The organism is Actinophytocola sp. KF-1 (genome assembly GCF_054661535.1).
This window is the reverse complement of the sequence record NZ_BAAFVK010000012.1, coordinates 1-361,686: the sequence shown is the minus strand read 5'-3', so window position 1 is coordinate 361,686 and position 361,686 is coordinate 1. Positions and strand designations below refer to the sequence as shown.

At 71.8% G+C, this 361,686-nt stretch carries 359 protein-coding genes, 1 pseudogene and 1 riboswitch; of the genes and pseudogenes, 250 read left to right on the top strand and 110 right to left on the bottom strand.

The annotated features are described in order from the left end of the window. Positions 1-663 precede the first annotated feature (663 nt). Genes ACYQ77_RS33525 through cofC form a run of 3 tightly spaced genes read right to left on the bottom strand, consistent with a single transcriptional unit; the run spans position 664 to position 4,378 of the window. On the bottom strand, positions 664-1,542 hold the full coding sequence (locus tag ACYQ77_RS33525) for an NUDIX hydrolase (protein ID WP_459718523.1): 879 nt from the start codon (positions 1,540-1,542) through the stop codon (positions 664-666). Positions 1,543-1,546: 4 nt separating this feature from the next. Continuing rightward, on the bottom strand, positions 1,547-3,736 hold the full coding sequence (locus tag ACYQ77_RS33520; protein WP_459718522.1) for an RNA degradosome polyphosphate kinase: 2,190 nt from the start codon (positions 3,734-3,736) through the stop codon (positions 1,547-1,549). Then, the gene (gene cofC, locus ACYQ77_RS33515; RefSeq protein ID WP_459718519.1) at positions 3,737-4,378 is read right to left on the bottom strand and encodes a 2-phospho-L-lactate guanylyltransferase; all 642 of its coding nucleotides are present in this window, start codon (positions 4,376-4,378) and stop codon (positions 3,737-3,739) included. 81 nt (positions 4,379-4,459) lie between these two features. Here cofC and ACYQ77_RS33510 point away from each other — a divergent pair, with 81 nt between their 5' ends. Continuing rightward, positions 4,460-5,203: a lysophospholipid acyltransferase family protein gene (locus tag ACYQ77_RS33510; RefSeq protein ID WP_459718516.1), complete on the top strand. Its 744-nt coding sequence runs from the start codon at positions 4,460-4,462 to the stop codon at positions 5,201-5,203. Then, the gene (locus ACYQ77_RS33505; RefSeq protein ID WP_459718514.1) at positions 5,196-6,203 is read left to right on the top strand and encodes an NAD(P)H-dependent glycerol-3-phosphate dehydrogenase; all 1,008 of its coding nucleotides are present in this window, start codon (positions 5,196-5,198) and stop codon (positions 6,201-6,203) included. Before ACYQ77_RS33510 ends, ACYQ77_RS33505 begins: the two co-directional genes overlap by 8 nt. A 62-nt stretch (positions 6,204-6,265) precedes the next feature. Here ACYQ77_RS33505 and ACYQ77_RS33500 read toward each other — a convergent pair whose 3' ends face one another. The 3 genes from ACYQ77_RS33500 to sigK are packed head-to-tail and all read right to left on the bottom strand — an operon-like array spanning position 6,266 to position 7,593. Then, on the bottom strand, positions 6,266-6,631 hold the full coding sequence (locus ACYQ77_RS33500; protein WP_459718571.1) for an anti-sigma factor: 366 nt from the start codon (positions 6,629-6,631) through the stop codon (positions 6,266-6,268). A 9-nt stretch (positions 6,632-6,640) separates the two neighbouring features. Next, positions 6,641-6,994 (bottom strand): anti-sigma factor, encoded by a 354-nt coding sequence (locus ACYQ77_RS33495; protein WP_459718512.1) that lies wholly within the window; start codon positions 6,992-6,994, stop codon positions 6,641-6,643. After that, positions 6,994-7,593, bottom strand: coding sequence for an ECF RNA polymerase sigma factor SigK (gene sigK / locus ACYQ77_RS33490; RefSeq protein ID WP_459718568.1), 600 nt, complete (start codon positions 7,591-7,593; stop codon positions 6,994-6,996). The genes ACYQ77_RS33495 and sigK overlap by 1 nt, the downstream gene beginning before the upstream one ends. A gap of 240 nt (positions 7,594-7,833) precedes the next feature. On the opposite strand from sigK, the gene ACYQ77_RS33485 reads away from it, so the two are divergent. Beyond that, positions 7,834-8,289, top strand: a complete 456-nt coding sequence (locus tag ACYQ77_RS33485) for a cysteine dioxygenase (protein ID WP_459718510.1) — start codon at positions 7,834-7,836, stop codon at positions 8,287-8,289. Here the strand turns inward: ACYQ77_RS33485 and ACYQ77_RS33480 are convergent. Beyond that, a complete protein-coding gene (locus tag ACYQ77_RS33480) occupies positions 8,255-8,929 on the bottom strand; it encodes a pyridoxamine 5'-phosphate oxidase family protein (protein ID WP_459718507.1) in 675 nt (224 codons plus the stop codon). The genes ACYQ77_RS33485 and ACYQ77_RS33480 overlap by 35 nt on opposite strands. Before the next feature lie 71 nt (positions 8,930-9,000). On the opposite strand from ACYQ77_RS33480, the gene pdxR reads away from it, so the two are divergent. Further along, complete coding sequence (gene pdxR / locus ACYQ77_RS33475) at positions 9,001-10,383, top strand: MocR-like pyridoxine biosynthesis transcription factor PdxR (RefSeq protein ID WP_459718505.1); 1,383 nt, start codon at positions 9,001-9,003, stop codon at positions 10,381-10,383. Positions 10,384-10,394: 11 nt separating this feature from the next. Continuing rightward, a complete protein-coding gene (locus tag ACYQ77_RS33470; RefSeq protein ID WP_459718503.1) occupies positions 10,395-11,492 on the top strand; it encodes a D-alanine--D-alanine ligase family protein in 1,098 nt (365 codons plus the stop codon). Here ACYQ77_RS33470 and ACYQ77_RS33465 read toward each other — a convergent pair. Both ACYQ77_RS33465 and ACYQ77_RS33460 read right to left on the bottom strand, forming a co-directional pair. Further along, complete coding sequence (locus tag ACYQ77_RS33465; protein ID WP_459718501.1) at positions 11,485-12,039, bottom strand: DUF3515 domain-containing protein; 555 nt, start codon at positions 12,037-12,039, stop codon at positions 11,485-11,487. The two genes, ACYQ77_RS33470 and ACYQ77_RS33465, sit on opposite strands and share 8 nt — an antisense overlap. Before the next feature lie 19 nt (positions 12,040-12,058). Further along, the gene (locus ACYQ77_RS33460) at positions 12,059-12,292 is read right to left on the bottom strand and encodes an Lrp/AsnC ligand binding domain-containing protein (protein WP_184812379.1); all 234 of its coding nucleotides are present in this window, start codon (positions 12,290-12,292) and stop codon (positions 12,059-12,061) included. A gap of 102 nt (positions 12,293-12,394) precedes the next feature. Here ACYQ77_RS33460 and ACYQ77_RS33455 point away from each other — a divergent pair, with 102 nt between their 5' ends. From ACYQ77_RS33455 to ACYQ77_RS33440, 4 genes are read left to right on the top strand one after another with little or no spacing between them, the layout of a single operon-like run. Further along, the gene (locus ACYQ77_RS33455; protein WP_459718497.1) at positions 12,395-13,372 is read left to right on the top strand and encodes a thiamine-phosphate kinase; all 978 of its coding nucleotides are present in this window, start codon (positions 12,395-12,397) and stop codon (positions 13,370-13,372) included. 32 nt (positions 13,373-13,404) lie between these two features. Then, on the top strand, positions 13,405-13,869 hold the full coding sequence (locus ACYQ77_RS33450) for a GNAT family N-acetyltransferase (RefSeq protein WP_459718565.1): 465 nt from the start codon (positions 13,405-13,407) through the stop codon (positions 13,867-13,869). Then, positions 13,851-14,372, top strand: coding sequence for a gamma carbonic anhydrase family protein (locus ACYQ77_RS33445; protein ID WP_459718495.1), 522 nt, complete (start codon positions 13,851-13,853; stop codon positions 14,370-14,372). Before ACYQ77_RS33450 ends, ACYQ77_RS33445 begins: the two co-directional genes overlap by 19 nt. A gap of 22 nt (positions 14,373-14,394) precedes the next feature. Next, on the top strand, positions 14,395-15,072 hold the full coding sequence (locus ACYQ77_RS33440; protein WP_459718492.1) for a uracil-DNA glycosylase: 678 nt from the start codon (positions 14,395-14,397) through the stop codon (positions 15,070-15,072). A gap of 69 nt (positions 15,073-15,141) precedes the next feature. On the opposite strand, the gene ACYQ77_RS33435 is transcribed toward ACYQ77_RS33440, so the two are convergent. Further along, positions 15,142-15,498 (bottom strand): YybH family protein, encoded by a 357-nt coding sequence (locus ACYQ77_RS33435; RefSeq protein ID WP_459718489.1) that lies wholly within the window; start codon positions 15,496-15,498, stop codon positions 15,142-15,144. A 114-nt stretch (positions 15,499-15,612) separates the two neighbouring features. Here ACYQ77_RS33435 and ACYQ77_RS33430 point away from each other — a divergent pair, with 114 nt between their 5' ends. Further along, a complete protein-coding gene (locus tag ACYQ77_RS33430; protein WP_459718486.1) occupies positions 15,613-16,689 on the top strand; it encodes a helix-turn-helix transcriptional regulator in 1,077 nt (358 codons plus the stop codon). A gap of 12 nt (positions 16,690-16,701) precedes the next feature. Here ACYQ77_RS33430 and rpmB read toward each other — a convergent pair whose 3' ends face one another. Continuing rightward, positions 16,702-16,893, bottom strand: coding sequence for a 50S ribosomal protein L28 (gene rpmB / locus ACYQ77_RS33425; RefSeq protein ID WP_459718484.1), 192 nt, complete (start codon positions 16,891-16,893; stop codon positions 16,702-16,704). Positions 16,894-17,060: 167 nt separating this feature from the next. On the opposite strand from rpmB, the gene ACYQ77_RS33420 reads away from it, so the two are divergent. From ACYQ77_RS33420 to recG, 4 genes are all read left to right on the top strand, one after another. Continuing rightward, entirely contained in the window at positions 17,061-18,713 is a 1,653-nt protein-coding gene (locus tag ACYQ77_RS33420; RefSeq protein WP_459718481.1) for a DAK2 domain-containing protein, read from the top strand. A gap of 880 nt (positions 18,714-19,593) precedes the next feature. Next, the gene (locus ACYQ77_RS33415) at positions 19,594-19,962 is read left to right on the top strand and encodes a MerR family transcriptional regulator (RefSeq protein WP_459718478.1); all 369 of its coding nucleotides are present in this window, start codon (positions 19,594-19,596) and stop codon (positions 19,960-19,962) included. A gap of 1 nt (position 19,963) precedes the next feature. Beyond that, the gene (gene trxA, locus ACYQ77_RS33410; RefSeq protein WP_459718476.1) at positions 19,964-20,284 is read left to right on the top strand and encodes a thioredoxin; all 321 of its coding nucleotides are present in this window, start codon (positions 19,964-19,966) and stop codon (positions 20,282-20,284) included. Positions 20,285-20,333: 49 nt separating this feature from the next. Next, on the top strand, positions 20,334-22,520 hold the full coding sequence (recG, locus tag ACYQ77_RS33405; protein ID WP_459718473.1) for an ATP-dependent DNA helicase RecG: 2,187 nt from the start codon (positions 20,334-20,336) through the stop codon (positions 22,518-22,520). Positions 22,521-22,645: 125 nt separating this feature from the next. On the opposite strand, the gene ACYQ77_RS33400 is transcribed toward recG, so the two are convergent. After that, the gene (locus ACYQ77_RS33400) at positions 22,646-24,313 is read right to left on the bottom strand and encodes a coiled-coil domain-containing protein (protein WP_459718470.1); all 1,668 of its coding nucleotides are present in this window, start codon (positions 24,311-24,313) and stop codon (positions 22,646-22,648) included. Between the two features lie 110 nt (positions 24,314-24,423). Beyond that, positions 24,424-26,628: an MMPL family transporter gene (locus ACYQ77_RS33395; RefSeq protein WP_459718469.1), complete on the bottom strand. Its 2,205-nt coding sequence runs from the start codon at positions 26,626-26,628 to the stop codon at positions 24,424-24,426. 160 nt (positions 26,629-26,788) lie between these two features. Here ACYQ77_RS33395 and ACYQ77_RS33390 point away from each other — a divergent pair, with 160 nt between their 5' ends. Continuing rightward, the gene (locus ACYQ77_RS33390; protein WP_459718466.1) at positions 26,789-27,901 is read left to right on the top strand and encodes a S8 family peptidase; all 1,113 of its coding nucleotides are present in this window, start codon (positions 26,789-26,791) and stop codon (positions 27,899-27,901) included. On the opposite strand, the gene ACYQ77_RS33385 is transcribed toward ACYQ77_RS33390, so the two are convergent. Next, positions 27,898-29,418 carry a serine/threonine-protein kinase gene (locus ACYQ77_RS33385; protein WP_459718463.1) on the bottom strand — a complete coding sequence of 507 codons (1,521 nt, stop codon included), beginning with the start codon at positions 29,416-29,418 and terminating at the stop codon, positions 27,898-27,900. The two genes, ACYQ77_RS33390 and ACYQ77_RS33385, sit on opposite strands and share 4 nt — an antisense overlap. 89 nt (positions 29,419-29,507) lie before the next feature. On the opposite strand from ACYQ77_RS33385, the gene ACYQ77_RS33380 reads away from it, so the two are divergent. The 3 genes from ACYQ77_RS33380 (at position 29,508) to ACYQ77_RS33370 (ending at position 34,643) form a co-directional block, all read left to right on the top strand. Continuing rightward, positions 29,508-30,575: a hypothetical protein gene (locus ACYQ77_RS33380; protein ID WP_459718461.1), complete on the top strand. Its 1,068-nt coding sequence runs from the start codon at positions 29,508-29,510 to the stop codon at positions 30,573-30,575. 102 nt (positions 30,576-30,677) lie between these two features. After that, positions 30,678-34,052, top strand: a complete 3,375-nt coding sequence (locus ACYQ77_RS33375; RefSeq protein WP_459718458.1) for a pyruvate carboxylase — start codon at positions 30,678-30,680, stop codon at positions 34,050-34,052. Between the two features lie 27 nt (positions 34,053-34,079). Beyond that, complete coding sequence (locus ACYQ77_RS33370) at positions 34,080-34,643, top strand: CGNR zinc finger domain-containing protein (RefSeq protein WP_459718455.1); 564 nt, start codon at positions 34,080-34,082, stop codon at positions 34,641-34,643. Here ACYQ77_RS33370 and ACYQ77_RS33365 read toward each other — a convergent pair. From ACYQ77_RS33365 to ACYQ77_RS33355, 3 genes are all read right to left on the bottom strand, one after another. Then, entirely contained in the window at positions 34,640-35,260 is a 621-nt protein-coding gene (locus ACYQ77_RS33365) for a DsbA family oxidoreductase (protein ID WP_459718453.1), read from the bottom strand. The two genes, ACYQ77_RS33370 and ACYQ77_RS33365, sit on opposite strands and share 4 nt — an antisense overlap. Positions 35,261-35,389: 129 nt before the next feature. Next, positions 35,390-35,941, bottom strand: a complete 552-nt coding sequence (locus ACYQ77_RS33360) for a hypothetical protein (RefSeq protein WP_459718451.1) — start codon at positions 35,939-35,941, stop codon at positions 35,390-35,392. Between the two features lie 66 nt (positions 35,942-36,007). Continuing rightward, positions 36,008-38,098, bottom strand: a complete 2,091-nt coding sequence (locus tag ACYQ77_RS33355; protein WP_459718448.1) for a HelD family protein — start codon at positions 38,096-38,098, stop codon at positions 36,008-36,010. 110 nt (positions 38,099-38,208) lie between these two features. On the opposite strand from ACYQ77_RS33355, the gene rsmD reads away from it, so the two are divergent. The 3 genes from rsmD to ACYQ77_RS33340 are packed head-to-tail and all read left to right on the top strand — an operon-like array spanning position 38,209 to position 41,117. Next, positions 38,209-38,754, top strand: a complete 546-nt coding sequence (gene rsmD / locus ACYQ77_RS33350; protein ID WP_459718445.1) for a 16S rRNA (guanine(966)-N(2))-methyltransferase RsmD — start codon at positions 38,209-38,211, stop codon at positions 38,752-38,754. 52 nt (positions 38,755-38,806) lie between these two features. Then, entirely contained in the window at positions 38,807-39,295 is a 489-nt protein-coding gene (coaD, locus tag ACYQ77_RS33345) for a pantetheine-phosphate adenylyltransferase (RefSeq protein ID WP_459718442.1), read from the top strand. 13 nt (positions 39,296-39,308) lie between these two features. After that, the gene (locus ACYQ77_RS33340; protein ID WP_459718439.1) at positions 39,309-41,117 is read left to right on the top strand and encodes a protein kinase domain-containing protein; all 1,809 of its coding nucleotides are present in this window, start codon (positions 39,309-39,311) and stop codon (positions 41,115-41,117) included. On the opposite strand, the gene ACYQ77_RS33335 is transcribed toward ACYQ77_RS33340, so the two are convergent. Then, a complete protein-coding gene (locus tag ACYQ77_RS33335) occupies positions 41,114-41,557 on the bottom strand; it encodes an N-acetyltransferase family protein (RefSeq protein ID WP_459718562.1) in 444 nt (147 codons plus the stop codon). The genes ACYQ77_RS33340 and ACYQ77_RS33335 overlap by 4 nt on opposite strands. A gap of 154 nt (positions 41,558-41,711) precedes the next feature. On the opposite strand from ACYQ77_RS33335, the gene ACYQ77_RS33330 reads away from it, so the two are divergent. From ACYQ77_RS33330 to mutM, 5 genes are all read left to right on the top strand, one after another. Further along, positions 41,712-42,461, top strand: coding sequence for a DivIVA domain-containing protein (locus ACYQ77_RS33330; RefSeq protein WP_459718437.1), 750 nt, complete (start codon positions 41,712-41,714; stop codon positions 42,459-42,461). 71 nt (positions 42,462-42,532) lie between these two features. Next, positions 42,533-43,096 (top strand): YceD family protein, encoded by a 564-nt coding sequence (locus tag ACYQ77_RS33325; RefSeq protein ID WP_459718434.1) that lies wholly within the window; start codon positions 42,533-42,535, stop codon positions 43,094-43,096. A gap of 46 nt (positions 43,097-43,142) precedes the next feature. Continuing rightward, complete coding sequence (gene rpmF / locus ACYQ77_RS33320) at positions 43,143-43,325, top strand: 50S ribosomal protein L32 (protein ID WP_459718431.1); 183 nt, start codon at positions 43,143-43,145, stop codon at positions 43,323-43,325. Between the two features lie 30 nt (positions 43,326-43,355). Next, on the top strand, positions 43,356-44,114 hold the full coding sequence (gene rnc / locus ACYQ77_RS33315; RefSeq protein ID WP_459718428.1) for a ribonuclease III: 759 nt from the start codon (positions 43,356-43,358) through the stop codon (positions 44,112-44,114). Then, positions 44,107-44,976, top strand: a complete 870-nt coding sequence (gene mutM, locus ACYQ77_RS33310) for a bifunctional DNA-formamidopyrimidine glycosylase/DNA-(apurinic or apyrimidinic site) lyase (protein WP_459718425.1) — start codon at positions 44,107-44,109, stop codon at positions 44,974-44,976. Before rnc ends, mutM begins: the two co-directional genes overlap by 8 nt. Here mutM and ACYQ77_RS33305 read toward each other — a convergent pair. Then, a complete protein-coding gene (locus ACYQ77_RS33305; protein WP_459718422.1) occupies positions 44,921-45,694 on the bottom strand; it encodes a TetR/AcrR family transcriptional regulator in 774 nt (257 codons plus the stop codon). The genes mutM and ACYQ77_RS33305 overlap by 56 nt on opposite strands. Positions 45,695-45,933: 239 nt before the next feature. On the opposite strand from ACYQ77_RS33305, the gene ACYQ77_RS33300 reads away from it, so the two are divergent. Genes ACYQ77_RS33300 through ACYQ77_RS33290 form a run of 3 tightly spaced genes read left to right on the top strand, consistent with a single transcriptional unit; the run spans position 45,934 to position 47,446 of the window. After that, positions 45,934-46,635 carry a response regulator gene (locus ACYQ77_RS33300; protein WP_459718560.1) on the top strand — a complete coding sequence of 234 codons (702 nt, stop codon included), beginning with the start codon at positions 45,934-45,936 and terminating at the stop codon, positions 46,633-46,635. After that, positions 46,632-47,012 carry a VOC family protein gene (locus ACYQ77_RS33295; protein WP_459718419.1) on the top strand — a complete coding sequence of 127 codons (381 nt, stop codon included), beginning with the start codon at positions 46,632-46,634 and terminating at the stop codon, positions 47,010-47,012. Before ACYQ77_RS33300 ends, ACYQ77_RS33295 begins: the two co-directional genes overlap by 4 nt. Then, complete coding sequence (locus tag ACYQ77_RS33290; RefSeq protein WP_459718416.1) at positions 47,009-47,446, top strand: VOC family protein; 438 nt, start codon at positions 47,009-47,011, stop codon at positions 47,444-47,446. The genes ACYQ77_RS33295 and ACYQ77_RS33290 overlap by 4 nt, the downstream gene beginning before the upstream one ends. Positions 47,447-47,943: 497 nt before the next feature. Here the strand turns inward: ACYQ77_RS33290 and ACYQ77_RS33285 are convergent, their stop codons facing one another. After that, complete coding sequence (locus ACYQ77_RS33285) at positions 47,944-48,630, bottom strand: CAP domain-containing protein (protein WP_459718414.1); 687 nt, start codon at positions 48,628-48,630, stop codon at positions 47,944-47,946. A gap of 157 nt (positions 48,631-48,787) precedes the next feature. Beyond that, positions 48,788-49,318, bottom strand: coding sequence for a hypothetical protein (locus ACYQ77_RS33280; RefSeq protein ID WP_459718412.1), 531 nt, complete (start codon positions 49,316-49,318; stop codon positions 48,788-48,790). 122 nt (positions 49,319-49,440) lie between these two features. Between ACYQ77_RS33280 and ACYQ77_RS33275 the strand changes: the two genes are divergently transcribed. The 4 genes from ACYQ77_RS33275 (at position 49,441) to smc (ending at position 54,736) form a co-directional block, all read left to right on the top strand. After that, complete coding sequence (locus tag ACYQ77_RS33275) at positions 49,441-49,722, top strand: acylphosphatase (protein ID WP_459718409.1); 282 nt, start codon at positions 49,441-49,443, stop codon at positions 49,720-49,722. Between the two features lie 49 nt (positions 49,723-49,771). Beyond that, the gene (locus ACYQ77_RS33270) at positions 49,772-50,290 is read left to right on the top strand and encodes a sigma-70 family RNA polymerase sigma factor (RefSeq protein ID WP_459718407.1); all 519 of its coding nucleotides are present in this window, start codon (positions 49,772-49,774) and stop codon (positions 50,288-50,290) included. Continuing rightward, positions 50,287-51,012 (top strand): anti-sigma factor family protein, encoded by a 726-nt coding sequence (locus ACYQ77_RS33265; protein WP_459718405.1) that lies wholly within the window; start codon positions 50,287-50,289, stop codon positions 51,010-51,012. The genes ACYQ77_RS33270 and ACYQ77_RS33265 overlap by 4 nt, the downstream gene beginning before the upstream one ends. Before the next feature lie 94 nt (positions 51,013-51,106). Further along, the gene (gene smc, locus ACYQ77_RS33260; RefSeq protein ID WP_459718404.1) at positions 51,107-54,736 is read left to right on the top strand and encodes a chromosome segregation protein SMC; all 3,630 of its coding nucleotides are present in this window, start codon (positions 51,107-51,109) and stop codon (positions 54,734-54,736) included. A 53-nt stretch (positions 54,737-54,789) separates the two neighbouring features. Here smc and ACYQ77_RS33255 read toward each other — a convergent pair whose 3' ends face one another. Beyond that, positions 54,790-55,245: a hypothetical protein gene (locus ACYQ77_RS33255; RefSeq protein WP_459718401.1), complete on the bottom strand. Its 456-nt coding sequence runs from the start codon at positions 55,243-55,245 to the stop codon at positions 54,790-54,792. Between the two features lie 68 nt (positions 55,246-55,313). Between ACYQ77_RS33255 and ACYQ77_RS33250 the strand changes: the two genes are divergently transcribed. Continuing rightward, positions 55,314-56,393 carry a GNAT family N-acetyltransferase gene (locus ACYQ77_RS33250; protein ID WP_459718398.1) on the top strand — a complete coding sequence of 360 codons (1,080 nt, stop codon included), beginning with the start codon at positions 55,314-55,316 and terminating at the stop codon, positions 56,391-56,393. Positions 56,394-56,418: 25 nt separating this feature from the next. Next, positions 56,419-57,714 (top strand): hypothetical protein, encoded by a 1,296-nt coding sequence (locus ACYQ77_RS33245; protein ID WP_459718395.1) that lies wholly within the window; start codon positions 56,419-56,421, stop codon positions 57,712-57,714. Between the two features lie 131 nt (positions 57,715-57,845). Here ACYQ77_RS33245 and ACYQ77_RS33240 read toward each other — a convergent pair whose 3' ends face one another. Both ACYQ77_RS33240 and ACYQ77_RS33235 read right to left on the bottom strand, forming a co-directional pair. Continuing rightward, the gene (locus tag ACYQ77_RS33240; RefSeq protein ID WP_459718393.1) at positions 57,846-59,474 is read right to left on the bottom strand and encodes a sodium:solute symporter; all 1,629 of its coding nucleotides are present in this window, start codon (positions 59,472-59,474) and stop codon (positions 57,846-57,848) included. Then, positions 59,461-60,642: an anhydro-N-acetylmuramic acid kinase gene (locus ACYQ77_RS33235; RefSeq protein ID WP_459718557.1), complete on the bottom strand. Its 1,182-nt coding sequence runs from the start codon at positions 60,640-60,642 to the stop codon at positions 59,461-59,463. The genes ACYQ77_RS33240 and ACYQ77_RS33235 overlap by 14 nt, the downstream gene beginning before the upstream one ends. Before the next feature lie 224 nt (positions 60,643-60,866). On the opposite strand from ACYQ77_RS33235, the gene ngcE reads away from it, so the two are divergent. Genes ngcE through ACYQ77_RS33220 form a run of 3 tightly spaced genes read left to right on the top strand, consistent with a single transcriptional unit; the run spans position 60,867 to position 64,176 of the window. After that, the gene (gene ngcE / locus ACYQ77_RS33230) at positions 60,867-62,288 is read left to right on the top strand and encodes an N-acetylglucosamine/diacetylchitobiose ABC transporter substrate-binding protein (RefSeq protein ID WP_459718391.1); all 1,422 of its coding nucleotides are present in this window, start codon (positions 60,867-60,869) and stop codon (positions 62,286-62,288) included. Between the two features lie 2 nt (positions 62,289-62,290). Beyond that, on the top strand, positions 62,291-63,262 hold the full coding sequence (locus tag ACYQ77_RS33225) for a carbohydrate ABC transporter permease (RefSeq protein ID WP_459718388.1): 972 nt from the start codon (positions 62,291-62,293) through the stop codon (positions 63,260-63,262). Continuing rightward, positions 63,259-64,176, top strand: coding sequence for a carbohydrate ABC transporter permease (locus ACYQ77_RS33220; RefSeq protein WP_459718385.1), 918 nt, complete (start codon positions 63,259-63,261; stop codon positions 64,174-64,176). The genes ACYQ77_RS33225 and ACYQ77_RS33220 overlap by 4 nt, the downstream gene beginning before the upstream one ends. Before the next feature lie 44 nt (positions 64,177-64,220). Here ACYQ77_RS33220 and ACYQ77_RS33215 read toward each other — a convergent pair whose 3' ends face one another. After that, positions 64,221-64,721, bottom strand: a complete 501-nt coding sequence (locus ACYQ77_RS33215) for a pyridoxamine 5'-phosphate oxidase family protein (protein ID WP_459718383.1) — start codon at positions 64,719-64,721, stop codon at positions 64,221-64,223. A 106-nt stretch (positions 64,722-64,827) separates the two neighbouring features. On the opposite strand from ACYQ77_RS33215, the gene ftsY reads away from it, so the two are divergent. The 8 genes from ftsY to ACYQ77_RS33175 all read left to right on the top strand — a co-directional run bounded on the left by ftsY (position 64,828) and on the right by ACYQ77_RS33175 (position 75,619). Next, on the top strand, positions 64,828-66,141 hold the full coding sequence (ftsY, locus tag ACYQ77_RS33210) for a signal recognition particle-docking protein FtsY (protein WP_459718381.1): 1,314 nt from the start codon (positions 64,828-64,830) through the stop codon (positions 66,139-66,141). Positions 66,142-66,151: 10 nt separating this feature from the next. Further along, positions 66,152-66,727, top strand: a complete 576-nt coding sequence (locus ACYQ77_RS33205) for a nitroreductase family protein (protein WP_459718379.1) — start codon at positions 66,152-66,154, stop codon at positions 66,725-66,727. Positions 66,728-67,444: 717 nt separating this feature from the next. After that, positions 67,445-69,019, top strand: a complete 1,575-nt coding sequence (gene aceB / locus ACYQ77_RS33200; RefSeq protein WP_459718378.1) for a malate synthase A — start codon at positions 67,445-67,447, stop codon at positions 69,017-69,019. Between the two features lies 1 nt (position 69,020). Next, on the top strand, positions 69,021-70,250 hold the full coding sequence (locus tag ACYQ77_RS33195) for a DUF6986 family protein (RefSeq protein ID WP_459718376.1): 1,230 nt from the start codon (positions 69,021-69,023) through the stop codon (positions 70,248-70,250). Next, positions 70,247-71,566 (top strand): allantoinase AllB, encoded by a 1,320-nt coding sequence (allB, locus tag ACYQ77_RS33190; protein WP_459718375.1) that lies wholly within the window; start codon positions 70,247-70,249, stop codon positions 71,564-71,566. The genes ACYQ77_RS33195 and allB overlap by 4 nt, the downstream gene beginning before the upstream one ends. After that, positions 71,566-72,666: an allantoicase gene (gene alc / locus ACYQ77_RS33185; RefSeq protein ID WP_459718372.1), complete on the top strand. Its 1,101-nt coding sequence runs from the start codon at positions 71,566-71,568 to the stop codon at positions 72,664-72,666. Before allB ends, alc begins: the two co-directional genes overlap by 1 nt. A 47-nt stretch (positions 72,667-72,713) precedes the next feature. Further along, on the top strand, positions 72,714-74,102 hold the full coding sequence (locus ACYQ77_RS33180; protein ID WP_459718369.1) for an endonuclease/exonuclease/phosphatase family protein: 1,389 nt from the start codon (positions 72,714-72,716) through the stop codon (positions 74,100-74,102). 2 nt (positions 74,103-74,104) lie between these two features. Beyond that, a complete protein-coding gene (locus tag ACYQ77_RS33175; protein ID WP_459718366.1) occupies positions 74,105-75,619 on the top strand; it encodes a phosphatase PAP2 family protein in 1,515 nt (504 codons plus the stop codon). Between the two features lie 8 nt (positions 75,620-75,627). Here ACYQ77_RS33175 and ACYQ77_RS33170 read toward each other — a convergent pair whose 3' ends face one another. Beyond that, on the bottom strand, positions 75,628-76,224 hold the full coding sequence (locus ACYQ77_RS33170) for a (2Fe-2S)-binding protein (protein WP_459718363.1): 597 nt from the start codon (positions 76,222-76,224) through the stop codon (positions 75,628-75,630). A 169-nt stretch (positions 76,225-76,393) separates the two neighbouring features. On the opposite strand from ACYQ77_RS33170, the gene ACYQ77_RS33165 reads away from it, so the two are divergent. From ACYQ77_RS33165 to ACYQ77_RS33070, 20 genes are all read left to right on the top strand, one after another. Then, the gene (locus ACYQ77_RS33165; protein WP_459718361.1) at positions 76,394-77,719 is read left to right on the top strand and encodes an ammonium transporter; all 1,326 of its coding nucleotides are present in this window, start codon (positions 76,394-76,396) and stop codon (positions 77,717-77,719) included. Positions 77,720-77,722: 3 nt separating this feature from the next. After that, on the top strand, positions 77,723-78,061 hold the full coding sequence (locus ACYQ77_RS33160) for a P-II family nitrogen regulator (protein WP_378058400.1): 339 nt from the start codon (positions 77,723-77,725) through the stop codon (positions 78,059-78,061). A gap of 134 nt (positions 78,062-78,195) precedes the next feature. After that, positions 78,196-80,511, top strand: coding sequence for a [protein-PII] uridylyltransferase (locus tag ACYQ77_RS33155; RefSeq protein ID WP_459718358.1), 2,316 nt, complete (start codon positions 78,196-78,198; stop codon positions 80,509-80,511). A gap of 365 nt (positions 80,512-80,876) precedes the next feature. Then, positions 80,877-82,427: a signal recognition particle protein gene (ffh, locus tag ACYQ77_RS33150; RefSeq protein ID WP_459718355.1), complete on the top strand. Its 1,551-nt coding sequence runs from the start codon at positions 80,877-80,879 to the stop codon at positions 82,425-82,427. 3 nt (positions 82,428-82,430) lie between these two features. Next, positions 82,431-83,495 (top strand): amidohydrolase family protein, encoded by a 1,065-nt coding sequence (locus tag ACYQ77_RS33145; protein ID WP_459718353.1) that lies wholly within the window; start codon positions 82,431-82,433, stop codon positions 83,493-83,495. Positions 83,496-83,556: 61 nt separating this feature from the next. Beyond that, positions 83,557-84,312: a CPBP family intramembrane glutamic endopeptidase gene (locus ACYQ77_RS33140; RefSeq protein WP_459718350.1), complete on the top strand. Its 756-nt coding sequence runs from the start codon at positions 83,557-83,559 to the stop codon at positions 84,310-84,312. A 147-nt stretch (positions 84,313-84,459) separates the two neighbouring features. After that, positions 84,460-84,912, top strand: a complete 453-nt coding sequence (rpsP, locus tag ACYQ77_RS33135) for a 30S ribosomal protein S16 (RefSeq protein WP_459718347.1) — start codon at positions 84,460-84,462, stop codon at positions 84,910-84,912. Further along, a complete protein-coding gene (locus tag ACYQ77_RS33130) occupies positions 84,909-85,148 on the top strand; it encodes an RNA-binding protein (protein ID WP_075128707.1) in 240 nt (79 codons plus the stop codon). The genes rpsP and ACYQ77_RS33130 overlap by 4 nt, the downstream gene beginning before the upstream one ends. Beyond that, on the top strand, positions 85,148-85,663 hold the full coding sequence (gene rimM / locus ACYQ77_RS33125) for a ribosome maturation factor RimM (RefSeq protein ID WP_459718344.1): 516 nt from the start codon (positions 85,148-85,150) through the stop codon (positions 85,661-85,663). The genes ACYQ77_RS33130 and rimM overlap by 1 nt, the downstream gene beginning before the upstream one ends. Next, a complete protein-coding gene (gene trmD, locus ACYQ77_RS33120) occupies positions 85,663-86,430 on the top strand; it encodes a tRNA (guanosine(37)-N1)-methyltransferase TrmD (protein WP_459718342.1) in 768 nt (255 codons plus the stop codon). Before rimM ends, trmD begins: the two co-directional genes overlap by 1 nt. Before the next feature lie 127 nt (positions 86,431-86,557). Further along, a complete protein-coding gene (gene rplS / locus ACYQ77_RS33115) occupies positions 86,558-86,917 on the top strand; it encodes a 50S ribosomal protein L19 (protein ID WP_407779191.1) in 360 nt (119 codons plus the stop codon). A gap of 36 nt (positions 86,918-86,953) precedes the next feature. After that, a complete protein-coding gene (gene lepB, locus ACYQ77_RS33110; protein ID WP_459718339.1) occupies positions 86,954-87,904 on the top strand; it encodes a signal peptidase I in 951 nt (316 codons plus the stop codon). Between the two features lie 656 nt (positions 87,905-88,560). Further along, positions 88,561-89,475, top strand: coding sequence for a signal peptidase I (gene lepB, locus ACYQ77_RS33105; RefSeq protein ID WP_459718337.1), 915 nt, complete (start codon positions 88,561-88,563; stop codon positions 89,473-89,475). Between the two features lie 29 nt (positions 89,476-89,504). After that, complete coding sequence (locus tag ACYQ77_RS33100; RefSeq protein ID WP_459718555.1) at positions 89,505-90,287, top strand: ribonuclease HII; 783 nt, start codon at positions 89,505-89,507, stop codon at positions 90,285-90,287. Next, positions 90,284-90,607, top strand: a complete 324-nt coding sequence (locus ACYQ77_RS33095; protein ID WP_396108268.1) for a DUF2469 domain-containing protein — start codon at positions 90,284-90,286, stop codon at positions 90,605-90,607. The genes ACYQ77_RS33100 and ACYQ77_RS33095 overlap by 4 nt, the downstream gene beginning before the upstream one ends. 126 nt (positions 90,608-90,733) lie before the next feature. Further along, a complete protein-coding gene (locus ACYQ77_RS33090) occupies positions 90,734-91,114 on the top strand; it encodes a YraN family protein (RefSeq protein WP_459718335.1) in 381 nt (126 codons plus the stop codon). Next, on the top strand, positions 91,114-92,628 hold the full coding sequence (locus ACYQ77_RS33085) for a YifB family Mg chelatase-like AAA ATPase (RefSeq protein WP_459718332.1): 1,515 nt from the start codon (positions 91,114-91,116) through the stop codon (positions 92,626-92,628). The genes ACYQ77_RS33090 and ACYQ77_RS33085 overlap by 1 nt, the downstream gene beginning before the upstream one ends. Before the next feature lie 187 nt (positions 92,629-92,815). Then, complete coding sequence (gene dprA / locus ACYQ77_RS33080; protein WP_459718330.1) at positions 92,816-94,057, top strand: DNA-processing protein DprA; 1,242 nt, start codon at positions 92,816-92,818, stop codon at positions 94,055-94,057. 120 nt (positions 94,058-94,177) lie between these two features. Next, on the top strand, positions 94,178-95,107 hold the full coding sequence (locus ACYQ77_RS33075) for a tyrosine recombinase XerC (protein ID WP_459718552.1): 930 nt from the start codon (positions 94,178-94,180) through the stop codon (positions 95,105-95,107). 562 nt (positions 95,108-95,669) lie between these two features. Then, entirely contained in the window at positions 95,670-96,563 is an 894-nt protein-coding gene (locus ACYQ77_RS33070; protein ID WP_459718549.1) for a FliA/WhiG family RNA polymerase sigma factor, read from the top strand. Positions 96,564-97,476: 913 nt separating this feature from the next. Here ACYQ77_RS33070 and ACYQ77_RS33065 read toward each other — a convergent pair. Beyond that, entirely contained in the window at positions 97,477-97,950 is a 474-nt protein-coding gene (locus ACYQ77_RS33065; protein ID WP_459718328.1) for a murein hydrolase activator EnvC family protein, read from the bottom strand. Between the two features lie 355 nt (positions 97,951-98,305). Between ACYQ77_RS33065 and rpsB the strand changes: the two genes are divergently transcribed. From rpsB to ACYQ77_RS33035, 6 genes are all read left to right on the top strand, one after another. Next, positions 98,306-99,151, top strand: coding sequence for a 30S ribosomal protein S2 (rpsB, locus tag ACYQ77_RS33060; RefSeq protein WP_459718325.1), 846 nt, complete (start codon positions 98,306-98,308; stop codon positions 99,149-99,151). Between the two features lie 35 nt (positions 99,152-99,186). Further along, the gene (gene tsf, locus ACYQ77_RS33055) at positions 99,187-100,002 is read left to right on the top strand and encodes a translation elongation factor Ts (RefSeq protein WP_459718323.1); all 816 of its coding nucleotides are present in this window, start codon (positions 99,187-99,189) and stop codon (positions 100,000-100,002) included. Positions 100,003-100,098: 96 nt separating this feature from the next. After that, on the top strand, positions 100,099-100,821 hold the full coding sequence (pyrH, locus tag ACYQ77_RS33050) for a UMP kinase (protein ID WP_459718320.1): 723 nt from the start codon (positions 100,099-100,101) through the stop codon (positions 100,819-100,821). Between the two features lie 33 nt (positions 100,822-100,854). Continuing rightward, positions 100,855-101,412, top strand: coding sequence for a ribosome recycling factor (gene frr, locus ACYQ77_RS33045; RefSeq protein WP_459718318.1), 558 nt, complete (start codon positions 100,855-100,857; stop codon positions 101,410-101,412). Between the two features lie 15 nt (positions 101,413-101,427). Beyond that, positions 101,428-102,324, top strand: a complete 897-nt coding sequence (locus tag ACYQ77_RS33040; RefSeq protein ID WP_459718316.1) for a phosphatidate cytidylyltransferase — start codon at positions 101,428-101,430, stop codon at positions 102,322-102,324. A gap of 21 nt (positions 102,325-102,345) precedes the next feature. After that, the gene (locus ACYQ77_RS33035) at positions 102,346-103,098 is read left to right on the top strand and encodes a class I SAM-dependent methyltransferase (RefSeq protein ID WP_459718313.1); all 753 of its coding nucleotides are present in this window, start codon (positions 102,346-102,348) and stop codon (positions 103,096-103,098) included. Here ACYQ77_RS33035 and ACYQ77_RS33030 read toward each other — a convergent pair whose 3' ends face one another. Beyond that, positions 103,099-103,830, bottom strand: coding sequence for a PadR family transcriptional regulator (locus ACYQ77_RS33030; RefSeq protein WP_459718311.1), 732 nt, complete (start codon positions 103,828-103,830; stop codon positions 103,099-103,101). Between the two features lie 139 nt (positions 103,831-103,969). Here ACYQ77_RS33030 and rlmN point away from each other — a divergent pair, with 139 nt between their 5' ends. The 6 genes and pseudogenes from rlmN (at position 103,970) to ACYQ77_RS33000 (ending at position 109,158) form a co-directional block, all read left to right on the top strand. Further along, entirely contained in the window at positions 103,970-105,073 is a 1,104-nt protein-coding gene (gene rlmN, locus ACYQ77_RS33025; RefSeq protein WP_459718308.1) for a dual-specificity RNA methyltransferase RlmN, read from the top strand. Positions 105,074-105,079: 6 nt separating this feature from the next. Beyond that, positions 105,080-105,178: pseudogene (locus ACYQ77_RS33020) on the top strand (FitA-like ribbon-helix-helix domain-containing protein); the annotation flags it as partial. 177 nt (positions 105,179-105,355) lie between these two features. Continuing rightward, a complete protein-coding gene (locus ACYQ77_RS33015) occupies positions 105,356-105,652 on the top strand; it encodes a PIN domain-containing protein (RefSeq protein WP_459718306.1) in 297 nt (98 codons plus the stop codon). 159 nt (positions 105,653-105,811) lie between these two features. After that, positions 105,812-106,858 carry an NAD(P)/FAD-dependent oxidoreductase gene (locus ACYQ77_RS33010; protein WP_459718303.1) on the top strand — a complete coding sequence of 349 codons (1,047 nt, stop codon included), beginning with the start codon at positions 105,812-105,814 and terminating at the stop codon, positions 106,856-106,858. Next, the gene (locus tag ACYQ77_RS33005; protein WP_459718300.1) at positions 106,858-108,183 is read left to right on the top strand and encodes an amidohydrolase family protein; all 1,326 of its coding nucleotides are present in this window, start codon (positions 106,858-106,860) and stop codon (positions 108,181-108,183) included. Before ACYQ77_RS33010 ends, ACYQ77_RS33005 begins: the two co-directional genes overlap by 1 nt. 9 nt (positions 108,184-108,192) lie before the next feature. Beyond that, the gene (locus ACYQ77_RS33000; protein ID WP_459718298.1) at positions 108,193-109,158 is read left to right on the top strand and encodes a LacI family DNA-binding transcriptional regulator; all 966 of its coding nucleotides are present in this window, start codon (positions 108,193-108,195) and stop codon (positions 109,156-109,158) included. A gap of 4 nt (positions 109,159-109,162) precedes the next feature. On the opposite strand, the gene ACYQ77_RS32995 is transcribed toward ACYQ77_RS33000, so the two are convergent. The 6 genes from ACYQ77_RS32995 to ACYQ77_RS32970 form a co-directional block, all read right to left on the bottom strand. Continuing rightward, positions 109,163-109,639 carry an SRPBCC family protein gene (locus ACYQ77_RS32995; RefSeq protein WP_459718295.1) on the bottom strand — a complete coding sequence of 159 codons (477 nt, stop codon included), beginning with the start codon at positions 109,637-109,639 and terminating at the stop codon, positions 109,163-109,165. Positions 109,640-109,737: 98 nt separating this feature from the next. Further along, complete coding sequence (lepB, locus tag ACYQ77_RS32990) at positions 109,738-110,358, bottom strand: signal peptidase I (RefSeq protein WP_459718293.1); 621 nt, start codon at positions 110,356-110,358, stop codon at positions 109,738-109,740. Between the two features lie 205 nt (positions 110,359-110,563). After that, positions 110,564-110,824: a DUF6510 family protein gene (locus ACYQ77_RS32985; RefSeq protein ID WP_459718290.1), complete on the bottom strand. Its 261-nt coding sequence runs from the start codon at positions 110,822-110,824 to the stop codon at positions 110,564-110,566. A gap of 1 nt (position 110,825) precedes the next feature. After that, positions 110,826-111,542, bottom strand: coding sequence for a ferredoxin reductase (locus ACYQ77_RS32980; RefSeq protein ID WP_459718288.1), 717 nt, complete (start codon positions 111,540-111,542; stop codon positions 110,826-110,828). Next, positions 111,535-112,134: a sulfite oxidase-like oxidoreductase gene (locus tag ACYQ77_RS32975; protein WP_459718286.1), complete on the bottom strand. Its 600-nt coding sequence runs from the start codon at positions 112,132-112,134 to the stop codon at positions 111,535-111,537. The genes ACYQ77_RS32980 and ACYQ77_RS32975 overlap by 8 nt, the downstream gene beginning before the upstream one ends. 31 nt (positions 112,135-112,165) lie before the next feature. Further along, positions 112,166-112,663 (bottom strand): methylated-DNA--[protein]-cysteine S-methyltransferase, encoded by a 498-nt coding sequence (locus ACYQ77_RS32970; protein ID WP_459718283.1) that lies wholly within the window; start codon positions 112,661-112,663, stop codon positions 112,166-112,168. 34 nt (positions 112,664-112,697) lie between these two features. On the opposite strand from ACYQ77_RS32970, the gene ACYQ77_RS32965 reads away from it, so the two are divergent. Further along, positions 112,698-113,054: an arsenate reductase family protein gene (locus ACYQ77_RS32965; protein ID WP_459718281.1), complete on the top strand. Its 357-nt coding sequence runs from the start codon at positions 112,698-112,700 to the stop codon at positions 113,052-113,054. Between the two features lie 16 nt (positions 113,055-113,070). Beyond that, positions 113,071-113,670, top strand: coding sequence for a TetR/AcrR family transcriptional regulator (locus ACYQ77_RS32960; RefSeq protein WP_459718278.1), 600 nt, complete (start codon positions 113,071-113,073; stop codon positions 113,668-113,670). Here ACYQ77_RS32960 and ACYQ77_RS32955 read toward each other — a convergent pair. From ACYQ77_RS32955 to ACYQ77_RS32940, 4 genes are all read right to left on the bottom strand, one after another. Then, the gene (locus tag ACYQ77_RS32955; RefSeq protein WP_459718275.1) at positions 113,667-114,764 is read right to left on the bottom strand and encodes a Gfo/Idh/MocA family protein; all 1,098 of its coding nucleotides are present in this window, start codon (positions 114,762-114,764) and stop codon (positions 113,667-113,669) included. The genes ACYQ77_RS32960 and ACYQ77_RS32955 overlap by 4 nt on opposite strands. After that, positions 114,761-115,495 (bottom strand): sugar phosphate isomerase/epimerase family protein, encoded by a 735-nt coding sequence (locus tag ACYQ77_RS32950; RefSeq protein WP_459718274.1) that lies wholly within the window; start codon positions 115,493-115,495, stop codon positions 114,761-114,763. The genes ACYQ77_RS32955 and ACYQ77_RS32950 overlap by 4 nt, the downstream gene beginning before the upstream one ends. 112 nt (positions 115,496-115,607) lie before the next feature. Continuing rightward, positions 115,608-116,435, bottom strand: coding sequence for a hypothetical protein (locus tag ACYQ77_RS32945; protein WP_459718271.1), 828 nt, complete (start codon positions 116,433-116,435; stop codon positions 115,608-115,610). 22 nt (positions 116,436-116,457) lie between these two features. Further along, positions 116,458-116,721: a DUF2631 domain-containing protein gene (locus ACYQ77_RS32940; RefSeq protein WP_459718269.1), complete on the bottom strand. Its 264-nt coding sequence runs from the start codon at positions 116,719-116,721 to the stop codon at positions 116,458-116,460. Positions 116,722-116,811: 90 nt separating this feature from the next. On the opposite strand from ACYQ77_RS32940, the gene dxr reads away from it, so the two are divergent. The 3 genes from dxr (at position 116,812) to ispG (ending at position 120,494) form a co-directional block, all read left to right on the top strand. After that, positions 116,812-118,026, top strand: coding sequence for a 1-deoxy-D-xylulose-5-phosphate reductoisomerase (dxr, locus tag ACYQ77_RS32935; protein WP_459718267.1), 1,215 nt, complete (start codon positions 116,812-116,814; stop codon positions 118,024-118,026). A gap of 6 nt (positions 118,027-118,032) precedes the next feature. Then, complete coding sequence (locus tag ACYQ77_RS32930; protein WP_459718264.1) at positions 118,033-119,259, top strand: M50 family metallopeptidase; 1,227 nt, start codon at positions 118,033-118,035, stop codon at positions 119,257-119,259. A gap of 101 nt (positions 119,260-119,360) precedes the next feature. Next, positions 119,361-120,494, top strand: coding sequence for a flavodoxin-dependent (E)-4-hydroxy-3-methylbut-2-enyl-diphosphate synthase (ispG, locus tag ACYQ77_RS32925; protein ID WP_459718547.1), 1,134 nt, complete (start codon positions 119,361-119,363; stop codon positions 120,492-120,494). Positions 120,495-120,632: 138 nt separating this feature from the next. On the opposite strand, the gene ACYQ77_RS32920 is transcribed toward ispG, so the two are convergent. Next, the gene (locus tag ACYQ77_RS32920) at positions 120,633-121,196 is read right to left on the bottom strand and encodes a dihydrofolate reductase family protein (protein WP_459718261.1); all 564 of its coding nucleotides are present in this window, start codon (positions 121,194-121,196) and stop codon (positions 120,633-120,635) included. Positions 121,197-121,293: 97 nt separating this feature from the next. Here ACYQ77_RS32920 and ACYQ77_RS32915 point away from each other — a divergent pair, with 97 nt between their 5' ends. From ACYQ77_RS32915 to map, 3 genes are read left to right on the top strand one after another with little or no spacing between them, the layout of a single operon-like run. Further along, complete coding sequence (locus ACYQ77_RS32915; protein ID WP_459718258.1) at positions 121,294-122,148, top strand: GNAT family N-acetyltransferase; 855 nt, start codon at positions 121,294-121,296, stop codon at positions 122,146-122,148. A 21-nt stretch (positions 122,149-122,169) separates the two neighbouring features. Further along, positions 122,170-123,954, top strand: a complete 1,785-nt coding sequence (locus ACYQ77_RS32910; RefSeq protein WP_459718257.1) for a penicillin-binding transpeptidase domain-containing protein — start codon at positions 122,170-122,172, stop codon at positions 123,952-123,954. 10 nt (positions 123,955-123,964) lie between these two features. Next, positions 123,965-124,822, top strand: a complete 858-nt coding sequence (gene map / locus ACYQ77_RS32905; protein ID WP_459718254.1) for a type I methionyl aminopeptidase — start codon at positions 123,965-123,967, stop codon at positions 124,820-124,822. A gap of 134 nt (positions 124,823-124,956) precedes the next feature. Here map and ACYQ77_RS32900 read toward each other — a convergent pair whose 3' ends face one another. After that, positions 124,957-125,658, bottom strand: a complete 702-nt coding sequence (locus ACYQ77_RS32900; RefSeq protein ID WP_459718251.1) for an alpha/beta fold hydrolase — start codon at positions 125,656-125,658, stop codon at positions 124,957-124,959. A 35-nt stretch (positions 125,659-125,693) separates the two neighbouring features. Between ACYQ77_RS32900 and ACYQ77_RS32895 the strand changes: the two genes are divergently transcribed. Further along, positions 125,694-127,214, top strand: a complete 1,521-nt coding sequence (locus ACYQ77_RS32895) for a cobyric acid synthase (RefSeq protein ID WP_459718249.1) — start codon at positions 125,694-125,696, stop codon at positions 127,212-127,214. Here ACYQ77_RS32895 and ACYQ77_RS32890 read toward each other — a convergent pair. The 4 genes from ACYQ77_RS32890 to ACYQ77_RS32875 form a co-directional block, all read right to left on the bottom strand. Then, positions 127,184-127,732 (bottom strand): histidine phosphatase family protein, encoded by a 549-nt coding sequence (locus ACYQ77_RS32890; RefSeq protein WP_459718246.1) that lies wholly within the window; start codon positions 127,730-127,732, stop codon positions 127,184-127,186. The genes ACYQ77_RS32895 and ACYQ77_RS32890 overlap by 31 nt on opposite strands. A gap of 230 nt (positions 127,733-127,962) precedes the next feature. Further along, positions 127,963-128,889 carry a choice-of-anchor P family protein gene (locus tag ACYQ77_RS32885; protein WP_459718244.1) on the bottom strand — a complete coding sequence of 309 codons (927 nt, stop codon included), beginning with the start codon at positions 128,887-128,889 and terminating at the stop codon, positions 127,963-127,965. A 354-nt stretch (positions 128,890-129,243) separates the two neighbouring features. After that, entirely contained in the window at positions 129,244-130,608 is a 1,365-nt protein-coding gene (locus ACYQ77_RS32880; RefSeq protein ID WP_459718241.1) for a mycothione reductase, read from the bottom strand. A gap of 35 nt (positions 130,609-130,643) precedes the next feature. Beyond that, positions 130,644-131,180, bottom strand: a complete 537-nt coding sequence (locus ACYQ77_RS32875) for a YbhB/YbcL family Raf kinase inhibitor-like protein (protein ID WP_459718239.1) — start codon at positions 131,178-131,180, stop codon at positions 130,644-130,646. A 115-nt stretch (positions 131,181-131,295) separates the two neighbouring features. Between ACYQ77_RS32875 and ACYQ77_RS32870 the strand changes: the two genes are divergently transcribed. Further along, positions 131,296-132,360 carry a M48 family metallopeptidase gene (locus ACYQ77_RS32870; RefSeq protein ID WP_459718236.1) on the top strand — a complete coding sequence of 355 codons (1,065 nt, stop codon included), beginning with the start codon at positions 131,296-131,298 and terminating at the stop codon, positions 132,358-132,360. A gap of 3 nt (positions 132,361-132,363) precedes the next feature. Here the strand turns inward: ACYQ77_RS32870 and ACYQ77_RS32865 are convergent, their stop codons facing one another. Together ACYQ77_RS32865 and ACYQ77_RS32860 are read right to left on the bottom strand one after the other, a co-directional pair. Beyond that, positions 132,364-132,957: a YHS domain-containing protein gene (locus tag ACYQ77_RS32865; RefSeq protein WP_459718234.1), complete on the bottom strand. Its 594-nt coding sequence runs from the start codon at positions 132,955-132,957 to the stop codon at positions 132,364-132,366. Further along, positions 132,957-133,508, bottom strand: a complete 552-nt coding sequence (locus ACYQ77_RS32860) for a peroxiredoxin-like family protein (protein WP_459718231.1) — start codon at positions 133,506-133,508, stop codon at positions 132,957-132,959. The genes ACYQ77_RS32865 and ACYQ77_RS32860 overlap by 1 nt, the downstream gene beginning before the upstream one ends. A 69-nt stretch (positions 133,509-133,577) precedes the next feature. Between ACYQ77_RS32860 and ACYQ77_RS32855 the strand changes: the two genes are divergently transcribed. Further along, positions 133,578-134,177: a TetR/AcrR family transcriptional regulator gene (locus ACYQ77_RS32855; RefSeq protein ID WP_459718229.1), complete on the top strand. Its 600-nt coding sequence runs from the start codon at positions 133,578-133,580 to the stop codon at positions 134,175-134,177. Here the strand turns inward: ACYQ77_RS32855 and ACYQ77_RS32850 are convergent. Continuing rightward, on the bottom strand, positions 134,174-134,836 hold the full coding sequence (locus tag ACYQ77_RS32850) for a M15 family metallopeptidase (RefSeq protein ID WP_459718227.1): 663 nt from the start codon (positions 134,834-134,836) through the stop codon (positions 134,174-134,176). The genes ACYQ77_RS32855 and ACYQ77_RS32850 overlap by 4 nt on opposite strands. Before the next feature lie 304 nt (positions 134,837-135,140). Here ACYQ77_RS32850 and ACYQ77_RS32845 point away from each other — a divergent pair, with 304 nt between their 5' ends. The 3 genes from ACYQ77_RS32845 to ACYQ77_RS32835 are packed head-to-tail and all read left to right on the top strand — an operon-like array spanning position 135,141 to position 136,812. Further along, complete coding sequence (locus ACYQ77_RS32845; protein ID WP_459718224.1) at positions 135,141-135,920, top strand: S1 family peptidase; 780 nt, start codon at positions 135,141-135,143, stop codon at positions 135,918-135,920. Between the two features lie 10 nt (positions 135,921-135,930). Beyond that, positions 135,931-136,362 carry a pyridoxamine 5'-phosphate oxidase family protein gene (locus ACYQ77_RS32840; RefSeq protein WP_459718222.1) on the top strand — a complete coding sequence of 144 codons (432 nt, stop codon included), beginning with the start codon at positions 135,931-135,933 and terminating at the stop codon, positions 136,360-136,362. A gap of 12 nt (positions 136,363-136,374) precedes the next feature. Then, complete coding sequence (locus ACYQ77_RS32835; protein ID WP_459718219.1) at positions 136,375-136,812, top strand: GNAT family N-acetyltransferase; 438 nt, start codon at positions 136,375-136,377, stop codon at positions 136,810-136,812. Positions 136,813-136,838: 26 nt separating this feature from the next. Here ACYQ77_RS32835 and ACYQ77_RS32830 read toward each other — a convergent pair whose 3' ends face one another. Beyond that, positions 136,839-137,978 carry an 8-amino-7-oxononanoate synthase gene (locus ACYQ77_RS32830; protein ID WP_459718217.1) on the bottom strand — a complete coding sequence of 380 codons (1,140 nt, stop codon included), beginning with the start codon at positions 137,976-137,978 and terminating at the stop codon, positions 136,839-136,841. 147 nt (positions 137,979-138,125) lie between these two features. Between ACYQ77_RS32830 and ACYQ77_RS32825 the strand changes: the two genes are divergently transcribed. The 8 genes from ACYQ77_RS32825 to ACYQ77_RS32790 all read left to right on the top strand — a co-directional run bounded on the left by ACYQ77_RS32825 (position 138,126) and on the right by ACYQ77_RS32790 (position 147,008). Continuing rightward, entirely contained in the window at positions 138,126-138,929 is an 804-nt protein-coding gene (locus tag ACYQ77_RS32825) for an ABC transporter ATP-binding protein (protein WP_459718545.1), read from the top strand. Then, entirely contained in the window at positions 138,917-139,729 is an 813-nt protein-coding gene (locus ACYQ77_RS32820) for an ABC transporter ATP-binding protein (RefSeq protein WP_459718214.1), read from the top strand. The genes ACYQ77_RS32825 and ACYQ77_RS32820 overlap by 13 nt, the downstream gene beginning before the upstream one ends. Beyond that, positions 139,726-141,495, top strand: a complete 1,770-nt coding sequence (locus ACYQ77_RS32815; RefSeq protein ID WP_459718211.1) for an AMP-dependent synthetase/ligase — start codon at positions 139,726-139,728, stop codon at positions 141,493-141,495. Before ACYQ77_RS32820 ends, ACYQ77_RS32815 begins: the two co-directional genes overlap by 4 nt. After that, entirely contained in the window at positions 141,492-142,388 is an 897-nt protein-coding gene (locus ACYQ77_RS32810; protein ID WP_459718208.1) for a branched-chain amino acid ABC transporter permease, read from the top strand. Before ACYQ77_RS32815 ends, ACYQ77_RS32810 begins: the two co-directional genes overlap by 4 nt. Next, complete coding sequence (locus ACYQ77_RS32805; RefSeq protein ID WP_459718206.1) at positions 142,385-143,482, top strand: branched-chain amino acid ABC transporter permease; 1,098 nt, start codon at positions 142,385-142,387, stop codon at positions 143,480-143,482. Before ACYQ77_RS32810 ends, ACYQ77_RS32805 begins: the two co-directional genes overlap by 4 nt. A 17-nt stretch (positions 143,483-143,499) precedes the next feature. Continuing rightward, positions 143,500-144,771 carry an ABC transporter substrate-binding protein gene (locus ACYQ77_RS32800; protein WP_459718204.1) on the top strand — a complete coding sequence of 424 codons (1,272 nt, stop codon included), beginning with the start codon at positions 143,500-143,502 and terminating at the stop codon, positions 144,769-144,771. Positions 144,772-144,829: 58 nt separating this feature from the next. Then, on the top strand, positions 144,830-146,032 hold the full coding sequence (locus ACYQ77_RS32795) for an SAM-dependent methyltransferase (RefSeq protein WP_459718201.1): 1,203 nt from the start codon (positions 144,830-144,832) through the stop codon (positions 146,030-146,032). Between the two features lie 175 nt (positions 146,033-146,207). Further along, complete coding sequence (locus tag ACYQ77_RS32790) at positions 146,208-147,008, top strand: S1 family peptidase (RefSeq protein ID WP_459718200.1); 801 nt, start codon at positions 146,208-146,210, stop codon at positions 147,006-147,008. Between the two features lie 547 nt (positions 147,009-147,555). On the opposite strand, the gene ACYQ77_RS32785 is transcribed toward ACYQ77_RS32790, so the two are convergent. After that, on the bottom strand, positions 147,556-148,119 hold the full coding sequence (locus ACYQ77_RS32785) for a thioredoxin family protein (protein ID WP_459718197.1): 564 nt from the start codon (positions 148,117-148,119) through the stop codon (positions 147,556-147,558). A 40-nt stretch (positions 148,120-148,159) separates the two neighbouring features. Between ACYQ77_RS32785 and cobA the strand changes: the two genes are divergently transcribed. After that, positions 148,160-149,359, top strand: a complete 1,200-nt coding sequence (cobA, locus tag ACYQ77_RS32780; protein WP_459718194.1) for a uroporphyrinogen-III C-methyltransferase — start codon at positions 148,160-148,162, stop codon at positions 149,357-149,359. A gap of 547 nt (positions 149,360-149,906) precedes the next feature. Here cobA and ACYQ77_RS32775 read toward each other — a convergent pair. The 3 genes from ACYQ77_RS32775 to ACYQ77_RS32765 all read right to left on the bottom strand — a co-directional run bounded on the left by ACYQ77_RS32775 (position 149,907) and on the right by ACYQ77_RS32765 (position 153,540). Continuing rightward, positions 149,907-151,349 carry a DEAD/DEAH box helicase gene (locus tag ACYQ77_RS32775; protein WP_459718544.1) on the bottom strand — a complete coding sequence of 481 codons (1,443 nt, stop codon included), beginning with the start codon at positions 151,347-151,349 and terminating at the stop codon, positions 149,907-149,909. 648 nt (positions 151,350-151,997) lie between these two features. Then, entirely contained in the window at positions 151,998-152,969 is a 972-nt protein-coding gene (locus ACYQ77_RS32770; protein ID WP_459718192.1) for a serine protein kinase RIO, read from the bottom strand. A gap of 211 nt (positions 152,970-153,180) precedes the next feature. After that, positions 153,181-153,540, bottom strand: a complete 360-nt coding sequence (locus ACYQ77_RS32765; protein WP_459718189.1) for a VOC family protein — start codon at positions 153,538-153,540, stop codon at positions 153,181-153,183. Positions 153,541-153,572: 32 nt separating this feature from the next. Between ACYQ77_RS32765 and mtnA the strand changes: the two genes are divergently transcribed. Both mtnA and ACYQ77_RS32755 read left to right on the top strand, forming a co-directional pair. After that, positions 153,573-154,547 (top strand): S-methyl-5-thioribose-1-phosphate isomerase, encoded by a 975-nt coding sequence (gene mtnA / locus ACYQ77_RS32760; protein ID WP_459718186.1) that lies wholly within the window; start codon positions 153,573-153,575, stop codon positions 154,545-154,547. Positions 154,548-154,615: 68 nt separating this feature from the next. Next, positions 154,616-156,364, top strand: a complete 1,749-nt coding sequence (locus tag ACYQ77_RS32755) for a proline--tRNA ligase (protein ID WP_459718184.1) — start codon at positions 154,616-154,618, stop codon at positions 156,362-156,364. 703 nt (positions 156,365-157,067) lie between these two features. On the opposite strand, the gene ACYQ77_RS32750 is transcribed toward ACYQ77_RS32755, so the two are convergent. Next, entirely contained in the window at positions 157,068-157,751 is a 684-nt protein-coding gene (locus ACYQ77_RS32750; protein ID WP_459718181.1) for an HAD family hydrolase, read from the bottom strand. A gap of 116 nt (positions 157,752-157,867) precedes the next feature. Between ACYQ77_RS32750 and ACYQ77_RS32745 the strand changes: the two genes are divergently transcribed. Next, the gene (locus ACYQ77_RS32745; protein ID WP_459718180.1) at positions 157,868-158,902 is read left to right on the top strand and encodes a YhgE/Pip domain-containing protein; all 1,035 of its coding nucleotides are present in this window, start codon (positions 157,868-157,870) and stop codon (positions 158,900-158,902) included. On the opposite strand, the gene ACYQ77_RS32740 is transcribed toward ACYQ77_RS32745, so the two are convergent. Beyond that, positions 158,886-159,293, bottom strand: coding sequence for a secondary thiamine-phosphate synthase enzyme YjbQ (locus tag ACYQ77_RS32740; RefSeq protein ID WP_459718177.1), 408 nt, complete (start codon positions 159,291-159,293; stop codon positions 158,886-158,888). The two genes, ACYQ77_RS32745 and ACYQ77_RS32740, sit on opposite strands and share 17 nt — an antisense overlap. Before the next feature lie 85 nt (positions 159,294-159,378). On the opposite strand from ACYQ77_RS32740, the gene ACYQ77_RS32735 reads away from it, so the two are divergent. Continuing rightward, entirely contained in the window at positions 159,379-160,404 is a 1,026-nt protein-coding gene (locus ACYQ77_RS32735) for an aminotransferase class V-fold PLP-dependent enzyme (RefSeq protein WP_459718176.1), read from the top strand. Between the two features lie 61 nt (positions 160,405-160,465). Then, positions 160,466-161,218, top strand: a complete 753-nt coding sequence (locus ACYQ77_RS32730) for a hypothetical protein (RefSeq protein WP_459718173.1) — start codon at positions 160,466-160,468, stop codon at positions 161,216-161,218. A 3-nt stretch (positions 161,219-161,221) separates the two neighbouring features. Here the strand turns inward: ACYQ77_RS32730 and ACYQ77_RS32725 are convergent, their stop codons facing one another. Together ACYQ77_RS32725 and ACYQ77_RS32720 are read right to left on the bottom strand one after the other, a co-directional pair. Next, positions 161,222-161,701, bottom strand: coding sequence for a ferritin-like domain-containing protein (locus ACYQ77_RS32725; protein ID WP_459718171.1), 480 nt, complete (start codon positions 161,699-161,701; stop codon positions 161,222-161,224). Then, positions 161,698-162,153, bottom strand: a complete 456-nt coding sequence (locus ACYQ77_RS32720) for a hypothetical protein (protein ID WP_459718168.1) — start codon at positions 162,151-162,153, stop codon at positions 161,698-161,700. Before ACYQ77_RS32720 ends, ACYQ77_RS32725 begins: the two co-directional genes overlap by 4 nt. A 137-nt stretch (positions 162,154-162,290) precedes the next feature. Here ACYQ77_RS32720 and rimP point away from each other — a divergent pair, with 137 nt between their 5' ends. The 10 genes from rimP (at position 162,291) to ACYQ77_RS32670 (ending at position 170,152) form a co-directional block, all read left to right on the top strand. After that, complete coding sequence (gene rimP / locus ACYQ77_RS32715; protein ID WP_459718165.1) at positions 162,291-162,812, top strand: ribosome maturation factor RimP; 522 nt, start codon at positions 162,291-162,293, stop codon at positions 162,810-162,812. Beyond that, positions 162,809-163,852, top strand: coding sequence for a transcription termination factor NusA (nusA, locus tag ACYQ77_RS32710; protein WP_459718164.1), 1,044 nt, complete (start codon positions 162,809-162,811; stop codon positions 163,850-163,852). The genes rimP and nusA overlap by 4 nt, the downstream gene beginning before the upstream one ends. A gap of 22 nt (positions 163,853-163,874) precedes the next feature. Continuing rightward, the gene (locus ACYQ77_RS32705) at positions 163,875-164,240 is read left to right on the top strand and encodes a YlxR family protein (RefSeq protein WP_459718161.1); all 366 of its coding nucleotides are present in this window, start codon (positions 163,875-163,877) and stop codon (positions 164,238-164,240) included. A 91-nt stretch (positions 164,241-164,331) separates the two neighbouring features. Further along, on the top strand, positions 164,332-167,301 hold the full coding sequence (infB, locus tag ACYQ77_RS32700) for a translation initiation factor IF-2 (RefSeq protein WP_459718159.1): 2,970 nt from the start codon (positions 164,332-164,334) through the stop codon (positions 167,299-167,301). A 64-nt stretch (positions 167,302-167,365) separates the two neighbouring features. Continuing rightward, complete coding sequence (locus tag ACYQ77_RS32695; RefSeq protein ID WP_396108339.1) at positions 167,366-167,659, top strand: DUF503 domain-containing protein; 294 nt, start codon at positions 167,366-167,368, stop codon at positions 167,657-167,659. A gap of 23 nt (positions 167,660-167,682) precedes the next feature. Next, on the top strand, positions 167,683-168,132 hold the full coding sequence (rbfA, locus tag ACYQ77_RS32690) for a 30S ribosome-binding factor RbfA (protein ID WP_396108340.1): 450 nt from the start codon (positions 167,683-167,685) through the stop codon (positions 168,130-168,132). Positions 168,133-168,157: 25 nt separating this feature from the next. Beyond that, complete coding sequence (locus tag ACYQ77_RS32685) at positions 168,158-168,688, top strand: TetR/AcrR family transcriptional regulator (protein WP_459718155.1); 531 nt, start codon at positions 168,158-168,160, stop codon at positions 168,686-168,688. 42 nt (positions 168,689-168,730) lie between these two features. After that, positions 168,731-169,045: a hypothetical protein gene (locus tag ACYQ77_RS32680; protein WP_459718154.1), complete on the top strand. Its 315-nt coding sequence runs from the start codon at positions 168,731-168,733 to the stop codon at positions 169,043-169,045. Then, a complete protein-coding gene (locus ACYQ77_RS32675) occupies positions 169,042-169,443 on the top strand; it encodes a MerR family transcriptional regulator (RefSeq protein ID WP_459718151.1) in 402 nt (133 codons plus the stop codon). The genes ACYQ77_RS32680 and ACYQ77_RS32675 overlap by 4 nt, the downstream gene beginning before the upstream one ends. A 265-nt stretch (positions 169,444-169,708) precedes the next feature. Next, entirely contained in the window at positions 169,709-170,152 is a 444-nt protein-coding gene (locus tag ACYQ77_RS32670; RefSeq protein WP_459718149.1) for a hypothetical protein, read from the top strand. A 5-nt stretch (positions 170,153-170,157) separates the two neighbouring features. Here the strand turns inward: ACYQ77_RS32670 and ACYQ77_RS32665 are convergent, their stop codons facing one another. Continuing rightward, entirely contained in the window at positions 170,158-170,628 is a 471-nt protein-coding gene (locus tag ACYQ77_RS32665; RefSeq protein ID WP_459718146.1) for a MarR family winged helix-turn-helix transcriptional regulator, read from the bottom strand. Between the two features lie 85 nt (positions 170,629-170,713). Between ACYQ77_RS32665 and ACYQ77_RS32660 the strand changes: the two genes are divergently transcribed. From ACYQ77_RS32660 to ACYQ77_RS32630, 7 genes are all read left to right on the top strand, one after another. Then, a complete protein-coding gene (locus ACYQ77_RS32660; RefSeq protein WP_459718144.1) occupies positions 170,714-171,706 on the top strand; it encodes a DHH family phosphoesterase in 993 nt (330 codons plus the stop codon). A 136-nt stretch (positions 171,707-171,842) separates the two neighbouring features. Further along, positions 171,843-173,066: an extracellular solute-binding protein gene (locus ACYQ77_RS32655; protein WP_459718142.1), complete on the top strand. Its 1,224-nt coding sequence runs from the start codon at positions 171,843-171,845 to the stop codon at positions 173,064-173,066. A gap of 83 nt (positions 173,067-173,149) precedes the next feature. Further along, on the top strand, positions 173,150-174,067 hold the full coding sequence (locus ACYQ77_RS32650; RefSeq protein ID WP_459718139.1) for a carbohydrate ABC transporter permease: 918 nt from the start codon (positions 173,150-173,152) through the stop codon (positions 174,065-174,067). Beyond that, positions 174,064-174,972, top strand: coding sequence for a carbohydrate ABC transporter permease (locus ACYQ77_RS32645; RefSeq protein ID WP_459718137.1), 909 nt, complete (start codon positions 174,064-174,066; stop codon positions 174,970-174,972). Before ACYQ77_RS32650 ends, ACYQ77_RS32645 begins: the two co-directional genes overlap by 4 nt. A gap of 155 nt (positions 174,973-175,127) precedes the next feature. Beyond that, positions 175,128-176,246, top strand: coding sequence for an ABC transporter ATP-binding protein (locus ACYQ77_RS32640; RefSeq protein ID WP_459718135.1), 1,119 nt, complete (start codon positions 175,128-175,130; stop codon positions 176,244-176,246). Between the two features lie 121 nt (positions 176,247-176,367). Beyond that, positions 176,368-177,231 (top strand): SIS domain-containing protein, encoded by an 864-nt coding sequence (locus ACYQ77_RS32635; RefSeq protein WP_459718133.1) that lies wholly within the window; start codon positions 176,368-176,370, stop codon positions 177,229-177,231. Between the two features lie 113 nt (positions 177,232-177,344). Further along, on the top strand, positions 177,345-178,721 hold the full coding sequence (locus tag ACYQ77_RS32630; protein WP_459718130.1) for a Gfo/Idh/MocA family protein: 1,377 nt from the start codon (positions 177,345-177,347) through the stop codon (positions 178,719-178,721). On the opposite strand, the gene ACYQ77_RS32625 is transcribed toward ACYQ77_RS32630, so the two are convergent. After that, entirely contained in the window at positions 178,718-179,239 is a 522-nt protein-coding gene (locus ACYQ77_RS32625; protein ID WP_459718127.1) for a CGNR zinc finger domain-containing protein, read from the bottom strand. The two genes, ACYQ77_RS32630 and ACYQ77_RS32625, sit on opposite strands and share 4 nt — an antisense overlap. 73 nt (positions 179,240-179,312) lie before the next feature. Between ACYQ77_RS32625 and ACYQ77_RS32620 the strand changes: the two genes are divergently transcribed. Next, positions 179,313-180,605 (top strand): MATE family efflux transporter, encoded by a 1,293-nt coding sequence (locus ACYQ77_RS32620; RefSeq protein ID WP_459718124.1) that lies wholly within the window; start codon positions 179,313-179,315, stop codon positions 180,603-180,605. A 124-nt stretch (positions 180,606-180,729) separates the two neighbouring features. Beyond that, positions 180,730-182,019: an MFS transporter gene (locus ACYQ77_RS32615; protein WP_459718122.1), complete on the top strand. Its 1,290-nt coding sequence runs from the start codon at positions 180,730-180,732 to the stop codon at positions 182,017-182,019. On the opposite strand, the gene ACYQ77_RS32610 is transcribed toward ACYQ77_RS32615, so the two are convergent. Then, entirely contained in the window at positions 182,016-182,294 is a 279-nt protein-coding gene (locus ACYQ77_RS32610; RefSeq protein WP_459718119.1) for a GNAT family N-acetyltransferase, read from the bottom strand. The genes ACYQ77_RS32615 and ACYQ77_RS32610 overlap by 4 nt on opposite strands. 52 nt (positions 182,295-182,346) lie before the next feature. Between ACYQ77_RS32610 and truB the strand changes: the two genes are divergently transcribed. From truB to ACYQ77_RS32550, 12 genes are all read left to right on the top strand, one after another. Continuing rightward, entirely contained in the window at positions 182,347-183,177 is an 831-nt protein-coding gene (gene truB / locus ACYQ77_RS32605) for a tRNA pseudouridine(55) synthase TruB (protein ID WP_459718542.1), read from the top strand. Positions 183,178-183,307: 130 nt separating this feature from the next. Continuing rightward, entirely contained in the window at positions 183,308-184,810 is a 1,503-nt protein-coding gene (locus ACYQ77_RS32600) for an amidohydrolase family protein (RefSeq protein ID WP_459718116.1), read from the top strand. 388 nt (positions 184,811-185,198) lie between these two features. Further along, positions 185,199-186,152, top strand: a complete 954-nt coding sequence (locus ACYQ77_RS32595) for a bifunctional riboflavin kinase/FAD synthetase (protein WP_459718114.1) — start codon at positions 185,199-185,201, stop codon at positions 186,150-186,152. A 131-nt stretch (positions 186,153-186,283) separates the two neighbouring features. Beyond that, complete coding sequence (locus tag ACYQ77_RS32590) at positions 186,284-186,763, top strand: XRE family transcriptional regulator (protein ID WP_459718111.1); 480 nt, start codon at positions 186,284-186,286, stop codon at positions 186,761-186,763. A gap of 2 nt (positions 186,764-186,765) precedes the next feature. Next, positions 186,766-187,323, top strand: coding sequence for an RNA 2',3'-cyclic phosphodiesterase (gene thpR, locus ACYQ77_RS32585; protein WP_459718108.1), 558 nt, complete (start codon positions 186,766-186,768; stop codon positions 187,321-187,323). 120 nt (positions 187,324-187,443) lie between these two features. After that, positions 187,444-187,713: a 30S ribosomal protein S15 gene (gene rpsO / locus ACYQ77_RS32580; RefSeq protein WP_396108362.1), complete on the top strand. Its 270-nt coding sequence runs from the start codon at positions 187,444-187,446 to the stop codon at positions 187,711-187,713. Positions 187,714-187,956: 243 nt separating this feature from the next. Further along, on the top strand, positions 187,957-190,203 hold the full coding sequence (locus ACYQ77_RS32575; protein WP_459718105.1) for a polyribonucleotide nucleotidyltransferase: 2,247 nt from the start codon (positions 187,957-187,959) through the stop codon (positions 190,201-190,203). A 5-nt stretch (positions 190,204-190,208) separates the two neighbouring features. After that, the gene (locus tag ACYQ77_RS32570) at positions 190,209-191,555 is read left to right on the top strand and encodes a M16 family metallopeptidase (RefSeq protein ID WP_459718102.1); all 1,347 of its coding nucleotides are present in this window, start codon (positions 190,209-190,211) and stop codon (positions 191,553-191,555) included. A 9-nt stretch (positions 191,556-191,564) separates the two neighbouring features. Next, on the top strand, positions 191,565-192,311 hold the full coding sequence (dapB, locus tag ACYQ77_RS32565; RefSeq protein ID WP_459718100.1) for a 4-hydroxy-tetrahydrodipicolinate reductase: 747 nt from the start codon (positions 191,565-191,567) through the stop codon (positions 192,309-192,311). 922 nt (positions 192,312-193,233) lie between these two features. Next, positions 193,234-193,659: an RlpA-like double-psi beta-barrel domain-containing protein gene (locus ACYQ77_RS32560; protein ID WP_459718098.1), complete on the top strand. Its 426-nt coding sequence runs from the start codon at positions 193,234-193,236 to the stop codon at positions 193,657-193,659. 3 nt (positions 193,660-193,662) lie between these two features. After that, entirely contained in the window at positions 193,663-194,265 is a 603-nt protein-coding gene (locus ACYQ77_RS32555) for a cell wall protein (RefSeq protein ID WP_459718096.1), read from the top strand. Positions 194,266-194,280: 15 nt separating this feature from the next. Continuing rightward, a complete protein-coding gene (locus ACYQ77_RS32550) occupies positions 194,281-195,084 on the top strand; it encodes a MauE/DoxX family redox-associated membrane protein (RefSeq protein ID WP_459718094.1) in 804 nt (267 codons plus the stop codon). Between the two features lie 40 nt (positions 195,085-195,124). Here the strand turns inward: ACYQ77_RS32550 and ACYQ77_RS32545 are convergent, their stop codons facing one another. Both ACYQ77_RS32545 and ACYQ77_RS32540 read right to left on the bottom strand, forming a co-directional pair. Beyond that, on the bottom strand, positions 195,125-195,634 hold the full coding sequence (locus ACYQ77_RS32545; RefSeq protein ID WP_459718092.1) for a hypothetical protein: 510 nt from the start codon (positions 195,632-195,634) through the stop codon (positions 195,125-195,127). 147 nt (positions 195,635-195,781) lie between these two features. Further along, complete coding sequence (locus ACYQ77_RS32540; protein ID WP_459718090.1) at positions 195,782-196,354, bottom strand: N-acetyltransferase family protein; 573 nt, start codon at positions 196,352-196,354, stop codon at positions 195,782-195,784. An 81-nt stretch (positions 196,355-196,435) separates the two neighbouring features. Between ACYQ77_RS32540 and ACYQ77_RS32535 the strand changes: the two genes are divergently transcribed. Genes ACYQ77_RS32535 through ACYQ77_RS32525 form a run of 3 tightly spaced genes read left to right on the top strand, consistent with a single transcriptional unit; the run spans position 196,436 to position 200,222 of the window. Beyond that, complete coding sequence (locus ACYQ77_RS32535; RefSeq protein ID WP_459718088.1) at positions 196,436-197,986, top strand: serine/threonine-protein kinase; 1,551 nt, start codon at positions 196,436-196,438, stop codon at positions 197,984-197,986. Positions 197,987-198,033: 47 nt separating this feature from the next. Then, positions 198,034-198,984 carry an EamA family transporter gene (locus ACYQ77_RS32530; RefSeq protein ID WP_459718087.1) on the top strand — a complete coding sequence of 317 codons (951 nt, stop codon included), beginning with the start codon at positions 198,034-198,036 and terminating at the stop codon, positions 198,982-198,984. Beyond that, a complete protein-coding gene (locus ACYQ77_RS32525; protein ID WP_459718084.1) occupies positions 198,981-200,222 on the top strand; it encodes a winged helix-turn-helix domain-containing protein in 1,242 nt (413 codons plus the stop codon). The genes ACYQ77_RS32530 and ACYQ77_RS32525 overlap by 4 nt, the downstream gene beginning before the upstream one ends. Positions 200,223-200,833: 611 nt before the next feature. On the opposite strand, the gene ACYQ77_RS32520 is transcribed toward ACYQ77_RS32525, so the two are convergent. Further along, entirely contained in the window at positions 200,834-201,751 is a 918-nt protein-coding gene (locus ACYQ77_RS32520; protein ID WP_459718082.1) for a DUF4097 family beta strand repeat-containing protein, read from the bottom strand. Positions 201,752-201,758: 7 nt separating this feature from the next. Next, positions 201,759-202,289 carry a toxin-antitoxin system HicB family antitoxin gene (locus ACYQ77_RS32515; RefSeq protein ID WP_459718079.1) on the bottom strand — a complete coding sequence of 177 codons (531 nt, stop codon included), beginning with the start codon at positions 202,287-202,289 and terminating at the stop codon, positions 201,759-201,761. Between the two features lie 90 nt (positions 202,290-202,379). On the opposite strand from ACYQ77_RS32515, the gene thyX reads away from it, so the two are divergent. Both thyX and ACYQ77_RS32505 read left to right on the top strand, forming a co-directional pair. Continuing rightward, entirely contained in the window at positions 202,380-203,132 is a 753-nt protein-coding gene (gene thyX, locus ACYQ77_RS32510) for an FAD-dependent thymidylate synthase (protein WP_459718077.1), read from the top strand. A gap of 4 nt (positions 203,133-203,136) precedes the next feature. Then, a complete protein-coding gene (locus ACYQ77_RS32505; protein WP_459718075.1) occupies positions 203,137-203,520 on the top strand; it encodes an ACT domain-containing protein in 384 nt (127 codons plus the stop codon). Here ACYQ77_RS32505 and ACYQ77_RS32500 read toward each other — a convergent pair. Next, positions 203,517-204,545, bottom strand: a complete 1,029-nt coding sequence (locus ACYQ77_RS32500; protein WP_459718073.1) for a DNA polymerase IV — start codon at positions 204,543-204,545, stop codon at positions 203,517-203,519. The two genes, ACYQ77_RS32505 and ACYQ77_RS32500, sit on opposite strands and share 4 nt — an antisense overlap. Before the next feature lie 22 nt (positions 204,546-204,567). Between ACYQ77_RS32500 and ACYQ77_RS32495 the strand changes: the two genes are divergently transcribed. From ACYQ77_RS32495 to ACYQ77_RS32465, 7 genes are all read left to right on the top strand, one after another. Then, positions 204,568-206,004: a serine/threonine-protein kinase gene (locus tag ACYQ77_RS32495; protein ID WP_459718071.1), complete on the top strand. Its 1,437-nt coding sequence runs from the start codon at positions 204,568-204,570 to the stop codon at positions 206,002-206,004. Positions 206,005-206,040: 36 nt separating this feature from the next. After that, positions 206,041-206,667, top strand: coding sequence for a TIGR03085 family metal-binding protein (locus ACYQ77_RS32490; protein ID WP_459718069.1), 627 nt, complete (start codon positions 206,041-206,043; stop codon positions 206,665-206,667). Between the two features lie 67 nt (positions 206,668-206,734). After that, on the top strand, positions 206,735-208,186 hold the full coding sequence (locus ACYQ77_RS32485) for a serine/threonine-protein kinase (RefSeq protein ID WP_459718066.1): 1,452 nt from the start codon (positions 206,735-206,737) through the stop codon (positions 208,184-208,186). 10 nt (positions 208,187-208,196) lie between these two features. After that, positions 208,197-209,210 (top strand): 4-hydroxy-tetrahydrodipicolinate synthase, encoded by a 1,014-nt coding sequence (gene dapA / locus ACYQ77_RS32480; protein WP_459718063.1) that lies wholly within the window; start codon positions 208,197-208,199, stop codon positions 209,208-209,210. A 5-nt stretch (positions 209,211-209,215) separates the two neighbouring features. Then, positions 209,216-210,883: a ribonuclease J gene (locus ACYQ77_RS32475; RefSeq protein WP_459718540.1), complete on the top strand. Its 1,668-nt coding sequence runs from the start codon at positions 209,216-209,218 to the stop codon at positions 210,881-210,883. Positions 210,884-210,968: 85 nt separating this feature from the next. After that, positions 210,969-212,114: an FAD-binding oxidoreductase gene (locus tag ACYQ77_RS32470; RefSeq protein WP_459718061.1), complete on the top strand. Its 1,146-nt coding sequence runs from the start codon at positions 210,969-210,971 to the stop codon at positions 212,112-212,114. Between the two features lie 2 nt (positions 212,115-212,116). Further along, complete coding sequence (locus ACYQ77_RS32465) at positions 212,117-213,250, top strand: FAD-binding oxidoreductase (protein ID WP_459718058.1); 1,134 nt, start codon at positions 212,117-212,119, stop codon at positions 213,248-213,250. Between the two features lie 132 nt (positions 213,251-213,382). On the opposite strand, the gene ACYQ77_RS32460 is transcribed toward ACYQ77_RS32465, so the two are convergent. Beyond that, complete coding sequence (locus tag ACYQ77_RS32460; RefSeq protein ID WP_459718056.1) at positions 213,383-214,306, bottom strand: EamA family transporter; 924 nt, start codon at positions 214,304-214,306, stop codon at positions 213,383-213,385. A 170-nt stretch (positions 214,307-214,476) separates the two neighbouring features. Here ACYQ77_RS32460 and ACYQ77_RS32455 point away from each other — a divergent pair, with 170 nt between their 5' ends. Together ACYQ77_RS32455 and ACYQ77_RS32450 are read left to right on the top strand one after the other, a co-directional pair. Further along, positions 214,477-214,950 (top strand): Lrp/AsnC family transcriptional regulator, encoded by a 474-nt coding sequence (locus ACYQ77_RS32455; RefSeq protein ID WP_459718054.1) that lies wholly within the window; start codon positions 214,477-214,479, stop codon positions 214,948-214,950. A 55-nt stretch (positions 214,951-215,005) separates the two neighbouring features. Then, positions 215,006-216,172: an MFS transporter gene (locus ACYQ77_RS32450; RefSeq protein WP_459718052.1), complete on the top strand. Its 1,167-nt coding sequence runs from the start codon at positions 215,006-215,008 to the stop codon at positions 216,170-216,172. Here the strand turns inward: ACYQ77_RS32450 and ACYQ77_RS32445 are convergent. Next, positions 216,167-216,916, bottom strand: a complete 750-nt coding sequence (locus ACYQ77_RS32445; protein ID WP_459718050.1) for a lysophospholipid acyltransferase family protein — start codon at positions 216,914-216,916, stop codon at positions 216,167-216,169. The genes ACYQ77_RS32450 and ACYQ77_RS32445 overlap by 6 nt on opposite strands. 217 nt (positions 216,917-217,133) lie before the next feature. Between ACYQ77_RS32445 and ACYQ77_RS32440 the strand changes: the two genes are divergently transcribed. Together ACYQ77_RS32440 and ACYQ77_RS32435 are read left to right on the top strand one after the other, a co-directional pair. Next, positions 217,134-219,722 (top strand): FtsK/SpoIIIE family DNA translocase, encoded by a 2,589-nt coding sequence (locus ACYQ77_RS32440; protein WP_459718049.1) that lies wholly within the window; start codon positions 217,134-217,136, stop codon positions 219,720-219,722. A gap of 7 nt (positions 219,723-219,729) precedes the next feature. Then, positions 219,730-220,359, top strand: a complete 630-nt coding sequence (locus ACYQ77_RS32435) for a hypothetical protein (protein WP_459718047.1) — start codon at positions 219,730-219,732, stop codon at positions 220,357-220,359. Here ACYQ77_RS32435 and ACYQ77_RS32430 read toward each other — a convergent pair. Next, on the bottom strand, positions 220,356-221,270 hold the full coding sequence (locus tag ACYQ77_RS32430) for a carcinine hydrolase/isopenicillin-N N-acyltransferase family protein (RefSeq protein WP_459718045.1): 915 nt from the start codon (positions 221,268-221,270) through the stop codon (positions 220,356-220,358). The genes ACYQ77_RS32435 and ACYQ77_RS32430 overlap by 4 nt on opposite strands. 130 nt (positions 221,271-221,400) lie before the next feature. Between ACYQ77_RS32430 and ACYQ77_RS32425 the strand changes: the two genes are divergently transcribed. Together ACYQ77_RS32425 and ACYQ77_RS32420 are read left to right on the top strand one after the other, a co-directional pair. Then, entirely contained in the window at positions 221,401-222,525 is a 1,125-nt protein-coding gene (locus ACYQ77_RS32425) for a lipase family protein (protein WP_459718042.1), read from the top strand. 62 nt (positions 222,526-222,587) lie between these two features. Beyond that, positions 222,588-222,845: a hypothetical protein gene (locus ACYQ77_RS32420; RefSeq protein ID WP_459718040.1), complete on the top strand. Its 258-nt coding sequence runs from the start codon at positions 222,588-222,590 to the stop codon at positions 222,843-222,845. A gap of 1 nt (position 222,846) precedes the next feature. Here the strand turns inward: ACYQ77_RS32420 and ACYQ77_RS32415 are convergent, their stop codons facing one another. Further along, positions 222,847-223,302, bottom strand: coding sequence for a phospholipase (locus tag ACYQ77_RS32415; RefSeq protein ID WP_459718037.1), 456 nt, complete (start codon positions 223,300-223,302; stop codon positions 222,847-222,849). 107 nt (positions 223,303-223,409) lie between these two features. Continuing rightward, positions 223,410-223,913: an amino-acid N-acetyltransferase gene (locus tag ACYQ77_RS32410; RefSeq protein WP_459718035.1), complete on the bottom strand. Its 504-nt coding sequence runs from the start codon at positions 223,911-223,913 to the stop codon at positions 223,410-223,412. A 79-nt stretch (positions 223,914-223,992) separates the two neighbouring features. Here ACYQ77_RS32410 and rimO point away from each other — a divergent pair, with 79 nt between their 5' ends. The 7 genes from rimO to pspM all read left to right on the top strand — a co-directional run bounded on the left by rimO (position 223,993) and on the right by pspM (position 229,800). Further along, positions 223,993-225,402, top strand: a complete 1,410-nt coding sequence (rimO, locus tag ACYQ77_RS32405; protein ID WP_459718033.1) for a 30S ribosomal protein S12 methylthiotransferase RimO — start codon at positions 223,993-223,995, stop codon at positions 225,400-225,402. After that, positions 225,399-226,013 carry a CDP-diacylglycerol--glycerol-3-phosphate 3-phosphatidyltransferase gene (gene pgsA, locus ACYQ77_RS32400; RefSeq protein WP_459718030.1) on the top strand — a complete coding sequence of 205 codons (615 nt, stop codon included), beginning with the start codon at positions 225,399-225,401 and terminating at the stop codon, positions 226,011-226,013. The genes rimO and pgsA overlap by 4 nt, the downstream gene beginning before the upstream one ends. A 49-nt stretch (positions 226,014-226,062) precedes the next feature. Next, on the top strand, positions 226,063-226,518 hold the full coding sequence (locus tag ACYQ77_RS32395; RefSeq protein WP_459718538.1) for a CinA family protein: 456 nt from the start codon (positions 226,063-226,065) through the stop codon (positions 226,516-226,518). A 171-nt stretch (positions 226,519-226,689) separates the two neighbouring features. Further along, positions 226,690-227,139 carry a helix-turn-helix domain-containing protein gene (locus ACYQ77_RS32390; protein WP_459718027.1) on the top strand — a complete coding sequence of 150 codons (450 nt, stop codon included), beginning with the start codon at positions 226,690-226,692 and terminating at the stop codon, positions 227,137-227,139. A gap of 76 nt (positions 227,140-227,215) precedes the next feature. After that, complete coding sequence (locus ACYQ77_RS32385) at positions 227,216-227,887, top strand: hypothetical protein (RefSeq protein ID WP_459718025.1); 672 nt, start codon at positions 227,216-227,218, stop codon at positions 227,885-227,887. Positions 227,888-228,058: 171 nt separating this feature from the next. Next, positions 228,059-228,901, top strand: a complete 843-nt coding sequence (locus tag ACYQ77_RS32380) for a PspA/IM30 family protein (protein ID WP_459718022.1) — start codon at positions 228,059-228,061, stop codon at positions 228,899-228,901. 35 nt (positions 228,902-228,936) lie between these two features. Beyond that, a complete protein-coding gene (gene pspM / locus ACYQ77_RS32375) occupies positions 228,937-229,800 on the top strand; it encodes a phage shock envelope stress response protein PspM (protein WP_459718019.1) in 864 nt (287 codons plus the stop codon). A gap of 3 nt (positions 229,801-229,803) precedes the next feature. Here the strand turns inward: pspM and ACYQ77_RS32370 are convergent, their stop codons facing one another. After that, positions 229,804-230,811 carry a quinone-dependent dihydroorotate dehydrogenase gene (locus ACYQ77_RS32370; protein WP_459718018.1) on the bottom strand — a complete coding sequence of 336 codons (1,008 nt, stop codon included), beginning with the start codon at positions 230,809-230,811 and terminating at the stop codon, positions 229,804-229,806. 42 nt (positions 230,812-230,853) lie between these two features. Here ACYQ77_RS32370 and ACYQ77_RS32365 point away from each other — a divergent pair, with 42 nt between their 5' ends. Then, entirely contained in the window at positions 230,854-231,726 is an 873-nt protein-coding gene (locus tag ACYQ77_RS32365; RefSeq protein WP_459718015.1) for a hypothetical protein, read from the top strand. Between the two features lie 439 nt (positions 231,727-232,165). Here ACYQ77_RS32365 and ACYQ77_RS32360 read toward each other — a convergent pair whose 3' ends face one another. Together ACYQ77_RS32360 and ACYQ77_RS32355 are read right to left on the bottom strand one after the other, a co-directional pair. After that, positions 232,166-232,519 carry a hypothetical protein gene (locus ACYQ77_RS32360; protein WP_459718013.1) on the bottom strand — a complete coding sequence of 118 codons (354 nt, stop codon included), beginning with the start codon at positions 232,517-232,519 and terminating at the stop codon, positions 232,166-232,168. A gap of 59 nt (positions 232,520-232,578) precedes the next feature. Next, positions 232,579-233,445, bottom strand: coding sequence for a ParA family protein (locus ACYQ77_RS32355; protein WP_459718011.1), 867 nt, complete (start codon positions 233,443-233,445; stop codon positions 232,579-232,581). A 34-nt stretch (positions 233,446-233,479) separates the two neighbouring features. Here ACYQ77_RS32355 and ACYQ77_RS32350 point away from each other — a divergent pair, with 34 nt between their 5' ends. The 6 genes from ACYQ77_RS32350 (at position 233,480) to ACYQ77_RS32325 (ending at position 238,957) form a co-directional block, all read left to right on the top strand. After that, positions 233,480-234,202 carry a class I SAM-dependent methyltransferase gene (locus ACYQ77_RS32350; protein WP_459718008.1) on the top strand — a complete coding sequence of 241 codons (723 nt, stop codon included), beginning with the start codon at positions 233,480-233,482 and terminating at the stop codon, positions 234,200-234,202. A gap of 88 nt (positions 234,203-234,290) precedes the next feature. Beyond that, positions 234,291-235,562 carry a DNA polymerase IV gene (locus tag ACYQ77_RS32345; RefSeq protein ID WP_459718007.1) on the top strand — a complete coding sequence of 424 codons (1,272 nt, stop codon included), beginning with the start codon at positions 234,291-234,293 and terminating at the stop codon, positions 235,560-235,562. A gap of 1,206 nt (positions 235,563-236,768) precedes the next feature. Beyond that, a complete protein-coding gene (locus tag ACYQ77_RS32340; RefSeq protein ID WP_459718004.1) occupies positions 236,769-237,251 on the top strand; it encodes a YbaB/EbfC family nucleoid-associated protein in 483 nt (160 codons plus the stop codon). Next, positions 237,248-237,568, top strand: coding sequence for a hypothetical protein (locus ACYQ77_RS32335; protein ID WP_459718001.1), 321 nt, complete (start codon positions 237,248-237,250; stop codon positions 237,566-237,568). The genes ACYQ77_RS32340 and ACYQ77_RS32335 overlap by 4 nt, the downstream gene beginning before the upstream one ends. Then, positions 237,561-238,583 carry a PPE domain-containing protein gene (locus tag ACYQ77_RS32330; protein WP_459717999.1) on the top strand — a complete coding sequence of 341 codons (1,023 nt, stop codon included), beginning with the start codon at positions 237,561-237,563 and terminating at the stop codon, positions 238,581-238,583. Before ACYQ77_RS32335 ends, ACYQ77_RS32330 begins: the two co-directional genes overlap by 8 nt. Then, positions 238,583-238,957 carry a hypothetical protein gene (locus tag ACYQ77_RS32325; protein WP_459717996.1) on the top strand — a complete coding sequence of 125 codons (375 nt, stop codon included), beginning with the start codon at positions 238,583-238,585 and terminating at the stop codon, positions 238,955-238,957. Before ACYQ77_RS32330 ends, ACYQ77_RS32325 begins: the two co-directional genes overlap by 1 nt. A 9-nt stretch (positions 238,958-238,966) precedes the next feature. On the opposite strand, the gene ACYQ77_RS32320 is transcribed toward ACYQ77_RS32325, so the two are convergent. Next, a complete protein-coding gene (locus ACYQ77_RS32320) occupies positions 238,967-239,923 on the bottom strand; it encodes a penicillin-insensitive murein endopeptidase (protein WP_459717994.1) in 957 nt (318 codons plus the stop codon). Positions 239,924-239,978: 55 nt separating this feature from the next. Between ACYQ77_RS32320 and ACYQ77_RS32315 the strand changes: the two genes are divergently transcribed. Further along, a complete protein-coding gene (locus ACYQ77_RS32315) occupies positions 239,979-240,371 on the top strand; it encodes a hypothetical protein (RefSeq protein ID WP_459717992.1) in 393 nt (130 codons plus the stop codon). Here the strand turns inward: ACYQ77_RS32315 and ACYQ77_RS32310 are convergent. The 3 genes from ACYQ77_RS32310 to ACYQ77_RS32300 are packed head-to-tail and all read right to left on the bottom strand — an operon-like array spanning position 240,364 to position 243,923. After that, positions 240,364-241,116 (bottom strand): SIR2 family NAD-dependent protein deacylase, encoded by a 753-nt coding sequence (locus ACYQ77_RS32310; RefSeq protein WP_459718536.1) that lies wholly within the window; start codon positions 241,114-241,116, stop codon positions 240,364-240,366. The two genes, ACYQ77_RS32315 and ACYQ77_RS32310, sit on opposite strands and share 8 nt — an antisense overlap. Further along, positions 241,110-242,906: a DUF2207 domain-containing protein gene (locus ACYQ77_RS32305; protein ID WP_459717989.1), complete on the bottom strand. Its 1,797-nt coding sequence runs from the start codon at positions 242,904-242,906 to the stop codon at positions 241,110-241,112. The genes ACYQ77_RS32310 and ACYQ77_RS32305 overlap by 7 nt, the downstream gene beginning before the upstream one ends. 9 nt (positions 242,907-242,915) lie before the next feature. Beyond that, complete coding sequence (locus ACYQ77_RS32300; RefSeq protein WP_459717986.1) at positions 242,916-243,923, bottom strand: PHP domain-containing protein; 1,008 nt, start codon at positions 243,921-243,923, stop codon at positions 242,916-242,918. A gap of 217 nt (positions 243,924-244,140) precedes the next feature. Here ACYQ77_RS32300 and ACYQ77_RS32295 point away from each other — a divergent pair, with 217 nt between their 5' ends. After that, a complete protein-coding gene (locus ACYQ77_RS32295; RefSeq protein ID WP_459717984.1) occupies positions 244,141-244,545 on the top strand; it encodes a DUF3040 domain-containing protein in 405 nt (134 codons plus the stop codon). 144 nt (positions 244,546-244,689) lie between these two features. Beyond that, a complete protein-coding gene (locus ACYQ77_RS32290; protein WP_459717981.1) occupies positions 244,690-246,252 on the top strand; it encodes an aldehyde dehydrogenase family protein in 1,563 nt (520 codons plus the stop codon). On the opposite strand, the gene ACYQ77_RS32285 is transcribed toward ACYQ77_RS32290, so the two are convergent. Further along, positions 246,249-246,803 (bottom strand): helix-turn-helix domain-containing protein, encoded by a 555-nt coding sequence (locus ACYQ77_RS32285; protein WP_459717979.1) that lies wholly within the window; start codon positions 246,801-246,803, stop codon positions 246,249-246,251. The genes ACYQ77_RS32290 and ACYQ77_RS32285 overlap by 4 nt on opposite strands. A 39-nt stretch (positions 246,804-246,842) precedes the next feature. Between ACYQ77_RS32285 and ACYQ77_RS32280 the strand changes: the two genes are divergently transcribed. Continuing rightward, positions 246,843-247,358 (top strand): N-acetyltransferase family protein, encoded by a 516-nt coding sequence (locus ACYQ77_RS32280; RefSeq protein ID WP_459717977.1) that lies wholly within the window; start codon positions 246,843-246,845, stop codon positions 247,356-247,358. A 153-nt stretch (positions 247,359-247,511) separates the two neighbouring features. Here ACYQ77_RS32280 and ACYQ77_RS32275 read toward each other — a convergent pair whose 3' ends face one another. The 3 genes from ACYQ77_RS32275 to ACYQ77_RS32265 are packed head-to-tail and all read right to left on the bottom strand — an operon-like array spanning position 247,512 to position 252,260. After that, positions 247,512-249,980 (bottom strand): transglutaminase family protein, encoded by a 2,469-nt coding sequence (locus ACYQ77_RS32275; protein ID WP_459717974.1) that lies wholly within the window; start codon positions 249,978-249,980, stop codon positions 247,512-247,514. A gap of 14 nt (positions 249,981-249,994) precedes the next feature. Then, the gene (locus tag ACYQ77_RS32270) at positions 249,995-251,272 is read right to left on the bottom strand and encodes a DUF58 domain-containing protein (protein WP_459717971.1); all 1,278 of its coding nucleotides are present in this window, start codon (positions 251,270-251,272) and stop codon (positions 249,995-249,997) included. Between the two features lie 7 nt (positions 251,273-251,279). Beyond that, the gene (locus tag ACYQ77_RS32265) at positions 251,280-252,260 is read right to left on the bottom strand and encodes an AAA family ATPase (RefSeq protein ID WP_459718533.1); all 981 of its coding nucleotides are present in this window, start codon (positions 252,258-252,260) and stop codon (positions 251,280-251,282) included. A 618-nt stretch (positions 252,261-252,878) separates the two neighbouring features. On the opposite strand from ACYQ77_RS32265, the gene mraZ reads away from it, so the two are divergent. The 6 genes from mraZ (at position 252,879) to ACYQ77_RS32235 (ending at position 259,620) form a co-directional block, all read left to right on the top strand. Then, positions 252,879-253,310, top strand: a complete 432-nt coding sequence (gene mraZ / locus ACYQ77_RS32260; RefSeq protein ID WP_184814412.1) for a division/cell wall cluster transcriptional repressor MraZ — start codon at positions 252,879-252,881, stop codon at positions 253,308-253,310. A 158-nt stretch (positions 253,311-253,468) separates the two neighbouring features. Further along, positions 253,469-254,431: a 16S rRNA (cytosine(1402)-N(4))-methyltransferase RsmH gene (rsmH, locus tag ACYQ77_RS32255; protein ID WP_459717968.1), complete on the top strand. Its 963-nt coding sequence runs from the start codon at positions 253,469-253,471 to the stop codon at positions 254,429-254,431. Continuing rightward, positions 254,428-254,973: a septum formation initiator gene (locus ACYQ77_RS32250; RefSeq protein ID WP_459717965.1), complete on the top strand. Its 546-nt coding sequence runs from the start codon at positions 254,428-254,430 to the stop codon at positions 254,971-254,973. Before rsmH ends, ACYQ77_RS32250 begins: the two co-directional genes overlap by 4 nt. Before the next feature lie 79 nt (positions 254,974-255,052). Then, positions 255,053-257,116, top strand: a complete 2,064-nt coding sequence (locus ACYQ77_RS32245; RefSeq protein WP_459717963.1) for a peptidoglycan D,D-transpeptidase FtsI family protein — start codon at positions 255,053-255,055, stop codon at positions 257,114-257,116. 11 nt (positions 257,117-257,127) lie between these two features. Continuing rightward, positions 257,128-258,015 (top strand): haloalkane dehalogenase, encoded by an 888-nt coding sequence (locus ACYQ77_RS32240; RefSeq protein WP_459717960.1) that lies wholly within the window; start codon positions 257,128-257,130, stop codon positions 258,013-258,015. 45 nt (positions 258,016-258,060) lie between these two features. After that, positions 258,061-259,620 (top strand): SWIM zinc finger family protein, encoded by a 1,560-nt coding sequence (locus ACYQ77_RS32235; protein ID WP_459717957.1) that lies wholly within the window; start codon positions 258,061-258,063, stop codon positions 259,618-259,620. Positions 259,621-259,691: 71 nt separating this feature from the next. Here the strand turns inward: ACYQ77_RS32235 and ACYQ77_RS32230 are convergent, their stop codons facing one another. Continuing rightward, positions 259,692-261,956, bottom strand: a complete 2,265-nt coding sequence (locus ACYQ77_RS32230) for an ATP-binding cassette domain-containing protein (protein WP_459717955.1) — start codon at positions 261,954-261,956, stop codon at positions 259,692-259,694. A 73-nt stretch (positions 261,957-262,029) separates the two neighbouring features. Here ACYQ77_RS32230 and ACYQ77_RS32225 point away from each other — a divergent pair, with 73 nt between their 5' ends. The 23 genes from ACYQ77_RS32225 (at position 262,030) to ACYQ77_RS32115 (ending at position 286,566) form a co-directional block, all read left to right on the top strand. Continuing rightward, the gene (locus ACYQ77_RS32225; protein ID WP_459717953.1) at positions 262,030-262,812 is read left to right on the top strand and encodes a TetR/AcrR family transcriptional regulator; all 783 of its coding nucleotides are present in this window, start codon (positions 262,030-262,032) and stop codon (positions 262,810-262,812) included. A gap of 71 nt (positions 262,813-262,883) precedes the next feature. Next, on the top strand, positions 262,884-263,231 hold the full coding sequence (locus ACYQ77_RS32220; protein WP_459717950.1) for a YciI family protein: 348 nt from the start codon (positions 262,884-262,886) through the stop codon (positions 263,229-263,231). Beyond that, positions 263,232-264,443, top strand: a complete 1,212-nt coding sequence (locus ACYQ77_RS32215; RefSeq protein WP_459717947.1) for an RNA polymerase sigma factor — start codon at positions 263,232-263,234, stop codon at positions 264,441-264,443. 801 nt (positions 264,444-265,244) lie between these two features. Continuing rightward, positions 265,245-265,910, top strand: coding sequence for a rhomboid family intramembrane serine protease (locus ACYQ77_RS32210; protein WP_459717944.1), 666 nt, complete (start codon positions 265,245-265,247; stop codon positions 265,908-265,910). Positions 265,911-265,981: 71 nt separating this feature from the next. After that, positions 265,982-267,523, top strand: coding sequence for a UDP-N-acetylmuramoyl-L-alanyl-D-glutamate--2,6-diaminopimelate ligase (locus ACYQ77_RS32205; RefSeq protein ID WP_459717942.1), 1,542 nt, complete (start codon positions 265,982-265,984; stop codon positions 267,521-267,523). Beyond that, entirely contained in the window at positions 267,520-268,980 is a 1,461-nt protein-coding gene (locus ACYQ77_RS32200; RefSeq protein ID WP_459717940.1) for a UDP-N-acetylmuramoyl-tripeptide--D-alanyl-D-alanine ligase, read from the top strand. Before ACYQ77_RS32205 ends, ACYQ77_RS32200 begins: the two co-directional genes overlap by 4 nt. Then, positions 268,977-270,065 carry a phospho-N-acetylmuramoyl-pentapeptide-transferase gene (mraY, locus tag ACYQ77_RS32195; protein ID WP_459717937.1) on the top strand — a complete coding sequence of 363 codons (1,089 nt, stop codon included), beginning with the start codon at positions 268,977-268,979 and terminating at the stop codon, positions 270,063-270,065. The genes ACYQ77_RS32200 and mraY overlap by 4 nt, the downstream gene beginning before the upstream one ends. 1 nt (position 270,066) lies before the next feature. Next, positions 270,067-271,440, top strand: coding sequence for a UDP-N-acetylmuramoyl-L-alanine--D-glutamate ligase (gene murD / locus ACYQ77_RS32190; protein ID WP_459717936.1), 1,374 nt, complete (start codon positions 270,067-270,069; stop codon positions 271,438-271,440). Next, positions 271,437-272,852: a putative lipid II flippase FtsW gene (ftsW, locus tag ACYQ77_RS32185; protein ID WP_459717934.1), complete on the top strand. Its 1,416-nt coding sequence runs from the start codon at positions 271,437-271,439 to the stop codon at positions 272,850-272,852. The genes murD and ftsW overlap by 4 nt, the downstream gene beginning before the upstream one ends. Continuing rightward, complete coding sequence (murG, locus tag ACYQ77_RS32180) at positions 272,849-273,949, top strand: undecaprenyldiphospho-muramoylpentapeptide beta-N-acetylglucosaminyltransferase (RefSeq protein ID WP_459717932.1); 1,101 nt, start codon at positions 272,849-272,851, stop codon at positions 273,947-273,949. The genes ftsW and murG overlap by 4 nt, the downstream gene beginning before the upstream one ends. Beyond that, positions 273,949-275,343 (top strand): UDP-N-acetylmuramate--L-alanine ligase, encoded by a 1,395-nt coding sequence (murC, locus tag ACYQ77_RS32175; RefSeq protein ID WP_459717930.1) that lies wholly within the window; start codon positions 273,949-273,951, stop codon positions 275,341-275,343. Before murG ends, murC begins: the two co-directional genes overlap by 1 nt. Then, positions 275,343-276,371 carry a cell division protein FtsQ/DivIB gene (locus ACYQ77_RS32170; protein ID WP_459717928.1) on the top strand — a complete coding sequence of 343 codons (1,029 nt, stop codon included), beginning with the start codon at positions 275,343-275,345 and terminating at the stop codon, positions 276,369-276,371. The genes murC and ACYQ77_RS32170 overlap by 1 nt, the downstream gene beginning before the upstream one ends. Further along, positions 276,368-276,865: a DinB family protein gene (locus tag ACYQ77_RS32165; RefSeq protein ID WP_459717926.1), complete on the top strand. Its 498-nt coding sequence runs from the start codon at positions 276,368-276,370 to the stop codon at positions 276,863-276,865. The genes ACYQ77_RS32170 and ACYQ77_RS32165 overlap by 4 nt, the downstream gene beginning before the upstream one ends. 192 nt (positions 276,866-277,057) lie before the next feature. Next, positions 277,058-278,437 carry a cell division protein FtsZ gene (gene ftsZ, locus ACYQ77_RS32160; protein WP_459717924.1) on the top strand — a complete coding sequence of 460 codons (1,380 nt, stop codon included), beginning with the start codon at positions 277,058-277,060 and terminating at the stop codon, positions 278,435-278,437. A 114-nt stretch (positions 278,438-278,551) separates the two neighbouring features. Next, positions 278,552-279,268, top strand: coding sequence for a peptidoglycan editing factor PgeF (gene pgeF / locus ACYQ77_RS32155; protein ID WP_459717921.1), 717 nt, complete (start codon positions 278,552-278,554; stop codon positions 279,266-279,268). Continuing rightward, a complete protein-coding gene (locus ACYQ77_RS32150; RefSeq protein WP_459717919.1) occupies positions 279,265-279,993 on the top strand; it encodes a YggS family pyridoxal phosphate-dependent enzyme in 729 nt (242 codons plus the stop codon). Before pgeF ends, ACYQ77_RS32150 begins: the two co-directional genes overlap by 4 nt. A 37-nt stretch (positions 279,994-280,030) precedes the next feature. Further along, entirely contained in the window at positions 280,031-280,723 is a 693-nt protein-coding gene (locus ACYQ77_RS32145; protein ID WP_459717916.1) for a cell division protein SepF, read from the top strand. Between the two features lie 19 nt (positions 280,724-280,742). Beyond that, the gene (locus tag ACYQ77_RS32140; RefSeq protein WP_396108457.1) at positions 280,743-281,027 is read left to right on the top strand and encodes a YggT family protein; all 285 of its coding nucleotides are present in this window, start codon (positions 280,743-280,745) and stop codon (positions 281,025-281,027) included. Between the two features lie 49 nt (positions 281,028-281,076). Beyond that, positions 281,077-281,907: a DivIVA-like cell division protein Wag31 gene (wag31, locus tag ACYQ77_RS32135; RefSeq protein ID WP_459717913.1), complete on the top strand. Its 831-nt coding sequence runs from the start codon at positions 281,077-281,079 to the stop codon at positions 281,905-281,907. A 22-nt stretch (positions 281,908-281,929) separates the two neighbouring features. Continuing rightward, complete coding sequence (locus tag ACYQ77_RS32130) at positions 281,930-282,571, top strand: hypothetical protein (protein ID WP_459717912.1); 642 nt, start codon at positions 281,930-281,932, stop codon at positions 282,569-282,571. 232 nt (positions 282,572-282,803) lie between these two features. Next, the gene (gene ileS, locus ACYQ77_RS32125) at positions 282,804-285,962 is read left to right on the top strand and encodes an isoleucine--tRNA ligase (RefSeq protein WP_459717909.1); all 3,159 of its coding nucleotides are present in this window, start codon (positions 282,804-282,806) and stop codon (positions 285,960-285,962) included. A gap of 132 nt (positions 285,963-286,094) precedes the next feature. Further along, on the top strand, positions 286,095-286,292 hold the full coding sequence (locus ACYQ77_RS32120) for a hypothetical protein (RefSeq protein WP_459717908.1): 198 nt from the start codon (positions 286,095-286,097) through the stop codon (positions 286,290-286,292). 19 nt (positions 286,293-286,311) lie between these two features. Further along, positions 286,312-286,566, top strand: a complete 255-nt coding sequence (locus ACYQ77_RS32115) for a DUF167 domain-containing protein (RefSeq protein ID WP_459717905.1) — start codon at positions 286,312-286,314, stop codon at positions 286,564-286,566. On the opposite strand, the gene ACYQ77_RS32110 is transcribed toward ACYQ77_RS32115, so the two are convergent. Beyond that, the gene (locus ACYQ77_RS32110; protein WP_459717904.1) at positions 286,556-288,496 is read right to left on the bottom strand and encodes a YhgE/Pip family protein; all 1,941 of its coding nucleotides are present in this window, start codon (positions 288,494-288,496) and stop codon (positions 286,556-286,558) included. The two genes, ACYQ77_RS32115 and ACYQ77_RS32110, sit on opposite strands and share 11 nt — an antisense overlap. Continuing rightward, entirely contained in the window at positions 288,483-289,097 is a 615-nt protein-coding gene (locus tag ACYQ77_RS32105) for an ATP-binding cassette domain-containing protein (RefSeq protein ID WP_459717901.1), read from the bottom strand. The genes ACYQ77_RS32110 and ACYQ77_RS32105 overlap by 14 nt, the downstream gene beginning before the upstream one ends. A 59-nt stretch (positions 289,098-289,156) precedes the next feature. On the opposite strand from ACYQ77_RS32105, the gene ACYQ77_RS32100 reads away from it, so the two are divergent. Next, positions 289,157-289,804, top strand: a complete 648-nt coding sequence (locus ACYQ77_RS32100) for a TetR/AcrR family transcriptional regulator (RefSeq protein WP_459717899.1) — start codon at positions 289,157-289,159, stop codon at positions 289,802-289,804. A gap of 51 nt (positions 289,805-289,855) precedes the next feature. Here ACYQ77_RS32100 and ACYQ77_RS32095 read toward each other — a convergent pair whose 3' ends face one another. Then, positions 289,856-290,815, bottom strand: a complete 960-nt coding sequence (locus tag ACYQ77_RS32095) for a M28 family metallopeptidase (RefSeq protein WP_459717898.1) — start codon at positions 290,813-290,815, stop codon at positions 289,856-289,858. 110 nt (positions 290,816-290,925) lie between these two features. Here ACYQ77_RS32095 and ACYQ77_RS32090 point away from each other — a divergent pair, with 110 nt between their 5' ends. Further along, a complete protein-coding gene (locus ACYQ77_RS32090) occupies positions 290,926-292,410 on the top strand; it encodes a potassium/proton antiporter (protein ID WP_459717896.1) in 1,485 nt (494 codons plus the stop codon). Between the two features lie 45 nt (positions 292,411-292,455). Next, a complete protein-coding gene (locus tag ACYQ77_RS32085) occupies positions 292,456-292,677 on the top strand; it encodes a hypothetical protein (protein WP_459717893.1) in 222 nt (73 codons plus the stop codon). Here ACYQ77_RS32085 and sthA read toward each other — a convergent pair. Next, positions 292,674-294,077: a Si-specific NAD(P)(+) transhydrogenase gene (gene sthA / locus ACYQ77_RS32080; protein ID WP_459717891.1), complete on the bottom strand. Its 1,404-nt coding sequence runs from the start codon at positions 294,075-294,077 to the stop codon at positions 292,674-292,676. The genes ACYQ77_RS32085 and sthA overlap by 4 nt on opposite strands. A gap of 70 nt (positions 294,078-294,147) precedes the next feature. Beyond that, positions 294,148-294,263, top strand: a riboswitch (SAM riboswitch). 35 nt (positions 294,264-294,298) lie between these two features. Here sthA and ACYQ77_RS32075 point away from each other — a divergent pair. The 4 genes from ACYQ77_RS32075 (at position 294,299) to ACYQ77_RS32060 (ending at position 297,490) form a co-directional block, all read left to right on the top strand. Continuing rightward, positions 294,299-295,618, top strand: coding sequence for an aminotransferase class V-fold PLP-dependent enzyme (locus tag ACYQ77_RS32075; protein ID WP_459717889.1), 1,320 nt, complete (start codon positions 294,299-294,301; stop codon positions 295,616-295,618). Positions 295,619-295,637: 19 nt separating this feature from the next. Beyond that, complete coding sequence (lspA, locus tag ACYQ77_RS32070) at positions 295,638-296,210, top strand: signal peptidase II (RefSeq protein ID WP_459718531.1); 573 nt, start codon at positions 295,638-295,640, stop codon at positions 296,208-296,210. Continuing rightward, on the top strand, positions 296,207-297,139 hold the full coding sequence (locus ACYQ77_RS32065) for an RluA family pseudouridine synthase (protein ID WP_459717886.1): 933 nt from the start codon (positions 296,207-296,209) through the stop codon (positions 297,137-297,139). The genes lspA and ACYQ77_RS32065 overlap by 4 nt, the downstream gene beginning before the upstream one ends. A gap of 66 nt (positions 297,140-297,205) precedes the next feature. Then, positions 297,206-297,490 (top strand): hypothetical protein, encoded by a 285-nt coding sequence (locus ACYQ77_RS32060; protein ID WP_459717883.1) that lies wholly within the window; start codon positions 297,206-297,208, stop codon positions 297,488-297,490. Here the strand turns inward: ACYQ77_RS32060 and ACYQ77_RS32055 are convergent, their stop codons facing one another. Further along, positions 297,491-298,483 (bottom strand): AsnC family protein, encoded by a 993-nt coding sequence (locus ACYQ77_RS32055; protein WP_459718528.1) that lies wholly within the window; start codon positions 298,481-298,483, stop codon positions 297,491-297,493. A gap of 259 nt (positions 298,484-298,742) precedes the next feature. Between ACYQ77_RS32055 and ACYQ77_RS32050 the strand changes: the two genes are divergently transcribed. From ACYQ77_RS32050 to ACYQ77_RS32030, 5 genes are all read left to right on the top strand, one after another. Continuing rightward, positions 298,743-299,987, top strand: a complete 1,245-nt coding sequence (locus tag ACYQ77_RS32050) for a CehA/McbA family metallohydrolase (RefSeq protein ID WP_459717880.1) — start codon at positions 298,743-298,745, stop codon at positions 299,985-299,987. A gap of 1,065 nt (positions 299,988-301,052) precedes the next feature. Continuing rightward, a complete protein-coding gene (locus ACYQ77_RS32045) occupies positions 301,053-302,456 on the top strand; it encodes an extracellular solute-binding protein (protein ID WP_459717877.1) in 1,404 nt (467 codons plus the stop codon). Between the two features lie 99 nt (positions 302,457-302,555). Next, positions 302,556-303,446, top strand: a complete 891-nt coding sequence (locus ACYQ77_RS32040) for a carbohydrate ABC transporter permease (protein WP_459717874.1) — start codon at positions 302,556-302,558, stop codon at positions 303,444-303,446. Then, a complete protein-coding gene (locus tag ACYQ77_RS32035; RefSeq protein WP_459717872.1) occupies positions 303,443-304,264 on the top strand; it encodes a carbohydrate ABC transporter permease in 822 nt (273 codons plus the stop codon). Before ACYQ77_RS32040 ends, ACYQ77_RS32035 begins: the two co-directional genes overlap by 4 nt. Beyond that, positions 304,264-305,319: an ABC transporter ATP-binding protein gene (locus tag ACYQ77_RS32030; RefSeq protein ID WP_459717870.1), complete on the top strand. Its 1,056-nt coding sequence runs from the start codon at positions 304,264-304,266 to the stop codon at positions 305,317-305,319. Before ACYQ77_RS32035 ends, ACYQ77_RS32030 begins: the two co-directional genes overlap by 1 nt. On the opposite strand, the gene ACYQ77_RS32025 is transcribed toward ACYQ77_RS32030, so the two are convergent. From ACYQ77_RS32025 to ACYQ77_RS32005, 5 genes are all read right to left on the bottom strand, one after another. Next, entirely contained in the window at positions 305,252-306,415 is a 1,164-nt protein-coding gene (locus tag ACYQ77_RS32025) for a glycosyltransferase 87 family protein (protein ID WP_459717868.1), read from the bottom strand. The genes ACYQ77_RS32030 and ACYQ77_RS32025 overlap by 68 nt on opposite strands. A 22-nt stretch (positions 306,416-306,437) precedes the next feature. Then, positions 306,438-307,064, bottom strand: coding sequence for a LysE family translocator (locus ACYQ77_RS32020; RefSeq protein ID WP_459717865.1), 627 nt, complete (start codon positions 307,062-307,064; stop codon positions 306,438-306,440). A 158-nt stretch (positions 307,065-307,222) separates the two neighbouring features. After that, the gene (locus ACYQ77_RS32015) at positions 307,223-307,741 is read right to left on the bottom strand and encodes a GNAT family N-acetyltransferase (RefSeq protein WP_459717862.1); all 519 of its coding nucleotides are present in this window, start codon (positions 307,739-307,741) and stop codon (positions 307,223-307,225) included. A 42-nt stretch (positions 307,742-307,783) separates the two neighbouring features. Further along, positions 307,784-308,209 (bottom strand): OsmC family protein, encoded by a 426-nt coding sequence (locus tag ACYQ77_RS32010; RefSeq protein WP_459717859.1) that lies wholly within the window; start codon positions 308,207-308,209, stop codon positions 307,784-307,786. A 130-nt stretch (positions 308,210-308,339) separates the two neighbouring features. Beyond that, entirely contained in the window at positions 308,340-308,966 is a 627-nt protein-coding gene (locus ACYQ77_RS32005; RefSeq protein ID WP_459717856.1) for a nucleoside/nucleotide kinase family protein, read from the bottom strand. A 130-nt stretch (positions 308,967-309,096) separates the two neighbouring features. On the opposite strand from ACYQ77_RS32005, the gene dnaE reads away from it, so the two are divergent. Together dnaE and ACYQ77_RS31995 are read left to right on the top strand one after the other, a co-directional pair. After that, positions 309,097-312,687: a DNA polymerase III subunit alpha gene (dnaE, locus tag ACYQ77_RS32000; protein WP_459717853.1), complete on the top strand. Its 3,591-nt coding sequence runs from the start codon at positions 309,097-309,099 to the stop codon at positions 312,685-312,687. 372 nt (positions 312,688-313,059) lie between these two features. After that, positions 313,060-314,613 carry a phosphodiester glycosidase family protein gene (locus ACYQ77_RS31995; protein ID WP_459717850.1) on the top strand — a complete coding sequence of 518 codons (1,554 nt, stop codon included), beginning with the start codon at positions 313,060-313,062 and terminating at the stop codon, positions 314,611-314,613. A gap of 1,397 nt (positions 314,614-316,010) precedes the next feature. On the opposite strand, the gene ACYQ77_RS31990 is transcribed toward ACYQ77_RS31995, so the two are convergent. After that, positions 316,011-316,964, bottom strand: coding sequence for a GlxA family transcriptional regulator (locus ACYQ77_RS31990; RefSeq protein ID WP_459717848.1), 954 nt, complete (start codon positions 316,962-316,964; stop codon positions 316,011-316,013). 70 nt (positions 316,965-317,034) lie between these two features. Here ACYQ77_RS31990 and ACYQ77_RS31985 point away from each other — a divergent pair, with 70 nt between their 5' ends. Together ACYQ77_RS31985 and ACYQ77_RS31980 are read left to right on the top strand one after the other, a co-directional pair. Beyond that, positions 317,035-317,925: an NADP-dependent oxidoreductase gene (locus ACYQ77_RS31985; RefSeq protein WP_459717845.1), complete on the top strand. Its 891-nt coding sequence runs from the start codon at positions 317,035-317,037 to the stop codon at positions 317,923-317,925. A gap of 30 nt (positions 317,926-317,955) precedes the next feature. Continuing rightward, a complete protein-coding gene (locus ACYQ77_RS31980; RefSeq protein ID WP_459717842.1) occupies positions 317,956-319,221 on the top strand; it encodes an adenosylmethionine--8-amino-7-oxononanoate transaminase in 1,266 nt (421 codons plus the stop codon). 398 nt (positions 319,222-319,619) lie between these two features. Here ACYQ77_RS31980 and ACYQ77_RS31975 read toward each other — a convergent pair whose 3' ends face one another. Beyond that, a complete protein-coding gene (locus ACYQ77_RS31975; RefSeq protein ID WP_459717841.1) occupies positions 319,620-320,306 on the bottom strand; it encodes a barstar family protein in 687 nt (228 codons plus the stop codon). A 72-nt stretch (positions 320,307-320,378) separates the two neighbouring features. Between ACYQ77_RS31975 and bioD the strand changes: the two genes are divergently transcribed. The 4 genes from bioD (at position 320,379) to ACYQ77_RS31955 (ending at position 323,187) form a co-directional block, all read left to right on the top strand. Further along, positions 320,379-321,098, top strand: coding sequence for a dethiobiotin synthase (bioD, locus tag ACYQ77_RS31970; protein ID WP_459717838.1), 720 nt, complete (start codon positions 320,379-320,381; stop codon positions 321,096-321,098). Positions 321,099-321,236: 138 nt separating this feature from the next. Continuing rightward, positions 321,237-322,271, top strand: coding sequence for a biotin synthase BioB (gene bioB / locus ACYQ77_RS31965; RefSeq protein WP_459717836.1), 1,035 nt, complete (start codon positions 321,237-321,239; stop codon positions 322,269-322,271). A gap of 61 nt (positions 322,272-322,332) precedes the next feature. After that, complete coding sequence (gene bsaP, locus ACYQ77_RS31960) at positions 322,333-322,530, top strand: biotin synthase auxiliary protein BsaP (RefSeq protein WP_459717833.1); 198 nt, start codon at positions 322,333-322,335, stop codon at positions 322,528-322,530. 51 nt (positions 322,531-322,581) lie between these two features. Next, positions 322,582-323,187 carry a DUF2567 domain-containing protein gene (locus tag ACYQ77_RS31955; RefSeq protein WP_459717830.1) on the top strand — a complete coding sequence of 202 codons (606 nt, stop codon included), beginning with the start codon at positions 322,582-322,584 and terminating at the stop codon, positions 323,185-323,187. Positions 323,188-323,285: 98 nt separating this feature from the next. On the opposite strand, the gene ACYQ77_RS31950 is transcribed toward ACYQ77_RS31955, so the two are convergent. Together ACYQ77_RS31950 and ACYQ77_RS31945 are read right to left on the bottom strand one after the other, a co-directional pair. Further along, positions 323,286-324,002: an LON peptidase substrate-binding domain-containing protein gene (locus ACYQ77_RS31950; protein ID WP_459717827.1), complete on the bottom strand. Its 717-nt coding sequence runs from the start codon at positions 324,000-324,002 to the stop codon at positions 323,286-323,288. 10 nt (positions 324,003-324,012) lie between these two features. Continuing rightward, positions 324,013-324,729, bottom strand: coding sequence for an NUDIX hydrolase (locus ACYQ77_RS31945; RefSeq protein WP_459717824.1), 717 nt, complete (start codon positions 324,727-324,729; stop codon positions 324,013-324,015). A gap of 70 nt (positions 324,730-324,799) precedes the next feature. On the opposite strand from ACYQ77_RS31945, the gene nadA reads away from it, so the two are divergent. Genes nadA through nadC form a run of 3 tightly spaced genes read left to right on the top strand, consistent with a single transcriptional unit; the run spans position 324,800 to position 328,256 of the window. Further along, complete coding sequence (gene nadA, locus ACYQ77_RS31940) at positions 324,800-325,810, top strand: quinolinate synthase NadA (RefSeq protein WP_459717821.1); 1,011 nt, start codon at positions 324,800-324,802, stop codon at positions 325,808-325,810. Next, positions 325,807-327,414: an L-aspartate oxidase gene (locus ACYQ77_RS31935; protein ID WP_459717818.1), complete on the top strand. Its 1,608-nt coding sequence runs from the start codon at positions 325,807-325,809 to the stop codon at positions 327,412-327,414. Before nadA ends, ACYQ77_RS31935 begins: the two co-directional genes overlap by 4 nt. Further along, a complete protein-coding gene (gene nadC / locus ACYQ77_RS31930) occupies positions 327,411-328,256 on the top strand; it encodes a carboxylating nicotinate-nucleotide diphosphorylase (protein WP_459717815.1) in 846 nt (281 codons plus the stop codon). Before ACYQ77_RS31935 ends, nadC begins: the two co-directional genes overlap by 4 nt. A 122-nt stretch (positions 328,257-328,378) precedes the next feature. Here nadC and ACYQ77_RS31925 read toward each other — a convergent pair whose 3' ends face one another. Continuing rightward, on the bottom strand, positions 328,379-329,530 hold the full coding sequence (locus ACYQ77_RS31925; RefSeq protein ID WP_459717813.1) for an ArsR/SmtB family transcription factor: 1,152 nt from the start codon (positions 329,528-329,530) through the stop codon (positions 328,379-328,381). Positions 329,531-329,599: 69 nt separating this feature from the next. On the opposite strand from ACYQ77_RS31925, the gene ACYQ77_RS31920 reads away from it, so the two are divergent. Together ACYQ77_RS31920 and ACYQ77_RS31915 are read left to right on the top strand one after the other, a co-directional pair. Then, a complete protein-coding gene (locus ACYQ77_RS31920; RefSeq protein ID WP_459717811.1) occupies positions 329,600-329,971 on the top strand; it encodes a hypothetical protein in 372 nt (123 codons plus the stop codon). Between the two features lie 3 nt (positions 329,972-329,974). Next, entirely contained in the window at positions 329,975-330,538 is a 564-nt protein-coding gene (locus ACYQ77_RS31915) for a hypothetical protein (protein WP_459717809.1), read from the top strand. A 58-nt stretch (positions 330,539-330,596) separates the two neighbouring features. Here the strand turns inward: ACYQ77_RS31915 and ACYQ77_RS31910 are convergent, their stop codons facing one another. Then, complete coding sequence (locus ACYQ77_RS31910) at positions 330,597-331,169, bottom strand: TetR/AcrR family transcriptional regulator (protein WP_459717807.1); 573 nt, start codon at positions 331,167-331,169, stop codon at positions 330,597-330,599. A gap of 50 nt (positions 331,170-331,219) precedes the next feature. Here ACYQ77_RS31910 and ACYQ77_RS31905 point away from each other — a divergent pair, with 50 nt between their 5' ends. After that, on the top strand, positions 331,220-332,527 hold the full coding sequence (locus tag ACYQ77_RS31905; RefSeq protein WP_459717804.1) for a cytochrome P450: 1,308 nt from the start codon (positions 331,220-331,222) through the stop codon (positions 332,525-332,527). Here ACYQ77_RS31905 and ACYQ77_RS31900 read toward each other — a convergent pair. After that, on the bottom strand, positions 332,524-333,288 hold the full coding sequence (locus ACYQ77_RS31900) for a carbon-nitrogen hydrolase family protein (RefSeq protein WP_459717801.1): 765 nt from the start codon (positions 333,286-333,288) through the stop codon (positions 332,524-332,526). The genes ACYQ77_RS31905 and ACYQ77_RS31900 overlap by 4 nt on opposite strands. A gap of 75 nt (positions 333,289-333,363) precedes the next feature. Between ACYQ77_RS31900 and ACYQ77_RS31895 the strand changes: the two genes are divergently transcribed. Further along, positions 333,364-334,884, top strand: a complete 1,521-nt coding sequence (locus tag ACYQ77_RS31895) for an ABC transporter substrate-binding protein (RefSeq protein WP_459717798.1) — start codon at positions 333,364-333,366, stop codon at positions 334,882-334,884. Then, positions 334,881-336,047, top strand: coding sequence for an aminotransferase class V-fold PLP-dependent enzyme (locus ACYQ77_RS31890; RefSeq protein WP_459717796.1), 1,167 nt, complete (start codon positions 334,881-334,883; stop codon positions 336,045-336,047). Before ACYQ77_RS31895 ends, ACYQ77_RS31890 begins: the two co-directional genes overlap by 4 nt. A gap of 195 nt (positions 336,048-336,242) precedes the next feature. Here ACYQ77_RS31890 and ACYQ77_RS31885 read toward each other — a convergent pair whose 3' ends face one another. After that, entirely contained in the window at positions 336,243-337,514 is a 1,272-nt protein-coding gene (locus ACYQ77_RS31885; protein WP_459717795.1) for a M14 family metallopeptidase, read from the bottom strand. A 189-nt stretch (positions 337,515-337,703) separates the two neighbouring features. On the opposite strand from ACYQ77_RS31885, the gene hisD reads away from it, so the two are divergent. From hisD to ACYQ77_RS31860, 5 genes are read left to right on the top strand one after another with little or no spacing between them, the layout of a single operon-like run. After that, the gene (gene hisD, locus ACYQ77_RS31880) at positions 337,704-339,026 is read left to right on the top strand and encodes a histidinol dehydrogenase (RefSeq protein WP_459717792.1); all 1,323 of its coding nucleotides are present in this window, start codon (positions 337,704-337,706) and stop codon (positions 339,024-339,026) included. Next, positions 339,023-340,117 (top strand): histidinol-phosphate transaminase, encoded by a 1,095-nt coding sequence (locus ACYQ77_RS31875; protein ID WP_459717790.1) that lies wholly within the window; start codon positions 339,023-339,025, stop codon positions 340,115-340,117. The genes hisD and ACYQ77_RS31875 overlap by 4 nt, the downstream gene beginning before the upstream one ends. Continuing rightward, positions 340,114-340,713, top strand: a complete 600-nt coding sequence (gene hisB / locus ACYQ77_RS31870; RefSeq protein ID WP_459717787.1) for an imidazoleglycerol-phosphate dehydratase HisB — start codon at positions 340,114-340,116, stop codon at positions 340,711-340,713. Before ACYQ77_RS31875 ends, hisB begins: the two co-directional genes overlap by 4 nt. 33 nt (positions 340,714-340,746) lie before the next feature. Beyond that, positions 340,747-341,073 carry an antibiotic biosynthesis monooxygenase family protein gene (locus tag ACYQ77_RS31865; protein ID WP_459717785.1) on the top strand — a complete coding sequence of 109 codons (327 nt, stop codon included), beginning with the start codon at positions 340,747-340,749 and terminating at the stop codon, positions 341,071-341,073. 15 nt (positions 341,074-341,088) lie between these two features. Continuing rightward, positions 341,089-341,247, top strand: coding sequence for a hypothetical protein (locus tag ACYQ77_RS31860; protein ID WP_459717782.1), 159 nt, complete (start codon positions 341,089-341,091; stop codon positions 341,245-341,247). On the opposite strand, the gene ACYQ77_RS31855 is transcribed toward ACYQ77_RS31860, so the two are convergent. Beyond that, complete coding sequence (locus ACYQ77_RS31855) at positions 341,244-341,801, bottom strand: TetR/AcrR family transcriptional regulator (protein ID WP_459717779.1); 558 nt, start codon at positions 341,799-341,801, stop codon at positions 341,244-341,246. The two genes, ACYQ77_RS31860 and ACYQ77_RS31855, sit on opposite strands and share 4 nt — an antisense overlap. Positions 341,802-341,831: 30 nt before the next feature. Here ACYQ77_RS31855 and ACYQ77_RS31850 point away from each other — a divergent pair, with 30 nt between their 5' ends. Continuing rightward, entirely contained in the window at positions 341,832-342,242 is a 411-nt protein-coding gene (locus ACYQ77_RS31850) for a DnaJ family domain-containing protein (RefSeq protein ID WP_459717776.1), read from the top strand. A 931-nt stretch (positions 342,243-343,173) separates the two neighbouring features. Here ACYQ77_RS31850 and soxR read toward each other — a convergent pair. Next, complete coding sequence (gene soxR, locus ACYQ77_RS31845) at positions 343,174-343,635, bottom strand: redox-sensitive transcriptional activator SoxR (protein ID WP_459717773.1); 462 nt, start codon at positions 343,633-343,635, stop codon at positions 343,174-343,176. Between the two features lie 84 nt (positions 343,636-343,719). Here soxR and ACYQ77_RS31840 point away from each other — a divergent pair, with 84 nt between their 5' ends. From ACYQ77_RS31840 to priA, 6 genes are all read left to right on the top strand, one after another. Beyond that, entirely contained in the window at positions 343,720-344,391 is a 672-nt protein-coding gene (locus tag ACYQ77_RS31840) for a thiamine pyrophosphate-dependent enzyme (RefSeq protein ID WP_459717770.1), read from the top strand. A gap of 4 nt (positions 344,392-344,395) precedes the next feature. Next, positions 344,396-345,271, top strand: coding sequence for a transketolase family protein (locus ACYQ77_RS31835; RefSeq protein WP_459717767.1), 876 nt, complete (start codon positions 344,396-344,398; stop codon positions 345,269-345,271). An 86-nt stretch (positions 345,272-345,357) separates the two neighbouring features. Further along, the gene (locus ACYQ77_RS31830; protein WP_459717764.1) at positions 345,358-345,951 is read left to right on the top strand and encodes a hypothetical protein; all 594 of its coding nucleotides are present in this window, start codon (positions 345,358-345,360) and stop codon (positions 345,949-345,951) included. Then, on the top strand, positions 345,926-346,579 hold the full coding sequence (locus tag ACYQ77_RS31825) for a hypothetical protein (protein ID WP_459717761.1): 654 nt from the start codon (positions 345,926-345,928) through the stop codon (positions 346,577-346,579). Before ACYQ77_RS31830 ends, ACYQ77_RS31825 begins: the two co-directional genes overlap by 26 nt. A gap of 9 nt (positions 346,580-346,588) precedes the next feature. Continuing rightward, positions 346,589-347,218: an imidazole glycerol phosphate synthase subunit HisH gene (gene hisH, locus ACYQ77_RS31820; RefSeq protein ID WP_459717758.1), complete on the top strand. Its 630-nt coding sequence runs from the start codon at positions 346,589-346,591 to the stop codon at positions 347,216-347,218. 13 nt (positions 347,219-347,231) lie between these two features. After that, entirely contained in the window at positions 347,232-347,963 is a 732-nt protein-coding gene (gene priA / locus ACYQ77_RS31815) for a bifunctional 1-(5-phosphoribosyl)-5-((5-phosphoribosylamino)methylideneamino)imidazole-4-carboxamide isomerase/phosphoribosylanthranilate isomerase PriA (protein ID WP_459717756.1), read from the top strand. On the opposite strand, the gene ACYQ77_RS31810 is transcribed toward priA, so the two are convergent. From ACYQ77_RS31810 to ACYQ77_RS31790, 5 genes are all read right to left on the bottom strand, one after another. Then, entirely contained in the window at positions 347,950-348,327 is a 378-nt protein-coding gene (locus tag ACYQ77_RS31810) for a PPOX class F420-dependent oxidoreductase (RefSeq protein ID WP_459717754.1), read from the bottom strand. The two genes, priA and ACYQ77_RS31810, sit on opposite strands and share 14 nt — an antisense overlap. A 36-nt stretch (positions 348,328-348,363) precedes the next feature. Further along, positions 348,364-348,930 carry a Uma2 family endonuclease gene (locus ACYQ77_RS31805; protein WP_459717752.1) on the bottom strand — a complete coding sequence of 189 codons (567 nt, stop codon included), beginning with the start codon at positions 348,928-348,930 and terminating at the stop codon, positions 348,364-348,366. Positions 348,931-348,946: 16 nt separating this feature from the next. Next, positions 348,947-349,681, bottom strand: a complete 735-nt coding sequence (locus tag ACYQ77_RS31800; RefSeq protein ID WP_459717750.1) for an ABC transporter permease — start codon at positions 349,679-349,681, stop codon at positions 348,947-348,949. Further along, positions 349,678-350,403 (bottom strand): ABC transporter ATP-binding protein, encoded by a 726-nt coding sequence (locus ACYQ77_RS31795; protein WP_459717747.1) that lies wholly within the window; start codon positions 350,401-350,403, stop codon positions 349,678-349,680. Before ACYQ77_RS31795 ends, ACYQ77_RS31800 begins: the two co-directional genes overlap by 4 nt. A 62-nt stretch (positions 350,404-350,465) precedes the next feature. Then, entirely contained in the window at positions 350,466-351,032 is a 567-nt protein-coding gene (locus ACYQ77_RS31790) for a TetR/AcrR family transcriptional regulator (protein WP_459717744.1), read from the bottom strand. Between the two features lie 43 nt (positions 351,033-351,075). Here ACYQ77_RS31790 and hisF point away from each other — a divergent pair, with 43 nt between their 5' ends. Further along, positions 351,076-351,837 (top strand): imidazole glycerol phosphate synthase subunit HisF, encoded by a 762-nt coding sequence (hisF, locus tag ACYQ77_RS31785; protein ID WP_459717742.1) that lies wholly within the window; start codon positions 351,076-351,078, stop codon positions 351,835-351,837. After that, positions 351,834-352,175 (top strand): phosphoribosyl-AMP cyclohydrolase, encoded by a 342-nt coding sequence (gene hisI / locus ACYQ77_RS31780; RefSeq protein WP_459717739.1) that lies wholly within the window; start codon positions 351,834-351,836, stop codon positions 352,173-352,175. The genes hisF and hisI overlap by 4 nt, the downstream gene beginning before the upstream one ends. 59 nt (positions 352,176-352,234) lie before the next feature. Here the strand turns inward: hisI and ACYQ77_RS31775 are convergent, their stop codons facing one another. Then, positions 352,235-353,020: a hypothetical protein gene (locus ACYQ77_RS31775; RefSeq protein WP_459717737.1), complete on the bottom strand. Its 786-nt coding sequence runs from the start codon at positions 353,018-353,020 to the stop codon at positions 352,235-352,237. A 95-nt stretch (positions 353,021-353,115) separates the two neighbouring features. Continuing rightward, positions 353,116-353,733 carry a TetR/AcrR family transcriptional regulator gene (locus ACYQ77_RS31770; protein ID WP_459717735.1) on the bottom strand — a complete coding sequence of 206 codons (618 nt, stop codon included), beginning with the start codon at positions 353,731-353,733 and terminating at the stop codon, positions 353,116-353,118. 152 nt (positions 353,734-353,885) lie between these two features. On the opposite strand from ACYQ77_RS31770, the gene ACYQ77_RS31765 reads away from it, so the two are divergent. The 5 genes from ACYQ77_RS31765 (at position 353,886) to trpA (ending at position 359,013) form a co-directional block, all read left to right on the top strand. Next, positions 353,886-355,427 (top strand): anthranilate synthase component I, encoded by a 1,542-nt coding sequence (locus ACYQ77_RS31765; RefSeq protein ID WP_459717732.1) that lies wholly within the window; start codon positions 353,886-353,888, stop codon positions 355,425-355,427. After that, positions 355,420-355,944: a Trp biosynthesis-associated membrane protein gene (locus ACYQ77_RS31760; RefSeq protein ID WP_459717729.1), complete on the top strand. Its 525-nt coding sequence runs from the start codon at positions 355,420-355,422 to the stop codon at positions 355,942-355,944. Before ACYQ77_RS31765 ends, ACYQ77_RS31760 begins: the two co-directional genes overlap by 8 nt. A gap of 140 nt (positions 355,945-356,084) precedes the next feature. Next, complete coding sequence (gene trpC / locus ACYQ77_RS31755; protein ID WP_459717727.1) at positions 356,085-356,894, top strand: indole-3-glycerol phosphate synthase TrpC; 810 nt, start codon at positions 356,085-356,087, stop codon at positions 356,892-356,894. Further along, positions 356,873-358,225, top strand: a complete 1,353-nt coding sequence (trpB, locus tag ACYQ77_RS31750; RefSeq protein WP_459717724.1) for a tryptophan synthase subunit beta — start codon at positions 356,873-356,875, stop codon at positions 358,223-358,225. Before trpC ends, trpB begins: the two co-directional genes overlap by 22 nt. Continuing rightward, the gene (gene trpA, locus ACYQ77_RS31745) at positions 358,222-359,013 is read left to right on the top strand and encodes a tryptophan synthase subunit alpha (RefSeq protein ID WP_459717722.1); all 792 of its coding nucleotides are present in this window, start codon (positions 358,222-358,224) and stop codon (positions 359,011-359,013) included. Before trpB ends, trpA begins: the two co-directional genes overlap by 4 nt. Before the next feature lie 298 nt (positions 359,014-359,311). Here the strand turns inward: trpA and ACYQ77_RS31740 are convergent, their stop codons facing one another. Next, positions 359,312-360,235, bottom strand: a complete 924-nt coding sequence (locus ACYQ77_RS31740; RefSeq protein ID WP_459717719.1) for a hypothetical protein — start codon at positions 360,233-360,235, stop codon at positions 359,312-359,314. Positions 360,236-360,269: 34 nt separating this feature from the next. Between ACYQ77_RS31740 and lgt the strand changes: the two genes are divergently transcribed. Beyond that, positions 360,270-361,385, top strand: coding sequence for a prolipoprotein diacylglyceryl transferase (gene lgt / locus ACYQ77_RS31735; RefSeq protein ID WP_459718526.1), 1,116 nt, complete (start codon positions 360,270-360,272; stop codon positions 361,383-361,385). Between the two features lie 8 nt (positions 361,386-361,393). On the opposite strand, the gene ACYQ77_RS31730 is transcribed toward lgt, so the two are convergent. Continuing rightward, the coding region (locus ACYQ77_RS31730; protein ID WP_459717717.1) for a transposase at positions 361,394-361,686 on the bottom strand (293 nt) is incomplete at its 5' end.

The window sequence follows — 361,686 nt, the reverse complement described above, 5'->3', positions numbered from 1 at the left end:
CGGACCACGGCCAAGGCCACCCCGGCGAAGACGACGGCCGCGAAGAAGACCACGGCCGCCAAGCGCACCAGCGCCGCGAAGAAGAAGTAACAACAGAACACCCACGCCGAAGGCCGCCACCCCTGACCGGGGTGGCGGCCTTCGGCATTCCCAGACCGGACATTGAGGACGGGGCCTGCCCCTTCGGGCGGGCCCTTCTCGCGGCTGTGATGACGAAGGGGTCCCGCACTGTCGGCGGGGTCTTTCCTGGGCTTGTCGGTTTGCCTTGTTGTGGGTTCTCCCTCCGGGGGCCTCGCCGGACGGGCTGGTCTCCGGGATGGCAGCGGGTCGGGCACGGGGCTGGTTTGGCAAAGGACTGCTGTTGAGTGGTCTGCCTGCCATCCCGTCGACCTCCCGGTGTGATCGGGCTTCGCCAGGTCGACGGGAGGGCAGGCACGCCTTCGTGGTGAGGGGGTTGCGCCCTGCTTCGGGCTCGCGGGAGGCTGGAATGTCACCGCACCATCGGGTGAATCGCATCGCCCGGGGCAGGTGGCCTCGGTGAGGGGCGTGTGCATTTTCGGGCCAGGCCGAGGGGCCGACAGCCCTTTCGAATAGAGCTGTGATGGTTCGGGGAAAGGGGTTTCGTAGTGGCTACATCGGACAGGTGTGCGAAAGCGTTGTGAATCACGGTACCCGGATGTAGTCCGCCGCCACGAGGTGGCTTTTCGCGAAGAACAGGGCCCACACGCTGCCCTTTTTGCTCTCCACCCGCTTGGGCAGCGTCGCCCCGGACTCCGCCGCGACGCGGGAAATGAGGTCCGGGATCACGCCGCCCTGGCTGCACACCACGGGAACGCCGCCCTCGCCTGCGATCTCCACCAGGCGGCGTTGCGCGGCCTCCGCCATGCCCTCGTACTTGCGCTCCGCCATCAGCTCCTCCTCCGCCACCGGCACGCCGAGGTCCGCCGCGATCGGGGCCACCGTGCGGACACAGCGGACCAGCGGGGCCGCGTACACACGTGTCGCGCCGTACACCGCCGCGAGGGTGCGCACGGGCGCCACCTGCTTCTCGCCGTTGTGGGACAGCGGCCGCAGCTCGTCGGCGTCGTCCCACTGGGCTCGGCTGCCCGCCTTCGCGTGGCGCACCAGCAGCAGGGTGGTCAGGTCGGCCGGGTGGGCGGCGAACTCCGCCAGCACCGGGTGGTCGCGGTCGTACGTGAGGCGAGCCATGGCATCGGGCACCGGCAGCCAGCGCAGGTCCGCCACCTCGTCCGACGGGGCGAACTCGCCGTCCAGGTACCGGGCGGCGAAGTAGTCGACGACCTTGCGGTCCGCGTCGACGTGATACCGGGTGCGGCCGAGGAACCGGCCCAGCGCGACGCGGGCGCCCGTCTCCTCCCGCACCTCCCGGTGCGCCGCGACCCGGGTGGTCTCGCCGCGGTCGAGCTTTCCCTTCGGCAGGGTCCAGTCGCCGTACCGCTCGCGGTGCACGAGCGCCACCTCGACGACGCCCTCACGCAGTCGCCACACCACGGCCCCCGCCGCGGCGATCTCGTGAGCCATCCCGTCAGCCGAGGGTCCGGTGCCCGGCGAGCATCTGCGCCTGGTGGTCCCGCACCGACGAACCCTCGGCGGGTGACGCGGTCCAGTCGCCGTTCTGCTCCAGCACCCAGCAGCGGGTCGCCGGGTCCAGCGCGGACTCGAACATGGCGTCCAGCTGCGCGGCCAGCTTCGGGTCGGTGATGCGCACCTGCACCTCGACGCGGCGGTCCAGGTTGCGGTGCATCATGTCGGCGCTGCCCAGCCAGCGCTCGTCCGACCCGACGAAGTGGAACACCCTGGAGTGCTCGAGGAACCGGCCGAGGATCGACCGCACCCGGATGTTCTCCGACAGCCCCTCGATGCCCGGCTTCAACGCGCAGATGCCGCGCACGACGATGTCCACCGGCACCCCCGACTGCGACGCCCGGTACAGCGCGTCGATCACCTGCTCGTCCACGAGGCTGTTGATTTTCATGCGGATCCCGGCCGGCCTGCCCGCCCGCAGGTGCTCGGTCTCCCGATCGATCAGCTCGACGATGCCGCGGCGGATCCCGTACGGCGCCACCATCAGCGACCGGTACTTGTCCTGCCGCGCGTACCCGGTCAGCACGTTGAACAGGTCCGTGAGGTCCGCGCCGATCGACGGTTCCGCCGTCAGCAGGCCGACGTCCTCGTACAGGCGCGCGGTCTTCGGGTTGTAGTTGCCGGTGCCGATGTGGCAGTAGCGCCGGATGACCGAACCCTCCTGCCGCACCACGAGCGCCGTCTTGCAGTGGGTCTTCAACCCCACCATGCCGTACACCACGTGCACGCCCGCCTTCTCCAGCGTCCGCGCCCACTTGATGTTCGCCTGCTCGTCGAACCGCGCCTTGATCTCCACCAGCGCCACGACCTGCTTGCCCGCCTCCGCCGCGTCGATCAGCGCGTCGACGATGGGGGAGTCGCCGGACGTGCGGTACAGCGTTTGCTTGATGGCAAGTACCTTCGGGTCCGCGGCGGCCTGCTCGATGAACCGCTGCACGCTCGTGGAGAACGAGTCGTACGGGTGGTGCACCAGCACGTCGCCCTCGCGCAGCGTCGCGAACACGCTCTTCGGCGTCTCCCGCTCACCGAACGCCGGGTGCGTCGCGGGCACGAACGGCGGGTCCTTCAGGTCCGTCCGGTCGACACCGTGGAGCTGCCAGAGGCACGACAGGTCGAGCAGTCCCGGCACGACCACCACGTCGTGCTGGTCCACCTCCAGCTCCCGCAGCAGCAGCTCCATCATGTGCTCGCTCATGTCGTCGGCGACCTCGAGCCGCACCGGCGGCCCGAACCGGCGCTGCGCCAGTTCCTTCTCGAGCGCCTTCAACAGGTCCTCGTCCTGGTCCTCCTCGACCTCGAGGTCGGCGTTGCGGGTGACCCGGAACGCGTGCACCTCGGTGACCTGCATGCCGGCGAACAGGTTGTCCAGGTGCGCCGCGATCAGCGCCTCCAGCGGCAGGAACAGCGCGCTGCGGTCCTCCCGCTTCTGGTCGATGGGCACCAGCCGGGACACGTTGTCCGGCACCTTGACGCGCGCGAACCGCTCACCGCCGCCGCTCGGGTCCCGCACGGTCACCGCGAGGTTCAGCGACAGCCCCGAGATGTAGGGGAACGGGTGCGCCGGGTCGACCGCGAGCGGTGTGAGCACGGGGAAGATCTGGTCGTTGAAGTACTTGGTGAGCCGCTCGCGCTGCTCGTCGGTCAGCTCGGCCCACCGGGCGATCCGGATGTTCTGCTCGGCGAGCGCGGGCCGCAGCCGCTTCTCCCACGCGGCCGCGTGCTGCTCGACGAGTTCCTGGTTGCGCTTGGAGATGTAGGCGAGCTGTTCCCTCGGGGTCAGGCCGTCGGCGCTGCGGACGGAGAGCCCGGTCTCGTCGCGGCGCTTGAGACCCGCGACGCGCACCATGTAGAACTCGTCGAGGTTCGAGGCGAAGATCGCGAGGAACTTCGCGCGCTCGAGCAGCGGCTGCGACGCGTCCTCGGCGAGCGCGAGCACCCGGGCGTTGAAGTCCAGCCACGACAGTTCCCGGTTGAGGTACCGGTCGTCGGGCAGGTCGGTGACCGTCTCCGACGGTGTCACGGCGGGCGGCGAGGACGGCAGGGGGCGCGGTTCCGGCACGGCTTCCGCGTGCTCGGCCTCGGTGGTCTGCTCAGGGCTCGTCTCGGTGCTCACAACCTCATTGTCCAGCATTTATGGCGTGGTGGTGCACCACTGGTCGAACGAGCGGGTGAACTTTCCCGTCGCCACACCGAGGCCCAGTCCGGCCGCGGCGCCGAGATCGTCCTCGGTGTCCACATCACAACGCAGCGACGGCAGGCCCGCACCGACGCGGACCGCGCCGGTCGCCGCGTGCGCGCCGGCGGAACCCGGGCCGAACCGCGGGTTCAGCGGCTCACCCGGGGCGGCGAGGAGCAGCGTCGTGCCGGTGGCGGGCCGGTCCGCGCAGTACGCCCGCCTGCCCGCCGCCTCCTCGATCGCGGCCGACAGGTCGGCGGGCCGCAGCGCGGGGAGGTCGGCCTGCAGGGCACCGACCGTGCTCGCGGGTGTGCGCAGCGCCTCGGCGCCGAACGTCAGCGCCGCGTTCAGACCGGGCAGGCCGCGCTGGTCGACGCACTCGACGCCGGTGCCGAGCAGCGCGGCCGGGACCCGTTCGTCCTCGCACACCACCAGCACCCGCCGCACGCCGTCGGCCGAGATCGCCGCCGTCACGGTGTCCACCAGCAGCGCCAGCACCAGCTCGGCGTGCTGGTCCGGGGGCACCGCGCCACGCAGCCGTGACTTCGCGCGGTCGAGCCGCTTGATCGGCACGACCAGGTCTGCTCCACGCTCCACGCACCCATCGTGCAGGACCCGGCGGCCACGCGCCGCCGCCGGGGCATACTCACTCATCGAAAACGCGGACTAGGAGGTCAGGTGCCGAGGCGACTGGAGAAGAGCGGTTTCTGGGTGTGGGTGACGGCGGTGGTCTTCTACCCGATCGCCTGGCTCGGCAGGACGAAGGCCACCGGCGCGGAGCACGTGCGGCGCACGGGCGGCGTGCTGCTGGTGATGAACCACATCTCCCACCTCGACCCGCCCGTCGACGCGGTGTTCGTGCACCGCAACGGCCGGGTGCCCAGGTTCCTCGCCAAGGACAGCCTGTTCCGGATGCCCGTCTTCAAGCACATGATCTCCGGCGCGGGCAGCATCCCCGTGTACCGGGACGGGGCGAACGCGGGCGACAGCCTCGTCGCGGCCAGGCAGGCCCTGCGGGACGGCAAGCTGGTCGTGATCTACCCGGAGGGGACGATCACCAAGGACCCCGACGGCTGGCCGATGCGGTCGCGCACCGGCGTCGCGCGGCTCGCGCTGGAGTGCCTCGAGCACGACATCCCGGTGCTCACCGCCGCCCGCTGGGGCACCAGGGACATCCTCAACGCGTACACGAGGAAGTTCCGCCCGTTCCCGCGCAAGAAGGTGACCTTCGACGTCTCCGCGCCGGTCGACCTGTCCGAGTTCAAGGGCCGCGAGATCGACAACCGCCTGCTGCGCGACGTGACGCTGTTCCTCATGACGCGGGTCCGGGACCAGCTCGCCGGCCTGCGCGGCGAGCAGGCGCCCACCGAGTTCTACAACCCGGCCAAGGCGAAGCGGAAGGCCGCGGGCGCCGATGGGTGACATGCGGGTCGCGGTGTTCGGGGCCGGTTCGTGGGGCACGACGTTCGCGAAGGTCCTCGCCGACGCCGGCACGAGCGTGGTCCTGTGGGCGCGGCGGCGCGAGGTGTCCGAGGCGGTCGCGGAGCGCCGCGAGAACCCCGACTACCTGCCGGGCGTCACGCTGCCCGCGAACCTCGAGTCCACATCGGATCCGTCGGTGGCGCTCGACGGCGCCACCGACGTGGTGCTGGCGGTGCCGAGCCAGAGCCTGCGGCACAACCTGACCGCGTGGCGCGCCCTGATCGACCCGTCCTCGACGCTGATCAGCCTCGCGAAGGGCGTGGAGCTGGGCACGCTCAAGCGGATGAGCGAGGTCATCACCGAGGTCATGGGGGTGCCCGAGGACCAGGTGGCGGTGGTGACCGGGCCGAACCTCGCGCGGGAGATCGCCGCCGAGCAGCCGACCGCCGCGGTGGTCGCGTGTACCGACCACGACCGGGCCGTCGCCGTGCAGCGGGCGTGCACGACGGGCTACTTCCGCCCGTACACCAACACGGACGTGGTCGGCTGCGAGCTGGCAGGCGCCTGCAAGAACGTGATCGCGCTGTCCTGTGGCATGGCGGGCGGGCTGGGGTTCGGCGACAACACGCTCGCCACCCTCATCACGCGCGGGCTCGCGGAGACCGCGCGGCTCGGTGAGGTGCTGGGCGCGGACCCGCTGACGTTCGCGGGCCTCGCCGGGCTCGGCGACCTGGTCGCGACGTGCTCGTCCCCGTTGTCGCGCAACCGGTCCTTCGGGGAGCGGCTCGGTCGCGGCGAGACCGTCGCGCAGGCGCAGGCCGCCGCGCACGGCCAGGTCGCGGAGGGCGTGAAGTCCTGCTCGTCGATCCGGGAGCTGGCGCTGCGCCACGGCGTCGAGATGCCGATCACCGAGGTGGTGCACCGGGTGTGCCACGACGGCTTCGACCCGCGCGAGATGGCGGGCGAGCTGATCGGCCGCAAGACCAAGCCGGAACGCTGACCTGTGCTCGAAGCCGCTTCCGGGACGCCCGACGTCCCGGAAGCGGCTGCGTGGCACCGGTGTCACGCGGGGAGCGCGACCTGCATGAGCGCGGGAAGGGTCGGGGTGTCCGAGCCGCCGTCCGGTTCCAGGGTCACGCCGATCGCGTCGGCGTCGCCGAACCCGGAGATCTCCAGCAGCGCCTCGCCGTTCTCGGGGTTCAGGAAACCGGCCGAGACCATCGTGCCGCCGTGCCCGGTCCACACCTGGAAGTCCTTGCCGTCCGGCGGGTTCGTCAAGCCCTCGGTCAGGACCAGCATCCGGTTCTCCGACCGGGACATGGCCACGGTCATCCTGCCCTTGCCGCCCTCGTCGAGGGTCACCACCTTGGCGTCGCCCGCACGCAGGATCTCCGACATCTCCGCCGCCTGCGCCCTGGTCTGTGCCAGCTGGTCGTTCTACCGCACCACGACCACGCCCAGCGCGACCGCAGCGACGAACAGCACGGCCGCCGCGACGCTCGTCAGCTTCAGCGCGAGCCCGGTGCCGCGCCTGCGCAGCGGGGTCACCGTGGTCCTCGGCGGTTCCTGGCGCGTGGTCCGGATCCGGTCGAGGACCCTGCCCTTCAGCTCGGGCGGCGGGTCCTCGGTCGCGGCGAGCGCCAGCCGGGTCGCGGTCTCCCGCAGCTCCCGCACCTCCTGCGTGCACGACTCGCACTCGGCGAGGTGCCGCTCGAACGCCTCGCGTTCCGCACCGGACACCGCGTCCAGCGCGTACGCACCGGTCAGCGCGTGGATGTCAGCCGTCGTCATCAGGCCACCCCCAGGCAGTCGCGCAGCCGGATGAGCCCGTCCCGCAGTCTCGTCTTGATCGTCCCCAGCGGCGTGTCGAGCAGCTCGCCGACCTCCCGGTAGGTGCGGCCGCCGTAGTAGGCGAGCAGCACCGACTCCCGCTGCAGGTCGGTGAGCGTGCGCAGGCAGCGGCGCACCTGTTCCTGTTCGAGCCGGGTCGTCACCTGTTCGGACACCTCGTCGAACGGCCGGTCCACGTCGCGCCTGCCGATGGTGGCGTCGCGGTCGGCGGCGGCCTGGGCGGACCGCACGCGGTCGACGGCACGCCGGTGCGCCAGCGTCATCGCCCACGTGGTGGCGCTGCCGCGTTCGGGCGAGTACCGGGCGGCGCTGCGCCACAGCTCGACCATGACCTCCTGCACGACCTCCTCCGACTGCGCCGGATCGCGGACGACCCGGCGCACGAGGCCGAACACCGGCCCGACCAACAGGTCGTACAACTCCTCGAAGGCCGCCTCGTCGCCCCGCGCGACGCGCAGCATCAGCTCGGCGCCGACGTCCTTCGCCGGTTCGGGGCGTGCCTCCCGCACCCTGCGCACCCGTTGTGCCCGTTCGCCCATGTCCACCCGCTCTCGTCTCACAAGAGCTTTCGGAGCCGGTGCGTGCCCGGATTGCCGTCCAGGATCCCACGTTCTGGACGCGGTTGCCGCACCCGCGCGGCGGGTGGTTTCCTGTTCGCGTGTTGACGAGTGTGCTGAACCGCAGGCGGGGCTACGTCGCGCTCCGCCGTGCCGCCAGCGCGCTGTGTCAGTCTCGGTGAGTTCCCGCGCCTTTACCGCACTCCCGAGAAAGTCATTCCCATGTTCGCCGTTCCGGCAGGCACCATCGCGTCCTCTTCCGTCGCCCCGACCGTCCACCCCGCGCTGATCGCCCGTGCGTACGCCGCCGACCGCGCGACGTGGGCCCACCTGCTCCGCTACGACCCGGACGAGCGGTTCGCCGTGCGCGTCGCGGCCACCGGCGAGCAGGAGATCTGGCTCATGAGCTGGCTGCCCGGCCAGGAGACCGACGACCACGACCACGGCGACGCCACCGGCGCGTTCACGATCCTCTCCGGCACGCTGACCGAACACGTGCTGCACCGCGGGGTCGCGCTGTCGTTGTCGGCGGGCCAGTCCCGGGTGTTCGGGCCGGGGTACGCACACCACGTGCGCAACGACGGCCCGGACCCCGCGGTGAGCCTGCACGTCTACCGGTCGGTCCGCACCATGCGCGCTGTGCCTACTGCGGCCCGTCCTGCCCGGCTCGCAGGCTGACGTAGTCCGGCACCTCGAAGCCTTCCGGCAGGTGCTCGCACGGTTGCGGCGTGCCCCAGGACCGCACCAGCGGCAGCACCCCGGCCCAGCTCGCGCCGACGCGCTCCGGCGTCAGGTCCTCCGGCTCCTCGCCGGGCCCGCCGGTGCGGATCTTCACCGCCGCCTCGTGCAGGTCCAGCGCCAGCACGGCGGTCTTCGCGAACTCCTGCTTGCTCGGCCCGCGCGCGTGGTCCCACGAGCCGGGCGCGATGTGCTCGGTGATCACGCGCAGCGCGTGCAGCTTCGCGTCGGGGTCGGTGACCTGCCGCGCGACGCCGTGGATGGTGGCGGAGCGGTAGTTGACGGAGTGGTGGAACACCGCGCGGCTGTAGATGATCCCGTCGAGCAGGGTCACGTTCACGCACACCTCGGCGTCCGTGCCGCCGCGCAGGCTCGCGGCGCCGGTCGACCCGTGCACGTAGAGGGTGCCGTCCTCGTGGCCGTAGCCGGTCGGCACGACCACCGGGTGGCCGTCGGGCGTGACGAACGCGAGGTGGCAGACGATCCCCGCGTCGAGCACCTGCTTCAAGGCGGCGCGGTCGGTCACGGCCCGGTTCTTGCCGCGGCGGATGGTGCTGCGTTCAGTGGGTGAGAGCGTCACGTCCCTTACTGTGACGAGTGGAGTGGCATCATTGAAGGGCCACGACCCCTCGATTCCGGGAGGCCACTTTCATGGCCGAGACACCCGTCCTGCCGGTGACGCTGGACCGGGAGTCGCCGACGCCGCTCGCCGTGCAGCTCGCGGAACAGCTCCGCGCGGCCGCGGGCGACGGCAGGCTGCGCAGCGGCGACCGGCTCCCGTCGACCCGCGCGCTCGCCGGTGAGCTGGGGGTCAGCAGGACGGTCACGGCCGCCGCGTACGAGCAGCTGCACGCCGAGGGCTGGATCGCGGGCAGGCACGGGTCGGGCACCTACGTCACCACGTCACCACCGGGCACGCTGCGCGCCGACCGCCGGCCCGCCCGCCGCGACACCGGGCGGGACGACGTCGTCGACCTGACCCCGGGTTCGCCGTGGGCGGAGGGCATCGAGCAGGCGGCGTGGCGGCGGGCGTGGCGCGCAGCCTCGCACGTGACGCCGATGGTGCGGCCGCAGCGGGCCGGGCTGCCGGAGTACCGGGCGGCCGTCGCGGAACACCTGCTGCGCCACCGCGGTCTGCGCGTCGGTGACAGCGAGGTGCTGCTGGCGACGTCGGGCACCAGCTCGGCGGTCGCGGAGCTGGGGCGTGCGGTGCTGCGGCCCGGCGACATGGTGGCGGTGGAGGAACCCGGCTACCAGCGCGCGGTCGGGGCGCTGCGTGCCGCGGGCCTGCGGGTCGTGCCCGCGACCGTCGACGCCGACGGGCTGCTCGTCGACGCGATCCCCGCGAACGTGCGGGCCGTGTACTGCTCGCCCGCGCACCAGTACCCGCTCGGCGGCCGCATGTCCGCGGCCCGGCGGGTCGCGCTCGTGGAACGGGCCCGCGACCAGGGCTGGCTCGTGGTGGAGGACGACTACGACGGCGAGCTGCGCTACGACGTCGCGCCGCTGCCGCTGCTGGCCGCGCTCGCGCCCGACGTGGTCGTGCACCTCGGCACCACCAGCAAGATCCTCACCCCGACGCTCGGCATCGGCTGGATGGTGGCGCCACCGCCGGTGGTGACGGCCGTGCTCGCGCACCGCGACGCGACCGGCATCGGCCCGGCGCCCGCCGGTCAGCTCGTGGTGGTGGAGCTGGCCCGCGGCGGTGACCTCGGCAGGCACCTGCGCAGGCTGCGGCGCGAGCTGTCGGAACGGCGGTCGCTGGTCGTCGAGGCGCTCGTGGCGGGCGGGGTCCGGGTGCTCGGCGACGACGCGGGCGCACACGTCGTGGTCCCGGTGCCGACCGCCGACGACGAACGCGCGCTCGTCCGCGCCGCGCTGGAGCGGGGGCTGCTGCTCGACGGGCTCGCCCGCCACCACGTGGGCAGGGCGCGGTGGTTCGGCGTCGCGCTCGGTTATGCCGCCTGTTCCCGTGACCAGCTCAAACGCGCGCTGCCGGTGCTCGTCGAGCTGGCCGGACCGGGCGCCGGGTAGGGTCGCGAGCCATGGCCAGCCAAGAGCGCATCCGCGTCGCAGTGGTGTTCGGTGGGCAGAGCACGGAACACACGGTGTCCTGTGTGTCCGCGGCGAGCGTGCTCGGGAACCTCGACCCGGAGCGGTTCGAGGTCCTGCCGGTCGGCATCACGCCGGAGGGCTCGTGGGTGCTCGGCCCGGCCGACCCCGCGACCCTCGCGATCGACGGCCGCACGCTGCCGAGGATCACGTCCGGCACCGCGCTGACCCTGCCCGCGGACCCGTCGTCGGCGAGCCTCGTGGTGCTCGAACGCGGGCGGGAGGGCGAGGTCCTGTCCGCTGTGGACGTGGTGTTCCCGGTGCTGCACGGCGCCTACGGCGAGGACGGCACCATCCAGGGGCTGCTGGAGATGGTCGGCCTGCCGTACGCGGGCGCCGGGGTGCTGGCGAGTGCCGTGGCCATGGACAAGGAGTTCACGAAGAAGCTCCTCAAGGCCGAGGGCCTGCCGGTCGGGCCGTACGAGGTGCTGCACCGCGGGGACGTGACGCTGACCGACGAACAGAAGGACCGCCTCGGGCTGCCGGTGTTCGTGAAGCCCGCCCGCGCGGGTTCGTCGACGGGCATCACGAAGGTCTCGGACTGGGCGTCGCTGGACGCCGCCATCGCGAAGGCCCGCGAGATCGACCCGAAGGTGCTCGTGGAGTCGATGATCGTCGGCCGCGAGGTCGAGTGCGGCGTGCTGGAGTTCCCCGACGGCCACGTCGAGGCGTCCCTGCCCGCGGAGATCCGCATCCTCGACGACTCGCTCGAGTTTTACGACTTCGAGACCAAGTACCTCGACGACACGGCCGAACTGGACATCCCGGCCAAACTCGACGACGCGATCACCGAGCGGCTGCGCGCCATGGCGGTCAAGGCGTTCCACGCGCTCGACGGCCAGGGCCTGGCCCGCGTCGACTTCTTCGTCGGCGCCGACGGCACCCTGATCATCAACGAGCTGAACACGATGCCGGGCTTCACCCCGACGTCCGCCTACCCGAAGATGTGGGCCGTCACCGGCGTCGACTACCGGACCCTGCTGTCGACCCTGATCGACACGGCCATCGCCCGCGGCACCGGCCTCAGGTAGCGGGCAGGACCTTCGCGATCGTCGCCGACATCTCCTGCACCACACCCGTGCCCGCGTCGTCGGGGATCGTCAGTGCCACGTACACCGTGCGGTCGACCGTGTACCAGGTGCTCGCGCCCTCGCCCTCGACCGGCAGCCAGTTCACCTTCGAGATGGTGCGCAGCTGCGCGGTCGGGGCGTACTCGGCCGGCTTGGGCAGCCCGCACCGCAGCACGACCGGCTCGCCGCGGTCGCCGGCCCACGCGGCCGCGGCCGGGGGAGCGGGATCGGCGAGCGGGAGGCGTGCCAGCTCCGCGCCCTTGCTCGGCAGCGTCGCGGGCAGCGCCTCGGCGAGCTTGGCGCACTCCGGTCCGTCCGCGTCCGGTGCGTCCACCCCGGCCAGCGCGAGCGGGCCGGAGCGGGCCGACGGCGTGGTCGCCGGCGTGGCCGTGCCGCCGCCGTCGGCACCGCCGAGGACCTTGCTCGCGACGATGACGCCCACCACGAGGACCGCGGCGATGCCCGCCGCGACGAACAGGGTCACCCGGGACAGGGGTTGCTCGGACACGCCCCAACTACAGCACGGGTCAGAGGTGGACGACCGGGCAGGTGAGGGTTCGGGTGATCCCGTCCACGTTCTGGATGCGCGCCACGACCAGCTGGCCGAGCAGGTCGACGTTGTCGGCCTCGGCCCGGACGATCACGTCATAGGGCCCGGTGACATCCTCCGCGGTCGTCACACCCTGGATCTGTGCGATCTTCGCGGCGACCGCGGCGGCTTGGCCGACCTCGGTCTGGATGAGGATGTATGCGTGGACCACGGCGCGCCCCTTCGTGTCTAGCTGGACTCAAGAGGTAGGAACGTGAGCAGCAAAAGGTACCGCAGTTCTGGATCGTTTGGGGATCCGACTATCGGAGGTGTCGTGGCCGACAATAGAGGAGGCCCAGCTCATGATCCACCCGAGACCGTCGCGGACGTGGGTGAGTTCGGGCTGATCGGGCGGGTGACGGCGGGGCGCAGGCAGCCGCCGACGACCCTGATCGGACCCGGCGACGACGCCGCGCTCGTCGCCGCGGCCGACGGGCGGGTGGTCGCCAGCACCGACGTGCTGGTCGAGGGCGTCCACTTCAGACTCGACTGGTCGACGCCGGAACACGTTGGGCGCAAAGCGATCGCGGTCAACATGGCCGACATCGCCGCCATGGGTGCGGTGCCCACCGCGCTGCTCGTCGGCCTCGCCTGCCCGAAGACCACGAAGGCCGAGGTGGCTGAGGCGCTCGCGGCGGGCATGTGGCAGGAGGCGGGCCGCGCGGGCGCGGGTCTCGTGGGTGGCGACGTGGTCACCGCGAGCGAGATCGTGATCTCTGTCACCGCACTGGGTGATCTACAGGGACGCGAGCCGGTCACCAGGGGTGGTGCCATGCCGGGCGACGTGGTCGCGGTGGCGGGCCGCCTCGGCTGGTCGGCCGCCGGGCTCGCCGTGCTCGGCCGCGGGTTCCGGTCGCCGGTGCAGGTCGTCGGCGCCTACCGGGTGCCGGAACCGCCGTACGAGGCCGGTCCGCAGGCCGCGCTCGCCGGGGCGACCGCCATGATCGACGTCTCCGACGGGCTGCTCGCCGACCTCGGCCACCTCTGCGAGGAGTCCAATGTGGCCATCGACGTGCGCACCGACCTGCTGGAGGTGCCGCAGCGGCTCGTGGACGTGGCGACCGCCCTCGGCGCCGACCCCGTGCACTGGGTGCTGACCGGTGGCGAGGATCACGCACTGGCCGCGACGTTCCCCGAACCGGCCGCCGTGCCGGACGGCTGGCGCACGATCGGCACCGTGACCAGGGGAAGTGCGGTCACCGTCGACGGCGGGACGTATGCGGGCGGCACCGGCTGGCAGCATTTCCGGTGACCGCGTCGTTTGTCAGAATCGCCTGCGTGCGGATCGAAGTGCGGACCTACGACCACCCGGACGCGGTGGCGCTGATCGCGGACGTGCAGCAGGAGTACGTGGTGCGCTACGGCGAGGTGGACCTGACGCCGGTCGACCCGGCCGAGTTCGCCCCGCCGCGGGGCCTGTTCCTCGTGGCGTACGCGGACGACGAGCCGGCCGCGTGCGGCGGCTGGCGGGCGCACGGCGACGACGTCGAGCTGAAGCGGATGTACGTGCGGCCGTCGTTCCGTGGCCGCGGCCTGGCGCGGGCGGTGCTCGCGGAGCTGGAGCGGACGGCCGGCGCGGCCGGGTACACCAGGCTGATCCTGGAGACCGGCAGCAGGCAGCCGGAGGCGATCGCGCTGTACCGGTCCGCCGGGTACACGCCGGTACCGGCGTTCGGGTACTACGCCGAGGCGCCGGAAGCGGTGCACCTCGGGAAGTCGTTGGAGGTCGCGTGCCCGTCTACGCCCTAGGGGACAAGGAACCGGACATCCACCCGGACGCCTACGTGCACCCCGACGCGACGGTGATCGGTGACGTCACGATCGGCGCGTTCGCGTCGGTGTGGCCTCAGGCGGTGCTGCGCGGCGACGCGGGGTCGATCACCGTCGGCGCGCGGACGTCGGTGCAGGACGGCACGGTCGTGCACTGCACCGCGTGGCACCCGGCGGTCATCGGCGCGGACTCGGTCGTCGGCCACAACGCGCACATCGAGGGCGCGACCGTGGGCGAGCGGTGCATGATCGCGTCGGGTTCGGTGCTGCTCAACGGATCCGTGGTCGAGGACGGCGCGGTGCTCGGCGCGGGCGCGGTGATGTCGTTCAACGGTCACCTGCCCGCCCGCCGCATGGCACTGGGCGTCCCGGCGAAGGTCCGCGAGGGCTACGAGGTGCCCGCGGACATGGTGTCGGGCATCGTGGAGAACTACGTGCAGCGGGTTTCCCTGTACAAGGCAGGGCTGCGCAGGCTCTCCTGACGGTGGCGATAAAGTCGCCCGGGTGACCGCACGACCGCTGCACGAGATCGTCGAGGCCGGGTGGGCGGAAGCGCTCGCGCCCGCCGCCGACCGCATCGCTGCCATGGGGGAGTTCCTGCGCGCGGAGATCGCCGCGGGCCGCGAGTACCTGCCGTCCGGGGAGAACGTGCTGCGTGCCTTCAAGCAGCCGTTCCACGAGGTGCGGGTGCTGATCGTCGGCCAGGACCCGTACCCGACGCCCGGCCACCCGATCGGCCTGTGCTTCTCCGTGGCGCCCGACGTCCGCCCGCTCCCGAAGAGCCTGGTGAACATCTACAAGGAGTACTGCGAGGACCTGGGCCACCCCATGCCGTCCAACGGCGACCTCGGCCCGTGGACCGAACGCGGTGTGCTGCTGCTCAACAGGGCGCTCACCGTCCAGCCCGGCCGCCCGAACTCCCACCAGGGCAAGGGCTGGGAGGAGGTCACCGAGCAGGCGATCCGTGCGCTCGCCGCGCGCGGTGGCCCGCTGGTGGCGATCCTGTGGGGCCGCAACGCCCGCAACCTCAAGCCGTTGCTGGACCCGGTGCCGTGCATCGAGTCCGCGCACCCCAGCCCGCTGTCCGCGCACAACGGCTTCTTCGGCTCCCGCCCGTTCAGCCGGGCGAACGAGCTGCTGGAGAAGCAGGGCGCGTCGCCCATCGACTGGAAGCTCCCGTAACGGCGTGGCCCCGCCCCGCTGCCGGGGCGGGCTTGCCGGTGTCCTGGACGCGCCGTTCAGGCGGCCCGGTCAGAAGGCCGGGTCGTCGATGACCCAGCGCCAGGTGCCGTCCGGTTGCCGCCGCACCACCTCGGCGGTCGTGCCGCCCGCCGCCTCGCCGGTGCTCAGCCGGGCGTGCCACGTGACGGACGTCAGCGCGATGTCGCCGGCGACGATCACCTTGCGGGTCGTGCCGTCGATGTGCTCGATCGTCGACAGCAGCTCCTCGACCATCGCGCGCAGCGCCGGCTCGCCGGTGCGGGCCGAGCCGTCCAGGTGCACCGCGGTGCCCGTCGGTTCGTACAGCGCGACCAGCGCGTCGGCGTCCTTGGCGTTCACGGCCGCGCTGAACATGTCGTGCATCCGGGCCGGGTCGGTGGCGGGCATGGGGGACCTCCTCTGCTCGTTCTGCGCCGATCCTGAGCGGCGGCGGGCAGGCGGTGCCATCCCGTGTTCGCGGGGGTTCTCCCGTGGTGGGCGGTTCGGCGATACTGGCGTTCGATGAGCGCGCGTGACACGGCCAGGGCGGCGATCGAGCACGCCTGTGCCACGGCCCGGTCCCTGCCGGACATGTTCGCCGAGGTCGCGGACGGTCTCGCGCGGGCGGTGCCGATCGACGCGCACTGCCTCAACGGCCTGGACCCCGTCACGCTGCAGGAGACCTTCGCCCACCACGACCTCCGGCCCGCGCCCGAGGTCATCGCCCGGTTCTTCGAGATCGAGGCAGGCGGGCAGGACGTCAACGCGGTGCCCGTGCTCGCCCGCGACCCGGTCGGCGCCGCGACCCTGGACCAGGCCACCGGCGGCGACCCGGCGCGCAGCGCCCGCTACCGGGACGTGCTGCGCCCCCTCGGGCTCGCCCGCGAGCTGCGGGTCGTCGTCCGGGACCGGCGGGTGCCGTGGGGCATGCTGAACCTCTTCCGCGGTGGCGACGCACCCGACTTCTCCGCGGGCGAGCTGCGGTTCGTCGCCTCCCTGGGACGCACGATCGCCGACGGCATCCGCCGCACCCTCGTGCTCGGCGCCGTCGACGCCCGGCACGACGACCTCGGCCCCGGCGTCCTGATCGTCGACCCGGAACGCCCCGAGCGCGTGCACCACCGCTCCGCGACCGCCGAACGCAGGCTGAGCGGCCTCGGCGACGCCGACTGGCACGTCGCGAGGGTCGCGCGGCAGGCACACACGACGGGGGCGGCCGCACGGGCCCAGGTGTGCGCACGCGGCGGCGGCTGGCTGACCCTGCACGCGGAGCGGTGCGCCGACGGCCCGCTCGTCTCGGTCGTCGTCGAGCCGACCCGGCCCGCGGACATCGCGCGCCTGGTCGTCGAGGCCTACGGCCTGTCCACGCGGGAGCGGGAGATCGTCCGCCTGCTCGCCGACGGCCACACCAACGCCGAGATCTCCCGGGCGCTGAACCTGTCCCGGCACACCGTCGGCGACCACGTGAAGAGCGTGTTCGGCAAGCTCGCCGTGCGCAGCAGGACCGAGCTGGTCGCACGGCTGTTCATGGACCCGGGCCTGGTCCGGGCACAGCAAACCGGGCCGCTGGCGGTGCCAGGGCCCGGCTCGATGTACTAGTGGCGCTCGGTTCTACCCGCGGGTGACCTTGCCTGCCTTCAGGCAGGAGGTGCACACGTTCAGACGCTTGCGCTGCGAGACGCCGACCTTGGCGTGCACGGTCTGAATGTTCGGGTTCCACCGGCGGCTCGTACGCCGGTGCGAGTGCGAGACCGACTTGCCGAAGCCTGGCCCCTTGCCACAGACGTCGCAGACGGCAGCCACGTCAGGCACTCCTTTCAACAGTGGAAACTGGCCGACCGGCCAGCAAGCTCGCGCGGCCCGGCTCACGCCAGGCTGGCAAACACAGGGTAACGGCTCGCGATCCGGGCCGCCAAACCACCCCACTAGTCTCTACCGGTGACCGGCCAGACCCACCGTCGGGAGGCGTGATGCTGCAGGCGCTCGACGCCGCCCAGGTCCGGCGCTGGGCCGTGGCCTGCGTGCAGTCACTCGACGCGCATCGCGAGGTCATCGACAGCATCAACGTCTTCCCGGTGGCCGACAGCGACACCGGGTCCAACCTGCTGCACACCATGCGCGCGGCGCTCGACGCGCTCCTGCGGGCGCCCGCGAAGGCACGCGCCGACGCCGGGGCCGCCGTGGCCGTGCTCGCCCGCGGTGCGCTGACCGGGGCGCGCGGCAACTCCGGGGTGATCGTCTCCCAGTTCCTGCGGGGTGCCGCCGACGCGCTCGCCGGCACCGACGCCGTCCTCGGCCCCGGCCTGCGGGCCGCGCTGGCCGCGGGTGCGGACCGGGCGGTGGCCGCCATGGCCGAGCCCGTCCCGGGCACGATGATCACCGTCTTCCGCGCGGCCGCCGACGCCGCGGCCGCCGAGCCGTCCGACGCGCTGCAGGACGTGGCGCAGGCGGCCGCCACCGCCGCGGCGGCCGCGCTCGACGAGACGCCCCGCCAGCTGGCCGTCCTCGCCGACGCCGGGGTCGTCGACGCGGGGGGCCGCGGGGTCGTCGTGCTGTTCGACGCGCTGCTCGCGGTGCTCACCGGGCAGCCCGCCGCGCTCGCCGCCGCGCAGCGCGCGAACGCCGAGCGGGTGGCCCGCCCGCAGGAGAGCTCGCTGTACACCTCCCGTGAGTCCGGCTCGGACGCGTTCGCGTACGAGGTCATGTACCTGCTCGAACAGGTCCCCGACGACCGTGCCGCCGACGGGCTGCGGGACGCGCTCGTCGGCCTCGGCGACTCCGTCTCCGTCGTCGGGGACGGCGCCGGGCTGTGGACCGTGCACGTCCACTGCAACGACATCGGCGCCGCCATCGAGGCGGGTGTCGACGTCGGCAGGCCGAGGCAGATCCGGGTCGCCCGGTTCGCCGACGCGCCGTCGCCGGAGGCGAGCCGGTTCACCAAGGACCGGGCCGTGGTCGTGCCGTCGCGCAGCACCGAGTTCGCCGACCTGCTGATCCGCGAGGGCGTCACGGTCAGCCGGGTCGACGACACCGACGGCGAGGACACCGCCCACCGCCTGCTGGAGACCATCACCGGCACGGCGGCCGCGCACGTGACCGTGCTGCCCGCCGACCCGGGGCTCGTCGAGGCCGCGGACGAGGCCTCGATCCGCGCGGTCGCCGCCGGCCAGGACGTTGTCGTCGTGCCGTGCGCGTCCCCGGTGCAGGTGCTGTCGGCCGTCGCCGTGCACGACCCGCGCCGCCGCGCGAGCGACGACGTCGTGGCCATGGCCGAGGCGGCGGCGGCCACCAGGCGCGGCGAGGTCGTGGTGGCGACCGAGGCCGCGATCACGTGGATCGGCGCGTGCGAGGCCGGTGACGTGCTCGGCTTCGCCGACGGCGAGGTGATGCTGATCGAGCCGGGCCCGCCCGGCGTCGACGCGCTCGACCGCGCGGCGTGCGGTGTGGTGTCGCGCATGCTGACCGTCGGCGGTGAGCTGGTCACCGCCCTGCTCGGTGCGGACGCGCCCGACGAGCTGGCTACGGAGCTCGAGGACTACCTCCGGCGCGTCCACCCGGAGACCGAACTGGTGGTCTACCAGGGCGGACAACGCAACGCGGTGCTGGTGCTCGGCGTGGAGTGACGGTCATGCCACGGAGCGTGCCACCGACCACCGACAATGTCGCGCGCGAGGGACGGGCGTTCGCCGCGGGTGAATGGCAGTTCCTGGACTGGTCTCGGTCAGTGCCGGTCGCGGAGTGCAGCGTGACGAGGCCCGTTGCGCTGGGCGGGCGCGTAGTGCCCGCGTGGGGAGTTTGGCGCTGGTGGAGTCACTCGATTGTGAGTGACGCGCGTCGGGCCAGGCAGTTCCCCGGGACAGCAGGTAGGCAATCGTGTGGCGGGTTTGCGTCCCGCTTCGCGGGGCGGGCGCGTAGTACCCGTGTGTGCAGTGGCACCGCGTTCCGGGTTGATGCCCGCTGCGCGGGGCGGGCGCGCAGCGCCCGCGTGGGGAGTTTGGCGCTGGTGGAGCCACTCGATTGTGAGCGACGCGCGTCGGGCCAGGCAGTTCTCCGGGACAGCAGGCAGGCAACCGTGTGGTGGGTTTGCGTCCCGCTTGGCGGGGCGGGCGCGCAGCGCCCGCGTGTGCAGTGGCACCGTGTTCCGGGTTGATGCCCGTTGCGCGGGCCGGGCGCGCAGCGCCCGCGTGGGAGCGTGCCGCTGGTGGAGCCACTCGATTGTGAGCGACGCGCGTCGGGCCAGGCAGTTCCCCGGGACAGCAGGTAGGCAATCGTGTGGTGGGTTTGCGCCGAGCTTCGCGGGGCGGGCGCGTAGTACCCGCGTGTGCAGTGGCACCGCGTTCCGGGCTGATGCCCGCTGCGCGAGCGGGCGCAGCGCTGCGCCACGCGCGGCGCGCGGAGTGACGCCGACTGACCCAGCGCGAACGGACCGCCGCGAACCCGGTCGAGGCTCCCTCCCATCTCGCGCTGGCCTTCCCGTCGGGGGGAATGTTTAGAGTCGGTCGTATGCGGATCGGCGAGCTCGCGAGCAGTGCGGGCACCACCACGAAGGCGCTGCGCTACTACGAGGAGCGCGGCCTGCTCGACGCACCGCGCCGCACCAACGGCTACCGGGACTACGACGAGTCGCACCTGCGGGTCGTCCGGGAGATCCAGACGTTGCGCGAGATCGGCTTCGCGCTGGAGGACACCCGGCCGTTCGTCGAGTGCCTGCGCGCGGGCAACGAGGAGGGCGACTCGTGCCCGGACGCGATCGCCGTGTACCGCCGCAAGATCGCCGAGGTCGAGGCGTACCTCGCGCAGCTGAACGTGGTGCGGGACGAGCTGCGGGCCAAGCTCGCGGCCGCGCACCTCCGCAGGGAAGAGGGGAACTGACGTGGAATCGGTCACGGAGGAGACGTTCGACGCGCGGGTGCTCGGGCACGACAAGCCGGTGCTCGTGGAGTTCTGGGCGACGTGGTGCGGACCGTGTCGCATGGTCGCGCCGGTGCTCGAGCAGATCGCGGCCGAGCGGGACGACCTGGACGTCGTGAAGGTGAACTACGACGAGAACCCGGCCATCGGGCAGCGGTACCACGTGATGGGCCTGCCCACGATGCTGCTGTTCGCGGGCGGGGCGCCGGTGCACACGATCGTCGGCGCGAAGCCGAAGGCGCGGCTGCTGACCGAGCTGGACGGGGCCTTGTCCGGCCGCTGACGGCCCGGGCGTCCCACGATTGTCGGTGCGGCGCGACATAATCGCCTCGATGGTCTCCATGGACAGCAAACTCGAGGCGGCGGTGGGCGCCAAGTCGGCCAAGGCGCTGGCCGGCGCTCTGGACCTGCACACCGTCGGTGACCTGGTCCGCTACTTCCCCCGGCGGTACGCCGAACGGGGGGAGCTGACCGACATCGCCGGGCTGGAGATCGGCGAGCACGCGACCGTGATGGCGCGCGTGCAGTCGTTCAACGAGCGGCGCATGCGGCAGCGCTCCGGGTGGATCAGCGAGGTCGTCATCACCGACGGCAACCGCACGCTGGAGTGCACCTTCTTCAACCAGCGGCACCACAAGCGCGCCCTCACGCCGGGCACGAACGCGCTGTTCGCTGGCAAGGTGTCGCGGTACCGGAACAAGCTGCAGCTCACCAACCCCGACTACCAGCTGCTCACCGAGGAGGTCGAGGGCGACGCGGCGGGCGCCGCGGAGACGGTCGAGAAGTTCACCGGGCTCATCCCGGTGTACCCGGCCGCGGCGTCGATCCAGTCGTGGCAGGTCGCGAAGTGCGTGCGGCAGGTGCTGTCGATGCTGGACGAGATCGAGGACCCGATGCCCGCGGACCTCCGGGAGCGCCGGGGCCTGTCGAACTACGACGACGCCATCCGCAAGATCCACACCGCGTCCGACTGGCCCGGCGTGCACGCGGCGCGCGAGCGGCTGAAGTGGGACGAGGCGATGGCGGTCCAGCTGGCGCTCGCGCAGCGGCGGCACGGCGCGGTCTCGCGTCCCGCCCCGGAGTGCAAGCGCCGCGACGACGGGCTGCTCGCCGCGTTCGACAAGCGGCTGCCGTTCACGCTCACCGCGGGCCAGCAGGAGGTCGGCGAGGCGATCGCGGCCGACCTCGAGGTCGCGCACCCGATGAACCGGCTGCTGCAGGGCGAGGTCGGGTCCGGCAAGACGATCGTGGCGCTGCGGGCGATGCTGCAGGTCGTGGACGCGGGCAGGCAGGCCGCGCTGCTCGCGCCGACGGAGGTGCTCGCCGCGCAGCACGCCCGGTCGCTCACGAACATGCTGGGTGACCTGGCGATGGCGGGGGAGCTGGGCGCGGCCGAGGAGGCCACGCGCATCACGCTGCTCACCGGCTCGCTGCCCGCCGCGCAGCGCAAGCAGGCGCTGCTGGACGCGGCGAGCGGGGCGGCGGGCATCGTCGTCGGCACGCACGCGCTGATCCAGGACACCGTGCAGTTCGCCGACCTCGGGTTCGTGGTGGTCGACGAGCAGCACCGGTTCGGCGTCGAGCAGCGGGACGCGCTGCGCACGCGCGCGGGCGAGAACAGCAGCCCGCACGTGCTGGTCATGACGGCCACACCGATCCCGCGCACGGTCGCCATGACCGTGTACGGCGACCTGGAGACGTCGTCGCTGCGGGAGCTGCCCGCGGGCCGGTCGCCGATCAGCACGGCCGTGGTGCCCGCGGCGGAGAAGCCCGCGTGGCTGGAGCGGGCGTGGCAGCGGATCCGGGAGGAGGTCGCCGCCGGGCACCAGGCGTACGTGGTGTGCCCGCGGATCGGCGACCAGGAGTCCGCGGAGGACGTGAACCTGAACTCCGACGACGGCCGCCGCCCGCCGCTGTCGGTGGTCGAGGTGGCGGAGATGCTCGCCGAGGGCCCGCTCAAGGGGCTGCGGCTGGCACTGCTGCACGGCAGGCTGCCTGCCGACGAGAAGGACGTGGTGATGCGGGCGTTCGCCGCGGGCGAGGTCGACGTCCTGGTGGCGACCACGGTCGTCGAGGTCGGTGTGGACGTGCCGAACTCGACCGCCATGGTGATCATGGACGCGGACCGGTTCGGGGTGTCGCAGCTGCACCAGCTGCGTGGCCGGGTCGGCCGCGGCAAGGCCGCGGGCGTGTGCCTCCTCGTCACGGAAACGCTGGGGGGCACGGCCACCCGAGAACGCCTGGACGCCGTCGCGTCCACATTGGACGGCTTCGAGCTGGCGCGGGTGGACCTGGAGATGCGGCGCGAGGGCGACATCCTCGGCGCCACCCAGTCCGGCAAGCGGTCGGCGCTGAAGTTGCTCTCCCTGTTGCGGGACGAGGAGCTGATCGCCGAGGCAAGGACCGAGGCGCAGGATCTCGTGTCCAGGTCGCCGGATTTGGCCGACTACCCCGGTTTGGCGTCGATGGTCGCGTCGCTGGTTTCCGGCACCAAGGCCGAATATCTCGAAAAGGCGTGAATTCCCCTGCGCCGTGCCGGTGACCCGTCCGGGTGCCCGGCCGCCGTGGGAGCGCTGGATTCGTCCCTCGACCAGAATGCCGAAAGCCCCCGCCGGAATGACGGGGGCTTTCGGCGATCGTGCGTTTACTTGCTGTTGGCCTGCGCCTTCTCCGGCCGCGGCTGGGCCGGTGCCGGGCGCTGGGTGGCCTTCTGGGCCGCCGCGAAGTGGCGCTTCGCGTCCTCCAGGATCGAGAACGTCGTGTTGACGTGCTCGGACACCCGGCGCTCGAACTCGTCGGCCTGGCGCATCCGGTCGGCGGCCTCGGCGAGGCGCTGCTCGGCGTCCTCGACGATCTTCGCCGCGCGGATCTTCGCGTTGGCCTGCTGCTCGTTGAGCTCCTTCTCGACCTCGGCGCGCTTGGCGGCCAGTGCCTTGTCCGACGCCTGGGCGCGGGCCTCGGCGTCGGCCACGGTCTTGTCCGCCTGCTGCTGGGCCATGGACTCCAGCTCGGCCAGGTTCGCCTCCACCGAGGCCTTCTTCTCGGCCAGCGCCCGCTCCTGCTCGTCGGTGCGGCGCTTGGCCTCCTCGATGATCTTGGCGGCCTGCTGCTGGGCGGACTGCTGACGTGCGGCGAGTTGCTTCTCCGCCTCCGCCTTCTCGCTGGCCACGGTCTCGCGGATCTTGCCGGCCTCGACCTCGGCGTCGCCGACGATCTTCGCGGCGCGGGCCTTCGCGGCGGACTCGCGCTGGGCGATCTGCTGGTCGGCCTCGGCCCGCTCGGCGGCGATCGTCTCGCGGATCTTCGCGGCCTCGCGCTCGGCGTCGCCGACGATCTTGGCCGCCCGGTCCTTCGCGACCGCGGCCCGCTCCGACAGCTCCCGCTCCAGCTCGGCGCGGCGCTGGTTGAGGGCCGCCTCGGTCTCCTGCTCCAGCGACGCCCGCTTCTCGGCCGCCTTCTGGTCGAGCAGTTCCCGCTGCTTGAGCGCGTCCGCGTCGCGCTGCTCGCGGCGCTGCTTGGCCTCCGCGTCCAGCTGCGCGATCCGGGTCTCGTTGGCCTTGGTCGCCCGCTCGATCTCGGCGCGGGCCTCCGCCATCAGCTGCTCGTGCTCGGTGGCGTTGCGGGCCCGGAGCTGCTCGTACTCGTTCTCGAGCGTCGCGTGGTTCTTCGCGTACTCGGCCTCGAGCGTCTTGCGCCGCTCCGCGAGCTCCGCGGTGATGGCGTCCTGCTTGGCCTTCTGCTCCTTGGCGTACTTCGCGACGTCCGCCTTGACGCTGGCCGCGTACTCGTCCGCCGCCGCCTTCGTCTGCGCGACGTACTGGTCGGCGTTCTTGCGCGTGGCCGCGGCGTGCTCGTCGGCGTCGTGCCTGGTCTTGGCCGCGTAGGCGTCCGCGTCCTCTCTCGTCGCGGACGCGTGGGCGTCGGCCTTCGCGCGCGTGGCGTGGGAGTACTCGTCCGCGTCGGCTCTCGTCGACCGGTCGTAGTTGTCGGCGTCGCGCTTGAACTCGGCGATCTCTTCCTCGGCGAGCTGCCACATCAGCCGCTGTCGCTCCGTCATCGCCTCCGCGGAGGTCGGGTTGACGGTGATGCGGTGCAGCTGCTCCTTGACGTCGAGCAACTGCTGCTGGGCGCTGCCGAGGGCCTTGGTCAGCTCGGCGACCTTGGCGACCGCCTCGTCGCGGCTCTTCGTGACGTGGCTCAGGTCGAACGAGAGGCGCGTGACTCGCTCGTTGACCTGGCGCGGGTTGTAGCCGCGGAGGACAGTGTCAAAACGGGGGACGCGGAGATTCGCGTCAGACTCGCCATCGGCCATGTCGCCACACTTTAGATGGTCCCCCTGGCGGGTCACTCCGGCAGGCGGGTGATAAGCCGCCGAAGACCACCCCGTGCGTTGAGCGGCGGGATGGTCTTCGGCGGGGCTAATCAGCCGCGCGGCATTACCACGGTGGGCGTTTGCTCGGTCGAGTGATCATCAATTGGGGATATCGGTGACGCCTCGTCACGGCGGATTCGGCCCGGCCACCAGTTCGCCCTGCCCAGGAGTGCCATCAGCGACGGCAGCACCAGCACCCGGATGACCATGGCGTCGACGAACACGGCGACCGCCAGCCCGACCCCCATCTGTTTCATCTCGTTCAGCGACAGGGTCGCGAAGATCGCGAACACCGACACCATCAGCACGGCCGCGGACGTCACGACCCCGGCCGAGCGGCTGATGCCGTGCGACACCGCGTCCCGGGTGGACAGTCCGCCTCGCACCGCCTCGCGGATCCGGCTCACCACGAACACGTGGTAGTCCATGGACAGTCCGAACAGGACCGCGAAGAGGAACAGCGGGATCCAGGCGACGAGCGCGCCGTTGGAGTGGAAGCCGAGCAGGCCCTCCGCCCACTCGTGCTGGAACACGAGCGTGAGCGTGCCGAACGCGGCCGCCGCGGACAGCGAGTTGAGCACCAGCGCGGTCAGCGCCACCAGCAGCGACCGGAACGTGACGGCCATGATCAGGAACGTCAGCAGCAGCACGAAACCGATCACGACCGGCATCCGGTCGGCGAGGTTGCCGGTGTAGTCGACGTTCTCCGCGATCTCGCCGCCGACCGCGTGCTCGGCCCCGCTCACCGTCCCGACCGTGACGGGCACGAGGGTGGTGCGCAGCGCGTCGAGCGACCGCTCGCCCTCGTCGGTGCCGATGCCCGCCGTGGTCGGGATGTCCAGCGTGGTGACCCGCCCGTCGGCCGACGTCTCGATCGCGGGCGCGTCGACGTTCGCGAACAACGGGTCGTCCTGGGTGCGGCCGGACAGGTCGGTCAGCGCTGCCCGCACCTCCTCCGCCTGTGCCGGCTCGGCCCGCACCGCGATCACGTGGTTCGTGCCCTCGCTCGGGAACGCCGAGGTCAGGCGGTCGTAGGCCCGCATGACCGGGATGGTGCGCGGCAGGTCGGACTCGCTGGAGGACTTCAGCTCCATGTCCAGTGCCGGGAGCGCGAGCGCGCCGAGCGCCGCGACCGACAGCAGCAGCGTGACCAGCGGGTACCGCAGCGCGGGCCGCAGCAGGCGCGGCCACACGCGGGGCGGTCCGGTGCGGTTGGTGAGCCGCCACAGCAGCGGGACCCTCGGCCGGTCGACGCGCTTGCCGAGCTTCGCGAGCAGGGCGGGCAGCACGGTCAGCGACCCGAGCACCGCCACCGCGACCACGATGATCGACCCGGTCGCCAGCGAGGCGAACACGGCGTCGTTCGCGAGGTACAGCCCCGCCATCGAGACGATCACCGCGATGCCCGAGACCACGACCGAGTGGCCGGACGTGGCCGCCGCGATCTCCACGGCACTCGTGTGGGTCATGCCCTTCTGCCGTTCCTCGCGTTCCCGCTTGAGGTAGAAGAGCGAGTAGTCCACGCCGACGGCCATGCCCATCAGGACGATCATGCTGCCGAGCGAGTCGACGGCCGGCACGAAGTGCGACACCAGCGCGGAGAGCCCGAACGCGGCGCCGACCGCGGACATCGCGAGCAGCACCGGCACCCCGGCGGCGACGATCGCGCCGAACGCGATCAGCATGATCAGGAGCGTCACCGGCACGCTGATCAGCTCCGCCTTCAGCAGGTCGTCGCCGACCTGGTCGTTGATGCCCTTGTTGATCGACGGGCCGCCGACCTGTTCCACCCGGACGTCCGGGTGGTCCCGCTGCACGGCCGCGGTCGCGTCGTGGAGCGGGCCGAGGCGGTCGCTCGCCCCGTCCGGCTCGCCGGCCATGGTGACCGGCACGAGCAACGCGGTCCCGTCCCGCGACGGCACCGGGTCGCCGACCTCCGCGACCTCGTCGAGCGCCGCCAGCCGGTCCGCGGCGTCGGTCGCGGCCGCCTGCCCCTCGGCCGGATCGAGCCGCCCGGAGCGGGCGGTGACGAGCACGTTCTCCTTCGCGTGCTCCGCGAAGTTCCCCTCCTCGACGATCGTGGTGGCGCGCCCGGACTCGCCGACGGCCATGTCCGACCCGGTCGCCTCCCTGTTGCCCGCCCACCCGCCCGCGGCGAAGCACACCGCGACGAACACGACCCACATCCCGATCGCGCGCCACGGGTGCGTCGCGCTCCACCTCGCCACGCGGACCGTTGCCGGTTGCCTGCGCATCCGCTTTCCTTTCCTTGTGTCCCAATGGGTCCGATGGTTTCGGAACCGGTGGTCCGGCACACGGGTGCGCGCCCCCGAACGGGGGGTGGGGCCAGCCCTACCGCCGCATGGCAATTGGTGAAGCTTGCTCACATATCGGTGGTCGCGTAACGAGATGGGTATGAACCTGCGCAAGCTGTTGGCGAAAATCGGGGTCGCGTGCCTGCTCGGGACGTTGTGGGCGGCGCCGGCGAACGCGGAGCCGGAACGGTACGGCGACTACATCGTGGTCCTGAACCAGGACGCGGGTGCCTTCACGCACCGGTTCGCGTCCGTGTCGCACGTCTACTCGTCCGCGCTGGACGGGTTTTCGGCGCGGTTGACGGAAAAACAGGCGGCCGCGCTCGCCCGTGAGTCCGGTGTGGACGCGGTGGTGCGGGACACCCCGGTGCGCGCCATGGGCGAGCAGCTCAACCCGCCGTGGGGGCTGGACCGCATCGACCAGCGGGACCTGCCGCTCGACGGCCGGTACCGGTACCCGAACGAGGCGCCGGACGTGCACGCGTACGTGCTCGACACCGGGGTGCGCGCGACGCACACGGACTTCGGCGGCCGCGTGCTGCCCGGCTACGACTTCATCGGCGACGACACCGACGCGAGCGACGGCAACGGGCACGGCACGTTCATCGCGGGCATCATCGGCGGGGCGAAGTACGGGGTCGCGAAGAAGATCAAGATCGTGCCGGTGAAGGTGCTGGGCGACAACGGTTCCGGCGCCATGTCGGACGTCATCGCCGGTATCGACTGGGTCACCGCCAACGCCGTCAAGCCCGCGGTGGCGAACATGAGCCTCGGCGGTTCGGCGAACCTGGCGCTGGACACCGCGGTCCGCAACTCCATCGCCTCCGGCGTCAGCTACACGGTCGCGGCGGGCGGTTCGGCGAGCAACGCGGGGAACTACTCGCCCGCACGGGTCACCGAGGCGCTGACGATCGGCGCGAGCGGCATGAACGACTGCATCTCGACGACCACGAACACCGGTTCGGTCGTGGACATGTTCGCGCCGGGCGTGAACATCGTCGGCCCGTGGGCGACGAGCAACACCGCGACGGCGACGCTGTCGGGGTCGTCGCTGTCGGCCCCGCACGTGGCCGGTGCCGCGGGCATCTACCTGCAGGCCAACCCGGCCGCCACGGCCGCGCAGGTGCAGACGGCGCTCGTTGCGGCGTCTACAAAGGACCGGCTGTGCAACGTCCCGGCGGGCACCGCGAACCGCCTCCTGTACGTCGGCTAGGCGATGACCGTCCAGGTGTCGTTCTCGCAGTGGAGGTGGTCGCCGACGGGGGAGTAGCCGGTGTCGCCGTCGCCGGGGCACGGTTCGCCTGCGAAGGGGCCGTTGGGGTCGGACTTGACGGGGAAGCCGCCGGGCGGTGCCGTGACCCAGCTCTGCGGGGTGGTGGTGCCGCGGGTGCGCTGGCACCGCTCGCCGCCGCCCGCGCGGGTCTGGCCGATGTCGACCGCGCTGCAGGGCTCGACGACCTCCGGCGCCCAGCGGCCCGGCTGCTCGTCGCCACCCGGCCGGCCGACCGCGGTGGCGGTGCCGGGCACGTCGCGGTGGGTGGCCGCCCACCACAGGGTCCCGGCGCCACCCGCCAGGAGCAGCACGACGACGAGGAGCACCGCGCGCCGCAGCTTCCTCCGGCGGGTCTGACGGGCGGGCTTGGCAGGCTTCTGCCGGGCTTCGCCTCGGGGCGGGGTGGGGAAGGCGGGTGGCTGGACGGCCGAGCCGGTGGCCGGGGTGGGTGGCTGGGCGGCGGAGCCCGTGGTGGCGGCGAGGCCGTTCGCCTGCGCGGGTGGTGCTTCCGTGACCCGTGCCGTCGGGCCGCCGTCGATCGGCGGAGCGACCGGAGCGTCGGCGGGGAGGTGGGTTGTCGGTGTCTCGGGGCCGTCCGCGGTCCAGCCCGGTGGCACCGACGCCAGCAGGTCCGGGACGGGCACCGTGGTCAGGTCGCGCCTCGACCCCGGAGGCGCGGCGCGGAGCAGCGCCTCCCGCGCCTGCGTGCAGTCCGTGTACCGGCGGGCGGGGTCCGGGTCCGCCATCCGCGTCAGCACCAGCGCCAGCGGGCCCGGCACCTCCTCCGGCAGCGGCACGGTGTGCGTCCACGACGACGGCATGTCCGGCGACGCGTTGCTGTGGTGCACGAGGCGCCGCCCCGACAGCAGCTCCGCCGCCAGCACGCCCACGGCGAAGAGGTCCGTCGCAGGCGAGGGCTGCGTGCCGTCGAGGTACTCCGGGGCCAGGTAGCCGGGTGTGCCGATGGCGGCGCCGATGCCCGTCATGGACACGGTCCGCCACGTCGCGATGCCGAAGTCGCCGACCAGCAGGTGCGGGGGCTCGGTCCCGTGCGAGCGGAGCAGCAGGTTCGCGGGCTTGAGGTCGCGGTGCACCACGCCGGTCGCGTGCAGTGCCTCCAGCGCCTGCAGGACCTGGTCCACGGCCTCGGTGACCCAGCCGACGGGGAGCGCGCCGTGGCTCGCCATCAGGGACCGCACGGAGCCGCCGCGGGCCAGCTCCGTCACCAGCCACGCGCGGTCGTCCACCAGGCGGAACGCCAGCGTGTTGACCAGGTGCGGGTGCCGCACCCGGATCCGCGACTCGATGACGAAGCGCAGGAGCCCCAGCTCGTCCTGACCGGTGAAGCGCTTCAGCGCCACCCACCGCCCGTCGGCGCGGTCCCACGCCAGGTGCACCTCGCCGAACGCGCCCGCACCCAGCGGCAGCACCCGCGTCCACCGCTCCTGATCGTCCACGGCACCAGAGGTTACTGACTGGCAGGATGTCGCAACCGGACGTCGACCGGATGCGTCCGATGGCAACACGACCGGTACTGAGGGGGATCATGCGCACGGCACTCGTAGTCCTGGCCGCGACGGGACTGCTCCTGTCGGCCTGCGGCACCGGCACCGCGGGCACGCCGACGGCGGCGGACCGGCGGGCGACGGCGGAGACGACCACCACCAGCCGCGCACCGTTCGAGGGCGAGGTGCTCGGCAACGGCGAGGTGGTCCGCGCCGACAAGCTCGACGGCATCCGCCTCGAATCACCCGAGGACGGCGCGCTGCGCAACTACGGGGTGGCCGTCGAGGTGCTCGACTTCGGCACGGCCGACGTGGTCGACGCGGGCGGCGGCGTCCAGTACGGCGCGGACGAGGACGCGAAGCTGCTCGCGTTCCGCCTGCGGGTGACGCCCTTCGCCGAGGACCTGGGCAGCAAGGTCACCGCGACGGTCGCCGTCGACGGCCGGCAGCGCAGCCTGCCCGACTTCGAGTACGCGATCGGCACGCCCGGCGAGGACCAGACCATCCAGTACCTGGTCGGCGTCCCGGACGACCGGCGCGAGGTCGAGCTGGAGCTGAAGTACGCCGACCTCGCCCAGCACTTCGACCTCCTGGAGGGCAGGCGCACCGGCGAGCAGCCCGAGATCCTGTACCGGTCACCCGACGAGCCGTCCGTCTACGTCGAGAACCTGACGCCCGCCCGGCTGCCGGTGATCGACTCCGACGGCGAGCCCGGCAACTACGTCATCGGCGTCACCTGGGCCGGGCTCACCTACTTCACCACCGAACTGGGTGACACGCCCGCCGCCCCGGACAAGGCCTGGCTCGTGGTCGCCTACGAGGCCACGGGCGACGGGGCCATGGAGGTCACCGGCACGAGCGGGTGTGTGCTGCCGTTCTCCGCGTTCACGCTCACCGCCGACGGCGAGACGTACGCCGTGGTCGACAAGCACTCCGAGATGGAGGAGTTCGAGACGCGGAAGGTGCTGGTCTTCGAGGTGCCCGCGAGCCTGACCGAGGCCGGGCTGACCGTGAAAGCGCAGTCATTCAACTGCGCGTCCGGCGGCAATGACCACCAGTACCGGGCGACCAAGGACGCCACCGTGTCGATCACCCTTCCGGAGGACTGAGCCCTAAACAGTCAGGCCCGTCACGTGGGACAGAACTCCCGACAGGCGGGAATGACCGGGTAACGTTCCGGTCAGTTCCCGACCCCCTGCAGGAGGTACGGCATGTTCCGCAAGGTGCTCGTCGCCAACCGCGGCGAGATCGCCATCCGGGCATTTCGCGCCGGATACGAGCTGGGAGCCGGCACGGTCGCCGTCTTCCCGCACGAGGACCGCAACTCGGCACACCGCATGAAGGCCGACGAGGCCTACGAGATCGGCGAACCGGGCCATCCCGTCCGCGCCTACCTCTCCGTCGAGGAGATCATCAAGGCGGCGCGGAAGGCCGAGGCCGACGCGGTGTACCCCGGCTACGGCTTCCTGTCGGAGAACCCGGAACTGGCACGGGCGTGCGAGGCCGCGGGCATCACCTTCGTCGGCCCGCCCACCGCGATCCTCGAGCTGACCGGCAACAAGGCCCGCGCGGTCGCCGCCGCGCGCGAGGCGGGCATCCCGGTGCTCCGGTCCTCCGCGCCGTCGGCCGACCTGGACGAGCTGCTCCGGGCCGGGGACGAGCTGGGCTTCCCGCTGTTCGTCAAGGCCGTCGCGGGCGGTGGCGGGCGCGGCATGCGGCGGGTGATGGAGCCCAAGGCGCTGCGCGAGTCGCTCGAGGCGGCCATGCGCGAGGCCGAGTCCGCGTTCGGCGACGCGACCGTGTTCCTCGAGCAGGCCGTGATCAACCCGCGGCACATCGAGGTGCAGATCCTCGCCGACGGCGCGGGCAACGTGATGCACCTGTTCGAGCGCGACTGCTCGGTGCAGCGCCGCCACCAGAAGGTCATCGAGATCGCGCCGGCGCCGAACCTCGACCCGGAGCTGCGGGAACGCATCTGCGGCGACGCGGTGAAGTTCGCCCGGCACATCGGCTACCGCAACGCGGGCACCGTCGAGTTCCTGCTGTCCGAGGACGGGCAGCACGTGTTCATCGAGATGAACCCGCGCATCCAGGTCGAGCACACGGTCACCGAGGAGATCACCGACGTCGACCTCGTGCAGTCGCAGCTGCGGATCGCGAGCGGCGAGACCCTCGCCGACCTGGGCCTGTCCCAGGACTCGGTGCGGATCCGGGGCGCCGCGCTGCAGTGCCGCATCACCACCGAGGACCCGGCCAACGGGTTCCGCCCGGACACCGGCAAGATCAGCGCCTACCGCTCGCCGGGCGGCGCGGGCATCCGCCTCGACGGCGGCACCGTCTCGCCGGGCACCGAGATCAGCGCCCACTTCGACTCGATGCTCGTGAAGCTGTCCTGCCGCGGCCGGGACTTCCCCGCCGCGGTGGCGAGGGCGCGCCGCGCGGTCGCCGAGTTCCGCATCCGCGGCGTCTCCACCAACATCCCGTTCCTGCAGGCGGTGCTGGACGACCCAGACTTCATCGCGGGCAAGGTCACCACGTCGTTCATCGAGGACCGGCCGCACCTGCTGACCGCGCGCAGCTCGTCGGACCGCGGCACCAGGCTGCTGTCCTACCTCGTCGACGTCACGGTCAACAAGCCGCACGGCGAGCGGCCCGACGTGATCGACCCGGTCGAGAAGCTGCCGGACATCGAGCTGTCCACGCCGCCGGCCGGGTCGAAGCAGAAGCTCGACGAGCTCGGCCCGGAGGGCTTCGCACGCTGGCTGCGGGAGTCGAAGGCGGTCGGTGTCACCGACACGACGTTCCGCGACGCGCACCAGTCGCTGCTCGCGACCCGGGTGCGCACCAAGGACCTCGTGACGGTCGCGCCGTACGTCGCGCAGATGACCCCGGAGCTGCTGTCGGTCGAGTGCTGGGGCGGCGCGACCTACGACGTGGCGCTGCGGTTCCTCGCCGAGGACCCGTGGGAGCGGCTCGCGAAGCTCCGCGAGGCGATGCCGAACCTGTGCCTGCAGATGCTGCTGCGCGGCCGCAACACCGTGGGGTACACCCCGTACCCGACCGAGGTGACGACCGCGTTCGTGGAGGAGGCGACCGCGACCGGCATCGACATCTTCCGCATCTTCGACGCGCTCAACGACGTCGAGCAGATGCGGCCCGCCATCGAGGCGGTGCTGTCGACCGGGAAGGCGGTCGCCGAGGTCGCGCTGTGCTACACCGCCGACCTGTCCGACCCGAACGAGCGGCTGTACACACTGGACTACTACCTCAAGCTGGCCGAGCAGATCGTCGGCGCGGGCGCGCAGGTGCTCTGCATCAAGGACATGGCCGGGCTGCTGCGCCCGCCCGCCGCGCACCGGCTGGTCACCGCGCTCCGCAAGGAGTTCGAGCTGCCGGTCCACCTGCACACGCACGACACCGCCGGTGGCCAGCTGGCGACCTACCTCGCCGCCATCCAGGCCGGCGTGGACGCGGTCGACGGCGCGTCGGCGTCGATGGCGGGCACCACGTCGCAGCCGTCGCTCTCGGCCATCGTCGCCGCCACCGACCACGGTGAGCGGGAGACCGGGCTGGACCTGCAGAAGGTGTGCGACCTCGAGCCGTACTGGGAGATCGTGCGGAAGATCTACGCGCCGTTCGAGGCCGGGCTGCCCGGGCCGAGCGGCCGCGTGTACACCCACGAGATCCCGGGCGGACAGTTGTCGAACCTGCGCACGCAGGCGGCGGCGCTGGGGCTCGCGGACCGGTTCGAGGAGATCGAGGCGACCTACGCGGCCGCGGACCGCATGCTGGGCCACCTCATCAAGGTGACCCCGTCGTCCAAAGTGGTCGGCGACCTGGCGCTGCACCTCGTCGGCGCGGGCGTGGACCCGAAGGAGTTCGAGGCCGACCCGGGCCGGTTCGACATCCCGGGCTCGGTGATCGGCTTCCTGCGCGGCGAGCTCGGCGACCCGGCAGGTGGGTGGCCGGAGCCGTTCCGCACCAAGGCGTTGCGGGGCCGCCCGCCCGCGCCGGAGCCGCCCGGGCTGTCCGACGAGGACCGGGCGGGCCTCGCCGGTGACCGGCGGGCCACGCTGAACCGGCTGCTGTTCCCCGCGCCCGCCAAGGAGTTCCTGGCGCAGCGCGAGCAGTTCAGCGACACGTCCGTGCTGGCGAGCAAGGACTTCTTCTACGGCCTCAAGCCACGCATCGAGTACCCGGTCGACCTGGAGAAGGGCGTCCGGATGCTGATCGAGCTGGAGGCGATCGGCGAGGCGGACGAGCGCGGCATGCGGACCGTCATGGCCAAGCTGAACGGCCAGTTGCGCGCCACCCAGGTGCGGGACCGGTCGGTGGCGTCGGACGTGCCGGTGGCCGAGCGCGCGGACCGGGCCAACCCGAACCACGTCGGCGCGCCGTTCGCCGGGGTGGTGACGCTGTCGGTCGCCGAGGGCGACACGGTCGAGGCGGGCGACACGGTGGCGACGATCGAGGCCATGAAGATGGAGGCGTCGATCACCGCGCCGAAGGCCGGGACCGTGGCGCGGGTGGCGATCGGGTCGGTGCAACAGGTGGAGGGCGGCGACCTGCTCGTCGTGCTGAGCTGAGGCTCGACACCGGTTATCGTTGTTCGAGTGGTTAGCGAGAAGGTGCCGCCGTACGCGGTGCGCGTCGGCGGCACCCTCCTGCCCAAACCGATCGCAGGGCATCCCGCGTTGGAGCTGTGCAACACCCTCGCCGGGTGGGACGACCCGCCGCCGACGCGGCACGAGTGGCTGAACTCCGACGACGACGTCGCCGTGTGGGCGGAGTTCACCGGCCTGCTGCCCGCGTGCCGCAGCGAGGTGCTCGCCGACCTGCGCGAACTCCGGGCGGTGGCGTACCGCCTGCTCCGCCACCGCGACGAGACGGCGTTCCCGGCGCTCGCCGCGTACGCCGACGAGGCCAACGCGCTGCGGCGCCTCACGCCCGACGGCTTCCGCCTGCCGCCCGGCGACGACCCCCGCCTGCCACTGCACGCGGCGGCCCTCGCCGTGGCGGACCTGCTCACCCGCCCAGAACGGGACACGATCCGGGCCTGCCCCGGCGACGGCTGCGGCTGGCTGTTCCTCGACCCGAGGGGCCGCCGCGTGTGGTGCTCCATGGCCGCGTGCGGGAACCGGGCGAAGGTCCGCGCGTACGCGTCCAGGAAACGCTAGGCGGCGCTGCCCGCGAGCGCCTGGCGCAACGCGGACTCGAAGACCTCCACCGGCTGCGCGCCGGACACCCCGTACTTGCGGTCCAGCACGAAGAACGGCACCCCGGTCGCCCCGAGGAGCCTGGCCTCCCGGATGTCGGCTTCCACGTCGGACGTGTACCGGTCGCTCGTCACCACCGCGCGGGCGCCCTCGACGCCGATGTCCTCGGCGAGCCGCACGAGCGTGTCCACGTCGTTGACGGTCTCGCCCTCGACGAGCTGCGCGCGCATCAGCCGTTCGTGCATCTCGCCGCCGAGACCCTGCGCCTTCGCGTGGTGGGTCAGGCGGTGCGCGTCGAAGGTGTTGACCATGACCGCGTGGTCGTAGTCGTAGTGCAGGCCCTCGATCGCGGCCAGGTCGGTCACGCGCTGGGTCATCGCCCGGACGTCACCGCCGAACTTCTTCGCCAGCCCCTCGTACACGGGGATGGCCTCGCCGCGGGGGAACGCGGGGTCGAGCTGGAAGCTGCGCCACTCCACCTCGACCGGGTGGTCGAACCCGGCGAGCGCGGACTCCAGCCGCCGCTTGCCGATGTAGCACCACGGGCACACGATGTCGGACCAGACCTCGATCTTCACAGCGCGCAGCTCCCGTCCTCGCACACCGGCACGTCCTCGTCCCCGAGCGTCACCAGCGTCACGGGCACGTCCTCGGTCTCTTCGTCCATGCAACAGACGAACCACTCCGGGCGCGCGGTAATTCCGTCCTCAGGCCTCCGCCATGTCCTTCCAGCAGAAGTCGTCGCCCTCGTAGGCGACCGTGATGACCACGGTGGACTCGACGCGCCGCGTCCCGTCGACCAGTACGGCACGCGCCGTCGCCGTCGCGGTCGGGCCCGCGTCGTCGATCTCCCCCTGCACGGCGAACTCCTCGACGAGGTCGGCCTCCTCGACGTAGCCCCGGATCGCCGGTTCCGAGCCGGGGCAGATGAGCCGCGTCAGCCCGTCCTGGTCCTGGTCGCAGAAGCCCTGGACGATCTTCGAGACGAGCGCGGCGACCTTCTGGGCGCTGCCGTCCCGCACGCCGCCGTCGCCGGAGACGTCGCCCGTCCCGCAGCCGCCACCATCGCCCGGGCCGGCCGCGGTGCCGCCGGAGTCCTCGTCACCGAGCAGGAACCCGGGGGCGACGAAGCCCGTGATGGTGAACACGAGCAGCGCCACGACCGCCACGCCGATCCCGGCGACGAGCCCGGTCCTGCTCTTCTTCCGAGGCTGCTGGCCGCCCGGTGGGTGCCAGCTCGGGTGCTGTGGGTACGTCACCAGCCGACCGTAGAAGGCAGCCGGGGCGGCTCGTGACCGTCGATCGACCCACAGGGACCGGGTGCGTCACGGCCAGTCGGGGTCGCTCGTCAGCACCGTCAACCGCTGTGTCGCGCGGGTCAGCGCCACGTACAGGGTGCGCGGGCCGGTCGTCGACTCGGTCACCAGCTCCGTCGGTTCCACCAGCACCACCGCGTCGTACTCGAGGCCCTTCGCCTCGATGCCGTCCACGACGTTCAGGCGCTCGTCGGTGATCTCCGCCAGCTGCTCGCGGGTCTGGTCGAGCCTGCCCGCCGCGGTGATGACGCCGACCGTGCCGTCCATCTCGTCGAGCAGCTGCCGGGTCGCGAGCCGCAGCGCGTCGGGCAGCTCCGGCGGGTCGACCAGCCGCACCGACGGCTTCACCCCGGTGCTGCGCACGGCACGCGGGAGCTGGTCCGGCGTCGACACGTCGGTCACCACCTGCGCGGCCAGCTCGAAGATCTCCGCCGAGTTCCGGTAGTTCGTCCGCAGCTGGAACTGCCGCCGCTGGGTCCGCGCACCCACCGCGGACACCCTGGCCTGCTCCGCCTCCGCCGGGTCCGGCCACGACGACTGCACCGGGTCGCCGACGATCGTCCAGCTCGCGTACTTGCCGCGCCTGCCGATCATCCGCCACTGCATCGGCGACAGGTCCTGCGCCTCGTCGACCACGATGTGCGAGTACTCGTCGTAGTGCTCGCCCCGCCGCGGCGCGGGTGTCCAGTCCGGGTTCTCCGCGCGCACCCGCCTGCGGTGCCGCTTCGGCGGCGGCCCGAGCAGCACCCGCAGCTCGTCGAGCAGCGCCACGTCCGCGACCGTCGGGCCCGCGGCCGGGTCGGCCCACGACTCGACGAGCGCGTCGATCTCGGCAGGCGTGAAGGCGCGGCCCGCGGCCCTGCGCAGCCGGTCGCGGTCGGCGAGCAGCCGCAGCGCCTCCTGCTCGGTCAGGATCGGCCACCACACCACCACGAAGCGGTGGAAGTCGATGCGCTCACCCAGGTCGGTGATCAGCTCGTCGCGGTCGAAGCCCAGGCCGTACGAGTCGGCCTTGCGCCACAGCGCCTCCAGCAGCGCCTCCGCGGCGTCCACCCGGGACTGGTTCGGCGGCCGGTTGATGCCCTGCACCGCACGCCGCACCTTCGCGAGGTCACGCGAGTCGAGCTTCAGCACCTCACCCTTGAAGGTGATGCGCAGCTCGTCCGGCGCGCCCGGGTGCGGTTCGCGCAGTACGCGCTTGAGCACCCTGCGCATCCGCAGCGAACCCTTGATGCGGCTCACCTCGGCGGAGTCGATGCCAGTCGCGCGGACCCCGTCGAGCACCTCGCCCAGCGACCGCAGCTCGACCGTGTCCTCGCCCATGGACGGCAGGACCCGGGAGATGTAGGAGGTGAAGGCGGGCGACGGACCCACGACCAGCACACCCGACCCGCCCATGCGGCGCCGGTCGCGGTACAGCAGGTAGGCGACGCGGTGCAGTGCCACGGCCGTCTTGCCGGTGCCCGGGCCGCCCGTGATCTCGGTGACACCCTTCCACGGCGCCCGGATCGCCTCGTCCTGCTCGCGCTGGATGGTGGCGACGATGTCGCGCATCTTGTCGCCGCGCGCCCTGGTCAGCGACGCCATCAGCGCGCCTTCGCCGACCACCGCCATGCCGTCCGGGCGTTTCTCCGGGGCCAGCAGGTCGTCGTCGATGTCCACAACGGACTGGCCGGTGGAGCGGATGACCCTGCGGCGCACCACGTTCATCGGCTGCTCGGCGGTCGCCTGGTAGAAGGCGGCCGCGGCGGGCGCCCGCCAGTCGGTGACGAGGTTGTCGAAGTTCACGTCCCGGATGCCGAGCCTGCCGACGTACATGGTCTCGCCGTCGGTGTTGTCGAGGCGGCCGAACACGAGCCCCTCGTGCTCGGCGTCGAGGGTGCGCAGGATCTGCGTGGCGTGACGCACCATCACGTCACGTTCGAACAGCATCGCGGCCTGCTCGAAGATGGCCTCGTTGCGCGCCCCGTGGGCGAGCTGGTCGCCGCGCTTGCGCATGGCCTCGGCCTCGGTGCGCATCTCGTCGACGCGCTGGTAGACGACGTCGACGTGTGCTTGTTCGACCGCGATCTCGGTCTGCCTGTCGGAGGTCTGCGACACGCACCGCTCCTGTGAGTGCCAGCGTGTTGGGTGGGAAGAGCGAGCCTACGCGAATTGCGCGGACAAGGTGGTGAGCACCTCGATCAACATGCCCTGCGACCATGTCCCGTGTGACGAGGATCGTGGCCGGACGGGCAGGAGGGCGGCGGCTGGCCGTGCCGCGGCAGGGCACGCGGCCGACGTCGGACCGCGTGCGCGAGGCCCTGTTCAGCGCCCTCGAGTCCGCTGTGGACCTCGACGGGGCGCGGGTGCTCGACCTGTACGCGGGCAGCGGCGCCCTGGGGCTGGAAGCGCTGTCACGGGGCGCGGCCGAGGCGGTGTTCGTGGAGTCCGCCGCTGGGGCGCTCGCGGTGCTGCGCCGCAACGTCGCCGCGGTCGGGCTGCCGGGGGTGGTGCGACCGGGGAAGGTCGCGACCGTGCTCGCGGCGGGTACCGGCGCGCCGTTCGACCTGGTGCTGGCCGACCCGCCGTACGCGGTGGAGGACCTGTCCGCCGAGCTGGGCCTGCTGGTGTCGGAGGGTTGGGTCGCGGCGGACTCGGTGGTGGTCGTCGAGCGGTCGCGGCGGGCGCGGGAGGTCGAGTGGCCGCCGCCGCTGGAAGCCATCCGGGTCAAGCACTACGGGGAGACGTCACTGCACTGGGCGCGATGGCCGTGACCAACACCACCGTCGACAGGTCCGCCCAGGTGAGGGCTGATACCTTCCGCCCATGAGGCGTGCCGTCTGCCCCGGTTCCTACGACCCACCGACCAACGGGCACCTGGACATCCTGGAGAGAGCGGCAGGCCTCTTCGACGAGGTCGTCGTCGCCGTGCTCATCAACAAGAGCAAGAAGGGCCTGTTCACGGTCGAGGAGCGGATGGAGCTGCTCGCCGAGTCCGTGGCCCACCTCGACAACGTGCGGATCGACTCGTGGCACGGGCTGCTCGTCGACTACTGCCGCCAGAACGACATCCAGGCCATCGTGAAGGGCCTGCGCGCGGTCAGCGACTTCGACTACGAGCTGCAGATGGCGCAGATGAACCAGCAGCTCACCGGGGTCGAGACGCTGTTCATGCCGACCAAGCCGCTCAACAGCTTCCTGTCCAGCTCCCTGGTCAAGGAAGTGGCGACCTACGGCGGCGACGTCGCGCACCTGCTCCCCAAGACGGTCCACCGCCGTCTCGTCGAGCGCCTCGCTGACGGCGGCGGTAGGTAACTACCCTGGAGCGGTGCGTAGCGGGGACGTCATCGCGGGCCGGTACCGGCTGGAGGACACGGTCGGCGCGGGCGGCATGGGCGTCGTCTGGCGGGCCACCGACCTGGAGCTGCGGCGGGTCGTGGCGCTCAAGCGGACCGCCGACGGCGAACAGCTGCGCAGAGAGGCCAGGATCGGCGCGGGGCTGCAGCACCCGAACGTGATCGCCGTGTTCGACGTCGTGGTCGAGGACGGCGTGCGCTGGCTGGTCATGGAGTACCTGCCCGCGCGCAGCCTCGCGGACATCCTGCGCACCGACGGGCCGCTCACCCCCGCGGGCGCCGCGCACGTCGGCGCGCAGATCGCCGCCGCGCTGTCGGCCGTGCACGCGCGCGGCATGGTGCACCGCGACATCACCCCGGCGAACATCCTGGTCACCGAGGACGGCACGGCGAAGCTCGCCGACCTCGGCATCGCGATCTGGTCCGAGGTCACCCTGACCGGGTCGGCGCAGAGCCCTGGCACCCCCGGCTTCCTCGCCCCCGAGGTCGCGCGCGGCGGCGCCGCCACGCCCGCGGCCGACCTGTACGCGCTCGGCGTGACGCTGTCCGCGGCCGTCGAGGGCGCCGGGGACAGCGCGGCGCTCGCCGGCGTGCTGGCCGACCTGACCGCCGAGACCCCGTCGCGGCGGCTGACGGCCGACGCGGCGGCGGGCAGGCTCGGCAAGCTCGCGGGCGGGGCGGCCGCACCCCGCCGCCGTGCCAGCCGGCTGGCACTCCTCGCCGTCGGCGTCGTCGTGGTGCTCGTGGCCGGGCTGGTCCTCGTGCCGAGGTACCTGTCGGAAGGCGCCGGGAGCGACGACGCAGGTGCCGGGGCGGGCACGGCCGCGCCACCGGCGCCGGGCACGCCGGCACCCCGGCGCGAGGTGCCCGGCGCGGGGAGCGCGCGGCTGCTGTACGGCCTGAGCGGCGGCGCCAACCTGGCGCAGGCGAGCGAGCTGGTGCGGGAGAGCCCGGTCCGGATGGTCACCACCACGTTCCACCAGCCGAAGGACATGGAGACGCTGAACACCTGGCGCACGACCGTGGTGCCGGACGCGTACCGGAAGGGGTTCGCCCTCCACCTGATCGTCGCGAGCTGGCTCGACGAGGACAACCCGGAGGTACCGGTCGACACCCCGTACGGCCCGGGGTGCGGCCGCGCCGAGCCGTTCACCGGCCGGTTCCTCGACGACATGCGCTCGCTCGCGCGCGTCTTCTCGGGCCCCGCCGACGGCCCGCCGCTGTACGTCACGGTGTTCCACGAGGTCAACACGTTCGCCTGCGGCGACGACGGGTACTACGACAACTCGACCGCCACGCGGGCGTACTACCGCGCGCTGAAGGACCGGTACCTGGAGATCAGGAACGTCTTCCACGCCGGGGCGCCGAACGCGCGGGTCGGCATCGGGTGGCAGGCGTGGCAGTCCGACGTCGACGACGACCCCGAGCTGGGCGGCGGCGTGTCCATGTTCGACAACTTCGCCGACGTGATGTCCGTGTCGGACTTCGTCTCGGTGCTGTGCCGGGAGCCGGAGGGCAACGTCGAGGACGTCCGGCTGACCGTCGCGGAGCTGGGCAAGTACGCGCCGGTCATGCTCGCGGCCTACGCCAACAAGGACGTCCCGCCCGACGTCGTCGACAGGGACCTGCGTGCCCTGCTCACCGACGCGTCGATCGCGGCACTCGTCGACGACGGCCTGTTCGCGTGGAACTTCAACCGGGAGAGCGTGATCATCGAGGCGGGCAGGCCGACGTACGAGTTCGTCATGGACGTCGTGCGCAGGACCGGCCGGGAGCCTTAGCGCAACGGCAGCTTCATCCCGACGTGGCTGGCGACGAAACCGAGGCGCTCGTAGAAGCGGTGGGCGTCCTTCCGGCTGGCGTCGGTGGTGAGCTGGACCATGGCGGCGCCGCGTTCGCGCGCGGTGTCGACCGCCCACTGGATCATGCGCGCGCCCAGCCCGCCGCCGCGTTGGTCGGACCGCACGCGGACCGCCTCGATCAGCGCACGCGTTGCGCCGAGGCGGGACAGGCCGGGGATGAACGTGAGCTGCAGGGTGCCCACGACCTCGCCGTCCGCGTCGGCGACCGCGAGGAACTGCCTCGGGTCGGCGTCGATCTCCGTGAACGCCCCGGCGTAGGCCGCGTCGCCGGGCCGCTCCCGCTGCGCGCCGAGCGGGTCGTCGGCGAGCATCGCCACGATCGCGGGCACGTCGTCCGCCGTCGCCCTCCTGATCTCGATGTCGGTCACGGGGGTATTCAAACAGCCGGCGGCCGGCGCCCGGCGAGCACGGACGGACACGCGCACCTGGGCCGACCTCCACACATCACCCCGGCACACGCGGCAGACTAGAAGACCGCAGGGCGTGTGCCGGGGTGCTGGAGGGAGCAGAGGCGTGTACAAGGTGTTCGAGGCCCTCGACGAGCTCGTCACGATCCTCGAGGAGGCGCGTGGCGTTCCGATGACCTCGAGTTGCGTCGTGCCACGCGGTGACATCCTCGAACTGCTCGACGAGGTCCGCGACGCGCTCCCCGGCGAGGTCGACGACGCGCAGGACGTGCTCGACCGCAAGGACGAGATCATCGGCGCGGCCGAACACCAGGCCGAGCAGACCATCAGCAAGGCGAACCTCGAGGCCGAGCAGACGCTCGCCGAGGCCCGCGCGGAGGCCGAGCGGCTGGTCGCCGAGGCGCAGGCACACGCCGACCGGCTCGTGCAGGACGCCCGCAACGAGGCCGACCGGACGGTCGCGGCCGGGCAGGCCAAGTACGACGACCTGGTCGGCCGCTCCCAGGTGGAGGCCGACCGGATGATCCAGGCAGGCCGCGAGTCCTACGAGCGCTCGGTCGAGGACGGCCGCATCGAGCAGGCCAGGCTCGTCTCCGAGACCGAGGTCGTGCAGGCCGCGCACCTGGAGTCGGCGAGGATCCTGGACGCGACCGCCGACGAGGTGACCCGCCAGCGCGGCGAGTGCGACGAGTACGTGGACGGCAAGCTCGCCGAGTTCGCCGACCTGCTGTCCCACACGCTGCGCACGGTCAGCAAGGGGCGCGCGCACCTGCGTGGCGGTGGCATGGGCATGCCGCCCGCCGCGCCACCGGTTCCGCAGCCGGAACCGGCCGTCCCGTTCGATTACTCCGCCTGACCCGCGTACCCTGGTCAGGCACACCCGCGAGTCGCGGGAATCTTCCTAGCACAGGGACGTTGAAGTTCGTCATGTCCGAACAGCGGAACAGCCCGTGGGTCGTCGACACCAGGGAGCTGGGCAGGCGGCCGGGTCTCTCGCGCAAGCTGGAGCGGGTCGTCGAGGCGCCCGCCCCCATCGGCGTCGAGGGCGTCATCACCGTGCCCAAGGGCGCGCAGGTCGAGCTGGACGTGCTCCTGGAGTCGGTCGTGGAGGGCGTGCTCGTCTCGGGCACGGCCGTCGCGCCGGTGGCGGGGGAGTGCGCGCGCTGCCTCGACCCGATCTCCCCGGACGACCACGACGTGTCGGTCGAGTTCACCGAGCTGTTCGCCTACCCGGACAGCATCACCGAGGAGACCACCGACTCCGACGAGGTCTTCCGCCTGGTCGACGATAAAGTCGATCTTGAACCGGTGGTGCGCGACGCGATCGTGCTCGCGCTCCCGGCGGCGCCGCTGTGCCAGGAGGACTGCGCGGGACTGTGCCCGGACTGCGGTGGTAGGTGGGCCGATCTCGGTCCCGATCACCGGCATGAGACGATTGACCCTCGGTGGGCCGCGCTCACGGAGCGGTTCCGCACGGATCGGGACGCCTGAGGCGACCGTCGATCCACCACCAGGAAGCATTGAAGGAGAACTAGTCGTGGCCGTCCCCAAGCGGAAGATGTCGCGTTCCAACACGCGCTCGCGCAGGTCGCAGTGGAAGACCAGCGCTGTCCACCTGGTGGAGTGCTCGAACCGCGCCTGCCGCAAGCCCAAGCCCCAGCACGTCGTCTGCCCGAGCTGCGGCCAGTACGGCGGTCGTCAGGTCACCGAGCCGGCCTGATCCACGGCACGGTGAGGGTGGTAGGCCACTGTGGGGGGTAGAGCGGCGCGGGGTCCGACGGCCGACCCCAGGAAGCTGCTCGAAGCGCTCGGCGTCGAACTGGACGCCGAGCTGCTGAAGCTCGCCATGACGCACCGTTCGTACGCGTACGAGAACGGTGGCCTGCCACCGAACGAGCGGCTGGAGTTCCTCGGCGACGCGGTGCTGGGCCTCGTGGTCACCGACCACCTGTACCGCACGCACCCGGAGATGCCGGAGGGCCAGCTCGCGAAGCTGCGGGCGAGCGTGGTGAACATGCACGCGCTCGCCGGCGTGGCCCGCGGCCTCGGTGACGAGGGGCTCGGCGCCCACCTGCTGCTCGGCAAGGGCGAGGAGCTGACCGGCGGCCGGGACAAGGCGAGCATCCTCGCCGACGGCATGGAGGCCGTGATCGGCGCGGTGTACCTCGCCCACGGCATCGACGTCGCGCGGGAGCTCGTGCACCGGCTGTTCGACCCGCTGCTCGCGGAGGCGCCGCTGCTGGGCGCCGGCCTGGACTGGAAGACGTCGCTGCAGGAGCTGACGGCGTCGGCGAGCCTCGGCGTGCCCGAGTACCGCGTCCAGGAGGAGGGCCCCGACCACCGCAAGGAGTTCACCGCCACGGTGATCGTCGCGGGCCAGGACCGGGGCAGCGGCGACGGCACCACCAAGAAGGAAGCCGAGCAGAAGGCCGCCGAGGCGGCCTGGCGCACGCTTTCGGAGATCATCAAGGCCGGCGAGCAGCAACAGCAGCGCGGCAAGGGTGCCTGAGCTCCCCGAGGTCGAGGTCGTCCGGGCCGGTCTCGACGGGCACGTCACGGGCCGCACCATCACCGAGGTCGAGGTCCTGCACCCGAGGGCGATCCGCAGGCACCTGCTCGGCCCGGCCGACTTCACCGGCAGGCTCGCGGGCCGCACCATCTCGGCGGTCCAGCGGCGCGGCAAGTACCTGTGGCTGGAGCTGTCCGACGAGAGCAACCCGGACCTCGCGCTGATCGCCCACCTCGGCATGAGCGGGCAGATGCTGGTGCAGCCGGCCGGCGCGCCCGACGAGAAGCACCTGCGCGTCCGGTTCTCCTTCCGCGACGGCGGCCCCGAGCTGCGGTTCGTCGACCAGCGCACGTTCGGCGGGTTCCTCGTCGACGACCTCGTGACCGTCGACGGCGCCCGGCTGCCCTCTGCGATCGCGCACATCGGCCGCGACCCCATGGACCCGGCGTTCTCCGTGTCGGCCGCGGTGTCCGCGCTGCGGCGGAAGAAGACCGAGCTGAAGCGGGCCCTGCTCGACCAGACGCTGGTCTCGGGCATCGGCAACATCTACGCCGACGAGGCGCTGTGGCGGGCGAAGCTGCACTGGACCCGCCCGACCGAGAAGCTGACCACGGCCAAGGCCACCGAGGTGCTCGCCGCCGCCACCGACGTCATGCGGGAGGCGCTCGGCCAGGGCGGCACGTCCTTCGACGCGCTGTACGTCAACGTCAACGGCGAGTCCGGCTACTTCGACCGGTCGCTCGCGGTCTACGGCCAGGAGGGGTTGCCGTGCAGGCGGTGCGGCACGGCGATCCGGCGTGAGCCGTTCATGAACCGTTCGTCGTACTTCTGTCCCCGCTGCCAGCGCCGGTCCCGTTCGTGAGGCCGCTCTGGCGGTTGATGCCCTGCCAGCAGCGGTCCGTGCCACCCTCCATGACCGGCAGGTAGTTGCCGTTCTCGTCGCGCGGGATCTCGCCCAGCTCCTCCAGGCCGAGCGGACGGCCCGGCAGCGAGTCGTAGGCGAGGAACCGCAGCAGCCCGTCGAGCACCAGCTCCAGGTGGCGGTGGCTCAGCCGGTGGTTGTCCTCCGGTGAGATCGCGACCGGCAGCGGTGGCGTCATCCTGATCATCAACAGGCCGATGTCGCCCGACCCGACGTCGGGCCGCAGCGACCCCTCGTCGTGCGCGGCCTGCACGACCGCGGCGAGCCCGCTCTGCGACGCGTCGCGGGCGGCCACCAGTTCCTCGTCCATCAGCACCCGCTCGGCGAGCATCGGCATGACGACCCCGATGCGCAGGTCGATCGCGTCGTGCAGGTAGCGGGCGAGCGCCGTGAACGCGTCCGGCTCCTCGGCGAGCGCCGCCGCCGCGGCGGCGGCCGACTGGGTGAGGATGTCGAGCGCGACCTGGCGGAGCAATACCGTCCGGTCTGGAAAATGGCGGTAGAGCGTTGCGATGCCGACGCCCGCACGGCGCGCGATCATTTCCAGTGGCACCGTCGCTCCCTGCTCAACCATGAGGTCAACGGCGGCGCGAAGGATCTGCTCGCGGTTGCGGAGGGCATCCGCACGCGTGCGGCGAGGCTTAGGGATGTCGTTCATTGATCCCTTATCCGGAGGCGATTCCTTCGTTTAACCACGGTAGACCGTCCTGACCTTGAGTACTAGTTGCCGAAACAACTGATTCCCCGCCAAAGGTCACATATTCGACATCCTGTCTGCTATTTGTCCAGATGTCGGGCGCATCACCGCACGCGTGAAGAAGCCGTCAACGTCCCACCACCGCGCCCGCCCGCCGGGCAGTCTGTTCGTGGCGCACACTTGCCGTGCGCATCCGGTTCATGGACAAGGGGCGGGCAGGCGTGACGAAAGTGCTGGTCGTCGACGACGAGCCGCAGATCGTGCGTGCGTTGCGGATCAACCTGGCGGCACGCGGCTACGAGGTGTCGACGGCCGCGAGCGGCGAGGAGGCGCTGCGGGTCGCGGCCGCCGCGCACGCCGAGGTCGTGGTGCTGGACCTCGGTCTGCCGGACATCGACGGCGTCGACGTGATCGAGGGGCTCCGCGGCTGGACGAACGTGCCGATCATCGTGCTCTCGGCCCGCACCGACTCCGGCGACAAGGTCGCGGCACTGGACGCCGGCGCCGACGACTACGTGACGAAACCGTTCGGCATGGACGAGCTGCTCGCGCGGCTGCGCGCCGCGGTCCGGCGCGCGTCGACCGCGCCGACCGGCGAGGAGGCCGTGGTCGAGACGCAGGCGTTCACCGTGGACCTGGCGGCGAAGAAGGTGATCCGCGACGGCGCCGAGGTGCACCTGACGCCGACCGAGTGGGGTGTGCTGGAGCTGCTGGTGCGCAACCGGGGCAAGCTCGTCGGGCAGAAGCAGCTGCTCCAGGAGGTGTGGGGGCCGTCGTACGCGTCGGAGACGCACTACCTGCGCGTGTACCTGGCGCAGCTGCGGCGCAAACTCGAACCGCAGCCGTCCCGGCCGCGTCATTTGCTCACCGAGGCCGGTATGGGATATCGCTTCGAGCCGTGAAAGCGACCCTTCAGTGCGTGGTGCTCGACTGTCCCGACGACGAGGAACTGGCGCGGTTCTACCACGCGCTGCTCGGCGGTGAGGTCAACCGCCCGGACCGCCGCTGGTCCCTGGGCGGCGGCTGGTCGACGCTGCACCTGCCGACCGGGCTCGTGCTGTGCTTCCAGCGGGTGGCCGACCACCGCCCACCACGCTGGCCCGACCCCCGGTACCCGCAGCAGTCGCACCTCGACCTCGGCGTCGCGGACCTCGACGCCGCACACGAGGAGGCCGTGGCGGCGGGCGCCACCCTGCTCGACGACGCGCAGCGCAGCTGGCGGGTGTACGCCGACCCGGCGGGCCACCCGTTCTGCCTGGTGCGGGAGGCGGCGGCATGACCGTCCTGCGGATGGACAACGTCGGCATCGTCGTCGAGGACCTCGACGCCGCCGTCGCGTTCTTCGTCGAACTCGGCCTGGAACTCGAGGGCCGGATGCCGGTCGAGGACGAGTGGGCGGGGCGCGTCGTCGGCCTGGCCGGCGCGCGGAGCGAGGTCGCGATGGTCCGCACCCCGGACGGCAACGGCAAGCTGGAGCTGATGAGCTACCGCCATCCCGCCGCGGTCGGCGCGGGTCAGCGCCCGCCGGTCAACACGGCCGGGTTGCACCGCGTCATGTTCGCCGTCGACGACCTCGAGGACGTGCTCGCGAGGCTGCGCCCCCACGGCGCCGAACTCGTCGGCGAGGTGGTGCGCTTCGCGGACATGTTCCTGCTCTGCTACGTCCGCGGCCCGGAGGGCATCGTCGTCGGCCTGGCCGAACCGCTGACGTGAGACGTCACGTGCGGCGCTGGTCTTTGCCTTGTGGTGGTTTCGCCGTCTTGGGTGGTCCCCGTTCTGGGTTGTCCCGTCCTGGGTTGTCCCCGTCCTGGGTGGTGTCCTCGCCGGACGGGCGTCCTCGCCGGAGGGCGTCCTGCCGGACGGGCCTCCTCGCCGGAGGGGCTGGTCTCCGGGATGGCGGGGGTCTTGCACGGGGTTGGGTTGGCAAGGACTGGTGTCCGTGGCTGCCTGCCATCCCGTCGACCTCCCGCCGGGCTATCACACCGCGTCAAGGGGGCCCGGCGGCTTTGGGCACGTGGTGCTTTGGGTTCGGGCCCCCTTGACCCGGTGTGATCGGGCTTCGCCAGGTCGACGGGATGGCAGGCACCCCTTACGGGGTTGATGGGGCTTCGCCTCGCTTCGCGGGGTTCGGGCGCTGCGCGCCCGGCATGCTGGGGTCGGCTCCCGCCAGGAGACCTCCGGCGGCGGGTGCGAGCTGGGCAAACCCGCGCTCAGTAGCCGAAGTCCTGGACCCAGTAGAAGCCGTTGCGGTCGAGGCCCACGCCGATGGCGTTCAGGTCGCAGTTGAGGATGTTGCGGCGGTGGCCGTCGGAGTCCATCCACATCTGCATGACCTGCTCGGCGGTCTGGGCGCCGCGGGCGATGTTCTCCGCGCCCGGGCTCGGGTAGCCGGCGTTGCGGATGCGCTGGTCGAAGGTCCTGCCGTCCTGCGAGTCGTGGGAGAAGTAGTCGTTCTTCGACATGTCCTCCGCGTGGTCCTGGGCCGCCGCGGTGAGGCGGTCGTCGACCTTGACCGGGCCGCAGCCCTCGTCGGCGCGGAAGGCGTTCACGAGACTCACGACCTGGTCCTCGGCGGTGCCCGTCGCGGCGGGGGGCTGCGCGGGTGCCGGCTCCTCGGTCGTGGTCTCGGGCGGGGGAGCGGGGGCCTTGGTGGTCGACGACGTCGTGGGCGGGGTGGTCGTCGTCGTGGTCGGGGCGGCGGACGTCGGCGGGGTCGTCGTGCCGGGGGTCGGGCGGACCAGGTCGCCGGGCGGGGCGGCGACGACGTGCTCGTCGCTGAGGCCGATCCGCAGGTCCTCGGACTGGCCCGCGGACGACTGCGCGGTGGTCGACGCGAGGACCGACGCGGTACCGGCGACGAGGGCACCCGCGAGGACAGCCGTCAGGGTGGGTAACACGGGTCTCCGTGTACGGGGCGTTGCCACGGCGCGGAAACGTACCACGATCGGTTGAACTTGATAACAGAAGAGTGACGATTGGCCGACAAAACAGCACGAAAAACGGCCCGCCGGGGGATTCCCAGCGGGCCGTTCTCGGACTGTGAACGAGTGGCGCTCAGGAGGTGGCGGAGCCGCCGCCCGAGCTGCTGCCTCCCGGCGGGTCCGACGGCTCCGTGGGCGGGGTCGTCGTGGTGGTCGTCGTGGTGGTGGTCGTCGTTGTCGTGGGCTTCGACGTCGTCGGCTTCGGCGTCGTCGGGCGCGGCGTGGTCGGGCGCGGGGTCGTCGGGTCCTGTGTCCGCGTCGGGTCCGTCGGGTCGTCGTCCGCCGGGGTGTCGCCGTCCGTGGTGGTCGTCGTGGTCTTCTTCGTGGTGGTCGTCGTGGTCGTGGACGACGACGAGCCGGACGACGACGTGGTGGTCACGTACGTGCTGCTGTCGTCGGACGTCGTGTCCGTCACCTCGATGGAGTCGCCCGGCCCACCGGGCTGCGCCTCGCCGGGCTGGCCACCCGCGAGCATCGCCACCGTCGCGAACGCGGTCGACACGACCACGCCCGCCACGCCCAGGGCCAGGTACGGGGTGCGGCGCAGGGCGCCGCCGCCGTCGGCGGGCGGTGCCTCGTCCATCCGGTCATCTGGTCCGAGCATCCGCGAAGCCCTCCTACGAAATCGCTGCGCGACCGATCGGTCACTGCAGGCAGCGCATCACAGCGCGGTAACTTATCAGCCTTACCGAACGCGACATCGAACGAGCAGGAAACTCACTTTCCGTGGTTGACGAACAAGTCCGGATGACGGCCTGGGTACACGGTCGGGTGCAAGGCGTCGGGTTTCGCTGGTGGACCCGCAGTCGTGCCGCCGAGCTCGGCCTGCGCGGGTGGGCGAGCAACCTGGCCGACGGCCGCGTCGAGGTCGTCGCGGAAGGTCCCAGGAAGGACTGCGAAAGCCTCCTGGCACTGCTCCGCGGCGGCGCCACGCCCGGCCACGTCGACCTGGTGGTCGAGCGGTGGTCGGACGCCAAGGGGAATGTGATCGGGTTCGCGGAGCGGTAGGCCGCGACCTGCCTGAACCTTTCCGCCGGACGTCGCGTATGACTGGTGCGTGGGGAACACCCCGGACCAGGAAGACGAGCTCATCCGCGAGCTCTACAGCCGCTACCGCCGGCCGCTCTACGGCTACGTCCTGCGCGCGGTCGGTGGCGACCACCAGTACGCCGAGGACGTCGTGCAGGAGACGCTGCTCCGCGCGTGGCGCAACAGCGACACGCTGAGCCCCGAGCACGCGGGGCCGTGGCTCTACACGGTCGCCCGCAACCTCGTCGTCTCCGGCTACCGCAAGCGCAGCGCACGGGTGGACGAGGTGCCGATCCTGGAGCGGGACTGGCCGCGCCCCACCGACGACTTCGACCGCGTCCTGCAGGGCTGGCAGGTGGCCGAGGCCATGCGGGCGCTGTCCGCCGACCACCGCGCGGTGATCGGGGAGCTGTTCTACCGCAGGCGGACCATCGCCGAGACCGCCAAGGTCCTCGGCGTCCCGCCGGGCACCGTGAAGTCGCGTTCGTTCTACGCGTTGCGCGCGCTGCGCGACGCGCTGGAGGAGAGGGGGGTGACCGAGCCGTGACCTGCCCGCACACGATGACCTTGGGCGTCTACCTGCTCGGCGCCCTCGAACCGGCCGAGCGTTCCGCGTTCGAGTCGCACCTCTCCTACTGCGACATGTGCCGCACGGAGCTGGTGCGCCTCTCGCCGCTGCCCGGGCTGCTGAACCAGATCACGCCGGAGGACTTCGCGGACGACCTGCCGCCGACGGATGTGGCGGGCGCGCCGGTCCTCACCCAGGCCCAGCCGGTCACCGAGCCGGCGCCACCGGCCCCGCTCCCCGAGCCGCGCGCCGACACGCCGGTGCGGACGCCGTCGGACACGCCGGGGCCGGGCCGGCCGAGCCGCTACTGGCGGGTCGCCGCCGCGGCCGCCGCGGTCGTGGTGCTCGCGGTCGCGGGTGTCTTCGGGTGGGGCGCGCTGCGCCAGCCACCGCCCGCCGAGGGGGTCACGTGGAGCGTCGAGGCGGGGTCGACGAGCGTGCAGGCGCGGCTCGTCGAGCACGAGTGGGGCACCGAGATCCAGTCCGAGATCCACGGCCTTCCCCCAGGTCGGGAGTGCTATCTGAAGGTCTACGACCACTACGGCAAGTGGGAGGTCGCCGGCTGGTGGGGCACCGACCACGACCCGGCCGCGGAGATCCCGGCGAGCACCTCGATCCAGCGGAGCAAGATCGCGAAACTCGAGTACCTGCTCGACGACAAGGAGACGGTGGTCGCGACCATCCAGGCGCCCGGCCGGTAGCGACTCGGGTGCCACCTCCCACGTAGTCGATCGACCCACGGGTACCCTCGGACGGATAGAGCGGCCAATCCGCGGCTGAGAGGGCCGGAGTCTCGTGCATTTGAAGAGCCTCACGCTCAAGGGCTTCAAGTCGTTCGCCTCGGCGACCACGCTGCGTTTCGAACCCGGGATCACGTGTGTCGTCGGCCCGAACGGCTCCGGCAAGTCCAACGTGCTCGACGCGCTGCGCTGGGTCATGGGCACGCAGGGCGCGAAGGACCTGCGCGGCGGCAAGATGGAGGACGTCATCTTCGCCGGCACCGCGGGCCGCGCCCCGCTCGGCCGCGCCGAGGTCAGCCTGACCATCGACAACTCCGACGGCGCGCTGCCGATCGAGTACACCGAGGTGTCGATCACCCGCCGGATGTTCCGCGACGGCGCGAGCGAGTACGAGATCAACGGCAACTCCTGCCGCCTGATGGACATCCAGGAGCTGCTCTCCGACTCCGGCATCGGCCGGGAGATGCACGTCATCGTCGGTCAGGGCCAGCTGTCGCAGATCCTCGAGTCGAAGCCGGAGGAGCGCCGGGCGTTCATCGAGGAGGCCGCCGGTGTCCTCAAGCACCGCAAGCGCAAGGAGAAGGCGCTGCGGAAGCTCGACGCGATGCAGGCCAACCTCACCCGGCTCACCGACCTGACCGCCGAGCTGCGCCGCCAGCTCAAGCCGCTGGGCAAGCAGGCCGAGATCGCCCGCAAGGCCCAGGCCGTGCAGGCCGACCTGCGGGACGCGCGGCTGCGCCTGCACGCCGACGACCTGGTCACCCAGCGCGCGGAGATCGCGAAGGACGCCGCCGACGAGGCCGCCGCCCGCGCCCGCCGCCACGAGGTCGAGCAGCTGCTGGAGGTCGCCGACGCGAAGCAGACCGCGCTGGAGGACCAGCTCGCGGCCGACGCGCCACGCCTCGCCGCCGCGCAGGACACCTGGTACCGGCTCTCCGCGCTGGAGGAGCGGCTGCGCAGCACCGTGCGGCTCGCGGTCGAGCGGGAACGGCACCTGTCGGCCGCCGTCGACCTGTCGTCGAGCGGGCCCGACCCCGAGGAGCTGGAGGCGGAGGCGGAGGAGACCGCCATCCGCGAGGCCGAGCTGGGCGAGCACGTCGAGATCGCCAGGGGCATGCTCGGCGAGACCGCCGAGCGGCGCGCCGAGCTGGAGGAGCAGGTCCGGGCCGCCGAGAAGGCGCACATGGCCGCCGTCCGCGCGGTCGCCGACCGCCGCGAGGGCCTCGCGCGCCTCGCCGGCCAGGTCGAGGCGCTGCGCAGCAAGACCAACGCCACCGCGGAGGAGATCGAGCGGCTCTCCACGGCGCTCGCCGAGGCCACCGAGCGGGCCGAGCTGGCCGCCGTCGAGCTGGCCGAGGCGCAGGAGGAGACCGGCATCGAGGACTCCGGCGACGCCGGCCTCGCCGACCGCCACCAGCGTGCCGTCGAGGCGCAGAAGGCGGCGCAGGCCCGGGTCGAGGAGCTGGTGCGGGCGGAGCGGACCGCCGAGAAGGACATCGCGTCGTGGAAGGCACGCGTCGACGCGCTGTCGATGGGCCTGAACCGCAAGGACGGCGCGGGCGTGCTGCTCGCCGCCGGGGACCGGCTGCCGGGCCTGCTGGGGTCGGTCGCCGCGCTGCTGACCGTCGAACCGGGCGCCGAGGCCGCGCTGGCCGCCGCGCTGGGCCCGGTCGCGGACGCGGTGGCGGTCGCGACCGGCGACGACGCCGTGGCCGCGCTCGAACTGCTGCGCGGCTCCGACGCGGGCCGCGCGGGGATCGTCGTCGGCGGTTTCGGCGAGCACGACCGGTCCGGCTGGCCTTCCCTGCCGCACGGCGCGCGCTGGGCCGTCGACCTGGTGCGGGCCCCGGAGGCGCTGCGGCCCGCGGTCGCGAAGGCGCTTGACCGGGTGGCGGTCGTCGAGTCGCTGCCGATCGCGCGGCTGATCGTCGACGCGCACCCGTCGGTTCGGGCCGTCACGCACGACGGGGACGTGCTCGGCGCGCACTGGGCGGTCGGCGGCACCACCAGCACACAGAGCGTGATCGAGGTGCAGGCCGCGGTCGACGAGGCCAACGAGAAGCTCGCCGCCGCGGAGGCCGCCGCCGAACGGGCGTCGGCCGCGCTGGCCGGTGCCCGCGCCGAGGCGACGGCCCGCATGCAGGAGGCGCAGGCCTCCGCCGAGGCCAGGAACGAGGCGAAGGTCCGCGCCGCCCGGTCCGCCGAGCGGCTGTCCAGCCTGCGGTCGGCGGTGCGGTCCGCGCAGGCCGAGGCCGAGCGGGTGCAGAACCAGCGGGCCAAGGTCGAGCAGGCGCGGGAGGAGGCGCTGGTCAAGCTCGCCGAGCTGGAGGAGCGCCTCGCCATCGCCGAGGACGAGACCGTGCTCGAGGACGAGCCGGACACCGCCGAGCGCGACGAGGCCACCGCCGCGCTGGCCGCCGCCCGCCAGCAGGAGATGGACGCACGCCTGTCCCTGCGCACCGCCGAGGAGCGGCACCGCGCGCTCTACGGCAAGGCCGAGGAGCTGCGCCGCGCCGCCCGTGCCGAGCGGGAGGCCCGCGAACGGGCGCAGCGCGCGATGGCACAGCGGGCCCACGGCGCCGCCGTGGCACGTGCGGTCGTCGAGAACGGTGAGCTGGCGCTGGCGCGGATCGCGCAGTCGCTGCAGGCCGCGGCCCGCGAACGCGACACCGTGCAGGCCGAGCGGTACGACCGCGAACGGGTGCTGCAGGAGGTCCGCAACCGGGTCCGCGAGCTGTCGACCGAGCTGGAGAAGCTGACCGACGCCGTGCACCGCGACGAGGTGCTGCGTGCCGAGCAGCGGATGCGCCTCGAACAGCTCGAGACGAAGATCGCGGAGAGCTTCGGCATCGGCCTGGACGACCTGGTCGCCGAGTACGGCCCGGACGTGCCGGTGCCGCCGTCCCCCGCGGAGATCGCCGAGTACGAGGCCGCCAAGGAGGCCGGCGAGACCGTCAGCGAGCCGCAGCCGATCCCGTACCAGCGGGCGGCGCAGGAGCGGCGGGCCAAGCGCGCCGAGCGCGACCTGACGTTGCTGGGCAAGGTGAACCCGCTCGCGCTGGAGGAGTTCGCGGCCCTCGAGGAGCGGTACAAGTTCCTGTCGACGCAGCTGGAGGACCTGAAGGCGACCCGGCGCGACCTGCTGACGGTCGTCAAGGAGGTCGACGACAAGATCCTCGAGGTGTTCACGTCCGCGTACCACGACGTGGCCCGCGAGTTCGAGACCGTGTTCGCGACGCTGTTCCCCGGCGGCGAGGGCCGCATGATCCTCACCGAGCCGGAGGACATGCTGACCACCGGCGTCGACGTGGAGGCCCGCCCGCCCGGCAAGAAGATCAAGCGGCTGTCGCTGCTGTCCGGTGGCGAGAAGTCGCTCGTGGCGGTCGGCATGCTGGTCGCGATCTTCCGCGCCCGCCCGTCGCCGTTCTACGTGATGGACGAGGTGGAGGCGGCGCTCGACGACGCGAACATGCGCCGGCTGATCGGTCTGCTGCAGGAGCTCCGGCACAACTCGCAGCTGATCATCATCACCCACCAGAAGCCGACCATGGACATCGCCGACGCCCTGTACGGCGTCAGCATGCGCGGCGACGGCATCACGCAGGTGATCTCGCAGCGCATGCACGGCGAGGACAGCCCGAAGCCGAAACAGGTCGCCGAACCGGGACCGCAACCCCGGAGCTGACCGCGAAAACGCCCCCTTCCCGGCTCGGAAGGGGGCGTTTTCGCGTCGCTGTGTCAGGCAGCGGACGGGTTCGCGCCCGGTGCCGCCTTCGGCTCGGCGCGGTAGAGCAGGAAAGCGGCCACGCCGGACACGATCGCGGCGATCAGGCCGAGGAACAGCCCGAAACCCGGGGAGACGAACTCGCCGAGCGTGAGCAGCCGCAGCAGGATCAGCAGCGTGGCGACCCCGGCGAGGATGAGCCAGTTCAGCGACCGCCTCGGGACCTCGACACCGAAGTGCGGGAGGAGGACGACCACGGCGGCCGCCATCAGCAGCAGGATGGGGAACCAGCCGAGGAACGCCGCGCCCCACGCGCTCACGGACGTGTCGATGCCCATCGCGCCGAGCATGCCGCCGTCCCCGAGGTCCACCGAGGCCCAGGGGAAGAAACTGAAGATGAACGCTGCGAGGCCGGCACCGATGCCCGCCCATTCCAGGGTCGAAACCCGCTTGACATCGAACTCAGCCATCAGGAACACCGGTCTTTCGATCGAGAGCATTGGGGACCGTCCGAGAAGGACGATGACGACGAGCAAGTATGGAGCAACTTTGGCCTGGTGAAGTAACGGATGGGCATCAACTGAACAGGAGTGCCCGGTCGGTCACGGGGTGTCGCCCAAGCGGGCAGAAATGGGTTAGCGCGGAGTGGGTGCGGCGGTTAAGGATTTCGGACATGTATGACGTTCGCACCGCGACCCCGGCTGATCTGGAGGCCGTGATCGCACTGGTCGCGCGGCTCCAGCAGGACCCGGCGCACCGGATCGCCTTCCACGGCGAGACCGCGCGGGAGGTGGCGGAGGAACTGGCGGAGGTCGGGCCCGCGTGGCCCGCCTGCGCCGTCGTCGCCGTCGACCAGGGCGGTCGGCTGCGTGGCACGCTGACGGTCGAGGTCGACCCCGGGCAGCGACGGGCCTACCTGTACGGCCCGTACGTGGACGTGCCGGCCAACCACCCGGCCGCGGGCAACCTGTGGCAGGCCACCGCCGACGCGATGCTCACCCACGCCCACCGGCTGCCCGCGCTCGCGGGTGTGCGCACCCTCGAACTGTTCGGCCACCGCGACAACCGGCTGCTCGCCGACTTCGCCGACCGCCACCACTTCACCGTGGGCATCACCACCCGCTGCTTCACGCTCACCGCCGCCCCGCTGCGCAGCCTCCTCGTCCGGCACAGCCCCGACGACCGGGTGGTCCCGCTGCCGCCCGACCCGGCGATCCGCGCCGCCGTCGCCCAGCTCCACGACCGCTGTTTCCCCGGCGCGCCGACCACCGGCGCGCAGCTCGTCGCCGGCGAGCGGCACGCGGTGGTCGTGCTGGTGGGGGAGAAGGGGCTGCTCGGGTACGCGGGCGGGTACACGCAGGCCGAGGAGTACTACGTCGATGTCGTCGGCGTGAGCGAGGACGCGCGGTCGTGCGGGGTCGGCCGGTCGCTGGTGCGGCGGCTGCTCGGCGAGCTCGCGGCCCGCGACGGCGTCCGCGACCGGGCGGCGGCACTGATCCGGGCCGGGAACGACCCGTCGGAACGCATGTTCACCAAGCTCGGCTTCACGCTGGCCGAGCAGCTCGTCAGCTACCAGGCCGACCTGGCGGCCGCGATCGCACACCGACCGGCGTCCTGAGGTGGCCCGGCACTAGGTTGGGCGGATGACCGTCGACCCGGACGACCTCGACCTCGACGACCTCGATGACATCGACGACATCGAGGACCTCGCCGAACTGCTCGGCCTGCCGGAGCGGCTGCCCGCGCTGCGGGTGCCGCCGATCGCCGAGCTCGCCGCGGCGGCGCGGGAGAGCGAGCTGCTGCGGCGCGTCGGCGCGCTCACCGCGTGGGTGGGCGAACGGCGGCAGGTCACCGAGGACGGTGACCTGACCGAGGCGGACGCGGCCGAGGCGGCCGGGCTGCTCGGCGTCGACCCGGCGGAGCTGCTGCTCTGCTGGGAGGTGGCGCTCGCGACCGACCTGGTCGTGGTGTCCGAGGACGACGGCGAGGCCGACGCGAACCCGGACCTGTGGCCGACCGGCGACGACCTCGAGGACGTCGGCACGTGGACGGCCGCGTTCACGCAGACGCTGCCGAGCGTGGAGATCGACGCCGAGCTGGCGGGCGAGGAGGACCTCGAGTTCGACGGCCTCGGCTCGCTGGTGCTGCCGATGTTCCTGACCCGCTCGGCGGGCGTGCCGCTCCCCGACCTGCGTGCGATGGCCGCGGAGATCGCGACCGAGCACCTCGAGGACGACGCGCCGTGGGACGCGTGGCTCGCGGCCCACGGCGACCCCGTCGACGTGCTGCTGACGCGCCTGACCGGGCACGGCGCGGTGACGGTCGAGGACGACGTGGTCCGCCTGACCCCGCTCGGCATGCTCGCCATGCGGGAGGAGCTGGTGGAGGGCGGCATCGAGATCCCGATCCTGCCCGCGCTGCCGGACATGACGGCCGCGGACCTCCTGTCGGCCGTCGGCGGCCTCACCGACGCCGAACTCGCGGACCTCACCTCGGCGTGGCTGGCCAGGAACGAGGGGGCCGACCTCCTCACCGCGGCCGCCGACGCCCACCCGGAGGGCCGCGTGCACGCGATGACCGTGCTGGGCGACGTGGCCGGCACGCCGTGGGAGTCGGCGCTGGACAACGACGCGCTGCGCCCGTACGCCCTGGTGGCGCTGGGCCGCGCCCTCGAACCGGCGGACATCGCGTGGCTGGCGGTCGACCTGCTCGCCGCGACCGCCGACCAGCTGGGCGCGTACGACGAGGACGCGGTCGAGGAGATGTTCGGGTCGGTGGTGCCGGCCGGCCAGGAGCAGGAGGTCCTGGCCGCCGCGTGGCGCATCCCGCACCCGGAGACCTACGAGGTCCTCACCCTCATCGGCAACCACCACCCGGACAAGCAGGTCGCGAAGGCCGCCCGCACCGCGGCACACAAGGCCCGCTCGGCGAGCCAGTGACGGTGATCTGACGAAGAGGTCCGTCATCGGACGGGCGCGACCTCAGGCGGGCACCCGGGGCGGCCCGGATGTCCGCGAGCAGCCGCGGCGGGACGTGGTCGGATGGTCGAGGACCCGCAGCTCCGGGGTGGTCACGCGGCCGTCGCGGTGACGGCCTCCTCGGCGTCCGGGTCCGGCCGTCGCGGGTGGCGCAGGGCCAGCAGACCGCCGACGACCAGCGTCACGACGACCCCGAGCGGCGTGTACCACCAGCTGGTCAACGTCCGCACGCCCGCCGCGGGGACGGCCGCCGAGAAGTCGACGCGGATCGACGTCCACTCCGCGTACCCGTTGGCCACCGGGTCGGCCGCGGCCGACGGGCCGACGAACTTCACGCCGAGGATCACGAACGTCATCACCGCGATCGTCACGACGAACGCGACCACGGCGTCGAACTGCCTGGCCCGCTTGACGATCAACCCGAGCAGGAACGCGCCGAGCAGCGCACCGTACGTGTAGCCGGTGATCCCGAGCGCCTGCACGACGATCGGGTCGGCCGTGGTCCGGTTGGCCGTCGCGAACAGGCCCGCGCACACGATCAGCAGGCCCGCCCACACGACGGTCCAGATCCGGCCCAGCCGCAACCGGTCGCCGTCCGACAGGGTCCGGCGCGAGATCCGCTCGTACACGTCGGTCACGGTCGCCGACGCGAGCGCGCCCAGCGACGACGACAGCGCGGCCGCGAGGATGCCCGCGATCACGAACCCGGACAGCCCGGACGGCAGCTCGGTCACGATGAAGTTCGCGAACAGCTCGTCCTTGTTGCCCAGGCCGAGACCGCCGTCGGCGGCCGGGTCCGTCGGCACGGCCGCGGCGTAGAACGCCCACATCATCACGCCGATGAACAGGAAGAACGCGAACTGGAAGAACACCACGACGCCGCTCGCGACCAGCGCCTTCTGCGACGCCCGCACGTCCCGGGTCGACATGAGCCGCTGCACGATCAGCTGGTCGACACCGTGGGAGGCCATCGCGAGCAGAGTGCCGCCGAAGAACGCGGCCAGGAACGGGAAGCCGCCGGTCAGCGGGTCGGAGGAGAAGTCGAACAGCTGGAACTTCGACGCGTCCACGGCGTCCCCGAACCACCCCGACGGCAACGCGTTCGCCAGCGCGACGACCACGATGACGCCGCCGAGGACGTACCAGAGCATCTGGATCGCGTCGACCCACACGACCGCCCGCACCCCGCCGACGAACGTGTAGAACACCATCGCGATGCCCAGCACGATCACGATCGCCCAGTACGAGGCGTTGACGCCGTACGCGGCGAGCACCACCTTGATCGGGATCGCGGTGGCGAACAACCGGATGCCGTCGGCGAGCAGCCGCGTGAACTGGAACGTCACCGACGCGGTCGCCCGCATGCCGTTGCCGTACCGCTGACCCAGGAACGCGTACGCCGTCACCAGGTCACCCGCGACGTAGCGCGGCAGCAGCACGAACGACACGATGATCCGCCCGACGATGTAGCCGAGCGCGAGCGTCAGGTACGTCATGCCGCCCGCCGACGGCGGCGCGAGGTAGGCCACCACGGGGACCGACAGCACGGTGAGCGTCGAGGTCTCCGCCGACACCACCGACAGGCACACGACCCACCACGAGATCTTCTTCTCACTGACGAAGTAGTCGGTCGACGACTTCTGCCGCCCGCCGATCAGGACGCCGAGCAGGGGCATCCCGACCAGGAAGATCACGATGATCGCGACGTCAAGCGCGCGCATGGGTCTCTCCCACCTTCTCGGTGTCGTTGTCACGGTCACGCACGCGCAGGTGCGTGACCTGGGTTGCCGCGGGTGCGGGCAGCAGCAGGGGACCGCTGCCCGGGGTGACGGTGCCGAGCAGCCGGGCGCCGCGGGCGCCGGTGGTGCCGGTCGTGTCGGCGGGCGAACCCGCCCAGGTCAGGAAGCCGAGCAGCGCCGTCAGGTACGCCTCCTTGGCGTCCGACGGCAGGCCGAGCGCGTCGCTCGTGACGAGCGTGGCGGGGGCGAGCCGCCGTCGCAGCGCGGCCATCAGCGTCGGGTTGCGCACCCCGCCGCCGGAGGCGACCACCCTGGTCACGCCGTGCGCGGCGCACGCGTCGGCGACCGTGGCCGCGGTCAGCTCGACGAGGGTGGCGAGCAGGTCGTCGCCGGCGACGTGGCCGACCAGCTCCAGCGCCGAGGTGAGGTGGCCTTCGTGGAAGTGCTCCTTGCCGGTGGACTTCGGCGCGGCGAGCGCGTAGTACGGGTCGGCGAGCAGGATGTCCAGCAGTTCCGGCACGACCGAGCCCTGTGCGGCGAGGTCGCCGTCGACGTCCTGGTGCCACACGCCGCCGGAGATCATCCGCGCGGCCGCGTCGAGCAGCGCGTTGCCGGGGCCGGTGTCGAACGCGAGCGCGGGCTCGCCGGGCGCCACCACGGTGATGTTGGCGATCCCGCCGATGTTCAGCGCGGCGGTGGTCTCCGCGCCGTCCCGCAGCCACAGCTGGTCGAGGACGCCGGCGAGCGGCGCGCCGTGGCCGCCCGCCGCGATGTCGCGGGCCCGCAGGTCGGACACGACGGGGAGGCCGGTCGCCTCCGCGATCCACGCGGGCTGCCCGAGCTGCAGCGTGCCGAGCGCGCGGTCGCCCTCGACCCAGTGGTAGACGGTCTGGCCGAGCGAGGCGACCAGGTCGGCGCGGCCGTCGGCGAGCGTCGCGAACGCGTGGGCCGCGGCCGCCGCGAACGCCTGCCCGACGGCGGTGTCGAGCTTGCAGACCTGCTCGGCGGTCGTCTGGTTCGGCGGCAGCACGCCGAGCAGCGCGGTGCGCAGGTCGGCCGGGAACGGCAGCTCGGTGTGCCCGACGGGCAGCAGCTCGACGGTGGCACCGGCCAGCCGCAGCTCGGCGACGGCCACGTCCACGCCGTCCATGGACGTTCCGGACAGCAGTCCGATCACCCGGCACGAAGTCACGTGCTTGTGGCTACCGACAGCGCTTCGGCCGCGCAAGACGTGAGGTTAGTTCTTGACCAAATCGATGTCCACAGTGGTTGAGTCTTGGCGGTTGAAGGTATAGACCAGGGCGATAATGTGTCACCCTGCTGTCGGGGGCGGGTTCTCCAGCGGCAACGTCGCCATGACCACGAGGAGCGAGCATGACCAATTTTTCGGCAGATTGGAGCAGGAGGAACTTCCTGCGGGGGGCACTCGCCACGGGTGCGCTCGTGCTGCCGGGGACCGGATTCCTCGCCGGATGCGCCACCTCCGGCGGCGGTCAGGAGCAGACCGAGGGTGAGAAGTCCGCCGACAACCCGCTCGGTGTGCCGACCGACCAGCCGATCGAGATCTACATCTTCAACGGCGGGTTCGGTGACAAGTACGCCACCGACATCCACGAGCCGATGTACAAGGAGAAGTACCCGAAGGCGGAGATCAAGCACAAGGCCGAGGTCGACATCGCCGGTGCGCTCCAGTCCCGCTTCGTCGGCGGCAACCCGCCGGACTTCGTGAACGACTCCGGTGACGGGCAGATCCCGCTCGGCCAGCTGGTGTCCGACGACCAGCTGTACGACCTCACCGACCTCTTCGACGCGCCCAGCTGGGACGACCCCGGCAAGAAGGTGCGCGACACCCTGGTCCCCGGCGCGATCGAGCAGGGCACGTTCGGCGACAAGCCCTACGTCATGCACATGGCGCTCACGGTCTTCGGCCTCTGGTACAACAAGGCGCTCTTCGACAAGAACGGCTGGACGCCGCCGAAGACGTGGCAGGACATGCTGGACCTGTCCAAGGACATCAAGGCCGCGGGCGTCGCGCCGTGGGCCTACCCGGGTGTCCACTCCCGGTACATGGCGTGGGCGCTGCTCACGATGGCCGCCAAGCTGGCGGGCAAGGACATCCTGAAGGACATCGACAACCTGAAGGAAGGCGCCTGGCAGCACGAGGCCATCAAGGAGTCGGCCAACGCGCTCCAGGGCCTGCGCAAGTCCGGGTACTTCCTGGCCGGTGTCGAGGGCATGGACCACATCCAGGCTCAGAAGGCGTGGAACGACGGCAAGGCCGCGTTCTACCCGTGCGGCTCGTGGCTGGAGAGCGAGCAGAAGGACGTCACCCCGGCGGACTTCCAGTTCGCGTACACGCCGGAGCCGCTGCTGTCCGACAGCGCGGCGATGCCGTTCGAGGCGCTCCAGGCGTCCCCCGGCGAGCCCTACGTCGTGCCGAAGCAGGCGAAGAACCCGCGCGGTGGCCTCGAGTACATGCGGATCATGCTCTCCAAGGAGGGCGCGAAGGGCTTCACCGAGCAGGTCTCCAGCCTCACCGTCGTGCAGGGCGCGGCGGACGGCGTCAAACTGCCCACCGGTCTCACCTCGGCGAGCACGGCCCTGTCCGCGGCGGGCGACAACGTCATCAGCTGGATGTACAACACCTGGTACGGGAAGATGTGGAACCCGGGCATCAACACCCAGCTGGGTGACCTGCTGACCGCGCGCAAGTCGGTCGACGAGTTCTGCGCGGGCATGGAGGCGGAGGCCAAGGCGGTCCGCGACGACGACTCCATCACGAAGTACACGCGTTAGCGGTGGCGCGTAAGCAGGCTGTGCGCGGGCGGGCCTCGAAACCGGGGCCCGCCCTTCAGCACGGCAAGTACCTGTTCATCGTGACGTTCCTGCTGGTGCCGGTGGGCATCTACGGGATGTTCGTGGTGTCCCCGTACCTGCAGGCGATCTACATCTCGCTGACGGACTGGACGGGTCTGACGGCGGACCAGGAGTGGGTCGGCTTCGACAACTACGTGAAGCTGTTCAACGACGCCCAGTTCCTGGTGGCGTTGAAGAACAACGTCATCCTGCTGCTCGTCGTGCCCGCCGTGACCGTCCTGCTGGGACTGTTCTTCGCGTCGATGCTGAACGTCGGCCGGCGCGGCCGGTCCGGCATCGAGGGCGTGCGGGGCTCGTCGGTCTACAAGATCGTGTACTTCTTCCCGCAGGTGCTGTCGGTGGCGATCGTCGGCGTGCTGTTCAAGTACGTCTTCGCGCCGACGGAGGCGGGCGGCATCCTCAACGGGTTCCTGCGCGCGGTCGGCCTCGACGCGCTCGCCATCCCGTGGCTCGGCGACCCGGACTTCGCGTTCTGGTGCGTCGTGCTGGTGATGATCTGGTCGTTCGTCGGGTTCTACGTGGTGCTGTTCTCGGCGGCGATGCAGTCCATCCCCAAGGACATCTACGAGGCGGCGCTGCTCGACGGCGCCAGCCGGTACACCACCTTCCGGCACGTCACGCTGCCGCTGGTGTGGGACACCGTGCAGGTCGGCTGGGTGTACCTGGCGATCCAGGCCATGGACGCGTTCGCGTTCGTCCACATCATGCTGGGCATCGCGGGCGGCCCGTCCCGTGCCGGCGACGTGCTCGGCGTGGCGCTGTACCGCACGGCGTTCAACGACTACCGGTTCGGCCAGGCGTCCGCGCTCGGCGTGGTCCTGCTGGTCCTGACGCTGATCGTCGCGGTGCTGTTCCTGCGGGTGGCCAGGCGTGAGCGGGTGGAGCTGTCATGACGACGACGGTCGAACGTCCGGTCGCCCCCGCCCCGGCGCCCCGGCGCACGGGCACGGGGGCTGGCACGGGCGCCCTCAACCTGCTCAACGGCGGGTTCCTCCTGTTCTGGGGCCTGCTCACGGTGTTGCCGCTGCTGTGGGCGATCGTGTCGTCGTTCAAGACGAACACGGAGTTCCTGTCCGACCCGTGGGGCCTGCCCGCGGTGGCGAGGTTCGACAACTTCGCGCGGGCGTGGACGGTCGCGAACATCGGGCAGTACTTCGTCAACAGCGTGATCGTGGTCGTCATCTCGGTGCCGCTCACCATGCTGCTGGGCGCCATGGCCGCGTACGTGCTGTCGCGGTACGTGTTCCCCGGCAACCGCGTCATCTACTTCGCGTTCGTCGGCGGGATGATCTTCCCGCTGTTCCTCGCGCTGGTGCCGCTGTTCTTCGTGGTGCGCAACCTGGGCACGATCCCGGTGGTCGGCGAGTTCCTGGGGCTGAACAGCCTCGTGTCGCTGTCGCTGGTGTACGTGGCGTTCTCGATGCCGTTCACGGTGTTCTTCCTGACCGCGTTCTTCCGCACCCAGCCGACGTCGATCGCGGAAGCGGCCATCGTGGACGGTTGCTCGCACTTCGGGCTGTTCTTCCGGATCATGCTGCCGATGGCCAGGCCGGGCCTGATCAGCATCGGGCTGTTCAACGTGCTGGGGCACTGGAACCAGTACGTGCTGCCGGTGGTGCTGATGAACGACCCGGAGAAGAAGGTCCTCGCGCAGGGCCTGGCGTCGCTGGCGATCAACCAGGGGTACCGCGGTGACTGGACGGCGTTGTTCGCCGGTCTGGTGATCGCGCTGCTGCCGGTGCTGATCGTCTACGTCCTGTTCCAGAAGCAGGTGCAGGCCGGGCTCACGGCAGGCGTGCTGAAGTAGTCACGGGGCCGGCCGCGCGGCGAGCCCCGCTGCGCGGCCGGCCCTCAGAAGCGGTAGCGGGTCTGACCGAAACGCCCGACGCCCTTGGTGAAGGCGAACGCGACGACCGGCTCGATCCGGAACACCACCGCGCCGCCGCCCGCGTGCCGGAACATGCCGTCCGCGACCTCGTAGGTCCAGAAGCTGCCGTACTTCGCGGTCCAGGCGGTGGCCAGCTCACGGAGCACGGCGTCGTCGGCCACCCGGCGGGCGGTGCCCTCGATCACCACGTCCACCCCGGTCCAGTGCTCGTTCTTGCCGGTGGTCAGCACGCACCACGGGTTGGCGGCGAGGTTGCGGGCCTTGCGCTCGTCCGGGCCGGTGCCGATGTGCGGTGCACCGTCGTGCCAGACCGCGGGCAGCGGGGTGACGTGCGGTCTGCCGTCCGGCCGGACCGTGGACAGCCAGCACAGCTCCGCCCGCACCACCAGTTCCCACGCCTCCGGCCACGGGAACGCCTCGGTGATCTCGCTGTACCGCGGGTCGAGTTCGGTAACGGGTGTCATCGGTCACTCCTGTCTCGTGCGGTGTCGTGCCCGTGTTGGACCCGGCAGGCCGGCAAAACTCATCGCCGCTGACACCGCCGTCGTGGGGTGATGCGAGGATGGCGGCGTGTCGAGCACCGTGATAGTGATCATCGTCGCCGTAGTCGTGCTGCTCGCGCTCGCCGTGGTCGCGGGCGTGGTGCTGAACCGGCGGCGGCGGATCAACCTGACGGAGAAGCCGCAGGTCGAGGAGAAGCCCGCCAAGGGTGGCTACCAGGCGGGCAGCGGCATCAGCTTCACACAGGGCGGGCCCAAGACGGCCGCCCCGCCGAAGAAGCCGGAGCCAGAACCCGAGCCCGAGCCGGTCACGGAGCCGGCGCCGGTCGAGGAGGTCGCGCCCGAGGAGGCCGAGGCCGCCGTCGAGGCGGGCCCCGAGGTCGTCCCGGCCGAGCCCGCGATCGTCGACGAGGTCGCGCCGGTCGAACCGCCCGCCCCGGTCGAGGAGATCGAGCCCACCGCGGGCAGGCTCGAGCGGCTGCGCGGCCGTCTCGCCCGTTCCCGCTCCGCCTTCGGGCAGGGCCTGCTCGGCCTGCTGGGCGCCGGTGACCTGGACGAGGACTCCTGGACCGAGGTCGAGGACACCCTCCTGCTCGCCGACCTGGGCGCCGCGACCACCACCGAGATCGTCGAGCGGCTCCGCGAGGAGCTGGTCAGCCGCAAGGTCCGCACCGCGGACGAGGCCCGCACGCTGCTGCGTGAGGTGCTCGTCGACGCGCTGCACCCCGAGATGGACCGGTCCGTCCGCGCGCTCCCGCACGAGAACAACGGCACCAAGCTGCCCGCGGTCGTGCTGGTCACCGGCGTCAACGGCACCGGCAAGACCACCACCACCGGCAAGCTCGCCCGCGTGCTGGTCGCCGACGGCCGCACGGTCATGCTCGGCGCGGCCGACACGTTCCGCGCCGCCGCCGTCGAGCAGCTCGCCACCTGGGCCGAGCGGGTCGGCGCCGAGGTCGTCCGCGGCAAGGAGGGCGCCGACCCGGCCGCCGTCGCGTTCGACTCCGTCAAGCGCGGCGTCGAGACCGGCGTGGACGCGGTCCTCGTCGACACCGCGGGCCGCCTGCACACCAAGACCGGCCTGATGGACGAGCTGGGCAAGGTCAAGCGGGTCGTCGAGAAGCAGACGAAGGTCGACGAGGTCCTGCTGGTCCTCGACGCCACCACCGGCCAGAACGGGCTCACGCAGGCACGCGTGTTCGCCGAGGTCGTCGACATCACCGGCATCGTGCTCACCAAGCTCGACGGCACCGCGAAGGGCGGCATCGTCTTCCAGGTGCAGCGCGAGCTGGGTGTGCCGGTCAAGCTGGTCGGCCTCGGCGAGGGCGCCGACGACCTGGCGCCGTTCGAGCCGGGCGCGTTCGTCGACGCGCTGCTGAACTGAGGGGGCGGTCATGGAGTTCCAGGACGTCGTCCGCAAGCGCAGGATGGTCCGCCGCTTCCAGGCCGATCGGCCGGTGCCCAGGGAGGTGCTCGACCGGATCCTGCACAACGCGACCCGCGGCCCGTCCGCGGGCTTCTCGCAGGGGCAGGCGTTCCTCGTGCTCGAAGGCGAGGACCTGGCGAAGTTCTGGGCGCTGCGCCCGCACGGCAACGGCGTGTCCACCGCGCCGCTGCTGATCGTGCCGTTCTCGTGCAAGCGGGTGTACCTGGACCGCTACGCCGAGCCGGACAAGGGCTGGACCGACCGCGACGAGGCCCGCTGGCCCGTCCCGTTCTGGCACATCGACACCGGCATGGCGACGCTGCTGATCCTGCAGACGGCCGTCGACGCGGGCCTCGGCGCCCTGTACTTCGGGATCATGCCCGAGGACGTCGCCCCGTTCCGCGAACTGTACGGCGTCCCCGACGACCACGAACCCATCGGCGCGATCGCCATCGGCTACTCCGACGAACCCGAGCAGTCCGGCTCACCCCGCAAACGCCGCCGCCGCGACCGCGACGAGGTCTTCCACTTCGGCCACTGGTGACCCCCGGGGCGCCCCCGGCGACCAGCGCCGCCCGGCGAGCCACCGACAGCCTGGCGTGGTGATGAGGGGCCCGCTCCTCTGACCGCTGGGGCTCGCGGCTGCCAGCGCGCTCGGCGTGGAGTGGCCCCGCTGCGCCCGCTGGCTCGGTGACGGGTGGTTCCGGAGGGTGGTTCGCTCGGTGAGGCTGCCGATCGAACGGTGTGGTGGTGGAGGGTCGCTTTTTCCCGTGGGTGCCGGTGGCTGGAAGGCACGGCGCTTCGCGTGGAATGGCCCGCTGCGCGGGCCGGGCGCGCAGCGCCCGTTGGCCTGGTGACGAGGCGGTTCTGGAGGGTGGTTCGGTTGGTAAGGGGACTGATCGAACGCTGTGGTGGGCGCTTTCACGCGGGTGCTCGTGGCTGGTGGATGCCAGAGCGCTCGGCGCGGTGTAGCCGCTGCGCGGGCCGGGCGCGCAGCGCCCGCTGGCCCGGTGACGGGGCTGTTCCGGAGACACGTTCGCTCGGCGAGGCCGCCGACCGAACGTCGTGGTGGGCTAGGACGTCACGGTGGGCTGGGGCTCCCGGATGCCAAAGCACTCGGAGTGGCCCGCTGCGCGGGCCGGGCGCGCCCCACCCGCGGACCCAGACAAGCCCGCACGACACACCCCACCGACCGAACCCACCACCCGCCGACCGGAAGAGGTCGTGCGCGACGAGCGGGGGTGAACCTAGGGTGTAACCCATGGTCGACATCCAGGTGCTCGGCGGTGCCGTCGAGCGAAGCGAGGAGATTCTCACCCCCGAGGCGATGGAGTTCCTCGCCGGTCTTCATGAGCGGTTCGCCGCTCGCCGGGACGAACTCCTCGCCGCCCGCGCGGCTCGTCGTGAGGAGGCGTCCCGCACCGGCAGGCTGGACTTCCTGGACGGCACCCGCGACGTCCGGGAGGCCGACTGGCGGGTCGCGGAAGCGCCCGCCGACCTGCGGGACCGTCGCGTCGAGATCACCGGGCCGACCGAGCGGAAGATGGCGATCAACGCCCTCAACTCCGGCGCCCGGGTGTGGCTCGCCGACCTGGAGGACGCCAACACCCCGCACTGGGAGAACGTGGTCGGCGGCCAGGTCAACCTCTTCGACGCGGTCCGCAAGACCATCGCCTTCACCTCGCCCGAGGGCAAGGAGTACGCGCTCAAGGGCGACAAGCACGCCGTCATCGTGATGCGGCCCCGCGGGTGGCACCTCGACGAGCGGCACATCGAGGTCGACGGCCGCCGTGCGGTCGGTGCGCTGGTCGACTTCGGCCTCTACTTCTTCCACAACGCGCAGGAGCTCCTCGACCGCGGCAGCGGGCCGTACTTCTACCTCCCCAAGATGGAGTCGCACCTCGAGGCACGCCTCTGGAACGACGTCTTCACCCACGCGCAGGAAGCCCTGGGTATCCCGCACGGCACCATCCGCGCCACCGTCCTCATCGAGACCATCCCGGCCGCGTTCGAGATGGAGGAGATCCTCTACGAGCTGCGCGACCACGCGTCCGGCCTCAACGCGGGCCGCTGGGACTACCTGTTCAGCATCATCAAGTACTTCCGCGACGCGGGCGCCGACTTCACGCTGCCCGACCGCAACGACGTCACGATGACCGCGCCGTTCATGCGTGCCTACACCGAGCTGCTGGTCCGCACCTGCCACAAGCGGGGCGCGTTCGCGATGGGTGGCATGGCCGCGTTCATCCCCAACCGCCGCGACCCCGAGGTCACCGAGAAGGCGCTCGCCAAGGTCCACGACGACAAGCGGCGCGAGGCGGGCGACGGGTTCGACGGCTCGTGGGTGGCGCACCCCGACCTGGTGCCGATCTGCGACGAGGAGTTCACCGCCGTCCTCGGGGACCGGCCCAACCAGCTGGACAAGCTCCGCGCGGACGTGTCGGTGACCGCCGACCAGCTGCTCGACGTCAAGTCCACGCCGGGCAACACCACCGCCGCCGGGCTGCGGGGCGCGGTCGACGTCGGCGTCCGCTACCTCGCGTCGTGGCTGGGCGGCAACGGCGCGGCCGCCATCCACAACCTGATGGAGGACGCGGCGACCGCCGAGATCTCCCGGTCGCAGGTGTGGCAGTGGGTGCGCAACGAGGTCAAGCTCGACACCGGCGCCACGGTCACCGCCGAGCTGGTGCGCGAGCTGCTGGCCGACGTGCGCGAGGCGCTCACCGACGTGATCCCCGCCGAGCACCTCGCGCCTGCGTGCGAATTGTTCGAACAGGTCGCGCTGGCCGACGACTTCCCCGACTTCCTCACCCTGCCCGCCTACGAGCGGATCTGAGGTGCGCACGTCCCTGGACGGGTCGCTGCTCGCCGGGGTCGCCCGCCGGTTGTCCGCCGTGGACGCCGCGCGGGCGGCGCGCTACCCCGGCGACACCGGCGGGCGGCAGCCCGTGCACACGTGTTACGTCCCCGCCGACCAGGTCACCGGCGACCTGCCCGCGCGGTGGGGCGCGGCCGCCCTCGCGGCGCTGGCGGAGCACGCACCGGGCCCGCACGCGTTCGCCGAGGTGCTCGGCCTGCCCCCGGACCTGGCCGGACCGGTGCACGACAAGGTGGTCGCGAAGCTCTCGAGCGAACCGGTCGAGGACCTGCGGATCGACTTCGAGGACGGCTACGGCCTGCGCCCCGACGCCGACGAGGACGCCGACGCGGTCCGGTGCGCGGGACTGGCCGCCACGCTGGGCACCCCGTGGGCGGGCATCCGGTTCAAGTCGTTCGAGCTGTTCGAACGGGGCGTGCGCACGCTCGACCTGTTCCTCTCGCAGCTGACCGAGGTGCCCGCCGGCCTGGTGCTCACGTTCCCGAAGGTCACCGCCGTCGAGCAGGTCGCGATCCTGGTGGAGCTGCTCGAGGTGCTGGAGGACCGGCTCGGCCTGCCGGCGGGCAGGCTGCGGTTCGAGATCCAGATCGAGACCACGCAGTCCATCGTGGACGCCGACGGCGCGCTCGCCATCCCGGGGTTCATCACCGCGGGCAAGGGCCGGGTGTCCGGGCTGCACTTCGGCACCTACGACTACACCGCCGCGTGCGGCCTGTCCGCCGGTGAACAGCACCTCGGGCACGCGGCGTGCGACTTCGCCCGGCACGTCATGCAGGTCAGCGCGGCGGGCACGGGGGTGCGGCTGTCCGACGGCTCCACGAACGTGCTGCCGGTGGGCGACCGGGACGCCGTGCACGCGGCGTGGCGCACGCATTTCGGCTACACACTGCGGTCCCTGACCCACGGCTTCCACCAGGGCTGGGACCTGCACCCGGCGCAGCTCGTCACCCGCTACGCCGCCAACTACGCGTTCTACCTCGGCAACGCGGCCGCCGACGCCAAGCGCTTGCGCGCCTATGTGGACAAGGCCGACGCCGGTGTCCTGGACGAGCCCGCGACCGCGCAGGCACTCGCGATGTCCATGCGGCGGGCGGTGGACTGCGGCGCGCTCTCCGCCGCCGACGTCGAGGAGCTGTGCGGGCTGTCCGGGGAACAACTGGGCAGGCTGGTCAGACGGGAGTCCCTGTGACACAACCGGAGCTCGTCATCCGCACCCGGCGGATGATCACGCCGGAGGGGGAGCGGCCGGGCGCGGTGGGCATCGCCGACGGCGTGATCGTCGCGGTCGGCGACGAGCTCGACGGTCCCGCGTTCGTCGACCTGGCCGGGGACGAGGTGCTGCTGCCGGGCCTCGTCGACACCCACGTGCACGTCAACGACCCCGGCCGCACCGAGTGGGAGGGCTTCGCGACCGCCACGCGCGCGGCCGCGGCGGGCGGGGTGACCACGCTGGTCGACATGCCGCTCAACAGCGTGCCGCCCACGACCGACGTGGTCGCGCTGGACGTCAAGCGCGCCACCGCGTTCGGTCAGACGTACGTCGACGTCGGCTTCTGGGGCGGCGCGGTGCCCGGCAACCTGGCGGAGCTGCCCGCGTTGCACGAGGCAGGCGTGTTCGGGTTCAAGTGCTTCCTGCTGCACTCCGGCGTCGACGAGTTCGGGTACCTGTCGGCGAACGAGCTGCGGTCGGCGCTCGAGGTGCTGGCCGGGCTGGACGCGCTGATGATCGTCCACGCCGAGGACCCCGACCTCATCGAGCACGCGCCGGACCCGCACGGCCGCGCCTACCGCGACTTCCTCGCGTCGCGGCCGAAGGAGGCGGAACACCGGGCGATCGCCACGCTCATCGACCTCGCCAAGCGCACGGGCGCCCGCGTGCACGTGCTGCACCTGTCGTCGGCCGGCGCGTTGCCGATGATCTCGGCCGCGCGCCGCGACGGGGTCGCGCTCACCGTCGAGACCTGCCCGCACTACCTCACGCTGACCGCTGAGGAGATCGCGGACGGCGCAACGCAGTTCAAGTGCTGCCCGCCGATCCGCGACGCCGCCAACCGGGACGCGCTCTGGCAGGGCCTCGTCGACGGCGTCATCGACTGCGTCGTGAGCGACCACTCGCCGTGCACCGCCGACCTGAAACGCTTCGACACCGGCGACTTCGGCGAGGCGTGGGGTGGCATCGCGGGCCTGCAGCTGGGGCTGCCCGCCGTGTGGACCGAGGCGCGACGGCGCGGTGTGCCGCTGACCGACGTGGTGCGGTGGATGTCGGCGGCGCCCGCGGACCTCGTCGGGCTGACCGCCAAGGGCGCCATCGCCGTCGGGCGGGACGCGGACCTGTGCGTGTTCGCGCCGGACGCCGAGTTCACCGTGGACGTCGCGGACCTGTTCCACCGCAACGCGGTCTCCGCCTATCACGGCCGCACGCTGACCGGGGTCGTGCGGCGGACGTGGCTGCGCGGCCGCGAGGTCACCGGCGAGCACCCCCACGGCAAACTTCTGGAGCGCTGATGGACTTCACCGGGTTTCCCGATCTCGCGTCCCGCCGGGCCGGGGGCAGCGTGCTGTGGGCCAACGACGAGCTGTTCGCCGAGCGGGAGAACCTGATCCGCCCGCAGGAACCGGTGTTCCAGCCCGCCACGTTCGGCCACAAAGGACAGATCTACGACGGCTGGGAGACCCGGCGGCGGCGCGAACCGGGCGTCGACCAGGCCGTCGTCCGGCTCGGGCTGCCCGGCGTGGTGCGCGGGATCGTCGTGGACACCGCCTACTTCACCGGCAACTACCCGCCGTTCTGCTGGGTGGACGGCGCGTCCGTGGACGGCTACCCGTCGCCGGAGGAGCTGGCGGCAGCGGACTGGCAGCCGCTCGTGCCACGCTCTCCCTTGCTGGGCAACACGAAGAACCCGTTCGAGGTCGACGACGCCCGCCGGTACACGCACGTCCGGCTGACGATCGACCCCGACGGCGGCGTGGCGCGGCTGCGGGTGCACGGCACCCCGGTCGCCGACCCGAGGTTCCTCGACCTGGCCTCGCTCGACCTCGCCGCACTGGAGCACGGCGCGACGATCGACGGCTGCAGCAACATGTTCTACTCGTCGCCCGCGAACCTGATCGCCCCCGGCTTCGCGCAGGTGATGGGGGAGGGCTGGGAGACCGCCCGGCGCCGCGACGACGACAACGACTGGATCTCGGTCCGGCTCGCCGCGGAGGGCGTGGTGCGCATGGCCGAGCTGGACACCAGTCACTTCAAGGGGAACGCGCCGGGCTGGGCGTCGCTGTCCGGCCGCGTGGGCGACGACTGGGTGGAACTGCTGCCCAGGACCCGCCTGCAGCCCGACACGCGGCACCGCTTCCGCGTGCACGGTCCCGCGGTGACCCACGTCCGCATGGACGTCTACCCCGACGGCGGCATGGCGCGGCTGCGCCTGCACGGCGCGCTGACCGAGGCGGGGCAGACGGACCTGGTGTGCCGCTGGCTCAACACCCTCCCGGCACGCGACGCGACGGCGGCGCTCGTCGAGGCCGGCCTGCCGGAGGCGGAAGCGGCCGACCTGGTCGCGCAGCGCCCGTTCACCGAGATCCCGGAGGCACAGGCGCCGCACACGTAGGCGTGTTCGGTTGGCAGGCGGCCCCCGGTCTCCCCGATGATGGGCGCGTGTCGCGGAAACTCGTTCTCCTGATGGCCGTCGCCGCCGCCCTGGCCGGGTGCGACGGGGACACACCGCCGCCGGGACCGACCGCCGCCGCCCACGACGACGAGGTCCGGATCGTGGACCTCAACGCCGCCATGGGCTACATGAACCTCGCGGGCAACGCGCGCGGCACCGACGCGACCACCGCCGACTTCGAGCTCCTCGCCGACGACATCCTCGCCCAGCGCGGCGACGTGGCGAACCTGCAGGAGATGGCACTGCCCGCCGCGCGGGAGCTGCGGGGGATCCTCAGCGAGAAGACCGGCGAGGAGTGGCAGCTGAACTGGGCGTTCTCCGTGAAGGCCACCTACTACACCGGGCAGAAGGGCGAGTCCGGACCGCGGCCGGGCTACCAGGACGTGCCCGCGGGCAACGCACAGCTCATCCGCATCGGCGACGGCATCACCGCACAGCAGCCCATCACCGACGACGGGGTGAAGGACGACGGCACGAATGCCGACCAGGGCATCATGCTGCCCTCGGGCGGCCGGTCGTTCATGGGTGCGGAGATCACCACCGCGGCCGGGAAGGTGGCGGTCTACAACACCCACCTCGCGCTGGGCGACCAGGTCGCCGACGAGAAACGGGCGGCGGACGTGGCCGCGATCCAGGAGGTCACCGAGGCGCGCCCGGGCCCGGCCGTGGTGACCGGCGACTTCAACCAGGCCATCGACTTCGTGCCGGGCCAGCCGTACCCGAACCCGAGGACGGTCGACGCGATCCGCGCGTTCATGGACCGGTACGGGTACACCGACGTCGCGCGCGACAAGGGCCCGACCAGCAACGAGAAGCGCAAGCAACTGGGCACCAAGCGCATCGACTACATCCTCGCGCGGGGTGTCGCCACGCGCGACACCGTCCGCTTCGTCAGCCACGAGTCCGACCACTGGGGCCTCGCCACCACGCTCGACCTCACCGCCACCGTCGCCCCGCCCACCTCGAAGACGACCGCACCGACGACCACGACCACCCCGGCGCCCACGACCACCACCACCGCCCCCGCGGGCCCCACGACCGAGGGTGCCATCGCGCGCTACGAGCGGTACCTGCACGCGATCGGCGCCTCCGACGTGCCGACCATGTGCGAGATCGCCGGCCCGGCCGCCAAGAAGGCCGAGGACCAGGGCTTCGGCCCCTGCGAGCAGACCATGCCGGTGGCGCTGTCGATGATCTCGCCGGAGCAGAAGGCGGCGCTGGCCGAGGCCACGGTCGACCCGGCGCAGGTCACGGAGAAGGGCGGGACCGTCCTGATCCCGGCCGCCGCGGTCCGTGCCGCCGTCGCGTTCACCCCGGGCGACCTCGGCGACGCCGAGCTGTCCTACCTGGACGGGCAGTGGTTCGTCACCGACTGAAGATGTTTCGACTTCCACCGCCGCGGTACCCCACGGCGGTGCGGACACTGTTCAGGCGCCGCTTTCGCCGGGTTGGTCGGATCGACGCCGAACTCGTCCGGCGCAGCGGCCTCATCCCCCGGACCCCGGTCGACAAGGGCTTCCAGACACTCGGCCAGGCCGCGAACCACAGCAAACTGTGGTTCGCGCTCGCGGCGCTGCTGGTCTCCAGGAAGGGCGCGACAAGGCGGGCCGGGTTGCGCGGCGTCGTCGCCATCGGCTTCGCGAGCTTCGCCGCGAGCGGCGTCGCCAAGCGCCTGTTCCCGCGCCGCCGCCCGGCCGCGGAGCTGCTGCCGGTCTACCGCCGCATGATGAGGCGGCCGACGTCGTCGTCCTTCCCGTCCGGGCACTCCGCGTCCGCGTTCGCGTTCGCCTCGGCCGTCGCCATGGAGCACCGCGGTGCCGGTGCCGCCGTGTTCCCGCTGGCCGCGGCCGTCGCGTACAGCCGCGTCCACACCGGCGTGCACTGGCCGACGGACGTCGCCGCCGGCGCGGCCATCGGCGTGGGCGCCGCCTACGCGACCCGCCACTGGTGGCCGCACCAGAAGGACCTCCCGGCAGGCCCCCGCAGGCTCGACACCGCGGCCGAGCTGGGCGACGGCGACGGTCTCGTGCTCGTCGTGAACCCGGGCGCCGGCTCGAGCGGGCAGGCGAGCGACGAGGTCCGCAAGGCGTGGCCGCGCGCGGACGTGATCGAGATCGAGCCGGACCTGGACGTGGTCGCGGAGGTCACCAAGAAGGTCCAGAACGACGGCGTCCGGGCCATCGGCGCCGTCGGCGGGGACGGGACCGTCGCGTGCGTCGCCGGCATCGCCGTCGACCACGGCCTGCCGCTGGTGCTGGTGCCCGCCGGCACGCTGGACCACTTCGCCCGCGACGTCGGCATCGAGCACCTCGACGAGGCGCAGGCCGCGTCCCGCGCGGGTTCGGTCGCGGTGTGCGACGTGGGCGAGGTCGAGGTCGCGGGCCGCGGCGACGAGGTCGAACGGCGCGTGTTCGTGAACACCGCGAGCCTCGGCGGCTACCCGGAAACCGTGCGGCTGCGGGAAAAGCTGCAGACCCGCTGGCCCAAGTGGGCGGCCGTGCTGCTCGCCACCACCCGCACCCTGCGCAGCGCCAAACCGCTCAGCATCATGCTGAACGGGCACAAACGGCTCGTCTGGATGCTGTTCGTCGGCAACGGGTCCTACGAGCCGAAGGGCTTCGGCGCGGCCCGCCGCCCGTCGCTCGCCTCGGGCAAGCTCGACGTGCGCTACCTGCGCGCGGACGTGCCGTACTCCCGTGCGCGGTTCCTGATCGCCTCGCTCACGGGCACCCTGTCGACCTCGCACGTGTACCGGCACGCGGAGGTGTCCTCGGTCGACGTCGTCCTCCTCGACGGCAACCGCAGGATCGCACTCGACGGTGAGGTCGGCCCGCTCGGCCGCCGCTTCTCGTTCCGCGTCCGCGAACGCGCGCTGCCGGTCTACATCTCCTGACCCGCGGGCTACCGGCCGAGCGCCTGCCGCAACCGTCGCAACCGATCATCGGGGGTCTGGCGCGGGCAGCTGACGCACTTCTGCTGCCCCGGCGCCTCGTACACGAGGCAGCACGACGCCCGCCGCACCGCGCGCTGCCCGCCGACCGTCACGTAGCGCGGCACGGGAAACCGGTCGTCGGCCGCCAGTGCGACCGCATGGGCGTCGGTGCCGCCCGCCCACAGCACCCGGTTGGCGAGCGAGTCGGTCGCGATCGCCCACAGCGCCCGCGTGCTCGCCGCCGACGCCGCCGCGACCGCGTCCACACACGTCGCGACCGCGGCGGCGGTCCGCGCGGGCGCCTCCGCCGGGTCCACAGTGGACGACGAGCGGGCGTCGAGCACACGCCCGTCCTGGTGCAGGAACAGCGTCATCGAGGCCAGTGCCGGATCGGCGGCCCGCCCGCCGCGGACGTACGACTCGGCGACCGGGCCGAGCAGGACCGAGCTGGCCGAGTACCACCACAGGACACCCGCGGTCGCGGTGCCGGTCAGCCGGAACCGGCTCGTCGTCGCGGCCAGCGCGGCGGCGAGCCAGGCGGGGTCGGTGACCGCCTCGGCGGACACGGGCTGCAGACCGGTGATGCCGCGAGGGTAGCGGTGCGGACCCGGAAACGTGCTCGTAACACGAACGCTCCGACAGTTCACCGCTGTGAAACACAGCACGCGATCCTGCGAAACGTGGTTTTTGAATGCTCCTCCGCAAGTCGATGCCCGTTCAGCGGAGGAGGAAAGCGTGGAAGGGAATACGGCCTGGTTGCTCACCAGTGCCGCCCTGGTGCTGTTGATGACACCGGGGCTGGCGTTCTTCTACGGCGGCATGGTGCGCACCAAGAGCGTGCTCAACATGCTGATGATGTGCTTCGGAGCAATCGCCGTTGTCGGTGTGCTGTGGGTCATCTACGGCTACTCCATCGCCTTCGGTGACGACGTCGGCGGCGGGCTCATCGGTGACGTCACCCAGTACATCGGTCTCTCCGGTCTGATCGGCAACGAGGACGCGCTGGCCACCACCGGTTTCGTCGCGTTCCAGGCGATGTTCGCGGTCATCACCGTCGCGCTGATCGCGGGCGCCATCGCCGACCGGGTCCGGTTCGGCGCGTGGATGCTGTTCGCGGGTCTGTGGGCGACGATCGTGTACTTCCCGGTCGCGCACTGGGTGTTCGACTTCAGCAACGACTCGGGCCACGTCGGCGGCTGGATCGCCAACGACCTCGTCGCGTTCGACTTCGCAGGCGGCACCGCGGTCCACATCAACGCCGGCGCGGCCGCGCTCGCGCTCGCCATCGTGGTCGGCAAGCGGCGCGGCTGGCCCAAGGAGCCGATGAAGCCGCACAACCTGCCGTTCGTGATGCTCGGCGCCGGTCTGCTGTGGTTCGGCTGGTTCGGCTTCAACGCCGGTTCGGCGCTCGCCGCCAACGGTCTCGCGGGTGTCGCGTTCATCAACACCTTCTCCGCCACCGCCGCCGCGATCATCGGCTGGCTGCTCGTCGAGCGGCTCCGCGACGGCCACGCCACCAGTCTCGGCGCCGCGTCCGGTGTGGTCGCCGGCCTGGTCGCGATCACCCCGGCCTGTGCGTTCGTCGACACCTGGGGCGCGCTGCTGATCGGTGTCCTCGCCGGTGCGTTCTGCGCACTCGCGGTCGGCCTCAAGTACAGGTTCGGCTTCGACGACTCGCTCGACGTGGTCGGCGTCCACCTGGTCGGCGGCCTGTGGGGCACCCTGGCGATCGGTCTCTTCCAGACCACCTACGTCAACGACACGGGCGTGTCCGGCCTGTTCTACGGCGGCGGTGTCACCCAGCTGGGCAAGCAGGCGGTCGGCGCGTTCGCGGTCCTCGCCTTCTCCTTCGTGGTCACGCTGATCATCGGTTACCTGATCAAGGTCACCATGGGCTGGCGCGTGTCCGACGAGGAGGAGGTCACCGGCATCGACGAGGCGGAACACGCCGAGAGCGCGTACGAGTTCTCCGGTCTGCGCAGCGGGTCGTCGCCGATCTCCAAGGCAGCGGACGCGCTGTCCGGTAACAAGGTCCCGGCAAGCGCGAGCAAGGAAGGCTGAACCATGAAGCTGGTTACGGCGATCATCAAGCCGTTCACGCTCGATGACGTCAAGGCCGCACTGGAGCAGGTCGGCGTGCTGGGCATGACGGTCAGCGAGGTCCAGGGGTACGGCAGGCAGAAGGGCCACACCGAGGTCTACCGCGGTGCCGAGTACTCGGTCGACTTCGTGCCGAAGGTGCGGGTCGAGGTCCTGGTCGACGACACGTTGGGGGACAAGGTGGTGGAGGCCGTGGTCGAGGCCGCGCGGACCGGCAAGATCGGCGACGGCAAGGTCTGGGTCACGCCGGTGGACACCGTGGTCAGGGTGCGCACCGGAGAGCGCGGCACCGACGCGCTCTGATGGCGCCTCGGGGGGAGGGGGCGGCCGGCCGCGAGGTCCAGGCCGCCCCCACTGCTGCCGACCTGGTGCTGGCCCGCGACCGGCTGCTCGGCCGGAGCACTTCGCGGAGCTTGCGGAGCGAACCATCAGGCGCAGTGCACCAGGCCGGAAGGCTCGGTCCGGACGTCCTGCGGGAGGCCCTGACCGATCTGCACGAGTTCTGGCTCACCGTGCACGCCGCCCAGGCCGGGATCGCGTCGGACAGCGCCGGGATCGCGCTGGTCGCCGTCGGCGGGCTGGGCCGGCGGGAGCTCGTGCCGTACTCGGACCTCGACCTGGTCCTCGTGCACGACGACACCCGAGCGGGCAAGTCCGGCGGCCGTGTCGAGAAGGTCGCCGAGCAGCTCTGGTACCCGCTGTGGAACTCCGGTGTCGGCCTCGACCACTCCGTGCGGACCGTGCCCGAGGCGATCTCCGTCGCCGCGGACGACCTGCGCACCGCGATGGGCCTGCTCGACGCGCGGCACCTCGCGGGCGACGCCGAACTGACCCGCGTGCTGGCCGACGCGGCGCGGGACGCCTGGCGCACCGGCGTGCGGCGGCGGGTGGACGACATCGTCGACTCGGCGCGCACGCGGTGGCAGCGCAGCGGCGAGGTCGCGCACTGGGTGGAACCCGATCTCAAGCACGGCCGCGGCGGCCTGCGCGACCTGGCGGTGCTCGACGCGCTCGCCTTCGCCCAGCTCGTCGACCGGCCCTCCGGCGAGGTGTCGCAGGCACGCAAGCTGCTCCTGGACACCCGCACCGAACTCCGCCGCATCGCGGGCAGGCCCCGCGACGTGCTCATGCCGCAGGACGGTGACGAGATCGCGTCCGTCCTGGGCATCGGCGACCGGTTCGCGCTGGCCAGGGCCCTGTCCGGGGCCGGGCGCGCGGTCGCGTACGCGCTGGACGTGGCGTTCCGCGTGATCCAGCCGTCCCGCCACGGCCGCAAGGTGCTCGGCGTGCTGCGCCGCCAGCCGCAGCGCAGACCACTCGCCGAGGGGGTCGTGCTCAACGGCGACGAGGTCACGCTGGCCCGTGACGTCGACCCGAGCCGGGACCCCGGCCTGCTGCTGCGCGTCGCCGCGGCGGCCGCCCGCACGGGCCGGCCGATCGCGCCGGGCACGTTGTCCCGGCTGGGCGAGTCGGCACCGGAGCCGCGTGCGCCGTGGCCCGCGGACGTGCGCCAGGAGCTGGTGTCGCTGCTGGGTGCGGGTGAGGGCCTCATCGACGTGATCGAGGCGCTGGACCGGACCGGGCTGTGGGCGCGGCTGTTCCCCGAGTGGGGTGCGGTCCGCGACCTGCCGCCCCGCGACGCCGCGCACGTGTGGACCGTGGACCGGCACCTCGTGCAGGCCACCGCCAACGCGGCGAAGCTCGTGACCAGGGTGTCCCGGCCGGACCTGCTGCTGATCGGCGCCGTGCTGCACGACATCGGCAAGGGCCGCGACCAGGACCACTCCGTCGTGGGCGCGGCACTCGCCAAGCAGGTGGGGGAGCGGCTCGGGCTGCCTGCCCAGGACGTCGCCACGCTGTCCGAGATGGTCCGCCACCACCTGCTGCTCCCGCACACGGCGACCCGCCGCAACATCGAGGACGAGGCGACGGTGCAGCGCGTCGTCGACACCCTCGACGGCGACCCGGTGCTGCTGGAGCTGCTGCACGCCCTCGCGGAGGTCGACTCGCTCGCCACCGGGCCCGGCGTGTGGACCGACTGGAAGGCGTCGCTGGTCGCCGACCTGGTGTCGCGGGCGAGGCGCCGCATGGCGGGGGAGCGGCACGAGCCACCCGCGCCGCTGACCGACGAACAGAAGACGCTCGCCGAGACCGTCGCCGAGTCCGGCAAACCCGACGTCATCGTGGTCCCGTCCGGCCAGTCGTTCGCGACGATCACGCTGGTCGCGCGGGACCGCCCGGGCCTGCTGTCGCGGGCGGCGGGGGTGCTGGCCCTGCACTCGCTGAAGGTCCACGCGGCGGAACTGCGCTCGCACGCGGGCGCGGCGGTCGACGTCTTCTCGGTGTCCCCGCGCTTCGGCTCCCTGCCGGACGCGGGCCTGCTGCGCGAACAGTTCACGAGAGCGGTGACCGGCTCCCTCCCGCTGGCGGAGAAGCTGGCCGCGAAGGAACGCGACTACGCGACGGAACAGGACGACCCACCCGAGCCCAGGGTCCTGTGGTTCGACGACGAGGCGGACGGCGGTGCGGACAGCAAGGACGTCGTCCTGGAACTGCGGGCAGCCGACCGCCTTGGCCTCCTCCACGGCGTGGCGGAAGCCCTGGAACACCGCGGCGCGAACGTCCTGTGGGCCCGCGCCATGCAGGTGGGCGGCACAGCCATCGCAAGCTTCAGCCTGGCCAACACCACCGGCGACACCACCAACGAAACCTGGCGCAAAGAAATAGAAAGAGCAGTCCTGACAGCCTGCTAACCCGCGAGTCACGCTCTCAAACAGCGCGAGTCACGCTCTCAAACAGCGCGAGTCGCGCTCTCACGCACACCGAGTTGTCGATTTCGTGCACATCCGGCTGGCCCGAGCGCGACCAAGATCTGCACGAAACCGACAACTCGCTATGTCTGAGAGCGCGACTCGCGGTGTTCGAGGGCGTGACTCGCGGGTGAGTAGTAACCCCTAGGCGGATACGGGGGACTTCGCGCTGCCCTCCGGGCGGCGGAGACGAGAGGCTTCACCTGCGCATCGGGGAGGGTGCGCAACTGGGTAGGCCGGGATCGGGTCCGTCGAGGGGTCGGGCCCATCCCGGCGGCCCGATCACCCAACCGGCTACCCTCGACAGGGTGTTCGACACTCTTTCCGATCGGCTCACGTCGGTCCTGCAGAACCTCCGCGGCCGCGGCCGGCTGTCCGAGGCCGACGTCGACGCCACCGCGCGCGAGATCAGGATCGCGTTGCTGGAGGCGGACGTCGCGCTTCCAGTGGTCCGGACGTTCATCGCCGCCATCAAGGAGCGCGCCAAGGGCGCGGAGGTCTCCGGTGCGCTGAACCCGGCCCAGCAGGTCGTCAAGATCGTCAACGAGGAACTGGTCAAGATCCTCGGCGGCGAGACCCGCAGGCTGAACCTGGCGAAGAACCCGCCGTCGGTGATCATGCTCGCCGGCCTGCAGGGTTCCGGTAAGACCACGCTCGCCGGCAAGCTCGCCCGCTACCTCGCCGGCCAGGGCCACACCCCGCTGCTCGTCGCCTGCGACCTCCAGCGCCCCAACGCGGTGAACCAGCTGCAGGTCGTCGGTGAGCGTGCCGGTGTCCCGACCTACGCGCCCGAGCCGGGCAACGGCGTCGGCGACCCGGTCGACGTGGCCCGCCGCTCGATCGACGAGGCCAAGCGCGCCCAGCACGACATCGTCATCATCGACACCGCCGGCCGGCTGGGTGTCGACGAGGAGATGATGCGGCAGGCCGCGAACATCCGCGAGGCCACGCAGCCGGACGAGGTCCTGTTCGTGGTCGACGCCATGATCGGTCAGGACGCCGTCACCACCGCCGAGGCGTTCCGCGACGGCGTCGGCTTCACCGGCGTCGTCCTCACCAAGCTCGACGGCGACGCCCGCGGTGGTGCCGCCCTGTCGGTTCGCGAGGTCACCGGCCAGCCGATCCTCTTCGCCTCCAACGGTGAGAAGCTCGAGGACTTCGACGCCTTCCACCCCGACCGGATGGCGAGCCGCATCCTCGGCATGGGTGACGTGCTCACCCTCATCGAGCAGGCCGAGCAGGCGTTCGACAAGGAGCAGGCCGAGGCCGCCGCCGCCAAGATCGGCACCGGCGAGCTGACCCTGGAGGACTTCCTCGAGCAGATGCTCGCGGTCCGCAAGATGGGCCCGATCGCGAACCTGCTCGGCATGCTGCCCGGCGCCGGCCAGATGAAGGACCAGCTCGCGCAGGTCGACGACAAGCACCTCGACCGGCTGCAGGCGATCATCCGCGGCATGACCCCGGCCGAGCGCCAGGACCCGAAGATCATCAACGCCTCCCGGCGCGCACGCATCGCCCGCGGCTCCGGCGTCGCGATCCGCGAGGTCAACGACCTCGTGAACCGCTTCTACGAGGCCCGCAAGATGATGCAGCAGATGGCCGGCCGGTTCGGTTTCCCCGGCGCGGGCCGCGGCGGCAGCAAGTCGCGCAAGGGCAAGAAGGGCAAGAAGGGCAAGGGGCGGGGCCCGACTCCGCCGAAGGTGCGCGGTGGGCTGCCCGCGTTCCCCGGCGGCATGCCCGACCTGTCGAAGATGCCGCCCGGCCTCAACGAACTCCCACCCGGTCTCGCCGGACTGGACCAGGGCCTGCCGCCGGGCTTCGACCCGTCGAAGCTCAAGTTCCCGAAGAAGGACAAGTAGCGCATGCCGGCGCTCCACATGCGGGGCGTGGTGCTCCCCGATGGCGAGACCCGCGACCTGTGGATCGTCAACGGGCGCATCCGCCTGGCCCCGGTCCCGTACGCGGAGACGATCTCCGACGGCGGGTTCCTCGTGCCCGGCCTCGTCGACGCGCACTGCCACATCGGCCTGGCCGCCGAGGACCTGGACGAGGCCGAGCGCCAGGCGCTGACGGACCGGGACGCCGGCACGCTGCTGGTCCGTGACTGCGGTGCCCCGCTGGACACCCGGCCGCTGCAGGAAAAGCTGGAGCTGCCGAGAATCATCCGCGCTGGCAAGCACATCGCGCGGCCCAAGCGGTACATCCGCTTCGTCAGCGACGAGCTGGAGGACCCGGCCCAGCTGCCCGCGGCCGTCGCCGAGCAGGCGGCGGACGGCGACGGCTGGGTCAAGCTCGTCGGCGACTGGATCGACCGCGAGGCAGGCGACCTCGCCCCGCTGTGGCCGGACGACGTGCTGGCCGAGGCGATCAAGGTCGCCCACGACGCGGGCGCCAGGGTCACCGCCCACGTCTTCGGCGAGGACGCGCTGCCCGGCCTGATCCGCGCGGGCATCGACTGCATCGAGCACGGCACCGGCATCACCGCCGACACGATCGACCTCATGGTCGACCACGGCACCGCGCTCGTCCCGACGCTGATCAACATCGAGACGTTCCCCGGCCTCGCGGCGGGCGCGAGCAAGTACCCGGTGTACGCGGACCACATGCTCGACCTGTACGCCCGCGTCCGCCAGACCGTCGGCGCCGCGGTGGAGGCCGGCGTGCCGGTCTACGCGGGCACCGACGCGGGCGGCGGCATCGCACACGGCCGGATCGTCGACGAGATCGTCGCCCTGCACGAGATGGGCCTGTCCCGCGCGGACGCGCTCGCCAGCGCGTCGTGGCGGGCCCGCGAGTGGCTGGGTTTCCGCGGCATCGAGGAGGGCGCGGCGGCCGACGTCATCGTCTACGACACCGATCCGACGACGGATCTGGCGGCCCTGCGCGCACCGAGCCGGATCGTCCTGCGGGGCCGTGTCATTCTTTAGGCCGTCATTTGACACGTGATCCAACCGGTTCGCCGGGCGCGGACGCACTACCCTGAGGTAGGTGACGACCGAGCGGGAAGCGACGCCCACGCCCGACGTCGCCGACCCCTCGGAGGTACGCACCCACAGGTGGGGCTTCGGCGCGTTCCTTTTCGTGTTCGCCGTGTTCGTGCTGTCCGCGGTCGTCATCGGCGCGCTCGTCGGGATCATCGCGCCGGGCTCCGGTGGCTCACCGACCGTCATCGTCGTCGGCACGATGGTGCCCACGCTGCTCGCGACGGGCGTGGCGCTGCTCGTCACCAGGCTGCGCGGCAACGGGCCGAGGATCGACCTGCGCTGGTCCATGCGCGCCGAGGACGTCAAGGCCGGGATCAAGTGGGGCCTCATCGGCCTGATCTGCACGACGTTCGCGGCGTTCCTGTGGACCAACCTCGTCGGCGACCAGAACGCCCAGTCGGCGGTCGGCGCCCTGGTGGACAGCCAGCGCATGCCCATCGGGCTCGCGATCACCATGTTCCTGTTCGTGTGGCTGATCGGCCCGGTGTGCGAGGAGATCATCTACCGCGGGCTGCTGTGGGGCGCGCTCGAACGGCTCAAGTGGGGCCGCTGGGCCGTGTTCTTCCTCACCACCATCATCTTCGCGGTCAGCCACCTCGAACCGCTGCGGACGTCGTTGTTGCTGGTCATCGGGATCCCGATCGGACTGGCGCGGCTGTTCACCGGCCGTCTGGGGGCGAGCATCATCGCCCACCAGGTCAACAACTTCCTGCCCGCGGTGGCCACGCTGCTGGTCGCGGTCGGGGCGATGCCCGCCTGACCGGAACGGTCTGGCAGAATGGCTAGCTGTCCGTCGTGGCCGGACCCTCTCACCGTGCCATGGCGCCATCAACTTGGGGCATCAGCGGGCCGCAACCCCACGCGGTCCACCGGTGGCCAAACATGATCAAGAGGAGCACCACAACCCGTGGCAGTCAAGATCAAGCTGCAGCGTCTCGGCAAGATCCGGGCGCCGTACTACCGCGTCATCGTCTCGGATGCCCGCACCCGTCGCAGCGGCAAGGCGATCGAGACGATCGGCCAGTACCGGCCGAAGGAGGAGCCCAGCTTCATCCAGGTCGACTCCGAGCGTGCGCAGTACTGGCTGGGCGTCGGCGCGCAGCCGACCGAGTCGGTGCAGCGGATCCTGGAGATCACCGGCGACTGGCAGAAGTTCAAGGGCCTGCCGGGTGCCGAGGGCACGCTGAAGGTCGCGGAGCCGAAGACCTCCAAGCAGGAGCTGTTCGAGCAGGCCCTGAAGGAGGCCGGCAGCGAGCCGACCACCGAGGCCACCACCCCGAAGAAGAAGGGTGGCGCCAAGAAGGCCGACGCCAAGAAGGCCGACGAGAAGTCGGATGAGGGTGCCAAGGAAGACGCGTGAGTTTCCTCGCGGACGCCCTTGAGCACCTCGTGCGCGGCATCGTCGACAACCCGGACGACGTGCGCGTCGAGCTGGTGACCACCCGCCGTGGTCGCACGCTCGAGCTGCACGTCAACCCGGACGACCTCGGCAAGGTGATCGGCCGGGGCGGCCGCACCGCCACCGCGCTGCGCACCGTCATGGCCGGCATCGGCGGCCGAGGCATCCGAGTGGACGTCGTCGACACGGACCAGTAGTGGCAGAGCTGCTCCTGGTCGGTCGCGTCGCGAAGGCTCACGGCATCTCCGGTGAGCTGGCCGTCGACATCCACACCGACGTGCCCGACGAACGCTTCGTTCCCGGGGCCGTGCTGACCGCGCGGCTCCGGGACCGTTCTGTCCGTCCCGTGACGGTGACGACCGCCCGTCCCCACTCCGGCCGTCTCCTCGTGCGGTTCGAGGAGGTCCCGGACCGCACGGTCGCCGAGACGATGCGCGGCGCCCAGCTCCTGGTCGACGCGGCCGAGCTGCCGCCGTCGGACGACCCGGACGCCTTCTACGACCACGAGCTGGAAGGCCTGGCCGTCGTGCAGGTCGACGGCACGTCCGTCGGCACGGTCACCGAGATCGCGCGCAGCCCCGGCGGGGACCTGCTGGTGGTCAAGAAAGAGGACGGCACGGAGGCGCTCGTCCCGTTCGTGCACGCGATCGTCCCCGAGGTCGACCTCAAGGCGGGCCGCGTGGTCATCGACCCGCCCGAAGGCCTGCTCTAGTGCGTGTCGACGTCGTCACGATCTTCCCCGAGTACCTCGACCCGCTGCGCCACGCGCTGCTGGGCCGGGCCATCGAACGCGGCCTGCTGTCGGTCGACGTCCACGACCTGCGCCGCTGGACCCACGACGTCCACAAGGCCGTCGACGACAGCCCCTACGGCGGCGGTCCCGGCATGGTCATGAAGCCGCAGGTGTGGGGCGAGGCGCTCGACGAGCTGTGCGCGTCCGGGACGCCGAGGCTGGTCGTGCCCACGCCGGCGGGCCGCCCGTTCACGCAGGCCATGGCCCGGGAGTACGCGCGCGAGGACTGGCTGATGTTCGCGTGCGGCCGCTACGAGGGCGTCGACCAGCGCGTGCTGGACGACGCCGCCCGCCGCATGACCGTCGACGAGGTCTCCATCGGCGACTACGTGCTGGTCGGCGGCGAGGTCGCGGTCATGGTGATGGTCGAGGCCGTCGCCCGGCTCCTGCCCGGCGTCCTCGGCAACCCGGCCTCCCACGAACAGGACTCGTTCTCCGACGGCCTGCTCGAGGGCCCCAGCTACACCCGGCCGGAGGTGTGGCGGGACCTGCCGGTGCCGGAGGTGCTCCGCTCCGGCAATCACGGCGCGATCGCCCGCTGGCGGCGTGACCAGGCCCTCACGAGGACCTTCGAACGCCGCCCCGACCTGCTGGCGGCCCTGCCGGAAGGCACGCTCGACCAGCGCGACCTGGCTCATCTGGCCCGCGTCCGAGATCCCGATGACGACCCGGGGAAATCGGTCTGACATACTGGACCGGTTGTTGCGACCGGGGTGATGCCTGGGCGCACTCACACGGACTCCCCGAGTGTTGACTTGTCGTTGGTCGCGCGCCTCGGGACAGAACGAACAACAGTTGAGGACGGACACACCGATGAACACCCTGGACGCTCTGGACGCCAAGTCGCTGCGTTCCGACATCCCGGCTTTCCGCCCGGGTGACACGCTGAAGGTCCACGTCCGAGTCATCGAGGGCTCCCGCGAGCGGGTCCAGGTGTTCAAGGGCGTCGTCATCCGCCGGCAGGGCGGTGGCATCCGCGAGACCTTCACGGTCCGCAAGATCTCGTTCGGCGTCGGCGTCGAGCGCACCTTCCCGGTGCACTCCCCGAACATCGCCAAGGTCGAGGTCGACCGCCGCGGTGACGTCCGCCGCGCCAAGCTGTACTACCTCCGTGAGCTGCGCGGCAAGGCCGCGAAGATCAAGGAGAAGCGCGAGACGGCCCCCACGGCCTGACCTGCATTTTCCGTACAGCCCGGTAGCCTGGGTTGTGTGGCCAACCCCGTGCACGCTCCGACGCCTGAAGACGATCCGGAGCGCACTGATCTGATCCCCAAGGTCCGCGACACCGGAGCCACTCCGGCGTCGCGACCTGGGGGCGGCACGGCGGACAGGAAGGCCGGAAAGCCGCAGGGCAAGCACCGCAGGCCACCCAAGAAGCAACCGCTGTGGCGCGAGCTGCTGACACTGCTGGCCGTCGCGCTGGTGCTGACGTTCCTGATCCAGCAGTTCCTGGGCCGCGTGTACTCGATCCCGTCCGGCTCGATGGAGCAGACCCTCCACGGCTGCCCCGGCTGCACGGGTGACCGCGTCCTGGTCGACAAGCTCGTCTACGACTTCTCCGACCCCGAGCCGGGCGACGTGATCGTCTTCGAGGGCCCGCAGACGTGGACGGAGAACGACGTCCACGCCCCGAAGTCGGGCAACGTCCTGGTCCGCGGCGTCCAGTACGTGGGGTCACTGATCGGCCTGGCTCCACCGGACGAGCGCGACTTCGTCAAACGCGTCATCGCGGTGGGCGGCCAAACAGTCCAGTGCTGCGACGACGACTGGCGCGTGCTGGTGGACGGCAAGCCCCTGGACGAGCCGTACATCTACTGGCAGAACGGCGTCCCGGACGCCCGCCAGCGCTTCGACCCGGTCACCGTCCCCGCGGGCACCCTCTGGGTGATGGGCGACAACCGCAGCGACTCATGCGACTCCCGCTGCCAGGGCGGCGGCGGCCTGCGCGGCGTCGTGCCCATCGACAAGGTGATCGGCAAGGCCCGCTACATCGTCCTGCCGCCGTCCCGCTGGCGCGGCGTGGGCGACCACAACCCGCAGGCCTCCGAAGCGGTTGCGATGGGTGCCCCGGCCTGGCAGCAGGGCGCCCCACTGGGTCTGGGCCTGCTGGCCGCGTGGCCAACCCTCTGGATCACCCGCAAAATCCGCCGCCGCAAGTAGCACCCAGCGCACCCATCACCACGCGACCAAGTTTCGCGGCTGAGGCATCGCCCCAGCCCGGCTAGCCGCGCCCCCGCCAAGGCCTTCGCCGCACCTCCCTGTGCTGCGCGGTCCGGTCCGTGCCGCAACCACGCGACTCCGCCCCGGCGGAACCTCGCCCTGCCGCCTCGCCCTGCCGCCTTGCCCTGCCGCCTCGCCCTGCCGCCTCGCCCTGCCGCCTTGCCTGCCGACTTGCCTGCCGACTTGCCTGCCCTGCCGCCTCCTGTGCCGCCTCCCTCTGCCGGCCGGTCGTGCGGCTTCGCTGCACCCACCGCAGGAGTTCGCCGCTCCGTCCTCGGATTCGTCGCGCCTCGCCCTACTGCGCGCTCCGCGGCTCCGCCGCGCCAGCCGCTCCGCGGCTCCGCCGCGCCAGCCGCTCCGCGGCTCCGCCGCGCCAGCCGCTCCGCGGCTCCGCCGCGCCAGCCGCTCCGCGGCTCCGCCGCGCCATCCCGACTCAACACGCGATCCCGCCCCGCGCCCCCCCCCCCCGCGGCAACCCACCCGAACCCACCCAGAAACCCCATACCCGATCAACAACATCCCCAGCCACAGCCAGGCAGACAACACCCCCGCATGCGCTCCGCAGCCGCCAGCCCGGGCACCGGTACCCTGCTCTAGTGGTCGACGTCGCACGCTCCGGAGACAGCAGGGACAACGAGGACGAGGGGGATGCCCCGGCTGATCAGGACAAACCCGGCGACCCCACCACGTCGGGCAGAAAAGCCAAGGGCAAGAACAAGAAGCCGCGCTCGTTCTGGAAGGAACTCCCGATCCTGATCGGGGTCGCGCTGCTGCTCACCCTGTTCATCCAGACGTTCCTCGCGCGGGTGTTCGTGATCCCGTCCCCGTCGATGGAGGAGACGCTGCACGGCTGCACCGGCTGCTACGGCGACCGGGTGCTGGTCGACAAGCTCGTCTACCGCTTCGGTGACCCGGAGCCGGGCGAGGTCGTGGTGTTCGAGCGCCCCAGCACGTGGAACCAGTCGGAGTTCTCCTCCAACCGGTCCAGCAACGGCTTCGTGTCGTGGCTGCAGGACGTCGGCGCCGCGTTCGGGCTCGCGTCCCCCAACGAGGACGACGTGGTGAAGCGGATCATCGCGGTGGGCGGGCAGACTGTCGAGTGCTGCGACGAGCAGAACCGCGTCCTGGTCGACGGCAAGCCGCTCGACGAGCCGTACATCCACTGGCTGCCCGGCGACAACACCCAGGAGACGTTCTCGCCGATCACGGTGCCCGACGGCATGCTCTGGGTGATGGGCGACAACCGCAACAACTCGAGCGACTCGCGCTACCAGGGTGGCGGTGGCAAGAACGGCCTCGTGCCGGTGGACAATGTCATCGGCAAGGCGCGTTACATCGTGCTGCCGCCGTCGCGCTGGCGCGGCGTCGGCGACCACAACCCGCAGAGCGCGGTGACGAACGCCGCGATGCCGTTCGTGCCGCTCGGCCTGGGTTTCGCGGCCGCGTTCCCGACCGTGTGGCTCGGCAAGCGGGTCCGCAGGGCGATCAGATCTACTGGAGTTCGCAAGTGACAGTGGCCCGACGGGTGCGTCCGGGGTGGCTGGAACCCGGCCCGCCGCGTCCAGTGCTGCGCCGCGAGTCGGGCAACTGGGCGCTGCAGTCGGCGCTCGACCGGCGCGGGCTCGGCCCGGTCGCCGGGGTCGACGAGGCCGGCAGGGGCGCGTGCGCGGGCCCGCTGGTCGTGGCCTCGTGTGTCCTCCGACCGGGTGATTCCGCGCGGCTCGAAGGCCTGACGGACTCGAAGCTCATGACGGCCGCGGCCCGCGAGAAGATGTACGACCAGGTGGTCCGGCGTGCCCTCGACTACGCGATCGTGGTCATCCCGGTCGAGGAGGTCGACCTCAAGGGCGTGCACGTCTGCAACATCGAGGGCATGCGCAGGGCGATCGCCCGGCTGCACAACCACCCGGGATACGTGCTGGTGGACGGCTTCCGCGTGCCCGGCCTGACCGCGCCGTCGATGCCGGTCATCAAGGGTGACCAGGCCGTGGCTTGCGTCGCGGCCGCGTCTGTGCTGGCGAAGGTCACCAGGGACCGCATGATGGCTGACCTGCACGAGGAGTTCCCGCAGTACGGCTTCGACGAGCACAAGGGCTACTGCACGGGCTCTCATAGTGCCGCACTGACGGTCCACGGACCCAGCCGTGCGCACCGGTGGTCGTTCGTGAACGTGGCGTCGGCGGGCCTCGCGCACGGCCTGCGAGCGCCACACCCGGTGGCCTTGAGTGTGGCCGCGGCCGCCGTGGTCCAGAATGGTCAGGTCGGGAGTTTGCCGGGCCAGGCGCCGACGCCCGTCGACCAGGAGGAGCGCGAAACCGCATGAGTGCGGAAGACCTCGAGAAGTACGAGACCGAGATGGAGCTGCAGCTCTACCGGGAGTACCGCGACATCGTCGCGCAGTTCTCGTACGTGGTGGAGACCGAGCGGCGGTTCTACCTGGCCAATGGTGTCGACGTGCAGGTGCGGGACTCCGACGGCGAGGTGTACTTCGAGGTCCGGATGTCCGACGCCTGGGTCTGGGACATGTACCGGCCCACCCGGTTCGTGAAGAACGTCCGGGTCATCACGTTCAAGGACGTCAACGTCGAGGAACTGGACAAGCCGGAGCTCCGCCTGCCCGAAGAGGGCCCCTTCGGCTCATAGCACACCCCACCGACAAAATCGGTCGTCGAGGTCCGCGAACAGCGGAGTTGTCCACAGCCCGACCAGTTGTCCACAGTTGATCACTGGCTCGTGGCCGTGCCCGTGCGGGCGGGGCAAGGTCGTGGCATGGCGACTGAGACGACGCACCCGAGGCCCGCACATCTGCGAACGGGCGAGCGTGGCGAGACCCTGGCGGCCCGCTACCTGGAGGAACAGGGCCTGACGGTCCTGTCCAAGAACTGGCGCTGCCCAGAGGGCGAGCTGGACCTGGTCCTGACCGACGGCAGCACGCTCGTGGTCTGCGAGGTCAAGACCAGGACCACGGACAACTACGGCCCACCCGCGGAAGCGGTGGACGACGCCAAGGCGGCCCGGATACGCAGGCTGACCCGGCGATGGCGCGCCGACCACGGTGTACCGCACGTCCCGACGCGCTACGACATCGTGTCGATCCTCTGGCCCGCGGGGGAGACCCCGAAGGTCAGCCACCTGAGGGGCGTCGTCTGATGCCCCTGGCAAGAGCATGGTCGGTGGGCCTGTTCGGCGTCGACGGCGTCCTCGTCGAGATCGAGGCCGACATCGGCGGCGGCCGCCCGAGAACCCAGATCGTCGGCCTCCCGGACGCCTCGTTGAACGAGGCGAAGGAACGCGTACGGGCAGCCGTCCGCAACAGCCAGCGCAAGTGGCCCGACGAACTGGTCACGCTCGCCCTCTCCCCGGCAGCCCTGCCGAAGGGTGGTTCCAGCTACGACGTGGCGCTCGCCTGCGTGGTGCTGGTGGCGGCGGGGGTGGAGCCGCCGGAGCGGCTCGCCCGGACGGTGCTCCTCGGCGAGCTGGCCCTGGACGGGCGGATCCGGCCGGTGCGCGGCGTGCTGCCCGCGTTGATCGCCGCACGCCGCGCCGACATCCGCCGGGCGATCGTGCCGGTCCAGACACTGCCGGAAGCCGCGCTGGTGACCGAGCTGGAGGTGCTCGGAGCCGAGCACCTGACCGAGGTCCTCAGCTGGCTCCGAGGGGAACCCGACGTCCTCAGGACGGCGGTGCCGCACCCGCCGGCGCCACCGGAGGAGATGCCGGACCTGGTGGACGTGCTCGGCCAGCCCGAAGCACGGTCGGCGCTGGAGGTCGCCGCGGCGGGCGGCCACCACCTCTTGCTGATCGGACCACCCGGCACCGGGAAGACGATGCTCGCGCGCCGGCTTCCCGGGCTGCTGCCGGCGCTCACGCACGAGCAGGCGCTGGAGGTCACCACGGTCCACTCGATCGCAGGCCTGTTGTCCCCCGAGTCGCCGTTGATCACCACACCGCCGTTCATCGCGCCGCACCACTCGTGCTCGGTACCCGCCCTCGTCGGCGGCGGCGTCGGTCTGGCGAAACCCGGCGCGGTCAGCGCCGCGCACCACGGCGTGCTGCTGCTGGACGAGGCGTGCGAGTTCTCCCCGGACCGGCTGGAGTCCTTGCGCACGGCGATGGAGGAGGGCGAGATCCGCATCGCCCGGCGGGACGGCGTGGTGCGCTACCCGGCGCGGTTCCAGCTCGTGCTGGCGACGAACCCGTGTCCGTGCGCTCCCGCGCGCGAGTTCGACTGCGTCTGCAGCCCGCACGTCAAACGCCGGTACATGTCCAAGCTCTCCGGTCCCCTGCTGGACCGGGTGGACCTGCGTGTTCACATGCGCCCGATCACCGCGCTGTCCCGCTCGGACATGACACGACCCGAGTCGACCGCCGTCGTACGCGCTCGTGTCCACGAGGCGCGGGCCCGCGCGGCGGAACGGTGGCAGAAGTACGGCTGGCGCACGAACGCCGAGGCACCCGGCCCGATCCTCCGGCGTGAGTTCGGCCTGTCCAGAAAGGCCACGGCGCTGCTCGACCACCAGCTCAACCTGGGCGCGGTGACCGCCCGTGGCGCGGACCGGTGTCTGCGGGTGTCGTGGACCCTCGCCGACCTCGCCGGCGTCGACGCACCCCAGCCCGACCACGTGGAGAAAGCGATGAACCTCCGCACCCCCAGGGCCGCCTGACCAGGCACAAGTGCCCGACCTGCACCCCACCGGCGCTGCCTGCCGTGCAGTCGTCGCGATGAAGCCCACCCCTTGAACACCGCTCGGAAAGGACCCTCCTGATGCGCATCCCGAACAACGGCCAACCGCAGCGGCCCAGCACCACGCCCAGCCTCTGCCCGCGCCTGTGTCTTCGCTCGACGCACCCGTGGCTACCACCACCCGGCCCTGGCACGACGGGCCCGGACTGCTGCTGCGCCGCCTCGGCCGCCGCCAGCCCGCGGAGAGCGGCATGACCGCCCCGGCAGGCGAGGAGGTCGTGCTCGCCAGGGCGTACCTCATGCGGGTCGCCGAACCGCCCGCGTTCGCATTGCACGCGTTCGTCGACATCGTCGGGCCGGTCGAAGCGGCCGACCGGGTGCGCCGGGGTGCCGCGCCCGACGCCGTCCTGCACGAGACCGAGGCCCGTCGGGAGCTCGACCTCGCCGCGGCTGACCTCGCCACCGCGGAGAAGGTGGGCGGACGTCTCCTGGTGCCCGAGGACCCGGACTGGCCCGCGTTCCAGCTCCTGAGCCTCGCAGCGCCCACCGACCGCGGGCTGCGCGGCTCCGGGCAGCCCCTCGGGTTGTGGGTGCGGGGCGCCGCCCAGGTCGCGAGCCTGTTCGACCGCGCGGCCTCGGTCGTCGGGGCGCGGAGCTCCACCCCCTACGGCGAGAACGTCGCGGCCGAACTCGGCTACCAGCTCGCCCAGGCCGGGATGACGGTGGTGTCCGGCGCGGCCTACGGGATCGACGCCGCCGCGCACCGCGGCGCGATCGCGGCCGGCGGACCGACCGTGGCGGTGCTCGGCTGTGGGATCGACATCGCCTACCCAGCCGGGCACACCAGGCTGATCGACGGGATCGCCGAGGTCGGGCTCGTCGTGAGCGAGTACGCGCCCGGTGTCACGGCCGCCCGGCACCGCTTCCTGGTCCGGAACCGGCTCATCGCGGCCCTGTCGTCGGCGACGGTCGTCGTCGAGGCCGGTGTCCGCAGCGGCGCCCGCAACACGGCGACGACGGCGGCCGCTCTCGGCAAGGTCGTGATGGCGGTGCCCGGACCGATCACCTCGGCGATGTCCGTCGGCTGCCACGACCTGCTGCGGACGGGTGGCGCCGTGGTCGCCGGGTCGGTCGCGGAGGTGATCGAGGCGGTCGGGCCCGTCGGCCAGAACCTCGGTGCCGCGCGCCCGGAACGCAGACGCGACACCGACGGGCTCAGCGAACAGGCACTGCGCGTCCACGACGCGCTCAGCCGGGCGGAGCCCAAGAACGCCGAGCAGGTCGCGGTCGACTCGGGTGTCCCGCTCGACCGGGTTTGCGCGCTGCTGCACGAACTGGAGGTCACCGGCCACGTCGTGGGCGGCGACGAGGGCTGGCGCACGGTGAAGGGAGGTGATCCGCACGACTGACCTGCGTGGCGGTACTTGACCGCACCGACGCGATGCCGCAGCGTGAAATGGGTGTCCGAGTCACGCGCGCGGGTCGACCTGCACCGGAGCCGGGAGGAACTGCCCCCGGCCGTCGGCGAGATGGTCGCCGACTACGAGCGGCACCTCGGGCTGGAACGCGGCCTGTCCGCGCACACGGTCCGCGCCTACCTCGCGGACGTCGTCTCGCTGCTCGGGTTCCTGCACGGCCTGCCCACGGTCGGGGGCGTCCGCAGCATCGACCGGAGCCAGGGGAGGGGCGTCGCGGCGCTGGACCTCACCGCGCTGCGCGCGTGGCTCGCCGCCCAGCGGACCGCCGGGGTGAGCCGCACGACCATGGCGCGGCGGTCGGCCAGTGCGCGGACGTTCACCGCGTGGGCGCACCGGCGCGGGCACCTGCCCGACGACCCCGGGGCCCGGCTCGCCTCCCCGCGGCCGCACCGGAAGCTGCCGTCGGTACTGCGGCAGGACCAGGCGGGCGAGGTCATGGAGGCGTCGCGGACGGGCGCCGCGGAGCAGGACGCGATCGCTCTCCGTGATCACGCGCTGCTGGAGTTGCTGTACGCGACGGGCATCCGCGTCTCCGAGCTGTGCGGGCTGGACGTCGACGACGTCGACCTCGAAAAACACCTGGTCGTGGTGCTCGGGAAGGGTGGCAAGGAGCGCACCGTGCCGTTCGGCGAACCCGCCGCGCAGGCGGTCGGCGAGTGGCTGCGGCACGGCAGGCCCGCGCTCGCGAGGCCGTCGTCACCGTCCGCGTTGTTACTGGGCGCACGCGGCGGTCGGTTCCAACCGGCCAGCGTTCGACGTATCGTGCACGAGGCGTTGAACGCAATTCCGGGTGTTCCCGTCATGGGACCGCATGGTCTGCGTCACTCTGCTGCGACACATTTGCTCGAAGGTGGTGCTGATCTTCGTAGCGTCCAGGAGCTACTTGGTCACGCTACGCTCGCAACAACGCAGCTTTACACCCATGTGACCGTCGAACGGCTGAAGGCAATCCATGACCGAACCCACCCCCGTTCCCGATGAGCCAGGGGAAGGTTTGCGGACGTCGTCGGCGCCCGGCAGCAGGGCGCAGGTCGACGACGCGCGGAGCAGCGGCGTGCGCACAGTCGTTGCGGAGGGCCCGCGCACCCCGGGACCGCGTGTCCAGAGCGACGTCCGGCCGAGGCCGACCACGGAACATGACGCGGCCCACCGCAACGGCAGGTCGAACGGCGCCCACCACGACGGCGGCACGAACGGCACCCACCGCAACGGCACCCGGGTCCCGAGTCCGGGTGCCCGCGTCAACGGCGCCGCCACCAGCACGAAGCCCGGCACGAACGGCTCGGCCGGTGCCCCGCCGAACGGCACGCACGTCGAGGAGAACGCCGGCGAGGCTGCCGGGGAGCAGGACGTGCCTGACACTGGATCCGCCCGGGCCCGCGCAGGGGAATCGCGGGGCGGGGCGGTCGTGGACGACGTGCGTGGAGGTGACGGGGCTGGTGAGCGGCTCGTCTCCGGGGGCGGGGACGGGATCGGCGGTGTGCAGGTGCCCGGGGGAGGCGCTGGTGACGTGGGAGCCGCGGCACGCGCCGTGGTGGATGTGCTGCCTCCTTCTCGGGGTGCCGCGGTGAACGGCACGTCACGGCCGGACCTGGTCGAGGCCAACGGCCACTCGGTCACCTTCGGCTTCGGCGAGACGGCCGGGGTGCTGCCCGGCGACCAGCGCACGTTCGACGACGTCGAGGCGGGCATCGTCGCGCTGTGGCGGCAGTTCGGCGAGCGCCGCGAACAGCGGCTCCGGGACCGGCTCGTGCTGCACTACGCACCGCTCGTGAAGTACGTGGCCGGCCGGGTCGGCACCGGCCTGCCCGCACACGTGGAGGTCGCGGACCTCATCCAGTCGGGCATCTTCGGCCTGGTCGACGCGATCGAGAAGTTCGAGCCGGAGCGCGGCCTGAAGTTCGAGACGTACGCGATGCAACGCATCCGCGGCGCCATCCTCGACGACCTCCGCGCCCAGGACTGGGTACCCCGCTCGGTGCGCGGCCGCGCCCGCGAGGTGGAACGTGCACTGGAACGCCTGGGCGCACAGCTACGCCGCACACCAACCGACGCCGAACTGGCCGACGAGCTGGGCCTGTCCCTGCACGAACTGCGGGACGTCTACGCACAGCTGCAGCTGACCAGCGTCGTAGCGCTGGACGAACTAGCCGCCGCGGGCCGCGGCTCGACCCCGCTGGCCGACATCCTCGAGGACCAGGAGGCACTGGACCCGGTCGCGCTGCTGGTCGACCAGGACAACCGCCGCCAGCTCGCGCAGGCCATCGCCCACCTGGCGGAACGCGACCGGGTGGTGGTCACCCTGTACTACTTCGAGAACCTCACCCTGGCGGAGATCGGCCGCGTCCTGGGAGTGACGGAGTCCCGCGTGTGCCAGCTCCACACCCGCGCGGTCCTCCGCCTGCGAGCAAAACTGCTGGAAAAGACCGAGGCGTAACCGGGACACCGGCCCACCGGCACACGCGCCCCGCGCCGTCGCCCACCCAGGCGGACCACCCACCAAGCCACCCCGCCACGAACGACCACGACGGCCCACAACGACGGCGGCCCCGACGCCGACCGGCACCACCGGCGGCGACCGAGATGGCCTGAGGCGGCGACCACTGCTTCGACAGGTGTCGCCCCCAGCAGCGCCTATCCACCTCCGCCGGTGCTGCCACCTTCGGCAGTGCTGCTACTTCCGGTGGTGCTGCTACTTCCGGTGGTGCTGCTACTTCCGGTGGTGCTGCTACTTCCGGTGGTGCTGCTACTTCCGCCGGTGCTGCCACCTTCGGCGGTGCTCCCACTTTCGGTGGTGCTGCCACCGTCGGCGACTGCGTCTTGTTCGGTTACCGCCTCTGATGGTGCCGACACCTCCGCCGACGTCGCCACCTTCGGCGGCTGCCGCCTTGTTCGGGCACCAACTGATGATGCCGCCGCCCCGCGGGTGCAACCTGCGGCGGCTGCCGCCTTGGTCGGGGACCACCTCTGATGACGCCGCCGGAGGCGGCGGCGTCGCCGCCGGGCTACCGGCTTGTTGGGGCAGCACCTCTGACGGTGCCGTCGCCTGCGGCGGCTACCGCCTTGGTCGGGCACCACTTCGACGGTGCCGCCACCTCCGGTGGCCGCCATCGCCTGAGGCGAACAACAGCGCCTCCGGTGACCGCCACCTCGGAGGTGCGAGCGCCTTCGTCGGCTGCGCCCGCCCTTGGTCGGCTGCGCCCGCGCCCGCCCCTTGGTCGGTTGCGCTGCCCTTGGTCGGTGCCTGCGGCGGTCGCCGTCTGGCTGCCAGCGCTGCTCCCTCGGCAACCACCATCCGTGATCCGCCACCTCTCGCTCAACCGCTCCGCTGCAGGTCAGGCACCCATCGCTCACTCGCCGTCCCAGGGGAGGAGGCGCACTCGGCCAGAAGTCAGGAGAGCGAGCGGATCGAGGTACTCGTCCCCGCGGCGGGTGCCCCAGTGCAGGCAGGCCGCCGCCTCACAGCCCACATGACCCCCTGCCAAGCGCCCGATGACCGTCCCCCGGCTGACCCTCGTCCCGACAGTGACCGACGGAGTGACGGGCTCGTACGTGGTGCGCAGGCCGTTGGCGTGGCTGATCGACACGAGGCTCCGCCCGGCCAGTGGCCCCGCGTAGACGACGACACCATCACCCGCCGCCGACACCGGGTCGCCCGGCGTGCCCGCCAGGTCGACGCCGCGGTGGCCGGGGCCGTACGGGGTGGTGGGCGGCACGAAGGGCCGGACCACCGTGTGCGGAGGGGCCAGCGGCCACCCGAAACGGGCGGGGAAGTCGCTGGTGGAGGGGCTGAGGAGGGCGAGGACGAGCAGGAGAGCGGGCATGGGTCAACGATGCACGGGAGAACGGGCGGGAGGGGGGTGAGAGGGCCGGTCTGTGGACAACCGGGTGGGCTGTGGACAACTGGCCGGTAAGCGGGTAGCCGGTGTCGGCGGCCGTCGGGTGGACCGCGTACACTGCTCTCGCGGCTCGTGGCAACGCGGGTCGACTTCGCGTGCCAGTGCGCTTGCCTCGCGGCAGCGGCATCCGGCGGTCCCGAGACGACGTGCCAACAGAGTCGAGGGTCCGGCTGCCGGCACCGGCACCAGGGCGGACGGCAAAACGCCTCTCCGCGGCAACCGACACCGCGCCGGCACCACACCCCGGCGCGCAAGAGAAGAAGAAGGTGCGAACCAGGCCATGGCCGTCGTCACCATGAAGCAGCTGCTCGACTCCGGCGTGCACTTCGGGCACCAGACCCGCCGCTGGAACCCGAAGATGAAGCGCTACATCTTCACCGAGCGCAACGGCATCTACATCATCGACCTGCAGCAGACGCTGTCGTACATCGACCGCGCCTACGAGTTCATCAAGGAGACCGTCGCGCACGGCGGTTCGATCCTGTTCGTGGGCACGAAGAAGCAGGCGCAGGAAGCGATCGCGAACGAGGCGCTCCGCGTGGGCATGCCCTTCGTGAACCAGCGCTGGCTCGGCGGCATGCTGACCAACTTCTCCACCGTCCACAAGCGTCTCCAGCGCCTCAAGGAGCTCGAGTCGATGGAGCAGACGGGCGGCTTCCAGGGTCTCACCAAGAAGGAGATCCTGATGCTCACCCGCGAGAAGGACAAGCTGGAGCGGACCCTCGGCGGTATCCGCGACATGGCGAAGGTCCCCTCGGCCGTGTGGATCGTGGACACGAAGAAGGAGCACATCGCCGTCGGCGAGGCGCGCAAGCTGAACATCCCGGTCGTCGCGATCCTCGACACCAACTGCGACCCCGACGAGGTCGACTACCCGATCCCGGGCAACGACGACGCGATCCGCTCGGCCGCGCTGCTCACGAAGGTCGTCGCCGAGGCCGCTGCCGCCGGCCTGATGGCCCGCTCGGGTGTCCGCAACGGTGTGCCGGACGGCGAGGAGAAGCCGCAGCCGGGCGTCTCGGACGAGCCGCTCCCGGAGTGGGAGCAGGAGCTCCTCGTCGGCCAGAACGCTCCCGCCGGTGGCGGTGACGCCGCCGCGGCGGAGAAGCCTGCCGCCTCCGAGTAAGCGACCTACCCGAAAGAAGGATGGACAGAGCCACAATGGCTAACTACACCACGGCCGACCTCAAGCGGCTCCGTGAGCTCACCGGCGCCGGCATGATGGCCTGCAAGAAGGCCCTCGACGAGTCCGACGGCGACTTCGACAAGGCTGTCGAGTTCCTGCGCATCAAGGGTGCGAAGGACGTCGGCAAGCGTGCCGAGCGCACCACCGCCAACGGCCTGGTCGCGGCCGACGGTGGCGTGATGATCGAGCTGAACTGCGAGACCGACTTCGTCGCCAAGAACGCCGACTTCACCGGTCTCGCCGACAGCATCGTCGCCGCCGCGAAGGCCACCCGCCCCGCCGACCTGGACACCCTCCTCAAGGCCGACCTCGACGGCAAGACCGTCGCCGACGCCGTGCAGGAGCTGTCCGCCAAGATCGGTGAGAAGCTGGAGCTGCGCCGGGTCGCGGTGTTCGAGGGCCAGGTCACCACGTACCTGCACCGTCGCGACCCCGACCTGCCGCCGACCGTCGGCGTCGTCGTCGAGTACACCGGTGACGACGCGGAGGCCGCTCGCGGCGCCGCCATGCAGGTCGCCGCGATGAAGCCGCGCTACGTCACCCGTGACGAGGTGCCCGAGGACGTCGTGGCCAACGAGCGCCGCATCGCCGAGGAGACCTCGCGCGAGGAGGGCAAGCCGGAGGCGGCCCTGCCCAAGATCGTCGAGGGCCGGATCAACGGCTTCTACAAGGACGTCGTGCTCAACGAGCAGGCCTCGGTGCAGGACTCCAAGAAGACCGTGAAGGCCCTCCTCGACGCGGCGGGCGTGACGGTCACCCGGTTCGCCCGCTTCGAGATCGGCCAGTCCTGATCCGCGAGCCTGGACCCCAGGCGGTGCCCCGCCCTCGATGCAGCACTGAGGGCGGGGCATTCGCCTGTAGGAAGACCGACCACTGAGGGGAGACACATGGAACTGACCCGACACGGATTCCGCAGAGTGCTGCTCAAGCTGGGCGGCGAGATGTTCGGTGGCGGCGAGGTCGGTGTCGATCCCGACGTGGTGCAGACGGTCGCCCGCCAGATCGCGGACGTGGTCCGCGAGGGCGTCCAGGTCTCGGTGGTGATCGGCGGTGGCAACTTCTTCCGCGGCGCCGAGCTGTCCCAGCGCGGCATGGACCGCGACCGCGCCGACTACATGGCGATGCTGGGCACCGTCATGAACTGCCTGGCACTGCAGGACTTCCTGGAGAAGCTCGGTATCGACACCCGCGTGCAGACCGCCATCACGATGGGCCAGGTCGCCGAGCCCTACATCCCCCGCCGTGCCGAGCGGCACCTGGAGAAGGGCCGCGTGGTGATCTTCGCGGGCGGCGTCGGCATGCCGTACTTCTCCACCGACACCGCGGCCGCCCAGCGCGCGCTGGAGATCGGCTGCGAGGTCGTGCTGATGGCCAAGGCGGTCGACGGCGTCTACACCGCCGACCCGAAGACCGACCCCGACGCCAAGATGTACGAGCACATCACCCACCGCGAGGTGCTCGAACAGGGTCTCGCGGTCGCGGACGCCACCGCGTTCAGCCTGTGCATGGACAACAACATGCCGATCATCGTGTTCAATCTGCTCACCGAGGGGAACATCGCCCGTGCGGTGCGTGGTGAGAGGATCGGGACCGTGGTCAGTACTCCCTGACCGCGCGGAGCTGATGAGAAACAGGAGCAGGCTTTGATCGACGAAACACTCTTCGACGCCGAGGAGAAGATGGAGAGGGCGGTGTCGCACGCCAAGGAGGAACTCGCCTCCGTGCGCACGGGCCGCGCCAGCTCCGGCATGTTCTCCCGCATCGTCGTCGACTACTACGGCGCCCCGACCCCGCTCAACCAGCTCGCCGGCGTCAACGTCCCGGAGGCGCGGATGGCGGTGATCAAGCCCTACGACGTCAGCCAGCTCGGCGCCATCGAGAAGGCGATCCGCGACTCCGACCTGGGGGTCAACCCGACCAACGACGGCGCCCTGATCCGCGTGGTGATCCCCCAGCTGACGGAGGAGCGCCGCAAGGAGATGGTGAAGGTGGCCAAGTCCAAGGGCGAGGACGCCAAGGTCGCCATCCGCAACGTCCGCCGCAAGGCGAACGAGGAGCTGCACCGCATCGTCAAGGACGGTGAGGCGGGCGAGGACGAGGTCACGCGCGCCGAGAAGGAACTGCAGCACCTCACCGACAAGTACGTCGGCCAGGTCGACGAGCTCGTGAAGCACAAGGAAGCCGAACTGCTCGAGGTCTGAGCCCGGTACATGGACATGATCAGCGCACCCACCGGGTCAGGACCCGTCGAGGAGAACCGTGTGACGACCGGCGACGCGGCCGAGCCGGCACCCGCACCTGCCAAGAAGGCCGGGCGAAACCTGCCTGCCGCGATCGCCGTCGGCGTGCTGCTCGGCGGCGCCGTGCTGGTGTCGTTGCTGACCGTGCGGCAGATCTTCGTCGGGATCGTCGCGGTCGCGGTCGCCATGGGCACCTACGAGCTGGCGGGTGCGCTGAAACGTGGTGCGGACATCCGCGTCACGCTGTGGCCGGTGCTCATCGGCGGCCAGGCGATGGTCTGGCTGTCGTGGCCCTTCGGCCGCAACGGGTTGCTCGCGGCGTTCGTCGTGACCATCCTCGCCTGCCTGGTGTGGCGGTTCCGCGGTGGCGCGGACAACTACGTGCGGGACGTCAGCTCGTCGATCCTGACCGCCGCGTACGTGCCGCTGTTCGCGTCGTTCGCGGCGATGCTCGTCGTCGCCGAGGACGGCGTGGCGCGGGTGCTGAGCTTCCTGATCGTGGTGGTGTGCAACGACGTCGGCGGCTACACGACCGGCGCGAAGCTCGGCAGGCACCCGATGGCGCCGACGATCAGCCCGAAGAAGTCCTGGGAGGGCTTCGCGGGTTCGATGGTCGTCGGCACCCTCGCGGGGACGCTCGCCGTGATGTTCCTGCTGGACGGCCAGTGGTGGCAGGGCGCGGTGTTCGGCGCCGCGATCGTGTGCACGGCCACCGTCGGCGACCTGGTGGAGTCGCTGATCAAGCGGGACCTGGGGATCAAGGACATGGGCGACCTGCTGCCCGGCCACGGCGGGCTGATGGACCGGCTCGACTCGCTGTTGCCGTCCGCGGTGGTGTCCTGGTTGCTGCTGCGCCTGTTCATCACCGGCTGACCGGTGGTATTGCTGGACGGTGTGGGACTGGTGTCGCGCGCCCGTGAGCGCCTCGCCGCGGTGCGCCGCGGCGCCGAGACGTTGCCGAGCCCGAACATCTGGCACTGGCCCGACGTCTACGAGGTGGAGAACCGGGCACAGGACGTCCACGACGACATCTGGCGCGTCCTGGCGACGGTCGCCGACTGGCGCGACCGCGACGTGCTGGACATCGGCTGCGGCTCCGGCTTCCACCTGCCGCGCTTCGCGTCGACCGCCCGGCACGTCGTCGGCGTGGAACCGCACGAGCCGCTGGTGCGGCTGGCGAAGGACCGGGTGACGCTGCTACCCACGGTGGAGGTGCTGACCGGGTCGGCGCAGCGGTTGCCGCTGCCGGACGCGAGCGTCGACGTCGCCCACGCGCGGACCGCGTACTTCTTCGGCCCCGGCTGCGAACAGGGGCTCGCCGAGGCGGAGCGCGTGCTCCGCCCCGGCGGCGTGCTGGTGATCGTCGACCTCGACGTGCGGCACCGGCCCTACGGTGACTGGATGCGCGCCGACCTGCCGGACTACGACCCGGTCGAGGTCGACCGGTTCTTCGAACGGATGGGGTTCGACCGGCGGACCGTCGAGACGCGGTGGCGTTTCGCGGACCGGGCGAGCCTGGAGTCCGTGCTGCGGATCGAGTTCTCGTCACGCGTGGCGGACCGGGCGGCCCGGGACGTGCCCGGGCTCGAGTTCCCGGTCGGCTACCGAGTGCTGGCCAGGCGCAAGCCGACCGGGCTGATCATCTAGCTAGTCCTCGTCGGACTCGTCGGTCTCGTCGGTCTCGTCGTCGTCGGCCGCCGGAGCCTCGCCCAGGATCGCGTACAGCTCGCGCCTGGCGTTGTTGAGCACCTCGACGGCCCGCTTCTTCTGCTCGTCGCTCGCGGCCTGGACGACCTGCATGGTCGCGCCCATGAGCTGGCCGATCGCGTCCCGCAGGTTGACGTCCCTGGGGTCGGCGTCGCGCGCGATCTCCTCCCACGGCGGGGTCTCGATCGCCGCCGCGGCGGTGCGGCCCTCCTCGGTGAGCGCGTACAGGCGGCGGGAGCCCTGGCCCTCGTCGTTGATCAGGCCCTCGTCGGCGAGGAGCTGGAGCGTCGGGTAGACCGAACCGGGGCTGGGCCGCCAGAGGTCGCCGCTGCGCTCCTTGATCTCCTGGATCATCTCGTAGCCGTGCATGGGCCGCTCGAGGAGCAGCGCGAGGATCGCGGCGCGGACGTCGCCGCGGCGGGACCGGCGACCCCTGCCGTGCCGGTCGTGACCGCGGCCGCCGCGGCCACGCCGCAGCCGCTCGGCGCCGGGGAACCCGGGGAAACCCGGGAAGCCGCCGAAGCCGGGGCCGAAGGGGCCGCCGGGCCCACCCGGTGGTTGGGGCGGGAACGGCGGGAAGGGCACGCCGCCGCGGGCCTCCGCCGGGTGGAAGTGGGTCCTCGGGTCGCCGAAGACGCCTGGGTCGCCCCTGAAGTGTTGTTGGTGTCGCATGGTTGGTTCCTCCCTGTGGATGTATCGCGTGTTATCGCGATAGGTTCACGATATATCGGAAACTATCGCGATGCAACGTTCGGTGGGAAACCGGCCTCTGACCAGGGCAGTTCGACAGCCGTGGGACACTGGAGTGGTTATGACCGCATTGCCTCTGGTCTTCGACGCTCCCAAGCGCGGCCTGCCACCCCGTCACCTCGCCGACCTCGACACCGAGGAGCGGCGTGCCGCCGTCGCCGAGCTGGGGGAGAAGCCGTTCCGCGCGAACCAGCTGTCGAACCACTACTTCGGCCGCCTGACCGCCGACCCCGCCGCGATGACCGACATCCCCGCGGCCTCTCGCACGCAGCTCACCGACGCCCTGCTGCCACCGCTGCTGACCGTCGTCCGGCACGTCAGCTGCGACGACGGCACCACCCGCAAGACGCTGTGGCGCGCGCACGACGGCACGCTGCTGGAGAGCGTCCTCATGCGGTACCCGGACCGGACGACGCTGTGCGTGTCCAGCCAGGCCGGCTGCGGGATGGCGTGCCCGTTCTGCGCCACCGGCCAGGGCGGCCTGATGCGCAACCTGTCGACCGCGGAGATCGTCGACCAGGTCCGCGCCGCGGCCGCCGCCATGCGCGACGGTGAGCTGGGCGGGCCCGGCCGGTTGTCGAACATCGTGTTCATGGGCATGGGCGAGCCGCTCGCCAACTACAAGCGCGTCGTCGCGGCCGTGCGGAGGATCACCGAGCCCGCACCGTCCGGCCTCGGCATCTCACAGCGCTCGGTGACCGTGTCGACCGTCGGCCTCGCCCCCGCGATCCGCAAGCTCGCGGACGAGAAGATGCAGGTCCGGCTCGCGGTGTCCCTGCACACCCCGGACGACGAACTCCGCGACACCCTCGTGCCGGTGAACACCCGGTGGTCGGTGGACGAGGTCCTCGAGGCGGCGCGCTACTACGCGGACACCTCCGGTCGCCGCGTGTCGATCGAGTACGCGCTGATCCGCGACGTGAACGACCAGCCGTGGCGTGCGGACCTGCTCGCGAAGCGGTTGCGCAAGCACCTCGCGCAGTACGTGCACGTGAATGTCATCCCGCTCAACCCGACGCCGGGCTCGAAGTGGGACGCGTCGCCGAAGGCGGTCGAGCGCGAGTTCGTGCGGCGGGTCAACGAGGGTGGGGTCGCCTGCACCGTGCGCGACACGCGAGGTCAGGAGATCGCCGCCGCCTGCGGCCAGCTCGCCGCGGAGGGCTGACCCTTCGTGTTGCCGGACGACGATCTGAAGGCCGTGCTGCGTGTTCGCGCCGCCGAACACGGTCGCTCGATGGAAGCAGAGGTGCGGGCGATCCTCCGAGCCGCGTTGACCAGGCCTGAGTCCCGTCCGCGTATGGGGACGCGCATTCGCAGGCGGTTCGCCGGCTCCGAGGAGTTGACGATCGAGTCGCCGGCGCGGGTCGAGCGTGCTCGGACGGCGGAGTTCCCCGAGTGATCGTTCTGGACACCAACGTCATCTCGGCACTGACGCGCCAGGCTCCGGATGACCGTGTTGTCGCGTGGCTTGACCGTTGTCCGGTTGACGACGTGTTCATCAACGGTCGCTGAACTTCTCGCCGAGGAGTTCCAGGACCGGATCCTGCCCTTCGGGGTTCATGCGGCTGCGCACTACGCCGACATCGTTGCCCTGAGGGAGCGGCAGGGGAAGCCGATCAGCATGGCCGAGGCGCAGATTGCCGCGATCTGTCGTCGTCACGACGCGCAGCTGGTCACGCGAAACGTCGAGGACTTCGCCGACACCGGCGTCACGTTGCACGACCCGTGGGACGCGGGATCGTGAGCCTGCAGCACTCCGCTCCACTGTCCATGTTGACCCGGCTGGTGGCCGCGTGCTTGAGTATGTAACTAGTTACTGTAACTAGTTACATCCGATGGTCGTCACGACGTGATCGGTGTGTCCTGCGTCATCCCGCCGCCGACCAGGAAGAGCAGGGGAACCATGGTCGAGCACGTAGTGGTCATCGGTGCCGGTGTGTACGGCGCGGCGGTGAGTGCCGCGCTGCGGCGGCGGGGCGCCCGCGTCACCATCGTGGACGCCGGCGCGCCGGGTGCGGGCACGTCCGGTGCGACGTTCTCGTGGCTCAACTCCTGCGGGAAGCAACCGCGTGCCTACCACGACCTGAACGTGGCGGGCATGGCCGCGCACCGGGAGCTGGCCGCCGCGACCCCGCGCAGCGACTGGTACCACGAGGGCGGCAACCTGGAGTGGACCGACGACGACGCGGAACTCGCGCGGCTGCGGGAGAAGGTCGACCGCGTCCTCGGCTACGGCTACGAGGCGCGCTGGCTCACGAAGACCGAGGCGCTGCGCCTCGAACCGGACCTCGATCCGGCCCTGGTGCCCGCCGACGGGATCGCCTACTTCCCGCGGGAGGGCTGGCTCGAACCCGTCCGCATGATCGCCTTCCTGCTCGCGGGCGCCGACGTGGTGCGGGGTGACGCCGTCACCGGGCTCGACGTGGCCGGGGACCGGGTGCGTGCCGTGCTGCTCGCGTCGGGGCAGCGGCTCGCCGCCGACGCCGTCGTGAACTGCGCGGGGCCGCGTGCCGCCGACATCGCCGCACTGGCCGGGCTCTCGCTGCCCATGCGCAACACGTCGGGCACGCTCGTCTGCACGTCCCCTGTCGCGGTGGCCGTGTCGCGGGTGGTGCACGCGCCCCGCGTGCACGTCCGGCCCGACGGCGCAGGCCGGTTGCTGCTCCACGGCCACGACGAGGCCGCCGCCGACGCGGTGTTCGACGCCGCCCGCGAGCTGTACCCGGGTGTGGGCGCGGGGACCGTGGAGAGCGTGCGGGTGGGGGAGCGGCCCATCCCAGGCGACGGGTTGCCGGTGCTCGGGCGTGCCGAGGCCGTGTCCAACTTCCACTTCGCGGTGTCGCACAGCGGCGCGACGTTGTGCCTGCACGCCGGTGACCTCGTCGCGGCCGAGGTCATGGGCGCGGACGTGACCGACGTGCTGGCGCCCTTCCGGTTCGAGAGGTTCTGATGGACACCACGGTCCTGCACGGCGGCGACCTCGTCGACCGCGGCGGCGTCGACATCGTCGTCACCGGTGGCACGATCCGCGCGGTCGTGCCGACCCGGCCCGCCGAGGAGTACGGCACCGCCGAACTCGTCGACGCCACCGGCAAGCTCGTCATCCCCGGGCTCATCAACAACCACACGCACGGAACCGCTTTCGGGCCGCTCTTCCCCAGCGGGCACGAAGGTTTGCCGCACGAGCAGGTGCTCGCGAACCTCGACCGGCACCTCCTGGAAGGCACGACGACCGTCCTGTGCGTGGACGGCTTCGTCACCGCGGACGCGCTCGCGCGCACCAACGAGGCGCACCCGGTCACCGTCAAGCTCGCGTCCTGCAACACGCCCGCGTGCCTTGCGGCCGCGACCATCGCCGACGGCAGCGGCCTGACCGACGAGAACCGGGAGTTCACCGCGCAGCGGGCGGTCCGCGCGGGCGCGGTCGCGCTCGGGGAGATCGGCGCGGGCCACACCCTCGGTGGTGGCGGCGCGAGCTACATGTACATCCCCGCCGAGGTGGCGCGGCGGACTGGCGTGACGATCACCGCCCGGCAGGCGAACGCGCTGAAGGTCGCGGTGCTGGGCAGGCACATCTCCGCCGCCGCGTTCGACCGGGACGCCGTCGAGGAGGCCCTCGACGCGGCCGGGCTGGCCGGGAAGCTGTCGGTCGAGGACGCCAGGGAGATCGTCGCCGGCATCATCCTGCCCGCGTTCGACATCGCGTTGTCCGGGCTCGCCGAGGCCGCCGGCGCCGCCCGTGCCGCGGACGTGCCGGTGCTGGTGCACAACGCGGCCGCGTCGATGACCCAGGTCGCCGGTATCGCCGAGACCGACGTGCGGCTGATCGCCGGGCACTCCAACCACTCCAGCTTCGAGCCGCGCGAGGCGCTCGCGCACGCGGCACGGCTGAAGGAGCTCGGCGCGACCGTCGACGTGTCCACTTTGGACACCTTCGGCGCCAGGCGGCTGACCACCGGGCCGGAGCTGCTGTACGCGATGTTCGAGGCCGGTCTGGTGGACACCATCTCGACCGACTACGCCGGCGGGCACCACGACCCGATCCTGCTGGCGATCGACCACGCCACCAAGGCGGGGGTCGTCACGCTCCCGGCCGCGATCGCGATGGCAACGGAGAACGTCGCGGCCGCCATCCCCGGCGTGGCGCCCGGCCGGGGCCGTATCGTGCCGGGCGCGGTCGCCGACCTCGTGGTGACCGACCCGGGGCGGCTCGACCGCGTCGGGGTCGTCATGATCGGCGGCCGGGTCGTGGTCCGCGACGGCAGGCGCGCCTGAGAGGAGAACATGGGCAAGCGAACGACGATCGGCGACGTGGCCAGTGCCGCGGGCGTGTCCGTGGCGACGGTGTCGCGGGTGCTCAACGGCGGCGCGGTGAAGGAGGACACCGCCGCGCGGGTGTGGGAGGCGGTCACCACGCTCGAGTACACGCCCAACGCGTTGACGAAGAGCATCTTCTCCGGTCGCTCCACCACGATCGGCGTGGTGATCCGGGACCTCGACAGCCCGTTCTACCTCGACCTCATGCGCGGCATCGAGGAGGTGGCCGGCGACAACGGCAGCCTCGTCATGTTCGCCAACACCTACCGCAGCGCCGACCGCGAGGCCGCGCACGTGCGCACGATGGACGAACAGCGGGTGCGCGGGCTGATCGTCACCACCGGCGAGACGACCGACAGCCGCGCCCGCGGCATGTTCGCGAACGGCACGCCGTGCGTGGTCGTCGCGCGTGCGGTGGCCGGCCTGCACGCGGTGAGCCTCGACAACGTAGCGGCGGGCCGGATGATGGCCGAACACCTCGTCGCGTGCGGCCGGTCGTCGGTCGGCGTGGTGGGGTCCGGGCAGCGGCCGTCGCAGGTCGGGCGCAGAGCGGGGCTGAGTGCGGGCCTCGCGGACGCCGGCCTGCCCGCGCCGGTGGTCGTCGACGCGGCGACGGCGGACGAGGTGGGGCCCGCCGTGACGGCGATGCTGGGGGAGCGGCGGCTGGACGCCGTCGTGTGCCTCACGGGCAGGCTGACGGTCGCGGCCTACACGGCCGTTGCCGCCGCGGGCCTGACGATCCCCGACGACGTCGCCTTCCTGACCATGGACGAGTTCACGTGGTCGGCCGCGCTCGGGATCACGGTGGTGGCGCAGCCGTCGTACGAGATGGGCAGGCAGGCGGCGGAACTGGTGGTCGAGGCCCCCGGCGAGCCCGTGCATCGCGTCTTCGCGCCGACGCTGGTGCCGCGCACGTCCTGCGGCGAGGTGTAGGCGGTCAGGCCCGCTGGTCGGGGGTGGCGAAGTAGTCGCGCGCCACGCTGATCTGGTTCTCCATCATGCTCACCAGCGACTCGACGACCGCGGGCTCCGCGTCGTCGGTGACCTTGAACTCCCGGGTGAACTCCAGGAAGCTGCGGCCGGCGTCGTTGGTCACCGGCAGGACGCGGTAGGTGGCGACGTAGTCGTAGAGGCACAGCACCGGTGCGGTGGTGCGGCAGGTGAGGGCGCGGTCCACCTCGTTGCGCCCGGCGACCTCCTGCTGCACGAGGCACCCGTTGAGCGGCATCCGGAACTCGTACCGCGACGGCACCAGGTCCGGCGAGCCGCCGTCGACCCAGGTCATGCCGTCCACCGTGCCGCCGAAGAGGATCTTCACCAGGTTGAGGGCGTCGCGGGCCTCCGCCCAGACGGCGTCCGGAGCGGCGTCGACCACGGTCGAGAGGTACATCCGGTACTTCGGCTTGATGATCACGACATCTCCGTTGCGGCGCGGGGAAACCCTCACCGCACGGTAGCCAGCGCGACTTCCGCCGGGGAACATTCCAACGTGCGGAGTCGCCGCGTGCGCGATCAGTCGGCAGGCGGTGCGGGGATCGAGGTCCTGCGGTGCAGCCCGACGATGAGCCACCCGAGCCCGGCGAGCGCGACGACCGCACCGCCCGCGACCCAGGCGAGCCAGCTCTGGCTGCCGTCCAGCAGCGTGCCGTTGACGGCCACGACCCGGCCCTGGACGGCGTCGACCGGCACCGCACCGCGGGACTCGTCCTCGGCGAACGAGCGGGAATCGATGGCGGCGTCGCGCGCGTCGCCGAAGAGGAAGACGGTGCCGGCGGGCACGGTGACGGTGACGTCGGGCCCCTTGCCGGTCGCGTACGGCTCGCGGACCGGTGTGCCGTTCACGGTGAGCTTCCCACCGACGTACTCGATCCGGTCCCCGCCGACGCCGGCGACCCGCAGCACGCGCAGCCCCGCCGGCTGGTCCCCCAGCGCGGCGGCGTCGAAGACGACCATGTCGCCCCGCCGCGGTCCGGCCTCGGTGTCGACCGCCACCCGGTCGTCCGGCTCGAGCGTCGGCAGCATCGACTCGCCACCGATCTCCACCTCGACGTAACTCGGGCGCGCCAGCACGATCGCCCCCAGCACCACGATCAACCCGGCCAGCGTGACAGCCGCCGCGAGCACGATCCTCATCACCTCACGGAAGGTATCGGCGTGGCCTCACCAATCCCTAACGACATGCTGGCGTCCAACTCACCTGACATGAACCTGCCTCGTATCCGGCAAGCGCCGGTTCGATGGCGAGGTCGCGGGTCGCTGCGACGCGCGTTCCGCCATATTCCGCGTGTACCCGGAGAGCGGTCTCGTCGGCGTGCCGTGGTCGTCGGGAAGTGCGCGTTCAGTCCGCTGCCAGCGGGATGCGGATCGAGCGGGCGCCGCGGAGGTCGAGCCACGCGTCGGTCGGGGTGCGGACGATGCGGGCCACCACCGACTCGCACGACGCGCAGCGGGCGACGACGCCCGGGCCCTGGTCGTACACGTGCGTCTCCGCGAACCGGCCGCCCGTCCCGCAGCCCGCGCACGTGAGCACCGCCGTCGTGATGTCCACGCCCAGCGCCTCGGCGAACACGCCCGCCGCGCCGTTGCCGTCGATGAACACGTCACCCTCCCGTGGGCCCGAACCGCTCCGTCCGGATGTCCGCCGCGTCGTGGCCGCGTGCCAGCAGCAGGTCCGACACCGTCTCCACGAAGCCGGTCGGGCCGCACACGTACACGCGCGCGCCCGCCGCCTCCGGCAGGTCCGCCGCCGTGATTCTGCCCGCCGGGCGCGTGCCGACGGCAATACGCGTGTACAGGATCGTGGTGTCGATGTCCGTTGCCGCCAGTTCGTCCGCGTAGAACACGTCCGACGGGCCGCGGGTCGAGTAGACGAGCGTGAACGGCGCCGTGCTCCCGGCCCGCGCGCGTTCGCGGACCATCGCCATCAGCGGCACGATCCCCGAACCGCCCGCGACGAGCAGGACCGGGCCGGGTTCCGTGGCGTGCCACGTGAACCAGCGGCCGACCGGACCGCGGACCTCCATCTGGTCCGTCGGCAGCACCTCGTCCACCAGGTACGGCGACACCTCGCCGTCCTCGACGCGTTGCACGGTCAGCTCGATCCGGTCGCCGTCGGCCGGCGCGGCGAGCGAGTAGCTGCGCTGGGCGCTGTAGCCGTCGGGGGCGGTCAGCTTCACGTCGACGTGCTGACCGGCGACGTGCCCCGGCCAACCGGGCACGTCGAGCACGATCGTGCGGGCGACTGACGTCTCGGAACGGACGGCGTGCACGGTCGCCGCGAGCCACCGGGTGCGGCGCCGCACCGGCGTCTCAGTCATCGGTGTACCGCTGCTCGCGCCACGGGTCGCCGTAGTTGTGGTAGCCCAGCTGCTCCCAGAACCCCGGCTCGTCGTCGTGCAGCAGGTCGATGCCGGTGACCCACTTCGCCGACTTCCAGAAGTACAGGTGCGGCACCAGCAACCGGGCGGGGCCGCCGTGCTCGGGCGTGAGGTCCTCGCCCTCGTAGCGGTAGGCGATCCACGCCTTGCCGTCGAGCAGGTCCTCGAGCGGCATGTTCGTGGTGTAGCCGCCGTAGGAGCGGACCAGCGCGTAGTCGGCGGCGGTCTCGACGTCCGCGAACAGGGTGTCGAGGGAGACACCCTGCCACGTCGTGTTCAGCTTCGACCACTTGGTGACGCAGTGGATGTCGGTGGTGGTCTTCTCACTCGGCAGGGCGAGCAGCTCTCGCCACGACCAGGTGTACTTCGCGCCAGCCTCGTTGCTGATCGTGAACTGCCACGTGTCGAGGTCGACCCGTGGCGTTGGCCCGGCCTGCAGGACGGGGAAGTCCCGCGTGAGGTACTGGCCGGGTGGGAGATCGGCCGCCGCCGGTTCGCGGCGACCGTGGAAACCCCTGCTCACAATGCTCATCGGGGCAGACGCTACCGCGCGCGCGGGCACCTCACCACAGCTGACCCCAGTCCTCGAGATCGAGCAGGAAACGCTTGCGCCGCAAGCCTCCCGCGTACCCGGTGAGCTTCCCGTCCTTGCCGACGACGCGGTGGCACGGCACGAGCACGCACAGTGGGTTGCGGCCCACCGCCGCCCCGACGTCCCGTGCCGTCACGCCGAGCGCCGAGGCGATGTCGCCGTACGTGGTGGTCTCACCGGCCGGGACCTTCGCGACGGCCGCCCACACGGCGCGCTGGAAGTCGTCGCCGTCGGCGCGCAGGGGGACGTCGAACGTGGTGCGCGTCCCGGCGAAGTACTCGCCGAGCTGCCGTGCCACCTCGGCGAAGGCGGTGTCGTCGCGGACGCCCTTGCGGGGGTCGGGCCTGCCCCAGTGGTCGGGGAAGTAGAGCCCGGTGACGACCCCGTCGTCGGCGATCACCGTGAGGTCGCCGATGGGGGAGTCGAGGACGGTGTGGGTGATCATGCCGGTCCGCGCGTATACGGTCATGTCCCGTAGACGCCCCGACGCACGGAGACGTGAGATGGAGATCTGGGTCAACCCCGCCTGTTCGAAGTGCCGGTCCGCGCTGTCCATGCTGGACGCGGCGGGCGCGGAGTACACCGTGCGCCGCTACCTGGAGGACCCGCCGACGGCGGCCGAGCTGAAGAAGGTCCTGAAGCGCCTCGACCTCGAGCCGTGGGACATCACGCGCACGGCGGAGCCCGTCGCCAAGGAACTCGACATGAAGAGCTGGACGCGCACCCCGGCCGACCGCGCGCGGTGGATCGCCGCGCTCGTCGAGCACCCGAAGCTCATCCAGCGCCCGATCATCACCGCCGACGACGGGACCACCGTCGTGGGACGCAGCGAGGAGGCAGTGCGCTCGGTGCTGCCCTGACCGGCATGATGGGCGGATGCGTGCCGCCGAGGGCGGGGGTTACCCCAAGGGCCGGATCCGCCGGGAGGACATCCTCACGGCGGCCGTGGCCGTGTACGGGGAGGCCGGGTACCACGGGTCGTCGCTGCGTGAGGTGGCCAAGCGGGCCGGGATCACGCACGCGGGTCTGCTGTATTACTTCCCGACCAAGGAGGCGCTGCTCGCCGCCGTCCTGGAGCGGCGCGACGCCGAGGACGCGAAGCGGGAGCAGCTCGACGCGCCGCCCGGCCGGGAGGTGCTGCGGCACTTCCTCGCGCTCGCGGAGCACAACGTCACCCACCCCGGGATCGTCGAGCTGTACTCCCGGCTGGCGGCGGAGGCCGTCGCACCCGACCACCCGGCGCACGGCTACTTCGTGCGGCACTACCGGATCGCCCGCCGGTCCACCTTCGAGTCGTTCCGGGTGCTCGCCGAGCAGGGCGAGCTCCGCGACGGCGTCGACCCGGCCGCCGCGGCGCTCACGTTCGTCGCGTTGATGGACGGGCTGCAGGTGCAGTGGCTCACCGTCCCGGACGAGGTGGACCTCGTCGGGACGCTGCGCCACTTCCTGGACAGCGTGCTGGTCAAACCCCTCTAGAGGGTCCTGGCGTACGGGTCCCAGTCCTCCGGCAACGCGGGCGGCACCGCCACCGTGCTCTCGACCGGCACCGGCTCACCGGAGGCGATCGACTCCTCGATGGCCAGCATCGCGTCGAGCACGTGGTAGGCCAGCTCACCCGACGCGCGTTCCGGCACGCCTGCCCGGATCGCGCGCGCCAGCTCCAGCGCACCCGTGCCCCGCGACGCGCCGTGGCCGACCGCGGGCAGCTCCACCAGTTCGGTGCCGCCGAGCGGGTGGACCAGCGTCGGGCCGTCGAACCCGTTCGGGTCCGGGGCCACCGCCGCGCCGAGCGTGCCGGTCACCTCCAGCAGGACGCGGCGCAGCGCCGAGTCGAAGCTCAGCACGACCTGCGCCGACCCGCCGCGTTCGAAGTCGACCAGCGCGGTGACCGTCGTCGGCACCGTCACCGCGAACTCCGTGCCCGCGCGCGGCCCCGAGCCGATCACCCTGGTCTCGCGGTTGCGGCCGCCCGCTCCGGTGACGCGGCGGATCGGGCCGAGCAGCTGCACCAGCGCGGTCAGGTAGTAGGGGCCCATGTCGAGCAGCGGCCCGCCGCCCGCCTGGAACAGGAACTCCGGCGCCGGGTGCCAGCTCTCCGGGCCGGGCGTCTGGAAGATCGCGAGTCCCGTCCTCGGCGCACCGATGCGGCCGTCGTCGATCGCCCGGCGGGTGGTCTGCAGACCGGCGCCCAGCACGGTGTCCGGTGCGCTCGCCACCCGCAGGCCCTTCTCGCGGGCCCGGTCCAGCAGCTTGCGGCCGGACGCGCGGTCCAGCGCCAGGGGCTTCTCGGCCCACACGTGCTTGCCCGCGTCGAGCGCGGCGAGCCCGATCTCCACGTGCGCGACCGGGATCGTCAGGTTCACGACCAGCTCGACCTCGGGGTCCGCCAGCAGCTCGGCGGTCGTGCCGGCGTGGGGCACGCCGTGCTTCTCCGCCTGCGCGGCTGCGCGCGCGGTGTCGAGGTCGGCGATCCGCAGCACGCGGACGTCCGGGAACGACGTGAGGTTCTCGAGGTAGGTGTCGCTGATGACGCCGGCACCGATGATGCCGACCCCGACTGGCCCGGTCATCGCGCGAGGCCGGTGACGTAGGCGTGGCTCGCGGCGATGCCGTCGAAGATGTCGCCCGCGTAGGCGTCGAACTCGATGACCCGCAGCGCGTCCGGTGCGGCGGCGAGGACGTCGCCGACGGGCACGCGGCCCTGCCCGGCCGGCACCTGGCCGGAGGCGTCCGTGGCGAGGTCGCCGTCCTTGACGTGCAGGGCCACGACCCGCGACCCCAGCGCGGTCAGCAGGGCAGGCACGTCCGCGCCGCCCGCGGCCGCCCAGTACGTGTCGACCTCCAGCACCAGCTCCGGGTCGAGCCGGTCGGCGAACACCTCGAACGCGGTCCGGTCACCGATCGTGTTCCCGAGCTCCCACCAGTGGTTGTGGTAGCCGACGGCCAGGCCGAGGTCGGCGGCCCGCTTCGCCGCGTCGTTCAGCGCGGCCGCGGTGGCGGCGACGTCGGCCTCGGTGCGCCACTGCTCGTCGGGCACGAACGGGTCGATGACGGTCCCGACCCCGCACGCCACGGCGGCCGCGAACACCTCGTCCTGGTCGACCCCGATCAGCTTCGCGTGCGCGGTGGGCGCCGTCAGCCCGTGCTCGGGCAGCGCCGTGCGCAGCACGTCCGCGTGCTCTACCAGCCCGAACGGCTCGACCTGGGTGAACCCGATGGCGGCCAGCTTGGCGAGCGTGCCGCCCGGGTCGCCTGCGAACGCCTCGCGGACGGAATACAGCTGTACCGAAAGCTTGCTCATGACCACTCTCCCCTAGGACTGTGCCCGCGGTTATGGAAGCGCTCTCATAGTTTTCTACCAGGTGGTAGAAATTCCCGCCAGATCTTTCTCGGTCCAGGCCGGGGGAGAAGGCTCAGACGGCCAGCAGACGTGCGGCACGCTCCTCGTCGACGCCGCCGCGCCACGCCGCGAACGGCAGGGTGATGTCCGAGCGCGGTGCACCGCGCACGGCGGCGGCGTGCCGCTCCGCGGTGGGGGCGAACCGGTCCCACATCGGCGGCAGGGCCGGGCTGGGGAGCACGCCGAACTCCGCCAGTCCGACGAGAACGCCGTAGCGCTGGTACTTGTCGGTGCCGGGCAGGAGCTTCGCGCGGGCGACCAGCTTCTCCAGCTCACCGGGCCGCGTCCCGGCCGGCGCGGAGCGGACCAGGTCGAGCAGGCCCCGCAGCCGGGCGCGGTCGTCGTCGTCCGGTTCCGGCAGGCCCTCGGTGGCCGCGGCCTCCAGGTCGGGGAGGTAGTGGTGGGGCAGCTCGTTCCACGCCCAGCCCAGGACGAGCCGCAGCAACCGCTCGGTGACGTCCACCTCGGCGGTGGCCGGGAGACCGCAGTCGGGGACGCCGTCCGCGCCACGCGGTGCGGAGGCGAGGTGGCGCGCCCACCCGTAGGAGATCACCGTCTGCCTGCCGCGCGGCGCGCTGCCCAGCCCGGCGACGAACGCGGCGAGCACGGCACGCTCGTCCAGCGTGGCGGCCGCGGCGCGGGCGCGTTCGACGATCTCGGGGGCCGTCCACCGTTCGACCTGGCGCACCGGCCAGCCCGCGGCCCGCGCGGCGGCCAGGTCGGCGGGGTCGTCGGACCTCGGCGCGCCCTTGACCGTCCTGGTCCTGGTGAACTGGTAGCCGTAGACGCGCATGAGCAGCGCGACCGAGTCGCCGGAGGGGACCCGGAGCGTGCTGCTCATGCGAGGAAGAAGATGGGGATGGTCAGCGCCGCCACGCCGTGCGCTGCCGGACGCGCGCCCAGATCAGGTAGATCACGAGGAACGCGCCGATGCCCAGCAGCCACAGCCGCTCGGTCTCGGCGATGTGGTTGCCGATGAAGGCCATCGCGAACATGGCGATCGCGGTGATCCAGCCGCCGATCTCACGGCCGCGGGGGAAGCTGCCGTGCCAGCCCCACTGCGCGGACGGCTCCTCGTGCGGGTCGACCGCGTTCTTGGCCCGCTTCTCAAGCTGTGAGCCTGCCACGTCCCCTCCTCGGCGTTCGGTCCTTCGCGCTCATGCTCCCACAACGCCCCGGACCGGCGCGTTCGAGGGCATCGGGAACAATGGCGTGCGATGAACCAACGCACCGTGCTCGTACTGGGGTCCACGGGCTCGGTCGGCGTCCAGGCCCTGGACGTGATCGCGGCCAACCCCGACCGTTTCGACGTCGTCGGCGTGGCCGCGGGCGGGTCGGACCCCGCCGCGCTCGCCGCGCAGGCGCTCACGCACCGGGTCCGTGCCGTCGCCGTGTCCAAGGCCACCGCCGCCGAGGACGTCCAGCTCGCGCTCTACGCCGAGGCGCAGCGGCGCGGCTACGACCGCGGCGAGTTCGACATGCCCCGCATCCTCGCGGGCCCGGACGCCGCCGCCGAGCTGATCGGGACCGTGCCGGCCGACATCGTGCTGAACGCCATCACCGGGTCCCGCGGTCTCGCGCCGACGCTGTCCGCGCTCGACACCGGCGCCACGCTCGCGCTGGCGAACAAGGAGTCGCTGATCGCGGGCGGCCCGCTGGTACTCAAGGCGGCCAAGCCGGGGCAGATCGTCCCGGTCGACTCGGAGCACTCCGCGATCGCGCAGTGCCTGCGCGGCGGGCAGGACCACGAGGTGGCCCGGCTGGTGCTGACCGCGTCGGGCGGCCCGTTCCGCGGCCGCAAGCGCGCCGACCTCGCCGGGGTCGGGGTTGCCGACGCCATGGCGCACCCGACCTGGGACATGGGCCCGGTCATCACCATCAACTCGGCCACGCTGGTCAACAAGGGCCTCGAGCTGATCGAGGCGCACCTGCTGTTCGGCGTCCCGTACGACCGCATCGACGTGGTCGTCCACCCGCAGTCGATGATCCACTCGATGGTGACCTTCACCGACGGCTCCACGCTCGCGCAGGCCAGCCCGCCGGACATGCGGCTGCCGATCTCGCTGGCGCTGGGCTGGCCGGACCGGGTGCCGGGGGCGGCGCGGCCGTCGACGTTCACCGAGCCGACCGCGTGGACCTTCGAGCCGCTGGACGACGACACGTTCCCGGCCGTGCGGCTGGCCCGGCAGGCCGGTGTGGCGGGTGGCTGCCTGCCCGCGGTCTACAACGCCGCGAACGAGGAGTCCGTCGCGAGCTTCGTCGAAGGACACACGGCCTTCACCGCGATTGTGGACACTGTCGAACACATCCTCGACGACGCGCACGACTGGCGACGGGAGCCTGCCGGCGTCGACGAGGTGCTCGCGGCAGAGGACTGGGCCCGCGCCCGCGCCCGTGAGCTGCTGGCTCGCGGCGGGGTAGGAAAGGACTGACGGAACTTGCTCACATGGCTCTTTGGGGTCGTGCTGTTCGCCCTCGGGATCTGCGTGTCGGTGGCACTGCACGAGGCGGGGCACATGTGGGCCGCCAAGGCCTTCGGCATGAAGGTGCGGCGGTACTTCATCGGCTTCGGCCCGAAGATCTGGTCCTTCCGGCGCGGTGAGACCGAGTACGGCCTGAAGGCGATCCCCGCGGGCGGCTTCTGCGACATCGCCGGCATGACCGCGCTGGACGAGGTCACCCCGGACGAGGAACCCCGCGCGATGTGGCGCTACCCGACGTGGAAGCGCTTCGTCGTGATGGTCGCGGGCTCCGTGACGCATTTCATCCTCGGCTTCATCATCCTGTACCTGATGGCCGCGACCATGGGCCTGCCGAACGTGGCGGGCACGCCGGTCATCAGCGGCACCGACTGCGCGGCGGCGAGCCAGGACCCGAAGACCTACGAGTACGCCGAGTGCGGTCCCGGCGACCCCGCGCCCGCCCGGGACGCGGGCCTGAAGCCGGGCGACGAGATCGTCAGCATCGACGGCAAGGCCACCCCGACCTGGTCGGACGTGGTCGCCACGGTGCAGAAGCTCTCCGGCGAGCACGAGTTCGTGATCCTGCGGGACGGCGCCGAGCAGCGGGTCACCATCGACATCCCCACCGTCAAGCGGGTGGCGCCGGACGACACCCCGGACAACACCGACGACAACAAGCTCGTCGACGTCGGTGCGATCGGCGTCACCAGCACGCCCGTCTACCACTACACGGCGGCCAGTGCGGTCGGCGGCTCGCTCGAGTTCACCGGCACCATGTTCGTCCGCGTCTGGGAGGGCCTGCTGGCGTTCCCGGAGAAGATCCCGAAGGTCATCGAGGCCATCGGCGGCGGTGAGCGCGACCCCGACACCCCGGTCAGCGTCGTCGGCGCGTCGATCATCGGCGGTGACGCGGTCGAGCAGGGCGTCTGGGAGCTGTTCCTGCTGCTCCTGGCCACGCTGAACTTCTTCGTCGGCGTGTTCAACCTGCTCCCGCTGCTGCCGCTGGACGGCGGGCACATCGCGGTGCTGTTCTACGAGAAGATCCGCGACTGGATACGCGGGCTGCGCGGCAAGCCCGCCGGCGGGCCCGTCGATTACACAAAGTTGTCGGCGGTCACGATGGTGTTCATCTTCATCGGTGGCGCGGTCATGTTGCTGACCATCACAGCGGACATCGTGAACCCGATCCGTATCGGCCAGTAGGCTGAAAGTATGAGCGGAGCTTGCGGAGCGAATCGACGATGCCGATGGCTGCTCGGAGCCTGCGAGGAGCAGCCGTGAATGCTGAAGGGGTCATGCTGGGCATGCCGGGTACGCCTCCGCCTGTGCTGGCAGAGCGGCGCAAGACCCGGCAGTTGATGGTCGGCAAGGTCGGTGTCGGCAGCGACTACCCGATCTCGGTGCAGTCGATGACCACGACGTTGACCGCGGACGTCAACGCGACACTGCAGCAGATCGCCGAGCTGACCGCGGCGGGCTGCGACATCGTGCGCGTGGCGTGCCCGTCGCAGGACGACGCGGACGCGCTGCCCGCGATCGCCGCCAAGTCGCAGATCCCGGTCATCGCCGACATCCACTTCCAGCCGCGCTACGTCTTCGCCGCGATCGAGGCCGGCTGCGCGGCCGTCCGGGTGAACCCGGGCAACATCAAGAAGTTCGACGACAAGGTCAAGGAGATCGCGCAGGCGGCCCGTGACCACGGCACCCCGATCCGCATCGGCGTCAACGCCGGTTCGCTCGACCCGCGGCTGCTGAAGAAGTACGGCAAGGCGACCCCGGAGGCGCTGGCCGAGTCGGCGCTGTGGGAGGCGTCGCTGTTCGCCGAGCACGACTTCCACGACATCAAGATCTCGGTGAAGCACAACGACCCGGTGGTCATGGTCCGGGCGTACGAGATGCTGGCCGAGCAGTGCGACTACCCGCTGCACCTCGGCGTCACCGAGGCGGGCCCCGCGTTCCAGGGCACGATCAAGTCGGCGGTGGCGTTCGGCGCGCTGCTGCGGCAGGGCATCGGCGACACCATCCGTGTGTCGCTGTCCGCGCCGCCCGTCGAGGAGGTCAAGGTCGGCACGCAGATCCTGCAGTCGCTGAACCTGCGGCCGCGCAAGCTGGAGATCGTGTCGTGCCCGTCCTGCGGGCGGGCGCAGGTGGACGTCTACAAGCTGGCGGACGAGGTCACCGCGGGTCTCGAGGGCATGGAGATCCCGCTGCGCGTGGCCGTCATGGGCTGCGTGGTGAACGGGCCGGGTGAGGCGCGCGAGGCCGACCTCGGGGTGGCCTCCGGCAACGGCAAGGGCCAGATCTTCGTGAAGGGCGAGGTCATCAAGACCGTGCCCGAGCACCAGATCGTGGAGACCCTGATCGAGGAGGCCATGCGCATCGCCGAGGAGGCCGGGGAGACCGCGGAAGCGGGCACCCCGACCGTCACGGTCTCCTAGCGCCCCGCCGACGTGTGACGCCGACGTGTTCCGAAAGGTGCGTTCAGGTCAGCCAGCGAGCGACATGAACGCGCCTTTCATCGCGCGCCCGCTGTCGTGAACGCGCATTTCAGGACACCGGCCGGACCGGTGCGGCGATCAGCGGACCACCTCGTAGCGGAGGAGGACCGCGCCGTTGTCGAAGGTGCGGTTCTCCGCCAGCTTGAGGGTGATCCACGACGGCAGTTCCGGCAGGAACGGCTTGCCGCCGCCCACCATGGCCGGGGTGACGACGATCAGGAACTCGTCCACCAGCCCCGCCTGCACGATCGGTGCCGCCAGCGTCGCGCCCGCCACCTCGAGCGTGCCGTCGGTCTCGGCCTTCAGGCGGGTCGCGACCTCGACCGGGTCGCCGCGCTCGAGCCGGGAGTTCCAGTCGACCGACTCGAGGGTCTTCGAGAACACCACCTTGGGCAGGGCACGCCAGACCCGCGCGAAGTCGACGGTGATCGGGTCGGCGCCCGGGTCCTGGTCGGCGGTCGGCCAGTACGCGGACATCAGGTCGTAGATCCGCCGCCCGTACAGGGCCAGGGCCGTGTCCCGCTCCCTGTCGTTCCAGAACTGGTGCAGGTCCGCGCTGGGTTCGGACCAGCCGATGTCGTCCTTCGCGTCGGCGATGTAGCCGTCCACCGACACGTTCATGCCGTAGATGAGTTTGCCCATGCCTGTCAGACTGCCGCACGGCGCGGAACTCATCGGACCGGTCCGCTCATCGCGGGTCGACTGTCTTGCGAACCGTTCTTCTGGCACGCTGGAGCATGTGTTGCGGCTTGCTGGAGCGCGGCTGCTCGACGAGCGGGATCGGTTGGCCGTGCGCGCGATGCTCATGGCGGACCCCGTCGCGTCGTGCATGGTCGCGTCTCGGATCGAGAACCTCGGCATGGATCCCTGGCGGCTGGGCGGTGAGCTGTGGGGCTGCGAGCCACGCGGGTTCCGCGGTGGCCGCCTCGACTCGCTGTGCTTCGCCGGGTCGAACCTGATCCCGTTGCAGGGCAACCGGTCCGCCCTGCGTGCGTTCGCCGACCGCGCGTTGCGGCGGCGGCGCATGTGCTCGTCGGTCGTCGGCCCCGCCGAGCAGGTCATGGGCCTGTGGTCGGAGCTGGAGCTGGACTGGGGCCCGGCCCGCGAGGTGCGCGACGACCAGCCGCTCATGTCGACCGGCAAGGTGCCCGCGATCACGCCCGACCCGCTGGTGCGGCCCGTCCGCCCGGACGAGCTGGAGCGCTACCTGCCCGCCGCGGTCGCCATGTTCATCGAGGAGGTCGGCGTCGACCCCCGCGCGGGCGACGGCGGCGCGAGCTACCGCGCCCGGGTCGCCGAGCTGATCGCGGCGGGCCGCGCGTTCGCCCGCTTCGAGGGCGGCGAGGTCGTGTTCAAGGCGGAGATCGGCGCGCTGTCGTCCGCCGTCGGGCAGATCCAGGGCGTCTGGGTGCACCCGGACCGCCGCGGGCACGGCCTCGGCTCGACCGGCACGGCCGCCGTCGTGGACCGGCTCGTGCGCGGCCTGGGGCGGACCGCGAGCCTCTACGTGAACGCCTACAACGTTGTCGCCCAGTCGGCGTACAAACGTATTGGTTTCACCCGCGTGGGCCAGTACGCCACCGTCCTGTTCTGATCTTCCGGCATACTCGCCGACGTGCGTGTCACCCGTCTGGCGGCTGTTCTGGTCCTCGTCACCCCACTCGTCGCGTGCAGCATGTCGGGCCCGCAACCGGGCGACACCGCCGACGCCTTCCTGGCCGCGTTCGCCAAGGGCGACCTCGGCGCGGCGGCCGAGGAGACCGACTCGCCGGACAGCGCGAAGGACCAGATGGCCGCGGTGCGCGCGGCCCTGGAGCCCAAGTCGGTGCGCACGAAGGTCGAGGAGGTCAACCAGGCGGACGGGTCGTCGACCGCGAACGTCGCCTACTCGATCACGTGGGACCTCGGCAGGGGCAGGAAGTGGACCTACGAGAGCCACATCGAGCTGCGCGAGTCGCAGGACACGTGGCAGGTCCACTGGAGCCCGACGGTCATCCACCCCAAGCTGTCGCAGCAGCAGGCGATCGCCGTGCAGGGCGAGGAGCCGGACCTGGCCCCGGTGCTCGACCGGGACGGCAACCTGGTGCTCGCCCCGAACCGGGTCATCTCCGTGCTGCTGGAGAAGGAGAAGGCCGGGAACGTCTCGTCCGTCGCCGGTGCGCTCGCGACCGCGCTGAACGGGTTCGACCGGACGATCACGCAGGCGTCCATCCTCGCGGGCGCCGACAAGACCCCGGCCGGGCAGCCCTACCAGGTGGTGGCGCTGCGGCAGTCCGACTACGACCTGGTGAAGCCCAGGATCTACGACCTGCCCGGCGTGCGGTTCACGTCCGCGCCGCGGCTGCTGCCCGAGAACAAGAAGTTCGCGCCCACCCTGCTGCCGGGCATCCGCAAGGTCGTCGAGGCCGACCTGACCGGCAAGGCGGGCTGGCGGGTGATCACGACCGACCCGGCGGGCGCGGAGGTCGAGGAGCTGTACGCCAAGGCCGCCGAACCGGCGAAGGCGGCGACCAGCACGCTGAGCGTGCGGACGCAGAACGCCGCGCAGGCCGCGGTGGACCTGGAGAAGACACCGGCGATGATCGTCGCCATGCAGGCGTCGACCGGCGAGCTGCTGGCGGTCGCGCAGAACGCGGCCGCCGACAAGGAGGGCCCGGTCGCGTTGATGGGCCGCTACCCGCCGGGCTCCACGTTCAAGATCGTCACGGCGGCGTCGGCGCTGGCCACGGGCAAGGTCACCGGCGCGACGAAGGTCGGCTGCCCGGCCACGATCACCGTCGAGGGCCGCGAGATCCCCAACTCCGGCAAGTTCGACAAGGGCACCGTCCCGCTGTCCAGCGCGTTCGCGTACTCGTGCAACACGACGTTCGCGCAGCTGGCGACGCAGATGGGGCCGTCCGAGCTGACCGGCATGGCGAAGAACCTCGGGCTGGGCGTGGACTTCGTCATGCCCGGCGCCACCACGGTGACCGGCTCGGTGCCGCCCGCGTCGAACGTGGTGGAGCGGGCCGAGGACGGGTTCGGCCAGGGCAAGGTGGTGGCGAGCCCGTTCGGGATGGCGCTGCTGGTGTCGACGGTCGCGACGGGCACCATGCCGACGCCGACCCTGCTGCGCGGCGCCACCACCGAGGCGGACACCCAGGTCGAGCCGGTGTCACCGCAGGTGCTGGCGGGTGTGCGCGGGATGATGGAGGAGATGGTGCGGATCACGCCGTCGCTGCGCGCGTTCCCCGACCTGCGTGGCAAGACCGGCACGGCCCAGTACGGCGACGGGACGCACGCGCACGGCTGGTTCGTCGGGTACCGCGGCGACCTGGCGTTCGCGGTGCTGCTGACCGGGGCCGAGAAGTCGAGCAAGGCTGTGGTGGCCGCGACCAGGTTCCTGTCGGGCCTGTCTTAGGCTGGGGTGCATGCCCGTTCGTGCCCCGTTGAAGCCCGGTGTCCAGTCACCGCGTCGCCCGGTCCCGTCGTCCATCCCGCGGCCGGAGTACGTCGACAAGCCCGCGCCTGCCCGGAACACGGACCCGTGGGTGCAGCCCGACGAGGTGATCGAGGCGATGCGCGTCGCGGGCCGGATCGCGGCGCAGGCGTTGCAGGAGGGCGGCAAGGCCGTCAAGCCGGGCGCGACCACGGACGACATCGACGCGATCGTGCACGAGTTCCTGCTGGACCACCACGCGTACCCGTCGACGCTCGGTTACCGCCACTTCCCGAAGTCGTGCTGCACCTCGCTCAACGAGGTGATCTGCCACGGCATCCCGGACACCACCCGCATCGAGGACGGCGACATCGTCAACATCGACGTGACGGCGTTCATCGGCGGTGTGCACGGTGACACCAACGCCACGTTCCTCGCCGGGGAGGTGTCGGAGGAGGCGCGCCTGCTGGTGGAACGCACGCGGGAGGCGACGATGCGTGCCATCAAGGCGGTGAAGCCGGGGCGCGCGCTGAACGTCATCGGGCGGGTCATCGAGTCGTACGCCAAGCGGTTCGGCTACGGCGTGATCCGCGACTTCACCGGCCACGGGATCGCGAGGAGCTTCCACAGCGGGCTGGTGATCCTGCACTACGAGGAGCCCAAGGTCGACACGGTCATCGAGAAGGGCATGACCTTCACCATCGAGCCGATGATCACCCTGGGCGGCATCGACTACGACATCTGGGACGACGGCTGGACGGTCACCACCAAGGACAAGAGCTGGACCGCCCAGTTCGAGCACACCCTGGTGGTCACCGACGACGGCGCGGAGATCCTGACCCTGCCGTGACGCCCCCCGTCCGCGAGTCACGCTCTCCAACAGCGCGAGTCACGCTGTCAGGCACACCGAGTTGCCGGTTTCGTGCAGAAGCCGACCTGCACGAAATCGACATCTCGGTGTGCGCGAGAGCGTGACTCGCGAGGTCAGAGCAGGGCGGACAGGACTTCCAGGATTGCTCGCGCCACCGGGTCCGGGTCGGTTGCCGGGGCCAGGTGGTGCGTCGCCAGGCGGCGGACCGGCCAGCCCTGTGCCTCCGCGGCGGCGGCGTCCTCCTCGTACGGCTCCGACAGCAGCACGAACCCCGCCGGACCGGCCCACTCCACCTCCGGCCGTTCCTCCTTCAGGAACGCGATCGGCACCTCCGGCGCCTCGTCCGCGATCTCCGCGCGCAGCTCCGGGTCGGTGACCAGCGCTTCGAGCGGGTCGGGGTCGAACCACCGCTGCCAGCGCGGCAACTGGCCCTCCCGCGACAGCGCGCGCAACTCCGCGTACAGCGACGCGGGCACCGTGTCCCGCCACGACCGGCCCGGGGTCGGCAGCCCGGCGTCGACGAACACCAGGCCCGCGACGTCGTCCTCGAGGGAGTCCGCGAACGCGGGCAGCAGCGGCCCGGCCCCGCTGTGCCCGATCAGCACCACCGGCCCGTCGAGCGGCTCCTCGCTCATCGCGTCGGCGAACGCGCCCAGCAGCACCTGGTGCACGGGCGGCGCCACCACCGACGGCCGCAGGTCCAGCAGCACCGCCGGGTGCCCCAGCGACGCGAGCGCGTCGGCCAGGGGACGTAGGCTCGCCGGGCCGAGGAACGGGCTGTGCACCAGAACTGCGGTGACCGGTGTCGCGGGCATGACCGCGATGATGGCAGGTGAACGGAAGGATGGGGATGCGGGGAGCGCTGCTGGTCGCCGGGACGTCGTCCGACGCGGGCAAGAGCGTGCTGGTCGCCGGGATCTGCCGGTGGCTCGCGCGCCAGGGCGTGCGGGTCGCGCCCTTCAAGGCGCAGAACATGTCCAACAACTCGGCCGTCACCGTCGAGGGCGGCGAGATCGGCCGGGCGCAGGCCACGCAGGCCCGCGCCGCCGGGCTCGAACCCAGCGTCCGCTTCAACCCGGTGCTGCTCAAACCCGGGTCCGACCGCAGCTCGCAGGTCGTGCTCCTCGGCAGGCCCGTCGGCACGCTGCGGGACTACCGGCAGCGTGACTTCGGCGCCACCGTGCTGTCCACATTGGACGGACTGCGGCGCGACTTCGACGTCGTGGTCTGCGAGGGCGCCGGCTCGCCTGCCGAGGTCAACCTGCGCGCCGGCGACGTCGCCAACCTCGGTCTCGCGCGTGCCGCCGACCTGCCCGTGCTCGTGGTCGGCGACATCGACCGCGGCGGCGTGCTCGCGCACCTCTTCGGCACCCTCGCCGTGCTCGACCCGGCCGACCAGGCCATGATCCAGGCCTTCGCGATCAACAAGTTCCGCGGCGACCCCGGCCTGCTGCGGCCCGGGCTTGACTGGCTCACCGGCGCCACCGGCCGGCCGGTGCTCGGGGTGCTGCCGTGGCGCGAGGAACTGTGGCTCGACACCGAGGACTCCCTCTCCTACGCGGCGGACGGCGTGATCGGCCGCCCCCGGCCGCCGGTGGGGGACCAGTGGTTGCGGGTCGCCGTCGTGCGGTTGCCGAGGATCTCCAACGCCACCGACGTCGAGGCGCTCGCGTGCGAGCCCGGTGTCGCGGTCCGGTTCGTCACCGAGCCGTCCCGGCTGGCGGACGCCGACCTCGTCGTGCTGCCCGGCTCCAAGTCCACTGTGGATGACCTGAGGTGGTTGCGGGACAGGGGAATTGCCGACGCGATCACACGCTCGGACGTCCCGGTGATCGGCATCTGCGGCGGGTTCCAGATGCTGGGCACCCGCATCGTCGACGAGGTCGAGTCCGGCGCGGGCGCGGTGGCGGGGCTGGGGCTGCTCGACCTCGACGTCGAGTTCGCCGCCGAGAAGACCCTCGCCCGCCCGTCCGGGACCGCGTTCGGACATCCGGTCAGCGGCTACGAGATCCACCACGGCCGGGTCGTGCGGCAGCGCACACCCACGCTCGTCGAGCGGGCCGACGGGACCGGGGAAGGCGCGTGGACCGACCGGGTGCTCGGCACCCACTGGCACGGCCTGCTCGACAACGACGGCTTCCGGCGGCACGTCCTGCGGTGGGCGGCGGAACGCGCAGGCCGGGACGGGTTCGTCCCGGCGCCGGACACGTCGGCGGCCGCCGCGCGGGCCGCGCAGCTCGACGTGCTCGGCGACCTCGTCGCGGAGCACCTCGACACCGCGGCGCTGGTGGGTTTGATCGAGCACGGCCCGCGGCGCGACCTGCCTGGCTTGGTGGTGGGTCAGGAGAGCGTGCCGTCCACCACCTCGTAGCCGACCCCGTGCGGTTGGTCGCGGGCCAGGGCGGCCGCGGGTGGTTCGCCGAGCAGGTTGCGCACCAGCACGCGGCCGATCATCTCGTGCGACACGATCAACGGCCGGTCGGTGTGGCGGGCGATGGCGCGCAACGCTTCGGCGGCCCGCTGGTCGGCGTCCGCGTAGCTCTCGCCGTTCGGGAAGCGCCAGTGGTACTTGTCGCGGGCTCGCTCCGGGGCGCGCGCCGCGACCTGGGCGCTCGTGAGGCCGGTGAAGTCGCCGTGGTGGAGCTCGGGCAGCACGTGCACGGGGACGCCCACCGCCTCGGCGATGATCTTCGCGGTGGTCCTGGCCCGGCCGAGCGGGCTGGTGCAGATCAGGTCGACAGGCTGGGTGCGCAGCTTCTCGGCGTGACGGCGTGCCTGGGCCAGCCCCGCCTCGGTGAGCGGGGAGTCGGCTCTGCCCTGTCCGCGGCCGGCCAGGTTCCACTCGGTCTGGCCGTGCCGCGCCAGGAGCACTCGGGCGAATGGTTCCACGTGGCCTCCGGCCCCCGGTTGCCAGCTTACCCGGGTGGGGTGACAGTTTTGGTTGGCGCGCAAGGGGTTGTGGACAACCGGGGTGGCTGTGGACAACTGCCCGTCGCGGGCCGGGTGTTGTCGGTGTCCTCCGGGAGAATGGAACCGGGGGCCGGAGGCCGCGCCCACGCGGAAGCCGCGGCGGTGGGGTCCGTGGGGACCGGGGCCCACCGCCGCGGCTGGTCGTGGCGTCAGTCCTGGTTCGCCGCGCGCCTGCGCTTCGTGATGACCAGGGCGGTGCCACCCGCGGCGAGGAGTGTCAGGCCGGCCAGCGAGATCGGCAGGACGCCGCTCGCACCGGTCTCGGCCAGGTCGTCGTCGTTCGCCGTCTTCCTGATGCCCTGCGTCGACGTGGTCGGGCCCGCGTCGTCCGTCGTGGTGCCCGACGTCGGCTCACTCGGCTCGGTCGTGCCCGTCGGCGGCTCCGTGGTGCCGCCGGGCCGGGTCGTCGTGGTGGTCGTGGTCGTGGTGGTCGGCGGCGTGGTCGGGCCGGTGCCGCCTGCCCACGCGCACTTCGCCTGCGACAGCACGATGTCGGCGCTCGTGATGGTGCCGACCGGGCCGCCGATGATCACGTGCACGGCGTTCACGGTGAGCGTGCCACCGCGGCGGATCTGTTCGTTGATCCGGACCTTCGCGATGCCGAGCACGTCGATCTCACCGGGCAGCGTGACGTCGATCCGCTGACCGAGGACGGTCAGGTTCGCGATGGCGGACGTGCCGGTCACGCCGGTCGGGCCGGCGACGCACTCGGCCTCGACGATCGACGCGCTGAGGACGTTCTTGACCACCACGTCGGCGATGCCGGCCGAACTGACCAGCGTGCGTCCCTTGAGGACGGAGGACGCGTTGAGGGCGTTCGCGGTCACCAGGCCGGCCACGTCGGGCCCGACCTTCACCAGCGAGTCACTGCCGCCGCGCGGGTACACCGCGACCGGGCGCGGGTCGATCTTCACGAGCGGCCGGTCGAGCAGGGTCGTCTTGACGGACAGCGCGTAGGCCGAGCCGGCCGGGCCCTTGTCGGCGACTGCCGCCGGCGCGGTGAGGACCGCTGCCAGGGCGGCGACGCCCACGAGGCCGCATCCGGTCGCGAGCATGCGGGTACGACGCAAGGTCATCTCCAGGGTTCGTCTGCGGATTGGTTCCCCGACGGAAGGACCCCAGAATTGTGATTACCGACGGTGAAGTCAATTCACGGACAGGAGTGAGCGTCGGCCCGGAAGTGTCACCCACAATTTCCGATCACCGTTATCGATTCGTTATTTTTGTACGATGATCAGCGACGATGCGGAGCGCCCTTCTGCTCGCCAAGCCGTTGCGCTGGGCCAACCAGGCGGTCGTCTCACTCGAAAGAGTGACCCGCACGATCACGAAAGCGTCACGGCTACGTGACGCGGATCACTTCCGATTGTTCTGAACCGACCAGAAACGCCGGGGTCGGCGAATAGCGTCGAAACCGTTCTGATAAGGCCTCAGTCCAGCGGCAGGTTCAGCAGCGCGTTCTCCACGAGCTCCGGCATCGCCGGGTGGATCCAGTACTGGCCGCGTGCCATCGACCGCGCGTCCAGCCCGAAGCTCATGGCCTGGATCAACGGCTGGATCAGCGTCGACGCCTGCGGGCCGATGACGTGGGCGCCGAGCAGCTGCCCGGACGCCGGGTCGGCGATCAGCTTCGCGAACCCGGTCGTGTCCTCCATCGCCCAGCCGTACGCGATGCCCGCGTAGTCCTGCTTCGCGGTGACGTACCGGAGGCCGCGCTCGCGCGCCTCCTCCTCGGTGATCCCCACCGACGCCACCTGCGGCGACGTGAACACCGCGTGCGGCACGAACCGGTGGTCGGACTCGACCGGCGTCTCCGGGTGCAGCAGGTTGTGCTGCACGACGCGCGCCTCGTGGTTCGCGACGTGCTTCAGCTCGAACGGCGAGCTGATGTCGCCCATCGCCCACACGCCGTCGGCGGTGGTGTGCTGGAAGCAGTCCACGACCACGTGCCCGCTGCCGGCCACCTCGATCCCCGCGGCGGGCAGGTTCAGCAGGTCCGAGTTCGGGGTGCGGCCGATCGCGACCAGCACCACGTCCGTCGACAGGGTGCCGCCGTCGAGCTCCAGCCGGATGCCGTCGGCGTCACGGGCGGCGCGGAGCACCTTCTGGTTCAGCCGCACGTCCCACTTGGCCGAGGCCAGCTCCGTGAACCGCGCGCTGACGTCACCGTCCTCGTGCCGCAGCAGCGCGCCGGACCGGGCGATGACCGTGACCTCGACGCCGAACGACGAGAACACGTGCGCGAACTCCGCCGACACGAACCCGCTGCCGATGATCGCGAGCCTGCGCGGCAGCTTCTCCAGCCGCATGATCGTGTCGCTGGTGTGGTAGCCGACCTCCGCGAGGCCCGGCACGTCCGGCAGCACCGGCCGCGACCCCGCGGCGAGCACGATCCGGTCGGCGGTGAGCGCCTCCCCGTCGACGTCCAGCGCACGCGGCCCGGTGAACCGCGCGGTGCCCTCGTACACGGTCACGTTCGCGTTGTCCGGGTGGTTGACCCGGTAGTCCCGGCCACCGGCGGCGATCGGGTCGATCCGCCCGAAGATCCGGTCGCGGATGTCGGCCCAGCGGACGCCGTCGAGCGTCTCGTCGACCCCGAGCCGCGCGGCGGCGGCCGGCGTGGCGGCCAGGTCGGCGGGGTGGACGAACATCTTCGTCGGGATGCAGCCCACGTTCAGGCACGTGCCGCCGAAGGTGCCCTTCTCGACGATCGCGACGCGCTGGTCGCGGAACCGCTCGTCGAGGATGGAGTTGCCGGAGCCGGTGCCGATGATGACCAGGTCGTAGTTCGTCACGTGGTCATTCAACCCGCACCGGCACCGGCGGATTCCTAGTGCTGGTAGGTGGGGGTGATGATGGCCCGCGCCAGCGTGTGGAAGGCCAGGTTGAAGCTCACGACGGCGGCCGAGGCGTTCTCGTCGACGTCCAGCTTCTCCACGTCCACGGCGTGCACCACGAAGTAGTAGCGGTGCGGCACGTCGCCCTGGGGCGGCGCGGCGCCGCCGTAGGCGCGGGTGGAGAAGTCGCTGCGCACGTGGAACGCGTCGCCGGGCAGGCTCGCGTCGTCGGCGCCCGCGCCCGCGGCGAGCTCGGTGGTGGACGCGGGGATGTTCACCGCGATCCAGTGCCAGAAACCGCCGGGCACGGGCGCGTCCGGGTCGAAGCACGTCACCACGTAGCTCTTCGTCCCGTCCGGCGCGCCCTCCCACGACAGCTGCGGCGAGGTGTTCCGGCCGCCGGCGCTGTCGTGCACGGCGCTCATCGGCAGCTGCTGCCCGTCGGTCACGTCGGCCGACGTCACGGTGAACGATCCGGTGGCGGGGAGCAGGGAGTACGGGTCCGGTGCGGTCGGACGCTCGAGGCTCATCGCATCTCCATTCGATGATCACTCTGATGATCACTTCGGGGCGAGTCCACCCTAGTCCCGCCGGAACGGGCTCCGCCGGGCATAGGCTGGCCGCACGGATCGAGGGGAGACCACAGTGACCGGCAACGACGACATCGAGCCCGCCCCGTCGACACGCGTGCGGTTCCCCGGCATCAGCCCGCGGGCCTACGAGCACCCCGCCGACCGCGGCGCCATGGCGGCGCTGCGGGCCGTGCCGGGGGTGGCGTCGGTGCTGAAGGCCGTCGCGGGCATGTGGAACGAGCGGGCCGAGCGGCTGTTCGCGGTCGCGTCGGCGATCCGGGTGGGGGACAAGCAGTACCCGAGGATCAACCGGCTGCGGCTCGACTGTGCCGAGACACTCGACCTGGACACCACACCGGACCTGTTCGTCACCCGGCACCCGGTCGCCAACGCCTACGCGATCGGCATCGACAAGCCGTTCATCGTGCTCACGACCGGGCTGGTCGAGGCGCTCGACCTGGCGAGCCTGCGCGTCGTGGTCGGGCACGAGACCGGGCACGTGCTGTCCGGGCACAACGTGCTGCGGACGCTGCTCATGCGGCTGCTGCGCCTGCAGGCCACCGTCCAGTGGGTGCCGATCGGCGCGCTGGGCCTGCGCGCGGTCATCGCGGCGCTCATGGAGTGGTTCCGCAAGGCGGAGCTGACCGCCGACCGCGCGGGCCTGCTGTGCTCGCAGGACCCGGCCGCGGCGCTGCGCCAGCACGTCTACATGGCGGGCGGCGCCTCCATGTCGGACATCGACATCCCGGAGTTCATGCAGCAGGCCAAGGAGTACGAGGACGTCGACGACATCCGCGACAGCATCCTGAAGCTGATGACCGTCGAGAACATGAGCCACCCGTTCGCCGTCGTGCGCGCCGCGCAGCTGCAGCGGTGGGCCGCGTCGGAGGAGTACCGCGCGATCCTGGCGGGCGACTACCTGCGCCGCGCCGACGACCAGCCGTCGTCGTCGATGATGGCCGACATCAAGGCGGCGGGCCGGTCGTACAAGGAGTCGTGGTCCAACTCCACCGACCCGCTCGCCAAGGTGCTGGCGGACGTGGGTGAGGCCGTGTCGGGCGCGGCGGGCAAGGTGTTCAGCCGGTTCGGCGGCGGGCGCGGCGAGGAGGACGAGCCGACCGGCTCGGACGGCAGGTGAGGGCTACCCGGCCGCCAGTTCCTCGCTGAACACCTTCTTGCAGACCGGTGCGCAGAACGCGTACCGGGTGCCGTCGTGGTCCAGGGTGATGGCCGCCGTCGCGAGGTCGACCGCCATGCCGCACACCGGGTCGATCGCCGTGCCGGGGGCCGCGTCCCGCTGTTCGCCCGCCGCGCGGTAGTCGTCCGTCATGAGACGGGTGATGTCGGTCGCCGTGGTGACGCGGCCGAGCGTGCCGACGGCGTGTTCCTTCAGGCCCACGATCTGCACCTGGCAGTGCGGTTCGCGGTACAGGCGACCCGCGTCGGCCTCCGTCGCCGCGATGACCTCGGTGACCTTCGGGATCATGTGCTCGCCGAAGGACGTGCCGAGCCAGGAACCCGGCACGGTCAGCCGGACCAGGTAGCGCGGCTCGTCGCCGTTCGTCACCCACGTCGCGGGCTCGTGGACCAGCACGTTCGTCAGCGCGCGGGCCTTCGCGAGCACGGCCTCCGGCGCGCCCTCCTCCGTCAGCAGCCCGGTCAGCAGCGCCTGCCCCAGGTGCTCGCGCTCCGCCGCGGTGAACGTGCCGGGGCGGGTGAACACCTCGACCGTCATCACGGCCGGTTCTCCTTCACCGGCACCAGGGCCAGCAGTTCGTCGACCGACCACTGGTCGTAGACGTGCGTGCCGTGCTTGCTCGCGAGCACCCGGCCGTCCGGCGCGATCAGGAAGTCGGCCGGCAACCCGAACCGGCCGCCCTCGGGCTTCGCCGGGGGAGCGGGCTTGCGCTTGCGCACCACGTCGGGCAGCGCGACCGCGATGGCGCGCACGATCGCGGGCCACGCCTTCGGGTGCAGCAGCGACCGCGGCGCGGCCTCGACGCCGAACTCGCGGTACAGGGTCTTCTCCGGGTCGGCGACCACGTCGAACGGCAGGTCGGCGACGTGTGGTCGCAGGTCGGCCGTACCGGTGTGGAACAGCACGACCTCGTGGACACCGGCCGCCTCGACCTCCCGCTGCCGGGTCACGAACGACCGCAGGTGCAGGTTGCACACGGGGCACCCGGCGAAGCGGCGGAACTGCAGGTGGACGAGCCGGTCGGGGTCGGGCAGCCGCACGGACCGGCCCATGACCGTCTCGAGCCGACGGGGAGCGACGTGCTCCATGGGGATCTCCTCGGGTAGGCGTACAACGTACATCTACGAGTATGCGCGTATCGCGTACGCTGTCAACTCGTGCCCCGGCCACGCTCGCTCACCCCGGACCGCCTCGCGACCGCCACCCTCGCCGTGATCGACCGCGACGGCCTCGACGCGCTCACCATGCGCGCGGTCGCCAAGGAACTGGGCATGGCGACCATGTCGCTGTACCGCTACGTCACCGACAAGGACGAGCTCGAGGTCCTGGTCGTGGACCACGTGCTGGCCGGCGTCGACCCGGCCGTGCCGCCGGGCGACTGGCGGGAGCGGATCACGGAACTGCTGTCGCGCATGCGCGCGGAGGTGCTGGCGCACTCCTCGGTCGTGCCGCTGCTGCTGCGGCACCGCCACGCCGTGCCGTCGTCACTGGCCCTGATCGAGGCGACGCTCGCGATCCTCACCGACGCCGGGTTCACGGGACAGCGGCGCGTGATCGCGCAGCGGACCATCATCGCGTACCTGTTCGGCATGCTGCAGAACGAGCACTACGGCCCGCTGTCGGGCGCGGGCACGGCCGTCATGGCGGCCCAGCGACAGTTCCCGCTGCTGGCCGCGACCGCGTCGCTGGCACGGGAGGTGGCCGGGGACGTGGAGTTCCACAGCGGACTCGAGGTGGTGCTGCGCGGCCTCGCCTAGTCGCCGGTCGCGGTGAAGTGCTGGAGGTCGCGGGGGTTCGTCCACTCGCCGCCCCACGACCAGCCGATCGCCGTGAACGCGCGGACCGCGACGTCGCCCGGTTCGACCATGCCGGGGCGCCGGTTCGATCTGTCTACATAGGACGACGCGAGTTCCGGCAGCACGAGGTCGCCGCGGGTGTACGGGTTGCAGAACGGGTTGAGGTCGATCGCGAGCCCGTAGGCGTGGGCCGACCACCGCGTCTGGCCCCGCGCCGGGCGGCACACGAACGCGGTCGTGTTGTTGCCGTCGCCGGTGGGTGGCGCGGTCAGTTCCGCGGGCGCCACCACGCGCATCTCCTCGATCGGGAACCGCGCCGCGAAGAGGTGGCCGAACACGCGGGTCACGGCGTCGGCGACCCGCGCGGCGACGACCATCTCGCCGGTGTGCGCGCGCCCGTCGTAGCCGACGAACGACATCGTGAGGTACCGCAGCTCCGCCGCCGCGACCGGGCAGGACGGCTGCCAGGTGCTGCGCGCCAGCACGTTCGCGGGCACGGGTGCGACCGTCGAGTGGTAGCGGCCGTCACCCGGTGGTGGCAGCCGGTCGGCGGTCGGGAGGCTCCGGTCCGCCAGTTCCGGTGGCGTCGGCAGCACCTCGCCGAAGCCGTCCGGCCGCAACGGCAGTGGACGCGCACCGACGGTCCACTTCGGACTCGAAGGTGCGGTGGTGGTCGTGGGCGCCGGCGAAGTCGTTGGTACGGCGGACGAAACGGACGTCGAGGACGACCCGGGCGGTGCCGGGGAGGGCGCGTTCGTGCACCCAGCCACCACGACGGCGGCGAGCACGACGAGCCTGAGCGGACGAACCACGTGCCCCAGCATGCCTCATGCCCAAGTTCACCCGGTCTAGCTACATGGTCAAGTTGACCATCACGGCACCCACCGGGGATGGTCGAAAGACCCAACAGTGAGGAGACGACACATGGGGGCGACCTCGCGGGTCACGCGCCTTCTGCTCGCCGCGGCGCTCGCGTCGGCCGCCGTCGCGGTCGGGCTCACGCAGGCGAACGCCGACCAGGACAACCAGCAGATCGTCGGCGGTGACCGCGCCAGCATCGCCGACCACCCCTACGTCGTGTACCTGACGACCGCGGACGGTTTCCAGTTCTGCGGTGGCACCCTCGTCGACGACAACAAGGTCGTCACCGCCGCCCACTGCACGGTGGGCAAGCAGCCGGACGACGTCCAGGTCGTGGCGGGCCGCGAGGACAAGGAGAGCACCGCGGGCACCGTCAGCGCCGTCAAGGAGATCTGGGTCCACCCCGACTTCACCGACGTCCGCTCCGGCAGCGACGTCTCCGTGCTGACGCTCACCGAACGGCTGCCGTACCAGTCACTCGACCTGCCGAGGGGGGACGACGCCGACCTGTACAAGACCGGGCAGCCGGGGCTGATCCTCGGCTGGGGCCGCGTCGCCGCCGACGGGCAGCCGTCGCGGTACCTGCTGAAGGCGAGCGTGCCGGTGATGGCCGACCCCGACTGCACCAAGGCCTACCCCGCGTACAAGGCGCAGGCCATGGTGTGCGCCGGCGTCCCGCAGGGCGGCGTCGACTCCTGCCAGGGCGACTCGGGTGGCCCGCTGATCGTCGACGGGAAGCTGGCAGGCATCACCTCGTGGGGCGAGGGCTGCGCGGCGGCGGGCAAGCCGGGCGTGTACACGCGGCTGGCGGCCTACCGGGACGTGCTGGAGGACCAGGTCTAGCTTCTCGGTCATGGACGAACCGAGAAGCCGCGAACAGCGCCGCGAGGACACGCTCCGCAGGTTGGCGAACGACGTCGACGCCTGGGTGGCCACCGCGTCCGGTGACGTGCCGTGCCTGGTGCCGCTGTCGTTCCACTGGGACGGTGAGGCGCTGTACCTGTCGACCCTCGACACCAACCCGACGGCGGTGAACCTGGCCGCCAACGGCCGGGTGCGCCTCACCCTCGGCGAGACCAGGGACGTCGTGCTGATCGAGGGCACCGCGACGGTCGTGACCCCGTCGCCTTCGGTGGTGACGGCCTTCGCGGAGCGCACCGGGTTCGACCCGAGCACGTTGGACCGCTACCCGTACTTCCGCGTGGTGCCGGTGTGGATCCAGGCGTGGCGCGAGGTCAACGAGATCAAGGACAGGGACCTCATGCGCGACGGCCGGTGGATCTGATATCCAGGACGCGTGCTGTACTCCGCGAAGGGCGACGAGATAACCGCCGCCCAGCTGTACCCGCTGCTCAAGCTGCGGGTGGACGTGTTCGTGGTCGAGCAGGAGTGCCCGTACCCCGAACTGGACGGCCGTGACCTGCTGGCGTCGACCGTGCACCTGTGGTGGCAGCCGGGCGACGAGGTGCTTGGCTACCTCCGCCTGCTCCGCGAGGACGACGGCACGCACCGCATCGGCCGCGTCTGCACGGCGCTGTCCGCGCGCGGCAGCGGCCTGGGCGCACAGCTGATGACGGCCGCGATGGCACACATCGGCGACGAGGCGGCCGTGCTGGACGCGCAGACGTACGCCCTGGACTTCTACGCCCGCTTCGGCTTCGTCCCGGAAGGCGACCGCTTCCTGGAGGACGGCATCGAACACCAGACCATGCGCCGCGCGGCGCTGGTGTCCTGACGCGACGGCTCGGGACCGTCAGGCGCTCAGCGCGGCGCGTGCGTGACGATGACCTCGATCGCGCGGTCGATGTCGGCTTCCGACAGGTCGGCGCGGGCGGTCAGGCGCAGGCGGGAGATGCCGTCCGGGACCGACGGCGGGCGGAAGCAGCCCACCCACACACCCGCCGCGCGACAGTCGTCCGCCCACTGAACGGCCTGCTCCGGTGACGGTGCGAGCACCGACACCACCGCCGCCGCCGGGTCGGTGACCTTCAGGCCCGCCTCCCGCAGGCGGAACGCGAACGTCAGCGCCACCTCGCGCACGCGCTCCGGCAGCGTCGGCTCCTCCTTCAGCACGTTCAGCGCCGCCAGGGCGGCCACCGTGCTCGCCGGGGCCAGGCCGGTGTCGAAGATGAAGCTGCGTGCCGAGTCGATCAGGTGCTTGATCACCCGCCGGGGGCCGAGGACGGCACCGCCCTGCGCGCCGAGTGACTTCGACAGCGTCACGGTCGTCACCACGTCCGGCTCGCCGATCAGGCCCGCCTCGGCGACCGCGCCGCGGCCACCCTCGCCGAGCACGCCCAGGCCGTGCGCGTCGTCGACCACCAGCGCCGCCCCGTGCGCGCGGCACGCCGCGTGCAGTTCGCGCAGCGGCGCCAGGTCACCGTCCACAGAGAACACCGAGTCGGTCACCACGAGTGCGCGCTCGGTGCGGCGCGTCTTGAGCGCGTGCGTGACGGCCGCCACGTCGCCGTGCTTCATCACCGCCACGTCGGCGCGGGAGAGCCGGCAGCCGTCGATCAGCGACGCGTGCAGGTAGGCGTCGGTCACGATCGCCGAGCCCTTGCCGGACAGGGCGGTGACCGCGCCGAGGTTCGCGGTGAAGCCCGACGAGAACACGAGCGCGGCCTGCGTGCCGCAGAACTTCGCCAGCTCGTGCTCCAGCTCGATGTGCGCCTCGGTGGTGCCCGTGACCAGGCGGGAACCGGTCGAACCGGCGCCCCAGCGCAGCGCCGCGGCCGCGGCGGCGCCGGTGACCCGCTTGTCGCGGGACAGGCCGAGGTAGTCGTTGCCCGCGAGGTCCAGCACGTCGGAGTCGGGACGCCGGGGACGCAGCTGCCGCGCGAGTCCCGCGCGCCGGCGCTCGTCCGCGTGGGTGTCGAGCCAGTCGAAAACCGAGGTCACGCCGTCGAGTCTGACACCCCGCCCGTCGCGGCCCGATCGAGGCCTTGTTGGCAGGTGGATAACAGTTCGGCTGGCTCCTTGCCCGGGCCGTTTTGGGCGGTTACCGTCCGGTTCTGCCGTGATCGACGTCACAACCCCGGGGTGGCGATGGCAATGGTGCCGGTCCTGTCGGTCAACAACCTCGAAGTCGTGTACGACGACGTCGTCCTCGTCCTCCGCGGCCTGTCCCTCGACGTCCCCGACGGCGCGATCGTCGCGCTCCTCGGCGCCAACGGCGCGGGCAAGACCACGCTGCTCCGGGCCGTCACCGGGCTGCTCGTCGCGCACCGCGGCAAGATCACCAAGGGCACGGTGACCGTCGCGGGCGACGACCTCACCGGCGCGGACCCCACCGACGTCGTCCGCAGGGGCGTGGCCCAGGTGATGGAGGGCCGCCGGATCTTCGCCGAGATGTCCGTGGAGGACAACCTGCGCGCGGGCGGGCACTCCAGGAAGAAGGCCGAGTACCGCGAGGACGTGACCAGGGTCTTCGACCTGTTCCCGGTGCTCGCGCAGCGGCGCCGCGGCACGGCCGGCTATCTCTCCGGCGGCGAGCAGCAGATGCTCGCGATCGGCCGCGCGCTCATGGCCCGCCCGAAGCTGCTGCTGCTCGACGAGCCGTCGCTGGGGCTCGCGCCGAAGCTGGTCGAGCAGGTCCGCGACATCGTCGTGCAGATCAACGGGCAGGGCACGAGCGTGCTGCTGGTCGAGCAGAACGCGGTGATGGCGCTGTCCATCGCGAGCTACGGCTACGTCCTGGAGGTCGGCAAGGTCGTCCGGGACGGCCCGGCCGCCGAGCTCCTGGACGACGAGGACATCCGCGAGTTCTACCTCGGGTCGGCGCCGGACTCGGGTCGTCGGTCGTTCGCCGAGGTCAAGAGCTACCGGAGGAAGAAGCGATGGAGCGCGTGAGCGGAGCTCGCGGAGCGAACCACGACGCCGTGAGCACGCCTCTCCTCGAGGTGGCGGACCTGACGCTGCGGTTCGGCGGCGTCACCGCGCTGAACGGTGTCAGCTTCACCGTCGGCCGCGGTGAGCTGTTCGCGGTGATCGGCCCGAACGGCGCGGGCAAGACGTCGATCTTCAACTGCCTCAACGGCGTCTACCGCCCGCAGCGCGGCACGATCACCCTCGACGGCAAGCGGATCAACGGCCGCTCCCCGGCGGCGATCGCCGGCATGGGCGTCGCGCGGACGTTCCAGAACCTCGGCCTGTTCGAGCAGCTCACCCTGATCGAGAACCTCATGCTCGGCCGCCACCACCTGATGCGGACCGGGATGCTCGCCGGGATGGCGTGGTGGGGCCGCGCCAAACGCGAGGAGGTCGACCACCGGGCGGCGTGCGAGGAGATCGTCGAGCTGCTGGAGCTGGAGCCGTACCGCCGCACCCCGGCCGGGCTGCTGCCCTACGGCGTGGCGAAACGCGCGGAGCTCGGCCGGGCGCTCGCGATGGCGCCGACGCTGCTGCTGCTCGACGAGCCGGTGGCGGGCATGAACGTCGAGGAGACCGAGGACATGGCCCGCTACCTGGTGGAGGTCCGCCGCGAGCTGGACCTGGCGATGATCCTCGTCGAGCACGACACCCGCCTGGTCATGGACCTCGCGGACCGCGTGCTGGCGCTGGACTTCGGGACCGCGATCGCCCTCGGCAGACCCGAGGAGGTCCAGCAGGACCCGAAGGTGGTCGAGGCCTACCTCGGTGGTGCGGCATGACCCGGACACTGTGCGCGCGGCTCCTCGAACACGCCCGGGAACGCCCGGACGACGTGGCGATCCGCGAGAAGCACCGCGGCATCTGGCGCGAGTGGACGTGGGCGGAGTACGCGCAGCGCGTGGCGAACGTGGCCGCCGGGCTGCGGGACCTCGGCGTCGGCCCGGGCGACCGGGTCGCGATCCACGCGGAGAACCGGCCGGAGTGGGTGATCGCGGACCTCGCCGTGCAGGGGCTGGGCGCGTGCGCGGTGGGCGTGTACCCGACGTCGCCCGCGGCCGAGGTGGAGTACGTGCTGGCGCATTCGGAGGCGTCGGTGCTGATCGCCGAGGACGAGGAGCAGCTGGACAAGGCGCTGGAGGTCCGCGAGCGGCTCCCGTTGCTGCGGCACGTGGTCGTGATGGACCCGCGGGGCGTGCGGGCCGAGGTGCTCACGTTCGCCGACATCGAGAAGGACGACCCGGACGCCCTTGCCGCGTACGAGGACTCGGTCACCGCGCTCGACCCGGCAGGCACGGCGATCCTGGTGTACACGTCCGGCACGACCGGCCCGCCGAAGGGCGCGATGATCTCGCACGCGAACCTCGTCGCGGCGGGCGAGACCGCGGTCGCGCTCGGCACGCGGCAGGGCGACGAGGTGCTGAGCTACCTGCCGCTGTGCCACGTGGCGGAGCGGCTGATCTCGGTGATCGACGGGGTGTGGGTGCCCGCGGTGGTGAACTTCGGCGAGGGCGGCCCGTCGTTCCCGAACGACCTGCGGGACGTGCAGCCCACGGTGTTCCTCGGCGTGCCACGCGTCTGGGAGAAGATGCTGGCGACGGTCGAGATCCGGATGGCCGACGCGTCGCGGCTCAAGCGGGTGCTGTACCGGACGTGCCTGCGGCAGGGCCGCCGCCTGGCCCCGCGCAGGATGGCCGGGCGTCTGTCGCCGGTGGACCGCGTGGTCCTGGGCTTGTGCGAGCTGCTGGTCTTCCGCGCTCTGCGGGAGAAGCTGGGCATGTCGCGGGTCCGCGTGCCGCTGTCCGGGGCCGCGCCGATCGCGCCGCAGGTGCTGGAGTACCTGTGGGCCATCGGGATCCCGGTCCGCGAGGGCTACGCGCAGACCGAGAACACCGCGATCTGCACCCTGACCCCCGACGACGACATCCGCCTCGGCTCGGTCGGCAGGGCGCTGCCGGGCGTCGAGGTGCGGATCGCACCGGACGGGGAGATCCTGACCCGTTCGGCGGGCGTGTTCCAGGGCTACCTCAACGACCCGGTCGCCACCAAGTCCACGGTGGACGAAGACGGCTGGCTGCACACGGGCGACGTCGGCGAGCTGACCGAGGACGGTTTCCTGCGGATCACCGACCGCAAGAAGGACATCATCATCACGGCGGGCGGCAAGAACATCTCCCCGTCGGAGATCGAGAACCGGCTGAAGGTGTCCCCGTTCATCCGCGAGGCGGTCGTCATCGGCGACCGCCGCAAGTACCTGACCGCGCTGATCGGCATCGAGCTGGACACGGTCGGCAACTGGGCGTCCCGCAGGGGCATCCCGTACACCACGTACGCCGACCTGACCACCAAGGACGAGGTGCGCGCGCTGATCGACGGGGTGGTGCGCGCGGCGAACGAGGACCTGGCGCAGGTGGAACGCATCAAGCGGTTCACGTTGCTGACCAAGGAACTCGACCACGAGGACGGCGAGCTGACCGCGACGCAGAAGGTGAAACGCAAGGCCCTCGAACTGCGCTTCGAACCCGAGATCGAGGCGATGTACTCATGACCTCCTTCCTCACCAACGTGTTCGCCGGGCTCGCGCTCGGCTCCACCTACGCGCTCGTCGCACTCGGGTTCGTCGTGATCTACAAGTCGACCGGGGTCATCAACTTCGCGCAGGGCGGGCTGCTCGCCCTGGGCGCCTACCTCGGGTACACGTTCGCCGACAACCTCGCGATCGCGTTCGGGGTGTCGATCCTGCTCGCGTGCGCGGCGGCGGCGATCGTCGGCGCGAGCGTCGAGCGGCTGGTGCTGCGGCGGATGGTCGGCCAGCCGCCGTTCGCGGTCATCATGATCACCATCGGGCTCCTGTTCGTCATCGAACCGCTGATCACCGCGATCTGGGGCTTCGACAACCTGCCGCTCGCCAACCCGTGGAACATCCAGACCGTCGAGGTCGGCGGGCTCGTGCTGGGGGTCCGCGACCTGTGGACCATCGGCATCACCGCCGCGGTCGTCGTCGCGTTCTTCCTCTTCTTCCGGTACACGCGGATGGGACTGGCCATGCGGGCCACCGCGTTCGACCCGGAAGCCGCGCTCGCGCAGGGCATCTCCGCCCGTCGCGTGTACGCCACGTCGTGGGCCATCGCCGCCGCGCTCGCCGCGCTCGCGGGCATCACGCTCGCCGCCGGACCGGGCGGGCTCTCGCCGTCGATCAGCTTCATCGCGCTCGCCGCGTTCCCCGCGATGATCCTCGGCGGCCTCGACTCACCGGCCGGCGCCGTGCTCGGCGGCGTGATCATCGGCCTCGCCGAGGCGCTCACCCGCGGCTACCAGGACCAGCTGTTCTCCTGGGCGGGCGCGAACGTCTCGCTGATCGTCCCGTACCTGCTCATGATCGTGATCCTGCTGCTCCGGCCGTACGGGTTGCTCGGCACCAAGGACGTGAGGCGGATATGAGCAAGGCGCACCGCAACATGGTCCGCTCCTACGAGCAGGACCTGCGGCTCTTCGGCTCGCCCATGGCCAAGGCCGGCCTCGCGCTCATGCTCGTGACGCTGCTGGTGCTGCCGACCGTGGTGCAGGACGACTTCTGGCTGTCGGTGCTCATCTACTCCGGCATCACGGCCATCGGCGCGATCGGGCTCAACCTGCTCACCGGCTACTGCGGCCAGATCTCGCTGGGTCACGCGTTCTTCATCGGCGCGGGCGCGTACGTGGCTGCGGTCGTCGGCGGTGACCTCGAACTGCCGCTTCCGGTGTGGCTGCTGGCGTCCGCCGCCATCGGCGCCGTGCTCGGCGGGCTCATCGGCCCGTTCACGCTGCGCCTGCGCGGCCACTACCTTGCGATCGTCACGCTCGGACTGATCTTCATCGGCGAGCACCTGTGGCGGAACCTGCGCGACGTCACCGGTGGCAACAACGGCACGTCCGTCGGCGCGCAGGCCACGATCGGGCCCGTCGACCTCGGCGCGCTCGAGATCGCGGGCGAGAACTACTCGCGCAACCAGGGCTACTTCTGGCTCGTGTGGGCACTGGTCGCGATCATCGCCCTGCTGGCCAAGAACCTCGTCCGCACCCGTCCCGGCCGCGCCTTGCGCGCGGTGCGGGACCACGACCAGGCCGCCGAGGTCATCGGCGTGCGCGCGGGCCGGTACAAGATCGGCGCGTTCATGGTGTCGAGCGCGATCGCCGCGATGGCGGGCGCGCTCTTCGGGTCCTACCAGCAGCACGTCAGCCCCGACGACTGGACGCTGCTGCTGTCCATCCAGTACATCGCGATCATCATCGTCGGCGGCCTCGGCACGATCTTCGGATCGATCCTCGGCGCGATCTTCGTCGGGGCGCTGCCCGCGCTCATCGACGAGTACAGCTCCGCCATCCCCGGTGTCGCCACCGAGGCGGGCGGGGACGGGTTCATCTCCGTGTTCGCCCTCAACCAGGCCATCTTCGGCCTGCTGATCGTGTTGTTCCTCGTCTTCGAACCCAGAGGCCTCGCGGGCATCTGGTTCCGGGTGAAGGCCTACTTCAAGGCCTGGCCCTTCTCCTACTGACGCAACAAGGAGGCGTCATGACACGCAAGGTTGCCGCGCTGGCACTGGGGTTGGCGCTGGTCCTGTCCGCGTGCGGGGGCGCGGGGGAGGACGACGACGGTGGCGGCGGCTCGGCAGGCGCGCCGGGCAACACCGCCGGTTTCGACGGCAAGACCATCAAGCTCGGCGTGCTGACCCCGCTGTCCGGCACGGTCGCGGTGATCGGGCAGCCGCTGACCGCGGGCAACGAGGTCTGGTTCGAGGCGCTGAACGCCAAGGGCGGCGTCGGCGGCAAGTACAAGGTGGAGCTGGTCCAGGAGGACACGCAGTACAAGACGGACATCGCCGTCCAGAAGTACAACAAGATCAAGAGCGACGTCGTCGCGTTCACCCAGGTGCTCGGCACCGCGCCGACGCTGGCCGTGCTGCCGCAGCTCAGGACCGACAAGATCCTCGCCGCGCCCGCGTCGCTGGACGCGCTGTGGGTGCGGGAGGACAACCTGCTGCCGGTCGGCGGGCCGTACCAGGTGCAGGCCATCAACGCGATGGAGTACTGGTTCACCGACGGCGGCGGCACCACGAGCGACCGGATCTGCACGATGATCCAGGACGACGTGTACGGCGAGGCCGGCCAGCAGGGCATCGACTTCGCCGCCGAGAAGTACGGCTTCAAGGTCACCAACACGCAGCGGTTCAAGGTCGGCACCGAGAACTACGCCGGCCAGATCGGCGCGCTCGCGGGCGCGAGCTGCCAGGTGGTGTTCCTCGTGGCCACCCCGTCGGACGCCGCGAAGATCTGGGGCACCGCCGCGCAGGCCCGGTTCGCGCCGCAGTGGTTCGGGCAGTCGCCGAGCTACACCGGCGCGCTCGCGAAGTCCGCGGTGGCGCCGTACATGCAGCAGTCCGTGCTGATCGTGTCCGAGGGCACCGAATGGGGCGACAACTCCGTGCCCGGCATGACGAAGATGGTCGCCGACGCCGAGAAGTACGCCCCGGACCAGGAACCGGACTACTACTTCGCGTTCGGCTACAACCAGGCCCGCGCGATGACCGCCGTGCTGGAGAAGGCCGTCGAGCTCGGCGACCTGTCCCGCGAGGGCATCCTGCGCGCGTCGAACGAGCTGGGCACGGTGAGCTTCGACGGCCTGACCGGCGACTACCAGTACGGGCCGGCCGCCGACCGCAACCCGCCCAGGTCGAGCACCATCTTCGGGGTCGACCCGGCGAAGCCGTTCGGTCTGAAGAAGGTCAAGTACAACTTCACCTCCGACGCCGCCAAGGAGTTCGAGTTCAAGAAGGCCGATCTCTGATAACGAATAGTCCGAACATTTTCCCGCGCCGTCACGTGGTTCGTGGTCGAATTGGGGCATGGCGGCGACCGTGACGTTGATCGGCCTGAGCGGGGGACACCTCCCGTGCGGCGCCGGTCCGGCACTCGCCGCGGCGCGGCTGGTCGTCGGGTTCGCGGCCGCGCTCAACACCGTGCTCACGGCCGCGCGAGCGGGCAGCGGACCCGGTGCGCCACGCACCATCGAGGTGCCGCGCGCACCGGGTCTGCCCGCCTCGGCCCTGGACGCGCTCGCGGCCGCGGTGGCGGCGGGGGAGCCCGCGGTGGTGCTCGTGCCCGGTGACCCCGGGTACTTCGGCGCGCTGCGTGCGCTGCGGGACCGGGGGCTGCCGACCGAGTGCCTGCCCGGGGTGACGGCCGTGCAGCGGGTCGCGGCGCTCATCCAGCGGCCATGGGACGACGTGTGCGTGGTCAGTGCGCACGGCGGCGCGTTCCGCGAGGCGGCCAACGTGTGCCGGGCCCGGCCCGCGGTCGGCGTGCTGACCGGACCGGGCGCCGGGCCCGCCGAGCTGGCCGCCGCGCTCGCGGGGTGGCGCAGGACGCTGGTGGTGCTGGAGGACGTCGGCGGACCTGCCGAGGAGCTGTCCATCGTGGACCCGGCGGAGGCGGCCGTGCGCACGTGGCGCGGCCCCACCGTGGTGCTGTGCCTGTCCGACCTCGACCGGGCAGGCGCGCCGGGCTGGCTGGCCGGGTGGGCGCCGTCCGCGCGCCACGACGACGTCGGCGGGTCGCCGGAGATGTGTGCGCTGGCGCAGGCGCTGCTCGCGCCGCGGCCGGGCACGCTCGTGTGGGACGTCGTGGCCGGCGCGGGCGTGGTGGGCATCGAGGCCGCCCGGATGGGCGCGGCGGTGATCGCCGTCGAGCCCGACGCGGGCCAGTGCGTGCGGCTCCGCGCGAACGCGCGGCGGTCCGGCGTGGACATCCGGCTGGTCGACGGTCGCGTGCCGCAGGCGCTGGCCGGGCTGCCGAGGCCGGACGGGGTGTTCCTGGGGACCGCGCGTGCCGACGTGGTGCGGGCGTGCGTGGACGCCGGCGCCGGGCGCATCGTCGTCGAGGTCCACGAGCTGGGCAGCGTCGGCCCGGCCAGGGACGCGCTGGCCGACGGCGGCTACGCGGTCGACGGGCGGCTGCTGTCCTCGGCGCCGTTGCGGGGCCTGGCGAGCGGTGGAGCGGCGGTGGAAAGGGCCACGTCAACCCTGCTGTTATGGGGGACCCGGCGGTAAGTCCATCCGATCGTCGGGTCCCGATCATGCGCGACGAACCCGCTGGTCAGCGCCGTGTTCTCGGCCGTGTTCACCCATCCGGCCTACAACCTTCTGCCGTTGTGGCGGACTGTGAGCGCCTTGTAGCCATAAGTCAGCTCGTGGGCACAACGAGCCTGAACAAGGGAGAAGAGGCATGGCTGAGGCAAGGCGCCTGCTACGCCTGATCGGGGTTGCCGCAGCGGCTCTCGCAACGGCCGGTGTCGCCGGCACGGCCACCGCGGCCGCCGACGACGTCACGCCGATGATCATCGGTGGCGAGGAGACCACCATCGAGGAGAACCCGTTCGCCGTGGCACTGACCACACCGGACGGTTTCCAGTTCTGCGGCGGCACGATCGTCGCGCCGGACAAGGTCCTGACCGCGGCCCACTGCACCGAGGGCAGCGCGCCCGCGGACATCAAGGTCGTGGCCGGCCGGACCTCGCTGTCCGCGGGCGGTGGCACCACGGCGGGGGTCACCGACATCTGGATCCACCCGTCGTGGAACTCCAGCGCACTGCAGAACGACGCGTCGGTCCTCACGCTCGACACCGAGCTGGCCGAGGCGCCGATCGCGCTGGCGTCCCCGGACGACGCGGACCTGTACGCCGCGGGCGCGACCAGCACGGTGCTCGGCTGGGGCACGACCGAGAGCGGGTCCACCTCGGACGTGCTCCGCAAGGTCGACGTCCCGGTGGTCGCGGACGACACCTGCGCGGCGTCGTACGCCGACCAGTTCGACGCCGCCTCCATGGTGTGCGCAGGCCTGGCCGAGGGCGGCAAGGACAGCTGCCAGGGCGACTCCGGCGGTCCGCTGGTGGGCGTGGCCGCAGACGGCACCCGCAAGCTGATCGGCATCGTGTCGTGGGGCCAGGGCTGCGCCGAGCCGAACTACTACGGCGTCTACGGCCGCGTCTCCGCGTTCCACGAGGAGCTGCAGGGCGCGATCGGCTGAGCCGTCTCCTCAGGTGAAGGACCGCTCCTGGCGCTCAGGGGCGGTCCTGCCACTTGATGGAGCAGCCGATGCTCGCGGTTCGGCGGAATAATCGCATGTATTGGACAATTCCGCAGTGCCACTTCTTGAACAAGATCCCCGGTGCGGCGCGGATTCGGCAAGGCGATTTGTGGCATCATGATTTGGTGCCACGGCAGACCCGAAGTCAGGTTGCCGCTGTCGTAGTGCTCGCAGCCGCGGCGGCGACGGCGGTAGCTGCCGGGTTCACCGCAGTTCCTTCATTGTCCCAGGTCGGATTCATGATCCTAACGGGCGCGCTCACGGTCGTCGGCCTGATGTTCGGCGAGCGTACGAAGGGTCGCCGGTCGACCGGTGCGCGGTCTGTAATCGGGTGTCGTTCAATTGCATACAGGATTAAAAAAAGCCCAAAGTTCGTTACCGTTTTGAGTCCAACGGCTGTATCGAACGGCGTAATTAGGCACTCCGCAGCCAGATGTATCGGTGTGATCGAATCTGGTCACGAAGAGTGACAGTCCTTTTAGGTCCTTCATGATTCAGCATCGGTGCGCCACTTGATGGAGCAGCCGATGCTCGGCAACTGCCCGACGTCGACCGGTTCGCCCGCGAGCACCGAGGCCACGGCGTCGCCCAGCTCGTCGCCGGTCACCGGCACCCCGTTGCCGGGCCGGGCCGCGTCGAGCCTGCCGCGGTAGACCAGCGTCCGCGCGCTGTCGTAGAGGAAGAAGTCGGGCGTGCAGGCGGCGTGGAAGTCCCGGGCGGCGGTCTGGTCGGGGTCGGCGACGTACGGGAACGTCCACCGCCAGGCCGTGGCGTTGGCGGCCATCTGCTCGGGTGCCTCGTCGTCGCGGACGCCCGCGTTGGGGTTGATCCCGATCACGCCGAGCCCCTGGCGGCGCCACTGCGCGGCGAGCGCCCCGAGCCGGGGCGCGACGTGCCTCACATAGGGGCAGTGGTTGCAGACGAACGCGACGAGCGTGCCGCGCGGGCCGGCGACCCGGTCGAACGTCCAGGTCGTGCCGTCCGGCTCGGCGAGCTGGAACGCGGGGGCCGGGCTGCCGAGTGGGGCCATCGTCGAGGGTGTGGCGACCATGACCCGACGATACCGACGGTCGTGGGGCATGCTGTCGGCCATGAGTGAGTCGCACTACCTGGCCGGACTCGACCTGGCGGGCCGCCGGGTCGTGGTCGTCGGCGGCGGGACGGTGGCGCAGCGCAGGCTGCCGAGGCTGGTGTCGTCGGGTGCGCGGGTGGAGGTGATCTCCCCGGCCGTGACGCCGTCGGTCGAGGCCATGGCGACGTCCGGCCAGATCGTGTGGCACGAGCGCCCGTACGCCGACGGTGATCTCGATGGTGCCTGGTACGTGCTGTGCTGCACGTCGTCCCGGCCGGTGAACGAGGCCGTGTCGGCTGAGGCCGAGCGGTGCCGCGTCTTCTGCGTCCGCGCCGACGAGGGCCCGGCGGGCACGGCCGTCACCCCGGCGACCGGCAACCACGACGGCCTGCTGGTGGGTGTCCTCGCGGGCGGCGAGTTCCGCCGGTCCGCGGCCGTCCGCGACGGTGTCCTGGCCGCGTTGCGGTCGGGTGGCGTCCAGGTGGGCGGCCGGCGCCCGCACGGCGTGGCCCTGGTCGGCGGTGGCCCCGGCGACCCGGACCTGATCACGGTGCGCGGCCGCAGGCTCCTCGGGCTGGCCGACGTGGTGGTGGCCGACCACCTCGCGCCGGGTGCCCTGCTGGAGGAACTGGACCCGTCGGTGACGGTGATCGACGCGGCGAAGCTCCCGTACGGCCGGGCGGCGTCCCAGGACGCGATCAACGACCTGCTCATCTCCCACGCCCGCGAGGGTCGCTTCGTGGTCCGGCTCAAGGGCGGCGACCCCTACGTCTTCGGCCGCGGCTTCGAGGAACTGCTCGCCTGCGCGGCGGCGGACGTACCCGTCACGGTCGTTCCCGGGGTGACGTCAGCGTTCGGCGTCCCGGCGGTGGCCGGCGTGCCGGTGACACACCGGGGCGTGGCGCACGAGGTGGTGGTGGTGTCGGGTCACGTGCCGCCGGGACACCCGACGTCGCTCGTGGACTGGCCGGCCTTGGCGGCGCTGAAGGGAACGCTGGTGCTGCTGATGGCGGTGGAACGCGCGGGCGCCATCACCAAGGCGCTGCTGGAGGGCGGACGAGCCCCGGACACCCCCGCGGCGGTGATCCAGGAGGGCACGACGGCGAACCAGCGCATCGTGAGGTCCACTTTGGACAAACTGGCGGACGAGGTTGTCGCGCAGGGCATCCGCCCACCCGCGATCATCGTCATCGGCCCGGTGACCGCCCTGGGCGGCTGATCGGGGGCCGGCCTCCGGCCCCCGATTTCCAGCGTACCAAGGGATACCGACAATCCCGCCCGGTTGTCCACAGGGCACGGAGTTGTCCACAGCCACCGCCCGACGCGCCCGTTCTGTCACCCCGATCCGGTAGTGTGGTTCGAGGGGGCCGGAGGCCGCCGGGCGGCGCGCATCCCTTGCGCGCCAACACTTTGCGGGTCACGCCGCCCCGAGCCGCGCTTCGGTGTGGCGCTGCGTTGGAGACCCCCATGGGGGTGTGGCTTCCTGCCTTGTCAGGCCAGTGCCCTGGGCTGGGTATCGGCTCCGGGGTCGTGACTGCTGGATTCACGGCGGGCTGCACCCCGCACCAGGCGGGCTTCCCGCCAGGGTTTGTCCACAGGCCGGTGGTCGGTGGCCCGTTTCTGTCGGTGGTGCCCGGTAGCGTGGTTCGAGGGGGCCGGAGGCGAGCCCCGGACCGTCGGGCCGGTGCGTGTTCGCGGCCGCGGGAACTGCCTGGGACACGCGTCGGCCCCCGGCTGGTGGGCCGGGGGCCGAACTACGTGGTGGGTCAGCGGTCTCGGTTGCGGTCCGAGCGCGCGCGCCGCGGGTTGAAGCGCTCACGGTTGCGGTTGCCCTGGCCTCGGTAGCCACCGCCGTTGCGGGCCGTGCGCGGTGGGCGCTTCGTCTGCTCCTGCTCGACGATCGGCTCGCCGCTCGGGACCCGGGCGCCCGTGATGCGGACCAGGTCGTCGTCGCCCGGGGTGACCTTCGTGCTCGTCGGGCGGACGCCCGCCTGCTCGGTCATGCGGAACACCGTGCGGCGCTCCTGGTGGGTCACCACCGTGACCACGGTGCCCGACTCGCCTGCCCGGGCCGTGCGGCCCGCGCGGTGCAGGTACGCCTTCGGGTCCGCGGGCGGGTCCACGTGCACGACGAGGCTCACACCGTCGACGTGAATGCCGCGGGCCGCCACGTCCGTCGCGATCAGGACCGGGAGCGAACCCTCCTTGAAGTCGCCGAGGACCCGGTTGCGGGCGCCCTGCGTCTTGCCGCCGTGGAGCGCGCCTGCGCGGACGCCGATCGAACGCAGCTTCGCGGTCAGTCGGTCCACGTGGTGCTTGGTGCGGAGGAACATGATGGTGCGGCCCTCGCGGGCGGCCATCTCCGCGATCACCGCGGGCTTGTCCTCCTTGGACACCAGCAGCACGTGGTGGTCCATGGTGGTCACGCTGGCCTTCGCGGGCTGCACCGAGTGCGTCACCGGGTCGTGCAGGTAGCGGGTGACCAGCTGCTGGACGTCACCGTCCAGCGTGGCCGAGAACAGCATCCGCTGGCCGTCCGGCGTCAGGTCGAGGATCGCGCGGACCTGCGGGAGGAAGCCCATGTCGGCCATCTGGTCGGCCTCGTCGATCGCGGTGAACGCGACCTCGTCCAGGACGCACGTGCCCTGGCGGACGTGGTCGGACAGCCGGCCGGGGGTGGCGATCAGCAGGTCGACGCCGCGGCGCAGCGCGTCCGACTGCTTGGTGAACGACATGCCGCCGACGACCGTGCGGCACCACAGGCCGAGCGCCTTCGCGAGCGGCGTCAGCGAGTCGCTGACCTGCATGGCCAGCTCACGGGTCGGCACGAGCACGATCGCACGCGGGTGCTTCGGGCGGGCCCTGCCGCCGTCGAGACGGGACAGGAGCGCGAGCCCGAACGCGAGCGTCTTGCCGGAGCCGGTTTGGGCGCGGCCCAGCACGTCACGCCCGGCGAGCGCGTCGGGCAGCGTCGCGGCCTGGATGGGGAACGGCTTGGTGATGCCGGCCTTCGCGAGCTCGGCCGAGAGCTTCGCGGGCAGCCCCAGCTCGTCGAACGAGTCGATGTCGGGGATGGGGCTGGTGGGGATCTCGTCGAACGCCGAGGTCTGCGCGTGGTCGACGCGCGGCCGGCGGTCGAAGTTGTTCTTGCTCACTCGGCTGCGAGGCTTGCGTGAGCGGTGGCCGGCAGCAGCCGACCGGTTGTGCATCGTGGTCACAAAGGTCCTCTCGGGACTTGGCGCGTCCCGGAGAACCCTGGTGATCAGGGGCACGGACGAGCCCGGCGCACGTTGCGCCGAAATAGGTGGTGGTCACCGCTTGCCGATCCGGCGCTTCCCGCCGGGCAGGGGAGCGGCACAGGGTCCGCTCGCGGTGCGATCTACAGCTTACTCGATCCCGAAGTCGAACGACGGGCGGCACGACGTGTGCCACCAGCCAGGACGGGTCTCGGGGCCTGACGGCCCGCCCCCTGGACGAACCGCCAGACCGGGCATGTGATTCCCGGTCACGCGGGTTCGGATCCACATCATGACATTCGCCACAGGGGTGGGCGTGTCTTGGCGGACGGTCGGAGCCGTGGGTCCTTGGCGCGGGCCGAAGGGTTTGACCTGGGGATCGTGGGCACCTCCAAGCGGCTCGATGGCCACGGCCTCCGGGTTGAGCCGTGGCGACGGGATGGCGGTCGTGGTCCAGCCGGGTTGGCAACCGACCGAGCGGAGACCCGGCTCGGCTGGACACCTGGGTGAGATGCCGAACCAGCGCCGGGCGCCGGCCAGGGGCGGCGGGGGCGAACCGGCGGGGAAGCCCCGCCGGCCGGGTGGTGCCGGCCGGCGGGGGTCACCTCCCCCGGGTCTGGGTCAGTCCAGGCCTGCGATCGCGATCAGCTCCTCTGTCAACGCCGCCGGGTTGGCTTTGTCTTCCGGCAGGCCCTTCGAGCGGAACCAGTCCGACACGTTCGCCACGTCCCTAGCCAGGAACTCCAGGCCCCTCGGGTTCGCCACCAGGTCGACGATCTGCGGCAGGTCGATCAGCATGATCCTGCCCTCGTGGACCAGCAGGTTGTACGCCGACAGGTCGCCGTGCGTCACGCCCTCGCTCGCCAGCAGGGACAGCACCCCCGTCAGCTGGTGCCACAGGTCTTCCAGCTCCTCGCCCGACGGGCGCAACTCCGCCAGGCGCGGTGCGGCCGAACCGTCCTCGTCGCCCAGGTACTCCATCAGCAGCTCCGTGCCGCTGCGCTGCACCGGGTACGGGACCGGCGCGCCGATCGACCACAGGCGCGACAGTGCCGCGAACTCCGCGACCGCCCACTGTTCCGCGATCAGGTTGCGGCCGAACGCCGTCCGGTTGGCCATCGCGCGCATCTCCCTGCTCCGCCGCATCCTGCGGCCTTCCAGGTAGCCCGCGTCGCGGTGGAACATCCGGTGTTCGTTCGACCGGTACCTCTTCGCGGCCATCAGGCAGCCGCGGTCGGTGTCCGGTACCGCCCGCTGGATCAGGTAGACGTCTGCTTCCTTGCCTGTCTTCAGTACTCCCAACTCGCTGTCTGCCGCTGCCAGTTCCGTGACCACCCAGTCGGGCCTCGGGCTCGGGCCTTGTTCGCCGTCGCCCCACGTGGACCAGCGGTCGGCGCCTTCCGGCAGTGGCGGGGCCGCTTCCGCGCTCTCGCGGACCGCGGCCAGCCGGATGCGTTCCTGTTCTGTCAGCCTGCCCGCTCGCGTCTGGATCGGGTCGGACTCGGCTTCGCGCCTCGGCCTGCGTGGCCGGGAGCGGCGCTGTTCGTACGGGCTTTCGTCGTCCAGGAAGTCTTCGAAGTCGTGCATGCGCACTGGTGGGTTCTCCTCAGCGGAAAGTGTGAGCGCCCCACCAAGGCGCGCGTCGCGGCGACTCTCAGTGGGACGGGCGGACGAGGGCGTGCCACGTCCAGGCGACCTTGTTAGCCACGGGGCACCTCCTTCGAGTCCGCCGATCTCCTACCGGCGCGTTTCAGCGACGGCACGCAGGGTCGCACCCCCGCGCGTCGCGTCGCAACCCATTTATTCAGCCATGCGCGCCGCCGACGCAGAACTCGTTGCCTTCGGGGTCCTGTAAGACCGTCCACGTGAGGCCGGGCATCTCGTGTGTCTCGCCGATCGTCGCGCCGAGGGACTCCAGGCGCTTGAGCTCGCCCTCCCTGTCCTCCGTCGCGAAGTCGATGTGCACGCGGTTCTTGCCCGTGCGCTTCTCCGCCACCTTCTGCAACCCGATGTAGGGCTGCTGCGGGTTGGCGGGCGAGGTGAGCTGCAGGAAGTAGCCGTCCGCGTCGAACGCGATCTCCAGGCCGAGCGCCTGCGTCCAGAACTCCGCCAGCTTGCGCGGGTCGGTGCTGTCGATGGTGATGCCGCCGAGGTTGAGGTTCATGGCGCGCACGCTACGGGCGACCACCGACAAAAATGGGGCTCGTGCGGACCATTGACTGGCGAGATCACCACATCGTGGCGATCGATCAGACGAAGCTACCGAGCGAAGTCGTCGTCCTGGACATCTTCACCGTCCAGGAGTTGGTCGCCGCCATCCGGCGGTTGGCCATCCGGGGGGCGCCTGCACTGGGCGTAGCGGGTGCGCTCGGGGCTGCCATGGCGGTGCTGGGCGAGCCCGGCCGGCGCGACGCCGACCTCGCCGCGCTCCGGGCCGCACGGCCGACCGCGGTGAACCTCGCGTGGGGCGTCGACCAGGTCCTCACCCGGCTGCCGGACGGCGAGGACGCCGTGCTCGCCACCGCAGTGGAGATCCTCGAGTCGGACGCCACGCGCAATCGTGCACTCGGCGAGCGCGGCGCGGACTGGCTCACCAGCCAGGTCGACGGGCCCATCGCGGTGCAGACGCACTGCAACGCGGGTGCGCTGGCCTGCGTCGAGTGGGGCACCGCCCTGGGGGTCGTCCGCTCGCTGCACCTGCGGAACCGGCTGCGTCACGTCTACGTCGACGAGACCCGTCCGCTGCTGCAGGGCGCGCGGCTCACGGCGTGGGAGCTGGCCGACATGGGCGTCGACCACACGCTCGTCGTCGACTCCGCGGGCGCGACCGTGCTGGCCAGGGGACTCGCGCAGGCCGTGGTGGTCGGCGCGGACCGGATCACCGCGAACGGCGACGTGGTCAACAAGATCGGCACGTACCCGCTGGCACTGGCCGCCGCCCGGGCCGGGGTGCCGTTCCTGGTGGCCGCGCCGGAGTCGACGGTCGACCCCGCCCTGGCGTCCGGCGCGGACGTGGAGATCGAGGTGCGGGACGGCCGGGAGATCCTCGGCGGGCTGCCCGACACCCCGACCCTCAACCTCGCGTTCGACGTCACCCCGGCCGACCTCGTCACCGCGATCGTGACCGAGGACCGGCTCGTGCGGCCGGCCGCCGGTGAGCGCCTCGCATAACCCGCCTGCGCTGGCAGGGGGTCGTTCACTACCCTTTGCTGCACGTTTCCCGCACAAGGAGTACTGCCGTGATCACCAGGATGTCGTCGCTGTTCCTGCGCACGCTGCGTGAGGATCCGGCGGACGCCGAGGTGCCCAGCCACAAGCTGCTGGTGCGCGCCGGTTACGTCCGCCGCGTGGCACCGGGCGGTTACTCCTGGCTGCCGCTCGGCCTGAAAGTGCTGCGGAACATCGAGCGCGTCGTCCGCGAGGAGATGGACGCGATGGGCGCGCAGGAGATCCAGTTCCCCGCGCTGCTGCCCCGCGAACCCTACGAGGCGACCGGCCGCTGGACCGAGTACGGCGACAGCCTCTTCCGCGTCAAGGACCGCAAGAAGGCGGACTACCTGCTCGGCCCCACCCACGAGGAGCTGTTCACGCTCACCGTGAAGGGGGAGTACAGCTCGTACAAGGACTACCCGGTCGTGCTGTACCAGATCCAGACGAAGTACCGGGACGAGGCGCGGCCCCGCGCGGGCATCCTGCGCGGCCGCGAGTTCCTGATGAAGGACTCGTACTCGTTCGACCTGGACGACGATGGCCTGTCGACGTCGTACCTCAAGCACCGCGACACCTACATCCGGATCTTCGACCGGCTCGGCCTCAAGTACGTGATCGTGTCCGCCGTGTCCGGCGCGATGGGCGGGTCCGCGTCCGAGGAGTTCCTCGCCGAGGCGGAGACCGGTGAGGACACGTTCGTGCGCAGCACCGAGTCCGGCTACGCGGCCAACGTGGAGGCCGTGGTGACGCCCGCGCCGCCCGCGCAGTCGATCGACGACAAGCCCGCCGCGCAGGTCCACCACACGCCGGACACGCCGACGATCGAGACGCTGGTCGCGTTCCTCAACAAGGCCGGCCTGGGCCGGGAGTTCACCGCGGCGGACACGCTCAAGAACGTCCTGCTGAAGACGCGCGGTCCCGGCGAGGACAAGTGGGAGCTGCTCGCGGTCGGCCTGCCCGGTGACCGCGAGGTCGACATGAAGCGCCTGGAGGCGGCGCTGGAGCCGCGCGAGGTCGCGATCCTCGAGGAGGCCGACTTCGCGAACAACCCCTTCCTCGTGAAGGGCTACATCGGGCCGAAGGCGTTGCAGGAGAACGGGGTCCGCTACCTCGTCGACCCCAGGGTCGTCACCGGCACCGCGTGGGTGACGGGCGCCGACAAGGCCGACCACCACGTGGTGGACCTGGTGTGCGGCCGCGACTTCACGCCGGACGGCACGATCGAGGCCGCCGAGGTGCGCGAGGGCGACCCGTCGCCCGACGGGCAGGGCACGCTCGTCGCCGCGCGCGGCATCGAGATCGGGCACATCTTCCAGCTCGGCCGCAAGTACACCGACGCGTTCGGGCTCGACGCGCTCGGGGCGGACAGCAAGCCGATCCGGATCACCATGGGTTCCTACGGCATCGGGGTGTCGCGGCTCGTCGGCGCGATCGCCGAGCAGTCGCACGACGGGCAGGGCCTGATCTGGCCGCGTGCGGTCGCGCCCGCGGACGTGCACGTGGTGATCGCGGGCAAGGGCGACGAGATCCGCGAGGGTGGCGAGAAGCTCGCCGCCGACCTCGACGCGGCCGGGCTGTCCGTGCTGCTCGACGACCGGACCGCGATGCCCGGCGTGAAGTTCGCGGACGCGGACCTCATCGGCGTGCCGACGATCGTCGTGGTCGGGCGCGGCCTGGCCAACGGGGTCGTCGAGGTCAAGGACCGGAAGACGGGGGAGCGGACCGAGGTCGCGATCGGCGACGCGGTGGCCCACCTGACCGGGCTCGTTCGCGGCTGACGGAGTCATCGGGACGGCCGCCGGGCAGCGCTCGGCGGCCGTTCGCTATGTGGGGCGTCTCCTGGGCTGGCTGCGCTGGGGGCTTCCGGGTTGGCGGCGCGCTTTGTCGGCAGGCGGGCCCTCGGGGTGCTGCGCTGTGGAGCGGCTTCCGGGAGCGTCGTCGGTGGGCGGGCCTTTGGGTTGGGTTCGCCGGGCCAGGGAGTGTTCGGCTTGGCGGCCACTGGGTCGAGGTGCTGGGGTGTCTCCGGAGCTGGCTGCGCTGGTGGGGCTTGCGGGTCGCGGCGGTTGCATCGGTGGTGGGCGGCGCTTTGGCTGGCGGCTGTTCGTTGGCGCAGGGATGGTCTTCGGATGGGTGCTGGCTGTGTCGGGCAGCCCTGGGTGGCGGCGGTTCGCTGAGGGGGCTGTGCCGGTGGGGCGGCATCCGGAAGTGACCGTTTGCTTCGCGGGCCGCTTCGGTCGGCGGCCATTGCCTGTTTCGGTGATGACCGCGGGGTTTGGCGGGCTGCGCTGACGCCGCCGTGCCTGTCGGAGGGGCGGCCTCCGGCCCCCGGTTTCCAGCGTACGGGGTGGGGGTGACAGAAATCGTCCACGCACGCGCGGGTGTGGACGATTCCCTCCGCTGTGGACAACTCCGTGCTCGGCGGGGCCGATTGTCGGTGGTCCGCGGTAGGCTGGAAATCGGGGGCCGGAGGCCACGGAACCCTTACGCCAGAAGGAGTTCGGCCACCGCACGTGTGTTGGACAGGTCCGGTAGCGCCACGTGTGCGCCCGACTCCGTCAGCTCCTCCACCGTGTAGCGCCCCGTGGCGACGCCGACCGTCGTGGTGCCGTGGTGGAGGCCCGCGGCCACGTCGTGCGGGGTGTCGCCGATGACCACCACCGACTCGAACTTGGTGGCGTGCTTGGTCTCGGCCTGGGTGATCGCGGCCTCGACGAGGTCGTGGCGGTGTTCGGAGAGCGAGCCGTAGCCGCCGATCTCGAAGTCGATGTGGTGGTGCAGGTCGAAGGCCTCGAGCTTGTAGCTCGCCAGCACCGGCAGGTTGCCCGTCACCAGGGACTGCACCACGTGCTCCCGCCCCGCGAGCTCCGTCAGGATCTCCCGCGCGCCGACCAGGGCGCGGCCCAGCCTCGGCAACGACTCGCGGTCCTGTTCGGCCAGTGCCGTCAGCGCCGCGAAGAACCGTTCCACCCGCTCGTCCGAGTGCTCGAAGCCGTGGGCGGTCAGGAACTCGCGGGCCAGCGACCGCTCCGTCCGGCCAGGGAACGACGGCAGGTGCGCGAGCGGCACGCCGGCCACCTCGGCCAGCGCGTCCGCGTACCAGCGCCTGCCGATACCCGAGTAGTCGACGAGGGTCAGGTCGATGTCCCACAGCACGAGCGTTCTCACCTCGCCATCGTGACACGCACCACCGACAGCGACAGAAATTCAACATCGGTTGACCCACGTTCCGGGACAGGCGTACGGTCTCCCTTGAATTCAACGTCTGATGAATCGAGGGGAAGATGCGCAACCCGACCACAGTCGCGGTGGGGCTGGGCCTTGTGGGGGCGGTGGTCGCCACGGTGCTCGGTTTCCTCACCTTCGGCGCGCAGGCGACCGTCGCGCCCGACCACATGCCACTGGCGGTCGCCGTCCCGCAGGGCGCGCCGCCCCAGCTCGGCGAGGCCGCGGACCGGATCGCGAGCCAGGGCGGCGACGCCGTCGACTGGCGGGTCACCGATCCCGCCGACGCCCGTGACCTCCTCGCCGACAAGGAGATCTACGGGATCCTGGAGCTGAACCCCGGCCCGGCGCTCACGATCGTCACCTCCGGCGCCGTCAACCCGCAGGGCACGCAGGTCGCCCAGCAGGTGCTGACCGGGGCCGCGCAGGGCCTCGCGGGCGCGCTGGCCCAGCAGAACGTGCGGGTGGCGCCACCGAGGATCGAGACCCTGCACGCCGCCAGCACGGCGGGCAGGACGGCGCCGCTCGCCGCCAGTGCGCTCCTCTGGGTGGGCGGCCTGGTCGCCGCCATGGCGTTCGGGCTGCTCGTGGTCCGGCCCGGCACCCGTCCGGGCACGGGCGCACGGCTCACGCTCGTCGTGTCGGTCAGCGTGCTCGCCACCGCCGCGGTCGCCGGGCTGATGAAGCTCTGGGACTCCTCGCTGGACCTGAGCGGCGAGGTCCTCGGCTTCATGCTGCTGACGGCCGTCGCGTTCGCCTCCGTCCAGGGCGCGCTGCTGCGGCTGCTCCACCTCCGCGCCGCCGCGATCCTGGGCCCGCTGTACCTGCTCGCCCCGGCGGTCGCGGGCACCGTGCCAGAGATGCTCGACCCCGCCTACCGCACGCTGCTGTGGTCGTGGACCCCGTTCCGCTTCTCCACCGAAGGGCTCCGCAGCCTGCTGCAGGGCACCCCGGACGCCCCGGACGTGCGGACCGGCGTGATCGTGCTCGTCTCGATGGCGGTCGCCGGGCTCGTGGTGATGGCATGGCCGGGGCGGCGGAAGGCCGCGGAGGAGCCGGTGGCGGCGCGGCAGCTGGTCAGCTCAGGAAGCTGAGCCGGACCTTCCTGGTGTGGTTGTCCACGTTCGTGTCGACCAGGCAGATCGACTGCCACGTGCCGAGCGCGAGCCTGCCGCCCACGACCGGGACGGTGGTCGATGGCGGGACCAGTGCGGGGAGCACGTGGTCCCGCCCGTGCCCGTGCGAACCGTGCTTGTGCCGCCAGCGGTCGTCGGCGGGCAGCAGGTCGCGCAGGGCGGCGAGCAGGTCGTCGTCGCTGCCGGCGCCGGTCTCGATGACCGCGATGCCCGCGGTGGCGTGCGGCACCCACACGTTCAGCAGCCCGTCGGCCGCGCCGACGTCCGACAGGAACTCCGCGCAGTCCCCGGTGAGGTCCCGCACGACCTCGCGGCCGCCGGTCCGCACCTCGATCTCGGTGGTCTCCATGCCGCCATTACCTCACGGCACCGCGATCGCCTCCACGCGAGCTGCGTGATCACGACACGTGGCTTTCGCTGCTAGGTTCGAAACCGTGCGAGAGGTTTTCGGCGCGTCCTTCGACGTGCCCACCGGGTACCTGAACACGGCCAGCATCGGCATCCCCTCGGCGGCGGTCGCCGACGCGGTGGCCGAGGCGATCACCGAGTGGCGGACCGGGGCGGCGCGGCCGCCGCAGTACGACCGGTACGTCACCGCCGCCAGGAACGCCTGGGCGAGGCTCGCCGGGGTCGCGCCGGAGCACGTGGCGAGCGGCGCCAGCGTGTCGCAACTGGTCGGCCTGGTCGCCGCGAGCGTGCCGGACGGGACGCGGGTGGTGACCGCGGGCAACGAGTTCACCAGCGTCACCTTCCCGTTCGCCGCGCAGCTGGCACGCGGGGTCACCGTCACCGAGGTGCCGCACGACCGGCTCGCGGACGCCGCCACCGAGGCGGACCTGGTGGCCGTGAGCACCGTCCAGTCCGCCGACGGGATGCTCGCCGACCTCGACGCGCTCCGCGCCACCGGCACGCCCGTGCTGCTGGACGTCACGCAGGCCGTCGGCTGGCTGCCCGCGCGGCTGGACTGGGCCGACTACGTGGTCGGCGGCAGCTACAAGTGGCTGTTCGCGCCCCGCGGCGCGGCCTGGCTCGCCGTGCACCCGGACGCGCGGCCGCTCGTCCCGCACGTCGCCAACTGGTACGCGGCGGAGGACCCGTGGGAGGGCGTCTACGGGCTGCCGCTGCGCCTCGCGGGCGACGCCCGCGCCCTCGACCTCTCGCCGGCGTGGTTCTCCCAGCTGGGTGCCGCCGTCTCGACGGAGTGGCTCGCCGCCCAGGACATGGCCGTGGTCCGCGACCACTGCGTGAAGCTCGCGGACACCGTGCTGGCCGAGCTGGGGCAGCCGCCCGCCCGCTCGGCGATCATTTCCCTCGAACTCACCGCTGACCAGCGGGAACGGCTGGCCGCGGCGGACGTGGTGAGCAGTGTGCGGGCAGGCAGGACCCGGCTGTCGTTCCACCTCTACAACACCGAGGACGACGTCGACCGCGTGCTGGGCGCACTGGCTACCAGATCCTGACCGGACCCCGAACGGGACCTCACCCTGGTTTACCAAGGTATGTCCGGTTACGGTGCCTCCCGTGTCGGCTCCCTACCGCCCCGGGCAACCACAGTGGCCCGCCAACGGTCCCCAGCGGAACCCCGATCGCCCACCGCCGATCCAGTTCCGGCAGGACGAACCGCCCCAGCAGGCGGGAAACCCAGCGCTGCGGTGGGCCCTGCGGATCCTGGGCCTCGTCGCGGTCGCGGTCGTCTCCGGCGTCGTCTGGTACTACATCATCAGCGACGGCAAGCAGCCGAACACGGCGAACCAGGACCCCGGCACCGAGCAGCAGACCGAGGGCGCGTTCGACTTCGCGCCGCACCCGGACATGACCTCGCCGCAGACCGACACCGACTGCGCGAAGCACGCCTACGGGCGCATCCAGCAGCACCTACGGGCCACCCCGTGCGACCACCTCGCGCAGCAGCTGTTCGTCGCCGAGGTCGACGGGCGCACGGTCTACGCCTCGGTCTCCGTGGTCACGATGCCCGACGAGGACAAGGCGGCCGAGCTGCGCGCCCTCACCGACGAGGACGGGTCCGGCAACGTCAGCGACGTGGTCCGCGACGGCGCTGTCGCCATCGAGGGGCTCGACCGGCTCTCCGGCGGCGGTGGCTACGCGGCCAAGCAGAACGGCCGCGAGGTCGTCATCGTCGAGGCCGACCTCGACCCGAAGGACCAGAGCGCCGACGAGGCGGCCCAGAAGAAGGACGAGGACGAGATCCTCGACCCGGCCTGCGAGGACGCGCTGCGGCTCGCCGCGGAGGTCGAGAGCAACTCGGGCGGCTGACGCTCAGGCCGGCGCACCGGGCAGCGGCGGGGCCTGCGGCGTCTGCCCGGCGGCGCCCCGCCACCGCGCGGCCCGCACGGCCGCGTCGGTGAGACCGGCGAGCCCGGCCGCGCGGAGCGTCTTGTCGTCCGTGCGCTCCAGCACCGCCCGCCACGCCACCGTCACGTCCGCCTCGGCCACGACCAGCACGGCGAGTGCCGATGCCTCGTCGGTGAGCTCCTGCGGCAGCACGTACGCGGGTTCCGCCGACCTCGGGGTCTGCCCGGCGCCGCTCAGCAGCAGCTCGGTCGCGTCGCGGCGGGCCCGGTGCGCGTTCGACCCCTCCCGCAGCGCGCCCTCGTAGTCGGCGGGCAGGAACGCGCTCACCAGCCCGTACACCCACAGGGCGGCGTGTTCGGCGCCCAGCGCGTCCTGGGTGGCCTGCGCGGCGTCGCCGGGCAGCGACGTCGGGCCCTGCGAAGGGGGCGGTGTCGGCGAGGTCATGAGAGCACCACCCGCAGGCTCGCGCAGCCCGCGGCCACCGACCCGAGCAGCCCGGCCCGGTAGCGCGGCACGGACGGGACGAGGTCCGCGGCCTGCTTCTCCGCCGTCGTGAGCGCCTCGCCCAGGGCGGCCACCCCGTCCGCGGGCACCTCGGGCGCGGCCGGTGGCTTCGTCGCCGACGAGGACACCGGCGGCCGGGCCCGGTCCACCTCGGCCTGCAGCACCTTCGCGTGCTCGGTGCGCGCGGCCGCGACCTCCTGGGCCGCCGCCGCGACGGCGGGCTGCGCGGACGCGACCGCCGTGGCCAGGGCGGCGTCGGCCCGCGCCTGTGCCGCGAGGTCGGCCAACGGGTCGGGCGGCGGCGGGGCGGGCGGCTCTTCCGTGCAGGCCGCGACCACGGGGACCAGGGCCGCGAGTGCGCCCAGGCGCAGCGCGGCACGACGGGTGACCATCACAGGCGGTCATACTGCCAGCCCGGTCCGCCACCCGGTCGGACGCACCAGGCCTGCTCGGGGCCAGGGCGTCCGGGCAGACGAGATACGCTTGGCAACCACGCAAGGTGAACGTCCACAACAGCAGGGAGCGGCACGTGCCAGGTCAGCGACAACGCGTAGGCGGCGCCGGTGAGAAGCTGGAGCCGATCGTCGCGGACGCCGTGGCACGCGCCGGGTTCGAACTCGAGGAACTCGCCGTCCAGCAGGCAGGCCGCAAGCAGTTGGTCAAGGTCGTCGTCGACGGCGAGCAGGGTGTCGGCCTCGACGAGGTCGCCGACGTGTCGCGGGCCGTGTCGAAGGCGCTCGACGCGAGCGACGACGTCTTCGCGGGCGCCTACACGCTCGAGGTCACCTCGCCCGGCCTGGACCGCCCGCTGACCAGGCCGAGGCACTGGCGTCGCGCGCGGCTGCGGAAGGTCGCGGTGCGCCAGGCGGAGGAGAAGTTCCTCGCCCGGGTCGGCGACGCCGACGACGACGGGGTCGAACTGCTGGTCGACGGACAGTTGCGCCGCGTGGCGTACGCAGACGTCGAGCACGCCGTCATCGAGGTGGAGTTCTCCGAGCCGCCCGCGGCCGAGATCGCCAAACTGACACACGAAGAGGAGGAGTCGAGGTGAATGTCGACATCGCGGCGCTGCGTGCGATCGAGCGAGACAAGGACATCCCCTTCGACACGGTGATCGAGGCGATCGAGACCGCGCTGCTCACCGCTTACAAGCACACCGAGGGCCACCAGCCGCACGCCCGCATCGACATCGACCGGCGCACCGGCATCGTCCGGGTGATCGCCTTCGAGGTCGGGCAGGACGGCGAGCCGGTCAACGAGTGGGACGACACGCCCGAGGGCTTCGGCCGGATCGCGGCCACCACCGCCCGCCAGGTCATCCTGCAGCGGCTGCGGGACGCCGAGAACGAGAAGACCTTCGGCGAGTTCTCCGCCAAGGAGGGCGAGATCGTCGCCGGTGTGGTGCAGCGCGACGCGCGCGCCAACTCCCGCGGCATGGTCGTGGTCCAGGTCGGCGACACCGAGGGCGTGCTGCCCGCGGTCGAGCAGGTGCCCGGCGAGCGCTACGAGCACGGCACGCGCATCAAGTGCTACGTGCTCGGGGTGAGCCGGGGAACAAGGGGCCCCCAGATCACGTTGTCACGATCGCACCCGAACCTGGTGCGGCGGCTGTTCGCGCTCGAGGTCCCGGAGATCGCCGACGGCACCGTCGAGATCCCGGCCGTCGCGCGCGAGGCCGGCCACCGCTCCAAGATCGCGGTCCGGTCCACGGTCCCCGGCGTGAACGCCAAGGGCGCGTGCATCGGCCCGATGGGGGCGCGGGTGCGCAACGTGATGAGTGAACTGCTCGGGGAGAAGATCGACATCATCGACCACTCGGACGACCCGGCCACGTTCGTCGGCAACGCGCTGTCGCCCGCGAAGGTGATCTCCGTCCGCGTGGTCGACGAACGGGCGAAGACCGCTCGCGTCGTCGTGCCGGACTTCCAGTTGTCGCTGGCGATCGGCAAGGAGGGCCAGAACGCCCGGCTGGCCGCCCGCCTCACCGGATGGCGCATCGACATCCGCTCCGACGCGGCTCCGCCCGACCCGGAAGAGTCTCGATCCGGAGACGTGGGACAGGTCGCACCGGCATCGGGTTCGGCTGACTGACGCGGACGGGATAGACTCATCAGTGGTTCATCGATCTGGACCGGCGCCCTCGCACGCGTCAGCACCGGCCAACGGCCCGGTGCGGACCTGTGTCGGGTGCCGGACCAGGGCGTTGGCCGGTGAGTTGCTCCGCGTCGTGATTTCGGATGGGGAACTCGCCCTCGATCTGGGAAGATCACTTCCGGGTCGCGGGGCGTGGGTGCATCCCGATCTCGATTGTCTGGGCAAAGCCGAGCGGCGGCGCGCGTTCGTGAGAGCGTTGCGCGTCACCCAGCCGCTCGACACCGGTCGCCTCCGGGCCCAGCTGGAGGCACAGGTTCACCGCACGACCGGCACGGGACATTCCCGGACCGGGCTGGACGAACGGAAGCAGGTCGACCCGTCATGAGTCAGCCGTGAAGCTGAAGCCATGAACGCCAGACGATAGGACGAGGTCGCGCGGGTCTAGTGCCGCCGGCCTCACTCGGACGAGGAGAGCAGTGGCAGGCAAGGCCCGAGTACATGAGCTCGCCAAGGAGCTCGGCGTTACCAGCAAGGACGTTCTCGCGAAGCTCAAGGAGCTGGGCGAGTTCGTGAAATCCGCGTCCTCCACCGTGGAGGCCCCGGTGGCCCGCAGGTTGCGGGACGCGTACCCCAAGGCAGGCGGAGCGGCGAAGTCCGACTCCGCTCGCAGGACATCCACCCCAACCCCAGCGCAGCCCAAGCCGGCGCCGAGGCCGAGCAAGCCGGAGGTCACCGAGCCGGTGGCACAGACCGTTGTCCCGAAGCCGGCGGCCAAGCCCGGTCCGGCCGCGCCGAAGCCGCCGGCACCAGCTCCGGCTCCCGCTGCTCCGGCTCCCGCCGCCGCGAAGGCGCCGGCCGAGGCGGCTCGCCCCGGCCCGAGGCCCGGCCCGAAGCCGCCCGCGCCGGCACCTCAGCAGCAGCAGCCCGCTGCCGCGCAGAACAACCAGCCCGGCGGCAACCAGGGCGGTGGCCAGGTCGTGCCGCCCAAGCCGCAGTCGCCCAAGCCCGGCCCGCGTGCGCCGCGGGTGGGCAACAACCCGTTCGGTGTCGGCGCCGGTGCGCCGCCCGCACGGCCGACGCCCGGCCCCCGGCCGGGTGGTCAGGGCGCTCCGGGTGGCGACCGTGCCGCGCGGCCTGGTGAGAACCGGCCCGCCGCCGGTCCGCGTCCCGGTGGCGGCGGTGGCGGTGCCACGCCGGCCGGTCCCCGGCCGTCGCCCGGCTCGATGCCGCCGCGGCCGAACCCCGGCATGATGCCGCCCCGTCCGGCTCGTCCGGCCGGTGGTGGTCGTGGTGGTCCCGGTGGCGGCGCCCGCGGTGGCCCCGGCGGCGGCGCTCGTGGTGGCCCCGGTGGTCCCCGCGGTGGCGGCGGCGGTGGCGGCGGCTTCCGTCCCGGTGGCGGTGGCGGTGGCGGTGGCTACCGCGGCGGTCCCGGTGGCGGCGGTGGCGGTGCCCCGGCCGGTGGCGGCGGTGGTTTCCGCGGTGGCGGCGGTGGCCGTCCCGGCTCCGGTGGCGGTCGCGGTGGCGCCGCGGGTGCGTTCGGCAGGCCCGGTGGGCCGTCCCGGCGTGGCCGCAAGTCGAAGCGGCAGAAGCGCCAGGAGTACATGGAGAACATGCAGGCGCCCAGCGTCGGCGGTGTTCGCCTGCCCAAGGGCAACGGCGAGTCGATCCGTCTCCCGCGTGGCGCCTCGCTGACCGACTTCGCCGAGAAGATCAACGCCAACCCGGCCTCGCTGGTGCAGGTGCTGTTCCACCTCGGTGAGATGGTCACGGCGACGCAGTCGGTCTCCGACGACGTGCTCGAGCTGCTCGGCACCGAGATGAACTACAAGGTGCAGGTCGTCTCCCCCGAGGAGGAGGACCGCGAGCTGCTCGACTCCTTCGACATCTCCTACGGCGAGAACGCCGGTGGCGAGGAGGAGCTGCAGGCCAGGCCGCCGGTCGTGACCGTCATGGGTCACGTCGACCACGGTAAGACGCGCCTGCTGGACACGATCCGGAAGACGACCGTGCACGAGGGTGAGGCCGGCGGCATCACCCAGCACATCGGCGCCTACCAGGTCGCGGTCAAGGTCGACGGCAACGACCGGCTGATCACCTTCATCGACACCCCGGGTCACGAGGCGTTCACCGCCATGCGTGCCCGTGGTGCGAACTCCACGGACATCGCGATCATCGTGGTCGCCGCCGACGACGGCGTCATGCCGCAGACGGTGGAGGCCATCAACCACGCGCAGGCCGCAGACCTGCCGATCGTGGTGGCGGTGAACAAGATCGACAAGGAGGGCGCGAACCCGGCGAAGGTGCGCCAGCAGCTCACCGAGTACGGGCTCGTGGCCGAGGAGTACGGCGGCGACACCATGTTCGTCGACATCTCCGCGCGCCAGAACATCAACATCGACGGGCTGCTCGAGGCGGTCGTGCTCACCGCGGACGCGGCGCTCGACCTGCGGGCCAACCCCGACATGGAGGCGCAGGGCGTCGCCATCGAGGCGCACCTGGACCGCGGTCGCGGCCCGGTCGCCACGGTGCTGGTCCAGCGCGGCACGCTGCGGGTCGGCGACTCGATTGTCGCGGGCGACGCGTACGGCCGCGTGCGGCGGATGGTCGACGAGTTCAACGAGGACGTCCTCGAGGCGACGCCGTCACGGCCCGTCCAGGTCATCGGCTTCACGTCGGTGCCGGGCGCGGGTGACACCTTCCTGGTGGTCGACGAGGACCGGACCGCGCGGCAGATCGCCGAGCGGCGGGCGGCCAGGCTGCGCAACGCGGCCAACGCCCAGCGCCGCAAGCGGGTCAGCCTCGAGGACCTGGACTCCGCGCTGAAGGAGACCAGCCAGCTCAACCTGATCATCAAGGGCGACAACTCGGGTACCGTCGAGGCTCTCGAGGACGCGCTCACGAAGATCGACGTCGGCGACGAGGTCGAGCTGCGCGTCATCGACCGCGGTGTCGGTGGCATCACCAAGGCCAACGTGGACCTGGCGATCGCGTCCGACGCGATCATCCTCGGGTTCAACGTCCGCGCCGAGGCGAAGGTCACCGAGCAGGCCAACCGCGAAGGCATCGACATCCGGTACTACTCGGTCATCTACCAGGCGATCGACGAGATCGAGCAGGCCCTCAAGGGCATGCTCAAGCCGGTCTACGAAGAGGTCGAGCTCGGACGCGCCGAGGTGCGCGAGGTGTTCAAGTCCTCCAAGGTCGGCACGATCGCGGGTTGCATGGTGCTCTCCGGCGAGATCCGGCGCAACGCGAAGGCGCGCCTCATCCGGGACGGCGTCGTCGTCCAGGAGGGTCTGCCGGTCAGCTCGCTGCGGCGGTTCAAGGACGACGCGGTCGAGGTCCGCGAGGGCTTCGAGTGTGGTCTGACGCTCGGCTCGTACGGCGACCTCAAGGTCGAGGACATCATCGAGACCTACGAGCTGCGCGAGAAGCCGCGCGACTGAGTTGGCTCATCCCGGCGCCGCCGCCCGCGGCGGCGCCGGGACCTACTCGCTTCGAGGATTTCCGTTGTACGTGGGGGCTCTCGAGCTGGATGTGCTGCTCGGCGACATCCGCTCGTTGAAGGAGAAGCGTTCCGCTGTGCGGCCGGTCATCGCCGAGCTGCGCAAGCGGTTCGAGGTGACCGTCGCCGAGGCAGGGCACCTGGACAAGCACCGGCGTTCGCTGATCGGCGTCGCCGTGGTGGCCGCCGACGCGTCGCACGTGGACGACGTGCTGGACGCGTGCGAGCGGCTGGTCGCGGGGCGGCCGGAGCTGGACCTCCTGTCGGCACGCCGCCGGTGGCTGGGCCCCGAAGACTGACTTTTTCGCAGAAGGAGACCGCCGTGGCTGACGCACCACGCGCCCGCAAGCTCGCCAAGCGGATCGCGCAGATCGTCGCGTCCGCGCTGGAGCACGAGGTGAAGGACCCTCGGCTCGCCCGCGTGACGATCACGGACACCAAGGTGACCGCCGACCTGCACGACGCGACCGTGTACTACACCGTGCTCGGCGACAAGCTGGACGCGGCGCCGGACATGGCCGGTGCGGCCGCCGCGCTGGAGTCCGCGAAGGGCGTGCTGCGGTCGATGGTCGGCGCCGGGACGGGCGTCCGGTTCACCCCGACGCTCACGTTCGTCGCCGACACCGTGCCCGAGGACGCCAAGCACATCGACGACCTGCTGGCCCGCGCGGCCGCCGCGGACGCCGAGGTGGCACGCCTGGCCAACGGCGCGAAGCCAGCGGGCGACCCGGATCCGTACCGGGTGCCGCGCGAGGACGACGACGAGGACTGATCTTGTCGGCGTTAAGATCGCCGGTATGCCGTACCACCACGGGGACCTGCGGCGCGCGATCCTGACCGCAGCGGTCGACGCGATCACGGCCGGCGGTTCGGCCAACCTGAGCCTGCGTGACCTCGCCCGCCGGGCCGGGGTGTCGCACGCGGCGCCGGTGCACCACTTCGGTGACAAGGCCGGCGTGCTGACCGCGCTCGCCGAGGAGGGGTTCGACCTCCTGGCCGAGCGGCTGGCGGCGGCGGGGGACGACTTCGTGGAGATGGGCGTCGCGTACGTCCGGTTCGCCGTCACCCACCCGGCGCACTTCGAGGTGATGTTCCGCCCCGACACCCACCACCGCGACGACCCGGCGCTGTCGGCCGCGCGGTCCCGGGCGGGCGCGATCCTCGCCCGCGGCGCGCACGGCAAGCCGAGCGACTACGCGGAGGTCGCCGCGTGGTCGCTGATGCACGGCTTCGCGACGCTCTGGCTGACCGGCGCGCTGCCCGCGAGCCTCGGCGACGACCTGACGGCCGCGGCCCGCGGCGTGGCGAAGACGCTCTTCCGCGACTGACGGCTTGCACTCGGTACCCGGGTACGGGCTTACCGTGGGGGCATGGAGCTGGAGTGGGCGCCGACCGCGTGCACGTTGCCGACCGCGGAGCGGCCGTTGCGGGAGGCCGAGTTCGACGCGTTGTTCGCGTCGGCGGCAGGGGTGACGCGGCCGTCGCCGGGCGAGTTGCGGATCGCGTTCCCCGTGTCCGCCGAACTGGCGGCCACCGCGGCGAGCCTCGCGGTCCGGGAGACGCGGTGCTGCTCGTTCTTCACGTTCACCCTGACCGTCGCGGCGGGTGAGCTGACGCTCGGCGTGTCGGTGGGGGAGCCGCACGTCGAGGTGCTGGACGCGCTCGCGGCCCGGGTGCCGGCATGACCGGGTTGCGCAGCGGGGAGGTGGCGCGGGCGGCCGGGGTGAACCCGCAGACGCTGCGCTACTACGAGCGGCGCGGGCTGCTGGCCGAGCCGGAGCGGACGCTCGGCGGGCACCGGGTGTACCGGCCGGAGGCGGTGACCGTGCTGCGCGTGATCAAGGCCGCGCAGCGCCTGGGGTTCACGCTCGACGAGGTGGCCGAGCTGCTCGAGGTGCACGCGGGTCTTGCGGCACGGGCGACGGCGAAGCTCGCCGAGGTGGAGGCGCGGATCGCGGACCTGGCGGTCGTCCGCGACACCCTGCGGGCCGCGCTCGACGCGGGCTGCGACGACCTCGTCGCGTGCGCGGCGCGACCGGAGTGCCCGGTGCCGTTCAGCGAAGGGACTCGATCGCGTCCGTGAGGCGGGCCCGGCAGCACGCTCGACGTCGACGGCGGCCCGTGGCGGTGCTCGCCGGGTAGAACTACTCGATTCCGCCGCAACAGGGCACCGCGACGCGGCTATCCTCGTCACACCGCGGTGGGCAGCTGGGTGTCCACTATGGAATCCGAGGTTCTGTGCCGTCGGGGGCGACGGCACCACAACGAAGGCAGGTCGTGCCTGTGGTTGCGGTGTTCTCCGGGTTGTCGGCGCCCACGACGACGTTGTGCGAACCGCGCGGCGAGCCATGAAGCGGCTGTTGCCCGCGGTCCTCGCCGCCGGGTTCGTGCTGGCGGGGTGCGGTGGCGGCGGTGACGTGGACCCGGTGACGGAGTCCGAGGCCTACGAGCGGGTCGAGAGCTACGTCCGGCGCGCGGCGGCCGCGCTGCCCGACGCGCGGCTCGAGGCCGCGGCCGCTCCGGCCGCCGGGCCGTGCCGGGGAAAGCCCGCCGGCCGCGCGATCGTCCGCACCACGTACTGGATCCGCGGCCTCACCGACGACGACCGCCCGTTCGACACGATGGTGCGGTGGTGGCAGACCCACGACTTCGAGGTGCTGGACGACCTGCGCCCCGAACGGCACTACGTGTGGGTCGAGAGCCCGGCCGACGGGTTCCGGATGTCGTTGCGGAACAACGAGCACGGCGAACTGCTGCTCGGTGCCGAGTCGCCGTGCGTCGCCACCGAGTAGGTCGGTCACCCGGCGGCGTTCGGCGTCCGCTCCTGCTCGTCCTCCAGGAGGTCGCCGAGGTCGCGCAGTACGGCCAGTGCCGCCCGGAGCTCCGAGTGCGGCAGGCGGCCCGCGACGGCGGACGCCCAGCCCGCCTGCCGCTGCTCCACGCGCCGCAGTGCCGCGCGGCCCGCGTCGGTCAGCGTCATGAGGCGGGCGCGGCGGTCGGCGGGGTTGTCGACGAACACGACCATGCCCGCACCGGCCAGCGCCTCGGCGGTCTGCCGCACGGACTGCCTGGTCAACCCCATCGTCCTGGCCACCTGCGCGACGGTCACCGGGCCGTGGTCCACCACGCCGAGCACCTGCCACCGCGCGCACGTCAGCCCGTCGGGGCGGGTGAGCGCGTCGCCCGCCGCCAGGAGGAGCCCGTTGACGCGGAACACCTCGACGAGCAGCTCGGAGAACGCCTGTCCCCCGGCGTTGAGCTCGGTCATGTCGGACAAAATGTCAGATTGACAGGTGCCTGTCAAAAAGGAGAGTGAGCGCGCACTGGACGTCACCGCGTGGTTGCGTGAGGCTGTGCCAGTGCTGACCGCCGATCTTCGTGCCGCCGCGGAGCTGCTCCGGGGCGCGGCCGACGTGACCCTCGTCGGGCACGTCAACCCGGACGCCGACGCGCTCGGCAGCGCGCTCGCGCTCGGGCTCGCCCTGCGCGAGCGCGGTGCGACCGTGCGCGTCTCGTTCGGCCCGCCCGCCGAGGTGCCGGAGTCGCTGCGCGGGCTCGACACGGCCGGGCTGGTGGTCCCCGCGTCCGCGGTGCCCGCCGCGCCGGAGCTGCTCGTCGCGCTCGACACCGGCAGCGCGGCCCGGCTGGGCTGGCTCGAGGACCGGATCGCGCCGAGCGGGCACGTGCTGGTCGTCGACCACCACGCGTCCAACACCCGGTTCGGCACGCACCACGTCGTCGACGAGACCGCCGAGGCGACCGCCGTGCTCGTGCTCGCGGTGATCGACGAACTGGGCATCCCGCTCGACCCGGACATCGCACGGTGTCTGTACGCGGGGCTGATGACCGACACCAGCTCGTTCCGCCGCGCCACCGCGGGCACCCACCGGACGGCGGCCCGCCTGGTGGAGGCCGGTGCCGACCCGACGGCCATCGCGCGGGAGCTGATGGACGGCCACCCGTTCGCGTGGCTGCCGATGCTGGCGCGGGTGCTCGACCGGGCCGAGCTGGAGCCCGGGGCGGCGGGCGGGCACGGGCTCGTGCACACGGCCGTGACCCTGGCCGACATGGCCGGGGTGCGGCTCGAGGAGGTCGAGTCCGTCGTGGACATCCTGCGCACGACGACGGAGGCCGAGGTCGCGCTCGTCGTCAAGGAGGTGGCGCCCGGCGAGTGGTCGGGGTCGCTGCGGGCGAAAAGCGCGGTCGACGTGCGGGTCGTCGCCGTCGGGATGAGTGGTGGCGGGCACCGCCTCGCGGCCGGGTTCACGACGACCGGGACGGCGGCGGAGGTCGTCGGCAGGGTGCGGGAGTTGTTGCGCGACCCGGTGCCGCTCGTAACCACTTGAGGACGATGGGCGGCGTTCGGGTGAACAAGTGGTATAAACCAATCGCCATTCCGGGCCCCAGGCGCCGGAGCGGCGACCCAGCCAGGCGGACCGGACCGGCCAGGCGGAAACGGAGGACATCTTGAGGCGCGTCACTATGGCAGTCGCGGTGGTGACCGCGGCGGCGCTCGGACTCGCCGGCTGCGGCAGCGACTCGGGCAGCGGCGGCGACGGCGAGAACGTCAGCCTTGAGCTGCTCGTGCCCCTCTACGGCGACAAGACCAAGCCGTACTGGGAGCAGCTGGTCAAGGACTTCGAGGCCAAGAACTCGAACATCGACGTCAAGCTCGAGACCCAGAGCTGGGACGACATCTACACCGTCCTGGACACCAAGATCCAGAACAACAAGGCGCCGGACATCCTGGAGCTGGACGCGGCGGGCCCGGCCTACGGGTCGGAAGACCTGCTGTACAAGGCCGAGGAGATCGTCTCCCCGGAGACCTACAAGGACATCGAACCGTCGTTCATCGACAGCGCCAAGATCGACGGCGTCGCGTACGGCGTGCCCTCGGTCGCCTCGACCCGCGCCCTGTTCTACAACAAGACGCTCTTCCAGCAGGCGGGTGTGACCGCCCCGCCGAAGACCTGGGACGAGTTGCTCGCCGCGGCCAAGAAGATCTCCGCGCTCGGCGGCGGCGTCTACGGCTACGGCATGCCGCTCGGCTCCGAGGAGGCCCAGGCCGAGACGTCCATCTGGGCGTACGGCGCGGGCGCGTCCTGGGAGAAGGACGGCAAGATGACGATCGACACGCCGGAGGCCAAGGAGGCCCTCACGTTCATGCAGCGCATGATCAAGGAGGGCGTCACCCAGCCGAACCCGGGCGCGACCGACCGCACCCCGCTGCTGGACGTGTTCATCCAGGGCAAGATCGGCATGATCGAGGGCCTGCCGCCGATCGTCGGCCAGATCAACGAGAAGAACCCGGACCTCGACTGGGAGATCGCGCCGAGCCCGACCAAGGACGGCCAGCCGGTGACCCTGGGTGTCGCGGACTACTTCGTCGGCTTCGACAAGGACGAGGACAAGCAGGACGCGATCGCGAAGTTCCTGGACTTCTTCTACCAGCAGGACAACTACGTCAAGTTCAACGACAACGAGGGCTTCATCCCGGCGACCAAGTCGGGTGCCGAGGCGGCCGCGGCCAAGCCGGAGCTGAAGACCTTCCTCGAGGCCCTGCCGGACGCGAAGTTCTACCCCGCCACCAACCCGGCGTGGGGCCAGACCTCCGGTGCCTTCAAGTCGGACGTGGGCCAGATCGAGACCAAGTCGGTGGACGAGGTCCTCAAGTCGATCCAGGCCAAGGCCGACGCCGAAGGCTGAGCAGAGGCGTATAACGGTAAGACGGCCGGTGCGGGGTCCTGCCTGATCAGAGCCCCGCACCGGTACCCCAGGAGGGTGCTCGGGTGGCAACAGCACGTAACAAGGCGTTGCGGCGGCAGGCCCGCCGGCAGACGACGCTGCAAGCACTGCCGTGGCTGGCCCCGGCGCTTGTCCTGATCGTCGGGGTGGTGATCTTCCCCGTCGGCTACATGATCTACACGTCGTTCCGCGACCTGTCCCGCTTCGGCAAGGACCGCGGCTGGGCGGGCATGGAGAACTACGTCCGCGTGTTCGGTCTCGACCCGCTGCCGACGGTGCTCACCAACACGGTGATCTGGACCGTCGGCGTGGTGCTGGTGACCGTGGTGATCTCGCTGGGCCTCGCCCAGTTCCTGAACAAGCGCTTCCCCGGGCGCAAGACGCTGCGGATGGTCATCATCGTGCCGTGGGCGGCGTCGGTCGTGATGACCTCGACGGTCTTCGTCTACGGCCTCGACCCGTTCTACGGGATCATCAACAAGTTCCTCGTCGACATCGGCATCCTCGACGAACCGTTCGGGTTCCTGAAGAGCCCGACGTCCGGCTTCCTGTCGGCGATGGCGGTCGCGGTGTTCGTGTCCGTGCCGTTCACGACGTTCGTGGTGCTGTCCGGTCTGCAGACGGTGCCGCACGACGTGCTGGAGGCCGCGTCCATCGACGGCGCGGGCAAGGTCCAGACGTACTGGCAGGTGGTGTTCCCGATGCTGCGGCCCGCGCTGGCGGTCGCCGCCATCATCAACATCATCAACGTGTTCAACTCGCTGCCGATCCTCAAGACCATGACCGGCTCGATCCCCGGCAACGACGCGGACACGACCACGACGTTCATGTTCAAGCTCATCCAGAACGACCGGCAGATCGACACGGCGAGCGCGTTGTCGGTGGTCAACTTCCTGGTGATCGTCGTCGTGATCGGCATCTACCTGAAAGTGGTCAAGCCCATGCGGGAGGTGTCGGCATGAGTGAGGTGGCCACGAAGGGTGCGGTGCTCGACCCGCCCACGGCGGTCGTCGGCCCGGACCGTGCGGACGTGCCGAGGAAGAAGGAGCGCAAGCGCTGGGGCCTCACGGTCGTCGGCGCGATCGTCGCGCTCGTGTTCCTCGCCCCGTACCTGATCATGCTGACCGGCTCGCTGAAGTCGCGCCAGGAGATCCTGTCGGTGCCGCCGGACTACCTGCCGACGGACTGGAAGTTCGACAACTTCGTCAACATGTGGGGCACGCCGGAGACGCCGCTGCCGCACAACCTGCTCTCCAGCGTGGTGATCTCGCTGGGCGGCACCGTCCTCGCACTGGTCGCGGCCCTGCCCGCCGCGTACTACACCGCCCGGCACCAGTTCCGGCTGAAACTGCCGTTCATGCTGCTGGTGCTGGTCACGCAGATGCTGCAGCCGACCGTGCTGGCGTCGGGCCTGTTCCGCGAGTTCGTGTCGCTGGAGATCAACGACACGTGGCTCGCGATGATCCTGGTGAACGCGGCCTTCAACCTGTCGTTCGCGGTGTGGATCATGCACAGCTTCTTCGCGACCGTGCCGAAGGAGATCGAGGAGGCGGCCTGGCTGGACGGCTGCTCACGCACCCAGTCCATGCGGCAGATCATGCTGCCGCTCGTGTGGCCCGGCATCGTCACGGCGATCATCTTCACGTTCATCGCCTGCTGGAACGAGTTCGCCGCGAGCCTCATCCTGCTGCCCACCGACACCAACCAGCCACTGACCGTGGCGCTGACCAGGTTCATCGGTCAGTACGAGTCGGCGTGGCAGTACGTCTTCGCGATCTCACTGATCGGGATCCTCCCGGTCGTCGCGCTCTTCGCGATGATCGAGAAGCACCTGGTCTCCGGGCTCACCGCGGGCGGGGTGAAGTAGCCGATGTCCACTCCGCAACTTCCGCTCAGCAAATTCGTGATTCTGAATCGTGGTATTCAGTTGTTTGTTGCTCTAGATTGTGCTCGCGCGCCGGTTTCGTACCGGGCCGCGACGACGAGGTGCGGTCTTGCGACCGGCGGATGGAAAGGATCACCATGGCGACAGTGACCTTCGACGGCGCGAGCCGTTACTACGCGGGCACCGACCGGCCCGCGGTCGACCAGCTCAACCTCGAGGTGGAGGACGGCGAGTTCCTCGTGCTGGTCGGTCCGTCCGGCTGTGGCAAGTCCACCACCCTCCGCATGCTGGCGGGTCTCGAGGGCGTCGACGAGGGCGCGATCCGCATCGGCGACCGCGAGGTCACCGACCTCCCGCCGAAGGACCGGGACATCGCGATGGTGTTCCAGAACTACGCGCTCTACCCGCACATGACGGTGGCGGACAACATCGGCTTCCACCTCAAGATCAAGAAGGTGCCGAAGGCGGAGCGCGCCGAGCGGGTGCTCGAGGCCGCGAAGCTGCTGGACCTGGAGCCGTACCTGGACCGCAAGCCGGCCAAGCTCTCCGGTGGTCAGCGCCAGCGCGTCGCCATGGGTCGCGCGATCGTGCGCCGCCCGCAGGTGTTCTGTATGGACGAGCCGCTGTCGAACCTCGACGCGAAGCTGCGCGTGCAGACCCGTACCCAGATCGCGTCGCTGCAGCGGCGGCTCGGCGTCACCACGATCTACGTGACGCACGACCAGATCGAGGCCATGACCATGGGCGACCGCGTCGCGGTGCTCAAGGACGGCATCCTGCAGCAGTGCGACACCCCGATGGGCCTGTTCGGCAAGCCGAAGAACCTGTTCGTCGCCGGCTTCATCGGCTCGCCGGCCATGAACCTGATCCCGGCCACCGTGAACGGTGAGGGTGCGGTCATCGGCGGCCAGGCCATCGAGCTGACCCCGGCCCAGAAGTCGGCGCTGACCGGCTCGAAGGTCGTCGTCGGCATCCGGCCCGAGGGCTGGCTGCTGAAGCCGGCGGGCGAGGGCGTCTCCGCCACGATCGAGGTCATCGAGGAGCTGGGCTCCGAGCAGTTCCTGTACTGCTCGACCAGCGCCCCGCAGCTGGCCAGCGACGGGGGTGCCGTGGAGGACTCCGCCGCGCCGCCGCCGATCACGGTCCGCGCCGAGGGCATGTCGAACTTCCAGCGCGGCGAGAAGGTCGGCCTGGTGCCGCAGCCGGGTGCGGTGCACCTGTTCGACGCCGAGACCGGCGACCGCCTGCCCGACTGATTCTCTGCGCGAGAGCCCGGGGCCACGTGGTGGTCCCGGGCTTTTTGCTGCCTAGCCCCTGTGCGTGAACATGCGTGAAGGTATGCTGAAACGAGCAAGTTCACGCAACAGGGAGTGGCTCATGACGTACCTGCGGGACGAGATCGCCAGCCAGCCGTCGGTGTGGGAGCGCGCACTGGCGGTGTCCGCGGACGCGCTGCCCGGCGCCGGTGAGCGGGTGGCGGTGATCGGTTGCGGGACGTCGTACTACATGGCCCAGGCGTACGCCGCGCTGCGGGAGGCGGCCGGCCACGGCGAGACCGACGCGTTCGCCGCCTCGGAGTTCCCCGCGGCCCGCCGCTACGACCGGGTCGTGGCGCTCACCAGGTCCGGCACGACGACCGAGGTGCTGGCCGCGCTCGAGCGCACGACGGTCCCGTCCGTGGCGGTGACGGCCGACCCGGCGACGCCGATCTCGTCCGCGGCCGACGCCGTGGTGGCGCTGGAGTTCGCCGACGAGAAGTCGGTGGTGCAGACGAGGTTCGCCACGGCGGCGCTGGTGCTGTTGCGCGCGTCGGTGGGGGAGCGGCTGAGCGGGCTGTCCGCGGCGGCGACGGCCGAGCTGGCGACGCCGCTGCCGCGGGAGTTGCTGGCGGCCGAGCAGTGGACGTTCCTCGGCACGGGGTGGACCATCGGCCTCGCCAACGAGGCGGCGTTGAAGCTGCGCGAGGCCACGCAGTCGTGGACGGAGTCGTACTACGCGATGGAGTACCGCCACGGCCCGATCTCGATCGCGGCGCCGGGCCGGGTGGTGTGGGTCTTCGGGGCCGCGCCCGCCGGGCTGGCCGACGAGGTGCGGCGAACGGGTGCGCACGTGGAGCTGTTCGACGGTGATCCGCTGGTGTCGCTGGTCCGCGCCCACCGCGTGGCCGAGGCGGTCGCGGAGGCGCGGGGACTCGACCCGGACCGGCCGCGCAACCTGGACCGCTCGGTCATCCTCACGTAGAGCGGTATCCCGATTTTCCGACTAGCCCGATTGGACGTAGCTTTCTCACGAATCTCTGTGTGATAGTGCTTGCAAGCGCGCAGTTTCACGCACGAGAGATCGGGGATCTTGCAATGGGTGAGCAGTCGGGCATGTCACGCAGGTCGATGTTGCGTGGTGCGGCCATCGCCGGCGTCGGGCTCGCGGCCACCACCGGGGGTGTGGCCGAGGCGGACACGGTGGACACCGCCGCGGCGCCCGCGGCGCGGGGCAAGTCGATGATCGGGGTGCCGTTCGAGGGGGTCGCCAACCCGCGGTTCGGGATCATCGGCCTGGGCAACCGCGGCGGCGGGATGCTGCCGCTGCTGCTCGCCATCCCCGGGGTCAAGGTGACCGCGCTCTGCGACATCCGCCCCGAGTTCGCCGCCCGCGCGGCCCAGGCGGTCACCGACGCCGGCCAGCCCGCGCCCGCCGTGTACACCGGCGGCGACGAGGACTTCCGCGCCATGGTGGAGCGCGACGACATCGACTTCGTGTACGTCGCGACGCCGTGGGAGTGGCACACGCCGATGGCGCTCGCCGCCATGCGGGCGGGCAAGCACGTCGGCGTCGAGTGCCCCATCGGGTTGACGCTCACCGACCTGTGGAACCTCGTCGACACCTCGGAGCGGACGCGGCGGCACTGCATCCAGCTGGAGAACTGCTGCTACGGCCGGAACGAGCTGCGGGCGCTGCGCATGGCGCACGAGGGCCTCTTCGGCGAGCTGCTGCACGGCTCCGGCGCCTACCTGCACGACCTGCGCGAGCTGCTGTTCTCGAAGACCTACTACGAGGACCAGTGGCGCAGGAAGTTCCACACCACGACGAACGGCGACCTGTACCCCACGCACGGCCTCGGCCCGGTCGCCGCCTACATGGACCTCAACCGCGGTGACCGGTTCGTGCGGATGACCTCGATGAGCACGCCCGCGCTGGGGCTGGCCGAGTACCGCGCGGCGCACATGCCGGCGGGCGACCCGACGTGGCAGGAGACCTACGTCAACGGCGACGTCACGATGAGCCTGATCCAGACCGCGCGCGGCCGCGTGATCCACCTCGTGCACGGCGTGTCGAACCCGCACCCGTACTCGCGGCTCAACCACCTCGCGGGCACCAAGGGCGTCTTCGAGGACTACCCGCCGCGGATCTACCTCGAGCCCGCGCAGTCGAACGACCAGTGGGGTTCCTTCGACGAGTACGCCACCTACGACCACTGGCTGTGGACCGACGTCGGTCCCGGCCCCGGCGGGCACGGCGGCATGGACTACATCATGTTGTGGCGCCTCGTGCAGACGCTCCAGCTCGGCCTGCCGCCGGACATCGACGTGTACGACTCGGCCGCGTGGAACGCGCCGTACCCGTTGTCCGTGCTGTCGGTGCGGGGCAAGGGCAAGTCGGTGGAGTTCCCCGACTTCACCCGCGGCCGGTGGCAGACCCCGCACCCGGGAACGGACTCGGAGAAGCCGGCCTAGGTTCGCTTGCGGGAGCGGAACGCCGCGACGTGCACGCGGTTCGCGCAGCGCGGTGAGCAGAACCGCTTGGCGCGGTTGGTCGACGTGTCGAGGTAGTAGTTGTCGCAGTCCGCGGCGGCGCAGTGGCCCCAGCGGTGGAGTCCGTGGTGGACGATGCCGTGCGCGATGCCCCACGCTGCCGCGGCCGCCACCTCCGTCGCGGGGGAGGCGTCCGGGTCGGCCATGTGGATGTGCCAGTTCGGCTCGGCCGAGTGGCCGGCCGACAGCCGCGGCCGCGGCGCGTGCGTCGCCAGCAGCGCGTTGACCTCCTTGAGCACGCCCTCGTTGTCGCCCGCGACGGCGCAGGCCAGTGTCCTGCGCAGGCCATCGGCGACCGGACGCAGCGCGGCCAGGTCCGCCTCGCCCGCGCGTGTCGACCACCACGGCTCCTCGTGCAGGGCCGCCCGCAGGTCCGCCACGTCGTCGAGTGTGGCGTTCGTCAACCTCAGCGCCACATCCAGGTAATCGGCGTTGTCCATCCGCGGTCCTTACACGTACCGTCAGGGGCGAAAGCGTTGTGCACACCTTACGGGAGTCGTGGTGGTCGAGCGGGTGTCCTTGCGACAGGTGCTCGGCCTCGCCGTACCCGCACTCGGGGTGCTCGCCGCCGAGCCGCTGTACCTGCTGGTCGACACGGCCGTCGTCGGCCACCTCGGCGCGGTGCCGCTCGGCGCGCTGTCCGTGGGCGCGATCGTGCTCGCGCAGGTGTCGACGCAGCTGACCTTCCTGTCCTACGGCACCACCGCGCGCACCGCCCGGCTGCACGGCGCGGGCCGTCGCGCGGAGGCGGTGGCCGAGGGCGTGCAGGCGACGTGGCTCGCGCTCGCCGTCGGGGTCGTGCTCGTCGGGGTCGGCCAGCTGCTCGCGATGCCGATCGCGCAGCTCCTCGCCGGGCCGGGGGAGGTCGCCGACGCGGCGGTGGGCTGGCTGCGCATCGCGTTGTTCGGCACGCCGTTCATCCTCGTCACGATGGCGGGCAACGGGTGGATGCGCGGCGTGCAGGACGCCCGCAGGCCGTTGCGCTACGTGCTGGCGGGCAACGGGATCTCCGCCGTGTTGTGCCCGCTCCTGGTGTACGGGTTCGGCTGGGGGTTCGAGGGATCCGCCGTCGCGAACGTCACCGCGCAGGTCATCAGCGCGACGTTCTTCCTGCGGGCACTGCGTGCCGAGCAGGTGCCGCTGCGGCCGGAGCCGGCGAAGATGCGGGCGCAGCTCGTGCTCGGGCGCGACCTCGTGCTGCGCAGCCTCGCCTTCCAGGCGTGCTTCGTGTCCGCGACCACCGTCGCGGCGCACCACTCGACGGCTGCGGTCGCCGCGCACCAGATCGTGCTGCAGTTGTGGACGTTCCTCGCGCTGGTGCTGGACTCGCTCGCGATCGCGGCGCAGTCCCTGGTCGGCGCGGCCCTGGGCGCGGAGGACGACCGGCGTGCCAACGGGCTCGCCTGGCAGGTCACCGGGTACGGACTCGTGTTCGGGTGCGTGCTCGGCGCGGTGTTCGCCGCGCTCGCCGGGGTGCTGCCGCACGTGTTCACCTCGGACACGTCGGTGCTCGGCGAGATCCCGCACGCGTGGTGGTTCTTCGTGGCGCTGCAACCGGTCGCAGGCGTCGTGTTCGCTTTGGACGGTGTGCTCCTGGGAGCGGGCGACGCCGCGTACCTCCGCACAGCGACGATCGCCGCCGCGGTGACCGGGTTCCTGCCGTTCGTGTGGTTGTCGTTCGCGTTCGACTGGGGACTCGCGGGGATCTGGACCGGGCTGACCGTGTTCATGCTGGTGCGGCTGGGCACCGTCGTCGGCCGCGCCAGGTCGGGCCGCTGGGCCGTGCCGGGCGCCGTCCGCGTGTGAGCGTGTGGTCAAGCGCACGTTTAGCTTCGCTAACGATTTCGCCGTCGGCTGCGCTGTACTCAGTGGACAACCCCGACGACCCCGCGAACGGAGAGTCTTGGCCCCGCAGCACTACCGACGGGCAATGATCATCTGGGTGACCGCGGTCCTGGTCTACATGGCCGCGGTGTTCCACCGCACCTCGCTCGGGGTCGCGAGCCTGGAGGCGAGCCAGCGGTTCGGCCTCGGCCCGGCGGCCCTCGGCACGTTCACGGTGCTGCAGGTCGGCGTGTACGCGCTCATGCAGGTGCCGACCGGCATGCTGGTCGACCGCTACGGCGCGCGCCGCGTGCTGACGGTGGCCGCGGCGCTGATGGGCCTGGGGCAGCTGCTGTTCGCGTTCGCCACCTCCTACCCGCTTGGCCTGCTCGCCCGCGCCGTGCTCGGCGTCGGCGACGCGATGACGTTCGTCAGCGTGCTGCGCCTGGTCGCCGCGCACTTCCCCGTGCGCAGGTACGCCGTGCTCGCCGCCGTCACCGCCGCGCTGGGCTCGCTGGGCAACCTCCTCTCGACGATGCCGCTGACGGTGCTGCTCACGAGCGTGGGCTGGACGGCGACGTTCGCGGTCGCGGGCGCCGCCACCGCGCTGTACTCCGTCGTGCTCGTGCTGCGGGTGCGGGACAACCCGATCGGGTCGGTCCCCGAACCCGTCGACCGCACGGAGTCACTGCGGACGGTGCTCACGCAGGTGAGCCACGCGTGGCGCACACCCGGCAGCCGGCTGGGGTTCTGGGTGCACTTCTCGACGATGTTCGCCCCGGCGATGCTCGGTCTGCTGTGGGGCTACCCGTACCTCGTGCAGGCGCAGGGCCTGGGCACGTCGACCGCGGGCCTGCTGCTGTCGCTGCTGGTGGTGGGCGCGATCGTGGGCGGCCCCACGGTCGGCGCCGTGATCAGCAGGCGCCCGGAGTGGCGCACCCCGATGGTGGTCGGCTACCTCGTCGTCGCGCTCGCCGTGTGGGCCGTGCTGCTGGGCTGGCCCGGCGGACGGGTGCCGCTGTGGCTGCTGGTCGCCGGTTTCGGCTTCCTCTCCCTCGGCGGCCCGGCGTCGACGATCGGCTTCGCGCTGGCCCGCGACTACAACCCGCTGCGCCGCGTCGGCACGGCCACCGGCGTGGTCAACGTGGGTGGGTTCGTGGCCATCACGGTGTCGGCGCTGGCGGTCGGTGTGCTGCTCGACCTGGCCGGGTCACTCGACCCGGCGACCGCGTTCCGCATCGCGTTCCTGTCGGTGGTCGCCGTGCTGGCGCTGGGCCTGTGGCGCACGTCGGTCTGGTGGCGCCGCGCCCGCGCGGCGGTCTTCGACGCGGTCTCCCGCGGCGAGGACGTGCCGGTGCAGATCCGCCGCCGCGCCTGGGACCTCGCCCCGGCCTAGCCGCGGATCCGCGAGTACACCAGCGCGTCGGCTCGCCGCGAACCCAGGACGAGGAAGCTGCGCGGCAGCCCCTCCCGCCGGCACCCGTTGGTCCTCAACACCCGTCGCGAGGCCTCGTTGACCGGCTCGACCCACGCCTCGATCCGGGTGAAGGTGCCGAGTCCCCACTCCGCCACGAGCCCGATCGCCCGGCGCGCAAGCCCGTTGCCGGGTGGGCGGTCGGCCGCGGTCGCGGGCGTGTCAGGATAGTCGACCGTGCCACCCGCAGCCGCCAAACAACGCGTCACCGTCCCCCCAGGGCTCGTCGTCGTCGACAAGCCGGACGGGATGACCTCCCACGACGTCGTCGCGAAGGTGCGGCGGATCATGGGCACGAGGAAGGTCGGCCACGCGGGCACCCTCGACCCGATGGCGACGGGCGTGCTGGTGCTCGGCATCGAGCGCGCCACGAAGCTGCTGGGCCACCTCGCGCTCGACACCAAGGCGTACCTCGCGACCATCCGCCTCGGCTCGTCGACCACCACCGACGACGCCCAGGGCGAGACCCTGTCCACATCGGACGTCGCCGGCGTGACCGACGACGCGGTCCGCGCGGGCATCGCCAAGCTGACCGGGCACATCCAGCAGGTGCCGAGCGCGGTCAGCGCCGTGAAGATCGACGGCAAGCGCGCCTACGCCCGGGTGCGCGCGGGCGAGCAGGTCGACATCCCCGCACGCCCGGTCGAGGTGATGCGCTTCGACCTGCTGTCCACCCGCCGCGAGGACGGGCTCGAGCTGGACGTCATGGTCGAGTGCAGCTCCGGCACCTACGTGCGCGCGCTGGCCAGGGACCTGGGCGCGGACCTCGGCGTCGGCGGTCACCTCGCGGCGCTGCGCCGGACCAGGGTCGGCCCGTTCGACCTGCGCGTGGTGACCACGCTGGAGAAGCTCGCGGAGAACCCCGTGCTGTCGATGCCTCTCGACGAGGCGGTCGCCGCCGCGTTCCCGCGCCACGACGTGCCCTACCGGCAGGCGAAGTCGCTGCTGTTGGGGCAGCGCCTGCCCGCGGCGGGCATCGACGGCACCTACGGCGTCTTCGACCCGGAGGGCCGGGCCATCGCGCTCGCCGTCGACGAGGGGCCCGCCGCGCGGTCGGTCGTCGTGTTGATCACGGCCTGACCTGCGGCAACGCGTCCGTCGGGACGCTCAGTAGTCGCGAGCGACCCGATCGAGGGTGCGGTTATCCACACCTGAAGTCTGCGGTCTTCCCCAGTGCGCACACCGGCCCGCGCTCGGGAACATCGTTGGCATGACGAGCAACCTCACCCGACGCACCATGATCGTGGCCGGCGCGGTCGCCGGCCTCACGGGCGCCGCGGCCCTCCGCAGGCCCGCCCCGGCCACCGCGGCACCGCGCGGCGGCGGCACCGCGTTCACCCACGCGACCGTGATCGACCCGGCGTCGGGCCGCGTCCTGCCGGACGTGACGGTCCTGGTCCGCGGCGACACGATCGCCGACGTGGGCAGGCACGTCGGGCTGGACGGCGCCAGACAGGTGGACCTGCGGGGCAGGTTCGTCATCCCGGGCCTGGCCGACATGCACACCCACGCGCAGGCGGAGGGCATCGACAACGGCCTGTACGTCGCGAACGGCGTGACGACCGTCCGGGAGATGGCCGGTTCGCCACTGGCGCGCGACTGGCGGGACCGCATCGAGGCGGGCAGGCTGCTCGGCCCGAGGTACACGGTCGGCAGCAGGATGATCGACGGCGCCCCGACGATCTGGAACCCCGACTGGGTCGACATCGTGCAGGTGAGCGACCCCGCGACCGCCCGGGCGGCGGTCCGTGAGGAGATCGCCCGCGGCGCCGACTTCATCAAGGTGTACTCCCGCGTGCCGAGGGACGCCTACCGCGCGCTGGCGGCCGAGGCCCAGCGCCACGACGTGCCGTTCGTGGGCCACTGCCCCGACGTCGTCCCGCTGGAGGAAGCCGCCGACCTGGGCCAGGCGAGCATCGAGCACCTGTTCTGGACGCCGTTCGAGACGTCGACGAAGGAGGCGTGGATCCGGAGGGAGATCCAGCGGATCCGGCTGGGACTGGGCGAGTACTCGGGCTGGTTCGCGGCGCTGCACCCGCTGGAGTGGACCGCGGCACACACCTACAGCCCGGTGAAGGGCCGCCACCTCCACGCCAAGCTGGCCCGCAGGCGCATCCGCCAGGTCCCGACACTCGCCATGCACCGCGGGCTGGACTTCGCCCGCACGGTCGACATGGACAACCCGCGCAACAAGTACCTGCCCGCGTCCGCGCTCGCGAGCCAGGAGATGGCGCGGCAGGAGTTCTACCTGAAGGACCGAGCCACGTCCGAGGACGCGGAGTGGGCGGCGATGTTCGAGCACCGCCTGCGCACCGTCCGCCGGCTCCACGAGGCGGGCGTCCCGCTGATGACCGGCACCGACACCGGCACCGTGGCGGTGTGGCCGGGCTTCTCCGTCCACGACGAACTGGAACTCTTCGTGGCGGCGGGCATCCCACCCATGGCAGCCCTGTACGCCGCCACCGCCGAGCCGGCCGCCTTCCTGGGCACCCGCACCGGCCGGATCGCTCCGGGCCACGCCGCCGACCTGGTGATCCTCGACGCCAACCCCTTGGTGGACATCCGCAACACCCAGAAACTGTCCGGCGTGGTCGTCCGAGGCCGCTACCTGGACGAGGCAGCCCGCAACCAAGTCCTCGCGGACGTCGAACGCACCGCCGCCACCACACCCGCCGAGGCGTTATCCCCGGGCTGCCCGTGCCACACCGGCTGACCGCGCCGTGATCGCCATTCGCAGCTTGACAACTACACAGTGTGATTTCGCGGACATCCCGGTGGTCGCCGCCAGGAAGTCCGACGGTCGGCGGCGGGCGCTTGGGTCGGCCCGCACTCTCAAGGCGTTGATCGATGCCCTACCCGAGAACGTTCGGGCGGAACCGCGAGGCCGGACCAGCGACGCTCGGATCACCAACTGCGCGAAACCGCGTGATCGCCCCAGGACCTCGGGAACCGCACCACCATCCAGGCTGCGTTCGCCAGCCTCGCCGATCCTGCCTCCTCGGAGCCTTCGCTCGTGGCACTGAGCACGACCACCTCGCGGGAGGACACCGAGGACACAGCCTCCAGCAGGTCGGCGGGCGCGCCTTGCGTAGGCTGGTGCCGTGCAACGCTGGCGTGGGCTGGAGGACCTACCGGGCGGGTGGGGGCGCTGCGTCGCCACCATCGGGACGTTCGACGGGGTGCATCTCGGCCATCAGGAACTCATCCGCCGGGCGGTGACGCTCGCCGAGGAGCGCGGGGTCAGGAGCGTGCTCGTCACGTTCGACCCGCACCCGTCCGAAGTGCTGCGGCCCGGGAGCCACCCGGCCCAGCTGACCACCCTCCGCCGCAAGGCCGAACTGGTGGAGGCGCTGGGCGTCGACGTGTTCTGCGTGCTGCCGTTCACGCTGGAACTGTCGAAGATGCCGCCCGACGAGTTCGTGCACGAGATCCTCGTGGAGAAGCTGCACGTCGCCGCCGTGGTCGTGGGGGAGAACTTCCGGTTCGGGCACAAGGCCACCGGCAAGGTCGAGACGCTGCACCACCTCGGGCAGCGGTTCGGCTTCTCGGTGGAGGGGGCCAAGCTCGTCACCGTCCCCAACCACGCCGCGGGGGAGGAGATCACGTTCTCCTCGACCTACATCCGGGCCTGCATCAACGCCGGGGACGTGGCCGCCGCCGAGGCCGCGCTCGGCAGGCCGCACCGGCTCGAGGGCATCGTGGTGCGCGGCGACCGCCGGGGCCACGAGCTGGGCTTCCCGACGGCCAACCTCTCGACCCCGAGGTACGCCGCCATCCCCGCCGACGGGGTGTACGCGGCACGGTTCTCCCTGCTCAACTCGCCTGCCCGGGCGCCGTTGGGCGCCGCGGTGAGCGTGGGCACCAACCCGACCTTCTCGGGCCGCGAACGGCGTGTCGAGGCGTTCGTGCTGGACGTCGACGAGGACTTCTACGGCCAGCGGGTCGCGATCGACTTCGTCGCGAAGCTGCGGGACATGGAGCGGTTCGAGAGCTCCGACGCGCTGGTCGAGGAGATGCACCGGGACGTGGCGAGGACCCGCGACCTGCTCGCGTGACCGCCCGCGAACCGTGCAGATGCGAACAGCTGTCCGGATTTGCCGCGCTTCGCGAACTTGCCTGGCAAGATGCTCTGAGGTCGGGATTGAACACAGTGCGTCAGGGTGAGTGGGACACGGGGAGTGCCAAAGTGGAGGACCACAAGATCGTCCAGCGCAATCTCGCGCTGCAGCGCGAGTGGTACGGGGAGCCGCTCGGTGACCGGGTCCGTCGGCTCGTCGTGGCGTTCGACATCTCGCAGGCGTTCCTCGCCGACGTGCTGGGCATCAGCGCACCCATGTTGAGCCAGGTCATGAGCGGTCGCCGGGCCAAGATCGGCAACCCCGCCGTGCTCGCACGCCTGATCATGCTCGAGCGCAAGATCCTCGTGCCGGACGTCGCGGCGGGCAAGAAGGAAGCCCTCATGCGGGCGCTCGAGGAGGTCCGTGCCTCCCGCCCGTCCGTGACCAGGGACAACCTGCCCGTGGACATCGGGCGCAACGACCGGGTGGCCGTGGCCGCGCTGCGCCGCGTCGCCGAGGCGAACGACCTGACGGCGGCGGCGAGCATGCTCAACGGCCGCTTCCCCGAGCTCGCGGACCTGCTGCGGAGGGCGGGTCAGCCGCAGTAGACATGGTGCGGCTCTTCTCGGCGATCGAACTGCCGACCCCGGTCCGCGACGAGCTGGCGGACCGGCTCGCCGCGGTGCGTTCCGCGTCGCCGGAACTGCGGTGGATCCCGCCCGAACGCTGGCACATCACGCTCGGCTTCTACGGCGACCGGGAGCACGCCGACCGGCGGGGCGCCTGGTTCCGCGAACGTGCCAGGTCGCTGCGGCCGTCCCGGGTGCGGCTGCGGGCGGCGGGCCGGTTCCCCGGCGTCCTGTGGGTGGGCGTCAACGCGCTCGACGGCGACAACGCGGCGGCGCTGCGCAGGCTGGCGGGCATCCTCGGGGACCAGCACCTCGACCAGCTGGCGTTCGTCCCGCACGTCACCGTCGCGCGGTGGAAGCGGGGGCGCGCGGGCAACGAGGCCGCGACACGGGCGGCCGCCGCGCTGGACGGGTATCGTGGTCAGTGGTGGCTGACCAGCGAGGTGGTGCTGTTCCGGAGTGACCCCACCCCCGACGGGCCGGTGTACACGGCTCTGGACCGGGTGGCGCTGACCGGCGCGCCCGGTAGGCAGCACTGACCGACCACCTGATAACCTCGTTCTTTGGGTCCGGCTGCGGTCCGTGGTGGCTGGTACCCAAGTCCCGTTCGACGGGGCACCCCCTGAACACGGCACATCTCAAACCGAGGAGAACAACGCGTGGCGCTGTCCACCGAGCAGAAGAAGACCATCCTGGCCGAGTACGGCGTCCACGAGAAGGACACCGGCTCGCCGGAGGCCCAGGTCGCCATGCTGACCAAGCGCATCAGCGACCTGACCGAGCACCTCAAGGTGCACAAGCACGACCACCACTCGCGTCGTGGCCTGTTGCTGCTGGTCGGCCGTCGCCGCCGGCTGCTCAACTACCTGACGAAGGTGGACATCGAACGCTACCGGTCGCTGATCCAGCGGCTCGGCCTGCGCCGATAAGACCCCGAGGGGGAGTGGTCACCTGACCGCTCCCCCCGCGTCTATTCGGACGGACTTACAACAAAGAGGGCGGACGCTCGCCACGTGCGGGGACACCAGATCGCCGGTCCTCGGTAGTGGTTCCCGGGTGATGAAGAACCCCGGGGGCTTCGATCGAAGACCGGCCTCGTTCGGACCGCGTTCCGTGCCCTGTTGCCCCACATGGGGTGAGCACGCGCCCGTGATTGACGAGGAGTCAACTACATGACCGACTTCAGCCAAGCTGGAGTGCACGAGACAACCGCCGTGATCGACAACGGCAACTTCGGCAAGCGGAGCATCCGCTTCGAGACCGGCCGGCTCGCCCGGCAGGCCGCCGGCAGCGTCGTGGCCTACCTCGACGAGGAGACCATGCTGCTGTCCGCCACCACGGCGTCCAAGCAGCCGAAGGAGCACTTCGACTTCTTCCCGCTGACCGTGGACGTCGAGGAGCGCATGTACGCCGCGGGCCGCATCCCCGGCTCGTTCTTCCGCCGCGAGGGTCGCCCGTCGACCGACGCGATCCTGACCTGCCGCCTGATCGACCGGCCGCTGCGCCCGTCCTTCGTGGACGGTCTCCGCAACGAGATCCAGGTCGTCATCACCGTCCAGTCGCTCAACCCGCAGGACCTGTACGACGTGGTGGCGATCAACGCCGCCTCCGCGTCCACGCAGCTCGCGGGCCTGCCGTTCTCCGGCCCGGTCGGTGGCGTCCGGGTCGCGCTGATCGGTGAGCAGTGGGTCGCGTTCCCGACCCACGAGCAGCTCGAGAAGGCCGCGTTCGACATGGTCGTCGCCGGCCGCGTGGTCGAGTCCGGTGACGTCGCGATCATGATGGTCGAGGCCGAGGCCACCGAGAACGTGCTCGACCTGATCGCCGAGGGCCAGAAGGCGCCGACCGAGGAGGTCGTCGCGTCCGGTCTGGAGGCCGCGAAGCCGTTCATCAAGGTGCTGTGCGAGGCGCAGGCGCGCCTGGCGGAGGTCGCCGCGAAGGAGACCGCCGAGTACCCGACCTACCCCGCGTACCAGCCGGACGCCCTGGAGGCCGTCACGGCCGCCGTGTCCGACGAGCTGGCGCAGGCGCTGACCATCGCGGGCAAGCAGGAGCGCGAGGCCAAGATCGACGAGATCAAGGCCGCCACCCTGGAGAAGGTGGGCGCGGTCGAGGGCGGCGCGTTCGAGGGCCGCGAGAAGGAGATCGGCGCCGCGTTCCGCGCGCTGAACAAGAAGCTGGTCCGCCAGCGCATCCTCCGCGACAAGGTCCGCATCGACGGCCGCGGTCTCACCGACATCCGGCAGCTGTCCGCCGAGGTCGCGCTGATCCCGAGGGCGCACGGCTCGGCGCTGTTCGAGCGCGGCGAGACCCAGATCCTGGGTGTCACCACGCTGAACATGCTGCGCATGGAGCAGCAGATCGACTCGCTGTCGCCGGAGACGCACAAGCGCTACCTGCACCACTACAACTTCCCGCCGTTCTCCACCGGTGAGACCGGCCGCGTCGGTTCGCCGAAGCGGCGCGAGATCGGCCACGGCGCGCTCGCCGAGCGTGCCCTGGTGCCGGTGCTGCCGAAGCGGGACGAGTTCCCGTACGCGATCCGCCAGGTCTCCGAGGCGCTGGGCTCCAACGGCTCGACCTCGATGGGCTCGGTCTGCGCGTCGACCATGTCGCTGCTCAACGCCGGTGTGCCGCTGAAGGCGCCGGTGTCCGGCATCGCCATGGGCCTGGTGTCCGACGAGGTCGACGGCGAGACCCGCTACGTCGCGCTGACCGACATCCTCGGCGCCGAGGACGCGTTCGGTGACATGGACTTCAAGGTCGCGGGCACCAAGGAGTTCGTGACCGCGCTGCAGCTGGACACGAAGCTCGACGGCATCCCGTCCGACGTGCTCGCCGGTGCGCTGTCGCAGGCCCGCGACGCGCGCTACACGATCCTCGAGGTCATGGCCGAGGCCATCGACCGCCCGGACGAGATGAGCCCGTACGCGCCGCGCGTCACCAGCGTGAAGATCCCGGTCGACAAGATCGGCGAGGTCATCGGCCCGAAGGGCAAGATGATCAACTCGATCACCGAGGAGACCGGCGCCGACATCTCCATCGAGGACGACGGCACGATCTACGTCGGTGCGGCGGACGGCCCGTCCGCGGAAGCCGCGATCTCCAAGATCAACGCCATCGCCAACCCGCAGCTGCCGAAGGTCGGCGAGCGCTTCCTCGGCACCGTGGTGAAGACGGCCGCGTTCGGCGCGTTCGTCTCGCTGCTGCCGGGCAAGGACGGCCTCGTCCACATCTCGAAGCTGGGCAACGGCAAGCGCATCGGCAAGGTCGAGGACGTCGTCAAGGTCGGTGACAAGCTCCGCGTGGAGATCGCCGACATCGACCAGCGCGGCAAGATCAGCCTGGTGCCGGTCAAGGAGGACGCGCCGGAGAAGCCGGCTGACGCCCCCGCGGCCGACGCGCCCGCCGAGGCGTAAGCACGTTGGCAGCTAGCTCCGGCACCCGGGTTCTCGAGCGGACCGACAGCGGGTGCGAGGTCAAGCGCACCGTGCTGCCGGGTGGCCTCCGGGTGATCACCGAGCACGTGCCGGGCGTGCGGTCGGCCTCCGTCGGCATCTGGGTGGGTGTGGGTTCCCGCGACGAACAGCAGTCCGTCGCGGGGGCCGCCCACTACCTCGAACACCTGCTGTTCAAGGGCACCGCGAAGCGTTCCGCGGTGCGGATCGCCGAGGAGATCGACGCCGTCGGCGGTGAGCTCAACGCGTTCACCGCCAAGGAGCACACCTGCTACTACGCGCACGTCCTGGACAGCGACCTGCCGCTGGCCATGGACCTGGTGTGCGACGTGGTCTTCGACGCCCTGCTCGCCGAGCGGGACATGGAGATCGAGCGCAGCGTGGTCCTCGAGGAGATCGCCATGCGCGACGACGACCCCGAGGACCTGCTGCACGACAACTTCTGTTCGGCGCTGCTGACCAGCCACCCCCTCGGGCGGCCGGTCCTCGGCACCGAGGAGTCGATCACCGGCATGAGCCGCACGGCGCTGAACGGGTTCTACAAGCGCCGGTACGCGATGCCGAAGATGGTGCTGGCCGCGGCAGGCAACATCGACCACGCGACGGTGCTGCGGCACGCCCGCCGGTTGCTGAAGGACCGGCTGACCGGTGACCGCCCGCCCGTGCCACCCCGCTCGGGGCGTGCGCGGGTGGCGGCGCCGCAGAAACTGGCGCTGCACACCGACGACACCGAGCAGGCGCACCTGATGCTCGGCGTCCGCGCGCTGGACCGGCACGACCCGCGGCGGTGGACGCTCGGCGTGCTGAACACCGCGCTGGGCGGCGGGATGAGCTCGCGGCTGTTCCAGGAGGTGCGGGAGCGGCGGGGCTTGGCGTACCAGGTGTACTCGTCGGTCGCGTCCTATGCGGACACCGGGCACCTGTCGATCTACGCGGGTTGCCAGCCGGACCGGCTGGGTTCGGTCGCGGGGGTCGTGCACTCGGTGCTGTCCGACGTGGCCCGTGACGGCTTCTCCGACGACGAGGTGGCGCGTGCGAAGGGCCAGCTGCGGGGGAGTCTCGTGCTGGGCCTGGAGGACACCAGCTCGCGCATGTCGCGGATCGGGAAGGGCGAGCTGAGCTACGCCGAGTACCTGACCGTGGAGCAGACGCTGGAGAAGATCGAGGCGGTGACCGCCGACGAGGTGGCGTCGCTCGCGGCCGTGCTGCTGGACCGGCCCACCGCGACCGCGTTGGTGGGCCCGTACGCTCACGCGGACGACGTGCCCGCGGAAGTGGTCGACGGTCGCTCCGCAAGCTCCGCTCAGAACTGAGGTGATCTCGTGACGATCCGGGTCGGGGTGCTGGGCGCCCATGGGCGCATGGGCGCCGAGGTGTGCCGGGCCGTCGAGGCGGCGCCGGACATGGAGGTCGTGGCGCGGATCGACGCCGACGACTCGGTGCGCGACCTCGCGGACGTCGGCGCCGAGGTGGTCGTGGACTTCACCCACCCCGACGTCGTCATGGACAACCTCCGGTTCTGCGTCGACCACGACATCCGTGTCGTGGTCGGCACGTCCGGCTTCACCCCGGAGCGGCTCGAGACGGTGCGCGGCTGGCTGGCGGAGAAGCCGTCGCTGGGCGTGCTGATCGCCCCGAACTTCGCCCTCGGGGCGGTGCTGTCGATGAAGTTCGCACAGCTGGCGGCCCGCTACTACCCGTCGGCGGAGATCATCGAGCTGCACCACGCGGGCAAGGCGGACGCCCCGTCGGGCACCGCCGCGCACACGGCGTCACTGATCGCGGAAGCACGCGCGTCGGCCGGCCTCGGCAAAGCGCCGGACGCCACCACGTCCGCCCTGGAGGGCGCCCGCGGAGCCCTCGTGGACGACGTACCCGTGCACTCGGTCCGGCTGGTGGGCCTGGTGGCACACCAGGAAGTCCTGTTCGGCGGCGACGGCGAAACCCTCACCATCCGCCACGACTCCCTGGACCGCAAGTCGTTCATGCCCGGCGTTCTGCTCGGCGTACGGGAGATCGTCAGCCGCACCGGCCTGACGGTGGGCCTGGAAAACGTCCTGTCCCTGTAGCGCCGCAAGGTGCTGACCGCTGAAGGCCTCGCCCAAGCGGATCCCGACACCGGCGCTCGGGGTTGCCCTGACAACCGTGGGGTGGGTGACTCCGGACAGCCTTGAAGTGACTCCGGGCGGCTTCCGGAGGGTGACCGCAGGCGGCTTCCGGTGCGCGACCTGGGTGGGCTGACGGTGGGTGACCGCAGGTGGCTTCCGGTGGGTGACTCCGGGCGGCTTCCGGTGGGTGACTCCGGCCGGCCTCCGGTGGGTGACTCCGGCCGGCCTCCGGTGCGTGACCCCGGCCGGCCTCCGGTGCGTGACCCCGGCCGGCCTCCGGTGCGTGACCCCGGCCGGCCTCCGGTGCGTGACCCCGGCCGGCCTCCGGTGCGTGACCCCGGCCGGCCTCCGGCCCCCGGAATCCAGCGTACCGGCGAGGACCGACAATCCCGGCCGGAGCGACACCTCCGCGGCGGAGTTGTCCACAGGTGCTCCGGTTGTCCCCAGATCCGCGTCTCCGCACCGCCCCTGTCGGTGGTCGCCCGTACGCTGGAAACCGGGGGCCGGAGGCCGACCGCCTCGCAAGATCAATACCAATCCTGTCGGAATCGCTCACGCGCCTCGCGTATAACCCCTGATAACAGCCTTGTACGCGCCAACTGTGACGGAATTGGTCCACTTGCCCCACTCGGCTACTCCGGTTGGTGGGCGCACGATCAAGGAATCACGCAGTAGCGTCGGGAACTGTCAGTAGCTAACCAACTCTTGTCTGTTCGTGCGAAAGTCCCACCCTGCCATCCCTGCCGGGACGTCGTGCGATGAGGGCCAGACGAGAGGACATGGGTGAGCTCGCGTCCCCGCGCGGGCTCACCCCTGCTCGTCGATGGTCCGACCCCGCACGCGCATCGCTGGGAGGCCAGGGCACCCCCGAAGGGAATGACCCGTGGCACAACCAGATCTGAGGGCACCCACGACCGCCGAAGCGTCGTGGTTCTGTTGCGGCGCTGCCTGGGGCCCGTGTGGCTCCGCAGGCGGCGGCGCCTGCGGGAACTGCCAGTCCGGCAGCCGCCACTGCGCATGGCCGAACACGTCCGACAACTGCTTCGCCATCACCCGGCCCGACAAGTGCGGCGACACGCTCCTGCGCAGGACGTGCGGGCACACGTTCTACGTCAAGAACCTGTGCGGCGCAACGGAAATCGCGGTGCGGATCGCCGACTGCGGGCCGCAGACCGACCTGTGGTGCGGCGAACGCTCGTGCTGCAACGGCAACTGCGCGACGGACCGCCTCATCGACCTGACGCCGGCCGCCTACAGCGCGATCGGCAACCTGTCCAGCGGCATCATGCCCGTGACGATCCGGAGCTGAGCAGTGACCGACATCCTGGGACGTAGGCGTTTCCTGTCCAGCGCCGTGCTCGGCACCACCGCGACGGTCATCACCGCGACGACGATCGGCTCGGTCGCCCCCGAGGCCGTTGCCGATCCCACGCTGGACGTCGAGGCCGGTGCCCCCGACCCGAACTTCGTCGAGGGCCGCATCACCGGCATCGCCGGTGGTCTGCTGATCGTGACGAGCTCCGACCGCACGATCAACCAGATCCACCTGACCAAGGCCACGAGCGTGTGGAAGTTACGCCCGACCACGACCGACGCGGCGAAGGTCGGCGACGGCCTCTACGCACGCGGCGTGCGGATGCCCGACGGCACCCTCGCGGCCGACGCGATCTGGCTGAACATCGTGAACCTCCAGGTCCACATCACCTCCATCGGCCGGAACGTGATGCACATGGACCACCGCGGCGACCGGATCGTCGGGCACGTCGTGTCCGGCACGACCGCCGCGGTCTACAACAACACACCCGCCGTCAGCGACCTGTCGATGCTGCAGGTGGGCAGGCACGCACAGGTGATCGGCGCCTGGCGGCCCGACACGAACGAGGTCGACCTGGCCACGGTCTACGCGGCCGCCTAGGAGAGGACCGTCATCGTGATCGAGTGGTTGGCGAGCACGCAGCAGGCCGTCGTCGGCGGTGTGCTGCTGTGGGCGAGCGCGTTCAAACTGGTGCACCGCAACGCATCCGTCGCCGCGCGGCGGTCGGTGCTGGCGCGGATCACCGGCAAGGAGCGGGCCGTCGGCGCGTACCGCGCGGTCGGCGTGGTGGAGGCCGTGGTCGGTCTGCTCCTCATCGCCCCGCCCGTGGTGGTCGTCGAGGCGTACGCGGCGGCGGCGCTTTCCGTTGGCATGCTGGGATATCTGGCCTACGGCAAGCTGAAGGCGCCCGACGCCTCGTGCGGCTGCCTCGGGGAGAAGGAGGCGCCGATCCAGGCCCGCGGCTTCGTCCGCGCGGGACTGCTCGCGGCGCTTTCCCTGCTGGCGGTGGCGGGTTCGGCGTGGTGGCCGACGGAACGTCCACTCGCGACGGTCGGGTTGGTCGTCGGCGAGCTGGCCGTCTTCGCCGCGCTGTCACCGGAACTGGACCACCGGTGGCTGCTCCCGTTGCGGCGCTGGCGGGTGCGCATGAGCCACCCGCTGGCCGGCACCGAGGTGATGGTGCCGCTGGAGTCGACCGTGCAGCAGCTGCTGCGGAGCACCGTCTACCAGTCGGTGGTCACGCAGCTCACCTCGGACCTGCTCGACCACTGGGACGAGGGTGAGTGGCGGCTCCTGGCGTACGCGGCACGCACCCCGTCCGGTCCGGCCACCGCGGTGTTCGCGGTGCCGCGCCTCGCCTACCGGCCCGACGACGTGCGGGTGGCGATGGTGCCGGAGGAGCAGGACGCACTGGTGTGACCGGTGGGGCGGCGGGGGCAACCTCGTCGCCCCACACTCCTCAGAAGAGCCAGTTCGCGCACAGCGCCGGGGACGCCGCGACCAGGCTGAACCGGATGAACCGCCCGATCAGGCCGGCGCCGAGGAACGCGGACAGGCTCATCCGCACCATCCCCGCCAGCACCGAGGTCGCCATGAACGGCGGCAGGCCGACCACCGAGCTGAGCCCGTAGGTGCCGACCATCCACTTCGGGTGCCGGTGGCACTTCTCCCGCAGGAACTCCACCCACATGCGGAACCGCTTCGTGCGCCGCCGCCACGCGGCCCTGCGCGGCGTCTCGATCTTCTCCTTGCGGTGCATGAACGCGGGCAGCCGCAGCGAGCCCTTGGCCGCGTAGTAGTACAGCAGCTTGCCCGCCACCTGGCCGACCGCGACGGTCGCGCCGAGGCACAGCCACGGGATGTGCGGCTGCTGGAGCGCGAGCCCGACGAGGAAGATCTCGATGCTGATGAGCGGGAGGAGCGCAGACCCGAAGGCGACGCCGAGCGTCAGTCCGAGCCATGCGATCACGAGCAAACCTCCAGCCGAGGTCGAGAACGGCATGCACTGTACCTGAGCCACACGTGGACCCGGGGCGAACTCGAAACGAATGCCGCCCACTCCTGAGACGTCGCGCGGACCCGATCGGTTGTGTCGAGTTTTCCCCGCCGGTGACGCTCAGTCCTCCAGTTCGAAGCGGAGCGTGCCCGTCATGCGCACCTCGCGCAGCGGCTTCCCGCCAGCGTCCAATGTACGCACCGTGCCGTCGGCCACCCACCCCGCGCGCTCCCAGAACGCGAGCGACGCCTTGTCCGCCTCCGCGACCCAGGCGATCCCGCGTGCCAGCCCGGCCGCCAGCATGGCCTCCCCGGTGGCGGCGAGCAGCCGGCCGCCGTGCCCGCGCCGGCCCCACCTCGGCTCCACCAGCAGCGTGCTGACCAGCGCGACCCGGTCGGCGTCCGGCACCGGCACGCCGGCCGCGTCGGCCGACTCGTCCTGCGGTGCGGGCCCGGCCGCGCAGAACCCCACGCACCACCGGCCCTCGAACGCGACGAACACCCTGGCCGGGCCCTGTTCGATGGTGTGCCCCCAGGTCGCGGCCGCCTCGCCGGCCGCTTCGTCGCCGTCGAGGGCGGCGAGGACCTCGGCGGGCAGCAGGTCGGTGTAGGCGGCGCGCCACGTGCCGAGCTGGATCCGGGCGATCTCCTCGGCGTCGGACGGCTCTGCTGGGCGGACGGTGGCTTCGGCCATGCCGACGAAACTAGACGGTGGTTCGCCGGGCTCACCCATCAGGCACCGTTCGCGAAGATCCCTCGGCTACGCTTCCGGACCGTGACTGTCTCCGTGCCCGGGTACGAGATCGTCGACGCGCTGGGGCGCGGTGGGTTCGGCGTGGTCTACCGGGCCCGGCAGGTCACGATCGACCGCGAGGTCGCCATCAAGGTAGACACGCGCGTCATCCTCGACGACCGCGACCAGCGCCGCTTCCTGCGCGAGGTGCGGGCGGCGGGCAGGCTCTCCGGGCACCCGCACGTGGTCGAGATCTACGACGCGGGCGTGCTGCCCGACCACCGGCCCTACATCGTCATGGAGCTGTGCCCCGGCGGGTCGCTCGCGGACCGGCGCGAGCCGATGCCGCCGCGCGAGGTGGCCGAGATCGGCCAGAAGATCGCCGACGCGCTCGCCGCCGCCCACGACCTGGGCGTGCTGCACCGCGACATCAAACCGGCGAACATCCTGGTCAAGCGGTACGGCACGGTCGGGCTCGCCGACTTCGGGCTCGCCGCCCTCATGGAGACCGGCCGGGACACCTCCGTCACCCTCGCCGCCCTGACCCCGGCGTACGCGGCGCCCGAGCAGTTCCACCTCGCGCCGCCGACGCCGCAGTCCGACGTCTACGCGCTCACCGCGACGCTCTACACGCTGCTGGCCGGGCGGCCGCCGCGGTACCCGGACGCGGGGGAGCTGTCCGTGCCGGAGATCGTCCGGCGCCACGACCTGCCGCTCGACGACATCCCCGGCGTGCCCCGCGAGTTCATGACCGTGCTGCGGCGCGGGCTCGCCAAGGACCCGGCGCACCGGTACCCGGAGGCGGCGGCGTTGCGGGCGGACCTGTCGCAGCTGACCGTCGGTGACTTCAGCGGGCCGCGGCACGTGCTGACCTCGCCGGTCGTCACCGTGCCGGTCGCGCGGCCGTCCGTGCCGCCGTCGACGCCCCCGCCCGGCCTGCCCGCGCAGGGCGCGGTGTCCGGCCCGCCGCCGTTCCAGCAGCCGACGGCGCCGCCGAAGCGCAGCCGCGCGGCGATCTGGCTGGGCGCGGCGCTCGCGGCCGTGCTGGTGCTGGCCGGCGTCTGGTACTTCGCGCTGCGCGACACCGGCGGGGACGGGCAGCGGGCGGGTGACGGTGGCGGCACGACCACCACCACGACGACCCGGTCGTCGACCGACGTCTACGGGGTGGCGACCGTGACGGACGACTGCCCGGCGGCCGCGGTGCCCGAGGGGCAGGCCCAGTGCGTGCGCAAGGCCGAGTGCTGGTCCGGGTACGTGATGATCAACGGCGAGATCAACAGCATCCGGCGGATCCCCTGTGACCAGGGACACATCTGGGAGGTCTTCGCGATCGCGGTCGTGCCGGGCGACGTCGCGGACCCGTACCAGGACGTGCTGGCCGAGCACCCGGTCGTGAAGAAGGTGTGCTCGAAGGAGAACATGCTGGCGTCGCGGTTCGGGGAGGCCCTGGACTACGGGCCGGAGCGCTGGGAGCTCGAGATCCTGCCGCCGTCGACCGACGACGTGTCCCGTGACCTGGGCGTCTACCGGTGCGTCGGCAAGATCACCGACGTCACCGGCATCACCGGTTCGGTCTTCCGGCCGCGCTGAGCGCCGGCTGATCCAAAATTGTCGGTGGTCCGTGTCATGGTGTGGCCGTGACAGTGACAGCCGCTCCGACCCGCGCCCCCGCCTGGCTCGCCTGGGCGGCGCTCGGCGTGGTCTACGTGGTGTGGGGCTCGACGTACCTGGCCATCCGGGTCAGCGTCGAGACCATGCCGCCGCTGCTGTCCGCCGGCGCGCGGTTCCTGGTGTCCGGCGTACTGCTGTGCCTCGCGGTGCTGGCGGTCGCGGGGCCGGGCGCGTTCCGGATGACCTGGCCGCAGTTCGGCACCGCGGCGCTGGTGGGGGTGCTGCTGCCCGGGTGGGGGAACGGGCTCGTGGTCGTGGCGGAGCGGCAGGTGGCGTCAGGGCTCGCGGCGCTGCTGGTCGCGTGTGTGCCGCTGTTCGTCGTGCTGTTCCGGCGATTAACCGGGCAGCGGCCGCCGCTGGTGACGGTCGCCGGGGTGGCGATCGGACTTGCCGGGCTGGCGGTGCTGCTGCTCGGTGGCCCGGTCGCGGGTGCGCACGGCACGGCGTGGTGGGGGCCGTGGCTGGTGGTGCTCGCGGCGCTGGGCTGGGCGGCCGGGACCGTGGCGGGGGCGCGGCTCCCGGCACCGGCGAACCCCGTGACGTTCTCGGCGGTGGGCATGATCGTCGGCGGCGCGCTGCTCACCGCGGGCGGTGCGGTCCGCGGTGAGCACGTGACCTACGCGGAGGTGTCGACGGCGTCGTGGCTCGCGTGGGGGTACCTGGTGCTGTTCGGTGCGCTCGCGTTCAGCTCGTACGTGTACGCGCTCGGCAGGCTGCCGGTGTCCACCGTGGCCACGTACGCGTACGTGAACCCGGTGATCGCCGTGCTGCTCGGGCTGCTGTTCGTGGACGAGCGGTTCGGGCTGGTGCAGTTCGCGGGCGGGCTGGTCGTGCTGGGCGCGGTGGTGCTGGTGGTGCGCGGGGAGCAGCGCGCGAAGGAGAAGACGGCGAGCGTGACGGAGGGATGTCCACGATGACGGTGCTCGGTGCGGACGCCGCGCGGCGGATCGCGTTGGGGGCGCAGGGTTTCACCGAGCCCAGAGCAGGCGGCGACGTGTCGCGGCGGCACCTGAAACGGGTGCTCGACCGCGTGCGGCTGATCCAGCTCGACTCGGTGAACGTGGCCGTGCGCGCGCACTACATGCCGCTGTTCTCCCGGCTCGGCCCGTACCCGACGGACCTCGTCGACGACGCGGCGTGGAAGCACAGCGCCCGCCGGCCACGCCTGCTGGTGGAGTACTGGGCCCATGAGGCGAGCCTCTTACCGGTGGCGGACTGGCCGCTGTTCCGCTGGCGCATGCGCGAGTACGAGGCGAAGTACGCCCACCGGTACGCGTCGCTGTTGACGGACGCGCCGGGCCTGTTCGACGACGTGCTGGCCGCCGTGAAGGAGCTGGGCCCGATCGGCGCGAGCCCGCTCGAGGACGAGCTGGGCCTGGCCGAGGGCAGGGCGAAGAAGGCGTCGGGCGGCTGGTGGAACCGCTCGGCGGTGAAGCACGCGTGCGAGTGGCTGTTCGCGACCGGTGAGCTGACCACGGGCACCCGGCGCGGTTTCCAGCGGCTGTACGACCTGCCCGAACGAGTGCTGCCGCCGGAGGTGCTGTCGGCGCCACCGGTGTCGGACGAGGAAGCGGCGCGCGAGCTGATGCTCCGCGCGGCCGCGGCGCACGGCATCGGCACGGAACCCGACCTGCGGGACTACTACCGCCTGAAACCGGCCCGCAGCCAGGTGGCGCTGGCGGAGCTGGTGGACGAGGGCGCGGTCGAGCGGGTCGAGGTGCGCGGATGGGCACAACCGGCGTACCGGCACGTCGACGCGAAGACGCCGCGCAAGGTCGAAGGCAGGGCGCTGCTCAGCCCGTTCGACCCGCTGATCTGGCGGCGTGAACGGACGGAACGGATCTTCGGGTTCCACTACCGCATCGAGATCTACGTCCCGGAGCCGAAGCGCGTGTACGGGTACTACGTGTTCCCGTTCCTGCTGGACGGCGAGCTGGCCGGCAGGGTGGACCTGAAAACCGACCGCGCGACCGGCGCCCTGCAGGCCCGGGGCGCCTTCACCGAACCGACCGCCGACCCGGTCCGCGTGGCGACCGAACTGGCAGCCGAACTGCGCACGATGGCGGAGTGGCTGGGACTGGACCGGGTCGAGGTGGGAAGCAAGGGAAACCTGGCAAAGCCACTGGCGAAAGCGCTGAAGTCCCAACGCGCCTGAGGCGCAGACCACCGGGGGAGAGGCGCACAGAGCGCGACGCCGGACGGGCCGGGTGTGAGGGTCGGCGCGGGTTCGACCGGCCGGGTGGCGCTGCGCTGGGCCGGGTGGCGCTGGTTTGGGGGTTGGCGCTGGGCCGGGGTTGGCGCTGGATCGGGCTTGGTGCTGGGTCGGGGTTGGGCTGGGTCGGGTTTGGCGCTGGGTCGGGTTTGGCGCTGGGTCGGGTTTGGCGCTGGGTCGGGTTTGGCGCTGGGTCGGGTTTGGCGCTGGGCCGGGGTTGCGCTGGATCGGGGTTGCGCTGGATCGGGGTTGCGCTGGATCGGGCTTGCGCTGGATCGGGCTTGGTGCTGGGCCGGGGTTGCGCTGGATCGGTCCGAGGGTCTTCGGAGCTTGGCCGGATGGCGCGTCCACGGCAATGCGGGGCTCCGCTCTGAGTGGTCCACAGGGTGGTTCGCGGCGGCCGGTTGTGTCGGTGCCTGGCGTTACGCTGGATTTCGGGGGGCCGGAGGCCGCCCATGATCTTGTCGGGATCGCGCCCGGGACAGGCCTGAGCGGCGCCTCTCGTGCTGGGAGCGGAGGCGCCGCTCAGGGGTTCCCCCTCTTCGGCGGGTTGCTTACTCGGCCGCGGCCTGGCTGACCAGCGCGGTGCCCGAGCCGGTCCTGCCGCGGATGCGGAGCGTGGGCTTCGACTCCGGCGGACTGGTCGTCAGGTCCAGGTCGCTGCGGGCCTCGCCCGAGCCTGAGGACAGGTCGATCTCCGCGGCGCTGCCCTTGCGGACGCCGACGTGGATGGCGCCCGAGCCGGTGTGCAGTTCCAGCTCGCCGGACGCGGCGTTGGCGATGGTCACGCGGCCGCTGCCGGTGCGGGCCAGCACATCCCCGGTCACCGCACCCAGCCAGACGTCGCCGCTGCCCGTGACCACCGTGCTGGCCGCGCCGATGGCGGTCACCTCGACGTCGCCGCTGCCGGTCTTGGCCCGCAGGCCCGCCGCCATGGGGCCGAGGCGGACCGTGCCGGAGCCCGTGTCGACCTGGACCTTGTCCTCGGCCTGGTCGGCGCTGATGCGCCCGGAACCGGTGTGCAGGTTCAGGCGACCGGCGCCGCCGTTGACGGTGATGTCGCCCGACGAGGTGCGGGCCTCCACGTGGGAGCCGACCGGCGCCTGGATCGACACCACCACCGGCACGTTGCGCAGCTGGATCTCCTTCGGGGTCCGCACGACGAGCCTGCCCGCCGTGAAGTCGACCCGCGTCTGGCGGACGGCCTCCGCCTCGGCGGTCGAACCCTCCGGCACCGTCTCGCCGAACTGGCCGCCCAGCTGGCTGCCGAACTGGTTGCTGACCCAGCTCATCAGGTTGGTGACGCCCTGGGCCCACGGGCTGGCCGCGCTCGGGTCCTGGCGGATCTCCACGTGCACACCCGGCTCGTCGACCAGGCGCACGGTGATCCCGCCACCCCCGGTGCCGAGGTCCAGCTCGACCGGGCCGTCGGTCTCGAAACTCTGTCTGCGCACCACGTTCTCTTCGGTCATCACCGCGTCACCCCTCGTACCAGCCGTGCACGCGGGAGCCGCCCTGCCCGCGCTCGGGGCCACCCCAGCCACGCTGGCCGCCCCAGTCCTTGCCGCCGAAACCCTTGCCCCTGCCGTGCAGTGCCCCCTGCACCGCCTGCTGGACGAAGGTGTTCAGCGACACCCCCTGCGCCGCCGCCGCCTGCTCGGCCTTCGCCTTCAGCTGCTCGAACAGCCGGAGCGTCATGCGGCTCATGTCGCCGCCCGCGGTGTCGTCCACCGGCGGCAGGTCGTCGCCGCGGGAGTCGTGCGGGGTCGCCCTCGGGGTGACCACCACCTGCACGTCACGGCCCGACAGGCGGACGTCCACGACGTGGTCCTCCTGCGCGGCCGTCACCTCCGCGGCCAGGTCGGACAGTGCGTTCATGATCGCGAGGCGCGCGGCGGGCTCCAACGCCGCCGCCAGCACCTCCGCCGTGCGGCGAGTGTTCTCGTCGCCGGCCGACGCGGCCCGGGCGAGGTCCTCCCGCAGTGCGGCGATGTACGGTGTGAGATCCATGATGTCATTATGACACCACGAATGACATCAGGCAAGTGTCGAGGTGACAGCGGCATGACGGCATTCGGGAATCGCGGTTAGGCTTCCGGCATGACGGAGACCGTGTCGCCGAAGGTCCAGCTCGTCGCGAAAACGGAGTTCTTCCCGCCCGAGGACGTCCCCTGGTCGACCGACGCGGAGGGCGGCGAGGCGCTCGCCGAGTTCGCGGGCCGTGCCTGCTACCAGTCGTGGCGGAAACCGAACCCCGCGACCGCGACCAACGCCGGCTACCTGCGCCACATCCTCGAGGTCGGCCACCTGTCCGTCCTCGAGCACGGCACCGTCACCTTCTACATCACCGGCATCTCCCGCTCGCTCACCCACGAGCTGATCCGGCACCGCCACTTCTCCTACTCGCAGCTCTCGCAGCGGTACGTCCCCGAGCGGAACGCGGCGATGGTGGAACCGGACGTGATCGCGAGCGACCCGGTGCTCCACGAGAAGTTCGTCAAGGCCGCCGAGGCGAGCGTCGCCGCCTACGACGAACTGCTGGCGGGCCTCGAGGAGCGCTTCGCGGACGTGCCCAACGCGACCCTGCGCCGCAAGCAGGCACGGCAGGCCGCGCGGGCCGTCCTCCCGAACGCGACCGAGACCAAGATCGTGGTCACCGGCAACTACCGCGCGTGGCGCCACTTCATCGCGATGCGCGCGAGCGAGCACGCCGACGTCGAGATCCGCGCGCTGGCCGTGGAATGCCTGCGGCAGCTGCAGAAGGCGGCCGCGAACGCCTTCGACGACTTCGTGATCTCCGCGCTGCCGGACGGCACCGAGGTCGCCTCCAGCCCGTTCGTCACGGAGGGCTGACGGCGTGAAGCGGCTCACCGTCGACATCGCGCCGGGGGACTACACCGTCTGCCGCCTGCCCGCGGGCACCACACCGCCCCGGATCGAGGCACCCGGGCTGGTCTCGATCACCAGCACGCCGACCGAGGTGTCGGTCGTCTGCCCGACCGACGTCGCCCCGGACAGCGAGCACTCGCACCCCGGCTGGCGGCTCCTCACCGTGCGCGGCCCGCTCGAGTTCGACCTGACCGGGATCATGGCGGCCCTCGCGGGTGAGCTGGCGGCCGCCGGCGTCAGCCTGTTCGCCGTCTCCACCTACGACACCGACCACGTGCTGGTGAAGGCCACCGACCTCGCCCGCGCCGTGAAGGCACTGCGCGAGGCGGGCCACGAACTCGAGGGCGCCTAGCCCTCGGGGAACTCCGCGCGCACGCCGAGCAGCCGGATCGGGCGGTCGAGGTCGAACTTCGCCAGCACCTCGAGCGCGGCCTCGGTCAGGCGCGCGACGTCGTCGGTCGGGGACGGCAGCGTCATGCTGCGGGTGTGGGTGAAGAACGGCACGAACCGCACCTTCACCGCCACCCGCGCGGCGAGCCTGCCCTCCTCGGCCACGTCGGCCGCCACCCGGCGGGCCAGCGACACGACCTCCGCCTCGATCGACGCGGTGTCGGTGAGGTCCGCCTGGAACGTGGTCTCCCGGCTGCGTGACTTCGCCTGCCACGGCGTCGCGGTGACCTCCGCGCTGCCCGCGCCCCGCGCGAGCCCCCGGTACCACGGGCCCATGCGCGGGCCCAGCCGCGCGGCCAGCACCTCGGGGTCGGCGCGGGCCAGCTCCGCCACGGTCGTGAACCCCAGCTCGGCGAGCTTGCGGCCGGTCTTCGTGCCGATGCCCCACAGCGCGGTGGTGGGCCGCTCAGCCATCACCGCGAACCAGTTGTCCCTGGTCAGCGTGTACACGCCGGCCGGTTTCCCGAAGTCCGTCGCGAGCTTGGCCCGCAGCTTGTTGTCGCCGATGCCGACCGAGCACGACAACCGCGTGTGCGCGAGGACGGCCGCCTGCACCGAACGGGCGAACGCGACCGGGTCGTCGGTGGTGACGCCGAGGAACGCCTCGTCCCAGCCGAGTGCCTCCACGACGACCCCGTCGAACGACCGCAGCACCGCGTAGACCTCGGCCGACGCCGCCTCGTACGCCGGCGGGTCGTGCGGCAGGAACACCGCGTCCGGGCACCGCTTGGCCGCGAGCCGCAGCGGGATGCCCGAGTGCACGCCGAACTGCCGCGCCTCGTACGACGCGGTGGCCACCACCGCGCGCTCCGCCGGGTCCCCGCGACCGCCCACGACCACGGGTTTCCCGGCGAGCGACGGGTCCCGCAGCACCTCGACCGCCGCGATGAACTGGTCGAGGTCGACGTGGAGCACCCAGGCCGCCATACCGCCATCTAACATCCTGCGCGTGACACAGCAGCCCACCCAGCAGCGGGTGATCGCCGGCCGGTACCCGATCCTCGAGGAGATCGGCCGGGGCGGCATGGGCATCGTGTGGCTCGCCGAGGACCGGACCATCGGCAGGCGGGTCGCGATCAAGGAGCTGCACCTGCCCGCCGGCGTGCCGACGGAGGAGCGGCAGGTCCTGGAGCAGCGCGTGCTCCGGGAGGCGCGGGCCGCGGGGCGGCTCAACGACCCGAGCGTGGTCACGGTGTTCGACGTGCTGCAGGAGGCGGGCGCGACGTTCATCGTGATGGAGCTGATCCAGGCGCCGACGCTGTCGGACATCGTCGCCCGCCAGGGCCCCCTGCCGCAGGAGGCGGTGGCGCGGATCGCCGAGCAGCTGTTGTCGGCGCTGGAGGCCGCGCACGCCGCGGGCGTGGTGCACCGGGACGTGAAGCCGTCGAACGTCATGGTGCTGCCGAGCGGGCGGGTGAAGCTGACCGACTTCGGCATCGCGCAGTCCACCGACGACCCCCGGCTGACCACGAGCGGCATCCTGATCGGCTCGCCCACCTACCTGGCGCCCGAGGTGATCCGCGGGGAGCAGGCCTCACCCGGCTCCGACCTGTGGGCGCTGGGCGCGACGCTGTTCTTCGCCGTCGAGGGCGCCGCCGCGTTCGAACGGCCGACCACCGCGGCGACCATGCACGCGATCGTCAGCGAGGTGCCGTACCTGACCCGCGGCCACGGCCCGCTGGCGTCGGTGATCATGGGGCTGCTGAACGCGACACCGCAGGCCAGGCTGTCCGCGCAACAGGTGCGCGGGCTCCTCGCGCAGGTCGGCACCCCGACCGGTGAGCAGACGGTCGCGCACGCCGCGACCGCCATGTACCCGGGCCCGCACGCGACCCAGGTCGCGTCCGGCCCGCAGCGGTCCAAGCGCACACGGTGGCCCGTCCTGGCCGCCGCCGTCGTGCTGCTCGCGGGCGCGTTCGCGGGTGGCTGGTTCAGCGGCCGAGCGGGGCTGGTCGAGCCGGTCGTCGACCCCGCGCGGGGCGAGACGTTCACCTACGGCACCGACGGCGACATCCCGGAGTTCGCGGTCTCGCCGGGCAGCTGCGGCAGTTCGCCGCTGCAGCAGGGGCGGGGCATCGCGTCGAGCGTCACCTGCGACGAGGTGCACGACTTCGAGGTCGTCTACGGCACCGAGCTGTACCAGGCCGACGACATGGACTACCCCGGCGCCGAACGGGTGAAGGCGCTCGGCGAGAGCGTGTGCGCGGTCGTGTTCAACGACGGCGCGTACGTCGTGCCCGACAAGCGCGCCGACCTGGCCTACGTCACGCTCGTGCCGACCCGCGCGACGTGGACCGACGCCGAGCAGCCGGAGCAGTCGGTGCTGTGCGCGATCCGCGACCGCGACCGGAAGCAGCTCGAGGCGTCGGTGAGCCCGCAGGAGTGAGTTACCCACCGGTAGGACCTCGGTAGTCTCAGTGGCATGTCTGTTGCCACGGACGAGCGTGCCGCGCTGTGCGACCTGCTCGACGAACTGGGTCCCGACCGGCCGACGCTCTGCGCGGGCTGGCAGACCAGGGACATGGCCGCGCACCTCGTCGTGCGTGAGCACCGGCCGGACGCCGCGCCCGGCATCCTGCTGTCCGCGTTCGCCGGGCACACCAAGCGCGTGCAGGACGCCTACGCGCGCAGGCCGTGGCGTGAGCTGGTGGACATGGTCCGCGGCGGCCCGCCCGCGTGGTGGCCGACCCGGATCCCGGCCGTGGACAAGCTGGTCAACAGCGTCGAGCTGTTCGTCCACCACGAGGACGTGCGCCGCGGCCAGGACGGCTGGACCCCGCGCGAGCCCGACGCGCGCCGGGACGCCGTGCTGTGGGCCGGGCTGAAGCGGGCCGGGAAGCTGACGCTGCGCAAGACCCCGGTCGGGCTCGTCCTGAGCCGCCCGGACGGCGAGTTCGTCGTCGTCAAGCGCGGGCCGGACACCGTGACGGTCACCGGAGAGCCCGGTGAGCTGCTGCTCTTCGCGTTCGGGCGGGACGCGGTGCGGGTGGAGTTCGACGGCGACCAGAAGGCGATCGCGGCCGTGCGGGGCCTCAGCCGGGGGCTGTAGGCAAATCGGGGGAACCCGTCGTCCGCTTCACCGGTCCGAGTGACCGGCACGGGGAGGAGGACGGACGGTGACTGAGCAGGTCGCGCAGCGGGTGGTCGCGGGCCGGTACGCCCTGCTGCGCGAGATCGGCCGCGGCGGCATGGGCATCGTGTGGCGTGCGGAGGACCGCACGATCGGCAGGCAGGTCGCCATCAAGGAACTGCACCTGCCCGACGGCGTCGCCGCCGCCGAACGCGAGGTGTTCGAGGAGCGGGTGCTGCGCGAGGCCCGCGCGGCGGGACGGCTGAACGACCCCGGCGTGGTCACGGTGTACGACGTGCTCCGCGAGCAGGGCACCACGTTCATCGTGATGGAGCTGATCGAGGCGCCCACCCTCACCGACCTGGTCCGTGACCGCGGTCCGCTGCCGCAGGACGCCGTGGCACGGCTCGCCGAGCAGCTGCTGTCCGCGCTGCGGGCGGCGCACGCGGCCGGTGTGGTGCACCGCGACGTGAAGCCGTCGAACATCATGGTGCTGCCCGGCGGGCGGGTGAAGCTCACCGACTTCGGCATCGCCCAGTCCGGCGACGACCCGCACCTGACCACGAGCGGCGTCCTCGTCGGCTCGCCCGTCTACATGGCACCGGAACGGCTGCGCGGCCAGGACGCCGACGCCGGGTCGGACCTGTGGGCGCTGGGCGCGGTCCTGTTCTTCGCGGTGGAGGGGTACGCGGCGTTCGAACGCGCGTCCACCGCGGCGACCATGCACGCGATCCTCAACGAGGTCCCGTACCTCACCCGCTGCCAGGGCCCGCTCGCGTCGGTGATCATGGGGCTGCTCAACACCCACCCCGAGGCCAGGCCGACCGCCGACCAGGTCGCCGGCCTGCTCGCCCAGGTCACGATGACCCCGCCGGACGGCTTCGCGGCGCGGACCGCGCACCTGACCCACCGGCCGGCGGTGACCACGCGGTACGCCGCCCGGCGGGGCCGGCGGGGCGTGGTCGTGACGGCCGGGCTGGTGCTCGCGCTCGTCGTGTTCGCGGCGGGGTTCGCCACCAGGATGGGCACCGAGCCGACGGCGGAGGACGGCCGTCCGGCCGGGATGGACACCGCGCTCACCTACGGCGAGGGCGGCTACCTCCCCGAGTTCTCCTGGGACTCCGGCCCGCAGGGCGGGTGCATGACCAGCGACCTGACCCGGGGCAGGCGGATCACGCAGAGCTCGCACGTCGAGTGCGACCAGCCGCACGTCTTCGAGGTGTACCAGTCCCGCACCTTCTACACCCCGCCGCAGGACTACGAGACGTGGCCGGACATCGACTTCCCCGGGCACGACGGGCTGGTCCAGTACACGGAGGCGGTGTGCCGGATGATCTTCGAGTCGGCGGCGATGATCCCGGAGACCGGGAAGGCCGGGCTGCGCTACCGGGCCGTCGTGCCCACACAGGACGCGTGGGACGACCACCGCGAGTCCTATTGCGTGCTGTACCGCGCCGACAACGACCAGCTCAACAAGACGTACCTGGTCGTGGAGTAGCGTCTCCCGCATGAACACGTGCCCGACAGCCAAGCCGGGGCGGCCGTTCGGCCAGGTGCTCACCGCGATGGTGACCCCCTTCGACGCGAGCGGCAAGCTCGACCTCGACGGTGCGCAGCGCCTCGCGAACCACCTCGTCGACCTCGGCAACGACGGTCTGGTGATCAGCGGGACCACCGGCGAGTCGCCGACGACGTCCGACACCGAGAAGGCCGACCTGGTGCGTGCCGTCGTGGAGGCGGTGGGGGACCGGGCCACGGTCGTGGCGTCGGTCGGCACGTACGACACCGCGCACTCCGTGCACCTGGCGCAGCAGGCCGAGCAGGCAGGCGCGCACGGGCTCCTCGTGGTCACCCCGTACTACTCGCGGCCGCCGCAGGCCGGGCTGGTCGCGCACTTCACGGCCGTCGCCGAGGCGTCCGGCCTGCCGAACATGCTCTACGACATCCCGCCGCGCTCGGTCGTGCCGATCGAGGTGGACACGCTGCGCAGGCTCGCGGAGCACCCCAGGATCGTGGCCGTGAAGGACGCCAAGGGCGACCTGCTCGCGGGCAGCGAGGTCATCGCGAGCACCGACCTCGCCTACTACTCCGGCGACGACGCGCTGAACCTGCCGTGGCTGTCGGTCGGCGCCGTCGGGTTCGTCTCCGTCATCGGGCACGTGGTGGCGGGCAGGCTGCGCCGCCTGCTCGAGACGTACGAGAACGGCGACGTGAGCACCGCGCGGACCGTCCACCGCGGACTGCTGCCGGTGTACCGGGCCATGGGCCGGGTCGGCGGCGTGATCTTCGCGAAGGCCGCGCTGCGGCTGCGCGGGCACCAGGCGGGTGACCCCCGGCTGCCGCTGCCGCCCGCGACGAGGGAGCAGATCGCGCTGATCGCCGCGGACCTGGGCGACGCGGGCGTGCCGCTGGCCGACGCCGCGCCGTCCGATGTGGCCGCCGCCAGGGTGGCGCGGGCGGACGCGGCCGCCGCGTACATCGCCACCACCACCCACACCAGCGCCGGGCAGGTTCATCAGTGACGCAGATGGCCGCGCCAGGACCCCTGGCCGACGGAGGGCTGCGCGTCGTCGCCCTGGGCGGGATCGGCGAAGTCGGCCGCAACATGACGGTCTTCGAGTACGGCGGTCGCCTGCTCATCGTGGACTGCGGGGTGCTCTTCCCCGAGGACCAGCAGCCCGGCGTGGACCTGATCCTGCCGGACTTCCGCGCGATCGAGTCCCGCATGGACGACATCGACGCGGTGGTGCTCACGCACGGCCACGAGGACCACATCGGGGCCGTGCCCTTTCTGCTGCGCCTCCGCCCCGACCTGCCGGTCGTCGGCTCGCGCTTCACGCTCGCGCTGGTCGCCGCGAAGTGCAAGGAGCACCGGCTGACCCCGACCCTCGTCGAGGTCACCGAGGGCGGCCGCTGGGGAGCGGGCGACTTCGAGTGCGAGTTCTTCGCGGTCAACCACTCGATCCCGGACGCGCTGGCGGTCGCCATCCGCACCCCGGCCGGGCTGGTGCTGCACACCGGTGACATCAAGCTCGACCAGCTGCCGCTCGACGGCCGGCTCACCGACCTGGCCGGGTTCTCCCGCCTCGGCGACGAGGGCGTCGACCTGTTCCTCGTGGACTCGACGAACGCCGAGGTCCCCGGGTTCGTGATGGCCGAGCGCGAGATCGGGCCGGTGCTCGAGGGCGTGATCTCGCGGGCGAAGCAGCGGGTGATCGTGGCGTGCTTCGCGAGCCACGTGCACCGCGTGCAGCAGGTGTTCGACGTGGCCGTGCAGAACGGCAGGCGGGTCGCGCTCGTCGGCCGGTCGATGGTGCGCAACATGGGCATCGCGGTCGACCTCGGGCTGCTGCACGTGCCCGAGGGCCTGCTGATCGACCTGCACGAGGCGCTCGAGCTGCCCGAGCACGAGGTGCTGTTCGTGTCGACCGGGTCGCAGGGCGAGCCGCTGTCGGCGCTGTCGCGGATGGCGCGTGGCGAGCACCGCCAGATCAGGATCCTCGCCGGGGACACCGTCGTGCTGGCCAGCTCCCTGATCCCCGGCAACGAGACCGCCGTGTTCGGCGTGGTCAACGGGCTCGCCCGGCTCGGCGCCAACGTCGTGCACCAGGGCAACGCCCGGGTGCACGTGTCCGGGCACGCGTCGGCGGGGGAGCTGCTGTTCCTCTACAACGCGGTCCGCCCGTCGAACGTCATGCCGGTGCACGGCGAGTGGCGGCACCTGCGGGCGAACGCGGCGCTGGCCGTGGCGACCGGGGTGCCCGCCGACCACGTGGTGATCGCCGAGGACGGCGTGGTCGTCGACCTGGTGGACGGCCGCGCGAAGATCAGCGGCCGGGTCGAGGTCGGTCACGTGTACGTCGACGGCCTGTCGGTCGGCGACGTCGGCGAGTCCACGCTGTCGGACCGGCTCATCCTGGGCGAGGGCGGCTTCATCGCGATCACGGTGGCCGTCGAGTCGTCGTCGGGCCGCGCGGTCGCGCCGCCGACCGTCTCCGGCCGCGGCTTCTCCGACGACCCGAAGGCGCTCGACGAGGTCGTGTCGCTGGTGGAGATGGAGCTGTCGCGCACGGAGGCCGAGGGCATCACCGACACGCACCGGATCGCGCAGGCCGTGCGCCGGGTCGTGGGCCGCTGGGTCGCGGACACCTACCGCCGCCGCCCGATGATCGTCCCCACGGTGATCCCCGTCTGAAAATCTCTCCGGCTCGCGTGTCGATCCGCGCGTTTCCCATCCGACCTGTGGGTGAGAACGACGGATCACACCCGAGGAGCCAGAGATGATCGTGGACGCCACCACCCCGGCCGACGTGCGCAACGCGGTGCTGGTCGCGCGGGAGCAGGGCCTGCCGGTGTCGGTCTACGCGACCGGGCACGGCGGCCCGATGCCCGAGGGCGAGGACGTCGCCGTGATCACCACCGCCGGGATGACCGGGGTGCTGGTCGACCCGCAGCGCCGGGTGGCGCGGGTCGGCGCCGGCGTGCGGTGGGCCGAGGTGATCGCGGCCGCGGCGCCGTTCGGGCTCGCGCCGCTGTCCGGCACGTCGCCGACCGTGGGCGTGGTCGGCTACACGCTGGGCGGTGGCATGGGCTGGCTGTCGCGCCGGTTCGGGTTCGCCGCCGACAGCGTGCTGCGGGCCGACATCGTGACCGCGGACGGTGAGTTCCGCACCGTGTCGGCGGACCGCGAGCCGGACCTGTTCTGGGCGATCCGCGGTGGCGGCGCCAACTTCGGCGTGGTCACCGCGCTGGAGTTCCGGCTGCACCCGGTCGCGTCGGTGTACGCGGGCACGGCCACCTTCGACGCGGCCAGGACCGCCGACGTGCTCGTCGCCTACCGCGACGCCGAGCTGCCGGACGAGCTGACCGCGAACATCGTGCTCACCCCCGGCGGGCTGGCGATCCGCGGCATGTACGCGGGTGCCGCGGAGGACGCCCGCCGTGCGCTGGCGCCGCTGTTCCGGGCGGCGGGGGAGCCGGTCACCGACGGCTGGCGGACCATGTCGTACACCGAGAGCGGCACGGTCGGCGGCGTCGCGCCCCGGAACTTCTCGTTGCAGCGCGACCTGCCGGTCGACGCCGTGCTCGCCGCCATGGACGGGGGCGCCACGACCGTGGAGGTGCGGCGCTGGGGTGGCGTCATCGCCCGTCCCGCCGCCTGCGCGGGCCCGGTCGGGCACCGCGACGTGCCGTTCTCCGTGGTCGTCGACGGGCCGGACGACGCGGCGGCGCCGGTCCTCGCGCACGCCACCGGCGGCTCGTTCCTGAACTGGCTGCCGGACCCGGCCCGCACGCACACCGCGTACACCGCCGCCGACTGGGCGCGGCTGCGCGAGATCAAGGCCGCCTACGACCCGGAGCGCGTGTTCACCCCGGTCAAGAGCATCCCGCCCGCGGTCCGCCCGGCCGTCGCGCTGGGCGCCTGATCGTGGACGCCACCACCGTGCGCGCGGCGGTGCTCGCCGTCCGCGAAGGGAACCGGCCGGTCACGGTCTACGCGACCGGCCACGGCGGCGCGGTGCCGGACGGTGCCATCGAGGTGATCACCACCGCGGGGATGACCGGCGTGCGGATCGACCCGGCGCGGCGGACCGCCCGGGTCGGTGCCGGGGTGCGCTGGGGCGCGGTGATCACGGCCGCCGTTCGGTTCGGGCTCGCGCCGCTGTCCGGTACCTCGCCGGACGTCGGCGTCGTCGGTTACACGCTCGGCGGCGGCATGAGCTGGCTGTCCCGCATGTACGGTGTTGCCGCCGACAGCGTGGTGGCGGCCGACATCGTCACCGCGGACGGCGAACTCCGCACGGTGTCGGCCGACCGCGAGCCGGACCTGTTCTGGGCGATTCGCGGCGGTGGCGGCAACTTCGGTGTCGTGACCGCGCTGGAGTTCCGGCTGTACCCGGTCACGTCGGTGTACGCGGGTGCGGCGACCTTCCCGCTCGACCGCGCCGCCGACGTGCTCGCCCGCTACCGCGACCTCGACGTGCCGGACGAGCTGACCGCCAACGTCGTGCTCACCCGCGACGCCCTGGTCGTCCGCGGCATGTACGCCGGGCCGGCCCGGGACGCCCGGCGCGCGCTGGCCCCGCTGTTCCCCGGTGAGCCGGTAGCCGGCGGCTGGCGGACCGTGCCGTACACGGAGAGCGGCACGATCGGCGGCACCACGCCCGCGAACTACACGCTCCAGGCGGACCTGTCCGACGCGTTGATCGCGGCCGCGCTCGACGCCGTGCGCGGGGACGCGGCGGCGGTCGAGGTGCGGCCGTGGGGTGGCGCCATCGCACGACCGGGTGCGGACGCCGGCCCCATGGGGCACCGCGACATCCCGTACTCGGTGATCGTCGACGGCCCCGCCGCGGCGGCGGCGCCGATCGTCGCGCTCGCCACCGGCGGGTCGTTCCTCAACGGCCTGACCGACCCCACGCGCGTGGACACGGCCTACGACCCCGCCGCGTACGCGCGGCTGCGCGAGATCAAGCGCACCTACGACCCGGACGGCGTGTTCACGCCGCTCAAGGCCATCAGCGTTTCGCCATCGCCACGACCAGTGCACAGCCGACGGTGAACACCTGCCGCAGCAGTGCCCGTCGCGCCTTGCGTTGTTCCCGTCTCGTCGGTCCCATGGTGCTCACCCGCTTCTGCGCTCGACCCCTGTCGGTTGTATCGCGTAGAGGGTCTCGCTGTGACGGGTGCCACGTCATCCCACTCGTGGCTGAACCGAGTCACCCACGAGTACGACCCGCGGAGTACGCGACGCGAGCTGCACGACGGTCGCGCCGGCGAGCAGCACCACGGCGCCGACGACCTGGACGGGGGCGAGTGCCTGCCCGAGCGCCAGCCACGCGAGCGCGGTCGCCACGATCGGTTCGCACACCGCGAGCACGCTCACCACGTTCGCGGGCAGGTACCGCATCGCGCTGATCGACAGCAGGTAGGCCACGGCAGTGCTGACCACCGCACACGTGACCAGCAGCGTCCACACCGGCACGGCCAGCCCGGCGAACTCGGCGGTGGTGGCCATGGTCTCGCCGGGCAGCGACCACGGGGGCGCGACCACCGCGATCGCGACCGCGCCGACGACCATGCCGCACGTGACCAGGCCCAGCGCGGGAATCGTGCTCACGCCGCGCTCGCCGATCAGGAAGTACGCGGCCGCGCACAGCGCCGACGCCACGCCGAACAGCAGGCCGAACGCGTCCAGCCGCAGCCCCTCCCACACCTGCGCCACCATCGCGAGGCCCAGCAGCGCGAGCGCCGTGCCCACCCACATGCGGGCGGACAGCACCACGCGCCGCACGAACCGCACCCACAGCGCGACCAGCACCGGGGAGGTGAACTCCAGCAGCATCGCGACACCGATCGGGATGCGGGACACCGCCGCGAAGTACAGCAGCTGCACCGCCGCGACGCCGACCAGCCCGTAACCGACCAGCAGCGGCAGGTCGGAGCGGCGCATCCGCAGCAGCCGCGGCCTGGTCAGCGCCACGAACACCAGCAGCAGCGCCGCCGCGAGCGCGATGCGGAAGCTCGCCACCTGCTGCGGCGAGAGCCCCGCGTCCATCGCCGGTTTCACCAGCGGGCCCGACGTGCCGAAGCAGAACGACGCGAGCACGACGAGCACCGTGCCACGCGTAACCGTCGTACCGGGTTCACTGGTTTTGGCAGCGACAGGCGTGGTCGCGGCGGCATTGGTCATCGCGGGTGTTTCCTCTCCCTGGCAGTGCCTTCACGCTATGTCAGAGGCCGCGAACCGCAATTGAATTCTTTCCCGTGCTGACGCAATATTTTTGCGTGAAGCTCGACGAGATCGATCACCTGTTGCTGGACGAGCTGCAGACCGACGCCGGCCGCACCCTGCGCGAGCTGGGCGAGGTCGTCGGCCTGTCGCCGAGCGCCGTGCAGCGGCGGATGGACCGCTACCGCACGAGCGGGCTCCTCGCCCGCACGACGGCCGTGCTGAACCCGAAGGCGAGCCACGACCTGGTGTTCGCGGTGTGCCTGGTCGCCGTCGAACGGGAGTCGTCCCGGCTGCACGACGCGTTCCAGCGCAGGCTCCTCGCCGCGCCGGAGGTGCAGCAGCTGTACGTGGTCTACGGCGAGTGGGACTACGTGGTCGTGCTGGTCACCTCCGGCATGGCCCACCACAACGAGGTGGCGGCCCGGCTGCTCACCGACGCGCCGAACGTCCGGCGGTACTCGACCCTGTTCGTGTTCGACCCCGTCCGCACCGGCTCGGCCATCCCCACCCGCGCGCTCAAGCCGTAGCCACACCGTCGGTTTCCCGCCAGACAGCGCCGGTGCCGATCACCACGATGGGCGCGTGCGCGACTACGTGGACGTGCTGCGGCACACGGGGTTCCGGCGGCTGTGGCTCGGCGCGACGGTGTCCGCGACCGGTGACGGGATGACCTTCGTGGCGCTGTCGTGGCTGGTGCTGGCCCAGCCCGGCGGCGCGGGCAGGCTCGGCCTGCTCGGGGTCTGCCACACCGCGCCCGTCTTCGTCGGCGGGCTGCTGGTGGGGCCGCTGCTCGACCGGTTCGACAAGCGGGCCGTGTTCGTCGTGGACAGTCTCGTGCAGGCGGCCGTGGTCGCCGCGATCCCGCTCACCGCCACGCTCGGCGGCACGCCCGGCTGGCTGCCGTTCGTGGTCGCGGCCTGCCACGGGCTGTGCAAGATGGTGCCGCTGGCCGGGTTCCCCGCCGCGGTGCCGCAGCTCGTGCCCGACGCCGACCTCGAACCGGCGAACGCGCTGGAGAGCATGAGCTTCAGCATCGCGTTCGTGGTCGGCCCCGCGCTGGCCGGCCTGCTGGTCGCCCAGGTCGGCGCGGCGGCCGTGCTCGTCGTGGACAGCGCGTCGTTCCTCGCGTTCGCGCTGGCCGCGGCGCTCGTGCGGGACCCGCTGACACCCGCGGGGCGGACCGCGTCCCGGCCGTCGCTGACCGGCCTGCGGCGCGACCGCGTCATCGTGACCACGACGGTCGCGTTCATGGCGTTCAACGTGGCCGAGGGCATGCTGCTGGTCGCGGCGCCCTGGCTCGCGAAGAACCACCTGCCGGGCGGTGCCGCCGCGCTCGGCCTGCTGCTGTCGGCCATGGCCGCGGGCGAGCTGGCCGGCGCCGCGCTGGCCGGACGGCGGCGCGGCGCGCTGGTCCGGTCCATCGGCGTGGTCCAGGCCCTGGCGGCCGCCTGCTTCCTCGCGCTGCTCGCCGCCCCGAGCCGGCCGGCGGTCGCGGCCGGGTTCTTCGGCATCGGGCTGCTGAGCGCGCCCATGACGGTGTGGGCGCAGTCGCTGCGCATGCGCCGCGTGCCCGCCGAACTGCACGGCCGCGCGTTCTCGGCGCTGCGCACGCTCATGCAGGGCACGCCGCCGCTCGGGACGTTGCTGGTCACCCCGATGCTGGTGGGCAACCAGCTCGCCGTGGCCGCGGTCGTGATGGCGCTGGTCGCGGGCCTGCCCGCGCTGCTGCTGTTCGCCGTCCGGCTATAGCGCCGGCCGCCAGGGGCTCGTGCTGTCCGTGGGCCGCGTGGGGTCGTGGAACTTCGGCGCGTCCAGCTCGTCGGCGCGCAGCGGCACGAGGTTGTCCGTGATGGCCTGCATGATCCGCTTGTGCGCGCGGATCGCGTCGCCGGGCTTCGCGGCCGACAGGTCGGACAGGTCGACCACCGGGCCGAAGTGCACCTTGAACGTCGGCCGGTTCTTGATCGCCCGCAGCCACGACGTCAGCAGCGGCAGGAAGTCCCGCCACCCGGTCACGACCTCGGTGCCCCAGTAGACGGCCTCGTGCGCGCCCCACTGGCTGATCGTCAGCACCGGCACGTCGCCGGTCAGCGCCATCCGCGCGACCCCGCTCTTCCCGCGCTCCGGCCACAGCCCCGGCTCCCGGCTGACCCGGCCCTCCGGGTAGACCAGCACCGGGCCCGGCGTCTCCCGCAGCGCGGTCGTCACCCGGTCGAACGCCTCGATCACGTTCGCCTTGCCGCGGTCGACGCGGATGCTGCCGCCCTGCCGCAGCCCCCACCCGATCACCGGCGCGTCCAGCAGGCCGCCGGTCAGCAGGAACCGCGGGTTGACGCCCGCCTTGCGCAGCGCCGCGGTGAGCACGAACGGGTCGAACATGCCGATGTGGTTCGCCGCGATCAGCATCGGCTGGTCGCGCAACTCGGCCGGGATCGACCCGGTGATCTCCAGCTTGCCGACCAGCCGGACGAAGCCCACGTCGACCAGCGTCATGGCCCGCCAGAGCGGCGAGACCTTCTGCGGCTTCGGTCGGCGGGCGAACGGACCGCGGCGGGGCCACCGGCGTGTCGACTCGGAAGAACGGCGTGTCAGCGCGACCATGAGCGGAGCATCGCACGACCCATGTGGGGGTCCGCCAGCGGATCAGTCAAGACCGGTGCCCGTGTGCCGAGAGTGACTCGTGTGGCTCATGCGACTACCGTGGGGGGTTGTGGCGAACCGGACAGCACCTTCCAAGAGCTCCAAGGGCCGCGGCTCGAGTGGCGGCTCCGGAAGCGGTGCGCGCGCCAAGGGCGGGTCGAGCCGGTCGTCCCGGCCACCGGCCAAGACCGCGGCCAGGTCGACCAGGTCGTCGTCGGCCCGGTCCACCGCACGCCGCCCGCCCGCGCGCAAACCCGCGCGCAAGGGTTCGGTCACGCGTGCGCTCGGCCGCGGCCTGCGCGGCGGGTGGAACCTCCTCGCCAAGGGCGCGGGCAGCGTCGCCAGGACCGTCGGCCGCACCAAGGACCTCGACCCGGCGCACCGGCGGGACGGCCTCGCGTTCGGGCTCATCGCCGTCGGCGTCATCGCGGGCGCGGGCATCTGGTGGCAGGCGGGCGGCCCGGTCGGCCACTACCTCGAGGTGGCCGTGCGGTCGGTCGTCGGCGCCGCCGCCATGGCGCTGCCGCTGACGCTGCTCGTCATCGGCATTTCGCTGATGCGCTCGGACCCGCAGCCGGAGAAGCGGCCGCGGCTGGTCATCGGCTCACTGCTGTTCGTCCTCGCCCTCCTCGGCGTGCTGCACATCTTCTCCGACCAGCCTGCCGACAACCTCGGCCGCATGTACGCGGGCGGCGCCCTCGGGTACGTCTCCGGCGGGCTGCTCGCCATGGGCGTCACCGCGTGGGTCGCGCTGCCGCTGCTGGCGCTCGTGCTCGGCTTCGGCGTGCTGGTGTTCACCGGCACCCCGATCCGCGACATCCCGACCCGGCTGCGTGAGCTGGGCATGGACCCCGAGGACCGCGAGGGCTACGACGACGAGGGCATCGACCTGCCCGGCCAGGAGGACGGGGAGGAGGCCGAGCCGGAGCCGGTCCGGCTGCGCCGGCCGTCGCGCCGCCGCCAGGCCGCGATGTCCGACGAGGACACGCCCCCGCTCGCCGAGACCGGTGCCGGCGAGGAGGTCCCGCCGCCGCCCGAGCCCCCGGCCCCGCCGCCGCGCAAGCGCAAGAAGCCCGTCGAGGTCGCCGAGATCCCGCAGGCCAGGGACGCGGGCACCCAGGGCCAGCTCGACCTCGCGCCCCGCGTCGTCGACGGCGACTACACGCTGCCCGACCCGGGCATCCTCGCCGCCGGTGACGCGCCGAAGACCCGCAGCCGCGCCAACGACGCCATGATCGAGGCGATCACCGGCGTGCTGGACCAGTTCTCCATCGACGCGCAGGTCACCGGCTTCACCCGCGGCCCGACCGTCACCCGGTACGAGATCGAGCTGGGTCCGGCGGTGAAGGTCGAGAAGATCACCGCGCTGACCAAGAACATCGCGTACGCGGTCGCCACCGACAACGTCCGGCTGCTCGCACCCATCCCCGGCAAGTCCGCGGTGGGCATCGAGGTGCCGAACTCCGACCGCGAGATGGTGCGGCTGGGCGACGTGCTGCGGTCGTCGACCGCGGTCAAGGACACCCACCCGATGGTGATCGGCCTCGGCAAGGACATCGAGGGCCACATGGTCACCGCGAACCTCGCGAAGATGCCGCACCTGCTGTGCGCGGGTTCCACCGGTTCCGGCAAGTCGAGCTTCGTCAACTCGATGCTGGTGTCGCTGCTCGCGCGGGCCACCCCGGACGAGGTCAGGATGATCCTGATCGACCCGAAGATGGTGGAGCTGACCCCGTACGAGGGCATCCCGCACCTGATCACCCCGATCATCACGCAGCCGAAGAAGGCCGCGGCCGCGCTGACGTGGCTGGTCGAGGAGATGGAGCAGCGCTACCAGGACATGCAGGCCAACCGGGTCCGGCACGTCGACGACTTCAACAAGAAGGTGAAGTCGGGCGAGATCACCGCGCCGCCCGGGTCCGAACGCGAGTACCGGCCCTACCCGTACATCCTCGCGATCGTCGACGAGCTGGCCGACCTGATGATGACCGCGCCGCGTGACGTCGAGGACGCGATCGTCCGGATCACGCAGAAGGCGCGGGCGGCAGGCATCCACCTGGTGCTGGCGACGCAGCGCCCGTCCGTCGACGTGGTGACCGGCCTGATCAAGACGAACGTGCCGTCGCGGCTGGCGTTCGCGACCTCGTCGCTGACCGACTCCCGGGTCATCCTCGACCAGCCGGGCGCCGAGAAGCTGATCGGCATGGGCGACGGGCTCTACCTGCCCATGGGCGCGTCGAAGCCCATCCGCATCCAGGGCGCGTTCATCACCGACGAGGAGATCAACGCGATCGTCTCGTTCGTGAAGGAGCAGGCGCAGCCGGAGTACACCGACGGCGTGACGAGCGCGAAGGCGTCGGACAAGAAGGAGATCGACGAGGAGATCGGCGACGACCTCGACGTGCTCCTGCAGGCCGCCGAGCTGATCGTGACCTCGCAGTTCGGGTCGACGTCGATGCTGCAGCGCAAGCTGCGGGTCGGCTTCGCGAAGGCGGGCAGGCTGATGGACCTGCTGGAGAGCCGCGGCGTGGTGGGCCCGTCGGAGGGCTCGAAGGCACGCGACGTGCTCGTCAAGCCCGACGAGCTGGACGCGGTCCTGTACACCATCCGCGGCGGCGGCCCAGCGCCCTCGGACGACGACGACTTCGACGACGAGTAGGACCGGGGTGGAACCCCAGACCATCGTGAGCCTCGCGTCGACGGGCGTGGCGGCACTGGCGGTCGCGGCGAGCACCGTGACGACCGTCCTGTCCCTGCGCGCGCAGCGCGAGAACACCCGCGCCACCCTGGACGCGCAGCAGCGGCTGGCCGACACGCAGGAACGTGCCCTGCGTGAGCGCGCGCACGACCAGGACCTCCGCGACAAGCGCGCCGAGCCGTACCTGGCGCTGATCGAGTGGGCCGACCGGCTGCTCGCCGCGCTCTCCGAGATGGACGAGACCGCGAAGCCCCACCTCACGGTCGAGGAGTGGAACCTCGACGCCGAGGTCGACAGCCGCCTCGACCTGTACGCCTCCGACGCCGTGCACGTCCGGTTCGCGGCGCTGCGCGGCATGCTCATGGGCCTGGTCGCCACGGACGGGCCCCGCGTGCCGAAGATCGTGACCTGGACGGAGACGGACGGCGCGGTCGAGGACGTCCGCATCGAGAACGGGCAGCCGTGGCACACCTGGCCGGAACGGGAGGACGCCCGTGCCGAGGCGGCGGACCGGGCGATCGACCTCATCGCCCGGGTGCGCGCCGAACTGCAGGGCGCGCGGAGCCGCGGCTACTTCATCATCTGGCGGCTGGACTAGAGCGTGAAGTCGTGGACGCGGTCGAACTTCTTGTCCGTCGCCACGTGGACCTCGCCCGTCTTGAGGCCGTACACCACCGACCACTGCGTGTGGCCCTGCTGCACCTCGCCGAGCAGGTCCATCGCCGCGCGCCAGTCCATGCCGGGGGAGAGGCCCTCGGTGGCGGTGCGGTAGCGGTTGTCGGCGGCGCGGGTGGCGTCGTCGGTGCCCGACAGGGTGAAGTTCACCGCCGCCTGGGTGGGCAGTGCGACGACCTTGCCGTCGACGAACTCGATGGCGGCGGACTTGCCGGTCGCGTCGGCGACGAGGTAGTGCAGCGGCGGGCCGCCGTCGAAGTCGATGTTGTGGTCCTCGAAGACCTGCTTGGCCTCCTCGACCGTCGCGGCCTTGTCCAGCACCAGCCGGATGATCCGGACGCTGCCGACCGTCGGGCGGTCCGGCCGCGACCCCGGCTGCGCGTCGTCCACCGCGGCCAGGCCGATCGCCAGGCCCTTCTCGTTCATGCCGTCGAACGGCAGCAGCGGGGCGTCGGTCAGCTTCCCCGGTTCCGCCGACGGGTCGGTGACGCCCAGGTACGACAGGTCGACCATCGACACCGACGCGTAGCCGTCGGACGGGTCGGTGAACAGCAGCATCGCGGGCGCGGGGTCCCAGTCGAAGTTGCGGGCGAACAGCGGGTCGTTCGCGTCGTTGGTGGCGAACAGCGAGCACCCGAACGGGGTGGCCGGGGTGGGCTGGGCGACGTTCTTCATGCGGTCGTAGTCGCCCTCGTACCGCATCGTCCACAGCGGGTGGTCGTCGAGCTGTCGCAGGGAACTCGTGTCCGGGGGAGGCCCGGAGGGTGCGGCGGCGGGCTCCTCGGCCGCGCACCCGCCCAGTAACAGCAACAGCACCACCGCCACCAACCGCATCAACGCATCGTACGGCCTCGCCGGGTTGTGGTCGGTGGACAACGGACCCGCGGGGCGTTGTCTGCCAACCACTATCACGGCACGTTACCGGCTGGTTACGTTGGGGTCCCTGCTCCTTGTTGGAGGACCCATGTCCGTACGCCGTCTGGTGGCCGGGTTCCTGCTCGTGGCCGCCTCGCTCGTGGTGCCGCCGGGAGTCGCCTCGGCCGCCGCCGCGCCCGGTGACGTCCTGTCCGCGCGTGCCGTGAACGCGCCCGGCTTCTTCTACGCCAACGTCTGGACGATCACCTACCAGTCCACGTCCGCCACCGGGGCGCCCATCACGGTCAGCGGCACCGTGATCGTGCCCAAGGGCGCGAACGCGAACACCCCGGTCGTCGGGTACGCGCCCGGCACGCACGGCCTCGGCGACCAGTGCGCCCCGTCGCGGCACCTGGAGGCCGGTGACGAGACCGAGGGCCTGCTGATCCACCAGTACGCCACCCGTGGCTTCGCCGTCGCCGTGACCGACTACGAGGGCATCGGCACCCCCGGCGAGCACACCTACATGGCGGGCCGCGCCGAGGGCCACGCCACGCTCGACGCCGTCCGCGCCGCGCTCCGGCTGCCCGGCACGGGCCTGTCCGCGAGCACGCGGGTCGCGATCGTCGGCTACTCGCAGGGCGGGCACGCCGCCGGCTGGGCCGCGCAGCTCGCGCCGACGTACGCGCCGGGCCTGAACATCGCCGCGTACGCGGTCGGCGCACCGCCCGCCGACCTGAAGGTGGTCGCCGACCACAACGACGGCGGCGACAACGCGGGCCTGGTGCTCGCCGCGGGCTACGGCCTCGACGTCACCTACCCGGACCTGGACATCACGCCGTTCCTGAACGACACCGGCCGCGCCGCGATCACCGACATCCGCGACGACTGCACCGACGAGCTGCAGACGAAGTACTCGGGCAGGTCGATGGCCGACTACACCACGGAGGACGTGCTGAGCCGTCCCGAGTGGTCGGCCAGGGTGGACCAGCAGAAGCTCGGCGGCACCACACCCCGGGCACCCGTCCTGCTGTATCACTCGAACGGTGACGAAATCCTGCCCGTCCAGGTGAGTGTGGCGCTGCGTTCCACGTGGTGCGCGGGCGGCGGCAACATCACCTTCCAGCGCACCAACACCGGCACGCACTTCGTCACGGCCGCGCTCATGAGCCCGAGCGTGACGAGCTGGGTGGCCGACCGCCTGGCAGGGCGCGCGACGACCGGGAACTGCTGAGCCCCTGTCGTGGCCGACGGCTACGCTCTGGCCGTCGGCCACGGCCAGGAGGGGGCGTCCGCGTGATCTCAGCTGTCAGTTTGGTGATCATCGTCGCGTTGATCGTCACGGTCATCGTGTTGTGGGTGAAGCTGCGCGACCGCAAGGACGCGGCGGCCGGGTACCCGCCCCAGCAGTACCCCTACCAGCAGCAGTACCCCTACCAGGGGTACCCGCAGCAGGGTTATCCGCAGCAGGGCTACCCCCAGCAGCAGTACCCGCCCCAGCAGTACCCGGGGCAGCCGCAGGGGCCCTACCCGCGGCAGGGCCCCTGGCAGTAGGTCAGCTGCCGCCGCCGAACTGGCGGACGGCCGCGTAGTAGACGTCCGCGGTCCGGTTGCAGGCCCAGTTGCCGTTGCAGATCGTGTACAGGTCGCTCTTGAACTTGTTGTCGAGCGTCAGCCGCGTGGTCTCGTTGAACCGGCTCTGCCGCTTGTAGTTGCGGTACCCGAAGTCGTGCCGGTAACAGGCCTTCACGAAGTTGAACCCGAACGGGTTGTCCGGCGAGCTGGAGCAGCCGTCGGAGCTCCAGTCGAGCTGGCTCGCGTACGGCTGCTGCGAGCGCACGGTCTGGAAGCTGTTGAGGCTGTACGAGAACAGGTAGCTGTCGGTGACCTGGCGAAGTTGGGTCGGGTCGAGCGCGGCGGACGCGGTGCCGCTGCCTGCGAGCACGCTGCCGGCGACGGCGACGGCGGTGACGGTTGCCCGGGCGGCACGGCGCAGGGTTGACGTGGCCACGGAGATCTCCCTCGCGTTCGGTGGAACAGGGTCTGATCAATTACGCCCGTTCCCGCGTGGCCTGCAAACCCCTGATCGGTTCAACTCGAGGTATCGAACAGGGAAATCTAGAGCTCGAGCAGCATGCGGGTGTTCCCGAGCGTGTTCGGCTTGACGTAGGGCAGGTCGAGGAACTCGGCGACGCCCTCGTCGGCCGAACGGCGCATCTGCTCGTACACCTCGGCGCTCACCGGCGTGCCGTCGATCTCGACGAACCCGAACCGGGCGAAGAACTTCGTCTCGAAGGTCAGCACGAACACCCGCTGCAGGCCCAGCTCCCGCGCCACCGCCAGCAGCCGGTCGACGAGCAGGCCGCCGATGCCCAGGCGCGCGGCGTTCGGGAGCACCGCGATCGAGCGGATCTCGGCGATGTCCTCCCACAGCACGTGCAGTCCGCCGCACCCGACCAGCTCGCCGTCCACTTCGGCCACCCAGAACTCCTGGACGTCCTCGTAGAGGGTGACCAGTTCCTTGGCGAGCAGGACCTTGCCCACGTACGTGTCGATGATCGACTTGATCCCGCGCACGTCGCTGACCCGCGCCCTGCGCACTGTTACCACCTGCTCGCTCACAAACACCCAACCTGCCACGCGAGACCCATCGGGCACACATCGGGCCCTGGTGACGGGTGCGGCGGTTACCCTGAAGCACGTGTCAACACCACCACCGTCGCGCCGTGCCGCCCTGCTCACCCTCGGGTGCGCCCGCAACGAGGTCGACTCCGAGGAACTCGCGGGCCGTCTCGCGGCGGGTGGCTGGGAGGTCACCGACGACAGCGAGGGCGCCGACGTGGTCGTGGTGAACACGTGCGGCTTCGTCGAGTCGGCCAAGAAGGACTCGGTCGACGTGCTGCTCGACGCGGCCGGATCCGGCGCGAAGGTGGTCGCCGTCGGCTGCATGGCCGAGCGGTACGGCACCGAGCTGGCCGAGAGCCTGCCCGAGGCCGCCGCGGTGCTCGGCTTCGACCACTACCCGAACCTGGGGGAGCGGCTCGACGACGTGGTCGCGGGCCGCGCGATCGAGTCCCACAAGCCGGTGGACCGGCGCACGCTGCTGCCCATCACGCCGGTGGAGCGCAAGCCCGCCGACGTGTCCGTGCCCGGGCACGGCTGGGGCCCGCGCGTGCTGCGCAAGCGGCTCGACGACGCGCCCGTCGCGTCGCTGAAGATCGCCTCCGGCTGCGACCGGCGGTGCTCGTTCTGCGCGATCCCGTCGTTCCGGGGCGCGTTCGTGTCCCGCACGCCCGACGAGATCGTCGCCGAGGGCGCCTGGCTCGCCGAGCAAGGCGTCCGCGAGCTGTTCCTCGTCAGCGAGAACTCCACGTCCTACGGCAAGGACCTCGGCCGCGAGCACGGCGGCCCCGACGCGCTGGCGCTGCTGCTGCCGCGCCTGGCCGCGCTGCCCGGCGTCGAGCGGGTGCGTGTGTCCTACCTGCAGCCCGCCGAGACCCGTCCCGCCCTGCTCACGGCCATCGCGCGCACCGAGGGCGTCGCGAACTACTTCGACATGTCCTTCCAGCACGCCAGCCCCACCGTGCTGCGCAGGATGCGCCGCTTCGGCGGCACCGACTCGTTCCTCGCGCTGATCGACCAGATCCGCGCGCTCGCCCCCGACGCCGGCATCCGCAGCAACGTGATCGTCGGCTTCCCCGGCGAGACCGAGGAGGAGCTGGCCGAGCTGGAGCACTTCCTCACCGAGGCACGGATGGACGTGGTTGGCGTGTTCGGCTACTCCGACGAAGACGGCACCGAGGCCGAGACGCTGCCCGGCAAGCTGGACCCCGACGAGGTGGCCGCGCGGGTCGCGCGCGTCTCCGACCTGGTCGAGCAGCTGACCGCGCAGCGCGCGGAGGACCGCATCGGGGAGGAGGTGCGCGTGCTGGTCGAGCGCAACGACGAGGACGGCGTCGCGGGCCGCGCCGCGCACCAGGGCCCCGAGGTGGACGGCGAGTGCCTGCTGCTGGACCTCGACGACGTGGCGGTCGGTGACTTCGTCGTCGGCAAGGTCGTCGACGCCGAGGGCGTCGACCTGGTGGTGCGGCCGTTAGAGGTGCTCCGATGAGTGCCACGCCCGCCGACGGGACCACCCCGTCGGAGGCGCTGGGCCCGCCCGCGGTCGCGCAGGTACCGCTCGTCAACATCGCGAACATCCTCACCGTCACCCGGCTCGTCCTGGTGCCGGTGTTCCTGTTCGCGCTGTTCGCCGACGGCGGTGTCTCGGACGGGTGGCGGATGGCGGCGTTCCTCGTGTTCGCCGTCGGCTCCATCACCGACTTCATCGACGGGCACCTCGCCCGCAAGTACGGCCTCGTCACCGACTTCGGCAAGGTCGTCGACCCGATCGCGGACAAGGCGCTCACCGGTGCCGCGCTGGTCGGCCTCTCGATCCTCGGTGAGCTGCCCTGGTGGGTGACGCTGACGATCGCGGGCCGGGAGATCCTGGTGACCCTGCTGCGCTTCTGGGTGATCCGCTACGGCGTGATCGCGGCCAGCTACGGCGGCAAGGTCAAGACGTTCGCGCAGATCATCGCCATCGGCCTGTACCTGCTGCCGCTGCCCGCGGTGCTCGACCCGCTGCTGTGGGCGGGCATGGGCATCGCGCTCGTGCTGACCGTGGGCACCGGCGTGGACTACGTCGTGCGCGCGCTGCGCCTGCGGGCCGCCGGTGCCTAGGAACCCCCTGGCCGAGAGCCTCGGCGTCGACGCGGCGGAATTGGCGGACCTGATCAGCGCGTTGAAGGAGAAGGGCGAGACGGTCGCGACCGCCGAGTCCCTCACGGGCGGTCTCGTGGCCGCGGTGCTGACGAGCGTGCCAGGCTCGTCCGCCGTGGTGCGCGGCGGCCTGGTGGTGTACGCCACACCGCTCAAGCACCAGCTGGCCGGGGTGGACGACGAGCTGCTCGCCGAGCACGGCGCGGTCCACCCGGACGTGGCCGCCCAGCTCGCCGACGGCGCACGGGTCACGTGCGGCGCGAGCTGGGGCATCGGGCTCACCGGGGTGGCCGGACCCGACCCACAGGATGGGATCGAGCCCGGTGTCGTGCACATCGGCGTGTCGGGCCCGGAGATCGCCGACGTGCGCACGATCGGCATCGACGGCAACCGCCACCAGGTCCGCGCCGGTGCCGTCGTGGCGGCGTTGCGCCTGCTCAGCAGGCTGGCGGACCAGCAGGACTAGGGCTGGGCTCCAGTGGCGCCGACATACTTGAGGGAACACCGGGGCCGGTTCACTCGTTCGCCCTTGGCGTACGGACGGTGATGTCGCTGCCGATGATCGCCAGGTCTCGGTAACGTGGTCACCATGCCGGACTTCCCGGTCCGGCGGATCGATCTTGAAGGGAGGCGCGCGATGACCGTGCTGTTGCGCGAGGCGATCGGTGATCGGCTCCGGCACGCCCGCACCAACCAGCGACGCACGCTGCGTGAGGTCTCCCGAGCCGCCCGGGTGAGCCTGGGATACCTGTCGGAGGTCGAACGCGGCCGCAAGGAGGCGTCGAGCGAACTGCTCGCCGCCATCTGCGAGGCGCTCGACCTGCCGCTTTCGGTACTGCTGTCGAACGTGGCGACCGACATCGGGGCACTCGAGTCGGTCGAGCTGCCGGAGACCGCGGAGCGGGCCGAGCGTGGCGAGGTCGGGGCGGAGGGTTCCGGACCGCGTGCGTCGGTCGGCTCGGTGGAAGGTGGACGGCTGGTGCCCGCCGTGGTCGGGGACAGCCTCGCGGACCTGCGGCTGCAGCCCGCGCTCAGCCACCGGATGGAGTCCTCGCTGCGGGACGCGGGTGCGATCTTCGCAGCCTGAACAGTCGTGCCGCGGAAGGCGCGTTCGTGTCGCTCGGTGACACGGACGCGCCTTTCGTGCCACTAGGCTCGGCGGTGTGACCGCACTGCTGTTCGTGCTCGCCGTCATCGGTGTGCTCGCGCTCGTGACCGTGCCGGTGATGATCGCCAGCACGCGCAGGCAGCAGGAGGTCCCGCCCGCGGTCGGCGGCAGGAAGCCGCTGCTCGGGAGCGCCGCGCAGGTGTGGGTGTCCCGGGGCGAGCGGGTGCTGCGCGAGCTGACCGCCGCCCTCGCCGACCAGCCCGGGTTCACCACCCTGGCGTCCGACGCCGAGCAGGTGGTCACGGAGCTGCGCATCACCGCGGGTCAGGTCGCCGACCTGGACCACGCGATCGCGCGGATCCCCGTGCCCGACCTCGAGGACGAGCGGGCCGCGCTGGCCACCGCGATCGCCGAGGCGGACGGGTCCCCGGCCGAGGCCGACCTGGTGCGGGCGCACGAGGCCGTGTCCGCGCGGCTGGCGGCGGCGGCCCGCCAGCGGGAGAAGCGGGACGCGCTGCTCGCGAAGATGCAGGCGACGGTGATGGAGTTCGAGCGGGCCAGGGACGAGCTCGCGGAGCTGATCACGGGCGCGACCAGCGCGTTGTCCCAGAACACCGGCGCGGCGGCCGATCTCACGGGTAGGCTCGACGGCCTGCGGGAGGGTCTGGTCGAGGTGCGGCGGGCCACCGACCCCGAGGTCGGTCCGTCAGGTCAGGGCCATCCCTGATCAGTTCCTGATTTATGACGGGTTGAGTGGTGAACAGCGCCGGGCACCTGACACGATGGAACCCACAGTGATGACTGGGCGTTGCCATACCAACCGGGCAGTCGGTGGGAGCGGCAACCGGGGACACGAGTTACGAACTGCGACCAGCGCGGAGTAAGGCAGGCGGAGGAGATGGCCAACCCGTTCGTGAAGTTCTGGAAGTACCTCATGGCGGCCTTCTCGTCGAAGATCGACGAGCACGCCGACCCGAAGGTGCAGATCCAGCAGGCCATCGAGGAGGCCCAGCGGCAGCACCAGGCGCTGTCCCAGCAGGCCGCGGCCGTGATCGGCAACCAGCGCCAGCTGGAGATGAAGCTCAACCGGCAGCTCGGCAACGTCGAGAAGCTGCAGTCCTCCGCGCGCCAGGCCCTGGTCCTGGCCGACGAGGCGCGTGCGAAGGGTGACGAGGAGAAGGCCCGCCAGTACGAGCAGGCCGCCGAGTCGTTCGCGACGCAGCTCGTCACCGCCGAGCAGGACATCGAGGACCTGAAGACGCTGCACGACCAGGCGCTGCAGGCCGCGACGCAGGCCAAGACGGCGGTCGAGCGCAACGCGATGATGCTGCAGAACAAGCTGGCCGAGCGCACGAAGCTGCTGAGCCAGCTCGAGCAGGCGAAGATGCAGGAGCAGGTGTCCAAGTCGCTCAACCAGATGAGCGAGCTGGCCGCCCCCGGCAACACGCCGTCGCTCGAGGAGGTCCGGGACAAGATCGAGAAGCGGTACACGACCGCGCTCGGGTCCGCGGAGCTGGCACAGAACTCGGTGCAGGGCCGCATGATGGAGGTCCAGGCCTCCACCACGGAGATGGCCGGCCGCTCGCGGCTGGAGCAGATCCGCGCCTCGATGGGTGGCGGCGCCACGCCGCAGGTCACCAGCGGCTCGTCGTCGTCGAACAGCTCGGCGGCGCAGAGCATCCAGGCGGAGATCGCGCAGCGCGTCGCGCAGGAGCAGAAGGCGAACCCGCAGGGCAACTGACGCCCGGGCGTTCCACTGGCAGGGGAGGCCGCTGAATGGCGCAGTACGGCCGCGAAATACATCGGCTGACCCGGATGGTCCAGAAGTACGCCGGCAACGCACAGATCCGGTCGTCCGTCGTCGCGCAGGTGCAGGAGGCGCTCGCGCGGCGACAGGACGAGGCCGTCCGCATCGAGCGGCAGCGGCGCAGGCTGGAACGCAAGCGGATGTGGGCGTCCCGGTGGGCGCTCGCGTGGGCGATCATCTGCCTGTTCCTCGTCGTGTACGTGGCGCTGGGCGTCAGCGGCATGGTCGGCGAGGGCCCCGACCCGACGATGATCGCGGGCGGCGTGGCGGCGGTGGCCGCCACGGGCGCGCTGTCGATCCGCTCCACGCGCCGCATGGTGCTGCTGAAGCGGGCCCGTGACGAGTTCGACCGCACGCACAAGCCCGCCGGGGTGACCGCGGGCCCGCGCCCGGTGATGCCGCCGCGCGAGTCCGCGGCCTACGAGCCCATGCAGCGGCTCGCCGAGGCGGAGGACGCGCTGGCGCAGCTCGTCCGCCAGCTCGCGGGCACCGAGGGCGCACCGGCGTCCGTGCCACGCGACTCGGTGGCACACGCCGAGCAGACCGGCGCCGAGGCGGCGCAGGCGCTGCGGGCGGTCGCCGCCCAGCTCGCGGCCGTGGAACTGGCCCGCGACCACGCGCCGCCCATGGAACGCGGCCCGCTCATCGAGGGCGTCCGCAGGCTGCGCGAGCAGCTCGACGAGGGCCTCAACGGCTACCGCAGCCTCGTGGCGGCGGCGGGCCGGGTCGTGGCGGCCAGCTCGTCTGCCGGCCCGAAGCAGGAACTGGCAGACGCCACCGACCACCTCGCGGGCCTCGCCGAGGCACTGCGCGAACTCGCTGGTCCACGCTGACCGTCACCGCACTCGGCGGTTGATCTCCCGCACCAGCCCGGGGCCGCGGTAGATGAAGCCCGTGTAGACCTGCACCAGCGACGCGCCCGCGTCCAGCATCCGCTGCGCGTCGTCCGCGGTGTGGATGCCGCCGACACCGATGATCGGCAGGTCGCCGCCCGTCTCCTTCGCCACGAACGTCACCACCGCCAGTGCGCGCCCGGTCAGCGGGCGCCCGCTCAGCCCGCCCATCTCCGCGGCCAGCGCCTGGTCGGCGGGTGCCAGGCCGTCGCGGGACAGGGTCGTGTTCGTCGCGATCAGGCCCGCCACCCGGTGCGCGGAGCAGACCTCCAGGACCTCGCCGATCGCCTCGTCGGTCAGGTCCGGGGCGATCTTCACCAGCAGCGGCACCGACGTCCGCAACTCGCCCAGCAGCGTGTCCAGCGCCGCCTTGTCCTGCAGGCCGCGCAGGCCGGGGGTGTTGGGGGAGCTTACGTTGATCGCGAAGTAGTCGGCGTGGGGCTCCAGCACCCGCAGCGACCGCCGGTAGTCGTCCACGGCCTCCTCGACCGGGGTGATCTTCGACTTGCCGATGCTCACGCCCAGCGGCACCGCCAGGGGGCCCAGCGCCTTCAGCCGCGCCGCGAGCGCCTCCGCGCCGCCGTTGTTGAACCCCATCCGGTTGATCACGGCCTCGCTCGCGCGCAGCCGGAACAGCCTCGGCTTCTCGTTGCCCGGCTGCGGGTGCCACGTCACCGTGCCCACCTCGACGAACCCGAACCCGAACGCGGGCCACGCCCTCAGTGCCCGGCCGTCCTTGTCCACGCCCGCCGCGAGCCCGACCGGACCGGGGAACGGGATGCCGAACACGGTCCTCGGCGCGGCGCCGCCGAAGTACCGACGCAGCCCCGCCACCGCGGGCCGCACGGCGCCGAGCCGTGCGGTCATCGCCACCGTGCGCTCGTGCGCCACCTCGGCGTCGCCGCCGCCCATCCGGAACAACACCGGCCGAAGAACTCGCTGGTAGACCACCCGGACATCGTTTCACCGCGCGGAACGCGGCAGGATGGGGGTGTGCCAGCTGACCTGGATGCCGCCGCCGACGAGCTGTACGGCGGCGCCCGCGAGGACTTCACGCCGCGTCGCAAGGAGCTGGCGAAGGAGGCGAAGGCGGCCGGGGACGCCGAGCTGGCGGCCGCCATCGAGAAGCTCGCGAAGCCGACCACGTCCGCGTATCTCGCGAACCAGCTGGCCCGCGACCCGGACGCGGACGTCGACGAGGTCGCCGAGCTGGGCGACGCGTTCCGGGAGGCGCACGCCAACCTCGCGGGCGCCGACCTGCGCTCGCTGTCGCAGCGCCGCACCAAGCTGGTCACCGCGCTGGTCCAGCGGGCGGGCAAGCTCAACGGCGCGCCGCTGACCGAGGCCGTGACCCGTGAGCTGGAGGAGATCTTCACGACCGCGATCGCCGACCCCGAGGTCGCGCGGGTGGTGATCGCGGGGCGGCTGACCTCGGCGAAGGACCTGGACGCGGCCGCCGCGGCGTGGCCGTCCGCGGATCCGGCCAAGGCGACCGGCGTGGTGCCCAAGCGGGCGCCCAAGGCGCCCAGGAAGGAACGCACGCCACGCGAGGACGCGGAACTGGAGCGCAAGCGCGCGGCGGCGCGGCAGGAGCTGGAGGAGGCCCGGTCGGCGGTCAAGGAGGCCGAGGCCGACCGCAAGGAGGAGGAACGGATCCTCGCCGAGACCCAGAAGGCGGCCGACGAGGCGACCGAGCGGGTGCGGCGGATCTACGAGGAGCTGGACGCCGCCGAGGCCGAGGAGAAGGAGGCGCGGCGGCGCGTCGGTTCGGCGAGCCGGTCGGTGAAGGACGCCGAGCGCAGGGCCGGGCAGGCGTGGCGACTGGTGCAGCAGGCCGAGCAGAAGCTCGAGGACCTGGGGAAATAAAACAGCCCCCGGGCCGTCTCCTGCTCGCGCAGGCCCAGGGGCGGACTAGTTCCCTGAGAGCACCGGGGGCTGGGTGACTGCCTGGTATTCGCCGACCACACCGCGCGTCTCCGGCACCGGCGAACCGGTGTCAATGCCGTGTAGCGCGGCCGGCCAAACCATGTCCGTTTGGGTGGTCCTTAGCGGACAGCCACCTCACGAGTCCTATGGGAATTCACCGTTGGACCACCTCCTCTCTCGTGTACAGCCGACATTACGACCGTCCGAGCGGCCCGGCAAAGTCATTTAGCGCGATTCAACTCACGGCGAACCCGGGAACAACAGCAGGGCGACACCTCTGTGGCTCACCCGTTCGGGTGAGGTAGATTCTTCAGCCAACTACCAGTGGTCGCTGGACGCTCACCCTAAGGAAACAGATGGGGTCCACCCTGCAAAGCGGTCACGGTCGGCTGGCCGTCGGGGCCGTCGTGGGGGCGATCACCTGCACGCTCTTCGCGTTCGGTGCGCTGTCGGGCGGTGGCGACCGTCCGGTGACAGACCAGTCGGAGCTCGGCGCGGTCGAACCGGTGCCGCCCGCCTCCCGCTCCGGCGCGCCCACCACGACGACGTCGAGACGGGCGCGGTCGTCGTCCGAGCCGGAGTCCGCGAGCAGCACCACGACCACCACGACGACGACCGCGACCACCACCACGACGACGACCGCGTCGAAGCCCGGCGACCCGACCACCACCACGACGACCGAGACGACCACGACCACCACGACGACGCAGGCCCCGCCGCCGACGACCACCACGACCCGGTGCCACTCGCTGATCTGCGTCGGCGACTAGCCCCGCCGGCGTGTGGTGGGCGCTAGCCGTCCTGCACGACGCGCTCGTCCTCGTCGACGTCGGCCTCCTCGTCCGTCCGGACGACCGGCCGCGCCCGTGCCCGGTTGACCCCGCGCAGCACGCGCGCCAGCAGCAGGTTCAGCGCCAGCGCCACCTCACGCGACCCGGGCGTGCCCCAGGCGTGGATCGGCATGCACGCGCCCTGCGCCTGCTGCACGGCCAGCCGGTCGGGCAACGCGACCGGCATGACCAGGTTCCCGAAGTGCTCCCGCAGCTCCTGGATCCGGTACTGGTGCTCGTAGGACTGCGGCCGCACCCGGTTGACCACCACACCCAGCAGCGCCAGGTCGGAGTTGTGCTCCTCGGCGACCTGCTCGACCGCCTCGAACGCGCGTTGCGCGCCGGACACCGCGAACAGGGTCGGCTCGGTGACCAGCAGGGCGCCGTCCGCGGCGATCAGCGCCGACTTCGTCAGCCGTCCGAGTGACGGGGGACAGTCGAGCAGCACCAGCTGGTAGGGGAGTTCGTCGTCGGACAGCAGGTGTGCCAGCTCCTCGAGCGCCCTGGCCAGCTTCTCCAGGCGTCTCGGGTCGGGGTCCTGGTCGTTGAGCAGCTCCAGGTCCTCCGAACCGACGAGGACGTCCACCTCCTCGCCCCAGCCGCTCCGCGCGATCGCGTCCCGGAGCACCGCGGGCCGCGGCGTCTCGAGCACGTCGGCGAGGGTCGCCTCGGTGTCGTCCGGGTCGAGCGTCGCGGTCGCGTTGCACTGCGGGTCCAGGTCCACGACCAGCGTGCGCGCGCCCCGGCGCTGGGCCGCCGAGGCAAGGCCGAGCACGATGGTCGTCTTGCCGACACCACCCTTGAGGCTGAGCACCGCCACCGTTTGCACGCTATGCACCCTACGGGGCCTACCCTGTCGCTTCATGCGACCGGATGCAGTTCGCCTCGCGCTCGACACCGAGCTGGCCGCCGCGCGGCGGCGCCGTGCCGGCGAGCCACCGCGTGTCCTCGACGTCGGTGGAGGTAGCGGCGTCCTCGCGGTCCCGTTCGCGGCCGAGGGCTGCGCCGTGACCGTCGTCGAGCCGAACCCGAACGCGCTCGCGACGCTGTCCCGCCGCGCCGCCGACGCGGGTGTGCACGACCGCATCACCGCGGTCCAGGCCGACAGCGACGCACTCGGGCAGGTGGTGGCGGCCGGCTCGGTGGACGTCGTGCTCGCGCACGGCCTGCTCGAGGTGGTCGACGACCCGAAGCACACGGTCGCGGCGATGGCGGAGGCCGTCGCGCCGGGCGGTGTGGTGTCGGTGCTGGTCGCCAACCGGACCGCCGCGCTGCTGCACCGCGCGATCGCGGGCAGGCTCGCCGACGCGGCCGCGCTCGCCGACGACCCGGCGGGCAGGCTGCCGGAGGAGTCGCTGCTGCGCCGCTTCGACACCGACGGCCTCGTGGCCCTGCTCACCGACGCGGGGCTGTCCGTGGAGCTGGTGCAGGGGCACGGGGTGCTCAGCGAGCTGGTGCCGGGCTCGGTGCTGCAGCAGGACTCGTCGGCCCGGGACGCGCTGGCCGCGCTGGAGCTGCGGCTGGCGCCGGTCGCGCCACTGCGTGACATCGCCGCCCGCCTGCACGTGGTGGCTCGCCGGGCCTGAACGGGGAACCCGAACGGATGGGACATTCGCACGGGCTCACCTGCCCGTTCGGTCGTCGATTGTCGGTGGCCTCTGCTTAGCTGCACCCATGGGACGCAGCGGGGATCTGCCACGCGGGCTGGTGGATCGCTACAAGGCGCGGGACGGGCGGTGGCCGGACGACACCGGGTGCCCGGTCCTGCACGTGGACATGGACGCGTTCTTCGCGTCCGTGGAGATCAGGGAGCGGCCGGAGCTGGCCGACAAGCCGGTCGTGGTGGGTGGCACGGGCGGCCGCGGGGTGGTCAGCTCGGCCAACTACCTGGCGCGGACGTACGGCGTGCGGTCGGCCATGCCGACGGCCCACGCCCGGCGGCTGTGCCCGCACGCGGTTTTCTTACCGCCGACCTTCGCCCTCTACACGGCGGCGTCGGCGGGCGTGATGTCGATCTTCCGGGAGATCACGCCGCTGGTGGAGCCGCTCAGCCTCGACGAGGCGTTCCTGGACGTCGCGGGTGCGCTGCGGCGGCTGCGGATGACGCCGGGGGAGATCGGCGAGCAGGTCCGTGCCCGCGTGGCGGCGGAGTGGGGCATCACGTGCTCGGTCGGGGTGGCGCCGACGAAGTTCGTGGCGAAGCTCGCGTCCGGCCTCGCGAAGCCGGACGGGATGCTCGTGGTGCCGCGCACGGACGTCCTCGAGTTCCTGCACCCGCTGCCGGTGTCCGCGCTGTGGGGCGTGGGCAAGAAGACCGCGGAACGCCTGTCGTCGGTCGGGCTGAACCGGGTGGCGGACGTGGCCGCGACGCCGCTCGCCCGCCTCAAGCGCACGGTCGGCGTGGCGGCGGCCGAGCACCTGCACGCGCTGGCCAACGGCCACGACAACCGCGCGGTCGTACCGGAGTCGGCGGAGAAGTCGGTGGGCGCGGAGGAGACGTTCGAGGTCGACCAGACCGACCGCGAGGTGCTCAAGCAGGAGCTGCTGCACCTGTCCGAACGCACGGCGGCCACCCTGCGCCGCCGGGAGTTGCGCGGGCGCACGGTGTCCATCAAGGTCCGCTTCGGCGACTTCACGACGATCACCAGGTCCCGCACCCTCCCGGTGTCCACGGACGTGACCCAGGAGATCTACCGGACCGCGTGCCGCCTGCTCGACGAACAGACCCCACCGGGCGCTGTCCGCCTGATCGGCGTGCGGGTGGAACAACTGGAGGAGACCACGTCCGGCGGCCAGCAACTGCTGCTGGACGCCCCGGAACGCGGCTGGCGCGACGCCGACCAGGCAGCCGACCTGGCAAGAGCCAAGTTCGGCGGCGCCGCCATCCGCCCGGCGACACTGCTGACCAAGACCGCGGAGCCGAGCCGCAAGAGAGAGGAAGGTTGACCGACACCAACCACCTGCCGACGATCGCCACATCGACAACGTGACGCCAGTGTTCTCCCTCCTGCGCGCGCTGCGGCCCGCCGCGAACCGCAGCCGCGATGCCGAGGTGGAGAACCCGCGCACCAACGGCAAGACCACACAACCGCTCCGCAACGACAGCCGGCGGGCACGACCCTCGCACCGCCATCAATTGCCCACGACGACAAGCCACCACGGACGTGCCGAAGCCGACGGCGGGATCGGACGCAGTACCGGCTTCGTTGAGGCGGTCCGCTGTTGGGCGTTGCCTTCTTGCGCACCGTGCCCGGCGAGAATCTCGCACCGCCTGGGTCACCCCTGCCTGAGAAGCCGCCACCGCGAGGCCGCACGCACGCACGGGGAACCGTTGAGGGTGGTCCGTTGTTGGGCGCTGCGGCCTTGCGCCATGTCGCACGTCGCTTGCATCGGAGTCAGGCCGACGAGAAGCCGCCACTGCCGGGGCCGGCCCGAAGCCAAGGGCGAGACCGAACGCAGGCACCGGGACCGTTGAGGTGGTCCGCCCTGTGTCTTGCACTGCCACTGACGGGCACCTCGCTTCGCCTGGGAGGCTGCACGCCGGGCGAAGTTGCCACCGCCGCGGCTGGCCCGAAGCCAAGGGCGAGACCGAATGCCGGCACCGGGACCGTTGAGGTGGTCCGCTGTTGGGCACCGTGTTCGGCGAGAATCTTGCCTCGCCTGCGTCGGATTCGATCCTGCGACAACCCCGAGAACCAACGGCAAGATCGAACCCAGTCCGCTCTGGTGGGCACCGCGGTCCCGGACACCATCCCCGGCGACAACCCGCGACGCGGGCAGCCGCCGCCTCGCCGTGAACGGTTCCTCCCGCTCGACCCAAGTCCGTTAGCTCACCACCCCGGAGACCACACGCTTCCTGCGTGACGACAGCGCCAACGTGAGCAGCAACGCCGCCGGCCACGCCTGCACACCCCGTATCACCGTCCACAGTGAACCGGAGGCGGGGACGGCGAACACGGCGTCGATCTCGTCGTTCCGTTGCGCGGCCTCGGCCGCCGCGTTGCGCTCGTCACCTCGGCCCGCGTCAGCCTGCCCGCGTCACGGTACGCGCCCGCGGGCCCGCGGCCAGGCAGCGGAATCCCCCGGTTCGCCACGGCGCGGGGGCGTACCGGGCTAGTCTCGGTGCGCGGTCCGTGATTGGGGGAGGCCACCGTGACGATCGACCCAGAACAGCTGTTCGCCGACTACGAGGCCAGGCTGGCAGCAGTGCAGCGCAAAGCGGAGCAGGTCAGTGCCGGCCTGACGGCGACCTCGGTCACCGAACGCTCCGGCGACGGCCAGGTGACCGTCACGGTCAACGCCTCCGGCAACGTCACCGACCTGCGCATCGCCCCGGGCACCCGGCAGGGGCCGGAGCTGGCCGCGGCGATCATGGTCACCATGCGCCGTGCGCAGAGCAGGCTCGTCGAGGCCGTCCAGCGCACGATCCCCGCCACCGTGGGTGCGGGCCTGATGGCGGAACTGACCGACCAGTACCGCCGCGCCTACCCGGCCCCGCCCCCCGAGCCGCCGCGTGGGCACCGCCGGGCCATGCGACTCGGCGCGGACAACGCAACCGCGCCGTCCCGGCCGCCACGCAGGCGGCCCGCGTCCGGCGACGACTCCGACTTCTCGGATCGGGGGCTGCTCCGATGACCGGGCCGGACGGCGTGCACATCGACGTCGAGGCGATGGACGTCCACCGCAAGCACCTGGCGGCTCTGGTCGACCGCATCGGCACCGCCAGGGACGCCGCCCGCGCGACGCTGACACCGGACGCGTTCGGCGTGTTCGGTGGCGAACTCGCCGCGGCGTGCATCCGGTCGCAACAGGAAGGCGCGGACACGCTCCAGGTCGTGCTCGACGCGAGCAACGTCCACCACGACAACGTCGACGCGTGGCGGAAGGATCTCGCCACCAACGAACTGGACCTCGTCGCCATGTTCCGCGTGATCGGAGACGACGATGCCTGACGGCAACCCGATCGTCGCCGCCGCACAGGACAAGGTTTCCTGGGCCGAAGGCTCGGGACTGGTGCAGGACGCCGTCGATCTCGTGAACCAGGTGGACAGCGGCCAGTGGGCCGCCGGGCTGACCAGCCTGCTGTCCGCCGGACTGACCGTCCGGGACGTGATCGTGGATCCGGTGGCCAAGCTCGCCAGCATGGGACTCGGCTGGGTGATCGAGTTCTTCGACCCGTTGAACGTCTGGCTGGACTGGCTGACCTGTGACTCCGAGCAGCTCACCGTCGCCGCCGAGACGTGGTCCGGGATCGCGGCGGAGCTGCGGACCGCGGCGGACGAGCTGACCGGGTACAGCACGACCGACACCGCGGGCTGGTCCGGCCCGGCCGTGGACCAGTACCGGGTGTTCTGCGCGGACCGCGTCGACCTGTTCAACGCGGCCGCCGGCGCGGCCGCGGCCACCGCCAACCTCATCAACCGCAACAAGATCCTGCTGACCGTCGTCCGCTCGATCGTGCGGGATCTGATCACCGACGGCATCGGCAAGGTGATCAGCATCGTCCTGCGGTACCCGCCGCCCGCGACCCTCGCGGCGTCCGGTGAGATCGCCGGTCAGGTACAGCGGACCGGCGCCGCGATCGCCGACCTGGTGCGCAAGCTGCAGCAGGCGCTCAGGAACGCCTGGGACCTGCTGAAGCGGAGCGGGAACATCTTCACGGAAGTCGGGCACCAGATCCGGCAGATGCGGATCTCCGTCGCGGGCGCCGCGCGGATGTCCCGCGTACACCAGAACTCCCACCTGGTCGCGAAGGTCCACAACCAGCACGTGGACCAGATCCTCGGGCAGGCCCGAGACGTGGGGGAGTACGCAGTGCGGACCGCGGGCGCCGACGCGGTCGGCGGTCTGGCCGAGCAGGTCGGCATGGAGATCCTCAAGGAACCGACGAAGTACGGGCAGGGCCGGGTCGACGAGAGCGCACCCGGCCACCCGGCCGTCGACGGCACGACGGGAGACGGTCGCTGATGACCTGGATCGTGTGGGCCGGGGCGGGGCTGGTGGTGCTCCTCCTCGTCGTGTTGATCATGTCTGGCCGGAAGAACGGTGGCTCGTCCCCGGACCGGCGGATGACGACCGACAGGATGTCGGAGGAGCAGCGCGCCATGTGGGCCCAGGCCGAGGCGGCGCTGATCGCGTTCCGGGACGCCCGGGGTGACGAGGTCGGACCAGCCCGGGCACGCTTGCTCGGCGCCGCGGACGCCGTGGACGCACGCGTCCGGGCGATCGAAGGCGAAGGCGCGTCGGAACGGCAGGTGCTCATGTTCCGGCTCGCCGCCGAGGAGATCCGGGAGTTCGTGAACGACGCGCTCGCCCGGCGTCAGGACCCCCAGCACGGCTGAGGGGCCCGGTCAGCAGGTGTAGAGGCTGTTCGGGTGCACGCGTTCGCAGTAGCGGACGTGCAGGTGGTTGTCGTGGTTGGCGTACTGCGTGGTCAGGCCCTCGCTGATCAGGACCGGGTCGTTGAAGAAGATCAGCCGCACGTGGCCGGGGGCCGCGGACCGGATGGCCTGCACCAGCGCGCGGGTGGCGGCGCGGTCGTACGTGGTCGACTGCCAGGTGATCCGGCCCGCCGTGCACTGGGCGTTGTCGGTGCGGATCGGCCACACGTCGACGTCCATGCCGACCGCGTGGCTGGAGTGGCCCGGGATGGACCCGCCGTGCTCGAAACCCGCGTCGCCGAGCGGGACCTGACCCTGGCCCGTCGCGGCGAACGTGCGGGCGGCCCGTTCCAGCTGGGCGACCGACGCGGCCGTGGCCCAGTTCGCGGTGCCGTTGCCGTCCGGGTCCTGGTCGCAGAAACCCGCCGACATGTCGGGATATCCGTAGTGCCACACCAGGTTCCGCCACGTCGTCGGGCCGACCACGCCGTCGACGCCGATGCCCGCGTGGGACTGGAAGTCGCGGACGGCCGTGGTGACCGCGGCGTCGAAGACCCCGTTCACCGCCAGGGACAGCCTGCGTTTCTCGTTCAGCTCCACCTGCAGCGCGCGCACCGCTGGACCGCTCGCGCCCTGGCTGATCTGCGGCACCAGCGCGGCCCACGTCGCCGGGCCGACGATGCCGTCGACGGCGAGGCCGCGGGCCGACTGGAACGCCCGGACCGCCGTGGTGGTGGCCGAACCGAAGATCCCGTCGGCCGTGACGGCGTGGCCGTGGTGGGTCAGCAGGTGCTGGATCGCGAGCACGTCCACACCGCGGTTGCCGGAGCTCTGCGTGTGGAAGAAGGCGTTGGCATAGGCGTGGGCCGGGGCGCCGGAGCAGAACACGGCGAGCACGGCGAACAGGGTGACGAGGACTCGACGCACAGTAACAAACTGTAACGAGTTCTCGTCAATAATCCACGAGGTAGCATTCCCAGTTATGGTGCCCGTCGGCAACCTGATCCTGCTGGTGGTCGTCGTGATCGCCCCGACGCTGCTGTTCTGGGTCCTGCTGCGCGTGCCCACCACCGTCGACGCCGTCGGCGCCTACCTGCGCAGGCGCCGACGCGGCCCCGAACCGGCCTGCCCGCCCATCGAGCGGCTCGCCGCCGACCTGCGCCGCGTGCACCGGACCCTCGCCGAGTTCCCGCCCGGCACCCCGGCCGTCCGCCGCCGCGCCACCCGGGACGCCTACGACGCCCTGCTCGTCCAGGCGTGCGCGGCACTCGACGTGCCGCACCGGCTCGACGTCGTCGGCGAGGGCATCGACCGCGAGGTGGAACGGCTCCGCGTCGAGGACGCGCTGCGCGCGGCCGGCGTCCGCGTCACCTGACGAGCGCGGGCAGCACCTCGCCGAGCGGGCCGCGCAGCACGATCGTCGCCAGGTCGTCGTACGGCGTCTCCGAGGCGTTGCAGATCACGACGGCCGCGCCCGCCTGCGCGGCCAGCCCGACGAGACCGGCCGCGGGCTGCACCGACAGCGAACTGCCCACGGCCAGCATGAGATCGCTCGACAGCACCGCGTCGCGGGCGGCCATCAGCACGTCGGTGTCGAGCGGCTGGCCGAACGAGATCGTCGCCGACTTGAGGATGCCGCCGCACACGCGGCACGTCGGGTCGGGCGTGCCGGCAGCGACGCGTTCGAGCGCCTCGGCCATCGGCCGGTGCTCGTTGCACTGCAGGCACACGGTTTCCCGCATCGAGCCGTGCAGCTCCAGCACCGACGTCGAACCCGCGCGCTGGTGCAGCCCGTCGATGTTCTGCGTCACCAGCGACACCAGCCGCCCGGCCGCCTCCAGCTTCACCAGCGCCCGGTGCGCGTCGTTCGGTTCCGCCCGCCACACCGGGTGCGCGAGCCGCGCCTGCCACGACGCGCGCCGCACCTCGGGGTCCCCGACGTAGGCCTGGAAGCTCGACAGGCGCTCGGCCTTCGGGTCCTTCGTCCACAACCCGTTCGGCCCGCGGAAGTCCGGGATCCCCGAGTCGGTGGAGATGCCGGCGCCGGACAGCACGGTGATCCGCCTCGCCGCCGACACCACCGCGATGCCGTCGGTCAGTTCGTCCGGCTCCCTCACCAGCTGCCTCCTCCGCCTCCGCCGCCACCCCCGCCGACGTCGCCGCCGCCGGAGTACCCACCACCCGAGTATCCGCCGCCGGACGAGCCGCTCGTCGACGGCGCCGAGGTCGCCGTGTCGACGGTGGAGCTGAGCGCCACGTACGCCGCGGTCTCCGCGACCCCCGAGGTCGCGGGCGGCAGCGCGGCGGCCGCCATCGCCTTGTTCCAGCGGTCCAGCTCGCCGAGCGCCACCGCCCACGCCGAGTACAACCGCAGCTCGCCCCGCTCGGCCGCCGCCCGCGCGTGCCGGCCCTCGGAGGCGGCGAGGAACCGCCGGAAGCCCTCGACCAGCTGTCGCCGCGCGAACCCCGCCGGCGTGCGGATGGGCAGCTCGTCCGCATTCAGCACCATGCTCACGCCCGCGCCGGCGAGGAACCCGGACACCCCGGCCGCGAGGTACGCGACGTCGAGGAACCTGCCGGTCAGGAACAACGCCACCACGCCCGCGAGGACGGCGACGACCGCGAGCGCCGCCACCCACCACGCCACGCGCCGGTTCCGCTTCTCCGCCGCGTGGTCCCACAGCTCGCACGTCGACCGCCAGTGCTTCAGCTCGTCGGCGACCAGCCTGAAGCCCTCCGCGAACCACCGGTCGTACTTGCCGAGCTTGACCTTCGCCCGCCGGTTGAACATCTTCCGCAGCGGCACGGGCGCCGACGCCCACCGGTCGTCGCCCGCGGTCCAGCGCAACCGCTTGCCGTCGCCCTCGATGGCGAACCAGCCGTCGATCGACTGCTGCGTCAGCCACGCGACCTGGTGGTGCTTCTCGACCTTCTCGTGCAGCAGCACCCCGCCCTGCGCGGGGGTGAGGTCGCGCGGCGGCTCGAACTGCATGGTCACCTGCCGCTCCGCGGCCGTGTCGGCGATCGGCGCGGCCGCCATGCCCGGCCCGCCGAACACGGCGTCGACACCGCCGCCCGCCCATGCGCGGTCGCGGCCCCGCCGCCGTGCCCACAGCAGCGGCGGCACGATCCCGAGCAGGTACGCGGCGCCGCCGATGCCCAGCACCCGCCAGATGACCGTCCAGTAGGAGCGGCCCTCGGTGAGATCGACGTCGTCGGGCAGCGCCGTGCGGACGGGACCGGCGAGCGCGCCGGCCATGGTGCCGTCGATCGTCACGCCCTGCGCCTCGTCCAGGCCGGTGACGTGTGCGGTCAGCGCGTCACCGTCGCGGCGGAAGGTCTCGCAGGGCGTCTCGCTGGACGCGGAGCCGCGGTGGCAGCCGACGTCGGTGAGCCTGCGCGGGCCGGTGATGCGCAGGTCGGCCTCGTCCACCGGGACGTCCCAGCCGGTGCCGATCATGTCGAAGCCGAACCGGTCGCCGTCGGTGGCGCCGGTGACCCGGTACTCGAGCACGTACCGGTGCAGCCCGCTGATCTCGGTGTCCGGGTCACCCACTCGGATCACCGCGGACACGTCGTCGGTCAGCTCGAACCCCGCGGGCGCGGACGCCGACCGCACCCGCACGTCGGAGAGCACCTCGTCCGAGGTGCCGCCGGGCACGCCGTAGCCGGGGAAGTCACGCAGGATCCCGTGCCGGGAGTTGTTGCCGAAGTCGTAGTCGATGGTCTCCCGGACGAGCGCGGAGCCGTCCTCCTGGACGGCCACGTCCACCGCGTAGTGGCGGATCCGCTCCTCGCTGAGCCCGAAGTAGGTGACGAACCCGGCGACCGCAGCGAGGACGACCCCGGCGAGCACGGCCGCGCCGATCGTGGCGGACCGCCGGCGCCTGGTGAACGAGGTGACGAGCACAGCGGAACCCTAGTGTTCGGCGGTCCACTCCAAGAGGCGTTCCGCCGACCATGTGTTGATCACCCGATCGGGTGAAATTCCGCATTCCTCGGCCCGTTCGCAGCCGAACGGCAGCCAGTCCAGCTGGCCGGGGGCGTGCGCGTCGCTGTCGATGGCGAACAGGCAGCCGATCTCGTGGGCCAGGCTCAGCAGCCGCCGCGGCGGGTCGAGGCGGTCCGGCCGGGAGTTGATCTCCACGGCGACCCCGTTGACCTGGCACGACGCGAAGACCGCCGCGGCGTCGAACTCCGACTCCGGCCGCGGCCTGCCCTTCACCCGCCTGCCCGTGCAGTGGCCGAGGATGTCCAGGTGCGGATTCGCGACGGCGGCCAGCATGCGGTCGGTCATCTCGTCCTTCGCCATCCGCAGCTTCGAGTGCACGCTGCCGACCACGACGTCCAGCCTGGCCAGCAGTTCCGGCAGCTGGTCGAGGGCGCCGTCGTCGAGGATGTCGACCTCGATGCCGGTCAGGATCCGGAAGGGCGCGAGCTCCTCGTTGAGGGCCGCCACGACGTCCAACTGCTCACGCAACCGCTCGGCGCTCAACCCGTTCGCGACCGTGAGCCGGGGGCTGTGGTCCGTCAGGACCATCCAGTCGTGACCCAGAAGGATGGCGGCTTCCGCCATTTCCCTGATCGGGCTGCCGCCGTCCGACCAGTCCGAATGGGTGTGGCAGTCGCCCCTGAGTTCCGCGCGCATGGCCTCGCCACCGGCCACCGGTTCGAGCCCGCCCGCCAGCAGTCGCTGCAGGTAGGCGGGTGCTTCGCCGCGCGCGGCCTCGGTGATCACGGCGGCCGTCGTCCTGCCGATCGAGGGCAGCGCGGTCAGCGTCCCCGCACGTAGGCGTTCGGCCAGTTCGCCGTCGGGCAGCCCGTCGACGACGGCGGCGGCCCGCCGGAACGCCTGCACCTTGTGGGTCGGCTCCGCCGCGCGCTCCAGCAGGAACGCGATCTGGCGCAGCGCTGTGGCCGGTTCCACTCAACCCACCCGGCGGGGGCCGTCGGCGCTCGTGACAGACTCGTGGGAGGCCGGGTTTTGCTGATGCATACGACCATGATTCCGGATCGGGTAGTCGCGGAGCCTCGCGGCTCGTATCCTGGAGGTGACGTCCCCACCGTGGGGCGCCCGCCGGGTCCGGCGGCCAAAGACCCGTGATCGCCCGGCGCTCGCGACCGCTGTGCCGGAGGAGGAACGAATGCCACTCTCCGAGCACGAGCAGCGACTGCTCGACCAGATTGAGCGTGCGCTTTACGCCGAGGATCCGAAGTTCGCATCCAGCGTGCGGGGCGCGCGGTTGCGCCGCCCCTCACGACGCCGACGCCTGCAGGGCATCGCGCTGTTCGTGCTGGGTGTCGCCCTTCTGGTCCTCGGAGTCATCCTGCCGCTGAAGCCTGGCGGTGTCCCGGTAGTCAGCTTGCTCGGCTTCCTGGTCATGTTCTTCGGTGCGCTGCTCACGCTCTCCGCCATGCGAAATGGAGCCGGGGAAAGCGAGGAGGGCGCCGAGGGCGGTGGTGGCGGAGGCTCGCCGAAGGCGCGCCGAAGCTCATTCTCGCAACGCATGGAGGACCGCTTCCGCAAGCGGTTCGAAGACGGACCGTAACCGAAGAATGTCCGGATCGTCGGGTGCCGCACGGCATCCGGCGACCTTTTTCGTGCGTGACGTGCGACGCACCTTCGATGACTTCTCGAAGCCTGCCAGTCACCATCGGCCAAGGGGCTCTCGTCTCAGCGATGGAGGTAGGCCGTGGCCTTGCGCATCCCGGAGCACGCACAGTGGACCCGACTGGCGGAGCGGGTCGCCCAGGTGGCGCCCGACGGTTTCGCCGGTGACCGGCTGAGGAACCTGTACGAGGGACGCTGGCAGGACGGCGGCGAACGCTCGCCGATGGTCTCGCCGGTCGACCAGTCCACGATCGGGCAGCTGTCCAAGATCGACGAACCCGTCGCGCTGAAGGCCGTCGCCGCCGCGCACCAGCAGCACCGCGACTGGGCCGAGGTGCCGCTCGCCGAGCGCAAGGCACGCGTGACCGCCGCCGTCGACGCGATGACCGACGTCCGCGACGACCTGGCCCTGCTGCTCGCGTGGGAGATCGGCAAGCCGTGGAAGCTCGCGTGCGCCGACGTCGACCGCGCGCTCGACGGCGTCCGCTGGTACCTCGAGAACGTCGACGCCATGCTCGCCACCGACGCGCACGGCCGTCCGTTCGAGCGAACCCCGCTGCCCGGCCCGGTGTCCAACATCGCGAGCTGGAACTACCCGATGTCGGTGCTCGTGCACGCCGAGCTGGTGCAGCTGCTGGCCGGCAACGCGGTGGTCGCGAAGACCCCGACGCAGGGCGGCGCGGTGTGCCTCACGGTCGCGCACGCGCTCATGAACGACGCCGGCCTGCCGGTCACCCTGCTGTCGGGTGACGGCTCGAAGCTCTCCGGCGCGCTGGTGCGGTCGATGGAGATCGGCGCGCTCGCGTTCGTCGGTGGCCGCGACAACGGCGGCAAGGTCGCCGCGCAGCTCGTCGACACCGGCAAGCGGCACATGCTCGAGCAGGAGGGCCTCAACTGCTGGGGCATCTGGGAGTTCTCCGACTGGGACGGCCTCGCCGCGCACCTCAAGAAGGGCTTCGAGTACGCCAAGCAGCGGTGCACCGCCTACCCGAGGTTCGTGGTGCAGCGCGACCTGGTCGACTCGTTCCTGGCGACGTACCTGCCGGTCGTGCAGTCGATCAAGTTCGGCCACCCGCTCGCGGTGGACGAGTCCGGGGAGCTGCCGGTGCTCGACTTCGGGCCGATGATCTCCGCGACCAAGGCGCGCGACCTCGCCAAGCGGGTCGACGAGGCACTGCACCACGGCGCCGTGCCGCTGTACCGCGGGTCGCTCGACCAGGGCCGGTTCCTGCCTGGCCAGGACACGTCCGCGTACGTCGCCCCGACCACGCTGCTCGCCCCGCCCGGCGCGGCGCGGCTCATGCACGAGGAGCCGTTCGGGCCGGTCGACACGATCGTCGTCGTGGATACGAAGGCCGAGCTGCTCGCGCAGATGAACGCGTCCAACGGTGCGCTCGTCGCGAGCATCGCGTGCGACGACGAGGAGCTGGCGGCCGAGCTGGCCGAGCACGTGCAGGCGTTCAAGGTCGGCGTGAACAAGCCCCGTTCCCGCGGTGACCGCGAGGAGCCGTTCGGCGGTCGCGGCGGGTCGTGGAAGGGCGCGTTCGTCGGCGGCGAGCACCTGGTGCACGCGGTCACGCAGGGGCCGGCGGACGAGCTGCTGTACGGCAACTTCCCGGACTACAACCGCTACCCGGCCGTCTAGCGCCTGCCGAGCACCACCAGGTACCGGCACGGCGCGTCGCTCCGGTTGACGTACGCGCACGGTTGCGGCGCGCCGAGCTGCAGGCAGTCGCCGGGGCCGAGGTCGTGCTCGACCTCGCCCTCGCGGAAGACCAGGTGCCCGTCCAGGACCCAGATCTGGTGGTGGGCCAGCGCGTACGACTCGGGGGGCTGGGCCACCTCGGCGCCGGCGGGCAGCTCGACCTCGACCAGTTCGAGCGGCCCGCCGGGCACCGGGGACACCGCGCGCCGGACGTAACCGGTCTCCGGGTCGGTCCACATCGGCTGGTCGTCCTTCCTGGCCAGCCGTTTCTGGTCCTGCTCCGCGCGGGCGACCAGCTCGGAGAGGGTCATGCCGAGCGCGGCGGCGAGCCGGGACAGCAGCACGGCGGTCGGCTGGGTCTCGCCCCGTTCGATCTTGCTGATCATGGCGCGGGAGACGCCGGAGCGGTCGGCCAGCGCGCCGCCGGACAGGCCGCGTGCCAGGCGGGCCTCCTGCAGTGTGGTGGCGATCGCAGTGCTGAGGTCGGTCACGGCTTCACAATAGTGGATGCTCTGTCTACTATCTTCGACATGTTCGTGAGGGACGCTGCCGCGGCCGGAGACGCCGCGGCCTGTGCGGCGATCTACGCCCCGTACGTGCGGGACACGGTGATCACGTTCGAGCTGGACCCGCCGACGGAGACGGAGATGGCGGCCCGGATCGAGAAGGCCCGCACGACGCACGCGTGGCTGGTCGCCGAGGACGACGGCCGCGTCGTCGGGTACGCGTACGGCGGCGAGTACAAGTCACGCGCGGCGTACCGGTACTCGTGCGAGGTCAGCGTGTATGTGGCGCAGGACCACCACCGCGGCGGCGTCGGCCGCGCCCTGTACACGGAACTGTTCGCCCGCCTCGCGGCCCGCGGCTACCACATGGCGGTGGCAGGCATGACGCAACCCAACGAACCCAGCGCCGCCCTCCACCACAAGATGGGCTTCGAACTGATCGGCACGTACCGCCGAATCGGCTGGAAACACAACAACTGGCACGACGTCACCTGGACCCAACGCCCCCTGAAACCCCGCGAGTCCCGCCCCCAGACATAGCGAGTCACGCTCTCAAACACCGCGAGTCACGCTCGCAGGCACACCGAGTTGTCGGTTTCGTGCCGATCATGGGGGAGCTGCGGCCGACCATGATCGGCACGAAACGTCCAACTCGGTGTGCGCGAGAGCGTGACTCGCGGTGTTCGGGCGGGGTTAGCGGCGGAGGACTGAGCGGGGGAGGAGTTTGGCTCGCCAGTTCAGGGGGGAGTTGCGGCGGATGCCTTCCATCAGGTTGTCGTAGGCGGGGGCCAGGGACGGGTCGGGCTGGGGCTGGCCGCCGTACCAGTTGCGTTCCACCTCGCCGACCACCGTGCGCAGGGCGCGCCTGCCCGTGTCGTCGAGGGAGTGCTCGCGGGCCATGCGGCGGGCCGCCGTGCGGACCGTCTCCGTGCTGCTGACCTCGATGCCGCGGTCGCGCGACTCGGCGATCAGCTCCTGCCACGCCGACGTGGCCGCCGCCGGGCTGTTCGTGTGCACGTCGTGCCGGTGTGCCAGGCGCCTGCGCTCCCGGACGAGACCCGGCGCTGCCGCGATCAGCAGGACCACCACCAGCAGCGCGAGCCACCACGACACGAGCGCCGCGACGAACACCAGCGCCAGCGCCCACGCCACGACCGCCAGCGGCAGCAACATGCCACGCCGCCTCGGCCTGCCGCGGGCCGCGGCCACGAGCGCGGTCAGCACCACCGCGGACAGCAGGACCACCGCGATCGCCACCCAGATCCACAGCGCGGGTGACTGCTCCTGCTGGTTGCCGCCACCGGCGCCGGCCTCGGTGGTCTCCTCGTCCTCCGGCGTGCCGGTCGGCGCGCTCGACGCGGTCGGCGCCGCGGACGTCTGGCTCGGGTTCTCCGGGTCGTCCTCCGGCCCGGACACGCCGGTGTCGGAGATGTACGGCGGGTTGTAGGTCGTGCCGTCCGACAGCGGGGTCGGGTCGAAGATCACCCAGCCCGACGACGGGAAGTACACCTCGACCCACGCGTGCGCGTTCTGCGTGGTGATCGTCCGGTAATTGCCGTTCGCGTACCCGCCGGTGTAGCCCATGGCGACCCGCGACGGGATCTGCGCCGCCCGCAACAGGATCGCCATCGCCGACGCGTACTGCTCGCAGTAGCCCCGCTTGCTGCGGAACAGGAAGTCCTCGAGCGCGCTCTCGTCCGCGCCGGTGGCGGTCTCGGTGTCGTACTGGAAGCCGTTGGTGGTGGCGAAGTAACCCTTGACCGCCTTGACCTTCTCGTAGGTCGACGACTTGCCCGCGGTGAGCCGCTGCGCGAGCTCGACCACCGGCTGCGGCAGCCCGTCGGCACGCAGGTAGATCGACGGGATCTCGCCGGACGCGGTGAACAACCCGTCGCCGGCCAGGTCGGCGGGCGTCGGCGGGGTGAGCACGGCTTCCTCGATGTACGTGGGCAGCTCGCGGCGGGACTCGCCGTAGACCATGCCGCTCTCGGCGTCGTAGCGCATGTCGTCGGGCAGCCCGGACAGCCCGACCGGGATGCCGGCCACGGGCGCCCAGTAGTCGCGCGAGTTGACCGGCTCGACCTGGATCTCGCTGATGTCGTCGGGGTCCGGCGGGTTCGCGCCGTCGGGGAGCGGCAGCCGCCCGGCCGCCTCGACCCCCCTCGGCAGCTCCCGCTCGTTGTCGCGCCGCCAGCCGCCGTTGCGGTCGTACACCGGCAACGTCATGGCGCGCAGGTAGGGCGCGCCGCCCTCGACGTCCATCCCGGTGATCCGGAACAGCTCGACGTTGCCCTCCTGGTCGAGCATGCCGCGCAGCGACGTGAACGGGTTCAGGCCGAGGCCGCCCTCGCCGCCGCCGTTGTCGCCGCCGGGGAGCTGGCCGACGGTGCCGATCCACGTGATCGTGGCGCCCGCGAACAACGCGACCGCGACCGCGCCCGCCACCAGCGCGGCGGGCCCGCCGAGGCCGCCGTTGGTGCCCTGGACGGTCGGCCGGTTGCGCCACAGCTGGTGGCGGTGCGCGCCGTCGACCGCGAGCAGCGCCGCGAACGACAGCGCACCCAGCACGAACGCCCACCACGGCAGCATCTCGTCGGCGAGCGACGCGGGCACCGCGTACACGCACAGCAGGACCAGCCCACTCGCGGCGGGCGTGCCCGCGGACACGGCGAGCGTGTCGACGAGCACGGCGACCAGGCCGATCGCGATCACCACGAGGCACAGCAGGGCCTGGGTCGCGGGCACCGGCGGCACCCCGGTCCGCACCACCTCGACGGATGTCTGCAGCACGGTGCCCAACTGGGCCAGCGCGTCCGGGCCCGGCAGGACGCCGAGGACGCCCTCGTCGGTGAACAACGCGACGAGCAGGCAGAGCAGCGCGAACATCTGCGCGAGCCCCACCAGCAGGATCGGGGTCCGCGCGGCCCGCAACCCGAGGCCGACCGCGGTCACGACGGTGACGGCGACACCCGCGTAGCCCCACCAGCGGAGCCCCTCGATGACGCCGGACAGTGCGAGCGACGCGCAGAGCACGGTGACGGCCGCGACCACCGGCGTCACGGTCATCGACCACTGCGCCGAGGTCAGCTCGCCGCCGGGGGGCGGTGGCGTGTCGGGAGCCGGTGCGCCCGACGGCGGCCGTGTCGGGGTTGCAGTCGTCACGTTCGTGCCACTCCCTATCCCGTGATCACCGCGTCGGCGCGGGTGCCGTGGGTGCGGCACAACGTCGCCCACGTCGCGGCCATCGGCGTGTTCGGCCGTGCCACGGTGACCCCCCAGCCCGCGCCGCGCAGCAGCGCGGTCGCGCCTTCGATGTCGGTGCCCGCGTCGCCGCCTTCGCCGGCCGTCGCCCACGCGGCGGTGTCGAGCAGCACGGCGAGGCTGCGCGTGCCGCGCGCCCGGTGCCCGACCAGCTGCGACAGCGACTCGGGCGTGGTCGCGCCGAGGACGGCGATCAGTTCCTGCCCGCCCGCGGGGTCGCCCGCGCTGTCCATGCTGGTCGTCGGCGTGGCCTGCAGCGCGGCCAGCGCGTCGAGCACGGCGTGGTCGTTGTGGGTGCCGTCGCCGTGGTCGCGCACGATCAGCCCGCCGGACTCGGTGACGAGCTTGATCCGCTGCCCGTAGCGGTGCAGGTGCAGGCAGACGCTGGCCGCGAACGACACGGCCCACTCGAGGCTCGAGTTCGCGCCGGTGCCGCGGTGCGCGGACGCGCGGTGGTCCAGCAGCACGGTCGTGCCACCCCGCCACGGGCGTTCCTCGACGCGCACCATCATCTCGTCGCGCTTCGCGGTCGACCGCCAGTGCACCTTCCGCAGGTCGTCGCCCTGCCGGTACGGGCGCACGATCGCGTCGTCCTCGCCCTGGCCCGCGTTGAGCCGCACCGAGCCGTCGTCGCCGGAGCCGAGCCCGGAGCCGCCGGGCACGCCGACGAGCTTCACCACCCGCGGCACCACGATCAGCCGGGACGTGTGCGCGAGCTCCCGTTCGAACTCGGCCAGCCCGAACGGGTCGGTGATGGTCGCCTTCAGCGGGCCGAGCTGCTGGATGCCGCGCAGCATCGGCTGCACGTGGTAGCGCAGCCGGGTGCCGGTGTGCCTCGGCAGGTGCTCGATCACGAACCTCGGCTTGCCGCCGAGCGAGTACGGCACGCCGTCGGACACGAGCAGGCCGCCGGTCGGGAGCCTGCCGGTGGACGTGATGTGCAGTGTCACCTCGGCCCGCCCGCCGACCGGCGTGCGGACGGGGTTGATCTGGCGTTGTGCGTGCAGGCCGACCCGCGCCACCGCGGTCAGCAGGCACACGAGGATCGGCAGTGCCACCACGAACACGGAGACCCGCAGCAGGTCCCGCTCGTTCAGCACCACGGAGCACAGCGCGGCCGCGAGCCCGGCCGCGAGCAGGCACCGCCCGCGCGTGGTCAGACCCGAGAGCGCACCTCTGAGGGGCCGCGCCACCGGTGGACTACCTGTTCCCGCGCGCGGCCCACTCGGCGCCGCCCTGCGGCCCCGCCTGTGGCACCGGCACCCGCTGCACGAGTGCGCGGATCAGCTCGGCGGTGGAGCGGCGGCCCGCCTGGGCCTCCGGGGTGAGCACGAGCCGGTGCGCGAGCACCGGGACGGCGACGGCGTGGATGTCGTCGGGGACCACGAAGTCACGGCCGGACAGCGCGGCCTGCGCGCGGGCCGCGCGCACCAGGTGCAGCGTCGACCGCGGCGAGGCGCCGATCCGGATCTCCGGCAGCCGCCGGGTCGCGGAGACCAGCTCGACGGCGTACCGGCGGATGTCGGGGGAGAGCTTGACCGCGCGCACGGTCTCGATCAGGTGCTTGACCTGGTCCGCGTGCGACACCGGCTGCAGGTCGGCGAGCGGGTTGTGGCCCGCGTGCTCGTCGACCATCGCGAGCTCGGCGGCCGGGTCGGGGTAACCGATCGACACGCGTGCGGTGAACCGGTCGCGCTGGGCCTCCGGCAGCGCGTAGGTGCCTTCCATCTCGATGGGGTTCTGGGTCGCGATGACCATGAACGGCGCTTCGAGGTGGTAGGTGTTCGCGTCGACGGTGACCTGCTCCTCCTCCATGCACTCCAGCAGCGCGGACTGCGTCTTCGGGGAGGCGCGGTTGATCTCGTCGCCCACCACGATGTTCGCGAACACCGGGCCGGGGCGGAACTCGAACTCGTTGGTCTGCCGGTTGAAGATCGACACGCCGGTCACGTCGGAGGGCAGCAGGTCCGGGGTGAACTGGATGCGGCTCACCGTGCAGTCGATGGACCTGGCCAGGGCCTTCGCGAGCGACGTCTTGCCGACCCCGGGCACGTCCTCGACGAGCAGGTGGCCCTCGGCGAGCAGCGTGACGAGCGCGATGCGCACGACCTCCGGCTTGCCGACCAGGACCCGCTCGACGTTCGCCGCGATCCGCTGCGCCGCCGCGCCGAGCTCGTCCAGCGGCGCGACCTGGCGGTAGTGGGTGTGCTGCTGCGCGTTCTGGTCGCCGTTGTGGGCGTAGGGGTCGCCGCCGTGTGCCGCGTAGGGATTACCGGGCAGCGCCGATGGCGGGGTACTCGACGTCACGCGACCTCCTGAGAACTTCGTAGGCTCGACAGAGCCTGCTACGAAGTGTGTCAAACCTCCGAGAAGTACCCCACCCCTCCGGGCACGGCGCGGGGGCGCGGGTGTTCCTTCTATCTTGTACGCCTTTCGGCCCCGGTGTGCTCCGGTCGGCCGAATTGCCCGCGACTTGCCTGCCGGCGGGGGTCCGCCACTTCTCCCCACCGGAGTTCCCCACAACGCCCCACGCCGAACCCGCCGGGCCCGAAATCGGTCCGTTCGGCCGCTGGATTGGGCACCCCCGGGGGCTCGCGCGGCACCCGGATGGGGGAGTCCCGCCACGGCCCCCCACCTCGCCCCCCACGTGTTGACCTGGGCAAATGCCGGGACTTTCGCGAAGGATCCGCGTCATTCGACGTTGACTGTGGTGAAAAGTGGGGTACGGTGGCGGCAAGTGGGGCGGAAGGGGGCCCCATGGCTGGTCCGGATGGACCGGTAGGGGAGGTGCGGACCCTGATGTTCCTCGGTACGCACACCCCGAAGCTGGACGACAAGGGGCGGCTCACGCTGCCTGCCAAGTTCCGGGACGCCCTCGCGGGTGGGCTGATGGTGACAAAGGGTCAGGACCACTGTCTCTACGTCTTCCCGCGAGCGGAGTTCGAGGAGATGGCACGCAAAGTGGCTGCCGCTCCCCTGACGAACGAGGCGGTTCGCGCCTACCAGCGGTACCTGTTCGCCGGCACCGACGAGCAGCGGCCCGATGGCCAGGGGCGGATCGCGATCGCACCGGAGCTCCGCCGCTACGCGGGGCTGACCAAGGAGTGCGTGGTCATCGGTGCGATCACCCGCCTGGAGATCTGGGACGCGCAAGCGTGGCAGACCTACTTGGACGAGCACGAGGACGACTACTCCCAAGCGCGGGAGGAGGTCCTGCCCGGCGTGTTCTGACGGGAGCGGGAACACGGGCATGGACGCGGGTGCCGCGAGGCCTCCGTTCCGCTCGCCTTCGACCCTGGCACACCTTCCCCGGCGCCAGGTTCGACGAGCGGGCGGGGACCTGGCGGCACCCGTTTGGGATATACGGCGGGAGAGGGGGTGTGTTCGGCATGGGCTCGACCGCGCACATCCCTGTTCTCCTCGACCGCGTTCTCGAGCTGTTCGCACCGGCGCTGGACACGCCCGGCGCGGTGCTCGTCGACACCACCCTCGGCCTCGGCGGCCACTCCGACGCGCTGCTCGAGGCACACCCCGCGCTCACCCTGGTCGGGCTCGACCGCGACCCGAACGCGCTGGACCGCTCCCGCGAGCGGCTCGCCCGCCACGGCGACCGGGTCCACCTCGTGCACGCGGTCTACGACGAGCTGCCGGAGGTCCTCGGCGGGCTCGGGATCGCGCCGCGGGGCGGGGTCGCCGGTGTGCTCATGGACCTCGGCGTGTCGTCGATGCAGCTGGACGTCGCGGAGCGCGGCTTCGCGTACTCCAAGGACGCCCCGCTCGACATGCGGATGGACCCGACCGCGGAGCTGACCGCGGCCGAGGTGCTCAACACCTACCCACCCGGTGACCTGGTGCGGATCCTGCGCGACTACGGCGAGGAGCGGTTCGCGAAGCGGATCGTCGACCGGATCGTGAAGGCGCGGGCCACCACCCCGTTCACCACCAGCGGGCCGCTCGTGGAGCTGCTGTACGACGCGGTGCCCGCGGCGTCCCGGCGCACCGGCGGGCACCCGGCCAAGCGGACGTTCCAGGCGCTGCGCATCGAGGTCAACGGCGAGCTGGACGCGTTGCGCGCCGCCGTGCCCGCCGCGTTGCGCGCGCTGCGGGTGGGCGGCCGGATCGTCGTGGAGTCCTACCAGTCGCTGGAGGACCGGATCGTGAAGCAGGCGTTCGCCGAGCTGGCGAAGTCGCGCACGCCGCAGGGCGTGCCGGTGGAGCTGCCCGGGCACGGGCCGCAGCTGCGGCTGCTGACCAGGGGCGCCGAGCAGGCGGACGAGCAGGAGATCGAACACAACCCGCGGGCGGCCTCGGTCCGGTTGCGTGCGGCCGAGCGGATTCTGGAGGCGGCATGACCATCCAGGCAGAGCCGACCCGTACCAGGACGACGGAGCCGGTTGAGCAGGCGCCCGCCCACACCCGGACGCCAGGACGTGCCAGGTCCGCGGCGGCGCAGCGGGCGTACGCGCGGCGGGCGCAGCGCGAGGGCAGGCCGGTCCAGCGCACGGTGGACGAGGACCTCGACCGCGGCGCCGGGCGGGTGCCGTTCGCGGTGCTGATCATCGTGCTGCTGGTGGTCGGCGTCGCGGCCACGCTGTGGCTGTCGACGCAGGCGATCGCGGACTCCTACCGCCTCGACGAGGCGAAGCAGAACGTGGAGCGGCTGTCCGAGCGGGCCGCCGTGCTGCAGCGCGAGGTGACGGAGAAGGAGTCCGCCGCGTCGCTGGCCGAGCGCGCGAAGGCGATGGGCATGGTGCCCGCGGGCGATCCGGCCCGGCTCGTGGTGAAGCCCGACGGCACGGTGGTCGTGGTCGGCGAGCCGAAGCCGGTGGAGAAGCCCACACCGCCCGCGAGCCAGACCCCGCCCCCGGCGGGCGGACGGGGAGCGGGCGGATGACCGAGCCTGGCAGGGCCGCGAAAGGCGCGTTCACCGCACCCGGTGCCGGGAACGCGCCTTTCCCGGCAGGAGGTGGCTGATGCCGGGACAGCCGAGAGCGCGGCGTCCCGGCGGCCCGGTCCGGCGCCCGGTGCAGCGGGTCGCCGCGTCCGGCGTGCCCGCCCGCGGCGGGTCGCAGGGCCGCGGCGCGCCACGCGGCCTGCCGCCACGAGCCGTGCACGGCTCCGGTCGCCGGGTGCCGCCGCCGCGCACGCTGCCGACGGGACCGCGGCGGCTGGTCCGCAAGAAGCGCAAGCCGCCGAACCACCACATCCGGGTCGTCGCCGTGCGCTTCTTCCTCATCGCGGCGCTGGTCGCGGCCGGGCTGAAGCTCGTCCAGGTCCAGGGTTTCGAGGCGGAGGCGCTCGCCGCGAAGGCCGAGCGGCAGCGCATGACGGAGATCGACCTGCCCGCCCACCGCGGCTCGATCCTCGACCGCAACGGCATGGAGCTGGCGTTCAGCGTCGAGTCGCGGTCGCTCGCGTTCCAGCCGAGGGCGCAGCGCAAGCAGATCGACATCTTCAACGAGAACATCAAGGACGGCAAAGCCAAGGGCGAGCCGATGAACTTCGACACCGAGACCCAGGAGATGGCGCGGTTCATGGCCGCGAAGCTCGGTGGCACGGTGTCGGAGGGCGACCTGCTCGGCAGGCTCCGCAAGGACGCCAACTTCGTCTACCTGGTGCACAACGTCGAGCCGGGTGTGGCGCGGGAGATCCAGGACGAGTACCCGTCGGTGATCTCCGAGTACCGCGCGGAGCGCGAGTACCCGGGCAAGACGACCGCCGCCAACATCATCGGCGTCGCGAACTGGCGCATGGACGACAAGGACGTCAAGAAGCACGACCTGCACGGGCTCGCCGGCCTCGAGCTGCTGCGGGACAACGAGCTCGCGGGCAAGCCCGGCCGCCAGGAGGTGGCCACCGAGGAGGGTGACGACGGCGTCGTCATCCCCGGCACCGAGCGGGACCTGCGGCCCGCGGTCGACGGTTCGGACCTCGTGCTGACCATCGACGCGGACCTGCAGTACTTCCTGCAGCAGTCGCTCGCCGCCTACGTCGTCAAGGCGCAGGCGCAGGGCGGCAGCGCGGTGATCATGGACGCGAAGACCGGCGAGGTCTACGCGCTCGCCAACGACAAGACGTTCGACCCGAGCCGCAGCGGCGGCTGGGACCTGGAGTCGATGGGCAACCCGGCGGTCAGCAACCCGTACGAGCCGGGGTCGGTGAACAAGGTCGTGACCGCGTTGTGCGCGATCGACCAGAACATCACCTCGCCGCTGGACGTGCACCAGGTGCCGGGCAGGATCCAGGTCGCCGACCGCACCGTCCGCGACGCGTGGAGCCACGGCACGCAGCCGTTCACGACGACCGGCATCTTCGCGAAGTCGTCGAACGTCGGGACGCTGATGCTCGCGCAGGAGTGCGGGCCCGACAGGTTCGCCGAGCTGCTGAAGAAGCTCGGCCTCGGCGCCCGCACCGGTGTCGGGCTGGCCGGGGAGAGCCCGGGCAGCGTGCCGCCGCGCGGCCAGTGGTCGGGGTCGACGTTCGGCAACCTGCCGATCGGGCAGGGCCTGTCGATGACGGTGCTGCAGATGGCGGGCATGTACCAGACGGTCGCCAACGACGGCGTGCGCGTGCCGCCGAGGGTGGTCGCCGAGCGGGTCACCCCGGACGGCGAGCGGATCCCGGAGCCGAAGCCGAAGCCGGTGCGGGTGGTCGACGCGAAGACCGCGAAGGTCGTGCGCGACATGTTCCGCGCGGTCGTGCAGGACGCGCCGACCCCGGACAACGGCACGGGCAGGGCCGCCGCGCTGACCGGTTACCAGATCTCCGGCAAGACCGGCACGGCGCAGCAGTTCGACAAGGCACTCGGCCGGTACAGCCAGGAGAAGTACTGGATCACGTTCGCGGGCATCCTGCCTGCCGACGACCCGCGGTTCGTCGTTGGCATCATGCTCGACCGGCCCAAGTACGTCGGCGGGCCGCCGGAGGGCAAGAGCGCGGCGCCGCTGTTCCACGACATCGCCTCGCACCTCGCGCAGGTGTACAACATCCCGCTGTCCAAGGGGCAGACGCCTTTCGTTCCGCTCATCCAGCAGTAATCATGCTCGGCATGACACTGCGCACGGACGACGCCCGGTTCGCCGGCCTGCCGGACTTCCCGTACGAGCCGTCGTACGCGACGGTCGGCTCGCTGCGGATGGCGTACGTGGCGGCGGGCCCCGAGGACGGTCCGGTCGCGTTGCTGCTGCACGGCGAGCCGAGCTGGTCGTTCCTGTACCGCAAGGTGATGCCGGTGCTGGCCGACGCGGGGATCCGCGCGGTCGCCCCGGACCTGATCGGCTTCGGCCGGTCCGACAAGCCGGGCGCCGCGGCGCACACGTACGCCGCGCACGTGGAGTGGGTGCGGGCGCTGGCGTTCGACGAGCTGGACCTGCGCGACGTGACCGTCGTCGGCCAGGACTGGGGCGGGCTGATCGGGTTGCGGGTGGCGGCGGAGCACCCGGACCGGGTCGCGCGGATCGTCGCGGCCAACACCGGCCTGCCGACGGGCGAGCACGGCATGCCGGACGTGTGGTGGCAGTTCCGCCGCGCGGTCGAGAAGGCCCCGGTCCTCGACGTCGGCCGCTTCGTCCAGTCCGGCTGCCGCACCACGTTGCCCGACGAGGTCCGCGCCGCCTACGACGCCCCGTTCCCCGACGAGTCGTACAAGACGGGGCCGAGGGTGATGCCGGGCCTGGTGCCGGTGTCGCTGGAGGACCCGGCGGCCCCCGCGAACCTGGCGGCCTGGCAGGTGCTGCGCGCGTGGGAGAAGCCGTTCCTGTGCGCCTTCAGCGACGGCGACCCCATCACCGGCCCGATGGCGCCGATCCTGCGCAAGCTGATCCCCGGCGCGGCTGGGCTCGAGCACCCGGTGATCGAGGGTGCGGGGCACTTTCTGCAGGAGGACGCCGGGGAGCGGCTGGGCGAGGAGATCGCCCGCTTCATGACGCGCTCCTGACCTCGGGGTTCGGGAATTGTCGGTGGTGTGCGCTTTGATTGCGCCATGGTGTGGTTCACCGAGGACGATCTGCGCGCCGCCGCGGGTGACGGCTCCTTCCGCCGTGGGCGGGACTACGTCGGCGCGGTGGGGGAGTTGCGGCCGACCGCGCTCGGGGTGCGGGCGGCGGTGCGGGGCAAGGACGTCTACGAGGTGTGGCTCTGCCGGGACAACGACGTGCTGACCGGTGAGTGCGGTTGTCCCTTCGGTCTCGAGGGGAACTTCTGCAAGCACTGCGTCGCGGTGGGCCTTGCCGTGCTGGCCGCCGGGGACCCCGCGCCGGAGGTGGACCTGGAGGCGTACCTGCGTGCGCTGGACCAGCGTGCACTGGTGGAACTCCTGCTGGCGCAGGCGAAACGCGACCCGGCGCTGTGCAGGCAGCTCACGTTGCGTGCGGCAGGCAGCGCCGGTGCGCCGCAGGTGGCGGTGTTGCGCAGGCAGCTCGACACCGCGCTGCGGGTCCGCGGGTTCACCGATCCCGGCTACGCCGCCCGCGCCAGGGACGTCCTCGACACGGTGCGCGACCTCGTCGACGCCGGTCACGCCGCCGAGGCGAGGCCACTGGCACGGCACGCCGTCGAGTTGCTCGTCGCGGCGATGGGCACGGTCGACGACGACGCCGGTGCCGTGTCCGGGGTGGCGCGCCGGGCGGTGAAGCTGTACGCGCAGGCGTGTGCCGCGGCCAGACCGAACCCGGCGAAGCTCGCGTCGTGGCTGTTCCACGTGCGCCTGAACTGGCCGACGTGGCCGACGATCGACATCGGCGACTTCGCCGAGCCCCTGGGCGAGACCGGCATGGCGGCGTACCGCGCTCTCGTGGACGACGCGTGGCGGTCGCTGGACGACGACGCCGACCACACGGTGCTGCGCGGCATGCGCGAGCAACTGGCGAAGACGTCCGGCGACGTGGACACACTGGTCGACGTCCTCGCCGACGGCTTACCCGCGGTCCGGGCGTACCGGGAGATCGTGTCGGTGCTCCGGCACGCCGGACGGCTCGACGAGGCCATCCGGTGGGCGGAGCGCGGGGTTGCGGAGACCCGTGACCTGTCGCTGACCGAGCTGCTGGTCGACTCCTACCTCGACGCCCAGCGCGGCGACGAGGCGGTGGAGTTGCGCAAGGCGGACCTCCGCTCGGCACGGACCCGCGTGTGCTACGGACGCCTGCGGACGACCGCGACCGCGGCGAAGGTGTGGTCCGGGCTGCGGTCGTGGGCGCTCGACGTGCTGCCGCCCGCGGAGCTGGTGGGCGCCCTGATCGACGACGGGGACGTCGAGGAGGCCTGGCTGGCGGCGGTCAAACACGACTGCGTGGGGGTGGAGGTGCTGCGGCTGCGCGGGGAGACACATCCCGCCGAGGTGCTGGCGGCCTACCAGGGGTTGGTGTCGACGTGCCTGGAACGGGGCGGTCGGGACGCCTACCGGGAGGCGTGCGTGCTGCTGAAGGAACTGGCGGCCTGCGCGCAGCGGTGCGGGGAGTCGGTCACGGGGTTCGTGGCGTCCCTGCGGCTCGCGCACGCCCGGCGGCCCGCCCTGCTGGACGAGTTACGCCGGGCCGGGTTCTGATCGGCCAGGGCAACCCAGGGCCTGTGCCGGCTGGCCGCACAACCGGCACAGAGCCCACCTGACCGCCGCGGCTACGGGCGCTCCAGGTACTGCTTCAGGTGCCGGGCGGTCAACGTGTCGCCGCTCGCGACCAGCTCCGCCGGGGTGCCCTCGAAGACCACGCGGCCACCGTCGTGGCCCGCGCCGGGACCCAGGTCGATGATCCAGTCCGCGTGCGCCATCACCGCCTGGTGGTGCTCGATGACGATCACCGTGTTGCCCTTGTCCACCAGGCGGTCGAGCAGCGCCAGCAGGTTGTCGACGTCGGCGAGGTGCAGGCCCGTCGTCGGCTCGTCCAGCACGTAGGTGCCCGCGCCCTCCGCCATGCGGATCGCCAGCTTCACGCGCTGCCGCTCGCCGCCGGACAACGTGGTCAGCGGCTGGCCAAGCCCCAGGTAGCCCAGGCCGACGTCGCTGAGCCGGTCGAGGATCGCCCGCGCGTTGCCCGACGGGAAGAACTCGCGTGCCTCCGTCACGGACATCGACAGCACCTCGCTGATGTTCTTGCCGCGCAACGTGTACCGGAGCACCTCCTCGGTGTACCGCCTGCCCTCGCACTTCTCGCACACCGACGCGACGCCCGCCATCATCGCCAGGTCCGTGTACACCAGGCCGATGCCCTTGCAGTTCGGGCACGCGCCCTCCGAGTTCGCGCTGAACAGCGCCGCCTTCACCCCGTTGGCCCTGGCGAACGCCGTGCGGATCGGGTCGAGCAGGCCGGTGTAGGTGGCTGGGTTCGACCGCCGCGAACCCCGGATCGCGGACTGGTCCACCACCGTCACGTCGTCCCGTGTGGACAGTGAGCCGTGGATCAGCGACGACTTGCCGGACCCCGCCACGCCCGTGACCACGGTCAGGACGCCCAGCGGCACGTCCACGTCGACGTCCCGCAGGTTGTGCAGGGACGCGCCGCGGATCGGCAGGTGCCCGGCCGGTGTGCGGACCCGCGGCCGCAGCGTCACCCGGTGGTCCAGGTGCCTGCCGGTCAACGTGCCCGACGCCCGCAGGCCCGCCACGTCCCCCGTGTAGCAGACGTGCCCGCCCGCCGGGCCCGCGCCGGGACCCAGGTCGACGACGTGGTTCGCGATCTCGATGGTCTCCGGCTTGTGCTCCACCACGAGCACCGTGTTCCCCTTGTCCCGCAACCGGAGCAGCAGGTCGTTCATGCGCTGGATGTCGTGCGGGTGCAGGCCGACGGTCGGCTCGTCGAACACGTACGTCACGTCCGTCAGGCTGGAACCCAGGTGCCGCACCATCTTCACCCGCTGCGCCTCGCCGCCGGACAGCGTGCCCGACTCGCGGTCGAGCGACAGGTAGCCGAGCCCGATCTCCACCAGCGAGTCGAGCGTCTCGCCCAGCGTCGTCAGCAGCGGCGCCACCGACGGGGCGTCGAGGCCGCGGACGAACCCGGCCAGGTCGCTGATCTGCATGGCACAGCAGTCGGCGATGTTCTTGCCCTGGATCCGCGACGACCGGGCGGCCTCGTTCAGCCGGGTGCCGTCGCAGTCGGGGCACGTCGAGAACGTCACCGCCCGGTCGATGAACGCGCGGATGTGCGGCTGCACCGCCTCCTTGTCCTTCGACAGGAACAGCCGCTGCACCTTCACGACCAGGCCCTCGTAGTTCGTGTTGATGCCGCCGAACTTCATCTTCGTGGCCGGCCGGTAGAGGAAGTCCTGCCACTCCTGCTCGGTGTAGTCGGCGAGCTTCTTGTCCGGGTCGACGAACCCGGAGTGCGCCATCGACTGCCAGTACCAGGAGTCGACCGCGAAGTTCGGCACCGTGATGGCGCCCTCCTTCAGCGACAGCTCCCTGTCGACCAGCTGGTCCACGTCGATCGAGTTGACCTTGCCGATGCCCTCGCAGCGCGGGCACATGCCGTCGGGCAGGTTGAAGCTGAACGCGGTCGACGGGCCGACGGCCGGCTCGCCGAGCCGCGAGAACACGATCCGCAGCATCGTGTGCGCGTCGGTCGCGGTGCCGACCGTCGAGCGGGAGTTGGCGCCCATCCGCTCCTGGTCGACCACGATCGCCGCGGACAGGTTGTGCAGCCGGTCCACGTCCGGCCTGCCGAGCGCGGGCATGAACGACTGCAGGAACGCCGAGTACGTCTCGTTGATCAGCCGCTGCGACTCGGCCGCGATCGTGCCGAAGACCAGCGAGGACTTGCCGGAGCCCGACACCCCGGTGAACACGGTCAGCCTGCGCTTGGGGATGTCGACGGAGATGTCGGCCAGGTTGTTCTCCCTGGCGCCGCGCACCTCGATCATGTCGTGGCTGTCGGCCGGGTCGCGCACGTCGCCGCCTCTCTCTTTATGCTGTAAAGTGATGCCCGGGCGACAGTACTTTACGGCGTAAGGAGTTGCAATCGTGGTGGTGTTCGCCGGCCAGGGCGACGCGCGGCGCTCGATGGCGCTCCTGTGGCGCCGGCCGCTGGACGAGGAGCCGAAACCAGGCCCCAAGCAGGGCCTCACGGTCGACGCCATCGTCGCCGCGGCCATCGAGATCGCCGACGAGTACGGCATGGCGGCGCTGTCGATGCGTGCCGTCGGCGAACGGCTCGGCCGCACCGGCATGGCGCTCTACACGTACGTGCCCAGCAAGAGCGAGCTGGTCGACCTCATGTACGACACGGTGATCGCCGAGGTCCACCACACCCACGACCTCACCGGTGGCTGGCGGCCCGCGCTCACCGCGTGGGCGACCGGCCTGTGGGCGTTCTACCTGCGCCACCCGTGGGTGCTGCAGGTGTCGCAGGCCCGGCCGGTGCTGGGCCCCAACGAGTACGTGGTGCTGGACGAGGTGCTGCGGATCCTGTTCGAGACCGGCCTCGACCCGGCGGCGACGCGGCAGCTCACCGGCGCGCTGTTCCAGTTCGTCCGCGGTGTCGCGCAGGTCGTCGCCGAGGCGAGGGACGCGGCCGCCGCCACCGGCACCGGCGACGACGAGTGGTGGTACGCGCGGTCGGCGCTGCTGGAGGAGATGGCCACCGACTTCGACCAGCGCTTCCCGATGGTCGCCAAGCTCGCGCGGGCGGGCGGGTTCACCCTCGGCGACGAGACCGTCCCGTACCAGGAACAGGCGGCGACCGAGACGTTCCACGCCGGCCTGACCGCCCTGCTCGACGGCATCGAGAAAAGGGTGTCCGGGTGATGTCCTTTCCGGACGGGCCCCGTTCGTTCCATGCTTGACGGCCCAGGGTGGGCCGGGACGGAGGAGGACCGATGGCGCAGTACCTCGCACTGACCTACACCGCGGACGTCGACTGGTGGGCGCCGGAGCACGCCGGGGAGCTGGCCGAGTACCGGAAGTTCGGGGTGGACCACGCGGGCAGCATCGTGCAGAGCGCCGTGCTGCACCCGACCAGCACGGCCACGGTCGTCCGGGTGGAGGGCGCGCGCGGCGGCCAGGTCGTGACCACCGACGGCCCGTACGCGGAGACGAAGGAGGCCCTGACCGGCTACTACCTGATCGAGGCCGACGACCTGGAGCAGGCGGTGCGGATCGCCGCGGAGATCCCCGCGGCCTGGGGCGGGGCGGTCGAGGTCCGGCCGGTCATCGCGGCCAAGTAGGTGCGGCCCGAGCACGACACCGTCGCCGAGACCGTCCGGGTCGAGGGCACCCGCATCCTCGCGACCCTGATCCGGACACTCGGCGATGTCGGGCTGGCCGAGGACGCCGTGCAGGAGGCGACGATCGCGGCGCTGGGCGCGTGGCCGGTCACGGGGGTGCCGCCGGAGCCGAGGGCGTGGCTGACGGTCACGGCCCGCCGCAAGGCGATCGACATCCTGCGGCGCGAACGGGCCCGCGCGGACAAGGAACGCCTCGCCGACCTGCACCGCGAGGACGTCCCACCGGACCACGTGGTCGCCGACGACCTCCTGCGGCTGATCTTCACGTGCTGCCACCCCGCGCTGTCGCCGCCCACCAGGGTCGCCCTCGCGCTGCGCACCCTGTGCGGGCTGACCCCGGCACAGATCGGCGCCGTGCTGCTCACCACGGAGGCGGCCGCGGCGAAGCGGCTGACCAGGGCCCGGCAGAAGATCGCCGCCGCCCGCATCCCGTACCGCGTGCCCGCGGCGGCGGAGCTGCCGGACCGCCTGCCCGCGGTGTGCGGGGTGATCCACAGCCTCTACACGGCGGGCCACGCGGACCACGACGTGGACACGTGCGCCGAGGCGCTGCGGTTGGCGGAGCTGCTGCACGGCCTGCTGCCCGACCAGCCGATGCCGGCGGCCGTCCTGGCGCTGCTGCTGCTCACCGACGCCCGGGGCCCGGCCCGCCTCGACCCGGCGGGTGACGTCGTGACGCTGGACCGCCAGGACCGCGGCCGGTGGAACACGTGCGCGATCGGCCGCGGCATCGAACTGCTCAACGACTCGCTGCGCAGCACGGCCGGGCAGGCGGACGCGTACCAGCTGCAGGCGGCGATCGCGGCGGAGCACGCCCGCGCGCCGAGCTATGCCGAGACGGACTGGGCAGAGATCGTGCGGTTGTACGAGCTGCTGCTGTCGGTGGCACCGAACGAGGCGGCGGCGCTGGGCCACGCGGTCGCGACGGCGGAAGCGTGTGGCGCCGAAGCCGGGCTGGCACTGCTGGCGGGGTTGCCACCGAGCCCGCGCGCGCACGCGATCCGCGCTGAGCTGCTGGCCCGCGAAGGCCGGTTCGCCGAGGCGGCGGGGGAGTTGGGGGAGTCGCTGAGCGGTCCGGCCGCTGTCCAGGAACGCGAGTTCCGGGTTCGCCGGCAGGCGGAGTTCCTGGCCTTGGCGCGGGGACGAGCCTGAACGGGGTGAGGGTGCGGCCTGGCCAGGCGCGCACGGTGGGCGCGGTGCGCCCGCTTTGCGGCGCTTCGCACTGCCGCGCTGCGTGCCTGCTCCGCTCTGCGGCTCCGCCGGGTTCGCTCCGCCCACTTTGCGGCGCTGCGTGCCTGCCCCGGTTCGCTCTGCTCGGTTCGCTCCGCTCGGTTCGCTCTGCCCGGTTCGCGCCCGCTTCGCGGGCCGCGAAGCGGGGTCCGGACCTGCTGGTCCGCGAGCGCCCGGTGTGCCGAGGGCGGGCGGAGTCGTAGGGCAGGGCGGTGATGGGGAACGCCTCTGAAAGGCGTGGTGCGGCCCGGTCAAGCCCGCAAGGTGTGCGCTTCGCGCCTGCCCGCTTCGCGGGGCGCTTCGCGCCTGCCCGCTTCGCGGGGCGCTTCGCGCCTGGTCCGCTTCGCGGGGCGCTTCGCGCCTGCCCGCTTCGCGGGGCGCTTCGCGCCTGCCCGCTTCGCGGGGCGCTTCGCGCCTGCCCGCTTCGCGGGGCGCTTCGCGCCTGCCCGCTTCGCGGGGCGCTTCGCGCCTGCCCGCTTCGCGGGGCGCTTCGCGCCTGCCGCTGCGTGCCTTCCCCCGTTTGCGGCTCTGCCCGGTTCGCCCCGCCCGCTTCGCGGGCCGCGCAGCGCCCGCGCAGCGGCGAAGGCACGCGCCTCACCACCGGAAAGGCGCTCCGGGCACACCTCCACAAGCCCATCCCCGACACCTCGACCACGCCGTTCGAGCGGGAACCGTGATCGTCGTGGACTTTCCGTGTTGGGTCCGGTGCCGAATACTCGAAACGTGAGCACTCTGCCGAGTACGCCGTTGCCGACACCGGACGAGGAGGGTGCGCTCTCGAGCCCGATCGGGCGCGCCGCGTCGTTGATGGTCGCGTTCCTGGGGCTCTTGTGGCTCGTCCAGCTGATCAACGCCGGGACCGGCTACTCGCTCGCGCAGTCCGGCGGGATCCTGCCGAGACAGCCGAGCAGCCTGCTCGACATCCTGACCTCACCGTTCCTGCACGGCAGCCTCGAGCACCTCGCGGGCAACGCGCTGCCGTTGTTCAGCCTCGGCCTGATGGCGGCCATCCCCAGCCCCAAGCGGTTCCTGCTGATGACGCTGGTGGTGATCGTCATCGGTGGGTTCGGGGTGTGGCTGTTCTCGCCGGAGAACAGCGTCACCGTGGGTGCCAGCGGGGTGGTGTTCGGGTACTTCGGGTACCTGCTGCTGCGCGGGTTCGTCGACCGCAGGCCCGCGGACGTCGTCATCTCGATCGGCGTCGCGCTCGCCTACGGGTACGCGATGTGGAACTCGGTGGGCTTCGGGCGGGAGGGCGTGTCGTGGCAGGGCCACGTCGCCGGGCTCGTGGGTGGCATGGTGGCGGCGTTGTTCCTGCGCCTGCGGCGGAAGAAGCCGGTCGCGGACACGTCCGACGGCACGATGACGGGGTTGCCGCCCGCCGTCTAGCCCAACGCGACACGGCCGACCGCACCAGGGTGTCCTTGATCGCCCTCCGTGCGCAGGTAACCTCTCGCGACGTGCCCGCCAAGCTCGTTGGCAAGGCCGTCACGGCACCGCCTCGCCCCACCAGGATCGAACCAGTACCGCTCACCACGTTGGTGGCGCGGGCAGACGCGCGTGCCATCGGCGAGGACGACGGCGTCCACGTGACCGGCGCCACGCTCCGTGCCCAGCACGTGCTCCCCGGTGACCTGTTCGCCGCGCTGCCCGGTGCCCGCGTGCACGGCGCCGACTTCGCCGCCGAGGCGGTGCGGGCAGGCGCGGTCGCGGTGCTCACCGACGAGGAGGGCGCCCGGCGCGCCGCGCTGAAGGACGTCCCGGTCGTCGTCCACGACGACCCCCGGCAGGTGCTCGGGTCGGTCGCCGCCTGGATCTACGGCGAGCCGTCGCTGCGCCTGTCGGTCATCGGGGTCACCGGCACGTCCGGCAAGACGACCACCACGTACATGATCGACGCGGGCCTGCGTGCCGCCGGGTCGAAGACCGGGCTGGTCGGCACGGTCGAGACGCGGATCGCGGGCGAGCGGCTCGCGAGCGCGTTCACCACCCCGGAGGCGCCGGACCTGCAGGCGCTGTTCGCGGTGATGGTGGAGCGCGGCGTCACGCACGTGCCGATGGAGGTGTCGAGCCACGCGCTCGCGCTCGGCCGGGTCAGCGGCACCCGGTTCACCGTCGGCGCGTTCACCAACCTCTCCCGCGACCACCTGGACTTCCACCCCGACATGGAGGACTACTTCCAGGCCAAGGCGCTGCTGTTCGACGGCCGGTCCACCACCGAGGTGGTGTGCGTGGACGGCGAGTGGGGCAAGCGCCTCGTCACCCCGGGCACGGTCACCGTCGCCACCCAGGGCGGCGGCGACTGGTCCGCGTCCGGCCTCACCACCTCCTACACCGGCGAGCAGACGTTCACCGTGCACGGGCCGGACGGGCTGACGCTGCCGGTGACGCTGCCGATGCCGGGCCGGTTCAACGTGGCGAACGCGCTGGTGGCCGCCGCCTGCTTGCACGCGGTCGGGGTGGCGCCCACCGACATCGCGGCCGGGCTCGGCGCCGTCGAGGTGCCCGGCCGGATGGAGCGGGTCGCGCTCGGCCAGGACTTCACCGCGGTCGTCGACTACGCGCACAAGCCGGAGGCGGTCGCGCAGGCGCTCGACGCGATGCGGGCGCGCACCGACGGCCGCGTGCTCGCGGTGCTGGGCTGCGGCGGCGACCGCGACACCGAGAAGCGGCCCATGATGGGCGAGGCCGCGGCCCGCCGCAGCGACCTGCTGATCGTCACCGACGACAACCCGCGCACCGAGGACCCCGCCGCGATCCGCGCCGCGATGCTGGCCGGGGCGGAGTCGGTGCCGCCCGGGGAGCGCGGCGAGGTGCTGGACATCGGCGACCGGCGCGCCGCGATCGCCGAGGCGGTGAACCGCGCACGGCCCGGTGACGTCGTCGTCATCGCGGGCAAGGGCCACGAGACCGGCCAGGAGATCAACGGGGTCGTGCACCCGTTCTCCGACCACGACGAGCTGAGGGCCGCCATCTCCGAGCGGCTGGAGAAGAACACGTGATCCCCCTGACGCTCAAGGACATCGCCGAGGCGACCGGCGGGCGCCTCCACAACGCGACCGGCGACGAGACCGTCACCGGCACCGTCGAGTTCGACTCGCGCAAGGTCACCCCGGGCGGTCTGTTCGTCGCGATGCCGGGCGAGCGGGTCGACGGCCACGACTTCGCCGCGCAGGCGGTCGCCGACGGCGCGGTCGCCGTGCTGGCCGCCCGCGAGGTCGGCGCGCCCGCCGTGCTCGTCCCGCCCGTCGCGGTCGACGGGCCGTCCCGCGTGTACGCGCTCGCGGGCGACACCGACGGCAGCGGCGCCGCCGTGCTCGCCGGGTTCGCCGCCGTGGCCCGCGAGGTCGCGGGCAGGCTCACCGCGCGGGGCATGCTGACCGTCGGCGTCACCGGGTCGGCGGGCAAGACCTCCACCAAGGACCTCATCGCCGCGCTGCTGAGCGCGCGCGGCGCCACCGTCGCGCCGCCCGGGTCGTTCAACAACGAGATCGGCCACCCGTGGACCGTGCTGCGGGCCGACGAGCACACCAAGCACCTGGTGCTGGAGCTGTCCGCGCGCGGGGTCGGCCACATCGCGGGCCTGTGCGCGATCGCGCCGCCGACGATCGGGGCCGTGCTGAACGTCGGCACCTCGCACATCGAGGAGTTCGGCTCCCAGGAGGCGATCGCGCAGGCCAAGGGCGAGCTGGTCGAGGCGCTGTCCGAGGGCGGCGTCGCCGTGCTCAACGCCGACGACCCGCACGTCTCGGCCATGGCGAGCCGGACGAAGGCGCGGGTGGTGACCTTCGGCCGCGCCCTGCACGCCGACGTGCGCGCCTCCGACGTCGACCTGGACGCCCAGGCCAGGGCGTCCTTCACGCTCGTCACCGCGACGGGGCAGGCGCGGGTCACGCTGAACCTGCACGGCGCGCACATGGTGGCGAACGCGCTGGCCGCCGCCGCGGTCGCGCTGGCCGCCGGGATGTCCCTCGACGAGGTGGCCGAGGGCCTGTCCACGGCGAAGGCGGTGTCCGCGCGCCGGATGGCGGTCGAGACCACCGACGACGGGGTCACGGTCATCAACGACTCGTACAACGCGAGTCCGGAGGCCACCCGCGAGGCGCTGAAGACGCTGGTGACCATCAGCGGGGCCGGGAACGGCCGCGCGTGGGCCGTGCTCGGACCGCTCGCGGAGCTGGGCGCCGACCACGACCGCGTGCACGAGGAGATCGGCCGCCTCGCCGCGGACCTCGCCGTCGACCGGCTGGTCGTGGTCGGCGCGGCCGCACAGCCCATGCAGCAAGGTGCGAGCCGAGCGGGCTCGCCTGGAGAGGAGCCGGTCCTGGTGCCCGATGTAGACGCCGCGGTCGACCTGCTGCGCGCCGAGCTGCGCGCGGGCGACGTGGTCCTGGTCAAGGCCGCCAACGCGCACCGACTGTGGCGCGTCGCCGACGCGCTGCTGGGGAGCCGCGCGTGATCGGCATCCTGATCGCCGCCGCGATCGCGCTCATCGTCTCCATCCTGTTCACGCCGTACCTGATCCGGGTGTTCTCCCGGCAGGGCTTCGGCCAGGAGATCCGCGAGGAGGGCCCGGAGGGGCACAAGTCCAAGCGCGGCACCCCGACCATGGGTGGTGTCGCGATCCTGGTGGCCATGTGGGCCGGGTACCTGGTCGCGCACCTGTTCAACGCGATGTCGGACCCGGTCGGCGAGTCGCCGACGGCGTCCGGTCTGCTGGTGCTGTTCCTGACCACGGGCCTGGGCCTGGTCGGCTTCCTCGACGACTTCATCAAGATCCGCAAGCAGCGCAACCTCGGGTTGAACAAGACCGCGAAGATGGTCGGCCAGCTGGTCGTCGCCGTCGCGTTCGCGGTGCTGGCGGTGAACTTCGCCGACGAGTACGGCTTCCGGCCGGCGTCGGTCAACCTGTCGTTCGTCCGCGACCTCACGGTCATCTCGTTCGGCACGATCGGGTTCGTCGTCTTCTGCTACCTGCTGGTGTCCGGCTGGTCGAACGCGGTGAACTTCACCGACGGCCTCGACGGGCTCGCGGGCGGTTCGTCGGCGATGGTGTTCGGCACCTACGTGGTCATCACGTTCTGGCAGTTCCGGTACAACTGCGGCTCGCCGGACCCGGGCCCGGGCTGCTACGACGTGCGCGACCCGCTCGACCTGGCGGTGGTCGCCGCCGCGGCCATGGGCGCCTGCATCGGCTTCCTGTGGTGGAACGCGGCACCGGCGAAGATCTTCATGGGCGACACCGGCTCGCTCGCGCTCGGCGGCCTGGTCGCCGGCCTGTCGATCACCACGCAGACCGAGCTGCTGATGGTCATCGTCGGCGGCCTGTTCGTGGTCGAGATGCTGTCGGTGGTGCTGCAGATCGCGGTCTTCCGCACGTCCCGGCGGCGGCTCTTCCGCATGGCGCCCTTCCACCACCACTTCGAGCTAGCCGGGTGGGCGGAAACCACGGTGATCATCAGGTTCTGGCTGCTCGCCGGGATCTGCGCGATGTTCGGACTCGGCCTCTTCTACTCGGAGTGGCTGACCGCGGCGGGCAGCTGACATGTTCGCGGGCAGGAACGTGCTCGTCGCGGGTGCGGGCGTCACCGGGAAGTCGGTGGCGGCCGCCCTGCTCGGCGCAGGCGCGCGGGTCACCGTGACCGACGCGGCCGCCGACCGGCTGACCGGCCTGCCGGACGGCGTGGCGACCGCGGCCGGGCTCACCACCCCGCCCGAGGGCACCGACCTGGTCGTGACCAGCCCCGGCTGGCCGCCGACGGCCCCGCTGCTCGTCGCGGCCGCCGAGGCGGGTGTCGAGGTGATCGGCGAGGTCGAGCTGGCGTGGCGGCTCGGCGAGACCCTGCCGAACCCGCCGGTGTGGCTCGCCGTCACCGGCACCGACGGCAAGACCACCACCGTCGGCATGCTCGAGTCGATCCTGCTCGCGTCCGGCGCCAAGGCTGTGGCCTGCGGGAACATCGGCCTGCCGGTCATCGACGCGGTCCTCGGCGGCTACGACGTGCTCGCCGTCGAGCTGTCCAGCTACCAGCTGCACTGGCAGTCGTCCATGCGGGCGCACGCCGCCGCGGTGCTCAACATCGCCGAGGACCACCTCGAGTGGCACGGCACCATGGCCGCCTACGTCGCCGACAAGGGCAAGATCTACGACGGCGCCGGGCTCGCGGTCTACAACGCCGACGACGTCGAGAGCGAACGCCTCGCCGCGGCGGCGCCGCGGCGGGTCGGCTTCACCACCGGCACCCCCGCCGCGGGCCAGTTCGGTGTCACCGGCGGCTGGCTCGTGCACCGTGACCGGGCCGCGCGGAGCGAGCCAGACCAGCACGACCTGCTGCTCGCACCGGTCGCCGAGGTCCGGCCCGTCGGCGAGCACAACGTCGCCAACGCGCTGGCCGCCGCCGCGCTCGCCAGGGCGTACGGGGTGTCGCCGGCGGCGGTCCGGGCGGGGCTCGCCAACTTCGAGCCACCCGCGCACCGGGTCGAGCTGGTCGCCGAGGCGGGCGGCGTCCGGTACGTCGACGACTCCAAGGCCACCAACACCCACGCCGCCCGTGGCTCGCTCGGCGCGTTCGAGTCGGTCGTGTGGATCGCGGGCGGTCTGCTGCACGGCGCGCAGGTCGCCGACCTGGTCGCCGGGGTGGCGCCCCGGCTGCGCGGCGCCGTCCTGATCGGCGCCGATCAGGACGTGTTCGCCGCCGCACTCGCGCGACACGCGCCGGATGTGCCGGTCCATCGCGTCCTGTCAGGAGACGATGAACCCATGCTCACTGCGGTGCGCGTGGCGAACGCGATGGCCTCCCCGGGGGATGTGGTGCTGCTCGCGCCCGCCGCCAAGTCCCACGACCTCTTCGCCAGCTACGTGCACCGCGGCACGGCCTTCGCCGACGCCGTGCGCGACGTGCTGGCGGAGCGGGGATGACGACACTCAGAGACAACGCGTCCGAGAGCGAGTCCGAGGACAAGACCGAGCGCCAGCCGCGCAAGGAGCGCACCGGGCGGCTGCACGCCATCAGCACCGGGCTGACCGCGTGGCTCGGGCGCCCGCTCGCGTCGTTCCACCTGATCCTCGCGATCTGCACGCTGCTGATCGTCATCGGCCTGGTGATGGTGCTGTCCGCGTCCGCGGTCGGCTCGATCAACCAGGGCGGTTCCGCGTACACGGTGTTCGGCAAGCAGGTCGTGTTCGTGCTGGTCGGGCTCGTGCTGTTCTGGATCGGCGTGCGCGTGCCGCTGCAGAAGATCCGCGCGCTGAGCCCGATCGCGCTGTGGGTGTGCGTGCTGCTGCTCGTGCTCGTGCTCACGCCGCTTGGCTCGACGCTCAACGGCACCCGCAGCTGGTTCCGGGTCGGGCCGCTGTCGGTGCAGCCGGTCGAGTTCGCCAAGCTCGCGCTCGCGCTGTGGGGTGCGCACATCCTCGTCGTGAAGCGGGGCCTGCTGCACCAGTACCGGCACCTGCTCGTGCCGGTGCTACCGGTCGCACTCGTGATGTTCGCGCTGGTCATGCTGCAGCCCGACCTCGGCGGCACGGTCACCCTCGGCGTCGTGCTGATCGCGTTGCTGTGGTTCGCGGGCGCCCAGCTCCGGCTGTTCGGCGCGCTCGCGCTCGGCGCGCTCGCCGGCGTGGTCCTGCTGGCCGTCGGCAGCGGTTACCGGCTCGAACGCGTGGAGTCGTTCCTCGGCGGCGGCGAGGACGACCTCGGCGCCGCCTACCAGGCCAACCAGGCGCTGTACGCGCTCGCGGACGGTGGCCTGTTCGGCAAGGGCATCGGGCAGGGGCAGTCGAAGTGGGAGTACCTGCCCAACGTCCACAACGACTTCATCTTCGCGCTGATCGGCGAGGAACTGGGTTTCCTCGGCTGCGCGCTGGTGCTCGGCCTGTTCGGCACGCTCGCGGTCGTCGGCATGCGGGTCGCGACCCGCAACATCGACCCGTGGATCCGGATGGTGGCCGCCACGCTGACCGTCTGGCTGGTCGCCCAGGCCGCGATCAACATCGGCTACGTGGTCGGGTTGCTGCCGGTCACGGGCATCACGCTGCCCCTCATCTCCTCCGGTGGCACGTCCGTCGTGACCACCATGCTGGTGTTCGGCGTCCTCGCGAACTGTGCGCGGCATGAGCCCGAAGCAGTGGCCGCACTACGCTCTCAGGGGCCGGGTCGATTCGGCAGGCTGATGCGGCTCCCCGCCCCGGAGCCCTACCAGCCGCCGGTCAGGCGCAAGCCGGTCCGGCCACCCGCCACGCAGCGAGGCTCCTCGGGTCGTGCCGTCGGTCGTTCCACCGCCCGCGGCAGGCCGCCCGCCCCGCGCCGCAGACTAGGAGGACGTTCTTGACCACCCCTGCCAACCGTGGACCGTGCGTCGTCGTCGCCGGGGGAGGGACGGCGGGGCACATCGAGCCCGCGCTGGCCCTGGCCGACGCCGTCCGCCGCATCCGGCCGGACGCCCGCATCGTGGCGCTCGGGACCGAGCGCGGCCTGGAGAAGCAGATCATCCCGGCCCGCGGCTACCCGCTCGAGATGATCCCGCCGGTCCCGATGCCGAGGAAGCCGAACGTCGACCTGCTGAAGCTGCCGCTGAAGGTCCGCTCCGCCATCAAGCAGACCCGCGAGGTGCTCGACCGCGTCGGCGCCGACGTGGTCGTCGGGTTCGGCGGCTACGTCGCGCTGCCCGCCTACCTGGCGGCGCGCGGCCGCACCCCGATCGTCGTGCACGACTCCAACGCCAAGGTCGGCCTCGCGAACAAGGTCGGCGCCCGGTACGCCGAGCGGGTCGCGGTCGCCGTGCCGAACACCGGCCTGCCGAAGGCCGAGGTGATCGGCATCCCGCTGCGCGGTTCGATCATCAGCCTCGACCGGTTCCGGCTGCGCGCGCAGGCCCGCCAGTTCTTCGGCCTGCACCCGACCGCGCCGACGCTGCTGGTGTTCGGCGGTTCGCAGGGCGCGCAGTCGATCAACAACGCCGTGTCGGCGTGCGCCGGGGTCTTCGCCCAGCGGGGCATCGGCGTGCTGCACGCCCACGGCCCCAAGAAGTCCGTCGCCGTGCAGCAGTTCCCCGGCGCGCCGCGCTACGTGACCGTGCCGTACCTGGAGCGCATGGACCTCGCGTACGCCGCCGCCGACGCGGTGCTGTGCCGGTGCGGCGCGATGACCGTCGCCGAGGTGTCCGCGATCGGGCTGCCCGCGGTGTACGTGCCGCTGCCGCACGGCAACGGCGAGCAGGCGCTGAACGCGCAGCCCATGGTGGACGCGGGCGCCGCGCTGATGGTGAAGGACGAGGACCTGACGCCGCAGGCGGTCGCCGAGCTGACCGTGCCGCTGCTGACGGACCCGTTGCGGCTCAAGAAGATGAGCGCCGCCGCACAGGGCACCGGGCACCGGGAGGCCGCGGACGTGCTGGCGCGCATGGTGCTGGAAGTGGTGGGCAAGTAATGGTGTCTTTGGCGCGGGTGCACCTGGTGGGGATCGGGGGTGCCGGGATGAGCGGCATCGCCAGGATCCTGCTCGACCGCGGCGCGCGGGTCTCCGGCTCCGACGCCAAGGAGTCGACGACCCTGATGACGCTGCGGGCGCAGGGCGCGAAGGTCGCGGTCGGCCAGGCCGCGGCGAACCTCGACCTGCTCGACGGCGGGCCAACGGCCGTCGTGGTGTCCTCGGCCATCAAGCCGGACAACCCCGAGCTGGTCGAGGCGCAGGCCCGCGGACTTGCGGTGCTGCACCGCTCCGCCGCGCTCGCCGCGTTGATGGACGGCCACCGCGTCGCCTGCGTCGCGGGCACGCACGGCAAGACGTCCACCACGTCCATGCTCACCGTCGCGCTGCAGCACTGCAGGCTCGACCCGTCGTTCGCGATCGGCGGCGACCTCAACGAGTCCGGCGCCAACGCCCACCACGGCGCGGGCGGCGTGTTCGTGGCGGAGGCCGACGAGAGCGACGGCTCGTTCCTCGCGTTCTCGCCGTCGGTCGCGGTCGTCACCAACGTCGAGCCCGACCACCTCGACCACCACGGCACCGCGGAGGCCTACAACGCGGTGTTCGAGTCGTTCGTGGACCGCATCAGCGACGACGGCGTGCTGATCGTCTGCGCCGACGACCCGGGCGCGGCCGCGCTGGGGCTGCTGGCGGAGAACAAGGGCGTGCGGGTGCGCCGCTACGGCCGCGCCGCCGCGGACGTGACCATGACCGCCTACGAGCCGGTGGACGGCGCCGGCGTGGCCCGCGTGCTGCTCGAGGGCGACGAGGTCGAGGTGAAGGTCGCGGTGCCGGGCGAGCACATGGCCCTCAACGCGCTCGGCGCCCTGATCGCGGGCCTGGAGCTGGGCGCGCCGCTCGACGGGCTCCTCGAGGGCATCGCGAGTTTCGGCGGCGTGCGGCGGCGGTTCGAGTTCAAGGGGCTCGCGGGCGGCGTGCGGGTGTACGACGACTACGCCCACCACCCGACCGAGGTCGCCGCGCAGCTGACCGCCGCGCGGCCCGCCGCGCACGGCGGCAAGCTCGTGGTGATCTTCCAGCCGCACCTGTACTCGCGGACGCGGCTGTTCGCGAAGGAGTTCGGCGCGGCGCTCGGCCTGGCCGACGAGGTCGTGGTGCTGGACGTGTACGGCGCCCGTGAGCAGCCGGAGCCCGGGGTCAACGGTCAGCTGATCGTCGACAACGTGCCGCTGCCCGCCGAGCGCGTCCGGTTCGAGTCGTCGTTCGAGCGCGTGCCCGAGCTGGTCGCGTCGCTGGCAGGCGAGGGCGACATCGTGCTGACCATGGGCGCGGGCGACGTCACGATGCTCGGCCCGGAGCTGATCGCCGAACTGGACCGCCGGGTCAGGGCCTGATGGCCGGCACGGCCCGCGGTGGCGACCGCGCACGGCGCGGCGGAACCGGCGGCGCGTCGTCGGCCCGTCGCCGCCGCGGCGCGGACGACACGCCACGCGAGTCGTGGAGCCGCGGCCGCCGCCGCACGGCGCCCCGGGAGGAGCCCGAGGAGCGCGCGGAACCCGTCCGCGCCACCCCGGCCCGCGCGGGTGCGACCCGCACCGCCCGCACCCGCGCAGGCGCCGCCGCGGCCCGCCGCGCCGAGCGGCAGAGCGCGCGCGGCCGCGCCGACCGCAGCCGTCCCGCCCGTGACTCCAGCCGCACCCTCACCCGGCGGCGGCCCCCCGCGCCCCGCGCCGAGGACGGCGGCCCCACCCGCGGCCGGTACCTCGCCCGCCGGTGGGTCGCGGTGCTGGCCGTGGTCAGCGTGGTCGGCGTCGCCTACCTGGTGATGTTCACGTCGCTGCTCGGGGTGCGGTCGGTCGAGGTCATCGGCGTCGAGGAGATCGCGGCGGCCGACGTGCTGAAGGCGGCCGCCATCGAGCCGGGCACGCCCATGGTCCGCCTCGACGCCGACGAGGCCGCCGCGCGCGTGGCCGAGCTGCCGAGGGTGTTCGAGGTGGTCGTCGAGCGGTCCTGGCCGAGCACGGTCGAGATCCTCGTCACCGAACGCGCCCCCGTCGCCGTCCGCAGGGCGGGCAAGGAGATCCACCTGGTCGACGAGACCGGCCTCGACTACGCGGTCACCAAGACCGCCCCGAAGGGCCTGCCCACCCTGGCGATGGACGACGTCCGCCCGGACAACCCGGCCACGAAGGCCGCGGTCACCGTGCTCACCGCCATCCCGGACCAGCTGCGGGCCAAGGTCGTGACCGTGTCCGCGAAGACCCCGGGCGACGTGCGCCTCACCCTCGCCGACCGGCGCGTGATCAAGTGGGGCAACGCCCGGGACAACGCGCGCAAGGCCGCCGTGCTGGCGCCGCTGCTGACCCGCCCGGGAAAAACCTATGACGTCGCGACCCCGGAGTTCCCTACCGTGTCCGGGTGACTTCCCGAACCGAACCGCCCCGGGCGGCTGGTGAACGCGAGCAGCTGACCGGTTTCCTCGACTTCCTCCGCGAGGCCGTCGTCCTCAAGGCCACCGGCCTCACCGACGAGCAGGCCCGCAAGCGACTGGTCCCGTCCGAGCTGACGACCGTCGCCGGGCTGGTGGCCCATCTGACCTATGTGGAGCAGTACTGGTTCGGCGTGGTCCTCGACGGGCGGCCCGACCCGTGGCGGGCCCGCTTCGAGCAGGACCCGGACGCCGAGTTCCGCGCGGGCATGACCACCCCGCTGACCGAGCTGGTCGAGAACTACGTCCAGGAGTGCGCCCGCAGCAGGGCGGTGGTCGCGGCACGCGACCTCGAGTCGACCGTCGAGCGCGGCGGTGCACCCGTCAACCTGCGCTGGGTGCTGATCCATATGATTGAGGAGACCGGGCGCCACGCCGGTCACCTGGACCTGCTCCGTGAGTTGCTGGACGGCAGCACGGGCGAGTAGCGAAGGGTGAAAGCGACACACAGAAGCGCAACTACACGGCGTGGCGGCTGGAAACGGGAACGGTCCATGCCTACCGTCCTGATTCGACGTCAGCGCTTGACATAACTCTAAGTCTCTCGTAGAGGTTCAGGGTTTACGTCCGGCGACTGTCTCGGGGAACAGCAGAAGGCTTCAGATCAGGAAGGCGGTCCGATGACGCCCCCGCACAACTACCTGGCGGTGATCAAGGTCGTCGGCATCGGCGGCGGTGGGGTCAACGCTGTCAACCGCATGATCGAGGTCGGCCTCAAGGGTGTCGAGTTCATCGCGGTCAACACCGACGCCCAGGCACTGCTCATGTCCGACGCCGACGTCAAGCTCGACATCGGCCGTGAACTGACCCGCGGCCTCGGCGCGGGCGCGAACCCGGAGGTCGGCCACAAGGCCGCCGAGGACCACCGCGAGGAGATCGAGGAGGTCCTCAAGGGCGCCGACATGGTGTTCGTCACCGCGGGTGAGGGCGGCGGCACCGGCACCGGCGGCGCGCCGGTCGTCGCGTCGATCGCCCGCAAGCTCGGTGCGCTCACCATCGGCGTGGTCACCCGGCCGTTCGCGTTCGAGGGCAAGCGCCGCGCGCGCCAGGCCGAGGACGGCATCACCGAGCTGCGCAACGAGTGCGACACGCTCATCGTGATCCCGAACGACCGGCTGCTGCAGCTCGGCGACATCGGCGTCTCGCTGATGGACGCGTTCCGCTCGGCCGACGAGGTCCTGCTGTCCGGTGTCCAGGGCATCACCGACCTGATCACCACGCCGGGTCTGATCAACCTGGACTTCGCCGACGTCAAGAGCGTCATGTCCGGCGCGGGCAGCGCGCTCATGGGCATCGGCTCGGCGCGCGGCGAGGGCCGGGCGGTGCAGGCGGCGCAGAAGGCGATCAACTCGCCGCTGCTGGAGGCGTCCATGGACGGCGCCCACGGCGTCCTGCTCGCCATCGCGGGTGGCTCCGACCTCGGCCTGTTCGAGATCAACGAGTCCGCGTCGCTGGTGCAGGAGGCCGCACACCCCGAGGCCAACATCATCTTCGGGACGGTGATCGACGACTCGCTCGGCGACGAGGTCCGGGTCACGGTCATCGCGGCCGGGTTCGACAGCGGCACGCCGACGCACAAGAAGCTCGACCCGACCATGGTCAGCTCCCGCAGCACGGGCACGGCGTCGGCGCAGTCCGGTGAGGTGAGCAGGCCGGAGCGCCAGGACCCGCCGCCCGCGCAGCCGACCGCGGCGACCGTGCACCCGCCGGTGCAGCCGCCCGCGCAGCAGGAGCCGCCGCGCCCCGCACCGCAGCAGACGCAGCCCGCTCCGCAGCAGGCCGGCGCGAGCCAGAGCACGCAGGACACCGCGCAGACGGCGCCGCCGCCCCGGCAGGCCGCGGTCGGCTACTCGAACCCGATGGGCAACGCGAGCGTCCCGCCCTCGGCGTCGCCCCGGCCGCGCCCCGCGGGTTCGACGGGCAGCCTGCCGCCCCGCGCGGTCCCGGTGACCGACGAGCCGGACGACGAGGTGGACGTGCCGCCGTTCATGCGGAGGTAGCACCAGGCTCGGAAGACGGGGCCGCCACGCCGAGCGCGTGGCGGCCCCGATCCGTCTCCGGCGATCCGGTTGGATGGTGGAGGAAGCAGCCCCGAACCCCACGCGGAGGGAACCTTGCGGATCAGGCGGGTGGTGACGACCCGGGCCGGTGGCCGGTCGAAGCCACCGTACGAGTCGTTCAACCTCGGTGGCGGTGTCGGCGACGACCCGGCGGCCGTCGCCGCGAACCGGGCGCGCCTCGCCGACGAGCTCGGGCTCGAGCGGGACCGGCTCGTCTGGATGGACCAGATCCACGGCCGCAACGCCGAGGTCGTCGACGGTCCCCGGCCCGGCGGGGTCGAGGCGACCGACGCGATCGTGACCGCCGAGCCGAACCTCGCGCTCGTCGCCCTGTGCGCCGACTGCGTGCCGGTGCTGCTCGCCGACCCCGAGGCCGGGGTCGTCGGCGCGGCCCACGCCGGCCGGGTCGGGGCGCGGATCGGGGTGGTGCCCGCCGCGCTCGCCGCCATGGAGCAGGCGGGCGCCCGGATCGACCGCGTCGAGGTGCTGCTCGGGCCTGCCGCGTGCGGCGAGTGCTACGAGGTGCCGGCCGCCATGCGGGCCGACGTCGAGGCGCACCTGCCGGGCAGCGCGTCGAAGACCCGCAAGGGCACGCCGGGGCTCGACATCCGCGCCGGGCTCTGGCAGCAGCTCGCCGACGCCGGTGTCGCCAAGATCGGGATCGACCCGCGGTGCACGATCGAGGACAAGACCCTGTTCAGTCACCGCAGGGAAGGGACCACTGGGCGATTGGCCGCCCTCACCTGGCTCGACCCGGGCGAGGACGCATGAGCGACCGGCGAGCGGAGATCGACGCCGCGCTGACGATCGTCCGGGAACGGATCGCGGCCGCCTGCCGCACCGCCGGGCGCGCGGAGGACGCCGTTCGGCTCATCGCGGTGACCAAGACGTTCCCGGCCTCGGACGCCGCCCTGCTGACCGACCTCGGCGTCACCGACCTCGGCGAGAACCGCGAGCAGGAAGCCGGTCCGAAGACCGCTGACCTGCGGGAACTCCGGCCCGACGCGGCCGTGCGGTGGCACATGCTGGGCAGGCTGCAGCGCAACAAGGCCCGTGCCGTCGCCCGCTGGGCGGCCGAGGTCCAGTCGGTCGACTCGGACCGGCTCGTCGACGCGCTGGACAAGGCCGTGCGCAACGCGCGGGAGGCGGGCGACCGGACCGGGCCGCTCGACGTCCTGATCCAGGTGAGCATCGACAACGACCCCGAGCGCGGGGGAGCGCCGCTCGACACGCTGATGCCGCTTGCCGATCATGTCGCCCGTTCGGGTGAATTACGGTTGCGCGGTCTGATGGCCGTGGCGCCGCTCACCATGACCCCGGACGACGCCTTCGAACGCCTGGCCCGCGCCGCCGATCGCCTGCGTGAAGATCATCCCGAGGCCTCGGAGCTGTCCGCCGGGATGACCGGCGATCTCGAATCAGCCGTTACTCACGGTTCGACCTGCGTGCGTGTCGGAACCGCGATCTTGGGTACCCGTGGCCTAGCCTCCCCATAACACGTTGTGGGAGCCGCACGCATTCGAGGGCAGGGGTATGGGCACGCTGCAGAAGCTGAAGGCCTACTTCGGCATGGTCCCTGCCGACGAGTACGACGGCTACGACCTCGATGACCTGGACGAATACGGCGACGACTACGTCGACCGCGGCCGGGGTCACCGTCGTCCGGAGTACCTGGCCGACGAGGACGACTACGACCCCTACGACCAGCCGCCGCGCAGGCGCGGCTTCGGTCGCCGGGGCGACGACGCGCGGTACGACGACGGGTACGAGACGGAGCTGTCGGCGCGCGCCGACTTCCCCGCCCGGTCCGCCGGCAGGCCGCGCCCGTCCTGGTCGACGGACGCGCCGACGCAGGGCGCGCTGGCCGTGGAACCCCGCCGGGACCCGGCGCCGCGGCCGCTGCCGCGTCCGGAGCCGGTGGCAAAGCCGAGTGCTGGGGGCTACCCGATGGGCCGGATCGTCACGCTCAACCCGACGAGCTTCGCCGAGGCCAGAACCATCGGTGAGCACTACCGGGACGGCACACCGGTGATCATCAACCTGACCGAGCTGGACGACTCGGACGCCCGTCGGCTGGTGGACTTCGCCGCCGGTCTGGCGTTCGCGTTGCGCGGCTCGATCGACAAGGTCACCAACAAGGTGTTCTTGATCTCACCGCCGAACCAGGACCCGACCGCCGAGGACAAACGGCGCATAGCGGAGGGCGGGTTGCTCAACCGGCAGTGAGTGATGGCAGAGTTGACACGTGGATCCGCTCCGGCTTGTCTTGTATTGGGTACTGTTCGTCTTCTGGCTGTTCCTGACCGCGCGTGTCGTGGTGGAGCTGGTCCGAGCGTTCTCGAGGGAGTGGCGCCCGGCAGGCGGGGTTGCGGTAACGCTGGAGACCATCTACACAGTGACCGATCCCCCGGTCCGTTTGGTCCGTCGGTTGATTCCGATGGTCCGGATCGGGGGCGTAGGGCTGGACCTATCGATTATGGTGCTGCTGTTGGTCGTGTTCATACTGATGCGACTGGCCTATCCCGGGTAGTGGGGAACCCGGGACGGACCTGCAGCCCCTGAGTGCGTGAGGTGATCAGATGTCGTTGACCCCCGCTGACGTGCACAACGTCGCGTTCAGCAAGCCTCCCATTGGCAAGCGGGGCTACAACGAGGACGAGGTGGACGCGTTCCTTGACCTGGTCGAGGTCGAGCTGTCCCGCCTGATCGAGGAGAACAACGACCTGCGTGCGCAGGTCGAGCAGCTCGACGCGCAGCTCGAGTCGGCCCGCGCCGACATCGAGGACGCGCGCTCGGTCGCACCCGCGCCACAGCCCGTCCAGGAGCGACGGCTCACGCCGGTGCCGCCGCCGAGCGCACTGGAGCAGACTTCCCCCGGCTCCGCCGGTGGCGATCATCACGTCCAGGCCGCGAAGGTGCTCGGGCTCGCCCAGGAGATGGCGGACCGGCTCACCGGCGAGGCCAAGGCGGAGTCCGACGGCATGCTCGCCGAGGCGCGGACCAAGTCCGAGCAGCTGCTGTCCGAGGCCCGTGCCAAGTCGGACACGATGATCAACGAGGCGCGCACGCGTGCCGAGACGATGCTCAACGACGCGCGCACCCGCGCCGAGACCCTCGAGCGGTCGGCCCGCGACAAGGCCACCACGCTCGAGCGCGAGGCGCAGCGGCAGCACGCCGAGGTCATCGGGCAGGTGCAGGCGGAGCGCACGGCGCTCGAGAAGAAGATCGACGAGCTGCGCACGTTCGAGCGCGAGTACCGCACGCGGCTCAAGACGTTCCTCGAGTCGAGCCTGCGCGAGCTGGGTGACCGGGGCTCCGCGGCGCCGACCACGGGCTCGCCGTCCTCGGAGGGCAGCCGGTCGTCCGGCCAGCAGGGTTACGCGTTCGGTCCGCGCGCCGAAGCCGGCTGAGCCGTCCCCGACTGACTGACCAGTGCTGTACATAGTCCTGGCGCTGGTGGTGGCTGCCCTCGGGCTGCTCATCGCCGCGCTCACCACGGCCAACACGCTGTGGGCCTGGGTCTCCGTCGTGGTGAGCGTGGTGGCGGCCGGTCTGCTGGTCGCCGACTGGCTCAGCGGCAGGCGCAGGGCACGCGCGAAGGCGGGCACGCCGACGGTGGTCACGGTGGGGGGCCATCGTGACGACCGGACCGGCAAGCGGGGCGACGGCGACGCCGACTGGTTCGCCGAACCGGAGGGCAAGGCGCCTGCCGAGCCCGGGGACGAGTCCCCCGCGGTGGCGCCGGAGTCCGACGCCGAGGTGACCGGGCACATCGAGCCGGTGGCCGCCGAGGCGCCCGTGGTGGCCGACGAGCCCGCCGGACCGGCCGGACCCGACGAGGACCCGGACGAGGAACCGACCGACGCGAGCGACCTGCTGGTGGTCGCGGGCCTCAGCGCCGAGGTGCGCGTGGTCGACGAGCACCCCCGCTACCACCTCGCGACGTGCACGTGGCTCGGCCCGCGCCCGACGATCCCGATCGCGGTGTCCGAGGCCCGCCAGCTCGGCTTCACGCCGTGCGCCCGTTGCGGCCCGGACGCGGTCCTCGCGGCCAGGCACCGGGCCGCGCGCTAACGCGCTTGCGCGTTCTGGCATCCTTGATGTGACAGGCGTTGATCCGGCCATCACCGGGGAGCCTCCGGAAGAACGGGCCCGCGTGGCCTCAGTAGAACCGGACGGGTCGGCCCGTCACAGCCGGTGAACGAGAGGTCGGCGCGCACGTGCGCCGGCAAGCGGGGTGGTACCGCGGCGTCACGTCGTCCCCGTGTGGCAGCAGACACGCGTGACACACGATGGATGGACCCCGATGCCCTATCCCAAGGCACAGCACGGCTCTGACGACGGCACCAACGGCGTCGCCGCGCAGCCGTCCTTCCCGAACCTCGAGCAGGCCGTGCTCGACTACTGGGACGCCGACCGCACCTTCGTCGCGTCCGTCGACGCGCGGCCTGCCGGTGAGCACGGCTCGAACGAGTTCGTCTTCTACGACGGCCCGCCCTTCGCCAACGGCCTCCCGCACTACGGGCACCTGCTGACCGGCTACGTCAAGGACGTCGTGCCGCGCTACCAGACCATGCGCGGCAAGCACGTCGAGCGCCGGTTCGGCTGGGACACCCACGGCCTGCCCGCCGAGTTCGAGGCGGAGCAGCAGCTCGGCATCAAGACCAAGGCCGAGATCGAGGAGATGGGCATCGCCGAGTTCAACGCGGCGTGCCGCACCTCGGTGCTGCAGTACACCCAGCAGTGGCGCGACTACGTGACCCGCCAGGCCCGCTGGGTCGACTTCGACAACGACTACAAGACGCTCGACCTGGACTTCATGGAGAGCGTCATGTGGGCCTTCAAGTCCCTGTGGGACAAGGGCCTGGTGTACGAGGGCTACCGCGTCCTCTGGTACTGCTGGCGCTGCGAGACGCCGCTGTCCAACACCGAGACGAAGATGGACGACGTCTACCTGGACCGCCAGGACCCGGCCGTCACGGTCGGCCTGCGGCTGGAGACGGGCGAGCTGGCGCTGATCTGGACCACCACGCCGTGGACGCTGCCGTCGAACCTCGCGATGGCCGTGCACCCGGACGTCGACTACGTCGTGGTCGAGGCGAACGGCGAGAAGTACCTGCTCGCCGAGGCCAGGGTGGCCGCCTACGCCCGTGAGCTGGGCGAGGAGCCCCCGGTGGTGGCCCGCTACAAGGGCAGCGACCTGCTGGGCCGCAAGTACACGCCGCCGTTCGACTTCTTCGCGGAGCTTGCGGAGCGAACATCAGACACAGCGCCGGGCCGCGAGAACGCGTTCCAGATCCTCGCCGCCGACTACGTCACCACCGAGGACGGCACGGGCATCGTGCACATCGCCCCCGCCTACGGTGAGGAGGACAAGGTCGTCACCGACGCGGCCGGCATCACGCCGGTCACGCCGGTGGACGCGCACGGCCGCTTCGACGCGACCGTCCCGCCGTACCAGGGCATGCACGTCCTGAACGAGGCCAACGGCCAGATCATCAGGGACCTCAAGGCCGCGGGGAAGCTGCTGCGGCAGGAGACCTACGACCACGCGTACCCGCACTGCTGGCGCTGCGGCAACCCCCTGATCCAGCGCGCGGTGACGTCGTGGTTCGTGGCCGTGACCAAGTTCCGCGACCGGATGGTCGAGCTGAACCAGCAGATCAACTGGGTGCCCGGGCACGTGCGCGACGGCCAGTTCGGCAAGTGGCTGGAGAACGCGCGCGACTGGTCGATCTCCCGCAACCGGTTCTGGGGCAGCCCGATCCCGGTGTGGGTGTCGGACAACCCCGAGTACCCGCGCGTCGACGTGTACGGGTCGCTGGACGAGCTGGAGCGCGACTTCGGCGTGCGCCCCACCGACCTGCACCGGCCGTTCATCGACGAGCTGACCCGCCCGAACCCGGACGACCCGACCGGGCGGTCGACCATGCGCAGGACCCCCGAGGTGCTGGACTGCTGGTTCGAGTCCGGTTCGATGCCGTACGCGCAGGTGCACTACCCGTTCGAGAACCGCGAGTGGTTCGAGCACCACTACCCGGGCGACTTCATCGTCGAGTACAACGGCCAGACCCGCGGCTGGTTCTACACGATGCACGTGCTGGCCACGGCCCTGTTCGACCGGCCGGCGTTCCGCAACTGCGTCGCGCACGGCATCGTCCTGGGCGACGACGGGCAGAAGATGTCCAAGTCGCGCAAGAACTACCCGGACGTCAACGAGGTCTTCGCGCGTGACGGCTCCGACGCCATGCGCTGGTTCCTCATGTCCTCGCCGATCCTGCGCGGCGGCGACCTGGTCGTGACCGAGCGCGGCATCCGCGACGCCGTCCGCCAGGCCGTGCTGCCGCTGTGGAACACGTGGTACTTCCTCGCGCTGTACGCGAACGCCGAGGGCGTCGAGGGCCGGTGGCGCACCGACTCGAAGCACGTCCTCGACCGGTACGTGCTGGCGAAGACGCAGGAGCTGGTGGTCGACACCCGCGCGGCGCTGGACGTCTACGACCTGTCCGGTGCGTGCGCGGGCGTGCGGGAGTACCTGGAGGCGCTGACCAACTGGTACGTCCGCCGCTCCCGCGACCGCTTCTGGTCCGGTGACAGGGACGCGATCGACACGCTCCACACGGTGCTGGAGGTCGTGTCCCGGGTCGTGGCCCCGCTGCTGCCGCTCACGGCGGAGGCGGTGTGGCGCGGCCTGACCGGCGAGCGCTCGGTGCACCTGGCGGACTGGCCGTCGGACGACCTGCTGCCCGCGGACGCCGCCCTGGTGACGGCCATGGACCGGGTGCGGCAGGTGTGCTCGGCGGCGCTGGCGCTGCGCAAGGCGAACAAGCTGCGCGTGCGGCTGCCGCTGGCGGAGCTGACCGTCGCGGCGGAGGACGCGGACTCGCTGTCGCCGTTCACCGACCTGATCGCCGACGAGGTGAACGTCAAGCGGGTCACGCTGACCACGGACGTGGCGGCGCACGGCCACTTCGAGCTGGTGGTCAACGCCCGCGCCTGCGGCCCCCGCCTCGGCGCGGACACGCAGAAGGTCATCCGCGCGGTCAAGGCGGGCGAGTGGACCACGTCCGGCGACTCGGTCGTGGCCGCGGGCATCGAGCTGCTGCCCGGCGAGTTCCAGCGCAGGCTGGTGGCCACCGACAAGGGCGCGACGGGCGAGCTGCCGAACTCGTCGGGCCTGGTCGTCCTCGACACCGCCACCACGCCGGAGCTGGCGGCGGAGGGCATCGCCCGCGACCTGGTCCGCGTGGTCCAGCAGGCCCGCCGCGAGGCGAACCTGGACGTGGCCGACCGCATCACGGTGACCGTCCAGGCCCCCGACGAGGTGGTCGCTGCGGTGCGCGTGCACGAGGAGTTCCTGGCCGGGGAGACGCTCGCGAACGAGGTCACCTACGGCCCGGCGAGCGGCTTCACGGGCACGGTCGGCGACGGCATCGAGGTCGCGGTGACCGTCACGAAGGCGTAGCGGCACGAGTTCGAGGGCCCGCCAGGACGACGACCTGGCGGGCCCTCGCCGTGCGTGCCCGGTGGGAGTGGTCCCGGCAGCGCTACCCGGCCGAGACCGAGGGAGGACGGGGCACCAGGGTCCGGGTCGCGCGTGGCGGCTTCGCCGGTCAGGAGCGGCCTCGGCGTCCAGCGGCCCACAGACGAGAGCAGGGGCACGCGCGCCGAGGAGGCACAGCGGGTCGAGGAGGCACAGCGGGTCGAGGCGGTGCGCCAGGAGGCGCGGCGCAGCGTCGTGGGCTACTACCGGCAGGGCTGGCTGACCACCATCCACGTGGGACCGCGGCGGTAGGCCAGGACACAATCCGGGTATGCGCATCGCGGTCCGGGTCAAGCCGGGCGCCAGGAAGGAAGCCGTGGGTGGCCGTCACGGGGACGCGCTGGTCGTCGCCGTGACGGCGCCGCCCGTCGAGGGCAAGGCGAACGAGGCCGTCCGCAAGGCGCTCGCCACGGCGTTCGGGGTCCGCAGGCAGGACGTGGTGATCGTGGCGGGGGAGAAGGGGCGGGACAAGGTCGTCGAACTGCCCGGCGACCCGGCCCGCCTCGACGAGCTGCTCAGATGCTGAGGTCCGGCTTCAGCTTCCCCACGGCCCACTCCCGCTTGCGGCGCACGACCAGCGTCGTCAGCGCCAGCGACACCACGAGGAACCCGCCCAGCACCAGCACGTCCCGCAGCAGGTGGGCGCCGTTGCCGCCGGTGATCGTCACCCGCAGCCCGTCCACCAGGTACGTCATGGGCAGCACGTGGTGCAGCGCCCGGAAGAACCCCGGCAGCGTCTCGTACGGGTAGGTCCCCGCCGAGGTCGTCAGCTGCAGCAGCAACAGCACCAGGATCACCGCGCTGGCGACGCCGCCGAGCCACGTGCGGAACAGGTGCGCGATCGCCGTGAACGCGAGCGCCGCCAGCACGACCAGCCCGATCATGGCCCACGCGTGCACCGGGTCGAGCCCGAGGAACACGTCAAGCACCAGGTACAGCACCAGCCCGCCGACCGTGCACGCCATCGCGGCTGGCAGCCAGCCCGCCAGCGCCACCGTCAGGTGACCGGCCCGGGACGCGAGCGCCCGCGCGGAGATCGGCCGCAGGATGAGGAACGCGGTGATCCCGAAGACCACCAGCGCGATCGCGAAGAAGAACGGGGTCAGCCCGCGGCCGTAGGTCACGGCGGGGTGCAGGTTCTCCGTCGCCACGTCGACCGGCGAGGCCAGGGTCGCGGCGTTCGACTTCTTCTGGTCGTCGGAGAGCACCGGGATGCGGCCCTCCGCGTCGCGGAGCCCGTCGGCCAGTGTGGCCGCCCCGGACGACAGCTTCGCGATGCCGTCGTGCAGTGACGTGGCGCCGGTGGCCGCGGTGCCGAGCCCGGCGTCGAGCCGCTCGGCGCCCGAGGCGACCTCCTTCGCACCCGCGTCGAGCGCCGAGACCTTGGCCGCCGCGTCCCGCACCTCCTGCTGCAGTGCTGGTGCGTCCTTCGCGAGCTGCTGCGCGTGCCCGTTCACCGTCGCGGTCGCGGTCTTCACCGTGTTCGCCGACGTGCTGACCTCGTTCGCGTAGCCCGCCGCGGTCCCGGTGACCCGCACCAGCTCCTGGTAGGCGGGGTCGTCGACCAGCTCCGGGTGCGCCTCCCCGAGCGCGGTGACCCTGGCCTGCACCGAGTCCGCGCCGCCCGCGACCGTGCCGGCGGCCGTCGCGGCCGTGCCGGCGAGGGCGTCGGCGGCCGACGCGGCACCCGCCGCGGTCTGCGTGAACCGCGGCAGCCGGTCGGCGATCGTGTTCGCCGCGGGCACCACCACGTCCGCGATGGCCGACACCCCGTCGGACACCTGCCGCGCACCGGGCGCGAGCTTGTCCGCCCCTGCCTTGAGCTCACCGATGCCGGACGCGAGGTCGGCGCTGCCCTTCTCGGCGGCCGCCGCCCCGTCCCGCAGCTGCCCGGCCCCGTCGACGGCCTGGTGGACACCGTTGCGCAGCCGCTCGAGGTCGTCGAACACCGACTGGAAGTACGCCGACACCGCCGCCGCGCTGATCTTGTTCTCCAGCTCGGACTGCACGGTCTGGGCCATCTTGCCGACGATGTAGCCGTTCGCGTCGTCGAGCGTGATCAGCATCCGCGCCCGCTCCGGCTTGTTGTCGGCGCCGCTCGCGAGCTTGGCGGAGAAGTCGGACGGCACGGAGATCTCGAAGTAGTAGTCCGTGTCGCGCACGCCGCGCGCGGCCTCGTCCCGGTCGACGAAGTGCCAGTCGAAGATCGGGTCCTTCTTCAGCTCGTCGGTGAACAGCTCGCCGGCGTTCACGGTCTGCCCGTTCACGGTGACCGGCCGGTCCTCGTTCACCACCGCGACCGGGATCTGGTCGAGCTTCCCGTAGGGGTCCCAGTTGGACCACAGGTACAGGCCGCCGTACAACAGCGGCACCATCACGACGAACACGAGGGCGAGACGCTGCAGCGGTGTGCGGAACCGCCTGATCTCGAACCACGCCAACCTAAACGGCCGCACGACTGTCCTTCCCGAGTTCGACGGTGCGCACGACACCGGCCTGCCGGGCGTCGATCGCGCTGGCGACCACGGCGATCCCGGTCTCGGCGACGGTGTGCAGCGCGGCCCAGATCCGGTGCTGCTGCGCGGGGGTGGCACGCAGGTCGACGTCGTCGAGCACGAGCGCGGCGGGCCGCGACGCCGCGGCGAGCGCCAGCGCGAACAGCGCGGCGTCGTCGGCGGCGAGGTCACCGACCACGGTGCCCGAGTCCACGCCGAGCCCCACCAGCTCCTCGTACCGGGAGAGGTCGGCCCCGTAGAACAGCAGCCCGGCCTCGCGCCTGCTGTCGCCGACCGTGAGGTCCGGGTCCAGCTCGACGGCGCCGGTGGCCCTGGCGACGGTGACCTGCGCGCGGATGTCCGGCCGGGTGGTGGTGTCGCCGACCCGCAGGTCACCCGTGCTGGGCTTGGCCCGGCCGGCGAGCGTGAGCAGCAGCATGGTGCGCCCGCTGCCCGACGGTCCCACGACCGCGGCCACCTCTCCGGCGGCCACGGCCAGGTCGACGTCGCGGTACACCCACCCGCGGCGGGTACGCAGGCCCAGCCCGCTCGCCTCGATCATGCCGCCCTCCCGAAAAATATACACACCCGTATCCGATACAGGAATGTACTCTTGGGGTCATGGGTCAGCCAGTTGACACGGACGAGGCGTCGGTCACCCCACCACTGTCCCGCAAGCGGCGGCAGACGCAAGCCAAGCTCCTGGACGCGGCCATGGACGCGTTCGCGGAGCGCGGCTTCTACGGCACCTCGGTCGAGGAGGTCTGCGAGCGGGCGGGGTTCTCCCGAGGCGCGTTCTACAGCAACTTCTCCACCAAGGAGGAGCTGTTCGTGGCCCTGTACAACCGGCAGGCCGACCGGGTCCTGGCGACGCTGACCGACCTCGCGCCCTCGGCGGGTGACTCGCTGGAGACGGCGCTGACCGAACTGGTCGCCGCCATCCCGCAGGACCGCCGGTGGTACCTCGTCAACACCGAGTTCGCGCTGCACGCCGTGCGCGACCCGACGGCGGGCGAGGCCTACGCGGCCGCGCGCAGCCGGGTGCGCGCGAGCTTCGCGGCCCGGTTCGCCGAGGTGGTCGAGCGGTTCGACCGGGAGCTGACCGTGCCGCTCGAACAGCTCATCCGCTGGCTGTTCGCCGTGCACGACGGCGGGCTCGCGCAGTCCTATGTGGAGCGGACAGGCGCCGACGACATCACGCGCCGGGTGGTGCCGTTGCTGGTGCACGCGGTGACGCGGCCGGAACGGAGCGGACGCCGCCCGGACTGACGAGCGACACCGCCCGGTATCCGGTGCGCGCCGGACGCCGCGCACCCCCGGTCAAGCACTGAGCGTCCACACCGCGGTGGCGATGGCATCGGTGTTGCGGTCCAGGGCGGTCGTGTCGACGTTGTCCGGCGTGTCGCAGGCGCGGTGGTAGCACGGGTCGAACGCCTCCCCGGCCGTGCCGCCCCACGTGGCGGCCTGCTCGGCGGACTTGATCCCCTCCGCGCCGGTGAACAGCCCGCCGGTGGGGATGCCCGCCCGCGCGAACGCGGCGTGGTCGGACCGGCCGCCGACTTCGACCGGCTCGGTCGGGACGCCGATGGCGGCGAAGTGGTCGGTGAGCACCTTCTCGATCGCCTCCGAGCCGGGCGGCTGGCTGCCCGACGCGTACACGAAGTAGCCGGGGTTCGGCGAGCCGATCATGTCGACGTTGACGTAGCCCGCGATCTTCGCCAGCTCGGCGTCCGGCAGGCCCGCGACGTACTCGGTCGACCCGACGAGCCCCAGCTCCTCCGCACCCCACCAGGCGAACCGCAGGTGCTTGGCCGGCTGGAGGTCCTGCTCGGCGACGGTCAGCGCCACCTCGAGCAGCCCGGCCGCGCCGGAGCCGTTGTCGTTGATCCCGGGGCCGGCGCGGACGCTGTCGGCGTGGCCGCCGAACAGCACGGTGGCGTTCTCGTCGCCGCCGGGCCAGTCCGCGACCAGGTTGTAGCCGGTGGCGCCGCCGGTCGTGAACTCCTGGAGCGCGGTGGTGTACCCGGCCGCGTCGAGCTGCCCCCTGATGTGGTCGAGCCCCGCCCGGTAGCCCGGCTGCCCGTGCGCGCGGTTGCCGCCGTGCTCGCCGGCGATCCGCGCCAGCTCGGCGAGGTGGGCCTGGACGTCGGCCACCGGGATGTCCGGCGCCACCCGCGGCGCGACGTTCGCGAACGGTTCCGGCACGGCGGTCGCGGTGGCGCAGCCGGTGATCGTCGCGCACAGCAGGGCCAGGACGGCGGGGACGCGGCGCGTGATCATGGCTACTCCCGGGGATCGGCGACCCCGCTCAGCGTGTCAACGGGGTGGTCGAGCCGGTAGGTTCGTTCGTCGGGATTTTCCGGATCCGGTGCGGCGGTCAGGAGGAAGGTGTGGCCCAGGAGCTCTCGGTGGTGCTCGGGGCCGTCGCCGCCGTCCTGCTGATCTCCGTGCTCGCGGTGCGGGTGTCGGTGCGGCTGGGGTTCCCGTCGCTCGTGCTGTACCTGGCGATCGGGGTGCTGCTCGGCGAGGCGGGCATCGGCATCCAGTTCGAGAACGCGTCGCTCACCGAGTCGCTCGGCCTCGCCGCGCTCGTGCTGATCCTGACCGAGGGCGGGCTGACCACGCGGTGGTCGGAGGTGCGTGCCGCGTTCTGGCCCGGCGTCGTGCTGTCCACTGTGGCCGTCGCGGTGAGCATCGCGGTCACCGGTGTCGCGCTGCGCTGGATCCTGGGGCTCGACTGGCGGATCGCGTTCCTGTGGGGCGCGGTGCTCGCGTCCACCGACGCGGCCGCGGTGTTCAGCGTGCTGCGCAACATCTCCGTCGGCAGGCGGCTGGTCGGCGCGCTGGAGCTCGAGTCCGGCATGAACGACGCGGCCGCCTACCTCGTGGTGGTGCTGCTGGCGTCCGGCGGGACGGCGTCGTGGACCGACCCGCTGCTCGCCGTGTACGAGCTGGTCGTCGGCGGGCTGATCGGCGTCGCGCTCGGGTGGGCCGGCGCGCACGCGCTGCGCCGCTCCGCGCTGCCCGCGACCGGTCTCTACCCGCTGGCGACGGTCGCGGTGTCGGTGCTCGCGTTCTCCGCCGGGTCGTTCGTGCACGCGTCCGGGCTGCTCGCCGCGTACCTGGCGGCGCTCGTGCTCGGCAACTCGAAGCTCCCGCACCGCAACGACACGCTGTCGTTCGCGGAGGGGCTCGGCTGGCTGTCGCAGATCGGCCTGTTCGTCCTGCTGGGACTGTTCATGTCGCCGAGCAGGCTGCTCGACGCGGTGGTGCCGGGCCTCGTCGCCGGCCTCGTCGTCACGTTCCTCGCCCGGCCGGTGTCGGTCGCGGTGTCGCTGACGCCGTTCCGCGTGCCGTGGCGCGAGCAGGCGTTCCTGTCGTGGGCGGGCCTGCGCGGCGCGGTGCCGATCGTGCTGGCGATGATCCCGCTCACCGAGGGTGTGCCGGGCGCCGAACGGCTCGTGGACGCGGTGTTCGTGCTGGTCATCGTGCTGACGATCGTGCAGGGCAGCACCCTGCCGCTGATCTCCCGGTGGCTCGGCCTCGCGAAGACGGGGGAGACCCGCGAGGTGGACGTCGACGCGGCGCCCCTCGACGAGCTGGGTGCCGTGCTGCTGACGTTCACCGTGCCTGCCGGCTCGAAGATGCACGGTGTCTACCTGTCCGAGCTGCGCCTCCCCGTGGGCGCGACGGTGAGCCTGGTGGTGCGCAAGGGGGTCGGCCACACCCCCGGCCCGTCGACCCGCGTGCAGGAACACGACCAGCTGCTGGTCGTCGCCACCGAACAGGTCCGCACCGCGACCGAACGCCGCATCCGCGCCGTCGACCGCGCGGGCCGCTTCGCCCGCTGGCGCGGCGAAACCGGCGCGGACTAGCCGTTTCGCCCACCGCGGGCCCCGGATTCGGTTACGGTCCACCCCATGGCGGAGAAGAGCTGCTCGTCCTGCGGCAACGAGACCCTGGAGCCCGGCTGGATCGTCGACGCGCGCCAGGGCATGGAGAACAAGTGGGTGCGCGGCGCGATGGAACGCGGCATCTTCGGCGGTCCGAAGCAGGCCTTCAAGGAGAAGTGGGAGATCGCCGCCTACCGCTGCACTCGGTGCTCGAAGCTGGAGCTGTACGCACTGAGCCCGGGCTACTAGTCCGTCAGCATGCTGATCTGGCGCATCTTGTTCGTCGCGTCCAGGGCGGCCACCTTGTACGACTCGGCCAGCGTCGGGTAGTTGAACACGGTGTCGACGAGGTAGTCGATCGTGCCGCCGCAGCCCATCACGGCCTGTCCGATGTGGACCAGCTCGGTGGCGTTGGTGCCGAACACGTGCACGCCGAGCAGCGACCGGTCCGCAGGCGACACCAGCAGCTTCAGCACCCCGTACGAGTCGCCGATGATCTGGCCGCGCGCCAGCTCCCGGTACCGGGACACGCCGACCTCGAACGGCACCCGCTGCTCGGTCAGCTCGTCCTCGGTCCGGCCGATGTAGCTGATCTCCGGAATCGTGTAGATCCCGATCGGCTGCAGCGCGTGCATCTCGTGCACCGGCTCGCCGCACGCGTGGTGCGCCGCCAGCCTGCCCTGCTCCATCGACGTCGCCGCCAGCGCGGGGAAGCCGATCACGTCGCCGACCGCGTAGATGTTGTCCACCTCGGTGCGGAAGTTCGCGTCCACCGTGATCCGGCCGCGCTTGTCCGCGGTCAGGCCCGCCGCCGCGAGGTCCAGCCCGTCGGTCATGCCCTGCCGCCCCGCCGAGTACATGACCGTGTCGGCCGGGATCTTCTTGCCGCTCTCCAGGATCGCGACCGTCCCTTTCGCGTACCGCTCGACCGCGGTCACCGTCTCGCCGAACCGGAACGTCACCGCGAGGTCCCGCAGCTGGTACTTGAGCGCCTCCACCACCTCGGTGTCGACGAACTCGAGCATCCGCATCCGCTGCTCGATCACCGTCACCTTGGTGCCGAGCGCGGCGAACATCGACGCGTACTCGATGCCGATCACCCCGGCGCCGACCACGACCATCGACCGAGGGATCTTCTCCAGGCCCAGGATGCCGTCCGAGTCGACGATGGTCTGGTCGTCGAAGTCCACAGAGGACGGACGGGCGGGGCGGGTGCCCGTGGCGATCACGATCTTCTCGGCGGTGACCTTGCGTTCCTGCCCGGTGCCGTCGGCCACCTGCACGGTGTGCCGGTCGACGAACCGGCCCGTGCCGGGCAGCAGCGCCACCCCGTTGCGGGCCAGCTGGCTGCGGATCACGTCGACCTCGCGCCCGACCACGTGCGACGTCCGCGCGGTCAGGTCGCCGATGGTGATGTCCTCCTTGACGCGGTAGCTCTGCCCGTACAGCTCCCGCTGCGACATGCCCGTCAGGTACAGCACCGCCTCGCGCAGCGTCTTCGACGGGATCGTGCCGGTCTGGATGCACACGCCGCCGATCATGTTGCGCCGCTCGATCAGCGCGACGGACGCGCCGAGCTTCGCCGCGGCGATCGCCGCCTTCTGACCGCCCGGTCCCGACCCCAGCACCAGCACGTCGTAGTCAGCCATGGGGTCAGTCTGGCAAGGGTCACATCCGTTGGACAGCCGAACGGACCATCGGCTACCTTTTCTTCACGAAGGTCATGAGCGCCAGCGTCAAGCCCCGGCTTGCTGGCCGGCAACCCTCCAACCGCGGTGGGGTGCCCCGGGTGAGGACCAGGCCCTCCGCGAGGTGCGGACGGGCAAGCGCGGATCCCGGGGCACGGGGTCCCCGACCTGGGAGAAGCCTGATGACGCTCGCGATCCCCCATGCCCGAGCCGCCGTCGAAGCACCGAGCACCGGCCTGCCGTCCGTCGCGGGCAGCAGGCTCACCGTGCCGCTCACCGACGGCAGGCAGGTCCAGTACGCCAACCTCGACCACGCGGCCAGCGCGCCCTGTCTGGACGCGGTCCAGCGGGCCGTCGACGAGTTCCTGCCCTGGTACGCGAGCGTGCACCGCGGCGCCGGGTTCGCCTCGCAGGTGTCCACGAAGGTCTACGAGCAGGCCCGCGGCGTGGTCCGCGAGTTCGTCGGCGCCCGCCGCACCGACGAGGTGGTCTTCACCCGCAACACCACCGACGCGCTGAACCTGCTCGCGCGGGCGGTACCCACCAGCACCTCGGTGATCGTCTTCGACACCGACCACCACGCCGCGCTCCTGCCGTGGCGCGGCCCGAACGTGTACCGGGTGACGCCGTCCGCGAACGTCGAACGCGACCTCGACGAGGCCCTCGCCGCCACGCCGACCGGGCCCCGGCTCGTCGTGGTCACCGGCGCCGCCAACGTCACCGGCGAGATCTGGCCGGTCGCGCGCCTCGCGGCCGTCGCCCGCCGCCACGGTGCGCGCGTCGTGCTCGACGCCGCCCAGCTGGCGCCGCACCGCCCGGTCGACGTGCGTGCGCTGGACGTCGACTACGTGGTCCTGTCCGGGCACAAGCTGTACGCCCCGTTCGGCGCGGGCGCCCTGGTCGGACGCGCCGACTGGCTGCGGGCCGCCCACCCGTACCTCGCGGGCGGCGGCGCGACCAGGCTGGTCACCGAGCGCGCGGTGTCGTGGAACCACGGGCCGGAGCGGCACGAGGCCGGGTCCCCGAACGTCGTCGGCGCGTACGCGCTCGCCGTCGCCTGCCGCACGCTGAGCGGGTCGTGGGACGCGGTCGTCGCGCACGAGGAGGACCTGCTCGCCCGCCTGCGGACCGGGCTCGCGAGCATCCCCGGCGTCCGGCAGCTGTCGATCCTGGGAGAGGACAACCCGAGGGTCGGCGTCGTCAGCTTCACCGTCGAGGGCCACGACCCCGGCCTGGTCGCCGCGTACCTGTCGGCCGAGCACGGCATCGGCGTGCGCGACGGCGCGTTCTGCGCGCACATCGCGGTCGGCAGGCTCACCGGCGGCCGCGCGCTGCGGGCGAGCCTCGGTCTCGGCAGCACCGCCGAGCACGTCGACCGCCTGCTCACGGCGCTGCGGCGGCTGGTCGCCGACGGCCCGGCGGAGCGGTACGAGCTGGTCGACGGCCGCTACGCGCCGGTCGCGGACCCCCGGCCGCTCCCGGCCTTCCTGACCGGTCTGTGAACGGACCGTGGACAATGGCCTGGTGACGGACGAGACGAGCACCGAGCCAGACACCGTGGAACCCGCGGTGCCACTGCCACCGCGCAAGGTGTGGCTCGTCGCCGCCGTCGCGCCGGTCGTGCTGGTCATCGACCAGATCACCAAGCAGCTCGCGCTCGCCGGGCTCGAGCACGAAGCGCCCGTCCGGGTGCTCGGCGGCCTGTTCTACCTGCAGATCGTGCGCAACCCGGGCGCCGCGTGGGGCATGGCGACCGGCATGACGTGGGTGCTCACGCTCATCGCGCTCGCCGTGGTCGTCGGCATCGTCTGGGTGATGCCGAAGCTGCGGTCGTCCGGCTGGGCCGTCGGCCTCGGGCTGGTGCTCGCCGGCGCGCTCGGCAACCTGCTCGACCGGTTCTTCCGCGCGCCCGGCGCCATGCACGGCCACGTCGTGGACTTCCTGTCCCCGTTCGCCCCCAACGGCGAGGCGTTCCCCGTGTTCAACATCGCCGACTCGGCGATCTGCGTCGGCGGCGCGCTGATCGTGCTGATGGCACTGCTGGGCCGCGACTACGACGGCCGCCGCACCTCGGACAAGAAGGACGCCAAGTGACCGCCAGGACCCTGCCCGTGCCGGACGGGCTCGACGGCATGCGCGTGGACGCGGGGCTCGCGAAGCTGCTGGGCCTGTCCCGCACCGCGGTCGCCGCGATCGCCGAGTCCGGTGACGTGCTGCTCGACGGCCGCACCGCGGGCAAGTCGGACAAGCTCACCGCGGGTGCGTGGCTGGAGGTCACGATCCCGGACCCGGAGCGCGCGGACGGCGGCCCGCCGCCCGCGATCGAGGTGCCCGGCATGTCGATCATCCACGAGGACGACGACATCGTGGTCGTGGACAAGCCGGTCGGCGTCGCCGCGCACCCCAGCCCCGGCTGGACCGGGCCGACGGTCATCGGCGGGCTCGCCGCCGCGGGCGTGCGGGTGTCGACGTCCGGCGCCGCCGAGCGGCAGGGCGTCGTGCACCGGCTCGACGTCGGCACCACCGGGATCATGGTGGTGGCGAAGAGCGAGCACGCGTACACGGTGCTCAAGCGCGCGTTCAAGGAACGCACGGTGGAGAAGGGCTACCACGCGCTCGTGCAGGGCCACCCCGACCCGTCGTCCGGCACCATCGACGCGCCCATCGACCGGCACCCCAGGCACGACTACAAGTTCGCGGTCGTCGCGGGCGGGCGGCCCAGCGTCACGCACTACGAGACGATCGAGGCGTTCCGTGCCGCGACGCTCGTGGACATCCGGCTCGAAACCGGTCGCACGCACCAGATCCGCGTGCACTTCTCCGCGCTGAAGCACCCGTGCGTCGGCGACCTCACCTACGGCGCCGACCCCACCCTCGCCAAGCGGCTCGGGTTGTCCCGCCAGTGGCTGCACGCGCGGCGGCTCGGCTTCCACCACCCGGCGGACGGGCAGTGGGTCGAGTTCACCAGCGAGTACCCGGAGGATCTGCGGAAAGCGCTGGACCGTCTCACCGCGGAGAGCTGAGTCCTCCACCTGCCGCCCGTTTTCGCGTAGTTTGGTGCGCAACCAGCGAGGGTGGGGGTGGTGCGCGTGCGCGACAGAGCCGACGGTGACCCGGTGGAGCACTTCCTCGAGGACGGCGTCGCGCCCGCGGTGATCGGCGGCGGACCCCCGGAGTCACCGTTCGACGTCGAGCCGGACCCCGAGCCGCCGCCCGGTCGTCGCGCGCAGCAGCCACCGCCACGCAGGCGGGAACCGGACCACCGCGTCGAACCGCCCACGAACCCGATCCCGGTCGTGCGCAGCCTTCCCCGGGAGGAGGAGCAGAAGCGCAAGTCGTGGGTCGCGCGGATGTTCCGATTACCGGAGCGGTGACTAGTTCTCGACCGTCCAGGTCAGCGTGCGGGACTCCTCGTCGGGGCGGGGGCTCCAGCGCACCGACGTGATCTCCGTGTGCTCCGGCACCACGTACACCGTGTGCCCGCCCTGCGTCTCACCCGGCGGCACCCCGATCCGGTGCGGTGGCCGCGACGACAGCGACACCGGCGCCTTCGAGATGGTCTTGCCGTCCGGCGTCACCAGCACCAGGTACAGGTCCGGCAGCGACTGGAACGCCACCGAGCCCCGGTTGGTCAGCTCGGTGTGCACCACGACCGACCGCTCACCCTCCTGCAGCCGGTACCCGGCCGCGGTGAACAGGTAGTCGGCCGGGTCGACGACCTCCACGAGGGTGATCGACAGCCGCTCGCCCTCGAGCCCTTCCGTCTGCAGCGCGGACCCGACCCTGCCCTGCCGCACGTCGGGCTCCACCCGCTCCGCCCGGACCGTGGGTTGCGTCACATCCTGCGGCGGCGCGTCGCCACGGGCCCACGTCGACGTCTGCGGCGGACCCCAGGTGCTGATCGGCGCCTCGACCTGAACCGTCGGCTGGGGCTGCTGCTGTGGTGGCGGCTGCGGCGCCTGCTGCACGGGTGCCGGGAACGGCTGGCTGGGCGGCCCCGTCTGCAGCGACTGCGCGGGGAACGGCGCGCTGGGCGGTCCCGTGCGCGGCATCATCGGCTGCGGCACGGAGTGCGGCCCGGACGGCGGGGCGAGCGGCCCGGGCTGGGGTTGCTGCTGCGGGTAGGGCGTCTGCATCGGCCCTGACTGCGGGTACTGCTGCTGCGGCGGGTAGGGCGTCTGCACGCCGTACGGCGGCGAGGCGGCGGCCAGCGCCTGGGCGGCCGCCTGTGCCAGCCGCGCCGGGTCGCACTCGACACCCACGAGCAGCGGCAACCCGGTCGCCGAGAGCGCGACAAGCCGCGAGGCCACCTCCCGGGGGTCCATTCCCACACGGGCGGCGACCTCGTGCACCGCTGCTCTGCCCATCTCGGCGACCACACCGAGCAGGCGGACGTCTACCGGATCCGTCACGGCTCGCACGCTACCCCGTCCACTCGATCATCGCGGCGGAAGCCGCGCCCACGCGGGGCCATTCTCCCCTCCGCTGTCCGGATCGTTACTGGCAGGATCTGACTATGAGCGGAGCTTGCGGAGCCATGAGCGGAGCTTGCGGAGCGAATCATCGAACAGAGCATCGAACACAGGGCGATCGCGAGCGACGGGCCCGAGCCTGCGAGGGGCTGACGTGAGGCCCCACACGACGCACCGCGGCTTCTGGACCCGCGACCTGAGAGCGGACAGGCACTGGCCCCTGCTGCCCTTCGAGGTGCCGGAGGGGTGCCGGTCCATCGCGGTGGAGCTGGCGTTCGACGAGTCGTCTGGTGCCGTCATCGACCTGGGCTGCGAAGGTGCGAACGGCTGGCGCGGGTGGTCGGGCAGCGCCAGGAGGAGCTACGTGATCACGCCGGAGGCGGCGACCCCCGGGTACGTGGCGGGCGAGCTGGAACCGGGGGAGTGGCACGTCGTGCTGGGCCTGCACCGCATCCCCGCCCCGGGCGTCGAGGTGACGGTCACGATCGAGACCGACGGCGACGCGCGCCCGGAGCCACCGCGCCCGAACCCGCCCGTCCCGGCGAAGCCGAGGCCGCGCGGCCTCCCCGCGGCGGCGGGCCTGCGCTGGGTCGCGGTCGACCTGCACGCGCACACCGTGCATTCCGACGGTGCGCTGACGATCGCCGAACTGGCAGCGGAAGCGGTGGCGGCGGGCCTGGACGCGCTGGCCGTCACCGACCACAACACGGTCAGCCACCACGCGGAGCTGGCCGCGATCGGCCGCCACTACGGCATCGCGCTGATCCCGGGGCAGGAGATCACCACCGAGTTCGGCCACGCCAACGCCTACGGCGACATCGGCTGGATCGACTTCCGCGAGCCCGCCGCCAACTGGGTGAAGACGGTCCGCGAACGCGGCGGTCTCTTGTCGATCAACCACCCGCTCGGCGGCGACTGCGCGTGGCGCCACCCCCTGCCGGAGCACCCGCCGCTCGCGGAGGTGTGGCACTCGAGCTGGCAGGCCCCGAACTGGGGCGGGCCGGTCGCGTGGTGGCAGGCGTGGGGCAGCGAGGCGACCCCCATCGGCGGCAGCGACTTCCACCGCCTGGACGAGGGCGTGCGCCTGGGCGCCCCGACGACGTGGGTGGCGGTGGACGCGCACGCCCGCAACGCCGACGAGCTGGTGCCTGCCGTGCTGGAGGGGCTGCGGGCGGGCCGGACCGCGGTGTCGGCGGACCGGACCGGCCCGGTGCTGCTGCCGGTGGACGGGAAGGTGATCGCGCTGGACGCCCCGGGGACGTTGGTCGTGGGCCGGGATGCCACGCACAAGGTCCGGTTCGATCGGGACACGTTCGATCCGCCCGGGCCGCACGGGCACGTGTTGTGCGGGCATGACGGGTCGGTGCTGGCTCTTGCCGGGACGCCGCGTTCTTCGTGATGGTTTCGCTGTCCTGGGTGGTCCCGTCCTGGGTGGTCCCGTCCTGGGTGGTTGTCCCCGTCCTGGGTTTTGTCCTCGCCGGACGGGCGTCCTCGCCGGAGGGCGTCCTGCCGGACGGGCCTCCTCGCCGGAGGGGCTGGTCTCCGGGATGGCGGGGGTCTTGCGCGGGGTTGGTTTGGCAGGGACTGGTGTCCGTTGTCTGCCTGCCATCCCGTCGACCTCCCGGAGGGCTATCACACCGTGTCAAGGGGGCCCGGGGATTGGGCAGGGGTTGCGTCGTGCTTCGGGCCCCTTTGACACGGCGTGATCGGGCTTCGCCAGGTCGACGGGATGGCAGGCAGGCAGTCCCTTCGTGGGCTGACGCCCGGCGGGCTGTGCGTGCCGAGCCCGCATGGCGGGGTGCGCCTGCCAAGCCCGCTGCGCGGGCTGCGCCCGCCAGGCCCGCATGGCGGGGTGCGCCCGCCCAGCCCATCCTGTCGCTCCGCCCGGCGAGCCTGCTGAGCGGGTTGTGCTCGCCGAGCCCGCTCCGCGGGCTGCGCTCGCCGGGCCCGTATGGCGGGTTCGCCTGCCGAGCCCCACACCGTCGGTTCCGCGGTTGAGCCCGCTGCGCGGCTGTGCTCGGCGGGCCCGTATGGCGGGTGCCCTGCCGAGCCCACGCCGTCGGTTCCGTCGCCGAGCCCGCTCCCCGGGCTGCGCCCGCCGAGCCCCGTATGGCGCGCTGCCCCTGCCGAGCCCCACACCGTCGGCTTCGCCGCCGAGCCCGCTCCGCGGGCTGCGCCCGCCGAGCCCGCTGCGCTGGCTGCCCCTGGCAGCCCGCACCGTCGGCTCCGCGCCGAGCCCGCTCCCCGGGCTGCCCCCGCCACCCACACCGCAGCCCCCCACACCCCACGCTCCACCCACCAACCGAACCACCCCGACAACCCCAGAAACCCCGAGAAAACCTCCCCGCTCCCACATCGCCGCCGAGCTGTGCTCGCCTCCACCCGCCATCCGCACTAATCTCCGTCCTGTTCGGACCACTGTTGGTGAAAGACCAACTGACTCGATGACGAGAGGTGCCGAGAGATGCGAGTTCGCCGCACGGTGGCGTTGGCCGCGGCAGCGGTCACCACGATGGCCCTGGCCGGCTGCCTCGGCCAGCAGCAGGAGTCGGACACGGCCCGCAACGCGGACGCCAAGGACGTCACGCTCACCGTCACGGCCAACGCGGTCGCGGGCGGCAAGAACGACATCACCGCCACGTGGATCAGCGACTGGGTGATTCCCGAGTTCACCAAGCAGCAGAAGGCCAAGGGCGTCAACGTGACCGTCAAGTTCGACGGCACGGGCGTCGACGACGCCGACTACAAGGCGAAGATCGCGCTGGACTTCGGCACCGACATCGGCGGCGACGTGGTCGAGGTCGACGGCATCTGGCTCGGCGAGTTCGCCCAGGGCGGGCAGATCCGGCCGCTGGAGGACGTCGTCGGCAAGGACAAGGTCGACGGCTGGGACGGCTGGAGCCAGATCACCGACGCGGTCCAGGCCGTCGGCGAGTACGAGGGCAAGCGCTACGGCATCCCCGTCGGCACCGACGGGCGCGTCATCTTCTTCAACAAGAAGCTCTTCGCGCAGGTCGGCCTGCCCGCCGACTGGCAGCCGACCAGCTGGGACGAGATCACGGCCGCCGCGGTCTCGCTCAAGCAACTGCCCGGCGTCATCCCCATGCAGCTCAACGCGGGCACCGCCATGACCGAGGCGACCACCATGCAGGGCGTCCTCCCGCTGCTCGCCGGCACCGGCGCCGAGATCCACCAGGACGGCAAGTGGCAGGGCGCCACCGAGAACGTCAAGCAGGTCCTCGACCTCTACAAGCAGGTCTACGGCGGCAAGCTCGGCGACCCGGTGCTCGCGCAGGAGGCCAAGGGCCGCGACCGCTCCTTCGAGCTGTTCGCCCAGAACAAGATCGGCATGCTGCTGGAGAGCGACTACTTCTGGCGCTCCGTCGTCGAACCGACCGTCGGCGTGGCGAAGATGGCGGACCGGGACACCGCGGTCGGCTGGGCGAAGATCCCCGCCATGAACCCCGGCTCCGGCGTCGGCGGCCAGGACTTCGTCAGCATGTCCGGAGGCTCGGTGCGGGTGATCAACCCCAACACGAAGTACCCGCAGCAGGCCTGGGAGCTGCTCCAGTTCATGAACTCGGCCGAGGCCACCAAGGCACGTCTGGGTGACACCGCTCAGGTCACGCAGCGCGACGACGTCAACGAGGAGGTCCTCGAGAACGACCCGATGCTGAGCTTCATCGCCGAGGAGGTCCTGCCGATCACCCGCTTCCGGCCAGGTCTCGCCGAGTACCCGAAGGTGTCGACCGCGCTGCAGCAGGCGACGGCCGACATCGTGGCGGGCAAGTCGGTCGACGAGGCGGCGTCGGCCTACGAGGAGGCGCTGGTCAAGGCGGTGGGCGAGGACAAGGTGGCGCGTGGCTAGCCGGGAGCGGAGCGAAGGAGCGGTCGTCGTCTGGACTGAGGAGCGCGCGCAGGCGCGCCAGCGCCGAGCACGCGACGAGGGAAGACGGCGACTGAGCGGATGAGCGAAGCGACCAATCAGACACGAGATTCCGCCGGCCTCGGCGTCGGGCGGGCGATCGCGTTCGTGTCGCCCGCCCTGCTGCTCATCGGGCTGTTCCTCGTCTTCCCCGCGCTCTGGACCGTCTACATCGGACTGACGAACTACGCGCTGACCGGGCCCGCGTCGGTCGCGCCGTCGTTCGTCGGCGTGGCGAACTTCCTCAACGCCCTCGACGACGCCCTGTTCGGCAACGCGCTGTGGCTGACGCTGCTGTTCGTCATGGGCTCGGCGGTGCTGGGCCAGAACCTGCTCGGCTTCGGCCTCGCGTGGGTGCTGCGGTCGGCGAAACCCGTGGTGCGCCGCGTGGTCGAGGCGTTCGTGCTGCTCGCGTGGATCCTGCCGAGCGTGGTCGTGGCCTACCTGTGGACGGCCGTGCTCGACCGCGACGGCGGCACGCTGAACACCCTGCTCGGCAACGGCGCCACGGCCTGGCTCGTCGAGTACCCGATGGCGTCGCTGATCGTGTTCAACACGTGGCGCGGCACCGCGTTCTCGATGATGCTGTACAGCTCGGCACTGGCCGCCGTACCGCCGTCCCAGCTGGAGACGGCGAAGACCGTCGGCGCCAACGGCTGGCAGACCGTGCGGGACGTGGTGTTCCCGCACATCAGGGGCCACGTGCTGACCAACACGCTGCTGATCTCCCTGTGGACGGCGAACGACTTCACCCCGTTCCTGCTCACCGCGGGCGGCCCGAACCACGAGTCGGAGACGCTGCCCGTGTTCATCTACCAGCAGGCCATCGCGAACGGCGAACTCGGCTACTCGGCCGCCATCTCGTTCCTGCTGCTGATCGTGAACCTGCTGGTGTCGTTGCTCTACCTGTTGCTGCTGCGGAGGCGGGCATGACGTTCCGGGCCATGCTGCGCCGCTCGGCGTACACCGTGCTGATCGCGGTGCTGCTGGCGTTCTTCGCGGTCCCCATGCTGTGGCTCGCGTCCGCGCCGTTCGACAGCGACCCCGGCGTCGGCCTGCGGTGGCCGGACTGGACGCTCGACAACTGGCGGATCACGTTCGCCCACCCGTACGCGCTGGGATCGCTCGTGAACTCGGTCGTGCTGTGCGCGGTCGCGACGATCGTGACCACGGCGTTCGGCACGCTCGCCGCGTACGCGCTGTCCCGGGTCCGCATCCCGGGCCGGGACGCGCTGCTCTACGTGCTGTTGCTGCTGTCCAGCGTGGTCACCGGCACCGCGGCGATGGTGCCGATCTTCGTGATGATGTTCCAGCTCGGCCTGATCAACTCGCAGTACGCGACGGGGCTCGTGATCGCGGGCGGCATGCTGCCCGCGGCGATCTTCATCCTGAAGGACTTCGTCGACGCGGTCCCGCGCAGCTACGAGGAGTCCGCGCGGGTGTTCGGCGCCTCACCCGGCCAGGTGCTGCGCCACGTCGTGCTCCCGGGGGCGCGGCCCGGCATCGCGACCATCACGGTCTGGGCGTTCGTGCAGGCCTGGGGCAACTTCCTGCTGCCGTTCCTGCTGTTGCGCGAGGTCGAGCAGCAGCCCGCGGCCGTGCTGCTGCGCACCCTCAAGGACGAGGGCGGCAGCGCGAACCTGACGGTGATCCCGGTGTTCTCGCTGCTCTACGCGGTCCCGGTGGTGGCGCTGTACTTGTTCGTCAACAAGCGGTACGGGTTCCGCTTCCACGGAGGGATCAAGGCCTGATGGGGTCGATCGAGCTGACCGGTCTGTCCACCGTGTACCCGAACGGGGTGCGCGCGGTGGACGACCTGGACCTGTCGATCCGCGACGGCGAGTTCTTCGCGCTGCTCGGCCCGTCCGGGTGCGGCAAGACCACGCTGCTGCGGACCATCGCGGGCCTGGAACAGTCGTCGTCGGGGACGATCTCGCTCGGCGACCGGGACGTCACGCGCGCCGAGGCGGGCAAGCGCGGCGTCGCGATGGTGTTCCAGGACTACGCCCTCTTCCCGCACATGACGGTCGCGCAGAACATCGCCTACCCCCTGCGGGTGCGGCGCGCGTCCCGGCAGGCGCAACAGGACGCGGCGGCGTCCACGTCGGCGGGTCTCGGCCTGGCGGAGCTGCTGGAACGGCGGCCTGCGCAGCTGTCCGGTGGGCAGCAGCAGCGGGTGGCGCTCGCGCGGGCCATCGCCATGGCGGCCGACGTGCTGCTGCTCGACGAGCCGCTGTCCAACCTGGACGCCCGGCTGCGGCTGGAGGCACGCACGTTCCTCAAGCGCCTGCAGCGCGACCTGGGCCTGACCACGGTGTTCGTCACCCACGACCAGGCGGAGGCACTCGCGCTCGCCGACCGGATCGCGGTGATGGCCGACGGCCGCATCCGCCAGCTCGGCACGCCGAAGGACGTGTTCCAGCGGCCCGCGGACACGTTCGTCGCGAACTTCATCGGGTCCACGCCGATGAACCTCCTGGACGGCGTCGTGGCCGACGGCACGCTGTCGGTCGCGGGCGCCCGGCTGCCGCTCCCCACCGGGCTGTCCGTCGCGGACGGCACCAAGGTGGTGGCGGGCATCCGCCCCGAGTACCTGCAGCCCGCCGCCGAGGGCATCACGGGCGCGGTGTCCATCGTCGAGAACCTCGGCGTCACCTCGCTGGTGACACTGGAGTGCCCCGGCGAGGTCCTCGTCGGGTTGACGGTGCCGGAACACGACGAGCCCGCGGTGGGGGCCACTATGACCGTGGCGCCGGCTCCCGGACGGCTGCTGGTGTACGACGCCGGGACGACACGACTGCTGTGACCACCAGCAGCGCCAGCCCGAACCAGGTGAACTCGTTGCCCACCACGTGCTGCCACCACGCCCAGTCCAGCTCCCGGTCGTACCGGTTCGGCAGCACCCAGTGCGGCGGCGCGACGAACACCAGCAGACCCGCCACCGCGGCGATCCGGCCGGGCCAGTGCCAGTCCCGCAGCCGGGGCACGAGCCACACCCCCGCGAGCATCGCCCACACCCAGTGGTGCGACCAGGACACCGGCGACGCGAGGAGCCCGGCGATCGCGGCGGCGAGCAGCGCGCCGAGGTCGTCGCCCGCCGCCCGGGCCCTGCGCACGGCGAGCCACCCCAGGGCGGCCACGGCCAGCGCGGACGTCAGCCAGAGCGCGGTCGTCAGCCCGTCGGCGAGACCGAGCCGGTGCCAGAACCCGTTGAGCGACTGGTTGCCCGTGTAGGTCAGCCCGCCGATCCGCGTCGGGTCGCCGAGCACCGTCGACAGGTACGCGGGGGTGTCGGCGGGCGCGATCACCCACACCAGCAGCGACACCGCCACGAACGCGCCGACCGCGGTGCACACCGGCCGCCACCGCCGGTGCGCGGCGAAGAACAGCAGGAACGCGAACGGGGTCAGCTTCACCGCCGCCGCCAGCCCGATCAGCGCGCCGCGCGGCCACCACGTGCGCGGCAGCAGGCAGTCGGCCACGACCAGCACCATCAGGACCAGGTTGACCTGCCCGAAGCTGAGCGTGAGCCGCACCGGTTCGAGCACGACCCCGAACGCGAACGCGGCCGCGACCAGCGTGACCGGCCGCCGCGCCACGACGACCGCGACCGCGGCCAGCGCGGCCAGCGAGACCGCGGTGAGGGCCGCGACCGCCACCACGACGGGCACCACCGCGAGCGTCGTGAACAGCATCGCGGCGAGCGGCGGGTACGTGAACGGCAGTCCCGTGCCGTACCGGCTGCCGAACTCGTCGGTGTAGAGGCCGAACCCGTCGAGGAACGCCTGCCCGCCCGCGCGGTAGACCCGCAGGTCCATGAAGTTGGCCCAGTCGACCAGCAGGAGCAGCACGGCCGCCGCGACCAGGCCCGCGCCGCCGACCGCGAGAACCCGACGCGTCACGACTCACCCCCGGCGGGGCAGCCTAGCGGTCGGCGACCAGCCGCACCGCCAGCGCACCGAAGATCGCCGCGGACACCCGGTTCAGCCAGCGCCGCACCGCCGGCTTGCGCAGCAACAACGCCGACAGCGCGCCCGAGGCGAGCCCGACGGTCGCGTCGACGCAGAACCCGACCACGATGAGGATCGCGCCCATGACCAGGAACTGGGCGGGCATCGCCCAGCCGCCCTCGGTCACGAACTGCGGGAAGAACGCCAGGTAGAACAGCACGACCTTGGGGTTGGACAGGTTCACCAGCGTCGCCATCAGGTAGGTGCGGCGCAGCGACCGCCCCCCGAACTTCGCGGGCGCCGTCGCGGCGACGTCCTTGGCCGACCGCAACGCGCCGATCGCCAGGTAGACGAGGAAGACCGCCCCGACGATCCGCACCGCGTCGAGCGCGATCGGCGCCGCCTGCAGCACGGCCCCGAGCCCCAGCGCGGCGGCCACCGTGTGCCCGGCCAGCCCGGTCGACATGCCCGCCGCGGCCACCACCCCGGCGGCCCGCCCACGCGCGATCCCGTTCGCGAGGATGAACATCATGTCGGGCCCGGGCACGACACTGATCACGACACAGGCCAGGGTGAAGGCCAGCACGATCGAGGCGTCCATACCGCCATCCTCACCCCGCGGACCGGTCGCCGTCGCGCCAATTCCGCCCCGTGGAACACGGCGCGTGCAGCCCGTCGACCGCGCGCACCCGGTGTGCACGCTCGCGGCCGTCCGCATCCTCGTGCCGGTGCCGCACCGGCAGCTCCGCCTGCGGTGACCTAGGCAGGCAGTTCGCTGCGCAGCATCCGGTACAGCACCTCGTCCCGCCACTCGCCGTCGCGGAAGGTGTGCTCCTTCAGCTCCGCCTCCCGCACGAACCCGGCCTTCTCCAGCGACCGCTGCTCGGCGATGTTCTCCGCCTCGGTCACCGCCTGGATGCGGTGGACCGGCGAGTGCGCGAACAGGTACCGGGCGAGGAGGAGCTGCGCGGCCGCCCCGTGCCCACGGCCCCGCGCAGCGGGCAGAAGGCTGATCCCGAACTGGAACACGTGCACCGTGTTCCCGGTCTGCAACCGGTACCACGACACGAACCCGATGGCCGTGCCGTCCAGCTCGACCATCAGCACGCTCCGTTCGTCCGAGAGCAGCCGGTTCTCGTTGAACCGCCGCCGCCACACGCCGGGGTCGGAGAACCCGCCCCAGTTGAACGGCCCGATCAGCTCCGGGTCGGCGAACATCTCGTCGAGCGTGTCGAGGTCCGGTTCGGTCACCGGACGCAGGCGCATCCCCTCGGTCATGCCCGCACGGTAGCGGCGGGCACGACCGGGGAGCGCGTGAGTTCAGACCAGTTCGGCGTCGAGCGTGATCGTCGTGCCGGTCAGCGCCTGCGAGACGGGGCAGTTCTTCTTGGCGTCCTCCGCGGCCTTCGCGAAGTCCTCCGCGGAGATGCCCGGGATGCTGGCGCGCACGGTCAGGTGGATGCCCGTGATGCCCTCACCAGGCTGGAACGTCACCTCCGCCTTGGTGTCCACGGTCCGCGGCGGGGTGCCCGCGCCCGCGAGGCCGTGCGACAGCGCCATGGAGTAGCACGTCGAGTGCGCCGCCGCGATGAGCTCCTCCGGGCTGGTCTTGCCGTTCGCCTCGTTCGCCCTGGACGGCCACGACACCTCGTAGGTGCCGATGCCGGACGAGTCCAGCGACACGGTGCCGGAGCCGTCGAGCAGCGCGCCCTCCCAGTGGGCGTTCGCGGTGCGGGTGGTTGCCATGTGTACTCCTCCTCGGAGCGGGACTGTCGGGTGCCGGGCCTGAGTCTGCCGCACGGCACCGACAACCGCGCACTCGTGTGACCCGCTCGCCAGCCACTCTCGAGACCTCGCTCACATGTTCGATATACTGCTATCCGTCAAGCAGCGCCGGGTGGGCCGGATCGTCCACCCGCACCGCGAAGTCGGCCGCGTACAGGGGGCGCACGGTCGAGTGGTACCGCTCGAACGCGGGCAGGGACCACGTGTCGGCTTCCGCGGTGCGCCTGCGCAGCGCGGCGGGGGAGAGCCAGAGGTGAACGGAACAGTCGAACGGCAGGCCACGGCCGAGCAGCAGCTCGCCGTCGAGCACGAGCACGCCACCGGGTGGCAGGTCCACGTAGGCCGCGCGGGTGGCGCGGTCGGTCCCGGCGTTCCACAGGCTGGGCAGGACCCGCCCGGAGCCGCCGGGGGCGAGCGGCTCGAACACCTCGCGCGTGAGCCCGCCGAGGTCCAGCCAGTCGTCGTAGCGGGCGTCGGGGTCGGTCCTGCCGCGCTCGAACCGCAGCGACGCCGGGCGCAGGTAGTCCCGCGTGGACACCCGCAGCACCGGGCGGCCTGCCAGCCGCAGCGCGCCGGCGAGGCGGTCGGCGAACGCACCGGGCTCGGCCGCGGGCGCGCCGTCGACGGCCGCCCTCGTCCACCCATCGCCCGCGCGGGTGATGATCGTCTCGGTCACCTCGGTGATCAGCAGGTCAGGCGAGACGGGGCGGAAACGCATGCCACCGATCATGCCTCGCACCGGAAATTGTCGGTGCTGCGCGGTACAAACGAGCCATGCCAGCGCAGACCCCCGACACGCCCCGGCCGGTCGTTCACCCCCGCGTCGACGCGTCGTAGGGTGGTGCCTCGTGGCGGCTGATTCGTTCGTTCATCTCCATGTGCACACCGAGTACTCGATGCTCGACGGGGCCGCCAAGGTCGCGCCGCTGTTCGCCGAGGCCAAGCGCCTCGGGATGCCCGCCGTCGGCATGACCGACCACGGCAACATGTACGGCGCCGACCAGTTCTACCAGGAGTCGCGCAAGGCCGGGATCAAGCCGATCATCGGCATCGAGGCCTACATCGCGCCCGCCAGCCGCTACCACAAGAAGCCGATCTTCTGGGGTGAGGCGCGGCAGCGCAGCAGCGACGAGCTGGGCGAGGGCGGCGACGTCTCCGGTGGCGGTGCGTACACGCACATGACCATGCTCGCGGGCAACGCGAAGGGCCTGCGGAACCTGTTCACCCTGTCGTCGCGGGCGAGCATGGAGGGCTACTACCGCAAGCCCCGCATGGACCGGGAGCTGATCGCCGAGTACGCCGAGGGCATCATCGCCACGACCGGGTGCCCGTCCGGCGAGGTCCAGACCCGCCTGCGCCTCGGCCAGACCGCGGAGGCGATCCAGGCCGCGGCGGACTACCGCGACATCTTCGGCGCCGAGAACTTCTTCCTCGAGCTGATGGACCACGGGCTGCCGATCGAGCGGTCGGTGCGCGAGGGCCTGCTCGAGATCGGCAAGCAGCTGAACCTCAAGCCGCTGGCCACCAACGACTCGCACTACGTCACCAAGGACCAGGCCGAGGCCCACGCGGCGCTGCTGTGCGTCCAGTCGGGCAAGACCCTGTCCGACCCGAACCGGTTCAAGTTCGACGGCGACGGCTACTACCTGAAGTCCGCCGAGGAGATGCGCGACTACTGGGACAAGGAGGTCCCCGGCGCCGCGGACACGACGCTGCTGGTCGCCGAGCGCGTCGAGTCCTACGAGGAGGTCTGGGCGCACGTCGACCGGATGCCCGTGTTCGACGTGCCGGACGGCGAGGACCAGGCCAGCTGGCTGCACAAGGAGGTCATGCGCGGCCTGAACTGGCGGTTCCCCGACGGCATCCCCGACGGGTACGTCGAGCGGGCCGAGTTCGAGCTGGGCGTCATCACCCAGAAGGGCTTCCCGGCGTACTTCCTCGTGGTCGCCGACCTGGTGCGGCACGCCCGCGAGGTCGGCATCCGGGTGGGCCCCGGCCGTGGTTCGGCCGCGGGGTCGCTGGTCGCGTACGCACTGGGCATCACGAACCTGGACCCGATCCCGCACGGCCTGCTGTTCGAGCGGTTCCTCAACCCCGAGCGCACCGCCATGCCCGACATCGACATCGACTTCGACGACCGCAGGCGTGGCGAGATGATCACCTACGCCACGAACAAGTACGGCGCCGACAAGGTCGCCCAGGTCATCACGTTCGGCACCATCAAGACCAAGGCCGCGCTCAAGGACTCGGCCCGCGTCCTGCACGGCCAGCCCGGCTTCTCCATCGCCGACCGGATCTCGAAGGCGCTGCCGCCGCCGATCATGGCGAAGGACATCCCGCTGTCCGGCATCGTCGACCCCAAGCACGAGCGGTACGCCGAGGCCGCCGAGGTCCGCACGCTGATCGAGACCGACGCCGAGGTCGGCAAGATCTTCGAGACCGCGCGCGGCCTGGAGGGCCTGATCCGCAACGCGGGTGTGCACGCGTGCGCGGTCATCCTCTCGAAGAGCCCGCTGATGGAGTCGATCCCGCTGTGGCAGCGCGACGACGGCTCGATCATCACCGGCTGGGACTACCCGTCCTGCGAGGCCATCGGCCTGCTGAAGATGGACTTCCTCGGCCTGCGCAACCTGACGGTCATCGGCGACGCGATCGACAACATCAAAGCCAACCGGGGCGAGGACGTCGACCTCGACCGGCTCACGCTCGACGACAAGAACACCTACCAGCTGCTGTCCCGCGGTGACACGCTCGGCGTGTTCCAGCTGGACGGTGGCCCCATGCGTGACCTGCTGCGGCGCATGCAGCCGACCGGGTTCGAGGACATCGTCGCGGTCGGCGCGCTGTACCGCCCCGGCCCGATGGGCATGAACGCCCACAACGACTACGCGGACCGCAAGAACAAGCGGCAGCAGATCAAGCCGATCCACCCGGAGCTGGAGGAGCCGCTCAAGGACATCCTCTCGGAGACGTACGGCCTGATCGTCTACCAAGAGCAGATCATGTTCATCGCCCAGAAGGTCGCGGGCTACTCCATGGGACAGGCGGACGTGCTCCGCAAGGCCATGGGCAAGAAGAAGGCGGAGGTCCTCGCCGAGGAGTTCACGCGCTTCGAGGCCGGCATGAAGGCCAGCGACCTGCGCCCGGGCGGCTTCTCGGACGCGGCGATCAAGGCGCTGTGGGACACGATCCTCCCGTTCGCCGGCTACGCGTTCAACAAGTCGCACGCGGCGGCGTACGGCCTGGTGTCGTACTGGACGGCGTACCTGAAGGCGAACTACCCGGCCGAGTACATGGCCGCGCTGCTCACGTCGGTGGCGGACAACAAGGACAAGTCGGCGGTCTACCTGTCCGAGTGCCGCCGCGCGGGCATCAAGGTGCTGCCGCCGGACGTCAACGAGTCTGGCCTGCGCTTCGCCGCGGTCGGCACCGACATCCGCTTCGGCCTGGGCGCGGTCCGCAACGTCGGCGCCAACGTGGTCGAGTCGATCATCAAGACCCGCGAGGCGAAGGGCAACTACAAGAGCTTCACCGACTTCCTCGACAAGTCGGAGCTGGTGGTCTGCAACAAGCGCGTGATCGAGTCCCTGGTCAAGGCGGGCGCGTTCGACTCACTGGGCCACACCAGGCTGTCGCTGGTCCAGGCGCATGAAGAGGCCGTCGAAGCCGTGGTGGGCCTCAAGCGCCAGGAGGCGATGGGCCAGTTCGACCTGTTCGGCTTCGGCGACGACGAGTCGGCCGCCGAGTCGAACGACTCCAGCCCGCTCGCCCACCTGAAGTTCACGGCGGAGGAGTGGCCCCGCAAGCAGCTGCTCGCGTACGAACGGGAAATGCTGGGCCTGTACGTGTCGGCGCACCCCCTGGACGGCGCGGAACGCCTGCTGCGCAAACACGCCCCGAAACCGATCGCGGAGATCCTGGACAACCCGCCCAAGGAAGGCGAGATCGTCCTGTCGGGCATGATCTCCGCGATGGAACGCCGGGTGAACAAACAAGGCGAACCGTGGTGCATCTGCACGATCGAGGACCTGGACGCGTCGATCGAGGTCCTGTTCTTCGCGAAGAGCTACTCGGTCCTGTCACAAGACCTGGTCGAAGACGCCGCGGTGGCCGTGAAGGGCCGGGTCAACTGGCGCGAAGACAAGATGTCCGTCTTCGGTTCGGGCCTGATCCCCCTCGACTTCACCGACGCCGACCTGGCGGCAGCGGACGAGGAAACCCCGTTCATCCTCCTGTGCAACCCAGGCAAGCTGAACGACGAGGTGGTGGGCGAACTGAAGAACACCCTGTCCGCCCACCGAGGCGACACCCCGGTGCACCTCAAGTTCGCCCACAAGGAAAACGGCATCACCCTCGCCCTGGACGACTACCCGATCAAGGTGACCCCAGCCTTCCTGGGCGAGATCAAGGCAATCCCGGGAGTAGCGGTAGACGCCTGACCCGTCACTCGCCGAACGCCTGCCGAACCCGCTCGAGTGACGGGCCCCCGAGCCGGACGTATCCGCGAGTGGCTGAGCACTTCGTCGGCGAACTCCTGCACTGCGGGCTCGCCGAAGCAGCGGTTTGTCCTTCTACGCCACCCTCAACAGCGACCTGCGGCAAGTCGGTCAACCACAGCGGCTCCACGCGGTGCAGTCACTGCCGGCAGGACAGTACGAACCGCCACCACGACTCGGTGTTGAGCCAGTCCACGCGTGCCCCCAAGATGATCGAACCGACTGTTCAGCCCACGAACCCGTCCGGTTCAGCGGACAGCCGCCGATCGAGGGGTACGTTGTCCTGCGAACCGCAGACGCAGAACGGAAACGCCTATGTGGACGAGGAAGTCGGCCGTCCTGGCCGGAGTTGTCCTGCTCGCCGCCACGCTGCAGACCCCGCAAGCGGCGGCGCACACCCGAGGTCTGCCGCTCGGCCCGGCTGACCTGCCGGAGACCCGCTCGGTCCAGACCCTCCAACCCGGGGTCACGCTCACGACGATCGTCCGCGGGGCGGCCGACCCGGCCGAGACGTGGACGGTCGAGGTCGCCATCCCCGGCGGCAGTGGCTCACCCGATCCCGACACCCCACCCACGGCCCTCGCGGACCGCGCCCACGCCGACGCCCTCGCGAGCGCGCTCACCGCGGCGGGCTTCACGCCGCGCGTCGAGGAGGTCGTGACCCCGCGGATGGCCGACTTCGCGGGCGGCACCCTCGGCTTCCGGGTCCGCGTCGGCGCCTTCCCCGTCAAGGCGGACGCCGACGCCCAGCTGGCCGCGATCCGGGCCGCCAAGTTCACCGCCGCCACCGTCTTCACCGGCTGGGACGGCGACAGCACCGACCGGGGACCGTGGGAGGTGCGGGTGCTGACGATCGACCCGCGCCGGTTCCGGGGCGACCTCGTCGGCGATTTCGGTCCGGACCTCGAGCGCCGGGAGACCACCAGCGCGCTCGCCGCGGCCAAGGGCGCCACGGCGGCGGTGAACGCGGGCTTCTTCGTGCTCGACCCCGCGGCCGGTGCCCCCGGCGACCCGGCAGGGGTAGGCGTCTACGCCGGGCGCGTGCTGAGCGAGGCCACCAACGGACGACCCGCGTTCGTGTTCTCCACCGACGGCAAAGACGCCGGCGTAGCACGGCACACGTGGACCGGCACCGTCCGAAGTGGACACCGGACGCTCGGGCTGGACGGCGTCAACCGGGTGCCCGGGCTGATCCGCAACTGCGGCGGCACCGGCGACCAGCCGACCGACCGTCCACTGCACGACACCACGTGCACCGACCCGGACGAGGCCGTCCTCTTCACCGGGGATTATGGTGCCCGAACACCATCAGGCCCGGGCGTGGAACTCCTGGTGGACGCGAAGAACCGGGTGACGGAGGTCCGTGAACCGCGAGGTGGCCCGCTGGCGCCCGGCACCCGTGCGATCCAGGGCACAGGCACCAAGGCGGACGCCCTCCGCGCGCTGGGCACGAAGCTCACGATCACGAGCACACTGCGCGGCGCCACCGAGGACTACGTCATGAACGGCGGCCCGGAACTGGTCCGCGACGGTCGTCGGCACGCGACCCCGGCAACCGACGGCATGGTCCGCCCGAACGACCCGAGCTTCTACTACGGCTGGGTCCACAAACGAAACCCGCGCACGATCGCGGGCGTGGACCGCCAGGGCCGAATCCTGCTGGCGACGATCGACGGCCGCAGCACCACAAGCCTGGGCCTGTCGATCGCGGAAAGCGCAGCGGTAGCACAGGCACTGGGCATGCGGAACGCGATCAACCTGGACGGCGGCGGCTCAACCACGATGGTCACGAACAACCAGGTGATCAACAAACCATCAGACACAACAGGCGAACGCCCAGTAGGCGACGCGATCCTGATCCTGCCGTAACCCCCCGGCGGCCTCCGGCCCCCTCGAACCACACTACCGGAAGCCACCGACAGAAACCGCCACCCGCGGCGAGGTTGTGGACAGCCAACCCCGCTGTGGACAACCACCCACCAGCACCACGGCACGGGGCCGAAATGTCGGTCCCGTGCCGTACTCTGGAAAACGGGGGCCGGAGGCCAACGGGGGAGCCGAAGCCAACAACGAGACCGCCATCGGCCGGGGCCCGGCAACGCGGGCTCCACTCGGGAATGTCGGCCTCGCTCGACAAGGCAGAACCCCCTTCCCAGCCCCAGCCAGCCTGTGAGCGCAGCCCGCGTTCTCAGGCGCAGCACGCCTTCCTGAACGAAGCCTGCCTCCTCGGACGCGGCCCCTCTCCCGCGGCGGCCCACCCCTCCCGAACGCAGCTCCCGAGCCAAGCCTGCAAGCTCAAACAACTCATTTCCCAGGCCCAGTCAGCTTCCATCAGCGCAGCCAGCCTTCTTCGGCGCAGCCGGTCTTCCCGGCGAAGCTTGCCCTTCTCGGACGCGGCTCGCGCCCCCACGGTGGCCCGCCTTTCGAGCGAAGCTTGCCAGTGGAAGAACCCACTTCCCAGGCCCTGCCAGCTTCCATCAGCGCAGCTAGCCTTCTTTGGCACAGCCGGTCTTCCCGGGCGAAGCTTGCCTTCTCGGAAGCCGATCACCTTCCCGAACGCTGCGCGCGCTCGAGGCAAGCCTGCTATTTCGAGACCCGCTTACCTCCCGAACGCGGCACACCTTCCCAAACGAAGCCTGCCTACCCAACGAAGCCGACTTTCTCAGGCGCAACCCACTTCCGCTCTTTGGCGCAAGTCGCCTTCTCGCGCGAAGCCTGCCCGCCCCGAGCACGGCCGCCCTTCTGGGGGTGCAGCCGCTTGTGGGCGCAGCCCGGCCTCCCGGCGCAAAGCCTGCTTTCTCGGACGCGGCCCACCTTCCCGAACACGGCCCGTGTTCCTTGGCGCGTTTCCCCGGCGAAGCCCGCCTTTGGGCTCGGCTCGCCCTTCCGGGTGGGTTGTTCGGGTCGGCAGACTTCGCTCGGGAAATGGCTGCATTCGGGAGGGTGGGTCGCCGCGGAAGTGCGGGCGCGCCGAGATGCGAGCTTCGCTCGGAAGCCGGGCTGCGCCCACAAGCGGCTGCACTCAGAGAAGGTGGCCGGGCCTGGGAAGTGGGCAGCTCGCTCTAGAAGGCTGGCTGCGTCCAGCGAGCGAACTGGCCCACTGCGGGCTGCATCGGGAAGGCGCGCTGCGCCTGAGAAAGCGAGCCGCGCCCAGGGAGGCGGGCTTCCTCCGAGAAGGCGCTCGGAACGCGGACCGCGCCCGAGAAGGCGGGCCTGGGAAGGGGATCCACTCTCCGCGACGCAACCCCCAACAACCAGGCCCGACCTCACCGCCCCTGGAACGTGCGCCGGTAGCTCATCGGTGAGGTGCCGAGTACCGCCCGCAGGTGGTGCCGCATCGCGGCGGCTGTGCCGAAACCTGCCTTGTCGGCCACGACATCCACCGCCAGGTCGGTCGTCTCCAGCAGGTCGCGCGCCAGTTCGACCCGCTGTCGCGTGAGCCACCGGCCCGGGCTCATTCCCACCTCCTCGCGGAAGCGCCTCGTAAACGTCCGCCTGCTCATGCCCGCCCGCTCGGCCCACTCGTCCAACGCCACGGCCTCGCCCAGTCGGCCGAGTGCCCACTCCCGTGCCCCGGCCGTCGTCGCCGTTGTCTGTTCCCGCACCGGGCGGGTCACGTACTGCGCCTGCCCGCCGTCCCGCCACGGGGGGACCACGCACCTCCGGGCAACCACGTTGGCGACGGCGCTGCCGTGGTCGCGGCGCACGATGTGCAGGCACAGGTCCACGCCGGCGGCGGCGCCTGCCGACGTGAGAACATCGCCGTCGTCGACGAAGAGCACGTCTTCGTTCACCCGCACGCGCGGGAACATCTCCCGGAACAGTTCCGAGTGCAGCCAGTGCGTCGTCGCGGGTCTGTCGTCGAGGAGGCCCGCCGCGGCCAGCACGTAGGCGCCGAGGCAGATCGACACCAGCCTCGTGCCCGGCCGCACCGACGCCAACGCCGCCTCTACCGCGGGCGGCAGCGTTCCCGTCAGGCAGACCTCGCTGGTCGGCGACGGGACGACCACCGTGTCGGCCGTGGCCAGCACCGACGCGTCGTGCTCGACCGTGATCGCGAAGTCCGCCGCCGTGCGGACCGGGCCGCCGTCGACCGTGCACGTGACGATCTCGTACAGCGGCGCGCCGTCGTCGGTGGTCGCGGTGCCGAAGATCCGCGACGGGATGCTCAGCTCGAACGGGATGACCCCGTCGAGCGCCAGAACGGCCACCCGGTGCATGGCCCGATCTTGTCACATCGTGGCCTCCGGGCCACTGGCCGACCGACGGCACGAGCGACAGGATGGAGCCATGCGAGCGATCATGGCCCGGCGCGCGGGTGGCCCCGAAGTTCTCGAAGAGGTCGAACTGGACCGGCCGGAACCCGGTCCCGTCGAGGTCCTCGTCCGCGTGCACGCCGCGGGCGTCAACCCCACCGACTGGAAAGCCCGGGCGCGCGGCGCGACCCTCGGCAGCGCAGGCCCGTTCGTCCCCGGCTACGACGTGTCCGGCGTGGTGGCGGCCGTCGGCCCCGGCGTGCGGATGTACGCGCCGGGCGACGAGGTCTTCGGCATGCCGCTGTTCCCGAAGCCGGCGAGCGCGTACGCCGAGTACGTCGTCGCGCCGCCGCGGCACTTCGCGCGCAAACCCGCGCGCCTCGACCACGTCACCGCCGCGGGGCTGCCGCTCGTCGGGCTCACCGCCTGGCAGTCCCTTGTGGACTTCGCGAACGTTCAGGCGGGGCAACGGGTGCTGATCCACGCGGCGGCGGGCGGCGTCGGGCACGTCGCCGTGCAGATCGCCAAGGCACGCGGCGCGCACGTGATCGGCACCGCCAGCGCCGCCAAGCACGACTTCGTGCGCGGCCTCGGCGCCGACGAGGTCATCGACTACACGACCACCGACTTCACCACCGCGACCGGCGACCTGGACGTCGTGCTCGACACGATCGGCGGCGAGTACGGGCCGCGGTCCCGCCCGCTGCTGCGGCCCGGCGGCACGTACATCGCGCTCACCCCCGGCGAGGACTTCCTGCTCGTCGAACCCGACCACGCGGGCATGCTGGCGCTGGTCGACCTGGTCGAGAAGGGACAGTTGACGGTCGCGATCGACTCGGTCTTCCCGCTCGGCGAGGCCGCGAAGGCGCACGCGCGCGGCGAGACCGGCCGGGCCCAGGGCAAGATCGTGCTGACCGTGGCGTGAACACCCGCGCGAGGAGGTTAGCCTCCACGCGTGACCGATGATCTCGTCGCGCTCGACCGCGCGCACGTCTGGCACCCGTACGGCCCGATGCCGGGACTCGTCGACCCGCTGGTGGTCGAGTCGGCGTCCGGGGTGCGGCTGCGGCTCGCGGACGGGCGCGAGCTGGTCGACGGCATGTCGTCGTGGTGGGCGGCGATCCACGGCTACCGCAACCCCGTGCTGGACAAGGCGCTGACCGACCAGGCAGGCCGGATGAGCCACGTCATGTTCGGCGGCCTCACGCACGAGCCCGCGGTGCGGCTCGCGACCACGCTGGCGGAGATCACGCCGGGGTCGCTCGAGCACGTGTTCCTCTGCGACTCCGGGTCGGTGTCGGTCGAGGTCGCGGTGAAGATGGCGCTGCAGTACTGGCGGTCGCTGGGCAGGCCGGAGAAGCGGCGGCTGATGACGTGGCGCGGCGGGTACCACGGCGACACGTTCCACCCGATGAGCGTGTGCGACCCGGACGGCGGCATGCACAGCCTGTGGCGGGGTGTGCTGCCCGCGCAGGTGTTCGCGGACGCGCCGCCGGCGGCGTTCGAGCACGACTACGTCGCGCACCTGGCGTCGGTGGTGGAGTCCCATGCGGACGAACTGGCCGCGGTGATCGTCGAGCCGGTGGTGCAGGGCGCGGGCGGCATGCGCTTCCACGACCCGCGCTACCTGCACGTGCTGCGTGAGCTGACCCTCGCGCACGACGTGCTGCTGATCTTCGACGAGATCGCGACCGGGTTCGGCCGCACCGGCACGTTGTTCGCGGCGGACCAGGCGTCCGTGGCGCCGGACGTCATGTGCGTGGGCAAGGCGCTGACCGGCGGCTACCTGTCGATGGGTGCCACCCTGTGCACGCCCGCGGTGGCGGAGGGCATCTCCCGGGGCGCGGTCCCGGTGCTGGCGCACGGCCCGACGTTCATGGGGAACCCGCTGTCGTCGGCGGTCGCGAACGCGTCGGTGGAGCTGCTGCTGTCGCAGGACTGGCAGGCCGCGGTGCGGCGCATCGAGGCGGGGCTCGGGGAAGGCCTGGCCCCGGCGCGGTCCATGCCGGGGGTGCGGGACGTGCGCGTGCTGGGCGCGATCGGGGTCGTGCAGCTCGACCACGAGGTCGACATGGCGGCGGCGACGGCGGCGGCGGTCGCGGAGGGCGTGTGGCTGCGGCCGTTCCGCGACCTGATCTACACGATGCCGCCGTACGTCACGGAACCGGCGGACCTGGCACGCATCACGGCGGGCGTGCTCGCGGCGGCGGGCGCGGCGTGATCACGTTCCGGCGTGCTCGCGTTGCGGGTGAGCAACGGTGACCGTCGTGCCGGGCGTGGTGTGAGGTGGCCTCCGGCCCCCTCGAACCACGCTACAGCAAGCCACCGACACACAAGCGCGCTCGAGGGCGGGTTTCCCGGGAGCTGTGGACAACTCCGTCCGCTGTGGACAGCCGGGCTCTGCGAGGCGTTGGTTGTCGGTGCCCTGCCGTACGCTGGAAACCGGGGGCCGGCGGCCGCCGGGTGGGCGAGCAAGCGTTGCCCGTCGCGGGTGGAGAGGCCACGGCAGGACACGCTTCGCGCGACCCAGCGGTCCTGTGGACAACCCCGTCCGCGTGGCCGTTCGCTGTCGGTGCCGTGCCGTACGCTGGAAACCGGGGGCCGGCGGCCACCGCCCACTCACAGCAGGCGCACGTCCACGCCACCTTCCCGCAGCACGGACACCACCGCCGCGAACTCGGGCACGCGTTCCCGTGCCACGGCGGCCTCCCGCCACTCCAGCGTGAACGGCGGCACCGCCCCGAACCCGCCCCGCAGGCAGTCGGCCACGGCGTCCAGGTTCCACCCGTAGTACCCGCCCGGCCCGTTCACCGCCTCGCCGAGGGCGCAGTACACGGCGTCGACGTCCACGAGGTCGCGCCCGTCCAGCGGCGCCGCCACCCCGTGCACACGCCGGTTGAGCGCCACCGACAGCCACGCCCGCCGCCCGTACCCCCGCCACAGCCCCGGCCGGTCGAGCCGCCCCGTGCGCACCAGCTCCCACACCGCCCCGGCGCCCGGCTCGACCGCCCGCTGTGCGCGGACGGTCAGGTCTACGAGCCCGGGCCGCCCCGGCGTCATCCGCACCGCGACCGGCGTGAAACCCGTCAGCTCGTACCCGCCCACGGGCGCCGTCGTGAGCAGCGACAGGTGCGCCGCGCCCCGGAACGCCCGGCGGGTGCCGACGCGTTCGAGCTGGTCAGCAACGGCGCCGCGGACGGCCAGTGCCCGCAGGACCACCTGCTCGTCGCCCTCGAAGAAGCCGTCCAGGCCGGTGCCGTGTCCCCACAGCACGCCGCCCGCGGTCAGCGCGTAGTGCCACTCCACCCGCCGACCGTAGCGGGCCGGGACCGGGGCGGTTGAGATCGGCACGACCGGGTGGGTCTAGCCTGTCGCCCCGTGAGTTTCATGGTGCTCACGGGAACCGGTACCGGTGTCGGGAAGACCGTCGTCACGGCGGCCGTCGCCGCGCTGGCGCTGTACAAGCGGCGCAGCGTGGCGGTGCTGAAACCGGCGCAGACCGGGCTCGAGCCGGGTGAACCCGGAGACGTCGACGAGGTCACGCGCCTCGCCGGCGACGAGGTCACCACCTGGGAGCTCGCCCGCTTCCCCGACCCGCTCGCCCCCGCGACGGCCGCGCGCCGCGCGGGCATCATGCCCGTCACGCCCAAGCAGGCCGCCGCGGCCGCCGTCGAGCTGTCCCGGGGACACGACCTCGTACTGGTCGAGGGCGCGGGCGGGCTGCTGGTCCGCATGGACGACCAGGGCGGCACCCTCGCCGACGTGGCCTGGTCGGCCGCGGCGCCGGTGCTGATCGTCGCCAACGCGGGCCTCGGCACCCTCAACGAGACGGCGCTGACCGCCGAGGCCCTGCGCCGCCGCGGCATCGAGTGCGCCGGGATCGTGGTGGGCTCGTGGCCCGCCGAACCGGACCTCGCCGCGCGCTGCAACCTCGACGACCTCCCCACGGTCGCCGACGCGCCGCTCGTGGGCGCCATCCCGGCCGGCGCGGCCGCGCTGACCAGGCCGAAGTTCCTCGACATGGCGATCCGCTCGCTCGGCCCGTCGCTGGGTGGCGAGTTCGACGCCAGCGGCTTCGCGGCCGAGCACGCCGCCTAGACCCGAGCCCTCGCGTGCCCGCCCGGCACCCGGCGCTTGAGCGCGGCTCGCACGCGTGACGTACATCGCGTCCGGCGGCCGGGGTCGTCAGGCACACTGGGGCGGATCAACGCGCTCGACGACGAACATGGAGGCACCGTGACCGCAGCTGCCGAACGGACCGGGACAGAGTCGGTGACCGACCCCATCGCCGCCGCCAGGGAGCAGGTCCTCGAACGCGGTGTGGGTCTCGGCGAGGAGCAGGTCCTGGAGATCCTGCGCCTGCCCGACGACCGGATCCCCGAGCTGCTCGCCCTCGCCCACGAGGTGCGGATGCGCTGGTGCGGGCCGGAGGTCGAGGTCGAGGGCATCGTGAGCCTCAAGACCGGCGGCTGCCCGGAGGACTGCCACTTCTGCTCGCAGTCCGGCCAGTTCCCGTCCCCGGTGCGCTCGGCGTGGCTGGACATCCCGGGCCTGGTCAAGGCCGCCAGGGAGACCGCGGACACCGGCGCGAGCGAGTTCTGCATCGTCGCCGCCGTGCGCGGGCCGGACAAGCGGCTGCTCTCGCAGGTGCGTGACGGCATCAAGGCCATCCGCGAGGACGGCAACGACATCCAGATCGCCTGCTCGCTCGGCATGCTCACGCAGGAGCAGGTCGACGAGCTGGTCGAGATGGGCGTGCACCGCTACAACCACAACCTCGAGACCGCCCGTTCGCACTTCCCGAACGTCGTCACCACGCACTCGTGGGAGGAGCGCTGGGAGACGCTGAAGATGGTCCACGCGGCGGGCATGGAGGTCTGCTGCGGCGGCATCATCGGCATGGGGGAGAGCATCGAGCAGCGCGCGGAGTTCGCCGCCCAGCTGGGTGAGCTGAACCCGCACGAAGTGCCGATGAACTTCCTGATCCCGCAGCCGGGCACCCCGTACGAGAACTACGAGATCGTCGAGGGCAAGGACGCGCTGCGCACCATCGCCGCGTTCCGCCTCGCGCTGCCGCGCACGATCCTGCGGTTCGCGGGCGGCCGCGAGCTCACGCTCGGCGACCTGGGCGCCGAGCAGGGCATGCTGGGCGGCATCAACGCGATCATCGTCGGCAACTACCTGACCAACCTCGGCCGTCCCGCCCAGCAGGACCTGGACATGCTGGCGGACCTCAAGATGCCGGTGAAGGCGCTGAGCGAGCACCTGTGAGCGGACCTTGCGGAGCGAACCACCTGGCGCAGCGGCCACCCGGAGCCCGCGAGGAGCGGCCGTGACGTTCTGCGTTCATTGCGGAAAACCCGAGGGCGAAGGCGACCACCCGCGGTGCTCGGGGGCCCAGGCGGCCCTCGACCCGCCGCGGTTCTGCCCGGAGTGCGCGCGGCGGATGATCGTGCAGGTCACCCCGGCGGGGTGGTCGGCGCGGTGCAGCCGACACGGTGAGCGCTCGTCGGTGGACGCTGGGTACTAGTCTTTCGCTACGGGCCGTACCGGTCCGGGGCAGGACTAGTGGGAGGTCGGAGTGTCGGAACAACCGGTCGGGGAGCAGGCAGCGCCGCACCGGGGGCCCGAGTACCCGCTCTTCCCGCCGCCGGAGTACGCGTGGCGCCCGCCGGTGCCCCGCGTGGTGGTCAAGCGCGACCTGCTGCCGTCGATCAGCGTGCTGTCCACGGTCGCACTGCTCGGGCTGGCCGTCGGCTGGCTGTGGTCGCGGCTCGCGCCGCCGCAGCGGCAGGTCATCACCCAGGACGGGCGGCCTGCGAACCTGACCGACGAGAGCTACCACCGCTTCGACGCGCTCGTGATCTTCATGCTGTTGTGCGCCGCGGCGGGTGTGGTGGCCGCCGTGGCCGTCTGGTACCTGCGGGAACGCCGCGGCCCGGTGGTCATGCTCGCCGCCACGGCCGGTGGCGCGCTGGGCGGCTGGCTCGCCATGTCGGTCGGCAAGGCGTGGGCGGACGGCCGCTGGCCCGCGCCGTCGACGGTGAAGCCACTGGACATCGTCGCCGTGCCGCCGTCGATCGAGTCGGCGTGGGCGATCCTGCTGTGGCCGCTGGCGACCGCGCTCGTGTACGGCGTGTTCGCCGCCATGAACGGCATGGACGACCTGGGCCGCCGCCTGGGCTGACGCCACGGCGCACGGTGCCGAGGCTCGCCGGCGGCCGTCACGACGGCGAACCGGTCGTCGAACGCGGCGATCTCCGGCCGGGACACCGCGCGAGGGGGTCAGTTCTCGATGGCCTGCTGCCGAAGGTCCGCCGGGGGAGCGGGGACCGCGTGCAGGGTCGCCAGGATGCCCGCCTCGCGGCTCAGTAGCTGGGTCACCAGGCGCAGCCGGTGCAGCGGCCGCGTCTCCTCCAGGATGCGCTGCCGGTCCTCCAGCGGCAGCAGGCAGTCCGTGGCGAGCAGGTGCGCCAGCGACGCCACGTCGACGTCCTCGGCGGGTTCGGTCCAGTCGCCCTGCTGCCACGCCGCCTGGCAGTACCGGCGGTACGCCGCCCTGGCCGACGCGATGAGGGCCCGGACCGTGTCGTCGGGCACGCGCTGCCCGGGGATCATCGCGGGCACGTCCGGCAGCCACTCGACCGTGCCCATGAGGTACGGCGCCGCCTCGGAGTCCACGGACAGCAGCCGGAAGCGGTGCTCGCCGAGCGTGACGATGTCGAAGCGGCCGTCCGGCAGCCGGGACGCCTGGCGGAGGATGGCCGCGCACCCGACCGGTTTCAGCTGATCGAGTGATGTCACCTCGACGCCGGCCGACGGTGCGAGCGCGACGACCCCGAAGCGCTTCTCCGGCACGGTGCCGGTGATCAGGTCGACGGTCAGCTGCCGGTACCGCGGTTCGAAGATGTGCAGCGGCAACGTGACCCCGGGCAACAGCACCGTCTGCAGCGGGAACAGCGGCAGCGGCGTCGGTGGCGGTGGTGTCGGACCCGTGGGCACGGACCCAAGGTTAGGTGGCCGCGCCGCCTCTCGCTTGGTTCGGCGGACGGAGGACCGCGAACGGGTCCGTGACCTCGATGCCCCGCTGGGTGAACCGGAACAGCGCGGCCGGGCGGCCACCCGCCTTGCCCGGTGGCGCTGTGTCACCGGTGGGCTCGAGCAGACCGCGCCGCGACAGGACCCGCTGGAGGTTCGTCGCCGAGACGCGGTACCCGAGCGCGGCCGAGTACAGCGCCCGCAGCGCGGAGATCGTGAACGTCGGCGGCGCCAGCGCGAAACCGAGGTTGGTGTACGACAGCTTCGCCCGCAGCCGGTCCCGCGCTCGACGGACGATGGACTCGTGGTCGAACGCGGTGCGGGGGAGCGCGTCCACCGGGTGCCAATCCGTGTCCGACGGCAGCGCCGGGTCGACGTCGGAGGGCACGAGCCCGAGGAACGCCGACGCGATCACCCGCTCGCCCGGCACCCGGTCGGGTGCGCTGAACACCGCGAGCTGCTCGACGTGCGACAACTGCCGCACGTCGACCTTCTCCTCGAGCTGGCGGCGGATCGAGGACTCAACGTCCTCGGCCGACCCGAGCCTGCCGCCCGGCAGTGACCACCGGTGCGCGTGCGGTTCCTGAGCGCGTTCCCAGAGCAGGACCTGGAGTGATCCCGCTCGCACCTGGAGCACCGCGGCCAGTACTTCGTGGTCGGACACGGTCAGCGCGGTGGTAGCATTGGGCATGTTTTCGATCCTAAGGCGAAAACCTCTGGAGAGGAAACGGACAGGCGGACCGTAGCCCAAGGAGGGATCAGTGGCCGCAACGCTCACCGAAGACCTGGCGCCGTTCACGGGGGTGGATCCGGACGCCGCGTGGCGCGACGAGGTGCGCAGGCTCGCGAAGGAACGCGACGCCGTGCTGCTCGCCCACAACTACCAGCTGCCGGAGATCCAGGACATCGCCGACCACACCGGCGACTCGCTCGCGCTGAGCCGCATCGCCGCGGCCAGCGACGCGTCCACGATCATCTTCTGCGGCGTCCACTTCATGGCCGAGACCGCGAAGATCCTGGCGCCCGAGAAGACCGTGCTCATCCCGGACGCGCGGGCGGGCTGCTCGCTGGCCGACTCCATCACCGCCGACCAGCTGCGGGCGTGGAAGGCCGAGCACCCGGGCGCCGTCGTCGTGTCCTACGTGAACACGACCGCCGACGTGAAGGCCGAGACCGACATCTGCTGCACGTCGTCCAACGCCGTCGACGTGGTCCGCTCGATCCCCGCCGACCAGGAGGTGCTGTTCCTGCCCGACCAGTTCCTCGGCGCGCACGTCAAGCGGGAGACCGGCCGGGAGAACCTGCACATCTGGGCGGGCGAGTGCCACGTGCACGCGGGCATCAACGGTCCCGAACTGGCCGAGCGGGCCGCGGCGAACCCGGACGCGGACCTGTTCATCCACCCCGAGTGCGGCTGCGCCACCTCGGCGCTCTACCTCGCGGGCGAGGGCATCGTGCCGAGCGCGCAGGTCAAGATCCTCTCGACCGGTGACATGGTCACGCAGGCCCGCGCCACGTCGGCGAAGACGGTGCTCGTGGCGACCGAGGTCGGCATGCTGCACCAGCTGCGCCGCGCCGCGCCGGAGATCGAGTTCAACGCCGTCAACGACCGCGCGTCCTGCCGGTACATGAAGATGATCACCCCGGCCGCCCTGCTCCGCGCGCTGCGCGAGAACAAGGACGAGGTGCACGTGGACGCCGAGACCGCGGCCCGCGCGCGGGGCGCCGTGCAGCGGATGATCGAGATCGGCAAGCCCGGCGGTGGGGAGTGACCTCGCCGTGCTGGGAGGCCAGCGCTGACCTGATCGTCGTCGGCACCGGGGTCGCCGGGCTGACCGCCGCGCTGCGTGCCCGCGAGCTGGGGCTGAACGTCCTGGTCGTCACGAAGGACGCGGCCGACGGCGGCAACACGCGCTGGGCGCAGGGCGGCGTCGCGGTCGTGCTGGGTGACGTCGAGGCCGACTCGGTCGCGCGGCACGTGGACGACACGCTCGTCGCGGGCGTCGGCCTGTGCGACCCCGTGGCCACGTCCCGGATCATCGGGGCGGGCCCGGCCGCGGTGGCCCGGTTGCGTTCGCTGGGTGCGGAGTTCGACCGCGAAGGCGACCGGCTGGCGCGGACCCGCGAGGGCGGGCACACCGCGTTCCGCGTGGTGCACGCAGGCGGCGACGCGACCGGCGCCGAGGTCGAGCGGGCGCTGCTCGCCGCCTCGCGGGACGGGCGGGTGCCGATGCTGGAGCACCACACGGCGGTCGACACGCTGCGCACGCCCGCGGGCGAGGTCGCCGGACTGCTGGTGCTCGACAGCGGCGGTGTGCCGGGAATCCTTGTGGCACCGGCGGTTCTGCTCGCCACCGGCGGGCTGGGTCAGCTGTACCAGGCGACGTCGAACCCGTCCGTCGCGACGGCCGACGGCATCGCGATCGCGCTGCGGTCCGGTGCGCCGGTGGCGGACCTGGAGTTCGTGCAGTTCCACCCGACCGTGCTGTTCACCGGTGCCGGTGCGCGGGGGCGGTGCCCGCTCGTGACCGAGGCCGTGCGCGGCGAGGGCGCGGTGCTGGTCGACGCGCGGGGTGACCGCGTGATGGCCGGGGTGCACCCGCAGGAGGACCTGGCGCCGCGGGACGTGGTGTCGGCGGCGATCACCCGCCGGATGGCGGCGCTCGGCGACGACCACGTGTACCTCGACGCGACGCACCTGTCCGCCGCCGAGTTCCGGCGGCGGTTCCCGACCGTGCTGGCGGCGTGCCTGGCGGTCGGTGTCGACCCGTCGGTGGCGCCGATCCCGGTGGCCCCGGCCGCGCACTTCTCGTGCGGCGGCGTGGTGACCACTGTGGACGGACGGACCGCGGTGGCCGGGCTCTACGCGGCCGGGGAGGTGGCGCGGACCGGTCTGCACGGCGCGAACCGGCTGGCGTCCAACAGCTTGCTGGAAGGGCTGGTCGTCGGTACGCGGGCGGCGGAGTCGGTCGCGGCCGACCTGGCCATGGGCGTGCCCGCGGAGCGGCGGCTGGCGGTGTGCCCGCCGGTGCCGGCCGCGCCGGTCGCGGACCGGGACACGCTGCAGCGCGTGATGAGCCGCTACGCCGCGATCGGCCGCGACGCGGAGGGTCTCGCGGTGGTCGGGTCGGTGCTCGACGTGTCCGCAGTAGACCGTCCACTGTCGACACGGGCACTGGTGGAGGACGCGGCGCTGACGCTCACGGCACGTGCGCTGATCGCGGCGGCCGCGGCACGCGAGGAGTCCCGCGGCTGCCACGTGCGGGACGATTTCCCGCACACCGCACCGGAATGGGTGCGCAGCCTGACCGTGCGGCTCACGCCGTCGGGGCAGCCGATGATCCCGGAACCCGCGATGGCGAGGGGAGCAGCATGAGCATCGACCACGAGGACCTCATGCGCGTGGTGCGGACCGCGCTCGAGGAGGACCTGCGGTACGGCCCGGACGCGACCACCGAGGCGACGGTCCCGGCGGACGCGGTGGCCACGGCGACGATCGCGCCGCGTGCCTTCGGCACCGTGGCCGGGCTCCCGGCGGTCCGCGCGGTGTTCGACGAGGTCATCGGCGACTACGAGGTCCTGTCGGCGATGGCGGACGGCGCACGGGTCCGCCCGGGCGACGACGTGCTGGTGGTCCGCGCCCCGGTCCGGCGGTTGCTCACCGCCGAGCGCACGGCGCTGAACCTGCTGTGCCACCTGTCGGGCGTGGCGACGGCGACGGCGGCGTGGGTCGAGGCGGTGGCGGGCACCGGCGTGGCGATCCGCGACTCGCGCAAGACGCTGCCGGGGCTGCGCCTGCTGGAGAAGTACGCGGTCCGCTGCGGCGGCGGCGTCAACCACCGCCTGGGTCTCGGCGACGCGGTGCTCATCAAGGACAACCACGTGGCGGCGGCGGGTTCGGTGGCGGCCGCGTTGCGCGCCGCCCGCGACCGGGCGCCGGACCTGCCGTGCGAGGTGGAGGTCGACAGCCTCGACCAGCTCGACGAGGCACTCGCGGAGAAGGCCGAGCTGGTGCTGCTCGACAACTTCACCCCGGAACACTGCGCGACGGCGGTCCGCCGGGTGGCGGACCTCGGCGCGCAGACGAAGCTGGAGGTGTCGGGCGGCCTGAAGATCGCCGACGCGCGCGTGTACGCGGAGACGGGCGTCGACTACCTGTCGGTCGGCGCGCTGACACACTCGGCGCCGTCGCTCGACCTGGGGCTGGACCTGCGGTGACGTACCGGGGGCCGGCCTCCGGCCCCCGGTTGCCAGCCTCTCACGGACCACCGACGATTCCGGGCGCGCGCGACGTCGCGGAGGGCAGGTTGTCCACAAGGGGCCGGCTGCTGGTATCCGGTTCACCAGGTGCGGGTGAGCAGGCGCCGCCCGAGTGGTGTCAGGGCGTGCACGGCCCGGTTCGCATCGCGCCGGGTTGTGATCAGCCCAGCGTTGCGCAGCACGGTTGTGTGGTGACTGGTGGTGGCCGGGGTGATGTTGTTGCGCGTCGCGAGTTGAGTGGTGGTCGCACAGGTCGGCAATGACCGCAGGATGTCGGCGCGTGTCGACCCCAGTAGTGCGCTGAGGTGGTGAGCGTGCGAGGGGTCGGTGGCCAGCCGTGATTCAGCTTTGAGCGGGAACACCAGCACCGGCCGTTCATCCGGGTCCGCGAGTGCGACGGGTTGGCCGAGGCAGAAGTAGCACGGCACCAGGAGCAACCCACGGCCGTTGAGGTGCAGGTCGCGGTCGATCGGGTAGTCCACGGTCAGGACGGGGTGTCGCCACGTCATGGTGGGGGCGAAGCTCTTCAGCAGTGCCTCCGGGCCGTGGTCGAGGTAGACGTCGATCCGGTCGGCGCGCTCGGCCTGCAGTGCGTCGTCGATCACCCGGCGATGCGGCTGGATGATCTCGACGGCGTAAGTGCGGAGTGCGGTCCGCAACTGTCCGAGGGCTGTGCCGCGGCCGTGGCCGAGGTCGTCGAGCCAGGCCGAGGCCCCGGCGGCGTCCTGGAGCCGGCCGACCTCGGTCCGCAGCCGATGCGAAGAGGTGGACAGCACCACGTCGATGCCGGTGTCGAAGTCCGGCACGTCGGCTTCCGGCGTGAGGAAGTCCGGGAAGTACGACGCGTGCGGTGCGACCGTCGCCAGCAACCGCACCGCTGCGCGCAACGACACACTGTGCGCGACCCGTTCACGCACCCGGCGGCGCCAATCGTCGAAGTACAGTTCGCCGTCGCCGTGTTGAAGGATCTGGACGCTGCTCACCAACTCCCACATCAGATGGGTGGCAAGGCTCAGCCTGGTACGACCAAGGTCACCCTCGGTGAAGTGAATACGCAATGTCGGCACATCGCCCCCCCGGGTATTCACCACGATGCCTTCCGCCAGCACCGCAGCGTCACCATCGTGCACTCCGCTCGGTGGAAAAGCAGCGGTGAACACCCGATCGGAGCAAAAAGCGTGGCTGTTTTGAACGTGGTCGAAGGACCGAAATACCACGTCCCGCGCTGCCATGATTCCGACTTGCCTGGCGACCGGAGTTCGCGGCCAGGCAGATGGACACCGGAGCTGCCAGGAGGAGCGATGACCGGACTGACCAGACCACGTTTCGTGCGAAGAACCACCGCCGCGGTGATCGCGACCATCGCGACGTTCGCTCTGTTGCCTGCGCCGTCAGCGCAGGCACTCGGCAACAATCGCGAGGTCTCCCGCAGCTGCGGAACCAACTGGGTTGCCAGCGGCCGGTACAGCAGCACACACGCGTGGGCCGTGACCTCGAAACTGAGCGGCGACTGCGCAGGCCGGCTCAGCGCGGGCCTGCGGGCGAACGACGGCTACACCTGGCCGAGGGTCTACGGCACCAGCATCCGCGCCGAGGCGGACTACTACGACAGCGCGGGCTTCGGCACGGGAATGCACTGGGGTTGCGACTCCTGCAACGTGACCTACAGCTGACCGATGCGGGAGAAAGCCACGTGCGGGCTCGCGCTGCTGCTCGCGCTCGCGACCGCTTGTTCCCCGGCTGTCGACGATGGCGGTCGGGGAACAACCGAGCCGGAGTACCCGGCAGCGCAGGCATGGGCCCTCGCCGACGGTGTGGTGACGGAAAGCGAGTACCGCACCGCGGTCGACGGTTTCGTGTCGTGCATGCGCGACGCCGGCTACCAGGTCACGGATCCCGTGCTGAGCCCGGTCGACGGCCTGTCGCTGCTGTACGACCTGGAATTCTCGGGTGATCCAGCGGCGTGGAATGCCAAGGTCGAGGAATGCAACCTGGGCCACGTCTCCCACATCGAGCCGTCCTATGTGGAGGAGAGGGAGCAGGTGATGCACCCGGAGCTCCGGTCGGCGACAGCCCGCTGCCTGAACGGCAAAGGCGTCCGGTTGAACGGCCGCGAGCACAACGTCAAAGACTTTTACGAGGCTGCGGGTGAACAAGAAGACGCCGCACGAGAGTGCGTTCGCGTGGCGATGGTGGAGGAGTTTCCTGACTATCCCAGATATGTCAGAATTCGCTGGTAGTGGCTCGGTAGCGGCTTCCTGGAGGGGGCCCGCAGGGCGCACCCGCGCGGAGTACCGGTCAGCCGGACAGGGCGCGGAGGTCGGCGAGACCGCGCAGTAGGTCCGCGCCGCGCGGCGCGGCGGCCGGGTCGAGCAGCCACTGCATGGCCAGCCCGTCGCACACCGCCATCACCCAGCTCGCCACCGCGGCGCAGCGCGGGTCGTCCGGCGTGGTCGACAGCGCGTCGGCGATGATGCGGCTCGCCGCAGCGCGCACGTTGCGGTACGTCCCCGCCAGCTGCTCGCGCAGCTCCGGGGACCGGTCGGCCTGGGCCATCGCCTCCACGAACGACACCAGCAGCGCCCGCCGCCCCTCGACGTGTTCCAGGAACGCCGCCCACGTCCGGTGCGCGCGCTCGATCGGCGACGCGTGCGGGTCGGCCAGCGCGATCTCCGCCAGCTGCCGCGCCCACTCCTCGAACAGCTCACCGAGCGCCGCGTTCAGGAGTCCCGCCTTCGAGCCGAAGTGGTACCCGATCGAGGCCAGGTTCGTGCCCGACGCCGCGACGAGGTCACGCGCCGTGATGTGCGCGTATCCCTTGTCCTCCAGCAGTTGCCGCGCCGCGGCGAGCAGCTGTTCCCGGTGGCCCACCGGTCGATCGTACTTGTGCCACCGATCCATACGAGCGTATAGATAGGGGCATGGCCACGGTCGAGGCACGCACCGCAACCGCCCTGCCGCCCGGGTCGGACCTGCCGCCGCTGGTGCAGACGATCCTGTTCCTGGCCTTCCGCCGCCAGATCCACGCGCGCTGGCGCCGCCGCTACGGCGAGGTGTTCACCTCCCGCGTGGCGGGCGACCGGACCATCGTCACGCTGAGCCGCCCCGAGCACATCCGCCAGGTCTTCGCGGGCGCGCCCACCGTCTTCCACGCCGGCGAGGGCAACGGGCTGCTGGCGCCGGTCATGGGCAGGCACTCGCTGCTCACCACCGACGAGGACGAGCACCTGCGTGCCCGCAAGCTGCTGATGCCCGCGTTCAACGGCGCCGCCCTGCGCGGCTACCGCGACCTCATGGCCGGGCTGGCCGTGACCGACGTCGAGCGCTGGCCCGTCGGCACCCCGTTCGCCGTGCACCCGCGCATGAACGCGGTGACGCTGGAGATCATCCTGCGGGTCGTGTTCGGCATGGCCGACGGTCCCCGCCTTGCCGAGCTGCGGCCGCGGCTGCGGCGCATCTCCGAGATCGGCCCGCTCACCGTCCTCGGCTGGAGCTACCCTCGGCTGCGCCGGTTCGCCTTCTGGCGCCGCAACTGGGACAACCTGCACGCCGCGGACCGCCTGCTGTACGCGGAGATCGCCGACCGCCGCGCGGCGGGCGACCTGTCGGAACGCGACGACGTGCTGTCGCGCCTGCTCACCGCGGCGGGCGACGAGCTGTCCGACGTCGAGCTGCGCGACCAGATGATCACGCTGCTGCTGGCCGGGCACGAGACCACCGCGACCGCGCTCGCCTGGTCCTTCCACGAGCTCGCCCGCCGCCCGGACGTCCAGCGCACCGCGCAGCGGGCCGCCGACGACGGCGACGACACCTACCTGGAGGCCGTGGCGAAGGAGGCCATGCGCCGGCGCCCGGTGATCCAGAACGTGGCCCGCGTGCTGACCGAGCCGGTCGAGCTGGCGGGCTACCGGCTGCCCGCGGGCACGGTCGTCGCGCCGAGCATCTCGCTCGTGCACCGGGACGCGACCGTCCACAGTGAACCGGACGACTTCCGCCCGGACCGGTTCCTCGGCAAGCCGCCGGAGTCGGGCACGTGGATCCCGTTCGGCGGCGGCGTGCGCCGCTGCATCGGCGCCGGCTTCTCGCTGCAGGAAGCGGTGGCGGTGCTGAAGGAAGCCCTGACCCGCTACGACATCCGCCCGGCGAGCGGCCACGCGGAGTTCCCGAAGCCCCGCAACATCACCCTCGTCCCGTCGCGAGGCGCGCGGATCGTCGTCGTCCCGCGTTAGAGCCGCCGGTTCGCCAGCACCGGGATGTTCGCGCGCACCTGCGCGACCCGGTCCAGGTCGAGGTCCACCACGAGCAGCTCGGGGTCCGCGCCCGCCGCCGCGAACACCGACCCGTCCGGCGCCGCGACGAGGCTGTGCCCGATCCCGGTCGGCGCGGTCGACGGCACGCCGGGGTCGGCCTGCCCGCACGCCACGACCCAGCACGTCGAGTCCAGCGCCCGCGCCCGCACGAGCAGCTCCCACTGCTCCCGCTTGCCCGGCCCGGCGCCCCACGACGCGCCCAGCAGCACCACCGACGCGCCCTTGTCGGCGACGCCGGTGAACACACCGGGGAACCGCACGTCGTAGCACGTCGCCAGGCCGATGTCGCCCAGCACGACCAGGTCGTCACCCGGAGCGACGGTCCGCGACTCCTGGAAGCCGAACGCGTCGAACAGGTGGATCTTGTCGTAGCCCACGTGGTGGCCGCGGCCGGTGGCCAGCAGCGTGTTGAACACCCGCCCGTCCGGCGCAGGCGTGAACATCCCGGCCACCACCAGCACGTCGTGTTCCGCCGCGACGTCGCGCACCGCCGACGCCCACGGCCCGTCGACCGGCTCCGCCAGCGGGCCCAGTGACGTGCCGAAACACGCCATCGTCGCCTCCGGGAACAGGACCACGGACGCGCCGTCCGCCGCCGCGGTCTTCACCTGTTCCGCCACCAGTTCCAGGTTCGCCGACGGCGACGGCGAGGACGTGATCTGGCTCAACGCGACACGCACGGCGACCGACCTCCTGGCGTGAGAATCAGCAATCCCTCCACGCGAGGATAGGCCGCCCGGCTAGTGTCGGGCCTCGTGCGTCACAAGTCCCGTCTCCTCGTGCCGATGCTCGCGGCCGCACTCGCGGGCGCCTGCACCGGTGACCCGACGCCACCGGCCTCCGGCGACCCCGCGGGCACGTCCATGGTGATCGCCGTGGCCGACGAACCCGCGGACGTGAACCCGCTGTCCGGGTTCGCCGAGAACGGCGCCGCGAAGCTCTACGACGGGCTCGTCGAACACCAGGCCGACCTGTCGCTGCGGCCCGCGCTGGCGACCGAGCTGCCGGAACCGAGCGCCGACGGTCGTTCGTGGACCGTGCACCTCCGCTCGGGCGTCACGTTCAGCGACGGGTCGCCGTTCGAGGCGCAGGACGTGGTCGCCACCTACCGCGCGGTGCTCGACCCGAAGCGGAAGTCGCCGCTGCGGCAACGCTTCGCCATGCTGAAGTCGGTCACCGCGGTCAACCCGGCGACCGTGCGGTTCGACCTGACCGCCCCGTACGCGCCGTTCCCCGAGCTGCTCGTGCTCGGCGTCGTGTCGAGCGAGTCCGTGGCCACGGAGCAGCCGGTCGGCACCGGGCCCTACGAGCTGGAGTCGTGGACGCGCGGCGGGCAGATGGTCCTCGCCGCCAACGAGACGTACTGGGACGACCCGCCCGCCATCGAGAAGGTGACCATCGAGTTCATCCCCGACGACGAGGCCCGCGCCGCCCGCCTGCGGGAGGGCAAGCTCGACGGCGCCGCGCTGCCACCGCCGCTGGCCGCGACGTTCGAGGAGCTCGACGGCCTGATGGTGGCCTACCACAGCGCCGCCGACGTGCGTGCGGTCGTGCTGCCGGCAGGCAACCCGGTGACCGGCGACCTGGCCATGCGGCTCGCGCTGAACCACGCCGTCGACCGCCAGGCCATGGTCGACGAGGCGGTGGCCACGAAGGCCAGGGTCGCGCACACGCCGATGCCGAACGTGCTGGCCGAGTTCGTCGACCCGGACGCCACGTTCGAGTTCGACGTGACCAGCGCGCTGGACGCGTTGTCCGCGGGCGGCTGGGTGCCGGGCACCACCGGGGTGCGGGCGAAGAACGGCGTGCCCGCGCGGTTCACGCTGCACTACCCGGCAGGCGACTCGGTGTCGGCCGCGCTCGCCCAGACGTTCGCCGAGAACGCGCTGGCCGTCGGTGTCGAGGTGACACCGACGGCGGTGACCACCGCCATGCCGGGCCCGGCGGTGGTGCGGTTCGGCGACCCGTTCGACCCGGACCTCGAGCTGTACCCGCTGGTGCACAGCGGCGCCGCGCTCGGCGGCTACCGCGACGCGAGCGTCGACCAGGCCCTGCGGACCGGCCGCACGGCGACCGACCCGGCCGAGCGGGCGACGGCGTACCGCAAGTTCCAGCGGTCGTGGGTGACCGCGCCGGGCATGGTGGTGCTGGTGGCGCCGAACCACACGTACGTGATGCGCGAGAGCTGGGACGGTTACGTGCCGGTCGTGGACGCGGCAGGCTCGGACTTCACGTGGGGAGCATGGTGGAACCTCGAGGACTGGACCCCGCGATGATCGACATCGACGCCGTCCGCGCCGACACGCCCGGCAGCCACCGCGGCGCCTTCCTCGACAGCGCCGGTTCGTCGCTGCCGCCCGTGCAGGTGCTCGACGAGGTGGTGAACCACCTGCGCCGCGAGGCTGAGGTCGGTGGCTACCGGGCGGCGGAGGAACGCGCCGACGACCTGGCCGCGGGCTACGCGGTGCTGGCCAGGGCGTTCGGCTGCGCACCGGACGAGGTGGCGTTCACCGACAGCGCCACCAGGTCGTGGCTGACCGTGTTCGACGCGATCCCCCTGCGCGCGGGCGACCGCATCCTGTCCACGGAGGCGGAGTACGGCGGGAACGCCGTCCCGTTGCTGCGCCGGGCGGAGGAGGTCGGCGCGACGGTCGAGCCGGTGCCGTCGGACGCGTCCGGCGCCGTGGACGTGGCCGCGCTGCGCTCGATGCTGGACGAGCGGGTGCGGTTGGTGTCGCTCGTCCACGTGCCGACGAACGGCGGCCTGGTCAACCCGGCGGCGGAGGTCATCGAGGCGGCGCGCTCGGCGGAGGCCCTGGTGCTGCTGGACGCGTGCCAGTCGGCCGGGCAGGTGGACCTGGCCGGTCTCGACGCGGACATCATCACCGGTACCGGGCGCAAGTGGCTGCGTGGGCCCCGGGGGACGGGGTTCCTGGTGGTGCGTGGGCGTGTGCGGGACCGGTTGGTGCCCCGGCAGGTGGACCTGCACAGCGGGACGTGGGAGGCGCCAGGGAAGTTCTCGCTGCGGTCCGATGCGCGGGTGTTCGAGCTGTGGGAGATGGGCGTCGCCGAGCGGCTCGGGTTGATCGCCGCCGTGCGGTACGCGCTGGACCTGGGGTTGGCGGAGATCGAGTCGGTGGTCGCGGCGCGGGGGGAGTACCTGCGGCAGGGGCTTGCCGGGGTGCCCGGCGTGACTGTGCACGATCTCGGCACCCGGCGGTGCGGGCTGGTGACGTTCACGGTCGACGGCGTCGCCGCGGCGGAGGTCCGGGACCGGCTGCGGGACCAGCACATCACGGTGACCGTGTCGGGAACGACGTCGACGCAGTACGACATGACCCGCCGTGGGTTGGACGTGATCGTTCGTGCTTCGCCGCATTACTTCGTGACGGAGTCCCAGCTGGACGAGACGGTCGCGGCGGTCGCCGCGTTGGTGTGACCGGGCGGTGGCCTGTGGACAACTCGGCCGTCGGCGGTCGTTGTTGTCGGTGGTCCGCTCCAGGCTGGCTTCCGGGGGCCGCGGTTGATCTTGTCGCCTGGGGTTCCAGGGCAGGGGCCTTCATCGCACCCAGCGCAACGAAGGGGTCCTTCATCACACCGTGTGAGGAAGGACCCCTTACATCGCGCCGCCCGGTCAGGTGGCGTTCGCCAGGAGGATGTCGACCGCGCCGTCGTTGCGGGTCGTCTGCGGGGCGATGTCCTCGTCCGGCGGGTAGAAGCCGTCGATGCCGCCGCCCGACGGGTACATCTCGAAGCAGTACGACAGCACCTTGTGCTGACCCCACATCCAGTCGTTGATGTCACCGTCCGTGATGTACAGGCCCGACGACTGCTGCGGTGTGTACCCGTTCGATGCCGCCATCTCCTCACCCACGGACACGAAGCGGTCGTACTCCTCCTGCGTCATGCCCTCGGTCACCGTGTCGAAGGTGTGGCCGAACGGCCACAGCACCAGCTCCGAGAACGTGTGGAAGTCGATGTGCGCCTTGATCTGCTGCACACCCCCGACGACCCGCGAGTCGACGAAGCCCTGCACCGCCCGCACCTCGGGTGCCGACGCCGCCGACGGGCCGCGGTAGTCCTCCGCGGACGGTGACGTCGACGAGCCGTCGCAGCAACCCCACTTGTAGGAGAAGTTGCGGTTGATGTCCGTCCCGACGGTGCCGTCGTCGTTGGGCTGCCGGTTCTTGCGCCAGCCCGCGTACTCGCCGCCCGCGATGTCGAACTCGGCGCCGTCCGGGTTCTGGGACGGGACGACCCAGATCTCCTTCGCGTCCACGGCACCCGTCACGCCGGCGTCGGACCCGTAGCCGGACGTGAAGCGGTCCACGATGTGCAGGCACATCTCCGTGGTCAGGTGCTCCCGCGCGTGCATGTTGCACGTGAACAGCACCTCGGGCTCGTCCTCGTCGGTCGCCGCGTGGTCGCTGATCTTGATCACCGGGATGTCGCGGCCCTCGTACGAGCTGCCGATGCTCGACACCGCGGTGATGTCCGGGTGCGCCGACGCGGCCGCGGACAGCGCCGCCTTCATCTCGTCGTACGTGTGGTACCCCTCGTCGCCGGCGGGGAAGTCGGCGGCCCGGGACGACACCCCGCCGCCCCGCTCGTCGAGCATCGCCGCCCAGTCGCCCTCCAGCGTCAGGGTGAACCCCTGCGCGCGCAGTGCCGACGCCTGTGCCGGGCCGGCCACGACCTCCACGGCGCCGTCCCGGACCCCGAGCACGTCGACACCCGTGCGGGTGACGTCGGTCCGCTCGCCCGCGGTGTCCGCGCCCCGCACCTGGTAGAGCCCCTGGTCCGGCGCCGGTTCCTCCTCGGCGCCCGCCTGCCAGCCGGTGACGAGCACCAGGACGGCAGCCGTGACGCCGGCGCTCGCCCCGAGCACCCGACGTGTGGTGAGCATGTCGCCTCCCCGAAGGCTGTTGTTGTGATCGCCCGAGCCTCCGGCGGCCACCACACCGCGACAACCCGTCATTGGTCGGGAACGGTGCGTCAGGATTGGATCACCCGACGAAGGTAGTGGGCCGATCGGGCGCACCGCCGACCGCTTAGGCTGGTGGCGTACGCACACCCGCATCAGGAGAGGAACCCGATGCTGAGCCGCACCGACCTGCGTGGTCGAGTCCCGTCACCCGCCGAGCTGCGCACGTTCCTGCCGCGTGCCGAGGTGGACGTGGACGCGGTGCTGCATCAGGTCCGCCCCCTGGTCGACGACGTGCGCGCCCGCGGCGCCGAGGCCGCCCTGGAGCTGTCCGAGCGCTTCGACGGCGTGCGGCCCACGGCCGTCCGCGTCCCCGCACGCGAGCTGACCTCCGGCCTCGCCTACCTGCCCGCCGCGGTCCGCGAGGCGCTCGAGGAGTCGATCGACCGCGCCCGCCGCGTGCACGCCGACCAGGTCCGCGCCGACGTGACCACCCAGGTCGTGCCCGGTGGCACGGTCACCGAGCGCTGGGTGCCGGTCCGCCGCGTCGGCCTGTACGTGCCCGGTGGCCTCGCGGTCTACCCGTCGAGCGTCGTCATGAACGTGGTGCCCGCCCAGACCGCGGGCGTCGAGTCCCTGGTCGTGTGCTCGCCGCCGCAGGCCGAGTTCGGCGGTCTCCCGCACCCCACGATCCTCGCCGCCGCCGAACTGCTCGGCGTCACCGAGGTGTGGGCCGTCGGGGGCGCGCAGGCGGTCGCGCTGCTGGCCTACGGCGGCACCGACACCGACGGCGCGCAGCTCGACCCGGTCGACATGGTCACCGGCCCCGGCAACGTCTACGTGACGGCCGCGAAGCGCCTGCTCCGCGGCCTGATCGGGATCGACTCCGAGGCCGGCCCGACGGAGATCGCGATCCTCGCCGACGACACCGCCGACCCGGTGCACGTGGCCGCCGACCTGATCAGCCAGGCCGAGCACGACACGCTGGCCGCGAGCGTGCTGGTCACGTCGTCGCCCGAGCTGGCCGACGCCGTCGACGCCGAGCTGGCCAAGCAGGTCAAGGCCACCAAGCACACCGACCGGATCACCACCGCGCTGCAGGGACCGCAGTCGGGCTGCGTCTTGGTGTCCGATGTGGACGCCGGACTGTCCGTCGTGGACGCCTACGCCGCCGAGCACCTGGAGATCCAGACCGCCGACGCGCCGGCCGTCGCCGCCCGGGTCCGCGCGGCGGGCGCGATCTTCGTCGGGCCGCACAGCCCGGTCTCGCTCGGCGACTACTGCGCGGGCTCCAACCACGTGCTGCCCACGGGCGGCTGCGCGCGGCACTCGTCGGGCCTGTCGGTGCAGACGTTCCTGCGCGGCATCCACGTCGTCGACTACTCGGCCGACGCGCTGAAGGCGGTGGCGGACAAGGTGGTCGCGCTCGCGAACGCCGAGGACCTGCCCGCGCACGGCCAGGCCGTCACGGCGCGGTTCGGCGGTGGCTCGTGATCGGCGAGGACGTCTCGCTCGACGACCTGCCGCTGCGCGACGACCTGCGCGGCCGGTCCCCGTACGGCGCGCCGCAGCTGGACGTCGAGTTCCGGCTCAACACCAACGAGAACCCGTACCCGCCGCCGCCCGCGCTGGTCGCGGACGTGACGCAGGCGGTCGCGGAGGCGGCCGCGAACCTGCACCGCTACCCGGACCGGGACGCGGTCGCGCTGCGGACCGACCTGGCCGCGTACCTGTCCACGGCCACCGGTGTGGCGCTGCGGACCGAGAACCTGTGGGCCGCCAACGGTTCCAACGAGGTGCTGCAGCAGATCCTGCAGGCGTTCGGCGGCCCCGGCCGCACGGCGCTGGGCTTCGAGCCGTCGTACTCGATGCACCCGATCATCGCCGCCGGCACCCGCACGGAGTGGGCGCCGACCCCGCGCCGCGCCGACTTCACGCTGGACACGGCCGCGGCGGCGACGGTCCTGGCCGATCGCAGGCCGCACATCGCGTTCGTGACCAGCCCGAACAACCCGACCGGCGGCTCCATCCCGCTCGACGAGCTGCGCGCGCTGATCGAGGCGGCACCCGGCCTGATCGTCGTGGACGAGGCGTACGCGGAGTTCTCGTCGCAGCCCAGCGCGGTCACGCTGCTCGCCGAGTACCCGGCGAAGCTGATCGTGTCCCGGACGATGAGCAAGGCGTTCGCGTTCGCCGGCGGCCGCCTCGGCTACCTGGCGGCCGCGCCCGCGATGGTCGACGCGCTGTTGCTGGTGCGGCTGCCGTACCACCTGTCGGTGGTCACCCAGGCGGCGGCACGAGCGGCCCTGCGGCACGCGGACGAGACCCTCGCGTCGGTGCACAAGCTGGCGTCCGAACGCGACCGGGTCATGGAGTCGTTGCGGGGACTCGGTTTCCGCGTCGTGGACAGCGACGCCAACTTCGTCCTCTTCGGACAGTTCGACGACGCGGCCGGGACGTGGCGGGCGTACCTCGACCACGGGGTGCTCATCCGGGACGTGGGCATCCCCGGTCACCTGCGGGTGACCATCGGCACCCCGGCGGAGAACGACGCGTTCCTGGCCGCGAGCAAGGAGATCAGGTGAACCGGATCGGCCGCGTCGAGCGGACCACCAAGGAGTCGTCGGTGGTCGTGGAGATCGACCTCGACGGTGCGGGCAAGGTGGACGTGTCCACCGGCGTCCCGTTCTACGACCACATGCTCACCGCGTTCGGCGCCCACGGCATGTTCGACCTGACGGTCGACGCCAAGGGCGACGTGGAGATCGACGCCCACCACACCGTCGAGGACGTGGCCATCGTGCTCGGCGAGGCGATCGGCAAGGCGCTGGGCGACAAGCGCGGCATCCGCCGCTTCGGCGACGCCTGGATCCCGATGGACGAGTGTCTCGCCCACGCCGCGGTCGACGTCTCGGGTCGCCCGTACTGCGTCCTGACCGGTGAGCCGGAGATGATGACGGGTTTCGTGGTCGGCAACAACTACCCGACCGTGCTCAACCGGCACGTGTTCGAGTCGCTGGCCTTCCACGCGCGGATCGCGCTGCACGTCCGCGTCATCCACGGCCGCGACCCGCACCACATCACCGAGGCGCAGTACAAGGCGGTGGCGCGGGCACTGCGCGCCGCGTCGGAGTTCGACCCGCGCCAGCAGGGCATCCCCAGCACCAAGGGCACCCTCTAGCGCGTCGTCAGGTCATCGGCGCATGCTGGGCGCATGTCCACACGAATCGTGTCCGGCGCGCCGGTGGCCACGCTCATCAACGTGTTCGTCGTGGCGCCAGAGCGGCAGCGTGAGCTCGTGGACCTGCTGACCCGCGTCACCGAGGAGACGATGAAGGGCGTGCCGGGCTTCGTGTCGGCGAACCTGCACGCGAGCACCGACGGCACGCGGGTGGTGAACTACGCGCAGTGGGAGTCGGCGGAGGCGTTCCAGGCGATGCTCGCCGACCCGGCCGCGCAGGAGCACATGCGGCAGGCGCAGGCGATCTGTGAGTCGTCCGACCCGCATCTGTACACGGTGGAGTCGGTGCACCACGGGTGAACTACGCTCTCCCGCGTGTCCAAGGAAGTCATCGTCATCGGCCTGCTCGCGCTCGCGGGGTTCCTCGTCGGCGGCGTCTACTCGACGTACAAGACCGCGAAGGGCCTCGCCATGGTCCTCGGCGTGTGCGCAGCGGTGGCCGTCGCGGGCGCGGTCGTCTGGATGATCTCCTAGAGCACGCGGTCCAGCTCCGCGTGCAGGGCCCGGAGCGCGTCGTCCGCGGTGAGGAAACCCGAGGTCAGGTACGCGCTGAGCCCGGTGCACAGCGCGAGCAGTGAGGTCGCGGTCAGCTCCGGTCGCGGTACGCCCAGATCGCCGAGCAGCGTGGTCAGGACGGGCCGCAGCTCGTCCGGCCCGGCGGCGTGCGGCTGCGCGGCGAGGGCCGGGTCGGTGAACGCGAGCGCCGCGTAGGCGGCGTGCACCCGGTAGAGGTCGGTGGTCGCCTCGTCGGTCGGCAGCACCGACTCCAGCAGCCCGCGCACCCGGGCCCGCGGCTCCTCGGGCAGGTCGTCGAACCGCGCGCTGATGAGCGCGCGGACGTGCACGAGCCCACCGAGCAGCAGGGCCTCCTTGGTGGGGAAGTAGTACTGCACGAGGTTCACCGAGACCCCGGCCTCGGCCGCCACCTCCCGGAACCCGCAGTGGTGCAGGCCCTTCGTCCGCGCACACCGCACCAGCGCGGCGGCCATCTCCCGCCTGCGAACGTCGTGGTCGACACGTTTCGACACTCGATCATCGTACCGCTGTACTATGAAACGGTGACCGACAGAAAACCGCCGAACGTGTCACCGGAGGACTGGGTCGAACGCCAGATCCGCGCGGCGCAGGAACGCGGCGAGATGGACAACCTCCCGGGCATGGGCAAACCCCTGCCGAAGCGGGAGGGCGGCGCGCTCGAGTGGGCGGTGCGGAAGCTCCGCGAGGAGAACCACGACACGTCGGCGCTGCTGCCACCGTCGCTGTTGCTGCCGAAGGAGGTCGCCGCACTCCCGGAGCGGTTGAAGAAGGTCCGCAAGGAGCAGGAGGTCCGCGACATCGTGGCGGATCTGAACAAGCGCATCACGGACGTGCACCGTCAGCCACAGGTGGGACCACCGCTGCGACTGGGGCCGCTCGACGTGGAGGACGTCGTTCGCGAGTGGCGCGAGCTGTCCACAGGCGAGCGCTGATCCGCCGGAAACTGTCGGTGCCTGCCGGTAAGCTGGTGACCGGGGGCCGGAGGCCACCCCATGATCATTTCGCGGCCCTTTCGGGTTCCGCGTTCGTCATCCGCCGCGACGCGGACGTCGTCACTTCCGGTCGGACACGCGGGCCTCTGTCGGGAACGGCTGAGGGCGGCCTCCGGCCCCCGGAATCCAGCGTACCGAGGGGGACCGACATTCTCGGCCGTACTCGGTTGCCGGGAGTGGGGTTGTCCACAGGTGCCTCGGCTGTCCACAACTCCGTGCCATCGCACCGTTTTTGTCGGTGTCCGCCGGTAGGCTGGTGATCGGGGGCCGGAGGCCGCCTCCCTCGGGGGGCGGGCTTGTGTGGTTGGCCTTGCGTGGGTTTCCCTCCGGGGGGTCCTCGCCAGACGGGCTGGTCTCCGGGATGGTGGCGGGTCTTGCACGGGGTTGGTTTGGCAGGGACTGGTGTCCGTGGTGGTGCCTGTCATCCCGTCGACCTCCCGCGGGGCTATCACACCGCGTCAAGGGGGCCCGGCGGCTTGGGTGAGTGGTGCTTTGGGTTTCGGGCCCCTTGACACGGTGTGATCGGGCTTCGCCAGGTCGACGGGAGGGCGGGCACCCCTCAGGGGGTGATGGGGCTTCGCACCGCTTGGCGAACGCCCGGCATACTGGGAACAGCCCCTGAGAGTCCAGCGACCATTGGCAATCCGGCATCGGCAGTGCCTTGGTGAACCACGGCGCGGTTCCGCAGCCGAACGAGGCCTCCGGCCCCCCGGAATCCAGCGTACCGAAGGGGACTGACATTCCGGGCCGTCGACGGCAGCCGGAAGCCGGGTTGTCCACAGGTGCCTCGACCATCCCCAACCCAGCGCCACCGCACCGTTTTTGTCGGTGCCCGCCGGTAAGCTGGTGATCGGGGGCCGGAGGCCGCCCCTCAGATCCCGCCCTCGGTGGCCGCCTTCAACCGGGGCGCACCTGGACCGTAAGCCGCCAGCAGATCGTCCTTGTTGATCAGGTGGCAGGACTTCAGCGACAGGCACCCGCACCCGATGCACGCGGTCAGCCGATCCCGCAGCCGCTGCATGGCGTCGATCCGCGCGTCCAGTTCACCGCGCCACAGGTGTGACAACCGCGCCCAGTCGGCCTTCGTCGGAGTGCGGCCCTCCGGCAGCGTGCCCAGCGCGTCGCGGATCTCCTCCAGGCTCAGCCCCACCCGCTGCGCGGTGCGGATGAACGCCAGCCGGCGCAACACCGCCCGCGAGTATTTCCGCTGGTTGCCCGCGGTGCGCTTGGACGTGATCAGTCCCCGCTCCTCGTAGAACCGCAGCGCGGTGTGCGGCACACCACTGCGCCGCGAGACCTCGCCGATCGTCAGGTGGTCGGGCAGTTTCGGCACGGCACTCACACTACCCTGGACCTCCACCTAGGTCGAGGTCGTCGGCCTTGACCTCCAGTGCGCTCGAAGTCGCATCCTGTGCCCATGACGACGACACTCGACCTCGCCGCCCTGTTCCGGCGGATGACCGGTGACGAGAAGCACGAATGGGCCGCCGCGTCCACATTGGACGTGCTGTGGGTGCTCTACGACCGCGTCCTGAACGTCTCGCCGGACACCGTCGACGATCCCGCACGCGACCGCTTCCTCCTCTCCAAGGGCCACGGCCCGATGGCCTTCTACGCGGTCCTCGCCGCCAAGGGCTTCCTCGACCCGGCCGTCCTCGACGACTGGACCACCTTCGGCTCCCCGCTGGGCCAGCACCCCGACCGCGTGCTCGTGCCGGGCGCCGAGATCGGCAGCGGCTCGCTCGGGCACGGGCTCGGCCTCGCCGTCGGCACCGCGCTCGGCCTCCGCGCGCAGCACCTCACCACGTCGAGGGTGTTCGTCCTCGTCGGCGACGGTGAGCTCGACGAGGGCAGCAACCACGAGGCCATCGCGCTCGCCGGCCGCATGAACCTCGCCAACCTCACCGCCATCGCCGTCGACAACGGCTCCGCGAGCCACGGCTGGCCCGGCGGCATCGCGCGCCGGTTCGCCGTCGAGGGCTGGGCGGCCTCCACAGTGGACGGACGCGACCACGAGCAGCTGTACGCGGCACTCAGCACCCGCCACGACGTCCCGAACGTCGTCGTGGCGACGATCCGGGAGGCGTGACCCGATGCGACAGACCTTTGTGGACACCGTGAGCGCGGCGCTGGACCACGACCCGAGGCTCGCCGTCGTCACCGCCGACATCTCCCGCGACGCCTTCGCGCCCGCCCGCGCGCGGCACCCGCACCGCGTGCTCAACGTCGGCATCCGCGAGCAGGCCATGGTCGGCGTCGCCGGGGGACTGGCGCTCACCGGCATGCGGCCCGTCGTGCACAGCTACACGCCGTTCCTCGTCGAGCGCCCGTTCGAGCAGATCAAGCTCGACCTCGGCCACCAGGACGTCGGCGCGGTCCTCGTGAGCATCGGCGGCTCCTACGACGACCCCGTCTGGGGCCGCACGCACCAGGCGCCGGGCGACGTCGCGCTGCTCGACACCCTGCCGGGTTGGACCGTGCACGTCCCCGGTCACCCGGACGAGGTCGCCGCGTTGCTGCCCGGCGCGCTCGCCGGTGACGACCGGGTCTACCTGCGGCTTTCCAGCCGGGAGAACACGACCGCGCACCCCGCGACCGGCCGGTTCACGGTGGTCCGGGAGGGGAGGCGCGGGACCGTGCTCGCCGTCGGTCCCACCCTCGACAACGTCCTCGCCGCGACGGCGGGCCAGGACGTCACGGTCCTGTACGCGTCGACGGTCCGCCCGTTCGACCACCGCGGCCTGCGCGCCGCCGGGCACACCGACGTGGTGCTCGTCGAGCCCTACCTCGCGGGCACGTCCGCGCACGAGGTCGCCACCGCGTTCGCCGACGTCGCACACCGGCTCCGCGCCATCGGCGTCCGCCGCGACCGCGAGGTCCGCGCGTACGGCACGGCCGAGGAGCACGACGTCGTCCACGGCCTCGACCCACAGGGGATCGCGAAGACCATTCGCGAATTCCTCCGATGATTGTGGTCTAGACCAGGAAGACATCTTCCCGTACCGTGGCCGAGTGACCACGGTTAGTTAACCTGCCTTCCTGATCGGGGTGCACCATGAGACGTCACCTGCTCGCCTGCGTCACCGCCGTCGCGCTCACGCTCGCCTCGGCGCCGGCCGCCGGCGCCGAGGTCGAGCCGGGCGGGTGGACCTCCTACTCGCCCGGCTTCTCCGCCCAGGAGCGCGGCTGCGGCGACGTCAACGACCTCACCTTCACGCTGACCTGCTCGACCGCGAGCGGGGACCAGCGCGCGGAGCGCCGCTACACCACCTACACCGGCGGCTCGCGGCAGTTCGAGGGCTACTTCCGCATCACCAGCCAGACCGGCACCAGGATCAGCCTCAAGCAGACCTTCCACGAGACCGGCAGCGGGCCGTACTTCATGCTCGCGGTGGAGCGCGGCGGCCGCCTCTACGCCGTGCACGGCGGCACGACGCTCGCCACCGGCGCCACTGTCGGCACCACGGTCCGGGTCAACACGGTCCACGACGTGGGCGGCACACATCGGACCTATATCAACGGCTCGCTCAAGCACACGGTCGCGAGCGAGACCGGCGGCTTCTACGACAAGTTCGGCGCGTACCGCACGAACAGCGGCGCCGGACCGATCTCGGTGGTGTGGAGTGGCATTCGCTTCTGGCGCAAGTAGAGCGGCGCTCTGCCTCGTGGTGCTCGCGTCGGGGTGTTCGGCCGCCGACGGGAAGGACGACGCGGACATCCGGTTGTCCGCGTCGATCACCGGCGACGACGTCACCCTCGCCTGGGAGGGACACCGGGGTGACGTCGTCGTCGAGTTCGCCACCGAACCCGGCGGGCCGTACACGGTCCTCGGCTTCGTGCCGAGGGAGCGCGACACCTACGAGCACCCGGACTTGATGCCGGCGACCACGTTCTACTACCGCGTCCGCCCGGTCGAGGGACCCGCCTCCGATGTCGCGGCTGTGGTCCCGGCCACGGACCGTGTCGAGGGTGAGGACTGGCTCGTGCCGCGTACCGTGCCGGACGACCGGGCCGCGCCAACGCCCGGCGGTACCCCGACGAACCTCCTCGTCGAGTCCGTCGGCACCGACGCACTACGCCTGACCTGGACGGACAACGCCACCGACGAGGCGGGCTACCTCGTCGAGCACGAGATCGACGGCCGGTTCGAGGTCGCGTTCGTGGTCGACGCGGATGTCAACTACGTCGGCCTGATCGGGGACGGCGCCGACACCTATCGGGTGCGTGCGTACCGCTACGGGGAAATGTCCAACGTGGTCAGCGAGCGCACCCCGTAACCTGGGGGCGTGGCACGAGTCGTCGTACTGGACTACGGATCAGGCAACCTCAGGTCGGCCGAGCGCGCGCTGCGCCGGGTCGGGGCGGACGTCGAGGTGACGAGCGACCGCCATGCCGCGCTGGAGTGCGACGGGCTGGTGGTGCCGGGCGTCGGGGCGTTCGCGGCGTGCATGGCGGGCCTGCGCTCGGTCGCGGGCGACCGCATCATCGGCCAGCGCCTGGCCGGCGGCAGGCCGGTGCTCGGCGTGTGCGTCGGCATGCAGATCCTGTTCGAGCAGGGCATCGAGCACGGCGTGCAGACCGAGGGCTGCGGCCAGTGGCCGGGTACGGTCGACCGGCTGGAGGCCGACATCGTGCCGCACATGGGCTGGAACACCGTGCGCGCACCGGAGGACTCGGTCCTGTTCGACGGCCTCGACGCCGGCACCCGGTTCTACTTCGTGCACTCCTACGCGGTGCGGAACTGGGAGCTCGTGGCCGACGGGCCGATGGCGGCGCCCAAGGTGACGTGGGCGACGCACGGCGGCGACTTCGTGGCGGCCGCCGAGAACGGCCCGCTGTCGGCCACGCAGTTCCACCCGGAGAAGTCCGGCGACGCGGGTGCGCACCTGCTGACCAACTGGCTGAAGAGCCTTTAGCTAGTCTCTGGCCGTGACCTTCACGCTCTTCCCCGCCGTCGACGTCCGTGACGGCCAGGCCGTGCGCCTGGTCCAGGGCCGTTCCGGCACCGAGACCGCCTACGGCGACCCGCTCGACGCGGCGAAGGCTTGGCAGGACGCCGGCGCCGAGTGGATCCACCTCGTCGACCTGGACGCGGCGTTCGGCACGGGTGACAACCGCGCCCGCCTGGCGGAGATCGTGGCCCGGCTCGACGTGCGGGTGGAGCTGACCGGCGGCATCCGCGACGACGCGTCGCTGGCCGCCGCGCTCGGCACCGGCTGCGCCCGCGTGAACCTCGGCACGGCCGCGATCACCAACCCGTCGTGGTGCGCGGAGGTCATCGCCGAGCACGGCGAGAAGATCGCGGTGGGCCTGGACGTCCGCGCCGACGACGACGGCGTCTGGCGCGTGAAGACCAAGGGCTGGACCGAGGACGGCGGCGACCTGTGGGCGGTCCTCGAGCGCCTCGAGGCCGACGGCTGCGCGCGCTACGTGGTCACCGACGTCGGCCGCGACGGCATGCTGAAGGGCCCGAACACGGAGCTGCTCGCCGAGGTCTGCGAACGCGCGAAGGCGCCGGTCGTGGCGTCGGGCGGGGTGTCGAGCATCGCGGACCTGCTGGCGCTCGCCGAGCTGCCGGTGGAGGGCGCGATCGTCGGGAAGGCGCTGTACGCGGGCGCGTTCACGCTGGAAGAGGCGCTGGCCGCGGTCAGTCGAGCGTGATCGCGAGGCACACCGTGCCCTCGCGCCCCCGGAAGACCGTGCTGGACCCGATCACCACGCGGCCGGCGATGCCGTACTTCTTCCGCAGCACCCGCCGCCCGCGTTCGGTGCCGTCCGCGTCGAGGATCCGCGCGGTGCCCTTGACGGTCTCGCCGCGCGGCTTCCCCCGCAGGTCGCAGGCGGTGACCTCGACCGTCGGGTTGTTGCGGATCCGCTTCACCTTGCCCGCGGTGGCCTGCGTCCAGACGATCAGCTCGTCGCCGTCCCTGCCGACCCACACCGGCGTCGGCACGGGCGTGCCGTCCTTCCGGAACGTGGTGACCAGCAGGTAGGAACCGCGACCGAGCCGCTCGACATCAGACATACCGGAAACTCTACTTCCGGGTAACTGTGACGGCTCTCAGCGCAGCGTCTCCAGGTCCAGCTCCAGTTCGACCGGGTCGCTGATGACGAGCTTCCTCTTGTCCAGGCCCGCGAGGCCGTACGTCCGGGTGGTCGGATCCAGCTGGTAGCGGAAGACACTGATCACGTGGTCGTCGTACTCGACACGCCAGAAGTGCCGGATGCCCGACGCCGCGTATTCCCCCGGCTTGTCGATCTGGTCCGTCGTCACCGACCCTTCGGACATGATCTCGACGACGAGCAGGCAGTGTTCAGGGCGAAGGGGTTCGTCGTCCGGCAACGCAGCGTCGTAGACCACCACATCCGGCCGACGGTTGAGCAGGGGTACGTCCCGAAGCCGTAGATCCACGTCGCCGACGGCCGTGTAGCCGGGCGGCGCGATCTCCTTCAACGCGGTGACCAGGTTGTGGGCTATGTGTTGATGCGCCCTTCGCGGGCTTGGACTCACGACAACGGCTCCGTCGACGATCTCGATCCGGCGGCAGACTTCTTCCGGTAAGGCCTCGTAGTCGGCCACCGTCAAGCCTTCGCCGGACCGAACCATCCAGTCGGGGAGCGCTGTCATGGTTCGAGGGTACCGGTCACGGGGTCCGCCGACGAAGCGTCGCGGCGCCCAGGATCAGCGCCAGAACGCCGCTACCTGCGACGATCACGAGATCGCGGGCGAATGTCCCGCCGAGTTCATTCGAACGTGTGACTGATTCGAGCGCCTCGACGGCATACGATAGGGGCATCACGTTCGACAGCCATTCCAGTACCGGGGTCATCGAGTCCCTCGGTGCGAACAACCCGCAGAGGAGGATCTGGGGCATCACGATCAGTGGCATGAACTGCACCGCCTGGAACTCGGTGCGGGCGAACGCGCTCACGAACAACCCGAGCGCGGTCCCGAGGAGCGCGTCGAGCATGGCGATGAGCAGGAGCAGCAACACCGAGCCGTCGATCTCCAAACCCAGCCAGGTCAAGGAGATCGCGGTCGCGACCGCCACCTGGAGCACCGCGACGAGGCCGAACGCGATGGCGTAGCCGAGCAGCAGGTCGAACTTCCCGATCGGCATCGTCATCAGGCGTTCGAGTGTCGTGCTCGTGCGCTCTCGCAGGGTGGTGATCGAGGTGACGATGAACATGATCGCGAACGGGAAGACGGCGAGCAGGGCGGGTGCGGCCGCGCTGAACGCCATCTCCGTGTTGAACACGTAACGAAGGAGGATCAACAGCAGCGAGGGAACGAGGACCATCATCGCGACCGTGCGGCGGTCGTGGCGCAGCTGCGTGAGGATGCGGCGTGCGGTGGCCAGCGCGAAAGTGACGTTCATGCGGGTGTCTCCTGCCGGCGTACGAGGCTGAGGAACGCTTGCTCGAGGTCGTCCGCGCCGGTGCTGGCGCGCAGTGCCGCCGGTGTGTCGTCGGCCAGGATCCGGCCTTCGCGCATGAGCAGCAGGCGCTGGCAGCGGGCGGCTTCGTCCATCACGTGGCTGGACACGAGCAGGGTCACGCCCTCGTCGGCGAGCCTGTGGAACAGGGCCCACAGGTCTTCGCGCAGCACGGGGTCGAGGCCGACGGTCGGCTCGTCGAGCACGAGCAGTTCCGGCTTGCCCAGCAGTGCCACCGCCAGGCTCGCGCGGGTGAGCTGCCCGCCGGACAGCTGGCCGACGACGTGGTCGGCGTGGGTGCCGAGGCCCACTTCGTCGATCACGCGGGCCACGTCACCCGCGGGTGCGCGCAGGATCGCCGCGAAGTACCGCAGCGCCTCGCTGACCGTCAGGTCGGCGTAGACGGACGGGTTCTGCGTGGCGTACCCGATCTTGTCGCGTAGCTGCGCGCTGCCTGCGGGGTGGCCGAGCACGGTGACCGTGCCCGACTCGACGATCTGCACGCCGACGACCGAGCGCATGAGGGTCGTCTTGCCGCAGCCGCTCGGGCCGAGCAGGCCGGTCACGGAGCCGCGCGGTACTTCGAAACTGAGGTCGTGGAGGACCGTTCGCGCGCCCCGGTGCACGCGGAGGTTCTCGACGACCACCGCGGTGGAATTAGCCATGCGTTTAATTCTGCGCGCGTTGAGCTGCGCGCGTCAACACGGGAAGGAGGGTTCGGTATCGGTCAAGGGGTGAAGTAGTGCTGCAACACGGGTGCGACGAGTTCGACGACCTCGTCGTCGGTCGCGGACGCGAGCGGCTCCACCCGGATCACGTAACGGGCCATGGCCAGGCCGATGCCTTGCGACGCGGCCCCGGTGATCCGCAGGCGGGGCAGGTCGAGCGCGGCCGACACCGGGCCGACGACCGTGTGCTCGAGGAACTGGCGCATCAGCGACGCGATCTGCTCGTTGCTCGCGACGGACCGGATCAGCGCGAGGAACGGCTGGCGGGTGTCGGGCGCGGACCACAGGCCGAGGAACAGCCGGACGATCCGCTCGCCGATCCCGTCGCGGGGACCTCGCACGATCGCGTCGGCGATCGTCGACGGCGTCATCGGCAGGTTCAGCGCCGCGACGAACACCTGCTCCTTCGACCCGAAGAAGTGGTGGACGAGCGCGGGGTTGACCCCGGCCTCGGCGGCGATGCCACGGATCGTGGCGCCGTCGTAGCCGTGCTGGCCGAACTGGTTGCGCGCGGCGACGAGGATGTCCTCGCGCGTCTGCGTCTGTCCGGGACGGCGGCCTGCCACGTTGGCTCCTTTTGCGTTCGCTGCCGTCAGTATCCTCGATGGCATGGCAGTAGCGGTTCGGGTGATCCCGTGTCTGGACGTCGACGCCGGGCGCGTCGTCAAGGGCGTCAACTTCACGAACCTGGTCGACGCGGGCGACCCGGTGGAACTGGCGCGCGCGTACGACGCGGAAGGTGCGGACGAGCTGACGTTCCTCGACGTCACCGCGTCCTCTTCGGACCGCGAGACGACCTTCGACGTGGTGCGGCGCACCGCCGAGCAGGTGTTCATCCCGCTCACCGTCGGTGGCGGCGTGCGTGAGGTGTCCGATGTGGACCGCCTGCTGCGCGCGGGGGCCGACAAGGTCTCGATCAACACCGCCGCGATCCTGCGGCCGGAGCTGCTTTCCGAGGCGTCGCAACGGTTCGGGGCGCAGTGCGTGGTGCTGTCGGTCGACGCGCGCCGGGCGCCGGGCACGCCGTCCGGGTTCGAGGTGACCACGCACGGCGGACGCAAGGGCACGGGCATCGACGCCGTGGAGTGGGCCGCCAGGGGGCAGGCGCTCGGCGTGGGGGAGATCCTGCTGAACTCGATGGACGCCGACGGCACCAAGGCCGGCTTCGACCTGGAGCTGATCAAGAAGGTGCGGTCGGAGGTGGACGTCCCGCTGATCGCGTCGGGCGGCGCGGGCGACGTGGCGCACTTCGCCCCCGCGGTCGAGGCGGGCGCGGACGCGGTGCTCGCCGCCAGCGTCTTCCACTTCGGACAGTTGCGCATCGGCGAGGTCAAGGACGCGCTGCGCCGGGCGGAGGTCGTCGTCCGATGACCGCCACGCTCGACCCGAAGATCGCGGCGAGGCTGAAGCGCAACGCCGACGGCCTGGTGTGCGCGGTCGCGCAGCGCCGGGGCACCGGCGAGGTGCTGATGGTCGCGTGGATGGACGACGAGGCGCTGGCGCTGACGCTGGCGACGAAGCGCGCCACGTACTTCTCCCGCAGCCGGGGCAGGCTGTGGGAGAAGGGCGAGACGTCCGGCCACACCCAGCAGGTGCACGAGGTCCGCCTGGACTGCGACGGCGACACGGTGCTGCTGGTCGTGGACCAGGAAGGCGCGGCGTGCCACACAGGAGCGGCGACCTGTTTCGACGAGGACCGCCTGCTCTAGGACACAGCACTGCGGTGTGGGGCCGGTCCTGGTCCGCGCGTCGCGAACGGGACCCGGCGTCAGAACGGGCGGAGCTGCTCGCCGGTGTGGAAGTCGTACACCGGGCGGCCGGTGTTGAGCTGGTGCCAGTGGTCGACGCACAACTCGTGCACGAACGCGAGCGATGTGCACCGGTGGCCTGTCACGTCGGTCCGGGCTCGGCAGAAGGTGCTCAGGGCCCTGCGTCTCGCGGGCCGACGGCGCGGCGCGATGCCCTGTTGCCGGGCATGGGTGAGCCACGGCGGGAACTCGGGCAGGGCGGGCCAGTCGTCCGCAGGCTCGGGAGGCGGGGCGGCCAGGGCGAACGGGCAGGTGCCGTCGCTCTTCACGAGGCCGAGGTCCGACACCAGCTGCTCGGTGGGGTGCTGGGTCGTGATGGCGACCGTCCGCACGTGGTTGTCCGCGACCCACTCGTGGGTCCAGCCGACGCCCTGCAGCGTGGGCGCGGCACCCGCCTGGTCGGGAAGGCCCACGACCAGGGCGGCGACCAGGTAGTGGTCCCGGCGCAGGGTGAGGTGCGCGGTGTCGCCCAGCACCATGGGAAAAGTCGTGCCGCCGGAGTTGGTGCCGAACTTCTGGAACGTCAGGATGACCGGCATCCGGCCCGCGAAGTGGTGGTACCGGACGTCCACGTCCAGGTCGCTCGTGCCCTGGGCGCCGTCGACGGAGAGGTCGTGGCGCCGGGGCGTGACGGCGGGCTGGCGCTGCCGGGCGTCGAAGGTGGCGTCGAAGATCCGGTCGAAGCCCCGGTCCACGACGCGCCGCGCCAGCCAGATCAGGGCGCCGGTCACCACGGGGTCCACCATCAGCCGTCTCACCTCATTCGGCCGCTGCGCTCACCCTAGGCGCGTCGGCGCGGGAAGGGGAGACCGTGCCCGGGTGGCCGCCCGAAGGGGCGCGGCTAGGTGATCTGCCCGGTGACGTACCGCTGGAGCGTCGGCGCGATGGCCGCCGCGATCGTGTCGATGTCGGCCGACGCGAGCGGCTCGAAGCGGGCCACGTACCGGATCATGCCCAGGCCGACGAGCTGGGTGGCGATCAAGGTGGCCCGGAAGTCGTTGTGGTCCGGCGCGAACTTGCCGATGACCTGCTTGAACACGTGCTTGAAGAAGAAGTCCCGCAGCATGGCCGCGGCCTCCTCGTGGCTGGTGATGCTGCGCACGAGCGCGGTGAACACACCGCCGCCGGTCGCGTCCCAGCGGGTGAGGAAGGTGCGCACGATCGTCTGGCCGACGTCGTCCGCGGGGGCGGCGACCAGGATCTCGACGATCTCCTGCGGGTTGAACGGCAGCTTGAGCACGGCCTCGCCGAAGAGGCCCTCCTTGCCGCCGAACCAGTGGTTGACCATGGCCGCGTCGACCCCGGCCCGGCCGGCGATGGCCCGGACGGTCGCGCCGTCGTAGCCCTGCTCGATGAACACCTCGCGGGCGGCGTTGAGCAGCGCCTCGCGGGTGTCGGCGCCGCCCGGCCGCCTGCCGCGGCGGCGCACCCCGGTCGTCTTCTCGGTCACGGCACCCATGATGCGGGAGGGCGGGGATTTTTTCAACAAGCGCTGAATTAGGGGCGGGCGGCTGGCCTCCGGCCCCCTCGAACCACGTTACGGCATGGCACCGACAGGGGCGGCCGGGTCGGCGGGAGTTGTCCACAGGGGGTGCGGGCAGAATGACCCGTATGGTCAGCGTGATCGAATCCGCGGCTCCCGCCGTCGGGCTCGGGGTGGTCAGCCCCACCCGGGAGGAGTTCCACCGGCTCGCCGTGGACCGGCGGGTGATTCCCGTCGTGAAGCGGGTGCTCGCCGACGAGGAGACGCCGGTCGGGGTCTACCGCAAGCTCGCGGCCGGGCGGCCGGGGACGTTCCTGTTCGAGTCGGCGGAGAACGGGCGGTCCTGGTCGCGCTGGTCGTTCGTCGGGGTGCGCAGCGCGGCGGCGCTCACCGAGCGTGACGGGGAGGCCGTCTGGACGGGCACGCCGCCGGTGGGGCTGCCCGAGGGCGGCGACCCGATGGCGGCGCTCCGCGAGACCATCCAGCGCCTGCACACCGACCCGCTGCCGGGCCTGCCGCCGCTGACCGGCGGCATGGTCGGGTTCATCGGCTACGACGCCGTGCGCCGCCTCGAGCGCCTCCCCGAGCTGACGACCGACGACCTGCACCTCCCCGAGCTGGTGATGCTCCTCGCGACCGACCTGGCCGCGCTGGACCACCACGAGGGCACCATCACCCTCATCGCCAACGCGGTGAACTGGGACGACAGCCCCGAACGGGTGGACGCCGCCTACGACGCCGCCGTGCGCAGCCTCGACGAGATGACCCGCGGCCTGCAGACGCCCGCCCCGCCGACCGCCGCCGTCTACGAGCGGCCCAAGCCCTCCTACGTGCGCCGCCGGTCGCAGGAGGAGCACGTCGCGGCCGTCAACGTCGCCAAGGAGGCCATCCGCGCCGGGGAGGCCTTCCAGGTCGTCCTCTCGCAGCGGTTCGAGATGACCACCGACGCCGACCCGCTCGACGTCTACCGCGTGCTGCGGGCCACCAACCCGAGCCCGTACATGTACCTGCTGCGGCTCGACGGGTTCGACATCGTCGGGTCCAGCCCCGAATCGCTGGTGACTGTGCGCGACGGGCAGGCGACCACGCACCCGATCGCGGGCACCCGGTGGCGTGGCGCCGACCCGGACGAGGACGCGCTGCTGGAGAAGGACCTGCTCGCCGACGAGAAGGAGCGGGCCGAGCACGTCATGCTCGTCGACCTCGGGCGCAACGACCTCGGGCGGGTCTGCAAGCCCGGCTCGGTGCACGTCGTCGACTTCTTCCGGGTCGAGCGGTACAGCCACGTCATGCACATCGTCTCGACCGTGACCGGGCAGCTCGCCGAGGGCAAGACCGCCTACGACGCGGTCGCCGCGTGCTTCCCGGCCGGGACGCTGTCCGGGGCGCCGAAACCCCGCGCCATGGAGCTGATCGAGGAGCTGGAGCCGACGCGGCGCGGCCTGTACGGCGGCGTCGTCGGCTACCTCGACTTCGCGGGCGACGCCGACACCGCCATCGCCATCCGCACGGCGCTGATGCGCGACGGCACCGCCTACGTGCAGGCGGGCGGCGGGATCGTGGCCGACTCGAACCCGGTCGCCGAGGACGACGAGTGCGTCAACAAGGCGGGCGCGGTCCTGGCGGCGATCGCGACCGCGCAGACCATGCGCCCGGCCGCCGATGGCTAAGCGTCCACTGTGGATCATCGCGGTGCTCCTGCTGGGCGCCGCGACGGCCCTGTGGGGTGCCACGGAACTCAGCTGGCTCCCCGGGGGCCCCGCGCCCGCGGACCCCGGCGGCGACGCGATCCTGAGCCCGGGGATCGTGGTGGAGCCGGACCGGCCGGGCTTCACCGCCGTCGCGTTGTTCGCGCTCGCCTCGCTCGCCGGCGTGTTCGCCGTCCGCGGATGGCCGCGCCGCCTGCTGGGGGCGGTCATCGTGGTCGCGGGCGGCTGGGTGTGCTGGGCGGCGATCAGCGCGGACGGCGACGTCGACCTGCTCACCGGCCGTGGCCTCGCGCTCCTCGGCGGGCTGCTGCTCCTCGCCGCCGGTGCGTTGATCGTCCGGTACGCCGCCACGCTGCCCGCGATGGGCGCGCGTTACGAGCGCGCTAACGCCGGGCGGCGTTCCGGCGATCCCGACAAGGACATGTGGGACGGCCTGTCGGAAGGCGAGGATCCGACGGCCGAGGGACCGCGAACGTGAACCCGTGGGATGTGCCGTCAGGGCACGGGGTTAGCATCCTTTGAGCGGGAAGGGGCATGGCTGGTGACGGAGAACACGAGCGGTACATCGAACTCGGCCGCACCACAGCCGGGACCGACGAGCGCCGGTGAGTGTGGCCAGTGAGTGTGCTCGAGTCGATTATCGAAGGTGTGCGGGCGGACCTCGCGGTGCGTGAGGCCGCGCTGCCGTTCGACGTCGTGAAGGAGCGCGCGGCCAAGGCCGCGCCGCCCAGGGACGCCATCTCGGCGCTGCGCGCGTCCGACATCGGTGTCATCGCGGAGATCAAGCGCCGCAGCCCGTCGAAGGGTGACCTGGCGAACATCCCGGACCCGGCGACGCTCGCCAAGGACTACGCCGACGCGGGCGCCCGCGTCATCAGCGTGCTCACCGAGGAGCGCCGTTTCGGGGGCTCGCTCGCCGACTTCGACGCGGTACGTGCCGCCGTCGACATCCCCTTGCTGCGCAAGGACTTCATCGTCACGCCGTACCAGGTGCACGAGGCGCGCATGCACGGCGCCGACATCGTGCTGCTCATCGTCGCCGCGCTGGAGCAGAACGCGCTGGTGTCGCTGCTCGACCGGGTCGAGTCGCTCGGCATGACCGCGCTGGTCGAGGTGCACACGGCCGAGGAGGCCGACCGCGCGCTCGAGGCCGGTGCTTCGGTGGTCGGCATCAACGCCCGTGACCTGCACACCCTCGAGGTCGACCGCGAGGTGTTCGGCAGGCTCGCGCCGGGCCTGCCGTTCGAGACCGTGAAGATCGCCGAGTCCGGCATCCGCGGCCCCGGCGACCTGATGACCCACGCAGGCGCGGGCGCCGACGCGGTGCTCGTCGGCGAGAGCCTGGTCGCGGCGCCCGACCCCAAGGCGGCGCTGGTGCAGCTGGTGACCGCAGGATCGCACCCCGCGTGCCCGAGGCCGAGCCGGTGAACAGGGAGCGGAGCGACGGAGCGGGCGCCGTCTGGACTGACGAGCAGCGGAGGCCCCTGCGCGAGGAACGAGCCCAGGGGCCGAGCAGCGCAGGAGGGAAGACGGCGTCTGAGCGGAGGAGCGCAGCGACCGAGACAGCACAGCACGACCCGGACGAGCGCGGCCACTTCGGCCCGTACGGCGGCCGGTTCCTGCCCGAGGCCCTGATGGCGGCCATGGACGAGCTGGCCACCGTCTACGAGAAGGCGCGGCTCGACCCGGACTTCGTCAACGAGTTCAACCGCCTGCTGCGGGACTACGCAGGCCGTCCGTCGCTGCTCACCGAGGCGCCGCGGTTCGCCGAGCACGCCGGTGGCGCGCGGATCTTCCTCAAGCGCGAGGACCTCAACCACACCGGCTCGCACAAGATCAACAACGTGCTGGGCCAGGCGCTGCTCACCAAGCGGATGGGCAAGAAGCGGGTCATCGCCGAGACCGGCGCCGGCCAGCACGGCGTCGCCACGGCCACCGCGTGCGCCCTGCTGGGCCTGGACTGCGTGGTCTACATGGGCGAGGTCGACACGCAGCGGCAGGCGCTGAACGTGGCCCGCATGCGGCTCCTCGGCGCCGAGGTCATCCCCGTGACCACGGGTTCCCGCACGCTCAAGGACGCCATCAACGAGGCGCTGCGCGACTGGGTGGCGAACGTCGACACCACCCACTACCTGCTGGGCACGGCCGCCGGCGGGCACCCGTTCCCGATGATGGTGCGCAACTTCCACAAGGTCATCGGCCAGGAGGCCCGCGAGCAGATCCTCGAGAAGGCGGGCAGGCTGCCGGACGCGGTCACCGCGTGCGTCGGCGGCGGGTCCAACGCCATCGGCATCTTCCACGGCTTCATCGACGACCCGGACGTGCGGCTGGTCGGCTTCGAGCCGGGCGGCAAGGGCATCGACTCCGGCGAGCACGGCGCGACCCTGTCCGAGGGCACGCCCGGCATGCTGCACGGCGCCAAGTCCTACCTGCTGCAGGACGAGGACGGGCAGACCATCGAGGCGTACTCGATCTCCGCGGGCCTCGACTACCCGGGCGTCGGCCCGGAGCACGCGTGGCTCAAGGACACCGGCCGCGCCGAGTACCGCCCGGTCACCGACGCCGAGGCGATGGACGCGTTCAAGCTGCTGTCGCGCACCGAGGGCATCATCCCGGCGATCGAGTCCGCGCACGCGCTGGCAGGCACGCTGGTGCTGGGCCGGGAACTGGGACCGGACGGGCTCATCGTGGTGTGCCTGTCCGGGCGAGGGGACAAGGACATGGACACCGCCGCGTCGTACTTCGGGTTCACCGCATGAGCACCGTCAGCGCCACGATCGAGGCGGCGAAGGCCGAGGGCAGGGCCGCGCTCGTCGGGTACCTGCCCGCCGGCTACCCGACCGTGCCCGCCTCGGTCGACCTGATCAACGGCATGATCGACGGGGGCTGCGACCTGGTCGAGATCGGCATCCCGTACTCCGACCCGGTGATCGACGGCCCCGTGATCCAGGCCGCCGCGACCACCGCGCTGTCCGCCGGGTTCCGGCTGCGTGACCTGTTCACCGTGGTCGAGCAGGTGTCGGCGGCGGGCGGCAAGGCCGTGGTCATGACCTACTGGAACCCGGTGTTCCACTACGGCGTGGACCGCTTCGCCCGCGACCTCGCGGCGGCGGGCGGGCTCGGCCTCATCACGCCCGACCTGGTGCCGGACGAGGGCGCGGACTGGCTCGCCGCGTCCGAGGCCACCGGGCTCGACCGGATCTTCCTCGTCGCGCCGTCCTCGACCGAGGAGCGGATCGCCATGACGACGGCCGCGAGCAGCGGGTTCGTGTACGCGACCGCGGTCATGGGCGTCACCGGCGCCCGCGACGCGGTCGGCGCCGACGCGGCCGGGCTGGTCGCGCGGACGCGGGCGCACACGTCGCTGCCGGTCGGTGTCGGCCTCGGTGTGCGGTCCGGCGACCAGGCCGCGGAGGTGGCCGGGTTCGCGGACGCGGTCATCGTCGGCTCGGCGTTCGTGTCGCGGGCGGGGGAGAGCGTCGCGGCCGTCCGCACGCTCGCCGAAGAGCTGGCCGACGGCGTGCGCCGCCCGCTCGTCACCAGCTAGGTGTATCTGGTCATGAGGTTGGTGGCAGTCGGCTGATGGGTGGCTGGCCTGCGAGTGCGCTGTGGCGGCGTTGAGTGTGGTAGTGCTCGAGCCAGGGGGCAAGGGTCGGCGGTGCGTTCGGTGTTGCCGGTGAAGACCTGCCGGTAGGCCCGTTCGGTGTGCAGGGTGCGGTTGAGGCGTTCGCCCACACCGCCGACCGTGCCGCAGCGCGAGGACCCGCTGCTCAACCTCCACGCTGGTTCGCCGCGGCGAACGATGCGGTCGCGACGACCGGTCATGCAAACCCGACCAAATACAGCTAGGGCCGCAGCCAGTCGGTCGGCCGGTCCGGGTCGAAGAACGGGTCCACGGCCCGCATCAGCCTGCGGAAGTCCTGCTCGTCCCGGGCCTCGAACACCGGGATCATCCCCGGGTGGGACGGCAGGAACCACATCGCGCCGGTGCGCTTGATGACGTACACCGGGCCGTTGCCGAAGGTCATCGCCGACTCGTCGCCGTCGAGGTACTCGTCCGGTTGCGTGTTCACCGAGAACATCCAGCCGCGGTCGGTGACGCGGTCGTCGCGGTGCCGCCAGCCGTACTTGGCGGCGAACCACGCGGCCACCCGTTCCCGCGTCACCTCGGGTTTCGGCGGCTCCGGCAGCCACTCGTCCGGGTCGGCAGGGAGCCCGGCACGGGCCAGTTCCTGGCGGAACTCCCGCGTGTCGCGCACGCCGAGCAGCCGGGTCAGGTGCGGCGACAACGGCAGGCGCCACACCGCGCCGCCGCCCTTCTCCACCACGATCGGCCCGGCCGCCGGGTCCTGCGGTCCGGTGCCGTCGAGGAAGTCGTCCGGCTGGGTGTTGACGAGGAACATCCAGCCCAGGTCGGTGACGCGCGAGTCGAGGTGCCGCCACGCGCCGCGCTCGGCCAGCCAGGACGTCACCTGCTCGTGGGTGACCGGCGGGGCGATCGTGCCGTCCGGGCGTTCCGCGTGGGCGGCCACCGCCGCGCGCAGCTCGTCCTCCGAACCCGCCCCGGCCAGGCCGTGGACGTTCGCGTACGACGGGACCAGCCAGTACTCGCCGGTCCGCCGGGACACCACGGCCGTCGCGCCGCCGTAGTTCCCCGGCGGGGCCAGGTGGAGCACGAAGGAGTGCGGGCCTTCGTGGATCCGTTCGTCGGCGTCGGTCAGGTTGTGCACCCGGCGCGCCCAGGCCGCCACGGCATCCCGCGTCACCATGATCGCGATGGTAACGGCGCCTTTTCCGGACCTGATGCGCCCACCACACACGTCGCCCGTTACGGTGACGCGCGTGACTGTGGCGTCCAGTGTCTTCCTGGCCAACATCCCGAGCCCGGACAGGGGCGTGTGGGAGATCGGGCCCATCCCGATCCGCGCGTACGCCCTGTGCATCATCGCCGGCATCATCCTCGCGATCTGGTGGGGTGAGCGGCGGTGGATCGCCCGCGGTGGCACCGCGGGCACGGTCATCGACATCGCGGTGTTCGCCGTGCCGTTCGGCCTGGTCGGCGGCCGCCTCTACCACGTGGCGACCGACTGGCACCGGTACTTCGGCGAGGGCAAGAACCCGCTCGACGCGCTGCGGATCTGGGACGGCGGCCTCGGCATCTGGGGCGCCATCGCGCTGGGCGCCGTCGGCGCGCTGATCGGCTGCCGCGTCAAGGGAGTGCCGCTGCCCGCGTACGCGGACGCCATCGCGCCGGGCATCGTCGTCGCGCAGGCCATCGGCCGCGTCGGCAACTACTTCAACCAGGAGCTGTACGGCGGGCCGACCGACCTGCCGTGGGGTCTCGAGCTGTACCGCCGCGTCAACGAGTTCGGCGAGAACGACAACCTCAACGGTGTCGCCGTCAACCACATCGCGGTCGACGGCAGCCCGGTGCACCCGACGTTCCTGTACGAGCTGATCTGGAACCTGCTCGTCGCCGCGCTCGTGGTGTGGGTGGACCGCAAGTTCCGGCTCGGCCACGGCCGCGCGTTCGCCGTGTACGTCATGGGTTACACGCTGGGCCGCACGTGGATCGAGCTCATGCGCACCGACGAGGCGACGCACGTGTTCGGTGTGCGGGTCAACGTCTGGGTCTCGGTGCTGGTGTTCCTCGGGGCGGCGGCGTACTTCGTGCTGGCCCGGTCGCGCGGGGAGCGCGAGGATCCGGCACTGTTGCGCGGCAAGGACGCGCCGCCGGTCGACGAGCCGGAGGACGAGGCGAAGGCCGACGCGAAGGCCGACGCCGACGACGACGTGGAGCCGGAGAAGGCCGAGGACGCCGATGCGGACGCCGATGCCGACATGGCGTCGGAGTCGGAGTCGGAGTCGGACGAGGACACCGAGAAGAAGGCGGACGCCTCCTCGAAGTCCGACAACTAGGCCGTGTTTCAGATGTGGCGTAGCCAGATGTTGATGGCGGCGATGGTGGTGGTGGCTTGGTAGCGGACGGCGAGTTTGTCGTAGCGGGTGGCCATGGCGCGGTGTTGTTTGAGCAGGTTGATGCCGCATTCGACGGCGTGGCGTTGTTTGTAGAGGTGTCTGTCGATGCGGGGTGGTGGTCCGCCGTGTGAGCCTTTGGCTTTGCGGTGGGCGGCTTGGTCGCGGGGTTGGTCGATGGTCGCTTTGATGCCGCGGCCGCGGAGGTAGGCGCGGTTGTTCTTCGAGCTGTAGGCCTTGTCGG

Bases quoted from the DNA above. Each gene is read 5' to 3' on its own strand.
- ACYQ77_RS31945 (WP_459717824.1), bottom strand. From the start codon at position 324,729: ATGCCCAATGCTACCACCGCGCTGACCGTGTCCGACCACGAAGTACTG.
- ACYQ77_RS33290 (WP_459718416.1), top strand. From the start codon at position 47,009: ATGACCGTCCTGCGGATGGACAACGTCGGCATCGTCGTCGAGGACCTC.
- ACYQ77_RS32345 (WP_459718007.1), top strand. From the start codon at position 234,291: ATGGGACGCAGCGGGGATCTGCCACGCGGGCTGGTGGATCGCTACAAG.
- ACYQ77_RS31865 (WP_459717785.1), top strand. From the start codon at position 340,747: ATGTCCACACGAATCGTGTCCGGCGCGCCGGTGGCCACGCTCATCAAC.
- mraZ (WP_184814412.1), top strand. From the start codon at position 252,879: ATGTTCCTCGGTACGCACACCCCGAAGCTGGACGACAAGGGGCGGCTC.
- ACYQ77_RS31765 (WP_459717732.1), top strand. From the start codon at position 353,886: ATGGTCAGCGTGATCGAATCCGCGGCTCCCGCCGTCGGGCTCGGGGTG.
- tsf (WP_459718323.1), top strand. From the start codon at position 99,187: ATGGCTAACTACACCACGGCCGACCTCAAGCGGCTCCGTGAGCTCACC.
- ACYQ77_RS32795 (WP_459718201.1), top strand. From the start codon at position 144,830: ATGGCGGCGACCGTGACGTTGATCGGCCTGAGCGGGGGACACCTCCCG.
- nadC (WP_459717815.1), top strand. From the start codon at position 327,411: ATGAGCATCGACCACGAGGACCTCATGCGCGTGGTGCGGACCGCGCTC.
- ACYQ77_RS33095 (WP_396108268.1), top strand. From the start codon at position 90,284: ATGAGTGCGGAAGACCTCGAGAAGTACGAGACCGAGATGGAGCTGCAG.
- ACYQ77_RS32325 (WP_459717996.1), top strand. From the start codon at position 238,583: ATGACCTGGATCGTGTGGGCCGGGGCGGGGCTGGTGGTGCTCCTCCTC.
- ACYQ77_RS32655 (WP_459718142.1), top strand. From the start codon at position 171,843: ATGGCAGTCGCGGTGGTGACCGCGGCGGCGCTCGGACTCGCCGGCTGC.
- hisI (WP_459717739.1), top strand. From the start codon at position 351,834: ATGACCGCCACGCTCGACCCGAAGATCGCGGCGAGGCTGAAGCGCAAC.
- ACYQ77_RS32095 (WP_459717898.1), bottom strand. From the start codon at position 290,815: ATGATCACGCGCCGCGTCCCCGCCGTCCTGGCCCTGCTGTGCGCGACG.
- ACYQ77_RS32775 (WP_459718544.1), bottom strand. From the start codon at position 151,349: ATGCACAACCGGTCGGCTGCTGCCGGCCACCGCTCACGCAAGCCTCGC.
- mtnA (WP_459718186.1), top strand. From the start codon at position 153,573: ATGGGGCTCGTGCGGACCATTGACTGGCGAGATCACCACATCGTGGCG.
- ACYQ77_RS32785 (WP_459718197.1), bottom strand. From the start codon at position 148,119: ATGGTCGCCACACCCTCGACGATGGCCCCACTCGGCAGCCCGGCCCCC.
- ACYQ77_RS33000 (WP_459718298.1), top strand. From the start codon at position 108,193: ATGGGCAAGCGAACGACGATCGGCGACGTGGCCAGTGCCGCGGGCGTG.
- sigK (WP_459718568.1), bottom strand. From the start codon at position 7,593: ATGGGCGAACGGGCACAACGGGTGCGCAGGGTGCGGGAGGCACGCCCC.
- ACYQ77_RS32845 (WP_459718224.1), top strand. From the start codon at position 135,141: ATGGGGGCGACCTCGCGGGTCACGCGCCTTCTGCTCGCCGCGGCGCTC.
- ACYQ77_RS32575 (WP_459718105.1), top strand. From the start codon at position 187,957: ATGACCGACTTCAGCCAAGCTGGAGTGCACGAGACAACCGCCGTGATC.
- truB (WP_459718542.1), top strand. From the start codon at position 182,347: ATGACCTCCCACGACGTCGTCGCGAAGGTGCGGCGGATCATGGGCACG.
- pyrH (WP_459718320.1), top strand. From the start codon at position 100,099: ATGGAACTGACCCGACACGGATTCCGCAGAGTGCTGCTCAAGCTGGGC.
- ACYQ77_RS32745 (WP_459718180.1), top strand. From the start codon at position 157,868: ATGCGCAACCCGACCACAGTCGCGGTGGGGCTGGGCCTTGTGGGGGCG.
- hisD (WP_459717792.1), top strand. From the start codon at position 337,704: ATGCTGAGCCGCACCGACCTGCGTGGTCGAGTCCCGTCACCCGCCGAG.
- ACYQ77_RS31810 (WP_459717754.1), bottom strand. From the start codon at position 348,327: ATGTCTGATGTCGAGCGGCTCGGTCGCGGTTCCTACCTGCTGGTCACC.
- ACYQ77_RS32685 (WP_459718155.1), top strand. From the start codon at position 168,158: ATGCCGTACCACCACGGGGACCTGCGGCGCGCGATCCTGACCGCAGCG.
- ACYQ77_RS32615 (WP_459718122.1), top strand. From the start codon at position 180,730: ATGATCATCTGGGTGACCGCGGTCCTGGTCTACATGGCCGCGGTGTTC.
- ACYQ77_RS32015 (WP_459717862.1), bottom strand. From the start codon at position 307,741: ATGACCGAGGGGATGCGCCTGCGTCCGGTGACCGAACCGGACCTCGAC.
- pdxR (WP_459718505.1), top strand. From the start codon at position 9,001: ATGGCCGAGACACCCGTCCTGCCGGTGACGCTGGACCGGGAGTCGCCG.
- pgsA (WP_459718030.1), top strand. From the start codon at position 225,399: ATGAGTGCCACGCCCGCCGACGGGACCACCCCGTCGGAGGCGCTGGGC.
- ngcE (WP_459718391.1), top strand. From the start codon at position 60,867: ATGACCAATTTTTCGGCAGATTGGAGCAGGAGGAACTTCCTGCGGGGG.
- ACYQ77_RS32280 (WP_459717977.1), top strand. From the start codon at position 246,843: ATGTTCGTGAGGGACGCTGCCGCGGCCGGAGACGCCGCGGCCTGTGCG.
- ACYQ77_RS33505 (WP_459718514.1), top strand. From the start codon at position 5,196: ATGGGTGACATGCGGGTCGCGGTGTTCGGGGCCGGTTCGTGGGGCACG.
- ACYQ77_RS33305 (WP_459718422.1), bottom strand. From the start codon at position 45,694: ATGAACGACATCCCTAAGCCTCGCCGCACGCGTGCGGATGCCCTCCGC.
- ACYQ77_RS31915 (WP_459717809.1), top strand. From the start codon at position 329,975: ATGCGGGAGAAAGCCACGTGCGGGCTCGCGCTGCTGCTCGCGCTCGCG.
- ACYQ77_RS32625 (WP_459718127.1), bottom strand. From the start codon at position 179,239: ATGGACAACGCCGATTACCTGGATGTGGCGCTGAGGTTGACGAACGCC.
- wag31 (WP_459717913.1), top strand. From the start codon at position 281,077: ATGTCGTTGACCCCCGCTGACGTGCACAACGTCGCGTTCAGCAAGCCT.
- ACYQ77_RS31830 (WP_459717764.1), top strand. From the start codon at position 345,358: ATGAGACGTCACCTGCTCGCCTGCGTCACCGCCGTCGCGCTCACGCTC.
- ACYQ77_RS33390 (WP_459718466.1), top strand. From the start codon at position 26,789: ATGAACCTGCGCAAGCTGTTGGCGAAAATCGGGGTCGCGTGCCTGCTC.
- ACYQ77_RS33485 (WP_459718510.1), top strand. From the start codon at position 7,834: ATGTTCGCCGTTCCGGCAGGCACCATCGCGTCCTCTTCCGTCGCCCCG.
- ACYQ77_RS31800 (WP_459717750.1), bottom strand. From the start codon at position 349,681: ATGAACGTCACTTTCGCGCTGGCCACCGCACGCCGCATCCTCACGCAG.
- ACYQ77_RS32020 (WP_459717865.1), bottom strand. From the start codon at position 307,064: ATGGACGCCTCGATCGTGCTGGCCTTCACCCTGGCCTGTGTCGTGATC.
- ACYQ77_RS32055 (WP_459718528.1), bottom strand. From the start codon at position 298,483: ATGGGCAGAGCAGCGGTGCACGAGGTCGCCGCCCGTGTGGGAATGGAC.
- ACYQ77_RS33040 (WP_459718316.1), top strand. From the start codon at position 101,428: ATGATCAGCGCACCCACCGGGTCAGGACCCGTCGAGGAGAACCGTGTG.
- murD (WP_459717936.1), top strand. From the start codon at position 270,067: ATGTTCGCGGGCAGGAACGTGCTCGTCGCGGGTGCGGGCGTCACCGGG.
- ACYQ77_RS33220 (WP_459718385.1), top strand. From the start codon at position 63,259: ATGACGACGACGGTCGAACGTCCGGTCGCCCCCGCCCCGGCGCCCCGG.
- ACYQ77_RS32515 (WP_459718079.1), bottom strand. From the start codon at position 202,289: ATGGATCTCACACCGTACATCGCCGCACTGCGGGAGGACCTCGCCCGG.
- ACYQ77_RS33375 (WP_459718458.1), top strand. From the start codon at position 30,678: ATGTTCCGCAAGGTGCTCGTCGCCAACCGCGGCGAGATCGCCATCCGG.
- ACYQ77_RS32035 (WP_459717872.1), top strand. From the start codon at position 303,443: ATGACGTTCCGGGCCATGCTGCGCCGCTCGGCGTACACCGTGCTGATC.
- ACYQ77_RS33205 (WP_459718379.1), top strand. From the start codon at position 66,152: ATGGAGTTCCAGGACGTCGTCCGCAAGCGCAGGATGGTCCGCCGCTTC.
- ACYQ77_RS31795 (WP_459717747.1), bottom strand. From the start codon at position 350,403: ATGGCTAATTCCACCGCGGTGGTCGTCGAGAACCTCCGCGTGCACCGG.
- ACYQ77_RS31805 (WP_459717752.1), bottom strand. From the start codon at position 348,930: ATGACAGCGCTCCCCGACTGGATGGTTCGGTCCGGCGAAGGCTTGACG.
- rplS (WP_407779191.1), top strand. From the start codon at position 86,558: ATGAACACCCTGGACGCTCTGGACGCCAAGTCGCTGCGTTCCGACATC.
- ACYQ77_RS33160 (WP_378058400.1), top strand. From the start codon at position 77,723: ATGAAGCTGGTTACGGCGATCATCAAGCCGTTCACGCTCGATGACGTC.
- rlmN (WP_459718308.1), top strand. From the start codon at position 103,970: ATGACCGCATTGCCTCTGGTCTTCGACGCTCCCAAGCGCGGCCTGCCA.
- ACYQ77_RS32475 (WP_459718540.1), top strand. From the start codon at position 209,216: ATGGCCGCGCCAGGACCCCTGGCCGACGGAGGGCTGCGCGTCGTCGCC.
- ACYQ77_RS32885 (WP_459718244.1), bottom strand. From the start codon at position 128,889: ATGACCTTGCGTCGTACCCGCATGCTCGCGACCGGATGCGGCCTCGTG.
- ACYQ77_RS33435 (WP_459718489.1), bottom strand. From the start codon at position 15,498: ATGCCCGCCACCGACCCGGCCCGGATGCACGACATGTTCAGCGCGGCC.
- ACYQ77_RS32980 (WP_459718288.1), bottom strand. From the start codon at position 111,542: ATGACTGAGACGCCGGTGCGGCGCCGCACCCGGTGGCTCGCGGCGACC.
- ACYQ77_RS32030 (WP_459717870.1), top strand. From the start codon at position 304,264: ATGGGGTCGATCGAGCTGACCGGTCTGTCCACCGTGTACCCGAACGGG.
- ACYQ77_RS32075 (WP_459717889.1), top strand. From the start codon at position 294,299: ATGACGCTCGCGATCCCCCATGCCCGAGCCGCCGTCGAAGCACCGAGC.
- ACYQ77_RS31920 (WP_459717811.1), top strand. From the start codon at position 329,600: ATGACCGGACTGACCAGACCACGTTTCGTGCGAAGAACCACCGCCGCG.
- ACYQ77_RS33525 (WP_459718523.1), bottom strand. From the start codon at position 1,542: ATGGCTCACGAGATCGCCGCGGCGGGGGCCGTGGTGTGGCGACTGCGT.
- ACYQ77_RS32670 (WP_459718149.1), top strand. From the start codon at position 169,709: ATGAAGCGGCTGTTGCCCGCGGTCCTCGCCGCCGGGTTCGTGCTGGCG.
- ACYQ77_RS32810 (WP_459718208.1), top strand. From the start codon at position 141,492: ATGACCTCCTTCCTCACCAACGTGTTCGCCGGGCTCGCGCTCGGCTCC.
- ACYQ77_RS32525 (WP_459718084.1), top strand. From the start codon at position 198,981: ATGACGGTGCTCGGTGCGGACGCCGCGCGGCGGATCGCGTTGGGGGCG.
- ACYQ77_RS32765 (WP_459718189.1), bottom strand. From the start codon at position 153,540: ATGAACCTCAACCTCGGCGGCATCACCATCGACAGCACCGACCCGCGC.
- ACYQ77_RS32085 (WP_459717893.1), top strand. From the start codon at position 292,456: ATGGCGGAGAAGAGCTGCTCGTCCTGCGGCAACGAGACCCTGGAGCCC.
- lgt (WP_459718526.1), top strand. From the start codon at position 360,270: ATGCGCCCACCACACACGTCGCCCGTTACGGTGACGCGCGTGACTGTG.
- ACYQ77_RS32220 (WP_459717950.1), top strand. From the start codon at position 262,884: ATGGCGCAGTACCTCGCACTGACCTACACCGCGGACGTCGACTGGTGG.
- ACYQ77_RS32010 (WP_459717859.1), bottom strand. From the start codon at position 308,209: ATGGCAACCACCCGCACCGCGAACGCCCACTGGGAGGGCGCGCTGCTC.
- ACYQ77_RS32350 (WP_459718008.1), top strand. From the start codon at position 233,480: ATGCGACCGGATGCAGTTCGCCTCGCGCTCGACACCGAGCTGGCCGCC.
- ACYQ77_RS32335 (WP_459718001.1), top strand. From the start codon at position 237,248: ATGACCGGGCCGGACGGCGTGCACATCGACGTCGAGGCGATGGACGTC.
- ACYQ77_RS32800 (WP_459718204.1), top strand. From the start codon at position 143,500: ATGACACGCAAGGTTGCCGCGCTGGCACTGGGGTTGGCGCTGGTCCTG.
- ACYQ77_RS32145 (WP_459717916.1), top strand. From the start codon at position 280,031: ATGGGCACGCTGCAGAAGCTGAAGGCCTACTTCGGCATGGTCCCTGCC.
- ACYQ77_RS32390 (WP_459718027.1), top strand. From the start codon at position 226,690: ATGACCGTGCTGTTGCGCGAGGCGATCGGTGATCGGCTCCGGCACGCC.
- ACYQ77_RS32900 (WP_459718251.1), bottom strand. From the start codon at position 125,658: ATGCCCGCGACACCGGTCACCGCAGTTCTGGTGCACAGCCCGTTCCTC.
- ACYQ77_RS31925 (WP_459717813.1), bottom strand. From the start codon at position 329,530: ATGGCAGCGCGGGACGTGGTATTTCGGTCCTTCGACCACGTTCAAAAC.
- ACYQ77_RS32520 (WP_459718082.1), bottom strand. From the start codon at position 201,751: ATGACCGAAGAGAACGTGGTGCGCAGACAGAGTTTCGAGACCGACGGC.
- ACYQ77_RS31770 (WP_459717735.1), bottom strand. From the start codon at position 353,733: ATGGGTGCCGTGACCGAGAAGACGACCGGGGTGCGCCGCCGCGGCAGG.
- ACYQ77_RS32640 (WP_459718135.1), top strand. From the start codon at position 175,128: ATGGCGACAGTGACCTTCGACGGCGCGAGCCGTTACTACGCGGGCACC.
- ACYQ77_RS32865 (WP_459718234.1), bottom strand. From the start codon at position 132,957: ATGACGGTCGAGGTGTTCACCCGCCCCGGCACGTTCACCGCGGCGGAG.
- ACYQ77_RS32635 (WP_459718133.1), top strand. From the start codon at position 176,368: ATGACGTACCTGCGGGACGAGATCGCCAGCCAGCCGTCGGTGTGGGAG.
- ACYQ77_RS31740 (WP_459717719.1), bottom strand. From the start codon at position 360,235: ATGGTGACGCGGGATGCCGTGGCGGCCTGGGCGCGCCGGGTGCACAAC.
- ACYQ77_RS33175 (WP_459718366.1), top strand. From the start codon at position 74,105: ATGTTTCGACTTCCACCGCCGCGGTACCCCACGGCGGTGCGGACACTG.
- ACYQ77_RS33245 (WP_459718395.1), top strand. From the start codon at position 56,419: ATGACCGTCGACCCGGACGACCTCGACCTCGACGACCTCGATGACATC.
- ACYQ77_RS32975 (WP_459718286.1), bottom strand. From the start codon at position 112,134: ATGAGCATTGTGAGCAGGGGTTTCCACGGTCGCCGCGAACCGGCGGCG.
- ACYQ77_RS33030 (WP_459718311.1), bottom strand. From the start codon at position 103,830: ATGCGACACCAACAACACTTCAGGGGCGACCCAGGCGTCTTCGGCGAC.
- ACYQ77_RS31835 (WP_459717767.1), top strand. From the start codon at position 344,396: ATGCGACAGACCTTTGTGGACACCGTGAGCGCGGCGCTGGACCACGAC.
- ACYQ77_RS33415 (WP_459718478.1), top strand. From the start codon at position 19,594: ATGCGGATCGGCGAGCTCGCGAGCAGTGCGGGCACCACCACGAAGGCG.
- ftsZ (WP_459717924.1), top strand. From the start codon at position 277,058: ATGACGCCCCCGCACAACTACCTGGCGGTGATCAAGGTCGTCGGCATC.
- dxr (WP_459718267.1), top strand. From the start codon at position 116,812: ATGAACCAACGCACCGTGCTCGTACTGGGGTCCACGGGCTCGGTCGGC.
- ACYQ77_RS33300 (WP_459718560.1), top strand. From the start codon at position 45,934: ATGGACAAGGGGCGGGCAGGCGTGACGAAAGTGCTGGTCGTCGACGAC.
- ACYQ77_RS32815 (WP_459718211.1), top strand. From the start codon at position 139,726: ATGACCCGGACACTGTGCGCGCGGCTCCTCGAACACGCCCGGGAACGC.
- ACYQ77_RS32955 (WP_459718275.1), bottom strand. From the start codon at position 114,764: ATGACCGGGCCAGTCGGGGTCGGCATCATCGGTGCCGGCGTCATCAGC.
- ACYQ77_RS33235 (WP_459718557.1), bottom strand. From the start codon at position 60,642: ATGGACGGCGTGGACGTGGCCGTCGCCGAGCTGCGGCTGGCCGGTGCC.
- ACYQ77_RS32645 (WP_459718137.1), top strand. From the start codon at position 174,064: ATGAGTGAGGTGGCCACGAAGGGTGCGGTGCTCGACCCGCCCACGGCG.
- ACYQ77_RS32170 (WP_459717928.1), top strand. From the start codon at position 275,343: ATGGCCGGCACGGCCCGCGGTGGCGACCGCGCACGGCGCGGCGGAACC.
- ACYQ77_RS33145 (WP_459718353.1), top strand. From the start codon at position 82,431: ATGCCGGCGCTCCACATGCGGGGCGTGGTGCTCCCCGATGGCGAGACC.
- ACYQ77_RS32470 (WP_459718061.1), top strand. From the start codon at position 210,969: ATGATCGTGGACGCCACCACCCCGGCCGACGTGCGCAACGCGGTGCTG.
- ACYQ77_RS31890 (WP_459717796.1), top strand. From the start codon at position 334,881: ATGATCGACATCGACGCCGTCCGCGCCGACACGCCCGGCAGCCACCGC.
- ACYQ77_RS32295 (WP_459717984.1), top strand. From the start codon at position 244,141: ATGCCACTCTCCGAGCACGAGCAGCGACTGCTCGACCAGATTGAGCGT.
- ACYQ77_RS32100 (WP_459717899.1), top strand. From the start codon at position 289,157: ATGGGTCAGCCAGTTGACACGGACGAGGCGTCGGTCACCCCACCACTG.
- ileS (WP_459717909.1), top strand. From the start codon at position 282,804: ATGCCCTATCCCAAGGCACAGCACGGCTCTGACGACGGCACCAACGGC.
- alc (WP_459718372.1), top strand. From the start codon at position 71,566: ATGGACTTCACCGGGTTTCCCGATCTCGCGTCCCGCCGGGCCGGGGGC.
- ACYQ77_RS32540 (WP_459718090.1), bottom strand. From the start codon at position 196,354: ATGGCCGAAGCCACCGTCCGCCCAGCAGAGCCGTCCGACGCCGAGGAG.
- ACYQ77_RS32790 (WP_459718200.1), top strand. From the start codon at position 146,208: ATGGCTGAGGCAAGGCGCCTGCTACGCCTGATCGGGGTTGCCGCAGCG.
- trpA (WP_459717722.1), top strand. From the start codon at position 358,222: ATGAGCACCGTCAGCGCCACGATCGAGGCGGCGAAGGCCGAGGGCAGG.
- ACYQ77_RS32860 (WP_459718231.1), bottom strand. From the start codon at position 133,508: ATGGAGCACGTCGCTCCCCGTCGGCTCGAGACGGTCATGGGCCGGTCC.
- ACYQ77_RS32840 (WP_459718222.1), top strand. From the start codon at position 135,931: ATGGACGAACCGAGAAGCCGCGAACAGCGCCGCGAGGACACGCTCCGC.
- ACYQ77_RS32740 (WP_459718177.1), bottom strand. From the start codon at position 159,293: ATGGAGACCACCGAGATCGAGGTGCGGACCGGCGGCCGCGAGGTCGTG.
- ACYQ77_RS31985 (WP_459717845.1), top strand. From the start codon at position 317,035: ATGCGAGCGATCATGGCCCGGCGCGCGGGTGGCCCCGAAGTTCTCGAA.
- ACYQ77_RS32250 (WP_459717965.1), top strand. From the start codon at position 254,428: ATGACCATCCAGGCAGAGCCGACCCGTACCAGGACGACGGAGCCGGTT.
- ACYQ77_RS32005 (WP_459717856.1), bottom strand. From the start codon at position 308,966: ATGCGTTTCCGCCCCGTCTCGCCTGACCTGCTGATCACCGAGGTGACC.
- ACYQ77_RS33495 (WP_459718512.1), bottom strand. From the start codon at position 6,994: ATGACGACGGCTGACATCCACGCGCTGACCGGTGCGTACGCGCTGGAC.
- ACYQ77_RS33065 (WP_459718328.1), bottom strand. From the start codon at position 97,950: ATGCCCGCTCTCCTGCTCGTCCTCGCCCTCCTCAGCCCCTCCACCAGC.
- cobA (WP_459718194.1), top strand. From the start codon at position 148,160: ATGAGTGAGTCGCACTACCTGGCCGGACTCGACCTGGCGGGCCGCCGG.
- ACYQ77_RS32115 (WP_459717905.1), top strand. From the start codon at position 286,312: ATGCGCATCGCGGTCCGGGTCAAGCCGGGCGCCAGGAAGGAAGCCGTG.
- ACYQ77_RS33470 (WP_459718503.1), top strand. From the start codon at position 10,395: ATGGCCAGCCAAGAGCGCATCCGCGTCGCAGTGGTGTTCGGTGGGCAG.
- ACYQ77_RS32875 (WP_459718239.1), bottom strand. From the start codon at position 131,180: ATGAGCCTCGAGCGTCCGACCGCACCGGACCCGTACTCCCTGCTCCCC.
- ACYQ77_RS33395 (WP_459718469.1), bottom strand. From the start codon at position 26,628: ATGCGCAGGCAACCGGCAACGGTCCGCGTGGCGAGGTGGAGCGCGACG.
- hisF (WP_459717742.1), top strand. From the start codon at position 351,076: ATGGCAGTAGCGGTTCGGGTGATCCCGTGTCTGGACGTCGACGCCGGG.
- ACYQ77_RS32430 (WP_459718045.1), bottom strand. From the start codon at position 221,270: ATGCGGTTGGTGGCGGTGGTGCTGTTGCTGTTACTGGGCGGGTGCGCG.
- ACYQ77_RS32600 (WP_459718116.1), top strand. From the start codon at position 183,308: ATGACGAGCAACCTCACCCGACGCACCATGATCGTGGCCGGCGCGGTC.
- ACYQ77_RS31995 (WP_459717850.1), top strand. From the start codon at position 313,060: ATGTGGACGAGGAAGTCGGCCGTCCTGGCCGGAGTTGTCCTGCTCGCC.
- ACYQ77_RS33400 (WP_459718470.1), bottom strand. From the start codon at position 24,313: ATGGCCGATGGCGAGTCTGACGCGAATCTCCGCGTCCCCCGTTTTGAC.
- ftsW (WP_459717934.1), top strand. From the start codon at position 271,437: ATGACGACACTCAGAGACAACGCGTCCGAGAGCGAGTCCGAGGACAAG.
- aceB (WP_459718378.1), top strand. From the start codon at position 67,445: ATGGTCGACATCCAGGTGCTCGGCGGTGCCGTCGAGCGAAGCGAGGAG.
- ACYQ77_RS33090 (WP_459718335.1), top strand. From the start codon at position 90,734: ATGGCGACTGAGACGACGCACCCGAGGCCCGCACATCTGCGAACGGGC.
- ACYQ77_RS32235 (WP_459717957.1), top strand. From the start codon at position 258,061: ATGGTGTGGTTCACCGAGGACGATCTGCGCGCCGCCGCGGGTGACGGC.
- ACYQ77_RS33520 (WP_459718522.1), bottom strand. From the start codon at position 3,736: ATGCTGGACAATGAGGTTGTGAGCACCGAGACGAGCCCTGAGCAGACC.
- ACYQ77_RS32240 (WP_459717960.1), top strand. From the start codon at position 257,128: ATGACACTGCGCACGGACGACGCCCGGTTCGCCGGCCTGCCGGACTTC.
- ACYQ77_RS33240 (WP_459718393.1), bottom strand. From the start codon at position 59,474: ATGCGCGCGCTTGACGTCGCGATCATCGTGATCTTCCTGGTCGGGATG.
- ACYQ77_RS33250 (WP_459718398.1), top strand. From the start codon at position 55,314: ATGGAGCAACTTTGGCCTGGTGAAGTAACGGATGGGCATCAACTGAAC.
- ACYQ77_RS33010 (WP_459718303.1), top strand. From the start codon at position 105,812: ATGGTCGAGCACGTAGTGGTCATCGGTGCCGGTGTGTACGGCGCGGCG.
- ACYQ77_RS33085 (WP_459718332.1), top strand. From the start codon at position 91,114: ATGCCCCTGGCAAGAGCATGGTCGGTGGGCCTGTTCGGCGTCGACGGC.
- ACYQ77_RS33255 (WP_459718401.1), bottom strand. From the start codon at position 55,245: ATGGCTGAGTTCGATGTCAAGCGGGTTTCGACCCTGGAATGGGCGGGC.
- ACYQ77_RS32315 (WP_459717992.1), top strand. From the start codon at position 239,979: ATGGTGCCCGTCGGCAACCTGATCCTGCTGGTGGTCGTCGTGATCGCC.
- ACYQ77_RS32920 (WP_459718261.1), bottom strand. From the start codon at position 121,196: ATGGGCAAACTCATCTACGGCATGAACGTGTCGGTGGACGGCTACATC.
- ACYQ77_RS32825 (WP_459718545.1), top strand. From the start codon at position 138,126: ATGGCAATGGTGCCGGTCCTGTCGGTCAACAACCTCGAAGTCGTGTAC.
- sthA (WP_459717891.1), bottom strand. From the start codon at position 294,077: ATGGCTGACTACGACGTGCTGGTGCTGGGGTCGGGACCGGGCGGTCAG.
- ACYQ77_RS32425 (WP_459718042.1), top strand. From the start codon at position 221,401: ATGTCCGTACGCCGTCTGGTGGCCGGGTTCCTGCTCGTGGCCGCCTCG.
- ACYQ77_RS32965 (WP_459718281.1), top strand. From the start codon at position 112,698: ATGGAGATCTGGGTCAACCCCGCCTGTTCGAAGTGCCGGTCCGCGCTG.
- ACYQ77_RS32725 (WP_459718171.1), bottom strand. From the start codon at position 161,701: ATGACCTCGCCGACACCGCCCCCTTCGCAGGGCCCGACGTCGCTGCCC.
- ACYQ77_RS31840 (WP_459717770.1), top strand. From the start codon at position 343,720: ATGACGACGACACTCGACCTCGCCGCCCTGTTCCGGCGGATGACCGGT.
- ispG (WP_459718547.1), top strand. From the start codon at position 119,361: ATGCCGGGTACGCCTCCGCCTGTGCTGGCAGAGCGGCGCAAGACCCGG.
- ACYQ77_RS32330 (WP_459717999.1), top strand. From the start codon at position 237,561: ATGCCTGACGGCAACCCGATCGTCGCCGCCGCACAGGACAAGGTTTCC.
- ACYQ77_RS32150 (WP_459717919.1), top strand. From the start codon at position 279,265: ATGAGCGACCGGCGAGCGGAGATCGACGCCGCGCTGACGATCGTCCGG.
- ACYQ77_RS31775 (WP_459717737.1), bottom strand. From the start codon at position 353,020: ATGGTGGACCCCGTGGTGACCGGCGCCCTGATCTGGCTGGCGCGGCGC.
- ACYQ77_RS32500 (WP_459718073.1), bottom strand. From the start codon at position 204,545: ATGGCGGCCTGGGTGCTCCACGTCGACCTCGACCAGTTCATCGCGGCG.
- ACYQ77_RS32805 (WP_459718206.1), top strand. From the start codon at position 142,385: ATGAGCAAGGCGCACCGCAACATGGTCCGCTCCTACGAGCAGGACCTG.
- ACYQ77_RS33005 (WP_459718300.1), top strand. From the start codon at position 106,858: ATGGACACCACGGTCCTGCACGGCGGCGACCTCGTCGACCGCGGCGGC.
- dapA (WP_459718063.1), top strand. From the start codon at position 208,197: ATGAACACGTGCCCGACAGCCAAGCCGGGGCGGCCGTTCGGCCAGGTG.
- ACYQ77_RS32720 (WP_459718168.1), bottom strand. From the start codon at position 162,153: ATGGTCACCCGTCGTGCCGCGCTGCGCCTGGGCGCACTCGCGGCCCTG.
- ACYQ77_RS32675 (WP_459718151.1), top strand. From the start codon at position 169,042: ATGACCGGGTTGCGCAGCGGGGAGGTGGCGCGGGCGGCCGGGGTGAAC.
- murC (WP_459717930.1), top strand. From the start codon at position 273,949: ATGGTGTCTTTGGCGCGGGTGCACCTGGTGGGGATCGGGGGTGCCGGG.
- ACYQ77_RS32895 (WP_459718249.1), top strand. From the start codon at position 125,694: ATGCGGGGAGCGCTGCTGGTCGCCGGGACGTCGTCCGACGCGGGCAAG.
- ACYQ77_RS33215 (WP_459718383.1), bottom strand. From the start codon at position 64,721: ATGACACCCGTTACCGAACTCGACCCGCGGTACAGCGAGATCACCGAG.
- pspM (WP_459718019.1), top strand. From the start codon at position 228,937: ATGGCGCAGTACGGCCGCGAAATACATCGGCTGACCCGGATGGTCCAG.
- ACYQ77_RS32445 (WP_459718050.1), bottom strand. From the start codon at position 216,916: ATGACGCTGGTCGACGTGGGCTTCGTCCGGCTGGTCGGCAAGCTGGAG.
- ACYQ77_RS32665 (WP_459718146.1), bottom strand. From the start codon at position 170,628: ATGACCGAGCTCAACGCCGGGGGACAGGCGTTCTCCGAGCTGCTCGTC.
- ACYQ77_RS32630 (WP_459718130.1), top strand. From the start codon at position 177,345: ATGGGTGAGCAGTCGGGCATGTCACGCAGGTCGATGTTGCGTGGTGCG.
- ACYQ77_RS33325 (WP_459718434.1), top strand. From the start codon at position 42,533: ATGTCCGAACAGCGGAACAGCCCGTGGGTCGTCGACACCAGGGAGCTG.
- ACYQ77_RS32970 (WP_459718283.1), bottom strand. From the start codon at position 112,663: ATGACCGTATACGCGCGGACCGGCATGATCACCCACACCGTCCTCGAC.
- coaD (WP_459718442.1), top strand. From the start codon at position 38,807: ATGAGGCGTGCCGTCTGCCCCGGTTCCTACGACCCACCGACCAACGGG.
- ACYQ77_RS31760 (WP_459717729.1), top strand. From the start codon at position 355,420: ATGGCTAAGCGTCCACTGTGGATCATCGCGGTGCTCCTGCTGGGCGCC.
- ACYQ77_RS33075 (WP_459718552.1), top strand. From the start codon at position 94,178: ATGGTCGCCGACTACGAGCGGCACCTCGGGCTGGAACGCGGCCTGTCC.
- ACYQ77_RS32950 (WP_459718274.1), bottom strand. From the start codon at position 115,495: ATGAGCAAGCTTTCGGTACAGCTGTATTCCGTCCGCGAGGCGTTCGCA.
- ACYQ77_RS31885 (WP_459717795.1), bottom strand. From the start codon at position 337,514: ATGCTCACCACACGTCGGGTGCTCGGGGCGAGCGCCGGCGTCACGGCT.
- thyX (WP_459718077.1), top strand. From the start codon at position 202,380: ATGACGGAGACCGTGTCGCCGAAGGTCCAGCTCGTCGCGAAAACGGAG.
- ACYQ77_RS32820 (WP_459718214.1), top strand. From the start codon at position 138,917: ATGGAGCGCGTGAGCGGAGCTCGCGGAGCGAACCACGACGCCGTGAGC.
- ACYQ77_RS32490 (WP_459718069.1), top strand. From the start codon at position 206,041: ATGTCTGTTGCCACGGACGAGCGTGCCGCGCTGTGCGACCTGCTCGAC.
- thpR (WP_459718108.1), top strand. From the start codon at position 186,766: ATGGTGCGGCTCTTCTCGGCGATCGAACTGCCGACCCCGGTCCGCGAC.
- ACYQ77_RS31905 (WP_459717804.1), top strand. From the start codon at position 331,220: ATGGCCACGGTCGAGGCACGCACCGCAACCGCCCTGCCGCCCGGGTCG.
- ACYQ77_RS33380 (WP_459718461.1), top strand. From the start codon at position 29,508: ATGCGCACGGCACTCGTAGTCCTGGCCGCGACGGGACTGCTCCTGTCG.
- ACYQ77_RS32105 (WP_459717901.1), bottom strand. From the start codon at position 289,097: ATGATCGAGGCGAGCGGGCTGGGCCTGCGTACCCGCCGCGGGTGGGTG.
- ACYQ77_RS32945 (WP_459718271.1), bottom strand. From the start codon at position 116,435: ATGAGCAGCACGCTCCGGGTCCCCTCCGGCGACTCGGTCGCGCTGCTC.
- lepB (WP_459718293.1), bottom strand. From the start codon at position 110,358: ATGAGGATCGTGCTCGCGGCGGCTGTCACGCTGGCCGGGTTGATCGTG.
- rsmH (WP_459717968.1), top strand. From the start codon at position 253,469: ATGGGCTCGACCGCGCACATCCCTGTTCTCCTCGACCGCGTTCTCGAG.
- ACYQ77_RS31990 (WP_459717848.1), bottom strand. From the start codon at position 316,964: ATGCACCGGGTGGCCGTTCTGGCGCTCGACGGGGTCATCCCGTTCGAG.
- ACYQ77_RS33430 (WP_459718486.1), top strand. From the start codon at position 15,613: ATGAGCGCGCGTGACACGGCCAGGGCGGCGATCGAGCACGCCTGTGCC.
- ACYQ77_RS33280 (WP_459718412.1), bottom strand. From the start codon at position 49,318: ATGCTCGGACCAGATGACCGGATGGACGAGGCACCGCCCGCCGACGGC.
- map (WP_459718254.1), top strand. From the start codon at position 123,965: ATGCCCGTTCGTGCCCCGTTGAAGCCCGGTGTCCAGTCACCGCGTCGC.
- ACYQ77_RS32045 (WP_459717877.1), top strand. From the start codon at position 301,053: ATGCGAGTTCGCCGCACGGTGGCGTTGGCCGCGGCAGCGGTCACCACG.
- rpsB (WP_459718325.1), top strand. From the start codon at position 98,306: ATGGCCGTCGTCACCATGAAGCAGCTGCTCGACTCCGGCGTGCACTTC.
- ACYQ77_RS32245 (WP_459717963.1), top strand. From the start codon at position 255,053: ATGCCGGGACAGCCGAGAGCGCGGCGTCCCGGCGGCCCGGTCCGGCGC.
- ACYQ77_RS32040 (WP_459717874.1), top strand. From the start codon at position 302,556: ATGAGCGAAGCGACCAATCAGACACGAGATTCCGCCGGCCTCGGCGTC.
- ACYQ77_RS32960 (WP_459718278.1), top strand. From the start codon at position 113,071: ATGCGTGCCGCCGAGGGCGGGGGTTACCCCAAGGGCCGGATCCGCCGG.
- ACYQ77_RS32680 (WP_459718154.1), top strand. From the start codon at position 168,731: ATGGAGCTGGAGTGGGCGCCGACCGCGTGCACGTTGCCGACCGCGGAG.
- ACYQ77_RS33420 (WP_459718481.1), top strand. From the start codon at position 17,061: ATGCTGCAGGCGCTCGACGCCGCCCAGGTCCGGCGCTGGGCCGTGGCC.
- ACYQ77_RS32380 (WP_459718022.1), top strand. From the start codon at position 228,059: ATGGCCAACCCGTTCGTGAAGTTCTGGAAGTACCTCATGGCGGCCTTC.
- recG (WP_459718473.1), top strand. From the start codon at position 20,334: ATGGTCTCCATGGACAGCAAACTCGAGGCGGCGGTGGGCGCCAAGTCG.
- ACYQ77_RS33015 (WP_459718306.1), top strand. From the start codon at position 105,356: ATGACCGTGTTGTCGCGTGGCTTGACCGTTGTCCGGTTGACGACGTGT.